This is a genomic window from Kitasatospora sp. NPDC088391 (assembly GCF_044753345.1).
Lineage (GTDB): Bacteria > Actinomycetota > Actinomycetes > Streptomycetales > Streptomycetaceae > Kitasatospora.
The window spans coordinates 1-331,375 of the sequence record NZ_JBIVNB010000008.1 but is presented as its reverse complement, the minus strand read 5'-3'; the positions used below and the strand labels follow the sequence as shown (position 1 = coordinate 331,375).

The window sequence follows — 331,375 nt, the reverse complement described above, 5'->3', positions numbered from 1 at the left end:
CCCCGGCGCGGGGGGCGGGGGGGGGCGGGGGCCCCCCCCGGGGGGGGGGGGGGGGGCCCCCCCCCCCCCCCCCCCCCCCCACCGGGCCCTCCCTGCCGGCATCGAGGTGGCCGGCAACCCCTTCCCCCTTGTTCGCCTGCCACCCAGCGGTGGCTGGGCAGATCCGCATACCCCCAACCAAGTACTGGAGACTTCTTCTTGCGTTCGATCCCTGTCGTGCCGCGCACCGTGTTCTCGACGTCCCGCACCGCGGAGTTCCTGGACCGGCAGGCCCTGCAGTCCCAGACCGGCCGGTCCCACGATCGGTTCGGCGATGTCGTGATCAAGGAACTGCTCGACAACGCCCTGGACGCCGCGGAGTCCGCTCGCGTCGCCCCCGAGATCGGCCTCACGGTGTCGTCGGCCGATGGCGTGGCGCGCGTGTGCGTGAGCGACAACGGTCCCGGCATCCCGGCCGCCGTCATCGAGCGGATCCTGGACTTCACCCGCAACGTCTCCGACAAGGAGAGCCTGCGCTCGCCGACCCGCGGCATGCAGGGCAACGCCTTTAAGACCCTGCTCGGCATCCCCTACGCGCTCAGCGTCACCGAGCCGGTGGTCATCGAGGCGCGCGGGGTACGCCACGAGATCGCCCTGTCCACCGACCCGTCGTCCGAGCTCGCCATCTGCCACGCCAAGACCTCTTCCACCCGCACCACCGGCACGGCGGTGACCGTGCCGCTTCCGGCAGACCGGGTCACGGCCGCCAAGGCGGCCGGGTGGCTGCGAAAGTTCGCGCTCGTCAACCCGCACGCGCGCTTCGTTGACCACGGTCAGGCCGCGGGCGGCGAGGGGGCCGGAATTTACGAGCCCACGGCTCCCGAGGGATGGCGCAAGCCCTGGCCTACCGACCCGACCAGCGCACACCACTACGACAAGGCGGCGATGGAGAAGCTGGTCTTCGCCCACATCCGCGAGCACCGCCAGGGTGGCGCGGACCTGACCGTTCGGGCGTTCACCGGCACCTTCGCCGGGCTGTCCGGCTCGGCCAAGGCCAAGAAGGTCGCCGAACAGCTCCCCCAGATCACGCACCTGTCCGGGTTCGAGGAGAAGCGGGAGCAGGTGCCGGTGCTGCTGGCCGCAATGAAGGAGCACAGCAAGCCGCCCACACCCAACTACCTCGGCAAGGTGCCCCGCGACCACTACATCCACGTCCTGGACCAAGCGTTCGGCGTCGAGGAGCTGTGGTTCGCCCGCAAGCAGCTCATCGACGGGGCCGGGATCCCGTGGAGCATCGAGGTCACCGTCGCCCGCACCAAGCGCCCCGGCGACGTCGCCTTCGCGGTGAACTACTCGGCGACCTTCGGCGACCCGCTGGCGCGCACCCGCCTGGCCGGCGACAAGATCTCCGAGTATGGGGCGCTCTCGTTCCTGGACCAGGCCGACGCGGCCCCCGTCCCCGCCAACCAGTCGCTCCGGGCCGCCATCGTCCATCTGGTCTGCCCTGTGCCGCAGTTCACCGACAAGGGCAAGACGACGCTCGTCGTCCCGCGCGAGGTCGCCGACGCCTGCGCCCAGACCCTGGCCGCCGCGAGTCGGGTGCTGCTCAAGGACAAGCGCTCCAAGCAGAGCGCCGATCGGCGCGAGATGCGGGCGGCGATACGCGAACTCGACGCCGAGGCGGCCACCCGGGCCGAGCCGAAGGTGACCCTGAAGGACGCCGTGTTCGCGGTCATCCGCGAGGCCATCGCGCAGGCCCGCGGTGCCGAAGAGCTGTCATTCTCCTCCCACACCCTCTTCTACAAGATCCGCCCGCTCGCGCTGAAGCTCCTGCCTCCCGGCTCCAAGGTCACGGCCCCCTACGTCGAACAGACTCTGCTCCCCATGTGGGAACGGGCCAACGGCCCCATCCGGGGCCTGTACCGCGAACCCCGCGGAACCCTCCACCACCCCCACGACCCCGACGGGACGAAGGATGTGCGTCTTGGCACCCGCGAGGTCCGGGAGTACCAGCCGCCGCAGTGGACCTACAACAAGATCCTCGTCATCGAGAAGACGGGCCTGTGGCCGCCGGTGCGCGAGTCCGGCATCGCCGACCGGTACGACATGGCCGTCATCACCAACGAGGGCTACAGCACCGAGGCATGCCGCGACCTGCTGGCCAGGATGCCCGCCGGCGAGGTGCAGATCTTCGTCCTCCACGACGCCGACCCCGCCGGCTACAACATCGCCCGCACCCTCGGAGAGGCGACCGCCCGCATGCCTGACCACCGCATCAAGGTCATCGACCTCGGCCTGAGTGTCGACGACGCCATCGCCAAGGGCCTGGAAGCCGAACCCGACACCCGCGACGCCGCCCTGCCCGCCCGCATCCTCCCCCACCTCACCCCAACCGCCCGCGCCTGGTTCACCGGCAAGCCCATCGCCCGCAAGCCCGACGGCAAGCCCTCCAGGTGGCGCTACCAGCGCGTCGAGCTGAACGCCTTCTCCTCCCCTGAGCTCATCGCCTACATCGAGGAAGGACTCGCCCGCCACCACGCCACCGGAAAGGTCATACCTCCCGACAGCTGGCTGTCCGTCAACGCCGAAGGCTCCCTGCGCCACCGCGTCGCCGCAGCTGTCGGTGCGGCGATAGACGCCATGATCCCCAAGGACAGGATCATCGACGAGATCCTGGACGGCCTCGACACCGACCAGATCACCGCCATCAGTTCAACCGATGTCGCCCAACTCCACACCCATCGTCCCGCCCTCTCCTGGGCGGACGCCGTGCCGATCCTCGTCGGCCAGCGACTGAGCGACCGCGCCGACCTGCCAGCCCTCGCCCGCCAAGCCGTCACCAACTACCAGGCCACAGAACGCCAGTAGCCGACATCTCGCACGACTGCCTCCCCACCAGGGCGGCAGCCGTGCGGGCACGGAAGGGCGCATCGATCGTCGTGCCGGTCGGGTGCCGAGACGAACGCAGCCGCGGCAACCGCCCAGGTCGTCACCGCCAACTGGCTTGCGGAGGAGGTGTGGTGTCAGTTCGATGTCTTCTTCGAAGTCCGGGAAGGGTGTGCCCGCCGGTCGTCTTGTGGTGCTTGCAACCGACACGGAAGGGCACCGCATGACCAACTCCGCCGACCGCAACACCACCCTCGCCATCCCCCACCCCGGCCCCCTCAACTCCTGCGGCATCACCATCACCTGCGCCGCCTGCAACGCCACCCGCGACTGGCTGCTGATCCACGTCCACCCCGACCTGGTCTTCGTCCGCTGCCGCTGCACCCACGAATGGCTCGAACAGGACCTGGAGCCCACCCACGTCAACGAGGCCCGCGACGACTCCTCCGAGGAACGCGAGTGGGCGTCCTTCGAGGAGATGTACCGAGGGCTCGGCTTCGACGGAATCTTCGCCGGGACCTACCTGTCTTAACGAGCGGTGTTGAATCGGCTGCGAGCAGGTCTGATCCTGTGACTGAGCGTTTTAGCTGGCGGGTGAGCACTGTGCTTAGCCAGGTGAGCGCTTCCGGTCCAGCAAGGCCATCGAGAAGGCGCACCTTCGGGCGCGCCTTCTCGGCCCTCTGGCAACTGCGAGCCCCGACGGCACCTTACGCGCCCTGCGAGCCGGAGTGCCTGAATGGGATGCGATAGCGTCATCTTGACGATAACCTGGTGCCAGGCCTCTGGGATAACAAGGAGCAGCAGTGCGCGCGTTCGTTTCCCATAACCATAAGGACAAGCCTGCCGTCCGCTCCTTCGCTACGAAGCTGCGGTTGGGCGGCGTGGACATCTGGCTCGATGAGTGGGAACTGAGTCCCGGCGACTCCATTCCTGGCAAGGTTGGGGTCGCCTTGGATACGGTCGACACCGTGCTGGTCTGCTGGTCTGAGCACGCCAGCACGTCGGAGTGGGTCAAGTCCGAGTTGGAGACTGCGATCCTCCGGCGCCTGGAAGACGGGCTCAGGATCATCCCGGTCCGCCTGGACGACACGCCACTGCCAGCGCTCCTACGTCCCCTGTACTGGGTCTCCGTAACCGAAGACGACGATCAGACCGCCGTCAACAAGATCTTGGGCGTCGATACCACCGGATTCCTTCAGAGCGTCCAACAGCTCTTGGACGAGGCGACCATCGAGGCCGTGTCCTTTCACGGAGCCGGCGTCTACGTGGTCTGCCCTAACTGCGGCGCTCCGCCAGCCAAGCTCGAACAGTGGGGTGCGACCGACTACGACCGCGGAGACCAATACGCCGGGGTGCGCTGCACTGAGTGCGGGTGGGAGGAGGGCGGCGAGGTGTAGCGGGTGCGTGCTCGCCGCGACCAGTCACGCCTTGGTACAGCGGCTGTGCCGGGCCAAGGCGCGTCCTCGCTCAACCCGCGGTCGAGTTGGCAGACTGAGTGCTCAGCGCTCTAACGGTCGTGGCCCGCGAGGCCACGTCAGCGACGCCGGGGCCGTGTGACTGTCGATGGATGGCAAGGCAATACCACTCCAGTCGAAGGTCACTCCACCCTAGGATCGGGGATCTACGCACCTCCGTCGCTGAAGGACGTCACGTGGCGCTCAATCCCCTCCAGGCACCCGTCGATGAGATGATCGCGTATCTCCGTGACGCTCAGATGATCAACCGAGTGACGCAGGAACGCCTAGACCAGACGACTGCCGCCAGGCAGGCGCTGGGGAAAGGCGGCAATGGATCGCCTGGGGTAGAGCACTCGGCGTTGAACCGAGGGTCGGTCGTTGCGGCCGTTGGCGCGCTCGAAGCATTCAACGAAGACCTGGCGATCACAGCGCAGAAGCGCCATCCGCAGGCGACCCCGCCGCTCAATACCTGGTACAACATCGCCGGCAAGTCCGGGATGGTGCAGACGCCCAGTCCCTACAACCTGCGGAAGCTGTTCTGGACGTTCTTCCGCTACGACCCGCAGGACGACTGGGACTGGCTGGTCAAAGTCGCGCCCAGCGAGACTGGCGGCACCGGGACTTGGCGCACCTCGACCACTCGGCTGGCCAAAGCGGATGCTTCACAGTTCCTCGACACGATGGTCAAAGTCCGGCATGGGTTTGCTCACCAGGACAAGGATCAGAAGCTCGTGCGTTGTCCGGGGATCGCTAGCCAGACCCCAACAGGAAAGATCGTCATCCACTCTCACCATGCGAACAACGCCGTGAGCGTGCTCGTACAGTACGCCGTACTCACAGCCGATGGGCTGGCAAGAGCCCTCGGCTTCGCCGAGCCATTCAGGTGGATCAAGCCCATGTCAGACGCCGGCTGGGCCGCCCTCCTTGCTGGCACGCCGGCCGGAACCCTTGTGTCGACGACCTGGAAGGGCGCTCCCACTCCGTAACTGAGCGAGAGGCTGCCGTCCTGACCACCAACACGGACTGGCTGCTCCTTGCTCAACTCACCAGGTGAAGCGCTCAGTCACAGCCCCGTCGCCGCCTACCTCGCCGGAGACCACGAAGCCGCGACCTGTGTCGAGTTGACCCTGCCTGAGGCTGGCGTCTGCGGTGGCACCGGCCCCTTTGACCAGTCCGCCGCAGTGGCTACTTGCTGCTCAGCTGGCCCGGCACCTGCGGCTGCCGGGCCAGGCAGTTCCTCAGGTTTCCAGCTTCGCGGTGTCGACCCAGCGGGCTAGCACACTGAAAGCAGCCAACTGCTCCAGCGCCTCGTGTTCGGACAACTCGGGCAAGCTGGCTTCGTGGCTGTTGGGGTTGCGGATCGCGGCGAAGCAGCCTTCCGCGAACATCGCCACCCCGCGGTGCACACTTGTGAAGGTTTTGCTGCCGTCGTCGGGCAGCAGTCGTAGCCGAGGCTGGCCCGGCTTGGGGGCGTCCGCCGAGAAGACGTTCTGGAACAGCGCACCCTCGGTTGCGATGCGACGGCCCACCTTGTTCTGCGTCTCGGCGTTCACCTTGCGGGCCGCAGCGGTGACGGCCTCCCGGAAGTGACCGCTCTGCCACAGTGACTGGGCACCCTCCCATGCCCAGCGGTGCATTGAGGCGGCGCTCAAGTGAGGGGCGTTGTCGCCGAGGTTCGCCCGCACCTCCGCTTCGCGCTCGAGGGAGGCTTCAGCGCGCTGGGCTGCTTCCCGGTGCTGGCACCAGCGGTTGACCTGTGCGTTGTACTTGTCGGGAACCTCTGTGCGCCAACGGGGCAGCACCCGATCTAGGATCTGCTCGACGATCTGGGCACTGGCGATGATCTCGTCCTGGGAGCCGCGGTTATACCGCTTCCGGCTCGGAGCCATGGAAATGGACTGCCCAGTCTGGCCCGTTGGCGGCCGGAATTCGGTGAGGTCGATGAAATGGTCGAGCTGTTGGTGCGCCCAGTCGGTGTTGAGGACCATCGCGCCATCATCCTCCTGCCGTAGTCGTCCTTCCAGGAGTTTGCGGGCGGGGCTGAATGGTGGTGTGGCCGGTATTGCGGAAGCTGGCGCAGGCTCGGAGCGTGAGGCTTGTAAGGCCATCTTGGGGGTGTCCACGGGATCCCCTGACTGGTGGCCAGTGCCACCCGGCAGCTTGGTCCGTCGAAGGCGGTGCTCCGGCCCACTGCGAGGCCGTCAGGAGCGGCTATCCGACTGTGCGTCAGCTGGCCGAAGTCGACAGGCATTGCTGCTACTTGGCAAGCCGAGAGTCGTGTGCTCTGCCTTCAGCGGACTGTGATGCTGGTCGCTTGCCGATCGCGTCGATCTTCGATCGATGCGTGTGCTACGTTCCGAAGTCCAACCGAAAATAGGCGACCCCGGCGGTGCTACCAACACCCCGGGGTCCGGCAACAGGAGTGCGACCTCCCGATGCGTGTCCATCGTAGCGCCCACGTGCGCAACTTCACGGTGCTGCCCAACTGCGTGCTGCAGTACCGGCAACTGTCCTACACCGCACGCGGTTTGCTCGCGGACCTCCTCTCCCGCCCCGACGGCTGGCGCGAGGACGGTCGCCACATGGCCGACAGCAGCCCCCAGGGACGCGGCGCGATCCGCAAGGCCCTGAAGGAGCTGGCCGACGCCGGCTTCTACCAGGTCGAGAAGGTCCGGATGCCCGACGGCACCATCCGCACGGAGACCCACGTCTACGACACCTCGCAGCTCGTGGTGCCGGGTGCCACCCGTCCGGTCTCCGGTGGAGCGACCACCGGTGGTGCTGACGTCCTTCCAAAGGATCGCTACCAAGAACCCTCCCTCCCCGATCCGCAGACCGCTCCCGCCGACGAGCCGCAGGCGATGGCGGGAGGGCGGGAGGAAGATCCCGAGGAGGACACCGACCGGCAGCCCGCGACGATGCCAGACGGCCCAGCCCGCGAGGCGGTCGCCACGCTGTTCCGGGCGATCCGCCCGGAACCCCGACTGAGGCTCGGCGCGGCAGAAGCCGAGGAGCTCGCACCCCTGGTCGCCCAGTGGCTGGAACGCGGCAGCACCTCCACCGATCTCGCCGCCGCGCTACTGCCGGGCCTGCCCGCCCCGATGCACTCGCCCGCCGCAGTGCTCCGCAGCCGACTGGAGCGCAAGATGCCGCCCGTCCAGGTGCCCGTGCGCCCCGCAGCGGCCCGGTACGCCGAGTGCGCCAAATGCCACGATCCAGTGCTCCAGCCCGGCATCTGCCGCCCCTGCGCGGGCCTCGGAACCCGCGCACCTGCCGTTGGCGACGGCGAAGCCGCCACTCCAGGTGGAATTGCCCGAGTACGGGCGGCTCTCCTGGCTGCCAAGGCCACGTCGTGCGACCGGGGCCAGTCGAAGCTGCCTACGGCCAGCTCTCCCGGAGTGGCTTGAGAGGTGGCTGGATGACGGCCTACCGGCAGGCCATCGGGATGCCAGAGGAGGGATCGACATGGGAGAGACCGCTTCACAGATGCCCCTCTCTACAGCCCCCGCAGGCCGACCAACACTCGGCCCATGAGCTGGGGATCATCAACTGCGAGCTGCTCGTCGGTGATCGGCTTGAACGGTCGAGGCCTGCCCGCCCGATTCGACGCCGCCCGCGGAGCCGCTGTCACTGACTGGGCCGCCAATTTCTGTATGCCGAGGCGGAGCTTGGCCCACACCACCTTGCCGCCGCCCGGCGGCTGGTAGTGGCCCCACTGGCTGCTCATGTGCTCGACCAGGAAGATGCCGCGTCCGCCTTCGGCTTCCTCGCCGACCTGCTGAAGCACCGGCGGCCGCGGGTCGTGGTCGGCGACCTGGACGACGACGGCCTGGCCGCGCAGCTGGAGGTCGAGTGCGAAGGTCTGCACCTTGGACAGCACCGCCGAGGTCAGCTTCTCGGGTTGCTTCGTACCGGGGTGCCGGACGGCGTTGGTGGCGAGCTCGGATACCACCAACAGCACGCTGTCGATCAGGTCGGGAGGCACCTGCCAGCGGCTCAGCACGTCTCGGGTGTGGCGCCTGGCCCAGCCGACGGCGTTGGGGGTGTCAGCCAGCAGCAGGTGGCTGCGCGCGGTGGGGACTTGCGACATTGCGGACGCCTCCCGGCGAGGCGGTGGCCGAGCTCCAGCTCGACCACCGCGCTGGTTGGGGCCGAGTTCCTACTTGGTGGCGATGACGTAGACGCTGGCCCACTCGCGCTTCGGGTTGGCCAGGGTGGCATCGAAGGGCCAGGGCTCGACCGTGGTGAAGCCGGCCTCGCTGAACAGCTGGACGAGCTTCTCGAAGTCGTATGCCCACAGGTGCGGGGTGTACTTCGGGTCGTCGTCCTGGTCCCGGAAGACGTAGTTGACCAGATCAAGGAAGGTGTTGATGTCGCCCTGGCAGCTGCGCTTGGCGTACCAGCGCTCGACCATCTCGGTGGTCTGGTCCGGCGCGGCCGGGTAACGGTCCAGCACGAAGGCGGCGTCCGGCACGCCGGTGACGACCTGGCCGCCCGGCGCCAGCACGCGGTGGGCCTCGTGGGCGAAGCCCTTGGCCGACCGCGGGTAGTCGATGTGCTCGAGGAAGTGCTCGTTGAAGAGCAGCTCGACGGTGTTGCCCTGGAGCGGCAGGCCTTCTCGCACGTCCCACAGCAGGTCGGCCGGCGGCACCAAGTCGATGTTGAAGAAGCCGTCGAGCTGGTGGCTACCACCGCCGATCTGAACCTTGGTCGGCCGCTCCTCGAGTCCATTGGGGTACGCCCGCTGGCTCGCCCGGTGGTAGCGGCTGAGCTCGATCTCCTTGGCCGCGGCGCGCAGCGTTCGGGCCAGGCCGTGGGTGGTGGTCGGCTCGGCGAGGGCGGCCGTGATGTGCTCGCCGAGCAGGTCGATGGACGGTATGCCGCAAATGTCTCGGGGCATGGCAGACGTCTCCCTTGGGCGTGGTGGCTTGGGTGGAGTACCGAGTTGCGTGAGCTGAGCAGTGATCAGGCGGCGCTGGGCGCGGGCTGGGACCACTGGTTGTTGCGCATGAGGGTGGACCGGAGGTCGACCAGGCGCGGGGCGACCGTCAGCTCCAGCTGCTCGGTCGGGTGGAGGTTGCCGGCTTCGTCGGCGTCGGCGCGCCAGACGCGGTACTGGAGGTCGGGGTAGGCCGGGTTGATGCCGATCTCGCCCTTGGGGATGGTGCCGTTGAAGGGCACCGGGATGTCGAGGTGGTTCCAGTAGTTCCAGGCTTGGAGTGCCTTGACCTGGTCGAAGTAGAAGTAGAAGTCGGGGGAGCGGCCGAACGTGCGCAGCTCACGGTGGATCAGATGGCCGAGCAGCGGTCCGAGTTGGGTGGCGAGGCTGTCGAACTCCCACTTGGTGTGGCGCCAGCGGTCTGGCATCTGGCCGGGGGTGAAGAGGCGGGCGGCGACCAGGTGGCTGAGGCGGTCGGTCAGGTAGGCAGCCGCGGCGGTCGGGTCGAGGGTGGAGTCGACCTTCACCAGGGTGTCGGCGAGGGCGGGGACGTGGAACTTCGCCAGGTCGAACCGGCCGATCATCCCGGGGACGGCGAAGAGCAGCTCCTTGTAGAGCCAGTTGTTGAACTCGCCCAGCTCGGCCAGCCGGCGCGTGCGTGGGCTGGTGGAGTGCAGCATGGCGTACTCGGACAAGGCCTCGAAGAACAGGTAGCCGAGGATCGGCAGCCGCGGGATGGTGGCGTCGAGCTGCCGCAGGAAGTCGACGGGATCGACGGTCGCGCCCTGGTAGGCGATGGCGGCGGCGGTCGCCAGGAAGGCGGTGGAGTTCTTCACCCGGCTGACCACGGTCTCGCGCAGCTGGTGCCGCTCGGCCTTGGACAGCAGGTACTCGAGGTGGGTGTAGATGGCCAGGTGGATCGACCCGAGTCGGAGGTAGTCCACGCCGGCCAGCCCTTGGTACGCCTGCGGTGGCAGGTCCAGCTCGAAGACCAGCGGGGTGGGTCGGTGGTCCGGTTGCCCGATCTTCGCCAGGAAGGCTGGCGCCTCGCGGTCGAGGATGTAGGAGCCCAGGTTGTGCGGCCGGAAGCCGTGGTTGGTCGCGGTGAGCGGCGCGCAGTAGATGCTGCCGACCAGGCACCCGCCGGAGGGATAGAGCACGCCGTCCTGGTTGATCTTCTCCAGGGCGTGGGTGACGTGCAGCAGGTGGAGCTTGCCGCCGGTGGCCAGGGAGTCGAACAGAGCGTTGCGCCGAAGCAGGTGGCCGTTGGGGGTGCCGAGAGATAGCCGGTCGGTCCAGGCGACCTTCTGGATGCCGAGCGGATCGTCCGGGTTGGGCATCGCCGGCACGAGGCTGGTGCCGAAGAAGGCGTGGGCGTCGGCCCAGCTCTCGTAGGAGTCGGTGAAGTCCACGGTGCTACACCAGCCCCTTCTCGGCCACGGCGTAGCGGACGGCGGCCACGCCGGAGGCACCGGCGAGGAAGGCTTCTTCGGAGACGACCACCAGGTCGAAGGCGAGCGGCAGCAACTGGTCGAAGGCCGGCTCGCGAACGTACCGGCTGTTCGGCCACCAGGAGCGCTTCGGCAGCCGGTAGCGGTCGAGAGCGTCCGCTGCCTTCACCAAGTCGCAGATCCGCTCGGCCCGGCTGTAGTCGGCGCGATCGTCAGCGGTGAACGCCTCGTACGGCACCTCGTGCAGCCGGACCGCGGTGGCGGCGCGGATGATCTCGCTTGGACTGGGCGTGCGGCTGAAGTGCGACCAGACCAACTCGGCGTTGGCCGCCAGCCAGACCGCGGCTCTGCTGCCGTGGCCCTGGTCGTCCTTGTCGTGTTGACGCTGGCAGTCGTGGACGGCCGCCGCGATGACCGTGGCGGCGGTGTCCGTCTCGTTCAAGCCGTGCCAGTCGGCCAGCAGCGCGGCGATGACGGCCGTCCGCAGACCGTGGCGGTGGCCATGGATGGAGTCGGCGAGCTGTGGCTCGGCGAACCACCGCGTGGGGATGGCGGCTTGCTCCACCAGGGCCTTGGTGGATGGCCGGAGCGACGGCGGCCAGGCCGGCGGGAAGTCGGGCCGGTTGGCCTTGATCCACTCGACCGTGGCGGTGTCGGTGAACTGGTGGAGCGGGAGTTCCTTGCGGGCAGCCAACTCGACCAAGCTGTCCGTGTGGGTCGTGCTCGTGCTCATCGTGCAGCCCACCCCCTCGGTGGTCGGGACGGTGGGTGTCCTACCGGATCTCGGCCGACTGGGCGGCCTTTCGCGCAGCTTCCTTGGTCTCGAACGCGGCGGTGAAGTCGGCCAGCTCCTGCTCGGTCATGACGGTGACGCCCAGCTCGGCGGCGACGTCGATGATCTCGGCGGCAGCCTCGTCGCGATCGGTGTCGGAGGCGCCGTCGTCGAGCAGCCGCTCGAACTCGGCGTGGTAGCCCCACGCTTCGCTCCACTTGACCGCGATCTCGACGCCGCGGAAGCGGAAGTTGCGGCGGAAGTTGAAGGCCTCGTGGCGGGTGTCCTCGAAGCCGAGCGCGCCGAACAGCTGGACGGCCGCGGCCACGTCCGCCTGGGCGATCGGGAACTCGGTCTCGCCGAACGCGGCGCCCCGGCCGATCTTGCTGTCCTTGAGCGTGATCTTCGCGGTGCCGGCGGACTGGTTGTCGGTGACCTTCAGCAGCTGGTCCGGCAGCACGAAGAAGTGGATCAGCTTGTTGTCCTGGCCCAGGTCCTCGCCGTCGCGGACGAGCCGCTCCACCAGGGCGTCGTGGGTGTCCTTGTCGAACCGGGCGCGCATCTCGATCTCGACGGCCAAGGCAGTCGTCCTCTCCTGTTTCGGGCATGGCTGATGGCCCGCACCGGCGTCAGGTACCCCCTGGTCGGTGCGGTGATCGGTATGAAGTTGGTGGTGCGCTGGCGGTGCGGCCGGTCTCTGCTCCCTGACTGCACCGCCAGCAGCTCGCTACGTCAGGCCTGCTCGCCGAAGCGCTCGCGGATGACGCCCGCGTGCAGGTAGTTCGGCAGCGGTACGCCGCCGACGGCCGTGCGCTTGGTCGCCGCCTGGTCCTCGGTGTCGGCCGGGAAGCCCTCCAGCAGCTGGAGACACTGCGTCACCCACTCGCGGGACTTGCTCCAGTCGCCGGCGTCCCGCAGCAGCAGCGCTAGGGCATACGCCGTCTCGGCCGCGGCCCAGCGGTCCGTCGCCAGTTCCTGCTGGAAGGCGGCCTCCAGCTCAGTCGGCGAAGCCAGACGGATGGTGTTCGTCATCGGTGCCTTCTCCTCGTTTCGTGCCAGTCGTTCTCGTGGTGGTGAACTTGGCCGACGTCACCGGAGTGACGCCCGGGAGGCCGCCGAATCAGTAGATGTACGTCTCGGCCAGCGTCTTATAGTCGAACAGCTCGTCCTTGGCGAACCAGAGGTCGACTTCCTGCGCGGCCTCCTCGCGGTTGCCGGAGGCGTGGATCAGGTTGGCCACCGCCTTGCCGACGGCCACGCTGGCGCCCCGGCTCATGTGCGAGAAGTCGCCGCGGATGGTGCCGGCGGGCGCCTGGTCCGGGTAGGTGCTGCCAACGATCTTGCGGACCGTGGCGATGGCGTCGTAGCCCTCCAGCACCAGGGCGATGACCGGCCCCTGCTGCATGAAGGTTGCGGTCAGGTTGTAGACCTCGGAGCCAAGGCGCTCCTCCAGGTCCGCGTAGTGCTTGCGGGTGAACTCGGCGTCCATCCACTTCATCTTCGTGCCAACGACCTTGAGCGCGGCGTCCTCGAACCGCTGCAAGACTCGGCCGGACAGACCACGGGCCACTGCATCGGGCTTGAGCAGGACGAGCGTGCGCTCGATCTGGCCCTGGGTCTCCTCGGTCATTTGTTCCCTTTCCCCTGCCAGAGTGGCGATTTGACGGTGCATCAAACACGTCTGGCACTGAGGTTACCCGTGTGAGTGAAGCGGTTTTGCGCGTTGGGCTGGCAGGGCTGTCACCAGGTTGAAGAAGCACCAGACGTACCCGATGAGCTCGCCTAGAATCGCTGCGGCCCCGCCCGTCCTTGGTGGGCGAAGCGCTCGCAACTGGCGCTCGGGGTCGGAGTGTTCATCGGCATGGGTCAGAGTCTGGCCGCATCCGATCCCCGTCACCATGCACTGCCAGTGCAGCTGCGGTGCAGTTTGATGGCAGCGCGGCAGCAGCACCCAACAGAGTGGGGACAGCGTGGACGTCGTGGAGACCTGGACCGGCAAGTCAGCCTGCCAGCTCCAAGAGGCGCTGCGCGACACCAACGAGGCCTTCGCCGGCCGGCTCGGCATCGGGCTGCGAACGGTGGCCAGCTGGCACCAGAACCCGGAACTCGTCCCTCGCGCCGAGATGCGGCAGCTGCTCGACCAGATCCTGGAGAAGGCGCCGTCTGCCACTCAGAAGCGGTTCGCGCTATTGACCGCCGAGGCCAACAGCAGCCTCGCCGCAGCCCAGGCCTTGCGAGTCGCCATCGCGGTCGTGGTGCGCGGGGCCGAGGTGCTGCTCGTCTGCCGTCGGGACGACGAGTCAGCCGGCATCCGCTGGCAGTTCCCAGCCGGGGTGATCAAGCCGGGAGGCAGCCCGGCGTCGGCGGCCGTCCGCGAGACGCTCGCCGAAACCGGCGTCCACTGCGCCGTCCGCCAAGACCTCGGCGGCCGGCTCCACCCGACCACCGGCGTGTGGTGCCAGTACTTCCTCGCCGAGTACCTGGTCGGCGAAGCCCAGAACCAGGACACGATCGAGAACGCCGACGTCATGTGGGTTCCGAGAAACGCCGTGCCGCGGTTTATCCCCGTCGATACGATCTTCCCGCCCATCCTGGCTACCTTGGAGGAGTCGCAGACATGACCGAGCAGACCGACAAGCCGGGCATCGCCGCCGCCATCGTGGTCCAGGACGACCGCGTCCTGATGGTCCAGCGCCGGGTCACGGAGGGCGAGCTGTCGTGGCAGTTCCCCGCCGGTGAGGTCGAGGCCGGCGAGACGCCCGAAGAGGCTGCTGTCCGCGAGACGGCGGAAGAGGTCGGCCTGACAGTGAAGGCGACGCAGCTGCTCGGTGAGCGCGTTCACCCGAAGACCGGCCGGCACATGAGTTACACCGCCTGCGAGATCGTCAGCGGCACCGCCACGGTGGTCGACACCGAGGAACTGGCCGAGCTGGCGTGGATTACCTACGAGCAGATCGCCGAGTTCGTGCCGTACGGTCTGTTCGAGCCGGTGCAGCAGTACCTGGATGGAGCTCTGGCGTCTTTCTGAACAAGGGTGACCCCGCAACTGTGGCCCCGGTCAGGCTGAACCCGGCTACGACAGGCCCTGTCGGCCCAATGTCTGGCGAGGCACTTCGGGCTGCTGAGGGGCAGCCAAGGCTTCTCCCTTCCCTGACCGGCCCAAGGGCCTGCTTGATGTTCTCGAAGCTGTACGGGGCGCCGATCTTGGCCGCCGTGCGCCCATGTGTGATCAGCATGGGCTGGGCGAGCTGGCTGGACGCTCTCCGTCACAGACGCTGGTCCGCGCGTAGGGCAGAGCCACGGTTCGTGGTGGTGTGGTCCTGGCAGAGGAGGCGACCCGTGATCGAACGTGTCTTCTGGGGTGGGTGTCTCGTTGAGACCGGTGACGCTCGTGGGTGTGCCGTCCTGTGGAACGCGGCGGTAGCGAGGGGTGAGCTAGGGGGCTTCCTTTACCATAGGTGGTTCAAGGAGGAGACGGACTGCTTTAAGTCACGCGTGGGGCACGGTGAGTGAACTGCGGTGTTTGCTGGGCAAGTCACCAGCGTGGCAGTCGAGGTTCTATAGCGGCGAGGGCCAGCCGGAAGCCTTGCTTCCGCAGTGTCGTGCGTGATCTCCTGGAGGTCGTTCAGGTCGGCAGGTATGGAGGAGCGGGTCGTGGCGAAGGAGAAGGGGGCCAAGAACACGTATGGCGTGCCCTTGGAGCGTAGCGACTACTTCAAACCGGGCAAGCACAGGCACCACTGTGAGCCGGAGGATTTCAGGATGTGGATTCAGTCCGGTTTTGGAAAAGGTAAGCGCCTGGCTGTCGACCTCTTCTCGGGGGCGGGCGGGCTGAGCCTGGGAATTGAGCGAGCTGGGTGGACCACCGCCGCAGCCGTGGACTTCGACGAGCGGGCCCGTGAGACGCATGCGGCCAACTTCCCTGGCATGAGCCTTTGCGTCGACCTCGGAGATGAGAGCAAGCGGGACGAATTCGTCCAGAGAATCCTTGACTCCGGCGCCGAAATCGACATGGTGGCAGGTGGTCCGCCCTGTCAGCCGTTCAGCCGGGCTGGACGCAGTAAGATCCGGCACTTGGTTGAGTATCACAACCGCGACCCGCACGACCTCCGCAAGGAGCTCTGGCGAGCCTACGTCGATGTGGTGGAGAAGCTCCTTCCGCGGGTCGTTCTCATGGAGAATGTTCCCGACATGGGGCTGGGCGATGATTTCAGCGTAATCCGCGTTATCGCTGCGGAGCTGGAGAACATTGGGTATGTGACCGACGTGCGCCTCGTCGATGCGTGGAACTATCGCGTTCCGCAGCATAGGAAGCGTCTGATTCTACTTGCACGGAGAGATGGTAGTGGCTTTGAGTGGGGAAAGCCGCAGAAGCAGACCACTCTTCGGGATGCTATTGGCGATCTTCCGGCCCTTGATCCCAAGGCATTGGAAGCAGTGGGCGCCCGTAACGGAGTCTACGACGAGCAGCAGAAGTCGAAAGTATCTCCCTTTGCCAGGGAGATGCGCAAAAAGGCAGAAGCTGGCGTAATTCACGACCACATGACGCGGCGAGTTCGTAGTGACGACTTCAGGATCTTCACGGTCATGGATTCCAAGACTCTCTACTCAGATCTTGAGGAGAAGCTGGAAGATGATGAGAAGAAATTCCAGAGGTACGATGCGGAGCAGTTCACCGATAAGTATAAGAAGCTGGACTGGAATGAGCTAAGTCGGACCATTACTGCGCATATTGCAAAGGATGGTTACTGGTATATCCATCCTGAAGAGCCGCGAACGCTGACCGTGCGTGAAGCTGCGAGGATTCAGACTTTCCCAGACCGCTTTCGTTTTGCGGGAACGCGGAGCGATGCCTTCCGGCAGATCGGAAATGCGGTACCCCCGCTTTTGGGTGAAGCGGCAGCTCGAGTTCTTTTGTCGCAAGACGTCCCTGCCGAGGAAAAGGCTGTAGACAAGTGGCCCAAGCTGCGTGACGATCTGACTCGCTGGGCCAAGGCGCAGCGTGCTGGTGACCAATGGCACCAGTTCCCGGGAGGTCGGAAGATGAGGCCTCTAGGGGCTCTTGTCATGGCAGTGCTCTCGGGAAGCAAGCTGAATCCGAAGCAGCTTTCTAGCGCGATGGATGATGTTGCAGGGTGCAGGGAACTGACAAAGGACGTTTACCTCGCACTTGTGAACGCGGCGCCGACAGCAGCGGTCCGCAAGCGTCTGGAAGATCGCCTGGGTGCAGTCGTCGACAGACCTGAGGTCTGGACGAGCGCAGATTCGGTTCTTGAACACAGTAAGGTAATGGGGCTCAAGCCGGGCGAGCTCGCGCTGTTCAGGCTGCTGGCCGGCGGCGATATCATGCTAGTCAGCCAGGGTGCTTTGCGGGTGGCTGCGAGAGTTCAGCAGAACGATTCACACCTGACTAACCGACTGACCGAGGGGCGGCTCAATCTCATCAAGATCCTCGGTGCTGGCCGCGATGCACCAGTGCGCATGGCTGCCATCCGGTTTATCGGTGAGAATCTGTGCCGTGACAAGCAGCCAATTTGCGAAAGCTGCCCGCTGAGTGGCTACTGCCCCACCCGTCCCCGCCTTCAGGAGGGCGAGGGAGCCGGAGCCGTCTTCCAAGCTGCCTTGACTGCGGGCTGGAAATTCCCCTCGTAGCGCACAGGCTGTGCCTGAATGGGCAGTTGACAGTTTTCCGAGGGCGCTAGCCGGTGGTGGTCTGGAGGGTGGGGAACCGGCAGGCTGCACTAGGCGAAACCTTCATCTGAAGAAAGCCACAGAGAACCTGCGGTGGCAGTCCCGGTTGTCCGGGACTGCCACCATCACCGATCTGCGTCGTCGAATCCGTTGGCCTCAGGGTGGAAGCCATGTCGCAGGGCCTCTTCGTGGACCTCCATCGCCTGTCTGGCCTGGGCCCCGGTAACCGGTCGCCCCTGGGACAGGCGCTGTGCGACGCGGTCAGCGAGCTGCCTGTCCACGGAGCGCAGGAACCGGCCTTCACGGGCCCAGTCCGCGAGAGCCCGCCACTCCTCGCTAGGGATGTCCTCTACGGCGGCTTCTGCCTCGTCGGACTCGGTGCTTTCGAGAGAGACGATCTCGAACGGCTCAGCTGTGAGCTCGGCGGCCAGCGCCTCTGGGAGCTCCCACGGGATGCGCGACACCTCGTCCCAACAATCTGACTTCTTTGCCCACTCCGACACGTGCCGGTCGCCGGAGATAACTGTCTCCATGATCAAAGGACAGAGTTCGTCCAGGGCGCCCTTCACAGCCTCCGTGGTGCCCTGCTCGTTCCAGATCCTGTCGAGGTCTATCCGCTTCTCGGTAGCGAGCGAGAGCCGGGCGACCGTGTAGGTCGTGATCAGCCGCTTGTGGCTGCCGGCCGAGTGCGCACGGGCGATCCGGTCAGCAGTCTGGAAGAGGAGGGCGGTAGCAATGGCGCGCTTGCAGTACTGAACGTCCACTACGGGATCAGACTTCTCGATCCGTTCCATGAAGTGGGCGAAGTTCTTTTGAGCGGCGCGACTTACCCAGTATGGGAGCTGCTCCCAAGAATTCACGAAAGCGGCTAGATCTGACTTGCTGAATCGCTGTCGGCTTGGCGTGATCAGCTGGAACTTGCGCTGGGCGGCGCGGGTATCGTACTCGGCGGATTTGTCGGTGTACTGGCCCCGTGCCCGCTCGTAGAACCATCGCGTCTCCTGACCACTGCCACCGGTCGCAGGAGCCCAGAGGCTTCGAGAGACACGCTCGAAGGCGACGTGGAAATCGTGGTTCGAACTGAAGTCGACCAACGTCACCTTGTTCTGGGTGTTGGAGTATCGGGAGATCCTCGGAACGATCTCGGACAGGTATGCCGGATCGACGATCGTCAGCTTCATCTGCACATGAACTCCGTCTAGATCCCGCTTGTCACGGGTCAGGACGTGGTGCAGCGAGGCCGTCGTCTGGCCGCCGTTGACGATCTGGAGGCCGGCCATGCTCCTGATGGCAATCGGGCTACCCGCCTCGTTCATCTCGAAGTCCACAGCCGAGGCAGTAGCAGTCACGCCATTGTTATAGGCAAGGAACTTTCCTGGGGCGTTCAGGAGAGTGTCACGGATACCCTTATTCACCGCTCCGCGGGCTTGGAGGAAGGACCGGACGTTGAGCTCGAGCAGTCGGGTTCGGTGCTCCTTGTACAGCTCAGCTAGCTGTCGGCCAGGGATCACGGCTAGGACGACCGAGTAGTTCGGCTCCTCACTGTGAGCTGCCAGGCAGGGAAGCGGTTGCTCGAAGGTCACCGTGATCGGCTCGCTGATGCTCCCAGAGGTTTTGTTCCTATGGAGCCGAGCAAGATCCCAGAGCTCGTAGCTGACGGGGATTCCCTCAAACTCTGTTGGCCCCGGGGCGCTTGTCGTGCAAACCCGGTTGCTGAGAAGAAAGAGGCGGATCTTCGGGACATCCGACAACGCCTTCTCTACGCCGACGCACATGTCATGTACGTCGGTGTTATCCTCCTGGCTGTAGCGGATGGCCTTGTATTTTCCGAGGAACGCGAACAGCCTTCGGAAATACCTTTCGGACTCTGCCTTGGTCAGCTTGCTGCTTGACGGCGTCAGGCTGAAATCCGTTGTGTATAGGTCGAGGCTGGACCCGTCCTCAGGCAGGCCGTAGCCGTAGATCTCCGGTCCCCGGGGGGAGGAGTGGAAGGCGAGTGCTGCGTCGGTAGCCTCTCCCGCTTCCTCAAGGATCTCGAGTACGTACTCAGTGAACTTGTTAGGAATCGAGCCGTCCTCGGCGTCCGCCAGCGCTTGAATGTCGGTGACCAGCGCGCGGGAGTAATCGTGGAGGTCGTGCTCAGCCATGGGTACCTCGGATCAGGTCGACCAGTGCCTCGGCGGTCACACTGTGGGTGGCCAAGGCCGACACATCGACGGTGTAGGTGCAGTTACCGACCCCAGGCGGCAGTTCAGCTTCGACAATACGAGGGAAACCCTCCCCGACCGTCCAGAAATCGCAGCGACGCAGGGTGTAACGATCGTGGTCGTAGAGGTCTCGCTGATTCGACAGGTAGCCGGCTTGGACCAGCAGGCTCTCGAAGCGTTGGGATGTGGATGGGGAGCTCAGACGAGCCCGTATTTCGTCCACCAAGGCGTTCAGACTCATGCCGAGTCCCCGCTGGCGATCATCGAGGACGATGTGTGCCAGCGCGAGGGGCGTGGAGTCTGCGGTGTCCAGTTGCCGCTCGCTGGCGATCTGGACGGTCCGGGGAGCGCGGGCTGTGGTCGCCTTCACTTCGACCGCGGCGCCAGGCAGTTGGAAGTCCTGGTTTGCTTGCCGTGGTCCGGTCCACGAGCTAATCGCTGTGTGTTGGTCAACAGCCGCCAGTACGTACTCAAGGAGGAAGTGGAGTTCGCCGAACAGGCCGCACCGGGCCTGTCGTGACAGGCCGTCGCGCGACACGGAGCGCAGCAGCTGCTGCCACCGGATGTAGCGGTGGACTGCGGCCTCCGCTGCCGTCTCCGTGGTTGGTGCGTTGCTTACCACCTCTGCGATGTCGGAGACGAGAGGGGTGAACACCTCTGTGAGTTCGTCGTCGGTAAGCATGACCTGGAGCTCGTAGCGGTTGCCGGACACCGACGACAGATTCAGCTGCAGGCCACGGGTGGCCTGCAGCTCATGGATCTCCTGACGTACGGCGTCGGCGGTCCTGGCGTCAGTGCCCAGCACCAGCATCCGCCGGAGGGTGGGGTGCGCCACTGACACCTGAATGTCGTGCGGGGAGTCGGGGTGAAGCCGCCGGGTGGACCTGCCCGGGGTCTGCTGGCGCGCCTCCAGCTCCTGCCACATACTCTCGTCGATCACTCTTCGTCCTCGAAGTCGTCGAACTCCATGTCCTGCTTGAACCAGATGTCGTTCACCACGTACTCGGTCTTCAACTGATGGCTGGAGAACGGGAAGCTAATGGCGAACCCGACCAGCGGAGCGACCGGCTCGGGGTTCCCCGACGACTTGGTCACCTCGGCCGGGTTGAGGGGATACAGCAGAAGCAATGGCTGGTCAGGGCGGCGCTGGTGACGCAGAGGGCGGCCGCGAGGGATGTCCGGGTCGAGCGGTTCGCCCTTCCTGTTGAGGTTTCCCTTTGCGGCCTCCTTCGTGGCCTTCAACGCACGGCTGATTTGTTCCTCAGTGAGGTCGCAGAACTCGTCGGCGGGGCTGAGTACGCGCTTAATGGTGTAGCGGCCGGGGACGACTTCTGATGACTTGGAATGGCTGCGCTTGATGAGACCGACGCGATGGCCTCCGATCGTGACAGGAGCCCCCTCGGGCAGTCGGCTCGCGATTCGGATTGTCCAGGCTCCCAACTCACCCTGTTTGGCGCACTGGCGTACGTACTCCGCGATGAATGCCGGCCGCACCCGCTGGGCTTGCCGGTCGGTGAGGTAGGAATCGAGGAAACCCTCAGCGACGTCCGAGGCTGCGACGCCACTCCAGGTGATACTCCCACCCTGCTCGTCCGGCTTCCTGATGGAGACCGCGTCGAGGCGCGCCACGAACGACTCGAGGAGCTCGTGGTTGTTACGAACCACCTTCTCGGATAGATCGAAGATGGTCGTCTCAGGGAGCTCACCGGAGTAGCTGAGGCGGACGCGTGTACCCTGCCTCATCTTGTTGGAAGCCGTGATGCCAAGGCCGAGCGACGATGTCCTGACCTTGAGACCGTACTCGCGGGGGGTGAGCCCTACCGCGGACATCTCCTCGATGTCACGCCGGAGCTCGTCGGTGGCGGCGGTGATCTCCGCGTACTGGCGCTGCAGAGTACGTGTCGTGTAAAGCCGACATAGATCCTCGTAGCGGGGGCGGTAGCCGAACCAGCGGCCCATCTGCAGGAGAGTGTCGTACGTCTTGGAGGCACGCAGGTAGTAGCTGACCGACAGCCCTTCTAGAGTCAGACCTCGGGAGAGCTTCTCGCCTCCTACGGCGATGACAGACAGGCCGGTTTCCCGGCGCTCGTAGTACTGGAGGGCGTCCTTCGCCGCGCCGTTGACGGCCATGACGGTGATCTTCGCAAGGGCGGCGTGGAGATGGGGCTCGACGTCCTCCCAGTCGAGCCTGTCCCCGGTCATGTCCTCAGTGCAGGGGACGAAGTCGTCCTCCCAGAGCTGCCGCAGCTCCTCTTCGAGCTCGTCGCGAGCACTGCTGAACCGGTCTTGGAGTACGTCGAAGAGCAGACGTGCGTAGGCGTCGATCTGGTCGCGGACCTGTTGTTGTACGGCGGTGAAGCGGGTCACGTGCACCAACATCGAGTTATGCACTGCAACTTGCCCGCGCGCTCGGCGTGCCGCACAGGTTAGGACGAAGGATCGGATGGCGCGCTGCAGTGACTCGGGTAGGAAGTCGGGAACCTGCAGGTAGGACTTGTGCTTGTCCGGCACCCAGCGGTCCGTGTCCTTGATGTGCCTTATGAGCGGCAATGGCTCGATGTCCTCCTCGTCACCATCGGTCTGCAGACCGAAGAGACGCTCGGGACCGAGGTAGTTTGACGGTGCCCGCAGGGTGCGGATGAAACTCTCTGGAAAGAGGTCTGGGCCCAGCTCGTCGTGGTTCGTATCGGGGCTGATGTAGATGTTCGCGAAGGGGGTCGCGGTGTAGCCGACATAGGACGCCTTCGTGAAGCTGTTGACCAACCGCCTGATGGCCTTGTTGATCGCCGACGGGTTGGTGTCGGGGTCCTTGGAGGTGTTCACACCGGCGTTGTCGGCTTCGTCGTCGATCACGAACAAGGGGAGATCGGGAACGACCATCCGGCCGGTCTCGGGGTCCTCCACGCCGTGGTTGTCGATCACCCAGTCGCGCAGGTTGTCGATGATCCGCCGGTTCTTCTTGACTACAAGGACCACCGGGACGCTGCCCACCGGCACGTTCGCGGAGACTGCCGTTTTGCGGGCGAAGTCCCCCTTCTCGTGACTGGTGGTGAGCGACGCGGCCTTCAGACGCTTGCCGTGCGACATCGCGCCAACGCCGATATGGCGATGCGCGTCGTCGTCCGATCGGAACTGGTACTGGGTGTCGAAGCCGAGAAGTCCTTCATCGATACGGAGCTGGGTCTGGCTGCGTAGGTCGTTGTGGATCCCGGCGAACACTACGATGAGCCGGTAGCCGGCATCGGCTGCCTTCGCGGCGAGCCCGATGAACTGCCCTGTCTTCCCGGACTGGACCTGTCCGATCACGAGGCCAGTTCGGCGCCAGATACCTTCACGCTGAGGGTCCTCCAGCTCACCGAGAACGTCGTCGGTGCTCTGGTCGAGTCGGCGCACGACCTGTGTCGGGAGCTTGGAGACGCTCAGGAGGTAGCGCCGGTAGCGGTCCCAGAAGTCCCATTCGCGGTCGGCCTTGGCGTCGGCGAGCCACGGCACGTGTCCCTCGTCGTTCTTCAACGCGGAGGAATCAGCTTGGAAGACGGAAGCCCGAGCTTCGAGCACCTTCCGTACCTGGTCACGCTCCACGGTGATCCCTTGCGCAGCGAGGATGCTGACCGCGGTGTTCACAGCGAAGTCCACCTCGATCGGCGTTGCCTGGCGATCACCCGGTAGGAGGAGCATCGCTGTCTGCTCGGCCTTCTCGAGACTGTCTTCGGTGGTAGTGCTCACAGGGACCTCCTGCGGCTGGGTTGGTTGGGGCGGGGACTACAGGGTGGGTCAGGTGTTCCAGAAACCTTGTTGCTCATCGAAGGGAGACATGGAGCTGAGTACTGCCCGGGCGTCCTCAGGGGAGCGGCCCTGCCCGAGGAGCGCTTCGTGCACTTGGCGGGCGATGTCGACCGTTTCCGGAGCGGCTGGCCCTGGTCCGCCGAAAGGCTCGGGGTCGTCGACAGTGTCGGTCTCGTGGAGCATGCGGAGGGCCGTGACCGGGACCGTCTCCTCAAGGAGGCGGATCATCGAGTGGACGACGTCCGGGTTGCCGCCTTGGCCGTCCATGGCCGCCTTCACCAAGGGATGCTTTCTGTTGATCCGCAGGACGATCCGGCCGTCGTGGCGCTTCACATTCCAGGCGAACTTCAGTGGGGCACCGTGCGCCCGCGACACCACTTGGCCACGTTGCCGTGCGGAACGGGAGGCAGCCTCGCGCGTGTACCTGGCGATCCTCTCCAGATGACGACGAAGGGAGACCGGGGGAACCACGCTCGCCTTGCGCACGTCCACACCCCAAGCGGCGTCCGCCTCCGCAGGGATGTCCACGGCGATCCGCGCGAGGTTGTACTTTTCCTCACGCCGCAAGCCGCGGATCCCCAGCCAGTCACCGGCCAGGATCAGGCGGTCACGGCGGTAGACGTAGAACCCCTGTTGCCCCAGCCACCCTCTTTGCCCGGCAGCCGACTCGTACTCGGCCTCCGACAGACGCTGTGCCGTCGGGAGGACGAAGGGCTCCACGCGCACTGACTCCGACCCCAACGGCAGAGGCTCAGAGGGGATCCGTTGTACCGAGGGGTGGGTGGACAGAAACGGGTCCCACGGGAAGAGGTTGGAGCCACGCACCCGGATCCGGCACCGGGCCGGGGGTTTCAAGAAGCGGGCGAAGACCATCGAGAGGTGGGCCTCGGTGCGCTCCGCCTCTGCATAAAACTGGGCCTGGGTCTTTTCGTCGTCAGTGGTCACGGCAGTGTTGTGGTAGCCGGAGAGCTGCTGCCACAGGACGACGGTGCCGTGCTGCATGCTTCCTGCGATCCGCTGCAGGAGGGCCGTGGTCGTGTCGCCGGGATCACGAAGGAGCCGCCACTGCTTGTAGCGCTCCACGATGTCTAGGTCCCACGTCCGGACGTGCCAAATTCCGTCGCTGACCGTGGCAACGGTGAGTTTGCGGCACTGAGAGAAAGAAGCGGACTTGAGCCCCACACCAAAACGGCCGAGATCCGTGGCGCTCCGCTTGGCGGAAGGACCGCGGGCAGCCACCGTCATGGCCGTCACGAGATCGGGCTCAGTCATGCCCCTGCCATCGTCCGTCACAGCGATCCACGAGTCTTGCCCGTCCCACGTGAAGTCGACGTCGATCTGCCTGGCCTCTGCCGAGACGCTGTTGTCTACGAGGTCGGCAACAGCGGCGGGAAGCGAGTAGCCGAGGGAACTGAGCGAGGCCACCATGCCAGCAGGGTCCGGGGCGGCGACATCAAAGTCCATCTTCACGCTCCGTACCCGGTGCATCCGGCCAGCCCTGTGCGGTCGATTCGCCTACGCGCCGCAGAGCGGCGTACGGCAGGACTTCTCGAGCTTCGTGCGGCGAGTGCGCCACTCCTCGTCCTACGGCAGCCGAAATCCCCCCGTCCGAAACATGCTACCCATACGGGCTCGTCTGGGTAGGTGATCTTCGCAGAGGGCTGCCCGCCAGCTTCGCCACCGTAGGCGGTTGGCTCTTGTACTGACCGACACACCACCCCGACCCGGCACGAGATTTCGGTGGTTCTGCCTCCGGCGCTCGTGTTGGTGAGGTACGACGGCAGCATGCTTCGTTGGTCACCTCTGAATGAGCGCCAGCTCTCACTTCTGACTCGCATCGGCGGGAGCGGGAGCCCAGTTACCTCGGACGAGTCCGAACTTGCGCTCACTGCCCGTGCTTTGAAGGAGCGAAGGCTCATCAGCATGCCGAAGGCCGAGGGGGTGAAGTGGCGGGCGGAGATCACCGATGCCGGCCGCTTCTACCTGGAGCACGGGCATCACCCGGACCGCCCTGCTCCGAAACCCAAGACCACGGTCCGGGCACCCGCCGACACGGCATCACAGAGCGGACCTATGAAGGCGGAGCCGCCGCGCGACCAGACCACCACCCGGGCGCCAGCAGAGCGGCAGCAGCCGAGGCCGCCGAAGGAGTCCAGGACTGCGAGCGGTCCGGCGCTGATCAGGCAGGTCCAAGAGGCTGGCCGCTTCCTGAGGATCCCCGATCCGGCGCCGGAGGAGCGGGCACGGCTGCGGCGTGCCTTCGACGCGGCTCGCTCGTGCGCGCCTGATGGGTATCAGCTGAAGTACAGCGGTCGGGCGAAGGGGGACTTCTTCCTTGGCCTGTTGCGGGACAACGGGTTGGACGACACGGAGTGGAACCGGATTCGGCTTCAGCGCAGCCGGGTCCTCACGGACGTGGACGATGTGATCGCGGCGCTGGAGGCCGACCACAGTGCCTTCGAGGTGTCCGAGGAGGTGCTGCCTCGGGTGTTGGCTATCGTCCGTCTTATCGCTCAGGAGGCGTTGTCTCGGCACGGTGAGGTGACGGTCTCGAAGAAGCGGAAGCAGCCGCGGCCGATGCTCTCCGTCCACGGCAGGACGTGGGAGTTGGGCTTCAAGGAGCGGCAGAAGCAGGTCCAGTTCGTCCCTCAGGCCAAGGGGCGGCGCAAGACGTACGACTGGCAGCGGGTGACCCCCGCCTACCGGTCCGAGCCGTCCGGAGAGCTCGACCTCCAGGTGGTTGAACCGCACCCCTACGGCTACGGGTACAGCGGCGGCTGGAAGAAGGACTGCGCCGATACCCCAAAGCGGCAGTTGGAGGAGCAGATCAGCTCGCTCTTCCGGGCGCTGAAGACCCGTGCTGAGGAGCAGGAGCGCCTCCAGCTGGAGCGTGAAGCCGAGCAACGTCGGCTACGGGAGGAGCGCGAGAGGGCGGAGGCCGAGCGGCAACGGCAGGCAGCTGAGCTGAAGGAGCGTCAGCAGCGCGACTGGCAGGCGGCAGTCGCTACGGCCACCGGCGAGGCCGTCGAAGCTTCACGCCTCGAACGGTTCGGATCGGCGTTGGAGCGTTGGCAGGAGGCGCGGGAGATCAGGGAGTTCTGTGTGGCGCTGGACGACGCCGCGGGCCGAGCCGGCGACGTGGCAGAGGCACAACGGTTCCGCGAGTGGTCCGCCTGGGGCAGAGCGGAGGCGGACCGGATCGACCCGACAGCTCCCGGCAGCGGACTCGGCGTCGAGGCCTTGACGACCGAGCCCACCGGCGACGCGCTCCGGCCCTTCCTCAACGGATGGAGTCCGCACCGACCGGTGAAGGAAGCGCCACCTGCCGAGCCCGTCGAGCCACGCCAGCAGGCCGACCCCTGGCGTGATGTCAGCGCCGCACTTCGGGACCAAGGTTGGAGACACGGACCCCAAGGTCGCGCTCAATGGTAGAGGCGATGACGCCATGGCCGCGGTCGCGCAGGGCTTTCAAGGACCGTTCGACGATGGTGCCGAGCCGCTCGACCTCGGCCCGCAGGGCGAGCAGCTCGTCGAAGCGCTCCACCCGCTCCTGACCGCACCAGTCGCGGACCGTCCGGAGGACGTCGTCCTCAGCTTGTAGCTTCCGGTCGTCCCGGCGGCTCCACGACTGCCATGAAGGTTGCGCGCGTTCCTGGTCGAGGGCTTCCTGCCGGCGCTCGACCTCCGGGAGGATCTCCTCGGCCAAGACCTCCGCGGCCCGCCGTGCGATCCGCTCGGTGACCGGCCAGCCGGCCAAGAGCAGGCCGGCCCGGTTCTCGTAAAGCATCGGGTCGGCCCGCAGCTCGGCAGCGTCGAGCCCAAGCCGGTCGGCTGTGGCATCGAGCGTGGTGAGCTCCAGAACGCCGGCATCGGCTGCCGTCGTGCGCAGCCGGACCTGACTCTTGGGCCGGACGAAGCCGAGAACCATCCGGGCCGTCTCGAACTCCGCGGTCTTCCGCACATGCCGGGACGCTTCGGCCAGCGCCAGTTCGGCGGCATCATCGCGTTGGAAGAGCGCGACGTCATCCCACAGAGCAACCAGGGACGCCGGAGCGACCCAGTCCTGCAGGCCAGCGTCCTCGCCTTCGAGGAAACCGGACGTGCACCTGCGCGGAACGGCGCGGGCCGCCCACGCGGACGATCTCCACACGGCGGACCGCGCCGCCGAGCATCTTGGGCTGGGCCCGGTACGCCCAGTTCTCACCGATCTCCATACCGCTATTGAGCCAGGTCACGACAGCTCCTCGCTACCACTTCTCTGCAGCTCGCTGTGGCCGGGGAGCCCTCCATGGCCTGCTGGGGCTCGCGGCTACTGTTCATCACAGACGGGCCGCCATAGTGGGCGACTAGCTCACGGATCGGCCGTTGAACGGGGCGCTCAGGTCATCGCCTTCCGCTCCTTCATGGACTCGCCAGTTGAGGGTATGAACTGTTGCAGGGCGGCTCGTGGGAGGGTGATGCCATGAAGGTGATCGATTTCGTCTTGAACGTCCTTTGGCTGATCTTCTGCGGGATCTGGATGGCCATCGGGTACGTGCTCGCAGGCATCATCTGCTGTGTCCTTATTGTCACCATTCCATTTGGCGTGGCGTCGTTCCGGCTGGCGGGCTACATCCTGTGGCCGTTCGGGCGCACGACGGTGGAGAAGCCTGGCGCCGGGGCCCCGTCGTGCATCGGCAACGTGATCTGGTTGGTGTTCGCCGGCTGGTGGCTGGCGATCGGTCACCTGGTGACGAGCATCCCGCTGTTCCTGTCGATCATCGGGATTCCCTTCGGCTGGGCCAACCTGAAGATGATCCCGATCTCGCTGATGCCGCTCGGCCGTGAGGTCGTCTCCACTGACGAGAAGTTCGGCGCTCGCTGACTCGCAGTTACGGCAGTATCAGCCGGAACCGGAGCGGCGTGCCTGCTCGATCCTGATCGCCCGGCGACGATCCCGTTCGGCATCGCGTCGTTCCGCCTCGCGGGCTTCATGCTCTGGCCGTTCGGCCGCACCACCGTGGTCCGCGACGACGCGGGCGCCCCGTCCTGCGTGGGCAACGTGATCTGGCTGGTGTTCGCGGGCTGGTGGCTGGCGCTCGGTCACATCCTGACCAGCATCCCGCTGTTCCTGTCGATCATCGGCATCCCGTTCGGCTGGGCCAACCTCAAGATGGTGCCGGTCTCGCTCACCCCGCTCGGCCGCGACATCGTCTCCACCGACCGGGGCTTCGGCGCCCGCTGACCCCGGCCGTTGACCGGCCGCCGACCGGCCGCCGATCTCCCGCCCCGGGGAAAACCGTTCGCGGCCCGGCCCCGGCCGGGGTAGAACCGTCCGGTCGACGACGACGGTGGCGGCGGCAGCGGACGGAACGGGGAACGGGCATGGCGGAACGCGAGATCCTGGCCGGCGGGGTCAACCTGGTCGAGCGGGTCGGCGACCGGGTGCTCCGCCCCACCGGGCCGTGGTCGCCCGCCGTGCACGGACTGCTGACCCACCTGCGGGCGGCCGGGTTCACCGGCGGCCCGGCCTTCCACGGGCTGACGGCGGACGGGCGGGAGATCCTCGACTTCCTGCCCGGCGAGGTCTCCGACTACCCGCCGACCCCGGCCGCGGCCTCCCGCACCGCCCTGCTGAGCGCCGCCCGCCTGCTGCGCGCCTACCACGACGCCACCGCCGGCTACACGGCCGAGGGCTGGATGCTGCCCGCCCGGGAGCCCGCCGAGGTGGTCTGCCACGGCGACTACGCCCCGCACAACTGCGTGCTGGACGGCGAACAGGTGGTCGGCGTCATCGACTTCGACACCGCGCACCCCGGCCCCCGGCTCTGGGACGTCGCCTTCGCCGCCTACCGCTGGGCCCCGATCACCGCGCCCGGCAACGCCGACGGCTTCGGCACCCCCGACGAACAGGCCGTCCGGGTCCGGGAGTTCTGCGACGCCTACGGCCTCGGCCCGGCCGACCGGGCCGCCCTGATCGACACCGTCGAGGCCCGGCTGCACGCCCTGGTCGCCCACATGCGGGCCGAGGCCGCCGCCGGGAACGCCGCCTTCGCCTCCCACCTCGCCGACGGGCACCACCTGATGTACCTCTCCGACGCCGCCCACGCGGTCCGCGAACGCGCCCGCTTCGAGGATCAACTGCTGGCGCGGTGACGGGAGATCAGCTCCCGGTACCAGGCGAAGGAGGACTTCGGGGTGCGCCGCTGGGTCGCGTAGTCCACGTGCACCGCCCCGAACCGCTTCCCGTACCCGTACGACCACTCGAAGTTGTCCAGCAGCGACCACAGGTAGTACCCGCGGACGTCCACCCCGGCCGCCAACGCCCCCGCCACCGCCCGCAGATGGCCGTCCAGGTAGGCGATCCGGTCGGTGTCCCGGACGGTCCCGTCCGGGCCCGGCAGGTCGTCCTCCGCCGAGCCGTTCTCGGTCACGTACAGCGGCGGCAGCGCCGCCCCGTACTCGTCCCGCAGCCCCACCAGCAGCTCCCGCAGGGTGTCCGGGACGACCGCCCAGTCCATCGCGGTGTGCCGGGCCCGCGGGTCGCGGACGTGCGCGAAGCGGTTGTCGGTGGCGTCCCGCAGTGACGGGTCCGGCTCGGCGTACGGGGCCGCCCGGACGGTCGCCGGGGTGTAGTAGTTGACGCCCAGGAAGTCCATCGGCGCCGCGATCACGGCCAGGTCGCCGTCCCGCCGGAAGTCCTGACGCCCGATCAGCTCGCCCCAGGTGTCGGCCTCCGAGGCCGGGTGGCGGCCGCGCAGCAGCGGCTCCGTCCAGACCAGGTTGCGCTGGGTGCGGGCGCGCAGCGCGGCGGCCGCGTCCGCGGGCGAGTCCGGGTCGGCGGGGGAGACGTGGTCCAGGTTGAGGCTGATCCCGGCCTCCCGGACGCCCGCCGCCCGCAGCGCCTCCAGGGCCAGGCCGTGGCCCAGCAGCAGGTGGTGCGCCGCCGCCAGCGCGGGCGTGCCCGACCGCACGCCGGGCGCGTGCACGCCGTTGCCGTAGCCCAGGAAGGCGCTGCACCACGGCTCGTTCAGGGTGGTCCAGCGCGGCACCCGGTCGGCCAGCGCCCCGGCCACCACCGCCGCGTACTCGGCGAACCGGTGCGCGGTGTCCCGGGCGCGCCAGCCGCCGCCGTCCTCCAACTCCTGCGGCAGGTCCCAGTGGTAGAGCGTCAGGGCGGGCTCGATCCCGGCCGCCAGCAGACCGTCCACCAGGCGCTCGTAGAAGTCCAGCCCGGCCCGGTTCACCGCCCCGCTCCCGGTCGGCCGCACCCGGGGCCAGGCCACCGAGAACCGGTACGAGTCGACCCCGAGCCGCCGCAGCAGCTCGACGTCCTGCGGCCAGCGCCGGTAGTGCTCGCAGGCCGGCTCCCCGGTGTCGCCGCCGGCCACCCGGCCCGGCTCGGCGCAGAAGGTGTCCCAGATCGACGGGCCGCGCCCGTCGGCGGCGGTCGCGCCCTCGATCTGGAAGGCGGCGGTACCGGCTCCGAACACGAAACCGGGCGGGAAGGAGAGGTCTGCCATGCCCCGATTCTGAATCGGTAAATACCTCTATCGCCAGCTGGAACCTCTCACTCTTCCGACTTTTTACCGAACGATTGGCTTACTTCTCGGCAGCCCCGGCCTCCGGCCCCTCCGGCCTCTCCAGGCGCAGCCGCAGCGCCCGGAACTCCGCGGCGATCCCGTCCAGCGTGTAGTGCGCGTTCAGCCCGCTCGGATTCGGCAGCAGCCACACCTCCGTCGACCCGATCGGCTCCGCCTGCGGCCCGACCGCCGCCCGCGGCCGACCGAACGCCGCCCGGTACGCCCCGATCCCCAGCACCGCCAGCACCCGCGGCCGCAGCCGCTCCACCCGCTCCACCAGCGCCGCGCCGCCCGCCCGGTACTCCTCGGCGGTCAGCTCCGCGGCCTTCGCCGTGGTCCGCGCCACCACGTTGGTGATCCCCAGCCCCAGCCCGAGCAGCTCCTCCTGCTCCGCGGGCCCGAATTGCCGCGGCGTGAACCCGGACCGGTGCAGGGCCGGCCAGAACCGGTTGCCCGGCCGGGCGAAGTGCCGCCCCGTCGCCCCCGACCACAGGCCCGGGTTGATCCCGCAGAACAGCACCCGCAGACCCGGCCCGGACACGTCCGGGATCACGGCGTCCTGGGCGGCGGCGAGTTCCTCGGCGGTCGGTCGGCGTGGCGGAGTCGGCGGAGTCGGCGGAGTTCCAGTCATCCCCCCACTCTGCCCCACCCGCCGGACCGGACCCGCCGCCCCGCGGCCGCGGATGGATAGTCAGTTCGATTGTTTGCCTGACCGGGGGACTTCCCCGGCGGAGAATGGGGAGGTGCCATACGAACTGAACGCCCTGATCGCCACCGGGGAGCTGATCGGCGTGGTGGCGGCCGAGGTCCCGCTCGCCCGCACGGTCGGCCTGCCGCACGGACTCGCCCTGGTACCGATGACCGACACCCTCCACGACGCACTCCAACACCCTTCCAACACACCGGACTTCGGCTTCAAGCGGTTCCCCTCCGGATTCGCCCCGCGGATCGTCGGCTGGTCCAAGGCCGCCCCGATCGGCTACCTGGAACTCGACGCCGAACACCCCGCCGGCCGCCGCGCCGCCCTCTGGTACGACGGCCGCACCACCCTCGGCCCGCTCACCCCCGCCGACGGCGCCCCGCTCCACCTCCTGCTGCGCGCCCTCGGCGCCACCGTGCCCGCCGTCCGCGAGATCGCCGCCGCGGTGGACGCGCACTGCCGCCGCGCCGCCGAGGGCTGACGGCCCGTCGACTCCGCCACCGCCCCGGCGGGCACTGGCCGGCGCACCGTTCGGCGTACATGCGGTGGCCCCGCACTTTCGGGTGGCCCAACGTGTGGGTGCAGGCGAAATGCCTGAACTCCCCCCGAAAGGAACGGCTTTACCATGCGTGCCCACTGGCCGGCCGCCGCGCTGACCGCAGTCCTCACTCTCAGCACGGTCACCCTGGCGACCGCCGCCCCCGCGTCCGCTGCCGACCCCGCCGACGCGTTCCGCGCCCGCCCCACCGGCGCCCTCGCCCAGCCCGCGGCGCTCCCGCCGCTGCCCTCCCTCCCGACCCTCCCGATCGCGGTCCCCACCCCGCCCGGGACGCCCGACCTCCCCACCGCTCCCACCGCTCCCGACGCCCCCGCGCTCCCCGCCGCCCCGGCCGTCCCCGCTGTTCCCGCCGTCCCCGACGCCGGCGGCCTGCTCGGCCCGCTCCAAGGACTCCTCGGCACCCTCACCGGCCTGCTCGGCACCGGCGCCGGAGCCCCCGACACCGGCGCGGTCCAACACCTGGTCGACCAGCTCACCAGCACCCTCCAGAGCCTGCTCGGCTCGCTCCCCGCGACCCCGCCGACCAAGCCCTGACCCCCGCCCCCGCACACGAAAGGGAGGGCACCCGCCGCGCGGGTGCCCTCCCCGGTGCCGAAGCCGCGTCCCTACCGCTCAGCGGTAGTTGACGAACTGGATGGCGAATTCCAGGTCCTTGCCCTTGAGCAGGGTCTGGACCGTCTGCAGGTCGTCCCGCGACTTCGAGCTGACCCGCAGCTCGTCGCCCTGGACCTGGGCCTTGACGCCCTTGGGGCCCTCGTCGCGGATGATCTTCGCAACCTTCTTGGCATCGTCGGTGGTGATGCCTTCCTTCACGTCCGCGAAGATCTTGTACTCCTTGCCGGACAGCTGCGGCTCCGCCGCGTCCAGCGCCTTCAGCGACAGCCCGCGCTTGACGAACTTGGTCTGCAGCACGTCCAGGATCGCCCGGACCCGCTCCTCGCCGTTGGCCTTCATCTCGATCTTCTCGCCGGACCGCTTGATCTCGGCGCCGACGTTCTTGAAGTCGAAGCGGGTGGAGATCTCGCGGGAGGTCTGGTTGATCGCGTTGTCGACCTCCTGCCACTCGACCTTCGAGACGATGTCGAAACTGGAGTCGGCCATGGGTGTTGGTCTCCTTGCACTACGGCTGCACGGTCGCGCCACCCGCCACCGGCGAGCGACGCTCCAGCCTATCCAGCCCCCCGCACCCCCGCCCGCAACCGCCGCCGCCCGCCCCGCCCGCGACCCGACGTAACCGAGTGGCAGACCACCCCCCAACATCAGGTATCGTTTACGACGTCGAACAGGGCAGCGCCCTGCGAGACACCATCCCTGGCTGGTTGCCCGAGCGGCCAAAGGGAGCAGACTGTAAATCTGTCGCGCAAGCTACGCAGGTTCGAACCCTGCACCAGCCACTGGATAACGCGAAGGCCCCGAACGGCATCAGCTGTTCGGGGCCTTCGCGTGTAAATTGACCCGACCGCGTATGAGGCAAGCCGCCCGGCCCCGTCAGCCCTGGTGGTTCTGGCGGGGCAGCGCGAGGGCCACCGTGTCGGCGAACTCGCGGACGGCGCTGGTGCGGGACACCACCCGGCCGCAGTGGACGACCAGGCGGGAGTGGCCGCCGGTGAGCGCGCCGTCCAGGCTGTCGCCGCGGACGGCCAGCAGCTCGGCGGGGAACCCGGCGTCGACCCGGACGGGGGCCAGGCCGAGCGCGGAGCGGGCCCGGGCGGAGACCGCCTCGTAGGCGGAGGCGGGGGAGAGCGCGCCGGTCGCGGCGAGCAGCCGGGCGGTGTCCAGCGGATCGGCCCGCCCGACCGGGTTGGAGGCGTCCCGCAGCCCGCCGCCGCCCGCCGTCAGGTTGACCCGGGCCTGCGCCAGTTCCCGCACCAGCGCGGGCCGCAGGCCGATCGGGGCGCCCTCCAGCCCGGTGCAGCCGCCGTTCTGCGGCAGGCAGGCCACCCGCATCCCGGCGTTGGCCAGCATCCCGGCCGCGCCGGGCGGCAGCGCGCTGCACGGCCCGAGCGTGACCCGGGGCCGGTGCGGAGCCAGCGCGGCGACCAGCCGGGCCAGCTGGGCCTGGTCGGCGGCGTTGGTGTGCAGGTCGACCGGGCAGTCCGCGTCGGCCGCGGCCGCCAGCAGCACCTGCACGTACCCCGCCGGGTCCGGGTCCAGGTCCGGGCAGCCGCCCGCCACGTCCGCGCCGAGCTTGAGCGCGTCCCGCAGCTGGGCCCGCCCGTCCGCCCCGGCCAGGCCGGTGAGCAGCCGGGGCATCGCCACGGCCTGCAGGTCCGCCAGCCCGCGCAGCGCCTGACGGGCCGTGAGCACCGCCTCCAGCCGGCCCAGCCCGTGCACGTCGCCGATCCGGACGTGGGTGCGCTGCGCGGTCGCCCCGTACCCGAGCGAGGTGAGCGCCGCCTCGGTGACCCGGCGGACCAGCTCGGCCGGCCCGTCCGCGGGGGCGGCGGGCAGCGCGCTGGAGAACGCGCTGTCGTAGTGCCCGTGCGGCTCGGCGGGCGCGGGCAGCAGCAGGTAGCCGGACAGGTCGATCCGGGCCCCCGTGGTGACGGTCGGCTGCCCGGGCATCGCGGGCAGCGGCCCGAGGCTGCCGACCGTGCCGACCGCCTGGATGCGGTCCCCGCTGATCCGGACGTCCACCACCCGCCCGTCCGCCAGCCGGGCCCCGGCCAGCAGCAGTACCGGCCCGTGCCCCAGCGGATTGGCGGCCGACGGCGGCTGGGCGCCGCCCTCGCTGCGTTCGCTCATCGGCCCCGCTCCTCCACTCCCGTCGGCCCGGTCCCGTCGGCCGCCCGGCCGCCCGGGGCCGGTGCGGGCGGCCGGCCTGCGGCGCACCCGGGAGAGCACTGACGATCGAGCCTAGGCCGGTCCCGGCCGGGACGGTCGGATGCGGGGCGCCAGGACGTGTCGGGCGCGTTCCGGTTGCGCCGACACTCGAACGGGTGTCGGGTGACGGTCCGTCAGTGCGGGGCCGCCGACCTGCGAAGATCCGCCGCGGATACGGATTTCACCTCTGGCCCGGAAACGTGTAATCTCTTCCTCGTTCGCCCCTATAGCTCAGTCGGTAGAGCGTCTCCATGGTAAGGAGAAGGTCTGCGGTTCGATTCCGCATGGGGGCTCTGGTGAAAGGCTCCTCGCCTCGGCGGGGTCCGATCATCAAAGCGGTGTAGCTCAGTTGGTAGAGCAAGCGGCTCATAATCGCTGTGTCACCGGTTCAAGTCCGGTCACCGCTACTCCGCGTAGTCGATCGGGGGGAACTACTCCCGATCGGCTACTCTTGTCTGTGTTCTTATTCGTTGTCCCAGGAAGGCACTCCCGTGGCTGCCACTGACGTCCGCCCGAAGATCACGCTGGCCTGCGTGGAGTGCAAGGAGCGGAACTACATCACCAAGAAGAACCGGCGCAACGACCCGGACCGTCTTGAGATGAAGAAGCACTGCCCGCGTTGCAACTCTCACACGGCGCACCGCGAAACCCGCTGACTTTGCCTCGACTTCAGGCCGCACCCCACTGAGGGGAGCGGCCTGAAGTCATTTCTGCCTGCCGGGCCGGGACGCACCGCACGCGCCGGACGCACCATCGGAGGAGTTGCCCATGCCGCTCGACCCTTCGTTCATCGGGCGGACCTACCCGCCGACCGAGCCGTACGAGGTCGGCCGGGAGAAGATCCGCGAGTTCGCCGCCGCGATCGGCGACGCGAACCCGGCCTACACCGACGCCGAGGCGGCCAAGTCCTTCGGGCACCCGGACGTCATCGCCCCGCCGACCTTCCCCTTCATGTTGACCTTCCGGGCCGCCGCCCAGGTCGTCGAGGACCCGGAACTCGGCCTGGACTACAGCCGGGTGGTGCACGGCGACCAGAAGTTCGCCTACACCCGCCCGGTGCGGGCCGGCGACCGGCTCTCCGTCACCATCTCCATCGACGCCATCAAGTCCCTCGCGGGCAACGAGGTGCTGACGATCCGTGGCGAGGTGCACGAGGCCAACGGCGAGCACGTGGTGACGTCGATCATGACGCTGGTGGCGCGCGCCGCCGAAGCCGGGGAGGAGTGACCGTGACGGTCCGCTTTGACGAGGTCCAGGTCGGCACCGAGCTGCCGGCCGGGTCGTTCCCGGTCACCCGGGCGACGCTGGTCCAGTACGCCGGGGCCTCCGGCGACTTCAACCCGATCCACTGGAACGAGAAGTTCGCCCTGGAGGTCGGCCTCCCGGACGTGATCGCGCACGGCATGTTCACCATGGCCGAGGCCGTCCGGATCGTCACCGACTGGACGGGCGACCCCGCCGCGGTCGTCGAGTACGGCGTCCGCTTCACCAAGCCCGTGATCGTTCCCAACGACGGCGTCGGCGCGACCGTCGGGGTCACCGGCAAGGTCGCCGCCCTCCTCGACGACAACCGGGTCCGCGTCGACCTGGTCGCCACCAGCGAGGGCCAGAAGGTCCTCGGCATGGCCCGCGCGGTCGTCCGCCTGGGCTAGCGGCAGCCCCGCCAGGGGCCCGCCGGGGTTTCGCCCCCGGCGGGCCCCTGACTGCTCTTGCCAAGTTATTGGTCAATCACTAATCTTGTGGGCATGGCCAGGAACAGCATCCGGATGTCCGCCCAGGAGCGGCGCGAGAGCGTCGTCCGCGCGGCCATGGTGGAGTTCGCCCGGGGTGGCTACCGGGGGACGTCCACCGAGGCGATCGCCCGGCGGGTGGGTGTCTCGCAGCCGTACCTGTTCCGACTGTTCCCCAACAAGCAGGCGATCTTCCAGGCCGCGGCCGAGCACTGCATGGAGGAGACCTGGGGGGTCTTCGACCGGGCCTCGGAGGGGCTGACGGGCGAAGCCGCGCGCCATGCCATGGGGGAGGCGTACCTGAGCCTGGTCGAGGACCGGGAGCAGGTGATGATGCAGATGCAGATCTACGTCTCGGTGTTCGCGGCCGAGTCGGCCGGCGAGGGGGAGGTCGGCGAGGCGGCCCGCGCGGGCTGGCTGCGGCTGTTCGAGCGGGTCCGCGAGCGGATCGGCGGAGACCAGGGCGAGGCCACCCAGTTCATGGCGCACGGCATGCTGATCAACACCCTGGTGGCGCTGGGATACCCGGCGGACCACCGCCTCTGGTCCGGGTTCGAGGACCTGGAGCCGCGCGACGGGAAGCAGGGCGAGGAGAGCTGAGCGCACGGCGCTCCGCCGGAAGGACACGGCGGGCGCCGTTTTTTCGGCCCACGAAAGTTATTAATCAATCACAACCTTTGGGGGAAGTACCGTGAACAGGCAAGCCGTCCGCACACTGGTGATCGTCAGCGTGGCCAGCTTCATGGCCGGACTCGACAACCTGGTCGTCACCACCGCCCTGCCCGCGATCCGCGCCGACCTGGGGGGAGCGCTCGCCGACCTGGAGTGGACGGTCAGCGCCTACACCCTGACCTTCGCCGTCCTGCTGATGCTCGGCGCCGCCCTCGGCGACCGCTTCGGCCGCCGCCGGATGTTCCTGGCGGGGCTGACCGTCTTCACCCTCGGCTCGGCCGCGGCCGCGCTCGCCCCGAACATCGGCTCGCTGATCGCCGCCCGCGCCGTCCAGGGCGGCGGCGCGGCCGTGATGATGCCGCTCACCCTGACCCTGCTCACCGCGGCGGTGCCCGCGGCCCGGCGCGGGATGGCGTTCGGCATCTGGTCCGGCGTCGGCGGACTCGCCGTCGCCACCGGGCCGCTGATCGGCGGCAGCCTCACCGAGCACTTCTCCTGGCAGTGGATCTTCTGGGTCAACGTCCCGGTCGGGCTCGCCCTGCTGCCGCTGGCCGCCCGCGGCCTGGCCGAGAGCCGCGGCGAGAACCCCCGGCTGGACGTCCCGGGCACCGTGCTGGTCAGCGGCGGCCTGTTCGGCCTCGTGCTCGGCCTGGTCCGCGGCAACCCGGACGGCTGGACCGACCCGCTGGTGCTCGGCGCGCTGACCGCCGGCGCGCTGCTGCTGCTCGCCTTCGTGGTGCACGAGATCCGCTGGGCGAAGCGCCCGATGCTGCCGATGCGGCTGTTCCGCAACCGGGCGTTCAGCGCCGTCAACTCCGCCAGCCTGCTGATGTACCTCGGCATGTTCGGCTCGATCTTCCTGATCAGCCAGTACTTCCAGGGCATCGGCGGCTACAGCCCCGAGGAGGCCGGCGTCCGGATGCTCCCGTGGACGGCGATGCCGCTGCTGGTCGCCCCGCTCGCCGGACTGCTCACCGACCGGATCGGCGGCCGCCCCATCGTGGTCGCCGGCCTCGCCCTGCAGGCGCTCGGCCTGCTCGGGGTCGCGCTGCTCGCCGACCACTCCGCCGGGTACGGGCAGCAGGTCCCGGTCCTGGTGGTCTGCGGCATCGGGATGTCGCTGTACTTCGCCCCCACCGCCAACCTGGTGATGGCCAGCGTCGGCCCCGGCGAACAGGGCATCGCCTCCGGCGCGAACAACGCCATGCGCGAGGTCGGCGGCGCGCTCGGCGTGGCCGTGCTGTCCGCGGTCTTCTCCGCGCAGGGCGGCTACGGCAGCACCGCGGCCTTCACCGACGGATTCGTGCCCGCCCTGCTGGTCGGCGCCGCCGCGGTGGCCGCCGGAGCACTCGCCGCCGCCCTCGTCCCGCGCCGGCACGGCATGCGGACGACCGCCCCCGCCGCCCCCGTCGCCGGAACCGCCCCCGCCGAACGGCCGCTCCCCGCCCCCGCCGGCCGGTCCTGACCCCGCCCCCGCCCCACCTCCCCGAGAGGAGAGACCCGTGCTGTCCCTCACCCTGCCCTGGACCCCCGGACCGGCCGCCGCCGCGCCGCCCGCCCGACCCGTGGTGATGATCGCCGAACTGGAGGTCCGCGCCCTGCGGCACGTCCCCGGCTTCCTGCTCGCCTCCCTCAAGGTCCGCCGCGCCGCCCGCCGGGCCCCCGGCTCCCTCGGCGTCGCGCTCCGCACCGCCCCGCTGCGCCGCACCTTCTGGGTGCTCTCCGCCTGGACCGACCACGAGAGCCTGCACGCCTTCGTCCGCTCCGACACCCACCGCGCGGCGATGACCGCGCTCCGCCCCGCCATGGCCCGCTCCGCCTTCGCCGACTGGGCCGCCGACACCCCGGCCGCACCCCGGTGGGCCGAAGCCGAACGGCAGTTGGCGTCCGCCGCCTGACCCCGGCCGGCACCCCCGGGCCCGGGACGAGGACCTCCGCCGCGCGGCGGTTCGGCGGAGGTCCCCGCGCCGGGCCCGGGAGCCGTCCCGGGGGAGGGGCGGATCTCGCTTACGCTGGGCCCGTGATCGAGCAGATGGATGCCCCGCTGGCCCCGTTGACCACGCTGCGCCTGGGCGGCCCGGCCCGGCGGTTGGTGACGGCGGAGACCGACGCCGAAGTGGTGGCCGCGGTGCGCGAGGCGGACCGGGCCGGGGAGCCGCTGCTGGTGCTGGGCGGCGGCTCGAACCTGGTGATCGGCGACGAGGGCTTCCCCGGCACGGTGCTGCGGATCGCCACCCGGGGCTTCGCACTGGACGGCACCGCGCTGGAACTGGCCGCCGGCGAGGTCTGGTCGGACGCGGTGGCCCGCACCGTCGGGGCGGGCCTGGCCGGGATCGAGTTCCTGGCCGGCATCCCCGGCTCGGCCGGCGCCACCCCGGTGCAGAACGTCGGGGCGTACGGCCAGGAGGTCGCCGAGACCGTCACCGAGGTGGTCGCCTACGACCGCCTGCTCGGCGAGACCGTCACGCTGGCCAACGCGGACTGCGCCTTCTCCTACCGGCACAGCCGCTTCAAGGCCGACCCGGACCGGTACGTGGTGCTCCGGGTCCGGTTCGGGCTGTCGGACGAGGGCGGCCTCTCCTCGCCGGTGAAGTACGCCGAGGTGGCCCGCGCGATGGGCGTCGAGGCCGAGCAGCGGGTCGGGCTCGCGGACGCCCACGCCGAGGTGCTGCGGCTGCGGGCCGGCAAGGGCATGGTGCTGGACGCCGCCGACCACGACACCTGGTCGGCCGGCTCCTTCTTCACCAACCCGGTCCTGACGGACCGCCAGTACGCCGACTTCGCCGCCCGGCTCGGCGACCTGCGGGCGCCGAGCTACCCGGCCGGCGAGGGCCGGACCAAGACCTCTGCGGCCTGGCTGATCGACAACGCGGGCTTCCGCAAGGGCCACGGCTCCGGCCCGGCGACGCTCTCCACCAAGCACACCCTGGCCCTGACCAACCGGGGCTCGGCCAGCACCGAGGACCTGCTCGCGCTGGCCCGCGAGATCCGCGACGGCGTCCGGGCCGCGTTCGGCGTGGAACTGGTCAACGAACCCGTGCTGGTCGGCGTCAGCCTCTGAGGACTGCCGGAGGTCCGCGCGGATACTCAGCCCGCGGTCGAGTACCCGCGCACTGCCGCCCCGCACCCCGCCCGCGGGACGCTCTGCGCATGAGAACGACGCTCGCGCACCGCGCCCCGCTGCTGGTCCCGCTGCTCGGCTCCGCGCTGGCCTGGGCGCTCTGGCTCGGCTGGGACCAGCACAAGGACGTCCACCCGGACGGCTCGGAGACCGGGCCCTACCAGGCGTGGCAGGTGCTCGGCCTGGTGCTGACGGCCGCGGCGGCGGTCTGCTGGTCCGCCTACCGGGGCCGGGCCCTGCCCGCGGCGGCGGGCGCCGCCGCGGGCCTCGCCGGCGCCGCCTGGGTCGACTGGTCCGGCGAGGGCGACGGGCTGTACGTGATCGGGGTGGCGGCGACCGCGATCGGCACCCTGGCGGTCGCCGGCGCCCTCGCCGCCCCGGTGGCCGCCCTCGGCCGCCGCCGGCACCGCGCCTGGACCGCCTGGACCGCCTAGACCGGGAGGGCCGACAGGGCCGGCTCCTCCACCAGCCAGGCGTCCACCTCGGCCAGCAGTTCCTTGGCGACCTGCTCGGGGGCCCGCGAGGAGCGGATCGACTGCCGGGCCAGCTCGGCGAGTTCGGCGTCGGTGAAGGCGTGCGCCTCCCGGGCCAGCTCGTACTGGTCGGCCAGCCGGGAGCCGAACAGCAGCGGGTCGTCCGCGCCCAGGGCGAGCGGCACCCCGGCCTCGAACAGGGTGCGCAGCGGGACGTCCTCGGGGCGCTCGTACACGCCGAGGGCGACGTTGGAGGCCGGGCAGACCTCGCAGGTGACCTGCCGGTCGGCGAGGCGCTGCAGCAGCCGCGGGTCCTCGGCGGCGCGCACGCCGTGGCCGATCCGGGCGGCGCCCAGGTCGTCCAGGCAGTCCCGGACCGAACCCGGCCCGGCCAGCTCGCCGCCGTGCGGGGCGGCGATCAGCCCGCCGTGCCGGGCGATCGCGAAGGCGCGGTCGAAGTCCCGGGCCAGGCCCCGCCGTTCGTCGTTGGACAGGCCGAACCCGATCACCCCCCGGTCGGCGTACCGGACGGCCAGCCGGGCCAGCGTGCGGGCGTCCATCGGGGACTTCATCCGGTTCGCGGCGACCAGCACCCGGATGCCGACACCGGTCGCCTCGGAAGCCTCCCGGACGGCGTCCAGGACCAGCTCCAGCGTCGGGGTCAGCCCGCCCAGCAGCGGCGCGTACGAGGTCGGGTCGACCTGGATCTCCAGCCAGCGCGAGCCGTCGGCCCGCTCGTCCTCCGCGGTCTCCAGGACCAGCCGCCGGATGTCGGACTCGTCGCGCAGGCAGGACCGGGCGGTGTCGTACAGCCGCTGGAACCGGAACCAGCCGCGCTCGTCGGTGGCGCGGAGCTTCGGCGGGTTCCCCGAACTGAGCGCCTCCGGCAGCCGGACGCCGTGCTTGTCGGCGAGTTCGAGCAGCGTCGCGGGGCGCATCGAACCGGTGAAGTGCAGGTGCAGATGGGCCTTCGGCAGGCCCCGGACATCACGCAGGCGATCCATTCACCGATCCTGCCGCAAAACACCCGGAAACAGGAACCGCCCTCCGCGCCTCCCCCGAAGGGGTGAGCCGCGGAGGGCGGTGCTGACGGAGCGTCAGTCCCGGGCCTCGCCGAGCAGCTTCTGCAGCCGGCTGACGCCCTCGACCAGGTCGGCGTCGCCCAGCGCGTAGGAGAGCCGCAGGTAGCCGGGGGTGCCGAAGGCCTCACCGGGGACGACCGCGACCTCGGCCTCGTCCAGGATCAGCGCGGCCAGCTCGGCGGAGGTCTGCGGGCGCTTGCCGCGCAGCTCCTTGCCCAGCAGGTCCTTGACCGACGGGTACACGTAGAACGCGCCCTCGGGCTCGGGGCAGAACACGCCCTCGATCTCGTTCAGCATCGCCACGATGGTGCGGCGGCGGCGGTCGAACGCGGTCTTCATCTCGTCCACCGCCGCCAGGTCGCCCGAGACGGCGGCCAGCGCCGCGCGCTGCGCCACGTTGGAGACGTTCGAGGTGGCGTGCGACTGCAGGTTGGCGGCCGCGTTCACGACGTCCTTCGGGCCGATCATCCAGCCCACCCGCCAGCCGGTCATCGCGTAGGTCTTGGCCACGCCGTTGACCACGATGCACTTGTCGGCCAGCTCGGGCAGCAGGGCCGGCAGCGAGGTGAAGGCCGCGTCGCCGTAGACCAGGTGCTCGTAGATCTCGTCGGTGAGCACCCACAGGCCGTGCTCCAGCGCCCAGCGGCCGATCGCCTCCGCCTCGGCCTCGGTGTACACCGCGCCGGTCGGGTTGGACGGCGAGACGAACAGCACCACCTTGGTGTTCGCGGTGCGGGCCGCCTCCAGTTGCGCCACCGAGACCTTGTAGCCGGTGGTCTCGTCCGAGACGACCTCGACGGGGGTGCCGCCGGCCAGCTTCACGGCCTCCGGGTAGGTGGTCCAGTACGGGGCCGGGATGATCACCTCGTCGCCCGGGTCGAGGATCGCGGCGAAGGCGTTGTAGATCGCCTGCTTGCCGCCGTTGGTCACCAGCACCTGCGAGGCGTCCACCTGGTACCCGGAGTCGCGCAGCGTCTTGGCGGCGATCGCGGCCTTCAGCTCCGGCAGGCCGCCGGCCGGGGTGTAGCGGTGGTTCGCCGGGTCCTGGCAGGCGGCCACGGCGGCGTCCACGATGTAGCCGGGGGTCGGGAAGTCGGGCTCGCCGGCGCCGAAGCCGATCACCGGACGGCCGGCCGCCTTGAGGGCCTTGGCCTTGGCGTCGACGGCGAGGGTGGCGGACTCGGCGATGGCTCCGACCCGGGCGGAGACCCGGCGGTCGGCGGGGGAGACGTTCTCGGGGGTGGGTGCGCTCATACCCCGAATGCTCCCAGACCGCCGGAGCCCGGAGCATCGCGGTTCACCGCCCCCCGCCCGGTGCTTGTCGGCGGCCGCCCGGAGTACCGGACGATCTCGGGCGGAACGCGGTGACGGCCGGACAATCTCGGTCGGATCACGGGAAAAGTCGGTGAATCCGGAGCCGGGTGAATGAGGTTCGACCAATCGGCGAAGAACCCGTACACTCACTGCTCGATGGCTCCCGAAGTGCGGGTCCTCCGGTCGGGTTCACCACACGGCCGGTCGGATGCGGTAGGTTGGGGGCCACATCGGAGCCGCGAGGTTTCGAAGGGCACTAGCTCAATTGGTAGAGCACCGGTCTCCAAAACCGGCGGTTGGGGGTTCGAGTCCCTCGTGCCCTGCTGCTTGATCCGTGCAAGCCCGTTCGCTCCACTGGAGCGAGCGGGCTTGATGCGGAGAGGGCCCCACCCAGCACTGCTTTCGCCGGATCGCCCGTGCCGCAGGCACGGAAGCTCCGCAGGACCGGATTCAGGTGAGGACGAGTGACGGAGACCACGGGCTCCACCGCAACGCCTGAGAGTGGCAACCCCGAGGGGGCCGAAGGCGCGGCGGACGAGACCACCGCGACGGACGGCAAGCTGTCCCGGCGTGAGCGTCGGCGTGCCAACAAGGCCGCCGGCGGCGAGGGTGGCAAGAAGTCCGGCAAGCGGGCCAAGAAGGGCCTGTTCGCCCGGATCGGCATCTTCTACCGTCAGATCATCGCCGAGCTCCGCAAGGTGGTCTGGCCCACCCGCAGCCAGCTGATCCAGTACACCACCGTCGTCGTGACCTTCGTGATCGTGATGATGCTGCTGGTCGCCGGTCTCGACTGGGGCTTCTCGAAGCTCGCCTTCTGGGTCTTCGGCTGAGACCCGGTCGGTCCGACAGGCCGACACCCCGGGAGTCCCGCAGGACCCCGCACCGACACACCACCCCGACCCGGGCCGAACTCTTCGGCCCGGGTCGAGTTGTCGGCGCGAAGCCCGACGGGCGACTACCGTTGAGTCGGTACTGTTGAGGTATCCGTTCCCACCAGGAAAGAAGCAGCGACCGTGTCTGAGTCCCCCCTGTACGACGCCGACGAGACCGTCCGCGAGGCGGATGTCGCCGCCGAGCCGGACGCGGCCGAGGCTGCTGCCGACGTCGAGGCCGCCGAGGAGATCGTCTACGAGGCGGACGCCGCGGAGGACGAGGTCGAGGCCGCCGACGAGCGGGAGGCCGGCGAACCGGCCGAGGCCGCCGCCGTGCACGAGGTGGACGAGGCCGAGGCCGCTGCGGAGGAAGCTTTCACCGAGGTCGACGAGACCGTCGAGGACGCCGAGGCCGACGAGACCGCAGCGGCCGTCGAGGAGTCCGCGGAGCCGGCCGAGGAGGTCGAGAGCGACCCGGTCGCCGAGTTCCGCGAGCAGCTGCGCCGCGCCCCCGGCGAGTGGTACGTCATCCACACCTACGCCGGCTACGAGAACCGGGTGAAGCAGAACCTGGAGCAGCGCTCCGTCTCGCTGAACGTCGAGGACTACATCTTCGAGTCCCAGGTTCCGCAGGAGGAGGTCGTCCAGATCAAGAACGGCGACCGCAAGACCATCCGGCAGAACAAGCTCCCCGGCTACGTGCTGGTCCGGATGGACCTCACCCCGGAGTCCTGGGGCGTCGTGCGCAACACCCCCGGCGTCACCGGCTTCGTCGGCAACGCCTACGACCCGTACCCGCTGACCCTGGACGAGGTCGTCAAGATGCTCGCCCCCGACGTGGAGCGCGCCGCCGCGAAGGAGGCCGGCAAGGCCTCCCCGGTGCGCCCGGTCGAGGTCCAGGTGCTCGACTTCGAGGTCGGCGACTCGGTCACCGTCACCGACGGTCCGTTCGCCACCCTGCAGGCGACCATCAACGAGATCAACCCCGACTCCAAGAAGGTCAAGGGCCTGGTGGAGATCTTCGGCCGGGAGACCCCGGTCGAGCTCTCCTTCGACCAGATCCAGAAGAACTGATCCAGGTACTCCGGTTCCGGGGCGGGGGCGAAGGCCCCCGCCCCGGAACCGTTTTGGTCCAGCGCCGCCTCAGCGGTTAGCCTGGTCCGATGTGTGTCCTGGCGGCCGGGTTTCGCCCCGGGGCCGGGCACAACAGCAATCACCTCTCGGAAGGACCCGGAGAGAAATGCCTCCCAAGAAGAAGAAGGTCACGGGGCTTATCAAGCTCCAGATCAACGCCGGTGCGGCCAACCCGGCCCCGCCGGTCGGCCCCGCGCTCGGTCAGCACGGTGTCAACATCATGGAGTTCTGCAAGGCGTACAACGCGGCCACCGAGTCGCAGCGCGGCATGATCGTGCCGGTGGAGATCACGGTCTACGACGACCGCTCCTTCACCTTCGTCACGAAGACCCCGCCGGCTGCGCGCCTCATCCTGAAGGCCGCGGGCATCGACAAGGGCTCCAAGGAGCCGCACAAGACCAAGGTCGCCAAGCTGACCTCGGCCCAGGTGCGCGAGATCGCCACCACCAAGATGCCCGACCTGAACGCCAACGACCTGGACGCGGCGGAGAAGATCATCGCCGGCACCGCCCGGTCGATGGGCATCACCGTCGAGGGCTGACAGCCCGTACGTCCTCCGTGGTAGGGCCCAGCGCGGCCCGTTCCCACCACGACTCCATTAATCACCAGGAGCAGCAGTGAAGCGCAGCAAGGCCCTCAAGGCCGCGGACGCCCAGGTCGACCGCGCCCGGATCTACGCCCCCCTCGAGGCCGTCCGCCTCGCCAAGGCGACCTCCACCACCAAGTTCGACGGCACCGTCGAGGTCGCCATGCGTCTGGGCGTCGACCCGCGCAAGGCCGACCAGATGGTCCGCAGCACCGTCATCCTCCCGCACGGCACCGGTAAGACCGCTCGGGTCCTGGTCTTCGCGAACGGTGAGCGTGCCGAGGCCGCGCGTGCCGCGGGCGCCGACATCGTCGGCTCCGACGAGCTGATCGACGAGGTCGCCAAGGGTCGTCTGGACTTCGACGCCGTCGTCGCCACCCCGGACCTGATGGGCAAGGTCGGCCGCCTGGGCCGCGTGCTCGGTCCCCGTGGCCTGATGCCGAACCCGAAGACCGGCACCGTGACCCCGGACGTCGCCAAGGCTGTCAACGACATCAAGGGCGGCAAGATCGAGTTCCGCGTCGACAAGCACTCGAACCTGCACCTGATCATCGGCAAGACCTCGTTCTCCGACGACCAGCTGGTCGAGAACTACGCGGCCGCGCTGGAGGAGATCCTCCGGGCCAAGCCGTCCGCCGCCAAGGGCCGTTACATCAAGAAGATCGCCTTCGCGACCACGATGGGCCCCGGCATCCAGGTGGACCCGAACCGCACCCGCAACCTCCTCGTCGAGGAGGACCCGGCGGCGGTCTGACCCCGAGGTCGGTCCCCCCAGCGGTCCCGTCCGACGGCCCGCACCCCGGCAGGGGTGCGGGCCGTCGGCCTTTATATGGGTTTGCGCCGCGGTCGGAGCCGTCGGGTAGAGTCCGATCGCCTTTCCTGAGAATCCGATTAGAGGGGGACCCTCGTGCGCGCTCTGCGTACCCTTGCCGTGGCCTGCCTGGCCGCCGGTGTCCTGACCGCCTGCAGCAGCTCCGGCGGTTCGACCGAGACCAAGGCCGGCTCCGGCTCCAGCGCGGCCGCCGGTGCGGGCGCCTCGCAGGGCTCGTCGGCGGCCGCCGACGGCGGCGCGGGCGCGGGCGCGGTGTCGAAGCTGGCCCCGAAGGACGCCCTGCTGGCCTCGGCCGCGGTGATGGACAAGGTCGGCAGCGCCAAGCTCACCGTCTCCGGCGGCGACAGCGACGGCACCGCCGACTACGTCTGGAAGGCCCCGGCGTCCTTCCTGCTGAACACCACGGACAAGGGCAAGGAGGTCAAGGCCCTCTTCGTCAACGACGTGATGTACATCGGCGTGACCGAGGACATGGCGGCCGTGGCCGGCGGCAAGAAGTGGATGAAGCTGGACCCGAAGGAGAGCGGTGCCGCCGCCGGCGGGGCCGACGCGGGCGCCTTCACCTCGATGATGCAGCTGATGAACCCGTCGGTGCAGCTGGTCGCCGCCGCCCCGACCGCGAAGCTGGTCGGCGCCGAGACCGTCGCCGGGCAGGGCACCACGCACTACCGCAGCGAGATCAGCGTCGAGGACATGGTCGCCAAGATGCAGCTCTCCCCGGAGCTCAAGGCCCAGGTGCTGACCGAGCTGAAGAAGAAGGGCAGCACCGCCACCGCGGACCTGTGGATCAACGCCAAGGGCGAGCTGGTCCAGCAGTCCAACCAGGACGCGTCCACCGCCGGCGACAAGCCGAACCTGGTCGTCTACTCCAAGCTCGGCGAGGTCAAGGCCACCCCGGCCCCGGCCGCCGCCGAGGTCTTCTCGCTCGCGGACCTGCTGAAGCAGTAGTCGGCGGCGTCCGGCCCGCGCCGCCCGGGGGTGCTCCCCGGGCGGCGCGGGCCGCATGGCATGGTGGGGGAACGGGCGAGGGCGACGGCGGCAGGAGGAGGGACCGATGGGGGCACCGGCACGGTGGGCCGCGTCGCTGCTGGCCGCGGTTCTGCTGGGCGGCGCGGCCACCGGCTGCACCGGCTCCGCCCCCGCGCCCGACCCGGTGGCCACCGCCAGCGCGGTCAGCTCCAGCCCGCAGCCCAGCCCCACCGACCGCTCCCCGCACGGGGTGCTGCTCTCCGCCCAGCTGACGCTGCACGACGCCCGGCGGGCCGAGTTCCGGGCCGTCCTGGGCGACGACCGGGCCAAGGGCGCGCTGTTCTGGGCGCCCAAGACGGTGCTCAAGTACCAGTCCGACCTGGACGCCCGGCTGCTGATGGTGCTGGACACCTCCGCCTACCTGGGCGGCGACCAGGCCACCGCGCTCCGGCTGAACGGCCCGCACTGGCAGAAGTTCGCCGGCGGCCGGGCCCCGTACGCCGGCCTGATCGACCGGCTCAGCCCGGTGGTGGCCGTCACCGCCGCGGTCGCCGCGAGCGACCCGGTGCCGCTGGGCGAGGAGAAGCTGCTCGACAGCACGGTCGAGCGCTACCGGGTGACGCTGACCGCCGAGCGGTACGCCGCCGCGCAGACCCAGCTCGACCCGGCGCGCCGGCAGGCCCTGGAGAGCGCGCTCGGCCCCGGCGACGTGGTGCTCGACCTCTGGCTCAACGACCGCGACCAGCTGGTCCAGTTCCGGCGCGCCGCCGCCGAGGTGGACACCGTCTCCTACACCGAGTACGGCAGCTCCGCGCTCTCCGTCCAGGCCCCCGCCGAGGCCGACACCGCGGACGCCGGCGGTGCGAGTCCGCCCGCCTTCCCGTAACCCGATTTGGTCAAACCGGTTCGGCCCGGCTACGCTGGCCGAGCCAAAGACCGCTGGTTGTCGCCGTGGGCCCGCAAGGGTGAGCGGCACCGAAGGATCCGCACTCGCGGCGGATCGCCCGCGCAGGTTGTTGGAGCAGTGAAGATCTCCGGACCGTTCCGGTTCGTCGAGGTCGTTGCGAGCCCCGTGCGCCTGCGCGCCGGGGCTTTTTCGCTTCCGGGGTCCGCGGCGTTGGATGGTCGACTTCTCGAAGGTCGGCCCGACTTCGACATCACGGAAGGAGGCGTAAGCCCATGGCCAGGCCCGACAAGGCTGCCGACGTCGCCGAGATCACGGACAAGTTCCGTGCCTCCAGCGCCGCCGTTCTGACCGAGTACCGCGGTCTCACGGTGAAGCAGCTGAAGACGCTGCGTCGCTCGCTCGGCGGCAACGCCGATTACGCCGTGGTGAAGAACACGCTGACCAAGATCGCGGCCAACGAGGCCGGGATCTCCGAGCTGGACGACCTGTTCGCCGGCCCGACGGCTGTCGCCTTCGTCACCGGTGACCCGGTGGAGTCGGCGAAGGCTCTGCGTGACTTCGCCAAGGAGAACCCTGCTCTCATCATCAAGGGCGGTGTCCTTGACGGTAAGGCGCTGTCCGCCGATGAGATCAAGAAGCTCGCGGACCTCGAGTCCCGCGAGGTGCTGCTCGCCAAGCTGGCCGGCGCGCTGAAGGCCAAGCCCTCCCAGGCTGCCGCGGTCTTCCAGGCGCTCCCGTCCAAGCTCGTTCGCACCGTGGAAGCGCTGCGCGAGAAGGTCGAGCAGGGCGGTGCCGGTACTCCGGCTCCCGCCGAGGACGCGGAGTAACCACTCCCCGTCCCAGCGGGCCCGTAAGCACGCCCGCCAACCCGTACATCCGGCACCTGCCGAATTAGTGGAAGGACGCCAATCATGGCGAAGCTCAGCACCGAGGACCTGCTCGAGCAGTTCGAGGGCATGACCCTGATCGAGCTCTCCGAGTTCGTCAAGGCCTTCGAGGACAAGTTCGACGTCACCGCCGCCGCCCCGGTCGCCGTTGCCGGCGTTGCCGGTCCGGCTGCCGTCGAGGCCGTCGAGGAGCAGGACGAGTTCGACGTCATCCTCGACGGTGCCGGCGACAAGAAGATCCAGGTCATCAAGGAGGTGCGCGCCCTCACCTCCCTCGGCCTGAAGGAGGCCAAGGACCTCGTCGACACCGCCGGTGCGAAGGTTCTGGAGAAGGTCGCCAAGGACGTTGCCGAGAAGGCGAAGGCCCAGCTCGAGGGCGCCGGCGCCAAGGTCACCGTCAAGTGACTTGTTCCTCTCTCTGAGAGGTGCTCTTCCGGCCGGGCCGGCCACCCTTCGGGGTGGCCGGCCCGGCTGTTTTCGGTTCCGGGCCGGGCCGAAGAACCCCCGGACGGCCCCCGGGATGCCCTCCGATGGCCCATGCGGCGCTCGGAGCTTGTCGGTGCCCGGGGGTAGGGTGATCGCATTCGTCCAGCCCCCGGGCACGGGCCGGGTGTAACGCGAGCGCCGTCCCGGACGATGGGCAGTACGAGGTCCACACCCTGGTGCGGGCCTTGACGAGCAGCACGAGGCGCGCGATTCTCTAGGCGCGTGCCCCAAGCGGACCCGTCCCCGATGCATATTCGGGGCCGGCACTGGGAAGGTTCCCGGTGACGCAGACGAGGTGTGACGGCCCGGCCGGTGAGGGATCACTGCCCGGGTTGTCGGATGTACGGGAGGAGCGTCCGATTCGGTCTCCGAATCAGGGCTTGCTAGCAGTGTCGCCTTTGGCTACACTGTCCCTTTGCGCTGCCTATTAGTCGCTCCGTGACTCGTCGCCCGGAGCGGCCCCTGTCCTGACCTGGGGTTTCCGCCTCGGCCAAGGCCCGGAGGGTATGCGCGTAGTGAGCTCCGAGCCCTCGGAAGGACCCCCCTCTTGGCCGCGCCGCGCAACGCCTCGAACAACGCTAATTCCACCGCCCCGCTCCGCGTCTCGTTCGCGAAGATCAAGGAGCCCCTCGAGGTCCCGAACCTCCTGGCCCTGCAGACCGAGAGCTTCGACTGGCTGCTCGGCAACGCGGCCTGGAAGTCCCGGGTCGAGGCTGCCCTGGAGAGCGGTCAGGACGTCCCCACCAAGTCCGGTCTGGAGGAGATCTTCGAGGAGATCTCCCCGATCGAGGACTTCAGCGGGTCGATGTCCCTGACCTTCCGGGACCACCGTTTCGAGCCGCCGAAGAACTCCATCGACGAGTGCAAGGACCGCGACTTCACCTTCGCGGCCCCGCTCTTCGTCACCGCGGAGTTCACCAACAACGAGACCGGTGAGATCAAGTCCCAGACCGTGTTCATGGGCGACTTCCCGCTCATGACCAACAAGGGCACGTTCATCATCAACGGCACCGAGCGTGTCGTCGTGTCCCAGCTGGTGCGTTCTCCCGGCGTCTACTTCGACTCCACCCTGGACAAGGTGTCCGACAAGGACATCTACTCCGCCAAGATCATCCCCTCCCGCGGTGCCTGGCTGGAGATGGAGATCGACAAGCGCGACATGGTCGGTGTCCGCATCGACCGCAAGCGCAAGCAGTCCGTCACCGTGCTGCTCAAGGCGCTCGGCTGGACCACCGAGATGATTCTCGAGGAGTTCGGCGAGTACGAGTCCATGCGCGCCACCCTGGAGAAGGACCACACCCAGGGCCAGGACGACGCGCTGCTCGACATCTACCGCAAGCTGCGCCCGGGCGAGCCGCCGACCCGCGAGGCCGCGCAGACGCTGTTGGAGAACCTGTACTTCAACCCGAAGCGCTACGACCTCGCCAAGGTCGGCCGGTACAAGGTGAACCGGAAGCTCGGCAACGCCGAGTCGCTGGACTCCGGCGTGCTCACCGAGCCGGACATCATCAACACCATCAAGTACCTGGTGAAGCTGCACGCCGGCGAGACCGAGTGGCGCGATGACGAGGGCCGCGACATCGTCATCGAGGTCGACGACATCGACCACTTCGGCAACCGCCGCCTGCGCAACGTCGGCGAGCTGATCCAGAACCAGGTCCGCACCGGCCTCGCCCGCATGGAGCGCGTCGTCCGCGAGCGGATGACCACCCAGGACGTCGAGGCGATCACGCCGCAGACCCTGATCAACATCCGGCCGGTCGTCGCCTCCATCAAGGAGTTCTTCGGCACCAGCCAGCTGTCGCAGTTCATGGACCAGACGAACCCGCTGTCGGGCCTGACCCACAAGCGCCGTCTGTCCGCGCTCGGCCCCGGTGGTCTGTCCCGCGAGCGGGCCGGCTTCGAGGTCCGTGACGTGCACCCCTCGCACTACGGCCGCATGTGTCCGATCGAGACCCCCGAAGGCCCGAACATCGGTCTGATCGGCTCGCTGGCCTCGTACGGCCGGGTCAACGCGTTCGGCTTCATCGAGACCCCGTACCGCAAGGTCGTCGACGGCGTGGTCACCGAGTCGGTGGACTACCTGACCGCCGACGAGGAGGACCGCTACGTCATCGCGCAGGCCAACGCCCCGCTCACCGCGGAGCTGACCTTCGCCGAGCCGCGCGTCCTGGTCCGCCGCCGCGGCGGCGAGATCGACTACATCCCCGGCACCGAGATCGACTACATGGACGTCTCGCCGCGCCAGATGGTGTCGGTCGCGACCGCCATGATCCCCTTCCTCGAGCACGACGACGCCAACCGCGCGCTGATGGGCTCGAACATGATGCGCCAGGCCGTCCCGCTGCTCCGCAGCGAGGCGCCGCTGGTCGGCACCGGCATGGAGTACCGCTGCGCCGTCGACGCCGCGGACGTCATCACCGCCGACAAGGCCGGTGTGGTCCAGGAGGTCTCGGCCGACTACGTCACCGTCGCCAACGACGACGGCACGTACAACACCTACCGGGCCGCCAAGTTCACCCGCTCCAACCAGGGCACCGCCTTCAACCAGAAGGTGCTCGTGGACGAGGGCGCCCGGGTCGAGGCCGGCCAGGTGCTGGCCGACGGCCCGTGCACCGACCAGGGCGAGATGGCGCTCGGCAAGAACCTCCTGGTGGCGTTCATGTCCTGGGAGGGCCACAACTACGAGGACGCGATCATCCTGTCGCAGCGCCTCGTGCAGGACGACGTCCTCTCCTCGATCCACATCGAGGAGCACGAGGTCGACGCCCGCGACACCAAGCTGGGCCCCGAGGAGATCACCCGGGACATCCCGAACGTCTCCGAGGAGGTCCTCGCCGACCTCGACGAGCGCGGCATCATCCGGATCGGCGCCGACGTCGTCACCGGCGACATCCTGGTCGGCAAGGTCACCCCCAAGGGCGAGACCGAGCTGACCCCGGAGGAGCGCCTGCTCCGCGCGATCTTCGGCGAGAAGGCCCGCGAGGTCCGCGACACCTCGCTGAAGGTGCCGCACGGCGAGTCCGGCAAGGTCATCGGCGTCCGCGTCTTCGACCGCGAGGAGGGGGACGAGCTTCCCCCGGGCGTGAACCAGCTGGTCCGCGTCTACGTCGCCCAGAAGCGCAAGATCACCAACGGTGACAAGCTGGCCGGCCGCCACGGCAACAAGGGTGTCATCTCCAAGATCCTGCCGGTCGAGGACATGCCGTTCCTGGAGGACGGCACCCCGGTCGACATCATCCTGAACCCGCTCGGCGTCCCGTCCCGAATGAACCCGGGACAGGTCCTGGAGATCCACCTCGGCTGGCTCGCCCAGCAGGGCTGGGACGTCTCCGGCCTCGCCGACGAGTGGGCCCAGCGCCTCCAGGCGATCGGCGCCGACACGGTCGAGGGCGGCACCAACCTCGCCACCCCCGTCTTCGACGGCGCCCGCGAGGACGAGATCACCGGCCTGCTGGACAACACCACCCTCACCCGTGACGGTGAGCGCCTGGTGAACTCCACCGGCAAGGCCCGGCTGTTCGACGGCCGCTCCGGCGAGCCGTTCCCGATGCCGGTCTCGGTCGGCTACATGTACATCCTCAAGCTGCACCACCTGGTCGACGACAAGCTGCACGCCCGCTCGACCGGCCCGTACTCGATGATCACCCAGCAGCCGCTCGGTGGTAAGGCGCAGTTCGGTGGTCAGCGCTTCGGTGAGATGGAGGTGTGGGCCCTCGAGGCCTACGGCGCCGCGTACGCGCTGCAGGAACTGCTCACCATCAAGTCCGACGACGTCCTCGGCCGCGTGAAGGTCTACGAGGCGATCGTCAAGGGCGAGAACATCCCCGAACCCGGCATTCCCGAGTCCTTCAAGGTCCTCATCAAGGAAATGCAGTCGCTCTGCCTCAACGTGGAGGTGCTGTCCTCGGACGGCTCCAACATCGAGCTGCGCGACTCCGACGAGGACGTGTTCCGCGCGGCCGAGGAGCTCGGCATCGACCTGTCCCGGCGCGAGCCGAGCAGCGTCGAAGAGGTCTGACGGAGGCCGGGCCGGCTGCCCCCCGCGAGGCAGCCGGCCCGCCCCCAGGCCCCCCTCAGACCAACAGACAGACTCTCGAATCACGAAAGAGGGCTTGACGACCAGTGCTTGACGTCAACTTCTTCGACGAGCTCCGCATCGGCCTGGCCACCGCCGACGACATCCGCCAGTGGTCCCACGGCGAGGTCAAGAAGCCGGAGACCATCAACTACCGCACCCTGAAGCCGGAAAAGGACGGGCTCTTCTGCGAGAAGATCTTCGGCCCCACCCGGGACTGGGAGTGCTACTGCGGCAAGTACAAGCGCGTCCGCTTCAAGGGCATCATCTGTGAGCGCTGCGGCGTCGAGGTCACTCGCGCCAAGGTCCGCCGCGAGCGGATGGGCCACATCGAGCTGGCCGCCCCGGTCACCCACATCTGGTACTTCAAGGGTGTCCCGTCCCGCCTGGGCTACCTGCTCGACCTGGCGCCGAAGGACCTCGAGAAGGTCATCTACTTCGCCGCCTACATGATCACCTGGGTGGACGACGAGCGCCGCCAGCGCGACCTCCCGTCCCTGGAGGCGCACGTCTCGGTCGAGCGCCAGCAGATCGAGAACCGCCGCGACGCCGACCTCGAGGCCCGGGCCAAGAAGGCCGAGACCGACCTGGCCGAGCTGGAGGCCGAGGGCGCCAAGGCCGACGTCCGCCGCAAGGTGCGCGAAGGCGCCGAGCGCGAGATGAAGCAGCTCCGCGACCGCACCCAGCGCGAGATCGACCGCCTGGACGAGGTCTGGGCGCGCTTCAAGAACCTCAAGGTCCAGGACCTCGAGGGCGACGAGCTGCTCTACCGCGAGCTGCGCGACCGCTTCGGCACCTACTTCTCCGGCTCGATGGGCGCGGCGGCCCTCAAGGACCGCCTCGAGTCCTTCGACCTCGCCGAGGAGTCCGAGCGCCTGCGCGAGATCATCCGCACCGGCAAGGGCCAGAAGAAGACCCGCGCGCTCAAGCGCCTCAAGGTCGTCACCGCGTTCCTGCAGACCAGCAACAAGCCCAAGGGCATGGTGCTGGACTGCGTCCCGGTGATCCCGCCGGACCTGCGTCCGATGGTGCAGCTGGACGGCGGCCGCTTCGCGACCTCCGACCTGAACGACCTGTACCGCCGCGTGATCAACCGCAACAACCGCCTGAAGCGGCTTCTCGACCTCGGCGCGCCCGAGATCATCGTGAACAACGAGAAGCGCATGCTCCAGGAGGCCGTCGACGCGCTCTTCGACAACGGCCGCCGCGGCCGCCCGGTCACGGGCCCCGGCAACCGTCCGCTGAAGTCGCTGTCCGACATGCTCAAGGGCAAGCAGGGTCGTTTCCGCCAGAACCTGCTCGGCAAGCGCGTCGACTACTCGGCCCGTTCGGTCATCGTCGTCGGCCCGCAGCTCAAGCTGCACCAGTGCGGCCTGCCGAAGGCCATGGCGCTGGAGCTCTTCAAGCCGTTCGTGATGAAGCGCCTGGTCGACCTGAACCACGCGCAGAACATCAAGTCGGCCAAGCGCATGGTCGAGCGCGCCCGCCCCGTGGTGTGGGACGTCCTCGAAGAGGTCATCGCCGAGCACCCGGTGCTGCTGAACCGTGCGCCCACCCTGCACCGCCTCGGCATCCAGGCCTTCGAGCCGCAGCTGGTCGAGGGCAAGGCCATCCAGATCCACCCGCTCGTCTGCACCGCGTTCAACGCGGACTTCGACGGCGACCAGATGGCCGTCCACCTGCCGCTCTCCGCGGAGGCGCAGGCCGAGGCCCGCATCCTGATGCTGTCCTCGAACAACATCCTGAAGCCGGCCGACGGTCGCCCCGTCACCATGCCGACCCAGGACATGGTGCTGGGCCTGTTCTTCCTCACCTCCGACCGCGAGGAGGTCAAGGGCAAGGGCCGTTCCTTCTCCTCGACCGCCGAGGCGATCATGGCCTTCGACGCCCGCGAGCTGGACGTCCAGGCCCCGATCGACCTGCGGATGGCCGCCGGCACCGTCCCGCCCCGCGGCTGGACCCCGCCGGTGGACGAGGACGGGCAGCCGGCCTGGCACGAGGGCGAGCCGTTCCGGATCACCACCACCCTGGGCCGCGCGCTCTTCAACGAGCTGCTGCCCGAGGACTACCCGTTCGTCGACTACGAGATCGGCAAGAAGCAGCTCTCGGCGATCGTCAACGACCTCGCCGAGCGCTACCCGAAGGTCGTCGTCGCCGCGGCGCTCGACAACCTGAAGGCGGCCGGCTTCCACTGGTCGACCCGTTCCGGTGTCACCGTCTCGATCTCGGACGTCATCGTCCCGCCGAGCAAGCCCGCCATCCTGGAGGGCTACGAGGCGCAGGCGGAGAAGGTGCAGCGGCAGTACGAGCGCGGCCTGATCACCGACAACGAGCGCAAGTCCGAGCTGATCGGCATCTGGACCCGCGCGACCAACGAGGTCGCCGACGCGATGGCCGCGAACTTCCCGAAGACGAACCCCATCTTCATGATGGTCGACTCGGGTGCTCGAGGAAACATGATGCAGATGCGTCAGATCGCCGGTATGCGTGGTCTGGTGTCGAACGCGAAGAACGAGACCATCGCGCGTCCCATCAAGGCCTCGTTCCGTGAGGGCCTGTCCGTGCTGGAGTACTTCATCTCCACCCACGGTGCCCGTAAGGGTCTGGCCGACACCGCGCTGCGCACCGCCGACTCGGGTTACCTGACCCGTCGTCTGGTGGACGTCTCGCAGGACGTGATCATCCGCGAGGAGGACTGCGGCACCGAGCGCGGCCTCAAGCTGGAGATCGGCCAGTTCGGCGCGGACGGCGTGCTGCAGAAGGCCGACGACGTCGAGACCAGCGTCTACGCCCGCATGCTCGCCGAGGACATCACCGTCGACGGCAAGCTGATCGCCACCGCCAACACCGACCTCGGCGACGTCCTGATGGACGAGCTGATCCGGCACGGCGTGAGCGAGGTCAAGGTCCGCTCGATCCTGACCTGCGAGTCCGCGGTCGGCACCTGTGCCTTCTGCTACGGCCGCTCGCTGGCCACCGGCAAGCTGGTCGACATCGGCGAGGCGGTCGGCATCATCGCCGCCCAGTCCATCGGTGAGCCCGGCACCCAGCTGACGATGCGTACCTTCCACACCGGTGGTGTGGCCGGTGACGACATCACCCAGGGTCTGCCCCGTGTCGTCGAGCTCTTCGAGGCGCGCACCCCCAAGGGTGTCGCCCCGATCTCGGAGGCCCAGGGCCGGGTCCGGATCGAGGACACCGAGAAGACCCGCAAGGTCGTCGTCACCCCCGACGACGGCACCGACGAGATCGCCTACCCGGTCTCCAAGCGCGTCAAGCTGCTGGTCAGCGAGGGCGAGGCGGTCGAGGTCGGCCAGAAGCTGACCGTCGGCGCCACCAACCCGCACGACGTGCTGCGCATCATGGGCCAGCGGGCCGTCCAGATCCACCTGGTCGCCGAGGTCCAGAAGGTCTACAACTCGCAGGGCGTGTCGATCCACGACAAGCACATCGAGATCATCATCCGGCAGATGCTCCGCCGCGTGACGATCATCGAGTCGGGCGACGCCGAGCTGCTCCCGGGCGAGCTCGTCGAGCGCGGCCGCTTCGAGCAGGAGAACCGTCGCGTGGTCTCCGAGGGCGGCCACCCCGCCTCCGGCCGTCCGCAGCTGATGGGTATCACCAAGGCCTCGCTGGCCACCGAGTCCTGGCTGTCGGCCGCCTCCTTCCAGGAGACGACCCGGGTGCTCACCGACGCGGCGATCCACGCCAAGTCGGACCCGCTGCTGGGCCTCAAGGAGAACGTCATCCTCGGCAAGCTCATCCCGGCCGGTACGGGTCTGCCCCGCTACCGCAACATCCGGGTCGAGCCGACCGAGGAGGCCAAGGCCGCGATGTACTCGGCCGTCGGCTACGACGACTACGACCTGTCGCCGTTCGGCGCGGGCTCCGGTCAGGCCGTCCCGCTGGACGACTACGACTACGGTCCGTACACCGGCTGAGCGATCGGCTGATCCGCAGGGCGGTCACCCCACTCGGGGCGGCCGCCCTGCGACGTTCCCCCGATCATCCGCCGGAACAGCAGGTTCTGGAGCCGGCCGGGGTCCTCGCCCAGCTCGGCGAGTGCGGACATCAGCCGGAGGGAGGGGCTCGCCTCGGCCGAGGCGGACAGGCCGGCCGCCAGACAGCCGAGGACCCGGTCGAGAACCTCGCCCTCCGGGGCGGGGTGCAGCCAGGCGGCGGTCCGGGGGACCGTCTCCGGGTGCTGGTCGAAGGCCGCCAGGAGGTCGGACAGGCCCCGGGTCAGCAGAGGGACCGGCAGCGGTTCGGGCGGGGCGAGCAGCCACGGACCGGTCCCGGCCGCCCCGGGCACCCCGAGCAGGGCCAGCAGGGCGAGTCGGCCGAGGCGGCCGGGCCGGTCCCGGGTGAGCCAGGTGTCGACCTCGCCGACCAGCAGGGCCCGGGTCCGCTCCTCCGCGGCCAGGTCGTCGAGCAGCGCGAGCAGCCGCTCCCGCAGGGAGCCCTCGGCGTGCAGGGCCAGCTGCCGGAGCCTGGTCATGGCCAGCTTCCGGTCCTGGGGGCGGCCGTCCCGGTCCTGGAGCACCGACCGGCAGACGTCGACCACGGCCGGACCGGGGCCGGAGGGGGTCCTGGCCCACCCCGTCAGCAACTGCCAGACGCCGCGGCGCATGTGCTCGTCGGCGAGCACCCGCGCGGTGACCTCGGTGAGCAGGCCGGTCCGTCCGGCCGCCACCGCGATCCTGCGGACCTCGTCCAGCCGGTCGACGTCCTTGTGCCGCCGGATCAGTTCGACCAGGGCGCGCGCGGCCGGGGCGGCGGCCGTCCGGTCGCGGACCGGGAGGCGGACCAGCCACTCCAGCAGGACCGAGCGGAGCTGGGTGAAGTTGTCCCAGACGTAGACCAGGACGGCCTCCGTGTAGCCGGGGCGGTCGAACACCACCCGGTCGTGCAGGTCGACCTGGGCGGAGAGCGCCATCAGGCGGGAGCGCAGCCCCTGCCCGGAGAAGAGCGCCGCGACCGTCGGTTCGCGGTAGGAGTCGCCCGGCGAGGCGTGCGCGAGCGCGGACTCCAGCGCCAGTGCGTCCTGGTCGATGTCCTGCGCGGGTGCGGCGCGGTGGACGGCCAGGCTGAGCAGGAGGCAGCGCAGGCGCAGGGACAGGCTGCTGCTGCCCGGCTCGGTGCCGCTGTCGTTGAACAGCCGGTCGAGCTCGACCCGCCAGTCGCCGAGTGCGGACTCGATCCGGGCGGCGAGTTCGGGATCGAGTTCCGGCTCGGGCTGCGGTGCGGGACTCCGCCGGAGCTGGGGCATGTTCGGCCGCCGGACCGGGAAAGCCGGGTGCTCCGGCCCGGTCGGACGGGAGTCCCACTGGCGGACGACGGCTCCCACCGCGCGGACGGCTTCCACCGCGTTCATCCCGCGCAGCAGGGCCCGGGCGGTGGGTGTCCTGACGTAGGGGATCGCCGCCGGGTGCCTCCGGAACCCGAGGTGGGCCTCGACCAACTGCTGCGGGTCCGGGGCGGTGCGCAGCCGGAGGACCGGAACCCCGGGGTGCTGCCAGCCGTCCACGGACTCCCAGAGCTGCTCGGTGAACGTGACGATCAACCGCGATCCCTGCTGGACGAGTTGTTCGCCGAACAGGGCGAGCCGGTCCAGGAAGCCCGAGGTCGGGAGGTCCGTGCCCGGGCTCTTCAGCTCGAGGATGTGGACCCGGCCCGGTTCCAGCGGCAGCCGGCTCACCGAGGGGGAGTCCCACTCGGGCTCCAGGTCGAGGATCACCGCGCCCGCCGGGCTCTGCTCCGCACACAGCCGGCGGACGAAGGCGGACGAGCCGCAGCCCGGCCGGGCTATCAGCAGCATGGTGCCGGCGGTTCCGTGCGGAGCGAGGAACGCGGTGCCGGCGCTCCAGGCGTCGGACCAGGCATCGACCTCGACGTGAGGGGCGGCGAGGAGGACCTCCCGCGGGAGTTCGGTGCTGTCCAGGACGTCCCGGCGCCTGGTCTCCTGGTGCACGGTCAGGGTGTCGATGCGATCGGCCACGGCGCCGATGTTGAGGACGGGGCCGGGGCCGGAGGGCGTGTCGGGGAGTCCGTGGAGCAGGTCGTCGAGTTCGTCGCCGCTGCGGGTCGGGTGGTCGGAGGTCATTCCTGGGTCGCTTTCGGGTGGAGGCCGGTCACCAGTCCGGCCTGGTTGATCTGGACGGCGTGCAACGAGGTGATGTGGTCGGCGACGGTGTGGATGTTGAGGTTGTCGGAGGCCGCCGCGTTCCGGACGAGATCGGCGGCCAGGCCGCCCACCCGGTGACCGTTTCGGAGCGCGGGCGGCGAGGGCGGGCCCGAGGCCTCGAAATGGGCGGCGAGCTGCTCCGGGGCGACCCGTGGCGCGTACACCCAGCAGGGGCGGGAGAAGTCCTTGTTCGGGACGTCCGTTGCCGGGATCCGGAGGAAGTCGCCCTTCTCCGTCAGCAGGCTGCGCCCGGCGCCGACCACCCGCCGGAACATCTCGTCGGAAAGCAGCAGCGCGGTGTGTCCGCGGTGTGCCACGGCCCCCTCCAAGGCGGTTTTCGCGGTATCGGAATTGATGAACCGGAAGACGTCGTTGATGGAGTCGGCGAGGCGGCTGGCCGGGAAGGGACCGATGTGCAGCGCCATGCGAATGGCGAGATCGGGGTCGGTCGGGCCCTTCTCGACCCGGTAGTTCTCCAGTTCCTGGTCGAGGTATCTGGGCATCGGATCGACCAGGCGCCAACTGCGGAGCGGCTCGAAGGCCATGACGAAGCCGTCCCCGTCGTCGCGCCGGAACAGTGGTTCCTCCCACTCGTCGGTGAGCCCGCTCCTGGTGAAAGCAGCCCGGAGCGCGGTCGTCATCGCCTCCTTGAGAGCGGGCTGGAGCGACTCCGGGGCTCTGCTGAAATCGCGGGCGTCGATGGTAAGGATCGTGTGTTCGGGGGCGATGTCCCATGTGCGTACGGTCGATTCCATGTTCGCCTCCTTCTGATATGTCGAACGGAATTTCGGATTTACGCCGTCCGGCGTGTGCGGTGGGGGAGACCGCTCCGGGGCGGTCGATCATTGTGATACCAGGGATCGCGCTCCGCAGTCTGCGTCAAATGACGCACAGCGGAGGGGGATTGCCGTAGTTGGGCGAGAGGAAACCATCGGGATGGGCGAGTTGGACGACTATGCCGGATTGGTCGAGGCGGCGGGCGTTCCCGAGTCCTGGCGGCCCGGGCGGGTGCTGATGCGGGAGCGGGACGCACCGGACGGCGTGTTCCTGATCGGGGACGGCATGGTGAAGGTCACCGCCGGAGCCGCGAACGGGCGGACCGGCGTGCTCGCCTGGCGGGGGTCGGGGGAGCTGATCGGTGAGCAGTCGTGCGTGGACGGGCGTCCGCGTTCGGCCACCGCGGTGGTGACCCGGGCCGGAACCGGGACGTTCCTCGCCGCACCGGCGTTCAAGGGGCTGATGCGCGGCCACCCCGGATTCGCCGAGTGGGTGCTGCGCAACATGAGCCTCCGGCTGCGGGAGTCGGGGCGGGACCGGACGGATCTGGGGACACTGTCGGCCGTCGCGCGGACCGCGGCCTTCCTGGCCCGGTACGCACGCCGCGATCCGCAGTTCGACGAGGCCGCCGGCGGAATCGTCGGCCTCACCCAGCAGCAGTTGGCGGAGACGGCGGGGGTGTCCCGCGAGTCGGTGGTCCGGGCGCTGCAGGACTTCGAGGAAGAGGGCTGGCTGCACCGGGGGCGCAACGAGATCTCGGTGCGGGACGTCGCGGGCCTGGAGGCCCGGGCGCGGCAGGGCTGAGCGGACCCCTAGGGAATCCCCCTGGGGGAGGAGGGCGCGGAACCACTCCCGGGAGGGAGGTGGGCGGGGGCGCGGCGGCGGGAGACTGGGGGCAGTCGAACGAGGGAGGCCGCGGTGAGGCGGACGGTGGGGGCGGCAGGGGTCGCGGGGCTGCTGCTGGCGGGGGCGGTGGGCTGCGGGGCGTGGGGGCAGCAGCACCGGACGGTGTCGTACGAGGTGCCGGGGCAGGTCACCGAGCTGGTGGTGACGGGGGACGCGGGCGGGATCGAGGTCCGGGCCGGGGACGGGCCGGCGCAGGTGGTGGAGAAGCGGAGCTGGAGCGGCGACACCGAGCCGCAGGCCGCCCACAGCCTGGCGGACGGCGTGCTCAAGCTGTCGTACAGCTGCTCCGGCTCCGGCTGCGGGATGGGCTACCAGGTGCGGGTGCCGGCCGGGACGAAGCTGCGGCTGACCCAGGGCAGCGGCGGCATCCGGCTGCACGGCATGGCGGGCGACATCGAGGCGAAGGTGGACTCCGGCGGCATCGACGCGGACGGGCTGCGGGCCCGCGGCGTCCGGCTGACGGTCGGCTCGGGCGGGCTGGACGCCGGGTTCACCGAGGCGCCGGACCGGGCGGAGCTGTCGACCGGCTCGGGCGGGCTGAAGCTGAAGGTCCCCGCCGGGGCGCAGTACCAGGTGGACGCGCACGCGGACAGCGGCGGCACCGACGTGACGGTGCCCTCCGCCGCCGGGGCGCCGCACGTGCTGGTCGCCCGGGTCGGCAGCGGCGGTCTGAAGGTGACCACCGGCTGATCGCCAACTGTCGGTGGCAGGACGTAGATTGAGCGGTGTCGACAGGCGGCGAGACCCCGTCGGCACCCCCCGAAGTCTGTGCCCGAAAGGGGCGTCGGCCCATGTCTGCCACCGTTTCCGCGGACCCGCAGGTGACCTACCTGGAGCTCTCCGAGGACCAGGGAAGTGCCCACAAGTTCTACGAGGTCACCGTCGAGGGTGCGGAGCTGACCATCCGCTACGGCCGGATCGGCGAGCCCGGCACGACCAAGACCACGGTCTGCCCGAGCCCCGAGAAGGCCGCCGCCACCGCCGCGAAGAAGATCGGCGAGAAGGTCCGCAAGGGCTACGCGCCGGCCGTCCGGGGGGTGCGCCAGCGCCGCGCGGTGACCCGCCGGCAGATCACCTCGACCCGCTCCACCGCCCACCAGGCCCCGCTGCTGTGGCGCTTCCGCTCCGGCTCGCCCGCCTTCGGCGTGTACGTCGGCGACGAGCACGCCTGGGTCGGCAACGAGAAGGGCGACGTCTACACCCTGACCACCGACGGGCAGGTCACCGGCCGGTTCGGCCTGCCGGACGGCGTCAAGTGCATCGTCGCCGACGACTGGTGGATCTACGCGGGCTGCGACGACGGCAAGGTCTACGACCTCGGCGGCAAGGTCCCGCGGGTGGCGTACGAGATCGCCCAGGACGTCGACATCTACTGGCTCGACATCCACGACGGCGTGCTCGGCGTCGCCGACGAGCGCGGCGGCCTGACCACCGTCGACCACGAGGACGAGTTCCAGTGGCGGCGCAACGCGCAGGGCTCCTCCGGCTGGATGGTGCGCTGCGACGCCGACGCGGTCTACCACGGCTGGTCGGCGGGCGTGGCCCGGTACGCCAAGCGCGGCGGCGACCAGCTGTGGCACACCCGGACCAAGGGCGGCGTGCTGTTCGGCTGGCAGGAGCGGGACGAGGTGTTCGCCGGCACCTCGCAGGGCTGGGTGCACCGGCTGCGCAAGTCCGACGGCGTCGAGGTCGCCGCCTACAAGTGCGACGCCTCGGTGTTCTCCTGCGCGGCCTCCCCGGACGGCGAGTTCGTGTTCGCGGGCGACAACCACTCGTCCGTCTACTGCTTCGCCGCCGACGGCACCCGGCTGTGGAAGCTCGGCACCGGCTGCGGCTCCGCCTACAGCATGCAGTACCGCGACGGGCGGCTGTACCTGGTCACCACCGACGGCTCGCTGGCCTGCCTGGACGCCTCGCAGGGCGCCGTGCAGGCCGCCGAGCAGGGCACCCTGCCGACCACCGCCGAGGTCAGCGGCGCGGACGTGGAGCGGGTCGTGGCGAGCACCGAGCTGGAGACGGTCAGCGTCGCCGCGGTGGCCTCCGGGGCCGGCGTCGAGGTCGAGTGCGTCTCCGAGGGCGGCCGGCTCCGGGTCCGGGTGGTGACGCCCGGCTACGACGCGGCGATGCGGGTGCAGTTCCCGAAGGACGTCCGGGTGGCCGGCGCCCGCTACCTGGTCGCCGAGGTCCACGCCTCCGGCTCCGGCGGGTTCTACCGGACCCGCGGCGAGATCAAGCGGCTGCTGTGACGCCCTGACGCACCGTCAGGGGGCGCTCCCGGCCGGGGGCGCCCCCCGCGGCGTTCCCGGGCCCGCGCCGCGGCAGCCGGACGCCGGCCGGACCTCGGCCGACGACCGAACGAGCGGTGCGAGAGGATGCCCGGCATGGGGAGATGGACGGACGGCCTGCTGGCCTGGGGGAGGGCCCGGCCCTGGGCGGTGGACGGGCTGCTGCTGGCGGTCGCCGTCGGCGTCGCGCTCTGGGGCGTGCACACCGACCCGTACGAGGCCGAACGCCAGTGGTGGGCCTACGCGTTGGCGCTCGCCGGGGCGCTGCCGCTGTGGTGGCGGCGGCGGGCGCCGTGGGCGGTGATGCTGGCCTGCACGGTGCCGGTGGCGACCCTCTCGGTGGTCGCGCACTTCGCCATGCCGCAGGTCCAGGTGACGATGGTGATCGCCATCTACACCCTGGCCGACCGCGGCCGGGACTGGCAGCGCGCCCTGGTGCTGGGCTTCGCCGTGTTCGGCAACATCTTCGGCACCCACTCCTTCGGCGGGGCGCTGTTCAGCCTGCTGGTCTCGGTGGGCAGCTTCGTGTTCGGTTCCCTGGTGCGGGAGCTGCGCCGGCTCGCCGGGGTGGAGGCCGAGCGGGCCCGGCAGGCCGGGCTGCGCGCCGCCAGCGACGCGGCCCGCGCCGTCGCCGAGGAGCGGGCCCGGATCGCCCGCGAGATGCACGACATCCTGGCCCACGCCGTCTCGCTGATGGTGGTGCAGGCCGAGGCGGGCCCGCTGGTGGTGCACCGCGACCCCGAGCGGGCGATCCGCGCGTTCGACGCCATCGCCGACTCCGGGCGCGACGCCATGGTCCAACTCCGGCGCGTGCTGGGCGTCCTGAAGCAGGACGACGCCGCGCCCGCGCTCGCCCCGCAGCCCCGGCTGGCCGAACTCGCCGGGGTGCTGCAGCGGGTCCGCGACTCCGGGGTGGCGGTCGACGCCGAGATCGCCGAGGCCGGGCCCGCCGAGGTGCAGGCCGCCGCGTACCGGATCGTCCAGGAGGCGCTGACCAACGTGGTCAAGCACGCCGGGGCCCGGCACGTCACCGTCCGGGTCGCCGTCCGCGGCGACCGGCTGGCCGTCGAGGTCGCCGACGACGGCGCCGGACCGGCGCCCGTCCCCGCCGGGGCCGGCATCGACGGCCGCTCCGGCGGCCGCGGCCTGCTCTCCATCCGCGAACGCGCCGCGGCCTGCGGCGGCACCGCCGAGACCGGCCCCCGGCCGGACCGGCGCGGCTACCTGGTGGCGGCCGTGCTGCCGCTCAACGCCTGAGGGAGGAACCCGAGTTGACCATCCGCGTGGTGATCGCCGACGACCAGGAACTGGTCCGGGCCGGTTTCGGCATGATCCTGGACGCCCAGCCCGACATCGAGGTGGTGGCCGAGGCCGGCGACGGGCAGCAGGCCCTGGACGCCGTCCGCGCGCACGCCCCCGACGTGCTGCTGCTCGACGTCCGGATGCCCGTCATGGACGGCCTGGCGGCCGCCCGCCGGGTCTGCGCCGAACACCCCGCCTGCAAGGTCGTCATGCTGACCACCTTCGACGTCGACGACTACGTCTTCGACGCGCTCTACGCCGGGGCCAGCGGCTTCCTGCTCAAGGACGTCCGCCGCGACGACCTGGTGCACGCCGTCCGGGTGGTGCACTCCGGCGAGGCACTGCTCGCGCCCTCCGTCACCCGCCGGGTGATCGGCGAGGTCACCGCCCGCAAGACCGGCGGCGCCCCGGCCGTGCCGCGCCCGCTCGGCCGACTGCTGGAGACGCTCACCGCCCGCGAGGCGGAGACGCTGCGGCTGGTCGCCCGCGGCATGTCCAACGCCGAGATCGCCGCCGCCCTGGTGGTCAGCGAGCACACCGTCAAGACGCACGTCAGCAACCTGCTGCAGAAGCTCGGCCTGCGCGACCGGGTGCACGCCGTGGTCTTCGCCTACGAGGCCGGGGCGGTCACCGCGGGGGAGTGAGTCCCCCGGCGGAGGGAGGCGCCGGGATCACCGGCGCGAGGGAGGCGCCCGCCGCCCCGGCCCGGGAGAGTGGAGACGTCAGGAAGGGCTTCTCCACAGGGGGTTGGGCGATGGTGACGGGACGTCGGGCGCTGGGCTGGTCGACGGCACTGCTGGCGGTCTACGGGGCGGTGCGGCTGCTGCCGGGCTCGCGCGGGGTCGGCGCGGGCTGGATGCTCGGCCACCTCGCGCTGCTCGGCGGCCTGCTGCTGATGGGCCGCGGCCTGGCCGAACTGCGCCGGACCGGCGGCCCCGGGGCCTGGGGCACCGCCTGGCTGGCCGTCGGACTGGCCGGCACCGCGGCGGGCCTGGCGCAGACCGCGATCGACCTGTACGTCGGCGCGGTCGCCGAGGACGCCGCGCGGAAGTCCGAGCTGTTCGACCGGGTCCAGGCCGTGCCGGGCGTGCTGCCGCTGGTCTACACCGTCGTCCCGACGTTCCTCTACCTCGGCCTGATCGCCCTGCTGGTCCGGCTGGCGGCCCGCCGCGCCGCCCCCTGGTGGAGCCCGGTGCTGGTGCTGGCCGGCACCCTGCTGATGGGCGCCTCGCTGGACTTCCTGTCCGTCGGCGCCGCGCTCTACCTGGCGGCGTTCCTGCCGCTGATAAGGAGTGGCCGCCAGGGCCTGCGGGCCGTACCGTCCCGGGCATGAACGAGAAGCGTCCACTGGTGGCGGTGTTGACGGGGGCGGGCATCTCGACGGACTCGGGCATCCCCGACTACCGCGGCCCGCAAGGACTCTGGCAGCGCGACCCGAGCGCGCAGGAACTGGTCACCCTCCAGCCGTACCTGGCCAGCACCGAGGTGCGCCGCCGGTCCTGGCTGATGCGGCGGGACGCCGGCGCGCTCGCCGCCGAGCCCAACGCCGGGCACCGCGCGCTGGCCGACCTCGAACGGGCCGGAGTGCCCGTCCGGGTGCTCACCCAGAACGTCGACGGCCTGCACCAGGCGGCCGGCCTGTCCGCCCGCAAGGTGATCGAACTGCACGGCACCGCCACCGAGGTGCAGTGCGTCCGCTGCCGGGCGGTCGGTCCGATGGCCGCCGCGCTGGAACGCGTCGCCGCCGGCGAGGACGACCCGGCCTGCGAGCAGTGCGGCGACGTGCTGCGCCCGCGCACCGTGATGTTCGGCGAGGCACTGGACGAGCGGGTGCTCGGACAGGCCGACGCGGTCGCCAAGGCCTGCCAGGTCTTCCTGGCCGTCGGCAGCTCGCTGCAGGTGATGCCCGCCGCCCTGCTGCCGCGGATCGCCGTCGAGCACGGCGCCCGGCTGATCGTCGTCAACGGCGAACCGACCCCCTGCGACGGGGAGGCCGCCGAGGTGATCCGCGAACCGATCTCGCAGGCGCTGCCGGAACTGGTCCGCCGCCTGGTCGACGGCGATCTCGCCGCGCTCTGACCACCCCGCCCCCTGCTCCTCGGGCCTACCATGGCGGCCCGAGGAGCAAGGGAGCCCGCCGCATGCCGACCGACGCCTTCGACCCCTGGTCGCCCGCCTTCGTCGCCGACCCGTACCCCGCGTACGCCGCCCTGCGCGACGAGGCGCCCGTCCAGTACTGCGCGCCGACCGGCCAGTGGCTGGTCTCCCGGCACGCCGACGTCAGCGCCCTGCTCCGGGACCGCCGGCTCGGCCGCACCCACACCCACCGGTTCACCCACGAGGAGTTCGGCCGCCCCGCGCCCGACCCCGCGCACGAGCCCTTCCACACCCTCAACGACCACGGCCTGCTCGACCTCGAGGGCCCCGACCACACCCGCATCCGGCGACTGGTCTCCAAGGCCTTCACCCCGCGGACGGTCGAGGCGCTCCGCCCCGCCGTCCGCCGACTCGCCGGCGGACTCGTCGACGGACTGCTCGCCGACGGCGGCGGCGACCTGATCGCCCGGGTCGCCGAACCGCTGCCGGTCGCCGTGATCGCCGAGATGCTCGGCATCCCCGAGTCCGACCGGCACCAACTGCGGCCCTGGTCCGCCGACATCACCGGCATGTTCGAACTGAACCCGAGCGAGGAGACCGCCCGCCGGGCCGTCACCGCCAGCCTCGAATTCTCCGCCTACCTGCGGGAGCTGATCCGCCGCCGGCGCGCCGACCCCGGCACCGACCTGATCAGCGCCCTGGTCGCCGCCGCCGAGGACGGCCAGGTGCTCAGCGAGCAGGAGACCGTCTCCACCTGCGTCCTGCTGCTGAACGCCGGCCACGAGGCCACCGTCAACACCACCGGCAACGGCTGGCTCGCCCTGCTCCGCAACCCCGGCGAACTCGCCCGGCTGCGCGCCGACGTGGACGCGCTGCTCCCCACCGCCGTCGAGGAGCTGATGCGGTACGACACCCCGCTGCAGATGTTCGAACGCTGGGTGCTGGACGACATCGAGGTCGCCGGGACGCACATCCCGCGCGGCGCCGAGGTCGCCCTGCTGTTCGGCTCCGCCAACCGCGACCCCGCCCGCTTCGCCGACCCCGACCGGCTCGACCTCGGCCGCACCGACAACCCGCACCTCACCTTCGGCGCCGGAATTCACTTCTGTCTCGGCGCTCCGCTTGCCAGACTCGAACTCACCGAGTCCTACGGCGCGCTGCTCCGCCGGGCCCCGGGGCTCCGGCTGGTCCGCGAACCCGAGTGGCGCCCCGGCTACGTGATCCGCGGGCTGGAAGAACTGATGGTCGAGATCTGAGTCGGGATCCGAGCGGAAAGGGGAGCACACCATGGGGCGGGCCACCGGGGCGATGCTGGGGCTGGCGATCGGGGACGCGCTCGGCAAGCGCACCGAGTTCCTGAACCTGGCCGAGATCGGGCTGCTGCACGCCGACTGGCGGCAGCTCCCGCTCCCGAAGAAGGCCCAGGTCACCGACGACACCCAGATGACGCTGGCCCTCGCCCGCGCGCTGCGCGACGCCCTCGCCGAGGGCCCGCTCGTCCCGCTGCGCCTCGAAGTGCCGCTGCGCGCCGAGTTCGTCGAGTGGTGGCGCTCCCCGAGCAACAACCGCGCCCCCGGCATGACCTGCCTGCGCTCCTGCTTCCGGCTCTCCACCGGCCGGCCCTGGCAGGACGCCGGCGACATCGGCTCCAAGGGCTGCGGCGCCAACATGCGGGTCGCCCCGCTCGGCCTGGTCCGCGAACTGACCGACCGCCAGGTCTCCGGCGCCGCCCAGCTCCAGTCCGGCCTCACCCACGGGCACCCCACCGCGCTCGCCGCCAGCGAACTCACCGCCTTCACCGTCCGCTGGCTCGCCCAGGGCGCCGACCCCGCCGACCTCCCGGCCCGGCTGCGCGCCCACGCCGAGGAGCAGCGCACCCGCTACGACGAGTTCTGGCTCGGCGACCTCGCCTCCCGGGACCACTTCGGCTCCCCGGAGGAGTTCATCGCCCGCGGCTGGAAGGAGAGCCTGCGCGCCCTCGACCGGCTCGACGCCGCCCTCGCCGCCCGCGAGTACGACGCCGACCCGTGCGAGCGCACCGGCGAGGGCTGGGTCGCCGAGGAAGCCTTCGCCACCGCGCTGCTCTGCTTCCTGCTCTTCCCCGACGACCCGGTCGCCGCCGTCCGCCGGGCCGCCGTCTCCTCCGGCGACTCCGACTCGCTCGCCTGCCTGGCGGGCGCCTTCGCGGGCGCCCGGCACGGCGAGGGCGCCTGGCCGCAGGACTGGACCGAGCGGATCGAGTACCGCGACGAGCTGCTCGCCTTCGGCACCCTCTGGGACTGACGGACCGTCAGGGGTGCTGCTCGGCCTCGGCGCTCTCCGGGACCGACGCAGCGTCGCCGCTCAGTCCCGCTGCCGGAACCTGGTCCGGCCGGTCGCCGGGTCCGCGGGCGCGACCGGGGCGGCGGCGCGGCGGACGACCGGGTCCGGCTCCGGCGTCGGCGCCGGGTCCGGCTCCGTTTCGCGGGCCGATTCCGGCTCCGGCTCCGGCGCGGGGGCCCCGGCCGCCGGGTACCGGTCGCCCAGGGCCGCCAGGTCGCCCCGGGCGAACGCCGCCAGGTCGTCCGCGACCCGCAGCAGCACCTCGCGGCCCTCCACCAGCGCGCACCAGTCCGCGGGCAGCCCCGCCGCGCCGTACAGCGCGCCGACCAGGTTGCCGCACACCGCGCCCGTCGAGTCGCTGTCGCCCGAGTGGTTCACCGACAGCACCAGCGCCGCCCGGGCGTCCGCGCCCGCCAGCGCCGCGTACACCGCGACCGCCAGGCACTCCTCGGCGATCCAGCCCAGCCCGACCCGCTCCACGCCCGCCGCCGAACCCGGGCCCTCCCCGGCCACCCGGACCGCCCGGCGCAGCGCCGCCGCCGTCTCCTCGCCGGACGGCTCCGCCCCGACCTGCGCCAGCACCGCGTCCACCGCCGCCGGCAGCGGCACCCCGGCCGCCACCCGGTCGACCAGCGCCGCGAACGCGCCCGCCGCCAGGTAGCCCGTCGGGTGGCCGTGCGTCAGCTGCGCCGCCACCGCCGCCCGCCGGAACGCCTCCCGCGGGCCCAGCTCGAGCAGGCCGAACGGCGCCGAGCGCATCACCGTCCCGCAGCCCTTGGAGTGCGGGTTCACCGGCCCGTCCTGCCCGAACGGCGCGGCCGGCCGGTAGGCCGTCGCCACGCCAGACATGCAGGCGCCGCCCGGGGCCCGGGAGGCGTACAGGAACTCCTGCCGGGCCAGCCAGCCGTCCGCGTCCCGGACCGGCCCGGGCAGCCGCTGGGTCAGGAACCAGCGCGCGTACGCGGCGTGCAGGTCCTCCGGGCGGCCGCCGCGCAGCAGGCCCTCCGCCGTGAACAGCGTCATCTGGGTGTCGTCGGTGACCTGCCCGCCGCGCCCGGCGTCCGCCAGGTCGGCCAGCCCGGCCGGGCCGTACCGCTCCTCGATCTGCGGCAGTTGCAGGAACTCGACCGGCCAGCCCAGGGCGTCGCCCAGCGCCCCGCCGAGCAGCGACCCGCGCACCCGCTCCGTGAACTCCATGCCGTACCCCCTGTGTCCCGCCGACGTCCCGTCAGCGCTCGATCCGACCCGAACCCCGGTGCAGCGACGCCCGGTCGGCGGCGGCCCGGCCCTCGACCCAGCCCTCGCCGTCGCTCACCCGCACCCGCTGCGACACCAGCTTCGGGAACATCCTGCCGACCGCGTCGTCCACCGCCTCCGCGCGGGCCGCCAGCACCGGCAGCAGCCCGCCGTCCGGCACCACCGGCAGCGTCCCGGCCGCGCCGTCCGCCGCGCCGTCCGCCCCGGTGCCCGTGCCGCCGTCCGCCGGCCGCCCGGCCGCCGCGTCCTCGGTGGCCCGCTCGGTCGCCTCCGCCAGCCGCTCCCTGATCCGGGCCCCGTACGCCACCAGGAAGGACTGCCGGAACGCCTTCGTCCGGGCCGCCCCGTCCTTGTGCTTGCGGCTGCCCGCCCGGTTCATCGCCGCCGTGGCCTGCACCAGCAGCGAGGTGTACAGCAGCTCCACCGCGTCCAGGTCCGCGTCGAACCCGATCACCGTGCAGAACCCGAACTCCTTCGCCCACACCACCCGGCACCGGTTCGCCGCCGCCACCGCGTCCAGCAGCATCGTCTTGGGGCCCTCGTACGGGTTGTCCACACCGATCCGCACCGCCGCCGGGTCGTCCGCGGCCGGGCCGCCCGCCGCCGACAGCAGCGCCTCGTCGATCGAGTGCCGCGCCATCAGCTCCTGGGCCTTCGCGGTCAGCGCCTCCGCCTCCTCCGGGAAGCCCGTCGACTCGGCCTTCGCCAGCAGCGCCCTGATCCGCCCCAGCATCCGCGGCTCGTCCCCGCGCGGCGCCCCCGCCCGCGGCACCGAGCGCCCCGGCGCCGGGCCGACCGGCTGCACCGGCGGCAGCAGCGCCCAGGTCCGCAGCAGCTCCAGCGCCGCCGTCGCCAGCGCGAACCGGTCCAGCCGGTGCCGGGCCGCGAACTCCGCCAGGAACACCTCGTCGGACGGCCACCACGGCTCCGCCTCCAGCTCCCGCAACTGCTCGTGCCAGCGCCGGTCCAGGGCCGCCGCCGGGTGCCGCCGCGACTCCGCCGCGATCAGGTCCACCGCCAGCGCCACCTGCGCCGGGCCCAGCTCCCGCCGGGCCACCCGCACCAGGTCGGCCGGCCGCCACCCCGCCGCCCAGCACCGGTCCACCGACCGCTCCGCGAACGCCAGCAGCGCCCGACTCACCGCCGGCCAGCGCTCCACCGAGGCCGCCAGCGCCGACGCGGCCCCGTCCACCGCGAACTCCAGCCCCCCGGCCGGCGCGCCCAGCACCCGGCCCACCGCCTCCGCCACCAGCTCGTCCACGGGCTGATCGGTGCTGGTCACGGCAGATCCTGCTTCCTGCGGGGGGCGGTGGGGCGAACACCCCCATGATGCCGGACCGCCGTCACAGCCCCAGCGCGCTCCAGGCGAAGCCGGCCGGCATCCCGACCCCCGCCTCGGCCAGCAGCGCGAGCAGCGCCCCGCCGTCCGCCGGACGCCGCTCCGGTTCCTTGGCCAGCGCCCGCTCCAGCACCCCGGCGAGCCGCGGGTCCACCGCGCGGACCGCGGCCAGCGCCGCCCGGTCCGGCTCCTCCTGGAGCACCTGCTGCATCACCACCCAGGGACTGCCGTCGCCCCCGTTCCCGAACGGGCTCGTCCCGTGCACCAGGCAGGCCAGCGAGCAGGCCCAGGCCCAGACGTCCGCCGCCGGGCCGACCGGCCCCGACCGGAACTGCTCGGGCGCCATGAACGGCGGCGTCCCCGTCCAGCCGGCCCGGGTCAGCCGGGTCAGGTCGCCCACCAGCGAGATGCCGAAGTCCAGCAGCTTCGGGCCGTCGGTGGTCAGCATGACGTTGTTCGGCTTCAGGTCGCGGTGCACCAGCCGCACCTCGTGGACGGCCCGCAGCGCCTCCGCCAGCGCCACCGCCAGCGCCCGCAGCAGCACCTGTTCGCGGACCTGCCCGTGCCGGCGCAGGTAGTGGTCCAGCGGCAGCCCGTCCAGCAGCTCCATCGCGATGAACGGGGTGCCGTCGGCGGTGAACCCGTTCTCCACCATCCGGGCGGTGTACCTGGCGGGCACCCGCTCCAGCGCGGCCATCTCCCGCCCGAACCTGGCCCGCAGCTCCTCGTCGTGGCCGGTGTCGGCCTGCAGCGTCTTGAGCGCGACCAGGGTGGCGGAGCCCTTCCGGGTCGCGGCGTAGACGGTGCCGTACCCGCCCTTGCCGAGCCGGCGGCGCAGCCGGTAGTCGCCGATCTCGGTGGGCGACCCGGGCGGCAGCGGGTCCGAACGGAACCCCGGGAAGCCCCCGTCCGCCGGGTCCGGGACCGGCGCCGGACCGGCGTCCCGCACCGTGCCCCCGACGCCCCCGGCCGACGCCGTGACCGGCTCCGCCACCGGTGCCGCGGCCGCCCGGGCCGCCTCCGCCCGCTCGGCCTCCTGCGCCGCCCGCAGCGCCTCCGACTCGGCCAGCACCTGCCGGGCGATCTCGGCGTCCCGCTCGGCGGTCAGCGCCGCGCCGCGCTCCGCGGCGGCCCGGTCGGCGGCCTCCCGGGCCAGCCGGGCCTGCTCGGCGGCGCGGGCCTCGCGGCGCTGGTCGCGGTAGTCGCGCACGCCCGCGCTGACGGTGTCGTAGGTGGCCCGGACCGCCCCGGCCGGGGCGTCCACCGTGGTCGCGGCGACCACCAGCGGGGGAGCGGCCGCGGCGAGCGGCAGCCGGTTCAGGCCGCGGGTGGCGAACAGCGAGCAGCCCTGCCACAGCACCAGGGCGAGCAGCGCGCCGTTCGGCAGCGCCAGCGGCAGCAGCACGAACTGGGCGGCCAGCACCGGCACCAGCCAGCGGCGCAGCGCGGAACGCTCCCAGGTGCCGGAGGGCATCCTGGTGCACAGCACCAGGAACCGGGTCCGGGCCCACGTCCCGGCCCACAGCGCGGCCAGGCCCAGGCCGATCAGCGCCGCCGGGAAGCCGCCCGGCTCGGCGCCGAACAGGGCGAGCAGCCCGCGGCCCGCCAGCCAGGGCGGGCTGGTGATGACGGCCTGCTGGTCGTTGATGTCCTTGGCCTCGGTGAAGGTGTGGTGCGTCCCGATCCACATCAGCACGGCCAGCCCGCCGCCGACCACCACCGGCAGCACCGCCTCCAGCACGGCGGCGAACCGCCGCGGCGGGTAGCCCGCCCGCAGCGAGGCCAGCTCGAACTGCCGCCGCGAGGCGTCCCCGGCCAGCCGGGTGCGGATCTGCTTCGACCGGTCGCGGCTCAGCAGCCGGGCCCGGTAGCCGTGCATGCCGGCCCGCAGCGAGGGCAGGGTGACCAGCCGGAGCACCAGCACCACGACGAGCATCGGCAGGACGGTCTGTTTCCAGAACGGACTGTCGGCCCAGCCGTAGTGCGTCCGGACCGCTTCGGCGATGCTGGTGCCCACTGCCGTTCTCCCCCTCCGCGCCGCGGATCGGCTCCCGGGCGCGCAGGCATGATAGCGGCGCGCCCGGGCCGGGCGGGGCGGTCGCCCGGACTCAGCGCTCGATCACCTTCGCCAGGATCTCCGGGGCCCGGCGCACCAGCGGAGCGGCCGAGAGCCGGATGCCGAGCAGCGCCAGCGCGGCGCCGTACAGCACCCCCGCGGGCAGCAGCGGCCAGGCCGGGTGGTGGCCCAGCAGCAGGTAGGCCAGCAGCCCGCCGACCGGCAGGCAGCCCAGCACCACGCCGATCATCGAGCCGAAGGCGTTGAACATCACCACGCCGTTCTGCCCCGGCGCCGCGCTGCGCATCGGATTGCCGTCCGCGGGCAGCGCGAACGGCGCGTACACGCTGATCAGGCAGCCCAGGCCGAGGCTGGTGCCGAACGCCGCCAGGGTCAGGCCGAGCGCGGGCGCCAGGTCGCCCCAGTGCCCGGTGAGGGCGGCCATCGCGGGCGCCAGCACCAGCAGCACCGGCACGCCGTAGAGCAGGATCGCCAGCACCCGGCCGCGCAGCTCGTCCCGAGCCTCCCGCGGGGTGGCCAGGGTGGCCGCGACCATCCAGAAGCCGGAGCCGTCCACGCCGAACAGGTTGGCGGACTGCAGGCCCAGCATCAGCCCGCCGACCGCCACCACGTACACCGAGCCGTGCCCCTGCACCACCGAGAGCGCCGCGAACACCACGGTCATCCCGATGCCGGTGAAGATCGCCGCCTTGGAGCGCGGCTCGCGCCAGGCGTACCGCAGGTGCCGCTGCGCCACCGCGCCGACCCGGCCCGCCGGGAGCAGCCGCCAGCCGCGGGCGGCCCGCCCGGCGGCGGCCGGCGCGGTCTCCACCAGGGTGGAGGAGTCGCCGGTGACCATCAGGTCCTGCAGGCTCCGCAGCCACCAGCGCAGCAGCACCGCCAGCAGGCCCGCGGTGAGCGCGAGTTGCAGCGCCGCCACCGCCCAGGCGCCCTCGCCGGCCGAGCGCACCGCGTCGACCGCCGAGACCGGCGGCACCCACCGCACCACCGAGGCGTACGGGCGCAGCACCGCCAGGTCGACGCCCCGGCCGTTCAGCGAGCTCTGCACGCCGAGGTTGCCGATCTGGGTCAGCACCGCGAACAGCAGGCCGCCGAAGACGGCGAAGTCCTTGCCGCGCCGGCTGGACAGCACCCGGGCGTTGCCCGCCCCGACCGCGCGGGTCAGCGCGACCAGGGTCAGCAGCACCAGCGGCACCGCGAGCAGCGCCGCCACCAGCGAGCCGGCGCCCCGCCCGGCGGCCGCCGCGGCCCCGGCCAGCAGCAGCAGGCTCACCAGCGGCCCGGGCCCGATCAGGCTGCCGAGCAGGGTGCCGCGCAGCAGCGCGCCCGGCCGCAGCGGCAGCATGGTGAGCCGGGTCGGGTCGGCGCTCTCGTCGCCGGAGAAGAAGAACAGCGGCATCGCGGCCCAGCAGACCGCCAGCCCGGCGGTGAGCACCGCCGCGGCGTCGGCGGCCCCGGCCCGGCCGTGCAGGGCGACCAGCCCCGCGGTGGCGGCCAGGCCGAACAGCAGCCCGAAGCAGGTGCCGAGGACGTAGCCGGCGGCGCGGCCGGGGCTGCGCCGCAGTCCGTTGCGCAGCAGCCGGAGCTTGAGCCCGACCAGGGCCCGGACCACCGCCCGGTCGTCGGTGGCGGCGGCGGGAGCGGCGGCGCTCACCGGTGGCCCCCGCCGAGCCAGTCGAGCGACCGGCCGTCGTCCTCGCGGACCCCGACCAGCCCGAGGAACGCCTGGTGCAGCGACGTCCCGCCGCGGACCTGCTCCAGCGGACCGGCGGCGACCACCCGGCCGGCGTTGACGACGGCGACCCAGTCGCAGAGCGACTCGACCAGCTCCATCACGTGGCTGGAGAACACCACCGTGGAGCCGGACGCGGCGTACCGGGTCAGCACGCCGCGGATGGTCTGCGCGGAGACCGGGTCGACGCCCTCGAAGGGCTCGTCGAGGAACAGCACGTCCGGGTTGTGCAGCAGGGCGGCGGCCAGGCCGATCTTCTTGCGCATGCCGGTGGAGTAGTCGGCGACCAGCTTGTGCCCGGAGGCGGTCAGGTCGAGGACGGAGAGCAGCTCCTCGGCCCGCCGGTCGGTCTCGGCGCCGTCGAGCCCGCGCAACCGCCCGTTGAACTGCAGCAGTTCGCGCCCGCTCAGCCGCTCGAACATCCGCAGGCCCTCCGGCAGGATGCCGATCCGGGCCTTCACCCCGACCGGGTCCTCCCAGACGTCGGTGCCGCGCACCAGCACCGTCCCCCGGTCCGGCCGGAGCAGGCCGGTGACCATCGACAGCGTGGTGGTCTTGCCGGCCCCGTTCGGGCCGACCAGCCCGATGAAGGACCCGGCGGGCAGGTCGAGGCTGAGCCCGGCGACGGCGGTCTGCGCCCCGAAGCGCTTCCACAGGTCGCGGATCGAAACGGCGGGCGGCGGGTTGGTCGCCTCCATGGCGGGTTTTCTCCTTGTCGACTGCGGTCCGCGGACGTGCCGGGGCGCGGCCCCGGAGCCCGACCCTATGATCATTCCGCTGCTCCTCCCATCCCCCTTTCGGCGGTACTGACACCGATCCGCCCCGGATCGGCAACTACCGGCGGCCCCCGTTCGTCCTGCATCCTGAGAGTGCGTGCGCAGCACGGGGAACAGGAGGTGGCTGCGATGTCCGGTCAGTGGGGATCTCCGGCGCCGTACGGCCAGCAGCCCTGGCAGCCGGCGCCGGTGCCGACGCCGCAGTCGGCGATGCGCGCCGCGCATTCCGACCGCGAGCGCACGGTGGACGTGCTGAAGGCGGCCTACGCGGAGGGGCGGCTGTCCGCCGCCGAGTACGAGCACCGGATGTCGAGCGCCCACCAGGCCGCCACCTACGGCCAGCTGGCCTCGCTGGTGGCCGACCTGCCGGCCGGCCCGATGGTGCTGCCGTTCGGCGCGGCCGCCCCGATGGTCCCGCCGACCTTCCTGCCGCCGGCCTTCCCGCCGCCGCCCCGGCCGAGCAACGGCCTGGCCACCGCCTCGGCGATCCTCGGCGGCCTGACCCTCTTCACGCTCGGCACCACCGGCCTGCCCGCCGTGATCACCGGGCACATCGCCCGCGGGCAGATCCGCCGCACCCAGGAGGCGGGCGACGGCCTCGCGGTGTTCGGACTGATCCTCGGCTGGCTGTCGGTGGCCGGCTGGATGCTCTTCAGCCTGCTGTTCCTGCTGGCGTCCTCCGGGCACTGAGCCCGTCCCGGGCGGGGGAGGGCCCGCCCGGGCGCGCTCCATTTGTTTTGACCGGCGCGGGTGCGCTAGGTACGCTCTGACCTTGTGCCTGGGGTGTGCCCGGGTCCTTGTGCGTGCCAGCAGATCGGCCGCCGCAGCGGAGACTCCACCCGCTCGGTTCTTGCCGCCGCCGCAGCTCAGCTCGGGATTCCGTGATTCTTCCCCTGAAGAAGGTCCAACACACCCGACCGCGTGGGTCGGAGAGTGACGGACGCCACCTCAGGTTAGTTCCACCGAGCCTTGGCACACAGAAAACGGAGAAACGGTGCCTACGATCCAGCAGCTGGTCCGAAAGGGCCGGCAGGACAAGGTCCAGAAGACCAAGACCCCCGCGCTCGAGGCCTCGCCCCAGCGCCGCGGCGTCTGCACGCGTGTGTACACGACCACCCCGAAGAAGCCGAACTCGGCTCTCCGCAAGGTCGCCCGTGTGCGCCTCACCAGCGGGATCGAGGTCACCGCTTACATTCCGGGCGAGGGCCACAACCTGCAGGAGCACTCCATCGTGCTCGTGCGTGGCGGTCGTGTGAAGGACCTGCCGGGTGTGCGTTACAAGATCATCCGCGGCGCTCTCGACACCCAGGCTGTCAAGAACCGCAAGCAGGCCCGCAGCCGCTACGGCGCCAAGAAGGAGAAGTAAGAATGCCTCGTAAGGGCCCCGCCCCGAAGCGCCCGGTCATCATCGACCCGGTTTACGGCTCCCCGCTGGTGACCTCGCTGGTCAACAAGATCCTGCTGCACGGCAAGCGCTCCACCGCCGAGCGGATCGTCTACGGCGCCCTCGAGGGCGTCCGTGAGAAGACCGGTGCCGACCCGGTGATCGCGCTCAAGCGCGCGCTGGAGAACGTCAAGCCGACCCTCGAGGTCAAGTCCCGCCGCGTCGGCGGCGCCACCTACCAGGTGCCGGTCGAGGTCCGTCCGGGCCGCGCCAACACCCTGGCGCTGCGCTGGCTGGTCGGCTACTCCCGCGCCCGTCGCGAGAAGACCATGACCGAGCGTCTGCTCAACGAGATCCTCGACGCCAGCAACGGTCTGGGCGCTTCCGTGAAGCGTCGCGAGGACACCCACAAGATGGCCGAGTCCAACAAGGCCTTCGCGCACTACCGCTGGTAGTCCGAACCCCGTCACTAGACAGAGAGAGAACGAGCCACCATGGCTGCAACCTCCCTTGACCTCGCCAAGGTCCGCAACATCGGGATCATGGCGCACATCGACGCGGGCAAGACCACCACCACCGAGCGGATCCTGTTCTACACCGGCGTCTCGTACAAGATCGGTGAGGTCCACGACGGCGCTGCCACCATGGACTGGATGGAGCAGGAGCAGGAGCGCGGCATCACCATCACGTCGGCCGCGACGACCTGTCACTGGACCCTCGACGACTCCGACCACACCATCAACATCATCGACACCCCGGGCCACGTCGACTTCACCGTCGAGGTGGAGCGTTCGCTGCGCGTGCTCGACGGTGGCGTGACGGTGTTCGACGGCGTCGCCGGTGTGGAGCCCCAGTCCGAGACCGTGTGGCGGCAGGCCGACCGCTACGGCGTCCCGCGCATCTGCTTCATCAACAAGCTGGACCGCACGGGCGCCGACTTCTACTTCTGCGTGCAGACCATCGTGGACCGCCTCGGCGCCACCCCGCTGGTCATGCAGCTGCCGATCGGCGCCGAGGGCGACTTCGCCGGCGTCGTCGACCTGGTGAAGATGAAGGCCCTGGTCTGGTCCGCCGACGCGCCCAAGGGCGAGATGTACGACACCGTCGACATCCCGGCCGACCTCGTCGAGAAGGCCGCGGAGTACCGCGAGGCCCTGCTCGACACCGTGTCGAACGTCAGCGACGAGGTGATGGAGCTCGCCCTGGAGGGCGAGGACATCCCCGAGGAGCTGCTGGTCGCCGCGATCCGCAAGGGCACGCTGAACTCGGACTTCACCCCGATCTTCTGCGGCTCGGCGTTCAAGAACAAGGGCGTCCAGCCCCTGCTCGACGCGGTTGTGAAGTACCTGCCGTCGCCCCTCGACATCGAGGGCATCGAGGGCACCAAGCCGAACAACCCCGACGAGAAGATCGTCCGCCAGGCCTCGGACGACGAGCCGCTCGCCGCGCTCGCGTTCAAGATCATGTCGGACCCGCACCTGGGCAAGCTCACCTTCGTCCGCGTGTACTCCGGCCGCCTGGAGTCCGGCACCTCGGTGCTGAACTCCGTCAAGGGCAAGAAGGAGCGCATCGGCAAGATCTACCGCATGCACGCGAACAAGCGTGAGGAGATCGACTCGGTGGGCGCCGGCGACATCATCGCCGTGATGGGCCTCAAGCAGACCACCACCGGTGAGACGCTGTCCGACGAGAAGAACCCGGTCATCCTGGAGTCCATGGACTTCCCGGCCCCGGTCATCCGCGTCGCGATCGAGCCCAAGTCCAAGGGCGACCAGGAGAAGCTGGGTGTCGCCATCCAGCGCCTGGCCGAGGAGGACCCGTCCTTCCAGGTCAACACCGACGAAGAGACCGGCCAGACCATCATCGCGGGTATGGGCGAGCTGCACCTCGAGGTGCTGGTCGACCGTATGCGCCGTGAGTTCAAGGTCGAGGCCAACGTCGGCAAGCCGCAGGTCGCGTACCGCGAGACGATCCGCAAGGCCGTCGAGCGCATCGACTACACGCACAAGAAGCAGACCGGTGGCTCCGGCCAGTTCGCGAAGATCCAGATCGCGATCGAGCCGCTCGAGTCCGGCGAGGGCTACGAGTTCGTCAACAAGGTCACCGGTGGCCGCGTCCCGCGCGAGTACATCCCGTCGGTCGACGCCGGTTGCCAGGAGGCCATGGAGTTCGGCGTGCTCGCCGGCTACCCGCTCCAGGGCGTTCGCGTGACCCTGCTCGACGGTGCGGCGCACGACGTCGACTCGTCCGAGCTCGCGTTCAAGATCGCCGGTTCCATGGCGTTCAAGGAAGGTGCCCGCAAGGCGTCGCCGGCTCTGCTCGAGCCGATGATGGCCGTCGAGGTCACCACCCCCGAGGACTACATGGGCGACGTGATCGGCGACATCAACTCCCGCCGTGGCCAGATCCGGGCCATGGAGGAGCGTCACGGTGCCCGCGTCGTCAAGGCGCTGGTGCCGCTCTCCGAGATGTTCGGCTACGTCGGTGACCTGCGCAGCAAGACCTCTGGTCGCGCAAGCTACTCGATGCAGTTCGACTCGTACGCCGAGGTTCCGCGGAACGTGGCGGACGACATCATCGCCAAGGCCAAGGGCGAGTGACGTCCCGGTAATCGGGATGAATCAGACCCTTTAGGCTAGAAGGAGGGCACCCGGACGCTTACCCGTCCGGGTTCCGCCCGGGAGCCCTCCGGCACCCCCACCCGCGGGACGGCCACGGGGCGCGACACCAGCGCCCCGGGCCAACAACCCGATCCAGACCAACTGACGTCGTACGGCGTACAGAACTGTCCTCAGGAGGACTGCAGTGGCGAAGGCGAAGTTCGAGCGGACGAAGCCCCACGTCAACATCGGCACCATCGGTCACATCGACCACGGTAAGACCACGCTGACCGCGGCGATCACCAAGGTGCTGCACGACGCGTACCCGGAGATCAACCCCTTCACGCCGTTCGACCAGATCGACAAGGCGCCGGAAGAGCGCCAGCGTGGTATCACCATCTCCATCGCGCACGTCGAGTACCAGACCGAGGCGCGTCACTACGCCCACGTCGACTGCCCGGGTCACGCGGACTACATCAAGAACATGATCACCGGTGCGGCCCAGATGGACGGTGCGATCCTCGTCGTCGCCGCCACCGACGGCCCGATGCCGCAGACCAAGGAGCACGTCCTCCTGGCCCGCCAGGTCGGCGTCCCCTACATCGTCGTCGCGCTGAACAAGTCCGACATGGTGGACGACGAGGAGATCCTGGAGCTCGTCGAGCTCGAGGTCCGTGAGCTCCTCTCCGAGTACGAGTTCCCGGGCGACGACCTGCCGGTCGTCCGCGTCTCCGCGCTGAAGGCGCTGGAGGGCGACAAGGAGTGGGGCGAGAAGCTCCTCGGCCTGATGTCCGCCGTCGACGAGGCCATCCCGACCCCGGAGCGCCTGGTCGACCAGCCGTTCCTGATGCCGATCGAGGACGTCTTCACGATCACCGGTCGTGGCACCGTCGTCACCGGCCGCATCGAGCGCGGCATCCTCAAGGTCAACGAGACCGTCGACATCATCGGCATCAAGACCACCAAGACCACCACCACGGTCACCGGTATCGAGATGTTCCGCAAGCTCCTCGACGAGGGCCACGCGGGTGAGAACGTCGGTCTGCTCCTCCGCGGCATCAAGCGCGAGGACGTCGAGCGCGGCCAGGTCATCATCAAGCCGGGTTCGGTCACCCCGCACACCGACTTCGAGGCCCAGGCCTACATCCTGTCGAAGGACGAGGGTGGCCGTCACACCCCCTTCTTCAACAACTACCGCCCGCAGTTCTACTTCCGCACCACCGACGTGACCGGCGTCGTGACCCTCCCCGAGGGCACCGAGATGGTCATGCCGGGCGACAACACCGGTATGACGGTGGCGCTGATCCAGCCCATCGCCATGGAAGAGGGCCTGAAGTTCGCCATCCGTGAGGGTGGCCGCACCGTCGGCGCCGGCCAGGTCACCAAGATCCTGAAGTAATTTCAGGCTCGGCCGACCCACGCGTCACCGCAGGGCCCGGTCCGCTCCCGCGAGGGAGGGGGCCGGGCCCTCGGCGTTGCCGCCCGGGTTCACCCGGGGGTGTGAGCTGCGCCTCCGTGCCGGGGCCCGATTGGCGTACGGCCGGCTTTCTGTGGCAAGATGTCTGAGTTGCTCGGTTGAGTTACCGATGCTGCGCGCCTCCCGCCGGGAGGACCGGAAGCGAGTCCCACGTACTCGTCGTTCCCGTGATGGCCGTTCATGTGTCCACGTGCTGTGTGTGGACGCAGTGGTGTGTAGTCGACACCGCGGCAGCTGCGGGGCGAAAGTACGGGAATCTTCCGGGAAGCGTGTGCGGGGTATCAACCCGGCCCACCTCCCCCAGCAGTTCGAAGCCGACGAATCTGTTCGCCGGTTTTTTGCAAGCGCGAGTGCGACACGCCCGAGCGCGGGGGTCGGAGGAGGGGTCGTGCAGCAACGTACGACACAAAGGACTACGAAGTAGCCATGGCGGGACAGAAGATCCGCATCCGGCTCAAGGCCTACGACCACGAGGTCATCGACTCCTCGGCGAAGAAGATCGTCGAGACGGTGATTCGTACTGGTGCGCAGGTCGCGGGCCCGGTGCCGCTGCCCACTGAGAAGAACGTTTACTGCGTCATCCGCTCGCCGCACAAGTACAAGGACTCGCGCGAGCACTTCGAGATGCGCACTCACAAGCGTCTGATCGACATCCTCGACCCCACGCCGAAGACGGTTGACTCGCTGATGCGTCTCGACCTGCCGGCGGGCGTCGACATCGAGATCAAGCTCTGAGAGGCGCACCGAAGATGGCTAAGCAGATTAAGGGCATCCTGGGCGAGAAGCTCGGCATGACCCAGGTCTGGGACGAGAACAACCGGGTCGTCCCGGTGACCGTCGTCAAGGCTGGGCCCAATGTCGTGACCCAGGTCCACACCGCCGACAGCCCGTCCGGCTACGACGCCGTGCAGATCGGCTTCGGCGAGATCGACCCCCGCAAGGTGAACAAGCCCCTCCAGGGCCACTTCGCCAAGGCCGGTGTCACCCCGCGCCGCCACCTGGTCGAGCTCCGTACCGCGGACGCGTCCGAGTACACCCTGGGCCAGGAGATCACCGCCGAGCTGTTCGAGGCGGGTGTCAAGGTCGACGTGACCGGCACCTCCAAGGGCAAGGGCTTCGCCGGTGTCATGAAGCGTCACAACTTCAAGGGCCTCGGCGCCGGTCACGGCACCCAGCGCAAGCACCGTTCGCCCGGTTCCATCGGTGGCTGCGCCACCCCGGGCCGCGTGTTCAAGGGCATGCGCATGGCGGGTCGGATGGGCCACGAGCGTGTGACCACCCAGAACCTGACCGTGCACGCGGTCGACGCGGAGAAGGGTCTGCTGCTCATCAAGGGCGCGATCCCGGGTCCGAACGGCGGCCTCGTCCTCGTCCGCACCGCGGCGAAGGGGCTGTGAAGGATATGAGCACCATTGACATTCTGTCGCCGGCCGGCGACAAGGCCGGCAGCCTCGAGCTGCCCGCCGAGATCTTCGACGCCAAGGTCAGCGTCCCGCTGATGCACCAGGTCGTCGTGGCGCAGCTCGCCGCGGCCCGCCAGGGCACCCACAAGGTCAAGCGTCGTGGCGAGGTCCGCGGTGGCGGTCGCAAGCCGTACCGCCAGAAGGGCACCGGCCGCGCCCGCCAGGGCTCGACCCGCGCCCCGCAGTTCACCGGTGGTGGCGTCGTGCACGGTCCCGTGCCGCGCGACTACTCGCAGCGGACCCCGAAGAAGATGATCGCCGCCGCCCTGCGCAGCGCGCTCACCGACCGGGCCCGTCACGAGCGCATCCACGTCATCACCGACGTGACCGCGACCGAGACCCCGTCGACCAAGGCCGCCAAGGCGCTGTTCGGCAAGATCTCCGAGCGCAAGAACCTCCTCCTGGTGGTCGAGCGCGAGGACGAGCGCGGCATCCTTTCCGCGCGCAACCTGCCGAACGTGCACATCCTGGACGCCGGCCAGCTCAACACCTACGACGTGCTCGTCTCCGACGATGTGGTCTTCACCCAGGCCGCCTTCGAGCGCTTCGTGGCCGGTCCGGCCGCGTCCGCCGAGGCTGTTGCTGCTGAGGGCGAGCTCGAAGGGACTGCCGCCTGATGAGCGAGATCACCTCCAAGACGTACACGGACCCCCGTGACGTCCTGATCAAGCCGGTCATCTCCGAGAAGAGCTACTCGCTCCTCGACGAGAACAAGTACACGTTCGTCGTGGCTCCCGGTGCCAACAAGACCCAGATCAAGCAGGCCGTCGAGGCGGTCTTCTCGGTCAAGGTCGAGGCCGTGAACACGCTGAACCGTCAGGGCAAGCGCAAGCGCTCCAAGACGGGTTTCGGTAAGCGCAAGGACACCAAGCGCGCGATCGTGACGCTGGCCGAGGGCAACCGCATCGACATCTTCGGTGGTCCGGTCGCCTGACCCTCGGGTCAGGGACTGCGATCGTCGTAAAGGACGAGGACAGAAATGGGTATCCGCAAGTACAAGCCGACTACGCCGGGCCGTCGTGGCTCCAGCGTGGCCGACTTCGTCGAAATCACGCGGTCCACGCCGGAGAAGTCGCTGGTTCGCCCCCTGCACAGCAAGGGCGGCCGTAACAACGCCGGTCGTGTCACTGCTCGCCACCAGGGTGGCGGCCACAAGCGCGCCTACCGCGTGATCGACTTCCGTCGTCACGACAAGGACGGCGTGCCGGCCAAGGTCGCGCACATCGAGTACGACCCGAACCGCACCGCGCGCATCGCGCTCCTGCACTACGCGGACGGCGAGAAGCGCTACATCATCGCCCCCCGCGGCGTGGCGCAGGGCGACCGGGTCGAGAACGGCGCCGGCGCCGACATCAAGCCCGGCAACAACCTGCCGCTCCGCAACATCCCGGTCGGTACCACCATCCACGCGGTGGAGCTCCGTCCCGGCGGTGGCGCCAAGCTGGCCCGTTCCGCGGGTTCCGGCATTCAGCTGCTCGCCCGTGAGGGTCGCATGGCGCACCTGCGCATGCCCTCCGGTGAGATCCGCCTGGTCGACGCGCGCTGCCGCGCGACCGTCGGCGAGGTCGGCAACGCCGAGCAGTCGAACATCAACTGGGGCAAGGCCGGCCGTATGCGCTGGAAGGGCGTCCGCCCGACCGTGCGTGGTGTGGCCATGAACCCGATCGACCACCCGCACGGTGGTGGTGAGGGTAAGACCTCCGGTGGTCGCCACCCGGTCTCGCCGTGGGGCAAGCCCGAGGGCCGCACCCGTCGCCCGAACAAGGCGTCGGACAAGCTCATCGTGCGCCGCCGCAAGACCAACAAGAAGCGCTAGGAGCAGGTCAGATGCCGCGCAGTCTCAAGAAGGGCCCCTTCATCGACGACCACCTTCAGAAGAAGGTGGACGTGCAGAACGAGGCGGGCACGCAGAACGTCATCAAGACCTGGTCCCGTCGTTCCGTGATCTCCCCGGCCATGCTGGGCCACACGATCGCGGTTCACGATGGCCGCAAGCACGTCCCGGTGTTCGTCACCGAGTCGATGGTCGGCCACAAGCTCGGCGAGTTCGCTCCCACGCGCACCTTCAAGGGGCACGTGAAGGAAGACCGCAAGTCGAAGCGTCGCTAATCGCTTCCGCGAGCTGTAGCGCCAGAACGACAAAGTGACTTACTCCATTAAGGGGACAACCATGGAAGCCAGGGCCCAGGCGCGGTACATCCGCGTCACGCCCATGAAGGCCCGCCGCGTGGTGGACCTCATCCGTGGCCTGCCGGCCACGGAGGCCCAGGCCGTCCTGCGTTTCGCTCCGCAGGCCGCCACCGTGCCGGTCGGCAAGGTGCTCAACAGCGCCATCGCCAACGCCGCGCACAACTACAACCACTCCAACACGGACGACCTCTACATCTCCGAGGCGTACGTTGACGAGGGCCCGACCCTGAAGCGGTTCCGTCCGCGCGCCCAGGGCCGTGCCTACCGGATCCGCAAGCGGACCAGCCACATCACCGTGGTCGTCAGCAGCAAGGAAGGGACCCGGTAATGGGCCAGAAGGTTAACCCGCACGGGTTCCGCCTCGGCATCAGCACGGACTTCAAGTCCCGCTGGTACGCCGACAAGCTGTACAAGGACTACGTCAAGGAAGACGTCGCCATCCGGCGTCTCATGACGAAGGGCATGGAGCGCGCCGGCATCTCCAAGGTCGAGATCGAGCGCACCCGTGACCGCGTCCGCGTGGACATCCACACCGCCCGTCCGGGCATCGTGATCGGCCGCCGCGGCGCGGAGGCCGACAAGATCCGGGGCAACCTGGAGAAGCTGACCGGCAAGCAGGTCCAGCTGAACATCCTCGAGGTCAAGAACCCCGAGCTGGACGCCCAGCTCGTGGCTCAGGGCGTCGCGGAGCAGCTGTCCTCCCGCGTCTCCTTCCGTCGCGCCATGCGCAAGAGCATGCAGTCGACCATGAAGGCCGGTGCCAAGGGCATCAAGGTCCAGTGCTCCGGTCGTCTCGGCGGCGCCGAGATGAGCCGTTCGGAGTTCTACCGCGAGGGCCGTGTGCCGCTGCACACCCTGCGCGCGAACGTCGACTACGGCTTCTTCGAGGCCAAGACCACCTTCGGCCGCATCGGCGTGAAGGTCTGGATCTACAAGGGCGACGTCAAGAACATCGCCGAGGTCCGCGCTGAGAACGCCGCCGCCCGCTCCGGCAACCGTCCGGCCCGTCCCGAGGGCGGCCGTCCCGCCCGCGGTGGCGAGCGCGGCGGTCGCGGTGGCGAGCGCGGTGGTCGTGGCCGTCGTCCCGCCGCTGCCGAGGCCCAGGCCCCGGCTGCCGTCGAGGCTCCGGCTGCTGCCGAGAACACCGGAACGGAGGCCTGACCGCAATGCTGATCCCCCGTCGGGTCAAGCACCGCAAGCAGCACCACCCGAAGCGCCGCGGCGCTGCCAAGGGTGGCACCGAGCTGGCGTTCGGCCAGTTCGGCATCCAGGCCGTGACCCCGGCCTACGTGACGAACCGTCAGATCGAGTCCGCTCGTATCGCGATCACCCGTCACATCCGTCGTGGCGGCAAGGTCTGGATCAACATCTACCCGGACCGCCCGCTCACCAAGAAGCCGGCCGAGACCCGCATGGGTTCCGGTAAGGGTTCGCCGGAGTGGTGGATCGCGAACGTGCACCCGGGTCGGGTCATGTTCGAACTGTCGTACCCGAACGAGAAGATTGCCCGCGAGGCGCTCACGCGTGCCGCGCACAAGCTTCCGATGAAGTGCCGGATCGTTCGGCGCGAGGACGGTGAGAGCTGATGTCGGCCGCTACCAAGGCTGCTGAGCTTCGCGAACTGGACAACGAGGCTCTCGTTGCCAAGCTCCGTGAGGCCAAGGAGGAGCTGTTCAACCTCCGCTTCCAGGCGGCGACCGGGCAGCTCGACAACCACGGACGGCTCCGGCTGGTCCGTAAGGACATCGCGCGGATCTACACCCTGATGCGCGAGCGCGAGCTGGGCATCGAGACGGTGGAGAACGCCTGATGACTGAGAACACCAACGAGACGCGCGGTTTCCGCAAGACCCGTGAGGGTCTCGTCGTCAGCGACAAGATGGACAAGACCGTCGTCGTCGCCGTCGAGGACCGCGTCAAGCACGCGCTGTACGGCAAGGTCATCCGCCGTACGAACAAGCTGAAGGCGCACGACGAGCAGAACGCGTGCGGTGTCGGCGACCGTGTCCTCCTGATGGAGACCCGGCCGCTGTCCGCGACGAAGCGCTGGCGCGTCGTCGAGATCCTCGAGAAGGCCAAGTAACGAGGTTGTTCGCGGTACGGCCGTATGTGCACCGGGCCCCCAGGGGTGCGGGTGTGAGCAGCGGCCGGCCCGTCAACACTCGTTGACGATCAGGAGAAAGTTGTGATCCAGCAGGAGTCGCGGCTTCGCGTCGCCGACAACACGGGTGCCAAGGAAATCCTTTGCATCCGCGTTCTCGGTGGCTCCGGCCGCCGCTACGCCGGTATCGGCGACGTCATCGTCGCCACCGTCAAGGACGCGATCCCCGGTGGTTCGGTGAAGAAGGGTGACGTCGTCAAGTGCGTCATCGTCCGCACCGTCAAGGAGCGTCGCCGTCCGGACGGCTCGTACATCCGCTTCGACGAGAACGCCGCCGTTGTTCTCAAGAACACCGACGGTGACCCGCGCGGTACCCGCATCTTCGGCCCGGTGGGCCGCGAGCTGCGCGACAAGAAGTTCATGAAGATCATCTCGCTGGCGCCGGAGGTGCTCTAACCCATGGCGAACAGCATGAAGATCAAGAAGGGTGACCTGGTCCAGGTCATCACCGGCAAGGACAAGGGCAAGCAGGGCAAGGTCATCCAGGCCATCCCCGCTGACAACAAGGTCCTGGTCGAGGGTGTCAACCGGGTCAAGAAGCACACCAAGCCGGGCCCCGGCACGCAGGGTGGCATCGTGACCGTCGAGGCTCCGGTGCACGTCTCCAACGTCCAGCTGGTCGTGGAGAAGGACGGCAAGAAGGTCGTCACCCGCGTCGGTTACCGCTTTGACGACCAGGGCAACAAGATCCGCGTTGCCAAGCGGACCGGTGAGGACATCTGATGTCTGAGACGACTGTTGAGAAGGTGACCCCCCGCCTCAAGGAGAAGTACCTCTCCGAGGTCAAGGGTCAGCTGCACGAGCAGTTCTCGTACGAGAACGTCATGCTGATCCCCGGCCTGGTCAAGGTCGTGGTCAACATGGGTGTCGGCGAGGCCGCCCGCGACAGCAAGCTGATCGAGGGTGCCATCAAGGACCTGACCGCGATCACCGGTCAGAAGCCGGCCGTCACCAAGGCCCGCAAGTCCATCGCGCAGTTCAAGCTGCGCGAGGGCCAGCCGATCGGCTGCCACGTCACCCTCCGCGGTGACCGCATGTGGGAGTTCACGGACCGTCTGGTGTCGCTGGCTCTGCCGCGTATCCGTGACTTCCGCGGCCTCTCGCCGAAGCAGTTCGACGGCCGTGGCAACTACACCTTCGGTCTGACCGAGCAGGTCATGTTCCACGAGATCGACCAGGACAAGGTCGACCGTCAGCGCGGTATGGACATCACCGTCGTGACCACCGCTCAGACCGACGATGAGGGCCGGGCGCTGCTGCGCGCTCTGGGCTTCCCGTTCAAGGAGGCGTGAGCCATGGCGAAGACCGCTCTGATTGCCAAGTCCCAGCGCAAGCCGAAGTTCGCTGTCCGGGCCTACACCCGGTGCCAGCGCTGCGGCCGTCCGCACTCGGTGTACCGCAAGTTCGGCCTGTGCCGTGTGTGCCTCCGTGAGATGGCGCACCGCGGCGAGCTGCCGGGCGTGACCAAGAGCTCCTGGTAGTCCTTACCGGCTGTTCTGCACCAGCGTGTGGTGTGCCCGACCTCGGCGCTTTTGGGTTCCCGGAGGGAATCCCGTAAAGTGTCGGGGTCGGGCCCCTGCTGCGGCGTCCCTCTTCCGGTGACCCGCGGCACTCGTACGAGGCCCGCACCAACCCAGCTCTTACTACGTCGCAGGTCCCCTGCGCTTGTGCCCCTTTCGCACTCTTTCACGAGTGCGCGGAGGGGGACCTGGCGCGGAGAAACCACGGCGGGAGAGGCCTGAGGCCATCCATGACCATGACCGACCCCATCGCAGACATGCTCACGCGTCTGCGTAACGCGAACTCGGCGTACCACGACTCCGTGGCGATGCCGGCCAGCAAGATCAAGGCGCACGTCGCCGAGATCCTGCAGCAGGAGGGGTACATCTCCTCCTACAAGGTCGAGGACCCCACCGAGGGCGAGGTCGGCAAGAAGCTGACCATCGAACTCAAGTTCGGTCCGAACCGTGAGCGCTCCATCGCCGGCATCAAGCGCATCAGCAAGCCGGGTCTGCGTGTTTACGCAAAGTCCACCAACCTGCCGAAGGTTCTCGGCGGCCTGGGCGTGGCGATCATCTCCACGTCCTCCGGCCTCCTGACCGACAAGCAGGCCGCCAAGAAGGGCGTAGGCGGAGAAGTTCTCGCCTACGTCTGGTAATTCGGGAAACGGAGGTACAGCAATGTCGCGCATTGGACGGCTGCCCATCCAGGTTCCCGCTGGTGTGGACGTCACCATCGACGGCCAGACGGTCTCGGTGAAGGGCCCCAAGGGTTCGCTCACCCACGTCGTCGCCGCGCCGATCGAGATCGGCAAGGGCGAGGACGGCACTCTGGTCGTCTCCCGCCCGAACGACGAGCGTCAGTCGAAGGCCCTGCACGGCCTGTCGCGCACGCTGGTGGCGAACATGATCACCGGCGTGACCGCGGGCTACCGCAAGTCGCTGGAGATCAGCGGCGTCGGCTACCGAGTCACGGCGAAGGGCTCCGACATGGAGTTCGCGCTGGGCTACAGCCACCCCATCCTGGTCACCGCGCCGGAGGGCATTTCCTTCGTCGTCGAGTCGCCCACCAAGTTCCACGTGGACGGCACCGACAAGCAGAAGGTCGGCGAGGTCGCCGCGAAGATCCGCAAGCTGCGCAAGCCCGACCCGTACAAGGCCAAGGGTGTCAAGTACGCGGGCGAGGTCATCCGCCGCAAGGTCGGAAAGAGTGGTAAGTAAGCGATGAGCGTCTCTGTCAAGATCGGCAAGGGCAACGCCTACAAGAACGCCGCCCGCAAGCGCCGCGCCATCCGCGTTCGCAAGCGCGTCGTCGGCACCGAGGTGCGTCCGCGCCTCGTCGTGACGCGTTCGAACCGCCACATGGTCGCCCAGGTCATCGACGACGCCAAGGGTCACACCCTGGCGTCGGCGTCCACCCTCGACGTGTCCATCAAGGGCGCCGAGGGCGACAAGACCGAGCTGGCCAAGAAGGTCGGAAGCCTGGTCGCCGAGCGCGCCAAGGCCGCCGGCGTCGAGTCGGTCGTCTTCGACCGCGCGGGCAACCGGTACGCCGGCCGCATCGCCGCCCTGGCGGACGCGGCCCGCGAGGCCGGGCTCGACTTCTAAGCCGCTCGTCGACTCTGTCGGCGGACGTAAACGAGAGAGGTAAATCCAATGGCTGGACCCCAGCGCCGCGGTAGCGGCGCCGGCGGTGGCACCGGCGGCGGCGAGCGGCGTGACCGTAAGCGTGACGAGCGGGGCGGCGCCCCGGTCGCCGAGAAGACCGCTTACGTCGAGCGCGTCGTCGCCATCAACCGTGTCGCCAAGGTTGTCAAGGGTGGTCGTCGCTTCAGCTTCACCGCGCTGGTCGTGGTGGGCGACGGTGACGGCACCGTGGGTGTCGGTTACGGCAAGGCGAAGGAGGTTCCGGCCGCCATCGCCAAGGGTGTTGAGGAGGCCAAGAAGAACTTCTTCAAGGTCCCCCGTATCCAGGGCACCATCCCGCACCCCATCCAGGGTGAGAAGGCCGCCGGCGTCGTGCTGCTGAAGCCGGCGTCCCCCGGTACCGGTGTTATCGCCGGTGGCCCGGTGCGTGCCGTCCTGGAGTGCGCCGGCGTTCACGACATCCTGTCGAAGTCGCTCGGCTCGGACAACGCGATCAACATCGTGCACGCCACCGTGGCTGCTCTGAAGGGCCTCGTGCGCCCCGAGGAGATCGCCGCCCGTCGTGGCCTGCCCCTGGAGGACGTGGCCCCGGCCGCGCTGCTCCGGGCCCGTGCGGCTGGGGTGAGCGCCTGATGGCTCGCCTGAAGGTCACCCAGACCAAGTCGTACATCGGTAGCAAGCAGAACCACCGTGACACCCTGCGTTCGCTCGGCCTGAAGCGGCTGAACGACACCGTGGTGAAGGAGGACCGCCCGGAGATCCGCGGCATGGTCCACACCGTTCGCCACCTGGTCACGGTCGAGGAGGTGGACTGAAATGGCGGACAACTCCCCCATCAAGATCCACAACCTGCGTCCGGCGCCCGGCGCCAAGACCGACAAGATCCGCGTCGGTCGTGGTGAGGGCTCCAAGGGTAAGACCGCAGGTCGTGGTACCAAGGGCACCAAGGCCCGCTACCAGGTTCCGCAGCGCTTCGAGGGTGGCCAGATGCCCCTCCACATGCGCCTGCCGAAGCTGAAGGGCTTCAAGAACCCGGCCCACAAGCAGTTCCAGGTCGTGAACCTGGACCGCCTGGCCGAGCTCTACCCGAACGGTGGCGAGGTCACCGTGGCCGACCTGGTCGAGAAGGGCGCCGTTCGCAAGAACGAGCTCGTCAAGGTCCTCGGCCAGGGCGACATCGCGGTGGCGCTGCAGGTGACGGTCGACGCCGTCTCCGGCTCCGCCGCCGAGAAGATCACCGCCGCCGGCGGCTCGGTCACCGAGCTGCTCTGACGTCGCTGGTCCGACGCACGGACAACCGACGGGCCCCGCGCCCTCTTGCGAAAGAGGGGGCGGGGCCCGTTGCCGTAGGGGGCCCCTTGCACGTGCTCGGTTTGTGTGTCAAAACCGGGCAAGCCGTACCCCATGAGTGGGGGAGCGGCGGCACGAGCTTCTGTGGAGCCCCCCGGCACTGTTAGAGTCCGTGAAGTTCCCTTACCCCACATCAGGACCGACCCTTCCGCCGACGACGCGCGGGAGGCGCAGGAGGCACCGTGCTCAGTGCGTTCGCGCGGGCGTTCCAGACGCCCGACCTGCGCAAGAAGCTGCTGTTCACGCTGGGCATCATGGTGCTGTTCCGCATGGGCGCCCACATCCCCGTGCCAGGAGTGAACTTCGAGGCCGTCCACGCGTGCGTGAAGAGCCAGAAGGAAGGCCTGTTCGGTCTGGTCAACCTGTTCAGCGGCGGCGCGCTGCTGCAGTTGACCATCTTCGCGCTCGGCATCATGCCGTACATCACGGCCAGCATCATCCTCCAGCTGCTCACCGTGGTCATCCCGCGGCTCGAAGCGCTGAAGAAGGAGGGGCAGGCCGGCACCGCGAAGATCACCCAGTACACCCGCTACCTGACCATCGCCCTCGCGGTGCTCCAGGGCACCGGCATCCTGGCGACGGCCTCCAGCGGCGCGCTGTTCTCGAACTGCGCGCAGGGCGGGGACATCATCCCGAACCAGTCGATCTTCCGGATCGCCACGATGGTCATCATCATGACCGCGGGCACCACCGTGATCATGTGGCTGGGCGAGCTGATCACCGACCGCGGCATCGGCAACGGCATGTCGATCCTGATCTTCACCTCGATCGCGGCCGGCTTCCCCGGCTCGATGTGGGCGATCAAGCAGTCCGGCTCGCTGCTGGACGGCTGGGGCGAGTTCGCCTCGGTCATCGCGGTCGGCATCATCGTGGTCTGCCTGGTCATCTTCGTCGAGCAGGCCCAGCGCCGGATCCCGGTGCAGTACGCGAAGCGGATGGTCGGCCGCCGGTCCTTCGGCGGCACCTCGACCTACATCCCGCTGAAGGTCAACCAGGCCGGTGTGATCCCGGTCATCTTCGCCTCCTCGCTGCTGTACATCCCGGCGCTGGTGGTGCAGCTGACCAACTCCCAGGCGGGCTGGGCGATCTGGGTCAAGGAGCACTTCGTCAAGGGTGACCACCCGATCTACATGGCGACCTACTTCGTGCTGATCGTCTTCTTCGCCTTCTTCTACGTCGCCATCTCCTTCAACCCCGAAGAAGTTGCCGACAACATGAAGAAGTATGGTGGCTTCATCCCGGGCATCCGGGCCGGCCGACCGACGGCCGAGTACCTGAACTACGTGCTCACCCGCATCACGTGGCCGGGTTCGCTGTACCTGGGCCTGATCGCGTTGATCCCGATGGTCGCCCTCGTCGCCTTCGGGCAGCAGACCAACTTCCCGTTCGGCGGCACCTCCGTGCTCATCGTCGTCGGCGTCGGACTCGAAACTGTGAAGCAGATCGAGAGCCAACTCCAGCAGCGCAATTACGAAGGGTTCCTCCGCTGATGCGAATCGTCCTCGTCGGACCCCCCGGGGCCGGGAAGGGTACTCAGGCGCACGTTCTGGCCAAGACCCTGTCCATTCCCCACATCTCCACCGGTGACCTGTTCCGCGCGAACATCAGCCAGGGCACCCCGCTGGGTGTCGAGGCCAAGAGCTACATGGACGCCGGGCGCCTGGTGCCCGACGAGGTCACCATCGGGATGGCCAAGGACCGCATGCTCCAGTCGGACGCCGCCAACGGCTTCCTGCTGGACGGCTTCCCGCGCAACCTGGGCCAGGCGGAGGCGCTGGACGCCATCCTGGCCGAGAACGGCATCGCGCTGGACGGCGTGCTGGACCTTGAGGTCCCCGAGGACGAGGTCGTCAAGCGGATCGCCGGTCGCCGGCTGTGCCGCAAGGACGGCGCCCACGTGTTCCACGTGGTGTACAACCCGCCGAAGACCGAGGGCGTCTGCGACGAGTGCGGCGGCGAGCTGTACCAGCGCTCGGACGACACCGAGGAGGCCGTGCGGGTCCGGCTGGAGGAGTACCACTCCAAGACCGAGCCGATCATCGGCTACTACCAGGAGCAGGGCCTGCTGGTCACCATCTCCGCCCTCGGCAAGGTGGACGAGGTGACCGAGCGCGCGGTCGCCGCCCTGGAGCAGAACAAGAACGCCTGACGCCACAGGACGTCGTGAGACGGCCGGGTCGCCCCGAAGCGGGCGGCCCGGCCGTCTCGTGCGTCGTACGGTGGAGGGCAGTCCGAGATTCAGAACGTGGAAGGCGTTGACCAGATGGTGGAGATCAAGACCCCCGAGCAGATCGCGAAGATGCGGGCGGCCGGGCTGGTCGTCGCCGAGGCCCTGAAGGCAGCCCGCGCGGCGGTCGCCCCGGGGGTGACCACCGGTGAGCTGAACGACATCGCGGACGCGGTCATCACCAAGCACGGCGCCACCTCCAACTTCCGCGCCGACCACGGCGGCCTGTGGTTCCCGGGGGTGATCTGCGCCTCCGTCAACGAGGAGGTCGTGCACGGCATCCCCGGCGACAAGGTGCTGCAGGAGGGCGACCTGATCTCGATCGACTGCGGCGCGATCCTGGACGGCTGGCACGGCGACGCGGCGATCACCGTCGCGGTCGGCGCGACCGCCGCCGAGAACGTGATGCTGTCGCGGGTCACCGAGGGCTCGATGTGGGCCGGCATCGCCCAGATGAAGAAGGGCAACCGGCTGGTCGACGTCTCCCGGGCGATCGAGGGCTTCGTCCGCCGCCAGCCGCTGCCGCCGAAGGGCAAGTGGGGCATCACCGAGGGCTACGGCGGCCACGGCATCGGCACCGCGATGCACATGGAGCCGCACGTGCTGAACTACGTGGCCGGCCGCGGCAAGGGCATGAAGCTGGTCCCCGGCACCGTGCTGGCGATCGAGCCGATGGTCTCGCTCGGCACCCCGCACACCGAGGTGCTGGAGGACGACTGGACGGTGGTCACCACCGACGGCACCTGGGCCTCGCACTGGGAGCACTCGGTGGCCGTCACCGAGCAGGGCCCGCTGGTGCTGACCGCCTTCGACGGCGGGAAGGCCGAGCTGGCGAAGCTCGGCGTCACCGCCGCGCCCGACCCGCTGGGCTGAGCGCCGGCCGGGGCGGCCCGGCTGAGGGACTTCTCTCACTGCGGACGGATCGGGGCCTGGGGGTTTGGACCTCCGGGCCTCTTGTCCTATTTTCTTCTGCTGAGACCCGCAGCTACCCCAGGGGAGAGAACGTGCTCAAGGGCTTCCGCGACTTCATGATGCGCGGCAACGTCATCGACATGGCCGTCGGTGTGGTGATCGGCGCCGCCTTCACCGGGGTCGTCACCGGCTTCGTGACCGCCTTCCTCACCCCGGTGCTCGGCGTGGTGGTCGGCGCCGCGGGCGACTTCAGCGCCTACAAGTTCACGGTGGCGGACGTCACCTTCCCGTACGGCCAGTTCCTGAACGTGCTGATCGCCTTCATCCTGACCGCCGCGGTGCTGTACTTCTGCGTGGTGCTGCCGGTCTCCAAGGCCACCGCCCGCTACCTGCCGAAGAAGCCGGCCACCCCGAAGCGCCCCTGCCCGGAGTGCCTGACCGAGATCCCGCAGGCCGCCCGCCGCTGCTCGGCCTGCACCGCCGTGGTGGAGCCGGTGAGCCCGGTCATGGTGAAGGCGCAGGGCTGATTTCGCTCCCGCGTGGTGCTTGGTTTACGATGGTGCGTCGGCTCTCTCGTAGCGTGTTCCCGCACGCCCTCAACCCCGGGGAAACCCCGCGGGCAGAGGTGAAGCCTGGTTCGCACGAGCGTTCCGCATACGGTAGCCGGACCCGAAGGGTGGATCTCGCAGTTCATGGCTAAGAAGCAAGGCGCCATTGAGATCGAGGGCACCGTGATCGAGTCTCTTCCGAACGCGATGTTCAAGGTCGAGCTGCAGAACGGTCACAAGGTCCTCGCACACATCAGCGGCAAGATGCGCATGCACTACATCCGCATCCTTCCGGATGACCGGGTCGTGGTGGAGCTCAGCCCCTACGACCTGACCCGCGGCCGGATCGTCTACCGCTACAAGTAACAACCGCCAGATCTAGACCCCGGAGAACCTGAATCATGAAGGTCAAGCCGAGCGTCAAGAAGATCTGCGACAAGTGCAAGGTGATCCGCCGTCACGGCCGGGTCATGGTGATCTGCGACAACCTGCGCCACAAGCAGCGCCAGGGCTGATCCACCGCATTTCTCGTAGGACCTTCGCGCGACGCGCACCAACGTCATAAGCGGGCCGCCCGATCCGTCCGGAAGGACGGACTGCCACCCCCGGTCAGAGGCCGGGGCTCCCTGTCGAGAGACAGCGAGTAGGCGGCACGTCAGACCTCTGAGAAGAACCACAGGAGCCTTGAATGGCACGCCTTTCCGGCGTTGATCTCCCCCGCGAGAAGCGGATCGAGATCGCCCTCACCTACGTCTACGGCATCGGCAAGACCCGCGCCCAGCTGGCGCTCGCCGAGACCGGCGTGAGCGGTGACATCCGCGTCCGCGACATCACCGAGGACGACCTCGTCAAGCTGCAGAAGTTCGTCGACGCGAACTTCGAGGTCGAGGGTGACCTCCGCCGTGCCGTCGCCGCCGACATCCGCCGCAAGGTCGAGATCGGCTGCTACGAGGGCCTGCGCCACCGTCGCGGCCTGCCCGTCCGCGGCCAGCGCACCCACACCAACGCGCGTACCCGCAAGGGCCCGCGTCGCGCGATCGCCGGCAAGAAGAAGCCGGGCAAGAAGTAGTCCGTCCCGTCACCGGACATCCCTCCGGCCCGCGGGTCAGCGGACCGACCACCTCAGTAGGAGAACAGACTTATGCCCCCCAAGGGTCGTCAGGCTGCCGGCGCGAAGAAGATCCGCCGCAAGGAGAAGAAGAACGTCGCCCACGGGCACGCTCACATCAAGAGCACGTTCAACAACACCATCGTTTCGATCACCGACCCCTCGGGCAACGTGATCTCCTGGGCCTCCGCCGGCCACGTGGGCTTCAAGGGCTCGCGCAAGTCCACCCCGTTCGCCGCGCAGATGGCCGCCGAGGCCGCTGCCCGTCGCGCGCAGGAGCACGGCATGCGCAAGGTCGACGTCTTCGTCAAGGGTCCGGGCTCCGGCCGTGAGACCGCGATCCGCTCGCTCCAGGCCACCGGCCTGGAGGTGGGCTCGATCCAGGACGTCACCCCCACCCCGCACAACGGCTGCCGCCCGCCGAAGCGCCGCCGCGTCTGACGCGATGCCTGGGGTCACCAGGCAGTCGGTGTTTTAAACCTGGTACGGGCTCCCGTTTGTCGCGGGAGCCCGTACGCTTGAGTTCTGTCGGCATCAAATAGTGGGTGCCGAAGACAACTGGAGGAACCAGAACATGCTGATCGCTCAGCGTCCTTCGCTGACCGAAGAGGTCGTCGACGAGTTCCGCTCGCGGTTCGTGATCGAGCCGCTGGAGCCGGGCTTCGGCTACACCCTCGGCAACTCGCTCCGCCGCACGCTCCTCTCCTCGATCCCCGGTGCCGCCGTCACCAGCATCCGGATCGACGGCGTCCTGCACGAGTTCACCACCGTGCCGGGCGTCAAGGAGGACGTCACCGACCTCATCCTGAACATCAAGCAGCTGGTCGTCTCCTCGGAGCACGACGAGCCGGTCGTGATGTACCTGCGCAAGCAGGGCCCGGGTGTGGTCACCGCCGCCGACATCGCGCCCCCGGCCGGTGTCGAGGTGCACAACCCCGAGCTGGTCCTCGCCACCCTGAACGGCAAGGGCAAGCTGGAGATGGAGCTGACCGTCGAGCGCGGTCGCGGCTACGTCTCCGCCGTGCAGAACAAGGCCTCCGGCCAGGAGATCGGCCGCATCCCGGTCGACTCGATCTACAGCCCCGTGCTGAAGGTCACCTACAAGGTCGAGGCGACCCGTGTCGAGCAGCGCACCGACTTCGACAAGCTGATCGTCGACGTCGAGACCAAGCCCGCCATGCGCCCGCGCGACGCGATGGCCTCGGCCGGCAAGACCCTGGTCGAGCTGTTCGGCCTGGCCCGCGAGCTGAACGTCGACGCCGAGGGCATCGACATGGGCCCGTCCCCGACGGACGCCGCCCTGGCCGCCGACCTGGCGCTGCCGATCGAGGAGCTGGAGCTCACGGTCCGCTCCTACAACTGCCTCAAGCGCGAGGGCATCCACACCGTGGGTGAGCTCGTCGCCCGCTCGGAGGCCGACCTGCTCGACATCCGCAACTTCGGTGCGAAGTCGATCGACGAGGTCAAGGCGAAGCTGGCCGGCATGGGCCTGGCCCTCAAGGACAGCCCGCCCGGGTTCGACCCGACCGCCGCCGCCGACGCCTTCGGCGCCGACGACCTGGACGACCAGGGCTACGCGGAGACCGAGCAGTACTGAGGTCATCAAGTTTCGACAGCGGGGGCGGTTCCCGGTGAACCGCCCCCGGTGGCGTGAGAAGTCGTGCGGACGCGGTGTCCGTACGCCCGCTGCGGTACCTGGTACGGCCGCAGTCGGAGATTCAAGGAGCTAAGTCATGCCCCGTCCCACCAAGGGTGCCCGCCTCGGCGGCGGTCCGTCCCACGAGCCGCTGCTGCTGGCCGGTCTGGCCCGCGAGCTGTTCCAGTACGGCCGCATCACCACCACCGAGGCCAAGGCCCGTCGCCTGCGCCCGCTGGCGGAGAAGCTGATCACCAAGGCGAAGAAGGGCGACATCCACAACCGTCGCCTGGTGCGCAAGACCATCACCGACGTGTCGGTGCTGCACACCCTCTTCACCGAGATCGCCCCGCGGTTCGAGAACCGTCCCGGCGGTTACACCCGCATCACCAAGATCGGCGGCCGTCGCGGCGACAACGCGCCCATGGCCGTGATCGAGCTGGTCGAGGGCGAGATCGCCACCAAGGCGACCGTCGCCGAGGCCGAGGCCGCCACCAAGCGCTCCGTCAAGGAGGCCGAGACCAAGGCCGCCGAGACCAAGGCCGCCGAGGCCGAGGAGACCAAGGCCGACGAGGCCGCCGAGACCACCGAGGCCTGAGCCTCCCGGTAGGTCTTCGTCCGGGCCCGTTCTCCCGTTCGCCGGGGGAGCGGGCCCGTTCGCATCTCAGCTACGGGACAGGGGAGTTGGAGTGGTGAACGACTGCGCGGAGCTGCCGCCGGTGAAGGACGGCCCGGCGGACGGGCACACCCGGATCAGGCTCGACCTCGCCTACCACGGGGCGGAGTTCTCGGGATGGGCCCGGCAGCGCGAACGGCGCACCGTGCAGGGCGAGTTGGAGGACGCGCTGCGGATCGTGCTGCGCAGCGCGGAGAACTTCCCGCTGACGGTCGCCGGGCGCACCGACGCCGGGGTGCACGCCCGCGGCCAGGTCGCGCACGTGGACCTGCCGACGGAGCTGTGGGAGCAGCACGGCGGGAAGCTGCTGCGCCGGCTGGCCGGGCGGCTGCCCGCCGACGTGCGGGTGTACCGGGTCGCGGAGGCCCCGCACGGGTTCGACGCCCGGTTCGCGGCGATCTGGCGGCGCTACGCGTACCGGGTGGCCGACCACCCGGGCGGGGTGGACCCGCTGGTCCGCGGCCACGTGCTCTGGCACGACCGGCCGCTCGACCTGGAGAAGATGAACGAGGCGGCCCGGCTGCTGGTCGGGGAGCACGACTTCGCCGCGTACTGCAAGAAGCGCGAGGGCGCGACGACCATCCGCACCCTGCTGGAGCTGCACTGGGACCGGGTGCCGATCGACCCGTACGCGGCCCAGGAGGGCTCGCTGGCGGTGGCGACGGTGCGGGCGGACGCGTTCTGCCACAACATGGTGCGCGCGCTGGTCGGGGCGATGCTGCTGGTCGGCGACGGGCACCGGCCGGTGGGGTTCCCGGGCGAGGTGCTGGCGGGCGGGGTGCGGAACTCGGCCGTCAACGTGATCCGGCCGCACGGGCTGACGCTGGAGGAGGTCGGCTACCCGGCCGACGAGCTGCTGGCGGAGCGCAACCGGGTCTCGCGCCGACTGCGGACGCTGGGCGAACCGGCGGGGTAATCCGTTTTGTCGCGGGGTGGGGGCTTGGCACAATTCGGTGGCATGGGACACGTCGAGATTTCGCACCTTGAGTACTACCTGCCGGACGGGCGGGTGCTGTTCGACGACGCGTCCTTCCGGGTCGGCGAGGGCGCGGCCGTCGCCCTGGTCGGCGCGAACGGCGCCGGCAAGACCACGCTGCTGCGGATGATCGCGGGCGACACCCAGCCGCACGGCGGATCGGTGACGGTGAGCGGCGGGCTCGGCGTGATGCGCCAGTTCGTCGGCACCACCGGCCGGGAGAACGCCGAGGACGCGCCGGGCGCGCTGCCCGCCGACGCCTCGGTCCGCGACCTGCTGGTCTCGGTGGCGCCGAAGCGGATCGCCGACGCGGCCCGCCTGGTGGACGCCGCGGAGCTGGCGATGATCGCCCAGGACGACGAGAAGTCGCAGATGGCGTACGCGCAGGCGCTCGCGGACTGGTCGGACGCCGGCGGCTACGAGTACGAGGCGGACTGGGACGTCTGCACCGTGGCCGCGCTCGGGATGCCCTTCGAGCGGGCGCAGTGGCGCGGGCTGAACACGCTCTCCGGCGGCGAGCAGAAGCGCCTGGTGCTGGAGGCGCTGCTGCGCGGCCCGGACGAGGTGCTGCTGCTCGACGAGCCGGACAACTACCTGGACGTGCCGGGCAAGCGCTGGCTGGAGGAGGCCATCAGGGCCACCTCCAAGACGGTGCTGTACATCTCGCACGACCGCGAGCTGCTGTCCCGGACGGCCGACAAGATCATCGCGGTGGAGTCCGGCGCGACCGGCTCCAGCGTCTGGGTGCACGGCGGCGGCTTCGCCACCTTCCACGAGGCCCGCAAGGCCCGGTTCGAGCGCTTCGAGGAACTGCGCCGCCGCTGGGACGAGGAGCACGCCAAGCTGAAGAAGCTGGTGGTGACGCTCCGCCAGGCCGCCGCGGTCAGCCACGAGATGGCCTCCCGGTACGCGGCCGCGCAGACCAGGCTGAAGAAGTTCGAGGACGCCGGCCCGCCCGAGGCCCCGCCGCGCGAGCAGTCGATCACCATGCGGTTGAAGGGCGGCCGCACCGGCGTGCGGGCCTTCACCATGCAGGGCCTGGAGCTGTCCGGCCTGATGAAGCCCTTCGACCTGGAGGTCTTCTACGGCGAGCGGGTCGCGGTGCTGGGCTCCAACGGCTCCGGCAAGTCGCACTTCCTGCGGCTGCTGGCCGGCGACGACACGGTGAAGCACGGCGGCGCCTGGAAGCTCGGCGCCCGGGTGGTGCCCGGCCACTTCCGGCAGACCCACGCGCACCCGGAGCTGCTCGGCCGGACGATCCGCTCGATCGTCGAGGAGGAGCACGCGCTCTCCCGCGGGGCGGCGATGTCGGCGCTGCGCCGCTACGAGCTGGACCGGCAGGAGGAGCAGAAGTTCGAGTCGCTGTCCGGCGGCCAGCAGGCCCGGCTGATGATCCTCAAGCTGGAGCTGTCGGGTTCGACGGCGCTGCTGCTGGACGAGCCGACCGACAACCTGGACCTGGAGAGCGCCGAGGCGCTGCAGCAGGGCCTGGAGGCGTTCGACGGCACGGTGCTGTGCGTGACGCACGACCGCTGGTTCGCCAGGAGCTTCGACCGCTTCCTGGTGTTCGGCTCGGACGGCCGGGTCTACGAGTCCCCGGAGCCGGTGTGGGACGAGACCCGGGTGGTCCGCGACCGCTGATCCGTCGATTTCCCGGGCCGAGGGGCCGGGCCGGTTTGGATTCCACCCCACCGGCCCGGTATCGTTGGCCGCTGTTGTGCGTATTGGCTGGCTCTATCTCACGTGAGACGTCGGTACGCCGGAGACGAACAGGCCGAACTCCAGCGGCTGCCCGAATTGCGTCCGGGCGGATCGGCTGGAGGCCCCTGGCCTCGGTGCTCCTGTCAGGACCCACTCACTGAAAAGCGAAGGCTACGACCGTGCGTACGTACAGCCCCAAGCCCGGCGACGTCCAGCGTCAGTGGCACGTCATCGACGCGACCGACGTCGTGCTCGGCCGCCTGGCCTCCCAGGCCGCCAACCTCCTGCGGGGCAAGCACAAGGCGATCTACGCGCCGCACGTTGACACCGGTGACTTCGTCATCATCATCAACGCCGACAAGGTGCACCTCTCGGGCAACAAGAAGACCCAGAAGATGGCCTACCGCCACAGCGGCTTCCCGGGCGGCCTCCGCTCGGTCCGTTACGACGACCTGCTCGCGAACAACCCGGAGAAGGCCGTCGAGAAGGCCATCAAGGGCATGGTTCCGAAGAACAGCCTGGGCCGTCAGATGCTCTCGAAGCTGAAGGTCTACTCGGGCGACCAGCACCCGCACGCTGCGCAGCAGCCGGTGCCGTTCGAGATCACCCAGGTCGCGCAGTAATTCCGGCCACCCACACCCCAACTGACGTAGAAGAGCTGAGGAACACCGTGGCCGAGACTGCCATCGAGAGCACCCTCGAGGTCGAGTTCGACGACGAGAACGTCGACGAGTACACCACCGAGACCGAGTACACCACCGAGTCGCTGGCCGGTCGCTTCGGCGAGGCCGTCCCCGGCGCCGGCCTCGGCCGCCGCAAGGAGGCGATCGCCCGCGTGCGCATCGTCCCCGGCACCGGCCAGTGGAAGATCAACGGTCGCACCCTGGAGAACTACTTCCCCAACAAGGTGCACCAGCAGACCGTGAACGAGCCCTTCAAGCTCCTGGAGCTGGACGGCCGTTACGACGTCATCGCCCGCATCGCGGGTGGCGGCGTCTCCGGTCAGGCCTACGCGCTGCGCCTCGGCGTGGCCCGCGCCCTGAACGAGGCGGACGTGGACAACAACCGCGCCGCGCTCAAGAAGGCCGGCTTCCTGACCCGTGACTCGCGCGCCGTCGAGCGCAAGAAGGCCGGTCTCAAGAAGGCCCGCAAGGCGCCGCAGTACAGCAAGCGCTAATCGCATCCCGCATGCGATCCTCGCCCCGGAGCACACTGTGCTCCGGGGCGTTGTGCCTCCCGGACCGGTGCGGAGTCCGCGGCGGCCGCACCAACCGAGCCCCTCGGGCACGACAGACGGGACGAACGCGAACATGGCACGACTCTTCGGTACGGACGGGGTGCGCGGGGTGGCCAATGTCGGCCTGACCGCGGAGTTGGCGCTCGGCCTGTCGGTCGCCGCCGCCCACGTGCTCGGCGACGCGAACGCGTTCGAGGGGCACCGGCCGGTGGCCGTGGTGGGCCGGGACCCCCGGGCGTCCGGAGAGTTCCTGGAGGCCGCGGTGATCGCGGGCCTGGCCAGTGCCGGCGTGGACGTGCTCCGGGTGGGCGTGCTGCCGACGCCCGCCGTGGCGTACCTGACCGGCGCGCTCGGCGCGGACTTCGGCGTGATGCTGTCCGCCAGCCACAACGCGATGCCCGACAACGGCATCAAGTTCCTGGCCCGCGGCGGCCACAAGCTCGACGACGCGATCGAGGACGCGATCGAGGAGCACTACCGCCGCTACGGCGTCGGCGACGAGACCTGGGACCGCCCGACCGGCGCGGCCGTGGGCCGGGTCCGCCAGTACACCGAGGGCTTCGACCGGTACGTGGCGCACCTGATCGCGGTGCTGCCGAACCGGCTCGACGGCATCAAGGTCGTCATCGACGGCGCGCACGGCGCGGCCGCCCGGGTCGCCCCGGAGGCGTTCGCCCGGGCCGGCGCCGAGGTGGTGTACACCCTGGGGGCCGAGCCGAACGGCCTGAACATCAACGACGGCGTCGGCTCCACCCACCTCGACAAGCTGCGCGCCGCGATGAAGGAGCACCGGGCCGACCTGGGCGTCGCCCTGGACGGCGACGCCGACCGCTGCCTGGCCGCCGACGCCGAGGGCAACGAGGTCGACGGCGACCAGATCCTGGCCATCCTGGCGGTCGCCATGAAGGAGGCCGGCACGCTGCGCGGCAACACCGCGGTCGCCACCGTGATGTCGAACCTGGGCTTCAAGCTGGCGATGGAGCGCGAGGGCGTCGAGCTGGTGCAGACCGCGGTCGGCGACCGGTACGTGCTGGAGGAGATGAAGCAGCACGGCTTCGCGCTGGGCGGCGAGCAGTCCGGGCACGTGATCCTGCTCGACCACGCCACCACCGGCGACGGCACCCTGACCGGCCTGATGCTGGGCGCCCGGCTGGCCGCGACCAAGCAGCCGCTGGCGGACCTCGCCGCGGTGATGACCCGGCTGCCGCAGGTGCTGATCAACGTCAAGGACGTGGACAAGGACCGGGTGGAGTCCTGCGTCGAACTGCGGGACGCGGTCGCCGCGGCGGAGGCCGAACTGGGCTCCACCGGGCGGGTGCTGCTGCGCAAGTCCGGCACCGAGCCGCTGGTCCGGGTGATGGTCGAGGCGGTCGGCCACGAGCAGGCCCTGGCGGTCGGCGAGCGGCTGGCGGCGGCGGTGCGGCAGCACCTGGGCTGACGGGCCGTCAGGGGGCGGGTCCGGTGGGGAGCCGGTCCCGGTCCCGCTGTCCGGGCGGGCAGGTGACGGATCGGCAACGCTTCGGACTGCCCGAGGGCGGGCTGTGGACGTTCGAAGCTCTACCGATAGCATTCGGGACTGTGATCGAAGCGTGGAGGGGGCGTTGATGTCAGAGGGTCAGCAGCAGCCGCAGCAGCCGGCATCAGGGCCGGGGGTCCCGCCGCAGCAGCCCGGTGGGCACGGTGCGCCGCAGCCGGCGTACGGTTACCCGCCGCAGGGCGGCCCGCAGCCGGCGTACGGGTACCCGCAGCAGGTGCCGCCGCCGCAGCCCGGTTTCGGGCCGCCGCAGGGGCCCGGCTACTCGCAGGGGCCCGGGTCGCCGCAGTCGTACGGGCCGGGCGGCTTCCCGCCGCCGGACGGTCAGCAGCCGTACCAGGGCCGGTACGCCGCGCCGACCTTCCAGGGCGACGCGGAGGCACCGGACTGGTCGGCGATGGCCTCCCAGCACGAGGACGAGCGGCGGCGCCGCAAGCGGACGGTCGCCCTGCTCAGCACCCTGGGCGCGCTGGTGCTGGTCGGCGGCATCGTCACCGCGGCGGTGATGGTCGGCAACGACGACAAGCCGAACAAGCCGATCGCCGGGCAGTCGACCGATCCCGGCCCGACCGGCAGTCCCTCGGGCTCGCCGGTGGCGAAGCCGAAGTCGGCGGAGGAGGCGCTCAGCCGCGCCTCCACGGACAAGGCCCCGCTGTCGGTGGAGAGCCTGTTCCCGGGCGCGACGCTGACCGTCGACGGCCAGCAGTTGAACCGGGTGGCGACCGAGCACGGCACCGAGTGCTCCGCGGAGACCAACAACGGCCTGGGCTCGGTGCTGGTCACCGAGAACTGCCAGGACATGTACCTGGCCACCTACCTGTCCGAGAAGTCGGCGGTCACCGTGGGCATCGCGGTGTTCGACACCAAGCCGCAGGCGGACCGGGTGAAGTCGAAGGTCGTCGGCAACGTGAAGGCGCTGCGCTCGAACGCCACGCCGCGGTTCTGCCCGGACCTCAAGCAGTGCGCGACCTCCAGCGACTCGTACGGCCGCTACGTGGTGTTCACCACCGGCGGCAACGCCGACCTGAGCCCGGTGACGGACTCCACGCCGGCCGTGAAGTCGGCGTCGGCGGGGATCCTCAAGCAGGCCATGGACGATCTGAAGGCCCGTGGGCAGGCCGTTCTGAATGCGGGCTGAGGGGCGGCCGGACCGGCTCGACGCCCTGGGCGGGTGGATACGCGAGCACGTGCCGCCGCTGCTGGAGGGGCCCGTGACGTTCGTCGCGGGCCTGACCGAGCGACTGGCGGCCGTGCTCGGCCCGGTGCTGGCGCGGCTGTGGCGGCGGCTGCCGCCACTGCTGCGGGTCGGCCTGGTGATCGGCCTGCTGCTGGGCTGCTTCGCGGTGGAACTGGACGGCGCCTCGGGATCGGTGCCGAATCGGCCGGCCGCCGCCCCGCCGGGGGCCGCGGACACGGGGGTGCTGCCGGCCGAGGAGCCGGGCACCGAGGCGAGCAAGGACCGGCTGGTCAACCCGCCGGGCCTGCTGTTCGGGATCGCGACGCCGGAGGCGCCGAGCGCCGACCGCACCAAGCAGGTGGCGGACGACTCGGGGCAGCACCCGACCGTCCAGGAGTACTTCCTCAAGTGGAACCAGGACTTCGACCAGGAGGCCTTCGAGGCCTCCTACCGGCTGGGCGCGATGCCGCTGGTCACCTGGGAGCCGTGGGCCGGCGGCGACAAGGCCGTGGACCAGCCGGACTACCGGCTTTCGCGGATCGCCTCGGGGGCGCTGGACGACTACGTGAAACGTTTCGCCAGGGACGTCAAGAAGGCCAGGGGACCGGTCGTGCTGCGGTTCGGGCACGAGATGAACGAGACCTGGTACCCGTGGTCCGAGGAGCGCAACGGCAACCGGAAGGGCGACTACGTCGCGGCCTGGCGGCACCTGCACGACGTGTTCGAGGCGCAGGGCGCGGACAACGTGATCTGGCTGTGGTGCCCGGACACGCAGAGCCAGGGCCGGCCGCCGCTGTCCCGGTTCTACCCGGGCGACGACTACGTCGACTGGATGGGGACGGAGGCGTACGGCACCGACGACGCGGAGAGCGTGGGGCCGTTGCTCGACGCCACCTACGACGAGTTGACGGACCTCTCGGACAAGCCGGTCTTCATCGGCGAGGCCGGGGTGCGTCCCGGCAACGGCAAGGCGCTGTGGACCCAGGACTTCTTCTCCTGGCTGATCGACCATCCACGGGTGGTCGGCTTCGCCTGGTTCCAGTTCTCGGACAGCGAGGGCGGGCGCTACGACTGGCGGTTCACCACCTCGCCGGGGGCCCGCGACTCCTTCCGCCAGGGGCTCGCCGGGCAGGTGCTCGTCACGTGGCCACTGCGCTGACGGCGGCTCTTGTGTTGGGTGCGAACGGCCGGAAATAATGGCGCGTTCGTGCGGTCAGGTCGATCGCGTTCACTGAATCTCCACTGGAGCCAACCGTGTCCTGGGCCGTTTCTCCCCATACCGAGGAGGCTCCGCCGGTCGCCGCGGAGCCCGGGACGGGGTCCGGTTCCTCCCGGCGGGCCCGCCGGGAGGAGGAGACCGGCAGCCGGTTCCTCGGACTCCGGTTGCCGGTCTGGTTCCTGCTGCTGGCGCTGGCCGTCCAGGTCGGGTTCGCGCTGCGCCTGATCTGGACCCGCACCGCGTTCAGCGACGAGGCGCTGTACCTCTTCGCGGGCCACGACCTGGTGTCGCACTGGGTGAGCGGCACCAAACTGCCCAACTACGCCAGCTACTTCTCGGGCGCCGTGCAGCTCTACCCGCCGATCGGCGCGGCCGCCGACACCATCGGCGGCACCACGGCGGCCCGACTGCTCGGCCTGGCCTGCATGATGGCCACCACCGTGCTGGCCTACCTGGCGGCCTCCCGGCTGTACGGGCGGACGGCGGGCGCGCTGGCGGCGCTGGTGCTGGTGGTGCTGACGCCCACCCAGTTCCTGGCGGCCTTCTCCACCTACGACCCGATGGCGGTGCTGCTGACCGCGCTGGCCGGCTACCTGGCGATCCGGGCCGAGGGCCGCTGGGGCTGGCTGGCCGCCACCGGTCTGGTGGTGGCGCTCGCCGACGGCGTCAAGTTCGCGTCCGCGCTGTGGAGCCCCGTGGTGGTGGCGCTGGTGGTGCTGTGCGCGATGCCGCGGCTGCGGCCGGGGGCGGCGCTGCTGCGCGGCCTGTTCACGACCGCGGTGGCGGGTGCGGTGATGGGCCTGGGCATCCTGGCGGGCGGTGACCAGTTGTGGGGCGGCATCGAGTCCACCACGCTGAGCCGGCACACCGGCCAGGACTCGGCGGCGTTCATCTTCGGCGAGGCCTGGGACTGGGTCGGTCCGGTCTGGCTGCTGGCGGTGGCCGGTCTGGTGCTGCTGTGCGTGCGCGGCGCGTCCTGGACGAGCCGGGGCGTCGGTGCGGTGCTGCTGCTCGCGGTGATGCTGGCCCCGATCAACCAGTCCCGGATCAACCTGACGGTCTCGCTGCACAAGCACGTCACCTTCGGCGCCTGGTTCGCCAGCCTGCTGGCCGGCTACTTCCTGGCCTGGCTGCTGACGGTCGGTCGGGGACGGCGGATCTGGCAGCCGCTGCTGATCACGGCCGGACTGGTCGGCACCCTGGCGGTGGGCCTGCCGGAGACCGACCGGCTCTACCAGCGGGGCTGGGCGGACGCCACCGGGATGATCTCCACGATCCGGCCGTACGTCGGCGAGCAGGGCCTGTACCTGGCGGAGAACTCCCCGGTGCCGCGCTACTACCTGCGCCACGAGACGGACGGCACGCAGTGGGTCAGCACCTGGTCCTACACGTACAAGGACCCGAAGGACAAGAAGACCTACACCGGTGCGCCCGCCTACGAGAAGGCGATCGCCGCCAACAAGTTCGCCCTGGTGGTGCTGGACAACAAGACCACCAAGGACCTGGACGTGAAGATCACCGCCGCGCTGCAGGCCAACAAGGACTACCAGCAGGTCGCCGACCTGCCGACCGACATCAAGGGCCTGCACTACACGGTGTGGGTGTACAAGCCGACGCCGAAGAAGGGCTGACGGGGGAGGGGCCGGCCGACCGACGGGGCCTCAGCCCCCGAGCCCGTCCGCGAGTTTGACGGTGGCGATGCCCTCGGCGAACGCGCGCTGCGACTCGGGGGTCTCGTCGAACCGCCAGTCGGCCTTGCCGCCCTGGTCCCGGTCCCGTTCGAACCAGATGAAGCCGAGCACGTCCGCCTGCTGGTTGAGCCAGGCGAAGAAGTCGGTGGTCCACTTGGCCTTGAGCGCGGCGCTCGGCTCGCGACCGGTCTCGGTGATCAGGATCGGCTTGGTGGTGATCCTGCGGACGATGTCGAGGGTCGGCCCGAAGGTGTCCGCCGCGCCGGCCTCGCCCTTGGTGCCGTAACCGGTCAGGCCGACCCAGTCGACGTAGTCGTCGCCCGGGTAGAGGGCGGTCAGGTCGGTGTTGGGCACCGGCCGGACGATGTTGGCGCTCCACACCCAGATGACGTTGCCCGCCCCGGCCTGCTGGAACAGGTCGTGGACGTGCTTCCAGGCCGCGACGTACTCGCCCTTGTGGTTGCCGTTCTGGCTCTCCGACCAGGGGTACCAGGTGCCGTTCATCTCGTGCGCGAAGCGGATCGCCACCGGCCACTTCTGGGCGGCGACGGCCTGGGCGAAGCGCCGGATGTAGTCGTCGTGGGCGCCCGAGACGATGGTGGACAGGGCGAACGCGGGCTGCTCGGCGTGCCCGTTGTCCTCGCCGTCCCAGGGCTCCCAGGAGATCACCGGCAGGGTGCCGTGCGCGTAGGCCCGGGAGACGGCCTTGGGGTCGAACTCGGAGGTCCAGCGCACGAAGTACTCGGTCATGGTGGGCCGCACGCCGGCCTTCGCGGCGATCGCGTCGACCTCGCCGGCGGACCACGGGGCCTCCGGGGTCGCCACGCCGAAGTACTTGCCCTTCGGCGTCTCGAACAGCGACTTGTCCGGCACCGGCGGCGGGGCCGGGTTGATCAGCTGGCCGATCCCGGGCGCGCCGGCCGGGTGGCCGAGGCCCGCGTACCGCGGCCCCTTGCCGTCCAGCTCCAGCGCGGCCATGACGCCCCAGCAGAGCGTGCCCAGCAGCAGCACGTTGACGGTCATCCAGATCCGCAGCCGGATGCCGCTGCCCCGCGACCACCAGCGGGTCTTCTTCCGGCGCCGCGCGGCGGGGGCCGGGCGCTGCTCGGCGAGGGGCTCCACGGTCGTGTCAGACACTGATCATCACCGATCCGAACAGCAGCGCACTGCCCAGCAGGTAGGGGATGACCACCTTGACGCTGCGCGCCCGCTCGCCGGCGAAGCCGTCCTTGCGGGTGCCCCAGGAGGCGTTGTGGCCCATCCGGAAGAAGCCCAGCAGCCGCACCGGCAGCAGGACGAACGTGTTGATCACCATGAACACCGGGAGGAAGACCAGGTCCTGGGTCCGGTAGGCGAAGTGGCGGCCGAACCGGACGGCGATCGAGAGCAGCGACATCACCGCGGCGAGCACCAGAACGGTCGCGACGGCCTTCCAGTGCACCGCGGGCAGCGGCAGCTCCATGTACAGGCTGGGACCGGTGCGGTGCCACAGCGCCTCGCCCCAGGAGGCGAACGAGCCGAGCAGGACGAACGGCACCACGATGTCGACCACGTAGAACAGCGCCAGCATCCGGGCCCGCATCAGCATCCAGGGCAGCATCCGCAGCGTGTTGTACTGCGAGCCGCGGGCCCACCGGTACTGCTGCTTGGCGAGCTTGCCCAGCCGCAGCGGTGCGTCGGTGTAGACCAGCGAGCTGGACTGGTAGACGGTGCGGTAGCCCTGCTTGAGCGTGTAGTTGGTCAGCGTGCGGTCGTCGCTGACCTCCAGGAAGACGCCGAGGAACTTCTCCGACAGGAAGTCCTCCATGCACTCCAGCAGGATCTTCCGGCGGAAGGCGATGGTCCGGCCGGGCAGGCAGCCGACGGTGCCGAGCACGCTCATCGCGGGCAGCGAGTACTGGCAGCGGACGCTCTCCAGCCAGTCCGCCCAGCGGGTGAGCACCGACCGGCCCGGGTCCAGGATGCGCTGACGGGTCGTCACCCCGCCGACCTTCTCGTCCCGGAACGGCTTGACCAGTTCGGGCAGGGTGGTGGGCGTCCAGATGGTGTCGGAGTCGACCAGCACGGCGATCTCGCTGGTGCAGGCCTCCAGCCCGACCTTCAGGGCGTTCCGCTTGCCGGGGGTCTCGGTCCACTCCCAGTAGACGCCGAGGCTGTTGCAGACCTCTTCGAGCGCGGTGTTCCGCTTCCCGTTGATGACCACGACCATCTCGGTCGGCTGCTGGTCGATGATCCGGTCGAGCACCGAGTAGAAGAGGTCCGGGGGCTCGTCCACCACGGGGATGATCACCGAGGTGCTGACCTGGTAGGGCCGCGTCCACGGGCGGTACCGGCGGGCCAGGCCGAGGCGGACGAACCACAGCACCCACACGCCGCTCATGAAGACCGCGAAGGGGTAGATGGCGCCGGCGGTCCACCACTGGCGGAGTTGGAGCAGGAAAGCGAGCATGGCCCCCGGACCGTCTCGGTCGACTGTTCACGTATGGAGTGGGCCGACCTGTGGCGAGCACGGGTTGGGCCGTCCTGATGATAGACGCCCGGGCAAAGCGTGAATCAGCCCGAAAATGGGCATAGCGGACGCCCAGGTGCTCAGGGTCACGCCAATCGGGACCAAGCCGTGATGCCCGCGCCCCCTCAGAGCTTGCGCAGCCGGGCCCGGCGGACCTTGTGGTCGGGGCCCTTCTGCAGGATCAGGGTGGCCCGGCCGCGGGTCGGCAGGACGTTCTCCAGCAGGTTGGGCCGGTTGATGGTCCGCCAGACCTGGCGGCCGTAGTCCATCGCCTCCTCCTCGGGCACCTCGGTGAAGCGCTGGAAGTAGGAGCTCGGGTCCTGGAACGCCGTCTCGCGCAGCTTGCGGAACCGGTTCAGGTACCAGCGCTCGATGTCGTCGGTGCGGGCGTCCACGTAGATCGAGAAGTCGAAGTAGTCGGCGACCGCCATCCTGGTCCGCCCGTCGGTGCCCGGCAGGGCCGGCTGCAGCACGTTCAGGCCCTCGACGATCAGGATGTCGGGGCGCTCCACCACCAGCCGCTCGTCCGGCACGATGTCGTAGACCAGGTGCGAGTACACCGGGGCGGTGACCCGCTCCTTGCCGGCCTTGACGTCCGCGACGAAGCGGGTCAGCGCCCGCCGGTCGTACGACTCCGGGAAGCCCTTGCGGGCCATCAGGCCGCGCCGGCGCAGCTCCGCGTTGGGCAGCAGGAAGCCGTCGGTGGTGACCAGCTCCACCCGCGGGTGCTCCGGCCAGCGCGCCAGCAGTGCCTTCAGCAGCCGGGCCGTGGTCGACTTGCCGACCGCGACCGAGCCCGCCACGCCGATCACGAACGGGGTCCTGACCCGCTCGGTGTCGGGCGTGTCGAGGAAGCTGCCGACCGCGCCGCGCAGCTCGTGGGTGGCGTGCACGTACAGGTTCAGCAGCCGCGACAGCGGCAGGTAGACGTCCCGGACCTCGTCGAGGTCGAGCGCGGTGCCGAGGCCGCGCAGCCGCTCGACCTCCTCGGCGGTGAGCGGCAGCGGGGTGCGTTCGCGCAGCGCGCTCCACTCGGCGCGGTCCAGATCCACGTACGGGGAGGGGGTGGGCGCGGGGGTCGCGCCCCTCGTACAGAGTTCGGTCAGCACAGGGTCCATTGTGGGCCGTGTCCGGCGTACGGGGTGTTGTGGTGTCGGTCACCCGGTGTGGTCAGCCGTTCCGCCGGGATCCGAACACCGCCACCTATGCTGGCGCATATGTGCGGAATTGTTGGATATACGGGCCCCCAGCCGGCCCTCGACGTAGTGATCGCGGGTCTGCGGAGACTGGAGTACCGGGGCTACGACTCGGCCGGTGTCGCGGTGCAGACCGAAGGAGCCCCCGGGCAGTGGCTCCTGGCGACCGACAAGCGGGCCGGAAAGCTCGTCAACCTGGAGAAGTCGCTGGCCGAGACCCCGCTCCCGGCCGGCACCACGGGCATCGGGCACACCCGGTGGGCCACCCACGGCGGCCCCACCGACGCCAACGCCCACCCCCACCTGGACGACCACCGCAAGGTCGCGGTCGTCCACAACGGCATCATCGAGAACTTCGCCCGGCTGCGCGCCGACCTCGCCGACCGGGGCCACACCCTCCGCTCCGAGACCGACACCGAGGTCGTCGCGCACCTGCTCGCCGAGGCCTACGACGGCGACCTGGCCGAGGCCATGCGCACCGTCTGCCGCCAGCTCGACGGCGCGTTCACCCTGGTCGCGGTGCACGCCGACGCGCCCGGCGTGGTGGTCGGCGCCCGCCGCAACTCCCCGCTGGTGGTCGGCGTCGGCGACGGCGAGAACTTCCTCGCCTCCGACGTCGCCGCCTTCATCGAGCACACCCGCGAGGCGATCGAGCTCGGGCAGGACCAGGTCGTCGAACTCCGTCCCTCCGGAGTCGTCGTCACCGGGTTCGACGGCACGCCCGCCGAGGTCCGCGAGTACCACGTGGACTGGGACGCCTCCGCCGCCGAGAAGGGCGGCTACGACTACTTCATGCTCAAGGAGATCGCCGAGCAGCCGAAGGCCGTCGCCGACACCCTGCTCGGCCGGATCGGCACCGACGGCCGGCTCACCCTCGACGAGCTGCGCATCCCCGACCAGGTGCTGCGCGAGGTCGACAAGGTGGTGATCGTCGCCTGCGGCACCGCCTTCCACGCCGGCATGATCGCCAAGTACGCGATCGAGCACTGGACCCGCATCCCCTGCGAGGTCGAGGTCGCCAGCGAGTTCCGCTACCGCGACCCGATCCTGGACGACCGCACCCTGGTCGTCGCCATCTCGCAGTCCGGCGAGACCATGGACACCCTGATGGCGCTCCGGCACGCCCGCGAGCAGGGCGCCAAGGTGCTGGCCATCTGCAACACCAACGGCTCGACCATCCCGCGCGAGTCCGACGCGGTGCTGTACACCCACGCCGGGCCCGAGGTCGCGGTCGCCTCCACCAAGGCGTTCCTGACCCAGCTGGTCGCCTGCTACCTGGTCGCGCTGTACCTGGGCCAGGTCCGCGGCACCAAGTGGGGCGACGAGATCTCCTCGGTGATCCGCGAACTCGGCGACGCCCCGCGGCAGGTCGAGGAGGTGCTGCGGACCATGGAGCCGGTGCGCGAACTGGCCCGCTCGCTGGCCGACGCCCGCTCGGTGCTCTTCCTCGGCCGGCACGTCGGCTACCCCGTGGCCATGGAGGGCGCGCTCAAGCTCAAGGAACTCGCCTACATGCACGCCGAGGGCTTCGCCGCCGGCGAGCTCAAGCACGGCCCGATCGCGCTGATCGAGGAGGGCCTGCCGGTCGTCGTGGTGGTGCCCTCGCCGCGCGGCCGCTCGATCCTGCACGACAAGATCGTCTCCAACATCCAGGAGATCAGGGCCCGCGGCGCCCGGACCATCGTGATCGCCGAGGAGGGCGACGAGGCCGTCGTCCCCTACGCCGACCACCTGATCCGGATCCCCGCCACCCCCACCCTGCTGCAGCCGCTGGTCTCCACCGTCCCGCTCCAGGTCTTCGCCTGCGAGCTGGCCACCGCCAAGGGCCACGAGGTCGACCAGCCCCGCAACCTGGCGAAGTCCGTCACCGTCGAGTAGCCCGCGTATCGTCCATGCCTGCGCGGTGGGTACCCACCGCGCAGGCATGGACGAGGGAGCGGGACGTGATCATCGGGGTCGGCATCGACGTGGCGGACATCGAACGGTTCGGGGAGTCCCTGGAACGCACCCCCGGACTCGCCGAACGCCTCTTCACCCCCGCGGAGTTGACCCTCCCCTCCGGCAAGCGCCGGGGGGTCGCCTCGCTGGCCGCGCGGTTCGCCGCGAAGGAGGCCGTGGCCAAGGCGCTCGGCGCGCCGCCCGGCCTGCACTGGGAGGACGCCGAGGTCCGGGTCGAGGAGTCGGGCCGCCCGCTCCTCCACATCACCGGCACCGTCGAGGCCCGGGCCGCCGCGCTCGGCGTCACCTCCTGGCACATCTCGCTCAGCCACGACGCGGGCGTCGCCTCGGCGGTCGTCATCGCCGAGGGGTGAACTGTTCGGGGTCCCGGGAACAGTGATCCCGGCGGGGCGTCACGGGGCCTCCGCCGAGGACCTTCGGCCCGAAACGGGGTGGCGCCCAGCGGCCCGTCGGACACCAGCCCCTCGGCACCGCCGTTCCCCGGGCCCCCGGAGCTTCGCTCCCGCGAGGCCCGGCGGGCCCGGAAGCACCTGCCCAAGAGTCTCTCGTTCGAGGAGTGCGGATGCGTTTCGCCCACCGGGTCGATCAAGTACGGGCCGCCGAGGCCGAGTCGATGGCGCGGCTGCCCGACGGGGCGCTGATGCGGCGGGCCGCCGCCGGGCTGGCGGCGGTGTGCGCGGGGTTGCTGCCGCGGGTGTACGGGAGCCGGGTGCTGGTGCTGGCCGGGTCCGGGGACAACGGTGGGGACGCGCTGTTCGCGGGGGCGCGGCTGGCGCGGCGCGGGGCCCGGGTGGAGGCGCTGCTGCTGGACCCGGGCCGGGTGCACGGCGCGGGGCTGGCCGAACTGCTGGCGGCGGGCGGGCGGGTGACGGACGACCAGGGCGCTTTCGGACGGGCCGACCTGGTGCTGGACGGCATCGTCGGGATCGGCGGGCGCGGGCCGCTGCGCCCGGTGGCCGCGCCGCTCGCGGGCCTGCCGCGGCGCGGCACGCTGGTGGCGGTGGACGTCCCGTCGGGCGTCGACCCGGACACCGGGGAGGTGGCCGGGGCCGCGCTGCGGGCCGACGTCACGGTGTGCTTCGGCACCCACAAGCCGGGCCTGCTGATCGACCCGGGCGCGCGGTACGCGGGCGTGGTGCACCTCGTCGGCCTCGGGCTGGACCTGCCGCCCGCGCCCGTCGAGGTGCTGCAGCACGCCGACGCGGCCGCGCTGCTGCCGGCGCCCGGCGCGGAGAGCGACAAGTACCGGCGCGGCGTGGTCGGGATCGCCGCCGGGTCGGCGACCTACCCGGGGGCGGCGGTGCTGGCCGTCGCGGGCGCGCTGCGCGGCGGCGCGGGGGCGGTCCGGTACACCGGGCACGCGGCCGCGGAGGTGGTGCGGCGGCACCCCGAGGCGCTGGTGACCGAGGACGGCCCGGCCCGGGCCGGGCGGGTGCAGGCGTGGGTGGTCGGGCCCGGCGGGGGAGCGGACGCGGCGGGCGCGCTGCGGGAGGCCCTGGACAGCGCGGTGCCGGTGCTGGTGGACGCCGACGCGCTCACCGCGCTGGCCCGGACCGGGCCCGGGGCGACACTGGGCCGGGAGGCGCCCGTCCTGCTCACCCCGCACGCCGGGGAGGCCGCCCGGCTGCTCGCGGGCCTCGGCGAGCGGACCGGCGAGCGGACCGGCGCGGAGGCCGTCGAGGCGGCCCGGCTGCGGTCCGCTCGGCGGCTGGCCGCCGGGTACGGCGCGACGGTGCTGCTGAAGGGCTCCACCACGGTGGTCGCCGACCCCGACGGCCGGACCCGGGTCAACCGCACCGGCACCGGCTGGCTCGGCACCGCCGGCAGCGGCGACGTGCTGGCCGGGCTGGCGGGCTCACTGCTCGCCGCCGGACTCGCCCCGCTGGACGCCGCCTCGGTCGCCGCCCACCTGCACGGCCTGGCCGGCCGCCGCGCGGCGGGCCCCGGCGCCCCGATCACCGCCCTCGACATCGCCGCCGCCCTCCACCCGGCCTGGGCCGCGCTGGTGGGCTGAGGCACCCGCCGGACGGGCCCGGCGGAACCGGAACCCCGTCCACCGCGTGGAGGCAGTGGGGAGGCGGGACGTACGGGTGGACGGGTGAGAACGGCCCGGTCGGCCGTGCCCCTGACGGGGGGAGCGGCGGCGGTCTGGGAGACTGATAGGCGATGACGACTGCGAACACCACCGGCACGCCCGCACTGGCCCAGGGCGCCCGCGCCGAGGCGACGATCGACCTCGGCGCGCTGCGCGGCAACCTGGCCGCGCTGCGGGCCCGCGTCGACGGGCCCGAGCTGATGGCCGTGGTGAAGGCCGACGCGTACGGGCACGGGGCGCTGCGCTGCGCCCGGGAGGCCGTCGCGTCGGGGGTGCGCTGGCTGGGCACGGCCACGCCGGAGGAGGCGCTCGCGCTGCGCGCCGCCGGGATCGGGCCGGAGCAGGCCCGGGTGCTGTGCTGGCTGTGGACGCCGGGCGGCCCGTGGGCGCGGGCGCTGCGCGAGTCGGTGGACATCTCGGTCGGCGGCCAGTGGGCGCTGGACGAGCTGCTGGCGGCGGTCCGGGAGACCGGCGTCCCGGCCCGGGTGCACCTGAAGATCGACACCGGGCTGGGCCGCAACGGCTGCCAGCCGCACGACTGGCCGGACCTGGTGGAGAACGCGGTCAAGGCGCAGGCGGACGGGCTGCTGCGGGTGGTCGGCGTCTGGTCGCACTTCGCGGCGGCCGACGAGCCGGGCCACCCGTCGATCCAGGTCCAGCTGGACTCGTTCGCGCAGGCCCTGGCGTTCGCCGAGCGGGCCGGGGTCGACCCGGAGGTCCGCCACCTGGCGAACTCGCCGGCCACCCTGCTGCTGCCGCAGTCGCACTACGACCTGGTCCGGCCGGGCCTGGCGATGTACGGCCTGTCCCCGGTGCCGGACGTCGGCTCCCCGGCGGACTACGGGCTGCGGCCGGTGATGTCGCTGGCGGCCCGGCTGGCGCTGGTCAAGCGCGCCCCGGGCGGCCACGGCGTCTCGTACGGGCACCACTACACGACGCCGGGCCCGACCACGCTCGGCCTGGTGCCGGTCGGGTACGCGGACGGCGTGCCCCGGCACGCCAGCAACACCGGGCCGGTGCAGATCGGCTCGTCCTGGTACCGGGTGGCGGGCCGGGTCGCGATGGACCAGTTCGTCGTCGACCTGGGCGGCGACCTGCCCGAGGTCGGCGAGGAGGTGCTGCTGTTCGGCTCCGGCGAGCGCGGCGAGCCGACCGCCGAGGACTGGGCCCGGGCCTGCGGCACCATCGCGTACGAGATCATCACCCGGATCGGGGGACGGGTACCGCGCCGCTACGTCGGGGGGACCGAGGGCTGATGGCCGAGCAGTCGCCGTCCGGCGGGGTGTCCCGCGCGGGCCTGATCGGGATCTCGCTGGGCGTGCTGGCCGCCGGGGCGGCGGCCGGGGTGGCGATCGAGCGGCTCACGGTGGGCCGGACGATGCGCCGCCGGGCCCGCGAGGAACTGGACGCCGCGGCACCGTTCGGGTCGCTGCGCGGCAAGGCCCGCACGGTGGCCGCGGACGACGGCACCGGGCTGTACGTCGAGGTGGACGAGGCCGGGCGGGACGGCGGCCCGACCGTGGTGTTCTGCCACGGCTACTGCCTCAACCAGGACGGCTGGCACTTCCAGCGCGCGGCCCTGCGCGGCGCGCTGCGCACCGTGTTCTGGGACCAGCGCAGCCACGGCCGCTCCGAGCGCTCCCGCTCCTTCCTGGGCGGCGAGGCCGCCTCGATCGACCAGCTCGGCGCCGACCTGCGGGCGGTGCTGGACGCCGTGGTGCCGGACGGCCCGGTGGTGCTGGTCGGGCACTCGATGGGCGGCATGACGGTGATGGCGCTGGCCGCGCAGCACCCCGAGCTGTTCGCCGGGGGCGGCCGGGTCGCGGGCGTGGCGCTGGTCGGCACGCTGGCCGGCGACTGGGACTCGGTGCCGCTGGGCCTGCCCGCGCTCGGCGCCAAGGTGGTCAAGCGGGTCGCCCCGGGCGTGGTGCGGCTGCTCGGCCGCCAGGTCGAGCTGGTGGAGGCCACCCGGCGCTGGGGCTCGGACGTGGCGGCGGTGTTCTACCGCCGCTTCTCGTTCGGGAGCAAGGACGTCGACCCGGGGGTGGCCCGGTTCGCCGAGCAGCTGCTGGACGCCACCCCGATCGACGTGGTCGCCGAGTTCTACCCGGCGTTCTCCGCGCACGACAAGCGGGCCGCGCTGGCCGGGCTGGCCGGCGTCCCGACGCTGGTGCTGGCCGGCACCAAGGACCTGCTGACCCCGCCCGAGTACTCGGAGGCGATCGCCGCCGCGCTGCCCGACGCCCGCCTGGTGCTGGTGCCGGACGCCGGGCACCTGGTGATGCTGGAGCGCCCCGGCACCGTCGACCGCGAGCTGGCCGCCCTGCTGGAGCGGGCCGCCGCGCACGCCGGGACGGGCCCGCTCCCGGAGGCGGTCCGGGACCTGGCGACCGAGCCGGAGACCCCCGCCGCGGACTGACCGCGGGCGGCGCCCCCGCGGTGTGGCACCTTAGGGGTGGCCGCATCGATCGAAGAAGGACGCCATGGGTTCGCAGACCACTCTGACCGTCGACACCGCCGAGCGGATGACCGGCCTGGGCCGACGGCTCGCCGGGCTGCTGCGCCCCGGCGACCTGGTGCTGCTGTCGGGGGAGCTGGGCGCGGGCAAGACCACGCTGACCCGGGGCCTGGGCGAGGGCCTGGGGGTGCGCGGCGCCGTCACCTCGCCGACCTTCGTGATCGCCCGGGTGCACCCCCCGCTGACCGGCGGCCCCGCGCTGGTGCACGTGGACGCGTACCGGCTGGGCGGCGGCCTGGACGAGATGGAGGACCTCGACCTGGACGTGTCGCTGCCGGAGTCGGTGGTCGTCGTGGAGTGGGGCGAGGGCAAGGTCGAGCAGCTCTCCGAGGACCGGCTGGAGATCCGGATCGAGCGCACCCTGGGTGGCGAGGCCGCGGACGCCGTCGAGGAGGCGGACGGGCGCCGGGTCACCCTGACCGGGCTGGGCGGGCGCTGGGACGGTCAGGACCTCACCGGATTGGGTGAGAACTGAGCCGGGTTTCCGACAGCGTGTCGGCAAACTGTTGCGGCGCACCGCGCGGCCGTGATGGGATGGCGCCAGCAGGTTAGGTATGCCTAACTAGGGAGGCGCCCCATGGCGAGCACCACCCCCGGTACCGAGGACCGTCCCGCGACGACCGCCCGGGACGGCCGCGACGAGCGGTCGGAACGGACCGCCCGCCCGCTCGCCGCGCCCGTGCCGATGCGCGCCCTGCTGGCGTCCTGCCGCGCCGCGGCGGCGGTCTCCACCCCGCCGGAGCGCGACGCCGCCTGACGCCGGGCGACCGCCGCCCGCTCAGGCGACCACGACCACCCGGGTGCCGTTCGGCGCGAAGTCCCACAGCAGCTGGGCGTCCGGGCGGGAGGAGCGGATGCCGCCGGGCTTGCTCTTCGGGTCCGGCGCGGCGGTCGGCTGCGCGGACTCGTCGACCAGCGCGCTGAAGCCGAACACCGTGCCGGACTGCTGCGCGAACCGCACCACGTGCTCGACCTTGCGCCCGTCGGTGCCGTCGCTCGCCGCCGACCGGCTGTACACCGTGTACGCGCCGAGCGAGGGCTGCACGGCGCCCGGCGTCACCTTGAACGAGGCCAGCACCGGCACCGGCTTCTTCGGGTCGACCAGCCAGACCTGGCGCTCCTTCAGCGAGTACACCACCCGCAGGCCCGCGCCGGACTCGCCCGGCAGCGGCGGGGCGGACGGCTGCGCGCTCGCCGACGGCGCGGCCGACGACGGGGCGCCGGCGGCGCTGCTCGACGCCGACGGGGCCGCCGCCACCGCGCGCGAGGCGGCGCCGTTCGCCTGGAACGCCAGCAGCCCGACCACCGCGAGGGCCGCCAGGGTCAACCCGCCGACCACCGCACCAGGACCCAGCTTCGCCACGTCTCTGCTCCTCAACGCTCCGCATCCCACGTCCGAGAGCCCATCGTGCCAGGTTCGGACCCCTGTTCCGCCCTCTTCCGATCGTGTGTTCCCCGCCGTACGGAGCCCCGGGCCGGACCCTCTAACCTTGAACCCGTGCTCCTCCTCGCCTTCGACACCGCCACCCCCGCCGTCACCGCCGCCGTCCACGACGGCGAGCGGGTGCTCGCCGAGTCCTACGAGGTCGACGCCCGACGGCACGGCGAACTGCTGCTCCCCACCGTCGCGGACGTGCTGCGCACCGCCGGCGTCGACAAGCGCGACCTGACCCACCTGGCGGTCGGCGTCGGCCCCGGCCCGTACACCGGCCTGCGGGTCGGCCTGGTCACCGCGGCCGCCCTCGGCGACGCGCTCGGCCTGCCCGTGCACGGAGTCTGCACCCTCGACGCGATCGCCCACCAGGCCCGCGCCGAGGGCCTGGCCGGTCCGTTCACGGTCGCCACCGACGCCCGCCGCAAGGAGGTCTACTGGGCCTCCTACGACGCCGACGGCACCCGGGTCTCCGGCCCCGCGGTGGACCGCCCGGCCGAGATCGAACCGGGGGAGCGGACGGTCGGCGCGGGCGCGCTGCTGTACGGCCTGCCCGCCGCGAGCGGCCCCGAGCACGTCTCCGCGGGCGCCCTCGCCGACTTCGCGGCCCGCGCGCTGGCGGCCGGCCGCGCGCTGCTGCCGAACGCCCCGCTGTACCTGCGCCGCCCGGACGCCCAGGTCCCGGCCGGCTACAAGGCGGTGCTGCCGGCGTGAGCGGCGCCGGAGCGGTCGGCCCGCGTGGCTGAGTACGCGCTGCGTCCCATGCGCTGGTGGGACATCGAGCCGGTCATGGTGCTGGAGCACCGGCTGTTCCCCGAGGACGCCTGGTCGCGCGGGATGTACTGGTCGGAGCTGGCCGAGGCGTACCCGGGCGGCAGCCGGCACTACGTGGTGGCCGTGGACGCGGGCGGCGCCGTGGTCGGCTACGCCGGGCTGATGGCGGTCGGCGCGGACGGCGACGTGCAGACCATCGCGGTGGACACCGACCGGCAGGGCGCGGGCCTCGGCGCGATGCTGCTGACCGAACTGGTCGAGGAGTCGGTGCGGCGCGGCTGCGCCGAGCTGCTGCTGGAGGTGCGGGTCGACAACCTGCGGGCGCAGCGGCTGTACGAGCGGTTCGGGTTCGAGCCGGTCGGGATCAGGCGGGGCTACTACCAGCCCGCCAACGTGGACGCGCTGGTGATGCGTCTGGACCACCTGGCAAGCGATGCAAGCGATCTGAAGGATCATCACAATGGCTGACGAACCCCTCGTCCTCGGTATCGAGACCTCCTGCGACGAGACCGGCGTCGGCATCGTCCGCGGCACCACGCTGCTGGCCGACGCGGTCGCCTCCAGCGTCAACGACCACGCCCGGTTCGGCGGCGTCGTCCCGGAGATCGCCAGCCGGGCCCACCTGGAGGCGATGGTCCCGACCATCCGGCGGGCGCTGGACACCGCCGGGGTCAGGGCGAGCGACCTGGACGGCATCGCCGTCACCGCGGGCCCCGGCCTGGCGGGCGCGCTGCTGGTCGGCGTCAGCGCCGCCAAGGCGTACGCCTGGGCGCTGGACAAGCCGCTGTACGGCGTCAACCACCTGGCCTCGCACATCTGCGTGGACCAGCTGGAGCACGGCCGGCTGCCCGAGCCGACGATGGCGCTGCTGGTCTCCGGCGGCCACTCCTCGCTGCTGCTGAGCAGCGACATCACCTCCGACGTCCGGCCGCTCGGCGCGACCATCGACGACGCCGCGGGCGAGGCGTTCGACAAGGTGGCGCGCGTCCTCGGCCTGGGCTTCCCCGGCGGCCCGGTGGTCGACCGGATGGCGAAGGAGGGCGACCCGAAGGCGATCGCGTTCCCGCGCGGCCTGAACAACGCCGGGGACCCGGCGTACGACTTCTCGTTCTCCGGCCTGAAGACCGCCGTGGCGCGCTGGGTGGAGGCCAGGCGGCGGGCCGGGGAGCCGGTGCCGGTGGCGGACGTCGCGGCGTCCTTCCAGGAGGCGGTCACCGACGTGCTGACCCGCAAGGCCGTCCGGGCCTGCAAGGACAACGGCGTCGACCACCTGATGATCGGCGGCGGCGTGGCCGCCAACTCGCGGCTGCGCGAGATGGCCCGGCAGCGCTGCGACAAGGCCGGCATCGTGCTGCGGGTGCCCCGGCCGGGCCTGTGCACCGACAACGGCGCGATGGTGGCCGCGCTCGGCTCCGAGATGGTGTGGCGGAACCGCACCCCGTCCTCCTTCGACCTGTCCGCGGACTCCTCGCTGCCGGTCACCGAGACCCACGTCCCGGGCGCCGAGCACGGGGACGTGCACGCGCACGCCCACGAGGCGCTGAAGTGACCCTGGCGGCGATGTGGGAGGCCCGGGCGGCGGCCGGCCGGGGGGCCGAACTGCACGCCTGGGCCCGGGAGACGGCGCTGCCCGCGGTGCGCGGCGCGGCCGGCCTGGAGCGGGTCGAGCTGTTCACCGCGCCCGGCGAGCGGGTGCTGCTGATCGCCCTGTGGACGGGCGCGCCGCAGCCGGTGCCGGAGCCGCCCGCCGGGCTGCTGGCCCGCCCCGCGCACCACTGGACCTTCACCCGCACGGATGTCGGGTAGGCAACCGCGGAGCAGGTACCGTTCGTCCTGAACATCGACACGTGTGTAGAGGGCGAGCGGGGGGCATCCGGTGAGGACCAGGGCACGGATCGGGTACGGGGCGGGCGCGCTCGCCGTCCTGTTGGCGGCGAGCGGCTGCGGGAGCTCCGGGCCCGCCGACAAGCCCGCCGCGCAGACCCCGCCGTCCGCCGGCGCCCCGGGCACCCCGGGCGGCGGCGGCACCGCCTCCGCGCCCGCCCAGGACGCGGCCGGGGACGCCGCCTGGGCCAAGTGGGGCCTCAAGCCGATGGCCAAGGCGCCCGCCCCGCCCGCCGACAAGCCGATCAAGCTGGCGAAGACCGGCACCGTCCCGGTGTTCAGCGAGGTCCCCACCCAGGACAAGGTCGTCTTCGTCACCATCGACGACGGGGCCGAGAAGGACCCCAGGTTCGTCCAGATGCTGACCGACCTCAAGGTGCCGATCACGATGTTCCTGACCAAGGACATCGTCAAGAACGACTACGCCTACTTCAAGCCGCTCCAGGCGCTCGGCAACAGCATCCAGAACCACACCGTCAGCCACCCGGTGATGAGCAAGCTCGCGCCCGCCCAGCAGAAGTCGCAGATCTGCGACGACCAGGCCGCCCTCACCCAGCAGTACGGCACCGCGCCCTACCTGTTCCGCCCGCCCTACGGCGACGGCGCCAACACCCCGGCGCTGAACACCGCAGTGCAGGAGTGCGGGCCGCGCGCCGTCGTGCTGTGGCGCGAGTCCATGCAGATCCACGACATGCAGTACCAGGCCGCCGACAAGAAGCTCAAGAACGGCGACATCATCCTGGCGCACTTCCGCGGCCCGTCCGACCTCAAGGGCGAGACCATGACCCAGATGTTCGGCGAGATGCTCTCCCGCATCCAGGAGCAGGGCTTCGCGGTCGCCCGCCTCGACGACTACATCGCCAAGCCCGCCGGCTGACCCAGCATCATCACCGGGCCGGCCGCGGTGCGGGCCACGATCACCGTCACCGCGTTCGGCCCGGCCGGCTTCAACTGCCGCCGCAGCTCCTCCGGCACCACCTGGGCCCCGCGCTTCTTGATCACCACGGTGCCGATCCGGCGCTCCTTCACCAGCGCCTTCAGCCGCTTCACCTGGAACGGCAGTACGTCGGTCAGCTCGTACGCCTGCGCGTACGGCGTCGGCCGCAGCTCGTCCGAGGTGACGTACGCGATCATCGGGTCGATCAGCCGGCCGCCCACCGCCGCCACCACCTCGGCCACCATCCGGCCCCGGATCACCGCACCGTCCGGCTCGTACAGGTACCGCCCCACCGGGCCCACCGGCGGGTCCGGCAGCGCCCCGCCCGCCAGCGAGTGCCCGCCCGGCAGCAGCGTCGCCCGGTACGGCTCGGCGGCGGCCGTGCCGAACCACAGCACCGCCTCCTTCACCTCGCCCCGGTCCGACACCCACTCCGCCTCCGCACCCTCCGGCACCAGCTCGTGCGGGATCCCCGGCGCCACCTTCAACGCCCCGAACGGGGCACCGCGGGCCGCCTCCACCGCCCAGGACAGCGGCGGCGAGTACGCCTCCGGGTCGAACACCCGGCCGCGCGAGGTCCGCCGCGCCGGATCGGTGAACACCGCGTCGAAGCCCGCCGTGCCGACGTCCGCGACGTCCGCCCGGCGGACCTCCACCAGCTCCGCCACGCCCAGCGCCGCCGCGTTCGCCCGCGCCACCTCGCAGGTCAGCTCGTCCCGGTCCACCGCCAGCACCGCGATCCCGGCCCGGGCCAGCGCGATCGCGTCCCCGCCGATCCCGCAGCACAGGTCCGCCAGCCGCCGCACCCCCAGCGCCGCGAACCGGCCCGCCCGCCACTCGGCCACCGACCGGCGGGTCGCCTGCTCCACCCCGTGCTGGGTGAAGTACATCGCGGCGGCGTCCGCCCCGAACTTCGCCTCGGCGCGCTGCCGCAGCCGGGCCTGCTCGAACGCGGCCCGCACCAGCTCCGCCGGGTACTCCCGCCGCAGCCTGGTCGCCAGCGCCAGCTCCTCCGCCGCCGTGAAACCCCGCAACTCGGCCAGCAGCGCCTGCCCCTGCTCGGTCAGCAGCGCCCGGAACGACTCGATCTCCACCGCACCATTGTCACCGCTCCGGTCAGCGCCCCATCCGCGCCAGCGACAGCACCGCCAGCAGCGGCCCGAGCAGCCCCATCGCGGCCGGCGCGATCCGGTACCCCCGGCGCGCCGCCCCCACCAGGAACACCACCACCGGCGCCAGCGCCCCCACCGCCAGCGCGCCGCACAGCACCACCGCGACCGGCGCGTCCAGGGTCACCCCCCACACCGCCAGCACCGCCGCGTACACCGCCGCGCACAGCAGCGGCACCTCCGCCGCGACCAACCCCAGCGCACACAGCGCGTCCCGCCCCACCGGCTGCCGATTCACCGTCATGGGCCAAGCCTCGCAAGGGAGTTGGCCCACGCGCCTGAGTACCGGAACTCAGTTGTACGGGAGTTCCGTCGCGTTCCCGTGCTCGTCCCACCGGTAGCACTTCCCGCCGCTGTAGCAGGCGGTGTACGGGGTCCGCTTCGCGGGTGCCGGCGGGTCCACCGGCTGGGTCGGGTACAGCAGCACGGCCGCCACCACCACCCCCGCGAGCAGCACCCCCTGCACCGCGGCCGACCGCCGCTCCCGCAGCCACAGCAGCACCAGCACGACCAGCGCCAGCACCACCGCGACCACCAGGGCCGTCCGGAACGGCGTGTGGCTGGCGCTCGGATGCCGCACCACCCGGCCCCCGCCGTCCACCGGCAGCTCGCTCCCGAAGACGTGGCTGCCGCCCGCCATCAGTGCCGCCGTCCCCGAGACCGCCGCCAGCACCACGTCCAGCAGCACCAGCAGCGGCACCAGCCCGTGGAGCCCGGGTCGTTCCTCTTCCGCTTCCGCCCCCGTCGCACTCATGCGCGCATTGTGCCGAGGGGGAACGTCCGTTCGCACCGGAAGCGCGGAAAATCCCGGCCCGCGGCGAAACCCGGACGCGACTCCGTTGGCACTCTGGTTGACTGAGTGCTAACCGCGTCCTATGGTCGTTCCTGGCACTCTCCCCGGTGGGAGTGCTAACCGCGACGATGCGTGTCCGACCCCCGCGACGGCGGGCGCGTGCAGTCGCCACCTACCTGTAAGACAACCCCGTAATCTCCGAAGGGGAGCTCGGACGTGACCACCAGCAGCAAGGTTGCCATCAAGCCGCTCGAGGACCGCATCGTGGTCCAGCCGCTCGACGCCGAGACCACCACCGCCTCCGGCCTGGTGATCCCGGACACTGCCAAGGAGAAGCCCCAGGAGGGCGTCGTCCTGGCCGTCGGCCCGGGCCGCTTCGAGGACGGCCAGCGTCTGCCGCTCGACGTCGCCGTCGGTGACATCGTCCTGTACTCGAAGTACGGCGGCACCGAGGTCAAGTACCAGGGCGAGGAGTACCTCGTCCTCTCGGCCCGCGACGTCCTCGCGATCATCGAGAAGTAAGACGTCCGCGCAGTAAAGACGTCCCAGCCCGCCCCGGAACCGTGTCAGCACTGACAGGGGCCCGGGGCGCGGTTGTTGCTCCACGTACGCAGACCTACCCCTGAGGAAACGGGACCATGGCGAAGACCCTGCAGTTCGACGAGGACGCCCGCCGCTCGCTGGAGCGCGGTGTCAACAAGCTGGCCGACACCGTCAAGGTGACCATCGGCCCCAAGGGCCGCAACGTCGTCATCGACAAGAAGTTCGGCGCCCCCACCATCACCAACGACGGTGTGACCATCGCCCGCGAGGTCGAGCTCGACGACCCGTACGAGAACCTCGGCGCGCAGCTGGTCAAGGAGGTCGCCACCAAGACCAACGACGTCGCGGGTGACGGCACCACCACCGCCACGGTGCTGGCCCAGGCCCTGGTCAACGAGGGTCTGCGCAACGTCGCCGCCGGCGCCGGCCCGGCCGCCCTGAAGAAGGGCATCGACAAGGCCGTCGCCGCCGTCTCCGAGCACCTGCTGTCCATCGCCCGCGAGATCGAGGGCAAGGACGACGTCGCCGCCGTCGCGTCCCTCTCCGCGCAGGACACCCAGGTCGGCGAGCTGATCGCCGAGGCGATCGACAAGGTCGGCAAGGACGGTGTGATCACCGTCGAGGAGTCCAACACCTTCGGCGTCGAGCTCGAGTTCACCGAGGGCATGCAGTTCGACAAGGGCTACCTGTCCCCGTACTTCGTCACCGACGCGGAGCGCCAGGAAGCCGTCCTGGAGGACCCGTACGTCCTCATCACCCAGGGCAAGATCTCCTCGATCCAGGAGCTCCTGCCGCTGCTGGAGAAGGTCCTGCAGGCCGGCGGCTCCCGCCCGCTGCTGATCATCGCCGAGGACGTCGACGGCGAGGCCCTCTCCACCCTGGTGGTCAACAAGATCCGCGGCACCTTCAACGCGGTCGCGGTCAAGGCCCCCGGCTTCGGCGACCGCCGCAAGGCCATCCTGGGCGACATCGCCACCCTCACCGGCGGCCAGGTCGTCTCCGAGGAGGTCGGCCTCAAGCTCGACCAGGTCGGCCTGGACGTGCTCGGCACCGCCCGCCGGATCACCGTCACCAAGGACGAGACCATCGTGGTCGACGGCGCCGGCGACTCCGCCGAGGTCGCGGGCCGGGTCGCCCAGATCAAGGCCGAGATCGCCAACACCGACTCCGACTGGGACCGCGAGAAGCTCCAGGAGCGCCTCGCCAAGCTGGCCGGCGGCGTCTGCGTGATCAAGGTCGGCGCGGCCACCGAGGTCGAGCTCAAGGAGCGCAAGCACCGCCTGGAGGACGCCATCTCCGCGACCCGCGCCGCGGTCGAGGAGGGCATCGTGGCCGGCGGTGGCGCCTCGCTGGTGCACGCCGCCAAGGTCCTGGAGGGCGGCCTCGGCCTCTCCGGCGACGAGGCCACCGGTGTCGCCGTGGTCCGCAAGGCGCTCGCCGAGCCGCTGCGCTGGATCGCCCAGAACGCCGGCCTCGAGGGCTACGTCATCACCTCCAAGGTCGCCGAGCTGGAGCCCGGCCAGGGCTACAACGCCGCCACCGGCGAGTACGGCGACCTGGTCAAGGCCGGCGTCATCGACCCGGTCAAGGTCACCCGCTCCGCCCTGGAGAACGCCGCCTCCATCGCCTCCCTGCTGCTCACCACCGAGACCCTCGTGGTGGAGAAGAAGGAAGACGAGGAGGCCGCGGGCCACGGCCACTCGCACGGCGGCCACGGCCACAGCCACTGAGGCACCGGCCGTCAGGCACTGAAGGGGCGCGAGGAACCGCGCCCGGCCGCCGCACCCGCGTGGTGCGGCGGCCGGGACCGCGGCCACCTCGCGCCCTTTCGCGTGCGCCCGCGGGCCGCCCGCCGGGAGGGCGTTGTTCCGTACAGTTGACCGCGTGATCGAAGCCCGCCACCTCCGCGTCCTGCACGCCGTCGCCCGGACCGGGTCGTTCTCCGCCGCGGCGCGCGAACTGGGGTGCACCCAGCCGGCGGTGAGCCAGCAGATGAAGGCGCTGGAGAAGGCCGTGGACACCCCGCTGGTGGTCCGCTCCGGGCGGGAGATGCAGCTGAGCGAGGCCGGGCGGGTGCTGCTCAAGCACGCCAACGGCATCCTCGCGGGGCTGTCCGCCGCCGAGGAGGAGGTCGCGGCGATCGCCGGCCTGCGGGCCGGCCGGGTCCGGCTGGTGTCCTTCCCGACGGCGAGCTCGACGCTGGTGCCGCGCTCGGTGGCGCAGCTGCGGGCGGCCCACCCCGGGGTGCGGGTCTCGCTGGTGGAGGCGGAGCCGCCGCAGGCGCTGGCGATGCTGCGCGGCGGCGAGTGCGAGGTCGCGCTGGCGTTCCGCTACCCGGACTCGCAGGGCGGCCTGAGCGTCCCCTCGCCGCACGCGACGCTGCGCGAGGCGCGGGCCGAGGCGACCCTGGAGGCGGCGGCGACGGCGGCCGCGAACGACTGGTCGGAGCTGGTGGTGCGCCCGCTGCTGGACGACCCGCTGGTCGGGCTGGTGCCGGCCGGGCACCCGCTGGCGGGCCGGGGCGAGGGCGAGCCGGTGGACCTGGCGGAGCTGGCGGGGGAGCAGTGGATCGGGGGCTGCCCGCAGTGCCGCGGCCACCTGGTCGAGCTGTGCGCGGCGGCGGGTTTCGCGCCCGCCATCGACTTCGCCACGGACGACTACCCGGCGGTGGTGGGCCTGGTCGGGGCGGGTCTCGGGGTGGCGGTGCTGCCGGGGCTGGCCCTGGAGTCGGTGCGCCACCCGGCGGTGGCGGCGGTGCCGGTGCGGGTGGCCTCGGGGGAGCCGGCCCGGCGCGAGGTGGTGGCGCTGACCCTGCCGGACCTGGCGAGCGTGCCGGCGGTGGCGCTGATGCTGGACCAGCTGGCGGCGGCCGCCGCCCGCTAGACCGCCCCGCCGGGCGGACGGGTGGGCGCCGACGGGGCGCCCGCGGTGTTTCAGCGGCGGATGGTCTGCGGCATCGCCAGCGGGACCTCGGCGAGGCGGTTGCGGGCCCGGCCGAGCAGTTCCTCGCGCTCGTCCTCCGTCATGCCGCCCCACACTCCGTAGGGCTCGCGGACGGCCAGGGCGTGCGCCGCGCACCGGGCGCGCACCGGGCAGCGCATGCAGACCTCCTTGGCGCTGGTCTCGCGGGAGGTCCGGGCGGCGCCGCGCTCGCCCTCGGGGTGGAAGAACAGCGAGCTGTCGACGCCGCGGCAGGCGGCGGAGAGCTGCCAGTCCCAGAGGTCTGCGTTCGGGCCGGGGAGGCGGGAGAAATCTGCCATGGCTCATTCCCTTCGGAGAGTCGGGACCTGGCGGCTCGGCGGCGGTTGCTGCGGCGAGACTGCGCGGGGGGCCGGTACGGACACCTGGAAATATGACTTACGTCCACTACACGGACAAGTCACCCACACACCGACACAACAGTCAATGACCCTCAGAAGCTATAAAACCGGACAAAGAGGGCAATAGGTTTGAACCCGCATGCTCCACCGATCGGGTGCCCGGCGGCGCGCGGGCCCCGGCCGGGAGGCGTGCGCGGCGCGGGCACCGCGCGCGAGCTGCACGAAAGTGCGGCAGCTGCACCGCGAGGTGGCCCTCGGGTAATGGGTCGGCCACGTACAGTGGTGGAGATGGACCTGAAGCCGTAACTCATTCGAGTGACGGTCGTTGGATGTACGGAGGCGGTTCGGCGGGCGTCGGGCACCGGGAACGATCGTGGAAGCCAGCGCGATCGGAACGGGGTCCGACCCGGCTGCCGGGTCGGAGAGGTTCGTACCAGCCAGGAGGCTCAACGTGACGCGGATCAGCTGCGGAGGACGACGGTCATGACATCCGTACTCGTCTGCGACGATTCCCCGCTCGCCCGGGAAGCGCTTCGCCGCGCGGTGGCGACCGTGCCCGGCGTGGACCGGGTGACCACTGCGACGAACGGTGAGGAGGTCCTCCGCCGCTGGGTGGCCGACCGCTCCGATCTCGTTCTGATGGACGTCCGGATGCCGGGGCTCGGCGGGGTGGAGACGGTCCGCCGGCTGCTCTCGGCCGACCCGGGCGCCCGGATCATCATGCTCACCGTGGCCGAGGACCTGGACGGCGTGGCCCTCGCGGTCGCCGCCGGGGCCCGCGGCTACCTGCACAAGGACGCCTCGCGCGCCGAGCTGCGGGCCACCGTCACCCAGGCGCTGGCGGACCCGACCTGGCGGCTCGCCCCGCGCCGGCTCCGCAGCCCCGACATGGGCGCCGCGCCGACGCTGACGGCCCGTGAGATCCAGGTGCTGGAGGGCATGAGCCACGGCCGCTCCAACGCCGAGATCGGCCGCGAGCTGTTCCTCTCCGAGGACACCGTGAAGACGCACGCCAGGCGGCTGTTCAAGAAGCTCGGCGCCTCGGACCGCGCGCACGCGGTGGCGCTGGGCTTCCGCTGGGGCCTGGTCCGCTGAGCGGCCGCGCGAACTGGGCGCGCTCGGACGTGTGACGTTGTGGTCCCGAGGCTGCACCATGGAGGAGTGGAGCACCTCGGGGACCAGCGGACAGGCAGGGGAGGCGGCACGGTGCACCCGGCGACGGATAACGTTCCGATGCACAAGTCCGGACGCGGTGCCGCGTTTTCCGGTCCGACCAGGCACCATGGATCGATGCGTGACGACGAGGAGGCCGCCGGCGCCGATCCGGCGCAGCCCACCCCCGGGGGTGCGGCTGCCGATCCGTCGTCGGCTCCCGAGGTCGGCCCGACCGGGTCGGAGGGCGTGACGGCGGCGGTTCCGCGCCCGCCCGTCCTCGGCGGCGGCACCTCGCCCGAGGTGGCGGAGCTGGTCGCGGCCGCGGTCCGCGGCGACGGTCCGGCGATCGAGGCGCTGCTCGGCTACGTCCTCCCGCTGGCGCTCCGCTACTGCCGGGGCCGACTGGTCCGGCTGCCCGGCGGGGCCCGCCACCACGTGGACGACGTGGCGCAGGAGGTCTGCGTCGCGGTGCTCTGCGCACTGCCCCGGTACCGGGACACCGGCCGCCCGTTCGAAGCCTTCGTGTACGGGATCGCCGCGCACAAGATCGCCGACCTGCAGCGCGCCGCGATGCGCGGGCCCGGGTCCACGGTGATCCCGCCGGACGACCTGCCGGAGACGCCCGACGAGTCGCTCGGTCCGGAGGAGCGGGCGCTGCTCTCCAGCGACGCGGCGTGGATCAAGGAACTGCTGTCCAACCTGCCGGCCCGGCAGCGCGAACTGGTGCTGCTGCGGGTGGCGGACGGCCTCTCGGCGGAGGAGACCGGCGAGGTGCTCGGCATGTCGCCGGGCGCGGTGCGGGTCGCCCAGCACCGGGCGCTGTCCCGACTGCGGGCGCTGGCCGAGGAGTCCGGCTAGCCGGACCCGCTCCGGCGGCGGGGAAGAGGCGCGGGGCCGCGGGCGTTGTCAAGAGGGCGCGGCGAGATGCCCCGGCACACCAGTACCATGGGGTATCGGCGCCTGGTCGGGTCGCCAAAGTTTCTCCGGTGCGCGCGGGGTCTCCCTGGAGTTTCCTCCTCTTGCGCCGGGCGTCTTGGTGGCCGACGAGCCGGGCGTCCGCGCGCTGAACGACCGCCCGCCACGGAAGGTTCCCCATGTCCTACAACGCCGCCGGCGTACCCGAGAAGTTCGCCATGCTCGGTCTCACGTACGACGACGTCCTGCTGCTGCCCGGGGCTTCCGAGGTGCTGCCGAACCAGGTCGACACCTCCTCGCGGGTCTCCCGGAACGTGCGGGTGAACATCCCCCTGCTGTCCGCCGCGATGGACAAGGTCACCGAGTCGCGGATGGCGATCGCGATGGCCCGCCAGGGCGGCGTCGGCGTCCTGCACCGCAACCTCTCGGTCGAGGACCAGGTCAACCAGGTCGACCTGGTGAAGCGCTCCGAGTCCGGCATGGTCACCGACCCGATCACGGTCGGCCCCGACGCGACCCTCGCCGACGCGGACGCGCTGTGCGCCCGGTTCCGGATCTCCGGCGTCCCGGTCGCCGGCCCGGACGGCAAGCTGCTGGGCATCGTCACCAACCGCGACATGGCGTTCGAGACCGACCGCAGCCGCCGGGTCTCCGAGATCATGACGCCGATGCCGCTGATCACCGGCCAGGTCGGCATCTCCGGCGAGGACGCGATCGCGCTGCTCCGCCGCCACAAGATCGAGAAGCTGCCGCTGGTCGACGCGGACGGGCGGATCAAGGGCCTGATCACCGTCAAGGACTTCGTGAAGGCGGAGAAGTACCCGAACGCGGCGAAGGACGCCGAGGGCCGGCTGCTGGTCGGTGCCGCCGTCGGCGCCTCCGCCGAGTCCTTCGAGCGGGCCCAGGCGCTGGTCGCCGCCGGTGTCGACTTCCTGGTCGTCGACACCTCGCACGGACACAACAGCAACGCGCTGAGCTGGATGTCCAAGATCAAGTCGGCCGTCGGCATCGACGTCATCGGCGGCAACGTCGCCACCCGCGACGGCGCCCGGGCGATGATCGACGCGGGCGTGGACGGCGTCAAGGTCGGTGTCGGCCCGGGCTCCATCTGCACCACCCGGGTGGTCGCCGGCATCGGCGTCCCGCAGGTCACCGCGATCTACGAGGCCGCGATGGCCTGCCAGGACGCGGGCGTCCCGGTCATCGGCGACGGCGGCCTGCAGTACTCCGGCGACATCGGCAAGGCGCTGGCCGCCGGCGCCGACACCGTGATGCTCGGCTCGCTGCTCGCGGGCTGCGAGGAGTCGCCCGGCGAGCTGCTGTTCATCAACGGCAAGCAGTACAAGTCGTACCGCGGCATGGGCTCGCTCGGCGCGATGCAGTCGCGCGGGCAGGCGAAGTCCTTCTCCAAGGACCGCTACTTCCAGGGCGAGGTCACCTCCGACGAGAAGCTGATCGCCGAGGGCATCGAGGGCCAGGTGCCGTACCGCGGCCCGCTGTCCGCCGTGCTGTTCCAGCTGGTCGGCGGCCTGCGCCAGACCATGGGCTACGTGGGCGCGGCCGGCATCGAGGAGATGCAGACCAAGGGCCGGTTCGTCCGGATCACCTCGGCCGGCCTCAAGGAGAGCCACCCGCACGACATCCAGATGACCGTCGAGGCGCCGAACTACACCTCGCGGTAAGGGTTTTGGCGTAACGCCGGGGTCCGCCCGAGCTGCAGGCGACTGCGGGTCGGGCGGATTCCGCCGTTCCGGCCCTCCGGCTCGCGCAGTTCCCCGCGCCCCTGGCGGTTGAGCTCCTGCGATACTGGTCGGGAGATGGAAAGCAGCAGAAGGGCTCGAAGTGACTGAGATCGAGATCGGGCGAGGCAAGCGCGGCCGCCGGGCGTACTCCTTCGACGACATCGCCGTCGTCCCCAGCCGCCGTACGCGTGACCCGAAGGAGGTCTCGATCGCCTGGCAGATCGACGCCTACCGGTTCGAACTGCCGTTCCTGGCCGCGCCGATGGACAGCGTGGTGTCGCCGGAGCAGGCCATCGCGATCGGGCAGCTGGGCGGCCTGGGCGTGCTGAACCTGGAAGGACTGTGGACGCGGTACGAGGACCCGCGCCCGCTGCTGGCGGAGATCGCCGCGATCACCGACGAGGCGGCGGCGACCCGGCGCCTGCAGGAGGTGTACGCGGAGCCGATCAAGGCCGAGCTGATCAAGGAGCGGATCAAGGAGGTCCGTGACTCCGGCGTGGTGACCGCCGCGGCGCTCTCGCCGCAGCGCACCGCCGAGTTCTCCAAGGCCGTGGTCGACGCCGGCGTCGACGTCTTCGTGATCCGCGGCACCACCGTCTCGGCGGAGCACGTCTCCGGCGCGGCCGAGCCGCTGAACCTCAAGCAGTTCATCTACGAGCTCGACGTCCCGGTGATCGTCGGCGGCTGCGCCACCTACACCGCCGCGCTGCACCTGATGCGGACCGGCGCGGCCGGCGTGCTGGTCGGCTTCGGCGGCGGCGCCGCACACACCACCCGGGGCGTGCTGGGCATCGAGGTGCCGATGGCGACCGCCGTGGCGGACGTCGCGGCGGCCCGCCGGGACTACATGGACGAGTCCGGCGGCCGCTACGTGCACGTCATCGCGGACGGCGGCGTCGGCTACAGCGGCGACATCCCGAAGGCCGTCGCCTGCGGCGCGGACGCCGTGATGATCGGCGCCGCGCTGGCCCGCGCCACCGACGCGCCCGGCCGGGGCTACCACTGGGGCATGGAGGCCGTCCACGAGGAGCTGCCGCGCGGCAAGCGCGTGCACCTCGGCACCGTCGGCACCACCGAGCAGATCCTGGCCGGCCCGTCGCACACCCCCGACGGCACCATGAACCTGTTCGGCGCGCTCCGCCGGGCGATGGCCACCACCGGCTACACCGAGCTGAAGGAGTTCCAGCGGGTCGAGGTCACGGTCAACCCCGGCCGCTGACACCCCGCCAGGAACGGACGGAGGGGCCCCCGCCACCGGCGGGGGCCCCTCCGTCCGTCGAGGGACCGTCAGGAACGGCCGAAGGTCTTGGTCAAGCTGAAGCCCACGCAGACGCCGATCGCGATGAAGAGCGCCGACTTGACGTCGAACGCGGTCTTCCAGGCGGCGAAGAGCAGGTCGGAGTGCTCGGTGAGGGCGGAGACCACCGGGACGCCGGTCTGCTCGCGGAGGATCAGGGCGAGGCCGAACATCTCGCCGAGGAAGAAGCCGAGCACGGTGAACAGCGCGCCGACCGGCCGCAGCGCCGGGCCGCCGCCGCCGAGCTTGCCGAGCGGGTAGGCGACCGCGGCGGCGATGCCGATGACCATCCAGGAGATCTCGAAATCGATGGCCTTCACGACGAAGCCGTAGAGCAGGGCGGTGGCCAGCATCGCGCCGAAGCCGGCGGCGAGGGCGAGCGGCACGTTCCTGGCCGCCGGTGCCGGGGCGCCGGCGCCCCACTGCGGGGCAGGGGTGCCGGTGCCCCACTGCGGGGCAGGGGTGCCGGTGCCCCACTGCGGAGCGGGTGCGGCGGCCGGGGCGACCGGCGGGGTCGGGGCGGCGGTGCCGGGGTCGGGCGTGGTCATGCGGGGTCCCCCATGGTGATGATGTGAAGAGCGGCGCAGAGGCTAGCAGCGGCCGGGGAGACCTGGACAGTCGGTTTGCGAATGATCCGGAATATCGGCTTCCTGTACGGTTCCCGGGCGCCGCTCCCGGCGCGAGTGCCGGGGGCGGGTGGCTCCGGTGGGGGCGGACAGGGGATGATGGGGGTTCCGGCGTGCGGCGTCGGCCCCGTGGTGGTTCGACAGGACGTCAGGTCGTGGCCGGGGGAGCCCGCCGAGGCCGCAACACCATGGGGAGAGCGCACCGATGACGCAGCCGCAGGAACCGGCCGGCCGACTGCTGGGGGACCGCTACCGGCTGGGCGAGGTGCTCGGCCGCGGCGGCATGGGCACCGTCTGGCGGGCCGAGGACGAGATGCTGGGCCGGGTCGTCGCGGTCAAGGAGCTCCGGATGACCGGGGCCGTCGACGAGGCCGAGAAGCACCGGCTGGTCGTCCGGACCCTGCGCGAGGCCAAGGCCACCGCCCGGATCCGGCACGCCGCCGCCGTCACCGTCTACGACGTGGTCGAGGAGGACGACCGGCCGTGGATCGTGATGGAGCTGGTCGACGGCCGCTCGCTGGCCGACGTGGTGCGCGAGGACGGCACGCTGACGCCCGCCCGGGCCGCCGGGATCGCGCTCGACCTGCTCGGGGTGCTCGGCGCCGCGCACGCCCAGGGCGTGCTGCACCGGGACGTGAAGCCGTCCAACGTGCTGATCGGCGAGGACGGGCGCACCGTGCTCACCGACTTCGGCATCGCCAGCGTCGAGGGCGACACCTCGATCACCTCCACCGGCATGCTGGTCGGCGCGCCCTCCTACATCGCGCCCGAGCGGGCCCGCGGGCAGCGCCCCGGCCCGCCCTCCGACCTGTGGTCGCTCGGCGGCACGCTGTACGCCATGGTCGAGGGCGTCCCGCCGTACGACCGGGGCTCGGCGCTCGCCACGCTGACCGCCGTGATGACCGAGGAACTGCCGGTCTCGGAGCAGGCCGGGCCGCTCTGGCCGGTCATCGCGGGCCTGCTGGAGAAGGACCCGGCCAAGCGGATGGACGCCGACACGGCCCGCCCGCTGCTGCGCCGGATCGCCGCCGGGCAGGCGCTGCCCGAGGCGGAGACCGTCGCGGTGGCGGCCCCGGCCGCGCCGCCCGCCGCGGTGACCGTCGAGCAGCCCGCGCCGCGCCCCGCCGACCCCGCGACGGCCGAACCGCCGCGCCGGGACGGGCCGTTCGCCGACCGGCGGCGGGCGGCGCTGGCCGCCGCCGCGGTGGTCGCGGTGCTGCTGCTGGTGATCGGGCTGGTGGTGTGGTGGCCCGGCGGGAAGAGCGCCGGGGCGGACCCGGCGGTCGGCGCGGGCACGTCGTCCGCGGCCCAGCAGCCCGCCGCGGACCCCGGCACGCCCGCCCCGAGCGGCAGCACGGAGCCCTCGCCCGGCGCGTCCGCCACCGATCAGCCGGGCGCGCTGACCACGCCCGGGCAGATACCGGCGGGCTACGCCGTGCACAAGGACGCCTCCGGCTTCAGCATCGTGCTGCCCGACTGGATGACCGACCAGGGCCCCGACTACCGGGCCACCAGCCGGCGCTTCGAGGGGCGCGGGCTGCGCCTGGTCGTCGACTGGCAGTCCCCGGCCGGGGACAGCGCGCTGAAGGACTGGCAGGAGTCCGACCGGAACGCGAAGATGACCAACTACCGCAAGGTCAGGGTCGAATCGGTGGCGTACCGGAACTGGAGCAACGCCGCCGACTGGGAGTGGACGTACACCGGGAAGACCGGCACCCTGCTGCACTCGCTGAACCGCGGCTTCGTCACCGGCAACGGCAAGTACGGCTACGCGATCTACTGGACGATGCCCGAGGAGGTGTGGTCCGCGCCGGACGGCTCGCTGGCCCGCCGGATCTCCTTCGAGAGCTTCCAGCCCGCCCCGTAGCGGGCGTTGGCGCCCCGGTGCGGCGAAAGCCCCACGGAGCGGGGTCGGGGGCGGCCGGGGAGCCGTAGGCTGACGGGACGACGGCGTGAGGAACAGGCATGCGAACGGCCCCGGGGCAGGTGGTGGCCGGGCGGTACCGGGTGACGGACCGTCCGGAGGACGAGTCCGGCGTGCCCGCGGTGGACGTCCACGGCGGCGCCCGGGTGCGGCTGTTCGCCCTGGAACTGCCCGAACTGCTGGTCCCCGGCCACCCGCCGGGCGCGCCCGCCCCCTCCTACGGGCCCCGGCTGACCGCCCGGGTCGCCCAGGTCGCGGCCGCCGCGCCCGCCCACCCGCGGCTGCTGCGCGGACTGGCGGCCGGGCCCGAGGAGGACCTGCTGTGGGTCGCCGAGGAGGCCGTCCCCGGCGTGCCGCTGGAACTGCTGGCCGGCAACGGGCCGGTCTCCCCGTACCGGGTCGCCGAGATCGGCGCCGACCTGGCCGGCGCGCTGCGGGCCCTGCACGGGGCCGGACTGACGCACGGGAACCTGACGGTCCGTACGGTGCTGGTCTGCGAGGACGGCGCGGCGCTGCTCGGCGGACTGCTGCTCGGCGCCGCCGAGGAGGAGCTGTGCGCGGCGCTCGGCGGCGAGGTGCCGCGCCGGGTGTACGAGACCCGGGCGCTGATGCTCGGCCCGCGCGCCGAGCGCTGGGCCATCGACCCGGGCGCCCCCGCCGACACCTGGGCGCTCGGCGTGCTGCTGTACCGCCTGCTGACCGGCCACGGCCCGTACCCGGAGCACGACCTGCCGACCCTGCTGGCCGCCGTCCGGGACGGCCGGCACCACCCCGCCGACGGGTGCGGGCCGCTGCGCCCGCTGGTGGAGCGGCTGCTGCGGCCGGACGCCCGGTACCGGCCGGACGCCGAGGCCGTCCAGCGGGAACTGCGCGAACTCCTGGCGTTCGCCCCCGAGCCGTACCCGGACGGGCCGCCCGACCCGCTGCTGCCGGTGCCCCGCCCCGCGGCCGGCCCGCTGGTGCCCCGGCCGCGCGGCGCCCGGCGGCGGTCCGGGCCGCCGACGGAGCGTCAGGCCCCGGCCCGGCCGCCCCGGGTGGCGCCCGCGCTGCTCGGCCCGCTGATCCTGCTGGCGGTGCTGGCGGTGCTGGTCGCGGCGGTCGCCGCGATCGTCCTGGTAGCGGGCTGAGAGCGGCCGGTCACCCTGTGCGGCGCGGTCGGGGGCGAGATTCCCGCCCGGCCCGGCGCAGCCTAGGCTTACCTCCTCATCGTCGGTGCGGAGGGCACCCGATGTGCCGTGACGCCGTCCGACCGACGGTGGGGGGAACCGAAGGGGGGGGGACGGTCGTATGGGCGGGCAGGACCAGTCGACAGGCCGTCTGCTGGCCGGGCGGTACGCGCTCGGCGAGCGCCTGGGCCGGGGCGGGATGGGGACCGTCTGGCGGGCCAGGGACGAGATGCTGGACCGGGAGGTGGCCGTCAAGGAGCTGACGGTCAGCCACCTCTCGGAGGAGGACCTGGAGATCCTCCAGTCCCGGATGAAGCGCGAGGCGCGGGCCGCCGCGCGGATCAAGCACCCGGGCGTGATCACCATCCACGACGTGCTGGAGCAGGACGGCCGGCCGTGGATCGTGATGGAGCTGGTCGACGGCCGGGCGCTGTCCGAGGTGATCAGCCAGGACGGCACCCTGACGCCCCGTGAGGCGGCCGGGGTCGGCCTGCAGCTGGTCGCGGCCCTGCACCGGGGCCACCAGCTCGGCGTCCTGCACCGGGACGTCAAGCCCGCCAACGTGCTGCTGGAGCACGGCACCGGGCGGGTCGTGCTGCTGGACTTCGGCATCGCCAAGTTCGAGGGCGCGATGGAGATCACCCGCCCCGGCGACCTGGTCGGCTCGCCCGACTACCTGGCCCCGGAGCGGGCCCAGGGCCAGCGCCCCGGCCCGGCCTCCGACCTGTGGGCGCTCGGCGCGACGCTGTACCACGCGGTCGAGGGCGAGTCGCCGTTCCGCCGCGACAACCCGCTGAGCACGCTCACCGCCGTCGTCGACGAGCCGATGCCGGAGCCGCGCCGCGCCGCCGGGCTCGGCCCGGTGCTGGCCGCACTGCTCGCCAAGGACCCCGCCGACCGGCCCGGCGCCGACGAGGCGGTCCGGCTGCTGCGCGAGATCGCCGACGGGCACACCATCGGCCTGCGCGTCCCCGCCCAGGGCGGCGAGCACCGGCTGCCCACCCAGCTGGTGCCCGTGGTCGACCGGCCCGCCGCCGAGGCCGCGCCCGCCCCGGACGCCGAACCGGCCACCGTGCCCGCGGCCGTCCCGGACGCCCCGCCGGCGCCCGCCGCCCGGCGGCGCGGCCGCGCCGTGCTGTGGGCGGTGGTGGCGGTGCTGCTGCTCGCGGGGGCGGGCGGCGGCGCCGCGTACTGGGTCGACCACCGGAACCGCCAGGAGCAGCGGCAGAACGACGACCCGCCGGCGGTGGTCGACCCGGCGCCCACCGGCCAGCTGCCGACCGACGCGCCCCCGCCCGCGGGCTGGGCCTGGCGGGACGACCCGGGCGGCTTCCGGTTCCTGCTGCCGACCGCCGGGAAGTGGGTCCGCACCGAGTCGAGCGGCCAGGTCTACTACTCGCCCGACAACCGCGACCACTACCTGCAGTTCGCGGTGACGGCCGGGCAGCCGCTGGCCCCGATGCAGCACCTGGCGGAGATGGAGACCTCGGTCAGCCGGAACCTGCGCGACTACCAGCAGGTCAGCCTGGTGCCCGCCCGGATCCACGACCGGGAGGGCGCGGTCTGGGAGTTCTCCTTCACCAAGGACGGCGTCAAGCGGCGCGCCAAGGAGGCCGAGTTCCGCAACAGCGACGGGACGTCCTACATGGTGTACGTGTCCGGGCCGGAGAGCGACTGGACCCAGAGCCTGCAGCGTTTCACCACCGTGCTGAACAACTTCACACCCACCAAGTAGCCGGACGCGACACCCGCCGGCCAAAGTGTTACCGGCGGGTACACAAGTCGGGGTTCAGGGCCTAGGCTGCCCGCATGACGGAGAGCACGAGCCAGGGCCGCCGCAATCCTGCGGCGAAGGGGGCGGCGCGCGGCGTCGCCACGGCGGTGCCGGCGGCGCTGATCGCGCGGCTGGCCAAGGGCGTCACCGCGTCCGGCGACGCGACGGCGCAGACCCTCGCGCCGCTCACCGGGGAGCCGCTCGCGCTGCTGCCGGTGTCCGGCACCGAGGACGTCGAACGGGCCTTCGCCGACGCCCGGCGGGCCCAGCCCGGCTGGGCCGCGCTGTCGGTCCGGCACCGGGCCGGCGTCCTGCTGCGCTTCCACGACCTGCTGCTCAAGCGCCAGGACGAGGTGCTCGACCTGATCCAGGCCGAGACCGGCAAGGCCCGGCTGCACGCCTTCGAGGAGGTGATGGCGGTCGCCTCGGCCGCCCGCCACTACGGCCGCAAGGCCGCCGCCTACCTGAAGGACCGCCGCCGCGGCGGCGCCGTCCCCGGCCTCACCAGCGCCGTCGAGGCCCGCCGCCCCAAGGGCGTGGTCGGCCAGATCTCGCCCTGGAACTACCCGCTGGAGCTGTCCGTCGGCGACGCGCTGCCCGCCCTGCTGGCCGGCAACGCCGTCGTCAACAAGCCCGACACCCAGACCGCGCTCACCGCGCTCTGGGCCCGCGAACTCTTCGTCGAGGCCGGACTGCCCCCGCAGGTGTGGCAGATCGTGCTCGGCGACGGCCCCGTGGTCGGCCCCGAGGTGGTCGAGCGCGCCGACTACGTCGCCTTCACCGGCTCCACCCGGACCGGCCGCGACGTCGCCCGCCGGGCCGCCGAGCGCCTGGTCGGCGCCTCGCTCGAACTCGGCGGCAAGAACGCCATGCTGGTGCTCGCCGACGCCGACCTCGACAAGGCCGCCGCCGGCGCCGTCCGGGCCTGCTTCTCCTCCGCCGGACAGCTCTGCATCTCCATCGAACGGCTCTTCGTGCACCGCTCGGTCGCCGACGCCTTCCTGGCCAAGTTCGCCGAGAAGACCTCCGCGCTCCGCCTCGGCGGCGGCCTCGCCTACGGCGCCGACATGGGCTCGCTGGTCTCCGCCCGCCAGTTGGAGACCGTCACCCGGCACGTCGAGGAGGCCGTCAAGGCCGGCGCCACCGTACTGGCCGGCGGGCAGGCCCGGCCCGACCTCGGCCCGCTGTTCTTCGAACCCACCGTCCTCGACGGCGTCACCCCCGACATGGCGGTCTGCGCCGAGGAGACCTTCGGCCCCGTCGTCTCGGTCTACCGCTTCGACACCGAGGACGAGGCCGTCACCGCCGCCAACGCCACCCCCTACGGCCTCAACTCCAGCGTCTGGACCAAGGACACCGCCCGCGGCCGCAAGGTCGCCGCCCGGCTGCGCACCGGCACCGTCAACGTCAACGAGGCCTACGCCGCCGCCTACGGCTCGGTCGCCTCCCCGATGGGCGGCATGGGCGACTCCGGCCTCGGCCGCCGGCACGGCTCCGAGGGCATCCTGCGCTACACCGAGGCGCAGACCGTCGCCGTCCAGCGGCTGCTGCCGATCGGCCCGTCGATGGGCATGGACGACGCGAAGTTCGCCGAGTTCTTCACCACCGGCCTCAAGCTCATGAAGGCCTTCCGACTGAAGTAGTGCCAGCAGCGGCGCCCGCCGTGGCGCCAGCACCCGAGGAGGGGCAGTGTCGTACGACTACGACGTCGTGGTGGTCGGTTCGGGCTTCGGCGGGTCCGTCGCCGCGCTGCGGCTGACCGAGAAGGGCTACCGGGTCGCCGTCCTGGAGGCCGGCCGGCGGTTCGACCGCGCGGAACTGCCCCGCACCTCCTGGGCGACCCGCGACTACCTGTGGGCACCCGCCCTCGGCCTGTACGGCATCCAGCGCATCCACCTGCTGCGCAACGTGCTGATCCTGGCCGGGGCGGGCGTCGGCGGCGGCTCGCTGAACTACGCCAACACGCTGTACGTCCCGCCGAAGCCCTTCTTCGAGGACCGGCAGTGGCGGCACATCACCGACTGGCAGTCCGAACTCGCCCCGTTCTACGACCAGGCGCAGCGGATGCTCGGCGTCCGGCTCAACCCCACCATGACCCCGTCCGACGTCCACCTGAAGGCCGCCGCCGAGGCGATGGGCTGCGGCGACACCTTCCACATGGCCCCGGTCGGGGTGTTCTTCGGCGACGGGCAGGACGGCACCGGCGAGGCCAAGGCCGCGCCCGGCGGCGAGGTCGACGACCCGTACTTCGGCGGCGCCGGGCCGAGCCGCCGGGCCTGCGTCGAGTGCGGCGAGTGCATGACCGGCTGCCGGCACGGCGCCAAGAACACGCTCACCGAGAACTACCTGTACCTCGCCGAACGGGCCGGCGCCGAGATCCTGCCGCTCACCACCGTGAAGCGGCTGCGCCCGCACGGCGAGGGCTACGCCGTCGACGTGCTGCCCACCGACGCCCGCACCCGGCGGGCGAAGAAGGCCGGGGCGCGCACCGTCACCGCCGAGCGGGTCGTCGTCGCGGCCGGCACCTACGGCACCCAGAGCCTGCTGCACCGGATGCGCGAGGGCGGCCAGCTGCCCCGGATCTCCGCCCGGCTCGGCCACCTCACCCGCACCAACTCCGAGGCCCTGGTGGGCGCCCAGACCTCCACCCGGCGCTACGGCGAACGCCCCGACTTCACCCGCGGCGTCGCCATCACCTCCTCCGTGCACCCCGACGAGAACACCCACATCGAGCCGGTCCGCTACGGCCGCGGCTCCAACGCGATGGGCGCGCTCTCCATCCAGCAGGTCTCCGGCGCCGGGCGCGGCCCGCGCTGGCTGCGCTACCTCGGCGCGGTCGGCCGGCACCCGTGGATCTTCGCCCAGTCGATGAACCAGCACCGCTGGTCGGAGAAGAGCATCATCGGGCTGGTCATGCAGTCCCTGGACAACTCGCTCACCGTCTCGCTGAAGAACGGGAAGCTCACCTCCCGGCAGGGCCACGGCGCGCCCAACCCCAATTACATCCCCGCTGCCGAGGAGGGGGCCCGGGCGCTCGCCGACGCCATCAACGGCTTCCCCGGCTCGACCGTCGGCGAGATCTTCGACATCCCGCTGACCGCGCACTTCCTCGGCGGCTGCCCGATCGGCGACAGCGCCGACACCGGCGTCGTCGACCCCTACCACCGGCTGTACGGGCACCCCGGGATCAGCGTCGTCGACGGCTCCGCGGTCTCCGCCAACCTCGGCGTCAACCCGTCCCTGACGATCACCGCGCAGGCCGAGCGCGCCCTGTCGATGTGGCCCAACCGCGGCGAGGCCGACCCCCGCCCCGAACCCGGCGCCGCCTACCGGCCGGTGGCTCCCGTCGCCCCGCACCGCCCGGCCGTCCCCGCCGGGGCGTTCGGCGAGCTGCGGCTGCCGCTGCTGCCCGTCCCGACGGTGCCCCGCCGCGCCCCCGAAGGCAATTGACATCCCTTCATCCACGGTGGGATAAACGGGCCCTCGAAGCACGAACCATCCCGGGGGGACCGAGCATGCCCATCTGCACGTCCTGCGGAGCCGCCGCCGCGGGCGCCGCGGAGACCTGCGCCAACTGCGGCGGGCGGCTCGCCCCCGCCGCGATCGGCGACGTGGTCGAGGACACCGGCGGCGCCCCGGCCGGCCCGTCCCCGTGGGGCGCCGGCCGGGTGCACCACGCCCGCGAACTCCCCGCGCTCTCCCGCGGCTGGCTCACCGCCGGCCGGGTGCTGCTCGCGCCGACCCTGCTGCTGGTCGTCGCCGCGGTGCTGTGCGGCTCGGGCGGCGACCCGGAGGACACCCCCGCGCCGCCGACCGCGAGCCGGCTCGACGGCTTCCAGGGCTGGCTCGGCTACGTGCTCACCGCGTTCGGCACGCCGCTGCGGATGTCGACGGGCGCCGCCACCCCCGCCTCCAAGGGCGCGAAGGTGATCGGCAGCACCACCGTCGAGCACCTCGTCCCGTACGCGATCACGCTGGCCTGGCTGCTGGCCCTCGGCCTCGGCCTGTACGCCGTCGCCCGCGGCCGCCGCCGCACCGGCGCGGCCGAGCCGACCGCCCGCGCCGCCGCGCTCCAGGCGCTCCGCACCGGCGCGCTGTCCGCCGCGGCGGCGCTGCTGCTCGGCCTGCTCGGCAGCACCCACGTCTCGGTCGCGGCCACCGGCGACGACCTGGCCATGACCACCGACACCGGCCCGGACCTGCTGCCGCTCGGCCTGTCCGCCGGCCTCGCCGCCGCCGCCCTGGTGCTCGCCGTGGACGGCGCGGCCGCGCTGCGCGCCGAGGGCGCCCGCCGCCCCTGGCTGGGCGGCCTGCTGCTGGCCTGGCAGCACGCGGCCCGGGTGGTCGGCGCGCTGCTGGTGCTGCTCACCGCCGTCTCCGCCGTGCTGCGGCTGGTCTCTCACGGGCTGGACGTCCAGGCGGCGTACGCGTCGCTCACCGTCAACGGCGGCCTCTACCTGCTCGGGGTCGGCAGCGGCGCGCGGCCCCTGGTGACGGGCCGGCCCGGCCCCGCCCTCCACGACCTGGGCGACGCGGGCGCCCAGTGGTGGCTGGCCGCGCTGCTGCCGCTGCTGGCGGCGCTGGCGCTCGGCTGGTCCGCGCACCGCGGCCGGCTCACCCAGCTCGACCGGCTCCGGCTGGCCGGCGTGTACGCGGTGCTCACCGCCGGGCTGGTGCTCGGCACCTCGGCCTGGATCACCCTGGACTCCGCGTTCAAGAAGGCCGGCCGGTCCGGCCGGTTCGACCTGCTGGGCTGGGAGCTGCCCTCGGTGCTGATCGCGGCCGCCGGCTGGGCGCTGTTCGGCGCGCTCGCCGTGCCCGCCGTGCTCGACGCGGTGCGCCGCAGCCCGGCGCCGTGGGCCCCGCCGCGGGCGGCCCCCGCGCCCAGCCCCGCGCCGGTCGACCTGCCCGCGCAGGACGGCGGCGAGCGGCACGGCCTGGTCGAGCTGGTGGTGGAGGAGTCGCCCCGGCCGCTCGCCGTCTCCGGCGCGGACGGCGACCCGCACGCCGCCTACCGGCGGCCCGCGGCGGACTGACCGGCTCGGCAGGCACCGGGCCCGGACAGGGCAAAGGGCCCCGCGGGGGAACGGGGCCCTTTGTCGTTCCAGCACCCGGCGTCAGGGCCGCGCCGGTGCTGGGGTGACGGCGCCGGGGGAGGAGCGCCGTCGCGGAGAGATGGTCTCGGGAACACGCCGACGGCGGCCGGATGGGCCTCACGGAGCGTGAGAAGGGAACCGTCGCGCGGACGGTCGTCCCCCGGGCGGGAGGGATGCGGTGAGCCCCCCGTCATCCAGCATCGTCCTGGACGAGGGCTGTGCTGTGCAACCGATTCGACGCAATTTCGGGGAGGCCGGAAGCGGACCCGGCGCGCGGGGGCGCCGAACCCGATCGTCCGGAACGGCTACTCTCAGTGATAACGGCATGCGGGGCGTACCGGGGCGTACGCCGGAGCGGGCGGCTGACTGAGGTGTGGCGGCCGGCACCGGTACCGGCCGCCACACCCCGGGTCCGCCCGGTCGCGGTACGGGTTCGCTGTCCCCTGCTGGCCCGACCGCAGCACCGGGGCGCGGTCCCACGGCGGGCCCGTGCCCGCCACGCGCACCCGGTGGACCGGAGATGATCCACGCGTGGTCCGCCGCACGGGGTGCCGCCCGCACCTGGAGGGCGCCGGCGGGGTCGTGCGGTCTCCCGGTGCAACGATTCGCCGCCCGGTGCGGTCACGGGCTGCGGCGCGGGCAGTCGGGTGAAAGCCGCCCGGTAGACTCGGGGGCGACACCCGCTTTTGTACGTTCGTACCGCCGCCGGAAGGCCGTCTGTGTCCGCTGACTCCCCCGTCCAGTCCGCACCCGAGAACGACACCGTCCTGGTCGTCGACTTCGGTGCCCAGTACGCCCAGCTCATCGCCCGTCGGGTGCGTGAGGCGCGGGTCTACAGCGAGATCGTGCCGAGCTCCATGCCGGTCGCCGAGATGCTCGCCAAGAACCCGCGGGCGATCATCCTCTCCGGCGGTCCGTCGTCGGTGTACGAGGAGGGCGCCCCGCAGCTCGACCGGGCGCTCTTCGAGGCCGGGGTGCCGGTCTTCGGCATGTGCTACGGCTTCCAGCTGATGGCCAAGACCCTCGGCGGCACCGTCGACAACAGCGGCGCCCGCGAGTACGGCCGCACCGCGCTGACCGTGACCCGGGCCGGCTCCACGCTGTTCGAGGGCACCCCGGAGAAGCAGTCGGTGTGGATGTCGCACGGCGACGCCTGCTCGGCCGCGCCCGAGGGCTTCACCGTCACCGCCTCCACCGACGTGGTGCCGGTCGCCGCCTTCGAGAACGACGACCTCAAGCTGTACGGCGTGCAGTACCACCCCGAGGTGATGCACTCCGAGCACGGCCAGCAGGTGCTGGAGCACTTCCTGTACCGCGGCGCCGGCATCGCCCCGAACTGGACCACCAGCAACGTGGTCGAGGAGCAGGTCGCGCTGATCCGCGAGCAGGTCGGCGACAAGCGCGCCGTCTGCGGCCTGTCCGGCGGCGTGGACTCCGCGGTCGCCGCCGCGCTGGTGGCCCGCGCCATCGGCGACCGGCTGACCTGCGTGTACGTCGACCACGGCCTGATGCGCAAGGGCGAGACCGAGCAGGTCGAGAAGGACTTCGTCGCGGCCACCGGCGTCAAGCTGGTCGTGGTCGACGCCGAGGAGCGCTTCCTGACCGCGCTGGCGGGCGTCTCCGACCCCGAGACCAAGCGCAAGATCATCGGCCGCGAGTTCATCCGGGTCTTCGAGCAGGCCCAGGCCGACATCATCGCCGACGAGGGCCCCGCCGTGGAGTTCCTGGTCCAGGGCACCCTGTACCCGGACGTGGTGGAGTCCGGCGGCGGCACCGGCACCGCCAACATCAAGTCCCACCACAACGTCGGCGGCCTCCCCGAGGACCTGGAGTTCCAGCTCGTCGAGCCGCTGCGCAAGCTGTTCAAGGACGAGGTCCGGATGGTCGGCCAGGAGCTCGGCCTGCCCGCCGAGATCGTCCAGCGCCAGCCGTTCCCCGGCCCCGGCCTGGGCATCCGGATCGTCGGCGAGGTCACCAAGGAGCGCCTCGACCTGCTCCGCGAGGCCGACGCCATCGCCCGCGAGGAGCTGACCCTGGCCGGCCTGGACGCCGAGATCTGGCAGTGCCCGGTCGTGCTGCTGGCCGACGTCCGCTCGGTCGGCGTGCAGGGCGACGGCCGCACCTACGGCCACCCGATCGTGCTGCGCCCGGTCTCCTCCGAGGACGCCATGACCGCCGACTGGTCGCGGCTGCCCTACGAGGTGCTGGCGAAGATCTCCACCCGGATCACCAACGAGGTCAAGGACGTGAACCGGGTCGTCCTGGACGTCACCTCGAAGCCGCCGGGCACCATCGAGTGGGAGTGATCCCACCGGCAACCGTGTGACCGCGCCGCCAGTCCCAGTGAACAGGGAGTGGCGGCGCGGTCATGTGCGATCGGCATTGGGCACAATCGGACCGGTCCTGTCGGCGGACGGCAGGCGGTGAGGGAGAGGGGCGTCAACGATGGCGGCGGGCACCAGAGCGCGAGGCACGGCCGGACCGACCGGGCAGTGGAAGGCGACGGGCAGTCGGCTCGCCCTGCTGCCGCTGCGGCTGTTCCTGGGGGTGACCTTCGTCTACGCCGCCTTCGACAAGCTCTCCGACGCGCACTACCTGGCGGGCGCCGGCGACGCCGCCTCCTTCTACAGCCAGACCCTGGCGGCCAAGGGCAGCAGCCCGATCGGCTGGGCGCTCGGCCCCGCCCTGGACGCCCCCACCTTCTTCGGCCTGCTGATCGCCTTCGGCGAGCTCGCCGTCGGCCTCGGCACCCTGTTCGGCCTGTGGGGCCGGGTCGCCGCCCTCGGCGGCGCGCTGCTGTCCGCCACCCTCTGGCTGACCGTCAGCTTCCACACCACCCCGTACTACCTGGGCAACGACCTCGCCTACCTGATGGCCTGGACGCCGCTGCTGCTGGCCGGCACCCCGGTGCTCTCGGTCGACGGCTACCTCGCCGCCCGGGCCGACCGGGACCGCGGCCGCGGCCTCGCCGAGGACGCGGTGCGCCGCCGCGCCCTGCTCGACGGCGGCATCGCGGCGGTCGCGCTCGGCGGCGCCGGCCTGCTCTCCGGCTCGCTCACCGCCACCCTCGGCCGGGACGACGACACCGCCACCGCCGCCGCCACCGGCACGCCGGGCGCCACCAGCCCCGTCCCGCAGGAGCAGAACGGCGGGCCGAGCGTGCCCGCCGCCCAGGTCCCGGTCGGCGGCTCCGCCACCGTCAAGGACCCGGCCAGCGGCGACGCCGTGTACATCGTCCAGCCCGCCGCCGGCCAGTACGCCGGCCTCTCCTCGGTCTGCACCCACTCCGGCTGCGCGGTCAACCCGCCCAAGGACGGCCAGCTCTACTGCCCGTGCCACGGCTCCAAGTTCGACGCCGCCACCGGCGCGGTGATCACCGGCCCCGCGGTGAAGCCGCTGCCCAAGTACACCGTCACCAAGAACGGCGACCAGCTGCGGCTCGGCCCGCAGCAGAAGAGCTAGTCCGCGTCCCGCTCCCCGCCGTCGCCGTCCGCCGCACCCGACCGGTTGCGGCGGGCGGCGGCCAGCACGGCGGCGCCCAGGCCGCCCGCGCCGAGCACGATGAGCGCCAGCGGCAGGACGAAGCGGCTGTTCACCTCGCGGTCGTTCACCGAGGCCACCAGGTACACCACCGCCAGGGCGCTGAACAGGCCGCCCGCGACCAGCGCGTACAGGTCGAACCGATGCTTCCTCATCACCGCACCACCTCGATGTTCCCGGCGCCCACCGTCACCGTCAGGTCCAGCACTCCCTTGGACGGCTGCCCGTCCGGTACCTCGATCACCACGTTCTCGTCGGTCAGCGGGCCGTCGAAGGACTGCCCGTCGGGCAGTCCGACCTCGCCCGCGCCGTCCCGCACCTTCAGCCGCAGCTCCACCCCGGACGGGACGACCACCCGGGCGTCGCCCGCGCCCAGCCACAGCGAGGTGCGGACGGTGCCGCCGCGCGGGTCCACCGCCGACAGGTCGAGACGGGCGTCGCCGAAGCCCAGCGCGTAGCGCTCGCGCGGGGTGTCCGCGGCGGCGACCGTCCAACTGCGGTCCCCGACCGAGTCCGCGACCGTCACCGGGCTGCCCGCCGCCAGCACCAGGCCCGCCGTCACCAGCAGCGACAGGAAGGTCAGCCCGCGGGTCCGCCCCCAGCGGGCGCTGACCAGCATCGCCAGGCCCAGCGGCAGCAGCGCCACCGCCAGCACCGTCGACCAGCGCTGCTGCCCGTGGCCGCTCGCCGCGACCGCCCAGGCCGCGCCCGCCGCCACCAGCAGCGCGGACGCCCCGAGCACCGAACTCCCGCGCTCCGCCTTCCGCGCGGCCTTCCACTCGTGGTGCCGCCGCATGCTCTCCCGGTGCCGCTCCCGCGCCTCCAGGTGCGCCTGCCGGTGCCGCTCCGCGCGCTCGGCCCGGCCGTCGGCGGGCGGCTGCTTGCGCAGCGGGTCGCCGTCCGGCAGGTCGGTGCGCTGCCACCACGGCTGCGCGGGGGCCCCCGGCGGCGTCGCGCCGTACGGGTCGCGCTCCGGGTGCCGCGGGTCCCACAGGTAGCCGGACGGGCCGACCGGCGGGGTGTCCGGGGCGTCCGTCCGGCCGGCGGCGGTCCGGGCCGCCTGCTCGCCGTGCCAGGCCGCGACCCGCTCCTGGAACTCGGCCGAGCGGACCTTCCACTCGCCGCGCAGGTCCCGGCTCATCGCCTCGCCCCAGGACTTCCAGTCCGCGAACGGGCCGGACGCGTCCAGCCGGTCGTACGGGCCGCCCTCCGCCTCCGGCGGCGGCACCGCGCCGCCGTTGATCCGGCGGCGGCGCTCCGGGTCGTAGCGCAGCGCCAGGAACACCAGCGCGGCGAGCAGCAGCAGCGGGAACAGCTGGTCGCCGTCGCCCATCGAGGAGAGGAACACCCCGGTGCCGATCACCGTCAGCACCACCGCGCCGACCGACTGGCCGTCCACCCGGCCGGTCAGCACCCGCTGCAGCTCGGTGCGGCCGCCCTCGCCGTCCTCGGCCTCGCGCGGCACCACCAGCCAGGCCAGGCCGTACAGGAACAACCCGAGCCCGCCGGTCAGGCCGAGCACCGCGAGCACCACCCGGAACACCACCGGGTCGATGTCCAGGTAGCGGCCGAGGCCGCCGCACACGCCCGCCACCACCCGGTGCCGGGAGGAGCGGGTCAGCACCGGGCGCGGTGGGTCGGCGGGGTTCTCCGGTGCGTCCGCCGGGATCTGGTCGTCCGTCATGCCCTCCATCCTTCCGGGCCGCGCGGCCCCGCCCAACCGTCCGCGGCCCGGGAGCGACCCTGAACTGTCCCTGAGGAGGGGGTAGGGCCGGACCCTGATGCGCCGCCGGCCCGGCACCTGCCACCATCGGTGCCGTGGCCGCACCCGAGACCCGAACCCCCGACCCCGCCCCGACCGACGCACCGGCCGGGGCCCCGCCCTACCGGCGGCTGTACCGCAGCCCGCACGGGCGGATCCTCGGCGGCGTCTGCCAGGGCCTGGCCACCCACCTCGGCGTGCCCGTCACCTGGGTCCGGCTGGCGTTCATCGTGCTGTTCTTCACCCAGGGCATCGGCACCCTGCTGTACGCCGCGTTCTGGGTGGTGGTGCCGCTCGGCATCAACGAGGCCGCCCCCGGCACCCCGCGGGCCGCCCGACGGGGCGCCGACGGGCCGGACGGCCGCCGGCTCGGGCGGCTGCGCGACCTGCTGGAGCGCACCTTCCACGGCGACGACGGCGCCCCCACCGGTGCCGCCACCGGCACCACCGCCGCCGCGACCGCCGCCGGGCCCGCGCCCGCCACCGCCGCCCCCGGCAGGGGCCGGTCCGCCGCCGGGCAGCGCGGCGGCAGCCTGGGCCAGCTGTTCGCGCTGATCGGCCTGGTCATCGGCGTGATGGCGCTGCTGTCCGCGCTCGGCATCCAGACCGCCAAGCCGTACGTGTGGCCGCTGCTCGCGGTCGGCGTCGGCGTCGCCCTGGTGTGGCGGCAGGCCGACGACTCGCGCTGGCAGAGCTGGTTCGGCCTGGAGCCGGGCAGCCGCAAGGGCGCCTACCTGCGGGTGCTGGCCGGGGTGCTGCTGGTGGTGGCCGGCATCATCGGCTACTTCGTCATGCAGGGCGTCGGCTCGCCGGTGGCGCTGGTGGTCGAGTCCTCGCTGGCGGTGGTCGCGGGCGTGCTGGTGCTGGCCGGGCCGTCCGCGCTGCGGCTGTGGCAGGACCTCGGCGCCGAGCGCACCGCCCGGATCCGGGCCCAGGAGCGGGCCGAGATCGCCGCGCACGTCCACGACTCGGTGCTGCACACCCTCACCCTGATCCAGCGCCGGGCCGAGGACCCCAAGGAGGTGCTCCGGCTGGCCCGCGCCCAGGAGCGCGAGCTGCGGCTGTGGCTGTACCGCCCGGAGGCCGCCGCCGAGGCCGCCCCCGACACCCTGGCCGAGCACCTGCGCGAGATCGTCGCCGAGGTCGAGGACCGGCACGGCGTCCCCCTGGAACTGGTCTGCGTCGGCGACTGCCCGATGGACGAGAAGATCGCCTCGCAGATGCAGGCCGCGAGGGAAGCCATGGTGAACGCCGCCAAGTACGGTGGCGGGGGACCGGTCCAGGTCTACGCGGAGGTGGAGGGGAGGACGGTGTCGGTGTTCGTCCGCGACCACGGCCCCGGCTTCGACCCCGACGACCTCCCCGAGGACCGCATGGGCGTACGCGAATCGATCATCGGCCGGATGCGGCGCAACGGCGGCACCGCGCGGGTGCGGCCCGCGCCGGACGGCGGGACCGAGGTCGAGCTGGAGATGGAGAGGGCGGCAGATGACTGACGCAGCGTCAGAGGCGGCGGCACCCGGGCGGCGGGCCCGGGTGGTCCTGGTGGACGACCACCGGATGTTCCGCACCGGGGTGCGCGCCGAGATCGGGCGCACCGACGAGACCGGCATCGACGTGGTCGGCGAGGCCGACGACGTCGAGTCCGCGGTCCGGGTGGTCGCCGAGACCCGCCCCGACGTGGTGCTGCTCGACGTCCACCTGCCCGGCGGCGGCGGCGTCGAGGTGCTGCGCCGCTCGGCCGGCGTCGAGGGGGTGCGCTTCCTCGCGCTGTCCGTCTCGGACGCCGCCGAGGACGTGATCGGCGTGATCCGCGGCGGCGCCCGCGGCTACGTGACCAAGACCATCACCGGCACCGACCTGGTCAGCGCGGTCTTCCGGATCTCCGACGGCGACGCGGTGTTCTCGCCCCGGCTGGCCGGCTTCGTGCTGGACGCGTTCGCCGCCACCGACACCCCGCCGGTCGACGAGGACCTCGACCGGCTCACCCAGCGCGAGCGCGAGGTGCTGCGGCTGATCGCCCGCGGCTACGCCTACAAGGAGATCGCCAAGCAGCTGTTCATCTCGGTGAAGACGGTGGAGAGCCACGTCTCGGCGGTGCTGCGCAAGCTCCAGCTCTCCAACCGGCACGAGCTGACCCGCTGGGCCACCGCGCGCCGCCTGGTCTGAGCGGGGCGCGGCACCCGGTCCGGGCGGGGCGTGTGCCAACGAGAGGTCTCCGGGGCGGGAAGCGCTCCGCGGTGTCGGTAGGCTTCGTCCGACCGGCACCGCGCCCGGGCCCGGCGGGCCCGGCGGGCCGGGCCCGCCGACCGTCCCCGTCCCCAGCGAGAGCGCGCCGATGTCATCGACCGTAGCCAGTCACGATCCCCTGCCGCCCCTGACGGCGGACAGCGCCGTCGCGCCGAAACCGGCCAAGCGCCCCCGCCTCTACGTCCTGGACGGGCTCCGCCTGCTGGCCGCGGTCGGGGTGCTCTGCTGGCACTGGCTCGGCGTCGAGCGCTTCCAGGGCGTCTGGCACGGCTCCCCGTCGAAGCTGATGCCGTTCGGCCACCTGATCGGCGCCTACAGCTGGACCGGCGTCCAGCTGTTCTTCCTGATCAGCGGCTTCGTCATCTGCATGTCCTGCTGGGGCCGCTCGCTCGGCGACTTCTTCACCTCCCGGGTGGTCCGGCTGTTCCCGGCCTACTGGGTCGCGGTGCTGCTCACCACCGTCACGCTGATGCTGGCGACGACGATATGGGGCGACATCACCAGCAAGCCCACGCCGACCCGCGTCCTGACCAACCTCACCATGCTGAACGCGCCCAGCGGGGTCGCCGACATCGACCCGGTGTACTGGTCGCTGTGGGCCGAGACCCGCTTCTACGTGCTGTTCTCGGTGCTGCTGATCTGGGGCCTGACCTACAAGCGGGTCGTCGGCTTCTGCCTGGTCTGGGCGTTCCTGGCGACCGTCGCCGGCCCGGCCGACCTGCCCGTCCTGTCGATGATGGTCCAGCCCACCTACGCCTGGTACTTCATCGCCGGCATCGCGATGTACCTGATGTACCGCTTCAAGCCGAATCTGCTGCTCTGGGGCATCGTCGCGTTCTGCTGGCTGATGGCCCAGGACCGGATGCGCGGCGTCATCGGCGGCTACGAGTACGGCACCCAGCACCACCTGTCCTGGTACCTGACCATCGCCTACGTCACCGCCGCGTTCCTGCTGGTGCTCGGCTCCGCGCTGGGCTGGTTCAACTGGGTCCGCTGGAAGTGGCTGACGGTCGCCGGCTCGCTCACCTACCCGCTGTACCTGCTGCACCAGGAGATCGGCTTCCAGCTGATCACCCGGATCAGCCGCCACCTGCCGCCGTACCCGACCTTCTTCGTGGTACTGGTGATCATGATGGGTGCGGCCTACCTGGTGCACCGCCTGGTCGAACGGCCGATGGCGCCCTGGCTGAAGAAGAAGCTCGACACCTCGTTCGCGCAGATCCGGCGCGACGGAGCGTCGGACTGACCGACCGAGCAACCGAACTCCGAAATGTTTCCTAAGGGGGACGACGTGGCGGAAGCCGCCGTGGCCGAACAACCGGCGATCGAGGGAAGCGCCTCACCGGAACCGGCCGGGAGACTCGCCGCCAGGGCCGCCGCCCTGCCGCGCTGGGCGACCGGGACGCTCTGGGTCTGGCCGGTGCTGCTCACCCTGGCCCTGGGCATATACAAGGCGGGGCGGCCCGAGCTGTGGCGCGACGAGCTCGCGTCCTGGAGCGCCGCCGAACGCAGCACCGGCGAACTGCTCGACATGCTCAACCACGTGGACGCCGTCTCCGGCGCCTACTACCTGCTGCTGCACTACTGGATCGGGGCGTTCGGCGACTCCGTCACCTCGATGCGGCTGCCCTCCGCGCTGGCGATGGCCGGGGCGGCCGGCTTCGTGTTCCTGATCGGCCGCAAGCAGTTCAACGCCTGGGCCGGTCTGATCGCCGGGCTGATGTTCGCCCTGGTGCCCTCGGTCTCGGTCTACTCCCAGCAGGTCCGCGGCTACGCCTTCGTGGTGCTGTTCGTCGCCGCCGGCACCTGGGCGCTGCTGCGCGCGCTGGAGCGGCCGACCTGGCCGCGCTGGCTGCTGTACGCGGTGTGCGTGGCGCTGGCCGGCGCGTTCCACATGATCGCGCTGGTCTTCCTGGCCCCGCACGCGGTGGTGGTCGCGCTGCGCTGGTGGCGCTCGCGCGACCGGGCGCTGCTGTTCGGCTTCCCGGTGGCGGTGCTGGGCGGCGTCCTGCCGCTGCTGCCGCTGGTGCTGCTGGGCCGCAAGCAGGTCGGCCGGCAGATCTCCTGGATCAAGACCCCGCACCTCGGTTCCTTCCCCGACTTCTGGGCCGGCCTGTTCGGCGCCTCGCTGGTCGGCGGCCTGGTGCTGGCGCTGGCCGCGATGCCGCTGGCCTGGAGCGGCAACCGCCGCCGGGCGGTGGAGATCGGCCTGATGGCCGCGCTGCCGATCGCCGCGGTGTTCGTGGTCTCGCAGGGCAGCACCTCGTACTTCATGGACCGGTACCTGCTGTTCACCGTCCCGGTGTGGTGCGTGCTGGCCGGCGCGGCCGCGACCTCGGTGCGGCCCCGGCCGCTGGCGGCGGTGGCGTTCCTGCTGCTGCTCGGCCTGGTCGGGACGCAGGCCCAGCAGCACCTGCGCGGCACCACCTCGCACGAGTGGTCGGACGAGCGCGGCGCCGCCAAGGTGATCGCCCAGGGCTACCGGCCGGGCGACGCCATCGTGCCGGTCCGCGGCAGCGCGGACTACATGATGATGGACCACGCGATGGAGTACTACCTGCCGCGTTCGATCGAGCCCAAGGACCTGTTCGCGGCCAGGTCCGCGATCGCCCGGGACGACCTGTTCGCCGAGTCCTGCCCGGACCCGGCGGCCTGCATCGGCGACACCCGGCGGGTCTGGATGGTCACCTTCGCGGGCAACGACGACGAGCCGTTCCACGGCCTGCCCGAGACGGAGGCCGCCGCGCTCAAGGCGAAGTTCTCCCCGGTGCAGGTCTCGAAGGTCCGCGCGATCACGGTGACGCTGCTGGAACGCACCCACTGAGCAGCCCCGAACGGCGAGGGCCCGGCACCCCCAGGGGTGCCGGGCCCTCGCCGTTCCGGCGGTGCGGGCGGCTCAGCCGAGCCGGTAGATCCCGATCCGGCCGTTGTCGAACACCTTGGTGGCCAGCTTCTCCATCCCGGCGCCCTCGGCCCCGACCCGCCGGTTCACGAACAGGTAGCGCACGTGGTGCCGGTCGTGCAGCTCGGCGAGCAGCGCGGGCGTCGGCCGGCCGATCGCCTCGTCGTTCAGCTTCAGCAGGTCCTGGTCCCAGAAGTTCGGGTCGGTGCCGGCCATCACGCGCGGGGCGAAGCCCCAGCCCTCGACCAGCACCGAGCGCTCCGCGTAGGCGCTGAGCGCGAAGTCCCGGTAGTCGGTGCAGGGGGCGGACGGGTCCTTGAAGTCGTCGGCGGACCAGCAGTGCTCGTTGGTCGCGACCACGTCGGCGGGGTCGCTGTGCGCGCGCAGCCAGCGGGCCGCCTCGACCTTGCCGGCGGGCAGCGGGAGGGCGCCCCACACGGTCGGGCCCCAGGTCGGCTTCGGCAGGTCCAGCACCAGGGTCGGGGTGGCGGCCAGCAGGGCGGCGGTGAGCAGCACGATGCCGCCGCGGCCGCGCATCGGCCGGACCTTGCGGGACAGCGCCCACCACAGCACCGCGCAGACGGCGGCCAGCGCGACCAGCGTCAGGCCGGCCGCGACGATCGCGAACAGCCCGGACGCGGAGCCGTTGGCGCCCCGGCCCGGGTAGTCGGTCAGCAGGGCCCGCAGGAAGCCGGTGCTGCCCGGGTGCAGGTCGCGGATCGCCCGGTCCACCCGCTGCAGCCAGCCGAGGTCGTGGTCCGAGCCGACCAGCCAGATCATCAGCGCCGTCCAGGCCACCGCGAACGCGCCCAGCGCGACCCGGCCGCGGCGGGAGAGCTTCGCCCGCTCCCAGGCCTCGCAGTAGCCCCAGGCGGAGAGCAGCACGCCGAAGGCGAGGCCGGCGTGCGTGAAGTAGCCCGCGTTCCAGCCGCTGATCGCGATGAACGCGGCCGGTCCGGCGACCGCGCCGCCGAGCAGGAACCACTGCACCGGCTCCAGCCGCATCCGGCCGTGCCACAGCAGCGGCACCGCGCCGGCCACCCGCAGCTGGGTGTTGACCAGGAAGGCGAACCAGACCAGCGCCACCACCATCAGCTGGCCGGTCGAGCTGCGGACGTCCTGCGGGTCGGCCCAGAACACCCGGATGTTGGAGAACGGGTCGACGGCCAGGCCGTACGTCTTGAAGGCGAAGATCACCGCGGTGGAGAACAGCTGGGCGGCGCCGACGATCACGCCGAGCCGCACCACCGTCCACGGGACCCGCCGGGCGGCCACCAGCCCGGCCAGGCCGGCCAGCGCCAGGCCGGCCAGGGTGACCGGGATCGAGGTGGCCTTGGCGGCGCTGGAGGAGAACGCGAACAGCACCGCCAGCACGTACACGGCGCGGCCGCCGAGCAGCGGCGCCCGGTCCGGCCCGGTCTCCCGGTCGGTGCGGCGCAGGGCGTCGCCGGCCACGCCGATCAGGGCCAGCAGCAGCGGCTGGCTGTACGTCATCGAGACGCTGCCCCAGACCATCAGCGTGGTCTGCGGCGACCCGAACGGGGTCTGGCCGTGCCCGCCGTTGAACTCGCCGACCGCGAACAGCAGCAGGCCCGCGATCGGGCCCGCCCAGGCGCGGCCGCTGAGCCGCCAGGCCACCACCGCGGCGACCAGCATGGTGAGCGCGCACAGCGCCGGGATCATCAGCCGCAGCTGCACCACCGGCAGGTCGAGGTGGCCGACCAGGCTGGTCATCGCCTCGTGGACGAACGCGAACCAGTGGTACTGCAGCGGCTCGCCGGCCACCTGCGGCAGGGTGGGGGGGAAGGAGTGCTTGGCGTTGCCGGCCAGCGACATCTGGTAGGAGATGTCGACGAACTGGCGGCTGGCGTCGTTCGCGGGCATCAGCTCGACGACGTCCAGGTACACCTTGAACAGGTAGCCGGTGGTCAGCGCGACGGTGCCGGCCACCGCCCAGGCCCAGGAGCGCGGGACGGGCGTGTAGCCGCGCACCCACCAGTGCCGGCGCAGCCGCGGCACCGCGGCGAACGGCACCACCACCAGCAGCGGCCAGAGCGTCATCGCCCCCGCCAGGCCCAGCGGCATGAACACGGCCCAGGCGGCGAGCTCCAGCACCAGGCCGGTGACCGCGCCCATGGTCAGGTCCTCGACCAGGGTGTGCGGGGCGCGGCGCAGCGAGCGGTACAGCAGGGTGCCGGGCAGCAGCACGCCCCAGCCGGTGTAGAACGCGTAGCGGGCCATCGCGTCCACCGGGGTGTCGGAGGCGGCCAGCGCGGCGACCAGGACCGCCAGGGCGGCCAGCGCGGGCAGGAAGCGCACCGCGGTGCCGAGCGGGCCCCGCCCCCCGTCGCCGGTCCGGGCCGGCGGCCCGGTCTGCGCGCCCGCCGCGCGGGGGGTGTCGTGGAACGTGCCCATCAGCCGTTATCTCCCGGGAGTGTTCTCGGTGGACTCCGCGGCCGGCCCCCCGCGACCGCGTCCGTCGCGGTCGAACGGTGGCCGGCGGTGCCCGGGAAGAGGGACGGCCGCGCCACCGGTGGACGGTGTCGGCCGCCGGCGCCGGACGGCCGTGCAGAAGGGCATGCCGTACGCGACCCACAGGCTAGCAGGCGGGCGAAGATCCGCTTCAGGGCCACCGGCGGAGCCGCCGACCGGGTCCGGGCGGCCGGTCCGGGGCGGGCCGCCGAGGTCGTTCGTGTGGGATCGAAGGGCCCGGGGTCGGGGGCGAGCAGCTCCGGCCGTCCCGTAAACTCCCTGCAGCATCCGGATTGGAACACAGTAGAACACTGGGGGGCTCGCTCATGCGCGCGACGTCCGGCGTGGTCGCGAGCGGCGATCCACACCTCGACCAACCGACCGCACCGGCGGAACCGGAGGTCCTTCGCAGTCGGGCGCTGCGCGCGGTGCGGCGGTTCGCCCCCGTGCTGGGCCTCTACGCGCTGGTGAAGTCGACCGGTTTCGTGGTCTTCATGTACCTGCTGCACCGGTCCGGCGACTACCGGACCAGGCCGCCCGGTCCGGGTGGCGGCCACCGGCCGTGGGACGTGCTCGGCTCCTGGGACGGCCTGTCCTACCAGGAGATCGCCGCGCACTGGTACCACCCGCAGGTCCTCGCCGCGGGGGCCCAGGTCTCCGACGTGAAGCCGAACACCGCGGCGTTCTTCCCGCTCTACCCGGGCCTGATGGGCCTGGTCTCGAAGGTCACCGGCCTCGGCCCGTTCGGCTCCGGCATGCTGGTCTCGGTGGTGTTCTCGTTCGTCGCCGCGGCCGGCCTCTACGCCGTCGTGGCGCTGCTCGCCGGGCACCGCGCCGGCATAGCCGTCGGCGGCCTGTGGGCGCTCGCCCCGGGCTCGGGCGTCGAGTGGGCGGTCTACTCGGAGTCGATGTTCGTCGCGATCGCGGCCTGGGCCTGCTACGCGGTGCTCAAGCGCCAGTGGGTCGCCGCCGGCCTGCTCGCCCTGGTGTCCGGCCTGAACCGGCCGACCTCCGCAGCACTGATCGCGGCCGTCGGCCTGGCCGCGCTGATCGCGTTGTTCAAGCGCACCGACGGGGTCGCCAAGCCGCTGTTCGCGATCCTGATATCGCCCTGGGGCCTGTTCGGCTACCTGGCCTGGGTCGGCTGGCGGATGCACAGCCCCGGCGGCTACTTCATGATCCAGAAGTCGTGGCAGCACTACTTCGACGGCGGGAAGTTCACCCTCCAGGCGATCCCCGAGATCATGATCGCCCGCTACCACTACCTGTGGGCCTGGCCGATGTCCGACACCTTCGCGCTGGCCGTGCTGCTCACGGTCCCGGTGCTGCTGGTGCTGCTGATCCGGCTGCGCCCCCCGGTCTTCCTGGTGCTGTTCACGGTGCTGACCATCGCGTCCACCGTGCTCAGCCAGCAGATATTCGGCAACATCCCGCGCTACCTGCTCCCGGCCTTCCCGCTGCTGATCGCCCCCGCGATCGGCGCGAGCCGGCTCAAGTGGCCGACCATGGTGTCGCTGATGGTGTTCGTCGGGGCGGCCTCCGGCTGGTACGCGGGCTACGTCACGTTCGAGCTCGGTACGCCGTGACGTTCGAACCCGGTGGCCCGTGACCAGGGCCCTCCGGGGACGGAGGGCCTCTGAATCCCTTGCTAGGATCCGCTCGACCGACGAAGCGCATGTCCCTGGTCTTATCGAACTACTCTCTCCGGTGGGAAACCCCATGGCGGCTGCACGAGCCACGACGACCCTGTCCGTCGTCATTCCGATGTACAACGAGGAGGCGGCCCTCCCGGCCCTCGTCGCCCGACTCCGTCCCGCGCTGGACGGCACGAACGTCTCCTACGAGGTCGTGGCCGTCGACGACGGCTCCGCCGACCGGACGGCTGAGCTGCTGGAGAAGATCCGCCTCGACTGGCCCGAACTGCGGATCGTCCAGCTGCGGCGCAACTCCGGCCACCAGGCCGCGCTGACCGCCGGCCTGCACAGCTCGGTGGGCGACTACGTGGCCAGCATCGACGCGGACCTCCAGGACCCGCCGGAGAAGATCCCGGAGATGCTGGAGCTGGCCCGCCGCGACGGCCTGGACATCGTCTACGGCGTCCGCTCGGACCGCAGCACCGACACCGGTTTCAAGCGCCGCACCGCCGGCCTCTACTACTGGCTGGTCCGCCGCATGGTCGGCAAGCGGGTGCCGTCCCAGGCCGGCGACTTCCGGCTGCTCAGCCGGGAGGCCGTGGACGCGCTCAAGGCGCTGCCGGACCAGCAGCAGGTCTACCGCCTGCTGGTGCCGTGGCTGGGCTTCCCCAGCGGCCAGGTGACGTACTTCCGCGAGGAGCGGGTCGCCGGCGAGACCAAGTACCCGCTGAGCAAGATGGTCCGGCTCGCGATCGACAGCATCACCAACTTCTCGGCCGCGCCGCTGCGGATCGCGACCTGGCTGGGCGTGCTGAGCTTCTTCGGCTGCTTCGCGTTGCTCGCCGCGACCCTCGGCATCTACGTGGCCGGCCACACCGTGCCCGGCTGGACCTCGCTGTTCGTCGCCATGCTGTTCCTCGGCGGCATCCAGCTGATCTGCGTCGGCCTGCTCGGCGAGTACATCGGCCGGATCTACACCGCAGTGCAGAAGCGCCCGACCTTCTTCATCGGCTACGACTCGGCCGACGCGGACCGGACCACCGGGAGCGGCGACCGGATCGGCGTCTGACGCTCCCCGTCCCCGGCTCCGAGCCCCCGCCCCCGTCACGGGGGCGGGGGCTCCCGCCGTTCGTCCGCCCGGAACCGGGAGGCCGGAGCCGGACTGCCGGAGCCGGGCCGGGACGTCGGTGGCGGGCCATAGACTCGAAAGGCCATGAGTAGCCTCTTCGATGACCTCCCGCTCCCCGGCTTCGAGCGTCCAGCCGTCGGGTCGAGCCCCCGTCCCGAGGCGGCCGAGCCGCCCCCGCCGGCGTGGCCGGACGACGCCCCGCCGCTCGACGAGCCCGACGACGGGCCCTGGGAGGAGGCGTACGAGGAGGACGTCCCGGACGGGCTGTTCGCCACCGACCACGCCGCCGAGAGCGCGCGCGACGCCTGGTACCGCAACGGCGCGGCCCGCCCCGCGGTCGACCCGGCGCAGCTGCTGGAGGGCATGAACGACCCGCAGCGCGAGGCGGTGCTGCACGCCGGGTCGCCGCTGCTGCTGGTGGCCGGCGCGGGCTCCGGCAAGACCCGGGTGCTGACCCACCGGATCGCCTACCTGCTGGGCGCGCGCGGCGTGCAGCCGGGCGAGATCCTGGCGATCACCTTCACCAACAAGGCCGCCGGCGAGATGCGCGAGCGGGTCGAGGCCCTGGTCGGGCCGCGGGCCCGGGCGATGTGGGTGTCGACCTTCCACAGCGCCTGCGTGCGCATCCTGCGCCGGGAGGCCAAGCAGCTCGGGATGAGCTCCAGCTTCTCGATCTACGACTCGGCGGACTCGCAGCGCCTGATGGCGCTGGTCTGCCGGGACCTCGACCTGGACCCGAAGCAGTTCCCGCCGAAGTCCTTCACCTCGAAGGTCAGCAACCTCAAGAACGAGCTGATCGACGAGGAGACGTACGCCGACCAGGCCGCCAACCCGATGGAGAAGAAGCTCGCCGAGGCGTACTTCCTCTACCAGCGGCGGCTGCGCGAGGCCAACGCCCTCGACTTCGACGACATCATCATGGCCACCGTCCACCTGCTGCAGGCGTTCCCCGACGTCGCGGAGCACTACCGGCGCCGGTTCCGGCACATCCTGGTCGACGAGTACCAGGACACCAACCACGCCCAGTACACGCTGGTCCGCGAGCTGTCCGGCGGCTCTGCCGGGCACGCGCCCCGGACGACCGTCGACGGTGAGTACGTGAACCCCGCCGAGGCGCAGCTCGCGCAGCTCCCGCCCGCGGAGCTGTGCGTGGTCGGCGACGCCGACCAGTCGATCTACGCCTTCCGCGGCGCGACGATCCGCAACATCCTCCAGTTCGAGGAGGACTACCCGAACGCGACCACCATCCTGCTGGAGCAGAACTACCGCTCCACCCAGACCATCCTGTCGGCCGCCAACGCGGTGATCGAGCGCAACACCAACCGCCGCAAGAAGAACCTGTGGACGGCCGGCGACCAGGGCGAGCAGGTGGTCGGCTACGTCGCCGACGACGAGCACGCCGAGGCGCAGTTCGTCGCCGAGGAGATCGACCGGCTCACCGACGCCGGCGACGCCCGCCCCGGCGACGTGGCGATCTTCTACCGCACCAACGCGCAGTCCCGGGTGTTCGAGGAGGTGTTCATCCGGGTCGGCCTGCCGTACAAGGTGGTCGGCGGCGTGCGCTTCTACGAGCGCAAGGAGGTCAAGGACGTCCTGGCCTACCTGCGGGTGCTCTCCAACCCGGAGGACACCGTGCCGCTGCGCCGCATCCTCAACGTGCCCAAGCGCGGCATCGGCGAGCGCGCCGAGGCGATGATCGACGCGCTGGCCGCGCGCGAGCGGATCTCCTTCGCCGCGGCGCTGCGCCGGGTCGACGAGGCGTACGGGATGGCCGCGCGCTCCACCAACGCGGTGAAGAAGTTCAACGAGCTGCTGGCCGGGCTGCGCCAGGTCGTCGAGTCCGGGGCCGGTCCGGCCGCGGTGCTGGAGGCGGTGCTGGAGGAGACCGGGTACCTGGCCGAGCTGCAGTCCTCCACCGACCCGCAGGACGAGACCCGGGTGGAGAACCTGCAGGAGCTGGCGTCCGTGGCGCTGGAGTACGAGAAGGACCCGGGGGAGCGCCCGGAGGGCGACGAGGGCCCGCCGGTCGGCTCGCTCGCCGACTTCCTGGAGCGGGTCGCGCTGGTCGCCGACTCCGACCAGATCCCGGACGGGGAGGAGGACGGGCAGGGCGTCATCACGATGATGACCCTGCACACCGCCAAGGGCCTGGAGTTCCCGGTGGTGTTCCTGACCGGCATGGAGGACGGGATCTTCCCGCACATGCGGGCCCTCAACCAGGTCAAGGAGCTGGAGGAGGAGCGCCGCCTCGCCTACGTCGGCCTGACCCGGGCCCGGCAGCGGCTCTACCTGACCAGGTCGGTGCTGCGCAGCGCCTGGGGCCAGCCCTCGTACAACCCGGCCTCGCGCTTCCTGGAGGAGATCCCGGAGAAGCTGATCGACTGGAAGCGCACCGGCGCGGCCGCCGTGCCGCCCTCGCGCTACGGGTCCTCGTCCTCGTCCGGGGGCTCGTCGCGCGGCTCCGGGTCGTCCGCGGCGGCCGCGCCGAAGGCGGGCTGGGGCCGGTCGGCGCGCACCGTGACGGACCGGGAGGTGGTCGCGCTGGCGGTCGGCGACCGGGTCAGCCACGACAGCTTCGGGCTGGGCACGGTGGTCGCCACCCAGGGCGTCGGCGACAAGGCGCGGGCCACCGTCGACTTCGGGACGGCGGGCCGCAAGGAACTGCTGCTGCGGTACGCGCCGGTGGAGAAGCTGTAGTCCGCCGCCGCCGGACGGGGGAGGGGAGCTGTGATATTCCCCTCCTCCCGGCCGGTGGGAACGGACGGCGGCACAGACTGGCGCTACCCTCCCCTCAGATCTGTTAGAAGTGGTTAACACCTCGCCCGTGCGAACAAGTCGGCCGGGTGGTGGACGACGTGGTCCAGGAGGCAGTGATGGTGGTGTCGGGGCCGATCCGAGTGGTGGTCGCCAAGCCCGGGCTGGACGGGCACGACCGGGGGGCGAAGGTCATCGCGCGGGCGCTGCGCGACGCCGGCATGGAGGTCATCTACACCGGCCTGCACCAGACCCCCGAGCAGATCGTCGACACGGCGATCCAGGAGGACGCCGACGGCATCGGCCTGTCCATCCTGTCCGGCGCGCACATGACGCTGTGCGCCAAGGTGATCGAGCTGCTCAAGGAGCGCGACGCCGCCGACATCAAGGTGTTCTGCGGCGGGATCATCCCGGAGGCCGACATCACCGAGCTGAAGGCGCTCGGCGTCGCCGACATCTTCACCCCCGGCACCTCCACCCAGGACGTGGTGTCCTGGGTGGCGGCGAACCTGCGCACCGCCAGCTGAACCCCCCGCCTCAGGGCGCCAGTTCGGCCAGCATCGCCTGCCGGAACCGCAGGGTTCCGGCGAGCCGGGCGAAGGTGTCGGCCCAGGCGGTGTCCGGCGAGGTGTCGGCGGCCAGCGCCTCCACCGCCGGGGCGGTCTCCGGGGCGAGGGCGCGCTCGGTCATGCCGAGCACGCCGCTGTGGCTCCACGGGTAGGAGCCCAGCTCGGCCGCCCGCTTCAGGGCCGCGACCACCGCCGTGGACAGCGGCGGCGTCCACGGGGTGGCGCAGGCGCCGAGCAGCTGGAAGGCGTCGCCCAGGCCGTGGGTCTGCACGAACGCGGCCGTCCAGGCGGCGCGTTCGGCGGGCGGCAGGACCGCCAGCAGCTTCGCCGGGGCGCCCGGGGCGCGGGTGTCGCGGCCCGGCCGGGGCGGGGCGCCGAGCAGCGCGCGGGCCCAGCGGGCGTCCTGCTGGCGGACGGCCGCGCGGGCCCACGCCTCGCGCAGGTCCTCGGCCCACTCGGCGCCGCCGCCGTCCGGGCCGTCCACCGTGGGCAGCGCGAGCAGCTGCTCCGGCGTCAGCCCGGTGTCCGCCGTCCACAGCGCCAGCGGGGCCGCGGCCAGCACCTCGCCCAGCCACCAGGCCCGTTCGCCGCGCCCGGTCGGGGACTTCACCGGGATGCCGTCGCGCTGCATGGCGGCGTCGCAGGCCGTCGGCGGGACCACCCGCAGCCGGCCCTCCTCCGGGCGGACCACCGCCCGGGCCCGCTCCGCCATCCGGGCGGCCAGCGCCGAGCCGGGCAGCGTGGAGAGCAGTTCGGCGGCGGTCGCCCGGACGTTCTTGGAGCGGTCGCCGAGCGCGGCCTCCAGGAACTCCTCGTCGTCGGCCGACAGGCCGTCCTGCAGCGAGTCCAGGAACAGCACCCGGTCCTCGGCCCGCTCGGTCGACCAGGTCGAGGCGAGCAGCGCCAGCGCGGCCGCCGGGGCGGTCCGCCGGAGCCTGGTCAGGTGCGTCACCCGCTCCGCGAACAGTCCCTCCTGCCACAGGAGTTCGCTCGGCCGGCCGTCGGTGTCCTGGTCGGCGGCGGTTCGGGTCAGGTACTTCCAGTCCGGGTTGTGCGGGGCCAGCCAGCGCCCCAGCGGGCCGGCCAGCGCCACCGCGTCGGCCCGCAGCTCGGAGCGGGCCCGGGCGGTGTCCAGCAGCGCCGGGACCAGCGCGGGCGGCAGCCGGTAGCCGTGCGCGCGGGCCGCGGCCAGCCACTGCGGCAGCAGCTCGGCCAGGTTCGCGGTGCTGCCGGTCCCGCCGCGGGTGCCGAGCAGCACCGCCAGTCGGCGGGCGGCCGGCTCGGGCAGCGCGGGCCGCGGGTCGGCCGCGGCGGGCGCGGGGGGTTCCACGGCCGGGCCGGGCAGCGCGCCCGCCCGGCGGCGGACCGCCGCGACCGCCGCCAGGTCGAGCAGCGCGGCCGCCGGGTCGGTGCGGTCGACCGCACCGGCGAGCGGGCCGTCCGGCTCCGGGAGCGGGCGGCGGTCGGTGCCGAGCAGGGCCGCGCCCTGCAGTTCGGCCCAGTGGTCGGTGGGCGCGGTCATGCCCGGTCTCCGTTCGGACGGGGGGCGGCGGTCCGGTGGCGGCGGCCCCAGCCGCTCGCGGTCGCGGCGCGGCGGGCGGCGTGGTGCAGGGCGATGCGCCGGACGGCGGCGCGGTGCCGGGTGCGGGCGACGATCATGGCTACCTCCGAGGGACGGGTCGGCACGGACGCCGGGGAGCGTCGGGGGACCGGTCGGGCAGTGCGGGTGGCACACCGGGCTGCCGGTGACGATCCGTCACCGGCACGGCCGGGCGGCCGGGAAGCGAGGGGCGGACGGGCAGGGCCGGGCCAGGGCGGTGACGGATCGTCAGCGCCGAACACGGACAGTATTGGTGACTGAGCGTCACTGGGGCAAGGGGTCAGCCGAGGGCGACCGGGCGGTGCTCGGCGTCCCAGGCCGTGACGGGCGTGAAACCGGCGTGGCCGCACTCGCCGAACAGCGTCACCGGATGCCCGGCGGAGACCGCGGCGAGCCGCCACAGCGCCTGGTCGGGCAGCGCGCCCCGGCGCACCGGGAGGGTGCCGCGGCCGTCGGTGAGCAGCCAGCCGTCCGGCGTCCGGACCGGCACCACCTCGGCCAGTACCGCGGGCCGGCCCTCCAGCCACGGGTCCGCGGCCAGCGCGGCGCCGTACTCGGCCAGCGCCTCGGCCGGGGAGACCCCCGCCGGCGGGCCCGCCGGGCCCGGCTCCGGGTCGCCGTGCCGGGCCCCGAGGACGGCCCGCAGCGGGTGCGCGCCCGGGTGGAAGGCGAGTTCGGCCTCCAGTACCCGGCCGGTCGGCAGCGCCAGGTCCGGCGCCTGGCCGGGCCGCCCGAAGGCCAGCAGCAGCGCCGTCCGGCCGGTCTTCGCGCCGCGCAGCCACACCCGGCGGGTGGTCAGCCGCTCGTCGGCGGTGTCCCGGCTGCCGAGTACCTGCCAGCGGTCCCGGACGGTCGGTCCGGCCAGCAGCTCCGCGGCCTCGGTGGTGAACCCGACCCGGGCCCGGACCGTCGCCGCCAGGGCCTCCGGCAGGGCGTCGACCCGGCCGTAGGCGCCGGCCAGCAGGTGCAGCATCGCGTACTCCTCCAGCAGTCCGTCCTGCGGGGCCCGCTCCAGCGTCCGGACCCCGGCCGCCAGGCCCGGCGCCTGGGCGTCCACCATCCGGGCCGCGACCTCCTCCCAGGCCCCGGCGGGCGGCGGGTCCGCCAGGCCGCGGCGGACCCCGTCGGCGAGCCGCAGCCGCAGCTCGGCGGCACCGGCCGCGACCCGGGCGGAACGCTTCCCGGCCCGCCGCCGGGCCGCCTCCGGGTCCGCCTCGGCGGCCTTCGCCCGCTGCTTGGCGACCCGCTCGGCCGCCGCCTCGCCGCGGCCGTCCACCCACTCCGCGACCCAGTCCGGCGGGGCGGCCCCGTCCGGCACCGCCTCCGGGCCGGCGGCCCACAGCAGGAGCAGCCCCAGCGCGTGCTTGCACGGGAACTTCCGGCTCGGGCAACTGCACTTGTACGCCGGGGTGCCGAGCTCCACGGCCGTCCGGTACGGGGTGCTGCCGCTGCCCTTGCAGAGGCCCCACAGCGCGCCCCGCCCGGTGCCGGTCGACGACCACGGGCCGGGCCCGGAGAGCTTGCCCGCGGCCTTCAGCGAGGCCGGATCGGGCGCCAGCGAAAGGACGTGTTCGGTGCTCCAGCGTTCCTCCATGGCCACGACGCTAGGCGGGACCACTGACAGCCGGGGCCCACCGCTCCGGCTCCAGCGGGCAGCCCGCGCCGGCCCGTTCGGCGAGCTCGGCCCGGAGCGCGGAGAGCTCCGCGATCCGGGCGTCGACCAGCGCGATCTTCTCCCGGAACAGCTCGGCCAGCCGGGCCGGGGCGTCCGGCGCGGCACTCAGCTCGGCCCCGAGCCGGGCGATCTCGGCGAGCGGGAACCCGAGCGCCTGCGCGGTGCGGACGTACCGCAGCCAGGGCACCGCCTCGGGCGGGAAGTCGCGGTAGCCGTTGGGCAGCCGGTCGGCCGCCAGCAGCCCGGTGCGCTCGTAGAAGCGGACCGTGTCGCGGCTGATCCCGGCCCGGGCGGCCAGCTCACCGATGCGCATGTCCCCGCTCCCGTCGCCGACTTGACCCTGGACCGTACTCCACGGTCGAGGATCGGGCCGAACCCGAGCCGACGACCGGAGGAACCCCCGATGACCGACACCGCCCGCTACGCCCGCCTGGTGCGCGCCAGCGCCTGGTACGACCTGCTGGTGACCGCCCCGTTCGCCACCCCGTGGACGTACGCCCTCGCCCACCGGGCGCTGGACGCGCTGGGCGGCGCCCTCGGGACGGGCGGACTGCCGCCGCAGCAGCCGACGCTGACGCTGTTCGCCAACCTGATGGGCTCGCTGGTGGTGGTCTGGTCGGTGCTCCGGCTGCGGCGCCCGTCGCCCGCGCACGGCCTCTACGACGGCGCGGCGCGGGTGCTGTTCGCCTGCTGGCAGGCGTACGCGCTGGCACTCGGCGCGACCGGCCTGCTCTGGGGCTTCCTGGTGGTGGAGGCCGCGTTCGGGGCGGCCCAGCTCCGGCCCTGGTGGACGGCCGCGCGCCGCCCGGCGACCCGCTGACCGGACCGCCCGGTTGTCGGTGGCGGGGTGCAGAGTGGAACCCGCACGGCCCGGACGGAAGCACGTCCCCGCAGGTCGAGGCCGTGCCGTTCCCGCCTGTCCGCGCCTTCCGCGCACTGCTTTGACGACCCGTCACGAACGGAGCAGCCGATGACCACCGAGACGCCCAGCGAGGTCCTGCGGCAGCACGCCGAGGACGCCTTCGCCGAGGAGCTGGCCGCCCTCGCCGCGCACGACGACCGCACCCGGCCGGAGCGCTGGCGGCTCTCGCCGTGGGCCGTCGCCACCTACCTGCTCGGCGGCGAACTCCCCGACGGCACGGTGATCACGCCGAAGTACATCGGCCCGCGCCGGGTGGTCGAGGTCGCCGTCACCACGCTCGCCACCGACCGGGCGCTGCTGCTGCTCGGCGTCCCCGGCACCGCCAAGACCTGGGTCTCCGAACACCTCGCGGCGGCGATCTCCGGCGACTCCACCCTGCTCGTCCAGGGCACCGCCGGCACCCCCGAGGAGGCCGTCCGCTACGGCTGGAACTACGCCCAACTCCTCGCCCACGGGCCCAGCGAGGACGCCCTGGTGCCGTCCCCGCTGATGCGCGCCATGCGGGACGGGCGGATCGCCCGGGTCGAGGAACTCACCCGCATCCCGGCCGACGTGCAGGACAGCCTGATCACCATCCTGTCCGAGAAGACGCTCCCCGTACCGGAGTTGGGCTCCGAGGTGCAGGCGGTCCGCGGCTTCAACGTGATCGCCACCGCCAACGACCGCGACCGCGGCGTCAACGAGCTGTCCTCCGCGCTGCGCCGCCGGTTCAACACCGTGGTGCTGCCGCTGCCCGCCACCCTGGAGGAGGAGGTCGAGATCGTCACCCGCCGGGTCGGCCAGCTCGGCCGCTCCCTCGACCTGCCCGAACTCCCGGGCGGCGCCGAGGAGATCCGCCGGGTGGTGACGGTCTTCCGCGAGCTGCGGGCCGGCCTGACGGCCGACGGCCGGACGAAGGTGAAGACCCCCAGCGGCACGCTCTCCACCGCCGAGGCGATCTCGGTGGTCACCAACGGCCTCGCGCTGGCCGCCCACTTCGGCGACGGCGTGCTGCGCGCGGGCGACGTCGCGGACGGCATCGTCGGCGCCGTGGTCCGCGACCCGGTCGCCGACCGCCAGGTGTGGCGCGAGTACGTGGAGGGCGTGGTCCGGGACCGCGACGGCTGGAAGGACTTCTACCGGGCCGCCCGGGAGGTCTCGGCGTGACGGACCAGGTGACGCTGCTCGGGGTCCGCCACCACGGCCCCGGCTCGGCCCGCGCGGTGGGGGCCGCGCTGGCCGCGCTCCGGCCGGACGCGGTGCTGATCGAAGGCCCGCCCGAGGCCGACGAGTGGGCGGCGCTGGCCGCCGAGAAGGACATGGTCCCGCCGGTCGCGCTGCTGGCGCACGTGGTGGACGACCCGGCCCGGGCCGCGTTCTGGCCGTTCGCCGAGTTCTCCCCCGAGTGGGTCGCGCTGCGGCACGCGCTGGACACCGGCGTGCCCGTCCGGTTCATCGACCTGCCGGCCGGGCAGAGCCTCGTCCTCGGCCCGCGCGGCGAACCGGCCGAAGGCGAGGGCGAAGGGGAGGGCGAGGACGCGGCGGAGCCGGGAGCGCCGGGGGGCGTTTCCGTCGACCCGATCGCCGAACTCGCCGCCGCCGCCGGGCATCCGGACCCGGAAGCCTGGTGGGAGGACGTGATCGAGCACCGCGGCCCCGACGCCGACCCGCTCGCCCCGTTCGCGGCCCTCGCCGAGGCGATGGCCGCGCTGCGCGAGCACCACCCGGCCGGACGGCGCGACGAGGTCCGGGAGGCCGCGATGCGCCAGCAGATCCGGGCCGCCCGCCGGGCCGGGCACCGGCGGATCGCCGTGGTCTGCGGCGCCTGGCACGTCCCCGCGCTGGCCGCGATGCCGACCGTCGCGCACGACCGGGCGCTGCTCGCCGAACTGCCGAAGAAGGCCAGGACCGAGCTGACCTGGGTGCCGTGGACGCACCGCCGGCTCTCCCAGCACACCGGCTACGGCGCGGGCATCGACTCGCCCGGCTGGTACCACCACCTGTTCACCGCCGACGGGCAGCCCGTCGTCCGCTGGATGACCAGGGTCGCCGAACTGCTCCGCGCCGAGGACCACCCGGTCTCCTCCGCGCACGTCATCGAGGCGGTCCGGCTCGCCGAGAGCCTCGCCGCGGTGCGCGGCCGCCCGCTGCCCGGCCTCACCGAGACGCTGGACGCGGTCCGGGCCGTGATGTGCGACGGCTCCGAGGTCGCGCTCGCCCTGGTCCGCGAGCGCCTGGTGGTCGGCGACGCGCTCGGCGAGGTCCCCGACGGCGCGCCCGCCGTACCGCTGCGGCGCGACCTGACGCGCCTCCAGCGGACCCTGCGGCTCAAGCCGGAGGCCGAGGCCCGCGACCTCGTCCTCGACCTGCGCAAGGACCTCGACGCCGAACGCTCCCGGCTGCTGCACCGGCTGCGCCTGCTCGGCCTGCCCTGGGGCCGCCCCGCCCGGGACGGCGTGAACTCCACCGGCACCTTCCGGGAGACCTGGCGGCTCGCCTGGGAGCCCGAGTTCGCGATCCGGCTGGTCGAGGCCGGGCACTGGGGCACCACCGTGCTCGGCGCCGCCACCGGCAAGGCCGTCGGCGACGCCGAACGGGCCGAACTCACCGACCTCACCGACCTCGCCGAGCACTGCCTGCTGGCCGCGCTGCCCGACGCCCTGCCCGAGGTGATGCGGCGGCTCGCCGACCGCGCCGCGCTCGACACCGACGCCGGGCACCTCGCCGCCGCGCTGCCCGCGCTGGTCCGCACCCTCCGCTACGGCGACGTCCGGGCCACCGACACCGGCGCGCTCGCCGCCGTCGCGCACGGCCTCGCCGAACGCCTCTGCGTCGCGCTGCCCGCCGCCAGCACCGGCCTGGACGCGGAGGGCGCGAGCACCCGCCGCGAGCAGCTCGACGCCGTCCACCAGGCGGTCGCCCTGCTCACCGACCCCGACATCACCGAACGCTGGGCCGGCACGCTGGCCGCGCTCGCCGCCCGGGAACCGCACGGCGGGCCCGCGACGGGCGTTCCCGGGCTGCTCCGCGGCCGGGCGGTGCGCCTGCTGCTCGACGACGGGCGGCTCGACGCGGACGAGGCCGGGCGGCGGCTCGGACTGGTGCTCTCCACCGCCTCCGAACCCGCCGACGCGGGCGGCTGGGTCGAGGGCTTCCTCTCCGGCGGCGGGGCGCTGCTGCTGCACGACCCGGCGCTGCTCGGCCTGCTCGACGACTGGCTGACCGGCGTCCCCGCGGAGGTCTTCACCGACCTGCTGCCGGTGCTCCGCCGCACCTTCTCCTCCCTGGAGACGGGCGTCCGCCGCACCATCGGCTCCCGGGTCGCCACCGGCGCCCTCGGCACTCCCGTGCCGGCGGCCCCCGACACCCCGCTGGACGGGGCCCGTGCCGACGCGACCACCCCGGTGCTGGCCCTCCTGCTCGGCCTCACCCCGCCGACCTGACCGGCCCGCAGGATTCGCCTGCGGCGCTGCCCCGATCTTTCCCTTCCCCCCTTCCGCTTCGCGCAGTTCCCCGCGCCCCCGACGGGGCACGGGGGTGAGGAGACCAAGATGACTGTCCGTCAGGACGACGAGCGGATGCGGCGCTGGCGGCTGGTGCTGGGGGCGGACGGGGACGGGACGGGGGTCCGGCTGTCGGGGCGGGACGCGGCGATGGACGGGGCGCTGGGGGCGCTGTACCGGGAGGACGGGAAGCGGTCGGCGGGGCTCGGCGGGTCGGCGCCGAAGGTGGCGCGGTGGCTGGGGGACATCCGGGAGTACTTCCCGACCAGCGTGGTGCAGCTGATGCAGCAGGACGCGATCACCCGGCTGGGACTGGACCGGCTGCTGCTGGAGCCGGAGATGCTGGAGGCCGTCGAGCCGGACGTGCACCTGGTGGGGACGCTGCTGTCGCTGAAGCACGCGCTGCCGGAGACCACCCGGGAGTCCGCCCGCGCCGTGGTCGGCAAGGTGGTCGCGGAGCTGGAGCGCCGGCTCGCCGACCGGACCCGTTCGACCGTCGGCGGCGCGCTGGACCGCAGCGCGCGGGTCAACCGGCCCCGGCACCGGGACATCGACTGGGACCGCACGATCCGGGCCAACCTGTCGAAGTACCTGCCCGAGTACCGGACCGTCGTGCCGGAGCGGCTGGTCGGCTACGCGCGGGCGCAGCGGGCCGTGAAGAAGGACGTGATCCTGTGCATCGACCAGTCCGGGTCGATGGCGGCGTCGGTGGTGCACTCGGCGGTGTTCGGCGCGGTGCTGGCGTCGATGCCGAGCCTGGACACCCGGCTGGTGGTGTTCGACACCTCGGTGGTGGACCTGACGGAGCAGCTGACCGACCCGGTGGACGTGCTGTTCGCCACCCAGCTCGGCGGCGGCACCGACATCAACCGGGCGCTGGCGTACTGCCAGTCGAGGATCAGTCGGCCGTCCGAGACGATCGTGGTGCTGATCAGCGACCTGTACGAGGGCGGCATCCGGGACGAGATGCTGAAGCGGGTCGCCGCGATGAAGGCCGCGGGGGTGCAGTTCATCGCGCTGCTGGCGCTCTCCGACGAGGGCGCGCCCTCGTACGACCACGCGCACGCGCAGGCGCTGGCCGCGCTGGGGGCCCCGGCGTTCGCCTGCACCCCGGACGCGTTCCCGGAGATCATGGCGGCGGCGATCGAGAAGCGCCCGCTGCCGGTCCCCGACCCGCGCTGACCCGACGGCACCGATCCCACCCTTCCGAGTGAATCCGTGGTGGGCTCCGCGGAGTGCGCCCCGGGGGCTCGCGCCGCCTCCCGGCACGCCGTTACTGGTTCGTTGTGACGGTTCTCACGACGACGGACCCGGCCCCGGGCGAAACACGCCCGTCGTACGGGGATAACCTGCCATGCGGACGTGACGCGCGTGTTGATCGACGATGCGCCCGGCTCGCTGCGTGGGCCGCAAGGCTCGTACATCTGCGTACCCGCTCAGCACCGACGACCCGCAGCGAAGATCCTGCCGTGGCACGCTCGTAGAGACACATTCCGCGACCACGAACAAGGACAAACACGTGGACCTGTTCGAGTACCAGGCGAGGGACCTCTTCGCCAAGCACGGCGTACCCGTGCTTGACGGCGATGTCATCGAGACCGCCGCAGACGCTGCCGCCATCGCGGAGCGCTTCGGCGGCCGTGCCGTCGTCAAGGCTCAGGTGAAGGTGGGCGGCCGAGGCAAGGCCGGTGGCGTGAAGCTCGCGTCCGACCCGCAGGACGCCGTGGCCAAGGCCGGGGCGATCCTCGGCATGGACATCAAGGGCCACACCGTCCACAAGGTCATGCTGGCGCAGACCGCGGACATCCAGGAGGAGTACTACGTCTCCTTCCTGCTGGACCGCACCAACCGCACCTTCCTGGCGATGGCCAGCGTCGAGGGCGGCGTGGAGATCGAGGTCGTCGCCGAGGAGAACCCCGACGCGCTCGCCAAGATCCCGGTGGACGCCAACGAGGGCGTGACCGCGGAGAAGGCCGCCGAGATCGTCGCCGCCGCGAAGTTCCCGGCCGAGATCGCCGACCAGGTCGCCGACGTCCTGCAGAAGCTCTGGGTCGTCTTCGTCAAGGAGGACGCCCTCCTGGTCGAGGTCAACCCGCTGATCAAGTCCGGCGACGGCAGGATCATCGCGCTCGACGGCAAGGTCTCCCTCGACGAGAACGCCGAGTTCCGCCAGCCGGAGCACGAGGCGCTCGAGGACAAGGCCGCCGCCAACCCGCTCGAGGCGGCGGCGAAGGCCAAGGGCCTGAACTACGTCAAGCTCGACGGCCAGGTCGGCATCATCGGCAACGGCGCGGGCCTCGTCATGAGCACCCTGGACGTCGTCGCGTACGCCGGCGAGAACCACGGCGGCGTGAAGCCGGCCAACTTCCTCGACATCGGCGGCGGCGCGTCCGCCGAGGTGATGGCGAACGGCCTGGAGATCATCCTGGGCGACGCCGACGTCAAGTCGGTCTTCGTCAACGTCTTCGGCGGCATCACCGCCTGTGACGCGGTCGCCAACGGCATCGTGCAGGCCCTCGCGCTCCTGGAGAGCAAGGGCGAGGCCGTCACCAAGCCGCTGGTCGTCCGTCTGGACGGCAACAACGCGGAGCTCGGTCGCCAGATCCTGACCGACGCCAACCACCCGCTGGTCGAGCAGGTGGACACCATGGACGGCGCCGCTGACCGCGCCGCCGAGCTGGCCAACAAGTAAGGAAGGGACTCAACACCATGGCTATCTTCCTTACCAAGGACAGCAAGGTCATCGTCCAGGGCATGACCGGCTCCGAGGGCATGAAGCACACCCGCCGCATGCTCGCGTCCGGCACCCAGATCGTCGGCGGCGTGAACCCGCGCAAGGCGGGCACCACCGTCGACGTGGACGGCACCGAGGTCCCGGTGTTCGGCACCGTGGTCGAGGCGATCGAGAAGACCGGTGCCGACGTCACCGTCATCTTCGTGCCGCCGGCGTTCACCAAGTCCGCCGTGATCGAGGCCATCGACGCCGAGATCGGCCTCGCCGTGGTCATCACCGAGGGCGTGCCGGTGCACGACACCGCCGCGTTCTGGGCCCACGCCGGCGCCAAGGGCAACAAGACCCGGATCATCGGCCCGAACTGCCCCGGCCTGATCAGCCCCGGACAGTCCAACGCGGGCATCATCCCGGCCAACATCACCGGCGCGGGCAAGATCGGTCTGGTGTCGAAGTCCGGCACCCTGACCTACCAGCTCATGTACGAGCTGCGCGACCTCGGCTTCTCCTCCGCGGTGGGCATCGGTGGCGACCCCGTCATCGGCACCACCCACATCGACGCCCTCAAGGCGTTCCAGGAGGACCCGGAGACCGAGCTGATCGTGATGATCGGCGAGATCGGCGGCGACGCCGAGGAGCGGGCCGCGGCCTACATCGCCGAGCACGTCACCAAGCCGGTCGTCGGCTACGTCGCGGGCTTCACCGCGCCCGAGGGCAAGACCATGGGCCACGCCGGCGCCATCGTCTCCGGCTCCTCCGGCACCGCCCAGGCGAAGAAGGAGGCCCTCGAGGCCGCCGGCGTCAAGGTCGGCAAGACGCCGTCCGAGACCGCCCGCCTGGCCCGCGAGCTGTTCGCCGCCGCCAAGTAGCGAGCGGCGGCGCGGCCACCGCGCCACGCACGGAGCGCCGCCCACCGGTTCCCACCGGTGGGCGGCGCTCCGTCGTTCCCGGGCGGTCGCTCCCGGCTCAGGCGCCGGGCGGGGGGAACGGGCCCGCCGGTTCGGCCAGGGGCGGCAGCGGGCGGTGGCCCGGCGGCGGGACGGCGGCGGGCGCGAAGGCCGACGGGGCGGCCGGGCGGTGCGCCGCGAACGGGCTGCCCGCCGTCAGCGCGTCCGAACTGCCCGCCGGGGCGGCCGGGGACGGCGACAGCTCGGCCGGGACCTGCCCCGGCGGGCCGATCAGCCGGGCCGGAAGCCCCGGCGTCGGGCCGCACCACGGCGTCCGCAGCCCCGGCGCGGCCCGCGGCGCCGCCGGGCCGGCGCTGCCCGTCCCCGCGCCCGTGCAGGCCGAGGCCACCGGCAGCTCCGGACGCACCAGTTCGGCCGGGCCCACCCCCAGCAGGGTGGCCACCACCGCCGCGCCCACCAGCCCCGTCAGTGCCGCCGCCGCACCCGTCACCAGGCCGGTGTGCAGCCGGCTGTCCGCGACCAGCAGCGCCGGGGCGGGCAGCCGCGGGCCCGGGCAGCCGTGCACCGCCGCGGTGTGCAGCAGCCCCGCCAGCCGGTCCGCGAACCCCGGCTCCTCCGGGTCGTCCCCGACCAGCGCCGGGACCTCGCGGGCCAGCGCCGCCCGCGCCGACCGGACCCGGCCCGCGGCCGCCGCCGTGCTCGACTCCACCTCCACCGCGACCCGCTCCACCGGCAGCCCCAGCGCGTCGTGCAGCACCAGCGCCCGCCGCTGCGGCCGGGACAGCCGCACCAGGGCCTTCAGCAGCGCCCGGTCACGGGGCGTCAGCCGCTGCGGCGGCTCGGGCGGCTCCGGAGCGGCCGCACCGACCGCGATCCGCCGCCGCGGCCACCGCACCAGGTGCGCCCGGCGCGGCCCGCCCCGGTGCCACGGCGACAGCGCCCGCTCGAACGCCTCCGTCCGCACCCACCCCTCCGGGTCCCCGCCCGCCGACACCGCCGCCCAGCGGCGGCCCGCCGCGCCCAGCGCCAGGTGCGCGCAGTGCGCGGCGCGGTGGCGGTGGCCGGTCAGCAGGAAGGTCTGCTGGACCAGGCGGGTGTGGACGAGGGCGGTGAACGCCGCGAACTCCGCGGGTGCGGGTGCGGGTGCGGTGGTGGTGGCGGTGGCGGCGGGCTCAGGGTCGGGCGCGGGGGCGGGTGCTGACGGTGCGTCGGCCTCCCCGGGCGGGTCGGCCGTGGCGGGCGCCGCGGCGGCGGCGAGGGCGGTGGCCTCCTCGGGGGTGCGGACGCCCAGCTTGCGGACCGCCCGGTTGAGGTCGGCGCGGGCGGTGCCGGGGGTGAGGCCGAGCCGGCGGGCGGCGGTGCGGAGGTCGTCCCCGGCGGCGAGGCGGGCCAGCACCCGGGCCTCCCGGGGCGTCAGGACGCGCAGCAGGCGGGCGGCGTCCTCGCGGGCCCGCAGCGACGGGCCGGTGGTGGGTTCGGGCTCCGCGGTCGAGGGTGAGGTCAACGGACTCCTCCGTCGCAGGTCGGTCGCGGAAATAGGCACATGTACTGATAATCCGGGACACGGCGAAGGTGTGCCCGTTGACACCGCAGAACGGGTGGCCTTGGCAGCATGAAGGCCATGACGCAGCTGATGGGCCGTCCGATCCTGGGCCTGCCGGGCGAATTGGACAGCCGCTCCACCCTCGCCGACCTGCTCACCGGCGTCCGCGCCGCGCTGCTCACGCTGTCCGTGGTCGCCGTCCCGGTGTTCGGCCTGTGGGTCCTGGCCCCGTACGGCGACGACACCGCGCAGGACGCCGCCCGGACGGTGTTCGGGGTCTGGCTGCTCGGCCACGGCGCCCCGCTCGCCCGGCCCCCCGCCGGCGCGCCCGTCACCGTCACCCCGCTGCTGCTCACCCTCGTCACCGCCGTCCTGCTCGACCGGGCCGGCCGGCGCGTCGCCCGGCGCGCCCGGGGGCGCGGACCGGCCCGCTGGCGCTCCCCGCTGGCCCTGTACGCCGGCTACCTGCTGGTCGCCGCCGCGGCCGTCGCCCAGTGCACCGACCCGGAGGCCGTGCTGCGCGCCCGCGCCGCCGCCGACCTCGCCACCGTCGCCCTGCTCACCGCCGCCGCGCTCGGCCACGGCCTCTGGGCCGGACTCGGCCGCCCCGTCCGCCTCCCCGGCCCCGGGCTGCCGTCCGCGCTCCGGCCGGACGGCGCCGGGCAGGCCCTCGGACGGGCCCTCGGCGGCTGGCTGCTCGCCCTCACCGCGGGCGGCGGCGCCGTGTGCGCGGTCGCCGTCCTGCTCGGCACCGCCGGACAGGGCGCGCAGCGCCTCGGCGGCGGCACCGCGGACTGGCTCGGCCTGCTGCTCGCCTGCCTGCTGCTCGTCCCCAACGCCGTGCTCTGGTCCGCCGCGTACGCGCTCGGCCCCGGGTTCGTGGTCGGCACCGGCACCCACGCCGGGCCGCTCGGCACCCGGCTCGGCCCCGTCCCGGACTTCCCGCTGCTCGGCCTGCTCCCCGCCGACCGCGGCCCCGACTGGCACCTGCTGGCCTGCGCGGCGCCCGCGGCGGCGGCCGTCCTCGCGGGGGTGCTGCTCGGCCGCGCCGCCACGCGCTGGGCGCTCGGCCCCACCGCGGCCGTCGCCACCGCCCTCGCCCTCGCCGCCACCCCCCTCGGCCTGCTGGCCGGCTGGGCCTGCGGCGGCGCGCTCGGCCCCGGCCGGATGTCCCGACTCGGCCCCGTCCCCTGGCAGTTCGGCCTCGCCCAGACCGCCTGGCTGCTCGCCCTCGCCCTCCCCACCGCCCTGCTCCACCGCTGGTGGCACCGCCGTCCCCGCACCGCCGCCGGCCCGGGCGCCCTGATCCGCCTCCGCTGCGCCGCCCACGCCCTGGTCTGCCGCCTCGCGCCCTGACGGGGGAGTTGCTGCGGGAGCGGCGCGCCCGCGCCGCAGGGCCGACGGGGCGTCGGTCTGCGGCGCGGGCGGGTGCCGATCGGTTGTGCCGGGCCGTGGTGCGGGCGGGTGCCGGGGGCGGTCAGGCGTCGTGGTGGAGGAGGACGTGGCGGCCGAGGAGGGTGGCGGCGGCGGTCCAGGCGGCCATCAGGAGGAGGCCGGTGAGGTGGCCGAAGGGGACGTCGGGGGAGTCGGCGAGGAGGAGGGCGTAGCGGCCGGCGCGGTCGGGGAGGTAGACGGCGGCCTCGCGCAGGCCGGGGATCGCGGTGAGGGCGGTGGTACCGAGGAAGAACAGCGGGGAGAGCAGGCCGAGCGCGGCGGTCTGGTTGCGCAGGGCCGTGGTGAGGGAGAGGCAGAGGAGCAGCAGCAGCGGGTGGTAGAGGACGGCGGCGGCGAGTGCCCGTCCCAGACCGGGGGTGCCCAGGTCGAGGCCCACCGTGGCCAGGGTGGCGGCGAGTTGGCCCGCCACGGTGGCGAGGCCGACGGCCAGGCCGAGGCCCGCGCCGAGCAGCAGCTTGGCCCGGAGCAGGCGGGCCCGGTCGGGGACGGCGGCCAGCGAGGCGGCCAGGGTGCCGGAGGCGTACTCCTGGCCGATCAGCAGGATGCCCAGGCAGACCACCGCGACCTGGCCGAAGTTCAGGCCGTAGCCGAGGCCCTCCATCGGGTCGTCGGAGAGCGAGTGGTCGGTGCGGCCGTACGCGATCTGGACGGCGGCCGTGATGCCCGCGCCGAGCGCGACCGCGAGCAGCGGCGTCGTCCACAGCGGGCGCAGCGAGGTGAACTTGGCCCACTCGGCGCGCAGCGGGCGGGTGGCGGGGGCGGTGCCGGTGCCGGTGCCGGTGGTCATGCCGCCACCGCCCGGTACTCGACGGCGTCCGCGGTCATCCGCATGAAGGCCTCCTCCAGGGAGTCGTGGGTGACGGAGAGTTCGATCAGGGCGACCCGGTGCTCGGCGGCGAGCGCGCCGAGCCGCCCGGGGTCGCCGTCGGGGACGTCGAAGGCCCCGTCGCCGACCGGGACGGCCCCGGGGTGGGCGGTGGCGAGCAGCGCGGCCAGCGCGGCCGGGTCGACGGCGCGGACCCGGACCCGGCGGCGGCCGTGCGCGGCGAGGAACTCCGGGGTGGTGGCGTCGGCGAGCAGCCGGCCGCGGCCGATCACCACCAGCCGGTCGGCGGTCCGTGCCATCTCGGCCATCAGGTGGGAGGAGACCAGCACCGCCCGGCTCTCGGCGGCCAGGCGGCGCAGCAGGTCGCGGAGCCACCGGACGCCCTCCGCGTCCAGGCCGTTGGCGGGCTCGTCGAGCAGCAGCGCGGCGGGGTCGCCGAGCAGGGCGGCGGCGATGCCCAGGCGCTGGCGCATGCCGAGCGAGAAGGTGCGGATGCGGTGCCCGGCGACCCCGGTCAGGCCGACCAGGTCGAGGACCTCCTCGGTGCGGCGCTCCGGCAGCGCGTGCGAGGCGGCGATCCAGCGCAGGTGGCCGCGGGCGGTCCGGCCGGGGTGGACGGCCTGGGCGTCCAGCAGGGCGCCGACCCGCCGCAGCGGGGCGGCGAGTTCGGCGTAGGGGCGGCCGTCGACCAGCGCCTGCCCGGCGGTCGGCCGGTCCAGGCCGAGGACCATCCGCAGGGTGGTCGACTTGCCCGCGCCGTTCGGGCCGAGGAAGCCCGTCACCAGGCCGGGCTCCACCCGGAACCCGAGCCCGTCGACGACCCGTCGGCCGCCGTACTCCTTGGTCAGTCCGCTGATCCCGATCACCGCTGTGCGCCTCCTCCGGCCCGTTGCTTCGGTGGCACCGAGTCAACCGGGCGGCGGGCGCCGGGAGATCCCGCCGGGGAGGGGCCCGGCTCCCTCCCGGGAGGGAGGACGCGGCGGCGGGCCGGGCGGCAGGATGGTCGGATGATCTTCGCCCCGCTGCTCCGCCCCGCCACCTACGCCCGCTGGCTGCACCTGATGCTGGGGCTGGTGTTCGCGGGGGTGATGGTGCTGGTGTACCCGGGCGTCGAGGGCGGCCCGCCGCTGCGGACGGCGCTGCTCGCGGCGGCCGTGGACGTGCCGGTGCTGGGCCTGCTGGCGCTGCTGCCCGCGGTGCGCCGGCAGGAGGGGGTGCAGGCCCGGCTGCTGCTGGTGCCGGAGCGGGAGGAGTCGATCGGGGTGGCGCCGTCGGCCGACTGGGCGGACCGGGGCCGGACGGCGTGCTGGCTGGTGGCCCGGGTCGTGCTCGGCGTCGCGCTGGGCGGGGCGACGGCGCGGGCGATCGCCGTGTCCGGGGACGCGCTGCGGGCGCCGTTCGGGCCGCGGGCGCTGCTCGCCCCGCTCGCGCTGTTCGCCCTGCTGTGGCTGGTGGTGCTCGCCGGTCGGCTCCAACTCGCACTCGCGGAAAGGCTGTTGGGGCCGTCGCGGGCGGAGCGGCTGGCGGCGGCGGAGGCCCGGGCGGAGCGCCTGCTGGAGCGCAACCGGCTGGCCCGGGAACTGCACGACTCGATCGGCCACGCGCTGACCGTGACGGTCCTGCAGGCCGGCGCGGCCCGCGAGGTGGCCGATCCGGCGTTCCGGGAACGGGCGTTGGAGGCGATCGAGACCACCGGGCGGCGGGCCCTGGACGACCTGGAGCGGATGCTGGTGCTGCTGCGCGAGCAGCCCGAGCAGACCGCCGCCGAGCAGCCCGGGCTGGACCGGGCCGGGGAGCTGTTCGCCGCCGCCCGGGCGGCCGGCAGCCCCGTCGACGCCGAACTGGCCGTCCGCGCCGCCGAGTTGCCCGGGGTGCTGTCCCGCGAGGCGTACCGGATCGTCCAGGAGGGCGTCACCAACGCGCTGCGGCACGCCCCGGGCGCGCCGATCCTGGTCCGGGCCGCCGTCGCGGACGGCGCGCTGGAGCTGTCCTGCCGCACCGCCCTTACCGGGGGCGGGAGTTCGCGCCGCGGCGGCGGCAAGGGCCTGCGCGGGGTGCGGGAGCGCGCCGTCCTGCTCGGCGGCGCGTGCGCGGCCGGACCGGACGGGCCGGACTGGCTGCTGCGGGTGCGGCTGCCGCTACGGTTGGGCCGGTGACCGTGATCGAGGTGCTGCTCGCCGACGACGAGGAACTGATCCGGGCCGGGCTGCGCGCCGTCCTGGACGCCCAGCCGGACCTGCGGGTGGTCGGCGAGGCCGAGGACGGCGCCGAGGCGCTGGCGATGGCCCGGGCGCTGCGCCCCGACGTGGTGCTGATGGACGTCCGGATGCCCGGGGTGGACGGCCTGGCGGCGACCCGGGCGATCCTCCGCGACGGCGGCGCGGACGCGCCGAGGATCCTGGTGGTGACCACCTTCGAGGCCGACGACTACGTGTACGAGGCGCTCCGGGCGGGCGCCGCCGGGTTCCTGCTGAAGCGCACCCGCCCCGCCGAGATCGCCCGGGCGGTGCGGCTGGTCGCGGCGGGGGAGTCGCTGCTGTTCCCGGCGGCGATCCGCCGGCTGGCCGCCGACCGGGCCGCCGACCGGCCGGACGGGGCGGACGGCGGCGCGGTGGCCCGGGCCGGGCTGACCGGGCGGGAGGCCGAGGTGCTCCGGCTGATGGCCCGCGGCCTGTCCAACGCGGAGATCGGCGGGCAGCTGCACCTGGGCGTGCAGACGGTGAAGACGCACGTCAGCGCGGTGCTCGGCAAGCTCGGGGCGCGCGACCGGACCCAGGCGGTGATCGCGGCCTACGAGTCGGGCTTCGTCTCCCCGGCGGGGGACTGACCGGCGGGGGGCCGACCTGTGCCGGGCCGACCCGCGGCCCGGCACCCCGTCACTCGTCGGCGCCCTCGGTCATGGTGACCAGCCAGGCCGGGGCCGGCTCGTCCACGGCGCAGCTCTGCGCGCCCTCCTTGGTGAGCGCGCTGTTCACGCAGTCCAGGTAGTCGTGGTAGGCGAACTGCAGGGCGAAGACGGAGAGCGACATCACCAGCGCCAGGCCGCCGGTGATCAGCGCGCTGAGCGCGGCCGGGACCTGCGGGCGGACCGGGCGCGGGGCGAACGGGTCGGCGACCGGCTCGGCGGGGGTGCGCAGCACCGTGACGGCGTACCAGACGGCGAGCAGGGCGAGCGGGAAGCCGACCCACGGGAAGGTCGCCAGCACGGCCAGCAGCGCGGCGAAGCCGCACAGCAGGGCGTTGCGGGCGGTGCGGTGCAGCGGGTCGGACGGGTCCAGCTTCGGGCCGGCGGGCTGCTCGGGCTGGGGCCGGCCCCACGGCGACTGCTCGCCCTCGGGGCGCTCGCCGCCCGGCCCGTCGGCGGGCGGCTGCGGGACGCGGGGACGCCAGGGCTGGTCGGGGGCGCCGGGCGGAGGGGGCGCGAAGGGGTTGCGCTCGCCGCTGTCCTCGCCGCTGCTCATGGTGTCGACCGTTTCTGCTCGTCGGTTGCCCGCCCGGTGGTGGGGGATCGGGCGGTCGCTCAATGATCCCCCAGCCGGTTCCCGGCTGTCCGGCACCCCGCCAGGTTGGTGCCGGGGACTCCGGGAGATCCCCGTCTCAGCTACGCGCGTAGCGTTGCCGGGCGGTTACAGCCGCCCTCCCACCAGCCGTTATCGTGGTGACGGTCGGCGGCTTCCGGACCGGACCGGGGCGACCGCAGCGCCGCGACCGCCCGGTGGTCCACCGCCGCTCCCGACCTGCCGCCGCCCGTAGTGGCCCCACCGACGGTGGACGTACCAGCGGGCGGCACCCGACGTACGGAGAATCGCGCCGTGGCTGCCGCTGACGCCCAAGTCTTCCCGCCCCGCACCCCCGGCCCGGCCCGGCTGGTGGTGCTGGTCTCCGGCTCCGGCACCAACCTGCAGGCACTGATCGACGCCGCCGCCGACCCCGCCTGGGGCGCCGAGATCGTCGCCGTCGGCGCCGACCGCGCGGGCATCGCGGGCATCGAGCGGGCCGAGCAGGCCGGTCTCCCGGTCTTCGTCGAGAAGGTCGGGGACCACGCCGACCGGGCCGGCTGGGACGCCGCGCTGACCGCCGCCGTCGCCGCGCACGAACCCGACCTGGTGGTCACCGCCGGGTTCATGAAGATCCTCGGCCCCGCCTTCGTCACGGCCTTCGCCGGACGCACCGTCAACACCCACCCCGCGCTGCTGCCCGCCTTCCCCGGGGCGCACGGCGTCCCCGACGCGCTGGCGTACGGGGTCAGGGTCACCGGCTGCACCGTGCACCTGGTCGACGCCGGGGTGGACACCGGGCCGATCATCGCCCAGGGCGTGGTGGCCGTCGAGGACGCCGACCACGCGGACGGCGGCGAGGCGCTGCACGAGCGCATCAAGACTGTCGAGCGCAAGCTGCTCGTCGAGGTCGTGGGCCGGCTGGCCCGCGAAGGACACCGCATCGAGGACCGAAAGGTATGGATTCCGGCATGAGCGAGCGAAGCGAGCGAATCGTAGAGAGGCGCGCGTGGTGCTCCAGCGCCCCGGCGAGCGAAGCGAGGCGGGTCGCATGAGCGCCGCCCCCTCCGCCAACGCCCCCGTCTCCGAGAACGTGCGCCCGATCCGGCGCGCGCTGATCAGCGTCTACGACAAGACCGGACTGGAGGAGCTGGCCCAGGGCCTGCACGCCGCCGGGGTCGCCATCGTCTCCACCGGCTCCACCGCCGGCCGGATCGCCGCCGCCGGCGTCCCGGTCACCGAGGTCTCCGAGCTGACCGGCTTCCCCGAGTGCCTGGACGGCCGGGTCAAGACCCTGCACCCGCGGGTGCACGCCGGCGTCCTCGCCGACCTGCGCCTGGAGTCGCACCGCGCGCAGCTCGCCGAGCTGGGCGTCGAGCCGTTCGACCTGGTCGTGGTGAACCTCTACCCGTTCACCGCCACCGTCGCCTCCGGCGCCACCCCCGACGAGTGCGTCGAGCAGATCGACATCGGCGGCCCGTCGATGGTCCGCGCCGCCGCGAAGAACCACCCCTCGGTGGCCGTCGTGGTCGACCCGGCCCGCTACGCCGACGTCCTGACCGCCGTCCGGGGCGGCGGCTTCGACCTGCTGACCCGCAAGCGCCTGGCCGGCGCCGCGTTCGCGCACACCGCCGCGTACGACGTCGCCGTGGCGAGCTGGTTCGAGGAGTCGGGCTACACGGAGTCCGAGGCCGCGTTCCCGACCTTCCTGGGCAGCACCTGGGAGCTGGGCGACGTCCTGCGCTACGGCGAGAACCCGCACCAGCAGGCCGCGCTCTACACCGACGGCACCGGCGGCCTGGCGGGCGCGCAGCAGCTCCAGGGCAAGGAGATGTCCTACAACAACTACGTGGACACCGACGCGGCCCGCCGCGCCGCCTACGACCACGCCGAGCCCGCCGTCGCGATCATCAAGCACGCCAACCCGTGCGGCATCGGCACCGGCGCGGACGTCGCCGAGGCGCACCGCAAGGCGCACGCCTGCGACCCGGTCTCCGCGTACGGCGGCGTGATCGCCGTCAACCGCCCGGTGAGCGTCGAGCTGGCCGAGCAGATCGCCCCGATCTTCACCGAGGTCGTCGTCGCCCCCGGCTACGAGGACGGCGCCGTCGAGGTGCTGGCGAAGAAGAAGAACCTGCGGGTGCTGGTCGCCCCCGACGCCCCCGCCGACGCCCTGGAGTCCCGCCGGATCTCCGGCGGCCTGCTGCTCCAGCAGGTCGACCGGGTCGACGCGGCCGGAGACGACCCGACCACCTGGACGCTGGCCACCGGCGCGGCGCTGTCCGCCGAGGAACTGGCCGAACTCGCCTTCGCCTGGCGGGCCTGCCGGGCCGTCAAGTCCAACGCGATCCTGCTCGCCAAGGACGGCGCCTCGGTCGGCGTCGGCATGGGCCAGGTCAACCGGGTCGACTCCTGCAAGCTCGCGGTCGAGCGGGCCGGCGAGCGCGCGGTCGGCTCCTACGCCGCCTCGGACGCGTTCTTCCCGTTCGCCGACGGCCTGGAGATCCTGCTCGCCGCGGGCGTCAAGGCCGTGGTGCAGCCGGGCGGTTCGATCCGCGACGAAGAGGTGGTCGCCGCCGCCGAGAAGGCCGGCGTGACCATGTACCTCACCGGTACCCGGCACTTCTTCCACTGACCCGACACGCCGAGGGCCCCGCACTCCGTGGAGTGCGGGGCCCTCGGGCGTCGTGCGCGGGCGCTACTTCTTGATCACCACGGTGCCGGCGGCACGGTCGTGCCAGCCCTGCAGCTTGCCCGAGTTGTCGAAGAACGGCGACAGGTAGACCAGCAGCTGGCCGATGCCGCAGAGGACCGCGCCGACCTGCGGGATGATGAAGCGGACGAAGCCGCCGCCCACGCCGGGGACCTGGCCGTCGGACTCCTTGACGACCCGCAGGCCGAGCGCCATCTTGCCGAAGGTCGCGCCCTTCAGACCCACCATCAGCCATTCGTACAGCAGGTTGAAGGCGGCCAGCACCGCGATCAGCGTGAAGAAGCCGACGAAGATGCCGCCGGCCGCCTGGGACTGGTCGTTGATGCAGCTCTGGTAGGACGAGGTGCCGTAGCTGTAGCTGCTGCAGTCGTCGATGTTCTTCGACAGGCCGACCACGCTCGCCAGGCCCGCGGCCATCGCGATGCCCATGACCACGCTGACGATCACGCTGTCCAGCAGGCGCGCCAGGAAGCGCTGGCCCATCGTGGCGACCTGGACGGTGCCCAGGTAGCCGATGTTGATGTAGCCGTTGTTGGCCTGGATGGTGCCCGGGGCCTGCGGGTAGCCGTAGCCCTGCTGCGGCACCTGCTGCTGCGGGTAGCCGTAGCCCGGCTGCTGCGGGGCCTGCTGCGGGTAGCCGTAGCCCGGCTGCTGCGGCGGCTGCTGCGGGTAGCCGTAGCCCGGCTGCTGCTGCTGGCCGTACGGGTTGTTCGGGTCGGGCGGGTAGCTCATCGATGCCTCCGGGCAGGAAGGAGCGTGGACGGGACAGGAGTCTCCTGGGAGCGGACGGGCAGTGAATTCGCCGACCGCGTGGGAGAGTAGCGGACAGGTCCGACGTGAAGGGGATCAAGGACCGGCGCGCGGCCCGGGCGGGGGCTCAGGACGAGTAGTTGCTGACGGCGAGGACGATGATCGCGATGCTGATCAGCACCGCCAGGGTGTTCAGCACGATCCCGCCGATCGCCGTGTTCCGGCCCACACCGGTGGCCGCCGAGCGGTTCAGGCCCGCGATGCCGAAGCCCAGGCCCACCAGGCCGAGCAGGCCCAGGTAGAAGCAGGAGAGCAGCACCGTGATGAAGCCGATCACCACGGACGTGGTCGCCGCGTTGTTGTTCGGCGGCGCGACCGGGTACATCGGCGGCACCGGCGCCTGCGGGTAGCCGTACCCGGGCTGCGGCGGCTGCTGCGGGTAGCCGTAGCCCGGTTGCTGCGGCGGATAGGGCTGCTGGCCGTAACCGCCGTGCGGGTCCGGCTGGTACGGATTGCTCACTGTCGTCTTCCCCCGGTGTCGTCCCCCGCGGCCCTGCGGCCTGTCACCAGGCCCGGACGGCAGGAATTGCTCCGGTCATCGTGGTCCGAACCACCGCGCGCTGTCCAGCCACCTGCGGCGCGGCGGCCCGACCGTGGCGCAACCGCAACGCTCCGGGCACCGCGCGGGGACACGGCGTGACCGGGACCGCGGGCACGGCCCCGGTCCCGCATCCGGGAGAATGGGGGGCATGACTGCCCAGATTCTCGACGGCAAGGCCACCGCTGCCGCGATCAAGTCCGAACTCGCCGTCCGCGTGGCGGCCCTCAAGGAGCGGGGCATCGTGCCCGGCCTCGGCACCGTCCTGGTCGGCGACGACCCGGGCAGCCGCTGGTACGTCAACGGCAAGCACCGCGACTGCGCGGAGATCGGCATCGCCTCGCTCCAGCGCGAACTGCCCGCGACCGCCACCCAGGAGGACGTCGAGAACGTCGTCCGGGACCTCAACGCCGACCCGACCTGCACCGGCTACATCGTCCAACTCCCGCTCCCCAAGGGCCTCGACACCAACCGGGTGCTCGAACTCATGGACCCGGACAAGGACGCCGACGGCCTCCACCCGACCTCGCTCGGCCGCCTCGTCCTCGGCATCGACGGACCGCTGCCCTGCACCCCGCTCGGCATCGTCGAACTGCTCCGCCGCCACGACGTGGCCATCGACGGCGCCGAGGTCGTCGTGGTCGGCCGCGGCATCACCGTCGGCCGCTCCATCGGCCTGCTGCTCACCCGCCGCAGCGAGAACGCCACCGTGACGCTCTGCCACACCGGCACCCGCGACCTCGCCGCGCACCTGCGCAAGGCCGACATCGTGGTCGCCGCGGCCGGCGTCCCGCACCTGGTCAAGCCCGAGGACGTCAAGCCCGGCGCGGCCGTCCTCGACGTCGGCGTCTCCCGCAGCGAGGGCAAGATCGTCGGCGACGTGCACCCCGGCGTCGCCGAGGTGGCCGGCTGGATCTCCCCCAACCCCGGCGGCGTCGGCCCGATGACCCGCGCGATGCTGCTCAACAACATCGTCGAGGCGGCCGAGCGCCGCGCCGGCCACTGAGACCGGTGTCCGGCCTCAAGCGGCGCGGCCCGCGCCGACCCCCCGCCACCACCGAGGGCACCCTGCCGCCGGAGGGCTCCGCGGCCGCGCTCGGCCGCGGCCACGCCCTGCCGCTCCGGCAGTGGCCGATAACGCTGGTGCTGGCCGTCGTGCTCACCGGACTGCTGATCACCTGGGCGGGCGACTTCCGGCTCGGCCTGCTCACCGTCGGCGCCGCGCCGCTGCTCGGCGCGCTGCTCCGACTCGGCCTGCCGGACGTCGGCATGCTCGCCGTCCGCAGCCGGTTCACCGACGTCGCGCTGATGTTCCTGTTCGGCAGCGTGATCGTGGTGTTCACCCTGGTCGCCCAGCCCGACCCCTGGCTGCGGGTACCGCTGCTGGAGAACATCGGGCGCCTGATCGGGCACCCGGTGCACTGACGCCGCTCCGCGGGCGGGTGGGCCGCCGTGCCCACCCGCCCGCGCGGGGCCCTGCTCGCGCGGCGCGCGCACGCCTTGCGATAGCCTGACCCAGGTCTCTCGACATCGAGAGATCATCCTCGGCTCCAGCGCGCCGGTGTGCCTGGGGCACCTGGCGATCTGCAGGAGAAGGCTGAAATGACTCGCACCCCCGTCAACGTCACCGTCACCGGAGCCGCCGGCCAGATCGGCTACGCGCTGCTCTTCCGCATCGCCTCCGGTCACCTGCTGGGTGCCGACGTCCCGGTCAACCTGCGGCTGCTGGAGATCCCGCAGGGCCTCAAGGCCGCCGAGGGCGTCGCGATGGAGCTCGACGACTGCGCGTTCCCGCTGCTGCGCGACATCACCATCACCGACCAGGCGAACGTGGCCTTCGACGGCGCCAACGTCGCGCTGCTGGTCGGCGCCCGTCCGCGCACCGCGGGCATGGAGCGCGGCGACCTGCTCTCCGCCAACGGCGGCATCTTCGGCCCGCAGGGCAAGGCCATCAACGACAACGCCGCGGACGACATCAAGGTCCTGGTGGTCGGCAACCCGGCCAACACCAACGCCCTGATCGCCCAGCGCAACGCCCCCGACGTGCCGGCCGAGCGCTTCACCGCGATGACCCGCCTGGACCACAACCGCGCCGTCGCCCAGCTGGCGAAGAAGGCCGGCGTCACGGTCGAGGACGTCAAGAAGGTCACCATCTGGGGCAACCACTCCGCCACCCAGTACCCGGACCTGTTCCACGCCGAGATCTCCGGCAAGTCCGCCTTCGACGCCGTCGGCGCCGACCAGGAGTGGGTCGAGAACTTCTTCATCCCGAAGGTCGCCAAGCGCGGCGCCGAGATCATCGAGGTCCGCGGCGCCTCCTCGGCCGCCTCGGCCGCGAACGCCGCCATCGACCACGTGCACACCTGGGTCAACGGCACCCCGGCCGGCGACTGGACCTCGATGGGCATCGTCTCCGACGGCTCCTACGGCGTGCCGGCCGGCCTGATCTCCTCCTTCCCGGTCACCACCTCGAACGGCACCTTCGAGATCGTCCAGGGCCTGGACCTCTCCGAGTTCGACCGCAAGCGGATCGACGCCTCGGTCGGCGAGCTCGCCGAGGAGCGCGACGCGGTGCAGGAGCTCGGCCTCATCTGAGCGCCGCTCCACCGCGTGTGAAAGGCCGGGCGCCCACGGGGCGCCCGGCCTTTCCCTACACTCGGGCCGTGAGCGAAACCCTGCAGGACGCGGCGCTCGTCCTGGTGTTCATCATGCTGGGCGGCCTGTTCAACGTCGCCGAGATCGCGCTGATCTCGCTGCGCGAGGGCCAGATCCGGGCGCTGGAGGCCGCCGGCACCCGGCGGGCCGCGCGGGCCGCGCACCTGGCCGCCGACCCGAACCGCTTCCTGGCCGCCGTCCAGGTCGGGGTGACCTGCATGGGCTTCCTGTCGGCCGCGTTCGGCGCCGACACGCTGGCCGGCAAGCTCGCGCCGGTCTTCGTCCGGGCCGGCCTCTCCGAGGGCGTCGCGGACGCCGTCGCGCTGGTCTCGCTGACCCTGGTGATCTCCTACGCCTCCCTGGTGCTGGGCGAGTTGACGCCCAAGCGGATCGGCCTGCAGCGGGCCGAGTCGATCGCGCTGCTGGCCGCCCCCGTGGTCGACGTGATGTCGGTGGCGCTGCGGCCAGTGATCTGGCTGCTCGGCCACTCCACCAACCTGATGGTCCGGCTGCTCGGCGGCGACCCGTCCGCCGGACGCGGCGTGATGAGTTCCGAGGAACTCCGCGGCCTGGTCGCCGCCAACACCGAACTCGGCTCCGACGAACGCGAGTTGATCAATGAGGTGTTCGCGGCCGGGGAGCGCCAGCTGCGCGAGGTGATGGTGCCGCGCACCGAGGTGACCTTCCTGGACGGCGACCGGCTGGTCGGCGAGGTCCGGACCGAGACCGACTCCGCGCCGCACTCCCGCTACCCGGTCGTCGAGGGCTCCTACGACGCCGTCACCGGCTTCGTGCACGTCCGCGACCTGTACGGGGCGCGGGCCGAGCAGGCCCCCCGGGTCCGCGACCTGGCCCGCCCGGTGAAGCTGCTGCCCGCCACCAAGAAGGTGCTGGAGGCGATGAGCGAGATGCGCCGCGAGGGCCACCACCTGGCGATCGTGGTCGACGAGTACGGCGGCACCGCCGGCATCGTCACCCTGGAGGACCTGGTCGAGGAGGTGATCGGCGAGATCCGCGACGAGTACGACGCCCAGGACACCACCGCGACCCGGCGGCTGGCCGGCGGCGGCATCGAGCTCGACGGCATGCTCAACCTCGGCGACTTCGCCGAGGAGACCGGCTTCGCGCTGCCCGAGGGCCCCTACGAGACGGTGGCCGGCTACGTGGTCCGGGAACTCGGCCGGCTGCCCCGGCAGGGCGACCAGGTGGTCACCGGCACCGGCGCGAAACTCACCGTCGCCCGGCTCGACGGGCGGCGGATCGAACGGGTCCGGGTGAGCGCCGTCACACTCGGCGATCCGGTCGGCCCGGAGGTTTCCTGAGCGGCCCGGGGAACTGGAAGAATGGCCCGCATGGTCAACGCAGCGGTCACCGGTCCGGTGAAGGACCGTCCCCGGGTGCTCTCCGGCATCCAGCCCACCTCAGGCTCCTTCCACCTGGGCAACTACCTCGGCGCGGTGCGCCAGTGGGTCGACCTGCAGGAGGCCAACGACGCCTTCTACATGGTGGTCGACCTGCACGCGATCACCGTCGAGCAGGACCCGGAGACCCTGCGGAACAACACCCGGATCTCCGCCGCCCAGCTCCTCGGCGCCGGCCTCGACCCGGAGCGCTGCACCCTGTTCGTGCAGTCCCAGGTGCCCGAGCACGCCCAGCTCGCCTGGGTGATGAACTGCCTCACCGGCTTCGGCGAGGCCGCCCGGATGACCCAGTTCAAGGACAAGTCCGCCAAGCAGGGCACCGACCGCACCACCGTCGGCCTGTTCACCTACCCGGTGCTGATGGTCGCCGACGTCCTGCTCTACCAGGCCGACGCGGTCCCGGTCGGCGAGGACCAGCGCCAGCACCTGGAGCTCACCCGCGACCTCGCGGACCGCTTCAACACCCGCTACGGGCAGACCTTCACCGTTCCCAAGCCGTACATCCTCAAGGAGACGGCGAAGATCCAGGACCTGCAGGACCCCGCCGCCAAGATGAGCAAGTCCGCGGCCAGCGACAAGGGCCTGATCAACCTGCTCGACCCGGCGAAGGGCAGCGCCAAGAAGTTCAAGAGCGCCGTCACCGACACCGACACCGTGGTGACGTACGACGAGGCGAACAAGCCCGGCGTCTCCAACCTGCTGCGCATCCACTCCGCGCTCAGCGGGACGTCGATCGACGACCTCGTCGCGCACTTCGAGGGCAAGATGTACGGCGCCCTGAAGACCGAGCTGGCCGACCTGTTCACCGAGTGGGTCACCCCGTTCCAGGCCCGCACCCAGCAGTACCTGGACGACCCGGCCGAACTCGACCGGGTGCTCGCGCTGGGCGCCGAGAAGGCCCGCGCGGTGGCGTCCGAGACGCTCGCCCAGGTCTACGACCGCATCGGCTTCCTGGCGCCCAAGCGCTGATGCCGACGGCTGCCGCCCGCGATGGTGACGGTCCCGACGGGACCGTCACCATCGGCGTGTCCATACACGTCCCCGAACCGTACGGCAGCCGGGTGCAGGACGCCCGGGCCGGGCACGGCGACCCGCAGGCCCGCTCGATACCCACCCACGTCACCCTGCTGCCGCCGACCGAGGCCCGCCCCGAGCTGCTGCCCGCCGTCCGGCGGCACCTGCGCGCCGTGGCCGCCGCCCAGCGCCCGTTCCGGATGCTGCTGCAGGGCAGCGGCACCTTCCGCCCGGTCACCCCGGTGGTCTACATCCGGGTCGAGGAGGGCGCCCAGGAGTGCCGGGTGCTGGAGGCCGAGGTCCGCTCCGGGCCGCTCGCCCGCGAACTCGCCTTCCCCTACCACCCGCACGTCACCGTCGCGCACGGCCTGTCCGAACCGGCCCTGGACGCGGCCTACGAGAAGACCCGCGGCTTCCGCGCGGTCTTCGACGTCGCCGAGTTCGTGCTCTCCCGGTTCGGCGCCGACGGCGTCTGGCGGCCCTGGGAGTCCTTCCGCTTCGGCCTCGGCGGATGAACTTTTCCTGACCGTCTGCCAATCGGCTGAGAAACGTCCCGGTTTACTGCCTTCCGTCCCGCCGCATTGTTAGCGTCACCGTGAAATCCGGTGCGGCGGGAGTGACATGGCGGTCAGGCAGGCGGTTCCCCAGCCGGTACGACGACTCGCCGGGCGCGCGCTGCGGGCCTGCGGACTGCTGCCCGCGCCGCCCGCCCCCGCCCCCGCGCCGCCCGACCCGCGCCGCCGCCGCGAGGACGCGCTCGCCGCCGCCGACCCGGCGCTGACCCGGCACGGCGGACGGCTCGCCACGGTCCGCGACGACCTGCTCGACCCGCAGGCCCGGCTGGCCAACCTGGCCGAGGCCGCCGCCGCGCTCGACACCGCCGCCGTCCCCTACCTGCTGGTGCCCGACCGCGGCGTCCGGCACCGGCTCGGCGTGCCGCCCGGCCACCGGGAGGCCGCGCTGGCCGCCGTCGCCGCCGCCTTCCGCGGCGCCCCCGTCTACGCGGCGCTGCTCGGCCACGGCCGGGTGCACGCCACCGTGCTCGCCGAGGAGCTGCCTGCCGCCGCGGCCGCCCACGAGACGCCCGGGCCGCCCGGGACCGAGCCCCCCGAACGGGTCAAGGGCGTCCGCCTGTACCGGCCGGTGGTGACCTCCGGCCGCACCCTCCACTACGGCCGGGAGCACGGCTGCGACCTGGAGTTCTGGGACGCCGCCGAGTCCTCGGCCGGGGCGGTCGCCGCGATCGCCGAGACCCCGTTCGGCTGGTGGCTGCCCTCGCTGGAGCCGGCCGGCACCGTCCGGGTCGGCGACCGCGACTACCCCGTCGCCGAGCCCTTCCTGCACACCCTGCCGGAGGACGTCCGGTTCCCCGTCGACGCCGTGCTGACCTGGGTCGACGGCGCCGACCCCCGGTGGCGGGCCCGCCGCGCCGAGGCCCGGGCCCGGCTGCTCGGCACCGGCCCGGACGACGCCCCCGCCGCTCCCGACCCCGCCGCTCCCGGCCACGACGACGGCGAGCACGACGACGGCGACCACCGCTACCGCAGCCACGACGAACTGCGGTACTGCCTGCGCTCGATCGCCATGTACGCCCCCTGGGTCCGGCACGTCCACCTGATCACCGACGACCAGCTGCCGGACTGGCTGGACACCACCGTGCCCGGCCTGAGCGTGGTCGCGCACCGCGACCTGCTGCCGGACGGCCCGGTGTTCAACTCGCACGCCATCGAGACCGGCCTGCACCGCGTCCCCGGCCTGGCCGAGCACTTCCTGTACTTCAACGACGACACCTTCCTCGGCCGCCCGGTCCGCCCCGAGGACTTCTTCCTCGGCAACGGCCGGCCCAAGGTCTGCCGCGACACCCGCCGCGTCCCGCCCGCCGCGCCGACCGTCCGGCCCGACGTGTACACCGCCGCCCAGCAGCACACCCGCCGGCTGCTGGAGCGCGACCACGGCCGGGCCTTCGCCCGGGTGCTCGCGCACGTCCCCTACCCGCTCCGGCGCGACCTGCTGGAACGGGCCGAACGGCACTGGCCGCGGGCGTGGGAGGCCACCGGCCGCTCGGTGTTCCGGGCCGCCGACGACATCGCCCCGATCACCCTGGCGCTCTACCACGCGCAGCTCCGCGGCGACGCCGTCGACGGCGCGCTGCGCCACGACTACCTGGCGCTGGACCGGGCCGCGGACCGCGACCGGCTGCCCGGGCTGCTGGCCGCCCGCGACCTGGACGCGTTCTGCCTGGCCGACGGGGACGCCGACGCCGACGCCGACCGGGGCCCGGCGGTCGCCGCGTTCCTCACCGGCTACTTCCCGGTGCCCGGCCCGTTCGAGCGGCCCGAGCGCCCCGGGCGGTCAGCCCCCGCCACCGAGGGCGAGCATCCGGTCGACCACGCGGGCGGCCGCGCCGCCGTCGTCGAGCGGGCAGAACCGCTCCCGGAACCGGCGGCGGGCATCCCGGTGCCGCGCCGGGTCGAGGGAGCGCAGGGCGGCGACCAGCCCCTCCGAGTCGCCCAGGAGCGGACCGGGCGCCGACCGCTCGAAGTCGAAGGTGAAACCGCGCAGCGCGTCCCGGTAGTGGGCCAGGTCGTAGGTGAAGAACAGCATCGGCCGACCGGTCACCGCGAAGTCGAACATCACCGAGGAGTAGTCGGTGACCAGCACGTCGGCGACCAGCAGCAGATCCTGCACGTCCGGGTGGTCGGCGACGTCGCGGACGAAGCCGTCGTCCGGCAGCGCCCCGCCGACGTGCACGTGCGGGCGCAGCAGCAGCACGTGGTCACGGCCCAGCGCGGCCCGGGCGGCGGCCAGGTCGAGGCGTAGGTCCAGGGCGTGCCGGCCGCCGGGCCCGGGCCGGTCGTCGCGCCAGGTCGGGGCGTACAGCACCACCCGGCGGCCCGCGGGCAGGCGCAGCCGGCGGCGGATCGCGGCGACCTCGGCGGGGTCGGGGCGGGCCAGCCGGTCGGTGCGCGGGCAGCCGGCCTCCAGCACCTCGCCGCGGTAGCCGAAGGAGGCGCGCAGCTCCGGGGTGGCGAACGGGCCGGGAGAGACCAGCAGGCTCCACTGCCGGACCTCGCGGTCCAGCCGCTCCAGGTAGCCGTCGGCGGCGGCCCAGCCGGGCGGCATCCGGTGGCCGATCCGCTTCAGCGGGGTGCCGTGCCAGAGCTGCACCACCTGCTGGCCGTCCCGGCGGCGCAGGAAGTCCGGGAAGTGCGTGTTGCCGACCAGGTAGCGGCAGGTGGCCAGGGCCTCGTACCACTCGGGGCTCCACTGCCGGACGGCGCGGGCGCCCTCCGGGGCCGTCCCCTGCCCGTCCTCGATCACCCACAGGTGCTCCAACTCCGCTCCCCGGAGCACCAGTTCGGCGTGCACGGCGCGCGGGTGGCAGGCGTGGCCGCGGCCGCCGAACACGTCGTACAGCACCGCCTCGCGGAGCGGGCGGCGGCGGGCCGCCGGGTAGGTCTCGGTGCGCAGGCGGTGCTGGCGGTACGCGCTGCGCTCGGTGGCGGACAGCACCGGGAGGCTGTCCACGATCAGGGTGTCGTGCCAGCGGCGCTGCAGCAGGAAGGACTTGCCGAGGACGCCGGCCCGGGCCGGGAGCGCGGGCAGGGCGGCCGGGTGCAGCCGCACCGGATGGCCGGCGGTGTCCGGGCCGGGCCCGGCGGGGCGCAGCAGGACCTCCCAGACGCCCTTGGCGAGCGGGCGGGGGGTGCCGTCAGTGCCGGGCGGGGCGAGCGGCAGCCGGGCGGTGAACCGGCCGCCGGGGGCGGGCCGGGCGGGGGCGCGGCGCTCGCGGCCGTCGCCGGTGTGCCGCAGCACCAGGTCCAGCGGGCCGGCGTCGGCGGGGAACTCCCCGGCCAGTTCGAAGCCGCCGGGGGCGGGGGCGATCAGGTCGACCAGCGGCTCGGCCGGCTGGACGCAGAACTGCAGTGACCCGTCGGCGAGTTGCTTGGCGTACAGGACCGTCCGGCCGTCCGGCAGCGGGAGTTGGCGCGGGCCGTCGGGGGGGTGCCGCAGCACCAGCGGGGCGGGGCCGCCGGGCAGGGCCAGTTCGGGCTCCCAGTGGCCGGGGGCGGGGCTCGGGACGGTGCCGACCAGGGCGGTGAACTCGCTTCCCCGCCAGTGCGCCTGACTCTGGATCAGCTCGCCGGTGGCGCGGTGGCGCAGCACCAGCGGGCCGCCGCCGGGGCCGGTGGCGGTGCCGCGCAGCTCGAAGCCGTCGGGCCGGGACCGGCAGGAGTCGACCCGGGCCTGCGGCCGGCGCAGCGTCAGGACCAGGGCGCCGTCGGCGGCGGCGAGCACCAGCTGGGCGGTCGGGCCGGTCCACCGGGCCGGGGGGTACTCGCCGGCCCCGCACCAGTGCGGGAGGAGCGGGGTGCGGGCCCGGCGCAGGCCGGAGCCGACGGCGGCCCAGAGCTGCCAGGCGGCCTCGCCCCCGGCGCCGGGCCGGGCGCGCAGCAGGGCGGGGTCGAGCCGGGCGGTGAAGCCGGTCCAGTCGAGGCCGTGCCGGGTCTGCGCGCTGTCGTCGGTGGCCTCGGGCAGGTGGCGGGGGGTGGTGCGGAGCCGGACGGTGCGGCGGCCGCCGTCGAGCGGCCGCAGCTCCAGGACGACCCGGGTCTGCCCGGGCCGCTCGCCGGGCCGGTCGGTGAGCCGGCCCTCGCCGAGCAGGACGAGCACGTCGCCGTCCCAGGCCGCGTCGCGCAGGGCGGCGACGGCGGTCGCGGCGGGGGAGTCGGGCCGGGCCGGGCGGGCGGCGGTGGCGGGGCGCCGTACCTGGGGGGACATTCCCGTTATCCCAGTGCAAGGGCCGGGGAAAAGTCAATTCCCTCCCTTTTTCGACCATACGAAAAAGGGAGGGAATTGATATCTGCTCATATTATTTACTCGGAGGGATGTCCGCTGCTCTCCCCGCCCGCCGCCAGCAGCGCGTCCGCCACCCGCGCCGCCGCACCGCCGTCGTCCAGGTCGGCGTACGCCTCCCGGAACGCCGCGTACCGGTCGGCGTACGCCGCGGCGACCCCCGGCAGGTCGCCCAGCGCCTCGACCAGTTCGGCCGAGGTGCGCAGCACCGGACCCGGGGCCTTGGCCTCGTAGTCCAGGGCGAAACCGCGCAGGTTGTCCCGGTAGTGCTCCAGGTCGGGGGCGAAGAACAGCACCGGGCGGCCGGTGTTCAGGAAGTCCAGCGCCACCGCCGAGTAGTCCGTCACCAGGGCGTCCGCGGCCAGCAGCAGCTCCGCCGTGTCGGGATAGGTCGAGACGTCCCACACGTAGCCGTCGCCGGCGCCGGGGACCTGCCCGCAGACCAGCTCGTGCGCCCGCACCAGCAGCACCTGGTCGTCGCCGAGCGCGGCCCGGGCCGCCGCCAGGTCCAGCTGCAGGTTGAACTGGTAGCCGCCCTCCGGCAGCCGCCGGTCCTCGCGGAAGGTCGGCGCGTACAGCACCACCCGCTTGCCCTCCGGCAGGCCCAGCTGCTCGCGGACCCGCTCGGCGGTCTTCTCCCGGTCGGCGGCGAACAGCACGTCGTTGTGCGGGTGGCCGCTCTCCAGCACCGTGCCCCCGTAGTCGAAGGCCCGCCGCAGCACCGGCACCGCCCAGCGGCTGCCCGCCACCAGCAGGCTCCACTGCGGGACCTCCTGCGCCAGGTGGTCCAGGTAGTCGGCGTCGGTGAACCAGACCTTCTCGAAGTCCTTGCCGATCCGCTTCAGCGGGGTGCCCTGCCAGGTCTGCAGGACCACCTGGCCGGGCCGGCGGCGGAACCAGGTCGGCAGGTGGGTGGAGGCCACCACGTACTTCGAGGTCGCCAGCGCCCGGTACCACTCCGGCGAGCGGTGCCGCACGCCCTCGGCGGTCTGCGGCAGCTCGGTCTGCAGGTCCACGGTGGTCCACAGGTGCCGCAGCGGCAGGCCCCGGCGCACCAGCTCCTCGTGCACCGCCCGCGGCGAGTCCGCGTACTGGCCGCCCTGCGAGGACCACGGGTCCTCGCGCACCGTGTGGTACACCACCGCGTCGGCCAGCGGCTCGGCCTGCAGCGCCGGGAAGGACCGCCGCAGCTTGCGCTGCATGTAGCCGCTGCGCTCGCCGGAGTCCAGCGGGTCGTGCGACTCCAGCGACAGCGTGTCGAACAGGCGGCGCTCCAGCGCCACCCGCTTGCCCCGGGCCTCGACCTCCAGCGGCAGCGCGTCGAACGCGGACGGCGCCACCGCCGCCGTCGGCCAGACGCTGTCGACCGGCGCGCCGACCGGGCGGAACAGCACCCGCCAGGTGCCCTTGTGCAGCGGCACCCGGCCCGCGAAGGACGCGGTCGGCACGGCGGGCAGCGCGGCCCGGAACCGGCCGTCGGCGACCTCCGCCGGGTAGACGTGCTCCTCGTGCCGCTTCAGGTGCCGGACCACCAGCTCGTAGCGGTGCGTGCCGGGCAGCGGGAAGGAGCCGCTGAGCACGAAGCCCTCGCCGTCCTTGGCCCGCGAGACCTGCTCCACCACCGGCTGCAGGACCTGGTCGGCCAGCTGCAGGTGCCCGCCCGGCGAGGGCTGGGCGTACAGCATCCGGGTGTCCCCGTCGATCGGCAGCCGCAGCTCCACCGGGGCGGCCCGGTCGTCCAGCGCCAGCGGCAGCGTGCCGCCGTCGGCGAGCTTCAGCTCGACGTCCCAGCGGTCCCGGGAGCGCTCCTCGGCCACCGGGTCGAGCGCGGCCCAGGCGACCCGGACCGCGGTCAGCTCGGCGACCGGCACCCGCGCCGTGAACGGCAGGTCGAGGCCGACCGGGGTGCCGAGCTCCAGCTCGGCGAACACCTCCCGCTCGGACTCGGCGTGCCGCAGCCGCAGCTCCGCGCCCGCCAGGTCGACCCCGGAGCGGACCAGGCCGCGCAGCTCGACGGCGCCGTCCGCGGCGCCCGCCGACACGGCGCGCGCCCGCACCCGCTCCACCTTCAGCAGCAGGTGGTTGTCGCGCGACCACGGGACGATCCGGACGTCCTCCTCGACCCAGTGCACCGGCGGGTGCTCGGAGCGGTCGTGCCAGCCGACCGACACCCGGCCCTTGGAGACGCCGCCCTTGCCGACGCCCGCCACCAGCACCCGCCAGGAGCCCTCCTTCCAGGCGCCGCGGTGCTTCAGCCGCTGCGGGTCGACCACCGCGGAGAAGCCCGCCCAGTCGCAGGAGTACAGGTCGTGCGGGGACGAGGCGGTCGCCTCGGGGCTGTACTGGTTCCGGGTCTGCACCGCGATCACCCGGCGGCCCTTGGCCTCGCGCAGGATCAGCACCTTCATCATGTCGTGCTTGTGCTCGACGCCCAGGTGCTCGGGGAAGGCGTGCCCGGTGAGCTGCAGCCGGCCGTCCGTCCAGCGCGCCTCGTACAGCCGCGAACGCATCACCATCGCGTTCTTCAGCCGCAGCACGTCCGCCGGGACGCTCTTGCGGCCGCCGCGCAGGAACGGGTAGTCGGCGTACGGGCGGAGCAGGCCGCGGGCCGGGGCGGCCCCGTTGCTGTCCTGCTCGAAGCGCAGCTGCTCGACCAGCTCGTCCAGCCGGCCCTGCAGGGTCAGGTGGTACTTCAGCCGCAGCGGCGCCCGCAGCTTGCGGACCTGCTCGGGGCCGATCGCCCGGAGCAGCCGGCCGGCCGACTCCAGGTAGGCCGCGTTGTACTCCGGGTCGTCCTCCAGCACCGAGCCGAAGAACATCGGGATCTCTTCGAGCAGGTTGTTCTCGTCGTACGTGCGCAGGTACTTCCGGAACTTGGGGTCGGCCTGCTGCGACAGCCAGTCCCGGACCAGCTCCATCGACTTCACCCGGTCGAGGACGCCCTTGGGGTTGGTCTTCATCTGGGTGATCGACATCTCGCCGACCTCCCGCTCGCGCCAGTGGTAGATCGGCTCGGCCAGCACGTCCACCCGGCGGGCCAGGAAGTGGTGCGGCACGCTGACCGGCGCGTCCTCGTACAGGATGCCCTCGGGGTACAGCACGCCCGCCTCGTCGAAGAACGAGCGGCGGTAGACCTTGTTCCAGGCCGTCCGGTCGGTGATCAGCGCCGGGATCTCGGTGATGTGGGTGCGCAGCCGGGTCGCCGCGAACGGCTTGCGGTGGCCACCGGACTGGTAGTGGCCGACGGCGCGGAAACGCAGCACGTTGCCGGTGCAGAAGTCCGAACCGGTCTCCTCCAGCGTGTTGATCATCAGCTGGTACGCCGACGGCGGCATGGTGTCGTCGCTGTCGACGAAGGCCAGGAACTCGGACTCCGCGGAGATGTGCCGGTAGCCGGTGTTGCGGGCCGCCCCCAGGCCCTTGTTCACCTGCTGGACCAGCCGGAACCGGGAGTCCTTGGCCGCGTAGGCGGTGGCGATCGCTGCGCTGGAGTCCTTCGAGCCGTCGTCGACCATGACGCACTCGAAGTCGGCGAAGGTCTGGGCGGCGATGGAGTCCAGACACTCTTCCAGATAGCGCTCGACGTTGTAGATCGGAACGACGACGGACAGACGGGGGGCCATCGGGAGCGCGAGCCTTTCCTCCGGGAGCGCGGCCGGCTGGGTCCGTACAAGTTGTCAGAATCCGGACCTCACCGGCGGCGATCCTACCTCTCCGGGCGTGCTGTTCCGTGCCGCGCCGGGGTCGGGCGGGAAGGCGCGGGGGCACCGAGGCCCGGTCGGACCGCCCGCGTCGCTCCCCGCTGTTCCGACCCGATCGGGGTATACAGCGAGGCGTGGACTTCCTCACCAAGCTGCCCGTGATCGGCCCGCTCGCCGCCCGCGTGCTGCGCAGCCGCCCCTACGCCGTGTACCTGCTGTTCACCGACGCCGACGGGAACCGGTTGGCCGGGGCGGTCACCTTCTTCGGCTTCCTGGCCCTGTTCCCGCTGCTCACCGTGGCCCTGGCGATCGCGCTGGCCACCCTCACCGACGGCCGGGTGCACCAGCTCCAGGACAAGATCTCCGAGCAGCTGCCCGGCCTGTCCGACTCGCTCGACCTGAGCGCGATGGCCGCCAACGCCGGAGCCGTCGGACTGGTCTCCGGCGCGCTGCTGCTGATCTCCGGCCTCGGCTGGGTGGACACCCTGCGCGGCGCCGTCCGCACCGTGTGGCGGCTGCCCGACGAGGGCGGCAACCCGGTGCTGGTGAAGCTCTGGGACTGCCTGGTGCTGGCCGGCCTCGGCGCGGTCTGCCTGGCCTCGCTGGCCGCTTCCGCGCTCGCCACCACCCTCGCGCACCGGCTCGCCGACGGCCTCGGCCTCGACGGCGGGGCCGGCCGCTGGCTGCTGTCCGGCCTCGGCTTCCTGATCGCGGTCTGCGCCGACCTGCTGCTGTTCGCCTACCTGCTCGGCCCGTTCCCGCGGATCCGCGGCCAGCACCGGCGCGCCCTGCTGGAGGGCGCGCTGATCGGCGCGGTCGGCTTCGAACTGCTGAAACTGCTGCTCTCCTCGTACCTCGGCTCGGTGGCCGGCCGCAGCCTGTACGGGGCGTTCGGCGTCCCGGTCGCGCTGCTGCTGTGGATGAACTTCGTGACCAGGCTGCTGATGTACTGCGCCGCCTGGACCGCCCTCGCGGACCCCGAACAGGCCCGGCGGCGCGCCGTCCGGCAGGCCGTGGCCGCGCTCGAAGCCGCCGGAGAAACACCGGGTTCACCCACTGTCCGCGAACCGGACAACTGACTATGATCCCGGTCACACCTGCTCGGCCCGTCCCCGGCCGACCGCACCGCCGGACCGCCCCCCGCGACCCGGCCCGCTCCCTGGAGACCGTGTGTCCGTCACCGACACCAGCGCCGCTCCCGCCGCCACCCCGGCCACGCCCGACGACGTGCCCGGCTGGTTCTTCCGTGCCGACCAGGAGGCGTTCGCCCACCTGCTGGGCAGTCAGAACGCCGCCGGGGTCGACGGCGACCTGCTGGAACTGGGCACCTACCTCGGCCGCTCGGCGATCCTGCTCGGGGACCACCTGCGCCCCGGCCAGACCTTCACCGTCTGCGACCTGTTCGACCTCGACGCCCCGGACGACAGCAACTCCGCCGAGATGAGCATGTCCTACCGGGAGACCCTGACCCGGCGGGCCTTCGAACGGAACTACCTGGCCTTCCACCCCGAACTCCCGGTCGTGGTCCAGGCCCCCACCTCGGTGCTCGCCGACGGCCGCATCCCGGCCGGCAGCTGCCGCTTCGTCCACGTCGACGCCTCGCACCTGTACGAGCACGTGATCGGCGACATCAAGGTCGCCCGGGACGCGCTGGCCGGCGACGGCGTGGTCGCCCTGGACGACTACCGGGCCCCGCACACCCCCGGGGTGGCCGCCGCCGTCTGGGAGGCCGTGTTCACCCTCGGCCTGCGCCCGGTGCTGCTCACCCCCGAGAAGTTCTACGGCACCTGGGGCGACCCCGAGGCGGTCCGCGAGCAGCTGCTGGCCCGCGACTGGCGCGCCGAGGGCTTCCGGCTCGACGACGAGACCATCGCCGGACAGCCCTGCCACCGCCTCGCCTGGGACGACAGCGCCACCCGCCCGGCGCGCTCGCTGCCCCGCCGGATCGCCCTCGCGGTGCTCCCGCCGATCGCCACCCGGGGCGTGCGCAGCGCCCTCCGCGCCGCCCGGTCCCGCCGGGCGGCCTGAGCCGCCCGGCGGGCCGACGGTCCGTCAGGCCCGGCGGCGGGAGCGGGCGTCCGGCCCGCCCTCCCGCCGGCGCAGCGCCCGCAGCCGCAGCAGGCCCGCCGCGGCCACCGCCGCGCACAGCCCGACCGCCGACCAGGTCGCCGCGCCCGGCCCGCCCGCCGCGGCGTGCGCGGCCCGCCCGTCGCGGGCGCCGCCCCGCGGGGCGGCCGGGGTGTCGCCCACCGGCTTCGCGGCGGGCGGGGAGGCGCCCGCGCCGTCCTCGGCCAGCGCGCCCACCGGGGTGACCTTCCCCGCCGCGGCGAAGCCCCAGTCCAGCAGCGCCGCCGCCTCGTCGTACACCTTCGGGCTGTTCGCCGGGTGCATCACCGTCACCAGCAGGGTCCGGCCGCCGCGCTCCGCGGCACCGGTGTAGGTCGCGCCCGCGTTGGTGGTGTAGCCGTTCTTCACCCCGATCAGGCCCGGGTACTTGCCCAGCAGCCGGTCGGTGTTGGCGATGCCGAAGCTGCCGCGCTGCCCGGTCTTCTGGTCCGGCGCGCCCGGGAACTGCGCGGTGCGGGTCGCGCAGTAGCCGCGGAACTCCGCGTTGCGCAGACCGGCCCGGGCGAACAGCGTCAGGTCGTACGCCGAGGACAGCTGCCCGTCCATGTCGTAGCCGTCCGGGCTGACCACGTGGGTGTCGCGGGCCTGCAGCTGCTCCGCGCGGGCCTGCATGTCGGCGACGGTCTTCGCCACCCCGCCGTTCATGTGCGCGAGCACGTGCACCGCGTCGTTGCCGGAGGACAGGAACACCCCGCGCCACAGGTCCTCGACCTTGTAGTCCAGGTCCTCCTTGATGCCGACCAGGCTGCTGCCCGCGCCCATCCCCTGCAGCTCCGCGGGCGCCACCTTGTGCACCTCGGCGGCCGGGAAGCGGGGCAGCACGGTGTCCGCGAACAGCATCTTCAGGGTCGACGCGGGCGGCAGCTGCGCGTGCGCGTTGAACGCGGCCAGCACCTCGCCGCTGCCCGCGTCCGCCACCACCCAGGACTTCCCGGTCAGGTCGGCCGGCAGCGGCGGCGCCCCCGCGCCCGGCGCCACCTGCACCCCCGCCGCGGCCAGCCGCTCGCCGCCGACCACCGCGGGCGGCGGCGGGGAGTCGTCCCCCGGCGCGGCCGCGGCCGGCAGTGCCGGGGCCAGCAGCAGCGCGACGGCGGAGGAACCCACGACGATCCGGCGGATTATCTGCATTCCGGGAAAATAACCCACCCGATCGGGGCTCCCACCCCGACCCCGCCCGAAACCACGAACGAGTGCCGCACGCTGCTCCGATCGGCGGGCCCCGCATACTGGACGGGCATTCCGTCTGCCGCGAAGGACCCCGCCATGAAGCTCAGCCGCCCGGTCTCCTGGTTCCTCACCGCCTTCGGCCTCTGGTCGGTCGTCATCTGGACCACCTTCGCCAAGAACCTCTGGAAGGACTCCGGCGGCCAGGCCTTCGTCAACGGCGACCACGGGCAGCCCACCGCCTTCTTCTGGGTCCACCTGCTGCTCGCCGTCACCTCCCTGCTGCTCGGCCTCGCCGTCGGCGCGGTCGGCGTCCGCGGCCTGCGCGCCCTGCGCACCCCCGCCGGCGCCGCGGAACGGCCCGCCGAGTAGCCCGCCGCACCGACGGTCGGACCCCTGCAGTACCTTTCGCTTCGCCCCCGCACCGTTCCGGCCGCGGGGGTCGGGCCGCCGGACCCGGCGGCCCGGGCGACACCCTGTGGGGGAACCCTTGTCCCGAACCGTCTCGCCGCGGCTGCTCGCCGCCTGCGCGGGCACCGCTCTCACCATCGGCCTGCTCGCCGCCCCCGCGGCCCAGGCCGTCCCGGGCACCGGCGTCACCGCCCCGGCCGTCCTCCCGGGCACCTACCTGAACGCCACCGCCACCGACGGCTGCACCGCCACCGGCACGCCCGGCTGGGCCACCACCGCGGCCCCCGTGCTCCGCGCCCGCACCACCGCGCCCGCCGCCCGCTTCAAGGCGTGGGACGCGACCGGCGCGAAGATCCTCGACACCACCGCCGAGGCCGCCGCCGACGGCACCGTGCAGACCGCCCTCACCGGCCTGGCCGACGGCCCCGGCTACACCTGGCAGGTCTGGCCGGAGTACCGGCCCGGCTCCGGCAAGCCCACCGCGACCTGCCGCTTCGGCGTCGACACCGCCGCGCCCACCGCCCTGGCCGTCCACTCCGACGACTTCCCCGCCCAGGGCGGCGGCAAGTACGCGGGCCAGAAGGGCGTGTTCACCTTCTCCGCCGTCGACACCGGCTCCGGGGTGGCCTGCTTCCGCTACGTCCTCAACGGGGACCTCGGCGTGAGCAACACCCTCTGCGCGCCGGGCGAGGGCACCGTCCAGGCCCGCCCGGACGGCACCGCCGAGATCACCCTCAAGCCCGGCACCTGGGGCAGCAACTCCCTCCGGGTCGAGGCCGTCGACGGGGCGGGGCAGGTCACCCAGAGCCTGGACTACTCCTTCTACGCGCCGTGGAACCCCAACCCGCCGAAGGCCCTCGGCGACGTCGACAACGACGGCGTCCCCGACATCCTGCTGCCCGACTCGCACGGCAACCTGCTGGTGATCGGCGGCGACTCCGCCGGCACCGCCCCGACCACCACGGTCCCGGCCGAACTGGCACCGGGCGGCGGCACCTGGGCGGACCTCCAGCTGTTCCACAAGGGCTGGAGCGGCGGCGGCGCGCCCGCCGACACGGTCTACGCCCACGCCGCCGGCGGCAGCCTGCTCTACCAGTACGTCAACCAGGGCGCACTGCCGCTGGGCGTCCGCTCGCCCGCGCTGGTCGACCACGCCACCGCCTGCACCGACACCGCCCGCAAGCCGGTCGCCTGCCCGCCCGGCATGTCGGAGGACTTCTCCGACGTCCGGCAGCTGGTCGCCCTCGGCTCCACCGACCCGGCCCGGCCGCAGGGCATCACGCTGCTCGACGTCGAGCAGGGCGACCTGTGGCTGCAGAACGACCCGTCCCGGTTCGGCAAGTCCACCCGGCTCACCAGCACCGCCCTGTGGAACGGCTACGACCTGATCGCCCCCGGACCCGACGCGCAGGGCAACCTCGCCCTCTGGTCCCGCGAGCAGGCCACCGGCACGCTGCGGGCGCACGCCGTCCCCAAGCTCGCCGACGGGAGCTACGACTTCTCCGGCCTCGCCGACCCGGCGAACGGCACCGTCCTCGGCAGCTTCCCGGTCGCCGCCTACCCGACCCTGGGCAGCTCCGGCGACCTCGACGGCGACGGGCAGAACGACCTGTACGCCGTCACCCCGGACCGCCACCTGCTGACCTACCGGGGCACCGCGGCGCCCCGGGACCGCGGCCCGCTCGCCTGACCCGCCGTCAGGGCCCGTTCCGGCCACGGCCGGGGCGGGCCCTTGGCGTGTCCGGGACGGACGGGCGTGCGGAACCCCTTCAGGTGGCCGAATCCGGCTGCTAGCCTGCCCGGCACGCGGTCGTGCGGGGGACGGTCGGCGCGGGTCGGGACAGGGGACGGGGAGACTCGGGATGAGCACTGGCACCACCCTCGGCGAGGCCCGTCCGGAGTGGGCGCAGCGCCAGGAGCGGGAGCGCCGGCACCGGCGCGCCAAGTCCCGGCTGCGGCTGCCGTTCGCGGTCGCCGCGGCCTGCCAGGCGGTGCTGCTGCTGTGGTGGGCCGCCGCGTACCCGGCGTTCACCGCCGGGCCGCCGGACGGGTCCGCGCCGCTGTACGCGGCGGCCCTCCGGGCCGTCCACGCGGGCCCGCTGACGCTCGCCCAGACCGTCGCGGTGGCGTTCGGCCTCGGCTACCTGGTGGCGGCGCTGTCCCGGTTCGGGGTGCGCGGCCGGCACAGCGCCCCGGTCGCGCTGGCGCTGGCCGCGCTGCCGCCCACCGGCAGCCTGGCGGTCTCGCTCGGCCCCGGGGTCCCGTGCGCCGCCGCCGCGCTGCTGCTGACCGGGGCCGGGCTGCGGCTGCTGGCCCGGCACGGCGAGGGGACGGCCCGGCGCGGCGGCCCGGCCCAGCGGCTCGACCTGGCCGCGCTGTTCGGGGCCGTCCTGCTGCTCGCGCTGACCGGCACCCGGGGCGCCGGCACCGGCCTGGTCGCCGTCCTGGTGCTGGTCGCGGCGCTGCCCCGGGTCCGGGCCCGGCTGGCGCTGCTGGCCGCGCTGGCGCTGGCGGTGCCGATCGCGCTCGCCCTGCTCGGCCACCCGGCGGACCGCGGCGGCAGCCTGCACACCCTGCGGGCCGCCGACCTGGCGCGGGCCCGGCAGGCCGACCCGGCCGCCCCCGCCGACCCGGCGCTGACCGCCCTCGCCCCGCCCGGGGCGTGGGCCGCGGCCGGCGCGGACTGCTCGGCGACGGCCGCCCTCACCGACCGCTGGAACGCCGCCGCAGCCCGCCGTGGCGCCGACGAACTCGCCGCCGCCTGGCGGCAGTTGCTCCGCGACCACCCGGACCGGGTGCTGGACGCCCGGCTCTGCCGGGGCCGGCTCGCCTGGAGCGTGTGGGCGGGCGGTGGCGGCCCGCACGCCGCCACCGTGGTCCCGGACGCCGCCGACTCCTCGCACGGCCTGTGGCGGCCGCTGCACGCCGCCGCCGACTGGAGCCGCACCCTGCTGCGCGCCCCGCAGCTGGACTGGCTGCTCTGGCGCGGCGCGCTGTGGGCCTACGCGGGCCTGGCCGCCGCCCTGCTGTACGCCTGGCGGCACCGGCTGCCCGCGCTGGTCCCGGTGGCGGGCGCCGCCGTGCTGGCCACCCAGCTGGCGCTCACCGCCTCCGCCGCCGACCAGGACTACCGCGGCATGGGCGCCGCCCTGCTGGCCGGCCCGCTGCTGGCCACCCTCGCCACCGTCCGGTCCCGCCGCGCCGCCTGACGGAACGCCTGGCGGAACGCCGAGGGGCCCGCCCGGAAACCTCCCGGACGGGCCCCTCGGTCGGAAGGACTAGAAGCGACGCGTGACGAGCGCGCGCTTCACCTCCTGGATCGCCTTGGTGACCTCGATGCCGCGCGGGCAGGCCTCCGAGCAGTTGAAGGTGGTGCGGCAGCGCCACACGCCCTCACGGTCGTTCAGGATCTCCAGGCGCTGCTCGCCGCCCTCGTCGCGCGAGTCGAAGATGAAGCGGTGCGCGTTGACGATCGCCGCCGGGCCGAAGTACTGGCCGTCGTTCCAGAACACCGGGCACGACGAGGTGCACGCGGCGCACAGGATGCACTTGGTGGTGTCGTCGAACCGCTCGCGGTCCTCCTGCGACTGCAGGCGCTCGCGGGTCGGGTCGTTCCCCTTGGTGATGAGGAACGGCATGACGTCCTTGTACGCCTGGAAGAACGGGTCCATGTCCACGATCAGGTCCTTGAGGACCGCGAGGCCCTTGATGGCCTCGACCGTGATCGGCTTCTCCGGGTTGACGTCCTTGATCAGGGTCTTGCACGCCAGCCGGTTGCGGCCGTTGATCCGCATGGCGTCCGAACCGCAGATGCCGTGCGCGCAGGAGCGGCGGTACGTGAGCGTGCCGTCCTGCTCCCACTTGATCTTGTTGAGCGCGTCCAGGACGCGCTCCTTCGGGTCCATCAGCAGCTGGTAGTCCACCCACACCGGCTCCGGGTGCTCCTCCGGGTTGAACCGGCGGATCCGGAGGGTGACGTTGATCAGCTGGGTGCTGCCCGCCTCGACCGCGTCCAGCGCGGCCGAGTGCGTCTCGACGGTCGGAGTGGACATCAGTACTTACGCTCCATCGGCTGGTAGCGGGTCTGCACGACCGGCTTGTAGTCGAGGCGGATCGAGGTGGAACCGTCCTCGGCCACCTCGCGGTACGCCATGGTGTGCTGCATGAACTTCACGTCGTCGCGGGTCGGGAAGTCCTCGCGGTAGTGACCGCCGCGCGACTCCTCGCGGGCCAGCGCCGAGACCACCAGCACCTCGGCCAGGTCGAGCAGGTTGCCCAGCTCGACGGCCTCCAGCAGGTCGGTGTTGTAGCGCGAGCCCTTGTCCTGGATCGAGACGTTCTTGAAGCGCTCCTTGAGCGCCGCGACGTCCTCGACCGCCTGCTGCAGGGTCTTGCCGGTGCGGTAGACGGACACGTTGGTGTCCATCGACTCCTGCAGCTCCTGGCGGATCTTCGCGACCGACTCGGTGCCGGTGGACTCCCGCAGGCCCTCGACCAGCGCCTCGACCAGCGCGCCCGGGTTCTCCGGCAGCGGCACGAAGTCGTGCTTGTCGGCGTACGCGGCGGCGGCGATGCCCGCGCGGCGGCCGAACACGTTGATGTCCAGCAGCGAGTTGGTGCCCAGGCGGTTGGCGCCGTGCACCGACACGCACGCGACCTCGCCCGCGGCGTACAGGCCCGGGACGATGTCGGTGTTGTTCGACAGCACCTCGCCCTCGACGTTGGTCGGGATGCCGCCCATCGCGTAGTGCGCGGTGGGCTGGATCGGGATCGGGTCCGTGTAGGGCTCGATGCCGAGGTAGGTCCGGGCGAACTCGGTGATGTCCGGCAGCTTGGCGTCCAGCTGCTCCGGCGGCAGGTGCGTCAGGTCCAGGTAGACGTGGTCGCCGTCGGGGCCGCAGCCGCGACCGGCCCGGATCTCCGAGTAGATCGCGCGGGAGCAGACGTCGCGGGACGCCAGGTCCTTCATCACGGGGGCGTAGCGCTCCATGAAGCGCTCGCCGTCCTTGTTGCGCAGGATGCCGCCCTCGCCGCGGGCGCCCTCGGTGAGCAGGATGCCCATCCGCCAGATGCCCGTCGGGTGGAACTGGAAGAACTCCATGTCCTCCAGCGGCAGGCCCCGGCGCAGCGCCACGGCCTGGCCGTCGCCGGTCAGGGTGTGCGCGTTCGAGGTGACCTTGAACATCTTGCCGGTGCCGCCGGAGGCGAACACCACGGCCTTGGCCTGGAAGACGTGGATCTCGCCGGTGGCCAGCTCGTAGGCGACCACGCCGGCGGTCCTGCCCTCGTTGATCAGCAGGTCGAGGACGTAGAACTCGTTGAAGAACTCGACGCCGTGCTTGACGCAGTTCTGGAACAGCGTCTGCAGGATCATGTGGCCGGTGCGGTCCGCGGCGTAGCAGGACCGGCGGACCGGGGCCTCGCCGTGGTTGCGGGAGTGGCCGCCGAAGCGGCGCTGGTCGATCCGGCCCTGGTCGGTGCGGGAGAAGGGGAGACCCATCTTCTCCAGGTCGAGGACCGCGTCGATGGCCTCCTTGCACATGATCTCGGCGGCGTCCTGGTCGACCAGGTAGTCACCGCCCTTGACCGTGTCGAAGGTGTGCCACTCCCAGTTGTCCTCCTCGACGTTGGCGAGGGCGGCACACATGCCGCCCTGCGCCGCGCCGGTGTGGGACCGGGTCGGGTAGAGCTTGGTCAGCACCGCGGTGCGGCTGCGCTGCGTCGACTCGATGGCCGCGCGCATGCCGGCGCCGCCGGCGCCGACGATGACGGTGTCGTACTGGTGAATCTGCATGGGGGTCAGTCGCCTCTGGTGGCTCGTCAGATGTTCGGGTCGAAGGTGAAGATCACCAGGGTGCCGAGCAGGACCGTGAAGACGGTCGCGACAGCCAGGAGGCCCTTCAGCCACAGACGGGTGGCGTCCTTCTCCGCGTAGTCGTTGATGACGGTGCGCATGCCGTTCGCGCCGTGCAGCATCGCCAGCCACAGCATCAGCAGGTCCCAGCCCTGCCAGAACGGGGACGCCCAGCGGCCCGCCACGAAGGCGAAGCTGACCTTGGAGACGCCGCCGTCCAGCATCAGGTTGATCAGCAGGTGGCCGAGCACCAGCACGACCAGGACGATGCCGGACAGCCGCATGAACAGCCAGGCGAGCATCTCGAAGTTGGTGCGGGTGCGGCGCGGGGTCCGCTTCGAGCGGGCCCGGGCGGGCTCCACCACGAAGGCGTCGGCGGGGTTGCCGGTGCCCAGGCCCTTGCCGGTGTGCGCCTGGACGGAGGGGACCACCAGGTCGTTGGTGTCAGTGGACACGCGGATCAGCCCCCGAACCAGGTGCGAAGGGTGTGCTGCAGGACGGGGTAGAACGCGCCGCCCATCAGCACCATCCAGATGCCGACGACGGTCCACAGCATCTGCTTCTGGTACTTCGGGCCCTTGGCCCAGAAGTCGACCGCGACGACCCGGAGGCCGTTCAGGGCGTGGAACAGGATGGCGGCCACCAGGCCGTACTCCATCAGGTTCACGTACCAGGTCTTGTACGTGGCGATCACCGAGTCGTACGCCTCGGGCGACACCCGCACCAGGGCGGTGTCGAGAACATGTGCGAACAGGAAGAAGAAGATCAGGACGCCGGTGACTCGGTGAGCCACCCAGCTCCACATGCCTTCCCGGCCGCGGTACAGCGTTCCAGCCGGCACGGAAAACCCTCCGGAAGCGATTGGGGGCTCGGCCGGCTTCGGTGTCGGTCAGCCCGGCCGGATACGGTCCACCGGCCGCGAGCATCCTATCGACGCGCCGTCGGCAACCGCCGCCGGGGCCCCCTGGTGTGATCAATCAGGCACGCACGGCCTAATCCGGACGGGAACTGTGACGCTGCGTCACCGAATTCTTACGCTACGGTGCGGTCCCCGCCCCGAACGACGCGGAACGACGCGAAACGACGCGGAACAACGCGAACGAGGAGAGACCGCCGTGCGACCCCTGCCCGCCCTCGCCGCCCTCGCCCTGGCCGCGGCCTGCGCCGCCGCCGGCTGCGCCGCCCCCGCGCCCGGCAGTTCCGCCGACGTCGCCGTCGGCGCGGTCGGGCCGGTCGCGGCCGGCCCCGCCGACCTGCTCGGCGACGGGTACGACGCCGCCGGGGTGCGCGCCCTCGCGGTCACCGACGGCGAACTCGCCCCCGGCTGGCGGGTCACCCTCATGCAGCCCGGGCAGAACGACATCTCCAGCCCCCCGCAGACCGCCGACAACCCGGCCTGCCAGCCCGTCCTGGACGCCCTCACCCCGTCCAAGGGCGACGCCGGGCCGCTGGCCGAGGCCGACCTGGACATCGCCCGCGAGGGCGACACGCCGGCCTCCCTCTACACCGCGATCCTGGCCTTCCGGCCCGGGCGCGCCGCGGCCGTGCACGCCGGGCTGGAGCGGGTCCTCGACCGCTGCCGGGACTTCACCTCCAGCACCGGGCGGCACCGCCTCGCCCGGCTCGACACGCCCACCCCCGAAGGAGCGGACGCCGTCACCGCGTTCACTCTCACGAATGAAACCGGCGGCACCTCCTTCGCCCAACGGGCCCTGGTGGCCCGGACCGGCAACGTGCTCACGGTCTTCACCACCCTCGACCCCGAGGGCCGCCCGGCCCCCGAGCCGGACCGGGAGGTGGTCCGGGCCCAGCTCGCCAAGGTCGGGCGGTCCGAGGGGCGCGGCGCGGTCAGTTCTTCACCGCGACCAGGTGTTCGAGTCGGCTGAGCGCGATCCGGCGCAGCTCCTCCGCGGAGGTCAGCCGCTCCTCGTCGGGGTCGTTCGCCAGCCGGGTGCGGATCGAGGTGAGGACGGCGTCCAGCATCTCCTCCGGGTCGACCCCTTCGAGGCAGACCACGAAGACGTGCCCGAAGCGGGCCTCGTAGGCGGCGTGCGCCGCGCGCAGCGCGGTGTGCGCGGCCTGGCTGCCGGGCGCGCGCATGCCGAGCAGCGGCTGCGGCATCCAGCTCTCGTCGGCCAGCGCCTCCGCGAGGTCCGCGGGACGCAGGTCGTAGCTCGCCTCGCTGGCGGCGGCGAGCAGGGACTCGATGTCGGGGTAGGGGCGGTGCGCGGTCAGGCGGAGCGCCCAGCGGTGGCTGCCGCAGCAGGCGAGCAGGGCCTCCTCGACGGCGCCGGAGTCGGCTTCGTTGAAGCGGTGCAGTCCCAGCAGGGAAGGTTCCGTCCGCGCGTCCAGGCGCTGCGGCGGGATGTCGCTGGTCAGCGCATCCTCCTCGTGAGGGCGGAAGGCGGAATGCTCGGAAGACCGGGGAAGGGGAGCGGAGTTGCGGGATCGGTGGTGCCACCGCTCGGGCCGGAGCAGTCGGCGGGGCAGCGCCTCCACGGTAGTTGAGGGGTCATCAATTGGGGAGGCGGCGGGCCGATTTCACTCGATCGAGCTATCAAGTTGTGACCCGCCGTCCCTCCTGTTCACGCCGGGCCGGTCAACTGACCCGGTGCACCTTGTGGTTGGCCGCCTGGGCGCGCGGCCGGACCACCAGCAGATCGATGTTCACGTGCGACGGCCGGGTCACCGCCCAGGAGACGGTGTCGGCGACGTCCTCCGAGGTCAGCGGCTCGGCGACGCCCGCGTAGACCGCGTCCGCCCGGTCCTGGTCACCGCGGAACCGGGTCAGCGCGAAGCCCTCGGAGCGCACCATCCCGGGCGCGATCTCGATCACCCGGATCGGCTCGCCCACGAGTTCGAGGCGCAGGGTCTGCGCCACCGAGTGGACGGCGTGCTTCGCCGCCACGTACCCGCCGCCGCCCTCGTACGCGGCCAGCGCCGCCGTCGAGGACATGATCAGCACGGTGCCGTCGCCGCTCGCCCGGAGCGCCGGCAGCAGCGCCTGGGTGAGGTGCAGCACCCCGATCACGTTGATCTCGTACATGGTGCGCCAGTCCGCCGGGTCGCCGGCCTCGACGCTCTCCGCGCCCAGCGCGCCGCCCGCGTTGTTCACCAGCACGTCGACCCGGCCGACCCCGGCCGCGAAGGCGTCCACGGCGGCCCGGTCGGTGACGTCCAGGGTGTACGCCCGGGCCGACCCGCCGATCTCCTTCGCCAGCTCCTCGATCCGCTCGGTGCGGCGTGCGGTCAGCACCACCGCGAAACCGTCGGCCGCCAGCCGTCGGGCGGTCGCCGCCCCGATGCCGCTGCTGGCGCCGGTGACGACGGCGACCTTCTGCTCGGTCATGTCCCACTCCTCGTGTGTCCGGTCGGTGGACCGATCATCCCAAGGAGCGGGTGCCGGATGTTGTGAGCAAGCTCCCAGCCGTGGCATCTGTCTGCTGTCGACGGGGCACGACTACATTGCGTATCCAACCGGGCGTTAATCAGCGCTAACCCACCCTCACACCCTTCGCGGAGGACACCCATGGCAGCCGAGCCCCGCCGCACCGAGTCGGGCCTGCCGATCGAGCCGGTGTACGGCCCCGAGACCCTGGCCGGCTTCGACGCCGCCGACCGGCTCGGCACCCCCGGCCGGTACCCGTTCACCCGCGGCGTCTACCCGACCATGTACACCGGCAAGCCGTGGACGATGCGCCAGTACGCCGGCTTCGGCACCGCCGCCGAGTCCAACGCGCGCTACAAGCAGCTGATCGCCAACGGCACCATGGGCCTGTCCGTCGCCTTCGACCTGCCCACCCAGATGGGCTACGACTCGGACGCGGCGATCTCCTCCGGCGAGGTCGGCAAGGTCGGCGTCGCGATCGACAGCGTCGAGGACATGAACGTCCTGTTCGGCGGCATCCCGCTCGGCGAGGTCTCCACCTCGATGACCATCAACGCGCCCGGCTCGCTGCTGCTGCTGCTCTACCAGTTGGTCGGCGAGGCCCAGGGCGTGCCGTCGAACCGGCTCACCGGCACCATCCAGAACGACGTGCTCAAGGAGTACATCGCCCGCGGCACGTACATCTTCCCGCCGAAGCCCTCGCTCCGGCTGATCGCCGACATCTTCCAGTACTGCCGGGCCGAGATCCCCAAGTGGAACACCATCTCGATCTCCGGCTACCACATGGCCGAGGCCGGGGCGAACCCCGCGCAGGAGATCGCCTTCACCCTCGCCAACGGCATCGAGTACGTCCGCACCGCGGTCGCCGCCGGGATGGACGTCGACGACTTCGCGCCCCGGCTCTCCTTCTTCTTCGTCTCCCGCACCACGCTGCTGGAGGAGGTCGCCAAGTTCCGCGCCGCGCGCCGGATCTGGGCCCGCGTCATGAAGGAGGAGTTCGGCGCGAAGAACCCCAAGTCGCAGATGCTCCGCTTCCACACCCAGACCGCCGGCGTCCAGCTCACCGCCCAGCAGCCCGAGGTCAACCTGGTCCGGGTCTCGGTGCAGGCGCTCGCCGCCGTCCTCGGCGGGACGCAGTCGCTGCACACCAACTCCTTCGACGAGGCGATCGCCCTCCCCACCGAGAAGTCCGCCCGGCTCGCGCTGCGCACCCAGCAGGTGCTCGCCTTCGAGACCGACATCACCGCCACCGTCGACCCGTTCGCGGGCTCCTACGTGGTCGAGGCGATGACGGACGAGCTGGAGGCCGCCGCGCTGGAGCTGATGGCCAAGGTCGAGGACATGGGCGGCGCCGTCGCCGCGATCGAACAGGGCTACCAGAAGGGCGAGATCGAGCGCACCGCGTACCGCATCCAGCAGGAGCAGGACTCCGGCGCGCGGACCGTGGTCGGCGTCAACCGCTTCCAGCTCGACGCCGAGGAGCCCTACGAGCCGCTGCGGGTCGACCCGGCGATCGAGGCCCAGCAGGCCGAGCGGCTGGCCCGGCTGCGCGCCGACCGCGACTCCTCCGCCGTCGACCGCGCCCTCTCCCAGCTCCGCAAGGCCGCCGAGGGCAGCGACAACGTCCTCTACCCGATGAAGGAGGCCCTCGCCGCCCGCACCACCGTCGGCGAGGTCTGCGACGCCCTGCGCGGCGTGTGGGGCACCTACGTGCCGGTCGACCGCTTCTGAGCGCTCCCGCGCCGGGGCCGGTCCGCGGGCATGGCCGAGGGGCCGTCGGAACGATCTCCGACGGCCCCTCGGTGGTGTCGCGGTGCTTACTTCTTGAGGGCGAAGGACTTGAAGAAGTTCTTGCCCGGGGAGCCGAGGCCGGTGGCGGTGTCGTAGCCCTTCGAGGCGGACAGGCCGTAGTCGGCGCCGATCTGGTAGAGGCGGACCTTCAGGGTGTTGTTGACCATGCCGAGGTCGACGACGTTGCCGCGCTTGCTGTGGTTGGACTTGTCGTTGACGTCGTTGAAGGCGTTGCTGCCGGCCCGGTCGTAGAGGGCCGGGTTGGCGAAGCCGAGGGCGCGGCCGCCGCGGGACTGGATGGCGTTGGCGAACATCGCCGCGGTCTCCGGGGCGGAGACCGAGGTGCCGCCGTAGCCGCCCTCGCTGTAGGCGCCGTTGTCGGTGAAGCCGACCAGGGTGGCGGCCACCAGGTCACCGCTCATCGCGATGTCGGGGGTGGCGCGCAGCGGGGTGGCGGAGTGGGTGCCGTCGGCCGCGGTCTTGGAGACGCTGTCCGGGACGACGCCCTGCTGGTACCACGGCTGGGCGAAGTCCTTGGAGACGCCGCCGCCGCCGCCGAAGTAGAAGTTGCCCGGGAACGGGGTCCAGGACTTCTGGTCGGCGGAGAGCACCGAGCGCTTGTCGCCCATGGAGACCTCGCTGCCGTAGCGGCCGGCCTTGTTGTCGAGCTGGAGGGCGGTGCCGCCGACCGAGGTGACCCACGGGGAGGCGGACGGCCAGTCGGCCTGCGCCTGGTTGCTGTCGGCCTGGCAGTTGACGCCGGTGGCGGCCGCGCCCGGGGAACTGTCGCCGCAGTCGCCGGAGGAGAAGGTGAAGCCGATGCCGGTCAGGGCGCCGAGCTGGAATATCTGGTTGTCGGCGGCGACCACGGCGGGGTCGATGTCGCCGCTGGTGCCGTGCATGATCTCGCCCCAGGAGTTGGAGACGATGTCGGCGAGGTGGTTGTCGACGACCTTGGCCATCGCGTCGTACAGGTCCTCGTCGTAGCAGGAGTTGCCGCCGACGTAGACGACCTGGGCGTCGGGCGCCAGGCCGTGCACCATCTCGACGTCGAGCGCCTCCTCGCCGGCCCAGCCGGCCGGGCCGCCGCACTCGTCCTGGTGGGTCCACTTGTCCGGGGTGACGTACTCGGTGTACTGGCCCGGCTTGAACGGCTGGTCGCCGTGCAGCGAGGAGAAGTGGCTGGCGTCCTGCTCCATGCTGGACAGGCCGTAGGCGTCGATGATGGCGACCCGGGCGCCCTTGCCGGAGACCTTGGAGTCGGTGACGCTGTACGCCTTGCGGAGCTGGCTGGGGAGGTACGAGCAGGGGGCGAACGGCTCGTTCTTCTCGTAGCCCTCGGGGGCGCCCTTGGCGGTCTTGGAGCCGTAGCCGTCCTCGGAGCAGGTCGGCACGTCCGGCAGGGTGGCCGGGGCCTTCTTGTCCGGGGTGGCGAGCCGGGCGGCCGCGTTGGCGCGCTGCTCGGCCTCGCGGACCGAGGTCGCGGTGGAGGCGTTGGTGTGGATCGCGTCGGCCAGGCCGGAGACCGCGAGGACCGCGCCGGAGACCGAGGCGGGCAGCTGGGCGTCCCGGGTCGGGGCCCGGTGGGTGCCGTCCTGGGTGCGGTAGTTGCGGAAGTCGGTGCCGAACGCCTTGGCCATCGCCGCGGTCGAGCCGGACACCTGCACGTAGTGCGCGGTGGTTGCGGAGACGCTGAGGCCGGCGCCGGACACCCAGTCGGTGACGGCCTTGACCTGCGCCGGGGTGGCGCCGAACTGCTCCTGGGCCTGGGCCGAGGTGAGGAACCGGCCGTAGGCGGCGGAGTTCGGGTCGGACACGGCCTTGGCGAGGGCCGCCAGGCCGCTCGCGTCGCGCCCGGCCAGGTAGATCCGGGCGGAGGCGGGGGCGGCGGAGTCCACCGCGCCCGCGTCGGCCTGCGGGGTGGCCCACTCGGGGTGGGTGCCGGGCAGCGAGCGGGCGCCCTCACCGGTGGGCGCGGCGGCCGAGGCCGGCACGGCCATGCCCAGGGTGGTGAGGATCAGTGCGGCGGCGACGGTGGCCGGAGCGATGCTCTTGGCGAGCTTGTTGCGCACGATGGGCACGTCGGTCCCCCCTTCTCGTTTCGATGGAGCGTCGACAGCCCCTCGTGAGGGCGCGACGAGAGCGCCGCAGGCGGAATGACCCCCCACCGCGGCACCGGAGTTGACTGTGCGGAAGCTGTCTATTCGGACTGGTGTGCGCAGCTCAAGAGCGGGTCCGAAAGTTTTGCCCCACCATGACTCGATCGGGAGGAAACGTTTGGGCCGTACGCTGCGCGGACCCCGGCCGGAGCACCCGCCGTGTCCGGCCGCCGGTGCAGGTCGTTGCACAGGACGGGCGACCGATCGGAAGGGCGGGCAAAACCAAGTGACATACCCACCCCGGCCGCCGCTATGCACCCATCCGGTGACCAGTTCGCCGGAACCCGGGCCAAATCCCCACCACCGGCCTACTCTTGTCAAGGTGAACGATCCCCAGCCGGCAGCCGCCGCCACCGTCACCGCTGCCCGCCCCACCGCCGACCTGCGCGCCCGAGTGGCCGCCCACCAGGCCGAGTTGATCGAGCTGCGCCGTGATCTGCACCGGCACCCGGAGCTCGGCCGCCAGGAGTTCCGCACCACCCGGCTGCTGTGCGAGCGGCTGACCGCGGCCGGCCTGGAGCCCCGGGTGCTGCCGGGCGGCACCGGCCTGCTGGTGGACCTCGTCCCGCCCGGCACCGCGCCCGGCACCCCGCTGCTGGCCTTCCGCGCCGACATCGACGCGCTGCCGATCGACGACGCCAAGCAGGACGTGCCGTACCGCTCCACGCTGCCCGGCCGGGCGCACGCCTGCGGCCACGACGTGCACACCGCGGTGGTGCTGGGCACCGGCCTGGTGCTGGCCGGGGCGCTGGCCGCCGGGGAGCTGACCCGGCCGGTGCGGCTGATCTTCCAGCCCGCCGAGGAGGTCATGCCCGGCGGCGCGCTGGACGTGATCGCGGCCGGCGGCATGACGGGGGTCGGCCGGATCTTCGCGGTGCACTGCGACCCGAAGGTCCGGGTCGGCCGGATCGGCCTGAAGACCGGCGCGATCACCTCGGCCTGCGACAAGGTGCGGATCTCGCTGGACGGCCCGGGCGGGCACACCGCCCGCCCGCACCTGACCACCGACCTGATCACCGCGGTCGCCAAGCTGGCGGCCGAGCTGCCGTCCGCGCTGTCCCGCCGGATGGACCCGCGCTGGGGCGTCTCGCTGGTCTGGGGCCGGATCGCGGGCGGCTCCGCGCCGAACGTGATCCCGCAGCGCGCCGAGTTGGAGGGCACCGTCCGCTGCCTGGAGCTGCCCGGCTGGCGGGAGGCGCCCGAGGTGCTGGAGGAACTGGTCGCGCACCTGGCCGAGACGTACCGGGCCAAGTGGACGCTGGACTACCACCGGGGCGTCCCGCCGGTGGTCAACGAGGTCTCCTCGATCGAGCAGCTGGAGGCGGCGATGAACGCCCGGTTCGCCGCCGGGGACGGCCCGGTGGTCGAGCCGACCGAGCAGAGCCTGGGCGGCGAGGACTTCTCCTGGTACCTGGAGCACGCCCCGGGCGCGCTGGCCCGGCTCGGCGTCCGCGGCCCGGACGAGAAGGGCGTCCGGGACCTGCACCAGGGCGACTTCGACGCCGACGAGCGGGCGATCGCGATCGGCGTGGAGCTGTTCGCCGCCCTGGCCCTGGAGCACGCCCGGATCTGACCCCGGGGCGCCGGCGGGGTTCGGCGCGGCTCCTTCCCGGGCCCCCGCGGGACGCGTACCGTGGGGGCCCGATACCAGCCGGTAGCGACAGTCGGGTTACGCTCCTGCGGTACTGCGTCCGGATTTGTCCGGACGTGCGACCACGTTTTGATAACAACCCGAATGGCTCCGCAGGCCGTAACACAACCGTGTTCTACGCGCGTTACGGTGGCGCTCGACCACGCCAACCGGGTGTGTGAGAAGGAGAAACTCCCTTGCGCCGTTCACTCAAGCTCGCCGCGGTCGTGCTCTCGGGTTCCCTGGGCATCGCCTCGCTCGCCGCCTGCGGCGCAAAGAGCACCGACAACAACAACTCCAGCTCCGCCAGCGCCGGCGCGGGCGGCTCCGGTCTCAAGGTCGGCATGGCCTACGACATCGGCGGCCGCGGCGACCAGTCGTTCAACGACTCCGCCGCGCGCGGCCTGGACCAGGCCAAGACCGAGCTGGGCGCGACCGTCTACGAGGCCGAGGCCAAGACGGGCGAGTCGGAGGGCGACAAGGAGCAGCGCCTCAAGAGCCTGGTGACCGGTGGCTACAACCCGGTCATCGCGGTCGGCTTCGTCTACCAGGACGCGGTCAACAAGGTCGCCAAGGACAACCCGAACGTCAAGTTCGCGATCATCGACTCGAACTCGCCGGACCAGCCGGGCAACGTCACCTCGCTGACCTTCTCCGAGGAGCAGGGCTCCTACCTGGCGGGCGTGGCCGCGGCCAGCAAGACCAAGACCAACCACATCGGCTTCATCGGCGGCGTGCAGTCCGAGCTGATCAAGAAGTTCGAGGCCGGCTACGTCGCGGGCGCCAAGTCCGTGAAGTCGGACATCGCGGTCGAGGTCACCTACCTGACCACCCCGCCGGACTTCACCGGCTTCGCCGACCCGGGCAAGGGCAAGCAGGCCGCGCAGGGCCAGCTCGACAAGGGCGCGGACGTCGTCTACTCCGCCGCCGGCTCCTCCGGCACCGGCGCCATCGAGGCCGTCTCGGCCGCGGGCAAGTGGGCCATCGGCGTCGACTCCGACCAGGCCAAGCAGCCGGCCCTGGAGAAGTACAAGGACCACATCCTCACCTCGATGGTGAAGAACGTGAACACCGCCGTGTTCACCTTCGTCCAGTCCGCCAAGAGCGGCAGCGTCCAGGGCGGCGTGCAGAACTTCGACCTGAAGCAGGGCGGCGTCTCGCTGGCCACCACCGGTGGCTTCATCGACGACATCAAGTCCAAGCTCGACGCGGCCACCCAGCAGATCACCTCGGGCGCCACCAAGGTCCCGACCGCCCCGCAGGGCTGATCCACCCCCGCCGCGCCGCCCGTGAACCGGGCGGCGCGGCGGTCGTCTCACCACATCTCGCGGAAGGGGCTCGGACGGGTGCGCCCACGGCGCGCATCCCCCGGGCCCCTCTCCGTTCCGCACCGCGTCCCCGGTGTCCGGCTCCCCGAGCTTCCCCTGAGCCTCCAGCGCGACGAAGCGCCCGACGACCAGCAGGAGATCGCCATCACCCCCTCCGACTCCGTCCCCCCGGGCGGCATCCCCAGCGCGGGGACGGCGACACCGGCCGTCGAACTGCGCGGCATCACCAAGCGCTTCCCCGGCGTGGTGGCCAACCACGACATCGACATCACCGTCCGCCGGGGCACCGTGCACGCGCTGATGGGTGAGAACGGCGCCGGCAAGTCCACCCTGATGAAGATCCTCTACGGGATGCAGAAGCCGGACGAGGGCACCATCGCCATCGACGGCGAGCAGGTGGAGTTCTCCACCCCCGCGGACGCCATCGCGCGCGGCATCGGCATGGTCCACCAGCACTTCATGCTGGCCGACAACTTCACCGTCTGGGAGAACATCGTCCTGGGCGGCGAGAAGCTGCACGGCATCGGCGCCGCCGCCAAGGCGAAGATCCGCGCGCTCTCCGACCAGTACGGCCTGGGCATCAAGCCGGACGTGCTGGTCGAGGACCTCGGCGTGGCCGACCGGCAGCGGGTCGAGATCCTCAAGGTGCTGTACCGCGGTGCCCGCATCCTGATCCTGGACGAGCCCACCGCCGTGCTGGTGCCGCAGGAGGTCGACGCGCTGTTCGACAACCTGCGCGAGCTCAAGGCCGAGGGCGTCACCGTCATCTTCATCTCGCACAAGCTGCACGAGGTGCTCTCGGTCGCCGACGCGATCAGCGTGATCCGCCGCGGCACCACGGTCGGCGACGCCGACCCGGCGACCGTGACGGCCCGTCAGCTCGCCGAGCTGATGGTCGGCGCCGAACTGCCCTCCCCGGAGAGCCGCGAGTCCACCGTCACCGACACCGAGATGCTCCGGGTCGAGGGCCTGCGGATCGCCAAGCCGGACGCCGAGGGCGTCGAGCGGGTCGTGCTGGACGACGTGTCGCTGCGCATCCGCAAGGGCGAGATCCTCGGCATCGCCGGTGTCGAGGGCAACGGCCAGGCCGAACTGGTCGAGGCCATCATGGGCATGCTGCCGCTGGACGCCGGTACCGTCGTGCTGGACGGCGCCGACCTGACCCGCACCCTGACCCGGGCCCGCCGCGAGGCCGGCATCGGCTACATCCCCGAGGACCGGCACCGGCACGGCCTGCTGCTGGAGGCCCCGCTCTGGGAGAACCGGGTCCTCGGCCACGTCACCGAGCGGCCCAACTCCAAGGGCGTGCTGCTCGACCCGGCCGGCGCCCGCGCCGACACCCTGCGGATCGTCGAGGAGTACGACGTCCGCACCCCCGGCATCGAGGTCACCGCGGCCTCGCTGTCCGGCGGCAACCAGCAGAAGCTGATCATCGGCCGCGAGATGAGCCACGCGCCGAAGCTGCTGATCGCCGCCCACCCGACCCGCGGCGTGGACGTCGGCGCGCAGGCGCAGATCTGGGAGCAGATCCGCGCCGCCCAGCGCGAGGGCCTGGCGGTGCTGCTGATCTCCGCCGACCTGGACGAGCTGATCGGCCTGTCCGACACCATCCGGGTCATCTACCGCGGCCGCCTGGTCGCCGACGCCGACCCGGCCACCGTCACCGCCGAGGACCTCGGCACCGCGATGACCGGTGCCGCCCGCGGCCACCTGGAGTCCGACCCGGAGGCCGTCGCCGAGGCACAGGCGGTCGCCGCCGAGGGCACCGACGCCGCGCCGACCGACGCCGAGCCGACCACCGACACCCCGTCCACCGAGACCGCCGCCGACGACGACGCGCAGGCGGGGGAGTAGCCACATGACCAGTCCCAACGCCCCGGCCGCGCCCGCGGCCAAGCGCTCGCCGCGCGAGCGCGTCGACCTGGAGAAGGTCGGCCTCGCGCTGGCCGCGCCCGTGCTCGCGGTGCTGCTGTCGGCGATCATCGCCGGCACCCTGCTGGCGGTCTCCGGCCGTGACCCGTTCGACGCCTTCTCCATCATGTGGAAGTACGGCACCGCCTCGGACGGCCAGGTCGCTACCCTGAACAAGGCCACCGTGTACTACCTGGCCGCGGCCGCCGCCGCGTTCGGGTTCCGGATGAACCTGTTCAACATCGGCATCGAGGGTCAGTACAAGCTGGCCATGATGTTCGCCGCGTACGTCGGCGGCCAGGTCGACCTGCCGGCCTTCCTGCAGATCCCGCTGCTGCTGATCGTCGCGATGTGCGTCGGCGGCCTGTGGGCGTCGGTCGCCGGCCTGCTCAAGGTCTACCGCGGCGTCAGCGAGGTCATCTCGACCATCATGCTGAACGCCATCGCCACCGCCGTGATCGGCGTGCTGCTGGTGCCCGGCATCCTCGCGCCGAAGACCGGCGGGGCGACCAACTCGATCGCCACCGCCAAGATCTCCCAGTCCAGCCACTTCTTCGCGTTCGAGACCCAGGGCGGCACCCTGTGGGGCTTCCTGGTGATCGCGGTGCTGGTCGGCGTGGTGTTCCAGTTCACCCTGAACCGGACCCGGTTCGGCTTCGACCTGCGCGCCACCGGCCGCTCGGAGACCGCCGCCAAGGCGTCCGGCGTCAACGTCAAGCGCATGGTGATCACTTCGATGGTGGTCTCCGGCGCGCTGGCCGGCCTGGTCGGCCTGCCCGAACTGATGCAGAACACCCCGTACTTCGGGCAGAACGTGCAGACCGGCCTCGGCTTCATCGGCATCTCGGTGGCGCTGCTCGGCCGCAACACCCCGATCGGCATCGCGTTCTCCGCGCTGCTGTTCGCCTTCCTGGACGCCTCCGGCGCCCAGCTGCCCACCCAGGGCGACTACCCGTCCGAGATCATCCCGGTGATCCAGGGCACCATCGTCATCTGCGTCGTCGTGGCCTACGAGCTGGTGCGCCGCTACGGCCTCAAGCGCCAGCAGCAGAAGGTCGGCGCCGAGCTCGCCGCCCAGGCCGCCGCGGCCGCCAAGAAGGAGGTGGCGGCATGAGCACCGCAGTCGCCGGAAAGCCCAAGTCGCCGGCCGCGCCGACGAAGAAGACCAAGCTCACCTGGCCGGTGGTGCTGCTGCTGATCGCGCTCGCCCTGGTGATCTTCGCCGCGGTCGGCGCGGTCACCGGCAACCACGGCCTGACCTCCTCCGGGCAGATCAGCGCCGCGCTCTCCTCCGCCGTGCCGATCGCGATGGCCGGCCTCGGCGGCCTGTGGGCCGAGCGCGCGGGCGTGGTCAACATCGGCCTCGAAGGCATGATGGTGGCCGGCACCTTCTGCGGCGCCTGGGGCGGCTTCCTGGTCAACCCCTGGGTCGGCCTGCTGGCCGGCATGGTCGGCGGCGCGCTCGGCGGCCTGCTGCACGCGCTGGTCACCGTCACCTTCGGCGTCGACCACATCGTCTCCGGCGTCGGCGTCAACCTGCTGATCCCGGGCCTCTGCGCCTACGTCAACCGGATCTACTACAAGGACTACGTGGCGGACGGCGCCGGCGCCAACCAGTCGCCGCCCGCCGACTCGCTGCCGACCTTCACCCTCCCCGGCCTGTCGAGCTGGCTCGGCGACATCGAGAAGCACCACTGGTTCCTGGTCTCCGACCTGGCCGGCATCGTCCGCGGCCTGGTCACCGAGCTGTCGGTGGTCACCCTGATCGCCGCCGCGCTGCTGGTCGCCAGCTACTTCCTGCTCTGGCGCACGGTGTTCGGCCTGCGGCTGCGCTCCTGCGGCGAGAACCCGACCGCCGCCGAGTCGCTGGGCGTCAACGTCTACAAGTACAAGTACCTCGCGGTGATCTCCTCCGGCGCCTTCGCCGGCCTCGGCGGCGCCTACCTGTCGCTGGTCGCCGCGCACTTCTACCGGGACGGCCAGACCCAGGGCCGCGGCTTCATCGGCCTGGCCGCGATGATCTTCGGCAACTGGATGCCGGGCGGCCTGGCCGCCGGCGCGGGCCTGTTCGGCTTCACCGACAGCCTCCAGCTGCGCGACGCCGACTCGGTGCACGTGCTGCTGCTGGTGGTCGCCCTCGCGATGGCGCTGCTCGCGCTCTGGCAGCTCTACCGCCGCCAGTGGGTGGCCGCCGCGGTCGCCGCGGTGGTGGCCGGCGGCGTCGCCGCCTGGTACGCCTGCACCGACGAGGTCCAGCGCCCGCTGATCGTCGCCACCCCGTACGTCATCACCCTGGTGGTGCTGGCGCTCGCCTCGCAGCGGCTGCGGCCGCCGAAGGCGGACGGGCAGATCTACCGCAAGGGGCAGGGCAAGTGACGGCCGAGGCCGAGGTGTTCGACTGGGAGGCGCTGCGCGAGGCGGCCCGGGCCGCGATGCGGCACGCGTACGCCCCGTACAGCAAGTACCCGGTCGGGGCCGCGGCCCTGGTCGAGGACGGCCGGACCGTGGTCGGCTGCAACGTGGAGAACGCCTCGTACGGGCTCGGCCTGTGCGCCGAGTGCGGCCTGGTCTCCGCGCTGCACGCCTCCGGCGGCGGCCGGCTGGTGGCCTTCACCTGCGTGGACGGCGGCGGCGAGCTGCTGATGCCGTGCGGGCGCTGCCGCCAGCTGCTGTACGAGCACGGCGGCCCGGACCTGCTGGTCGACCTGCCCTCCGGGGTGGCGCCGATGAGCGAGGTGCTGCCGGACGCGTTCGGGCCGGACAAGCTCTGAGCTCCGGACAAGCCCTGAGCTGCTGCGAGTTGTAGCCCTCGCGGTTGTTACGCGCGTAGAGTGTCGTGGGAGGACATCCCGCGGCACTCTACGCATTTCACCCCCTCTGGAGCACGTGTATGGACGCCATCTCCGTCATCCGGGCCAAGCGCGACCGGGGCGAGCTGACCGACCCCCAGATCGACTGGGTCATCGACGCCTACACCCGGGGCGAGGTGGCCGACGAGCAGATGTCCGCCCTCGCCATGGCCATCCTGCTCAACGGCATGACGGCCCGTGAGATCAGCCGCTGGACCGACGCGATGATCCGCTCCGGCGAGCGGATGGACTTCTCCTCGCTCGGCGTCCCCACCGCCGACAAGCACTCCACCGGCGGCGTCGGCGACAAGATCACCCTCCCGCTGGCCCCGCTGGTCGCCGCCTGCGGCGCCGCCGTCCCGCAGCTCTCCGGCCGCGGCCTCGGCCACACCGGCGGCACCCTCGACAAGCTGGAGTCCGTCCCCGGCTGGCGCGCCCTGCTCTCCAACGAGGAGATGCTCTCCGTCCTGGACGCCTGCGGCGCGGTGATCTGCGCCGCCGGCGACGGCCTCGCCCCCGCCGACAAGAAGCTGTACGCGCTGCGCGACGTCACCGGCACCGTCGAGGCGATCCCGCTGATCGCCTCCTCGATCATGTCCAAGAAGATCGCCGAGGGCACCGGGGCGCTCGTCCTGGACGTCAAGGTCGGCTCCGGCGCGTTCATGAAGAACCTCGACGACGCCCGCGAACTCGCCCGCACCATGGTCGGGCTCGGCCGCTCGGCCGGCGTCGCCACCGTCGCCCTGCTCACCGACATGTCCACCCCGCTCGGCCTCACCGCGGGCAACGCGCTCGAAGTCCGCGAATCCGTCGAGGTGCTGGCCGGCGGCGGCCCCGCCGACGTCGTCGAACTCACCCTCGCGCTCGCCCGCGAGATGCTCGCCGCCGCGGGCGTGCACGGCAAGGACCCGGCCGACGCGCTCCGCGACGGCTCCGCCATGGACCACTGGCGCCGCATGATCGCCGCCCAGGGCGGCGACCCCGACGCCCCCCTCCCGGTCGCCCGCGAGCAGCACGTCCTGACCGCCCCCGCCACCGGCGTCCTCACCGCCCTCGACGCCTACGCCGTCGGCGTCGCCGCCTGGCGCCTCGGCGCCGGCCGCGCCCGCAAGGAGGACCCCGTCCAGGCCGGCGCCGGCGTCGAACTCCACGCCAAGCCCGGCGACACCGTCACCGCCGGCCAGCCCCTGCTCACCCTCCACACCGACACCCCCGAGCGCTTCCCCTACGCCCTGGAGGCCCTGCAGGACGCCACCGCCGTGGCCCCGGCCGGCACGGCCTTCACCCCGGCCCCGATCGTCCTCGACCGGATCGCCTGACCCGCCGTCGTCCGTCCTGCGCGCGTCAGGAGTACGTGCGCAGGACGGACGTGTCGAGGGTCCAGGGGCCGACGGTGATCACGTCGCCGAAGGCGAAGTCGGTGCGGCGGGTGTAGTTCGGCTCGTCGTGGACGATCCCGGTGCCCTTGCGGGGGTCGACCAGCAGGTAGAGCGGAATGCCCATGGCCGCGTAGTCGGCGACCTTGGCCCGGTAGTCGTTCTCCGCGTTGGAGGCCGAGACGATCTCGACCACCAACAGGACCTGATGGGGCAGCAGCGCCGCTTCCTCGTCGTCGAGCGCCGCTTCGGGGAACACCATGACGTCCGGGTTGCGGAGCCGGCCCCTGGCCGGGTCCACCAGGTCCGCGCCGCCGTGGGCGATGTGGCCGGGGTGGGTCTTGGAGAGCTGGGCGTTCAACTGCTGAACGATGCGGATGACGGCGAGCTCGTGCCGTTTGACCGGCGACATCATCATCACGATGGTGTCGTCCGCGATCTCGATCTTCCCTATCCCGGGCATCTGCGGCAGCTGGTCGGCGATCTCGCGGAGCCTGGCGAACTGGGCAGGGTCGATGCTCATGCCTGAAGTGTAGTGACGGCCCGCGCGCGGTGGGTGGCGTGGAGGGTGACGCCGGCCGCGCAGGCCATGGCGGTGAGGGCGACGGTGGCGGTGCCGGGCCAGCCGGTGGCGTGGTAAGCGTCGGCGCCCAGGGTGCCGCCGAGGCTGTTGCCGAGGTAGTAGGCGATCAGGTAGAGGGCGGAGGCCTGGGCGCGGCCGGTGGTGGCGGTGCGGCCGACGGCGGAGGAGGCGGTGGCGTGGCCGGCGAAGAAGCCGGCGGTGATCAGGACCAGGCCGAGGACCGCGCAGGCCAGCGAGTCGGCGAGGGAGAGCAGCAGGCCGGCGCTGGTGGTGCCGATCGCCAGGTAGAGGGTGCCGCGGCGGCCCCAGCGGGCGGTCAGCCGGCCCGCCGAGGCGGAGGACGCGGTGCCGACCAGGTAGACCACGAAGATCGAGGCGGCGACCGACTCCGGCAGGTGGAAGGGCGCCGAGACCAGCCGGTACCCGACGGTGTTGTAGACCGCGCCGAAGACCGCCATGAACAGCAGGCCGAGCGCGTACAGCCGGAGCAGCAGCGGGTTGCGCAGGTGCCCGGCGACGGTGGTGGCCAGCGCCCGGGCGTCCACGGGGGCGGGCCGGAAGTGCCGGGCCCGGGGGATCAGCAGCCGGAAGGCCAGCGCGGCGAGCAGCGCGAGGACGGCCGAGACGGCGAGCCCGCCGCGCCAGCCCCAGGCGGCCGCGGCCCAGCCGGAGACCAGGCGGCCGCCCATCCCGCCGATCGAGTTCCCGGCCACGTACAGGCCCATCGCGGAGGCCAGCGCCGCCGGGTGCACCTCCTCGGCGAGGTAGGCCATCGCGGTGGCGGGCAGCCCGGCCAGCGCCGCGCCCTGGAGGGCCCGCAGCGCCACCAGGGTGGTGAGGTCCGGGGCGAACGGCAGGGCCAGCGCGAGCAGCGCGGCGGCCAGCGTGGACGCCGTCATGACGGCGGTGCGCCCGTAGCGGTCGGACAGGGCGCTGGCCGGGAGCAGCGCGAGCGCGAGTCCGAGGGTGGCGGCGGAGGCCGTCCAGCTGGCCTGTCCGGGCGTCAGTCCGAGGTCGGCGGAGAGCACCGGCAGCAGGCCCTGGGTGGAGTACAGCAGGACGAAGGTGGCGACGCCGGCCGCGAACAGCGCGAGGTTGGCGCGGCGGAACGCGCGGCTGCCGGGGCGCAGGCGCAGGTCGGGGAGCGGGGTGACGGGGGCGGGCGCGGGCGCCTCGGTACTGGCGGGCTGCATGGCGACGACGCTACGACCGGCCCCGTTGATGCGTCCAATGCATGAATGGGCGAAGATCCATGCTGTGACGTATGAGAGCAGCTCCGCGCCGGGGCGCCCCGCCGAGCTCGGTCCGGACGCCGATGTGACCCGCCTCGCACCGGAGTTGGCCCAGTTCGCGGCGGTGGCCCGGCTGGAGCACGTGACCCGGGCCGCGCAGCTGCTCGGCATGCCGCAGCCCACCCTGTCGCGGGCCGTCGCCCGGCTGGAGGACGAGCTGGGGGTGCGGCTGCTGGCCCGGCAGGGCCGCGCCGTCCGGCTGACCCGGGCCGGGCGGATCCTGCTGGACGCCGCCGAACGCGCCCTTGCCGAGGTCGAGCGCGGCGTCGAGGCGGCCCGGGCGGAGGCCGACCCTGCGGCGGGCCGGGTCGCGTTCGGGTTCCTGCACACCATGGGCGCCGACGCGGTGCCCGCCCTGCTGCGCGGCTTCCGGGCCGGGCACCCGCGGGTGCGCTTCCAGCTCGTCCAGGACCACGTGGCCGCGATGCTGGAGCGGCTGCGGGCCGGGGAGCTGGACCTCTGCCTGGTCTCGCCGCTGCCCGACGCCCCCGACCTGACGGCCCGTCCGCTCGACGAGCAGCGGCTGTTCCTCACCGTCCCGCCCGACCACCGGCTGGCCGGGCGCCGCCGGGTCCGGCTCGCCGAGGTCGCCGAGGAGCCCTGGGTGACGGTCGAGCAGGGGTACGGGCTGCGCCACATCGTGGAGGGCTTCTGCACCGAGGCCGGCTTCGCCCCGCGGATCGCCTTCGAGGGCGAGGACGTCGAGACCCTGCGCGGCCTGGTCGCGGCCGGCCTCGGCGTCTCCCTCCTCCCGCCCGCCCTGGTGCCCCGCCCCGGCGCGGTCGAACTGGAGGTCACCGCCCCGCGCACCCGCCGCGCCATCGGCCTCGCCTGGCCCGCCCACCGCCCGCTGCCGCCCCCGGCCGCGGCCTTCCGCGACTTCGTGCTGTCCCGCCGCGGCAGCATCCTGTCCCACGACTGACGGCCCGTCCGGCGGGTTGTTCACCTCGGGTTCGTCCGGACGGGGCGGCGTGGCGGTAGGTGATCTACGCGCGTAGGCGCTATGCTCCGGCAATGGAGAAGCAGATCACTCTCGCGGGCACCACGGCCCCGCGCATTCCCACCCCGGAACAGATCGTCCGCGCCCCCAAGGTGCTGCTGCACGACCACCTGGACGGCGGGCTGCGGCCGGAGACCGTCGTCGAACTGGCCGCCGACTGCGGCTACGAAGGACTGCCGACCACCGACCCGAAGGAACTCGGGGTCTGGTTCCGGGAGGCCGCCGACTCCGGTTCGCTGGAGCGGTACCTGGAGACCTTCGCGCACACCTGCGCCGTGATGCAGACCCGGGACGCGCTGGTCCGGGTGGCCGCGGACTGCGCCGAGGACCTGGCGGCGGACGGGGTGGTGTACGCCGAGGTGCGGTACGCCCCCGAGCAGCACCTGGAGGCCGGGCTGACCCTGGACGAGGTGGTCGAGGCGGTCAACGAGGGCTTCCGGCTGGGCGAGGCGAACGCCCGGGCGCGCGGCCACCGGATCCGGGTCGGCACGCTGCTGACCGCGATGCGGCACGCCGCCCGCTCGCAGGAGATCGCCGAGCTGGCGAACCGTCACCGCGACCGCGGCGTGGTCGGGTTCGACATCGCGGGCGCCGAGGCCGGCTACCCCCCCACCCGCCACCAGGCCGCCTTCGACTACCTCAAGGGCGAGAACAACCACTTCACCATCCACGCCGGCGAGGCGTTCGGCCTGCCGTCGATCTGGGAGGCGCTGCAGTGCTGCGGTGCCGACCGGCTCGGCCACGGGGTGCGGATCGTGGACGACATCACGGTCGGCGAGGACGGCCGGGTCGAGCTCGGCCGACTGGCCGCGTACGTGCGCGACAAGCGCGTCCCGCTGGAGATGTGCCCGACCTCCAACCTGCAGACCGGCGCGGCCGCCTCGTACGCGGAGCACCCGATCGGCCTGCTCAGCAGCCTGAAGTTCCGGGTCACCGTGAACACCGACAACCGGCTGATGAGCGGCACCAGCATGAGCCGCGAGTTCGCGCACCTGGTGGAGGCGTTCGGCTACACGCTGGCCGACCTGGAGTGGTTCACCGTGAACGCGATGAAGTCGGCGTTCCTGCCGTTCGACGAGCGGCTGGCCATGATCAACGACGTGATCAAGCCCGGCTACGCCGAGCTGAAGGCGGAGTGGCTGTTCGGCCCGCGCGGCTGACGCATCGTCGGGTGGTCGGGTGGTCGAGCGGTCGGACGATCGGCCCGGGGAGATGGTCGGACTTATCACTCTCCGGAGTGGCCGGGCTTTGAACCGGGCGTGGCTTTCTCACTACGGTGGGCCGGTCACTGCTGACTCGGTGTGACGGCAGGCAACCTGTGGTTCTCGGGCGTCCGCCGCTGCACCGGCCCGACCAGGACTGAGGACGCACACATGAAGCAGGCCACTCTGAAGGCCGCGGGCACCGCGGTGCTCGGCATCGCGGTCGCCGCCGTCGCGGCGGGCTCCGCCTCGGCCGCGCCGGTCGCCCCCGGCGGCCTCGGACTGCCGACCGGCGCGCTCACCAACCCCGCCGTGACCGGCGCCGCCACCGGCGCCGTGAGCAAGCTGCCCGGCGGCGACCAGCTCGGCACCGTGACCGGCACCCTGAACCCGACCGCGCCCGCCCCGGCCGCCGCCCCCGCCCCGGAGCAGGCTCCGCAGGCGATCGAGCAGACCGGCCCGGGCGGCCCGGAGCAGGCCGCCCCCGCCGCCGCCCCGGTGCAGGGGGCCGCGCCCGCGGCCGCCAACCGGATCGGCAGCCTGGACTCCGTCCCCGGCGGCCAGGGCCTGGCCAAGACCCCGGTCGGCAGCGTGGTCGGGACGCTGGGCGGCCTCTCCCCGGCCAACGGCGGCGGCGCCCCCGGCCTGCCGGGCCTGCCGGGCCTGGGCGGCTGACGCCCGCACCCCCGACGCCGACGGAGGGGCCGTCCCGCACCGCGGGACGGCCCCTCCGTCGTGCTGCCGCCCGGTGCTTCACGGCTCCTGGGGGAGCAGCAGCCAGAGCGCCAGGTAGATCAGGAACTGCGGGCCGGGCAGCAGGCAGGAGGCCAGGAAGACGATCCGGACCGTCCACGGGGTGAAGCCGAAGCGCTTGGCGATGCCCGCGCAGACGCCGGCGATGACGCGGTGGTGACGGGGGCGGGCGAGGGTGCTCATCTTCTTCTCCCTGCTGGGCGGTTCGTTCGATTCGCTCGGTTCGTTCTCCATCCTCCCTCCGTGACCTGCGGTTCTCCGTCCGCCGCAATGCCGATTCGGACCCCGAGGCGCTCGTCGTCCGGAGGGATTCCGGGCTCAGGGTCCGCCCGGGGGTGCCCTCGGGGTTTGCGGACCGGCCGGGAGGGGAAGCGGGGCGATGGTAAAGGCAGCGTAAAGAGGGTGGAGGTGACGCACAGGTCCTCCCAGCGGACTGTCAGACTCGCGCGTCCGACAGTCGTACGAAATTGGGAAAAGCTCTGATGCGCACCAACCGCCTGCTCACCGTCACCGTGCTGTCCGCCCTCGCGGTGACGGGTCTGGCCGCCTGCGGGTCCGAAGGGGCCGGGAGCAAGGGCTCCGCCGCCGCCCCGGCCGCCTCCGGCCAGGCCACCGCCGCCGCCTCCGCCACCGCGACGGGGGCCGCCGCGGGCGGCGGGCTGGCGGCGCTCGGCTCGGCCGAGATCGTGAAGAAGGCGCAGGAGGCCGGGGCCGCGCTCACCGCCGTCAAGATGACCTTCAAGATCAAGGACACCGACGGCGAGGTCAGCGGCGACATCGCGGCCGACGGCAGCGGCAACTGCGCGGGCTCGGTGGCCATCGCCGGCCAGGGCAGCACCGAGGTGCTCCGCAGCGGCGGCACGGTCTGGGTGAAGCCGGACGCCGCGCTGCTGAAGACCGCCGCCCCGCAGGCGGGCGGCGCGCTGCTCGGCAAGTGGCTGACCGTCGCCAAGGGCAGCTCCGGCGGTGTCGCCGAGTTCACCGCCTTCTGCGACCTGGGCCTGAAGACCCAGCAGAGCATCGGCAAGGACGACAACGGCGTGAGCGACCCGGGCACCAAGGGCCCGGCGAAGAAGGTCGACGGCGTCGACGCCGTCACCGTGGTCTTCAAGGACACCGACGGCACCCAGGCCGAGGCGGCCGTCGCCGCGCAGGGCAAGCCCTACCTGATCTCGCTGGACCTCGGCGCCGACGGCTTCATGAAGTTCACCGACTTCGACAAGCCGGTGCAGGCGACCCCGCCGGCCGCCTCCCAGGTCGTCGACGGCAGCAAGTACTTCGGCTGACGGACCGTCGGCGACGGCTCCGGCGCGGACCCGGGTTCCGGAGCCGGAGCCGGCGCGGGCTCCGGTGCGGGGCCGGCCGCCCGGCGCCGGTCCAGCGCGCGCACCGGCGGGACCAGCAGCAGGTGGGCGAGGGCCGCGCCGAGGACGCCGAGCAGGATGTCGTCGACGTCCAGGACGTGCCCGGGGGCCCAGCCCTCCAGGATCTCCAGGGCGGTGGCGAGCAGCGCGGCCGCGCCGACCGTGCGCAGGAACGACAGCAGCCGCCCGCGGGACGGCGAGCCGAAGGCGAGCGGCAGCAGCAGGCCGACCGGGGCGAGCGGCAGCAGCCCGGCGGCGAGCGGGCGGACGACGTGCAGACCGCCGAGGGACAGCGCCCGGCCGACCGAGGCCAGCGGCGTCAGGTTGGACGGGGCGGTCCACGGCGCGGGCAGCGGCCGCAGGCTCAGCCAGCAGAGCACCAGCAGCTGGAGGGCCAGCAGCACCCGGGCCGCCGTCCGCAGCCGGTACGGGGCCGCCGGGTCGACGGCCGGTCCGGCCGCCGCCTCCCCGGTCGCCTGGTCGCTTCGCGCGGTGGTGTGCACACCGCGGGAGACGCGCCCCGCGCCGGGACCGGTTCCGGGCGAACGGGTGACCTGGATCGCTTCCCCCGGCCGATTCCCGGCCGATTCCCGGCCGATCCCCGGCCGATCCCCGGCCGATCCCCGGTGCGGCCCCGTGCGGCCGGGCCCGGGGTCAGGGGCAGCCGCTGGGCGTGGCCGCGCCGAACACCGGCGGGCCGGTCTCCGTCACCACCGGCGAGGGCACGGCGCCCGCCGCGGACCCGGTCGGGCCCGGGGCGGGCCGGGCGCCCGAGTCGGCGGGCGAGGGCACCGGCGCCGCGACCGGGGCCAGCGGCACCGCCGGCGGCTCGGCGGGGCAGGCGGTGCGGCTGGCGGGCGCGCCCGCGTCCACCGGCACGTCGGTGGCCCGGATGCCGCAGCCGGTCAGCAGGGCGGCCGCCAGCAGGGCGCCGAGCGCCGCGGGCAGGGCGCGGTGGCGGGTCATCGGACGTCCTCCGGGCCGGGCGCGGGCGGCTGGGTGAGCGGCAGGGTCAGGGTGAAGACCGCGCCGACGCCGTCCGGGTTGTTCGCGGCGGTGATGTCGCCGCCGTGGATGCGGGCGTTGGCCTCCGCGATCGACAGGCCCAGGCCGCTGCCCTCGGAGCGGGCCCGGCCCTTGTCGGCCTTGTAGAAGCGGTCGAAGACGTGCGGCAGCACGTCCTCGGGGATGCCGGGGCCGCCGTCCGACACCGAGACCACCACGGTGTGCGCCGCGTCGTCCTGGCGGACCCGCACCTTCACCGGGGAGCCGCCGTGCTTGAGCGCGTTGCCGATCAGGTTGGCGAACACCACGTCCAGCCGGCGCGGGTCGACGACGGCCAGGATGCCGCGCGGGGCGTCGAGTTCGACCGCGTCGTACCAGGCCCGGCCGTCGATGCAGGACATGATCAGGTCGGCCATGTCGACCTCGTCGGCGACCAGCCGGGCGGTGCCCGCGTCGAAGCGGGTCACCTCCATCAGGTTCTCCACCAGGTCGGAGAGCCGCCGGGTCTCGGAGACCACGATCCGCACGGCGGGCTCGATCATCGGGTCGAGGGCGTCGGCCTCGTCCTCCAGGATGTCGGTCACCGCGGTCATCGCGGTCAGCGGGGTGCGCAGCTCGTGCGACATGTCGGCGACGAACCGGCGGGACTGCGCCTCGCGCGCGCTCAGCTCGGCGACCTGCTCCGACAGCGACTCCGCGGTGCGGTTGAACGTCCGCGCCAGGTCGGCGAGTTCGTCGTTGCCCTCGACGTCGAGCCGGGTGTCCAGCTTGCCCTCGCCGAGCCGCCGGGCGGCGTCCCCGAGCCGGCGCACCGGCCGCAGCACGGTCGCCGAGGCGCCCTGGGCGAGCAGCGCGGAGCCGATCAGCGCCAGCAGCGTGGCGACCGCCAGCGACCAGCCGAGGGTGTTCAGGTCGGCCCGCTCGTTCTGCAGCGACTTGAACATGTAGACGGTCGGCCCGCTCGGGACCACCTTCGTCCCGCCGATCACGTACGGCCCGGCCAGGTTCACCCGCTGCCAGTACAGGTGGTACGCGTACGGGTTGCCCGGGCCGACCTCGCGCTGCTTGTTCACCGCGGTCACCAGCGCCGCCGGGACCTGCTTCGCGGTGAACGTCAGCGGGTTGGAGGAGGCGATGCAGTCGGGCACCGTCTCGTCGACCACCACCACGTCGTACGCCAGCCCCGAGCTGGCCACCTGCGCGGCCAGCGCCGACAGGTCCGGGCAGGACGGGTGCAGCGGCAGGGTCGTGACGTTCCGGGTGACCGACACCCGGAAGTCGTTCAGCGCGGTGTTCTGGGCGCGCCGGAGCACCGCGTCGCGGTTCAGCCAGTAGGCGATGCCGGACGCGCACACCGCGGTGATCAGCGCCACCGCGGCGAACACCGCGATCAGCCGGACCCGCAGCGAGCTGAGCCGCCGCCAGGAGGCCGAGCGGGACCAGCGGGAGGCGGGTTGGTACTCCGTCAAGAAGGACTCACCGAACCGGGGGGATCAGGGGGAAACCGGGGGAACGCGGGACAGCGCGGGACAGCGCGGGCGGACGGGCTCACGCGGGCGGGTCGAGCCGGTAGCCGACCCCGCGCACGGTGCGGATCAGCGTCGGCGCGGACGGCACGTCCTCGACCTTCGCCCGCAGCCGCTGCACGCACGCGTCCACCAGCCGGGAGTCGCCCAGGTAGTCGTGCTCCCACACCAGCCGCAGCAGCTGCTGGCGGGACAGCGCCTGCCCCGGGCGGCGGCTCAGCTCCAGCAGCAGCCGCAGCTCGGTCGGCGTCAGCTGGAGGTCCTGGCCGTCCTTGGTGACGGTCATCGCCGAACGGTCGATCACCACGCCGCCGTACGCCGCCGAGTCCGAGCTCTCCCGCTCGCCGCGGCGCAGCACCGCGCGGATCCGGGCGTCCAGCACCCGCGGCTGCACCGGCTTGACCACGTAGTCGTCGGCGCCGGACTCCAGGCCGACCACCACGTCGATGTCGTCGGAGCGCGCGGTCAGCAGGATGATCGGCAGCTGGTCGGTGCGCCGGATGCGCCGGCACACCTCGAAGCCGTCGATGCCCGGCAGCATCACGTCCAGCACGATCAGGTCCGGGCGCTGTTCCTTGAACAGGCGCAGACCGTCCTCACCGGACGCCGCGGCGGCGATCCGGTGACCCTGGCGGGTCAGGGCGAGTTCGAGGCCCGTGCGGATGGCGTCGTCGTCCTCGATCAGAAGCAGGAAAGGCACGGGGGTCATTGTGTCCCACCCGGGCCCGCTAAGCACCCACCCGGGTGACCCCCGCGCACCCGGGAACCGGATGCGGCCGCTCCGGCGTCAGCATCGGCGGAGCGGGGGACCGTCCGCTCCCGGTCGCCCTTGTGACAGCCCTGTGACAGTCGACGGACACCGCCATGACGAGCGGACGGCAGGATTTTTCTCGTCGCCGCAGGAGGACCCGGTCAGCACCGGCCGCCGCGGCGGGCAGAGAACCGCTCGTACCGACCATGGGGGTGCCCGATGACCGCAACGCTGAAGACCCGAACCGCCGGGCCGCGTGCTGCCGTCGTGGGGACCACCCGGCCGCGGCACGAGGAGGAGAACGCCGGCAACGTGCTCGTACGGGGGTGCGCGCACAACGCCGGGACCCGTCGCCCGGTCGTGGGGACCAGGGGCGCCGGGGACACCGCCCACAGCCGGTCGGGGAACCCGGCAGTGGGACGGACGCTGCGGGTCGCCCCGCAGACGTTCCGGGGGGAGCAGGCCGACCAGGGAGGCGCGCAGGGGGAGCACCCGGCCGCCGTGGCGGACGAGGCACGCGACATCGCCGAGTTCACCGCGTACGTGCGCGAGCGCCGCGCCTCCCTGTACGCCACCGCCTACCACCTGACCGGCGACCGCTACGAGGCCGAGGACCTGCTGCAGTCCGCGCTGTTCTCGACCTACCGGGCCTGGGGCCGGATCACCGACAAGGCCGCGGTCGGCGGCTACCTCCGCCGCACCATGACCAACCTGCACATCTCGGCCTGGCGCCGCCGCAAGGTCAACGAGTACCCGACCGAGGAACTCCCCGAGCACGCCGGCGACACCGACGCGATGGGCGGCACCGAGCTGCGCGCCGTGCTCTGGCAGGCGCTCGCCAAGCTCCCCGAGAACCAGCGCACCATGCTGGTGCTCCGCTACTACGAGGGCCGGACCGACCCGGAGATCGCCGACATCCTCGGCATCAGCGTCGGCACCGTGAAGAGCTCCATCTGGCGCGCGCTGCGCCGGATGCGCGAGGACGAGCAGCTCAACCGCTCCGGCGACACCGTGCACGCCTTCGGCGAGCTGGTCGCCTGACGCGGTACCAGGACTCCCGTCGGGGGACGGGTGGTGGGGGAAAGGGCACAGGACACGGCGGCCGACTCGGGGGAGCGGCCACCGGGGGGCGTCCTGTGCTCCGGACGACAGGCGGGCCCCGGTGCGGGGGGAAACGGCACCGGGGCCCGCCTCCGTCGTGTCGCGGCGGCCCGGCCGCGACAATGACCCGATGGACCCCGTCGTGGAGAACCCGCAGGCCCGCGCCGACCGGCGGCTGATCGAGATCCTGCAGGAACTGCGGGTGCTGCAGACCGGCGTGCAGATCGTCTTCGCCTTCCTGCTCGGCGTCGCCTTCACCCCGCGCTTCACCGCGCTCGACGCCTTCACCCAGGACCTGTACGTCGCGGTGCTGCTGCTCGCGGTGCTGGCCGCCGCCGTGCTGGCCACCCCCGTCGCCCTGCACCGGGCGCTGTTCCACCACCCCGACCGGGCCCGGATCGTGAAGGTCTCCGCCCGGATCGCCCAGATCGGCCTGGTGCTGCTCGCCGCCGCGCTCACCGGCGCGGTGCTGCTGGTGCTGACCGTGGTGCTGGGCGCCGCCGTCGCCGCGCCGATCACCGCCGCCGTGGCGCTGGTCTTCACTGGCCTGTGGTTCGTCCTGCCGTGGGCGGTGCGCCGCCGGCTGCCCGACGCCCCCGAGTGAGCCCCCTGCGGGCCCGTCAGCGCGCGTCGGCGGTGTGCAGCACGTCCTGGGCGCGGTTCGGGCCGCGCAGCACCAGCGTCTCCACCGCGTCCGCGCAGCGGTCCAGCAGGGCGGGCAGCGCCTCCTCCTCGGCGTCGGCGAAGCGCTGCACCACCCACTCGTCGACCCGGGTGCCCTTCGGCGGGCGGCCCACGCCGACCCGCAGCCGGGTGTAGTCGGCGGTGCCCAGCGCCCGGTGCACCGAGCGCGCCCCGTTGTGGCCGCCCGGGCCGCCGCCGCGCTTCAACCGGGCCGCGCCGAACGGGAAGTCCAGGTCGTCCTGGACCACCACCAGCCGCTCCAGCGGCACCCCGTGCCGACGCAGCAGCGCCGCCACCGGACGGCCCGACAGGTTGATCGACCACTGCGGCCGGGCCAGCAGCACGGTGCGGCCGTCCAGTTCGAAGGCGGCCGTGCGGGTGGTCAGTCCGCGCCAGTCCGCGCCGTGCCGCTCGGCCAGCCGCTCCGCGACCAGGAAGCCCGCGTTGTGCCGGGTGCCCGCGTACCGGCGGGTCGGATTGCCCAGCCCCGCCACCAGCCAGCGCTCGCCCATTCCCCGCGCCCCTCAGACCAGTTCGGCGGGCAGCTGCCGGGCCACCGCGGAGATCCGCCGGCCCGCCTCCAGCCCCGAGCAGGCGTACGAGCCCAGCTCGACCTGCCGGGCGACGATGCCGCGCTCCGCCCGCATCAGCCGCAGGCCCCGGCGCACCAGGTACGGCACCGACTTGCGGCCCTCCCGGACGTCCCGCCGGAACCGGCGCCAGGCCGTGGTGGCGGGCTTGTTGCGCAGGCACAGCGCGTCCCCGAGCAGGCCCTCGGCCGCGCAGCGGCGCACCAGTTCGGCGGCGAAGATGCCCTCCGCGACGAAGGCCGCGGCCCCGTCCAGGTCGAGCAGGTGGCTGCCGCTGCGGCCGTTCGCCGGGATCGAGTACACCGGCACCTCGGCCCGGCCCTCGAACACCAGCGCCCGGATCGCCGCCAGCGCCTGCTCCGCGTGCCAGGACTCCGGCGAGTCCCAGTCCGTCCCGTCCCCGTCCGGGAGTTGCGGCAGCGACGGGTCGTCACCGTCCTTGTAGAAGTCGTCGAGCTGCAGCACCGGCAGCCCGCTGCGCTCGGCCAGCGAGGACTTTCCCGACCCCGAGGGGCCCGACAACAGGATGACCCGGGATATCGGGCGGCGGTTCAGCGGCGTGTCACTCACGGGAAACCAGTCTGCGGCATGGGACGGGCAGGTGGTAACCCGCCGGACGGCCCGAACACGGTGCGTGCGGGCACCGGAACAGGCATGAGGACGGGCCCGCACCAGGGGGGAGAAGTGCGGGCCCGTCGCGGCCGTCCGGCCCCCGGGGGGGATAGGGGCACGGTGGACGGCCGGTCTGTGGAGTTGGCGGTCGGCGGCGGGCTAGATGCCCATCGGGTGCCAGACCGTCTTGGTCTCCAGGAAGGAGAGCAGTCGCCCGGTGCCGGGCGCGGCCGTCCAGTCCTCGGCGGACGGGTCGGCGGCCGGTCGGACCACCCGCTTCAATGTATCCGCCGCCGCGGCCTCCAGGGCCGCCGCCGCGCCGGGTCCGTCCGGGTCGATCGCACCCGCCAGGTCCAGCGCGTTGACGTCCTGGTGCGAGGCCAGCGTCGGGGCGATGTCGGCCGTCCGGCCGGAGAGCAGGTTGACCACGCCGCCCGGCACGTCCGAGGTGGCCAGCACCTCGCCCAGCGACAGCGCGGGCAGCGGGGCCCGCTCGGCCGCCGCGACCACCACGGTGTTGCCGGTGGCGATCGCCGGGGCGATCACCGAGACCAGGCCGAGCAGCGAGAAGCCCGTCCCGGTCCGGGGCGCGAGGACGCCCACCACGCCGGTCGGCTCCGGCGTCGACAGGTTGAAGAACGGCCCCGCCACCGGGTTGGCGCCGCCCGCGACCTGCGCGACCTTGTCCGTCCAGCCCGCGTACCAGACCCAGCGGTCGATCGCCGCGTCCACCAGCGCCGCGGCCTTCTTCGCGCCGACGCCCTCGGAGACCGCGACCTCGGCCGCGAACTGCTCGCGCCGGCCCTGGAGCATCTCCGCGACCCGGTACAGCACCTGGCCCCGGTTGTACGCGGTGGTGCCTGACCAGCCCTTCACGGCCGCGCGGGCCGCCAGCACGGCGTCCCGGGCGTCCTTGCGGGTGCCCAGCGGGGCGTTGGCCAGCCACTGGCCCTTGGAGTCGGTCACCTCGTACACCCGCCCGCTCTCCGAGCGCGGGAACTTCCCGCCGACGTACAGCTTGTAGGTCTTGAAGACGTCAATTCGCAGGGCAGTCTCAGACATCGAGGTACGCCTCCAGGCCGTGGCGACCGCCCTCGCGGCCGTAACCGGACTCCTTGTACCCGCCGAACGGCGAGGTCGGGTCGAACTTGTTGAAGGTGTTCGCCCACACCACGCCCGCCCGGAGCCGGTTCGCCATCCACAGGATGCGCGAGCCCTTCTCCGTCCAGATGCCCGCGGACAGGCCGTACGGGGTGTTGTTGGCCTTCTCCACCGCCTCGGCGGGGGTGCGGAAGGTCAGCACCGACAGCACCGGCCCGAAGATCTCCTCGCGGGCGATCCGGTGCGCCTGCGAGACGCCGGTGAACAGGGTCGGGCGGAACCAGTAGCCCGCGCCCGGCAGTTCGCACTCCGGGGCCCAGCGCTCGGCGCCCTCCTGCTCGCCCGCCGCCGCCAGCTCGGTGATCCGGGCCAGCTGCGCGGCCGAGTTGATCGCGCCGACGTCGGTGTTCTTGTCCAGCGGGTCGCCGACCCGCAGGGTGCCCATCCGGCGCTTCAGCGCGTCCAGCAGCTCGTCCTGCACCGACTCCTGCACCAGCAGGCGGCTGCCCGCGCAGCACACGTGGCCCTGGTTGAAGAAGATGCCGTTGACGATGCCCTCGACCGCCTGGTCCAGCGGCGCGTCGTCGAACACGATGTTCGCGGCCTTGCCGCCCAGCTCCAGGCTCAGCTTGGTCCGGGTGCCGGCCAGCTGCTTGGCGATCGCCCGGCCGACCGGGGTCGAGCCGGTGAACGCGACCTTGTTGACGTCCGGGTGCGCGGTCAGCGCGGCACCGGTCCGGCCGTCGCCGGTGACGATGTTCACCACGCCCTTCGGCAGGCCCGCCTGGCGGCAGATCTCGGCGAAGCGCAGCGCGGTCAACGGGGTGGTCTCGGCGGGCTTCAGCACCACCGTGTTACCGGTGGCCAGCGCCGGGGCGATCTTCCACGCCAGCATCAGCAGCGGGAAGTTCCACGGGATGACCTGCGCGGCCACGCCCAGCGGGCGCGGGTTCGGGCCGTAGCCCGCGAAGTCGATCTTGTCGGCCCAGCCCGCGTAGTAGAAGAAGTGCGCGGCGACCAGCGGCAGGTCGACGTCGCGGGTCTCCCGGATCGGCTTGCCGTTGTCGATCGACTCCAGCACCGCCAGCTCGCGGCTGCGCTCCTGGACGATCCGGGCGATCCGGAACAGGTACTTGGCGCGCTCGCTGCCCGGCAGCGCCGACCAGTCCGCGAACGCCTTGCGGGCGGCCTTCACCGCGCGGTCCACGTCCTCGTCGGTGCCCTGCGCGAACTCCGCGAGCACCTGCTCGGTGGCCGGGTTGACGGTCTTCAGCGCCTCGGAACCGGACGAGTCGACGAACTCGCCGCCGATGAAGTGGCCGTAGCTCGTCGCGATCTCACCCGCGGCGGCCGGGGACTCCGGGGCCGGGGCGTACTCGAACAGGCCGGAGCGCTTCACGGGCTGCTCGGTCTCGGTCTTCTTGGTCTTCGCCATCGTCCTCAGTCCACCGTCACGTAGTCGGGACCGGAGTACCGGCCGGTGCTCAGCTTCTGACGCTGCATCAGCAGGTCGTTCAGCAGGCTGGACGCGCCGAACCGGAACCAGTGCGGGCTCAGCCAGTCGTCGCCCAGCGTCTCGTTCACCATCACCAGGTACTTCATCGCGTCCTTGGTGGTCCGGATGCCGCCGGCCGGCTTCACGCCGACCTGGGTGCCGGTCGCCGCGCGGAAGTCCCGCACCGCCTCCAGCATCAGCAGCGTCACCGGGGGAGTCGCGTTCACCGCGACCTTGCCGGTGGAGGTCTTGATGAAGTCCGCGCCCGCGATCATCGCCAGCCAGGACGCCCGGCGGACGTTGTCGTACGTCTGCAGCTCGCCGGTCTCGAAGATCACCTTCAGGTGGGCCGAGCTGCCGTCGGGGCGCGCGCACGCCTCCTTGACGGCCCGGATCTCCTCGAAGACCTCCAGGTACCGGCCGGAGAGGAAGGCCCCCCGGTCGATCACCATGTCGATCTCGTCGGCGCCCGCGGCGACCGCCTCCGCGGTGTCCGCCAGCTTCACCGGCATCCCGGCCCGGCCGGACGGGAACGCGGTGGCCACCGAGGCGACCTGGACGCCGCTGGAGCCCAGCGCCTCCTTCGCGGTCGCGACCATGTCCGGATAGACGCAGATCGCCGCGACCCGCGGCGCCGTCCGGTCGGAGGGGTCCGGGCTCAGGCCCTTCGCGCAGAGCGAGCGGACCTTGCCGACCGTGTCCGCGCCCTCCAGCGTGGTCAGGTCGATCATCGAGATGGCGAGATCGATGGCGAAGGCCTTCGCGGTGGTCTTGATCGACCGCGTACCGAGAGTCGCGGCCCGCGACTCCAGACCGACCTGATCGACCCCGGGCAGGCCGTGCAGGAAACGGCGCAAGGTGGCCTCGGACGCCGCAACGTCCGAGAGGCCGCCGCCCGCAGCGCCGGGGGCATTGGCTGCAAGAGTGGACATAGTCACCAGACCAGCATATCTACGCGCGTAGGAAGCCGGTAGGGCGGGGCGGTTTCGAGTCCTGACCAAAATGTGTCCACCTGCCGGAAGCACCCGCACTGCCCGGCCCGGACGGCAGAGCGGGCCGGGTGACGTCAGCCGCTGTGGGCCGTGGGGCGGAGCGCGGCGGTGAAAGCGGGGGCCAGCGCCCGGATGCGCGCCTCCGGAACGTCTGCGGCCAGGGCCTGCACGGCCATTTCCACCCCGCGGGCACCGGGGCGTCCGAAGAGTTCGGTGACCAGCTCCAGGCCCTCCGCGGCGACCGCCCCGACGCGTTCGCTCGCGCGCAGGCGTGCCGCATCGGCAGCGGCCCGGGTCGGTGCGGCGCTCATGAACAGGCGCAACACGTCCGCCGCGTCCTTGTCGGTCAGCCTGTCCGGGCGGCGGATCTCGTCCGCGAGCCGATCGCTGATCTTGAACGCCTTGGCGACCAGCAGGGCGACAACGCCGGCGACGTGCACGGTCACTTCCCGCCGGTCACCGTCCTCCAGGGAGCTGATCGCCAGTGGGGACCGGTCCTCCACCGCGACTTCGAGGCCGCGGATCCACCGTGCGCTCATCGTGCCGTGCGGGGGGAGCTTCGCGCTGCGTCGGCCGCGCTGCACCAGGGTTTCGGGTACGAGCAGGTCGAGTTCCACCAGTACGGTCCGTTCTCCCACCTGCTCGGAGCGCCCCCACAGGCCGGGCTGGTCATCCTGGAGCAGCTCGAACCCGCCGGCGCGCAGCGCCTCGTCGAGCAGCGGCCGGTCGGGCAGGCGCGCGGGGTCCAGGGTCAGGTCGCCGTCGGAGGTGTGTGCTGCCGACCGGATCGCGGCGTCGGGCGTGCGCAGGTGGACGGCCTGGGCGCCGACGACGGTGATGGCCTCGCGGTGGTCCCGCAGGGCTTCGAGTCCGTCCAGCAGCACTCGCCGAGCGACCACGGTCAACTGCTCGGGGTCGACGCCGTTCGGGACTTTCGACATTCTTCACTCCATGCGCGATAACAGAAGGTGGCGAACCGGATGCTAATGGTGACGGCTGCGGTGGGGTGCGGACAGTCCTGGAAGCCTCCACTCCTGTTCGTCGTCGATCATCCGCGCCAGGACGGCTTCGCCTTCGGCGGGCATTCGCCCCGGGCCTGACAGGCAGTCCAGTACGAGCTGGCTCTGTGCGACCTGTTCCACCCCGTCGATGACCAGGGTGCGGTCGAAGACCACGTCGTCGTGCGCGCGCAGCAGCAAGGTGTCGGCGCCCTGGTCGGTGGGGAGCAGCCCCAACTCCTCCCCGATCTCGTAGGGGCCCCGGACGGAGTGGGGGACATAGAGCATCACCTGGCCGCCGACGGCCAGTGGCGCGATCTTCCGTGCCGCGTACGAGCCGGTGAGCACGATCCGCTCGCCGCGCTGCTGGAGCGCGCGCACCGATTCCAGCAGCGGCCCGGGACCGTTCGGAGCGATCATGCCGACGAACGGGTTGTGCCGCAGGACGGACAACTGCGCCGCCCGCTCGCGCAGCAGGCCCGGCCAGTCGACCTTCACCACCATGTGGCCTTCGCGCCGGATCAGGAGGAGGTCCTCCAGGGTGTTCAGCAGTTTGGACATGTACCCCTTGCTGATTCCCGTGGCCGCGGTCAGCTCGGAGGCCGTGTACGGGGGTGCGACGTCCGCGAGGAACCGCACCAGCTGCCCCGCGCGGGGTCCTGCGAGCTTCGGCCGGCGCGTCGGTGCGGCGCGGACGGCGGGAGTGGCGCGGAGGGCCCGCCGCGGGGCGTCGGCCAGGATCACCACGGCGGGTCGGGAGACGCGCAGGCACACGTTTCCGTGCAGGTCCATGTAGCCGATGCCGTGTTGGCGGAGCTCCTGCTTGGTGCGCTCGGTGAGCGATTCGGTGATCACGAACGGCTGGGTGTGGTGCTGCAGCCGCCGGACCAGTGCGGCCTTCGGGGCGAGCTGCTCCCGGACGGCGAGGGGGGTGAGCGAGGGCTTGGCGTCGACCAGCAACTGGGCTGTGGTGTTGTCCGCCTCCGCCGTGATCTGGACGATCGCGTCGGCGCCGGTGTCTCCCTGGCCCGCCGCTTCGGGCAGCGTGCTGACCCGCCAGTCCGGGCCCAGGAGCCCGCGCAGTACTTCGAGGCCGCTCTCCAGGAGCGCCCTGCCCGAGGGGGCGGGTGTCTTCATACTGGAAGGATTGCACGATAAGGGAAAGGTTTCCCATGAGACACGGTTTCCTGTAGTTGGAAACCGTTGAAAGTGATCGGAGCGACCCTTTTTCAGTGGGTTTCCTGCTGCGGGAAACCCACCGGTGCGGTTCTTCGAGGACCGACAGGGTCCGGTTTCGCGTGGCGGGTCACCGTCCCAGCACAATGGCGGGATGAGCGGCGGAGCGAAGGTGCGGGGGCGGCGGCCCGGGGGTGGGGACACCCGGGGGGTGGTGCTGGGGGCGGCGCGGGCGGAGTTCGCGGCACGGGGGTACCAGAAGGCGAGCATGCGGGCGATCGCCCGGGCGGCCGGGGTGGACGCGGCGTTGCTGCACCACTACTTCGGGACGAAGGACCGGCTGTTCATGGCGTCGCTGGAGTTCCCGTTCGACCCGCGGGCCGTGGTGGAGACCGTGTTCGGGGGGGACCGGGAGACGGTCGGCGAGCGGGTCGCGGCGTTCGTGGTGGGGCTGTGGGAGCAGCCGGCCGCGCGGGAGCGGCTGCTGGCGCTGGTGCGGACGGCGGCAGCCAGTGAGGAGGTGGCGGCGCTGATGCGCGACTTCATGGTGGCCGAGCTGGTCGGCCGGATCGCGGCGGAGCTGGGCGTGCCCGACCCGGAGCTGCGGGTGGAGCTGGTGATGTCGCAGGTGGTGGGGCTGGCGATGGCCCGCTACGTGATCGCGGTGGAGCCGCTCGCCTCGGCACCCCCGGAGGTGCTGGTCCCGTTGCTGGGACGCACCGTCCAGGGGTACCTGGCGGGGTGACGGGCGGTCAGGCCGCGTCGTCGCCGCCGCCGAAGCGCTCGCTCCAGGTGGCGAGGTCCTCGTCGGTGATCTTGGCGAAGAGCACCGGCGGGACGGTGAACGGGGTGCCGGCCGGGACGAGGGCCAGGGCGCGGGCCTCGTCGGCGGTGACCCAGGTGCGGGTGTCGTCGGCGAGGGTGAAGGACTCCCGGATCGCCTTGGCCGCCGTCGGGATGAACGGCTCGGAGACCACCGAGTAGAGGTGGATCAGGTTGATCGCGGTGCGCAGGGTGCGGGCCGCGGCCTCCGGGTCGGTCTTGATCTGCGTCCACGGCGCGGTGACGTCGAGGTAGGAGTTGCCCGCCGACCACAGGGCGCGCAGCGCCTGCGCGGCCTTGCGGAAGTTGAGCGCGTCCAGCTGGGCCTCGTACTCGGCGAGCAGTTCGGCGATCTGCGCGCCGAGCGCCGTCTCGTGCTCGCCGTTCTCCGCGCCGGCCGGGACTTCGTCGCCGAAGCGCTTGCGGCTGAACGAGAGCACCCGGTTGACGAAGTTGCCGAGGGTGTCGGCGAGGTCCTTGTTGACGGTGGCCGCGAAGAGGTCCCAGGTGAAGCTGGAGTCGTCGGACTCGGGGGCGTTCGCGATCAGGTAGTAGCGCCAGTAGTCGGCGGGCAGCAGTTCGAGCGCGACGTCGGTGAAGATGCCGAGCTTCTGGCTGGTGGAGAACTTGCCGCCGTAGTACGTCAGCCAGTTGAAGGCCTTGACGTAGTCGACCTTCTTCCAGGGCTGCCGGGAGCCGAGCAGGGTGGCGGGGAACATCACCGTGTGGAACGGGACGTTGTCCTTGGCCATGAACTCGGTGTAGCGGACGGTGTCGTCGGCCTCGTACCACCAGGAGCGCCAGTCGTTGCCGGTGGCGTCGGCCCACTCCTTGGTGGCGCCGATGTACTCGATCGGGGCGTCGAACCAGACGTAGAACACCTTGCCCTCGGCGGCCAGCTCGGGCCAGGTGTCGGCCGGGACGGGGACGCCCCATTCGAGGTCGCGGGTGATCGCGCGGTCCTGCAGGCCCTCGGTGAGCCACTTGCGGGCGATCGAGGAGGCCAGCACCGGCCAGGAGTCGCCGTTCGCGGCGATCCAGGACTCGACCTCGTCGGTCAGCTTCGACTGGAGCAGGAACAGGTGCTTGGTCTCCCGGACCTCCAGCTCCGAGCTGCCGCTGATCGCCGAGCGCGGCTCCAGCAGGTCGGTCGGGTCGAGCACCCGGGTGCAGTTCTCGCACTGGTCGCCGCGGGCCTTGTCGTAGCCGCAGAACGGGCAGGTGCCGACGATGTAGCGGTCCGGCAGGAAGCGGCCGTCGGCGACCGAGTAGACCTGGCGGATCGCCCGCTCCTCGATGAAGCCGTTGGCCTGCAGCTCGCGGGCGATCTCCTGGGTGATCTCGCGGTTCTGCGGGGAGGAGGAGCGGCCGAAGTGGTCGAAGGACAGCTGGAAGCCGTCGTAGATCGCCTTCTGCTGGTCGTGCGCGCGGGCGCAGAACTCGGCGACCGGCAGCCCGGCCTCCTGGGCGGCCAGCTCGGCCGGGGTGCCGTGCTCGTCGGTGGCGCAGATGTACAGCACCTCGTGGCCGCGCTGGCGCAGGTACCGGGAGTAGACGTCCGCCGGGAGCATCGACCCGACCATGTTGCCCAGGTGCTTGATCCCGTTGATGTAGGGGAGCGCGCTGGTGATCAACTGCCGAGTCATCCTGGGGAACTCCGATGCTCTCCGGCGGGCGCGAGGAGGCGCCCGCGGACGGATTGTCGAGAGGCCGGTCGCGGCGCGTCGCGGCTGCCGTCCGGCCGCCGCAATCGTACCGAACCGGGATGCCGCGGCCGTACCGCTTATCCGCGGGCTGTCAAGCCCGCGGACCCGACCGCCGGACCCTGGTGCCGGGACCGACCGCCGGGCGGCCGCTCAGATCGCGTACGGCCAGACGGCGAGCAGGTGCGCGCCGTACCAGCAGCCGAACAGGGCGGCGGCGGCCAGCACCGCGATCCGGGTGGAGGTCCGGGCCCGGGCCAGCGCGAGGGCGATCGGGACCAGCACGATCAGCGCCGGGGCCAGCAGGCGGGGCTTGGAGTGGTAGTAGTTGCTCTGGCCGAGCGTCAGGACGACGACCAGCGCCCCGTAGACCAGCAGCGGCGGCCAGGTGGTGCGCCGGGCGGCCAGTCCGAGGGCGAGCAGGTGGGCCGGCACGAGCAGGGCGACGCTGACCGGCACCCAGCCGTCGCCGCGCGCCAGGGCGCCGGTGAGGAACGTCCACAGCGAGGTGCCCCAGTCCCAGCGGGTGCCCCAGCCGGCCCCCTGGACGGTGAACCAGGCGTCGGCGGTGCCCAGCCGGGCGCCCACCCAGCAGAGGTAGAGCGGGGTGCCGGTGCAGGCCAGCGCGGTGGCCAGCAGCGGCGGGGCGGACCAGCGGCGTTCGCGCCGCAACTCCAGCAGGGCGGCGACGGCCAGCGCGGCGACCACCGCGACGCCGGCCGGCCGGGTCAGCCCCGCCAGGAAGGCGCACAGTCCGGCGGAGGTCCAGGCCCGGCGGTGCGCGGCCAGCAGGGTGCCGGCCGCCAGCGCGAGGAACAGCGACTCGCTGTAGCCCATGAAGAAGACCAGCGACATCGGCTGCGCGGCGGCCAGCAGCACCAGGGCGGCGGTGGCGGCGGTCCGCGAGTACAGGCCCTCGACCAGCCGGTGCACCAGCACCAGGGCGGCCAGCGTGGCGAGCTGGGCGGTGACGACCGAGGCGAGCGCCGGTTCGAGGCCGGTCAGGCCGTGCACCAGGCGGACCAGCATCGGGTAGAGCGGGAAGAACGCCAGGTTGTTGCCGGTGAGCGCGCCGGCGGCGTCGTGGCTGAAGGCCGTCGGGTAGCCGTCGGCGGCGATCTCCAGGAAGTGCTTGCCGTCCCAGGCGGTCAGCCGGTCGGTGAGCGGCGTCCCGGGCCGGGCCAGCGCGTCGAGCAGCCACAGGTGCAGGGCGAGCGCGCCCGCGTACACGCCGAGCGCGGGCCCGGCGGCGTGCCAGGCCCGCAGCGGGAGCGGGGCCCGGGGGCCGGGGGCCGGGGCGGCGGGCCGGGTGGACCGGGGGTGCGGCAGGGCGGCCGGTGTGGTCGGCGGCATCGGGGGCTCCTGGTCGGTGCGGGCCGTGGGCCCGGTCTCGGCGGGGGTCCGGTCGGGCGGCGGGTCGCGGAACAGTGTCGCGCGGGGCGGGGCGGACGGCGGGTTCCTTTCCGGTTCCGGCCACCGTCGGCGGGTTGCCGTGGAACACGAGCGGCGGGCCCGTCGCGGTTGACGGGTGTGACGCAGCTCATCCGGCGGGCGGTCCGGAGGGTTGACGGGGCGGGGCCGCCGCGCAAAACTCATCACATGATGAATTCCATGGCGGGGCCGGACACCGGCCCCGCGGTCCGGATCGCCGGACTGGTCGTCGAACGCGGCGGCCGCCCCGTGCTCCCCGGCCTCGACCTCGACGTCCCGCGCGGCAGCGTCACCGGCCTGCTCGGCCCCAGCGGCTGCGGCAAGACCACCCTGCTGCGCTGCGTCGTCGGCGTGCAGCGGACCACCGCCGGCACCGTCACCGTCCTCGGCCGCCCGGCCGGCAGCGCCGAACTGCGCGACCGGGTCGGCTACGTCACCCAGGCCCCGTCCGTGTACGGCGACCTGACGGTCGGCGAGAACCTCGACCACTTCGCCGCGATCCTCGGCGCCCCCGCCGGCGACCCGGCCCGGGTCACCGCGCTGGTCGGCCTGGACGCGCACCGGCACACCACCGTCGCCCGGCTCTCCGGCGGCCAGCGGGCCCGGGTCTCGCTCGGCGCCGCCCTGCTCGGCCACCCCGAACTGCTGGTCCTCGACGAGCCCACCGTCGGCCTCGACCCCGTGCTGCGCCAGGAGCTCTGGCAGCTGTTCCGGCGGCTCGCCGCCGACGGCGCCACCCTGCTGGTCTCCAGCCACGTGATGGACGAGGCCACCCGCTGCGACCGCCTGCTGCTGATGCGCGACGGCCGCCTGCTCGCCCACGACACCCCCGCCGCGCTGCTCGCCGCCACCGGCGCCACCGACATCGAGGCCGCCTTCCTCGACCTGGTCCGCACCGCTCCGGCGCCGCACCCGGGAGGGGCCGCCCGATGATCTCCGCCCGCCGCACCCTCGCCACCGCCCGCCGGGTGCTGGCCCAGCTCCGCCACGACCCGCGCACCGTGGCGATGCTGCTGCTGGTGCCCTGCCTGCTGCTGGTCCTGCTCCGGTACATGTACGACGGGCAGCCCGCCGCCTTCGACCGGATCGGCCCCGAACTGCTCGGGATCTTCCCGCTGCTGGTGATGTTCCTGGTCACCTCGGTCGCGATGCTCCGCGAACGCACCGGCGGCACCCTGGAACGCCTGCTCACCATGCCGCTCGGCAAGCTCGACCTGCTGCTCGGCTACGCCCTCGCCTTCGGCGCCGTCGCCCTGCTCCAGGCCGCGCTGGCCTCCGCCCTCACCCTCGGCGTGCTCGGCCTCGACGTCGCCGGGCCCACCTGGGCGCTGTTCGCGGTGGCGGTCGCCGACGGGCTGCTCGGGATGGCCCTCGGCCTGCTGGTCTCCGCGTTCGCCGCCACCGAGTTCCAGGCCGTCCAGTTCCTGCCCGCGGTGCTGCTGCCGCAACTGCTGCTCTGCGGGCTGTTCGTGCCCCGCGAGGACATGGCCGCCCCGCTGCGGCTGCTCTCCGACGCGCTGCCGCTCTCCTACGCCGTCGACGCGACGGCCCGGCTCACCACCGAGGCCGGGATCGGCGGCGCCGTCCTCACCGACCTCGCCGTGGTGGCCGGATGCGGACTGCTCGCCCTCGCCCTCGGCGCGGCCACGCTGCGCCGCCGCACACCCTGACGGCGCAGGTCACGGGACGGTCATCGTGACCGTCCCGTGCCCGGGTCGCCCTTGGGGGCGGTGCCCGGCTGGGGCAGAATCGACGGCATGACCGAATCCGACCGGACACCCGACCAGGGGTCCGCCGCCGACGGGCCGCAGTACGCCGACCGCGTCCACCGCTCCGTCCCCGGCCTCATCGCGGGCGTCATGCTGCTCGGAATCGCCGGCTGGCTGATCGTCGACGCCATGGTGAACGGCACCGGCGCCACCCCCTGGGTCGCCCTCGCCGCCGCGCCCGTCTTCGCGCTCCCCGTCGTCGCGTACACCCTGCGGCCCGCCGTGAAGTCGAACGACCGGCGGCTGCTGGTCCGCAACCCGCTGCGCACGATCGTCGCCCCCTGGGCGTCGGTCGAGGGGCTCAGGGCCGGGTACTCGGTCGAACTCTTCGCCGGCGGGCGCAAGTTCCAGGTCTGGGCGGTGCCGGTCTCGATCCGCCAGCGCAAGCGCGCCAACCGGCGGGCCACCCGGGCCGCGGCCGAGGGCGACCCGCGCACCGCGGCGGGCCGCGCCCGCGGCCACCGCGACCACGACCTCGACCCGTCCCGCGCCTGGTCCGACGCCGTGGTGGCCGCGCTCCAGGACCAGGCCGACCGCAACGCCGGGCAGCCCGGCGCGGCCGGCGAGGTCCGGGTCACCTGGTGCTGGTGGGTGATCGCCCCGACCCTGGCCGGCCTGGTCGCCCTGGTCTCGGTGATCCTGGCGACCTGACGCCCCGTCAGAGCACGGCCACGTACTTGCCCTCGGCGTGCCCGGCGGCCAGCAGGTCGTGCGCGGCCGGGACGCCCGCCAGGCCGGCCACGGTGCCGACCGGGGCGGCCAGCGCGCCGGTCGCGAGCAGGTCGAGGGCGCGGCGGACCGCGTCGGCGACCTTCGCCGGGGCGGCGGCCAGCAGCCCGGCGTGGCTGAACCCGGTGAGCGTCGCGTTGGCGCCCAGCAGCCGCCCGAACGGCGGGAGCGCGGCGGGCGCCCCGCCGCCCGGGTTGCCGTAGAGGACGACCCGGCCGCCCGCCGCGAGGTGGTCCAGGTCGAGGTCGAGCGCGGTGGTGCCGAGCGGGTCGAGGACCAGGTCGAAGCCCCGGCCGCCGGTGGCCTCGCGCAGCCGCTCCGGCAGCTCGGCGTCCCGGGCGAAGACCGCGTGGTACCCGGCCGCCGCGGCCGCCGCGGCCTTCCCGGGGCGCCCGACGGTGCCGACCGCCAGGCCGCCGCCGAGCAGCGGCAGCAGCCGGGCGACCGCGCCGCCGATGCCGCCGCCCGCCGAGTGCACCAGCACGCGGTCGCCGGGGGCGAACCGCCCCGCGTCGGTGAGCAGCAGCAGCGCGGTGGCCAGCCCGAGCGGGGCGGTGGCGGCGACCTCCAGCGGGACGCCCGCGGGCACCGGGACGGTCAGCGCGGCCTCGGCGAGCGCGACCTCGGCGAGCCCGCCGCCGCGGGTGGCGGCGACCACCCGGTCGCCCGGGGCCAGGCCGGTGACGCCCGGGCCGGTGGCGAGCACCGTCCCGGCGATCTCCTTGCCCGGCCGGTGCGGCCAGCTCGGGGCGTAGGCGGCGTCGCCGCGCCGGGCCATCACGTCGACGAAGTTGAGGCCGGCCGCGGCGACCCGGACGGCGACCTCGCCGGGGCCGGGCTCCGGGACGGGCAGGTCGAGGACGTGGCTGTGCTCGGCCCCGCCGGGCTCGGTCATGACGAGTGCGCGCATGGTGGTTCCCCCTGGACGGTCGGTGCTGCTCGGGTGTTCGACGTTCGACGAACGTCGGCACCGGCACCTTGATTCCCCGCTCCCCGGGGGGAGTTGAAGGAGTCGGGGGACTTCGGGGAGTCCGGGGGAGGCGGCGGTCGCGCCCCGCAGGACGGACCCGGTACGACGGAGGGGCCCGGGCGGTGCGCCCGGGCCCCTCGCGGATCGGCCGTCGGTCAGGACAGGCCCGCCGCGGCGGCCAGGTCCTGCTTGATCACGTCCAGCAGGTCGCGGGCCTGCGCGCGGGCGGCGGCCAGCCCGGCCGGGGCGGCGACCGGCAGGACGACCTCCAGGTAGCACTTGAGCTTGGGCTCGGTGCCGGACGGGCGGACCACCACCCGGGCCGAGGCGACGGCCGGACCGGCCAGCAGGTAGCGCAGGCCGTCGGTGGGCGGCAGTTCGGGGCTGCCCGCCGTCAGGTCGTCGGCCCGGACCACGCCCAGTCCGGCCAGCTCCACCGGGGGCTTCTCGCGCAGCGCGGCCATCGCGTCGGCGATCACCGCGAGGTCGTCGACCCGGACCGACAGCTGCCCGGTGGCGTGCAGGCCGTGCGCCAGCGCGAGTTCGTCCAGCAGGTCGGTCAGGGTGCGGCCGTCCCGCTTGAGCCCGGCGGCCAGTTCGGCGATCTGCAGGGCCGCCGTGACGCCGTCCTTGTCGCGGACGCCGTCCGGGTCGACGCAGTAGCCGAGCGCCTCCTCGTAGCCGTAGCGGATGCCCTCGGTGCGGGAGATCCACTTGAAGCCGGTCAGCGTCTCGGCGTAGCCGAGCCCGGCCGCGGCGGCGATCTTCCCGAGCAGGGTGGAGGAGACGATGGTGGTGGCGAACACGCCGTCCGCGCCCTTGGCGGCCAGCGCCGCGCCGAGCAGCGCGCCGACCTCGTCGCCGCTGAGCATCCGCCAGTCGCCCTCCGGGGTGGGCACGGCGACGGCGCAGCGGTCGGCGTCCGGGTCGTTGGCGATCACCAGGTCGGGGCGGGCGGCGCGGGCCGCCGCGAAGGCGAGGTCCATCGCGCCGGGCTCCTCCGGGTTGGGGAACGCGACGGTCGGGAAGTCCGGGTCCGGCTCGGCCTGTTCGGCGACCACGGCGGGCGCCGGGAACCCGGCCCGCTCGAAGGCGGCCAGCAGCACGTCCCGGCCGACGCCGTGCAGCGGCGTGTAGACGGTGGCCAGCGCGCGCGGCCCGTCGGCGTCCAGCACGGACACCGCCCGGTCCAGGTAGGCGTCGAGCACCTCCGCGCCGAGCACCTCCCAGCCGCCCTCGGCGCGCGGCACGTCGGCCAGCGCGCCCAGCGCGTCGATCTCGGCGGCGATCCCGGCGTCCGCGGGCGGCACGATCTGCGAGCCGTCGCCCAGGTACACCTTGTAGCCGTTGTCCTGCGGCGGGTTGTGACTGGCCGTCACCACCACGCCCGCGGCCGCGCCCAGGTGCCGGATCGCGAACGCCAGCACCGGCGTCGGCAGCGCGCGCGGCAGCAGTGCGGCGCGCAGCCCGGCGCCGACCACCACGGCGGCGGTGTCCACGGCGAAGTCGTACGACTTGTGCCGGGCGTCGTAGCCGATCACCACCAGGTCGCCCAGGGCGGGGTTCTTCCGCACGTACGCGGCCAGGCCGGCGGCGGCCCGGAGCACCACGGACCGGTTCATCCGCATCGGGCCCGCGCCCAGTTCGCCGCGCAGGCCGGCGGTGCCGAACTGGAGCCGCCCGGAGAACCGCTCGGCCAGCCGGGACCAGGCGATCCGCTCCTCCGACTCGGCGCCGGGCCCCTCGGCGGCGGCCAGCAGCGCGGTCAGCTCCGCCCGGGTCTGCGGGTCGGGGTCCTCGGCCAGCCAGGCCCGGGCCCGGTCGAGGAGGTCGGTGGTGGATTCCTTCGGCATGCGGTCCGCTCCCTGGGGTGAGGACGAGAGGTGAGGACGAGAGGTGTGGGGACGAGAGGCGACGCGCGGTGCGCGGCAGGGGCGCGGGAGCCGTCCGCTCGCGCGGGCCCCGCGCCCCTGATTCTCCGTCAGCGCTGCGCCGCGACGGGGGAGTCCGGCCCCCGTCGGGGTGTCAGATCCGCTCCAGGACCTTCGCCAGCAGGGCGCCCATCCGCTCGGCGGACGCCTTGCCGGCCTCCAGCACCTCGGCGTGGTTGAGCGGCTCGCCGGTGATGCCCGCGGCCAGGTTGGTGACCAGCGAGATGCCGAGCACCTCGGCGCCGGCCTCGCGGGCGGCGATCGCCTCCAGGGTGGTCGACATGCCGACCAGCTCGCCGCCGATCACCCGGGCCATGTTGACCTCGGCCGGGGTCTCGTAGTGCGGGCCGCGGAACTGCACGTAGACCGCCTCGTCCAGGGACGGGTCGATCTCGCGGCAGAGGGTGCGCAGCCGCTTGGAGTACAGGTCGGTCAGGTCGACGAAGTTGGCGCCGACGATCGGGGAGTCCGCGGTCAGGTTGATGTGGTCGCTGATCAGCACCGGCTGGCCGGGCACCCAGCCCTCGCGCAGGCCGCCGCAGCCGTTGGTGAGCACGACCGTCCCGCAGCCGGCCGCGGCGGCGGTGCGCACGCCGTGCACCACGGTGGCCACGCCGTGGCCCTCGTAGTAGTGGTTGCGGCCGAGGAAGACCAGGGCGCGGCGCTCGCCGGGGAGCCGCACCGAGCGGATCGTGCCGGCGTGGCCGGCCACCGCGGGGGCGGGGAAGCCGGGCAGTTCGGTGACCGGGAACTCGGCGAGTGTCTCGCCGAGCGCGTCGGCGGCGGGCACCCAGCCGGAGCCCATCACCAGGGCGACGTCGTGGCGCTCGGCACCGGTGATTTCGCGCAGCCGGTCGGCGGCGGCCCGGGCGGCGGCGTAGGGGTCGGCGGAGACGGCCGTCTGAGGAGATGCGTTCACACCGCCGAGGATAGGTCACATTGGCCTACGCGCGTAGACAACGCGCCGGGGCCATGCCGGATCGTTACCCCGAACGGCCGGAAACACCGCCCCGGGCCGCCGGACGGACCGGCCGTCCGGCGGGACGCGCCGGGGGTTCAGCAGGGGCGGCGGCGCAGGTCCAGCACGTAGTCGTCGGGCGCGCCGGCGCTCTCCGCGGCGTCCGCGATCAGGCCCAGGTAGCGGGCGGCGGGCAGCCCGCCCTCGTAGTCGTTCAACACGTACGTCCAGACCGCGACCTCGCCGTCCAGGGTCTGCGCCCGCAGCTTCACCTTGCGGTAGATGCCGAGCTGCACGCCCTCCCAGCGGTCCAGGCCCTCCTCGTCCATCGGCGCCACGTCGTAGAGCGAGACGAAGACCTGCTCCTTCTCGTCCTCCACCACGGTGGCCAGCGAGCCCTCCCAGCCGAGGTGCTCCCCGCCGAAGGTCAGCCGCCAGCCGGGCAGCCAGCCGGTGCCGCGCAGCGGGGAGTGCGGGGCGCGCCGGCTCATCTGCCGGGCGTCGAGGTTGGTGGCGTAGGCGGCGTAGAGCGACATGGGCGCCAGCCTACGGGAGCCGGACGGCCCGCCGGGCTGTGCCGTCCGGGCGGGCCTGCCGTGGGGGAGGTCCCGCCCCGCGCGCGACGGCGGCCGCGGTGACCGCCACCGCGGTGCCGGGCGCGGCTGCGCGGCGGCCCGGACGGACGGCGCCGTGAAGACCTCCGGGGGCACCTGCGCGGTGTCCGGGGGACTGCGGGTCGGAGCGCGGATCGGACGGACCGGCTGACGCCGGGTGAACAACAACGGCCCCGGCGCGGAATCGGTTCCGGCATGCGGGACAATGGGGCACGTGACTCGGATCGTGATCATCGGTGGCGGACCTGGCGGATACGAGGCGGCCCTCGTGGCCGCCCAGCTCGGCGCGGAGGTGACCGTCGTCGACCGCGACGGCCTGGGCGGATCGGCGGTGCTGACGGACTGCGTGCCGTCCAAGACGCTGATCGCCACCGCCGAGGTGATGACCACCTTCGACAGCTCCTACGAGGAGCTCGGCATCATCGTCGCCGACGACACTCCGCCGCTGGAGCAGGCGGCCCGGGTGGTCGGCGTCGACCTCGGCAAGGTCAACCGACGGGTGAAGCGGCTGGCGATCGCCCAGTCGCACGACATCACCCAGGCGGTGACCCGGGCCGGCGTCACGGTGCTGCGCGGCCGCGGCCGGCTGGGTTCGGGCGGGCAGGCCATCGACGGCTCCCGCGAGGTGCTGGTCGAGGCCGCCGACGGCAGCGTCGAGTCGCTGCGCGCCGACGCGGTGCTGCTGGCCACCGGCGTCCGCCCGCGCGAACTGCCGGACGCCAAGCCGGACGGCGAGCGCATCCTGGCCTGGACGCAGGTCTACGACCTGGAGGAGCTGCCGCGCGAGCTGATCGTGGTCGGCTCCGGCGTCACCGGCGCCGAGTTCGCCGGCGCCTACCAGGCGCTCGGCTCGAACGTCACGCTGGTCTCCTCGCGCGACCGGGTGCTCCCCGGCGAGGACCCGGACGCCGCCGAGGTGCTGGAGGACGTGTTCCGCCGCCGCGGCATGAACGTGATGGGCCGCAGCCGGGCGGAGAGCGCCAAGCGCGTGGGCGACCGGGTCGAGGTCGCGCTGGCCGACGGCAAGGTGATCACCGGCACGCACTGCCTGATGGCGGTCGGCTCGCTCCCCAACACCGAGGAACTGGGCCTGGAGGAGGCCGGCGTCGCGGTCAACGACTGGGGCCAGATCAAGGTGGACCGGGTCTCCCGCACCTCCGCCCCCGGCGTGTACGCGGCCGGCGACTGCACCGGCGTCTTCATGCTGGCCTCGGTGGCCGCCATGCAGGGCCGGATCGCGATGTACCACGCGCTCGGCGACGCGGTGCAGCCGCTGAACCTGAAGACCGTGGCGTCCAACGTGTTCACCGACCCGGAGATCGCCACCGTCGGCTACACCCACGCCGACGTCTCCTGCGGGAAGATGGACGCCGTCGAGGTCAAGCTCCCGCTGCGCGGCAACCCGCGCGCCAAGATGCAGGGCATCCGGGACGGCTTCGTGAAGCTGTTCGCCCGCCCCGGCACCGGCATCGTGGTCGGCGGCGTGGTGGTCGCCCCGCGCGCCTCCGAGCTGATCCACTCGATCTCGCTGGCGGTGGACAACAATCTGACGGTCGAACAGGTGGCCGGCGCGTTCACGGTCTACCCGTCGCTCTCCGGCTCCACCGCGGAGGCGGCCCGCCAGCTGCACATCCGCAAGCGGGAGAACGCCGCTTCCTGACCGTCCGCGCCCGGTTCCCGCCCGGTTCTCCGCCGCACCACCGCCTCGCCGCCGCCCGGCTCCCGGGCGGCGGCGCGCCGGTTCCCGGGCGGGAGCCGGGCGTGCGCCGTCGGGGTCACCCGCTCGGCGGAGCGCGCATTGTAGGGTCATGCGCCGTTCCGACGTGAGCAAATCCCGTTACCAGGTGCAAACGCCTGAAAGCAGACGGTCACTCGGGTTACCGTCGGTTCTGTGTTTGCAGCAGAACGTCGCCAGTTGATCCTTGAGATGGTGCGCGCCAACGGAGCCGTGTCGCTCCGTGAGCTGGCCCGCGTCGTCCAGACCTCCGAAGTCACCGTCCGCCGGGACGTCCGGGCGCTGGAGGCCGAGGGGCTGCTCGACCGCCGCCACGGCGGTGCGGTGCTCCCCGGCGGCTTCAGCCGGGAGCCCGGCTATCCGCAGAAGACCCACCTCGCCGCCGTCGAGAAGAGCGCCATCGCCGACCTCGCCGCCAGTCTGGTCGAGGAGGGCGACGCCATCGTGGTCGGCGCCGGCACCACCACCCAGGAGTTGGCCCGTCGGCTCGCCCGGGTGCCGGGGCTGACGGTGGTCACCAACTCGCTGCTGGTCGCCCAGGCGCTGGCCCATGCCAACCGGGTCGAGGTGGTGATGACCGGCGGCACCCTGCGCGGCTCCAACTACGCCCTGGTGGGCAGCGGGGCCGAGCAGTCGCTGGCCGGGCTGCGGGTCACCAAGGCCTTCCTGTCCGGCAGCGGGCTGACGGCCGAACGCGGCCTGTCCACCGCCAACATGCTCTCGGCCTCGGTCGACCGGGCCCTGGTGCAGGCCGCCAACGAGGTGATCGTGCTGGCCGACCACACCAAGCTCGGCGCGGACAGCATGTTCCAGACCGTCGCCACCGAGGCGATCACCCGGCTGGTCACCGACGAGCACGCCGCCGCCGAGGACCCGACCGCCCGGGAGCTGGACGCGCTCGCCGACTGCGGGGTGCGGATCGAGGTCGCCCGGCTGGGCCTGTCCGTCGAGCCCGCCCCGGCGCACCAGTCCGGCCCGCGCCGCCCCGCCCCGCCGCCCGGCCTGGCCGCCCCCGGCTCCCCCCTCCCCGGGCAGCGCCGCCCCGCCCCGCACGCCGGGCTGCCGCCCGCCGCCCGGCTGGCCGAGCGGATCCGCTGACGGCGGCGGGCCGCCGGGACGCCGCGGTGACCGGTTCCGGCAGGCCCGGCACCGGACCCTGGCCGCCCCGGCGGCCCCGCTTGTAGCGTCTGGCCCCATGGACGCAGCGAGCGAAACACCCGACGACAGAACCGAGTTGACGGTGCGCGGGGCCCGGGGCGGACGCGGCCCCGCGACCTGGGGCCAGCGCGCCATCCACTCCGCCCTGGTCAAGCTCGGCCCCGACGCCCACCGCTACAACGTGCGGCTGGCCGCCCCCGTCGAACCCGGCCTGCCGCTGGACGAGGTGCGGCGCGCCTTCACCGACCTGCTGCACCTGCACGAGGCGCTGCGCACCCGGCTGCTCGTCGAGGACGGCGAGCTGGTCCAGGTGCTCGACCCGGAGGGCGGACTCCCGGTGGAGCTGCTGCACCGGGACACGCCCGAGCGGGCCGCCGCGGCCGCCGCCGAACTGCTCGCCGAGTACGCCGCCGCCCCGTTCGACCTGGCCGGCCGCTGGCCGGTCCGGCTCGGCCTGGTCCTGGTCGACGGCCTGGTCCGGCAGGCCGTCCTGGTGCTCTCGCACACCGCCGCGGACGGCTGGGGGATGCGCCGGCTGGTCCGCGACCTGGTGCTGCTGGCCACCGGCAGCACCCTCGAACAGCTGCGCGCCGCCCGGGGGTTCGCCCAGCCGCTGGACGAGGCCGCGGACCAGCACTCGCCGCGGGGCCGCCGCCGGGACGCCGCCGCCCGCCGGCACTGGCGGGACAAGCTCCGCACCGGCCCGCGCACCCTGCTGCCGCCCCCGCCCGCCGACGCCGACCCCGGCCGGCGGTTCCCGCTCGCGGTGCTGCGCTCCCCGGAGCTGGTCGCCGCGCTGCCCGCGGCCGCCGCCCGGCTGCGCACCAGCGACGCCACCGTGCTGCTGGCCGCCGCCGCGACCCGGCTCGGCCTGCTGGCCGGGCGGCGCGAGATCCTGTTCCAGGTGGTGGTCGGCAACCGGTTCACCGAGCAGGCCGCCGAGGCCGTCACCACCCTCGCCCAGGAGGGGCTGTTCCACCTCCCGGAGCTCGCCGGGGAGTTCGCCGAGACGGTCCGGCGCTGCCAGGGTCCGGCGCTCAGCGCCTACCGCCACTCCGGCTACGACAAGCCGCAGTTGGAGGCCGAGCTGGACGAACTGCGCGCCACCGGAGCCGAGTTGGCCGACCACTCGGTGTTCTGGAACGACACCCGCGACCCGCTGGCCGCCGCGATGCCCGACGGATCGGCCGAACCGCCCGCCGTCCGGCGCGAGTTGGCCTTCCCCGACACCTTCCCGGCGCGCCCCGGGGTGAGCGTCGCGGTCGACGTGGTGGCGGTGCCCGGCGCGGTCGAGCTGCTGATGGTCGCCGACAGCGCGCTGCTGGACCGCGAGCAGATGGCGCGGTTCCTGTGCGGCGTCGAGGAGTTGGTGCTCACCGCGGCCGGCTGAACACCGGAGGGGCGGGCCGGGCCGGTGGCCCCGCCCGCCCCTCCGCGGTCATCGTGCTCAGACGTCCTTGATCTCGCAGAGCGCGGCGCCGCTGGAGACCGAGGCGCCGACCTCGGCCTTGAGGCCGGTGACGGTGCCGGCCTTGTGGGCGTTGAGCGGCTGCTCCATCTTCATCGCCTCCAGGACGACGATCAGCTCGCCCTCGGCGACGACCTGGCCCTCCTCGACGGCGACCTTGACGATGGTGCCCTGCATCGGCGAGGCCAGCGTGTCGCCGGACGCGGCGGCGGACGCCTTCTTCGCGCCGACCCGGCGCTTCGCCTTGCCCGCGCCGGCGGCCGCGGCCGGGGCCGAGGCGACGCCCAGCGAGGAGGGCAGCGAGACCTCGATCCGCTTGCCGCCGACCTCGACCACGACGGTCTCGCGGCCCTCGGGCTCGTCACCGTCGCCGCCCGCGCCGGTGAAGGCCGGGATGGTGTTGTTGAACTCGGTCTCGATCCACCGGGTGAAGACCTGGAACGGCGCGTCCGAGCCGTGCACCTCGGGGGCGAAGGCGGGGTCGGTGACGACGGCGCGGTGGAAGGGGAGGGCGGTGGCCATGCCGTCGACCTTGAACTCCTCCAGGGCGCGGTGGGCGCGCTGGAGGGCCTGCTTGCGGTCGGTGCCGGTGACGATGAGCTTGGCGAGCAGGGAGTCCCAGGCGGGGCCGATGACCGAGCCGGACTCGACGCCCGCGTCCAGGCGGACACCGGGGCCGGAGGGCGGGGCGAAGTGGGTGACGGTGCCGGGGGCGGGCAGGAAGTTGCGGCCCGGGTCCTCGCCGTTGATCCGGAACTCGAAGGAGTGCCCGCGGACCTCGGGGTCGTCGTAGCCGAGGGCCTCGCCGTCGGCGATGCGGAACATCTCGCGGACGAGGTCGAGGCCGGTGACCTCCTCGGAGACGGGGTGTTCGACCTGGAGGCGGGTGTTGACCTCGAGGAAGGAGATCAGGCCGTCCTGGGAGACCAGGAACTCGCAGGTCCCGGCGCCGACGTAGCCGGCCTCGCGCAGGATCGCCTTCGAGGCCCGGTACAGCTCGGCGTTCTGCTCGGGGGTGAGGAACGGCGCGGGGGCCTCCTCGACGAGCTTCTGGTGGCGGCGCTGCAGCGAGCAGTCGCGGGTGGAGACGACGACCACGTTGCCGTGGGAGTCGGCCAGGCACTGGGTCTCCACGTGCCGGGGCTTGTCGAGGTACTGCTCGACGAAGCACTCCCCGCGCCCGAACGCCGCCACCGCCTCACGGACCGCGGACTCGTACAGCTCCGGGATCTCCTCCAGGGTGCGGGCGACCTTCAGGCCGCGGCCGCCGCCGCCGTAGGCGGCCTTGATCGCCACCGGCAGGCCGTGCTCGGCGGCGAACGCCACCACCTCCTGCGCGCCGGAGACCGGCTCGGAGGTGCCCGCGACCAGCGGCGCGCCGGCGCGCTGGGCCACGTGCCGGGCGGTGACCTTGTCGCCCAGGTCCCGGATCGCCTGCGGCGGCGGCCCGATCCAGGTCAGCCCGGCGTCCAGGACGGCCTGCGCGAAGTCGGCGTTCTCCGACAGGAAGCCGTAGCCCGGGTGGACCGCGTCCGCCCCCGAGTCCGCCGCGGCCTTCAACACCTTCGCGATGTCGAGGTAACTGGTCGCGGGGGTGTCACCGCCCAGCGCGTACGCCTCGTCGGCCGCCCGCACATGCAACGCGTCCCGGTCCGGCTCCGCGTACACCGCAACACTGCCGATCCCCGCATCCCGACACGCCCGGGCAACACGAACAGCGATTTCCCCGCGATTGGCGATGAGCACCTTGCGCACAGTGGCTCCCTTCTCGAACCTCGTCGAGTCTATGGATGGAAGGGCGCTACCGGCGAGTAGTCCCTGGTGGTGAGCGTGCTCACACGCTCGGTGTCCGGACTCCCGTGCGCGTGGCGGCCGTTGACGGCGCGCCGCAGGCCGGGAGGCCGGACCGATCTTCCCCCGGCCCACTGGGGCGGGCGTGGAGGGAGGGTGGCCTTCGCCACACGGAGGCTGGGCTCAGACCGCCACCGGTTCCGGGCGGGCCGTCGCCGCGGCCGTCAGGTCGGCCTCGAACTCGACCACGTCCGGCCCGTAGGCACGGGCGTTGACCACCCGCAGCACCACCGCGAACGCGCCGTCCGAGCCGTGCCGGCGGGCCAGCCCCCGGTGGTGGGCGGCCAGGTAGCGGACCGCCGCGTGGTTGGAGACCGAGGTCTGCCCGGCGATCAGGAACACCGGCCGGCTGCCGGGCCTGAGGTGGACGCGGGCCAGCAGCGCGTACGCGCTCCCGTCGGACTCCCCGGCCGCGGGCGCGAGCCCGAACTCGCGCGCCCCGACCCGCAGGGACGGAGCCGGGCTGTCGGCCCCGGCGGGCGCCGGGACGAACACGACCCCGGGCAGCCAGGACGCCAGGTGGGCCGCGGTGCGCACGTTGCTGGCCGGGCCGCCCACGCAGAACTCGGTCTTGTCGCCCAGGCCCTGGCGGACCTGGTCGTGACCGGTCAGGGTGGCCCGGGCGCCGCAGCCCCGGACCAGCGCGGCCAGCTCCATCAGGGCGTACACGTCGTTGCGCGAGACGCTCTTCGAGCTGGGCGACGCCGGATGCTGGTTGACCACCAGCAGTGCCTCGCCGTCGTCCGGCAGGCCGAAGAAGGCGCGCTCCCGCTCCAGCCGGCGGCGCCGGCGGAGCGTCTGGGCCAGCCAGCCCAGGCCGGCGCTGATCGCCGAGGCGATCAGTCCCAGCACGACGTTGAGCACACCATCGGTCATCTTCCGCTCCCCGTCGCCCCTTTCCGGTCCGGCTGCGACAGCCTAACGGCGGCCCGCCCGGCCCGGGGGTGGAACAGGGCAACAGATGTACGGCCCCGGTTCTGTCCGTTTCCGCACCCACGAACCGGAATCCGCGGTACCGGTGCGCCCGGGTCCGGCCGGGTCCGTTCGTGGCCATAACGCAATGGTTCAGACCATTGACCAAGATCGGGACGGTCCCTAGCGTCACAGCCGTCATCGGCACCACTCCGCACGATTCACGGGGGAAACGTGAAGCGTTCCACGCTGCCGGTCGCGCTCGCCGCGGCCGCCCTGCTGCTCACCGCCTGCACCTCGGGCTCCGGCGGCGGCGCCGCGAAGACCACCGCCGCGGCCGCCCCGACCCCGAAGACCTACGGCTGCCTCACCAAGGACCAGGCCGCCAAGGGCTCCTTCACCCTCGACGCCGGCACCACCGGCGGCACCGACCTGGACGCCTACTACCGGGACTCCGACGCCGGCCACGCCAAGGTCGGCGTGGTCTTCTCGCACCAGCTGCAGGGCTCGCTCTGCGAATGGGCCCCGGTCCTCGACGACTTCACCAGGGCCGGCTACGCGGTGCTCGCCTTCACCTCCGAGGGCGACGTCACCGAGGGCATCAAGGCCGCCGCCACCTACTACAAGGGCAAGGGCGTCGGCGCGCTCGCCCTGGTCGGCGCCTCCAAGGGCGCGGCCGCCTCGCTGGTCGCCGCCCGCCTCGACAACCCGCTGCCGATCGAGGCGGTGGTCTCGCTCTCCTCGCCCGAAGCCTTCGGCCTGTACAACCCGGCGCTCTCGGTCCGGACGGTGAAGACCCCCAGCTACTTCGCCGCCGAGGAGCACGACGCCCCGTTCGACGCCAACGCCAAGGCGCTGTACGACGCGGCGGTCGCCGAGGACAAGCAGCTGAAGATCTACCCCGGCGGCAACCACGGCGCCCCGCTGCTCCGGGACGGCGCCCTGCCGGACGTGCTGGCCTACCTGGCCAAGCACGCCCCCGCGGCGGGCTGACGGGCCCTCAGGCCCACAGGTCGGTGATGCGCACGTCCAGCTCGGCGAGCAGGCGGCGCAGCAGCGGCAGCGACAGCCCGATCACGTTGCCCGGGTCGCCGTCGATGCCCTCCACGAACGGCGCCGAACGGCCGTCCAGGGTGAACGCCCCGGCCACGTGCAGCGGTTCGCCGGAGGCGACGTAGGCGGCGACCTCGGCGTCGTCGGGAGTGCCGAACCGGACGGTGGTGGACGCGGTGGCGCCCGCCCGCCGTCCGGTCGCGGTGTCGATCACGCAGTGCCCGGTCCGCAGCACGCCCGAGCGGCCGCGCATCGAGCGCCAGCGCTCCAGCGCCTCCGCCGCGTCGGCGGGCTTGCCCAGCGCGCGGCCGTCCAGCTCCAGCACCGAGTCGCAGCCGATCACCAGCGGCGGCTCGCCCGGCTCGGCGGCCAGCTCCTCGGCGACCTTCTCCGCCTTCGCCACGGCCAGCACCAGCGCCAGCTCGCCCGGCGTCGGCGCGGACAGCGCGTCCTCGTCCACCCCGCTCACCCGCACCAGCGGGTCCAGGCCCGCCTGCCGCAGCAGGCCCAGCCGGGCGGGGGAGGCGGATGCGAGAACCAGCGGGCGGCGAGCGGTCATGCCCCCAGCCTAGCCGCCCCCGGACCGGCCCTACCCCAGCACCAGGACCGCCCCCAGCACGGCCATCAGCGCCAGCACCAGCGCCGTCCGGCGCAGCCGGCGCTGCACCTCGCGGACCTCTGGCGACGGTTCGTCGCGGGGGTCTGACCAGAGCATCCACCCAGCGTGCAACGGCGGGGCCGGGCCGCGCTTGAGTATCCGTACTCAGCTCGGCGTACCCGAGTTGGTTCGGGTGCCCGCTTGACGCGGGGCCGCCGAATCCCTGCAATGGAGCAACCGACTTGTCGGGTTCATGATCGACGGCGTGCGGGCCGCGACCACCCTCGGACCCGACGGGCCGTCACATCCTGGTCAGGGCAGGCACCGCACCGAACCGAACCACCCCACTGGTCCCGGCCGAGGAGAAGCCCACCCATGTCGTCGATCGTCACCACCGCGAGAACCACCACCGCAGCGGCCCGCCCCCACCTCGTCGCGCTCCACCGCGCCGTCGTCGGACTGCTCTTCGCCTGCCACGGCGCCGCCTCCCTCTTCGGCGTCCTCGGCGGCGCCTACGGCGGCGGCACCGTCCCGGCCGGCACCTGGCCCGGCTGGTACGCGGCCGTCATCCAACTCGTCTGCGGCGGCCTCGTCCTGCTCGGCCTCGGCACCCGCTGGGCCGCGCTGCTCGCCTCCGGCTCGATGGCCTACGCCTACTTCACCGTCCACCAGGAGAACGCGCTCTTCCCCCTCCAGAACGGCGGCGAGGCGTCCGTCCTCTTCTGCTGGGCCTTCCTGCTGATCGCCGCCCTCGGCCCGGGCAGCTTCGCCCTGGACGGCATCCTCTTCGGCAAGCGGGAGTAACAATCAGGGGCCCGGGAACTTTTTGCAGGCGGGACGGGAGAAAACAGGGGCCCGGGGAACGGCGGGGCCGAGGGGCGATGCGCCGGAACCCATCGGGGCGCTACGGGGCTTTCGCCAAAGACCTTCGGCCCGAAACGGGGTCGGCGCTTCGCGGCCCGTCGGTCACCCGCCCCTCGGCACCGCCGTTCCCCGGGCCCCTGGAGCTTCGCTCCCAGCGGGCCCGGAAGGGAGCTTCGCTCCCGCGAAGCCCGGCGGGCCCGGGGGACGCGGTCGCTACCGGGGCCAGAGGCTGGTGCGCCACGCGTGCGGGCCCGGGGGTGGGACGGGGCGCGGGGTGCGGGTGGTCCAGGCGGTGGCCGGGCCGCGGGCGGGGCCGGTGGCGGCCCGGGTCGCGGCCCGGGCTTGGACCACCGCCAGGACGGTGGCCAGCTCCTCGGGGGTCGGCTGCCCGTGCAGCACCTGAATGGGCGTCATGGTGCGGAGCTCCCTTCGGGGGTCAGAGCGGGATGTTGCCGTGCTTCTTCGGCGGCAGCGACTCCCGCTTGCCGCGCAGCGCCCGCAGTCCGCGGACGATGTGCCGGCGGGTCTCGCTGGGCGCGATGACGGCGTCGACGTAGCCGCGCTCGGCGGCGAGGTACGGGTTGAGCAGGGTGTCCTCGTACGAGGCGAGGAGTTCGGCGCGCCGCTCCTCGGCGCGGCCCTCCGCCTCGGCGGCGGCCAGCTCGCGGCGGTGCAGGATGTTGACCGCGCCCTGCGCGCCCATTACGGCGATCTGCGCGGTCGGCCAGGCCAGGTTGAGGTCGGCGCCGAGGTGCTTGGAGCCCATCACGTCGTACGCGCCGCCGAACGCCTTGCGGGTGATCACGGTGATCAGCGGCACGGTGGCCTCCGCGTACGCGAAGATCAGCTTGGCGCCGCGCCGGATGATGCCGTCCCACTCCTGGCCGGTGCCGGGCAGGAAGCCGGGGACGTCGACGAAGGTCAGCACCGGGATGTTGAAGGCGTCGCAGGTGCGGACGAAGCGCGCGGCCTTCTCGCTGGCCGCGATGTCGAGGCAGCCGGCCAGGTCCATCGGCTGGTTGCCGACCACGCCGACCGGGTGGCCCTCGACCCGGCCGAAGCCGATCACGATGTTGCCCGCGTACAGCGGCTGGACCTCCAGGAAGTCGCCGTCGTCCAGCACGTGCTCGATCACCCGGCGGATGTCGTACGGCTGGTTCGCCGAGTCCGGGACGATCGAGTCGAGTTCGAGGTCCTCGTCGGTGACCGTCAGGTCGGCCTGCTCGGGGAAGGCCGGCGGGTCGGAGAGGTTGTTGGAGGGCAGGTACGAGAGCAGGCTCTTGACGTACTCGACGGCCTCCTTCTCGTCGGCGGCCAGGTAGTGCGCGTTGCCGGACTTGGTGTTGTGGGTCCGGGCGCCGCCCAGCTCCTCCATGTCCACGGTCTCGCCGGTGACGGTCTTGATCACGTCGGGGCCGGTGATGAACATGTGCGAGGTCTTGTCCGCCATCACCACGAAGTCGGTGACGGCGGGGGAGTAGACCGCGCCGCCCGCGCACGGGCCCATGATCAGCGAGATCTGCGGGATCACGCCGGAGGCGTGCACGTTGCGGCGGAAGATCTCGCCGTACAGGCCGAGCGAGACCACGCCCTCCTGGATGCGCGCGCCGCCGGAGTCGTTGATGCCGATCATCGGGCAGCCGGTCTTCAGCGCGAAGTCCATCACCTTGACGATCTTCTCGCCGAACACCTCGCCGAGCGAGCCGCCGAAGACCGTGAAGTCCTGGGCGAACACCGCGATCTGGCGGCCGTCCACGGTGCCGTAGCCGGTCACCACGCCGTCGCCGTACGGGCGGTTCTTCTCCTGGCCGAAGTTGGTGGAGCGGTGCCGGGCGAACTCGTCGAACTCCACGAAGGAGTCCTCGTCGAGCAGTTCGAGAATGCGCTCACGGGCCGTCAGCTTGCCCTTGGCGTGCTGCTTCTCGACCGCCGCGGCCGAGCCGGAGTGCACCGCCTCGTCGATCCGCCGGCGCAGGTCGGCGAGCTTCCCGGCGGTGGTGTGCGCGTCCTGCGGTGCCTCGGTCATTCCGGTGGCTCTCCCTGCGTCCTCGGCCGCCGGCCCGGGACGTGAGGGTTGCTGGGCAGGGCGGCGCTGCGGTCTACCGTTGAGTAGCGTAGCCAGCGCGGAGCGCTCCGCGGCTATGGCCATCGACACATCGTGCCACTGCCCGTTCTGCGGGACGATGAAGCGGCCTGCGGGTACGCTCCGGTGTTCCGCGCGCGTTCTAGGCTGGCCCGGTGACGACACCCGACAGCCCCCGCCCCCGCCGCTCCGGCCTGCGCGGCTTCGGCCACGACGGCCCCTCCCCGTGGACCGACCTGGACCGGCCGCCGCTGGACGAACGGGCGCTGCGGCTCGACCTGCTGCGCCCCGGGTCGCTGTGGACCTCACTCGATGTGGTGAGCACGACCGGCTCCACCAACTCCGACCTCGCCGCCCGGGCGCGGGACGGCGCGCCCGAAGGCGCGGTGCTGGTCGCCGAGTCGCAGAGCTCCGGCCGGGGCCGGCTGGACCGCCGGTGGTCCGCGCCGCCGCGCTCCGGGCTGTTCCTCTCGGTGCTGCTGCGCCCGCGGGGCGTGCCGGTGGAGCGCTACGGCTGGCTGCCGATCCTGGTCGGCACCGCGGTCTCCGCCACCCTGGACCGGATCGCCGGGACCCGCACCGGGCTGAAGTGGCCCAACGACCTGCAGGCCGAGGTCGACGGCCGGGAGCGCAAGCTCGGCGGCATCCTCACCGAACTCTCCGGCGGCGCCGTGGTGGCCGGCCTCGGCCTGAACGTCTCGCTGCGGGAGGACGAACTCCCCGTCCCCACCGCGGCCTCGCTGGCGCTGGCCGGCGCCGAGGTGACCGACCGGGCCACCCTGCTGCGGGCGCTGCTGCGCGAGTTCGCCGAGCTGTACGGCGAGTGGACGGCCGCCGCGGGCGACCCGCACGCCAGCGGCCTGCTGCCCGCGTACACCGCCCGCTGCACCACGCTGAACCGGCCGGTGAAGGTCCAACTCCCGGGCGACCGCGAGCTGCTGGGACAGGCCGTGGCGGTGGACGGCGACGGCCGGCTGGTGGTCCGCACCCCCGACGGCGTCCGCCACCCCGTCGCGGCCGGTGACGTGGTGCACGTCCGCCCGCAGGACTGACCGCCGGGCCCCGCGGTCTCAACGGGCGGGACCGGCGGACCGGCTGCCGGGCGGATGCCCCGGATTACGCGATTCCGTGCGAACATTCCACCTGGCAGCGGTGTGAGGCTCGCCACTACCCTCGCGGTGGTCGCGTGCCGCAGACCTCCAGGACGGCAGAAGACGAGTGCGGCGACCGCACGGGGACGGACCGGTGACAGACAACGGCGGCGCCACGACGGGCTCCGGGCACGGCGCGGCGGACGAGGGGAACACCGTCGCGGCCGACCTGGAGCGGCTCATCCTCGACGCGCCCCGCAAGTACACCCCCTACCAGGCGGCGCGCGCCGCCGAGGTCCCGATGGAGCTCGCCACCCGGTTCTGGCGCGCCATGGGCTTCCCCGACATCGGCCAGTCCCGGGCCCTCACCGACAACGACGTGATCGCGCTGCGCCGGCTGGCCGGCCTGATCGAGTCCGGGCTGCTCAGCGAGCCGATGGCGATCCAGGTCGCCCGCTCCACCGGCCAGACCACCTCGCGGCTGGCCGGCTGGCAGATGGACACCTTCCTCGACAACCTGACCCAGCCCGTCGAGCCCGGCATGACCCGCTCCGACGTCGCCTACCCGCTGGTCGAACTGCTGCTGCCCGAACTGGAGCAGTTCCTGGTCTACGTGTGGCGCCGCCAACTCGCCGCCGTCACCGGCCGGGTGGTCGCCGCCGCCGAGGACCACGAGGTCACCTCCGGCCGGCTCGCCGTCGCCTTCGCCGACCTGGTCGGCTTCACCCGGCTCTCCCGCCGGCTGGAGGAGGAGGAACTCGGCTCGCTGGTCGAGGGCTTCGAGAACACCTGCTCCGACCTGATCGCCGGTCAGGGCGGCCGGGTCGTCAAGACCCTCGGCGACGAGATCCTGTTCGTCTCCGAGGACCCGGCCACCGTCGCCGAGATCGCGCTCTCCCTGGTCGAGACGCTCGCCAAGGAGGACAACATGCCCGCCCTCCGGGTCGGCATGGCCTTCGGCACCGTCACCTCCCGGATGGGCGACGTCTTCGGCACCACCGTCAACCTGGCCTCCCGGCTCACCTCGATCGCCCCCAAGGACGCCGTCCTGGTCGACGGCGAACTCGCCACCGCGCTCGAACAGCACGGCACCGCGGGCCTGCCCGAGACCGAACCCGACCCGGCCCACCGCTTCCAGCTCCAGCCGATGTGGCGCCGCCCGGTCCGCGGCCTCGGCCTGGTCGAGCCCTGGCTGCTCACCCGCACCCCCGGCACCGCCCCGTAACCGCCCGGTTCGGCCGAAAACCGGGCGGATCGGCCTAGGCTGGGTGAAAGGCCACGGGCAGGAGGACGGCGAGCGGTGAGTGAGGCGACCATGACCGAGGAGGCCTCGTTCGAGGCGGCGGCGCCGGACCTGCGCCTGCAGGCGGTGGTGGAACTCGCCCAGGACATGGCCGGGGCGATGACCCCGCTGGAGGCGGTCGGCGCCGCCGCGGCCCGGGCCACCCGCGCACTGGGCGCGACGATGGCGGCCGTCTCGGTCTGGGACCGCGAGTCCGGCCGGCTGCGGGTGCTGGTCAACCACGGCGAGCTGGCGCCCGGCGAGGAGGAACTGCCCGAGGACGAGTCCTACCCCGTCGCGGACTTCCCCGAGATCCTCAGCTACCTGGAGGAGCACTGGACCACCGGCCGGCTGCCCCGCGCCTGGGTCCAGACCGCCGAGGACGCCGGCCCGCCCACCGGCCACCAGCACCCCGCCGCCGGGGCGTTCTGCCGCCAGCGGGCGGCCGGCCTGCGCCGCCGCGGCCGGGGCTGCTGCCTGGTCGCCCCGATCGTGCTGCACGGCCAGGCCTGGGGCGAGCTGTACCTCGCCCGCGGCATCGGCATGCCGGTCTTCGACGCCGCCGACGCCGACTACGCCACCCTGCTCGCCGCCCAGGTCTCGGCCGGCCTGGCCCAGACCGAACGCGTCGCCGACCTGCGCCGGCTCGCCTTCACCGACGCCCTCACCGGCCTCGCCAACCGCCGCTCCGTCGACGCCCGCCTCGACGCCGCGCTCAAGGCGCACACCCGGGACGGCGCGGTGGTCTCGCTGGTGGTCTGCGACGTCAACGGCCTCAAGCGGGTCAACGACCAGCTCGGCCACGAGATGGGCGACCGGCTGCTCGAACGCTTCGCCCACCAGCTCTCGCTGTCCGCGGCCAAGCTCCCCGGCAGCCTGGCCGCCCGGCTCGGCGGCGACGAGTTCTGCCTGCTCGTCGAGGGCCGGCCCGCCGACGAGGTGGTGACGGTCGCCGAGGAACTCTGCGCCCGCGCCCTGGAACTGACGGACGGTGAGGGCGTCGCCTGCGGCGTCGCCTCCACCGGCGACCCGATCGGCCCCGTCACCACCCCCGACCGGCTGCTCCGGCTCGCCGACGCCGCCCAGTACCGGGCCAAGGCCGCCCGCGCCGCCCACCCCGTGGTGGCCGGCCGCGGCCACGGCCCCGGCTGGGCCCCCGACCCGACCGTCCTGCTCGCCGACGGCGCCGACCCGCAGCGCCGCCGCCCGTCCGGCCGCTCCCACGGGGACCGGCGGCGGATCCGCGGCGCCGCACACAGCGCCGACCCCGGGCAGCTGCTCGCCGCCGTCCTCGCCGCCCTCGACCAGGGCGGCGTCCAGGGCGCCGTCACCCACCCCGCCGACACCCTCGGACGGCTCGCCGTCGTCGCCGAGAGCGCCTCCCGGCTGCTCAACGCCGTCGGCTGGTGGATCTCCTACGTCCCGCCCGGCTCGCACCTGATGCGCACCTGCCGGCACGCCGTCTACCGGATGACCGGCGGCCCCGCGAGCGCCCGCGCCCAGACCCAGCGGGCCCAGATCGAGGCCCCCGACGCCGTCTTCGACCTCCGCCACTACCCCCTCACCGGCCGCGCCGTCACCGGCGGCTCCTTCGCCCTCCGGGCCGGCGCGCCCGGCAACGACGCCGCCGAGGAAGCCGTCATGGTGGTCTCCGGCTACCGCGCCATGGTCGCCGCGGGCGGGGCCAACGCCGCGGGCGGCTGGCTCCTCGAACTCTTCGCCGACGAATCCACCCTCCCCCTCGGCCAGATCGCCCCGGCCCTCCGCACCCTCGCCGCCGTGGCCCTCTCGGGCCCCTGCTCGCCGCCGCCCAGCTAGAAATCGGGGAGCACCCCAGGGGCCCCTGGAGCTTCGCTCCCAGCGGGCCCAGGATTTCTCCCGAAAGCGTCTGTCTAAGAGATCCGGTCCGGGCGGGTGTAGACGTTCGCGGTGCGGTCGCGGAGGAAGCCGACCAGGGTGAGGCCCAGTTCCTCGGCGAGGTCGACGGCGAGGGAGGAGGGGGCGGAGACGGCGGCGAGCAGCGGGAGGCCGGCCAGGGCGGCCTTCTGGGTCAGTTCGAAGGAGGCCCGGCCGGAGACCAGCAGGAGGTGGCCGGTGAGCGGGAGGAGGCCCTCGCGGAGGGCCCAGCCGACCACCTTGTCGACCGCGTTGTGCCGGCCGACGTCCTCGCGGACGCACAGCAGCGTCCCGTCCGCCGTGAACAGCCCGGCCGCGTGCAGCCCGCCGGTGCTGTCGAACGTCCGCTGGGCGGCGCGCAGTTGCCCGGGGAGCCCGTACAGTGTCCCGGCCGGGACGGTGAGCGGGTCGGTGGCGACGTCCCAGCGGGAGCGGGTGCGGACGGCGTCGACGGTGTCGCGGCCGCAGAGGCCGCACGCGCTGGTGGTGAGCAGGTTGCGGTGGGCGGAGAGCGCGGGCCGGGCACCGCGGACGGTGGCGTCGACCACGTTGTAGGTGTTGGCGCCGTCCGCGTCGGTGCCCGCGCAGTAGCGGAGGGCGGCGAGTTCCCCGGTGGCGCCGACCAGCCCCTCGCCGACCAGGAACCCGGCGACCAGGTCGAAGTCGTGGCCGGGGGTGCGCATGGTGACGGTCAGCGCCTCGCCGCCGATCCGGATCTCCAGTGGTTCCTCGGCGGCCAGGCTGTCGGGGCGCGCCGTCCGTTCGTCCCCGCTCAGCCGCACCACTCGTCGTCGTTCCGTCGCCCGTGCCATGGGTGTCGCACCTCCGCGCGCCAGTCAACCACCGGTGGCCGGTCCGGAACGGCCGCCACCCTTGCTTGTCACATCTCCATTCACCTGATCTGATTGTGCATATGGATATGCACAGTGTCGTCGTCCAGGTCGGCAAGGCCGACGTCAGCGCCGAGGACGTCCTCGCCGTCGCCCGCGGCGGGGCCCGGGTGGAGATCGGGCCGGACGCGCTCGCCGAGATGGCCGCGGCCCGGGCCCGGATCGACGCCCTCGCCGCCGAGCCCCGCCCGGTCTACGGCGTGTCGACCGGCTTCGGCGCGCTGGCGGTGCGCCACATCAGCCCCGAACTGCGGGCCCAACTGCAGCGCTCGCTGGTGCGCTCGCACGCCGCCGGCATGGGCCCGGTGGTGGAGACCGAGGTGGTCCGGGCGCTGGTGTTCCTGCGGATGAAGACGCTGGCCTCCGGCCGTACGGGCGTCCGCCCGCTGGTCGCCGAGACGATGGCCGCGCTGCTGAACGCCGGGATCACCCCGGTGGTGCGGGAGTTCGGCTCGCTCGGCTGCTCCGGCGACCTCGCGCCGCTCTCGCACTGCGCGCTGGTGCTGATGGGCGAGGGCACCGCGTTCGGCCCGGACGGGGTGGAGAAGCCCGCCGCCGAACTGCTGGCCGCCGCCGGGATCGAGCCGGTCGAGCTGCTGGAGAAGGAGGGCCTGGCCCTCATCAACGGCACCGACGGCATGCTCGGCATGCTGGTGATGGCGCTCGCCGACCTGGCCCGGCTCTACACCACCGCCGACATCACCGCCGCGATGAGCCTGGAGGCGCTGCTCGGCAGCGACAAGGTGCTCGCCCCCGAACTGCACGGCCCGATCCGCCCGCACCCCGGCCAGGCCGACGCCGCCGCCAACATGCTGGCGGTGCTGCGCGACTCCGGCCTGACCGGCCACCACCAGGACGACGCGCCGCGGGTCCAGGACGCGTACTCGATCCGCTGCGCCCCGCAGGTGGCCGGCGCGGGCCGGGACACCCTGGCGCACGCCCGCCTGGTCGCCGACCGCGAACTGGCCGCGTCCGTGGACAACCCGGTGGTGCTGCCGGACGGCCGGGTCGAGTCGAACGGCAACTTCCACGGCGCCCCGGTGGCGTACGTGCTGGACTTCCTGGCGATCGCCGCCGCCGACCTGGCCTCGATCTCCGAGCGGCGCACCGACCGGCTGCTCGACAAGGCCCGCTCGCACGGCCTGCCCGCGTTCCTCGCCGACGACCCGGGCGTGGACTCCGGCCTGATGATCGCCCAGTACACCCAGGCCGCGCTGGTCAGCGAGAACAAGCGGCTCGCGGTGCCTGCCTCGGTGGACTCCATCCCGTCCTCGGCGATGCAGGAGGACCACGTCTCGATGGGCTGGTCCGCGGCCCGCAAGCTGCGCCAGTCGGTGGCCAACCTGGGCCGCGTCCTGGCAGTGGAACTCGTCGCCTCCGCCCGGGCGCTGGAGATCCGCGAGCAGGCCGCCGAGCAGTCCGGCGTGCTCGCCCCGGCCACCGCCGCCGCGGTCGCCGCCGCCCGCGCGGCCGGCGTCGAGGGGCCCGGCCGGGACCGCTTCCTCTCCCCGGACCTGGAGGCCGCCGCCGACCTGGTCGCCTCCGGCGCCCTGGTCGAGGCGGTGCAGCGGGTCACCGGCCCGCTCGCCTGAGCCCCCTGCCGGGGCGCGGCGGGCGCACCCGCCGGACCGGCCCGGTCCCGCCCGCCCCCGGCAGCGGCCGGACGGGCGGGACCGCGCTCCGGACCCGCCCGTCCCGGCAGGCGATACGCGATTGCCGGGCCGCCGGGGCTGCGCCACAGTCGTCCCACCGCCGAAGCCACCGCCGAAGCCACCGCCGAAGCCATCGGCGACCGCCCCACCGAGCCCGGAGGTACCGCAGATGACCGCCCTGGACGAGACCGGCACGGCCGCCGGACCCTCCGCCCGGCTGCTCCAGCTCTTCGAGGGCCACCGGCTGACGCCGACCCAGCGGCGGATCGCGCACTCGCTGGTCCGGCACGCCACCGAGGCGCCGTTCCTGTCCAGCGTCGAGGTCGCCGAACTCGCCGGGGTCAGCCAGCCGTCCGTGACCCGCTTCGCGGTCGCGCTCGGCTACGACGGCTACCCGGCGCTGCGCAAGCAGCTGCGCGAGCTCGGAGTGGGGGAGGCGTCCGCCCCCGAGAGCCACCACGAGGTGGTGCGCAACGAGCACCAGCAGGCCGTGCTCGCCGAGATCGAGCACCTGCGGCACCTCGCCGAACTGCTCGCCGACCCGGCGCCGATCGTCCGGGCCGCCCGCATCCTGGCCGCCTCCCGCCCGCTGCCGGTGCTCGGCCTGCGGGCGGCGTCCGCGCAGGCCCGCGGCTTCTCGTACTTCGCCGGCAAGGTGCACCCCGACATCCGGCTGCTCGACGAGGGCGGCTCGATGCTCACCGACCGGCTGGAGCAGGTCGCCGCGGCCGGGGCCACCGCGCTGCTCTGCTTCGCGCTGCCGCGCTACCCGCGCGAGCTGATGGAGGCACTGGCGGTCGCCCGCGAGTGCGGGCTGACGGTGCTGACCGTCGCCGACTCGGCGTTCGCGCCGGTCGCCAAGCTCTCCGACGTGCTGCTGCCCGCCGCCGTCGGCACCGGCCTGGTCTTCGACACCGCGTGCGCGCCGATGATGCTCGGCCGGGTCCTGCTGCAGACCATGTGCGACGAGATCCCCGGCGCGGAGGCCCGGCTGGAGGCGATCGAGCAGTCCGCGACGGCCCGTCAACTGTTCTTGGAATGACACCCGTTGTTTCGGCAAAGACCCCTTTTCGTCGGGTTGACGACGGGGGCTGAGCGGGCATCCCTTCCATGAGGGAAACGACAGCTTGGACGGGGGAGTCCAATGCCACCGCCGATCCACCGGATGAGACTGACCGGACGACTCGGGTCCGGGGCCGACGAATGGTCCTGCCCGCTCTGCGGCCGCCGCATCGCGCTGCGCCGCCCACCACACCCCGAACTCACCGTGCTCGACCCGGGCGACGAGGAGGCCGTGCACATCGGCGTCCTGGAGCCCGGCAGTGACGCGGCCGCCGCCGCCGACGAGGCCGCCGCCCGCTACGGCGTCGGCCCGGTCCAGCACATCCCGCGCCCCCCGGCCCGCCCCGGCCAGCCCACCCCCGAGCCCGACGCGGCCGACCGCCGCTGGCTGGCCGAGATCGGCATCGACTGGGACGGCGACGAGGCGGCCTGACGGGCCGTCGGGGGGAGCGCGGGGCGCCCGTCCCGAACGCCGTCCCGCCGGGGCGGCGTTCGGCGGTTCCGGACCGTGCCGGGGCGCGTCGGGCCGTGCCGTTCCGGGTCGCGCCCGGGAGGAGCAGACTGGAGACGGCGCACCGTGCGGGTGCGATGGCGGGTGATCGCGATGAGGTACTGGCACCACGGGCCCCACGGCGGCATGCCGTGGCTGCTGCCCGGGCTGACGTTCCTGGTGGTCGTGCTGCTGCTGGCGGTGCTGGCGGCGGTGCTGTGGCGGGTCTCGGCCCGCCGGTCGGCGGGCGGCGCACCGGCGCCGCGATGGGGGAGTCCGCCCGGTCCGGTGCGGCACGGCGAGGCGGAGCGGCTGCTCGCGGAGCGGCTGGCCCGGGGCGAGGTTGAGGTCGAGGAGTACCGCCGGCGGCTGGCCGCGCTGCGCGGCGAACCGGCCGGCGACGGGCCGGGGCCCGGAGCCCCGCCGGGCGCCCCGGGGAAGAACTGACCCCGCTGACCCTGCGGGCCTCGCGGGCCCCGCTGACCCCGCGCCCCGTCCGGCGGGAGCCGAACTCGCGGGCGGGGTGCTCTGGCCGGGCCGCCTCTGTTTGGATATATTCAGTCCCGTCGAAGGTGAATGAAAACATCCGCAAGGAGGCTGGTCCATGGCAGAGCAGGCGAACGGCCCGCGCGAGGTCCGCGCGGCGCGGGGCACCGGGCTGAGCACGCAGGGCTGGCAGCAGGAGGCCGCCCTGCGGATGCTGATGAACAACCTGGACCCGGAGGTCGCCGAGCACCCGTCGAAGCTGGTGGTCTACGGCGGCACCGGCAAGGCGGCCCGGGACTGGCGCTCCTTCGACGCGATGGTGCGGACCCTGCAGGGGCTGAAGCAGGACGAGACCATGCTGGTCCAGTCCGGCCGCCCGGTCGGCGTGATGCAGACCCACGAGTGGGCGCCGCGGGTGCTGATCGCCAACTCCAACCTGGTCGGCGACTGGGCGAACTGGGAGGAGTTCCGCCGCCTGGAGTCGCTCGGCCTCACCATGTACGGCCAGATGACCGCCGGTTCGTGGATCTACATCGGCACCCAGGGCATCCTCCAGGGCACCTACGAGACCTTCTCCGCCGTCGCCGACAAGCGCTTCGGCGGCACCCTGGAGGGCACGATCACCCTCACCGCCGGTCTCGGCGGCATGGGCGGCGCCCAGCCGCTGGCCGTCACCATGAACGGCGGCGTGGTGATCTGCATCGACTGCGACCCGTCCCGGATCGCCCGCCGGATCGAGCACCGCTACCTGGACGTCGAGGCCAAGAACCTCGACCACGCCCTGCAGCTGGCCACCGAGGCCCGCGACAAGCGGCAGCCGTTGTCGATCGGCGTGCTCGGCAACGCGGCCGAACTGGTGCCGCAGCTGCTGGCGATGGACGCCCCGATCGACATCGCCACCGACCAGACCAGCGCCCACGACCCGCTGGCCTACCTGCCGATCGGCGTCGCCTTCGAGGACATGGCGTCCTACGCCGCCGAGAAGCCCGCCGAGTTCACCGTCCGGGCCCGCGAGGCGATGGCCCGGCACGTGGAGGCGATGGTCGGCTTCCAGGACCGCGGCGCCGAGGTCTTCGACTACGGCAACTCGATCCGCGGCGAGGCGCAACTCGCCGGATACGAGCGGGCGTTCGAGTTCCCGGGCTTCGTCCCGGCGTACATCCGGCCGCTGTTCTGCGAAGGGAAGGGCCCGTTCCGCTGGGCCGCGCTGTCCGGCGACCCGAAGGACATCCACAAGACCGACAAGGCCGTCCTCGACCTGTTCCCGGAGAACGAGTCGCTGCACCGCTGGATCAAGATGGCCCAGGAGAAGGTGCACTTCCAGGGCCTGCCCGCGCGGATCTGCTGGCTCGGCTACGGCGAGCGCGACAAGGCCGGCGAGCGGTTCAACGACATGGTGGCGAGCGGCGAGCTGTCCGCCCCGATCGTGATCGGCCGCGACCACCTGGACTGCGGCTCGGTCGCCTCCCCGTACCGGGAGACCGAGGCGATGCTCGACGGCTCCGACGCGATCGCCGACTGGCCGCTGCTCAACGCCATGGTCAACGTCGCCTCCGGCGCCTCCTGGGTCTCCATCCACCACGGCGGCGGCGTCGGCATCGGCCGCTCCATCCACGCCGGGCAGGTCACCGTCGCCGACGGCACCGCGCTGGCCGGCGAGAAGATCCGCCGGGTCCTCACCAACGACCCCGGCATGGGCGTCATCCGGCACGTCGACGCCGGCTACGACCGGGCCGACGAGGTCGCCGCCGAGCGCGGGGTGCGCATCCCGATGGGTGAGCTGTGAGCTTCGAATCGATGTGGGCGGAGCTGCTCCCCGTGGGCCGCTCCGCCTCCTCCGGCGGCTACCGGCGGCACGCCTGGAACTCCGCCGACGCCGAGTGCCGGGCCTGGTTCGAGGAGCAGGCCCGGGCCCGCGGCCTGCACCACGAGACCGACCGCAACGGCAACCAGTGGGCCTGGCTCGGCGACCCGACCGCGGGCGACGCCGTGGTCACCGGCTCGCACCTGGACTCCGTCCCGGACGGCGGCGCCTACGACGGCCCGCTCGGCGTGGTCTCCTCCTTCGCCGCACTCGACGAACTCCGCGCCCGCGGCGTCGAGTTCACCCGCCCGCTGGCGATCGCCAACTTCGGCGACGAGGAGGGCGCCCGGTTCGGCGTCGCCTGCGTCGGCTCCCGGCTGGCGGCCGGCCTGCTCGACCGGGAGGCCGCGTACGCGCTGCGCGACGCCGACGGCGTCCGGCTGCCCGACGCGATGGAACGCGCCGGGCACGACCCGGCCGCGATCGGCGCCGACCCCGAACGGCTCGGCCGGATCGGCGCGTTCGTCGAACTCCACATCGAGCAGGGCCGGTACCTGACGGACGACCAGCCGGTCGGCGTGGCCGGCGCGATCTGGCCGCACGGCCGCTGGCGGTTCGACTTCCACGGCGAGGCCAACCACGCCGGCACCACCCGGCTCGACGACCGCCGCGACCCGATGCTGACCTACGCCACCACGGTGCTCGCCGCCCGCAAGAAGGCCCGCCTCGCCGGGGCGCTCGCCACCTTCGGCAAGGTCGCCGTCGAACCCAACGGCACCAACGCGATCGCCTCCCTGGTGCGCGGCTGGCTCGACTCCCGGGCCGCCGACGAGGAGACGCTCCAGCAGGTCGTCGACGCCATCGAGCAGGCCGCCGTCGAACGCGGCGGGCGCGACGGCGTCCGGGTCGTGCTCACCCGGGAGTCCTTCACCCCCGTGGTCGACTTCGACGGACCGCTGCGCGACCGGCTCGCCGAGCGCCTGAAGGCCCCCGTGCTGCCGACCGGCGCCGGACACGACGCCGGCATCCTGGCGTCCGCCGTCCCGACCGCCATGCTGTTCGTGCGCAACCCCACCGGGGTCTCGCACTCCCCGGCCGAACACGCCGAACAGGCCGACTGCCACGCCGGGGTCGCCGCCCTCGCCGACGTACTGGAGGACCTCGCATGCCGGCCGTCGTGACGTACTGGGCCGAACACGCCTGGCTGCCGGGCGCCGACGCTCCTGCGGTCGCGCCCGAGGTGCTGATCGAGGCCGGACCCGACGGGCGGATCACCGCCGTCACCCCCCGCAGCGGCCCCTGCCCGGCGGGCGCCGTCCGGCTCGCCGGGCTCACCCTGCCCGGGCAGGCCAACGCCCACTCGCACGCCTTCCACCGCGCCCTGCGCGGCGCCGTCCAGGTCGGCTCCGGCACCTTCTGGACCTGGCGCGACACCATGTACCAGGTCGCCGCCGCGCTCGACCCCGACCGCTACCTGGCGCTCGCCACCGCCGTGTACGCCGAGATGGCGCTCGCCGGGATCACCGCCGTCGGCGAGTTCCACTACCTGCACCACGCGCCCGGCGGCGTCCGCTACGCCGACCCCAACGCGATGGGCGCGGCCCTGGTCGAGGCCGCCGCCCGGGCCGGCATCCGGATCACCCTGCTCGACACCTGCTACCTGTCGGCCGGCTTCGGCGCCGCCCCCACCGAACCCCAGCTCCGGTTCTCCGACGGCGACGCCGACGCCTGGGCGGCCCGCGCCGACGCCCTCAAGGACACCGGGCACGCCCGGATCGGCGCCGCCGTGCACAGCGTCCGGGCCGTCCCCGCCGAGCAGTTGGACACCGTCGCGCACTGGGCCGCGGTGCGCCGCGCCCCGCTGCACGTCCACCTCTCCGAGCAGACCGCCGAGAACGAGGCCTGCCTCGCCGCGCACGGCGTCACCCCCACCCGGCTGCTCGCCGACCACGGCGTGCTCGGCCCGCGCACCTCCGCCGTGCACGCCACCCACCTGACCGAGGAGGACCAGCGGCTGCTGGCCGGCTCCGGCACCACGGTCTGCATGTGCCCCACCACCGAACGGGACCTCGCCGACGGCATCGGCCCGGCCCGCCGGCTCGCCTCGCTGGGCAGCCCGATCAGCCTCGGCTCCGACAGCCACGCCGTGATCGACCCCTTCGAGGAGGCCCGCGCCCTCGAACTCGACGAACGCCTGCGCACCCGCACCCGCGGGCACTGGACGGCCGCCGAACTGCTCCGGGCCGGCACCGAGGACGGCCACGCCTCGCTCGGCTGGCCCGAGGCCGGCCGCCTCGCCGCCGGCGCCCTCGCCGACTTCTGCACGATCGCCCTGGACTCGGTCCGCACCGCCGGCCCCGGCCCCGAACTCGGCGCGGAGACCGCGGTGTTCGCGGCGAGCGCGGCCGACGTCCGGCACCTGGTCGTGGGCGGCCGGCACGTCGTCGCGGACGGGGTGCACCTGGGCGTGCCGGACGTCGGGCGGGCGCTGGTGGAGGCGATCTCCGCGCTGCGGTAACCGGGGCGACCTGACGGACGTTCGCCTTCCGCCCCGCGCAGTTCCCCGCGCCCCTGGCGGGGCGCGGAAGTTCAGTGGACCTACAACCGTTCGAGGACAGAGACGTTCATGAGCCTGCTCATCAGTAACATCGGGTCCCTGGTCACCAACGATCCGGCGTTCGGCACGGGCCCGCTCGGCCTGCTGGCGGACGCCGCGGTGGTGGTGGAGGGCGATCGGATCGCCTGGGTGGGCGAGGCGGCCGCCGCCCCCGCCGCCGACGAGTCGGTGGACGCCGGCGGGCGGGCCCTGCTGCCCGGGTTCGTGGACAGCCACTCGCACCTGGTGTTCGCCGGGGACCGGACGGCCGAGTTCAACGCCCGGATGTCGGGGCAGTCGTACACCGCCGGCGGCATCAGGACCACCGTCGCGGCGACCCGGGCCGCCTCCGACGCCGAGCTGAACGCCAACCTGACCCGCTACCTGGCCGAGATGCTGCGGCAGGGCACTACCACCGTCGAGGTGAAGTCCGGGTACGGGCTGAGCACCGCCGACGAGGCCCGCTCGCTGCGGATCGCGTCCGGCCACACCGCGGAGACCACCTACCTGGGCGCGCACGTGGTGGGGCCCGAGTACGCGGACGACCCCGCCGGGTACGTCGAACTGGTCACCGGCGAGATGCTGGCGGCCTGCGCCCCGCACGCCCGCTGGGTCGACGTGTTCTGCGAGCGCGGGGCCTTCGACGGCGACCAGGCCCGGGCCGTGCTCACCGCCGGGATCGCCGCCGGGCTGCTGCCGCGGGTCCACGCCAACCAGCTGACCCAGGGCCCCGGCGTGCGGCTCGCCGTCGAACTGGGCGCCGCCTCCGCCGACCACTGCACCCACCTGAGCGACGCGGACGTGGCCGCGCTCGCCGACGGCGACACCGTCGCCACCCTGCTGCCGGGCGCCGAGTTCTCCACCCGGGCGCCCTACCCCGACGCCCGCCGACTGCTGGACGCAGGCGCCCGGGTCGCGCTCTCCACCGACTGCAACCCCGGCTCCAGCTTCACCAGTTCGATGCCGTTCTGCCTGGCCGTCGCCGTCCGCGAGATGGGCATGACCCCGGACGAGGCGGTGCACGCCGCCACCGCCGGCGGCGCGCTCGCGCTGCGCCGCACCGACGTGGGGCGGGTCGCCCCCGGCGCCCGGGCGGACCTCCAGCTGCTGGACGCGCCCTCGCACGTCCACCTGGCCTACCGCCCGGGCGTCCCGTTGACCGCCGCCGTCTGGCAGGGCGGGGTCCGCCGGGTCTGACGCGGCGTCAGCGCACGTCGCCCATGAGCTTCCCGATCCGGCCGCGGGCGGCGAACAGCCCGACGCCGGCGGCGATCGCCAGCAGCCCCTGGACGGCGAAGTACCAGGTGGAGCCGACCACGCCGTCGCCGAGCAGCAGCTGGGCGACCGCGGCCACGCAGTCGCCCGCGGTGACGGCGAGGAACCAGACGCCCATCATCTGGCTGGCGTACTTGGCGGGCGCCAGCTTGGTGGTGACGGACAGGCCGACGGGGGAGAGGGTCAGCTCGCCGGTGGTCTGGATCAGGTAGACCACCGCCAGCCAGAGCGGGGTGACCTTCGCGCCGCCGGTGGCCGCCGCCATCGCCAGCATCATCACCAGGAAGGACGCGCCGATCATCAGCAGGCCGAAGGCGAACTTCGCGGTGGTGGAGGGGTTGCGGCCGCGCCGGGCGGCGGCGTTCCACAGCCAGGCGAAGACCGGGGCCAGCGCCATGATGTACAGCGGGTTCAGCGACTGGAACCAGCTGGACGGGAAGGAGAGGCCGAACAGGCTTCCGGCGGTGTTCCGTTCGGCGAACACGCTGAGGGTCGAGCTGGACTGGTCGTAGATCATCCAGAACACCGCGGCCGCCACGAAGAACCAGACGTAGCCGCCCATCCGGGAGCGCTCCTCGCCGCTGAGGTCGCGGTCGCGGCGGATCCGGGCGAACACCAGGACGGGGACGGCGATGCCCGCCAGCGAGAGCGGCCAGAGCACCCAGTCGACGGTGAACCGCCCGGCGGCGACCACCACGGCGTAGAACACCGCGGCGGCGGCCAGCCAGAACCCGACCTTGCGCAGCACGGCGCGGCGCTCGGCGGCGTCCATCGGCGCGGCGACCACGCCGGAGCGCGGGCTGAGGTGGCGGGTGCCCAGCAGGTACTGGACCAGGCCGAGCGCCATGCCGATGCCGGCCAGCGCGAAGCCCAGGTGCCAGTCCACCTTCTGGCCGACGGTGCCGATCACCAGCGGCGCCAGGAAGGCGCCGAGGTTGATGCCCATGTAGAAGATGGTGAAGCCGCCGTCCCGGCGCGGGTCGTTGGGCCCGTCGTAGAGCTGGCCGACCATGGTGGAGATGTTGGCCTTGAGCAGGCCGGAGCCGACCGCGATCAGCATCAGGCCGGCGAAGAAGGCGGCCTGGGCGGGCACGGCCAGCAGGAAGTGTCCGGCCATGATGATCGCGCCGCCGATCGCGACGGTGCGGCGGGCGCCGAGCAGGCGGTCGGCGATCCAGCCGCCGGGCATGGCCAGCAGGTAGACCATCGCGTTGTAGACGGAGACGATCGCGGCGGCGGTGGCCACCGGCAGGTGGAGGCCGCCTTCGGACGCCGCGGCGGTCATGTAGACCATCAGCAGCGCGCGCATGCCGTAGAAGCTGAAGCGCTCCCAGGTCTCGGTCATGAAGAGGGTGGCCAGGCCGCGGGGGTGGCCGAGGAAGGTCCGCTCGGGGGTGCCGGAGGGCCGTACCTCGGTCTCCAGGGTGGTCGAAGCCATGCTGATTCCTTGCCTGTTTTCTCGGGTTCCCCACCACTCTAAGTCGCGGATTCGTTTGACTGCGGAGCGTGAATGGTATGCGGAAGGTAAAGCGTGGGGGCTGTGCACTGTGCAGTTCGATGACGCGGCGAAAGAATAGCCTGCAATCCGAAGGTCGATGCGAAGAATGTCCGTGAAAGCGCAGTTGCTCTCGAAGATGCCCCGAACCCGCCGGTGATCACCGGCTGTGACACTGTTCACAGTGCACCTGACAGCCCCGTCGGCACTCCCGAAGACCCTCTGATCAGCGGCCCCGGCGCGGTCTACCATCGCCCCTATGACCTGTGTGCTGCTGGCCGAGGACGACCCGGCAATCTCCGAACCGCTGGCCCGCGCCCTGCGCCGCGAGGGCTACGAGGTGCTCGTCCGCGAGGACGGGCCGGCCGCCCTGGGCGCCGGCCTCAGCGAGGACGTCGACCTGATCGTGCTGGACCTCGGGCTCCCCGAGATGGACGGCCTGGAGGTGTGCCGACGGCTGCGCGCCGACGGGAAGAGCTTCCCGGTCCTGGTGCTCACCGCCCGCGCCGACGAGGTGGACACCGTGGTCGGCCTGGACGCCGGCGCCGACGACTACGTCACCAAGCCGTTCCGGCTGGCCGAGCTGCTGGCCCGGGTCCGGGCCCTGCTCCGGCGCGGCAACGTCGACCAGCTCACCACCGGCGCGCACGGCGTGAAGATCGACATCGAGTCGCACCGCGCCTGGCTCGGCGAGGAGGAACTCACCCTCTCCGCCAAGGAGTTCGAGCTGCTGCGGGTCCTGGTGCGGGACGCCGGACGGGTCGTCACCCGCGAGGAGATCATGCGCCAGGTCTGGGACACCACCTGGTGGACCTCCACCAAGACCCTGGACATGCACATCTCCTGGCTGCGGAAGAAGCTCGGCGACGACGCGGCCAACCCGCGCTACATCGCCACCGTGCGCGGCGTGGGCTTCCGCTTCGAGAAGAACTGAAGGTCCACCCGGCGTGAAGCGCAGGATGATCAACTCGCTGCTGGGCGTCGTCCTGGTGGTGGTCGCGGTGTTCTGCGTGCCGTTGGCCCTGATCGAGAAGCAGTCGATCGTCAACGCGGCCAACGACCGGGTGGACTCGGTGGCGGTCCGGGTGCTCGGCCTGGTCGAGAGCCGGCTCGCCGCGGGCGAGCCGGTCAGCGGCGAGAAGTTCGCGGCCGTGGTCTCCGGTGACGACTACTACGTCACCGTGGACATCCCCGGCCAGCCGCTGATCGCCCTCGGCCGCCCGGTCGCGGGGGACTCGCTCACCGCCACCGAGACCGGCGCCAGCGGGGAGACCGTCACGGTCGCGCAGTCCCGCGAGGCGCTCGACCACGAGATCGGCAACATGCTGCTGCTGCTCGGCGTGGTCGCGCTGCTCGCCGTCCAGGCCGCCGTGGCGCTCGCGGTCTGGCAGGCCAAGCGGCTGGCCCGGCCGCTCACCGAACTCGCCGAGACCGCCGAACGCCTCGGCTCCGGCGACCCCCGGCCGCAGGGCCGCCGCTACGGCGTCCCCGAACTCGACCGGATCGCCGAGGTGCTGGACAGCAGCGCCGAGCGGATCGCCCGGATGCTCACCGCCGAGCGCCGGCTCGCCGCCGACGCCTCGCACCAGCTGCGCACCCCGCTCACCGCGCTCTCCATGCGGCTGGAGGAGATCACCGCGCTGGCCGAGGACCCCGGCACCGTCCGGGAGGAGGCCGCGATCGGCCTCCAGCAGGTCGAGCGGCTCACCGACGTGGTGCAGCGGCTGCTCACCAACCAGCGCGACCCCAACAACCCGACCGCGGTGGCCTTCCCGCTCGACGAGGTGGTCAAGCAGCAGCTGGAGGAGTGGGGCCCGACCCTGCGCGACGCCGGGCGCCGGCTGGCCGTCGAGGGCCTGCGCGACGTCCGGGTGCTGGCCACCCCCGGCACCGTCTCCCAGGTGCTGGCCACCCTGATCGAGAACTCGCTGATGCACGGCGACGGCACCATCACCCTGCGGGTGCGCCGCTCCGGCAGCTCGGTGGTCGCCGAGGTCCAGGACGAGGGCGCGGGCGTCCCGCGCGAACTCGGCAACCGGGTCTTCGAGCGGGCCGTCAGCGGCCGCAACTCCACCGGCATCGGCCTGGCCGTGGCCCGCGACCTCGCCGAGGCCGACGGCGGCCGCCTCGAACTGCTGTCACTGCGGCCGCCGGTGTTCGCGCTGTTCCTCGCCCACGCGGACGGCTGACCCGGCCGTCAGGACGCGACGCCGCTCTTCTCGTCCTCGGCGGCCAGCAGCAGTTCGGCCTCCGCCACCACCTCGGGGTCCTCCAGCTCCGGCATCGCCTTGAACACCCAGGTGCGGTAGGAGACGAACCGGAACACGGTGGCGATCACCAGCCCGAGGACCTTGCCGCCCATCAGCTCCAGCGAGGTGCCCAGGCCGAGCACGTGCTGGGTGAACTCCATGATCCCGGTCTCGATCGCCATGCCGATGCCGCTGAACAGCAGGAACAGCGTGATCTCGCGCTTGCGGGAGGCGGCGTCGCGGTCCCGGTAGAGCCAGTAGCGGTAGCCGAGGTAGTTGGAGGCGATGGCCACCACCGTCGCCCCGACGTTGGAGCGCAGCGGGGCCAGGCCGAGGACGTGGTTGAGGAGCCAGAACAGTCCGAAGTTGACCACCACGCCGGAGGCGCCGACCACGGCGAAGCCGATCGCCTCCAGGGACATCCCGCGGAGCCGCCGGAGCGGGGAAGGGCGCGTTTCGGTGCTGCTCGTCATCCGGGCCGTCTCCGTCTACGTCTACTTCACATGATCGGATAAGAGGTGTCGTGCAATCCGGCCCACCAGGCTACCCGCCCTTCCCGGGTGCTCCGCTCCCGCCGGGGCGTGTGCGGCCCGCCCGTACGCCGGTGACCCGGCCCCCGACCGGCCCGGATATCCTGGGGCGCGTGACTGTAGCGGGCAATGCGAACTTTCCAGTGGTCGGAGTCATCGGCGGCGGGCAGCTCGCCCGCATGATGCACCAGGCGGGCATCCCGCTGGGCATCCGCTTCAAGCTCCTCGCCGACACCCCCCAGGAGTCGGCCGCGCAGGTGGTCGGCACCACCGTGCTCGGCGACTACCGCGACCTCGACACGCTGCGGGCCTTCGCCGCCGACTGCGACGTGATCACCTTCGACCACGAGCACGTGCCCACCGAGCACCTGCGCACCCTGCAGGCCGAGGGCATCGCCGTCCGCCCCGGCCCCGACGCGCTGGTGAACGCCCAGGACAAGGGCGTCATGCGGGCCAGGCTGGACTCCATCGGCGTCCCCTGCCCCCGGCACCGGCTGGTCGCCGACCCGGCCGACGTCACCGCCTTCGCGCACGAGGGCGAGGGGTACCCCGTCGTCCTGAAGACCGTCCGCGGCGGCTACGACGGCAAGGGCGTCTGGGTGGTGAAGGACGAGAACGAGGCGGCCGCGCCGTTCCTCGCGGGCGTCCCGGTGCTCGCCGAGGAGAAGGTCGACTTCCTGCGCGAGCTGGCCGCCAACGTGGTCCGCTCGCCCAGCGGCCAGGCCGTCGCCTACCCGGTGGTCGAGTCCGTCCAGGAGAACGGCGTCTGCGCCGAGGTCACCGCCCCCGCGCCCGACCTCGACCCGGCCCTCTCCGACGAGGCCCAGCAGCTCGCCCTGCGGATCGCCGGCGAGCTCGACATCACCGGCCACCTCGCCGTCGAGCTGTTCCAGACCCGGGACGGCCGCATCCTGGTCAACGAGCTCGCCATGCGCCCGCACAACTCCGGCCACTGGAGCCAGGACGGCGCCGTCACCTCCCAGTTCGAGAACCACCTGCGGGCCGTCCTCGACCTCCCGCTCGGCGACCCCCGCCCGCGCGCCGGGTGGACCGTCATGGTCAACGTGCTCGGCGGCGACTACCCCGACATGTACCGCGCCTTCCTGCACTGCATGGCCCGCGACCCCGGCCTCAAGATCCACATGTACGGAAAGGACGTGAAGCCCGGCCGCAAGGTCGGCCACGTCAACGTCTTCGGGGACGACCTCGAAGACGTCCGCGAGCGCGCCCGCCACGCGGCCGCCTACCTGCGAGGAACGATCACCGAATGACCTCTCCCCTTGTCGGCATCGTGATGGGCTCGGACTCCGACTGGCCCGTGATGGAGGCCGCCGCGCAGGCGCTCGACGAGTTCGAGATCCCGTACGAGGTCGACGTGGTGTCCGCGCACCGGATGCCGCGCGAGATGGTGGCGTACGGCGAGCGGGCGCACGGGCGCGGGCTGAAGGCGGTCATCGCGGGCGCCGGCGGGGCGGCGCACCTGCCCGGGATGCTGGCCTCGGTGACGCCGCTGCCGGTGATCGGCGTGCCGGTGCCGCTGCGCTACCTGGACGGCATGGACAGCCTGCTGTCGATCGTCCAGATGCCGGCCGGGGTGCCGGTGGCGACCGTGTCGGTGGCGGGCGCGCGCAACGCCGGCCTGCTCGCGGTCCGGATGCTGGCCGCGTTCGACCCCGAACTCGCCGAGAAGATGGTCGAGTTCCAGGCCGAGCTGAACAGCCAGGCCACCGAGAAGGGCCGCAAGCTGCGGGCCAAGGTGGCGGGCAACGAGTCCTTCGGCTTCGGCAAGTAGCGGACAGGTAGTAGAACGGGGGCATGACTCCCGAACTGCTCGACCGTGCCCGGAACGTCCTGCGCGCAGCGCCCGTGGTGGACGGTCACAACGACCTGCCGTGGGCGATGCGGGCCCAGGCCGGGTACGACCTGGACGCGATCGACCTGACGGCCGATCAGCGGCACCGGCTGCACACCGACTTCGGCCGCCTGCGGGCGGGCGGGGTCGGTGCCCAGTTCTGGTCGGTGTTCGTGCCCGCCGACCTGGGCGGCGACGACGCGGTCAGCGCCACCCTGGAACAGGTCGACTTCGTCCGCGCGATGACCGAGCGGTACCCGGAGCACCTGCGCCTCGCGCTGACCGCCGACGACCTGGAGACGGCCCGCGCCGAGGGTCGGATCGCCTCGCTGATGGGCGCCGAGGGCGGCCACTCGATCAACTCCTCGCTCGGCACCCTGCGGGCGCTGTACGAGCTGGGCGTGCGCTACCTGACGCTGACCCACAACTCCAACGTGCCGTGGGCGGACTCCGCCACCGACGAGCCGGCGCACGGCGGGCTGACCGCGTTCGGCGAGGAGGTGGTGCGGGAGATGAACCGGCTCGGCATGCTGGTCGACCTCTCGCACGTCTCCGCCGACACCATGCGGGACGCGCTGCGGGTCGCCGAGGCGCCGGTGGTGTTCTCGCACTCCTCGGCCCGCGCCGTCTGCGGCCACCCGCGCAACGTCCCCGACGACGTGCTGGCCGCGCTGGCCGCCAACGGCGGCGTCGCGATGGCCACCTTCGTGCCCAAGTTCGTGCTGCCCGAGGCGATCGAGTGGACCCTCGCCGCCGACGCGAACATGCACGCCAAGGGCTTCCACCCGCTGGACACCACACCCGGCGCGATGGCCGTGCAGCGCGCCTACGAGGCCGAGCACCCGCGCCCGGTCGCCACCGCCGCGACCGTCGCCGACCACCTCGACCACATGCGCGAGGTCGCGGGCGTCGACCACATCGGCATCGGCGGCGACTACGACGGCACCGCGTTCACCCCGGCCGGCCTGGAGGACGTCTCCGGCTACCCCGTGCTGATCGCCGAACTGCTCGGCCGCGGCTGGTCGGAGGCCGACCTGTCCAAGCTGACCTGGCACAACGCCGTCCGGGTGCTGCGCGAGGCGGAGGCCGCCGCCCGCCGGCTGCGGGCCGGGCGCGGCCCGTCGCTCGCCACCCGGGCCCGGCTGGACGGCGCGTGAGCGAGGAGCTTGACCTCGCCCCTGGGGCAGGCCCGAACGTGGCCGGTGTGGAGGAGGAACGGCTGCTCACCACCGGCGAGTTCGCCCGCCGGGGACTGCTGTCGGCGAAGGCGCTGCGGCTGTACGACCGGCAGGGACTGCTGCCGCCGGACCGGATCGACCCGGTCAGCGGCTACCGGTACTACCGGCCGGAGCGGCTGGCCACCGCGCGGCTGATCGTCCGGCTGCGCGGGCTGGACATGCCGCTGGCCACGGTCGCCGAGGTGCTCGCCCTGCCGGGCCCCGCGGGGGCCGAACGGATCGCCGCGTACTGGGCCGCCGTCGAACGGCGGACCGCGTCGCAGCGGGCGCTGGCCGACCACCTCCGCGTCCAACTCAGCGGACTCGAAGGGATCGAGGACATGTACCGGATCGAACAGCGCGACGTGCCCGAGCAGGTGGTGCTCACCGAGCGGCGCCGGGCCCGGCCGCGGGAACTGCCGGAGTTCATCCCGGCCGCGATCGCCCGGCTGGCCGGCCTGGCGGCCGGCCTCGGCGGGGTGGCCGGAGCACCGTTCGTGGTCTACCACGGCCAGGTCGACGAGGACAACGACGGCCCGGTCGAGGTCTGCGTGCCGGTCGACCCGGCCCGCGCGGCCGACCTGACCGCCCCGCACCGGACCGAGCCCGCGCACCGGGAGGCGTACACCACCCTCACCAAGGCGCAGGTCGAGTACCCGCAGATCCTCAGCGCCTACGACGCCGTCCACACGTGGGGCGAGCAGGCCGGCGCCGAGCAGGCCGGGCCGCCCCGCGAGGTGTACTTCGCCGACTGGGACGCGGCCGGCCCGGCCGACCGGGTCTGCGACATCGCCTTCCCGGTGGCCGGCTGACGGGGGTGCCGGGGCCGGCCGGTCAGAGCCGGGGCAGCTCGATCGCCGGGCAGCGGTCCATCACCATCCGCAGCCCGGCCGCCCTGGTCCGGGCGAACGCCTCGACGTCCACCACGCCCAGCTGGAACCAGACGGCCTTCGCGCCCTCGGCCACCGCCTGGTCCGCGACCTCGCCGGCCAGCTCGGAGTTGACGAACACGTCCACCACGTCGACCGGGAACGGGATCTCGGCGAGCGAGGCGTAGCCCTGCTCGCCGAGCACCGTCTCGGCCTTCGGGTGCACCGGCACGATCCGCTTGCCGGCCCGCTGCAGCACGCCGGCCACGCCGTACGCGGCCCGCGCCGTGTTGTTCGACAGGCCGACCACGGCCCAGGTGTCGCCGGAGGAGGTCAGGATCTCGCGCACGTCGTCGCCGTAGTCGCTCATGCCGGTGAGAACCCGCCGCCCGGCCCGGTCATTCCGGGGCGGGCGGCTCCCCGCGCGCCGTCGGTCCGCCGTCAGTCCGTCGACGGGCGGCCCATCGCGCGGTACGTCCAGCCCGCGGCCCGCCAGGCGTCGCCGTCCAGCACGTTGCGGCCGTCCAGCAGGCGGCGCTCGGCGACCAGCGCGCCGACCTCGGCCGGGTCCAGCTCGCGGAACTCCTGCCACTCCGTCAGGTGCAGCACCACGTGCGCGCCCTCGACGGCCTCCAGCGGGGAGGCCGCGTAGGAGAGGCTGGGGAACATCTTGCGGGCGTTGTCCATCGCCTTCGGGTCGTAGACCGTGACCTGCGCGCCCTGCAGCTGGATCTGCCCGGCCACGTTCAGCGCGGGGGAGTCCCGGATGTCGTCCGAGTTCGGCTTGAAGGACGCGCCCAGCACCGCGACCCGGCGGCCGAGGAAGCCGCCGCCGCACTGCTCGCGGGCCAGCTCCACCATCCGGGAGCGGCGCCGCATGTTGATCGAGTCGACCTCGCGGAGGAAGGTCAGCGCCTGGTCCGCGCCCAGCTCGCCGGCCCGGGCCATGAACGCCCGGATGTCCTTGGGCAGGCAGCCGCCGCCGAAGCCCAGACCGGCGTTCAGGAACTTCCGGCCGATCCGCTCGTCGTAGGACAGCGCCTTGGACAGCTGCACCACGTCCGCCCCGGCGGACTCGCAGACCTCGGCCATCGCGTTGATGAAGGAGATCTTGGTGGCCAGGAAGGAGTTCGCGGCGGCCTTCACCAGCTCGGCGGTGGCGAAGTCGGTCACCACGAACGGCACGCCGTCCGCGATCGGGCCCGCGTACACCTCGCGCAGCACCTGCTCGGCGTGCTCGCTGCGCACGCCGACCACCAGCCGGTCCGGGTGCAGGGTGTCGCCGACCGCGTAGCCCTCGCGCAGGAACTCCGGGTTCCAGGCCAGCTCGGCCCGCTCGCCGACCGGGGCCAGCGCCGCCAGCCGCTCGGCCAGCCGGTTCGCCGAGCCCACCGGCACCGTCGACTTGCCGACCACCAGCACGGGGCGCTCCAGCAGCGGGGCGAGCGAGTCCAGCGCCGAGTCGACGTAGCTCATGTCGGCCGCGAACTCGCCCTTGCGCTGCGGGGTGTTCACGCAGATGAAGTGCACGTCGCCGAAGGCCGCGACCTCCTCCCAGGAGTCGGTGAAGCGCAGCCGCCCGGTCGAGCCCTGATGGCCCTCCACGTGCTTGAGCAGCAGCTCCGACAGCCCGGGCTCGTACATCGGCACCCGGCCGGCGGCGAGCGCGGTCAGCCGGTCCCGGTCGATGTCCAGCCCCAGGACCTCGAAACCGAGTTCGGCCATGCACGCGGCATGCGTCGCGCCCAGGTAGCCGGTACCGATCACCGTGATGCGGGGAGCCACGCGCGTTCCCTTCGGTTCGGGCCGTACCAAGGCTGAGCGACGGCCGCAGCCACCGATGGTAGCCGCCCGGCGGAGCCCCGGGATGCGCCGATTTCACGGTTTTCGCTCGAAGCTCCGTACGAAAGGTTCACAATGCGCGCATGACCCCGCGGGAGTGGGCCGACGAGGCCGACGAGGACTCCGGTCCGCTGAGCATCTTCGATCACGACGAGAGCAACGGGAGCGACCGGCCCGACGGGAGCGACGGCGGCACCGGCCCGGACGGCGGGCAGCGCGCCGCCGCCGCCCCCAACCGCCGCCGGCGCGGCCGCCGCCTGCTGCTGTGGACGCTCGGGGTGCTGCTCCTGCTGGCCGGCGGCGCCCTCGGCGCGGTGGCGTGGACGGCCGAGCACTACGCCTCCTCGGTGGCGCGCATCCCGAACGCTTTCCCGAGCCTCCCGGCCTCCGAGCAGCCCGCGGCCGTCCCGCACAGCGGCCAGACCTTCCTGCTGGTCGGCCTGGACGCCCGCTCCGACCAGCCGACCACCGGCAAGGACGCCAAGGCCCCGGCCTGGCAGGTCGGCGCGCAGCGCAGCGACACCATGATGCTGATGCACATCTCGGCGGACCGGAAGTCGGTCTCGCTGGTCTCGATCCCGCGCGACACCTGGGTGCCCGTCCCCGGCCACGGCAGCGCGAAGATCAACGCCGCCTACTCCTGGGGCGGCCCCGCGCTGATGGTGCAGACCGTCCAGGACCTGACGAAGATCCGGATCGACCACGTCGCGGTGATCGACTGGAACGGCTTCCGCGCCCTCACCGACGCGGTCGGCGGCGTCGACATCACCATCCCGCGCACCATCGAGGCCAAGGGCGACGCCCGCGAGTGGCTGGCCGGCACCCACCACATGGACGGCGCCCAGGCCCTGCTGTACGTCCGGGAGCGGCACGGCCTGCCCAACGGCGACCTCGACCGCACCAAGCGCCAGCAGAACTTCCTGCGCTCGCTGATGCTGCAGACCATGAACTCCGGCACGCTCTCCAGCCCGTCGAAGCTGACCGGGCTGCTCGGCACCATCGGCGACGTCGCCAGCGTCGACGACCGGCTCAGCAACTCCGACCTCTACGACCTGGCCTGGAGCCTGCGCGCGGTCCGCCCCGACGGCGTCCACTTCATGAACGCCCCGTTCGGCGGCTTCGACACCGTCGACGGCCAGTCGGTGGTCCTGATGGACAACGGCGCGGCCGGCGTGCTCTGGGACGCCATGCGCACCGACCGGATGGACGACTACCTGGCCCAGCACCGCACCAGTGCCGACACCCTCGGCACCGACGTGAACTGACGTGAACCGACGCACCACCTGTTGTCGGGGTCACCTGCCGCGCCGGACCCCACCGACCGTAGGATGACCACTACTTAACGGTAACTAACCGAGGGGCAAGCGATGGCGGCCAACTCCGGCGCGGACTTCGACCTGTATCGGATCGGCGAGGAGCACGAGATGCTCCGGGAGTCGGTGCGTTCGTTGGCGGAGGCGAAGATCGCCCCGTTCGCGGCGGCGGTCGACGAGGAGGGGCGTTTTCCGCAGGAGGCGCTGGACGCGTTGCGGGCGGCGGACCTGCACGCGGTGCACGTGCCGGAGGAGTACGGGGGTGCGGGGGCGGACGCGCTGGCGACGGTGCTGGTGATCGAGGAGGTGGCGCGGGTGTGCGCGTCGTCGTCGCTGATCCCGGCGGTGAACAAGCTGGGGTCGCTGCCGGTGCAGCTGGCGGGTTCGGAGGAGTTGAAGGCGAAGTACCTGGGGGCGCTGGCGCGGGGCGAGGGGATGTTCTCGTACTGCCTCTCGGAGCCGGAGGCGGGCTCGGACGCGGCGGGGATGCGGACCCGGGCGGTGCGCGACGGCGACTTCTGGGTCCTGGACGGCGTGAAGCGGTGGATCACCAACGCGGGCGTCTCGGAGTACTACACGGTGATGGCCGTGACCGACCCGGAGAAGCGGTCGAAGGGCATCTCGGCGTTCGTGGTGGAGAAGGGCGACGAGGGCGTCTCCTTCGGCGCGCCGGAGAAGAAGCTCGGCATCAAGGGCTCCCCGACCCGCGAGGTGTACTTCGACGGCGTGCGGATCCCGGCGGAGCGGATGATCGGCGCCGAGGGCACCGGCTTCGCCACCGCCATGCGCACCCTGGACCACACCCGGGTCACCATCGCCGCCCAGGCCCTGGGCATCGCCCAGGGCGCACTGGACTACGCCAAGGGCTACGTCAAGGAGCGCCGGCAGTTCGGGAAGCCGATCGCCGACTTCCAGGGCGTCCAGTTCATGCTCGCCGACATGGCCATGAAGCTGGAGGCCGCCCGCCAGCTCACCTACGCCGCCGCCGCCAAGTCCCAGCGCGGCGACAACGACCTCACCTTCTTCGGCGCCGCGGCCAAGTGCTACGCCTCGGACGCGGCGATGGAGATCACGGTCGACGCGGTGCAGCTGCTGGGCGGGTACGGGTACACGCGGGACTACCCGGTGGAGCGGATGATGCGGGACGCGAAGATCACCCAGATCTACGAGGGCACCAACCAGGTCCAGCGCATCGTCATGGCCCGCAACCTCCCCTAGCCGGCACCCCGCCCCACCGCCGTCCCGGCCCGTACGCCCACCCGGCGGGCCGGGACACCGGCCCAGATCTCGCCGGGCCCGGTGGAGCGGGTCAGGACGGCGTTGGCGCCGACCACGGTGCCGGCGCCGACGGTGAGGACGCCGCTCTTGCAGACGATCTTCGCCCCGGCGCAGACCACCACGCCGTCCTCCAGCACCACCCGGCGCATCGCGGACGACTCCTGCGGCACCCACGGGTCGGCCCGGCCGATCGTCACGCCGTTGTACAGCGTCACGTTCGCGCCGAGGGTGGTGTACGGGTGCAGGACGGTGCCGAAGCCGCGGTGGAAGACCGTCAGGCCGGGACCGATCTCGGCCGCCGCCGGCACCTCCATCCCGTAGAGCGCCAGCGCCTCCTGGGCGAGGCGGCCGAACAGCCGGCTCCGGCGCCGGTAGACCAGGGAAGTCACCAGGGACATAAGGGCATTCTGCCCTCGAACAATCTGACGACGCGTCAGCGACGCGCGCCGGGGCGGGGTTCCGCCGCCCGGACGGCGGACCGCGGAACCCCGCCCCGGCGGGCGGTCACTTGCTGTCGGGCACCGCGGTGTCGTTCTTCAGCGCGTCGAACACAGCCTTCGACTTCGCCGGGTCCCACTTCACCGCGGACTCGCCGGTCGAGGTCCGGTAGTCCGGGTTCCCGATCGGCACCGTCATGGTCTTCCCGGCGCCGCCGGTCACGCCCTTCATCGCCAGGAACATCGACCCCAGGTCGGTCAGGCCCGCGTCGTCGTCCACGATCAGGGTGTCCAGCCCGGCCGAGGCCAGCGGGTAGAAGGTGAACGGGTTCAGCAGGTTCGCGGGCGAGGCCGCCTGCGCGGCCAGCGCGCCGAGGAACTTCTGCTGGTTGCGCATCCGGCCCAGGTCCTGGTCGGCCATCTGGTGCCGCTGGCGGACGAAGGCCAGCGACTGCTTGCCGGTCAGGGTCTGCTTGCCGGCCTGCAGGTCCAAGCCGGAGTCCTTGTCCTTGACCGGCTGGTCGATGGTCATCTCGACCCCGCCGACCGCGTCGACCAGGCCGACGAAACCGGCGAAGCCGATCTCCGCGTAGTGGTCGATCCGCAGGCCCATGTTGGTCTCCACGGTCTGCACCAGCAGCCTGCCGCCGCCGGCCGCGAAGGCCGCGTTGATCTTCCGGGTGGCGGCCGGGACGGTCTTGCCGTTGCCCGAGGAGTCCGGGTGGGCCGGGATCTGCACCCAGGAGTCGCGCGGGATCGACATCAGGGTGTTCCCGTTGTCGCCGATGTGCAGGATCATCATCGAGTCGCTGCGCTTGCCCTCGGCCGAGCCGGTGTGCAGGTCGTGCTCGTCCGCGTCGGTCAGGCCCTGCCGGCTGTCCGAGCCGACGATCAGCCAGTTGGTGCCCTTGCCGGCCGCCGGGCGGCCCTGGTAGTCGGCCAGCACGTTCTCGTGGTGCAGCTTGCCGTCCGCCCAGAAGTAGGTGCCGACCAGGGTGGCCAGCAGCGCCAGCACCAGGCCGAGCGCCGAGTAGCCGACGATCTTCTTGCGCGAGCGCCGCGGCCGGGCCGGCGCCGCCGGTCCCCCCGCGCCGGGGCCCTGACCGGGGCCCTGCCCCGGGCCCTGGCCGGGGACGCCCGGGGCGCCGCCGGGACCGCCGGGGTTGCCGCCCCGGTACGGGCCGCCGCCCGGGGCGCCGCCGTACCCCTCCTGCCGCGGGTGGGCCGGGCGGGAGGCCGGGGCGCCCGGGCCCCGGGGGTTCAGCGACGGGGGCAGCGGCGGCTCCGCGCCCGCCCCGCCCTGGCCGCGTGCCGCATCGCCCTGCCCGTATGAGCCGCCCCCCGGGCGCTCCTGCCACGTGTTCATGGGGGAAGGATGCCCGAACGGGCCGCCGCGCAGTGGTCCGGGAGCCCCCGCCGGGCTCCTTGTGGCCGTTTTGATGCAGGGTGCGGACCGTTCGCGGCACTGTTCACCAGCCGGGCACGGCCTTGACCCGCCGAAACCGGGCGTGTTTGCATGGCCGCATGGAGCAGCGCCAGGTCCTCACCCGTCGGCGGCACGTCGACCACGGTCGGGTGTCCTGCTCGCTGTGTCGCGGCTGACGCCCTCGCCGCGCACGCACCCGGCGGGCCCGCGCCCCCGCCCCGCTTCCCCTTTCCCCGGCCGCGCCACGTCCGCCGCCGCATGCCCCGAGGTGACTCCATGGCCGTGATCCTGTCCGTCTCCGGTTCCCCCTCCGCGACCTCCCGCACCACCCGCCTGCTGCGCCACGTCGACAGCCGGCTCACCGCCCACGGGCACCGGGTGCACGCGCTGGACGCCCGCACCCTGCCCGCCGGGCCGCTGCTCGCCGCCGACACCTCGGACCCCGGGATAGCCCGCGCCGTCGAGCTGTTCGAACGGGCCGACGGCGTGGTGATCGGCACCCCGGTCTACAAGGCCGCCTACTCGGGCCTGCTGAAGACCCTGCTCGACCTGCTGCCGCAGTACGCGCTGCGCGGCAAGACGGTGCTGCCGCTGGCCACCGGCGGCTCCACCGCGCACGTGCTGGCGGTGGACTACGCGCTGCGCCCGGTGCTGACCTCGATGGGCGCCCGGCACGTCACCCAGGGCTGGTTCGTGCTGGACCGGCACATCGGGCTGGGCGAGGACGGCCGCACCGAACTGGAGCGCGAGACCGAGGTGCTGCTGACCCCGGTGGTGGACGCCTTCTCCGCCGCGCTGGACACCGGGCCGGACGCCGCGCTCGTCCCCGGGGCCGCGCTGGCGGCGGCCGGCTGACGCGCCGCCCGGCACCGGCCGACCGTTCGTCGGCCGACGGTTCCCGCCCGGGGCCCGGACCCTCAGACCGCACCGCGGTCACCCCTAGGGGAGAGGGCCCGGGCCCCGGAGCTTTCCTCGGTGCCCGCTTGCTACCGATGGAGGACGACGGCTCCAGCGGCCGCTCCTACGGTGGAGCCATACCCCCAGCACCACCGTGGACGGTGGTGCTGGCCCTACCTCGAAGACGGATGCCTGCCGGATTCCGCGAGGGGGGCCGCGGCCGGAAGGCTGGGGGCAACGGGTGGACACCACGACGAGGAGAATTTCCGTGACCACGGCAGCGAGCGCCGCTCACCTCACACACCTTCCGGAGCCGGGCGAGGCCGCCGCCCGCGCCCGGCTGGTCACCAAGGCGTACGGCTCCGGGGAGACCCGGGTCACGGCGCTCGACGCGGTCGACGTCGACATCCGGCGCGGCCGGTTCACCGCGATCATGGGCCCGTCGGGCTCCGGCAAGTCGACCCTGATGCACTGCCTCGCCGGGCTGGACGCGGTCTCCGAGGGCCGGATCTGGATCGGCGACACCGAGATCACCGGCCTGAAGGACAAGCAGCTCACCAAGCTCCGCCGGGACAAGATCGGCTTCATCTTCCAGGCGTTCAACCTGCTCCCCACCCTGAACGCGCTGGAGAACATCACCCTGCCGATGGACATCGCGGGCCGCCGGCCCGACCAGGCCTGGCTCCAGCAGGTGATCGACACCGTCGGCCTGTCCGACCGGCTCAAGCACCGCCCCGGCCAGCTCTCCGGCGGCCAGCAGCAGCGCGTCGCGGTGGCCCGCGCACTGGCCTCCCGCCCCGAGATCATCTTCGGCGACGAGCCCACCGGCAACCTCGACTCCCGCTCCGGCGCCGAGGTGCTCGGCTTCCTGCGCCGCTCGGTCGACGAACTCGGCCAGACCATCGTCATGGTGACGCACGATCCGGTCGCCGCCGGCCACGCGGACCGGGTGCTGTTCCTCGCCGACGGCTCCATCGTCGACGAGATGCACAACCCCACCGCCGATTCCGTCCTCACCCGCATGCGCCGTTTCGACGGCAAGCGCACCAGCTGATCCGGAGTCAGGACGCCATGCTGCTCAAGACCTCGCTGCGGAGCTTCCTCGCCCACAAGTGGCGCCTGGTGCTCTCCCTGCTCGCCGTGGTGCTCTCGGTCGCCTTCGTGGCCGGCACCCTGGTCTTCTACAACACCGCCACCAGCACCTTCGACCGCCTGTTCGCCGCCACCGCCTCGGACGTCGCGGTCCAGAAGGCGGACGACCCGATGGCCCGGCGCGGCGGCCCCGGCGCCGTCCCGACCATCCCGGTCCAGACGCAGGCCCGGATCGCCGCCGAGCCCGGCGTCAAGGCCGCGCTGGGCTCGATCATGGTCCCCACCGCCGTCCTGGTCGACCCGGCCAGCAACAAGGTGGTCGGCCCGACCAGCGGCGCCCCCACCCTGACGGCCAACTGGACGGACACCCCGCGCACCTCGGTCGACGTCACCTCCGGCCACGTCCCGCAGGGCCCCGACCAGATCGTGCTGGACGCCGACACCGCCAAGAAGTCCGGCCTCGGCCTGGGCTCCCGGCTCCGGGTCATCACCGACAGCGGGGACCACGACTTCACCATCGCCGGCATCGCCACCTTCCGGACCACCAACCCGGGCGCGGCCCTCGCCTTCCTCGACACCGCCACCGCCCAGCGCGTCCTGCTCGGCACCGAGGCGTACACCTCCGTCGAGGTGTTCGGCGACGGCACCCGCAGCAACGACCAGCTGAAGGCCGCCGCCCTCGCCGACCTCGGCAGCGGCTACCAGGCCAAGACCGCCGAGGAGCAGAAGAAGGAGAACTCGGAGGGCATCGGCTCCTTCCTCGACTTCATGAAGTACGCGATGCTCGGCTTCGCCGTGCTCGCGGCCGGGGTCGGCGGCTTCCTGATCGTCAACACCTTCTCCATGCTGGTCACCCAGCGGACCAGGGAGATCGGCCTGCTGCGCGCCATCGGCGGCAGCCGCTCCCAGGTCAACCGCTCGGTGCTGACGGAGGGCCTGATCCTCGGCGTCCTCGGCTCCACCCTGGGCATCGGCGCCGGCCTCGGCCTCGCGGTCGGCCTGATCCAGCTGATGAAGGCCGTCGGGATGAACCTGGACGCCTCCTCGCTGGACATCACCTGGACGGTCCCGGTGGTCTCCTACGCGGTCGGCATCCTGGTCACGCTGTTCGCCGCCTTCATCCCGGCCCGCCGCGCCTCCCGGATCACCCCGATGGCCGCCCTGCTGGACCACGCGGCCCCGCCGGAGCCCCGGGCCAACCGGATCAGGATCGTGTTCGGCGGCCTGGTCACGCTGCTCGGCGCCGGCGCCCTGGTGCTCGCCGCGCGCTCCACCGGCGCCACCGGCGGCCTGCTGATCGGCCTGGGCGTGCTCGCCACCCTGGTCGGCGCGGTGGTCCTCGGCCCGCTGCTCGCCGCCGGGCTGGTCCGGCTGCTCGGCGGCCTGCTGCCCGCGCTGTTCGGCCCGGCCGGCCGGCTCGCCCAGCGGAACGTGATGCGCAACCCGCGGCGCACCGGCTCCACCGCCGCCGCCCTGATGATCGGCCTGGCCGTGGTCATCGGCGCCTCCGTGGTCACCTCCTCGATGGTCACCTCCGCCACCGCGCAGATCGACAAGTCCGTCGGCGCCGACTACATCGTGGCGGGCGGCCGCACCGGCCTCACCCCGGCGATGACCGACGCGGTCCGCACCACCAAGGGCATCGACCACATCACCCGGCAGAAGTCGGTCGCCGCCGACCTCACCACCCCCGACGGCGTCCGCACCGAGACCGAACTGGTCGCCGCCGACCCGAGCTTCACCCGGGACTTCCGCCTGCCGGTCGCCTCCGGCGCCGCCGAGGCCGTCTTCGCCGGCACCGGCGTCTCGGTCGACCAGAAGTTCGCCGACGCGCACCACCTGAAGGTCGGCGACCCGATCGCCGTCGCCTACGACAAGGGCCGCACCCAGACCCTCACGGTCGCCGCCGTCCTGAAGACCGGCAACGAGCTGTTCGACGGGAACTTCTTCACCGGCCTCGGCACCGTCTCCACCGCGCTGAACGGCGAACTGCCCGGCGACTCCGCGGTGTTCGCCGGGGCGGCGGCCGGCGCCGACAAGGCCGCCGTCCTCGCCGACCTGCAGAAGTCGCTGGCCGCCTACCCGCAGCTGACGGTCAAGGACCAGGCCGGCTACAAGGACATGATCAAGTCCCAGGTCGACCAGCTGCTGTACATGGTCTACGGCCTGCTCGGCCTGACGATCGTGGTCGCCGTCCTCGGCGTGGTCAACACGCTGGCCCTGTCGGTGATCGAGCGGACCAGGGAGATCGGCCTGCTGCGCGCCATCGGCCTGTCCCGCCGCCAACTGCGCCGCATCGTCCGGCTCGAATCCGTGGTCATCGCCCTGTTCGGCGCCGTCCTCGGCACCGCGCTCGGCCTGTCCTGGGGCGTCACCGCCCGGTACGTCCTCTCCGACCAGGGCCTGACCGCCCTGACGATCCCCACCGGCACGATCACCTCCGTCCTGGTCGGGTCCGTCCTGATCGGCCTGATCGCCGCCCTCGTCCCGGCCTTCCGGGCCGCCCGGATGAACATCCTGGCCGCCATCGCCACCGACTGATCCACCGACTGATCCACTGGCCGACCGCCCGGCGGCGGCCCCGGGGGTGCATGGTTCTCCGTGCACCCCCGGTCGGCGTTCCGCCGCCGCCGGCCTGGGAGAATCGCCCGCATGGCCCCGCTCCCGCCGCCCCCGCTGCCCGCCGCCCCCGCGCTCACGCTGGCCGCCGCCGACCAGTGGCGCTCGGCCCGGGTGTGGCGGCGGCTGGAGAGTCGCTGGCTGGCGCTGCTGCCGGTGCTGACCGTCGTCCTGGCGGGCGCGGCCGACGAACTCCCGGCCGCCTGCGACCGCCTGAACGCCTGCGCGGTGCCGTACGGCGAGGGCCTCGCCCAGGCGCTGCTGCTGGCCGAACTGCTGGTGCTGCTGGTCCGCCCGCGCGGCAGCTTCGCGGTACCGGCCCTGGTGGGCCCCGCGCTCTGGCTCCTGCCCGACGCCCTGCCCGGCACCGCGGTGCGGACGGCCGCGCTGCTGGCCCACCTGGCGGTGGCGGCGGCGCTGTACCGGGTCGCGACCGGCCGGCGCCGGGCCCGGGCCCAACTCGCCTCCCTGATGGGCCCGCCGGTGCCCTACCCGTGGACGCTGCTCGGCGGCGAGGAGCCGAACCCCCGCCCCGCCCCGCCCCGGCTCCGCCGACTGCTGGCCGCCCTGCTCGGCACCGGCGCCCTGCTGCTCGCGGCCTCCGGCTGGTGGACGGCCGCCGAGCAGGACGCCCGGGCGCAGACCGCCGACGAGGTCCGGGCCACCGTGCGGGCGGTCCGCGACGACGGCGCCCGGATCACCGTCGACTACCAACTCCCTTCCAGCACCCGGACGTTCAGTACCGACATCGAGGTCTGGTGGGACTGGGAGCCGAAGACCGGCGACACCCTGGCCCTGCTGGCCGACGGCACCGGCTGGCACCGGGTCGCGGGGGAGACCTACGACCCCGCCCCGTGGTGGAGCTGCGCCGCCCTGGCCGGGGCCGCCGCCGCCCTGCTGCTCGGCTCCGCGCACCGCACCGACCGGGCCCGGCACGCCCCGGCCGACGGCGCGCCGGCGCTCCGGGTCCGGGTCCGGCCGGAACCCGGCGGCCCGGCCGTGCTGCCGGTCGACGGCGGGGACGGCGAACCCGCGCTCTGGCGGCTGGTCCGCCCCGGCCAGGAGGCGCACTTCGCCCCCGCCGACGAGGACGGCCCGGCCGAGTGGCTGCCCGACGACCCGCCCCCCGCCGGGCCGGAGCCGGCCGCCGCCACGCCCGCCGAGGCCGCCGCCCGGCTGGCCGGGGCGACCCGCCCGGTCGAGGCGCTGCTCTACCACGGCCCGGACGGCCCCTACCGGCAGCTGCTGGTGCACCGCCTCCCCGAGGACCCGGAGAGCTGGCGGGCGGTCGGCACCGCCGCCCACCCGGCACCGCCCCGGTCGCGGGCCGCCACCGGCCTGCACGAGGACACCCTGGCGGTGCCCGCAGCCGCCGCCCCGCTGCTGGCGGAGGACCTGGCCGACCCGGACGCGCTCCCCGAACCGGCCCGGGTGCACGGCCCGCCCGCCGCGCTCCGGCTGGCGGCTGCCCCGGTCGGCGCCGTCGTGACGGCCGTCGCGGTGACCGCGCTGGACGACGGCGGGTTCCTGGACGGCCTGGCCCGCCCGCTGGTGGTCGGCCTGCCGTTCCTGCTGGCGGTGATCGGCGCCTGCGGCTGGCAGCTCGCGGTCGACCGGGACGGCGTCGCCGTCAGCGGCGCCCTGCTGCGCCGCCGCCTGCCCTGGGCGCAGGTGACGGCGGCGGCGGTCCACCGCGGCCGGTTCACCGTGCAGGCCGCCGACGCCCGGCAGATCGGCTTCGGCTCCTGGCCGGCCGAACGGCTGCACCGCCACTTCGGCGGCGACTACGACCCCCGGCACGCCGCCCGCACCATCACCCTGCTCGCGCACGCCCCGGAGCGCCGCCCCACCGCCCCGCTCCCGGCCGACGCGGTGGGCCGGGCCCTCCCGCTCAACCGGCTCGCCGTCGCCGGATACCTGGCCTGGACGCTCGGCCACTGGTACTTCGGCTGACGGCCCGTCAGGACGCGCCGCAGGCGAACGCGCTGCCGCTCTCCGCGCCCGCCACCGCCGCGGGCTCCGACCTGGCGGCGGCGGGCGCGGCGGCGGCGGGCGCGGCGGCGGGCGCGGGGGCAGCGGTCGCCGCACCGTCGGCCGGGCCCCGGTACTCGCTGCCCGCGACCACCTGGAAGGTCGGGCCGAGACCGGCCACCGCGACCTGCTCGGCCTCCGGCAGCGCCGCGGCCAGGGTCTTCAGCGACTCGTCCCAGCGCGGGTCGTAGCGGATCACCGTACGGGCCGCCGCGCCGCCGCCGGGCGCGTTGGCGGGGGTGCCGGTGGTGGCGAAACCGGCCTTGCGCAGCTCCGCGTCGACCCGGAAGCCCAGCCCCTGCACGCCCGCGCCGTTCAGCACCTGCACCCGCACCTCGCCCGGAGGAATCGTTCCGGCAGCGGGTGCCGCCCCGGCCGGGACGGCACCCGGGGCGGGCGACCCGGGCGCCGCCGCCGCGGCACCCGTCAGCGGCCGCCCGGCCAGGACCGCCTCGAACAGCGCCTGCGCGCCCTTCTCGTCCCAGAGCACCGTGGAACCCCAGCCCGGCACCTGGTGGTCGACGGTGGACAGCGGCACGGTGGCGAAGTCCGCGTTCGAGGCCGACAGGTCCTTCAGGCTGCTCGCGAACTGCAGCAGTTCGGCGTTGCCCAGCCCCTTGTCGACCTTCACCGAGCGCAGCACGGTGTCCATCACCCCGCCGAGCCGCGCCGGGTTCAGCAGCGTGCCGCCGGAGGACGCCTGGTGCAGCAGCTGGGCCAGGAACTTCTGCTGCCGGTGCATCCGCCCCAGGTCGGAGGAGCCGTCCACGTGCCGGGCCCGGACGTAGCGCAGCGCCCCGGCGCCGTCCAGCCGCGTCGTCCCGGCGGGCAGGTCGAGCCCCGAATAGTCGTCCTTGAGCGGCTTGGGGGTGCACACCTCGACGCCGCCCAGGGCGTCCACGGTGGAGACGAAGCCGAGGAAGTTCACCTCGACGTAGTGGTCGATCCGCAGCCCGGTGTTCTGCTCGACGGTGCGCACGGTCAGCGGCGCGCCGCCCATCCCGTAGGCGGCGTTGATCTTGCCCTTGCCGGCCGCGACCTGCTTGCCGGTGGCCGGGTCCTGGTGGGCGGGGATGTCCACGTACGAGTCGCGCGGGACGGAGACCACGGTGGCCCGGCCGCGGTCGGCCGAGAGCTGCACGATCATCATGGTGTCGGTGCAGTGGCAGGACTCGCCGCCCGCGTGCAGGACGTCCTTCAGGGTGGACTCCGGGATGCCCTCGCGGTCGTCGGTGCCGACCACCAGGAAGGTCTGCGCCCCGTCGTCGGCGGGCCGGTCGGAGCCGCCGCCGATCGCGTCCACCCGGTCCAGCGAGGAGCCGACGCCGTTCAGCACCGCCCAGCCGCCGCAGGAGGTGGCCAGCACGGAGAAGGAGAGGGTGCCCGCCGCCCACCGGCCCCAGCGCCGGCGGTGCGGCCGCCGCGGCCGATCGGTTGCGGACAGGCGTTCGGGCGGGCGCTGGTGGGACATCTTTCGGATGGTAGGCGGGCCGGCCGCGAGCGCCCCGGCGGCACGCCGGGCACGGGCGGACCCCGTCTGACAGGGGCGGGTGCGCGCCGGTACGCTCGGGCACGATGAACACCAAGGCTGCTGAGGAGCTGCCGGCGGTCTCCGTGATCATGCCGGTGCTCGACGAGGAACGTCACCTGCGGACCGCCGTCCACCACATCCTGGGCCAGGAGTACGGCGGCGAACTGGAGGTGGTGATCGCGCTGGGCCCGTCCACCGACCGGACCGACGAGATCGCCGCCGAACTGGTCGCCGAGGACCCCCGGGTGCGCACCGTGCCGAACCCCACCGGGCGCACCCCGGCGGGCCTGAACGCGGCGATCCGGGCCAGCCGGCACCCCGTGGTGGTGCGGGTCGACGGCCACGGGCTGCTGACGCCCGGCTACATCGCCACCGCCGTCCGGCTGCTCGACGAGATGGACGCCGCCAACGTCGGCGGCATCATGCACGCCGAGGGCGAGACCGAGTGGGAGCGGGCCGTCGCCGCCGCGATGACCTCGAAGATCGGCGTCGGCAACGCCGCCTTCCACACCGGCGGCCTGGCCGCCCCCGCCGACACCGTCTACCTCGGGGTGTTCCGCCGCGAGGTGCTGGAGCGGCAGGGCGGCTACAACGAGGAGTTCGTCCGGGCCCAGGACTGGGAGCTGAACTACCGCATCCGGCAGGAGGGCGGCCTGATCTGGTTCACCCCCCAGCTGAAGGTCACCTACCGGCCCCGGCCGTCGGTGCGCGCCCTGGCCAAGCAGTACAAGGACTACGGCCGCTGGCGCCGGGTGGTCACCCGCTACCACCGCGGCTCGGTCAACCTGCGCTACCTGGCCCCGCCGGCCGCGCTGCTCGGCGTGGCGGTCGGCGCGGTGCTCGGCGCGGCCGTGCACCCGGCGTTCCTGGTGCTGCCCGGCGGCTACGCCGCGGCGATCGTCGGCGGCGGCCTGTGGGAGGGCCGCGGCCTGTCCGCGAAGGCCCGGGCGCAGCTCCCGCTGGCCCTCGCCACCATGCACCTGAGCTGGGGCTTCGGCTTCCTCACCTCGCCGCGCAAGCTGGCCCGGAAGGTGATCGCCTCCACCCCGCCCGCCCCGATCGACCCGGCCGCCGTCCGCGGCGCCTGACGGCCCGTCGGCGGCGGTCCCCGGAACGCCGGACGGCGCCCGCCCGCCCGCGCTAGGGTCGGCGCCATGACCAGCGCCCCCCGCATCGAGGCCACCGCCGACGTCGACCCGCGGGCCGTGATCGGCCCGGGCAGCACCGTCTGGCACCTCGCCCAGGTCCGCGAGGACGCCGAGATCGGCGCCGACTGCATCGTCGGCCGCGGCGCGTACGTCGGCCCGGGGGTGAAGCTCGGCGACCGGGTGAAGCTGCAGAACCACGCCCTGGTGTACGAGCCCGCGGTGCTGGAGGACGGCGTCTTCGTCGGCCCGGCGGCGGTCCTCACCAACGACCTGTACCCGCGCTCGGTCGACCCGGACGGCAAGCTCAAGCGCGGCGACGACTGGCACGCCCGCGGGGTGACGCTCCGTCGGGGCTGCTCGGTCGGCGGCCGGGCGGTGCTGGTCGCCGGGGTGACGGTCGGCCGCTGGGCCCTGGTCGCGGCCGGCGCCGTGGTGCACCGGGACGTCCCCGACTTCGCCCTGGTGGTCGGCGTCCCGGCCCGCCGGATCAAGTGGGTCGGCCGGGCCGGCGAGCCGCTGGAACCGACCGCCGAGGGCCGCTGGCGCTGCCCGCGCACCGGCGAGACGTACACCGAGACCGGCCCGGACACCCTGCTCCCCGACACCGAACTGCCGCCCGCGTAGGCGCTACTTCGCCTTGGCGGCGCAGACGTTGGTGTCGTCGGCCTGGACCCGCTGGAGGTCCTTCGGGGCCTCGGTCGGCACCGCCGAGGGGGCGGCGGGCGCGGCGGTGAAGTCCTTGCCGAGTATCACCACGACGCCGTCCTTGGCGCCCAGCCTCGCGTTCTCCTGGACGGCCGAGGCCGGGAGCCCGAGCGCCGCGGCCACCGCCTGCGCCTTCTCCTGCTGCCCCGTCGGGTAGCCGACGGAGGTGGCGGCGGCCGGGTCGGCGTTGCTGCCCGCGACGGCCAGCGCGAAGCCCCGGCCCTGCAGCGCGGTGGCGGCCCTGGTGGCCTGCCCGGGGGCCCCGCTGCCGTTGCGGACCGTCACCTTGACCCCCTTCGCGTCGACCTGCGGCGCGGCGGGGCTGCTCGGGGCCGCCTCGGGAGCGGCGGCCGCGGGCTGGTCGACCTGGGTCAGCGAGCGGTCCGCGGCGATCATCGCGAACACCTGCTGGGCGTCGTTCGGCTTGAGCGCCAGCCGGTTCTTGTCGGCCGGGTCGTCGATCACCGGCACCGTGGTGAAGGTGATGTTCTTGGTGTCGACCTGGGAGATGTCGAGCGCCAGGTCCTTCAGCTTGTTGACGTCGTCGATGCCGTCGTCGACGGTCAGCGCCTTGGTCGCGGCGTCCGCCAGGTTCCACAGCTTGGTCGGACTGGTCAGGGTGTCGCTGCTCTTCATCTTCCGGATCATCGAGCTGATGAACTGCTGCTGCAGCGGGATCCGGGTCAGGTCGCCGCCCAGGCCGACCGCGTGCCTGGTCCGGACGAAGGCCAGCGCCTCCTCGCCCTGCACCACGTGCCGGCCCGCCGCCATCTTCAGGTGCGAGTACGGGTCGTCGATGTTCGTCGACGCGCACACCTCGACCCCGCCGACGGCCGTCGACAGCGTCTTCACCGCCTCGAAGTTGACCATCATGAAGTGGTTGATCCGGACGCCGGTCAGCTTCTCGACGGTCTTCCAGGTGCAGCCGGGGTCGCGGCCGTCCTGCCCGAGGCTGGTGTTGAACATCGCCCGGGCCTCGCCGGGGATCTTCTTGGCGCCGCTCTGGCAGTCCGGGATCTGCACCATCAGGTCGCGCGGGATCGACAGCACCGTCGCGTTGCTGCGGTCCTTGGAGATGTGGAACAGCAGCGTGGTGTCCGCGTGCCCGGTCGAGCCCTCGTCGCCGTACTCGCGGCCCAGGCCGACCCGGCTGTCGGTGCCGATCACCAGGATGTTCAGCGCGTCGGTGGCCTGCGGGCGCTCCGACTCGTCGCCGACCTGGACCTTCACCGAGGAGATGTTCCGGTTGAAGTGCTGGTACGCGTAGAACGCGCCGCCGCAGCCCGCGACCAGGACCAGGCCCAGCGCGCCCGCCGTCCACTTCAGCGTCCGCCGCCCCCGGCCCGCCCGGCTCCGGCGGCGGGCCGCCCGGCCGCCCGGCACCGCGCTCGCGCCCCGCGCCCGGGCACGCCCGGTGCCGCGGGACGGCTCGGGGGAGTGCCAGGTGCCCGCGTCCAGGTCGAGTCGGAACTCCCCGGTCTCCGGATCGAGCACCCACTGGTCCGCGGGGTCGACGGCCGACCGGATCGAGTTCCCCGAGTCGCCCCGGCTGCGCTGTCCGCTGTTCATCCCGGCCACCCTAGACGAGCCGCCCGGTCGAACCCGCAGCCCTGTGACTCCTGTCACCCCGGCGGAAGATGAGAAAACGGCGGTGGCGGACACCCTCCGGCCGGTCGGACCGGTCGGCGTCCGCCACCGCCGCACTCCACTGCCATCACCCCCAGGACTACCCGCCGCGGGGGTGCCGACGCGTCACCCGAGACGCAGAGTCACCCGTTCGGAGTCGATCCGCTTCTGCCACTGATCCTCCGTCAACTGCCCGGAGTTGCGGCACAGCACCACCGAGGCGCCGACCGACAGCGGCGCCAGCAGCCCCGCCTCCAGCCCCGCCCAGTCGTCGTACGACAGCGTGGACAGGACCCGGCTCCCGCTGTCCAGGCCCAGCCGGGCCGCGCCCTCCCGGGCCAGCGCCACCGTCTGCTCGCCCGTCAGCTTCAGCGCCAGGCCGTCCACCGAGGTCTCCAGCGCCACCGCCTGCGGGTCCACCGGCGAGTACGGGGCGAACCGGTCGCCCTGCCCCGGCACCTCGGCCGCGTAGTCCAGGAACCCCTCCGGCCGCTGCGGGAACCGGCCGCCCAGCGGGCGCAGCGCCAGCGCCACCCGCTCGCCCGGGCACTCCTGCGCCGCCGCCAGCCCGTCCGGGCCCGACACCACCAGCTCCGCGCCGCCCGGCTCGCCGCCCGGCACCGCGACCACGCCCACCGACCAGCAGGCGAGCAGCCACACCGCGCTCTGCCAGTGGGCCGGCAGCAGCAGCGCCGCCCGGTCGTCGGGGGACGCGTTCAACTCGTCCTGCAGCAGGTTGGCCGTCTTCGCCACCCAGTTGTCGAAGGTCTTCGCCGACAGCTCCACCCGTTCCCCGGTGGAGTCGTCGTAGAAGGTCACCAGAGGGCGGGACGGGTCGGCATCGGCCCCGGCGCGCAGGTAGGCCTGCAGCAGCTCGGCGGGGGTGCGGGCGTCGGCAGCGAAAGGCGCAGTCATGGTGCACCCCAGCCTACGGCCTGCCCCCGCCCGGACGGGAGGGTGCCCGGCCCGTCGGAACGCCGCGCCGCGCTACCCTCGCAGACACCCTTGCCGACCGCCCCGCCACCGAGGACCGCCGATGCCAGAACGGACCCGACACTGGCGGCCCGGCTACCCCCTCGACCTCGCCCGCACCCTCTTCCCGCTCCAGCACGGAGCCGGCGACCCCACCTTCCGGCGCACCCCCGACGGCACCGTCTGGCGCGCCTCCCGGACCCCCGACGGGCCCGGCACCCTGCGGATCACCGCCCGCCCCGGCGAGGTCGAGGCCACCGCCTGGGGCCCCGGCGGGAGTTGGCTGCTCGACCAGCTCCCCGCGCTGCTCGGCGCGCACGACGACCCCGACGGCCTGGTCCTCCCGCCCGGCCCGCTGCGCGAGGCCCAACGCGCCTGCGCCGGACTCCGGTTGACCCGCACCGGCCTGGTGATGGACTCCCTGCTCCCGGCCGTCCTGGAGCAGAAGGTCACCACCGGCGAGGCCCGCGCCGCCTGGCGCACCCTGCTGCACGCCTACGGCGCCCCCGCGCCCGGCCCCGCCGCCGAACTCGGCCTCCGGGTCGTCCCCACCGCCCGCGACTGGTCCCTCGTCCCCAGCTGGGCCTGGCACCGGGCCGGCGTCGACCCCAAGCGCTCCGCCACGATCGCCCGCGCCGTCCGGCTCGCCGCCCGCCTCGAAGAAGCCTCCGCGATGCCCCCGGCCGACGCCTTCACCCGCCTCACCACCGTCCCCGGCATCGGCGTCTGGACCGCCGCGGAGACCCTCCAGCGCAGCAACGGCGACGCCGACGCGGTCTCGGTCGGCGACTACCACCTCCCGCACACCGTCGGCTGGGCCCTGGCCGGCCGCCCCCGCAGCGACGACGCCCAGATGCTCGCCCTCCTGGAGCCCTACCGCCCCCACCGCCACCGCCTCTGCCGCCTCCTCCCCGCCACGGGCGCCCGCCCCCCGAAGTACGGGCCCCGCCTGGCCCCGAACGACCACCGGGGACATTAGGACTCGGGGAGCGCGACTCCCTCCCGGGCCCGCGGGGCTTCGCGGGAGCGAAGCTCCCTTCCGGGCCCGCTGGGAGCGAAGCTCCAGGGGCCCGGGGAACGGCGGTGCCGAGTGGCGGGTGTCCGACGGGCCGCGAAGCGCCGACCCCGTTTCGGGCCGAAGGTCCTCGGCCGACGCCCCGGGCCCCCGGTTTCTCCCCTAGAGCACCTTCAGAGCACCTTCAGGAAGGCGTCCGCAGACCGGGGCCGACGCTCCTTCGGGTCCTCCGCCGCCCTGCCGACGGCGATCGCGCCCATCGGGTCCCAGTCCGCGGGGAGGTCGAGGACGGCGCGGACGGTGTCGCGGCAGAACATCGTCGAGGACACCCACGCGGAGCCGTAGCCCTCGCCGGTGAGGGTGACCAGCAGGTTCTGCACGGCGGCCCCGACCGCGACCGTGAACATCTCCCGCTCGGCCCCGGCGCGCCGGTCGTCGGGGTAGGCGTGGGAGCCGTCCATGACCAGGCAGGGCACCACCAAGTACGGCGCGCCGCGCAGCACTTCGCCGCGGGCGGTGCGCCGGGCGATCCGCTCCCCGGTCCAGCCGTCGAGTTCGCGCAGGTCGCGCCGCCAGGCGTCGAGCATGGCGTCCAGCAGCCGGGTGCGGACCTCCGCGGATTCGAGCAGGACGAACCGCCAGGGGGTGGTGCCGTGGGGCGCGGGCGCGGTGACGGCGGCGGCCACCGCGCGGCGGACGGCGCCGCCGTCGACCGGCTCGTCGGTGAAGGCCCGGACGGTGCGCCGGAGCGTGACGGCCTCGCGGACGGCCTCGGAGGTGCCGAGCCGGAACATGTCGTTCGCGGCGGAGCGGACCAGCGGCCGGACGCCCTCCCCGTCCTCGGTGGTGACCAGCTGCGGCAGGCCGCGGACGACCGCGACGGGAGTGCCGGTGGCCTTGCCCTTCACCAGGTCGGCGGCGGCGGCGAGTTCGTCGGCGGTGGCGGTGACGGTGAGCCGCAGCTCGTTGCCGTGGCTGTCGACGCGCCCGCGGTGGTCGTCCAGCACGGGGAGGCCGGCGGCGCCGATCGCGACGTCGGTCAGGCCGGTGCGCCAGGGCCGGCCGAAGGTGTCGGTGATCAGCACGGCGAGCCGGCGGCCGGTCAGTTCGCGGAGCCGGGCGCGCAGTCGGCGGGCCGAGGCGTCGGGGTCGACCGGCAGCAGCAGGACCGTGCCGGGGGCGGTGTTGGAGGCGTCGACGCCGGCGGCGGCCATCACCAGGCCGTTGCGGTTCTCGACGATCCGGGCCCGGCCGCGGCGGGCCACCACCCGGACGGTCTCGGCGTCGATCGCAGCCTCCCGGTCGTCCGCGTGGACCAGGCGGCCCTCGGCCTTGGAGACCACCTTGGAGGTGACCACCAGGATGTCGCCGTCCTCGAACTCCCCGGCCTTGGCGATCAGTTCGGCGAGGTCGTCGCCCGCCGCGACCTCCGGCAGGCCGCGGACGGGCAGCACCCGGAGCCCGTCGGCGGTCACCCGGCCACCTCGGCCGCCAGTTCCATCGCGGCCCGGGCCATGGCGGCGGCGGCGTCGACCGAGGTCATCAGCAGCGGGACGGCCCGGCAGGCGATCCCGGCGGCCTCGACCCCGGCGACCGCGTCGGCGTCGGCGGTGTCGACCAGCCAGCCGTCCAGCAGCCCGCCGTCGCGGCGGGAGCCGTAGTGCCGGGCCACCGCGGCGGCGGAGGTCTCCACCCCGACGGCGGCCAGCACCCGGTCGGCCATGCCGCGCACCGGCGCGCCGCCGACGATGGGGGAGAGGCCGACGACCGGGGCGGGGGCGGCGGCGACCGCCTCCCGGACACCGGGGACGGCGAGGACGGTGCCGATCGAGACCACCGGGTTCGACGGCGGCAGCAGCACCAGGTCGGCGCCGGCGATCGCCTCCAGCACGCCGGGCGCGGGCTTCGCGGTGTCGGCGCCGACCGGCACGATCGCCTCGGCGTCGACGGCCGCGTGCAGCCGCACCCAGTACTCCTGGAAGTGCACCACCCGGGGCCCGTCGGCGTCGGTGATCCGGACGTGGGTCTCGACCCGGTCGTCGGTCATCGGCAGCAGCCGGACGCCGGGTTGCCAGCGGTCGCAGAGCGCCTCGGTGACGGCGGACAGCGGGTACCCGGCGGCCAGCATCTGCGTGCGGACGATGTGGGTGGCGAAGTCGCGGTCGCCGAGCCCGAACCACTCGGGCCCGACCCCGTACGCCTTCATCTCCTCCTTGACCGACCAGGTCTCGTCGGTCCGGCCCCAGCCCTGCTCCTCGTTGATGCCCCCGCCCAGGGTGTACATCACGGTGTCCAGGTCGGGGCAGACCTTCAGCCCGTACAGGTGGATGTCGTCGCCGGTGTTCCCGATCACGGTGATCTCGTCCCCGGGGGAGACCGCCGCCCGCAGCCCGCGCAGGAACCTGGCCCCGCCGATCCCGCCTGCCAACGCAGTGATTCGCATGGCCTCATCCTGCCAGCGCGTCAGTGCACCTCGTGACGGGCGGCGTCCGGCACGGCCGGGTACTGGTTCATCTCGACCAGGCCCGGGGTGTAGAGGTGGATCGAGACGGCGGGCTCCAGCGCGGCGTTGACCATCTCGTGCAGGTAGCCGGGGGAGAACACCCGCAGGCCGCCCGGCGCCAGGGCGCGCGAGCCCTCGCCGCCCGCCGTCAGCGAACGCTCGGTCAGCTCGCCCTCCAGGACCGTCATCACGCCGGAGGCGCGGCCGTGGTCGTGGAAGCCGCTGGACTGGCCGGGCAGCCAGCTGAGCAGCCAGACCTCGTAGCCGGGGCCGGTCTCCAGCCGGGCGTACCAGCGGGTCAGCGCGTCGTAGCGGACCAGCGGCTCCCAGCGGGCCCGGTCGGCGGCGATCTCCCGGACCAGCCGGGCGTAGCCGGCCACCGTGGTCGGGTGCGCGGGCAGGTCGGTGCGGGCCAGGTGCGGGAAGGCCGTCGGGTCCCCGGCGATGGAGACGTCGCTCAGGCCGTCCGTCCAGCGCGGGCCGGCGGCGGGGAGGAGGGCGGGGAGGAAGCGCTTGCGGTCGCGGTTGCGCTTGCGGAGGCGGGGCATTCGCACGGTCGTGACGTCCTCGGGTTCGGCTGCGAGTGGGATCAGCCGGAACCGCGGGGCGTTCAGGGGGGACTGTCGCGCGGCTCGGCCTCTGTTCCGGGGCGGCGCGCGGTGGGACGCGGGCGCCTAGATACAGCGGAGACAGCGGCGACAACACGAGGAGTTCACGGCAGCACCGGGGGACGCCTGGCGGCGTCGGTCGGCGAAGCGGGCCGGGAACTCTGACATAGGGGCTAGCAGACCGCAACCGACCCTCCAGTGTCAAGGCGCACGGACGGACATTCGGGTCACATCACCCGGGAACCACCGGATGGGGTGATAAGCGCCCATTAAGGTTTCGACCCCAAGATCGCCGGGAAGGGAGGCCGTGGGATCGCCCCGGACCGTTCCGGTCGGGAGCGGCAGGGCGGCCTGACGGCAGGTCAGGAACCGGTCGGGAGCCGGCCGGGAGTCGGTCGGGGGTCGACCGGGAGCCGGTGGGCAGTCGGGTGGCGTGTCCTGGTTGTCCGAATATGTACACTATTCGTAGTGGCTTGGTTCCGGGGAGTGAATCCTTGGCCCAATACCAGAGCCCGGCTTGACTGGGCCAGAGTGACGCAACTGTAATTTCCCTCGTGTCGTTCCGCCGCACCGGCAACGGCAACACCACGGGGACGCCAAGAGGGGCAGAGGAGGCGCGCCAGTATGAGCGAGCTCTTTGAGCTGTTGATCGGTGAGGGCATCGAGGAAGAAGAAGAGGAACTCGGCTGGCAGGAGCGCGCCCTGTGCGCCCAGACCGACCCCGAGTCCTTCTTCCCCGAGAAGGGCGGATCGACCCGGGAGGCCAAGAAGGTCTGCCTGGCGTGCGAGGTCCGCGCCGAGTGCCTGGAGTACGCCCTCGCCAACGACGAGCGGTTCGGCATCTGGGGCGGCCTCTCCGAGCGCGAGCGCCGCCGCCTGAAGAAGAGCGCGGTCTGAACCCCGCACCACCCGAGCTGTAGCCGGCGCCTCACCGCACAGGTGGGGCGCTTTCGCGTGCCCGGACGCCCCGGGGCCCGGACGCGATACCCGTCGCACGGTCCCTTCACACGCACCCGGGACAACCGCGCCACCCGGAGCCGTTAGTGTGGTGCGTCATCTGCCGTCAAACCCGAACCGGTGGTCCGCGCACCCGATGACTGTCTACAGCCACCAGAGCGGCTTCTCCGCTGCCAGGCCGCCCGCCTACCCGCGCCACTTGGTCACCGCGGTGGTCGTCTCGCACGACGGCGCCCGCTGGCTGCCGCAGGCGCTCGCCGGACTGCTCGGCCAGGACCGGCAGGTCCAGCGGATCCTCGCGGTCGACACCGGTTCCACCGACAACTCCCCGCAGCTGCTCGCCGACACCCTCGGCGACTGGCTCCCCGACAGCGGCCCGCAGATCCTCGGCCGCCGGGTCGGCTTCGGCCGCGCCGTCGGCGAAGCCGTCTTCAACAGCCCCCCGCTGCGCCCCGAGGACCTCCCCTACAGCCTCGACCCGTCCGGCTACGACCCGGTCACCGGCGGCTGGGACGACTTCGGCGACCCGCTCGGCACCGAGGACGAACTCGGCCGCGGCGGACCGCGCGAGACCCGGCCGGTCGAATGGCTCTGGCTGCTGCACGACGACTGCGAACCGCAGACCGACGCCCTGCGCCGGCTCCTCCAGGTCGCCGACTCCACCCCCACCGCCGCCGTCGTCGGCCCCAAGCTCCGCTCCTGGTACGACCGCCGCCAACTGCTGGAGGTCGGCGTCACCATCGCCCGCTCCGGCCGCCGCTGGACCGGACTCGACCGCCGCGAGCAGGACCAGGGCCAGCACGACCAGGTCCGCCCCGTCCTCGCCGTCTCCACCGCCGGCATGCTGGTCCGCCGCGACGTGTTCGAGGAACTCGGCGGATTCGACAAGGCGTTGCCGCTGATGCGGGACGACACCGACTTCTGCTGGCGGGTCAACGCGGCCGGCCACCGCGTCGTGGTCGCCCCCGACGCCGTGCTCCGGCACGCCGAGGCCGCCAGCCGCGAACGCCGCGCCATCGACTGCGCCCCCGCCCACCCGCACCGGGTCGACAAGGCCGGCGCCGTCTACACCCTGCTCGCCAACTCCAAGGGCGCGCTGTTCCCGTACACCCTGCTCCGGCTGATCGTCGGCACCCTGCTCCGGGTGATCGTCAACCTGGTCGGCAAGGACCCCCGCCAGGCCTACGACGAGATCGCCGGCCTCGGCCACGAACTCCTGCGCCTGCCCCGGCTGATGGCCGCCCGCGCGCGCCGCCGCAAGACCCGCTCGGTCGACTCGCTGGACGACCGCACCCTGTTCCCCGTCCCCGGCGCCACCGCCCGCCTCGCCGTCGAGAACGTGGTCTCCTCGCTCGGCATCGGCGGTGCCGACGACACCGGCGGCCGGCACGGCACGGTCGAGTCCGGGCCCGGCGACGAGGACGCCGACGACCTGGTGGTCGAGCAGTTCGCGCTGCTCAAGAAACTGGTCCGGCGCCCCGCCCCGGTGCTGTTCGCCGCCCTGCTGCTGTTCGCGCTGATCGCCTGCCGCGACCTGATCGGCTCCGGCTACCTCCAGGGCGGCGCCCTGCTGCCCGCCGCCGACGGCGCCGCCGGCCTGTGGAACATGTACGCCGCGCCCTGGCACCCCGTCGGCACCGGCTCCACCGCCACCGCCCCGCCCTACCTGGCCGTCCTGTCGATCCTCTCCTGGCTCCTGTTCGACCACGCCGACCTGGCGCTCACCCTGCTGGTGGTGCTCTCCGTCCCGCTCGCCGCGGTCGGCGCCTACCTGGTCTCCCGGCCGCTGATCGCCTCCAAGCTGGTCCGCGCCTGGGCCAGCGCCACCTACGCGCTGCTGCCCGCCGCCACCGGCGCGCTCGCCCAGGGCCGGATCGGCACCGCCGTGCTCGCCGTCCTGCTGCCCCCGCTGGCCCGCGCCGCCGCGATCACCGCCGGCCTCGGCATCCGCACCGAGACCGCCGCCCGGGGCGCCCGCCCCGGCTGGCGCTCCGCCTGGATGACGGTGCTGCTGCTCACCCTCGGCACCGCCTTCGTCCCGCTCACCTGGGCCATCGCCGTCCCGCTCTGCCTCGCCGCGCTCGGCCACGCCGTGCTCCGCGGCGGCGCCTTCGGCAGCGGCGTCCAGGCGCTGCGGCTGCTCGGCCTGCGCGTCGCGGTCATCCTCGGCGTCCCCGTCCTGGTGCTCGCCCCCTGGTCGCTGCACGTCCTCGCGGACCCCTCCCGGCTGCTGCTGGAGGCCGGCGTGGCCGGCTTCAACGGCCCCGCCGCCGACCCGCTCGGCCTGATCCTGGTCAACCCCGGCGGCGCCGGCGTGCCCCCGGTCTGGCTCTCCGCCGGCGTGGTGCTCGCCGCCCTCGCCGCCCTGCTGCGCGCCGACCGCCGCCGCGCCGTGCTCGCCGCCTGGGGCGCCGCCTTCGCCGGCCTGGTCTTCTCGGTGATCGTCGCCGGCACCGCCGTCACCCCCGCCTCCGGCGGGCCCGACACCCCGGCCTGGGCCGGCCCCGCCAGCCTGCTGGCCGGCGTCGCCCTGCTCGCCGCCGCCGCGATCGGCGCCGACGGCGCCAACGCCCGGGTCTCCGGCATCGCCTTCGGCTGGCGCCAGCCCGTCGCCGCGCTGCTGGTCGCCTCCGCCGTGCTCGCCCCGCTCGGCACCGCCGCCTGGTGGGCGATCGGCGGCGCCGACGGCCCGCTGCACCGCGGCCCCGCCGCGCAGGTCCCGGCGTTCATCGCCGAGGCCGCCAACACCAGCGACCGCTCCCGCACCCTGATGGTCACCGGCGACGCCTCGGGCGACGCCGTCCGGTACACCCTGGTCCGCGGCCCCGGCCTGACCACCGGTCAGGCCGAGAGCACCGTGGACGCCGCCGCCGACGGCACCCTCGACCAGCTCACCGCCAAGCTGCTGGCCGGCTCCGGCGGCGACCTGGCCCGCACCCTGGCCGGCTACGGCGTCAGCTACGTCCAGGTCAAGGACCCGGTGATCGCCAAGGTCCGGGACGTCCTCGACACCACCCCCGGCGTCACCCGGCTCAGCCTCGACCACGGCGTCGGCCTCTGGCAGATCAGCAGCGCCCCCGGCACCCGGGCCACCGTGGTCAGCCCCGGCACCGTCCCGATCACCGTCCCGTCCGGCGCCCGCGACATCCGGGGCGACCTCCCGGCCGGTCCGGCCGGCCGCCAGCTGCGGCTCGCCGAACAGGCCGACCCCGCCTGGCAGGCCACCCTGGACGGCAAGCCGCTCACCCCCGTCACCCTGGACGGCTGGGCCCAGGGCTTCACCCTCCCCGCCGAGGGCGGCCGGCTCGACGTCACCCGCACCGGCAGCGCGCTGCACACCGGCTGGGTCTGGGGCCAGCTCCTGCTCGGCGTGGTCGTCCTGGTCCTCGCCCTGCCCGGCCGCCGCAACACCAACGACGACGACCTCCCCGAGGACGTGGCCGCCGCCCAGGCACTGGCCGCCGCCGCCCAGGCCCAGGCCCCCGCCCCCGGCAGCCGCCGGGCCCGCCGCCTCGCCGAACGCGGCGAGGGCGAGGGCGAGGACGCCGAACCCGGCGTCTACGCCCCCGGCGCCCCCGACCGGCCCGTCGGTGAACCCGAGCCCGCGGCCGACCACCTGCCCGAGCCCGAACCCTTCGCCGACCCGTACCAGGCCGACCCCTACCAGGCCGACCCGTACCGGACGGACACCTACCAGGCCGATCCGTACCAGGCCGACCCGTACCAGCAGCAGGGCTACCCGGCCGACGCCTACGGCTACGACCCCGCCCACCAGCAGCCCGTGGGCGCGCCCCAGCAGCAGTCCGACGGCTACGACCCGTACGGGCAGCAGCAGACCTACGGCTACGACGCCCAGCCCGCCCAGGGCTGGACCGACCCGTACGCCGACGGGCAGCCGGACGGCGGACAGCCCTGGCTGCCCGAACAGCAGCAGCCCACCACCTACTACGACCCCAACGACCCCTACGGCAGCCAGCATCCGCAGCGGCCCGGGACGGGGAGCTGACCCGCGATGAAGAAGCCCACCCTGAAGGCACCCAAGCTCAAGGCCCCCGACCTGAGCGCCGTGGCCGGCGGCAGCCGCACCGGCCAGTCGCTGCTGGCCGGCGTCGCCGTCCTCGGCCTGGTGTTCGGCATCGCCGAGCTCCGCGCCCCGGTCTCCCCCGCCGCGGGCGCCACCGGCAAGCGCACCAGCGCCCAGGTCGAACGGACCGCCCTGGTCTGCCCGCCGCCCATGCAGGGCGCCGTCGGCTCCACCACCCTCACCCTGTTCAGCCCCGAGGGCGGCACCGGCAGCACCGGCACCGGCCTGCTCGCCGACGCCACCCGCGACAACGTGCTCGCCGCGCAGGCCCCGGCCCAGCCCGCCGCGAGCGGCTCCCCGGCCCCGTCCGGCAGCCCCGCCCCGTCCGGCAGCCCCGCCGCGCCGCCCGCCGCCCAGCCCTCCGGCGCCCCCGCCGCACCCGTGCTGGACGCCCGCCTCACGCTGGCCAAGCCCGGCGTCCCGGCGGCCGGCCCGGCCGCCAACAACGACACCGCCCCCGGCACCTTCGCGCTCGCCACCGGCAACCTCGCCCCCGGCTTCACCGCCAACCAGACCACCAGCTCCGAGCAGGGCGGCTCCGCCCTCTCCGGCGCCCGCTGCGCCGCCTCCGGCACCAGCTTCTGGTTCTCCGGCGCCAGCACCGGCCCCAACCGGGTCGACTACGTCACCCTGGTCAACGCCGACACCGTGCCCGCCGTCGTCGACCTGCGGATGTACGGCGACAAGGGCCTGATCGAGAACGAGCTGGCCGCCGGCATCGCGGTCGCCCCCGGCACCTTCAAGACCCTGCTGCTCAGCGGCCTCACCAAGGGCCAGGTCAACGACCTCGCCGTGCACGTGGTGGCCCGCAGCGGCCGGGTCGGCGCGGGCCTGCACGCCCTGGAGAACGGCAAGGGCGCCGACTGGCTGGAGCCCTCCGCCGACCCCGCCCCCGCGGTGACCGTCCCCGGCATCCCCGCCGACGTCACCACCGCCCACCTGGTGGTCGCCACCGACTCCGAGGACGACGCCGACCTCAAGGTCCAGCTCTCCGGCAAGAACGGCTGGTTCACCCCCGCCGGCAAGGAGAGCATCCACGTCAAGGCCGGCATGACCGCCGCCCTCGACTTCCAGTTCAGCCCCGAGACCCGCGAGGGCGCCAGCGCGATCCGGCTCACCCCCACCGACCCCAAGCACGCCACCCCCGTGGTGGCCGGCCTCCGGGTCGACCGCGAGAACAAGGGCAAGACCGAGGCCGCCTGGCTCGCCGCCGGCAGCCCCGTCGGCACCCGCGCCTCCGTCGCCGACAACCGGGGCGGCCAGACCGCGCTGATCCTCACCGCCGTCGACACCGACGCCAAGGTCAAGGTCACCTCCTCGGCCGGCACCAACGGCGGCACCCCCGCCACCAAGGACGTCGCGGTCCCCGCCGGCACCACCGTCACCGTCGACGGCATCGACCCCGCCGGCCTCAACGGCCCCTACGCCCTCACCGTCCAGACCGTCTCCGGCGGCCCCGTCCTCGCCACCCGCCAGCTCACGATCCCGGCGAAGGACGTCCCCGCCTTCACCACCCAGCAACTCCGCGACGACCACGCCACCGTCGAGGTCCCCCAGGTCGCCGCCGACCCCGGCGTGGTCCTCAAGTAAGGAGCGGAGCTGCGAGCCCCGTCAGGGGCCCGGGGAACGGCGGTGCCGAGTGGCTGGTGTCCGACGGGCCGCGATGCGCCGACCCCGTTTCGGGCCGAAGGTCCCCGGCGGAAGGTCCCCGGCGGAAGGTCCCCGGCCCCTGATCACTCCTCGCCGTAGCGCGGGTCGATCGCGTCCGGCGACAGCCCCAGCAGCTCCGCGACCTGCTCGATCAGGATCTCGTGGACGAGCGCGGCCCGGTCCTCCTTGGACTTGGCCCGGATCTCGACCGGCCGCCGGTAGACCAGGATGCGGCTGCGCCGTCCCGCCGCGCCCGGAATCACCCGGCCGAGCGGGACGGCCTCGGGCTCGGCCTCGCCCTTGGCGGGCAGCGGGACCTCCAGGACGGCGAACTCCACGTCCTCCAGCTGGGGCCAGCGCCGGACCAGCCGCTCCATGGACTCCCGGACGTAGTCGTCGAAGAGCTCGGACCGGGTCAGCGAGATGGGCACCTGCGGCGGTGCCAGCGGTCCGCGCAGGCCGCGGCCGTGCCGGTCGCGGTGCTTGCGGCGGCCGGGACCGGACGGGGACGAGGGTGTCGAGCTGTCCATAGCAGTGTCGAGCGTAGTCCCTGGATGCCCGGAAGTGGACCACTCGAGCACGGCGCGTGACGGCATCGGGCCCGCCGGGGACACGCGAGCCGGGGGCGGGTCTTCGCGGCCCGGTGCCCAGTACGGTACCGTCCACCCTCGTGAGCTCTGTACGTCGTTGTTCGCGGACCGCGTGCGGCCGGCCGGCCGTGGCGACGCTGACGTACGTCTACGCGGACTCCACGGCCGTCCTCGGCCCGCTGGCGACGTACGCGGAGCCGCACTGCTACGACCTGTGCGCCGAGCACGCCGAGCGCCTGACGGCGCCCCGCGGCTGGGAGGTGGTCCGGCTGGCCGCCGACACCGGGGCGCGCCGCAGCAGCGACGACCTGGAGGCACTGGCGAACGCGGTCCGCGAGGCCGCCCGCCCGCAGGAGCGCACGCCCCGTCAGGGCCCGCCCGGCGAGGGCGAGTCGGGCCGCCGCGGGCACCTGCGGGTGCTGCGCTCGCCGGAGAGCTGAGCCCCCCGCGCCGGACGGCGGCACCGGGCATTTCCCGTGGCCGGGTACGCTGCCCCTCTGCGGGCGGCGCGGACGCAGGGTCCGCCCGGCGCGCAGCACAGCGCGGAACACACACGGGAGCATTCTGGTGCGGGACCTCAAGCAGCTTGTGAAGGCGTACGACGTCCGGGGCGTCGTGCCGGACCAGTGGGACGAGTCGCTGGCGTACGCCTTCGGCGCGGCGTTCGTCGAGGTGGTCGGCGGCAGCGCGGTCGTGATCGGCCACGACATGCGCCCGTCCTCTCCCTCGCTGTCCCGCGCGTTCGCCGAGGGCGCGGCCTCCCGCGGCGCCGACGTGGTGGAGATCGGGCTGTGCTCGACCGACCAGCTGTACTACGCCAGCGGCAGCCTGGACCTGCCCGGCGCGATGTTCACCGCCTCGCACAACCCGGCCCAGTACAACGGCATCAAGCTGTGCCGCGCGGGCGCCGCCCCGGTCGGCCAGGACACCGGCCTGTCCGACATCCGCGAGCTGGTCGAGTCCTGGCTGTCCACCGACGACGACGGCAAGGTGCACGTCCCGGCCTCCGACGCGACGGTGGGCGCCCTCAGCTCGAAGGAGACCCTGGGCGGCTACGCCGACCACCTGCGCAAGCTGGTCGACCTGACCGCGATCCGCCCGCTCAAGGTCGCGGTCGACGCGGGCAACGGCATGGGCGGCCACACCGTGCCGACCGTCTTCGACGGCCTGCCGCTGGACGTCGTCCCGATGTACTTCGAACTGGACGGCACCTTCCCGAACCACGAGGCCAACCCGCTGGACCCGGCCAACCTGGTCGACCTGCAGGCCAAGGTCCGCGAGGTCGGCGCCGACCTCGGCCTGGCCTTCGACGGCGACGCCGACCGCTGCTTCGTGATCGACGAGAACGGCGACGCGGTCTCCCCGTCCGCGATCACCGCCCTGGTCGCCGAGCGCGAGATCGCCCGCGCCCAGGCGAACGGCGAGGCCAACCCGACGATCATCCACAACCTGATCACCTCCTGGACCGTCCCCGAGGTGGTCCGCGACCTCGGCGGCGTCCCGGTCCGCACCCGGGTCGGCCACTCCTTCATCAAGCAGGAGATGGCGAACACCGACGCGGTGTTCGGCGGCGAGCACTCCGCGCACTACTACTTCCGCGACTTCTGGCGCGCCGACACCGGCATGCTGGCCGCCCTGCACGTGCTGGCCGCGCTCGGCGGGCAGGACGGCACGCTGTCCGCGCTGACCGCCAAGTACGAGCGGTACGCCGCCTCCGGCGAGATCAACTCCACGGTCGCCGACCAGGCCGCCGCCACCGAGCGGGTCCGGGCCGCCTACGCGGGCCTGGAGGGCGTCACCACCGACGAGCTGGACGGCCTCACCGTGGCCGGCCCGGACTGGTGGTTCAACCTGCGCGCGTCCAACACCGAGCCGCTGCTGCGCCTGAACGCCGAGGCCAAGGACCCGGCGAAGATGGCCGAGCTGCGCGACGGCGTGCTGGCCGTCGTGCGGGGCTGACGCACGGGTCAGCCAGCCGCTGACTTTTCGGGTGCCCCGGCCGGTAGGGTTGCCACCGGCCGGGGTACTGCTGTGTCACGGCCCTTCGCACCACGACCGCCACGAGAGTTCCCGGAGCCGAGCACCATGAGCCTGCCGTCCTTCCTGCTGGAGATCCTGGTCTGCCCGGAGTGCCGTTCGCCGCTCGACGAGGAGATCGAGGGCGAGGCGCACGAGCTGCGCTGCACCGGTGAGGGCTGCGGCCTGGTGTACCCGGTGCGCGACGGCATCCCGGTCCTGCTGGTGGACGAGGCCCGCCGCCCGTCCTGACCCTGCCCCGCCCAGTCGCTGGAGGCCAGCCGCCATGTTCGACGACTCCCTGCTGGACGACCCGGCCGCGCTGCAGCGCGCCGACCGCCGCCGCGAGCTGCTCGCCCTGGCCGGTGCGGGCGCCCGGATCAGGATCGCGCTGCGCCGGGCCGACGCGGCCGGCGTCAACGCGCTGGCCCCGGACGGCCGCCCGCGCGCGGTCCTGGTGGCCGGGCACGGCGGAGCGCTGACGGCGGCCGCGGTGCTGGCGGCGCTGGCCCTGCCCAGCACCCAGGTGTGGCCGCTGCCGCCCGTCGACGCCCGCCCCGGCGGGTTCGCCTTCACCGACGGCGAGACCTGGCAGCTGCCGGGCTGGGCCAACCCGCTCGACCTGGTCGTGCTGGCCAGCGAGAACGGCCGCGAGGGCGGCCTGATCAGCCTGGCCGAGCAGGCGTACACCCGGGGCTGCGCGATCGCGGTGATCGCCCCGGAGGACTCGGAGCTGTTCGAGGCGGCGCTCCAGGTGCGCGCCCTGCCACTGCCCTTCGAACCCTGCGCGGTGGAGCCGGAGGGCTCCGACGCCGAACCCGACCTCCCGGCCGAGGACCCGGCCGCGCTGTGGGCCTTCCTGGCTCCGCTGCTGACCCTGGCCGACCGGGTCGGCGCGGCCCAACTCGCCCCCGGCGCCCTGGAGTCGGTCGCCGACCGGCTGGACGAGGTGGCGGTCCGCTGCCGCCCGGACGCCCAGGCCTACGACAACCCGGCGAAGACGCTGGCCGCCCGGCTCGCCGAGACCGTCCCGCTGATCTGGGCCGAGGGCGCGCCCGCCGCCGCGGCGGGGGAGCGGTTCGCGGCCGCGCTCGCCGACCGGGCCGGCCTGCCCGCGCTGGCGGCCCGCCTCCCGCAGGCGCTGACGGCGCACCGCGGCATGTTCACCGGCCGGCTCGGCGCCGGCACCGACCCGGACGACTTCTTCCGCGACCGGGTCGAGGAGCCGGTGCCGCTCCAGCTCCAGGTGCTGCTGCTCCGGCACACCCCGGGGGTGGCCGAACTGGAGGCCGCCGCCTGGCCGGTGGCCCGGGCCCGGCGGCTGGCGGCGGCGCACGAGGTGCGGGTCACCGAGCACGCCTCCAGCCTGGAGGACCCGCTGCAGGCACTGGCCGAACTGATCGGTCCGACCGACTTCGCCGCGGTCTACCTCGGCCTGGCCACCCGCGGCTGACGCGGTATCGTCCCCTCGTCAACCAAGGCCCGGCAAAGCCCCGGGCCCGGCGGAGGGAAGTGCGGGGTTGAGTACCGAAGGCGGCACCAAGGCGCTGGTGGCGGCACTGTCCGCGAACCTGGGGATCGCGCTGAGCAAGTTCGTGGCGTTCGCGTTCTCCGGCTCGTCCTCGATGCTCGCCGAGGGCGTGCACTCGCTGGCCGACTCCGGCAACCAGGTGCTGCTGCTGGTCGGCGGCAAGCGCGCCAAGCGGGCCGCGACCGAGGAGCACCCGTTCGGCTACGGCCGCGAGCGGTACATCTACGGGTTCCTGGTCTCCATCGTGCTGTTCAGCGTCGGCGGCATGTTCGCGATCTACGAGGGCTACGAGAAGATCTCCCACCCGCACGAGCTGGAGAACTGGTACTGGCCGGTCGGCGTGCTGGTGTTCGCGATCCTGCTGGAGGGCTACTCCTTCCTCACCGCCTACCGGGAGGCGTCGAAGGACAAGGGCGCGCACGGCTGGTCCGCGTACATCCGCCGGGCCAAGGCCCCCGAGCTGCCCGTGGTGCTGCTGGAGGACACCGGCGCGCTGATCGGCCTGGTGCTGGCGCTCGGCGGCGTCGGCCTGACGGTCGCCACCGGGGACGCGGTCTGGGACGGCGTCGGCACCCTGTGCATCGGCGTCCTGCTGGTGGTGATCGCCTTCGTGCTGGCGCTGGAGACCAAGTCGCTGCTGGTCGGCGAGTCCGCCGACGCCGAGGTGGTGGCGAGGATCCGCGCGGCGCTGGTCGACCACGACACCGTCACCTCGGTGATCCACATGCGCACCCTGCACGTCGGCCCCGAGGAACTGCTGGTCGCCGCGAAGATCGGCGTCAACGCCGAGGACAGCGCCGCGACGGTCGCCGAGGCGATCGACCACGCCGAGACCCGGGTCCGCCGGGCCGTGCCGATCGCCCGCGCGATCTACCTGGAGCCCGACATCTACTCCGAGGAGAAGGCGCTGGCCGGCCCCGACGCCGACGCCACTCCGGGCGGTCCGGGCCCGAACGCCCACTGAGCCGCACCCGATCGGTGTAGATTCGTCAGCAGTGCCAAACGTCGCTGCTGATGGCGGTCGATCGGAGCCCCGCTCCGGTCGAGGGAGAGAGGTCCTCCGACGGATTGTGCCGCAGCAGAGGGCCGCTCCCGCGCACCCTCTGCCGCTCAGCACACCCGTAACCAGGCCCATCCCGCGAGGAGTTCGCATGTCGAACCAGCCCACCGGCGACTTCAAGGTCGCCGACCTCTCCCTGGCCCCGTTCGGCCGCAAGGAGATCCAGCTCGCCGAGCACGAGATGCCCGGCCTGATGTCGATCCGCGCCGAGTACGCCGCCTCCCAGCCGCTGGCCGGGGCCCGGATCACCGGCTCGCTGCACATGACCGTGCAGACCGCCGTCCTGATCGAGACCCTCACCGCCCTGGGCGCCGAGGTCCGCTGGTGCTCCTGCAACATCTTCTCCACCCAGGACCACGCCGCCGCCGCCATCGCGGTCGGCCCCGAGGGCACCCCCGAGAACCCGCAGGGCGTCCCGGTCTTCGCCTGGAAGGGCGAGACCCTGGAGGAGTACTGGTGGTGCACCGAGCAGGCGCTCACCTGGCCGAACGGCCAGACCCCCAACATGATCCTGGACGACGGCGGTGACGCCACCCTGCTGATCCACAAGGGCGTCGAGTTCGAGAAGGCCGGCGCCGCGCCGTCCCCCGACACCGCGGACAACGACGAGTTCCGGATCATCCTGGAGCTCCTCAACCGCACCCTGGTCGAGACCCCGCAGAAGTGGACCGAGGTCGCCGCCACCATCAAGGGCGTCACCGAGGAGACCACCACCGGCGTCCACCGCCTGTACGAGATGCACCGCGACGGCAAGCTGCTGTTCCCGGCCATCAACGTCAACGACTCGGTCACCAAGTCGAAGTTCGACAACAAGTACGGCTGCCGCCACTCCCTGATCGACGGCATCAACCGCGCCACCGACGTCCTGATCGGCGGCAAGGTCGCCGTCGTCTGCGGCTACGGCGACGTCGGCAAGGGCTGCGCCGAGTCGCTCCGCGGCCAGGGCGCCCGGGTCATCGTCACCGAGATCGACCCGATCTGCGCCCTCCAGGCCGCCATGGACGGCTACCAGGTCGCCACCCTCGAGGACGTCGTCGACACCGCCGACATCTTCATCACCACCACCGGCAACAAGGACATCATCCTGGCCTCGCACATGGCCCGGATGAAGCACCAGGCCATCGTCGGCAACATCGGCCACTTCGACAACGAGATCGACATGGCCGGCCTCGCCAAGCTCCCCGGCGTGGTCAAGACCGAGGTCAAGCCGCAGGTCCACGAGTGGCGCAAGGCCGACGGCAGGACGATCATCGTGCTCTCCGAGGGCCGCCTGCTCAACCTCGGCAACGCGACCGGCCACCCGTCCTTCGTGATGTCCAACTCCTTCGCGAACCAGACCATCGCGCAGATCGAGCTGTTCGCCAAGACCGAGCAGTACCCGGTCGGCGTCTACGTCCTCCCCAAGCACCTGGACGAGAAGGTCGCCCGCCTCCACCTCGACGCCCTCGGCGTCAAGCTCACCACCCTCACCCAGGACCAGGCCGACTACATCGGCGTCCCGGTCGAGGGCCCCTACAAGGCCGAGCAGTACCGCTACTGACACCCCGTCACCCCGGTGCCCGGCACCCCCGCCCAGGGGGTGCCGGGCACCGGCGCGTCCGGACCCGACCGGGCCCGGGGACCGCGCCCCGGATTACGTAGGCTTCACCCCATGCCGAACGGCCGCTACTCCCTCCACGACCCGCACGACGGAACCCCGCTCGGCGAGGAGCGCTTCAGCTGCGCCCCCGGCCCGGCCGGCTGGCGCTACGTCGCCAAGCGCTACCGGCCCGACGGCACCGTCCAGGGCACCACCGACCTCACCCTGGACGCCCGGCACCGCCCGATCCGGCTCGAACTGCGCTCCGGCGGCTGGCAGGTCCGCGGCGGCGCGCTCGACGGCGTGCACTGGGTCCGCGCAGCCGCCTCCGGCGAGGGCGACCGTGCCGGCACCGTCGACACGGCCGACGCCACCGAGGGAACCGACCGGGCGCACGCCTTCACCGGCGACTCCCCGGCCTTCCTGGTCGCCACCGCCCGCCTGCTCGACCTCGCCCCCGGCGGCAGCGCCCGCATCCGCCTGGTCTCCTTCACCGGCGACGCCCTCGCCCCCCGCACCCTCGACCAGGGCTGGCAGCTGCACACCGTCCAGGACCACCCCACCGAGACCGGCCCGCTCCCCGTCGAGCACTACCGGGTCACCGACCTCGACACCGGCGAGGTCCGCGACCTCCACCTCACCGGGGACGTCCTGCTCGCCGCCCCCGGCATCGACCTCGAAGAACTCGAATCCCCGCCCAACCCGCGCCGCTGAGCGCCGGTCGGACGGGGACCGTGACGAACCGTCAGGCGGGCGGCGCGAAACCCCCGGCCGCCGGGGCCGACTCCGCCGGGCCGTCCACGACCGGCGCGGACGGCGCGACCGGCACGGACGGTGCGACGGGCGCGGGCTGGGCCGGAACCGTCGGGTACCCCAGCACCCGGGCCGGAGCCGCACCCGCGGGGGCCGGCGGAGCGAACGGCTGCGCCGGCGGAACGGCCTGACCGGGCACCTGGACCGGAGCCTGCACCGGCACCTGCCCCGGAGCCGTGAACGGCTGGGCCGGCGGGGCCGCCCCCCAGGGCGCCGCCCCGAACGGGGCCACCCCGTACGGCGCCGCACCCCACGGAGCCGGGTGCGCCCCGCCGTTCGCGGCCGCCGCCCGCTCCCAGGCCCGGCGCTGGCGCTCCATCAGCACCGCGCCCAGGTACACCAGCGGCGGCAGCCCGTCCGGGACCGGCCAGGCGACCCGCTGCGACAGGTCCGCGGCCAGCCGCTCCGCCAGCCCGGCCGCCACCGGGGCGTCCAACTCGCGCATCCGGCCGACCAGTTGACGCGAGGAGAGCCACAGCCCGTCCGGCACCGCCGACAGGTCCAGGGCCGCCAGCTCGGTTCCCAGCGCGTGCATCACCTGCGCCTGCACCGGCGGCACCATCCCCTGGTCCCGCGCGCTCTGCGGCAGCCGCTCCCGGATCACCAGGGTGCCGCCGAACACGTCGCCCAGCCGCCGCCCGTCCGAGGAGAACAGCGAGGACAGCACTGCGGGCATCGCCGACAGCCCGAACTCGATCACCCCGATCAGCCCGCGCACCAGCGCGTGCCGGAACCGGATCGGCCCGCCGTCCGTCCGCACCACCCGCAGCCCCAGCGCGGCCTTGCCCACCGACCGCCCCTGCGACAGCGTCTCCACCAGCACCGGGAGCACCAGCAGGAAGAACGCCATCAGGCCGATCGAGAACGCCATCACCGCGGCCGACTCCAGCTGGGACAGCGCGAGCGACAGGAAGATGAAGGCGAAGAAGTACCCGACCATGTAGATGATCCCGTCCAGGAGCCGGGCCAACGCCCGTGACGGCAGCCGTGCCGACCGCAGTCCCAGGACGACCGCCTCACCGGTCACCAGCTCGCTCACGCCACCCACCCGATCCGATCCGCGGCCCGCCGGACGACCCCACGCCGCACGACTCGACCCCCACCATCAACAGCGCACAACATACGGCCGCCCACCCCCGCCCCGTAACCCCGGTCCACCGCTTCCGGAATCCCCTGCCGCACCGGCCGCGACCTCTGGCAAGCTAAGGCCCGCAAAGCCCCGGCCGCACACCAACCAGTGCGCCCACCAGCCCCGCCGCGCCCCTGGAGAGATCCGCAATGGACCTGGACGTCTTCGTCGCCGCCCACCAGGCGGAATGGCACCGTCTGGAGGCCCTGAGCGGCCGCCGCCGACTCACCGGCGAGGAGTCCGACGAGCTGATCACCCTCTACCAGCGCGCCACCAGCCACCTCGCCCAGGTCCAGGCCGCCGCCCCGCACGCGGGCATCGAGGGCCGCCTCACCACCCTGGTCGCCCGCGGCCGCAACGCCGTCACCGGCGCCCGCCGCTCCACCTGGCGCGACGCGGCCCGCTACTTCACCACCAGCTTCCCCGCGATCCTGTACCGCACCCGCCGCTGGTGGCTGACCGTCGCCCTGGTCTCGCTCGCCCTCAGCGCGATCCTCGCCTGGTGGATAGGCACCCACGCCGACGTCCGCGACACCCTCGTCCCGCCGGACGAGCTCAAGGAGCTCACCAAGCCCGGCGGCGAGTACGAGGCCTACTACAGCGACCACCCCTCGGCGAACTTCGCCGCCCAGGTCTGGCTCAACAACGCCTGGATCGCCGCCCTCTGCGTCGCCTCCGCGGCCCTGCTCGGCCTCCCGGTCATCATCATGCTGTTCACCAACGTCGTGAACCTCGCCGTCGGCATCGGCCTGATGGCCTCGGCCGGCCGCTTCTGGCTCTTCCTCGGCCTGCTCGTCCCGCACGGCCTGCTCGAACTCACCGCCATCTTCGTCGCCGGCGGCCTCAGCCTCCGCCTCGGCTGGACGGTCGTCGACCCCGGCCCCCGCACCCGCGCCGTCGCCCTCGCCGAAGAGGGCCGCGCCATCGTCGGCTCCGCCGTCGGCCTCACCGTCGTCCTCCTGATCTCCGGCATCATCGAGGGCTTCGTCAGCGGCTCCGCCCTCCCCACCTGGGCCCGCGTCGGCATCGGCGTCGTCGCCGAGGTGCTCTTCCTGGTCTACGCCCTCTTCCTCGGCAAGCGCGCCGCCGACCAGGGCGAGATCGGCGACGTCGAAGCCGCCGACCGCACCGCCCACCAGCCGGTCGCCGCCTGACCCGCGTGGCGTGGTCACGGATACCCCGCCGTACCTGGTAGCCTGATGATCAACCCCAGGGACCATTGACGTGATTCCTGCGGGTCAGTAGGTTTGAACGGTTGGGCGCGATTGGACTTACGGTCCGCCCCCACGTAAGGTCTACGACATCGCCGAAGCGAGGCAAAACATCCGAGAGGATGCGGACCCGCTTCCGGCAAAACCCCGAAGCAGAGCAGCGCAGAGCTTTTGATAAGGTCTGCAGCGAAGTCGAAGGAATTCCCACTCCAGCGGGAATGGAAATCGGAGCGAAAAACCTCTGATAAGCTGGGAACACGAAAGAACGAAGTGCCCGGAGGGCCCGCAGGAATGCGGCTCGAAGGAAGCGTCTGTTCCTTGAGAACTCAACAGCGTGCCAAAAGTCAACGCCAGATATGTTGACATCCTCGGCCTCGACTTCCTGTCGGGGTTGGAGATTCCTTTTGAAGTAAAAACACTAGCGAGGACGCAGTGCGCGGGGCCGCCTTATTCCGGTGGTTGCTGTGCCGCTCCCCGTGGAGACATTCACGGAGAGTTTGATCCTGGCT

General features: G+C 72.8%; 300 protein-coding genes, 4 tRNA genes and 3 pseudogenes. 208 read left to right on the top strand and 99 right to left on the bottom strand.

Annotated features, from left to right (window positions below; genetic code table 11):
• Nucleotides 1-216 precede the first annotated feature (216 nt).
• From ACIQBJ_RS24585 to ACIQBJ_RS24570, 4 genes are all read left to right on the top strand, one after another.
• Nucleotides 217-2,847, top strand: a complete 2,631-nt coding sequence (locus ACIQBJ_RS24585) for an ATP-binding protein (protein WP_400714410.1) — start codon at nt 217-219, stop codon at nt 2,845-2,847.
• Between the two features lie 241 nt (nt 2,848-3,088).
• A complete protein-coding gene (locus ACIQBJ_RS24580) occupies nt 3,089-3,397 on the top strand; it encodes a hypothetical protein (protein ID WP_400714407.1) in 309 nt (102 codons plus the stop codon).
• Between the two features lie 271 nt (nt 3,398-3,668).
• Complete coding sequence (locus ACIQBJ_RS24575) at nt 3,669-4,262, top strand: toll/interleukin-1 receptor domain-containing protein (RefSeq protein ID WP_400714404.1); 594 nt, start codon at nt 3,669-3,671, stop codon at nt 4,260-4,262.
• A gap of 254 nt (nt 4,263-4,516) precedes the next feature.
• Nucleotides 4,517-5,308 (top strand): hypothetical protein, encoded by a 792-nt coding sequence (locus tag ACIQBJ_RS24570; protein ID WP_400714401.1) that lies wholly within the window; start codon nt 4,517-4,519, stop codon nt 5,306-5,308.
• A gap of 252 nt (nt 5,309-5,560) precedes the next feature.
• Here the strand turns inward: ACIQBJ_RS24570 and ACIQBJ_RS24565 are convergent, their stop codons facing one another.
• A complete protein-coding gene (locus ACIQBJ_RS24565; protein ID WP_400714398.1) occupies nt 5,561-6,310 on the bottom strand; it encodes a TIGR02391 family protein in 750 nt (249 codons plus the stop codon).
• A gap of 471 nt (nt 6,311-6,781) precedes the next feature.
• Between ACIQBJ_RS24565 and ACIQBJ_RS24560 the strand changes: the two genes are divergently transcribed.
• Nucleotides 6,782-7,729 (top strand): hypothetical protein, encoded by a 948-nt coding sequence (locus ACIQBJ_RS24560; RefSeq protein ID WP_400714395.1) that lies wholly within the window; start codon nt 6,782-6,784, stop codon nt 7,727-7,729.
• A gap of 89 nt (nt 7,730-7,818) precedes the next feature.
• Here ACIQBJ_RS24560 and ACIQBJ_RS24555 read toward each other — a convergent pair whose 3' ends face one another.
• From ACIQBJ_RS24555 to ACIQBJ_RS24525, 7 genes are all read right to left on the bottom strand, one after another.
• Nucleotides 7,819-8,412: an ATP-binding protein gene (locus tag ACIQBJ_RS24555; protein ID WP_400714392.1), complete on the bottom strand. Its 594-nt coding sequence runs from the start codon at nt 8,410-8,412 to the stop codon at nt 7,819-7,821.
• Between the two features lie 69 nt (nt 8,413-8,481).
• Complete coding sequence (locus ACIQBJ_RS24550; RefSeq protein WP_400714389.1) at nt 8,482-9,222, bottom strand: class I SAM-dependent methyltransferase; 741 nt, start codon at nt 9,220-9,222, stop codon at nt 8,482-8,484.
• Nucleotides 9,223-9,287: 65 nt separating this feature from the next.
• The gene (locus tag ACIQBJ_RS24545) at nt 9,288-10,673 is read right to left on the bottom strand and encodes a hypothetical protein (protein WP_400714386.1); all 1,386 of its coding nucleotides are present in this window, start codon (nt 10,671-10,673) and stop codon (nt 9,288-9,290) included.
• A gap of 4 nt (nt 10,674-10,677) precedes the next feature.
• A complete protein-coding gene (locus ACIQBJ_RS24540; RefSeq protein ID WP_400714383.1) occupies nt 10,678-11,445 on the bottom strand; it encodes a hypothetical protein in 768 nt (255 codons plus the stop codon).
• A gap of 40 nt (nt 11,446-11,485) precedes the next feature.
• Nucleotides 11,486-12,064: a hypothetical protein gene (locus ACIQBJ_RS24535; protein ID WP_400714380.1), complete on the bottom strand. Its 579-nt coding sequence runs from the start codon at nt 12,062-12,064 to the stop codon at nt 11,486-11,488.
• 152 nt (nt 12,065-12,216) lie between these two features.
• Nucleotides 12,217-12,516 carry a hypothetical protein gene (locus ACIQBJ_RS24530; protein ID WP_400714377.1) on the bottom strand — a complete coding sequence of 100 codons (300 nt, stop codon included), beginning with the start codon at nt 12,514-12,516 and terminating at the stop codon, nt 12,217-12,219.
• Nucleotides 12,517-12,604: 88 nt separating this feature from the next.
• Nucleotides 12,605-13,114: a nucleoside-diphosphate kinase gene (locus ACIQBJ_RS24525; RefSeq protein WP_345278801.1), complete on the bottom strand. Its 510-nt coding sequence runs from the start codon at nt 13,112-13,114 to the stop codon at nt 12,605-12,607.
• Between the two features lie 340 nt (nt 13,115-13,454).
• Between ACIQBJ_RS24525 and ACIQBJ_RS24520 the strand changes: the two genes are divergently transcribed.
• From ACIQBJ_RS24520 to ACIQBJ_RS24510, 3 genes are all read left to right on the top strand, one after another.
• On the top strand, nt 13,455-14,105 hold the full coding sequence (locus ACIQBJ_RS24520) for an NUDIX hydrolase (protein ID WP_400714373.1): 651 nt from the start codon (nt 13,455-13,457) through the stop codon (nt 14,103-14,105).
• A complete protein-coding gene (locus ACIQBJ_RS24515; protein WP_400714370.1) occupies nt 14,102-14,512 on the top strand; it encodes an NUDIX hydrolase in 411 nt (136 codons plus the stop codon). Before ACIQBJ_RS24520 ends, ACIQBJ_RS24515 begins: the two co-directional genes overlap by 4 nt.
• 626 nt (nt 14,513-15,138) lie before the next feature.
• Nucleotides 15,139-17,136: a DNA cytosine methyltransferase gene (locus ACIQBJ_RS24510; protein WP_400714367.1), complete on the top strand. Its 1,998-nt coding sequence runs from the start codon at nt 15,139-15,141 to the stop codon at nt 17,134-17,136.
• Nucleotides 17,137-17,300: 164 nt separating this feature from the next.
• Here the strand turns inward: ACIQBJ_RS24510 and ACIQBJ_RS24505 are convergent, their stop codons facing one another.
• From ACIQBJ_RS24505 to ACIQBJ_RS24490, 4 genes are read right to left on the bottom strand one after another with little or no spacing between them, the layout of a single operon-like run.
• Entirely contained in the window at nt 17,301-19,322 is a 2,022-nt protein-coding gene (locus ACIQBJ_RS24505; RefSeq protein ID WP_400714364.1) for an AIPR family protein, read from the bottom strand.
• A complete protein-coding gene (locus ACIQBJ_RS24500; RefSeq protein WP_400714361.1) occupies nt 19,315-20,322 on the bottom strand; it encodes a PD-(D/E)XK motif protein in 1,008 nt (335 codons plus the stop codon). The genes ACIQBJ_RS24505 and ACIQBJ_RS24500 overlap by 8 nt, the downstream gene beginning before the upstream one ends.
• Nucleotides 20,319-23,108 (bottom strand): Z1 domain-containing protein, encoded by a 2,790-nt coding sequence (locus ACIQBJ_RS24495; RefSeq protein ID WP_400714358.1) that lies wholly within the window; start codon nt 23,106-23,108, stop codon nt 20,319-20,321. Before ACIQBJ_RS24495 ends, ACIQBJ_RS24500 begins: the two co-directional genes overlap by 4 nt.
• Nucleotides 23,109-23,156: 48 nt before the next feature.
• Entirely contained in the window at nt 23,157-24,632 is a 1,476-nt protein-coding gene (locus ACIQBJ_RS24490; protein ID WP_400714355.1) for an ATP-binding protein, read from the bottom strand.
• Between the two features lie 459 nt (nt 24,633-25,091).
• Between ACIQBJ_RS24490 and ACIQBJ_RS24485 the strand changes: the two genes are divergently transcribed.
• Nucleotides 25,092-26,600, top strand: a complete 1,509-nt coding sequence (locus tag ACIQBJ_RS24485; RefSeq protein ID WP_400714352.1) for a PE-PGRS family protein — start codon at nt 25,092-25,094, stop codon at nt 26,598-26,600.
• Here the strand turns inward: ACIQBJ_RS24485 and ACIQBJ_RS24480 are convergent.
• Entirely contained in the window at nt 26,539-27,318 is a 780-nt protein-coding gene (locus tag ACIQBJ_RS24480; protein ID WP_400714349.1) for a PE-PGRS family protein, read from the bottom strand. The genes ACIQBJ_RS24485 and ACIQBJ_RS24480 overlap by 62 nt on opposite strands.
• A 312-nt stretch (nt 27,319-27,630) precedes the next feature.
• Here ACIQBJ_RS24480 and ACIQBJ_RS24475 point away from each other — a divergent pair, with 312 nt between their 5' ends.
• The 3 genes from ACIQBJ_RS24475 (at nt 27,631) to ACIQBJ_RS24465 (ending at nt 29,303) form a co-directional block, all read left to right on the top strand.
• Nucleotides 27,631-28,032: a YccF domain-containing protein gene (locus ACIQBJ_RS24475; RefSeq protein WP_400714346.1), complete on the top strand. Its 402-nt coding sequence runs from the start codon at nt 27,631-27,633 to the stop codon at nt 28,030-28,032.
• Nucleotides 28,033-28,074: 42 nt separating this feature from the next.
• A complete protein-coding gene (locus ACIQBJ_RS24470) occupies nt 28,075-28,392 on the top strand; it encodes a YccF domain-containing protein (protein ID WP_400714596.1) in 318 nt (105 codons plus the stop codon).
• Between the two features lie 140 nt (nt 28,393-28,532).
• On the top strand, nt 28,533-29,303 hold the full coding sequence (locus ACIQBJ_RS24465) for a phosphotransferase (RefSeq protein WP_400714343.1): 771 nt from the start codon (nt 28,533-28,535) through the stop codon (nt 29,301-29,303).
• Here the strand turns inward: ACIQBJ_RS24465 and ACIQBJ_RS24460 are convergent.
• A complete protein-coding gene (locus ACIQBJ_RS24460) occupies nt 29,285-30,670 on the bottom strand; it encodes a GH1 family beta-glucosidase (protein ID WP_400714340.1) in 1,386 nt (461 codons plus the stop codon). The genes ACIQBJ_RS24465 and ACIQBJ_RS24460 overlap by 19 nt on opposite strands.
• A gap of 79 nt (nt 30,671-30,749) precedes the next feature.
• Nucleotides 30,750-31,361 carry a G/U mismatch-specific DNA glycosylase gene (gene mug / locus ACIQBJ_RS24455; protein ID WP_400714337.1) on the bottom strand — a complete coding sequence of 204 codons (612 nt, stop codon included), beginning with the start codon at nt 31,359-31,361 and terminating at the stop codon, nt 30,750-30,752.
• A gap of 112 nt (nt 31,362-31,473) precedes the next feature.
• On the opposite strand from mug, the gene ACIQBJ_RS24450 reads away from it, so the two are divergent.
• A complete protein-coding gene (locus ACIQBJ_RS24450; protein ID WP_400714334.1) occupies nt 31,474-31,911 on the top strand; it encodes a hypothetical protein in 438 nt (145 codons plus the stop codon).
• Between the two features lie 144 nt (nt 31,912-32,055).
• Nucleotides 32,056-32,523 (top strand): hypothetical protein, encoded by a 468-nt coding sequence (locus ACIQBJ_RS24445; protein WP_400714331.1) that lies wholly within the window; start codon nt 32,056-32,058, stop codon nt 32,521-32,523.
• Nucleotides 32,524-32,601: 78 nt separating this feature from the next.
• Here ACIQBJ_RS24445 and ACIQBJ_RS24440 read toward each other — a convergent pair whose 3' ends face one another.
• Nucleotides 32,602-33,090: a YajQ family cyclic di-GMP-binding protein gene (locus ACIQBJ_RS24440; protein WP_400714328.1), complete on the bottom strand. Its 489-nt coding sequence runs from the start codon at nt 33,088-33,090 to the stop codon at nt 32,602-32,604.
• A 212-nt stretch (nt 33,091-33,302) separates the two neighbouring features.
• Here ACIQBJ_RS24440 and ACIQBJ_RS24435 point away from each other — a divergent pair.
• A tRNA-Tyr gene (locus tag ACIQBJ_RS24435) sits at nt 33,303-33,383 on the top strand.
• A gap of 94 nt (nt 33,384-33,477) precedes the next feature.
• Here the strand turns inward: ACIQBJ_RS24435 and ACIQBJ_RS24430 are convergent.
• Entirely contained in the window at nt 33,478-34,734 is a 1,257-nt protein-coding gene (locus ACIQBJ_RS24430) for a hydrolase (protein ID WP_400714325.1), read from the bottom strand.
• A 298-nt stretch (nt 34,735-35,032) separates the two neighbouring features.
• Between ACIQBJ_RS24430 and ACIQBJ_RS24425 the strand changes: the two genes are divergently transcribed.
• The 10 genes from ACIQBJ_RS24425 (at nt 35,033) to ACIQBJ_RS24380 (ending at nt 40,769) form a co-directional block, all read left to right on the top strand.
• A tRNA-Thr gene (locus ACIQBJ_RS24425) sits at nt 35,033-35,105 on the top strand.
• 41 nt (nt 35,106-35,146) lie between these two features.
• Nucleotides 35,147-35,219: transfer RNA gene (locus ACIQBJ_RS24420), tRNA-Met, on the top strand.
• 84 nt (nt 35,220-35,303) lie between these two features.
• Nucleotides 35,304-35,468, top strand: coding sequence for a 50S ribosomal protein L33 (gene rpmG / locus ACIQBJ_RS24415; protein WP_006604855.1), 165 nt, complete (start codon nt 35,304-35,306; stop codon nt 35,466-35,468).
• 112 nt (nt 35,469-35,580) lie between these two features.
• On the top strand, nt 35,581-36,039 hold the full coding sequence (locus tag ACIQBJ_RS24410; protein ID WP_400714322.1) for a MaoC family dehydratase N-terminal domain-containing protein: 459 nt from the start codon (nt 35,581-35,583) through the stop codon (nt 36,037-36,039).
• Nucleotides 36,036-36,464 (top strand): MaoC family dehydratase, encoded by a 429-nt coding sequence (locus ACIQBJ_RS24405; RefSeq protein ID WP_400714319.1) that lies wholly within the window; start codon nt 36,036-36,038, stop codon nt 36,462-36,464. Before ACIQBJ_RS24410 ends, ACIQBJ_RS24405 begins: the two co-directional genes overlap by 4 nt.
• Nucleotides 36,465-36,557: 93 nt before the next feature.
• Nucleotides 36,558-37,142, top strand: coding sequence for a TetR/AcrR family transcriptional regulator (locus ACIQBJ_RS24400; RefSeq protein WP_400714316.1), 585 nt, complete (start codon nt 36,558-36,560; stop codon nt 37,140-37,142).
• 142 nt (nt 37,143-37,284) lie between these two features.
• On the top strand, nt 37,285-38,679 hold the full coding sequence (locus tag ACIQBJ_RS24395; RefSeq protein ID WP_400714593.1) for an MFS transporter: 1,395 nt from the start codon (nt 37,285-37,287) through the stop codon (nt 38,677-38,679).
• 37 nt (nt 38,680-38,716) lie between these two features.
• The gene (locus ACIQBJ_RS24390; protein WP_400714313.1) at nt 38,717-39,112 is read left to right on the top strand and encodes an antibiotic biosynthesis monooxygenase family protein; all 396 of its coding nucleotides are present in this window, start codon (nt 38,717-38,719) and stop codon (nt 39,110-39,112) included.
• Between the two features lie 134 nt (nt 39,113-39,246).
• A complete protein-coding gene (locus tag ACIQBJ_RS24385) occupies nt 39,247-40,275 on the top strand; it encodes a UDP-N-acetylmuramate dehydrogenase (RefSeq protein ID WP_400714590.1) in 1,029 nt (342 codons plus the stop codon).
• Nucleotides 40,276-40,364: 89 nt separating this feature from the next.
• The gene (locus ACIQBJ_RS24380) at nt 40,365-40,769 is read left to right on the top strand and encodes a hypothetical protein (protein WP_400714310.1); all 405 of its coding nucleotides are present in this window, start codon (nt 40,365-40,367) and stop codon (nt 40,767-40,769) included.
• On the opposite strand, the gene ACIQBJ_RS24375 is transcribed toward ACIQBJ_RS24380, so the two are convergent.
• Together ACIQBJ_RS24375 and ACIQBJ_RS24370 are read right to left on the bottom strand one after the other, a co-directional pair.
• Nucleotides 40,766-41,812: an adenosine deaminase gene (locus ACIQBJ_RS24375; RefSeq protein WP_400714308.1), complete on the bottom strand. Its 1,047-nt coding sequence runs from the start codon at nt 41,810-41,812 to the stop codon at nt 40,766-40,768. The genes ACIQBJ_RS24380 and ACIQBJ_RS24375 overlap by 4 nt on opposite strands.
• Before the next feature lie 93 nt (nt 41,813-41,905).
• Entirely contained in the window at nt 41,906-43,144 is a 1,239-nt protein-coding gene (locus ACIQBJ_RS24370; protein ID WP_400714306.1) for a pyridoxal phosphate-dependent aminotransferase, read from the bottom strand.
• 310 nt (nt 43,145-43,454) lie between these two features.
• Between ACIQBJ_RS24370 and ACIQBJ_RS24365 the strand changes: the two genes are divergently transcribed.
• From ACIQBJ_RS24365 to ACIQBJ_RS24315, 11 genes are all read left to right on the top strand, one after another.
• Nucleotides 43,455-43,527, top strand: a tRNA-Trp gene (locus tag ACIQBJ_RS24365).
• A gap of 141 nt (nt 43,528-43,668) precedes the next feature.
• Nucleotides 43,669-44,034: a preprotein translocase subunit SecE gene (gene secE, locus ACIQBJ_RS24360; protein WP_400714303.1), complete on the top strand. Its 366-nt coding sequence runs from the start codon at nt 43,669-43,671 to the stop codon at nt 44,032-44,034.
• Between the two features lie 183 nt (nt 44,035-44,217).
• On the top strand, nt 44,218-45,150 hold the full coding sequence (gene nusG, locus ACIQBJ_RS24355) for a transcription termination/antitermination protein NusG (RefSeq protein ID WP_400714300.1): 933 nt from the start codon (nt 44,218-44,220) through the stop codon (nt 45,148-45,150).
• 166 nt (nt 45,151-45,316) lie between these two features.
• Nucleotides 45,317-45,751 carry a 50S ribosomal protein L11 gene (rplK, locus tag ACIQBJ_RS24350; protein WP_030457453.1) on the top strand — a complete coding sequence of 145 codons (435 nt, stop codon included), beginning with the start codon at nt 45,317-45,319 and terminating at the stop codon, nt 45,749-45,751.
• Between the two features lie 76 nt (nt 45,752-45,827).
• Nucleotides 45,828-46,550 (top strand): 50S ribosomal protein L1, encoded by a 723-nt coding sequence (rplA, locus tag ACIQBJ_RS24345; protein ID WP_400714296.1) that lies wholly within the window; start codon nt 45,828-45,830, stop codon nt 46,548-46,550.
• Between the two features lie 153 nt (nt 46,551-46,703).
• Entirely contained in the window at nt 46,704-47,576 is an 873-nt protein-coding gene (locus ACIQBJ_RS24340; RefSeq protein ID WP_400714293.1) for a hypothetical protein, read from the top strand.
• Between the two features lie 106 nt (nt 47,577-47,682).
• On the top strand, nt 47,683-48,483 hold the full coding sequence (locus tag ACIQBJ_RS24335) for a hypothetical protein (protein ID WP_400714290.1): 801 nt from the start codon (nt 47,683-47,685) through the stop codon (nt 48,481-48,483).
• Nucleotides 48,484-48,776: 293 nt separating this feature from the next.
• Nucleotides 48,777-49,331 carry a 50S ribosomal protein L10 gene (gene rplJ / locus ACIQBJ_RS24330; protein WP_014136320.1) on the top strand — a complete coding sequence of 185 codons (555 nt, stop codon included), beginning with the start codon at nt 48,777-48,779 and terminating at the stop codon, nt 49,329-49,331.
• A gap of 84 nt (nt 49,332-49,415) precedes the next feature.
• Nucleotides 49,416-49,796, top strand: a complete 381-nt coding sequence (gene rplL / locus ACIQBJ_RS24325) for a 50S ribosomal protein L7/L12 (protein WP_400714287.1) — start codon at nt 49,416-49,418, stop codon at nt 49,794-49,796.
• A 628-nt stretch (nt 49,797-50,424) separates the two neighbouring features.
• Entirely contained in the window at nt 50,425-53,898 is a 3,474-nt protein-coding gene (gene rpoB / locus ACIQBJ_RS24320) for a DNA-directed RNA polymerase subunit beta (RefSeq protein ID WP_400714284.1), read from the top strand.
• A 104-nt stretch (nt 53,899-54,002) separates the two neighbouring features.
• On the top strand, nt 54,003-57,896 hold the full coding sequence (locus tag ACIQBJ_RS24315) for a DNA-directed RNA polymerase subunit beta' (protein ID WP_400714281.1): 3,894 nt from the start codon (nt 54,003-54,005) through the stop codon (nt 57,894-57,896).
• Here ACIQBJ_RS24315 and ACIQBJ_RS24310 read toward each other — a convergent pair.
• Both ACIQBJ_RS24310 and ACIQBJ_RS24305 read right to left on the bottom strand, forming a co-directional pair.
• Nucleotides 57,875-60,058: a hypothetical protein gene (locus ACIQBJ_RS24310; protein WP_400714278.1), complete on the bottom strand. Its 2,184-nt coding sequence runs from the start codon at nt 60,056-60,058 to the stop codon at nt 57,875-57,877. The two genes, ACIQBJ_RS24315 and ACIQBJ_RS24310, sit on opposite strands and share 22 nt — an antisense overlap.
• A complete protein-coding gene (locus tag ACIQBJ_RS24305; RefSeq protein ID WP_400714275.1) occupies nt 60,055-60,894 on the bottom strand; it encodes a hypothetical protein in 840 nt (279 codons plus the stop codon). The genes ACIQBJ_RS24310 and ACIQBJ_RS24305 overlap by 4 nt, the downstream gene beginning before the upstream one ends.
• A gap of 181 nt (nt 60,895-61,075) precedes the next feature.
• On the opposite strand from ACIQBJ_RS24305, the gene ACIQBJ_RS24300 reads away from it, so the two are divergent.
• The 9 genes from ACIQBJ_RS24300 (at nt 61,076) to ACIQBJ_RS24260 (ending at nt 69,789) form a co-directional block, all read left to right on the top strand.
• A complete protein-coding gene (locus ACIQBJ_RS24300) occupies nt 61,076-61,720 on the top strand; it encodes a Crp/Fnr family transcriptional regulator (protein ID WP_400714272.1) in 645 nt (214 codons plus the stop codon).
• A gap of 114 nt (nt 61,721-61,834) precedes the next feature.
• Nucleotides 61,835-62,512, top strand: a complete 678-nt coding sequence (locus tag ACIQBJ_RS24295) for a DUF4097 family beta strand repeat-containing protein (protein WP_400714269.1) — start codon at nt 61,835-61,837, stop codon at nt 62,510-62,512.
• A 101-nt stretch (nt 62,513-62,613) separates the two neighbouring features.
• Nucleotides 62,614-64,068 carry a WGR domain-containing protein gene (locus ACIQBJ_RS24290; RefSeq protein ID WP_400714266.1) on the top strand — a complete coding sequence of 485 codons (1,455 nt, stop codon included), beginning with the start codon at nt 62,614-62,616 and terminating at the stop codon, nt 64,066-64,068.
• 135 nt (nt 64,069-64,203) lie between these two features.
• Nucleotides 64,204-65,364 carry a sensor histidine kinase gene (locus ACIQBJ_RS24285; protein WP_400714263.1) on the top strand — a complete coding sequence of 387 codons (1,161 nt, stop codon included), beginning with the start codon at nt 64,204-64,206 and terminating at the stop codon, nt 65,362-65,364.
• A gap of 14 nt (nt 65,365-65,378) precedes the next feature.
• Nucleotides 65,379-66,053, top strand: a complete 675-nt coding sequence (locus ACIQBJ_RS24280; protein WP_400714260.1) for a response regulator — start codon at nt 65,379-65,381, stop codon at nt 66,051-66,053.
• Between the two features lie 110 nt (nt 66,054-66,163).
• Nucleotides 66,164-66,742 carry a hypothetical protein gene (locus ACIQBJ_RS24275; protein WP_400714257.1) on the top strand — a complete coding sequence of 193 codons (579 nt, stop codon included), beginning with the start codon at nt 66,164-66,166 and terminating at the stop codon, nt 66,740-66,742.
• Nucleotides 66,739-67,488: an SIR2 family NAD-dependent protein deacylase gene (locus ACIQBJ_RS24270; protein ID WP_400714254.1), complete on the top strand. Its 750-nt coding sequence runs from the start codon at nt 66,739-66,741 to the stop codon at nt 67,486-67,488. Before ACIQBJ_RS24275 ends, ACIQBJ_RS24270 begins: the two co-directional genes overlap by 4 nt.
• Nucleotides 67,489-67,550: 62 nt before the next feature.
• The gene (locus ACIQBJ_RS24265; RefSeq protein ID WP_400714251.1) at nt 67,551-68,762 is read left to right on the top strand and encodes a cytochrome P450; all 1,212 of its coding nucleotides are present in this window, start codon (nt 67,551-67,553) and stop codon (nt 68,760-68,762) included.
• 31 nt (nt 68,763-68,793) lie between these two features.
• A complete protein-coding gene (locus ACIQBJ_RS24260; RefSeq protein ID WP_400714248.1) occupies nt 68,794-69,789 on the top strand; it encodes an ADP-ribosylglycohydrolase family protein in 996 nt (331 codons plus the stop codon).
• Between the two features lie 60 nt (nt 69,790-69,849).
• Here ACIQBJ_RS24260 and ACIQBJ_RS24255 read toward each other — a convergent pair whose 3' ends face one another.
• The 5 genes from ACIQBJ_RS24255 to ACIQBJ_RS24235 all read right to left on the bottom strand — a co-directional run bounded on the left by ACIQBJ_RS24255 (nt 69,850) and on the right by ACIQBJ_RS24235 (nt 76,931).
• Nucleotides 69,850-71,025, bottom strand: a complete 1,176-nt coding sequence (locus ACIQBJ_RS24255) for an ADP-ribosylglycohydrolase family protein (RefSeq protein WP_400714245.1) — start codon at nt 71,023-71,025, stop codon at nt 69,850-69,852.
• Nucleotides 71,026-71,056: 31 nt separating this feature from the next.
• Nucleotides 71,057-72,367, bottom strand: a complete 1,311-nt coding sequence (locus tag ACIQBJ_RS24250; RefSeq protein ID WP_400714242.1) for a DUF2786 domain-containing protein — start codon at nt 72,365-72,367, stop codon at nt 71,057-71,059.
• 61 nt (nt 72,368-72,428) lie between these two features.
• On the bottom strand, nt 72,429-74,441 hold the full coding sequence (locus tag ACIQBJ_RS24245; protein ID WP_400714239.1) for a serine/threonine-protein kinase: 2,013 nt from the start codon (nt 74,439-74,441) through the stop codon (nt 72,429-72,431).
• A 91-nt stretch (nt 74,442-74,532) separates the two neighbouring features.
• On the bottom strand, nt 74,533-76,155 hold the full coding sequence (locus tag ACIQBJ_RS24240) for a transporter (RefSeq protein WP_400714236.1): 1,623 nt from the start codon (nt 76,153-76,155) through the stop codon (nt 74,533-74,535).
• Nucleotides 76,152-76,931, bottom strand: coding sequence for an ABC transporter ATP-binding protein (locus ACIQBJ_RS24235; RefSeq protein ID WP_400714233.1), 780 nt, complete (start codon nt 76,929-76,931; stop codon nt 76,152-76,154). The genes ACIQBJ_RS24240 and ACIQBJ_RS24235 overlap by 4 nt, the downstream gene beginning before the upstream one ends.
• Before the next feature lie 207 nt (nt 76,932-77,138).
• Here ACIQBJ_RS24235 and ACIQBJ_RS24230 point away from each other — a divergent pair, with 207 nt between their 5' ends.
• The 44 genes from ACIQBJ_RS24230 (at nt 77,139) to ACIQBJ_RS24015 (ending at nt 109,361) form a co-directional block, all read left to right on the top strand.
• Nucleotides 77,139-77,699, top strand: a complete 561-nt coding sequence (locus ACIQBJ_RS24230; RefSeq protein ID WP_400714230.1) for a DUF1707 and DUF4190 domain-containing protein — start codon at nt 77,139-77,141, stop codon at nt 77,697-77,699.
• A 304-nt stretch (nt 77,700-78,003) separates the two neighbouring features.
• Nucleotides 78,004-78,375, top strand: coding sequence for a 30S ribosomal protein S12 (gene rpsL / locus ACIQBJ_RS24225; protein ID WP_014136303.1), 372 nt, complete (start codon nt 78,004-78,006; stop codon nt 78,373-78,375).
• 2 nt (nt 78,376-78,377) lie between these two features.
• A complete protein-coding gene (gene rpsG / locus ACIQBJ_RS24220) occupies nt 78,378-78,848 on the top strand; it encodes a 30S ribosomal protein S7 (RefSeq protein WP_033822197.1) in 471 nt (156 codons plus the stop codon).
• Between the two features lie 39 nt (nt 78,849-78,887).
• Nucleotides 78,888-80,993 carry an elongation factor G gene (gene fusA / locus ACIQBJ_RS24215; protein ID WP_400714226.1) on the top strand — a complete coding sequence of 702 codons (2,106 nt, stop codon included), beginning with the start codon at nt 78,888-78,890 and terminating at the stop codon, nt 80,991-80,993.
• Between the two features lie 205 nt (nt 80,994-81,198).
• Nucleotides 81,199-82,392 carry an elongation factor Tu gene (tuf, locus tag ACIQBJ_RS24210; RefSeq protein ID WP_400714223.1) on the top strand — a complete coding sequence of 398 codons (1,194 nt, stop codon included), beginning with the start codon at nt 81,199-81,201 and terminating at the stop codon, nt 82,390-82,392.
• A gap of 504 nt (nt 82,393-82,896) precedes the next feature.
• Nucleotides 82,897-83,205: a 30S ribosomal protein S10 gene (rpsJ, locus tag ACIQBJ_RS24205; protein ID WP_012785157.1), complete on the top strand. Its 309-nt coding sequence runs from the start codon at nt 82,897-82,899 to the stop codon at nt 83,203-83,205.
• Nucleotides 83,206-83,219: 14 nt separating this feature from the next.
• Nucleotides 83,220-83,867, top strand: a complete 648-nt coding sequence (gene rplC, locus ACIQBJ_RS24200) for a 50S ribosomal protein L3 (protein ID WP_400714220.1) — start codon at nt 83,220-83,222, stop codon at nt 83,865-83,867.
• Between the two features lie 5 nt (nt 83,868-83,872).
• On the top strand, nt 83,873-84,550 hold the full coding sequence (gene rplD, locus ACIQBJ_RS24195; RefSeq protein WP_400714217.1) for a 50S ribosomal protein L4: 678 nt from the start codon (nt 83,873-83,875) through the stop codon (nt 84,548-84,550).
• Nucleotides 84,550-84,867 (top strand): 50S ribosomal protein L23, encoded by a 318-nt coding sequence (gene rplW / locus ACIQBJ_RS24190; protein WP_400714214.1) that lies wholly within the window; start codon nt 84,550-84,552, stop codon nt 84,865-84,867. Before rplD ends, rplW begins: the two co-directional genes overlap by 1 nt.
• A 45-nt stretch (nt 84,868-84,912) precedes the next feature.
• Nucleotides 84,913-85,749 carry a 50S ribosomal protein L2 gene (rplB, locus tag ACIQBJ_RS24185; protein WP_400714211.1) on the top strand — a complete coding sequence of 279 codons (837 nt, stop codon included), beginning with the start codon at nt 84,913-84,915 and terminating at the stop codon, nt 85,747-85,749.
• Between the two features lie 11 nt (nt 85,750-85,760).
• Entirely contained in the window at nt 85,761-86,042 is a 282-nt protein-coding gene (gene rpsS / locus ACIQBJ_RS24180) for a 30S ribosomal protein S19 (protein ID WP_014136283.1), read from the top strand.
• 61 nt (nt 86,043-86,103) lie between these two features.
• Complete coding sequence (gene rplV, locus ACIQBJ_RS24175; RefSeq protein ID WP_099899927.1) at nt 86,104-86,451, top strand: 50S ribosomal protein L22; 348 nt, start codon at nt 86,104-86,106, stop codon at nt 86,449-86,451.
• Complete coding sequence (gene rpsC / locus ACIQBJ_RS24170; RefSeq protein ID WP_400714206.1) at nt 86,451-87,284, top strand: 30S ribosomal protein S3; 834 nt, start codon at nt 86,451-86,453, stop codon at nt 87,282-87,284. Before rplV ends, rpsC begins: the two co-directional genes overlap by 1 nt.
• Before the next feature lie 5 nt (nt 87,285-87,289).
• A complete protein-coding gene (gene rplP / locus ACIQBJ_RS24165) occupies nt 87,290-87,709 on the top strand; it encodes a 50S ribosomal protein L16 (RefSeq protein ID WP_030457415.1) in 420 nt (139 codons plus the stop codon).
• Entirely contained in the window at nt 87,709-87,933 is a 225-nt protein-coding gene (rpmC, locus tag ACIQBJ_RS24160) for a 50S ribosomal protein L29 (RefSeq protein ID WP_030457414.1), read from the top strand. The genes rplP and rpmC overlap by 1 nt, the downstream gene beginning before the upstream one ends.
• Nucleotides 87,933-88,205: a 30S ribosomal protein S17 gene (gene rpsQ / locus ACIQBJ_RS24155; RefSeq protein ID WP_014136278.1), complete on the top strand. Its 273-nt coding sequence runs from the start codon at nt 87,933-87,935 to the stop codon at nt 88,203-88,205. The genes rpmC and rpsQ overlap by 1 nt, the downstream gene beginning before the upstream one ends.
• A 102-nt stretch (nt 88,206-88,307) precedes the next feature.
• Complete coding sequence (gene rplN, locus ACIQBJ_RS24150; protein WP_030263487.1) at nt 88,308-88,679, top strand: 50S ribosomal protein L14; 372 nt, start codon at nt 88,308-88,310, stop codon at nt 88,677-88,679.
• A 15-nt stretch (nt 88,680-88,694) separates the two neighbouring features.
• Nucleotides 88,695-89,006, top strand: coding sequence for a 50S ribosomal protein L24 (gene rplX / locus ACIQBJ_RS24145; RefSeq protein ID WP_030457413.1), 312 nt, complete (start codon nt 88,695-88,697; stop codon nt 89,004-89,006).
• Nucleotides 89,006-89,575 carry a 50S ribosomal protein L5 gene (gene rplE / locus ACIQBJ_RS24140; protein WP_344552029.1) on the top strand — a complete coding sequence of 190 codons (570 nt, stop codon included), beginning with the start codon at nt 89,006-89,008 and terminating at the stop codon, nt 89,573-89,575. The genes rplX and rplE overlap by 1 nt, the downstream gene beginning before the upstream one ends.
• Nucleotides 89,576-89,578: 3 nt before the next feature.
• Complete coding sequence (locus ACIQBJ_RS24135; protein WP_363597166.1) at nt 89,579-89,764, top strand: type Z 30S ribosomal protein S14; 186 nt, start codon at nt 89,579-89,581, stop codon at nt 89,762-89,764.
• A 269-nt stretch (nt 89,765-90,033) separates the two neighbouring features.
• Nucleotides 90,034-90,441, top strand: a complete 408-nt coding sequence (gene rpsH / locus ACIQBJ_RS24130) for a 30S ribosomal protein S8 (protein WP_045305887.1) — start codon at nt 90,034-90,036, stop codon at nt 90,439-90,441.
• 22 nt (nt 90,442-90,463) lie between these two features.
• Nucleotides 90,464-91,003 carry a 50S ribosomal protein L6 gene (rplF, locus tag ACIQBJ_RS24125; protein ID WP_400714199.1) on the top strand — a complete coding sequence of 180 codons (540 nt, stop codon included), beginning with the start codon at nt 90,464-90,466 and terminating at the stop codon, nt 91,001-91,003.
• 3 nt (nt 91,004-91,006) lie between these two features.
• The gene (gene rplR / locus ACIQBJ_RS24120) at nt 91,007-91,390 is read left to right on the top strand and encodes a 50S ribosomal protein L18 (RefSeq protein WP_073807939.1); all 384 of its coding nucleotides are present in this window, start codon (nt 91,007-91,009) and stop codon (nt 91,388-91,390) included.
• 48 nt (nt 91,391-91,438) lie between these two features.
• Nucleotides 91,439-92,062 (top strand): 30S ribosomal protein S5, encoded by a 624-nt coding sequence (gene rpsE / locus ACIQBJ_RS24115; protein ID WP_400714195.1) that lies wholly within the window; start codon nt 91,439-91,441, stop codon nt 92,060-92,062.
• Nucleotides 92,062-92,244 carry a 50S ribosomal protein L30 gene (rpmD, locus tag ACIQBJ_RS24110; RefSeq protein ID WP_014136270.1) on the top strand — a complete coding sequence of 61 codons (183 nt, stop codon included), beginning with the start codon at nt 92,062-92,064 and terminating at the stop codon, nt 92,242-92,244. The genes rpsE and rpmD overlap by 1 nt, the downstream gene beginning before the upstream one ends.
• A 1-nt stretch (nt 92,245) precedes the next feature.
• Entirely contained in the window at nt 92,246-92,701 is a 456-nt protein-coding gene (gene rplO / locus ACIQBJ_RS24105) for a 50S ribosomal protein L15 (RefSeq protein ID WP_176188493.1), read from the top strand.
• Between the two features lie 260 nt (nt 92,702-92,961).
• Nucleotides 92,962-94,269: a preprotein translocase subunit SecY gene (gene secY / locus ACIQBJ_RS24100; RefSeq protein WP_400714191.1), complete on the top strand. Its 1,308-nt coding sequence runs from the start codon at nt 92,962-92,964 to the stop codon at nt 94,267-94,269.
• Entirely contained in the window at nt 94,269-94,928 is a 660-nt protein-coding gene (locus tag ACIQBJ_RS24095; RefSeq protein ID WP_400714188.1) for an adenylate kinase, read from the top strand. Before secY ends, ACIQBJ_RS24095 begins: the two co-directional genes overlap by 1 nt.
• Nucleotides 94,929-95,042: 114 nt before the next feature.
• A complete protein-coding gene (map, locus tag ACIQBJ_RS24090) occupies nt 95,043-95,879 on the top strand; it encodes a type I methionyl aminopeptidase (protein ID WP_400714185.1) in 837 nt (278 codons plus the stop codon).
• A 131-nt stretch (nt 95,880-96,010) separates the two neighbouring features.
• The gene (gene mscL / locus ACIQBJ_RS24085; RefSeq protein WP_400714182.1) at nt 96,011-96,445 is read left to right on the top strand and encodes a large conductance mechanosensitive channel protein MscL; all 435 of its coding nucleotides are present in this window, start codon (nt 96,011-96,013) and stop codon (nt 96,443-96,445) included.
• Between the two features lie 165 nt (nt 96,446-96,610).
• Nucleotides 96,611-96,832: a translation initiation factor IF-1 gene (infA, locus tag ACIQBJ_RS24080; protein ID WP_003956442.1), complete on the top strand. Its 222-nt coding sequence runs from the start codon at nt 96,611-96,613 to the stop codon at nt 96,830-96,832.
• Nucleotides 96,833-96,867: 35 nt separating this feature from the next.
• Nucleotides 96,868-96,981, top strand: a complete 114-nt coding sequence (gene rpmJ, locus ACIQBJ_RS24075; protein ID WP_003956441.1) for a 50S ribosomal protein L36 — start codon at nt 96,868-96,870, stop codon at nt 96,979-96,981.
• A 173-nt stretch (nt 96,982-97,154) separates the two neighbouring features.
• Nucleotides 97,155-97,535, top strand: coding sequence for a 30S ribosomal protein S13 (gene rpsM / locus ACIQBJ_RS24070; RefSeq protein ID WP_400714179.1), 381 nt, complete (start codon nt 97,155-97,157; stop codon nt 97,533-97,535).
• Nucleotides 97,536-97,607: 72 nt separating this feature from the next.
• Nucleotides 97,608-98,015, top strand: coding sequence for a 30S ribosomal protein S11 (gene rpsK / locus ACIQBJ_RS24065; RefSeq protein WP_014136257.1), 408 nt, complete (start codon nt 97,608-97,610; stop codon nt 98,013-98,015).
• A gap of 133 nt (nt 98,016-98,148) precedes the next feature.
• The gene (locus tag ACIQBJ_RS24060) at nt 98,149-99,171 is read left to right on the top strand and encodes a DNA-directed RNA polymerase subunit alpha (protein ID WP_030457404.1); all 1,023 of its coding nucleotides are present in this window, start codon (nt 98,149-98,151) and stop codon (nt 99,169-99,171) included.
• 136 nt (nt 99,172-99,307) lie between these two features.
• A complete protein-coding gene (gene rplQ, locus ACIQBJ_RS24055) occupies nt 99,308-99,808 on the top strand; it encodes a 50S ribosomal protein L17 (protein ID WP_033213976.1) in 501 nt (166 codons plus the stop codon).
• Between the two features lie 121 nt (nt 99,809-99,929).
• Complete coding sequence (gene truA / locus ACIQBJ_RS24050) at nt 99,930-100,802, top strand: tRNA pseudouridine(38-40) synthase TruA (protein ID WP_400714587.1); 873 nt, start codon at nt 99,930-99,932, stop codon at nt 100,800-100,802.
• A gap of 42 nt (nt 100,803-100,844) precedes the next feature.
• Nucleotides 100,845-102,503, top strand: a complete 1,659-nt coding sequence (locus ACIQBJ_RS24045) for an ABC-F family ATP-binding cassette domain-containing protein (RefSeq protein ID WP_400714175.1) — start codon at nt 100,845-100,847, stop codon at nt 102,501-102,503.
• A gap of 239 nt (nt 102,504-102,742) precedes the next feature.
• A complete protein-coding gene (gene rplM / locus ACIQBJ_RS24040; protein ID WP_400714172.1) occupies nt 102,743-103,186 on the top strand; it encodes a 50S ribosomal protein L13 in 444 nt (147 codons plus the stop codon).
• Between the two features lie 47 nt (nt 103,187-103,233).
• Complete coding sequence (gene rpsI, locus ACIQBJ_RS24035; RefSeq protein WP_014136250.1) at nt 103,234-103,740, top strand: 30S ribosomal protein S9; 507 nt, start codon at nt 103,234-103,236, stop codon at nt 103,738-103,740.
• 133 nt (nt 103,741-103,873) lie between these two features.
• A complete protein-coding gene (gene glmM, locus ACIQBJ_RS24030) occupies nt 103,874-105,238 on the top strand; it encodes a phosphoglucosamine mutase (protein ID WP_400714168.1) in 1,365 nt (454 codons plus the stop codon).
• A gap of 166 nt (nt 105,239-105,404) precedes the next feature.
• Nucleotides 105,405-106,472 (top strand): hypothetical protein, encoded by a 1,068-nt coding sequence (locus ACIQBJ_RS24025; RefSeq protein WP_400714165.1) that lies wholly within the window; start codon nt 105,405-105,407, stop codon nt 106,470-106,472.
• Nucleotides 106,462-107,670 carry a glycoside hydrolase family 26 protein gene (locus tag ACIQBJ_RS24020; protein WP_400714162.1) on the top strand — a complete coding sequence of 403 codons (1,209 nt, stop codon included), beginning with the start codon at nt 106,462-106,464 and terminating at the stop codon, nt 107,668-107,670. The genes ACIQBJ_RS24025 and ACIQBJ_RS24020 overlap by 11 nt, the downstream gene beginning before the upstream one ends.
• A gap of 95 nt (nt 107,671-107,765) precedes the next feature.
• Complete coding sequence (locus ACIQBJ_RS24015) at nt 107,766-109,361, top strand: ArnT family glycosyltransferase (protein ID WP_400714159.1); 1,596 nt, start codon at nt 107,766-107,768, stop codon at nt 109,359-109,361.
• A 30-nt stretch (nt 109,362-109,391) separates the two neighbouring features.
• Here the strand turns inward: ACIQBJ_RS24015 and ACIQBJ_RS24010 are convergent, their stop codons facing one another.
• The 3 genes from ACIQBJ_RS24010 to coaA all read right to left on the bottom strand — a co-directional run bounded on the left by ACIQBJ_RS24010 (nt 109,392) and on the right by coaA (nt 113,048).
• Entirely contained in the window at nt 109,392-110,558 is a 1,167-nt protein-coding gene (locus ACIQBJ_RS24010) for a glycoside hydrolase family 26 protein (protein ID WP_400714156.1), read from the bottom strand.
• Nucleotides 110,551-111,870: a glycosyltransferase family 2 protein gene (locus tag ACIQBJ_RS24005; RefSeq protein WP_400714153.1), complete on the bottom strand. Its 1,320-nt coding sequence runs from the start codon at nt 111,868-111,870 to the stop codon at nt 110,551-110,553. The genes ACIQBJ_RS24010 and ACIQBJ_RS24005 overlap by 8 nt, the downstream gene beginning before the upstream one ends.
• A gap of 185 nt (nt 111,871-112,055) precedes the next feature.
• The gene (gene coaA, locus ACIQBJ_RS24000) at nt 112,056-113,048 is read right to left on the bottom strand and encodes a type I pantothenate kinase (protein ID WP_400714151.1); all 993 of its coding nucleotides are present in this window, start codon (nt 113,046-113,048) and stop codon (nt 112,056-112,058) included.
• Between the two features lie 99 nt (nt 113,049-113,147).
• Between coaA and glmS the strand changes: the two genes are divergently transcribed.
• The 7 genes from glmS (at nt 113,148) to ACIQBJ_RS23965 (ending at nt 120,455) form a co-directional block, all read left to right on the top strand.
• Complete coding sequence (gene glmS, locus ACIQBJ_RS23995) at nt 113,148-115,004, top strand: glutamine--fructose-6-phosphate transaminase (isomerizing) (protein ID WP_400714148.1); 1,857 nt, start codon at nt 113,148-113,150, stop codon at nt 115,002-115,004.
• A gap of 65 nt (nt 115,005-115,069) precedes the next feature.
• Nucleotides 115,070-115,438 (top strand): holo-ACP synthase, encoded by a 369-nt coding sequence (locus ACIQBJ_RS23990; RefSeq protein WP_400714145.1) that lies wholly within the window; start codon nt 115,070-115,072, stop codon nt 115,436-115,438.
• A gap of 209 nt (nt 115,439-115,647) precedes the next feature.
• Nucleotides 115,648-117,099 carry an NAD(P)H-hydrate dehydratase gene (locus ACIQBJ_RS23985; RefSeq protein WP_400714142.1) on the top strand — a complete coding sequence of 484 codons (1,452 nt, stop codon included), beginning with the start codon at nt 115,648-115,650 and terminating at the stop codon, nt 117,097-117,099.
• Nucleotides 117,100-117,251: 152 nt separating this feature from the next.
• Nucleotides 117,252-118,436: an alanine racemase gene (alr, locus tag ACIQBJ_RS23980; RefSeq protein ID WP_400714139.1), complete on the top strand. Its 1,185-nt coding sequence runs from the start codon at nt 117,252-117,254 to the stop codon at nt 118,434-118,436.
• Nucleotides 118,436-119,599, top strand: coding sequence for an alpha/beta fold hydrolase (locus ACIQBJ_RS23975; RefSeq protein WP_400714136.1), 1,164 nt, complete (start codon nt 118,436-118,438; stop codon nt 119,597-119,599). Before alr ends, ACIQBJ_RS23975 begins: the two co-directional genes overlap by 1 nt.
• Nucleotides 119,600-119,663: 64 nt before the next feature.
• Entirely contained in the window at nt 119,664-120,173 is a 510-nt protein-coding gene (gene tsaE, locus ACIQBJ_RS23970) for a tRNA (adenosine(37)-N6)-threonylcarbamoyltransferase complex ATPase subunit type 1 TsaE (RefSeq protein WP_400714133.1), read from the top strand.
• A gap of 102 nt (nt 120,174-120,275) precedes the next feature.
• The gene (locus ACIQBJ_RS23965; RefSeq protein ID WP_400714130.1) at nt 120,276-120,455 is read left to right on the top strand and encodes a hypothetical protein; all 180 of its coding nucleotides are present in this window, start codon (nt 120,276-120,278) and stop codon (nt 120,453-120,455) included.
• Nucleotides 120,456-120,476: 21 nt separating this feature from the next.
• Here ACIQBJ_RS23965 and ACIQBJ_RS23960 read toward each other — a convergent pair whose 3' ends face one another.
• Nucleotides 120,477-121,061 carry a hypothetical protein gene (locus ACIQBJ_RS23960; RefSeq protein WP_400714127.1) on the bottom strand — a complete coding sequence of 195 codons (585 nt, stop codon included), beginning with the start codon at nt 121,059-121,061 and terminating at the stop codon, nt 120,477-120,479.
• 135 nt (nt 121,062-121,196) lie between these two features.
• On the opposite strand from ACIQBJ_RS23960, the gene tsaB reads away from it, so the two are divergent.
• From tsaB to ACIQBJ_RS23935, 5 genes are all read left to right on the top strand, one after another.
• Entirely contained in the window at nt 121,197-121,844 is a 648-nt protein-coding gene (gene tsaB, locus ACIQBJ_RS23955) for a tRNA (adenosine(37)-N6)-threonylcarbamoyltransferase complex dimerization subunit type 1 TsaB (RefSeq protein ID WP_400714124.1), read from the top strand.
• Between the two features lie 48 nt (nt 121,845-121,892).
• Nucleotides 121,893-122,372 (top strand): ribosomal protein S18-alanine N-acetyltransferase, encoded by a 480-nt coding sequence (gene rimI / locus ACIQBJ_RS23950; RefSeq protein WP_400714584.1) that lies wholly within the window; start codon nt 121,893-121,895, stop codon nt 122,370-122,372.
• Nucleotides 122,365-123,453 carry a tRNA (adenosine(37)-N6)-threonylcarbamoyltransferase complex transferase subunit TsaD gene (gene tsaD / locus ACIQBJ_RS23945; protein ID WP_400714121.1) on the top strand — a complete coding sequence of 363 codons (1,089 nt, stop codon included), beginning with the start codon at nt 122,365-122,367 and terminating at the stop codon, nt 123,451-123,453. Before rimI ends, tsaD begins: the two co-directional genes overlap by 8 nt.
• On the top strand, nt 123,450-123,710 hold the full coding sequence (locus tag ACIQBJ_RS23940; protein WP_400714118.1) for a hypothetical protein: 261 nt from the start codon (nt 123,450-123,452) through the stop codon (nt 123,708-123,710). Before tsaD ends, ACIQBJ_RS23940 begins: the two co-directional genes overlap by 4 nt.
• Before the next feature lie 70 nt (nt 123,711-123,780).
• Nucleotides 123,781-124,665 (top strand): polysaccharide deacetylase family protein, encoded by an 885-nt coding sequence (locus ACIQBJ_RS23935; protein WP_400714115.1) that lies wholly within the window; start codon nt 123,781-123,783, stop codon nt 124,663-124,665.
• On the opposite strand, the gene ACIQBJ_RS23930 is transcribed toward ACIQBJ_RS23935, so the two are convergent.
• From ACIQBJ_RS23930 to ACIQBJ_RS23920, 3 genes are read right to left on the bottom strand one after another with little or no spacing between them, the layout of a single operon-like run.
• The gene (locus ACIQBJ_RS23930; RefSeq protein WP_400714112.1) at nt 124,641-125,819 is read right to left on the bottom strand and encodes a methyltransferase domain-containing protein; all 1,179 of its coding nucleotides are present in this window, start codon (nt 125,817-125,819) and stop codon (nt 124,641-124,643) included. The two genes, ACIQBJ_RS23935 and ACIQBJ_RS23930, sit on opposite strands and share 25 nt — an antisense overlap.
• Nucleotides 125,820-125,841: 22 nt before the next feature.
• A complete protein-coding gene (locus ACIQBJ_RS23925; protein ID WP_400714109.1) occupies nt 125,842-126,138 on the bottom strand; it encodes a hypothetical protein in 297 nt (98 codons plus the stop codon).
• Between the two features lie 48 nt (nt 126,139-126,186).
• A complete protein-coding gene (locus ACIQBJ_RS23920; protein WP_400714106.1) occupies nt 126,187-126,648 on the bottom strand; it encodes a hypothetical protein in 462 nt (153 codons plus the stop codon).
• 255 nt (nt 126,649-126,903) lie between these two features.
• On the opposite strand from ACIQBJ_RS23920, the gene groES reads away from it, so the two are divergent.
• The 3 genes from groES to ACIQBJ_RS23905 all read left to right on the top strand — a co-directional run bounded on the left by groES (nt 126,904) and on the right by ACIQBJ_RS23905 (nt 130,113).
• Nucleotides 126,904-127,209, top strand: coding sequence for a co-chaperone GroES (gene groES / locus ACIQBJ_RS23915; RefSeq protein ID WP_014136232.1), 306 nt, complete (start codon nt 126,904-126,906; stop codon nt 127,207-127,209).
• 116 nt (nt 127,210-127,325) lie between these two features.
• Nucleotides 127,326-128,960 (top strand): chaperonin GroEL, encoded by a 1,635-nt coding sequence (groL, locus tag ACIQBJ_RS23910; RefSeq protein ID WP_400714103.1) that lies wholly within the window; start codon nt 127,326-127,328, stop codon nt 128,958-128,960.
• 154 nt (nt 128,961-129,114) lie between these two features.
• Nucleotides 129,115-130,113 (top strand): LysR family transcriptional regulator, encoded by a 999-nt coding sequence (locus ACIQBJ_RS23905; RefSeq protein WP_400714100.1) that lies wholly within the window; start codon nt 129,115-129,117, stop codon nt 130,111-130,113.
• Nucleotides 130,114-130,163: 50 nt separating this feature from the next.
• Here the strand turns inward: ACIQBJ_RS23905 and ACIQBJ_RS23900 are convergent, their stop codons facing one another.
• A complete protein-coding gene (locus tag ACIQBJ_RS23900) occupies nt 130,164-130,490 on the bottom strand; it encodes a WhiB family transcriptional regulator (RefSeq protein ID WP_400714097.1) in 327 nt (108 codons plus the stop codon).
• 543 nt (nt 130,491-131,033) lie between these two features.
• Here ACIQBJ_RS23900 and ACIQBJ_RS23895 point away from each other — a divergent pair.
• The 4 genes from ACIQBJ_RS23895 to ACIQBJ_RS23880 all read left to right on the top strand — a co-directional run bounded on the left by ACIQBJ_RS23895 (nt 131,034) and on the right by ACIQBJ_RS23880 (nt 135,581).
• Nucleotides 131,034-131,645: a response regulator transcription factor gene (locus ACIQBJ_RS23895; RefSeq protein WP_014136228.1), complete on the top strand. Its 612-nt coding sequence runs from the start codon at nt 131,034-131,036 to the stop codon at nt 131,643-131,645.
• Nucleotides 131,646-131,840: 195 nt separating this feature from the next.
• The gene (gene shbA / locus ACIQBJ_RS23890) at nt 131,841-132,563 is read left to right on the top strand and encodes an RNA polymerase sigma factor ShbA (protein WP_400714094.1); all 723 of its coding nucleotides are present in this window, start codon (nt 131,841-131,843) and stop codon (nt 132,561-132,563) included.
• Nucleotides 132,564-132,799: 236 nt separating this feature from the next.
• Nucleotides 132,800-134,302, top strand: coding sequence for an IMP dehydrogenase (guaB, locus tag ACIQBJ_RS23885; protein ID WP_400714091.1), 1,503 nt, complete (start codon nt 132,800-132,802; stop codon nt 134,300-134,302).
• 160 nt (nt 134,303-134,462) lie between these two features.
• A complete protein-coding gene (locus ACIQBJ_RS23880; RefSeq protein ID WP_400714089.1) occupies nt 134,463-135,581 on the top strand; it encodes a GuaB3 family IMP dehydrogenase-related protein in 1,119 nt (372 codons plus the stop codon).
• Between the two features lie 68 nt (nt 135,582-135,649).
• On the opposite strand, the gene ACIQBJ_RS23875 is transcribed toward ACIQBJ_RS23880, so the two are convergent.
• Entirely contained in the window at nt 135,650-136,207 is a 558-nt protein-coding gene (locus ACIQBJ_RS23875) for a hypothetical protein (RefSeq protein ID WP_400714086.1), read from the bottom strand.
• Nucleotides 136,208-136,490: 283 nt separating this feature from the next.
• On the opposite strand from ACIQBJ_RS23875, the gene ACIQBJ_RS23870 reads away from it, so the two are divergent.
• The 9 genes and pseudogenes from ACIQBJ_RS23870 to ACIQBJ_RS23830 all read left to right on the top strand — a co-directional run bounded on the left by ACIQBJ_RS23870 (nt 136,491) and on the right by ACIQBJ_RS23830 (nt 149,707).
• On the top strand, nt 136,491-138,152 hold the full coding sequence (locus ACIQBJ_RS23870; protein ID WP_400714083.1) for a protein kinase: 1,662 nt from the start codon (nt 136,491-136,493) through the stop codon (nt 138,150-138,152).
• Nucleotides 138,153-138,250: 98 nt separating this feature from the next.
• Nucleotides 138,251-139,336, top strand: a complete 1,086-nt coding sequence (locus tag ACIQBJ_RS23865; protein WP_400714080.1) for a protein kinase — start codon at nt 138,251-138,253, stop codon at nt 139,334-139,336.
• A gap of 160 nt (nt 139,337-139,496) precedes the next feature.
• Complete coding sequence (locus tag ACIQBJ_RS23860; RefSeq protein WP_400714077.1) at nt 139,497-141,110, top strand: serine/threonine-protein kinase; 1,614 nt, start codon at nt 139,497-139,499, stop codon at nt 141,108-141,110.
• Between the two features lie 74 nt (nt 141,111-141,184).
• Nucleotides 141,185-142,792, top strand: coding sequence for a succinic semialdehyde dehydrogenase (locus tag ACIQBJ_RS23855; RefSeq protein WP_400714074.1), 1,608 nt, complete (start codon nt 141,185-141,187; stop codon nt 142,790-142,792).
• Between the two features lie 46 nt (nt 142,793-142,838).
• Nucleotides 142,839-144,599, top strand: coding sequence for a GMC oxidoreductase (locus tag ACIQBJ_RS23850; protein WP_400714071.1), 1,761 nt, complete (start codon nt 142,839-142,841; stop codon nt 144,597-144,599).
• A gap of 65 nt (nt 144,600-144,664) precedes the next feature.
• Nucleotides 144,665-146,185: a hypothetical protein gene (locus ACIQBJ_RS23845; protein WP_400714068.1), complete on the top strand. Its 1,521-nt coding sequence runs from the start codon at nt 144,665-144,667 to the stop codon at nt 146,183-146,185.
• A 779-nt stretch (nt 146,186-146,964) separates the two neighbouring features.
• Complete coding sequence (gene guaA, locus ACIQBJ_RS23840) at nt 146,965-148,551, top strand: glutamine-hydrolyzing GMP synthase (protein ID WP_400714065.1); 1,587 nt, start codon at nt 146,965-146,967, stop codon at nt 148,549-148,551.
• A 139-nt stretch (nt 148,552-148,690) separates the two neighbouring features.
• Nucleotides 148,691-149,194, top strand: a pseudogene (locus tag ACIQBJ_RS23835) (DoxX family membrane protein); the annotation flags it as partial.
• Between the two features lie 30 nt (nt 149,195-149,224).
• Complete coding sequence (locus ACIQBJ_RS23830) at nt 149,225-149,707, top strand: ubiquinol-cytochrome c reductase iron-sulfur subunit (protein WP_400714581.1); 483 nt, start codon at nt 149,225-149,227, stop codon at nt 149,705-149,707.
• Here the strand turns inward: ACIQBJ_RS23830 and ACIQBJ_RS23825 are convergent.
• Nucleotides 149,704-149,940, bottom strand: coding sequence for a hypothetical protein (locus ACIQBJ_RS23825; RefSeq protein ID WP_400714062.1), 237 nt, complete (start codon nt 149,938-149,940; stop codon nt 149,704-149,706). The genes ACIQBJ_RS23830 and ACIQBJ_RS23825 overlap by 4 nt on opposite strands.
• Complete coding sequence (locus ACIQBJ_RS23820; RefSeq protein ID WP_400714059.1) at nt 149,940-151,469, bottom strand: PspC domain-containing protein; 1,530 nt, start codon at nt 151,467-151,469, stop codon at nt 149,940-149,942. Before ACIQBJ_RS23820 ends, ACIQBJ_RS23825 begins: the two co-directional genes overlap by 1 nt.
• Before the next feature lie 134 nt (nt 151,470-151,603).
• On the opposite strand from ACIQBJ_RS23820, the gene ACIQBJ_RS23815 reads away from it, so the two are divergent.
• From ACIQBJ_RS23815 to ACIQBJ_RS23800, 4 genes are all read left to right on the top strand, one after another.
• Entirely contained in the window at nt 151,604-153,043 is a 1,440-nt protein-coding gene (locus tag ACIQBJ_RS23815) for a PspC domain-containing protein (protein WP_400714056.1), read from the top strand.
• Nucleotides 153,036-153,716 carry a LuxR C-terminal-related transcriptional regulator gene (locus ACIQBJ_RS23810; protein WP_400714053.1) on the top strand — a complete coding sequence of 227 codons (681 nt, stop codon included), beginning with the start codon at nt 153,036-153,038 and terminating at the stop codon, nt 153,714-153,716. Before ACIQBJ_RS23815 ends, ACIQBJ_RS23810 begins: the two co-directional genes overlap by 8 nt.
• Nucleotides 153,717-153,885: 169 nt before the next feature.
• Nucleotides 153,886-155,043 (top strand): acyltransferase family protein, encoded by a 1,158-nt coding sequence (locus tag ACIQBJ_RS23805; RefSeq protein ID WP_400714050.1) that lies wholly within the window; start codon nt 153,886-153,888, stop codon nt 155,041-155,043.
• A gap of 45 nt (nt 155,044-155,088) precedes the next feature.
• The gene (locus ACIQBJ_RS23800; RefSeq protein WP_400714047.1) at nt 155,089-156,621 is read left to right on the top strand and encodes a glycosyltransferase family 39 protein; all 1,533 of its coding nucleotides are present in this window, start codon (nt 155,089-155,091) and stop codon (nt 156,619-156,621) included.
• A 72-nt stretch (nt 156,622-156,693) separates the two neighbouring features.
• Here ACIQBJ_RS23800 and ACIQBJ_RS23795 read toward each other — a convergent pair whose 3' ends face one another.
• Nucleotides 156,694-159,114, bottom strand: coding sequence for a hypothetical protein (locus ACIQBJ_RS23795; RefSeq protein ID WP_400714044.1), 2,421 nt, complete (start codon nt 159,112-159,114; stop codon nt 156,694-156,696).
• A gap of 383 nt (nt 159,115-159,497) precedes the next feature.
• Here ACIQBJ_RS23795 and ACIQBJ_RS23790 point away from each other — a divergent pair, with 383 nt between their 5' ends.
• The 4 genes from ACIQBJ_RS23790 (at nt 159,498) to ACIQBJ_RS23775 (ending at nt 165,215) form a co-directional block, all read left to right on the top strand.
• A complete protein-coding gene (locus ACIQBJ_RS23790; protein ID WP_400714041.1) occupies nt 159,498-160,757 on the top strand; it encodes a hypothetical protein in 1,260 nt (419 codons plus the stop codon).
• Between the two features lie 133 nt (nt 160,758-160,890).
• A complete protein-coding gene (locus ACIQBJ_RS23785) occupies nt 160,891-161,874 on the top strand; it encodes a glycosyltransferase family 2 protein (protein WP_400714038.1) in 984 nt (327 codons plus the stop codon).
• A 144-nt stretch (nt 161,875-162,018) separates the two neighbouring features.
• Complete coding sequence (gene pcrA, locus ACIQBJ_RS23780; protein ID WP_400714035.1) at nt 162,019-164,631, top strand: DNA helicase PcrA; 2,613 nt, start codon at nt 162,019-162,021, stop codon at nt 164,629-164,631.
• Between the two features lie 176 nt (nt 164,632-164,807).
• Nucleotides 164,808-165,215 (top strand): cobalamin B12-binding domain-containing protein, encoded by a 408-nt coding sequence (locus ACIQBJ_RS23775; protein WP_400714574.1) that lies wholly within the window; start codon nt 164,808-164,810, stop codon nt 165,213-165,215.
• Nucleotides 165,216-165,225: 10 nt separating this feature from the next.
• Here the strand turns inward: ACIQBJ_RS23775 and ACIQBJ_RS23770 are convergent, their stop codons facing one another.
• From ACIQBJ_RS23770 to ACIQBJ_RS23755, 4 genes are all read right to left on the bottom strand, one after another.
• Nucleotides 165,226-166,779, bottom strand: a complete 1,554-nt coding sequence (locus tag ACIQBJ_RS23770; protein WP_400714032.1) for a DUF5691 domain-containing protein — start codon at nt 166,777-166,779, stop codon at nt 165,226-165,228.
• Complete coding sequence (locus ACIQBJ_RS23765; RefSeq protein ID WP_400714029.1) at nt 166,776-166,916, bottom strand: hypothetical protein; 141 nt, start codon at nt 166,914-166,916, stop codon at nt 166,776-166,778. Before ACIQBJ_RS23765 ends, ACIQBJ_RS23770 begins: the two co-directional genes overlap by 4 nt.
• 221 nt (nt 166,917-167,137) lie before the next feature.
• Entirely contained in the window at nt 167,138-168,451 is a 1,314-nt protein-coding gene (locus tag ACIQBJ_RS23760; RefSeq protein ID WP_400714026.1) for an SWIM zinc finger family protein, read from the bottom strand.
• 10 nt (nt 168,452-168,461) lie between these two features.
• The gene (locus ACIQBJ_RS23755) at nt 168,462-168,845 is read right to left on the bottom strand and encodes a MerR family transcriptional regulator (RefSeq protein WP_400714023.1); all 384 of its coding nucleotides are present in this window, start codon (nt 168,843-168,845) and stop codon (nt 168,462-168,464) included.
• 90 nt (nt 168,846-168,935) lie between these two features.
• On the opposite strand from ACIQBJ_RS23755, the gene ACIQBJ_RS23750 reads away from it, so the two are divergent.
• The 6 genes from ACIQBJ_RS23750 to sucD all read left to right on the top strand — a co-directional run bounded on the left by ACIQBJ_RS23750 (nt 168,936) and on the right by sucD (nt 176,536).
• Nucleotides 168,936-169,352, top strand: coding sequence for a hypothetical protein (locus ACIQBJ_RS23750; protein ID WP_400714020.1), 417 nt, complete (start codon nt 168,936-168,938; stop codon nt 169,350-169,352).
• Between the two features lie 150 nt (nt 169,353-169,502).
• Entirely contained in the window at nt 169,503-170,600 is a 1,098-nt protein-coding gene (locus ACIQBJ_RS23745) for an AAA family ATPase (RefSeq protein ID WP_400714017.1), read from the top strand.
• Nucleotides 170,558-172,876 (top strand): DUF5682 family protein, encoded by a 2,319-nt coding sequence (locus tag ACIQBJ_RS23740; protein ID WP_400714571.1) that lies wholly within the window; start codon nt 170,558-170,560, stop codon nt 172,874-172,876. Before ACIQBJ_RS23745 ends, ACIQBJ_RS23740 begins: the two co-directional genes overlap by 43 nt.
• 108 nt (nt 172,877-172,984) lie before the next feature.
• The gene (locus tag ACIQBJ_RS23735) at nt 172,985-174,118 is read left to right on the top strand and encodes a VWA domain-containing protein (protein WP_400714014.1); all 1,134 of its coding nucleotides are present in this window, start codon (nt 172,985-172,987) and stop codon (nt 174,116-174,118) included.
• Nucleotides 174,119-174,455: 337 nt separating this feature from the next.
• Nucleotides 174,456-175,628, top strand: a complete 1,173-nt coding sequence (gene sucC, locus ACIQBJ_RS23730) for an ADP-forming succinate--CoA ligase subunit beta (RefSeq protein ID WP_400714011.1) — start codon at nt 174,456-174,458, stop codon at nt 175,626-175,628.
• Between the two features lie 17 nt (nt 175,629-175,645).
• Nucleotides 175,646-176,536: a succinate--CoA ligase subunit alpha gene (gene sucD / locus ACIQBJ_RS23725; protein ID WP_400714008.1), complete on the top strand. Its 891-nt coding sequence runs from the start codon at nt 175,646-175,648 to the stop codon at nt 176,534-176,536.
• A 97-nt stretch (nt 176,537-176,633) separates the two neighbouring features.
• Here the strand turns inward: sucD and ACIQBJ_RS23720 are convergent, their stop codons facing one another.
• Complete coding sequence (locus tag ACIQBJ_RS23720; protein WP_400714005.1) at nt 176,634-178,079, bottom strand: LuxR C-terminal-related transcriptional regulator; 1,446 nt, start codon at nt 178,077-178,079, stop codon at nt 176,634-176,636.
• Nucleotides 178,080-178,196: 117 nt separating this feature from the next.
• On the opposite strand from ACIQBJ_RS23720, the gene ACIQBJ_RS23715 reads away from it, so the two are divergent.
• Entirely contained in the window at nt 178,197-179,474 is a 1,278-nt protein-coding gene (locus tag ACIQBJ_RS23715; RefSeq protein ID WP_400714002.1) for a DUF6350 family protein, read from the top strand.
• Between the two features lie 121 nt (nt 179,475-179,595).
• Here the strand turns inward: ACIQBJ_RS23715 and ACIQBJ_RS23710 are convergent, their stop codons facing one another.
• Both ACIQBJ_RS23710 and ACIQBJ_RS23705 read right to left on the bottom strand, forming a co-directional pair.
• Entirely contained in the window at nt 179,596-180,360 is a 765-nt protein-coding gene (locus tag ACIQBJ_RS23710) for a hypothetical protein (protein WP_400713999.1), read from the bottom strand.
• Nucleotides 180,357-181,265, bottom strand: coding sequence for an ATP-binding cassette domain-containing protein (locus tag ACIQBJ_RS23705; RefSeq protein WP_400713996.1), 909 nt, complete (start codon nt 181,263-181,265; stop codon nt 180,357-180,359). The genes ACIQBJ_RS23710 and ACIQBJ_RS23705 overlap by 4 nt, the downstream gene beginning before the upstream one ends.
• A gap of 141 nt (nt 181,266-181,406) precedes the next feature.
• On the opposite strand from ACIQBJ_RS23705, the gene ACIQBJ_RS23700 reads away from it, so the two are divergent.
• Together ACIQBJ_RS23700 and ACIQBJ_RS23695 are read left to right on the top strand one after the other, a co-directional pair.
• A complete protein-coding gene (locus ACIQBJ_RS23700; RefSeq protein ID WP_400713993.1) occupies nt 181,407-182,555 on the top strand; it encodes a sensor histidine kinase in 1,149 nt (382 codons plus the stop codon).
• On the top strand, nt 182,552-183,226 hold the full coding sequence (locus ACIQBJ_RS23695) for a response regulator (protein WP_400713990.1): 675 nt from the start codon (nt 182,552-182,554) through the stop codon (nt 183,224-183,226). Before ACIQBJ_RS23700 ends, ACIQBJ_RS23695 begins: the two co-directional genes overlap by 4 nt.
• A 49-nt stretch (nt 183,227-183,275) precedes the next feature.
• On the opposite strand, the gene ACIQBJ_RS23690 is transcribed toward ACIQBJ_RS23695, so the two are convergent.
• Nucleotides 183,276-183,860 carry a hypothetical protein gene (locus ACIQBJ_RS23690; RefSeq protein WP_400713987.1) on the bottom strand — a complete coding sequence of 195 codons (585 nt, stop codon included), beginning with the start codon at nt 183,858-183,860 and terminating at the stop codon, nt 183,276-183,278.
• Nucleotides 183,861-184,211: 351 nt separating this feature from the next.
• Here ACIQBJ_RS23690 and purN point away from each other — a divergent pair, with 351 nt between their 5' ends.
• Complete coding sequence (gene purN / locus ACIQBJ_RS23685) at nt 184,212-184,871, top strand: phosphoribosylglycinamide formyltransferase (RefSeq protein ID WP_400713984.1); 660 nt, start codon at nt 184,212-184,214, stop codon at nt 184,869-184,871.
• A 76-nt stretch (nt 184,872-184,947) separates the two neighbouring features.
• Entirely contained in the window at nt 184,948-186,531 is a 1,584-nt protein-coding gene (gene purH / locus ACIQBJ_RS23680) for a bifunctional phosphoribosylaminoimidazolecarboxamide formyltransferase/IMP cyclohydrolase (RefSeq protein ID WP_400713981.1), read from the top strand.
• A gap of 63 nt (nt 186,532-186,594) precedes the next feature.
• On the opposite strand, the gene ACIQBJ_RS23675 is transcribed toward purH, so the two are convergent.
• Complete coding sequence (locus tag ACIQBJ_RS23675; protein ID WP_400713978.1) at nt 186,595-187,341, bottom strand: RDD family protein; 747 nt, start codon at nt 187,339-187,341, stop codon at nt 186,595-186,597.
• A gap of 145 nt (nt 187,342-187,486) precedes the next feature.
• Nucleotides 187,487-187,879 (bottom strand): hypothetical protein, encoded by a 393-nt coding sequence (locus tag ACIQBJ_RS23670; protein WP_400713975.1) that lies wholly within the window; start codon nt 187,877-187,879, stop codon nt 187,487-187,489.
• A gap of 229 nt (nt 187,880-188,108) precedes the next feature.
• On the opposite strand from ACIQBJ_RS23670, the gene ACIQBJ_RS23665 reads away from it, so the two are divergent.
• From ACIQBJ_RS23665 to ACIQBJ_RS23635, 7 genes and pseudogenes are all read left to right on the top strand, one after another.
• Nucleotides 188,109-188,963, top strand: coding sequence for a bifunctional methylenetetrahydrofolate dehydrogenase/methenyltetrahydrofolate cyclohydrolase (locus ACIQBJ_RS23665; protein WP_400713972.1), 855 nt, complete (start codon nt 188,109-188,111; stop codon nt 188,961-188,963).
• 5 nt (nt 188,964-188,968) lie between these two features.
• Nucleotides 188,969-189,382, top strand: a complete 414-nt coding sequence (locus ACIQBJ_RS23660) for a DUF3017 domain-containing protein (protein ID WP_400713969.1) — start codon at nt 188,969-188,971, stop codon at nt 189,380-189,382.
• Nucleotides 189,383-189,559: 177 nt separating this feature from the next.
• Entirely contained in the window at nt 189,560-190,552 is a 993-nt protein-coding gene (locus ACIQBJ_RS23655; protein WP_400713966.1) for a malate dehydrogenase, read from the top strand.
• Between the two features lie 68 nt (nt 190,553-190,620).
• Complete coding sequence (locus tag ACIQBJ_RS23650; protein WP_400713963.1) at nt 190,621-191,934, top strand: hemolysin family protein; 1,314 nt, start codon at nt 190,621-190,623, stop codon at nt 191,932-191,934.
• 30 nt (nt 191,935-191,964) lie between these two features.
• Complete coding sequence (gene trpS / locus ACIQBJ_RS23645) at nt 191,965-193,002, top strand: tryptophan--tRNA ligase (RefSeq protein WP_400713960.1); 1,038 nt, start codon at nt 191,965-191,967, stop codon at nt 193,000-193,002.
• Between the two features lie 56 nt (nt 193,003-193,058).
• Complete coding sequence (locus tag ACIQBJ_RS23640) at nt 193,059-193,562, top strand: 2'-5' RNA ligase family protein (protein WP_400713957.1); 504 nt, start codon at nt 193,059-193,061, stop codon at nt 193,560-193,562.
• Nucleotides 193,563-193,668: 106 nt separating this feature from the next.
• Nucleotides 193,669-195,381, top strand: a pseudogene (locus ACIQBJ_RS23635) (Stealth CR1 domain-containing protein); the annotation flags it as partial.
• Between the two features lie 18 nt (nt 195,382-195,399).
• Here the strand turns inward: ACIQBJ_RS23635 and ACIQBJ_RS23630 are convergent.
• Together ACIQBJ_RS23630 and ACIQBJ_RS23625 are read right to left on the bottom strand one after the other, a co-directional pair.
• Nucleotides 195,400-197,829: a CDP-glycerol glycerophosphotransferase family protein gene (locus ACIQBJ_RS23630; RefSeq protein WP_400713954.1), complete on the bottom strand. Its 2,430-nt coding sequence runs from the start codon at nt 197,827-197,829 to the stop codon at nt 195,400-195,402.
• 95 nt (nt 197,830-197,924) lie between these two features.
• Nucleotides 197,925-201,527, bottom strand: a complete 3,603-nt coding sequence (locus ACIQBJ_RS23625; RefSeq protein WP_400713951.1) for a CDP-glycerol glycerophosphotransferase family protein — start codon at nt 201,525-201,527, stop codon at nt 197,925-197,927.
• A gap of 212 nt (nt 201,528-201,739) precedes the next feature.
• Here ACIQBJ_RS23625 and ACIQBJ_RS23620 point away from each other — a divergent pair, with 212 nt between their 5' ends.
• Nucleotides 201,740-202,684 carry a YihY/virulence factor BrkB family protein gene (locus ACIQBJ_RS23620; protein WP_400713948.1) on the top strand — a complete coding sequence of 315 codons (945 nt, stop codon included), beginning with the start codon at nt 201,740-201,742 and terminating at the stop codon, nt 202,682-202,684.
• A gap of 91 nt (nt 202,685-202,775) precedes the next feature.
• On the top strand, nt 202,776-203,633 hold the full coding sequence (locus ACIQBJ_RS23615; RefSeq protein ID WP_400713945.1) for a class I SAM-dependent methyltransferase: 858 nt from the start codon (nt 202,776-202,778) through the stop codon (nt 203,631-203,633).
• Between the two features lie 24 nt (nt 203,634-203,657).
• Here ACIQBJ_RS23615 and ACIQBJ_RS23610 read toward each other — a convergent pair whose 3' ends face one another.
• Entirely contained in the window at nt 203,658-204,860 is a 1,203-nt protein-coding gene (locus ACIQBJ_RS23610; RefSeq protein ID WP_400713942.1) for a D-alanyl-D-alanine carboxypeptidase family protein, read from the bottom strand.
• Nucleotides 204,861-204,995: 135 nt separating this feature from the next.
• On the opposite strand from ACIQBJ_RS23610, the gene ACIQBJ_RS23605 reads away from it, so the two are divergent.
• From ACIQBJ_RS23605 to ACIQBJ_RS23595, 3 genes are all read left to right on the top strand, one after another.
• Nucleotides 204,996-205,268: an SCO4848 family membrane protein gene (locus tag ACIQBJ_RS23605; protein ID WP_400713939.1), complete on the top strand. Its 273-nt coding sequence runs from the start codon at nt 204,996-204,998 to the stop codon at nt 205,266-205,268.
• 118 nt (nt 205,269-205,386) lie between these two features.
• Nucleotides 205,387-206,997 carry a hypothetical protein gene (locus tag ACIQBJ_RS23600; RefSeq protein ID WP_400713936.1) on the top strand — a complete coding sequence of 537 codons (1,611 nt, stop codon included), beginning with the start codon at nt 205,387-205,389 and terminating at the stop codon, nt 206,995-206,997.
• Between the two features lie 172 nt (nt 206,998-207,169).
• On the top strand, nt 207,170-208,516 hold the full coding sequence (locus ACIQBJ_RS23595) for a hypothetical protein (RefSeq protein ID WP_400713933.1): 1,347 nt from the start codon (nt 207,170-207,172) through the stop codon (nt 208,514-208,516).
• A 69-nt stretch (nt 208,517-208,585) separates the two neighbouring features.
• On the opposite strand, the gene ACIQBJ_RS23590 is transcribed toward ACIQBJ_RS23595, so the two are convergent.
• The 4 genes from ACIQBJ_RS23590 to sdhC form a co-directional block, all read right to left on the bottom strand.
• Entirely contained in the window at nt 208,586-209,359 is a 774-nt protein-coding gene (locus tag ACIQBJ_RS23590) for a succinate dehydrogenase iron-sulfur subunit (protein ID WP_400713930.1), read from the bottom strand.
• On the bottom strand, nt 209,359-211,101 hold the full coding sequence (gene sdhA / locus ACIQBJ_RS23585; RefSeq protein WP_400713927.1) for a succinate dehydrogenase flavoprotein subunit: 1,743 nt from the start codon (nt 211,099-211,101) through the stop codon (nt 209,359-209,361). Before sdhA ends, ACIQBJ_RS23590 begins: the two co-directional genes overlap by 1 nt.
• Before the next feature lie 26 nt (nt 211,102-211,127).
• Nucleotides 211,128-211,556 carry a succinate dehydrogenase hydrophobic membrane anchor subunit gene (locus ACIQBJ_RS23580; protein WP_400714568.1) on the bottom strand — a complete coding sequence of 143 codons (429 nt, stop codon included), beginning with the start codon at nt 211,554-211,556 and terminating at the stop codon, nt 211,128-211,130.
• A 65-nt stretch (nt 211,557-211,621) separates the two neighbouring features.
• Entirely contained in the window at nt 211,622-212,002 is a 381-nt protein-coding gene (gene sdhC, locus ACIQBJ_RS23575; RefSeq protein WP_400713924.1) for a succinate dehydrogenase, cytochrome b556 subunit, read from the bottom strand.
• 274 nt (nt 212,003-212,276) lie between these two features.
• Between sdhC and ACIQBJ_RS23570 the strand changes: the two genes are divergently transcribed.
• Nucleotides 212,277-213,047: a hypothetical protein gene (locus ACIQBJ_RS23570; protein ID WP_400713921.1), complete on the top strand. Its 771-nt coding sequence runs from the start codon at nt 212,277-212,279 to the stop codon at nt 213,045-213,047.
• On the opposite strand, the gene ACIQBJ_RS23565 is transcribed toward ACIQBJ_RS23570, so the two are convergent.
• Together ACIQBJ_RS23565 and ACIQBJ_RS23560 are read right to left on the bottom strand one after the other, a co-directional pair.
• Nucleotides 213,010-213,540, bottom strand: coding sequence for a 2-oxo-4-hydroxy-4-carboxy-5-ureidoimidazoline decarboxylase (locus ACIQBJ_RS23565; RefSeq protein ID WP_400714565.1), 531 nt, complete (start codon nt 213,538-213,540; stop codon nt 213,010-213,012). The two genes, ACIQBJ_RS23570 and ACIQBJ_RS23565, sit on opposite strands and share 38 nt — an antisense overlap.
• Before the next feature lie 220 nt (nt 213,541-213,760).
• Complete coding sequence (locus ACIQBJ_RS23560; protein ID WP_400713918.1) at nt 213,761-214,510, bottom strand: SDR family oxidoreductase; 750 nt, start codon at nt 214,508-214,510, stop codon at nt 213,761-213,763.
• A 180-nt stretch (nt 214,511-214,690) separates the two neighbouring features.
• Here ACIQBJ_RS23560 and ACIQBJ_RS23555 point away from each other — a divergent pair, with 180 nt between their 5' ends.
• Complete coding sequence (locus ACIQBJ_RS23555; RefSeq protein WP_400713915.1) at nt 214,691-216,280, top strand: methylmalonyl-CoA mutase; 1,590 nt, start codon at nt 214,691-214,693, stop codon at nt 216,278-216,280.
• A gap of 86 nt (nt 216,281-216,366) precedes the next feature.
• Here the strand turns inward: ACIQBJ_RS23555 and ACIQBJ_RS23550 are convergent, their stop codons facing one another.
• Entirely contained in the window at nt 216,367-218,421 is a 2,055-nt protein-coding gene (locus ACIQBJ_RS23550; RefSeq protein WP_400713912.1) for a protease pro-enzyme activation domain-containing protein, read from the bottom strand.
• Between the two features lie 400 nt (nt 218,422-218,821).
• Here ACIQBJ_RS23550 and ACIQBJ_RS23545 point away from each other — a divergent pair, with 400 nt between their 5' ends.
• From ACIQBJ_RS23545 to ACIQBJ_RS23515, 7 genes are all read left to right on the top strand, one after another.
• Nucleotides 218,822-220,072, top strand: coding sequence for an amidohydrolase (locus ACIQBJ_RS23545; RefSeq protein WP_400713909.1), 1,251 nt, complete (start codon nt 218,822-218,824; stop codon nt 220,070-220,072).
• 254 nt (nt 220,073-220,326) lie between these two features.
• On the top strand, nt 220,327-221,397 hold the full coding sequence (locus ACIQBJ_RS23540; RefSeq protein ID WP_400713906.1) for a BMP family protein: 1,071 nt from the start codon (nt 220,327-220,329) through the stop codon (nt 221,395-221,397).
• Between the two features lie 360 nt (nt 221,398-221,757).
• On the top strand, nt 221,758-223,311 hold the full coding sequence (locus tag ACIQBJ_RS23535) for an ABC transporter ATP-binding protein (RefSeq protein ID WP_400714562.1): 1,554 nt from the start codon (nt 221,758-221,760) through the stop codon (nt 223,309-223,311).
• 4 nt (nt 223,312-223,315) lie between these two features.
• Nucleotides 223,316-224,482 (top strand): ABC transporter permease, encoded by a 1,167-nt coding sequence (locus tag ACIQBJ_RS23530; protein WP_400713903.1) that lies wholly within the window; start codon nt 223,316-223,318, stop codon nt 224,480-224,482.
• Entirely contained in the window at nt 224,479-225,744 is a 1,266-nt protein-coding gene (locus tag ACIQBJ_RS23525) for an ABC transporter permease (RefSeq protein WP_400713900.1), read from the top strand. The genes ACIQBJ_RS23530 and ACIQBJ_RS23525 overlap by 4 nt, the downstream gene beginning before the upstream one ends.
• Complete coding sequence (locus tag ACIQBJ_RS23520) at nt 225,741-226,139, top strand: cytidine deaminase (RefSeq protein WP_400713897.1); 399 nt, start codon at nt 225,741-225,743, stop codon at nt 226,137-226,139. Before ACIQBJ_RS23525 ends, ACIQBJ_RS23520 begins: the two co-directional genes overlap by 4 nt.
• A gap of 119 nt (nt 226,140-226,258) precedes the next feature.
• Nucleotides 226,259-227,536 (top strand): thymidine phosphorylase, encoded by a 1,278-nt coding sequence (locus tag ACIQBJ_RS23515; protein WP_400713894.1) that lies wholly within the window; start codon nt 226,259-226,261, stop codon nt 227,534-227,536.
• A gap of 25 nt (nt 227,537-227,561) precedes the next feature.
• Here the strand turns inward: ACIQBJ_RS23515 and ACIQBJ_RS23510 are convergent, their stop codons facing one another.
• Both ACIQBJ_RS23510 and ACIQBJ_RS23505 read right to left on the bottom strand, forming a co-directional pair.
• The gene (locus ACIQBJ_RS23510; protein ID WP_400713891.1) at nt 227,562-228,116 is read right to left on the bottom strand and encodes a Uma2 family endonuclease; all 555 of its coding nucleotides are present in this window, start codon (nt 228,114-228,116) and stop codon (nt 227,562-227,564) included.
• The gene (locus ACIQBJ_RS23505) at nt 228,113-229,369 is read right to left on the bottom strand and encodes an MFS transporter (RefSeq protein ID WP_400713888.1); all 1,257 of its coding nucleotides are present in this window, start codon (nt 229,367-229,369) and stop codon (nt 228,113-228,115) included. The genes ACIQBJ_RS23510 and ACIQBJ_RS23505 overlap by 4 nt, the downstream gene beginning before the upstream one ends.
• A 64-nt stretch (nt 229,370-229,433) precedes the next feature.
• On the opposite strand from ACIQBJ_RS23505, the gene ACIQBJ_RS23500 reads away from it, so the two are divergent.
• The 3 genes from ACIQBJ_RS23500 to ACIQBJ_RS23490 all read left to right on the top strand — a co-directional run bounded on the left by ACIQBJ_RS23500 (nt 229,434) and on the right by ACIQBJ_RS23490 (nt 232,345).
• The gene (locus ACIQBJ_RS23500) at nt 229,434-230,390 is read left to right on the top strand and encodes a LysR family transcriptional regulator (RefSeq protein ID WP_400713885.1); all 957 of its coding nucleotides are present in this window, start codon (nt 229,434-229,436) and stop codon (nt 230,388-230,390) included.
• 92 nt (nt 230,391-230,482) lie between these two features.
• Nucleotides 230,483-231,628: an adenosine deaminase gene (locus ACIQBJ_RS23495; RefSeq protein ID WP_400713882.1), complete on the top strand. Its 1,146-nt coding sequence runs from the start codon at nt 230,483-230,485 to the stop codon at nt 231,626-231,628.
• 213 nt (nt 231,629-231,841) lie between these two features.
• A complete protein-coding gene (locus ACIQBJ_RS23490) occupies nt 231,842-232,345 on the top strand; it encodes a hypothetical protein (RefSeq protein ID WP_400713879.1) in 504 nt (167 codons plus the stop codon).
• A gap of 78 nt (nt 232,346-232,423) precedes the next feature.
• On the opposite strand, the gene ACIQBJ_RS23485 is transcribed toward ACIQBJ_RS23490, so the two are convergent.
• The 5 genes from ACIQBJ_RS23485 to ACIQBJ_RS23465 all read right to left on the bottom strand — a co-directional run bounded on the left by ACIQBJ_RS23485 (nt 232,424) and on the right by ACIQBJ_RS23465 (nt 237,018).
• Nucleotides 232,424-232,606, bottom strand: a complete 183-nt coding sequence (locus ACIQBJ_RS23485; protein WP_400713876.1) for a PspC domain-containing protein — start codon at nt 232,604-232,606, stop codon at nt 232,424-232,426.
• 979 nt (nt 232,607-233,585) lie between these two features.
• On the bottom strand, nt 233,586-234,290 hold the full coding sequence (locus ACIQBJ_RS23480) for a VanZ family protein (protein WP_400713873.1): 705 nt from the start codon (nt 234,288-234,290) through the stop codon (nt 233,586-233,588).
• 151 nt (nt 234,291-234,441) lie between these two features.
• Complete coding sequence (locus tag ACIQBJ_RS23475) at nt 234,442-234,753, bottom strand: hypothetical protein (RefSeq protein ID WP_400713870.1); 312 nt, start codon at nt 234,751-234,753, stop codon at nt 234,442-234,444.
• On the bottom strand, nt 234,750-236,261 hold the full coding sequence (locus ACIQBJ_RS23470) for an ATP-binding protein (protein ID WP_400713867.1): 1,512 nt from the start codon (nt 236,259-236,261) through the stop codon (nt 234,750-234,752). The genes ACIQBJ_RS23475 and ACIQBJ_RS23470 overlap by 4 nt, the downstream gene beginning before the upstream one ends.
• Before the next feature lie 79 nt (nt 236,262-236,340).
• The gene (locus ACIQBJ_RS23465) at nt 236,341-237,018 is read right to left on the bottom strand and encodes a response regulator (RefSeq protein ID WP_400713864.1); all 678 of its coding nucleotides are present in this window, start codon (nt 237,016-237,018) and stop codon (nt 236,341-236,343) included.
• Nucleotides 237,019-237,288: 270 nt separating this feature from the next.
• Between ACIQBJ_RS23465 and ACIQBJ_RS23460 the strand changes: the two genes are divergently transcribed.
• Together ACIQBJ_RS23460 and ACIQBJ_RS23455 are read left to right on the top strand one after the other, a co-directional pair.
• Nucleotides 237,289-238,110 (top strand): SigE family RNA polymerase sigma factor, encoded by an 822-nt coding sequence (locus ACIQBJ_RS23460; RefSeq protein ID WP_400713861.1) that lies wholly within the window; start codon nt 237,289-237,291, stop codon nt 238,108-238,110.
• A 190-nt stretch (nt 238,111-238,300) separates the two neighbouring features.
• The gene (locus ACIQBJ_RS23455; RefSeq protein WP_400713858.1) at nt 238,301-238,774 is read left to right on the top strand and encodes a DUF6328 family protein; all 474 of its coding nucleotides are present in this window, start codon (nt 238,301-238,303) and stop codon (nt 238,772-238,774) included.
• 16 nt (nt 238,775-238,790) lie between these two features.
• On the opposite strand, the gene pth is transcribed toward ACIQBJ_RS23455, so the two are convergent.
• The 7 genes from pth to ACIQBJ_RS23420 all read right to left on the bottom strand — a co-directional run bounded on the left by pth (nt 238,791) and on the right by ACIQBJ_RS23420 (nt 245,779).
• Nucleotides 238,791-239,366, bottom strand: a complete 576-nt coding sequence (pth, locus tag ACIQBJ_RS23450; protein ID WP_400713855.1) for an aminoacyl-tRNA hydrolase — start codon at nt 239,364-239,366, stop codon at nt 238,791-238,793.
• Between the two features lie 12 nt (nt 239,367-239,378).
• Nucleotides 239,379-240,014: an ATP-binding protein gene (locus tag ACIQBJ_RS23445; RefSeq protein WP_400713852.1), complete on the bottom strand. Its 636-nt coding sequence runs from the start codon at nt 240,012-240,014 to the stop codon at nt 239,379-239,381.
• A 201-nt stretch (nt 240,015-240,215) separates the two neighbouring features.
• A complete protein-coding gene (locus ACIQBJ_RS23440; RefSeq protein WP_400713850.1) occupies nt 240,216-241,118 on the bottom strand; it encodes an aldehyde dehydrogenase family protein in 903 nt (300 codons plus the stop codon).
• The gene (locus ACIQBJ_RS23435) at nt 241,111-242,592 is read right to left on the bottom strand and encodes an aldehyde dehydrogenase family protein (protein WP_400713847.1); all 1,482 of its coding nucleotides are present in this window, start codon (nt 242,590-242,592) and stop codon (nt 241,111-241,113) included. The genes ACIQBJ_RS23440 and ACIQBJ_RS23435 overlap by 8 nt, the downstream gene beginning before the upstream one ends.
• 5 nt (nt 242,593-242,597) lie before the next feature.
• The gene (gene deoC, locus ACIQBJ_RS23430) at nt 242,598-243,584 is read right to left on the bottom strand and encodes a deoxyribose-phosphate aldolase (RefSeq protein ID WP_400713844.1); all 987 of its coding nucleotides are present in this window, start codon (nt 243,582-243,584) and stop codon (nt 242,598-242,600) included.
• Nucleotides 243,585-243,718: 134 nt separating this feature from the next.
• On the bottom strand, nt 243,719-244,528 hold the full coding sequence (locus ACIQBJ_RS23425) for a hypothetical protein (RefSeq protein WP_400713841.1): 810 nt from the start codon (nt 244,526-244,528) through the stop codon (nt 243,719-243,721).
• Between the two features lie 99 nt (nt 244,529-244,627).
• Nucleotides 244,628-245,779 carry a hypothetical protein gene (locus ACIQBJ_RS23420; RefSeq protein WP_400713838.1) on the bottom strand — a complete coding sequence of 384 codons (1,152 nt, stop codon included), beginning with the start codon at nt 245,777-245,779 and terminating at the stop codon, nt 244,628-244,630.
• Nucleotides 245,780-245,972: 193 nt separating this feature from the next.
• Between ACIQBJ_RS23420 and ACIQBJ_RS23415 the strand changes: the two genes are divergently transcribed.
• Entirely contained in the window at nt 245,973-246,563 is a 591-nt protein-coding gene (locus ACIQBJ_RS23415; protein ID WP_400713835.1) for a TetR family transcriptional regulator, read from the top strand.
• Nucleotides 246,564-246,570: 7 nt separating this feature from the next.
• Here ACIQBJ_RS23415 and metG read toward each other — a convergent pair whose 3' ends face one another.
• The gene (gene metG / locus ACIQBJ_RS23410; protein ID WP_400713832.1) at nt 246,571-248,286 is read right to left on the bottom strand and encodes a methionine--tRNA ligase; all 1,716 of its coding nucleotides are present in this window, start codon (nt 248,284-248,286) and stop codon (nt 246,571-246,573) included.
• A gap of 210 nt (nt 248,287-248,496) precedes the next feature.
• The gene (locus ACIQBJ_RS23405; protein WP_400713829.1) at nt 248,497-249,696 is read right to left on the bottom strand and encodes a mannosyltransferase family protein; all 1,200 of its coding nucleotides are present in this window, start codon (nt 249,694-249,696) and stop codon (nt 248,497-248,499) included.
• A 246-nt stretch (nt 249,697-249,942) separates the two neighbouring features.
• Here ACIQBJ_RS23405 and ACIQBJ_RS23400 point away from each other — a divergent pair, with 246 nt between their 5' ends.
• The 3 genes from ACIQBJ_RS23400 (at nt 249,943) to ACIQBJ_RS23390 (ending at nt 252,194) form a co-directional block, all read left to right on the top strand.
• Nucleotides 249,943-250,707: an ABC transporter ATP-binding protein gene (locus tag ACIQBJ_RS23400; RefSeq protein ID WP_400713826.1), complete on the top strand. Its 765-nt coding sequence runs from the start codon at nt 249,943-249,945 to the stop codon at nt 250,705-250,707.
• Complete coding sequence (locus tag ACIQBJ_RS23395; protein ID WP_400713823.1) at nt 250,704-251,444, top strand: ABC transporter permease; 741 nt, start codon at nt 250,704-250,706, stop codon at nt 251,442-251,444. Before ACIQBJ_RS23400 ends, ACIQBJ_RS23395 begins: the two co-directional genes overlap by 4 nt.
• Nucleotides 251,445-251,531: 87 nt before the next feature.
• Complete coding sequence (locus ACIQBJ_RS23390) at nt 251,532-252,194, top strand: PH domain-containing protein (RefSeq protein WP_400713820.1); 663 nt, start codon at nt 251,532-251,534, stop codon at nt 252,192-252,194.
• Between the two features lie 7 nt (nt 252,195-252,201).
• Here ACIQBJ_RS23390 and ACIQBJ_RS23385 read toward each other — a convergent pair whose 3' ends face one another.
• The 4 genes from ACIQBJ_RS23385 to ACIQBJ_RS23370 form a co-directional block, all read right to left on the bottom strand.
• Nucleotides 252,202-253,182 (bottom strand): zinc-binding alcohol dehydrogenase family protein, encoded by a 981-nt coding sequence (locus tag ACIQBJ_RS23385; protein ID WP_400713817.1) that lies wholly within the window; start codon nt 253,180-253,182, stop codon nt 252,202-252,204.
• A 215-nt stretch (nt 253,183-253,397) separates the two neighbouring features.
• Entirely contained in the window at nt 253,398-255,095 is a 1,698-nt protein-coding gene (locus ACIQBJ_RS23380; protein ID WP_400713814.1) for a phospho-sugar mutase, read from the bottom strand.
• A 172-nt stretch (nt 255,096-255,267) separates the two neighbouring features.
• The gene (locus tag ACIQBJ_RS23375) at nt 255,268-256,092 is read right to left on the bottom strand and encodes a purine-nucleoside phosphorylase (RefSeq protein ID WP_400713811.1); all 825 of its coding nucleotides are present in this window, start codon (nt 256,090-256,092) and stop codon (nt 255,268-255,270) included.
• Between the two features lie 137 nt (nt 256,093-256,229).
• Complete coding sequence (locus tag ACIQBJ_RS23370) at nt 256,230-256,667, bottom strand: gamma-glutamylcyclotransferase (RefSeq protein ID WP_400713808.1); 438 nt, start codon at nt 256,665-256,667, stop codon at nt 256,230-256,232.
• A 283-nt stretch (nt 256,668-256,950) separates the two neighbouring features.
• Between ACIQBJ_RS23370 and ACIQBJ_RS23365 the strand changes: the two genes are divergently transcribed.
• The 3 genes from ACIQBJ_RS23365 (at nt 256,951) to ACIQBJ_RS23355 (ending at nt 261,028) form a co-directional block, all read left to right on the top strand.
• Entirely contained in the window at nt 256,951-258,405 is a 1,455-nt protein-coding gene (locus ACIQBJ_RS23365; protein WP_400713805.1) for an NAD(P)H-quinone dehydrogenase, read from the top strand.
• 231 nt (nt 258,406-258,636) lie between these two features.
• A complete protein-coding gene (locus tag ACIQBJ_RS23360; protein WP_400713802.1) occupies nt 258,637-259,578 on the top strand; it encodes a DeoR/GlpR family DNA-binding transcription regulator in 942 nt (313 codons plus the stop codon).
• A gap of 97 nt (nt 259,579-259,675) precedes the next feature.
• Nucleotides 259,676-261,028 carry a condensation domain-containing protein gene (locus ACIQBJ_RS23355; protein ID WP_400713799.1) on the top strand — a complete coding sequence of 451 codons (1,353 nt, stop codon included), beginning with the start codon at nt 259,676-259,678 and terminating at the stop codon, nt 261,026-261,028.
• A gap of 57 nt (nt 261,029-261,085) precedes the next feature.
• Here the strand turns inward: ACIQBJ_RS23355 and ACIQBJ_RS23350 are convergent, their stop codons facing one another.
• Both ACIQBJ_RS23350 and ACIQBJ_RS23345 read right to left on the bottom strand, forming a co-directional pair.
• A complete protein-coding gene (locus tag ACIQBJ_RS23350) occupies nt 261,086-262,861 on the bottom strand; it encodes an acetyl/propionyl/methylcrotonyl-CoA carboxylase subunit alpha (protein ID WP_400713796.1) in 1,776 nt (591 codons plus the stop codon).
• Between the two features lie 219 nt (nt 262,862-263,080).
• Nucleotides 263,081-263,833: a hypothetical protein gene (locus tag ACIQBJ_RS23345; RefSeq protein WP_400713793.1), complete on the bottom strand. Its 753-nt coding sequence runs from the start codon at nt 263,831-263,833 to the stop codon at nt 263,081-263,083.
• Nucleotides 263,834-264,103: 270 nt separating this feature from the next.
• Here ACIQBJ_RS23345 and ACIQBJ_RS23340 point away from each other — a divergent pair, with 270 nt between their 5' ends.
• A complete protein-coding gene (locus ACIQBJ_RS23340; protein WP_400713790.1) occupies nt 264,104-264,862 on the top strand; it encodes an alpha/beta hydrolase family protein in 759 nt (252 codons plus the stop codon).
• A gap of 7 nt (nt 264,863-264,869) precedes the next feature.
• On the opposite strand, the gene ACIQBJ_RS23335 is transcribed toward ACIQBJ_RS23340, so the two are convergent.
• Together ACIQBJ_RS23335 and mmpB are read right to left on the bottom strand one after the other, a co-directional pair.
• Nucleotides 264,870-265,481: a nucleoside triphosphate pyrophosphatase gene (locus ACIQBJ_RS23335; RefSeq protein ID WP_400713787.1), complete on the bottom strand. Its 612-nt coding sequence runs from the start codon at nt 265,479-265,481 to the stop codon at nt 264,870-264,872.
• 30 nt (nt 265,482-265,511) lie between these two features.
• The gene (gene mmpB, locus ACIQBJ_RS23330; RefSeq protein WP_400713784.1) at nt 265,512-265,637 is read right to left on the bottom strand and encodes a morphogenic membrane protein MmpB; all 126 of its coding nucleotides are present in this window, start codon (nt 265,635-265,637) and stop codon (nt 265,512-265,514) included.
• Between the two features lie 258 nt (nt 265,638-265,895).
• Here mmpB and ACIQBJ_RS23325 point away from each other — a divergent pair, with 258 nt between their 5' ends.
• The gene (locus ACIQBJ_RS23325) at nt 265,896-266,324 is read left to right on the top strand and encodes a DoxX family protein (protein WP_400713781.1); all 429 of its coding nucleotides are present in this window, start codon (nt 265,896-265,898) and stop codon (nt 266,322-266,324) included.
• A 273-nt stretch (nt 266,325-266,597) separates the two neighbouring features.
• Here the strand turns inward: ACIQBJ_RS23325 and ACIQBJ_RS23320 are convergent, their stop codons facing one another.
• Together ACIQBJ_RS23320 and ACIQBJ_RS23315 are read right to left on the bottom strand one after the other, a co-directional pair.
• Entirely contained in the window at nt 266,598-266,798 is a 201-nt protein-coding gene (locus ACIQBJ_RS23320; RefSeq protein ID WP_400713778.1) for an acyl-CoA carboxylase subunit epsilon, read from the bottom strand.
• A 22-nt stretch (nt 266,799-266,820) separates the two neighbouring features.
• Nucleotides 266,821-268,410: an acyl-CoA carboxylase subunit beta gene (locus ACIQBJ_RS23315; RefSeq protein WP_400713775.1), complete on the bottom strand. Its 1,590-nt coding sequence runs from the start codon at nt 268,408-268,410 to the stop codon at nt 266,821-266,823.
• 212 nt (nt 268,411-268,622) lie between these two features.
• Between ACIQBJ_RS23315 and ACIQBJ_RS23310 the strand changes: the two genes are divergently transcribed.
• The 3 genes and pseudogenes from ACIQBJ_RS23310 to ACIQBJ_RS23300 form a co-directional block, all read left to right on the top strand.
• On the top strand, nt 268,623-269,519 hold the full coding sequence (locus ACIQBJ_RS23310; protein ID WP_400713772.1) for a biotin--[acetyl-CoA-carboxylase] ligase: 897 nt from the start codon (nt 268,623-268,625) through the stop codon (nt 269,517-269,519).
• A gap of 193 nt (nt 269,520-269,712) precedes the next feature.
• Entirely contained in the window at nt 269,713-270,783 is a 1,071-nt protein-coding gene (locus ACIQBJ_RS23305; RefSeq protein WP_400713769.1) for an adenylate/guanylate cyclase domain-containing protein, read from the top strand.
• Between the two features lie 165 nt (nt 270,784-270,948).
• Nucleotides 270,949-272,088: pseudogene (locus ACIQBJ_RS23300) on the top strand (diguanylate cyclase domain-containing protein); the annotation flags it as partial.
• Between the two features lie 644 nt (nt 272,089-272,732).
• Here ACIQBJ_RS23300 and fdhD read toward each other — a convergent pair.
• Nucleotides 272,733-273,548: a formate dehydrogenase accessory sulfurtransferase FdhD gene (gene fdhD, locus ACIQBJ_RS23295; RefSeq protein WP_400713766.1), complete on the bottom strand. Its 816-nt coding sequence runs from the start codon at nt 273,546-273,548 to the stop codon at nt 272,733-272,735.
• 101 nt (nt 273,549-273,649) lie between these two features.
• Between fdhD and hutH the strand changes: the two genes are divergently transcribed.
• The 8 genes from hutH (at nt 273,650) to hutI (ending at nt 282,913) form a co-directional block, all read left to right on the top strand.
• On the top strand, nt 273,650-275,218 hold the full coding sequence (hutH, locus tag ACIQBJ_RS23290; protein ID WP_400713763.1) for a histidine ammonia-lyase: 1,569 nt from the start codon (nt 273,650-273,652) through the stop codon (nt 275,216-275,218).
• A 229-nt stretch (nt 275,219-275,447) separates the two neighbouring features.
• On the top strand, nt 275,448-276,320 hold the full coding sequence (locus tag ACIQBJ_RS23285; protein WP_400713760.1) for a MurR/RpiR family transcriptional regulator: 873 nt from the start codon (nt 275,448-275,450) through the stop codon (nt 276,318-276,320).
• 123 nt (nt 276,321-276,443) lie between these two features.
• Entirely contained in the window at nt 276,444-276,773 is a 330-nt protein-coding gene (locus ACIQBJ_RS23280; protein ID WP_400713757.1) for a hypothetical protein, read from the top strand.
• Nucleotides 276,774-276,944: 171 nt separating this feature from the next.
• Complete coding sequence (locus ACIQBJ_RS23275) at nt 276,945-277,277, top strand: SHOCT domain-containing protein (protein ID WP_400713754.1); 333 nt, start codon at nt 276,945-276,947, stop codon at nt 277,275-277,277.
• Nucleotides 277,278-277,434: 157 nt separating this feature from the next.
• Nucleotides 277,435-279,102 carry a urocanate hydratase gene (hutU, locus tag ACIQBJ_RS23270; protein WP_400713751.1) on the top strand — a complete coding sequence of 556 codons (1,668 nt, stop codon included), beginning with the start codon at nt 277,435-277,437 and terminating at the stop codon, nt 279,100-279,102.
• Between the two features lie 11 nt (nt 279,103-279,113).
• Nucleotides 279,114-280,301, top strand: coding sequence for an allantoate amidohydrolase (locus ACIQBJ_RS23265; RefSeq protein WP_400714559.1), 1,188 nt, complete (start codon nt 279,114-279,116; stop codon nt 280,299-280,301).
• Nucleotides 280,286-281,638 (top strand): formimidoylglutamate deiminase, encoded by a 1,353-nt coding sequence (locus ACIQBJ_RS23260; protein WP_400713748.1) that lies wholly within the window; start codon nt 280,286-280,288, stop codon nt 281,636-281,638. Before ACIQBJ_RS23265 ends, ACIQBJ_RS23260 begins: the two co-directional genes overlap by 16 nt.
• Before the next feature lie 108 nt (nt 281,639-281,746).
• Nucleotides 281,747-282,913 carry an imidazolonepropionase gene (gene hutI / locus ACIQBJ_RS23255; RefSeq protein WP_400713745.1) on the top strand — a complete coding sequence of 389 codons (1,167 nt, stop codon included), beginning with the start codon at nt 281,747-281,749 and terminating at the stop codon, nt 282,911-282,913.
• 7 nt (nt 282,914-282,920) lie between these two features.
• Here hutI and ACIQBJ_RS23250 read toward each other — a convergent pair whose 3' ends face one another.
• Complete coding sequence (locus ACIQBJ_RS23250) at nt 282,921-284,429, bottom strand: peptide MFS transporter (RefSeq protein WP_400713743.1); 1,509 nt, start codon at nt 284,427-284,429, stop codon at nt 282,921-282,923.
• Nucleotides 284,430-284,745: 316 nt separating this feature from the next.
• Between ACIQBJ_RS23250 and ACIQBJ_RS23245 the strand changes: the two genes are divergently transcribed.
• Nucleotides 284,746-285,420, top strand: a complete 675-nt coding sequence (locus ACIQBJ_RS23245; protein ID WP_014136090.1) for a response regulator transcription factor — start codon at nt 284,746-284,748, stop codon at nt 285,418-285,420.
• 13 nt (nt 285,421-285,433) lie between these two features.
• Nucleotides 285,434-286,675, top strand: a complete 1,242-nt coding sequence (locus tag ACIQBJ_RS23240; protein ID WP_400713740.1) for an ATP-binding protein — start codon at nt 285,434-285,436, stop codon at nt 286,673-286,675.
• A gap of 8 nt (nt 286,676-286,683) precedes the next feature.
• Here ACIQBJ_RS23240 and ACIQBJ_RS23235 read toward each other — a convergent pair whose 3' ends face one another.
• Entirely contained in the window at nt 286,684-287,208 is a 525-nt protein-coding gene (locus ACIQBJ_RS23235) for a GtrA family protein (protein WP_400713737.1), read from the bottom strand.
• A gap of 200 nt (nt 287,209-287,408) precedes the next feature.
• Between ACIQBJ_RS23235 and ACIQBJ_RS23230 the strand changes: the two genes are divergently transcribed.
• From ACIQBJ_RS23230 to ACIQBJ_RS23215, 4 genes are read left to right on the top strand one after another with little or no spacing between them, the layout of a single operon-like run.
• On the top strand, nt 287,409-288,536 hold the full coding sequence (locus ACIQBJ_RS23230) for a 5-(carboxyamino)imidazole ribonucleotide synthase (RefSeq protein ID WP_400713734.1): 1,128 nt from the start codon (nt 287,409-287,411) through the stop codon (nt 288,534-288,536).
• A complete protein-coding gene (purE, locus tag ACIQBJ_RS23225) occupies nt 288,533-289,057 on the top strand; it encodes a 5-(carboxyamino)imidazole ribonucleotide mutase (RefSeq protein WP_400713731.1) in 525 nt (174 codons plus the stop codon). Before ACIQBJ_RS23230 ends, purE begins: the two co-directional genes overlap by 4 nt.
• A gap of 23 nt (nt 289,058-289,080) precedes the next feature.
• Nucleotides 289,081-290,274, top strand: a complete 1,194-nt coding sequence (locus ACIQBJ_RS23220) for a dipeptidase (RefSeq protein WP_400713728.1) — start codon at nt 289,081-289,083, stop codon at nt 290,272-290,274.
• The gene (locus tag ACIQBJ_RS23215; protein WP_400713725.1) at nt 290,271-291,146 is read left to right on the top strand and encodes a MerR family transcriptional regulator; all 876 of its coding nucleotides are present in this window, start codon (nt 290,271-290,273) and stop codon (nt 291,144-291,146) included. Before ACIQBJ_RS23220 ends, ACIQBJ_RS23215 begins: the two co-directional genes overlap by 4 nt.
• A gap of 22 nt (nt 291,147-291,168) precedes the next feature.
• Here ACIQBJ_RS23215 and ACIQBJ_RS23210 read toward each other — a convergent pair whose 3' ends face one another.
• Together ACIQBJ_RS23210 and ACIQBJ_RS23205 are read right to left on the bottom strand one after the other, a co-directional pair.
• A complete protein-coding gene (locus tag ACIQBJ_RS23210; protein WP_400713722.1) occupies nt 291,169-291,573 on the bottom strand; it encodes a CoA-binding protein in 405 nt (134 codons plus the stop codon).
• Between the two features lie 71 nt (nt 291,574-291,644).
• Entirely contained in the window at nt 291,645-292,988 is a 1,344-nt protein-coding gene (locus ACIQBJ_RS23205) for a UDP-glucose dehydrogenase family protein (RefSeq protein WP_400713719.1), read from the bottom strand.
• Nucleotides 292,989-293,128: 140 nt separating this feature from the next.
• Between ACIQBJ_RS23205 and ACIQBJ_RS23200 the strand changes: the two genes are divergently transcribed.
• Nucleotides 293,129-294,310 (top strand): LCP family protein, encoded by a 1,182-nt coding sequence (locus ACIQBJ_RS23200; protein WP_400713716.1) that lies wholly within the window; start codon nt 293,129-293,131, stop codon nt 294,308-294,310.
• 102 nt (nt 294,311-294,412) lie between these two features.
• On the top strand, nt 294,413-295,576 hold the full coding sequence (locus ACIQBJ_RS23195; RefSeq protein WP_400713713.1) for an acyl-CoA dehydrogenase family protein: 1,164 nt from the start codon (nt 294,413-294,415) through the stop codon (nt 295,574-295,576).
• Here ACIQBJ_RS23195 and ACIQBJ_RS23190 read toward each other — a convergent pair.
• Both ACIQBJ_RS23190 and ACIQBJ_RS23185 read right to left on the bottom strand, forming a co-directional pair.
• Complete coding sequence (locus ACIQBJ_RS23190; protein WP_400713710.1) at nt 295,573-296,034, bottom strand: serine O-acetyltransferase; 462 nt, start codon at nt 296,032-296,034, stop codon at nt 295,573-295,575. The two genes, ACIQBJ_RS23195 and ACIQBJ_RS23190, sit on opposite strands and share 4 nt — an antisense overlap.
• Before the next feature lie 106 nt (nt 296,035-296,140).
• Nucleotides 296,141-297,088: an LCP family protein gene (locus ACIQBJ_RS23185; protein WP_400713706.1), complete on the bottom strand. Its 948-nt coding sequence runs from the start codon at nt 297,086-297,088 to the stop codon at nt 296,141-296,143.
• Between the two features lie 687 nt (nt 297,089-297,775).
• On the opposite strand from ACIQBJ_RS23185, the gene ssuE reads away from it, so the two are divergent.
• From ssuE to ACIQBJ_RS23165, 4 genes are all read left to right on the top strand, one after another.
• Complete coding sequence (gene ssuE / locus ACIQBJ_RS23180; protein WP_400713703.1) at nt 297,776-298,354, top strand: NADPH-dependent FMN reductase; 579 nt, start codon at nt 297,776-297,778, stop codon at nt 298,352-298,354.
• 310 nt (nt 298,355-298,664) lie between these two features.
• Nucleotides 298,665-299,450, top strand: coding sequence for an ABC transporter ATP-binding protein (locus ACIQBJ_RS23175; RefSeq protein WP_400713700.1), 786 nt, complete (start codon nt 298,665-298,667; stop codon nt 299,448-299,450).
• 17 nt (nt 299,451-299,467) lie between these two features.
• Nucleotides 299,468-302,029, top strand: coding sequence for an ABC transporter permease (locus tag ACIQBJ_RS23170; RefSeq protein WP_400713697.1), 2,562 nt, complete (start codon nt 299,468-299,470; stop codon nt 302,027-302,029).
• Nucleotides 302,030-302,140: 111 nt separating this feature from the next.
• Entirely contained in the window at nt 302,141-304,060 is a 1,920-nt protein-coding gene (locus ACIQBJ_RS23165; RefSeq protein WP_400713694.1) for a hypothetical protein, read from the top strand.
• Nucleotides 304,061-304,067: 7 nt separating this feature from the next.
• On the opposite strand, the gene ACIQBJ_RS23160 is transcribed toward ACIQBJ_RS23165, so the two are convergent.
• Nucleotides 304,068-305,609: an LCP family protein gene (locus tag ACIQBJ_RS23160; RefSeq protein WP_400713691.1), complete on the bottom strand. Its 1,542-nt coding sequence runs from the start codon at nt 305,607-305,609 to the stop codon at nt 304,068-304,070.
• 104 nt (nt 305,610-305,713) lie between these two features.
• On the opposite strand from ACIQBJ_RS23160, the gene ACIQBJ_RS23155 reads away from it, so the two are divergent.
• Both ACIQBJ_RS23155 and ACIQBJ_RS23150 read left to right on the top strand, forming a co-directional pair.
• The gene (locus ACIQBJ_RS23155) at nt 305,714-306,757 is read left to right on the top strand and encodes a glycosyltransferase family 2 protein (protein WP_400713688.1); all 1,044 of its coding nucleotides are present in this window, start codon (nt 305,714-305,716) and stop codon (nt 306,755-306,757) included.
• A gap of 66 nt (nt 306,758-306,823) precedes the next feature.
• Nucleotides 306,824-307,441: an acyltransferase gene (locus ACIQBJ_RS23150; protein WP_400713683.1), complete on the top strand. Its 618-nt coding sequence runs from the start codon at nt 306,824-306,826 to the stop codon at nt 307,439-307,441.
• 3 nt (nt 307,442-307,444) lie between these two features.
• On the opposite strand, the gene ACIQBJ_RS23145 is transcribed toward ACIQBJ_RS23150, so the two are convergent.
• Nucleotides 307,445-309,091, bottom strand: a complete 1,647-nt coding sequence (locus ACIQBJ_RS23145; RefSeq protein ID WP_400713680.1) for an LCP family protein — start codon at nt 309,089-309,091, stop codon at nt 307,445-307,447.
• 183 nt (nt 309,092-309,274) lie between these two features.
• Nucleotides 309,275-310,063, bottom strand: a complete 789-nt coding sequence (locus tag ACIQBJ_RS23140; protein WP_400713677.1) for a TIGR03089 family protein — start codon at nt 310,061-310,063, stop codon at nt 309,275-309,277.
• 121 nt (nt 310,064-310,184) lie between these two features.
• Between ACIQBJ_RS23140 and ACIQBJ_RS23135 the strand changes: the two genes are divergently transcribed.
• The gene (locus ACIQBJ_RS23135; protein ID WP_400713675.1) at nt 310,185-311,099 is read left to right on the top strand and encodes a DNA-3-methyladenine glycosylase family protein; all 915 of its coding nucleotides are present in this window, start codon (nt 310,185-310,187) and stop codon (nt 311,097-311,099) included.
• 209 nt (nt 311,100-311,308) lie between these two features.
• Here ACIQBJ_RS23135 and ACIQBJ_RS23130 read toward each other — a convergent pair whose 3' ends face one another.
• The 3 genes from ACIQBJ_RS23130 to ACIQBJ_RS23120 are packed head-to-tail and all read right to left on the bottom strand — an operon-like array spanning nt 311,309 to nt 314,192.
• A complete protein-coding gene (locus ACIQBJ_RS23130) occupies nt 311,309-312,610 on the bottom strand; it encodes a coenzyme F420-0:L-glutamate ligase (RefSeq protein WP_400713672.1) in 1,302 nt (433 codons plus the stop codon).
• Nucleotides 312,607-313,578, bottom strand: coding sequence for a 2-phospho-L-lactate transferase (gene cofD / locus ACIQBJ_RS23125; protein ID WP_400713669.1), 972 nt, complete (start codon nt 313,576-313,578; stop codon nt 312,607-312,609). Before cofD ends, ACIQBJ_RS23130 begins: the two co-directional genes overlap by 4 nt.
• A 20-nt stretch (nt 313,579-313,598) precedes the next feature.
• On the bottom strand, nt 313,599-314,192 hold the full coding sequence (locus ACIQBJ_RS23120; protein WP_400713666.1) for a cysteine dioxygenase: 594 nt from the start codon (nt 314,190-314,192) through the stop codon (nt 313,599-313,601).
• Between the two features lie 678 nt (nt 314,193-314,870).
• On the opposite strand from ACIQBJ_RS23120, the gene ACIQBJ_RS23115 reads away from it, so the two are divergent.
• The 3 genes from ACIQBJ_RS23115 to ACIQBJ_RS23105 all read left to right on the top strand — a co-directional run bounded on the left by ACIQBJ_RS23115 (nt 314,871) and on the right by ACIQBJ_RS23105 (nt 320,877).
• A complete protein-coding gene (locus ACIQBJ_RS23115; protein WP_033255587.1) occupies nt 314,871-315,143 on the top strand; it encodes a WhiB family transcriptional regulator in 273 nt (90 codons plus the stop codon).
• Nucleotides 315,144-315,339: 196 nt separating this feature from the next.
• On the top strand, nt 315,340-319,209 hold the full coding sequence (locus ACIQBJ_RS23110; protein WP_400713662.1) for a glycosyltransferase: 3,870 nt from the start codon (nt 315,340-315,342) through the stop codon (nt 319,207-319,209).
• A 6-nt stretch (nt 319,210-319,215) separates the two neighbouring features.
• Complete coding sequence (locus tag ACIQBJ_RS23105) at nt 319,216-320,877, top strand: DUF5719 family protein (protein ID WP_400713659.1); 1,662 nt, start codon at nt 319,216-319,218, stop codon at nt 320,875-320,877.
• 143 nt (nt 320,878-321,020) lie between these two features.
• Here ACIQBJ_RS23105 and ACIQBJ_RS23100 read toward each other — a convergent pair whose 3' ends face one another.
• Nucleotides 321,021-321,467, bottom strand: coding sequence for a metallopeptidase family protein (locus ACIQBJ_RS23100; RefSeq protein ID WP_400713656.1), 447 nt, complete (start codon nt 321,465-321,467; stop codon nt 321,021-321,023).
• A gap of 56 nt (nt 321,468-321,523) precedes the next feature.
• Here ACIQBJ_RS23100 and ACIQBJ_RS23095 point away from each other — a divergent pair, with 56 nt between their 5' ends.
• The 7 genes from ACIQBJ_RS23095 (at nt 321,524) to ACIQBJ_RS23065 (ending at nt 328,427) form a co-directional block, all read left to right on the top strand.
• On the top strand, nt 321,524-321,967 hold the full coding sequence (locus ACIQBJ_RS23095; protein ID WP_400713653.1) for a DUF3499 domain-containing protein: 444 nt from the start codon (nt 321,524-321,526) through the stop codon (nt 321,965-321,967).
• A gap of 124 nt (nt 321,968-322,091) precedes the next feature.
• Nucleotides 322,092-323,486, top strand: a complete 1,395-nt coding sequence (locus ACIQBJ_RS23090) for a phosphomannomutase/phosphoglucomutase (RefSeq protein WP_400714556.1) — start codon at nt 322,092-322,094, stop codon at nt 323,484-323,486.
• A gap of 126 nt (nt 323,487-323,612) precedes the next feature.
• Entirely contained in the window at nt 323,613-323,795 is a 183-nt protein-coding gene (locus tag ACIQBJ_RS23085; RefSeq protein ID WP_400713650.1) for a Trm112 family protein, read from the top strand.
• Between the two features lie 34 nt (nt 323,796-323,829).
• A complete protein-coding gene (locus ACIQBJ_RS23080) occupies nt 323,830-324,996 on the top strand; it encodes an SIS domain-containing protein (protein WP_400713647.1) in 1,167 nt (388 codons plus the stop codon).
• A gap of 67 nt (nt 324,997-325,063) precedes the next feature.
• A complete protein-coding gene (locus ACIQBJ_RS23075; protein WP_400713644.1) occupies nt 325,064-326,038 on the top strand; it encodes a cation diffusion facilitator family transporter in 975 nt (324 codons plus the stop codon).
• Nucleotides 326,039-326,225: 187 nt separating this feature from the next.
• Nucleotides 326,226-327,674, top strand: coding sequence for an adenosylhomocysteinase (gene ahcY, locus ACIQBJ_RS23070; protein WP_400713641.1), 1,449 nt, complete (start codon nt 326,226-326,228; stop codon nt 327,672-327,674).
• A 111-nt stretch (nt 327,675-327,785) separates the two neighbouring features.
• On the top strand, nt 327,786-328,427 hold the full coding sequence (locus tag ACIQBJ_RS23065) for a hypothetical protein (RefSeq protein WP_400713638.1): 642 nt from the start codon (nt 327,786-327,788) through the stop codon (nt 328,425-328,427).
• A gap of 31 nt (nt 328,428-328,458) precedes the next feature.
• On the opposite strand, the gene ACIQBJ_RS23060 is transcribed toward ACIQBJ_RS23065, so the two are convergent.
• Nucleotides 328,459-329,565 (bottom strand): RDD family protein, encoded by a 1,107-nt coding sequence (locus ACIQBJ_RS23060; RefSeq protein ID WP_400713635.1) that lies wholly within the window; start codon nt 329,563-329,565, stop codon nt 328,459-328,461.
• A 239-nt stretch (nt 329,566-329,804) separates the two neighbouring features.
• Here ACIQBJ_RS23060 and ACIQBJ_RS23055 point away from each other — a divergent pair, with 239 nt between their 5' ends.
• On the top strand, nt 329,805-330,809 hold the full coding sequence (locus ACIQBJ_RS23055) for a stage II sporulation protein M (RefSeq protein WP_400713632.1): 1,005 nt from the start codon (nt 329,805-329,807) through the stop codon (nt 330,807-330,809).
• Nucleotides 330,810-331,375 lie beyond the last annotated feature (566 nt).

Coding starts and splice junctions, on each gene's coding strand:
- rplK (WP_030457453.1), top strand. CDS start 45,317: ATGCCTCCCAAGAAGAAGAAGGTCACGGGGCTTATCAAGCTCCAGATC.
- infA (WP_003956442.1), top strand. CDS start 96,611: ATGGCTAAGAAGCAAGGCGCCATTGAGATCGAGGGCACCGTGATCGAG.
- ACIQBJ_RS23560 (WP_400713918.1), bottom strand. CDS start 214,510: ATGACCGAGCAGAAGGTCGCCGTCGTCACCGGCGCCAGCAGCGGCATC.
- ACIQBJ_RS24565 (WP_400714398.1), bottom strand. CDS start 6,310: ATGGTCCTCAACACCGACTGGGCGCACCAACAGCTCGACCATTTCATC.
- deoC (WP_400713844.1), bottom strand. CDS start 243,584: ATGTCCACTCTTGCAGCCAATGCCCCCGGCGCTGCGGGCGGCGGCCTC.
- trpS (WP_400713960.1), top strand. CDS start 191,965: ATGGTCAACGCAGCGGTCACCGGTCCGGTGAAGGACCGTCCCCGGGTG.
- ACIQBJ_RS23765 (WP_400714029.1), bottom strand. CDS start 166,916: ATGATCGTCGCCCGCACCCGGCACCGCGCCGCCGTCCGGCGCATCGCC.
- ACIQBJ_RS23750 (WP_400714020.1), top strand. CDS start 168,936: ATGACCGACACCGCCCGCTACGCCCGCCTGGTGCGCGCCAGCGCCTGG.
- ACIQBJ_RS24490 (WP_400714355.1), bottom strand. CDS start 24,632: ATGGACTTTGATGTCGCCGCCCCGGACCCTGCTGGCATGGTGGCCTCG.
- ACIQBJ_RS24485 (WP_400714352.1), top strand. CDS start 25,092: ATGCCGAAGGCCGAGGGGGTGAAGTGGCGGGCGGAGATCACCGATGCC.
- rpsG (WP_033822197.1), top strand. CDS start 78,378: ATGCCTCGTAAGGGCCCCGCCCCGAAGCGCCCGGTCATCATCGACCCG.
- purE (WP_400713731.1), top strand. CDS start 288,533: ATGACCTCTCCCCTTGTCGGCATCGTGATGGGCTCGGACTCCGACTGG.
- ACIQBJ_RS23630 (WP_400713954.1), bottom strand. CDS start 197,829: ATGTCCCCCCAGGTACGGCGCCCCGCCACCGCCGCCCGCCCGGCCCGG.
- ACIQBJ_RS23390 (WP_400713820.1), top strand. CDS start 251,532: ATGACCGAATCCGACCGGACACCCGACCAGGGGTCCGCCGCCGACGGG.
- ACIQBJ_RS23385 (WP_400713817.1), bottom strand. CDS start 253,182: ATGCGCGCACTCGTCATGACCGAGCCCGGCGGGGCCGAGCACAGCCAC.
- alr (WP_400714139.1), top strand. CDS start 117,252: ATGACGACTGCGAACACCACCGGCACGCCCGCACTGGCCCAGGGCGCC.
- ACIQBJ_RS23135 (WP_400713675.1), top strand. CDS start 310,185: ATGCCAGAACGGACCCGACACTGGCGGCCCGGCTACCCCCTCGACCTC.
- ACIQBJ_RS23895 (WP_014136228.1), top strand. CDS start 131,034: ATGACATCCGTACTCGTCTGCGACGATTCCCCGCTCGCCCGGGAAGCG.
- ACIQBJ_RS23400 (WP_400713826.1), top strand. CDS start 249,943: ATGATGAATTCCATGGCGGGGCCGGACACCGGCCCCGCGGTCCGGATC.
- ACIQBJ_RS23260 (WP_400713748.1), top strand. CDS start 280,286: ATGCCGGCCGTCGTGACGTACTGGGCCGAACACGCCTGGCTGCCGGGC.
- rplQ (WP_033213976.1), top strand. CDS start 99,308: ATGCCCCGTCCCACCAAGGGTGCCCGCCTCGGCGGCGGTCCGTCCCAC.
- ACIQBJ_RS23625 (WP_400713951.1), bottom strand. CDS start 201,527: ATGGCCCCCCGTCTGTCCGTCGTCGTTCCGATCTACAACGTCGAGCGC.
- ACIQBJ_RS24375 (WP_400714308.1), bottom strand. CDS start 41,812: ATGGATCGCCTGCGTGATGTCCGGGGCCTGCCGAAGGCCCATCTGCAC.
- sucD (WP_400714008.1), top strand. CDS start 175,646: ATGGCTATCTTCCTTACCAAGGACAGCAAGGTCATCGTCCAGGGCATG.
- rplR (WP_073807939.1), top strand. CDS start 91,007: ATGAGCGTCTCTGTCAAGATCGGCAAGGGCAACGCCTACAAGAACGCC.
- ACIQBJ_RS24020 (WP_400714162.1), top strand. CDS start 106,462: ATGCGGGCTGAGGGGCGGCCGGACCGGCTCGACGCCCTGGGCGGGTGG.
- ACIQBJ_RS23460 (WP_400713861.1), top strand. CDS start 237,289: ATGACCGCAACGCTGAAGACCCGAACCGCCGGGCCGCGTGCTGCCGTC.
- ACIQBJ_RS23170 (WP_400713697.1), top strand. CDS start 299,468: ATGCTGCTCAAGACCTCGCTGCGGAGCTTCCTCGCCCACAAGTGGCGC.
- rpsJ (WP_012785157.1), top strand. CDS start 82,897: ATGGCGGGACAGAAGATCCGCATCCGGCTCAAGGCCTACGACCACGAG.
- ACIQBJ_RS23525 (WP_400713900.1), top strand. CDS start 224,479: ATGAGCACCGCAGTCGCCGGAAAGCCCAAGTCGCCGGCCGCGCCGACG.
- ACIQBJ_RS24300 (WP_400714272.1), top strand. CDS start 61,076: ATGGGCGAGTTGGACGACTATGCCGGATTGGTCGAGGCGGCGGGCGTT.
- ACIQBJ_RS24550 (WP_400714389.1), bottom strand. CDS start 9,222: ATGCCCCGAGACATTTGCGGCATACCGTCCATCGACCTGCTCGGCGAG.
- rplL (WP_400714287.1), top strand. CDS start 49,416: ATGGCGAAGCTCAGCACCGAGGACCTGCTCGAGCAGTTCGAGGGCATG.
- ACIQBJ_RS23405 (WP_400713829.1), bottom strand. CDS start 249,696: ATGCCGCCGACCACACCGGCCGCCCTGCCGCACCCCCGGTCCACCCGG.
- rplB (WP_400714211.1), top strand. CDS start 84,913: ATGGGTATCCGCAAGTACAAGCCGACTACGCCGGGCCGTCGTGGCTCC.
- ACIQBJ_RS23825 (WP_400714062.1), bottom strand. CDS start 149,940: ATGAGGAAGCATCGGTTCGACCTGTACGCGCTGGTCGCGGGCGGCCTG.
- ACIQBJ_RS24475 (WP_400714346.1), top strand. CDS start 27,631: ATGAAGGTGATCGATTTCGTCTTGAACGTCCTTTGGCTGATCTTCTGC.
- ACIQBJ_RS24380 (WP_400714310.1), top strand. CDS start 40,365: ATGAGAACGACGCTCGCGCACCGCGCCCCGCTGCTGGTCCCGCTGCTC.
- ACIQBJ_RS23395 (WP_400713823.1), top strand. CDS start 250,704: ATGATCTCCGCCCGCCGCACCCTCGCCACCGCCCGCCGGGTGCTGGCC.
- ACIQBJ_RS24335 (WP_400714290.1), top strand. CDS start 47,683: ATGGGGGCACCGGCACGGTGGGCCGCGTCGCTGCTGGCCGCGGTTCTG.
- ACIQBJ_RS24285 (WP_400714263.1), top strand. CDS start 64,204: ATGGGGAGATGGACGGACGGCCTGCTGGCCTGGGGGAGGGCCCGGCCC.
- map (WP_400714185.1), top strand. CDS start 95,043: ATGGTGGAGATCAAGACCCCCGAGCAGATCGCGAAGATGCGGGCGGCC.
- ACIQBJ_RS23165 (WP_400713694.1), top strand. CDS start 302,141: ATGGCCCCGCTCCCGCCGCCCCCGCTGCCCGCCGCCCCCGCGCTCACG.
- mug (WP_400714337.1), bottom strand. CDS start 31,361: ATGACTGGAACTCCGCCGACTCCGCCGACTCCGCCACGCCGACCGACC.
- ACIQBJ_RS23590 (WP_400713930.1), bottom strand. CDS start 209,359: ATGTCCACTCCGACCGTCGAGACGCACTCGGCCGCGCTGGACGCGGTC.
- rpsK (WP_014136257.1), top strand. CDS start 97,608: ATGCCCCCCAAGGGTCGTCAGGCTGCCGGCGCGAAGAAGATCCGCCGC.
- ACIQBJ_RS24525 (WP_345278801.1), bottom strand. CDS start 13,114: ATGACCGAGGAGACCCAGGGCCAGATCGAGCGCACGCTCGTCCTGCTC.
- rpmD (WP_014136270.1), top strand. CDS start 92,062: ATGGCTCGCCTGAAGGTCACCCAGACCAAGTCGTACATCGGTAGCAAG.
- ahcY (WP_400713641.1), top strand. CDS start 326,226: ATGTCGAACCAGCCCACCGGCGACTTCAAGGTCGCCGACCTCTCCCTG.
- ACIQBJ_RS23515 (WP_400713894.1), top strand. CDS start 226,259: ATGGACGCCATCTCCGTCATCCGGGCCAAGCGCGACCGGGGCGAGCTG.
- ACIQBJ_RS23315 (WP_400713775.1), bottom strand. CDS start 268,410: ATGACCGAGGCACCGCAGGACGCGCACACCACCGCCGGGAAGCTCGCC.
- ACIQBJ_RS23250 (WP_400713743.1), bottom strand. CDS start 284,429: ATGGCTTCGACCACCCTGGAGACCGAGGTACGGCCCTCCGGCACCCCC.
- ACIQBJ_RS23245 (WP_014136090.1), top strand. CDS start 284,746: ATGACCTGTGTGCTGCTGGCCGAGGACGACCCGGCAATCTCCGAACCG.
- glmS (WP_400714148.1), top strand. CDS start 113,148: ATGTGCGGAATTGTTGGATATACGGGCCCCCAGCCGGCCCTCGACGTA.
- ssuE (WP_400713703.1), top strand. CDS start 297,776: ATGGCCGTGATCCTGTCCGTCTCCGGTTCCCCCTCCGCGACCTCCCGC.
- ACIQBJ_RS23985 (WP_400714142.1), top strand. CDS start 115,648: ATGCGTTTCGCCCACCGGGTCGATCAAGTACGGGCCGCCGAGGCCGAG.
- rpmJ (WP_003956441.1), top strand. CDS start 96,868: ATGAAGGTCAAGCCGAGCGTCAAGAAGATCTGCGACAAGTGCAAGGTG.
- metG (WP_400713832.1), bottom strand. CDS start 248,286: ATGACTCGGCAGTTGATCACCAGCGCGCTCCCCTACATCAACGGGATC.
- ACIQBJ_RS24275 (WP_400714257.1), top strand. CDS start 66,164: ATGGTGACGGGACGTCGGGCGCTGGGCTGGTCGACGGCACTGCTGGCG.
- ACIQBJ_RS23190 (WP_400713710.1), bottom strand. CDS start 296,034: ATGTCCCTGGTGACTTCCCTGGTCTACCGGCGCCGGAGCCGGCTGTTC.
- ACIQBJ_RS24430 (WP_400714325.1), bottom strand. CDS start 34,734: ATGAGCGAACGCAGCGAGGGCGGCGCCCAGCCGCCGTCGGCCGCCAAT.
- ACIQBJ_RS23675 (WP_400713978.1), bottom strand. CDS start 187,341: ATGAGCTACCCGCCCGACCCGAACAACCCGTACGGCCAGCAGCAGCAG.
- ACIQBJ_RS23150 (WP_400713683.1), top strand. CDS start 306,824: ATGACCAGCGCCCCCCGCATCGAGGCCACCGCCGACGTCGACCCGCGG.
- ACIQBJ_RS23700 (WP_400713993.1), top strand. CDS start 181,407: ATGATCTTCGCCCCGCTGCTCCGCCCCGCCACCTACGCCCGCTGGCTG.
- rimI (WP_400714584.1), top strand. CDS start 121,893: ATGCGCTGGTGGGACATCGAGCCGGTCATGGTGCTGGAGCACCGGCTG.
- ACIQBJ_RS24370 (WP_400714306.1), bottom strand. CDS start 43,144: ATGAGCGCACCCACCCCCGAGAACGTCTCCCCCGCCGACCGCCGGGTC.
- rplO (WP_176188493.1), top strand. CDS start 92,246: ATGGCGGACAACTCCCCCATCAAGATCCACAACCTGCGTCCGGCGCCC.
- ACIQBJ_RS24135 (WP_363597166.1), top strand. CDS start 89,579: ATGGCGAAGACCGCTCTGATTGCCAAGTCCCAGCGCAAGCCGAAGTTC.
- ACIQBJ_RS24580 (WP_400714407.1), top strand. CDS start 3,089: ATGACCAACTCCGCCGACCGCAACACCACCCTCGCCATCCCCCACCCC.
- ACIQBJ_RS24555 (WP_400714392.1), bottom strand. CDS start 8,412: ATGTCGCAAGTCCCCACCGCGCGCAGCCACCTGCTGCTGGCTGACACC.
- ACIQBJ_RS24095 (WP_400714188.1), top strand. CDS start 94,269: ATGCGAATCGTCCTCGTCGGACCCCCCGGGGCCGGGAAGGGTACTCAG.
- rpsM (WP_400714179.1), top strand. CDS start 97,155: ATGGCACGCCTTTCCGGCGTTGATCTCCCCCGCGAGAAGCGGATCGAG.
- rplV (WP_099899927.1), top strand. CDS start 86,104: ATGGAAGCCAGGGCCCAGGCGCGGTACATCCGCGTCACGCCCATGAAG.
- ACIQBJ_RS23265 (WP_400714559.1), top strand. CDS start 279,114: ATGTGGGCGGAGCTGCTCCCCGTGGGCCGCTCCGCCTCCTCCGGCGGC.
- ACIQBJ_RS24385 (WP_400714590.1), top strand. CDS start 39,247: ATGGATGCCCCGCTGGCCCCGTTGACCACGCTGCGCCTGGGCGGCCCG.
- rplJ (WP_014136320.1), top strand. CDS start 48,777: ATGGCCAGGCCCGACAAGGCTGCCGACGTCGCCGAGATCACGGACAAG.
- ACIQBJ_RS24235 (WP_400714233.1), bottom strand. CDS start 76,931: ATGGAGGCGACCAACCCGCCGCCCGCCGTTTCGATCCGCGACCTGTGG.
- ACIQBJ_RS23475 (WP_400713870.1), bottom strand. CDS start 234,753: ATGACCCGCCACCGCGCCCTGCCCGCGGCGCTCGGCGCCCTGCTGGCG.
- ACIQBJ_RS23605 (WP_400713939.1), top strand. CDS start 204,996: ATGAAGCTCAGCCGCCCGGTCTCCTGGTTCCTCACCGCCTTCGGCCTC.
- rpsE (WP_400714195.1), top strand. CDS start 91,439: ATGGCTGGACCCCAGCGCCGCGGTAGCGGCGCCGGCGGTGGCACCGGC.
- ACIQBJ_RS23280 (WP_400713757.1), top strand. CDS start 276,444: ATGAGACTGACCGGACGACTCGGGTCCGGGGCCGACGAATGGTCCTGC.
- ACIQBJ_RS23085 (WP_400713650.1), top strand. CDS start 323,613: ATGAGCCTGCCGTCCTTCCTGCTGGAGATCCTGGTCTGCCCGGAGTGC.
- ACIQBJ_RS23925 (WP_400714109.1), bottom strand. CDS start 126,138: ATGACGGTGAATCGGCAGCCGGTGGGGCGGGACGCGCTGTGTGCGCTG.
- ACIQBJ_RS24310 (WP_400714278.1), bottom strand. CDS start 60,058: ATGACCTCCGACCACCCGACCCGCAGCGGCGACGAACTCGACGACCTG.
- hutI (WP_400713745.1), top strand. CDS start 281,747: ATGAGCCTGCTCATCAGTAACATCGGGTCCCTGGTCACCAACGATCCG.
- ACIQBJ_RS23365 (WP_400713805.1), top strand. CDS start 256,951: ATGGGGCACGTGACTCGGATCGTGATCATCGGTGGCGGACCTGGCGGA.
- ACIQBJ_RS23505 (WP_400713888.1), bottom strand. CDS start 229,369: ATGCAGCCCGCCAGTACCGAGGCGCCCGCGCCCGCCCCCGTCACCCCG.
- ACIQBJ_RS23875 (WP_400714086.1), bottom strand. CDS start 136,207: ATGACCACGCCCGACCCCGGCACCGCCGCCCCGACCCCGCCGGTCGCC.
- ACIQBJ_RS23275 (WP_400713754.1), top strand. CDS start 276,945: ATGAGGTACTGGCACCACGGGCCCCACGGCGGCATGCCGTGGCTGCTG.
- ACIQBJ_RS23655 (WP_400713966.1), top strand. CDS start 189,560: ATGACTCGCACCCCCGTCAACGTCACCGTCACCGGAGCCGCCGGCCAG.
- rplX (WP_030457413.1), top strand. CDS start 88,695: ATGAAGATCAAGAAGGGTGACCTGGTCCAGGTCATCACCGGCAAGGAC.
- ACIQBJ_RS23775 (WP_400714574.1), top strand. CDS start 164,808: ATGGTGGTGTCGGGGCCGATCCGAGTGGTGGTCGCCAAGCCCGGGCTG.
- tsaE (WP_400714133.1), top strand. CDS start 119,664: ATGGGTTCGCAGACCACTCTGACCGTCGACACCGCCGAGCGGATGACC.
- ACIQBJ_RS23145 (WP_400713680.1), bottom strand. CDS start 309,091: ATGAACAGCGGACAGCGCAGCCGGGGCGACTCGGGGAACTCGATCCGG.
- ACIQBJ_RS23535 (WP_400714562.1), top strand. CDS start 221,758: ATGGGTGAGAACGGCGCCGGCAAGTCCACCCTGATGAAGATCCTCTAC.
- ACIQBJ_RS23370 (WP_400713808.1), bottom strand. CDS start 256,667: ATGTCGCTCTACGCCGCCTACGCCACCAACCTCGACGCCCGGCAGATG.
- fdhD (WP_400713766.1), bottom strand. CDS start 273,548: ATGGCACGGGCGACGGAACGACGACGAGTGGTGCGGCTGAGCGGGGAC.
- rpsQ (WP_014136278.1), top strand. CDS start 87,933: ATGACTGAGAACACCAACGAGACGCGCGGTTTCCGCAAGACCCGTGAG.
- ACIQBJ_RS23855 (WP_400714074.1), top strand. CDS start 141,185: ATGACGGAGAGCACGAGCCAGGGCCGCCGCAATCCTGCGGCGAAGGGG.
- ACIQBJ_RS23820 (WP_400714059.1), bottom strand. CDS start 151,469: ATGACGGACGACCAGATCCCGGCGGACGCACCGGAGAACCCCGCCGAC.
- rplC (WP_400714220.1), top strand. CDS start 83,220: ATGGCTAAGCAGATTAAGGGCATCCTGGGCGAGAAGCTCGGCATGACC.
- ACIQBJ_RS23965 (WP_400714130.1), top strand. CDS start 120,276: ATGGCGAGCACCACCCCCGGTACCGAGGACCGTCCCGCGACGACCGCC.
- ACIQBJ_RS23860 (WP_400714077.1), top strand. CDS start 139,497: ATGGGCGGGCAGGACCAGTCGACAGGCCGTCTGCTGGCCGGGCGGTAC.
- rplE (WP_344552029.1), top strand. CDS start 89,006: ATGTCTGAGACGACTGTTGAGAAGGTGACCCCCCGCCTCAAGGAGAAG.
- ACIQBJ_RS24265 (WP_400714251.1), top strand. CDS start 67,551: ATGCCGACCGACGCCTTCGACCCCTGGTCGCCCGCCTTCGTCGCCGAC.
- rplW (WP_400714214.1), top strand. CDS start 84,550: ATGAGCGAGATCACCTCCAAGACGTACACGGACCCCCGTGACGTCCTG.
- ACIQBJ_RS23325 (WP_400713781.1), top strand. CDS start 265,896: ATGTCGTCGATCGTCACCACCGCGAGAACCACCACCGCAGCGGCCCGC.
- ACIQBJ_RS24005 (WP_400714153.1), bottom strand. CDS start 111,870: ATGCTCGCTTTCCTGCTCCAACTCCGCCAGTGGTGGACCGCCGGCGCC.
- ACIQBJ_RS23755 (WP_400714023.1), bottom strand. CDS start 168,845: ATGCGCATCGGTGAGCTGGCCGCCCGGGCCGGGATCAGCCGCGACACG.
- ACIQBJ_RS23335 (WP_400713787.1), bottom strand. CDS start 265,481: ATGACCGCTCGCCGCCCGCTGGTTCTCGCATCCGCCTCCCCCGCCCGG.
- ACIQBJ_RS23865 (WP_400714080.1), top strand. CDS start 138,251: ATGCGAACGGCCCCGGGGCAGGTGGTGGCCGGGCGGTACCGGGTGACG.
- ACIQBJ_RS23490 (WP_400713879.1), top strand. CDS start 231,842: ATGAAGCAGGCCACTCTGAAGGCCGCGGGCACCGCGGTGCTCGGCATC.
- ACIQBJ_RS23845 (WP_400714068.1), top strand. CDS start 144,665: ATGCCCATCTGCACGTCCTGCGGAGCCGCCGCCGCGGGCGCCGCGGAG.
- rplP (WP_030457415.1), top strand. CDS start 87,290: ATGCTGATCCCCCGTCGGGTCAAGCACCGCAAGCAGCACCACCCGAAG.
- ACIQBJ_RS23115 (WP_033255587.1), top strand. CDS start 314,871: ATGAGCGAGCTCTTTGAGCTGTTGATCGGTGAGGGCATCGAGGAAGAA.
- sdhA (WP_400713927.1), bottom strand. CDS start 211,101: ATGCAGATTCACCAGTACGACACCGTCATCGTCGGCGCCGGCGGCGCC.
- ACIQBJ_RS23810 (WP_400714053.1), top strand. CDS start 153,036: ATGACTGACGCAGCGTCAGAGGCGGCGGCACCCGGGCGGCGGGCCCGG.
- ACIQBJ_RS24305 (WP_400714275.1), bottom strand. CDS start 60,894: ATGGAATCGACCGTACGCACATGGGACATCGCCCCCGAACACACGATC.
- ACIQBJ_RS23285 (WP_400713760.1), top strand. CDS start 275,448: ATGACCGCCCTGGACGAGACCGGCACGGCCGCCGGACCCTCCGCCCGG.
- cofD (WP_400713669.1), bottom strand. CDS start 313,578: ATGCGAATCACTGCGTTGGCAGGCGGGATCGGCGGGGCCAGGTTCCTG.
- ACIQBJ_RS24395 (WP_400714593.1), top strand. CDS start 37,285: ATGGCCGGACTCGACAACCTGGTCGTCACCACCGCCCTGCCCGCGATC.
- shbA (WP_400714094.1), top strand. CDS start 131,841: ATGCGTGACGACGAGGAGGCCGCCGGCGCCGATCCGGCGCAGCCCACC.
- ACIQBJ_RS24025 (WP_400714165.1), top strand. CDS start 105,405: ATGTCAGAGGGTCAGCAGCAGCCGCAGCAGCCGGCATCAGGGCCGGGG.
- ACIQBJ_RS23870 (WP_400714083.1), top strand. CDS start 136,491: ATGACGCAGCCGCAGGAACCGGCCGGCCGACTGCTGGGGGACCGCTAC.
- rpsH (WP_045305887.1), top strand. CDS start 90,034: ATGACCATGACCGACCCCATCGCAGACATGCTCACGCGTCTGCGTAAC.
- tsaD (WP_400714121.1), top strand. CDS start 122,365: ATGGCTGACGAACCCCTCGTCCTCGGTATCGAGACCTCCTGCGACGAG.
- ACIQBJ_RS23235 (WP_400713737.1), bottom strand. CDS start 287,208: ATGACGAGCAGCACCGAAACGCGCCCTTCCCCGCTCCGGCGGCTCCGC.
- ACIQBJ_RS23195 (WP_400713713.1), top strand. CDS start 294,413: ATGGCGGCCAACTCCGGCGCGGACTTCGACCTGTATCGGATCGGCGAG.
- ACIQBJ_RS24540 (WP_400714383.1), bottom strand. CDS start 11,445: ATGAGCACGAGCACGACCCACACGGACAGCTTGGTCGAGTTGGCTGCC.
- coaA (WP_400714151.1), bottom strand. CDS start 113,048: ATGGACCCTGTGCTGACCGAACTCTGTACGAGGGGCGCGACCCCCGCG.
- ACIQBJ_RS23105 (WP_400713659.1), top strand. CDS start 319,216: ATGAAGAAGCCCACCCTGAAGGCACCCAAGCTCAAGGCCCCCGACCTG.
- ACIQBJ_RS23770 (WP_400714032.1), bottom strand. CDS start 166,779: ATGACCGCGCCCACCGACCACTGGGCCGAACTGCAGGGCGCGGCCCTG.
- ACIQBJ_RS24060 (WP_030457404.1), top strand. CDS start 98,149: ATGCTGATCGCTCAGCGTCCTTCGCTGACCGAAGAGGTCGTCGACGAG.
- ACIQBJ_RS23155 (WP_400713688.1), top strand. CDS start 305,714: ATGAACACCAAGGCTGCTGAGGAGCTGCCGGCGGTCTCCGTGATCATG.
- ACIQBJ_RS24290 (WP_400714266.1), top strand. CDS start 62,614: ATGTCTGCCACCGTTTCCGCGGACCCGCAGGTGACCTACCTGGAGCTC.
- ACIQBJ_RS23100 (WP_400713656.1), bottom strand. CDS start 321,467: ATGGACAGCTCGACACCCTCGTCCCCGTCCGGTCCCGGCCGCCGCAAG.
- fusA (WP_400714226.1), top strand. CDS start 78,888: ATGGCTGCAACCTCCCTTGACCTCGCCAAGGTCCGCAACATCGGGATC.
- ACIQBJ_RS23785 (WP_400714038.1), top strand. CDS start 160,891: ATGGCGGCTGCACGAGCCACGACGACCCTGTCCGTCGTCATTCCGATG.
- ACIQBJ_RS23745 (WP_400714017.1), top strand. CDS start 169,503: ATGACCACCGAGACGCCCAGCGAGGTCCTGCGGCAGCACGCCGAGGAC.
- hutU (WP_400713751.1), top strand. CDS start 277,435: ATGGCAGAGCAGGCGAACGGCCCGCGCGAGGTCCGCGCGGCGCGGGGC.
- ACIQBJ_RS23595 (WP_400713933.1), top strand. CDS start 207,170: ATGAGCACTGGCACCACCCTCGGCGAGGCCCGTCCGGAGTGGGCGCAG.
- ACIQBJ_RS23920 (WP_400714106.1), bottom strand. CDS start 126,648: ATGAGTGCGACGGGGGCGGAAGCGGAAGAGGAACGACCCGGGCTCCAC.
- rpmC (WP_030457414.1), top strand. CDS start 87,709: ATGTCGGCCGCTACCAAGGCTGCTGAGCTTCGCGAACTGGACAACGAG.
- ACIQBJ_RS23200 (WP_400713716.1), top strand. CDS start 293,129: ATGACCCCGCGGGAGTGGGCCGACGAGGCCGACGAGGACTCCGGTCCG.
- ACIQBJ_RS24260 (WP_400714248.1), top strand. CDS start 68,794: ATGGGGCGGGCCACCGGGGCGATGCTGGGGCTGGCGATCGGGGACGCG.
- ACIQBJ_RS23790 (WP_400714041.1), top strand. CDS start 159,498: ATGCGCGCGACGTCCGGCGTGGTCGCGAGCGGCGATCCACACCTCGAC.
- ACIQBJ_RS23380 (WP_400713814.1), bottom strand. CDS start 255,095: ATGCCGAAGGAATCCACCACCGACCTCCTCGACCGGGCCCGGGCCTGG.
- ACIQBJ_RS23530 (WP_400713903.1), top strand. CDS start 223,316: ATGACCAGTCCCAACGCCCCGGCCGCGCCCGCGGCCAAGCGCTCGCCG.
- ACIQBJ_RS23080 (WP_400713647.1), top strand. CDS start 323,830: ATGTTCGACGACTCCCTGCTGGACGACCCGGCCGCGCTGCAGCGCGCC.
- rpsS (WP_014136283.1), top strand. CDS start 85,761: ATGCCGCGCAGTCTCAAGAAGGGCCCCTTCATCGACGACCACCTTCAG.
- ACIQBJ_RS23435 (WP_400713847.1), bottom strand. CDS start 242,592: ATGGCGAAGACCAAGAAGACCGAGACCGAGCAGCCCGTGAAGCGCTCC.
- ACIQBJ_RS23975 (WP_400714136.1), top strand. CDS start 118,436: ATGGCCGAGCAGTCGCCGTCCGGCGGGGTGTCCCGCGCGGGCCTGATC.
- ACIQBJ_RS23420 (WP_400713838.1), bottom strand. CDS start 245,779: ATGAAGACACCCGCCCCCTCGGGCAGGGCGCTCCTGGAGAGCGGCCTC.
- ACIQBJ_RS23690 (WP_400713987.1), bottom strand. CDS start 183,860: ATGAGCAGCGGCGAGGACAGCGGCGAGCGCAACCCCTTCGCGCCCCCT.
- guaB (WP_400714091.1), top strand. CDS start 132,800: ATGTCCTACAACGCCGCCGGCGTACCCGAGAAGTTCGCCATGCTCGGT.
- ACIQBJ_RS24410 (WP_400714322.1), top strand. CDS start 35,581: ATGCCGCTCGACCCTTCGTTCATCGGGCGGACCTACCCGCCGACCGAG.
- ACIQBJ_RS24255 (WP_400714245.1), bottom strand. CDS start 71,025: ATGGAGTTCACGGAGCGGGTGCGCGGGTCGCTGCTCGGCGGGGCGCTG.
- pcrA (WP_400714035.1), top strand. CDS start 162,019: ATGAGTAGCCTCTTCGATGACCTCCCGCTCCCCGGCTTCGAGCGTCCA.
- ACIQBJ_RS23715 (WP_400714002.1), top strand. CDS start 178,197: ATGACGCAGCTGATGGGCCGTCCGATCCTGGGCCTGCCGGGCGAATTG.
- ACIQBJ_RS23485 (WP_400713876.1), bottom strand. CDS start 232,606: ATGAGCACCCTCGCCCGCCCCCGTCACCACCGCGTCATCGCCGGCGTC.
- ACIQBJ_RS24440 (WP_400714328.1), bottom strand. CDS start 33,090: ATGGCCGACTCCAGTTTCGACATCGTCTCGAAGGTCGAGTGGCAGGAG.
- ACIQBJ_RS24230 (WP_400714230.1), top strand. CDS start 77,139: ATGTCCGGTCAGTGGGGATCTCCGGCGCCGTACGGCCAGCAGCCCTGG.
- ACIQBJ_RS23735 (WP_400714014.1), top strand. CDS start 172,985: ATGACTGTCCGTCAGGACGACGAGCGGATGCGGCGCTGGCGGCTGGTG.
- ACIQBJ_RS23555 (WP_400713915.1), top strand. CDS start 214,691: ATGGCAGCCGAGCCCCGCCGCACCGAGTCGGGCCTGCCGATCGAGCCG.
- ACIQBJ_RS23110 (WP_400713662.1), top strand. CDS start 315,340: ATGACTGTCTACAGCCACCAGAGCGGCTTCTCCGCTGCCAGGCCGCCC.
- ACIQBJ_RS23495 (WP_400713882.1), top strand. CDS start 230,483: ATGGAGAAGCAGATCACTCTCGCGGGCACCACGGCCCCGCGCATTCCC.
- ACIQBJ_RS23665 (WP_400713972.1), top strand. CDS start 188,109: ATGACTGCCCAGATTCTCGACGGCAAGGCCACCGCTGCCGCGATCAAG.
- mmpB (WP_400713784.1), bottom strand. CDS start 265,637: ATGCTCTGGTCAGACCCCCGCGACGAACCGTCGCCAGAGGTCCGCGAG.
- ACIQBJ_RS23440 (WP_400713850.1), bottom strand. CDS start 241,118: ATGTCTGAGACTGCCCTGCGAATTGACGTCTTCAAGACCTACAAGCTG.
- ACIQBJ_RS24465 (WP_400714343.1), top strand. CDS start 28,533: ATGGCGGAACGCGAGATCCTGGCCGGCGGGGTCAACCTGGTCGAGCGG.
- ACIQBJ_RS23065 (WP_400713638.1), top strand. CDS start 327,786: ATGCCGAACGGCCGCTACTCCCTCCACGACCCGCACGACGGAACCCCG.
- ACIQBJ_RS23710 (WP_400713999.1), bottom strand. CDS start 180,360: ATGACCACCGGCACCGGCACCGGCACCGCCCCCGCCACCCGCCCGCTG.
- ACIQBJ_RS23220 (WP_400713728.1), top strand. CDS start 289,081: ATGACTCCCGAACTGCTCGACCGTGCCCGGAACGTCCTGCGCGCAGCG.
- ACIQBJ_RS23610 (WP_400713942.1), bottom strand. CDS start 204,860: ATGCAGATAATCCGCCGGATCGTCGTGGGTTCCTCCGCCGTCGCGCTG.
- ACIQBJ_RS24460 (WP_400714340.1), bottom strand. CDS start 30,670: ATGGCAGACCTCTCCTTCCCGCCCGGTTTCGTGTTCGGAGCCGGTACC.
- ACIQBJ_RS24045 (WP_400714175.1), top strand. CDS start 100,845: ATGGGACACGTCGAGATTTCGCACCTTGAGTACTACCTGCCGGACGGG.
- ACIQBJ_RS23210 (WP_400713722.1), bottom strand. CDS start 291,573: ATGAGCGACTACGGCGACGACGTGCGCGAGATCCTGACCTCCTCCGGC.
- ACIQBJ_RS24270 (WP_400714254.1), top strand. CDS start 66,739: ATGAACGAGAAGCGTCCACTGGTGGCGGTGTTGACGGGGGCGGGCATC.
- ACIQBJ_RS23900 (WP_400714097.1), bottom strand. CDS start 130,490: ATGGCAGATTTCTCCCGCCTCCCCGGCCCGAACGCAGACCTCTGGGAC.
- ACIQBJ_RS23760 (WP_400714026.1), bottom strand. CDS start 168,451: ATGGAGGAACGCTGGAGCACCGAACACGTCCTTTCGCTGGCGCCCGAT.
- glmM (WP_400714168.1), top strand. CDS start 103,874: ATGGCACGACTCTTCGGTACGGACGGGGTGCGCGGGGTGGCCAATGTC.
- ACIQBJ_RS23140 (WP_400713677.1), bottom strand. CDS start 310,063: ATGACTGCGCCTTTCGCTGCCGACGCCCGCACCCCCGCCGAGCTGCTG.
- ACIQBJ_RS23320 (WP_400713778.1), bottom strand. CDS start 266,798: ATGACGCCCATTCAGGTGCTGCACGGGCAGCCGACCCCCGAGGAGCTG.
- ACIQBJ_RS24505 (WP_400714364.1), bottom strand. CDS start 19,322: ATGGCTGAGCACGACCTCCACGATTACTCCCGCGCGCTGGTCACCGAC.
- ACIQBJ_RS23415 (WP_400713835.1), top strand. CDS start 245,973: ATGAGCGGCGGAGCGAAGGTGCGGGGGCGGCGGCCCGGGGGTGGGGAC.
- purH (WP_400713981.1), top strand. CDS start 184,948: ATGAGCGCCGCCCCCTCCGCCAACGCCCCCGTCTCCGAGAACGTGCGC.
- ACIQBJ_RS24515 (WP_400714370.1), top strand. CDS start 14,102: ATGACCGAGCAGACCGACAAGCCGGGCATCGCCGCCGCCATCGTGGTC.
- ACIQBJ_RS23160 (WP_400713691.1), bottom strand. CDS start 305,609: ATGTCCCACCAGCGCCCGCCCGAACGCCTGTCCGCAACCGATCGGCCG.
- ACIQBJ_RS23455 (WP_400713858.1), top strand. CDS start 238,301: ATGGACCCCGTCGTGGAGAACCCGCAGGCCCGCGCCGACCGGCGGCTG.
- ACIQBJ_RS24400 (WP_400714316.1), top strand. CDS start 36,558: ATGGCCAGGAACAGCATCCGGATGTCCGCCCAGGAGCGGCGCGAGAGC.
- ACIQBJ_RS23055 (WP_400713632.1), top strand. CDS start 329,805: ATGGACCTGGACGTCTTCGTCGCCGCCCACCAGGCGGAATGGCACCGT.
- rplF (WP_400714199.1), top strand. CDS start 90,464: ATGTCGCGCATTGGACGGCTGCCCATCCAGGTTCCCGCTGGTGTGGAC.
- groL (WP_400714103.1), top strand. CDS start 127,326: ATGGCGAAGACCCTGCAGTTCGACGAGGACGCCCGCCGCTCGCTGGAG.
- ACIQBJ_RS24530 (WP_400714377.1), bottom strand. CDS start 12,516: ATGACGAACACCATCCGTCTGGCTTCGCCGACTGAGCTGGAGGCCGCC.
- ACIQBJ_RS23795 (WP_400714044.1), bottom strand. CDS start 159,114: ATGGGCACGTTCCACGACACCCCCCGCGCGGCGGGCGCGCAGACCGGG.
- ACIQBJ_RS24445 (WP_400714331.1), top strand. CDS start 32,056: ATGCGTGCCCACTGGCCGGCCGCCGCGCTGACCGCAGTCCTCACTCTC.
- ACIQBJ_RS23510 (WP_400713891.1), bottom strand. CDS start 228,116: ATGAGCATCGACCCTGCCCAGTTCGCCAGGCTCCGCGAGATCGCCGAC.
- rpsC (WP_400714206.1), top strand. CDS start 86,451: ATGGGCCAGAAGGTTAACCCGCACGGGTTCCGCCTCGGCATCAGCACG.
- hutH (WP_400713763.1), top strand. CDS start 273,650: ATGGATATGCACAGTGTCGTCGTCCAGGTCGGCAAGGCCGACGTCAGC.
- rplD (WP_400714217.1), top strand. CDS start 83,873: ATGAGCACCATTGACATTCTGTCGCCGGCCGGCGACAAGGCCGGCAGC.
- pth (WP_400713855.1), bottom strand. CDS start 239,366: ATGGGCGAGCGCTGGCTGGTGGCGGGGCTGGGCAATCCGACCCGCCGG.
- ACIQBJ_RS23355 (WP_400713799.1), top strand. CDS start 259,676: ATGGACGCAGCGAGCGAAACACCCGACGACAGAACCGAGTTGACGGTG.
- ACIQBJ_RS23805 (WP_400714050.1), top strand. CDS start 153,886: ATGTCATCGACCGTAGCCAGTCACGATCCCCTGCCGCCCCTGACGGCG.
- ACIQBJ_RS23345 (WP_400713793.1), bottom strand. CDS start 263,833: ATGACCGATGGTGTGCTCAACGTCGTGCTGGGACTGATCGCCTCGGCG.